382 protein-coding genes, 9 tRNA genes, 1 other RNA gene, 7 pseudogenes and 1 riboswitch (2 of these 400 running past the window's edge) are annotated in these 461,373 nt (G+C 71.0%); of the genes and pseudogenes, 175 read left to right on the top strand and 224 right to left on the bottom strand.

Going from position 1 to position 461,373, the window contains the following annotated elements; all coding sequences use genetic code 11:
• The 14 genes from O1Q96_RS08015 to O1Q96_RS07950 all read right to left on the bottom strand — a co-directional run.
• A protein-coding gene (locus O1Q96_RS08015) for an Rne/Rng family ribonuclease (RefSeq protein WP_269247492.1) crosses the window boundary here: on the bottom strand, window positions 1–2,695 show its 5' portion. It extends 1,556 nt beyond the left edge of the window; 2,695 of the gene's 4,251 nt are visible here — the first part of the coding sequence; its start codon is at window positions 2,693–2,695; its stop codon lies off the left edge, out of view.
• Window positions 2,696–2,943: 248 nt separating this feature from the next.
• Complete coding sequence (locus O1Q96_RS08010) at window positions 2,944–3,741, bottom strand: TIGR03936 family radical SAM-associated protein (RefSeq protein ID WP_269247491.1); 798 nt, start codon at window positions 3,739–3,741, stop codon at window positions 2,944–2,946.
• Window positions 3,742–3,789: 48 nt separating this feature from the next.
• On the bottom strand, window positions 3,790–5,166 hold the full coding sequence (locus O1Q96_RS08005; protein WP_269247490.1) for a hypothetical protein: 1,377 nt from the start codon (window positions 5,164–5,166) through the stop codon (window positions 3,790–3,792).
• Window positions 5,167–5,268: 102 nt separating this feature from the next.
• Window positions 5,269–7,227 carry a TIGR03960 family B12-binding radical SAM protein gene (locus tag O1Q96_RS08000; protein ID WP_269247489.1) on the bottom strand — a complete coding sequence of 653 codons (1,959 nt, stop codon included), beginning with the start codon at window positions 7,225–7,227 and terminating at the stop codon, window positions 5,269–5,271.
• A gap of 140 nt (window positions 7,228–7,367) precedes the next feature.
• The gene (locus O1Q96_RS07995; protein WP_269247488.1) at window positions 7,368–8,882 is read right to left on the bottom strand and encodes a CYTH and CHAD domain-containing protein; all 1,515 of its coding nucleotides are present in this window, start codon (window positions 8,880–8,882) and stop codon (window positions 7,368–7,370) included.
• Between the two features lie 107 nt (window positions 8,883–8,989).
• The gene (rodA, locus tag O1Q96_RS07990; protein ID WP_217459021.1) at window positions 8,990–10,189 is read right to left on the bottom strand and encodes a rod shape-determining protein RodA; all 1,200 of its coding nucleotides are present in this window, start codon (window positions 10,187–10,189) and stop codon (window positions 8,990–8,992) included.
• A complete protein-coding gene (gene mrdA, locus O1Q96_RS07985; RefSeq protein ID WP_269247487.1) occupies window positions 10,186–12,441 on the bottom strand; it encodes a penicillin-binding protein 2 in 2,256 nt (751 codons plus the stop codon). The genes rodA and mrdA overlap by 4 nt, the downstream gene beginning before the upstream one ends.
• A gap of 105 nt (window positions 12,442–12,546) precedes the next feature.
• Window positions 12,547–13,218, bottom strand: coding sequence for a rod shape-determining protein MreD (gene mreD, locus O1Q96_RS07980; protein ID WP_269247486.1), 672 nt, complete (start codon window positions 13,216–13,218; stop codon window positions 12,547–12,549).
• Between the two features lie 14 nt (window positions 13,219–13,232).
• Entirely contained in the window at window positions 13,233–14,186 is a 954-nt protein-coding gene (mreC, locus tag O1Q96_RS07975) for a rod shape-determining protein MreC (protein WP_269247485.1), read from the bottom strand.
• A gap of 171 nt (window positions 14,187–14,357) precedes the next feature.
• The gene (locus O1Q96_RS07970; RefSeq protein WP_266827414.1) at window positions 14,358–15,377 is read right to left on the bottom strand and encodes a rod shape-determining protein; all 1,020 of its coding nucleotides are present in this window, start codon (window positions 15,375–15,377) and stop codon (window positions 14,358–14,360) included.
• Window positions 15,378–16,124: 747 nt separating this feature from the next.
• On the bottom strand, window positions 16,125–16,538 hold the full coding sequence (ndk, locus tag O1Q96_RS07965; protein ID WP_217459025.1) for a nucleoside-diphosphate kinase: 414 nt from the start codon (window positions 16,536–16,538) through the stop codon (window positions 16,125–16,127).
• A gap of 126 nt (window positions 16,539–16,664) precedes the next feature.
• Window positions 16,665–17,018, bottom strand: a complete 354-nt coding sequence (locus tag O1Q96_RS07960; RefSeq protein ID WP_269247484.1) for a DUF4233 domain-containing protein — start codon at window positions 17,016–17,018, stop codon at window positions 16,665–16,667.
• A gap of 3 nt (window positions 17,019–17,021) precedes the next feature.
• Window positions 17,022–18,545 carry a bifunctional tetrahydrofolate synthase/dihydrofolate synthase gene (gene folC, locus O1Q96_RS07955; RefSeq protein ID WP_269247483.1) on the bottom strand — a complete coding sequence of 508 codons (1,524 nt, stop codon included), beginning with the start codon at window positions 18,543–18,545 and terminating at the stop codon, window positions 17,022–17,024.
• Window positions 18,546–18,743: 198 nt separating this feature from the next.
• Window positions 18,744–21,374: a valine--tRNA ligase gene (locus O1Q96_RS07950; RefSeq protein ID WP_269247482.1), complete on the bottom strand. Its 2,631-nt coding sequence runs from the start codon at window positions 21,372–21,374 to the stop codon at window positions 18,744–18,746.
• Window positions 21,375–21,510: 136 nt separating this feature from the next.
• Here O1Q96_RS07950 and O1Q96_RS07945 point away from each other — a divergent pair, with 136 nt between their 5' ends.
• Window positions 21,511–22,452, top strand: coding sequence for a hypothetical protein (locus O1Q96_RS07945; RefSeq protein ID WP_269247481.1), 942 nt, complete (start codon window positions 21,511–21,513; stop codon window positions 22,450–22,452).
• A gap of 1,122 nt (window positions 22,453–23,574) precedes the next feature.
• Here the strand turns inward: O1Q96_RS07945 and clpX are convergent.
• From clpX to O1Q96_RS07920, 5 genes are all read right to left on the bottom strand, one after another.
• Window positions 23,575–24,861, bottom strand: a complete 1,287-nt coding sequence (gene clpX, locus O1Q96_RS07940; RefSeq protein ID WP_269247480.1) for an ATP-dependent Clp protease ATP-binding subunit ClpX — start codon at window positions 24,859–24,861, stop codon at window positions 23,575–23,577.
• 160 nt (window positions 24,862–25,021) lie between these two features.
• Window positions 25,022–25,702 carry an ATP-dependent Clp protease proteolytic subunit gene (locus O1Q96_RS07935; RefSeq protein WP_269247479.1) on the bottom strand — a complete coding sequence of 227 codons (681 nt, stop codon included), beginning with the start codon at window positions 25,700–25,702 and terminating at the stop codon, window positions 25,022–25,024.
• Window positions 25,703–25,814: 112 nt separating this feature from the next.
• Window positions 25,815–26,420: an ATP-dependent Clp protease proteolytic subunit gene (locus O1Q96_RS07930; protein ID WP_107016456.1), complete on the bottom strand. Its 606-nt coding sequence runs from the start codon at window positions 26,418–26,420 to the stop codon at window positions 25,815–25,817.
• A gap of 424 nt (window positions 26,421–26,844) precedes the next feature.
• Entirely contained in the window at window positions 26,845–28,272 is a 1,428-nt protein-coding gene (tig, locus tag O1Q96_RS07925) for a trigger factor (protein ID WP_269247478.1), read from the bottom strand.
• Window positions 28,273–28,460: 188 nt separating this feature from the next.
• Window positions 28,461–28,537, bottom strand: a tRNA-Pro gene (locus tag O1Q96_RS07920).
• 152 nt (window positions 28,538–28,689) lie between these two features.
• Between O1Q96_RS07920 and O1Q96_RS07915 the strand changes: the two genes are divergently transcribed.
• Window positions 28,690–28,763, top strand: a tRNA-Gly gene (locus O1Q96_RS07915).
• Between the two features lie 66 nt (window positions 28,764–28,829).
• Here the strand turns inward: O1Q96_RS07915 and O1Q96_RS07910 are convergent.
• The 12 genes from O1Q96_RS07910 to O1Q96_RS07855 form a co-directional block, all read right to left on the bottom strand.
• Entirely contained in the window at window positions 28,830–29,999 is a 1,170-nt protein-coding gene (locus tag O1Q96_RS07910) for a tyrosine-type recombinase/integrase (RefSeq protein ID WP_269247477.1), read from the bottom strand.
• A complete protein-coding gene (locus O1Q96_RS07905) occupies window positions 29,999–30,205 on the bottom strand; it encodes an excisionase family DNA-binding protein (protein ID WP_269247476.1) in 207 nt (68 codons plus the stop codon). The genes O1Q96_RS07910 and O1Q96_RS07905 overlap by 1 nt, the downstream gene beginning before the upstream one ends.
• 2 nt (window positions 30,206–30,207) lie before the next feature.
• Complete coding sequence (gene repSA, locus O1Q96_RS07900; protein ID WP_269247475.1) at window positions 30,208–31,596, bottom strand: replication initiator protein RepSA; 1,389 nt, start codon at window positions 31,594–31,596, stop codon at window positions 30,208–30,210.
• Window positions 31,593–32,633, bottom strand: coding sequence for a DNA cytosine methyltransferase (locus tag O1Q96_RS07895; RefSeq protein WP_269247474.1), 1,041 nt, complete (start codon window positions 32,631–32,633; stop codon window positions 31,593–31,595). Before O1Q96_RS07895 ends, repSA begins: the two co-directional genes overlap by 4 nt.
• Window positions 32,630–32,875, bottom strand: coding sequence for a hypothetical protein (locus tag O1Q96_RS07890; RefSeq protein WP_269247473.1), 246 nt, complete (start codon window positions 32,873–32,875; stop codon window positions 32,630–32,632). Before O1Q96_RS07890 ends, O1Q96_RS07895 begins: the two co-directional genes overlap by 4 nt.
• A gap of 5 nt (window positions 32,876–32,880) precedes the next feature.
• Window positions 32,881–33,060, bottom strand: coding sequence for a hypothetical protein (locus tag O1Q96_RS07885; RefSeq protein ID WP_269247472.1), 180 nt, complete (start codon window positions 33,058–33,060; stop codon window positions 32,881–32,883).
• Window positions 33,061–33,154: 94 nt separating this feature from the next.
• Window positions 33,155–33,445 carry a SpdD protein gene (locus O1Q96_RS07880; protein ID WP_269247471.1) on the bottom strand — a complete coding sequence of 97 codons (291 nt, stop codon included), beginning with the start codon at window positions 33,443–33,445 and terminating at the stop codon, window positions 33,155–33,157.
• 23 nt (window positions 33,446–33,468) lie between these two features.
• Window positions 33,469–33,624, bottom strand: a complete 156-nt coding sequence (locus O1Q96_RS07875) for a hypothetical protein (RefSeq protein WP_269247470.1) — start codon at window positions 33,622–33,624, stop codon at window positions 33,469–33,471.
• Between the two features lie 15 nt (window positions 33,625–33,639).
• Entirely contained in the window at window positions 33,640–33,828 is a 189-nt protein-coding gene (locus tag O1Q96_RS07870) for a mobile element transfer protein (protein ID WP_269247469.1), read from the bottom strand.
• Window positions 33,829–33,847: 19 nt separating this feature from the next.
• Complete coding sequence (locus tag O1Q96_RS07865) at window positions 33,848–34,510, bottom strand: DUF2637 domain-containing protein (protein ID WP_269247468.1); 663 nt, start codon at window positions 34,508–34,510, stop codon at window positions 33,848–33,850.
• Between the two features lie 329 nt (window positions 34,511–34,839).
• Window positions 34,840–36,186, bottom strand: a complete 1,347-nt coding sequence (locus O1Q96_RS07860; RefSeq protein WP_269247467.1) for an FtsK/SpoIIIE domain-containing protein — start codon at window positions 36,184–36,186, stop codon at window positions 34,840–34,842.
• Between the two features lies 1 nt (window position 36,187).
• On the bottom strand, window positions 36,188–36,517 hold the full coding sequence (locus O1Q96_RS07855) for an SCO3933 family regulatory protein (RefSeq protein ID WP_269247466.1): 330 nt from the start codon (window positions 36,515–36,517) through the stop codon (window positions 36,188–36,190).
• A gap of 190 nt (window positions 36,518–36,707) precedes the next feature.
• Here O1Q96_RS07855 and O1Q96_RS07850 point away from each other — a divergent pair, with 190 nt between their 5' ends.
• Window positions 36,708–37,028, top strand: coding sequence for a putative quinol monooxygenase (locus tag O1Q96_RS07850; RefSeq protein WP_269247465.1), 321 nt, complete (start codon window positions 36,708–36,710; stop codon window positions 37,026–37,028).
• A complete protein-coding gene (locus tag O1Q96_RS07845; protein WP_269247464.1) occupies window positions 37,025–38,263 on the top strand; it encodes a helix-turn-helix domain-containing protein in 1,239 nt (412 codons plus the stop codon). Before O1Q96_RS07850 ends, O1Q96_RS07845 begins: the two co-directional genes overlap by 4 nt.
• Before the next feature lie 487 nt (window positions 38,264–38,750).
• On the opposite strand, the gene O1Q96_RS07840 is transcribed toward O1Q96_RS07845, so the two are convergent.
• The 3 genes from O1Q96_RS07840 to O1Q96_RS07830 form a co-directional block, all read right to left on the bottom strand.
• The gene (locus O1Q96_RS07840) at window positions 38,751–38,975 is read right to left on the bottom strand and encodes a hypothetical protein (RefSeq protein WP_269247463.1); all 225 of its coding nucleotides are present in this window, start codon (window positions 38,973–38,975) and stop codon (window positions 38,751–38,753) included.
• A 431-nt stretch (window positions 38,976–39,406) separates the two neighbouring features.
• A complete protein-coding gene (locus O1Q96_RS07835) occupies window positions 39,407–40,246 on the bottom strand; it encodes an alpha/beta fold hydrolase (RefSeq protein WP_269247462.1) in 840 nt (279 codons plus the stop codon).
• A gap of 485 nt (window positions 40,247–40,731) precedes the next feature.
• Entirely contained in the window at window positions 40,732–40,926 is a 195-nt protein-coding gene (locus O1Q96_RS07830) for a hypothetical protein (protein ID WP_055611884.1), read from the bottom strand.
• Between the two features lie 589 nt (window positions 40,927–41,515).
• Here O1Q96_RS07830 and O1Q96_RS07825 point away from each other — a divergent pair.
• Window positions 41,516–42,697, top strand: coding sequence for an acyltransferase family protein (locus O1Q96_RS07825; RefSeq protein ID WP_269247461.1), 1,182 nt, complete (start codon window positions 41,516–41,518; stop codon window positions 42,695–42,697).
• Between the two features lie 92 nt (window positions 42,698–42,789).
• Here O1Q96_RS07825 and O1Q96_RS07820 read toward each other — a convergent pair whose 3' ends face one another.
• Genes O1Q96_RS07820 through O1Q96_RS07810 form a run of 3 tightly spaced genes read right to left on the bottom strand, consistent with a single transcriptional unit; the run spans window position 42,790 to window position 46,516 of the window.
• The gene (locus O1Q96_RS07820) at window positions 42,790–43,269 is read right to left on the bottom strand and encodes an HD domain-containing protein (protein ID WP_269247460.1); all 480 of its coding nucleotides are present in this window, start codon (window positions 43,267–43,269) and stop codon (window positions 42,790–42,792) included.
• Window positions 43,266–45,704: an ABC transporter permease gene (locus O1Q96_RS07815; protein ID WP_269247459.1), complete on the bottom strand. Its 2,439-nt coding sequence runs from the start codon at window positions 45,702–45,704 to the stop codon at window positions 43,266–43,268. Before O1Q96_RS07815 ends, O1Q96_RS07820 begins: the two co-directional genes overlap by 4 nt.
• Window positions 45,704–46,516, bottom strand: coding sequence for an ABC transporter ATP-binding protein (locus tag O1Q96_RS07810; RefSeq protein ID WP_269253525.1), 813 nt, complete (start codon window positions 46,514–46,516; stop codon window positions 45,704–45,706). Before O1Q96_RS07810 ends, O1Q96_RS07815 begins: the two co-directional genes overlap by 1 nt.
• A gap of 251 nt (window positions 46,517–46,767) precedes the next feature.
• Between O1Q96_RS07810 and O1Q96_RS07805 the strand changes: the two genes are divergently transcribed.
• Entirely contained in the window at window positions 46,768–47,949 is a 1,182-nt protein-coding gene (locus tag O1Q96_RS07805; RefSeq protein ID WP_269247458.1) for a cation:proton antiporter, read from the top strand.
• 135 nt (window positions 47,950–48,084) lie between these two features.
• On the opposite strand, the gene O1Q96_RS07800 is transcribed toward O1Q96_RS07805, so the two are convergent.
• The gene (locus tag O1Q96_RS07800) at window positions 48,085–49,266 is read right to left on the bottom strand and encodes a PP2C family protein-serine/threonine phosphatase (protein WP_269247457.1); all 1,182 of its coding nucleotides are present in this window, start codon (window positions 49,264–49,266) and stop codon (window positions 48,085–48,087) included.
• A 186-nt stretch (window positions 49,267–49,452) separates the two neighbouring features.
• On the opposite strand from O1Q96_RS07800, the gene O1Q96_RS07795 reads away from it, so the two are divergent.
• Entirely contained in the window at window positions 49,453–50,688 is a 1,236-nt protein-coding gene (locus O1Q96_RS07795) for a GNAT family N-acetyltransferase (RefSeq protein WP_269247456.1), read from the top strand.
• 22 nt (window positions 50,689–50,710) lie between these two features.
• Here O1Q96_RS07795 and O1Q96_RS07790 read toward each other — a convergent pair whose 3' ends face one another.
• Together O1Q96_RS07790 and O1Q96_RS07785 are read right to left on the bottom strand one after the other, a co-directional pair.
• Window positions 50,711–51,520: an Fpg/Nei family DNA glycosylase gene (locus tag O1Q96_RS07790; protein WP_269247455.1), complete on the bottom strand. Its 810-nt coding sequence runs from the start codon at window positions 51,518–51,520 to the stop codon at window positions 50,711–50,713.
• 198 nt (window positions 51,521–51,718) lie between these two features.
• Window positions 51,719–52,204, bottom strand: coding sequence for a ribose-5-phosphate isomerase (locus tag O1Q96_RS07785; RefSeq protein WP_269247454.1), 486 nt, complete (start codon window positions 52,202–52,204; stop codon window positions 51,719–51,721).
• Window positions 52,205–52,512: 308 nt separating this feature from the next.
• Between O1Q96_RS07785 and O1Q96_RS07780 the strand changes: the two genes are divergently transcribed.
• On the top strand, window positions 52,513–53,985 hold the full coding sequence (locus O1Q96_RS07780; protein WP_269247453.1) for an amino acid permease: 1,473 nt from the start codon (window positions 52,513–52,515) through the stop codon (window positions 53,983–53,985).
• 164 nt (window positions 53,986–54,149) lie between these two features.
• Here O1Q96_RS07780 and O1Q96_RS07775 read toward each other — a convergent pair whose 3' ends face one another.
• Window positions 54,150–56,327 carry a protein kinase domain-containing protein gene (locus tag O1Q96_RS07775; RefSeq protein ID WP_269247452.1) on the bottom strand — a complete coding sequence of 726 codons (2,178 nt, stop codon included), beginning with the start codon at window positions 56,325–56,327 and terminating at the stop codon, window positions 54,150–54,152.
• Between the two features lie 241 nt (window positions 56,328–56,568).
• Here O1Q96_RS07775 and O1Q96_RS07770 point away from each other — a divergent pair, with 241 nt between their 5' ends.
• Window positions 56,569–57,342: a hypothetical protein gene (locus O1Q96_RS07770; protein WP_269247451.1), complete on the top strand. Its 774-nt coding sequence runs from the start codon at window positions 56,569–56,571 to the stop codon at window positions 57,340–57,342.
• 275 nt (window positions 57,343–57,617) lie between these two features.
• On the opposite strand, the gene O1Q96_RS07765 is transcribed toward O1Q96_RS07770, so the two are convergent.
• Window positions 57,618–58,199, bottom strand: a complete 582-nt coding sequence (locus tag O1Q96_RS07765) for a biotin transporter BioY (RefSeq protein ID WP_269247450.1) — start codon at window positions 58,197–58,199, stop codon at window positions 57,618–57,620.
• A 732-nt stretch (window positions 58,200–58,931) separates the two neighbouring features.
• Between O1Q96_RS07765 and O1Q96_RS07760 the strand changes: the two genes are divergently transcribed.
• From O1Q96_RS07760 to O1Q96_RS07725, 8 genes are all read left to right on the top strand, one after another.
• Window positions 58,932–59,999: an ABC transporter substrate-binding protein gene (locus tag O1Q96_RS07760; protein WP_269247449.1), complete on the top strand. Its 1,068-nt coding sequence runs from the start codon at window positions 58,932–58,934 to the stop codon at window positions 59,997–59,999.
• Window positions 59,996–60,853 carry an ABC transporter permease gene (locus O1Q96_RS07755; RefSeq protein ID WP_419586498.1) on the top strand — a complete coding sequence of 286 codons (858 nt, stop codon included), beginning with the start codon at window positions 59,996–59,998 and terminating at the stop codon, window positions 60,851–60,853. The genes O1Q96_RS07760 and O1Q96_RS07755 overlap by 4 nt, the downstream gene beginning before the upstream one ends.
• Entirely contained in the window at window positions 60,829–61,563 is a 735-nt protein-coding gene (locus tag O1Q96_RS07750) for an ABC transporter ATP-binding protein (protein ID WP_269247447.1), read from the top strand. Before O1Q96_RS07755 ends, O1Q96_RS07750 begins: the two co-directional genes overlap by 25 nt.
• Complete coding sequence (locus O1Q96_RS07745) at window positions 61,560–62,903, top strand: LLM class flavin-dependent oxidoreductase (RefSeq protein WP_269247446.1); 1,344 nt, start codon at window positions 61,560–61,562, stop codon at window positions 62,901–62,903. Before O1Q96_RS07750 ends, O1Q96_RS07745 begins: the two co-directional genes overlap by 4 nt.
• A 22-nt stretch (window positions 62,904–62,925) precedes the next feature.
• Complete coding sequence (locus O1Q96_RS07740; protein ID WP_269247445.1) at window positions 62,926–63,819, top strand: TauD/TfdA dioxygenase family protein; 894 nt, start codon at window positions 62,926–62,928, stop codon at window positions 63,817–63,819.
• 122 nt (window positions 63,820–63,941) lie between these two features.
• Window positions 63,942–65,354, top strand: a complete 1,413-nt coding sequence (locus O1Q96_RS07735; RefSeq protein WP_269247444.1) for an amino acid permease — start codon at window positions 63,942–63,944, stop codon at window positions 65,352–65,354.
• A gap of 253 nt (window positions 65,355–65,607) precedes the next feature.
• Entirely contained in the window at window positions 65,608–66,249 is a 642-nt protein-coding gene (locus O1Q96_RS07730) for a superoxide dismutase (RefSeq protein WP_269247443.1), read from the top strand.
• Window positions 66,250–66,420: 171 nt separating this feature from the next.
• Window positions 66,421–66,648, top strand: a complete 228-nt coding sequence (locus tag O1Q96_RS07725) for a hypothetical protein (protein ID WP_269247442.1) — start codon at window positions 66,421–66,423, stop codon at window positions 66,646–66,648.
• 24 nt (window positions 66,649–66,672) lie between these two features.
• Here the strand turns inward: O1Q96_RS07725 and O1Q96_RS07720 are convergent, their stop codons facing one another.
• Window positions 66,673–67,323: a mycothiol-dependent nitroreductase Rv2466c family protein gene (locus O1Q96_RS07720; RefSeq protein WP_269247441.1), complete on the bottom strand. Its 651-nt coding sequence runs from the start codon at window positions 67,321–67,323 to the stop codon at window positions 66,673–66,675.
• A 163-nt stretch (window positions 67,324–67,486) separates the two neighbouring features.
• Between O1Q96_RS07720 and pepN (O1Q96_RS07715) the strand changes: the two genes are divergently transcribed.
• On the top strand, window positions 67,487–70,054 hold the full coding sequence (pepN, locus tag O1Q96_RS07715; RefSeq protein ID WP_269247440.1) for an aminopeptidase N: 2,568 nt from the start codon (window positions 67,487–67,489) through the stop codon (window positions 70,052–70,054).
• A gap of 395 nt (window positions 70,055–70,449) precedes the next feature.
• On the top strand, window positions 70,450–71,496 hold the full coding sequence (locus O1Q96_RS07710) for a hypothetical protein (RefSeq protein WP_269247439.1): 1,047 nt from the start codon (window positions 70,450–70,452) through the stop codon (window positions 71,494–71,496).
• Window positions 71,497–71,614: 118 nt separating this feature from the next.
• On the opposite strand, the gene O1Q96_RS07705 is transcribed toward O1Q96_RS07710, so the two are convergent.
• Together O1Q96_RS07705 and O1Q96_RS07700 are read right to left on the bottom strand one after the other, a co-directional pair.
• Entirely contained in the window at window positions 71,615–72,769 is a 1,155-nt protein-coding gene (locus O1Q96_RS07705) for a serine hydrolase domain-containing protein (RefSeq protein ID WP_269247438.1), read from the bottom strand.
• Window positions 72,770–72,890: 121 nt separating this feature from the next.
• Complete coding sequence (locus O1Q96_RS07700; RefSeq protein WP_269247437.1) at window positions 72,891–73,085, bottom strand: hypothetical protein; 195 nt, start codon at window positions 73,083–73,085, stop codon at window positions 72,891–72,893.
• Between the two features lie 222 nt (window positions 73,086–73,307).
• Between O1Q96_RS07700 and O1Q96_RS07695 the strand changes: the two are divergent.
• Together O1Q96_RS07695 and O1Q96_RS07690 are read left to right on the top strand one after the other, a co-directional pair.
• Window positions 73,308–74,478 (top strand): annotated as a pseudogene (locus O1Q96_RS07695) (sensor histidine kinase).
• Window positions 74,466–75,110, top strand: a complete 645-nt coding sequence (locus O1Q96_RS07690) for a response regulator (protein ID WP_269247436.1) — start codon at window positions 74,466–74,468, stop codon at window positions 75,108–75,110. Before O1Q96_RS07695 ends, O1Q96_RS07690 begins: the two are co-directional and overlap by 13 nt.
• Before the next feature lie 124 nt (window positions 75,111–75,234).
• Here O1Q96_RS07690 and O1Q96_RS07685 read toward each other — a convergent pair whose 3' ends face one another.
• A complete protein-coding gene (locus tag O1Q96_RS07685) occupies window positions 75,235–77,001 on the bottom strand; it encodes a TIGR03767 family metallophosphoesterase (RefSeq protein WP_269247435.1) in 1,767 nt (588 codons plus the stop codon).
• 341 nt (window positions 77,002–77,342) lie between these two features.
• Window positions 77,343–77,780: pseudogene (locus tag O1Q96_RS07680) on the bottom strand (NUDIX hydrolase); the annotation flags it as partial.
• A 221-nt stretch (window positions 77,781–78,001) separates the two neighbouring features.
• Between O1Q96_RS07680 and O1Q96_RS07675 the strand changes: the two are divergent.
• Window positions 78,002–81,307, top strand: a complete 3,306-nt coding sequence (locus O1Q96_RS07675; RefSeq protein WP_269247434.1) for a S8 family serine peptidase — start codon at window positions 78,002–78,004, stop codon at window positions 81,305–81,307.
• A 70-nt stretch (window positions 81,308–81,377) separates the two neighbouring features.
• Here O1Q96_RS07675 and O1Q96_RS07670 read toward each other — a convergent pair whose 3' ends face one another.
• Both O1Q96_RS07670 and O1Q96_RS07665 read right to left on the bottom strand, forming a co-directional pair.
• On the bottom strand, window positions 81,378–82,199 hold the full coding sequence (locus O1Q96_RS07670; RefSeq protein WP_269247433.1) for a hypothetical protein: 822 nt from the start codon (window positions 82,197–82,199) through the stop codon (window positions 81,378–81,380).
• Between the two features lies 1 nt (window position 82,200).
• Window positions 82,201–82,761 (bottom strand): RNA polymerase sigma factor, encoded by a 561-nt coding sequence (locus O1Q96_RS07665; protein WP_269247432.1) that lies wholly within the window; start codon window positions 82,759–82,761, stop codon window positions 82,201–82,203.
• 471 nt (window positions 82,762–83,232) lie between these two features.
• Here O1Q96_RS07665 and O1Q96_RS07660 point away from each other — a divergent pair, with 471 nt between their 5' ends.
• The gene (locus O1Q96_RS07660) at window positions 83,233–84,258 is read left to right on the top strand and encodes an aspartate-semialdehyde dehydrogenase (RefSeq protein WP_269247431.1); all 1,026 of its coding nucleotides are present in this window, start codon (window positions 83,233–83,235) and stop codon (window positions 84,256–84,258) included.
• 177 nt (window positions 84,259–84,435) lie between these two features.
• On the opposite strand, the gene O1Q96_RS07655 is transcribed toward O1Q96_RS07660, so the two are convergent.
• Both O1Q96_RS07655 and O1Q96_RS07650 read right to left on the bottom strand, forming a co-directional pair.
• Window positions 84,436–85,287 carry an SCO4651 family lipoprotein gene (locus tag O1Q96_RS07655; protein WP_269247430.1) on the bottom strand — a complete coding sequence of 284 codons (852 nt, stop codon included), beginning with the start codon at window positions 85,285–85,287 and terminating at the stop codon, window positions 84,436–84,438.
• A 113-nt stretch (window positions 85,288–85,400) separates the two neighbouring features.
• The gene (locus O1Q96_RS07650) at window positions 85,401–85,898 is read right to left on the bottom strand and encodes a DUF1203 domain-containing protein (RefSeq protein WP_269247429.1); all 498 of its coding nucleotides are present in this window, start codon (window positions 85,896–85,898) and stop codon (window positions 85,401–85,403) included.
• Window positions 85,899–86,011: 113 nt separating this feature from the next.
• On the opposite strand from O1Q96_RS07650, the gene pepN (O1Q96_RS07645) reads away from it, so the two are divergent.
• Window positions 86,012–88,594, top strand: a complete 2,583-nt coding sequence (gene pepN / locus O1Q96_RS07645) for an aminopeptidase N (protein WP_269247428.1) — start codon at window positions 86,012–86,014, stop codon at window positions 88,592–88,594.
• Between the two features lie 53 nt (window positions 88,595–88,647).
• Here pepN (O1Q96_RS07645) and O1Q96_RS07640 read toward each other — a convergent pair whose 3' ends face one another.
• A complete protein-coding gene (locus O1Q96_RS07640) occupies window positions 88,648–89,955 on the bottom strand; it encodes a M14 family zinc carboxypeptidase (RefSeq protein WP_269247427.1) in 1,308 nt (435 codons plus the stop codon).
• Window positions 89,956–90,456: 501 nt separating this feature from the next.
• Window positions 90,457–91,443, bottom strand: a complete 987-nt coding sequence (locus O1Q96_RS07635; protein ID WP_269247426.1) for an EamA family transporter — start codon at window positions 91,441–91,443, stop codon at window positions 90,457–90,459.
• 117 nt (window positions 91,444–91,560) lie between these two features.
• Here O1Q96_RS07635 and O1Q96_RS07630 point away from each other — a divergent pair, with 117 nt between their 5' ends.
• Entirely contained in the window at window positions 91,561–92,079 is a 519-nt protein-coding gene (locus O1Q96_RS07630) for a MarR family winged helix-turn-helix transcriptional regulator (protein ID WP_269247425.1), read from the top strand.
• Between the two features lie 100 nt (window positions 92,080–92,179).
• On the opposite strand, the gene O1Q96_RS07625 is transcribed toward O1Q96_RS07630, so the two are convergent.
• Window positions 92,180–93,706: an FAD-dependent monooxygenase gene (locus O1Q96_RS07625; protein ID WP_269247424.1), complete on the bottom strand. Its 1,527-nt coding sequence runs from the start codon at window positions 93,704–93,706 to the stop codon at window positions 92,180–92,182.
• 185 nt (window positions 93,707–93,891) lie between these two features.
• Between O1Q96_RS07625 and O1Q96_RS07620 the strand changes: the two genes are divergently transcribed.
• A complete protein-coding gene (locus tag O1Q96_RS07620; protein ID WP_269247423.1) occupies window positions 93,892–94,491 on the top strand; it encodes a TetR/AcrR family transcriptional regulator in 600 nt (199 codons plus the stop codon).
• A gap of 174 nt (window positions 94,492–94,665) precedes the next feature.
• Here the strand turns inward: O1Q96_RS07620 and O1Q96_RS07615 are convergent, their stop codons facing one another.
• The 3 genes from O1Q96_RS07615 to O1Q96_RS07605 form a co-directional block, all read right to left on the bottom strand.
• Window positions 94,666–94,965, bottom strand: a complete 300-nt coding sequence (locus O1Q96_RS07615) for a hypothetical protein (protein WP_269247422.1) — start codon at window positions 94,963–94,965, stop codon at window positions 94,666–94,668.
• A gap of 65 nt (window positions 94,966–95,030) precedes the next feature.
• The gene (malQ, locus tag O1Q96_RS07610; RefSeq protein WP_269247421.1) at window positions 95,031–97,313 is read right to left on the bottom strand and encodes a 4-alpha-glucanotransferase; all 2,283 of its coding nucleotides are present in this window, start codon (window positions 97,311–97,313) and stop codon (window positions 95,031–95,033) included.
• Window positions 97,313–97,591 carry a hypothetical protein gene (locus O1Q96_RS07605; protein WP_269247420.1) on the bottom strand — a complete coding sequence of 93 codons (279 nt, stop codon included), beginning with the start codon at window positions 97,589–97,591 and terminating at the stop codon, window positions 97,313–97,315. Before O1Q96_RS07605 ends, malQ begins: the two co-directional genes overlap by 1 nt.
• Window positions 97,592–97,828: 237 nt before the next feature.
• On the opposite strand from O1Q96_RS07605, the gene O1Q96_RS07600 reads away from it, so the two are divergent.
• The 3 genes and pseudogenes from O1Q96_RS07600 to O1Q96_RS07590 all read left to right on the top strand — a co-directional run bounded on the left by O1Q96_RS07600 (window position 97,829) and on the right by O1Q96_RS07590 (window position 100,459).
• Window positions 97,829–98,362, top strand: a complete 534-nt coding sequence (locus tag O1Q96_RS07600) for a PadR family transcriptional regulator (RefSeq protein ID WP_269247419.1) — start codon at window positions 97,829–97,831, stop codon at window positions 98,360–98,362.
• 11 nt (window positions 98,363–98,373) lie between these two features.
• Window positions 98,374–99,087: an ABC transporter ATP-binding protein gene (locus tag O1Q96_RS07595; RefSeq protein ID WP_269247418.1), complete on the top strand. Its 714-nt coding sequence runs from the start codon at window positions 98,374–98,376 to the stop codon at window positions 99,085–99,087.
• 8 nt (window positions 99,088–99,095) lie between these two features.
• Window positions 99,096–100,459: pseudogene (locus O1Q96_RS07590) on the top strand (FtsX-like permease family protein).
• 121 nt (window positions 100,460–100,580) lie between these two features.
• Here the strand turns inward: O1Q96_RS07590 and O1Q96_RS07585 are convergent.
• Window positions 100,581–101,117: an HNH endonuclease gene (locus tag O1Q96_RS07585; protein WP_217453575.1), complete on the bottom strand. Its 537-nt coding sequence runs from the start codon at window positions 101,115–101,117 to the stop codon at window positions 100,581–100,583.
• Between the two features lie 275 nt (window positions 101,118–101,392).
• Between O1Q96_RS07585 and O1Q96_RS07580 the strand changes: the two genes are divergently transcribed.
• The 5 genes from O1Q96_RS07580 to O1Q96_RS07560 all read left to right on the top strand — a co-directional run bounded on the left by O1Q96_RS07580 (window position 101,393) and on the right by O1Q96_RS07560 (window position 107,385).
• Entirely contained in the window at window positions 101,393–102,478 is a 1,086-nt protein-coding gene (locus O1Q96_RS07580; RefSeq protein WP_269247417.1) for a mechanosensitive ion channel family protein, read from the top strand.
• 364 nt (window positions 102,479–102,842) lie between these two features.
• Window positions 102,843–104,057 (top strand): ROK family transcriptional regulator, encoded by a 1,215-nt coding sequence (locus O1Q96_RS07575; RefSeq protein WP_269247416.1) that lies wholly within the window; start codon window positions 102,843–102,845, stop codon window positions 104,055–104,057.
• Window positions 104,058–104,185: 128 nt separating this feature from the next.
• Window positions 104,186–105,523, top strand: coding sequence for an ABC transporter substrate-binding protein (locus O1Q96_RS07570; RefSeq protein ID WP_269247415.1), 1,338 nt, complete (start codon window positions 104,186–104,188; stop codon window positions 105,521–105,523).
• A gap of 20 nt (window positions 105,524–105,543) precedes the next feature.
• Window positions 105,544–106,485, top strand: coding sequence for a carbohydrate ABC transporter permease (locus tag O1Q96_RS07565; protein WP_269253524.1), 942 nt, complete (start codon window positions 105,544–105,546; stop codon window positions 106,483–106,485).
• Between the two features lie 3 nt (window positions 106,486–106,488).
• Entirely contained in the window at window positions 106,489–107,385 is an 897-nt protein-coding gene (locus tag O1Q96_RS07560) for a carbohydrate ABC transporter permease (protein ID WP_269247414.1), read from the top strand.
• 32 nt (window positions 107,386–107,417) lie between these two features.
• Here the strand turns inward: O1Q96_RS07560 and O1Q96_RS07555 are convergent, their stop codons facing one another.
• Window positions 107,418–108,611 carry an RNA-guided endonuclease InsQ/TnpB family protein gene (locus O1Q96_RS07555; protein WP_269247413.1) on the bottom strand — a complete coding sequence of 398 codons (1,194 nt, stop codon included), beginning with the start codon at window positions 108,609–108,611 and terminating at the stop codon, window positions 107,418–107,420.
• Window positions 108,612–108,766: 155 nt separating this feature from the next.
• Between O1Q96_RS07555 and O1Q96_RS07550 the strand changes: the two genes are divergently transcribed.
• From O1Q96_RS07550 to O1Q96_RS07510, 9 genes are all read left to right on the top strand, one after another.
• The gene (locus O1Q96_RS07550; protein ID WP_269247412.1) at window positions 108,767–110,032 is read left to right on the top strand and encodes a 6-phospho-beta-glucosidase; all 1,266 of its coding nucleotides are present in this window, start codon (window positions 108,767–108,769) and stop codon (window positions 110,030–110,032) included.
• Window positions 110,023–110,997 (top strand): N-acetylglucosamine kinase, encoded by a 975-nt coding sequence (locus O1Q96_RS07545; protein ID WP_217453568.1) that lies wholly within the window; start codon window positions 110,023–110,025, stop codon window positions 110,995–110,997. The genes O1Q96_RS07550 and O1Q96_RS07545 overlap by 10 nt, the downstream gene beginning before the upstream one ends.
• 225 nt (window positions 110,998–111,222) lie before the next feature.
• Window positions 111,223–112,680, top strand: coding sequence for a hypothetical protein (locus tag O1Q96_RS07540; RefSeq protein ID WP_269247411.1), 1,458 nt, complete (start codon window positions 111,223–111,225; stop codon window positions 112,678–112,680).
• A gap of 14 nt (window positions 112,681–112,694) precedes the next feature.
• Entirely contained in the window at window positions 112,695–113,708 is a 1,014-nt protein-coding gene (locus O1Q96_RS07535; protein ID WP_269247410.1) for a glutamate ABC transporter substrate-binding protein, read from the top strand.
• A 71-nt stretch (window positions 113,709–113,779) separates the two neighbouring features.
• Window positions 113,780–115,102, top strand: a complete 1,323-nt coding sequence (locus O1Q96_RS07530) for a coiled-coil domain-containing protein (protein WP_269247409.1) — start codon at window positions 113,780–113,782, stop codon at window positions 115,100–115,102.
• Window positions 115,099–117,747 (top strand): serine/threonine-protein kinase, encoded by a 2,649-nt coding sequence (locus tag O1Q96_RS07525; RefSeq protein WP_269247408.1) that lies wholly within the window; start codon window positions 115,099–115,101, stop codon window positions 117,745–117,747. Before O1Q96_RS07530 ends, O1Q96_RS07525 begins: the two co-directional genes overlap by 4 nt.
• A gap of 3 nt (window positions 117,748–117,750) precedes the next feature.
• On the top strand, window positions 117,751–119,166 hold the full coding sequence (locus O1Q96_RS07520) for a PP2C family protein-serine/threonine phosphatase (protein ID WP_269247407.1): 1,416 nt from the start codon (window positions 117,751–117,753) through the stop codon (window positions 119,164–119,166).
• A gap of 115 nt (window positions 119,167–119,281) precedes the next feature.
• Window positions 119,282–120,628: a vWA domain-containing protein gene (locus O1Q96_RS07515; protein ID WP_269247406.1), complete on the top strand. Its 1,347-nt coding sequence runs from the start codon at window positions 119,282–119,284 to the stop codon at window positions 120,626–120,628.
• A gap of 109 nt (window positions 120,629–120,737) precedes the next feature.
• On the top strand, window positions 120,738–122,144 hold the full coding sequence (locus O1Q96_RS07510) for an FHA domain-containing protein (RefSeq protein ID WP_269247405.1): 1,407 nt from the start codon (window positions 120,738–120,740) through the stop codon (window positions 122,142–122,144).
• A 135-nt stretch (window positions 122,145–122,279) separates the two neighbouring features.
• Here the strand turns inward: O1Q96_RS07510 and O1Q96_RS07505 are convergent, their stop codons facing one another.
• Window positions 122,280–123,266: a methyltransferase domain-containing protein gene (locus O1Q96_RS07505; RefSeq protein ID WP_269247404.1), complete on the bottom strand. Its 987-nt coding sequence runs from the start codon at window positions 123,264–123,266 to the stop codon at window positions 122,280–122,282.
• Between the two features lie 214 nt (window positions 123,267–123,480).
• Between O1Q96_RS07505 and O1Q96_RS07500 the strand changes: the two genes are divergently transcribed.
• From O1Q96_RS07500 to O1Q96_RS07485, 4 genes are all read left to right on the top strand, one after another.
• Entirely contained in the window at window positions 123,481–123,885 is a 405-nt protein-coding gene (locus O1Q96_RS07500) for a globin (protein WP_217453559.1), read from the top strand.
• A 161-nt stretch (window positions 123,886–124,046) separates the two neighbouring features.
• A complete protein-coding gene (locus O1Q96_RS07495) occupies window positions 124,047–127,586 on the top strand; it encodes an FtsX-like permease family protein (RefSeq protein ID WP_269247403.1) in 3,540 nt (1,179 codons plus the stop codon).
• Between the two features lies 1 nt (window position 127,587).
• Window positions 127,588–130,491 (top strand): FtsX-like permease family protein, encoded by a 2,904-nt coding sequence (locus O1Q96_RS07490; protein WP_269247402.1) that lies wholly within the window; start codon window positions 127,588–127,590, stop codon window positions 130,489–130,491.
• 46 nt (window positions 130,492–130,537) lie between these two features.
• Window positions 130,538–131,515: an ABC transporter ATP-binding protein gene (locus O1Q96_RS07485; RefSeq protein ID WP_269247401.1), complete on the top strand. Its 978-nt coding sequence runs from the start codon at window positions 130,538–130,540 to the stop codon at window positions 131,513–131,515.
• Between the two features lie 40 nt (window positions 131,516–131,555).
• On the opposite strand, the gene O1Q96_RS07480 is transcribed toward O1Q96_RS07485, so the two are convergent.
• From O1Q96_RS07480 to O1Q96_RS07450, 7 genes are all read right to left on the bottom strand, one after another.
• A complete protein-coding gene (locus O1Q96_RS07480) occupies window positions 131,556–132,245 on the bottom strand; it encodes a DUF8185 domain-containing protein (RefSeq protein ID WP_269247400.1) in 690 nt (229 codons plus the stop codon).
• Window positions 132,242–132,661: an acyl-CoA thioesterase gene (locus tag O1Q96_RS07475; protein WP_269247399.1), complete on the bottom strand. Its 420-nt coding sequence runs from the start codon at window positions 132,659–132,661 to the stop codon at window positions 132,242–132,244. The genes O1Q96_RS07480 and O1Q96_RS07475 overlap by 4 nt, the downstream gene beginning before the upstream one ends.
• Before the next feature lie 6 nt (window positions 132,662–132,667).
• Window positions 132,668–134,332 carry an energy-dependent translational throttle protein EttA gene (ettA, locus tag O1Q96_RS07470; protein ID WP_217453716.1) on the bottom strand — a complete coding sequence of 555 codons (1,665 nt, stop codon included), beginning with the start codon at window positions 134,330–134,332 and terminating at the stop codon, window positions 132,668–132,670.
• Between the two features lie 307 nt (window positions 134,333–134,639).
• Window positions 134,640–136,052 (bottom strand): Cys-Gln thioester bond-forming surface protein, encoded by a 1,413-nt coding sequence (locus tag O1Q96_RS07465; RefSeq protein WP_419586486.1) that lies wholly within the window; start codon window positions 136,050–136,052, stop codon window positions 134,640–134,642.
• A gap of 265 nt (window positions 136,053–136,317) precedes the next feature.
• Window positions 136,318–136,788, bottom strand: coding sequence for a single-stranded DNA-binding protein (locus O1Q96_RS07460; RefSeq protein WP_269247397.1), 471 nt, complete (start codon window positions 136,786–136,788; stop codon window positions 136,318–136,320).
• Between the two features lie 506 nt (window positions 136,789–137,294).
• Window positions 137,295–139,391 (bottom strand): GTPase, encoded by a 2,097-nt coding sequence (locus tag O1Q96_RS07455; RefSeq protein WP_419586485.1) that lies wholly within the window; start codon window positions 139,389–139,391, stop codon window positions 137,295–137,297.
• Complete coding sequence (locus O1Q96_RS07450; protein WP_269247396.1) at window positions 139,388–140,995, bottom strand: dynamin family protein; 1,608 nt, start codon at window positions 140,993–140,995, stop codon at window positions 139,388–139,390. The genes O1Q96_RS07455 and O1Q96_RS07450 overlap by 4 nt, the downstream gene beginning before the upstream one ends.
• 310 nt (window positions 140,996–141,305) lie before the next feature.
• Between O1Q96_RS07450 and O1Q96_RS07445 the strand changes: the two genes are divergently transcribed.
• A tRNA-Arg gene (locus O1Q96_RS07445) sits at window positions 141,306–141,378 on the top strand.
• A 209-nt stretch (window positions 141,379–141,587) separates the two neighbouring features.
• A complete protein-coding gene (locus tag O1Q96_RS07440) occupies window positions 141,588–143,120 on the top strand; it encodes a serine/threonine-protein kinase (protein WP_269247395.1) in 1,533 nt (510 codons plus the stop codon).
• Between the two features lie 115 nt (window positions 143,121–143,235).
• On the opposite strand, the pseudogene O1Q96_RS07435 reads toward O1Q96_RS07440, so the two are convergent.
• Window positions 143,236–143,541 (bottom strand): annotated as a pseudogene (locus O1Q96_RS07435) (DUF2087 domain-containing protein); the annotation flags it as partial.
• 305 nt (window positions 143,542–143,846) lie between these two features.
• Between O1Q96_RS07435 and O1Q96_RS07430 the strand changes: the two are divergent.
• Entirely contained in the window at window positions 143,847–144,113 is a 267-nt protein-coding gene (locus O1Q96_RS07430) for a chaplin (protein WP_269247394.1), read from the top strand.
• Window positions 144,114–144,198: 85 nt separating this feature from the next.
• On the opposite strand, the gene O1Q96_RS07425 is transcribed toward O1Q96_RS07430, so the two are convergent.
• The 8 genes from O1Q96_RS07425 to O1Q96_RS07390 all read right to left on the bottom strand — a co-directional run bounded on the left by O1Q96_RS07425 (window position 144,199) and on the right by O1Q96_RS07390 (window position 149,346).
• Entirely contained in the window at window positions 144,199–145,065 is an 867-nt protein-coding gene (locus O1Q96_RS07425) for a tyrosinase family protein (RefSeq protein WP_269247393.1), read from the bottom strand.
• Window positions 145,049–145,543 carry a tyrosinase family oxidase copper chaperone gene (locus O1Q96_RS07420; RefSeq protein ID WP_269247392.1) on the bottom strand — a complete coding sequence of 165 codons (495 nt, stop codon included), beginning with the start codon at window positions 145,541–145,543 and terminating at the stop codon, window positions 145,049–145,051. The genes O1Q96_RS07425 and O1Q96_RS07420 overlap by 17 nt, the downstream gene beginning before the upstream one ends.
• Before the next feature lie 49 nt (window positions 145,544–145,592).
• The gene (locus tag O1Q96_RS07415; RefSeq protein WP_269247391.1) at window positions 145,593–146,099 is read right to left on the bottom strand and encodes a hypothetical protein; all 507 of its coding nucleotides are present in this window, start codon (window positions 146,097–146,099) and stop codon (window positions 145,593–145,595) included.
• A gap of 98 nt (window positions 146,100–146,197) precedes the next feature.
• Window positions 146,198–146,779, bottom strand: a complete 582-nt coding sequence (locus O1Q96_RS07410; RefSeq protein ID WP_269247390.1) for a vitamin K epoxide reductase family protein — start codon at window positions 146,777–146,779, stop codon at window positions 146,198–146,200.
• 2 nt (window positions 146,780–146,781) lie between these two features.
• On the bottom strand, window positions 146,782–147,279 hold the full coding sequence (locus O1Q96_RS07405; RefSeq protein WP_269247389.1) for a DUF5949 family protein: 498 nt from the start codon (window positions 147,277–147,279) through the stop codon (window positions 146,782–146,784).
• Window positions 147,280–147,476: 197 nt separating this feature from the next.
• On the bottom strand, window positions 147,477–147,770 hold the full coding sequence (locus O1Q96_RS07400) for a hypothetical protein (RefSeq protein WP_269247388.1): 294 nt from the start codon (window positions 147,768–147,770) through the stop codon (window positions 147,477–147,479).
• A 331-nt stretch (window positions 147,771–148,101) separates the two neighbouring features.
• Window positions 148,102–148,866, bottom strand: a complete 765-nt coding sequence (locus tag O1Q96_RS07395) for a hypothetical protein (RefSeq protein ID WP_269247387.1) — start codon at window positions 148,864–148,866, stop codon at window positions 148,102–148,104.
• A gap of 240 nt (window positions 148,867–149,106) precedes the next feature.
• Window positions 149,107–149,346, bottom strand: coding sequence for a chaplin (locus O1Q96_RS07390; RefSeq protein ID WP_217456860.1), 240 nt, complete (start codon window positions 149,344–149,346; stop codon window positions 149,107–149,109).
• Window positions 149,347–149,686: 340 nt separating this feature from the next.
• On the opposite strand from O1Q96_RS07390, the gene O1Q96_RS07385 reads away from it, so the two are divergent.
• The 9 genes from O1Q96_RS07385 (at window position 149,687) to O1Q96_RS07345 (ending at window position 160,787) form a co-directional block, all read left to right on the top strand.
• Entirely contained in the window at window positions 149,687–150,799 is a 1,113-nt protein-coding gene (locus tag O1Q96_RS07385) for a DUF3344 domain-containing protein (RefSeq protein ID WP_269247386.1), read from the top strand.
• Between the two features lie 78 nt (window positions 150,800–150,877).
• On the top strand, window positions 150,878–152,071 hold the full coding sequence (locus tag O1Q96_RS07380; protein ID WP_269247385.1) for a glycosyltransferase: 1,194 nt from the start codon (window positions 150,878–150,880) through the stop codon (window positions 152,069–152,071).
• A complete protein-coding gene (locus O1Q96_RS07375; protein ID WP_269247384.1) occupies window positions 152,068–153,507 on the top strand; it encodes an exopolysaccharide biosynthesis polyprenyl glycosylphosphotransferase in 1,440 nt (479 codons plus the stop codon). Before O1Q96_RS07380 ends, O1Q96_RS07375 begins: the two co-directional genes overlap by 4 nt.
• A 5-nt stretch (window positions 153,508–153,512) precedes the next feature.
• Window positions 153,513–154,829: an O-antigen ligase family protein gene (locus tag O1Q96_RS07370; RefSeq protein WP_419586479.1), complete on the top strand. Its 1,317-nt coding sequence runs from the start codon at window positions 153,513–153,515 to the stop codon at window positions 154,827–154,829.
• Between the two features lie 218 nt (window positions 154,830–155,047).
• The gene (murJ, locus tag O1Q96_RS07365; protein WP_269253521.1) at window positions 155,048–157,111 is read left to right on the top strand and encodes a murein biosynthesis integral membrane protein MurJ; all 2,064 of its coding nucleotides are present in this window, start codon (window positions 155,048–155,050) and stop codon (window positions 157,109–157,111) included.
• Complete coding sequence (locus tag O1Q96_RS07360; RefSeq protein WP_269247383.1) at window positions 157,095–157,880, top strand: polysaccharide deacetylase family protein; 786 nt, start codon at window positions 157,095–157,097, stop codon at window positions 157,878–157,880. Before murJ ends, O1Q96_RS07360 begins: the two co-directional genes overlap by 17 nt.
• Window positions 157,877–159,016: a glycosyltransferase gene (locus tag O1Q96_RS07355; RefSeq protein ID WP_269247382.1), complete on the top strand. Its 1,140-nt coding sequence runs from the start codon at window positions 157,877–157,879 to the stop codon at window positions 159,014–159,016. Before O1Q96_RS07360 ends, O1Q96_RS07355 begins: the two co-directional genes overlap by 4 nt.
• Entirely contained in the window at window positions 159,013–159,669 is a 657-nt protein-coding gene (locus O1Q96_RS07350) for a YveK family protein (RefSeq protein ID WP_269247381.1), read from the top strand. Before O1Q96_RS07355 ends, O1Q96_RS07350 begins: the two co-directional genes overlap by 4 nt.
• Window positions 159,666–160,787 carry a GNAT family N-acetyltransferase gene (locus O1Q96_RS07345; RefSeq protein WP_269247380.1) on the top strand — a complete coding sequence of 374 codons (1,122 nt, stop codon included), beginning with the start codon at window positions 159,666–159,668 and terminating at the stop codon, window positions 160,785–160,787. Before O1Q96_RS07350 ends, O1Q96_RS07345 begins: the two co-directional genes overlap by 4 nt.
• 22 nt (window positions 160,788–160,809) lie before the next feature.
• Here O1Q96_RS07345 and O1Q96_RS07340 read toward each other — a convergent pair whose 3' ends face one another.
• Window positions 160,810–162,180, bottom strand: coding sequence for a glycoside hydrolase family 26 protein (locus O1Q96_RS07340; RefSeq protein WP_269247379.1), 1,371 nt, complete (start codon window positions 162,178–162,180; stop codon window positions 160,810–160,812).
• Between the two features lie 144 nt (window positions 162,181–162,324).
• On the opposite strand from O1Q96_RS07340, the gene O1Q96_RS07335 reads away from it, so the two are divergent.
• Window positions 162,325–163,590, top strand: coding sequence for a carboxylate--amine ligase (locus tag O1Q96_RS07335; protein WP_269247378.1), 1,266 nt, complete (start codon window positions 162,325–162,327; stop codon window positions 163,588–163,590).
• Entirely contained in the window at window positions 163,590–164,849 is a 1,260-nt protein-coding gene (locus O1Q96_RS07330) for an FAD-dependent oxidoreductase (RefSeq protein ID WP_269247377.1), read from the top strand. Before O1Q96_RS07335 ends, O1Q96_RS07330 begins: the two co-directional genes overlap by 1 nt.
• A gap of 41 nt (window positions 164,850–164,890) precedes the next feature.
• On the opposite strand, the gene O1Q96_RS07325 is transcribed toward O1Q96_RS07330, so the two are convergent.
• The 3 genes from O1Q96_RS07325 to O1Q96_RS07315 form a co-directional block, all read right to left on the bottom strand.
• Window positions 164,891–165,913, bottom strand: a complete 1,023-nt coding sequence (locus O1Q96_RS07325) for a chaplin (protein WP_269247376.1) — start codon at window positions 165,911–165,913, stop codon at window positions 164,891–164,893.
• 103 nt (window positions 165,914–166,016) lie between these two features.
• Window positions 166,017–166,274 carry a chaplin gene (locus O1Q96_RS07320; protein ID WP_419586475.1) on the bottom strand — a complete coding sequence of 86 codons (258 nt, stop codon included), beginning with the start codon at window positions 166,272–166,274 and terminating at the stop codon, window positions 166,017–166,019.
• Between the two features lie 281 nt (window positions 166,275–166,555).
• Window positions 166,556–166,972 (bottom strand): rodlin, encoded by a 417-nt coding sequence (locus tag O1Q96_RS07315; RefSeq protein ID WP_269247375.1) that lies wholly within the window; start codon window positions 166,970–166,972, stop codon window positions 166,556–166,558.
• A gap of 252 nt (window positions 166,973–167,224) precedes the next feature.
• Between O1Q96_RS07315 and O1Q96_RS07310 the strand changes: the two genes are divergently transcribed.
• On the top strand, window positions 167,225–167,638 hold the full coding sequence (locus O1Q96_RS07310) for a rodlin (protein WP_269247374.1): 414 nt from the start codon (window positions 167,225–167,227) through the stop codon (window positions 167,636–167,638).
• Between the two features lie 194 nt (window positions 167,639–167,832).
• On the top strand, window positions 167,833–168,243 hold the full coding sequence (locus O1Q96_RS07305; RefSeq protein ID WP_269247373.1) for a rodlin: 411 nt from the start codon (window positions 167,833–167,835) through the stop codon (window positions 168,241–168,243).
• A 27-nt stretch (window positions 168,244–168,270) separates the two neighbouring features.
• Here the strand turns inward: O1Q96_RS07305 and O1Q96_RS07300 are convergent, their stop codons facing one another.
• On the bottom strand, window positions 168,271–170,229 hold the full coding sequence (locus O1Q96_RS07300) for an AMP-dependent synthetase/ligase (RefSeq protein WP_269247372.1): 1,959 nt from the start codon (window positions 170,227–170,229) through the stop codon (window positions 168,271–168,273).
• Between the two features lie 163 nt (window positions 170,230–170,392).
• On the opposite strand from O1Q96_RS07300, the gene O1Q96_RS07295 reads away from it, so the two are divergent.
• Window positions 170,393–172,138 (top strand): arabinofuranosyltransferase AftB family protein, encoded by a 1,746-nt coding sequence (locus O1Q96_RS07295; RefSeq protein WP_269247371.1) that lies wholly within the window; start codon window positions 170,393–170,395, stop codon window positions 172,136–172,138.
• Window positions 172,139–172,210: 72 nt separating this feature from the next.
• Here the strand turns inward: O1Q96_RS07295 and O1Q96_RS07290 are convergent, their stop codons facing one another.
• The 8 genes and pseudogenes from O1Q96_RS07290 to iolC form a co-directional block, all read right to left on the bottom strand.
• Window positions 172,211–173,959 carry a VWA domain-containing protein gene (locus O1Q96_RS07290; protein WP_269247370.1) on the bottom strand — a complete coding sequence of 583 codons (1,749 nt, stop codon included), beginning with the start codon at window positions 173,957–173,959 and terminating at the stop codon, window positions 172,211–172,213.
• A 202-nt stretch (window positions 173,960–174,161) separates the two neighbouring features.
• Window positions 174,162–175,025, bottom strand: a complete 864-nt coding sequence (locus tag O1Q96_RS07285) for an ABC transporter permease (protein ID WP_217456895.1) — start codon at window positions 175,023–175,025, stop codon at window positions 174,162–174,164.
• Window positions 175,022–177,862 (bottom strand): alpha/beta fold hydrolase, encoded by a 2,841-nt coding sequence (locus O1Q96_RS07280; RefSeq protein ID WP_269247369.1) that lies wholly within the window; start codon window positions 177,860–177,862, stop codon window positions 175,022–175,024. The genes O1Q96_RS07285 and O1Q96_RS07280 overlap by 4 nt, the downstream gene beginning before the upstream one ends.
• Window positions 177,863–178,122: 260 nt before the next feature.
• Window positions 178,123–179,625 carry a CoA-acylating methylmalonate-semialdehyde dehydrogenase gene (gene mmsA, locus O1Q96_RS07275; protein ID WP_269247368.1) on the bottom strand — a complete coding sequence of 501 codons (1,503 nt, stop codon included), beginning with the start codon at window positions 179,623–179,625 and terminating at the stop codon, window positions 178,123–178,125.
• Window positions 179,626–179,639: 14 nt separating this feature from the next.
• Window positions 179,640–181,589: a 3D-(3,5/4)-trihydroxycyclohexane-1,2-dione acylhydrolase (decyclizing) gene (gene iolD, locus O1Q96_RS07270; RefSeq protein WP_269247367.1), complete on the bottom strand. Its 1,950-nt coding sequence runs from the start codon at window positions 181,587–181,589 to the stop codon at window positions 179,640–179,642.
• A gap of 195 nt (window positions 181,590–181,784) precedes the next feature.
• A pseudogene (locus O1Q96_RS07265) lies at window positions 181,785–182,141 on the bottom strand (5-deoxy-glucuronate isomerase); the annotation flags it as partial.
• A 10-nt stretch (window positions 182,142–182,151) separates the two neighbouring features.
• Window positions 182,152–183,030 (bottom strand): Cgl0159 family (beta/alpha)8-fold protein, encoded by an 879-nt coding sequence (locus tag O1Q96_RS07260; RefSeq protein ID WP_419587041.1) that lies wholly within the window; start codon window positions 183,028–183,030, stop codon window positions 182,152–182,154.
• Window positions 183,031–183,110: 80 nt separating this feature from the next.
• Window positions 183,111–184,091, bottom strand: a complete 981-nt coding sequence (gene iolC, locus O1Q96_RS07255) for a 5-dehydro-2-deoxygluconokinase (RefSeq protein WP_269247366.1) — start codon at window positions 184,089–184,091, stop codon at window positions 183,111–183,113.
• Window positions 184,092–184,215: 124 nt separating this feature from the next.
• Here iolC and O1Q96_RS07250 point away from each other — a divergent pair, with 124 nt between their 5' ends.
• The 3 genes and pseudogenes from O1Q96_RS07250 to O1Q96_RS44195 form a co-directional block, all read left to right on the top strand.
• Complete coding sequence (locus O1Q96_RS07250) at window positions 184,216–185,145, top strand: sugar phosphate isomerase/epimerase family protein (RefSeq protein WP_269247365.1); 930 nt, start codon at window positions 184,216–184,218, stop codon at window positions 185,143–185,145.
• 313 nt (window positions 185,146–185,458) lie between these two features.
• On the top strand, window positions 185,459–185,659 hold the full coding sequence (locus O1Q96_RS07245) for a helix-turn-helix transcriptional regulator (protein WP_055615575.1): 201 nt from the start codon (window positions 185,459–185,461) through the stop codon (window positions 185,657–185,659).
• Between the two features lie 226 nt (window positions 185,660–185,885).
• Window positions 185,886–186,200, top strand: a pseudogene (locus tag O1Q96_RS44195) (GNAT family N-acetyltransferase); the annotation flags it as partial.
• 209 nt (window positions 186,201–186,409) lie between these two features.
• On the opposite strand, the gene O1Q96_RS07235 reads toward O1Q96_RS44195, so the two are convergent.
• Entirely contained in the window at window positions 186,410–187,453 is a 1,044-nt protein-coding gene (locus O1Q96_RS07235) for a zinc-dependent alcohol dehydrogenase family protein (RefSeq protein WP_269247364.1), read from the bottom strand.
• 148 nt (window positions 187,454–187,601) lie between these two features.
• On the opposite strand from O1Q96_RS07235, the gene O1Q96_RS07230 reads away from it, so the two are divergent.
• The 3 genes from O1Q96_RS07230 (at window position 187,602) to O1Q96_RS07220 (ending at window position 191,243) form a co-directional block, all read left to right on the top strand.
• Entirely contained in the window at window positions 187,602–188,552 is a 951-nt protein-coding gene (locus O1Q96_RS07230; protein ID WP_269247363.1) for a PrsW family intramembrane metalloprotease, read from the top strand.
• A gap of 72 nt (window positions 188,553–188,624) precedes the next feature.
• Entirely contained in the window at window positions 188,625–188,864 is a 240-nt protein-coding gene (locus O1Q96_RS07225; RefSeq protein ID WP_269247362.1) for a heavy-metal-associated domain-containing protein, read from the top strand.
• Window positions 188,865–188,951: 87 nt separating this feature from the next.
• A complete protein-coding gene (locus O1Q96_RS07220; RefSeq protein WP_269247361.1) occupies window positions 188,952–191,243 on the top strand; it encodes a heavy metal translocating P-type ATPase in 2,292 nt (763 codons plus the stop codon).
• 690 nt (window positions 191,244–191,933) lie between these two features.
• On the opposite strand, the gene O1Q96_RS07215 is transcribed toward O1Q96_RS07220, so the two are convergent.
• Window positions 191,934–193,223, bottom strand: coding sequence for a citrate synthase (locus O1Q96_RS07215; RefSeq protein ID WP_217457823.1), 1,290 nt, complete (start codon window positions 193,221–193,223; stop codon window positions 191,934–191,936).
• Between the two features lie 652 nt (window positions 193,224–193,875).
• Entirely contained in the window at window positions 193,876–196,140 is a 2,265-nt protein-coding gene (recD2, locus tag O1Q96_RS07210) for an SF1B family DNA helicase RecD2 (RefSeq protein ID WP_269247360.1), read from the bottom strand.
• 582 nt (window positions 196,141–196,722) lie between these two features.
• Between recD2 and O1Q96_RS07205 the strand changes: the two genes are divergently transcribed.
• The 5 genes from O1Q96_RS07205 (at window position 196,723) to rbsD (ending at window position 202,584) form a co-directional block, all read left to right on the top strand.
• Window positions 196,723–197,739 (top strand): LacI family DNA-binding transcriptional regulator, encoded by a 1,017-nt coding sequence (locus O1Q96_RS07205; RefSeq protein WP_269247359.1) that lies wholly within the window; start codon window positions 196,723–196,725, stop codon window positions 197,737–197,739.
• Window positions 197,736–199,271 (top strand): sugar ABC transporter ATP-binding protein, encoded by a 1,536-nt coding sequence (locus O1Q96_RS07200; RefSeq protein WP_269247358.1) that lies wholly within the window; start codon window positions 197,736–197,738, stop codon window positions 199,269–199,271. The genes O1Q96_RS07205 and O1Q96_RS07200 overlap by 4 nt, the downstream gene beginning before the upstream one ends.
• Window positions 199,261–201,216: an ABC transporter permease/substrate-binding protein gene (locus O1Q96_RS07195; protein WP_269247357.1), complete on the top strand. Its 1,956-nt coding sequence runs from the start codon at window positions 199,261–199,263 to the stop codon at window positions 201,214–201,216. The genes O1Q96_RS07200 and O1Q96_RS07195 overlap by 11 nt, the downstream gene beginning before the upstream one ends.
• A 79-nt stretch (window positions 201,217–201,295) precedes the next feature.
• On the top strand, window positions 201,296–202,195 hold the full coding sequence (locus tag O1Q96_RS07190; RefSeq protein ID WP_269247356.1) for a ribokinase: 900 nt from the start codon (window positions 201,296–201,298) through the stop codon (window positions 202,193–202,195).
• The gene (gene rbsD, locus O1Q96_RS07185) at window positions 202,192–202,584 is read left to right on the top strand and encodes a D-ribose pyranase (protein ID WP_269247355.1); all 393 of its coding nucleotides are present in this window, start codon (window positions 202,192–202,194) and stop codon (window positions 202,582–202,584) included. The genes O1Q96_RS07190 and rbsD overlap by 4 nt, the downstream gene beginning before the upstream one ends.
• Before the next feature lie 238 nt (window positions 202,585–202,822).
• On the opposite strand, the gene O1Q96_RS07180 is transcribed toward rbsD, so the two are convergent.
• Window positions 202,823–204,010, bottom strand: a complete 1,188-nt coding sequence (locus O1Q96_RS07180; RefSeq protein ID WP_269247354.1) for a serine hydrolase domain-containing protein — start codon at window positions 204,008–204,010, stop codon at window positions 202,823–202,825.
• Window positions 204,011–204,141: 131 nt separating this feature from the next.
• On the opposite strand from O1Q96_RS07180, the gene O1Q96_RS07175 reads away from it, so the two are divergent.
• On the top strand, window positions 204,142–204,645 hold the full coding sequence (locus O1Q96_RS07175) for a hypothetical protein (protein WP_269247353.1): 504 nt from the start codon (window positions 204,142–204,144) through the stop codon (window positions 204,643–204,645).
• 52 nt (window positions 204,646–204,697) lie between these two features.
• Here O1Q96_RS07175 and O1Q96_RS07170 read toward each other — a convergent pair whose 3' ends face one another.
• From O1Q96_RS07170 to O1Q96_RS07145, 6 genes and pseudogenes are all read right to left on the bottom strand, one after another.
• A complete protein-coding gene (locus O1Q96_RS07170; protein ID WP_269247352.1) occupies window positions 204,698–205,204 on the bottom strand; it encodes a hypothetical protein in 507 nt (168 codons plus the stop codon).
• A 2-nt stretch (window positions 205,205–205,206) separates the two neighbouring features.
• Window positions 205,207–207,168, bottom strand: a complete 1,962-nt coding sequence (locus O1Q96_RS07165; protein ID WP_269253518.1) for an amidase domain-containing protein — start codon at window positions 207,166–207,168, stop codon at window positions 205,207–205,209.
• Window positions 207,169–207,405: 237 nt separating this feature from the next.
• Window positions 207,406–209,208, bottom strand: a pseudogene (locus O1Q96_RS07160) (DNRLRE domain-containing protein); the annotation flags it as partial.
• A 211-nt stretch (window positions 209,209–209,419) separates the two neighbouring features.
• Window positions 209,420–210,217 (bottom strand): sugar phosphate isomerase/epimerase family protein, encoded by a 798-nt coding sequence (locus tag O1Q96_RS07155; RefSeq protein ID WP_269253517.1) that lies wholly within the window; start codon window positions 210,215–210,217, stop codon window positions 209,420–209,422.
• 44 nt (window positions 210,218–210,261) lie between these two features.
• Window positions 210,262–211,431, bottom strand: a complete 1,170-nt coding sequence (locus tag O1Q96_RS07150; RefSeq protein ID WP_269247351.1) for a dihydrodipicolinate synthase family protein — start codon at window positions 211,429–211,431, stop codon at window positions 210,262–210,264.
• A complete protein-coding gene (locus tag O1Q96_RS07145; protein WP_269247350.1) occupies window positions 211,428–212,579 on the bottom strand; it encodes a Gfo/Idh/MocA family protein in 1,152 nt (383 codons plus the stop codon). The genes O1Q96_RS07150 and O1Q96_RS07145 overlap by 4 nt, the downstream gene beginning before the upstream one ends.
• Window positions 212,580–212,996: 417 nt before the next feature.
• Here O1Q96_RS07145 and O1Q96_RS07140 point away from each other — a divergent pair, with 417 nt between their 5' ends.
• The 4 genes from O1Q96_RS07140 to O1Q96_RS07125 all read left to right on the top strand — a co-directional run bounded on the left by O1Q96_RS07140 (window position 212,997) and on the right by O1Q96_RS07125 (window position 218,484).
• On the top strand, window positions 212,997–214,049 hold the full coding sequence (locus tag O1Q96_RS07140; protein WP_269247349.1) for a LacI family DNA-binding transcriptional regulator: 1,053 nt from the start codon (window positions 212,997–212,999) through the stop codon (window positions 214,047–214,049).
• A gap of 590 nt (window positions 214,050–214,639) precedes the next feature.
• Window positions 214,640–215,440 (top strand): sugar phosphate isomerase/epimerase family protein, encoded by an 801-nt coding sequence (locus O1Q96_RS07135; protein WP_269247348.1) that lies wholly within the window; start codon window positions 214,640–214,642, stop codon window positions 215,438–215,440.
• Between the two features lie 455 nt (window positions 215,441–215,895).
• A complete protein-coding gene (locus tag O1Q96_RS07130) occupies window positions 215,896–217,710 on the top strand; it encodes a glycoside hydrolase family 3 protein (protein WP_269247347.1) in 1,815 nt (604 codons plus the stop codon).
• A gap of 111 nt (window positions 217,711–217,821) precedes the next feature.
• On the top strand, window positions 217,822–218,484 hold the full coding sequence (locus O1Q96_RS07125) for a hypothetical protein (RefSeq protein ID WP_269247346.1): 663 nt from the start codon (window positions 217,822–217,824) through the stop codon (window positions 218,482–218,484).
• A 65-nt stretch (window positions 218,485–218,549) separates the two neighbouring features.
• Here O1Q96_RS07125 and O1Q96_RS07120 read toward each other — a convergent pair whose 3' ends face one another.
• From O1Q96_RS07120 to O1Q96_RS07100, 5 genes are all read right to left on the bottom strand, one after another.
• The gene (locus O1Q96_RS07120) at window positions 218,550–219,998 is read right to left on the bottom strand and encodes a S28 family serine protease (protein ID WP_269247345.1); all 1,449 of its coding nucleotides are present in this window, start codon (window positions 219,996–219,998) and stop codon (window positions 218,550–218,552) included.
• Window positions 219,999–220,129: 131 nt separating this feature from the next.
• Window positions 220,130–220,516 carry a hypothetical protein gene (locus O1Q96_RS07115; protein ID WP_254643749.1) on the bottom strand — a complete coding sequence of 129 codons (387 nt, stop codon included), beginning with the start codon at window positions 220,514–220,516 and terminating at the stop codon, window positions 220,130–220,132.
• Between the two features lie 150 nt (window positions 220,517–220,666).
• On the bottom strand, window positions 220,667–224,401 hold the full coding sequence (locus tag O1Q96_RS07110; RefSeq protein ID WP_269247344.1) for an ABC transporter ATP-binding protein: 3,735 nt from the start codon (window positions 224,399–224,401) through the stop codon (window positions 220,667–220,669).
• Window positions 224,402–224,516: 115 nt separating this feature from the next.
• A complete protein-coding gene (locus O1Q96_RS07105) occupies window positions 224,517–225,554 on the bottom strand; it encodes an esterase-like activity of phytase family protein (RefSeq protein ID WP_269247343.1) in 1,038 nt (345 codons plus the stop codon).
• Between the two features lie 139 nt (window positions 225,555–225,693).
• Window positions 225,694–226,611: a serine hydrolase gene (locus O1Q96_RS07100; protein ID WP_269247342.1), complete on the bottom strand. Its 918-nt coding sequence runs from the start codon at window positions 226,609–226,611 to the stop codon at window positions 225,694–225,696.
• A gap of 257 nt (window positions 226,612–226,868) precedes the next feature.
• Between O1Q96_RS07100 and O1Q96_RS07095 the strand changes: the two genes are divergently transcribed.
• From O1Q96_RS07095 to O1Q96_RS07085, 3 genes are all read left to right on the top strand, one after another.
• On the top strand, window positions 226,869–229,205 hold the full coding sequence (locus O1Q96_RS07095; protein ID WP_269247341.1) for an ArnT family glycosyltransferase: 2,337 nt from the start codon (window positions 226,869–226,871) through the stop codon (window positions 229,203–229,205).
• A 236-nt stretch (window positions 229,206–229,441) separates the two neighbouring features.
• Window positions 229,442–230,245 (top strand): endonuclease I family protein, encoded by an 804-nt coding sequence (locus tag O1Q96_RS07090; RefSeq protein ID WP_269247340.1) that lies wholly within the window; start codon window positions 229,442–229,444, stop codon window positions 230,243–230,245.
• A 176-nt stretch (window positions 230,246–230,421) separates the two neighbouring features.
• Window positions 230,422–231,912: an FG-GAP and VCBS repeat-containing protein gene (locus O1Q96_RS07085; RefSeq protein ID WP_269247339.1), complete on the top strand. Its 1,491-nt coding sequence runs from the start codon at window positions 230,422–230,424 to the stop codon at window positions 231,910–231,912.
• A 103-nt stretch (window positions 231,913–232,015) separates the two neighbouring features.
• Here O1Q96_RS07085 and O1Q96_RS07080 read toward each other — a convergent pair whose 3' ends face one another.
• From O1Q96_RS07080 to O1Q96_RS07070, 3 genes are read right to left on the bottom strand one after another with little or no spacing between them, the layout of a single operon-like run.
• Window positions 232,016–233,701, bottom strand: coding sequence for a thiamine pyrophosphate-binding protein (locus tag O1Q96_RS07080; RefSeq protein ID WP_269247338.1), 1,686 nt, complete (start codon window positions 233,699–233,701; stop codon window positions 232,016–232,018).
• Entirely contained in the window at window positions 233,698–234,699 is a 1,002-nt protein-coding gene (gene speB / locus O1Q96_RS07075; protein WP_217458657.1) for an agmatinase, read from the bottom strand. Before speB ends, O1Q96_RS07080 begins: the two co-directional genes overlap by 4 nt.
• Before the next feature lie 54 nt (window positions 234,700–234,753).
• Complete coding sequence (locus tag O1Q96_RS07070; protein WP_269247337.1) at window positions 234,754–236,217, bottom strand: sodium:solute symporter family protein; 1,464 nt, start codon at window positions 236,215–236,217, stop codon at window positions 234,754–234,756.
• A gap of 199 nt (window positions 236,218–236,416) precedes the next feature.
• Here O1Q96_RS07070 and O1Q96_RS07065 point away from each other — a divergent pair, with 199 nt between their 5' ends.
• Window positions 236,417–237,970, top strand: a complete 1,554-nt coding sequence (locus O1Q96_RS07065) for a PucR family transcriptional regulator (protein WP_419586464.1) — start codon at window positions 236,417–236,419, stop codon at window positions 237,968–237,970.
• A gap of 252 nt (window positions 237,971–238,222) precedes the next feature.
• Window positions 238,223–239,020, top strand: a complete 798-nt coding sequence (locus tag O1Q96_RS07060) for a phosphatase (RefSeq protein ID WP_269247335.1) — start codon at window positions 238,223–238,225, stop codon at window positions 239,018–239,020.
• Window positions 239,021–239,089: 69 nt separating this feature from the next.
• Here the strand turns inward: O1Q96_RS07060 and O1Q96_RS07055 are convergent, their stop codons facing one another.
• From O1Q96_RS07055 to O1Q96_RS07045, 3 genes are all read right to left on the bottom strand, one after another.
• On the bottom strand, window positions 239,090–239,971 hold the full coding sequence (locus tag O1Q96_RS07055) for an acyl-CoA thioesterase (RefSeq protein WP_269247334.1): 882 nt from the start codon (window positions 239,969–239,971) through the stop codon (window positions 239,090–239,092).
• 45 nt (window positions 239,972–240,016) lie between these two features.
• Entirely contained in the window at window positions 240,017–241,174 is a 1,158-nt protein-coding gene (locus O1Q96_RS07050) for an acyl-CoA dehydrogenase family protein (protein WP_269247333.1), read from the bottom strand.
• 198 nt (window positions 241,175–241,372) lie between these two features.
• Entirely contained in the window at window positions 241,373–241,963 is a 591-nt protein-coding gene (locus tag O1Q96_RS07045) for an SACE_7040 family transcriptional regulator (RefSeq protein WP_217458651.1), read from the bottom strand.
• Window positions 241,964–242,085: 122 nt separating this feature from the next.
• Here O1Q96_RS07045 and O1Q96_RS07040 point away from each other — a divergent pair, with 122 nt between their 5' ends.
• The 4 genes from O1Q96_RS07040 to O1Q96_RS07025 are packed head-to-tail and all read left to right on the top strand — an operon-like array spanning window position 242,086 to window position 247,865.
• Window positions 242,086–243,702 (top strand): carboxyl transferase domain-containing protein, encoded by a 1,617-nt coding sequence (locus O1Q96_RS07040; RefSeq protein WP_269247332.1) that lies wholly within the window; start codon window positions 242,086–242,088, stop codon window positions 243,700–243,702.
• A 43-nt stretch (window positions 243,703–243,745) separates the two neighbouring features.
• A complete protein-coding gene (locus tag O1Q96_RS07035) occupies window positions 243,746–245,740 on the top strand; it encodes an acetyl-CoA carboxylase biotin carboxylase subunit (protein ID WP_269247331.1) in 1,995 nt (664 codons plus the stop codon).
• On the top strand, window positions 245,737–246,693 hold the full coding sequence (locus O1Q96_RS07030) for a hydroxymethylglutaryl-CoA lyase (RefSeq protein WP_269247330.1): 957 nt from the start codon (window positions 245,737–245,739) through the stop codon (window positions 246,691–246,693). Before O1Q96_RS07035 ends, O1Q96_RS07030 begins: the two co-directional genes overlap by 4 nt.
• Before the next feature lie 11 nt (window positions 246,694–246,704).
• Window positions 246,705–247,865 carry an acyl-CoA dehydrogenase family protein gene (locus O1Q96_RS07025; protein ID WP_269253516.1) on the top strand — a complete coding sequence of 387 codons (1,161 nt, stop codon included), beginning with the start codon at window positions 246,705–246,707 and terminating at the stop codon, window positions 247,863–247,865.
• 3 nt (window positions 247,866–247,868) lie between these two features.
• Here the strand turns inward: O1Q96_RS07025 and O1Q96_RS07020 are convergent, their stop codons facing one another.
• Complete coding sequence (locus O1Q96_RS07020; RefSeq protein WP_269247329.1) at window positions 247,869–248,081, bottom strand: hypothetical protein; 213 nt, start codon at window positions 248,079–248,081, stop codon at window positions 247,869–247,871.
• 466 nt (window positions 248,082–248,547) lie between these two features.
• On the opposite strand from O1Q96_RS07020, the gene O1Q96_RS07015 reads away from it, so the two are divergent.
• The 6 genes from O1Q96_RS07015 (at window position 248,548) to O1Q96_RS06990 (ending at window position 255,697) form a co-directional block, all read left to right on the top strand.
• Window positions 248,548–249,597: an ABC transporter substrate-binding protein gene (locus tag O1Q96_RS07015; protein ID WP_269247328.1), complete on the top strand. Its 1,050-nt coding sequence runs from the start codon at window positions 248,548–248,550 to the stop codon at window positions 249,595–249,597.
• 50 nt (window positions 249,598–249,647) lie between these two features.
• Window positions 249,648–250,505, top strand: coding sequence for a siderophore-interacting protein (locus tag O1Q96_RS07010; protein WP_269247327.1), 858 nt, complete (start codon window positions 249,648–249,650; stop codon window positions 250,503–250,505).
• Between the two features lie 132 nt (window positions 250,506–250,637).
• Window positions 250,638–252,080: a lysine decarboxylase DesA gene (gene desA, locus O1Q96_RS07005; RefSeq protein ID WP_269247326.1), complete on the top strand. Its 1,443-nt coding sequence runs from the start codon at window positions 250,638–250,640 to the stop codon at window positions 252,078–252,080.
• On the top strand, window positions 252,064–253,356 hold the full coding sequence (locus O1Q96_RS07000) for a lysine N(6)-hydroxylase/L-ornithine N(5)-oxygenase family protein (RefSeq protein ID WP_269247325.1): 1,293 nt from the start codon (window positions 252,064–252,066) through the stop codon (window positions 253,354–253,356). The genes desA and O1Q96_RS07000 overlap by 17 nt, the downstream gene beginning before the upstream one ends.
• On the top strand, window positions 253,353–253,928 hold the full coding sequence (locus tag O1Q96_RS06995; protein WP_269247324.1) for a GNAT family N-acetyltransferase: 576 nt from the start codon (window positions 253,353–253,355) through the stop codon (window positions 253,926–253,928). Before O1Q96_RS07000 ends, O1Q96_RS06995 begins: the two co-directional genes overlap by 4 nt.
• On the top strand, window positions 253,925–255,697 hold the full coding sequence (locus tag O1Q96_RS06990) for an IucA/IucC family protein (RefSeq protein ID WP_269247323.1): 1,773 nt from the start codon (window positions 253,925–253,927) through the stop codon (window positions 255,695–255,697). Before O1Q96_RS06995 ends, O1Q96_RS06990 begins: the two co-directional genes overlap by 4 nt.
• Window positions 255,698–255,785: 88 nt before the next feature.
• Here O1Q96_RS06990 and O1Q96_RS06985 read toward each other — a convergent pair whose 3' ends face one another.
• Window positions 255,786–257,381, bottom strand: coding sequence for a beta-N-acetylhexosaminidase (locus O1Q96_RS06985; RefSeq protein WP_269247322.1), 1,596 nt, complete (start codon window positions 257,379–257,381; stop codon window positions 255,786–255,788).
• A 62-nt stretch (window positions 257,382–257,443) separates the two neighbouring features.
• Here O1Q96_RS06985 and O1Q96_RS06980 point away from each other — a divergent pair, with 62 nt between their 5' ends.
• Complete coding sequence (locus O1Q96_RS06980) at window positions 257,444–258,304, top strand: DUF4429 domain-containing protein (RefSeq protein WP_269247321.1); 861 nt, start codon at window positions 257,444–257,446, stop codon at window positions 258,302–258,304.
• Between the two features lie 70 nt (window positions 258,305–258,374).
• Here O1Q96_RS06980 and O1Q96_RS06975 read toward each other — a convergent pair whose 3' ends face one another.
• The gene (locus tag O1Q96_RS06975; protein WP_269253515.1) at window positions 258,375–259,937 is read right to left on the bottom strand and encodes a purple acid phosphatase family protein; all 1,563 of its coding nucleotides are present in this window, start codon (window positions 259,935–259,937) and stop codon (window positions 258,375–258,377) included.
• 162 nt (window positions 259,938–260,099) lie between these two features.
• Here O1Q96_RS06975 and O1Q96_RS06970 point away from each other — a divergent pair, with 162 nt between their 5' ends.
• Entirely contained in the window at window positions 260,100–260,357 is a 258-nt protein-coding gene (locus O1Q96_RS06970; RefSeq protein ID WP_217458639.1) for a hypothetical protein, read from the top strand.
• An 11-nt stretch (window positions 260,358–260,368) separates the two neighbouring features.
• A complete protein-coding gene (glmS, locus tag O1Q96_RS06965; RefSeq protein WP_269247320.1) occupies window positions 260,369–262,186 on the top strand; it encodes a glutamine--fructose-6-phosphate transaminase (isomerizing) in 1,818 nt (605 codons plus the stop codon).
• 193 nt (window positions 262,187–262,379) lie between these two features.
• Here glmS and O1Q96_RS06960 read toward each other — a convergent pair whose 3' ends face one another.
• Window positions 262,380–262,943: a GPR1/FUN34/YaaH family transporter gene (locus tag O1Q96_RS06960; RefSeq protein WP_269247319.1), complete on the bottom strand. Its 564-nt coding sequence runs from the start codon at window positions 262,941–262,943 to the stop codon at window positions 262,380–262,382.
• 180 nt (window positions 262,944–263,123) lie between these two features.
• On the bottom strand, window positions 263,124–263,648 hold the full coding sequence (locus tag O1Q96_RS06955; RefSeq protein ID WP_269247318.1) for a universal stress protein: 525 nt from the start codon (window positions 263,646–263,648) through the stop codon (window positions 263,124–263,126).
• Between the two features lie 409 nt (window positions 263,649–264,057).
• Between O1Q96_RS06955 and O1Q96_RS06950 the strand changes: the two genes are divergently transcribed.
• The 5 genes from O1Q96_RS06950 to O1Q96_RS06930 all read left to right on the top strand — a co-directional run bounded on the left by O1Q96_RS06950 (window position 264,058) and on the right by O1Q96_RS06930 (window position 267,790).
• Window positions 264,058–264,393 carry a hypothetical protein gene (locus O1Q96_RS06950; protein ID WP_269247317.1) on the top strand — a complete coding sequence of 112 codons (336 nt, stop codon included), beginning with the start codon at window positions 264,058–264,060 and terminating at the stop codon, window positions 264,391–264,393.
• Between the two features lie 386 nt (window positions 264,394–264,779).
• A complete protein-coding gene (locus tag O1Q96_RS06945; RefSeq protein ID WP_269247316.1) occupies window positions 264,780–266,015 on the top strand; it encodes a helix-turn-helix domain-containing protein in 1,236 nt (411 codons plus the stop codon).
• Window positions 266,016–266,145: 130 nt separating this feature from the next.
• Window positions 266,146–266,748 (top strand): oligoribonuclease, encoded by a 603-nt coding sequence (gene orn / locus O1Q96_RS06940; protein ID WP_269247315.1) that lies wholly within the window; start codon window positions 266,146–266,148, stop codon window positions 266,746–266,748.
• A gap of 107 nt (window positions 266,749–266,855) precedes the next feature.
• A tRNA-His gene (locus O1Q96_RS06935) sits at window positions 266,856–266,928 on the top strand.
• A gap of 169 nt (window positions 266,929–267,097) precedes the next feature.
• Window positions 267,098–267,790, top strand: a complete 693-nt coding sequence (locus tag O1Q96_RS06930; protein ID WP_269247314.1) for a hypothetical protein — start codon at window positions 267,098–267,100, stop codon at window positions 267,788–267,790.
• A gap of 212 nt (window positions 267,791–268,002) precedes the next feature.
• Here the strand turns inward: O1Q96_RS06930 and O1Q96_RS06925 are convergent, their stop codons facing one another.
• On the bottom strand, window positions 268,003–269,058 hold the full coding sequence (locus O1Q96_RS06925) for a LacI family DNA-binding transcriptional regulator (RefSeq protein ID WP_269247313.1): 1,056 nt from the start codon (window positions 269,056–269,058) through the stop codon (window positions 268,003–268,005).
• 450 nt (window positions 269,059–269,508) lie between these two features.
• Between O1Q96_RS06925 and O1Q96_RS06920 the strand changes: the two genes are divergently transcribed.
• The 4 genes from O1Q96_RS06920 to O1Q96_RS06905 all read left to right on the top strand — a co-directional run bounded on the left by O1Q96_RS06920 (window position 269,509) and on the right by O1Q96_RS06905 (window position 274,355).
• Window positions 269,509–270,834, top strand: a complete 1,326-nt coding sequence (locus O1Q96_RS06920) for an ABC transporter substrate-binding protein (protein WP_269247312.1) — start codon at window positions 269,509–269,511, stop codon at window positions 270,832–270,834.
• Window positions 270,831–271,859, top strand: a complete 1,029-nt coding sequence (locus tag O1Q96_RS06915) for a carbohydrate ABC transporter permease (RefSeq protein WP_217458629.1) — start codon at window positions 270,831–270,833, stop codon at window positions 271,857–271,859. The genes O1Q96_RS06920 and O1Q96_RS06915 overlap by 4 nt, the downstream gene beginning before the upstream one ends.
• Window positions 271,856–272,770, top strand: coding sequence for a carbohydrate ABC transporter permease (locus tag O1Q96_RS06910; protein WP_419586458.1), 915 nt, complete (start codon window positions 271,856–271,858; stop codon window positions 272,768–272,770). Before O1Q96_RS06915 ends, O1Q96_RS06910 begins: the two co-directional genes overlap by 4 nt.
• Before the next feature lie 163 nt (window positions 272,771–272,933).
• Window positions 272,934–274,355 carry a GH1 family beta-glucosidase gene (locus O1Q96_RS06905; protein ID WP_269247311.1) on the top strand — a complete coding sequence of 474 codons (1,422 nt, stop codon included), beginning with the start codon at window positions 272,934–272,936 and terminating at the stop codon, window positions 274,353–274,355.
• A gap of 166 nt (window positions 274,356–274,521) precedes the next feature.
• Here the strand turns inward: O1Q96_RS06905 and O1Q96_RS06900 are convergent, their stop codons facing one another.
• From O1Q96_RS06900 to O1Q96_RS06890, 3 genes are all read right to left on the bottom strand, one after another.
• Window positions 274,522–275,991: a glycoside hydrolase family 18 protein gene (locus tag O1Q96_RS06900; protein WP_269247310.1), complete on the bottom strand. Its 1,470-nt coding sequence runs from the start codon at window positions 275,989–275,991 to the stop codon at window positions 274,522–274,524.
• A 137-nt stretch (window positions 275,992–276,128) separates the two neighbouring features.
• A complete protein-coding gene (locus tag O1Q96_RS06895; protein WP_269247309.1) occupies window positions 276,129–277,571 on the bottom strand; it encodes a sensor histidine kinase in 1,443 nt (480 codons plus the stop codon).
• On the bottom strand, window positions 277,568–278,299 hold the full coding sequence (locus O1Q96_RS06890) for a response regulator transcription factor (RefSeq protein ID WP_269247308.1): 732 nt from the start codon (window positions 278,297–278,299) through the stop codon (window positions 277,568–277,570). Before O1Q96_RS06890 ends, O1Q96_RS06895 begins: the two co-directional genes overlap by 4 nt.
• Window positions 278,300–278,453: 154 nt before the next feature.
• On the opposite strand from O1Q96_RS06890, the gene O1Q96_RS06885 reads away from it, so the two are divergent.
• Window positions 278,454–278,978, top strand: coding sequence for a hypothetical protein (locus tag O1Q96_RS06885; RefSeq protein WP_269247307.1), 525 nt, complete (start codon window positions 278,454–278,456; stop codon window positions 278,976–278,978).
• 60 nt (window positions 278,979–279,038) lie between these two features.
• On the opposite strand, the gene O1Q96_RS06880 is transcribed toward O1Q96_RS06885, so the two are convergent.
• Together O1Q96_RS06880 and O1Q96_RS06875 are read right to left on the bottom strand one after the other, a co-directional pair.
• Window positions 279,039–279,824: a spermidine synthase gene (locus O1Q96_RS06880; RefSeq protein WP_269253513.1), complete on the bottom strand. Its 786-nt coding sequence runs from the start codon at window positions 279,822–279,824 to the stop codon at window positions 279,039–279,041.
• 253 nt (window positions 279,825–280,077) lie between these two features.
• Window positions 280,078–280,545 carry a hypothetical protein gene (locus tag O1Q96_RS06875; protein WP_419586454.1) on the bottom strand — a complete coding sequence of 156 codons (468 nt, stop codon included), beginning with the start codon at window positions 280,543–280,545 and terminating at the stop codon, window positions 280,078–280,080.
• Window positions 280,546–280,776: 231 nt separating this feature from the next.
• On the opposite strand from O1Q96_RS06875, the gene O1Q96_RS06870 reads away from it, so the two are divergent.
• Window positions 280,777–282,270 carry an NsdA family TPR-like regulatory protein gene (locus tag O1Q96_RS06870; RefSeq protein WP_269247305.1) on the top strand — a complete coding sequence of 498 codons (1,494 nt, stop codon included), beginning with the start codon at window positions 280,777–280,779 and terminating at the stop codon, window positions 282,268–282,270.
• Between the two features lie 32 nt (window positions 282,271–282,302).
• On the opposite strand, the gene O1Q96_RS06865 is transcribed toward O1Q96_RS06870, so the two are convergent.
• The gene (locus O1Q96_RS06865) at window positions 282,303–282,899 is read right to left on the bottom strand and encodes a histidine phosphatase family protein (protein WP_269247304.1); all 597 of its coding nucleotides are present in this window, start codon (window positions 282,897–282,899) and stop codon (window positions 282,303–282,305) included.
• Window positions 282,900–283,107: 208 nt separating this feature from the next.
• Between O1Q96_RS06865 and O1Q96_RS06860 the strand changes: the two genes are divergently transcribed.
• The 7 genes from O1Q96_RS06860 (at window position 283,108) to O1Q96_RS06830 (ending at window position 290,304) form a co-directional block, all read left to right on the top strand.
• The gene (locus O1Q96_RS06860; protein WP_269247303.1) at window positions 283,108–284,091 is read left to right on the top strand and encodes a phosphatase PAP2 family protein; all 984 of its coding nucleotides are present in this window, start codon (window positions 283,108–283,110) and stop codon (window positions 284,089–284,091) included.
• On the top strand, window positions 284,015–285,262 hold the full coding sequence (locus O1Q96_RS06855; protein ID WP_269247302.1) for a hypothetical protein: 1,248 nt from the start codon (window positions 284,015–284,017) through the stop codon (window positions 285,260–285,262). The genes O1Q96_RS06860 and O1Q96_RS06855 overlap by 77 nt, the downstream gene beginning before the upstream one ends.
• Window positions 285,253–287,001, top strand: coding sequence for a hypothetical protein (locus O1Q96_RS06850; RefSeq protein WP_269247301.1), 1,749 nt, complete (start codon window positions 285,253–285,255; stop codon window positions 286,999–287,001). The genes O1Q96_RS06855 and O1Q96_RS06850 overlap by 10 nt, the downstream gene beginning before the upstream one ends.
• Entirely contained in the window at window positions 286,998–288,332 is a 1,335-nt protein-coding gene (locus O1Q96_RS06845) for an AAA domain-containing protein (RefSeq protein WP_217458616.1), read from the top strand. Before O1Q96_RS06850 ends, O1Q96_RS06845 begins: the two co-directional genes overlap by 4 nt.
• Window positions 288,333–288,696: 364 nt before the next feature.
• Window positions 288,697–289,062 (top strand): hypothetical protein, encoded by a 366-nt coding sequence (locus O1Q96_RS06840; RefSeq protein WP_217454693.1) that lies wholly within the window; start codon window positions 288,697–288,699, stop codon window positions 289,060–289,062.
• 419 nt (window positions 289,063–289,481) lie between these two features.
• A complete protein-coding gene (locus tag O1Q96_RS06835; protein ID WP_269247300.1) occupies window positions 289,482–290,240 on the top strand; it encodes a bifunctional DNA primase/polymerase in 759 nt (252 codons plus the stop codon).
• Window positions 290,231–290,304 (top strand) — tRNA-Lys (locus O1Q96_RS06830). Before O1Q96_RS06835 ends, O1Q96_RS06830 begins: the two co-directional genes overlap by 10 nt.
• Before the next feature lie 88 nt (window positions 290,305–290,392).
• On the opposite strand, the gene O1Q96_RS06825 is transcribed toward O1Q96_RS06830, so the two are convergent.
• Window positions 290,393–291,841 carry a M6 family metalloprotease domain-containing protein gene (locus O1Q96_RS06825; RefSeq protein ID WP_419586450.1) on the bottom strand — a complete coding sequence of 483 codons (1,449 nt, stop codon included), beginning with the start codon at window positions 291,839–291,841 and terminating at the stop codon, window positions 290,393–290,395.
• A gap of 395 nt (window positions 291,842–292,236) precedes the next feature.
• Here O1Q96_RS06825 and O1Q96_RS06820 point away from each other — a divergent pair, with 395 nt between their 5' ends.
• Window positions 292,237–294,312 (top strand): putative bifunctional diguanylate cyclase/phosphodiesterase, encoded by a 2,076-nt coding sequence (locus tag O1Q96_RS06820; RefSeq protein WP_269247299.1) that lies wholly within the window; start codon window positions 292,237–292,239, stop codon window positions 294,310–294,312.
• Here the strand turns inward: O1Q96_RS06820 and O1Q96_RS06815 are convergent.
• From O1Q96_RS06815 to O1Q96_RS06805, 3 genes are all read right to left on the bottom strand, one after another.
• Window positions 294,303–295,421 (bottom strand): LLM class flavin-dependent oxidoreductase, encoded by a 1,119-nt coding sequence (locus O1Q96_RS06815; RefSeq protein WP_269247298.1) that lies wholly within the window; start codon window positions 295,419–295,421, stop codon window positions 294,303–294,305. The two genes, O1Q96_RS06820 and O1Q96_RS06815, sit on opposite strands and share 10 nt — an antisense overlap.
• Window positions 295,422–295,550: 129 nt before the next feature.
• Window positions 295,551–296,282, bottom strand: a complete 732-nt coding sequence (locus tag O1Q96_RS06810) for a maleate cis-trans isomerase family protein (protein ID WP_269247297.1) — start codon at window positions 296,280–296,282, stop codon at window positions 295,551–295,553.
• Complete coding sequence (locus O1Q96_RS06805) at window positions 296,279–297,067, bottom strand: maleate cis-trans isomerase family protein (protein ID WP_269253511.1); 789 nt, start codon at window positions 297,065–297,067, stop codon at window positions 296,279–296,281. Before O1Q96_RS06805 ends, O1Q96_RS06810 begins: the two co-directional genes overlap by 4 nt.
• Window positions 297,068–297,324: 257 nt before the next feature.
• Between O1Q96_RS06805 and O1Q96_RS06800 the strand changes: the two genes are divergently transcribed.
• Window positions 297,325–298,299 carry a D-2-hydroxyacid dehydrogenase gene (locus tag O1Q96_RS06800; RefSeq protein ID WP_269247296.1) on the top strand — a complete coding sequence of 325 codons (975 nt, stop codon included), beginning with the start codon at window positions 297,325–297,327 and terminating at the stop codon, window positions 298,297–298,299.
• An 18-nt stretch (window positions 298,300–298,317) separates the two neighbouring features.
• Entirely contained in the window at window positions 298,318–299,718 is a 1,401-nt protein-coding gene (locus O1Q96_RS06795; protein WP_269247295.1) for an amidase, read from the top strand.
• A 67-nt stretch (window positions 299,719–299,785) separates the two neighbouring features.
• Here O1Q96_RS06795 and O1Q96_RS06790 read toward each other — a convergent pair whose 3' ends face one another.
• The gene (locus O1Q96_RS06790; protein WP_269247294.1) at window positions 299,786–300,289 is read right to left on the bottom strand and encodes a DUF3830 family protein; all 504 of its coding nucleotides are present in this window, start codon (window positions 300,287–300,289) and stop codon (window positions 299,786–299,788) included.
• A gap of 95 nt (window positions 300,290–300,384) precedes the next feature.
• On the opposite strand from O1Q96_RS06790, the gene ehuB reads away from it, so the two are divergent.
• The 6 genes from ehuB to O1Q96_RS06760 all read left to right on the top strand — a co-directional run bounded on the left by ehuB (window position 300,385) and on the right by O1Q96_RS06760 (window position 304,874).
• Window positions 300,385–301,320 carry an ectoine/hydroxyectoine ABC transporter substrate-binding protein EhuB gene (gene ehuB / locus O1Q96_RS06785; RefSeq protein ID WP_419586448.1) on the top strand — a complete coding sequence of 312 codons (936 nt, stop codon included), beginning with the start codon at window positions 300,385–300,387 and terminating at the stop codon, window positions 301,318–301,320.
• Complete coding sequence (ehuC, locus tag O1Q96_RS06780) at window positions 301,317–302,048, top strand: ectoine/hydroxyectoine ABC transporter permease subunit EhuC (RefSeq protein ID WP_269247293.1); 732 nt, start codon at window positions 301,317–301,319, stop codon at window positions 302,046–302,048. Before ehuB ends, ehuC begins: the two co-directional genes overlap by 4 nt.
• The gene (gene ehuD, locus O1Q96_RS06775) at window positions 302,048–302,698 is read left to right on the top strand and encodes an ectoine/hydroxyectoine ABC transporter permease subunit EhuD (protein ID WP_217454703.1); all 651 of its coding nucleotides are present in this window, start codon (window positions 302,048–302,050) and stop codon (window positions 302,696–302,698) included. Before ehuC ends, ehuD begins: the two co-directional genes overlap by 1 nt.
• Window positions 302,699–302,708: 10 nt before the next feature.
• Window positions 302,709–303,518, top strand: a complete 810-nt coding sequence (ehuA, locus tag O1Q96_RS06770) for an ectoine/hydroxyectoine ABC transporter ATP-binding protein EhuA (RefSeq protein WP_269247292.1) — start codon at window positions 302,709–302,711, stop codon at window positions 303,516–303,518.
• Window positions 303,519–303,900: 382 nt separating this feature from the next.
• Complete coding sequence (locus O1Q96_RS06765; protein ID WP_269247291.1) at window positions 303,901–304,653, top strand: IclR family transcriptional regulator; 753 nt, start codon at window positions 303,901–303,903, stop codon at window positions 304,651–304,653.
• Between the two features lie 144 nt (window positions 304,654–304,797).
• Window positions 304,798–304,874, top strand: a tRNA-Lys gene (locus O1Q96_RS06760).
• A 77-nt stretch (window positions 304,875–304,951) separates the two neighbouring features.
• Here the strand turns inward: O1Q96_RS06760 and O1Q96_RS06755 are convergent.
• The 6 genes from O1Q96_RS06755 to O1Q96_RS06730 form a co-directional block, all read right to left on the bottom strand.
• Window positions 304,952–306,643, bottom strand: coding sequence for an AMP-binding protein (locus O1Q96_RS06755; protein WP_269247290.1), 1,692 nt, complete (start codon window positions 306,641–306,643; stop codon window positions 304,952–304,954).
• A gap of 52 nt (window positions 306,644–306,695) precedes the next feature.
• Window positions 306,696–307,223 carry a hypothetical protein gene (locus O1Q96_RS06750; RefSeq protein WP_269247289.1) on the bottom strand — a complete coding sequence of 176 codons (528 nt, stop codon included), beginning with the start codon at window positions 307,221–307,223 and terminating at the stop codon, window positions 306,696–306,698.
• 135 nt (window positions 307,224–307,358) lie between these two features.
• Complete coding sequence (locus tag O1Q96_RS06745) at window positions 307,359–307,979, bottom strand: lytic polysaccharide monooxygenase auxiliary activity family 9 protein (protein ID WP_269247288.1); 621 nt, start codon at window positions 307,977–307,979, stop codon at window positions 307,359–307,361.
• A gap of 93 nt (window positions 307,980–308,072) precedes the next feature.
• The gene (locus O1Q96_RS06740; protein WP_269247287.1) at window positions 308,073–308,747 is read right to left on the bottom strand and encodes a nucleoside/nucleotide kinase family protein; all 675 of its coding nucleotides are present in this window, start codon (window positions 308,745–308,747) and stop codon (window positions 308,073–308,075) included.
• Complete coding sequence (locus tag O1Q96_RS06735; protein ID WP_269247286.1) at window positions 308,734–309,906, bottom strand: SPFH domain-containing protein; 1,173 nt, start codon at window positions 309,904–309,906, stop codon at window positions 308,734–308,736. The genes O1Q96_RS06740 and O1Q96_RS06735 overlap by 14 nt, the downstream gene beginning before the upstream one ends.
• Before the next feature lie 206 nt (window positions 309,907–310,112).
• Window positions 310,113–311,498, bottom strand: a complete 1,386-nt coding sequence (locus O1Q96_RS06730) for a peptidoglycan-binding protein (protein WP_269247285.1) — start codon at window positions 311,496–311,498, stop codon at window positions 310,113–310,115.
• 300 nt (window positions 311,499–311,798) lie between these two features.
• Between O1Q96_RS06730 and O1Q96_RS06725 the strand changes: the two genes are divergently transcribed.
• The 4 genes from O1Q96_RS06725 (at window position 311,799) to glxA (ending at window position 316,991) form a co-directional block, all read left to right on the top strand.
• Window positions 311,799–311,872: transfer RNA gene (locus tag O1Q96_RS06725), tRNA-Lys, on the top strand.
• Window positions 311,873–311,951: 79 nt separating this feature from the next.
• Window positions 311,952–312,662, top strand: coding sequence for a FadR/GntR family transcriptional regulator (locus O1Q96_RS06720; RefSeq protein ID WP_269247284.1), 711 nt, complete (start codon window positions 311,952–311,954; stop codon window positions 312,660–312,662).
• A 314-nt stretch (window positions 312,663–312,976) separates the two neighbouring features.
• Window positions 312,977–314,959 (top strand): glycosyltransferase family 2 protein, encoded by a 1,983-nt coding sequence (locus tag O1Q96_RS06715; RefSeq protein WP_269247283.1) that lies wholly within the window; start codon window positions 312,977–312,979, stop codon window positions 314,957–314,959.
• A gap of 94 nt (window positions 314,960–315,053) precedes the next feature.
• Entirely contained in the window at window positions 315,054–316,991 is a 1,938-nt protein-coding gene (gene glxA / locus O1Q96_RS06710; RefSeq protein WP_269247282.1) for a radical copper oxidase GlxA, read from the top strand.
• Between the two features lie 112 nt (window positions 316,992–317,103).
• On the opposite strand, the gene O1Q96_RS06705 is transcribed toward glxA, so the two are convergent.
• The 6 genes from O1Q96_RS06705 to O1Q96_RS06680 form a co-directional block, all read right to left on the bottom strand.
• The gene (locus tag O1Q96_RS06705; RefSeq protein WP_269247281.1) at window positions 317,104–318,120 is read right to left on the bottom strand and encodes a glycoside hydrolase family 6 protein; all 1,017 of its coding nucleotides are present in this window, start codon (window positions 318,118–318,120) and stop codon (window positions 317,104–317,106) included.
• 526 nt (window positions 318,121–318,646) lie between these two features.
• Complete coding sequence (locus tag O1Q96_RS06700) at window positions 318,647–319,330, bottom strand: class F sortase (RefSeq protein WP_269247280.1); 684 nt, start codon at window positions 319,328–319,330, stop codon at window positions 318,647–318,649.
• A gap of 6 nt (window positions 319,331–319,336) precedes the next feature.
• Complete coding sequence (locus O1Q96_RS06695) at window positions 319,337–319,936, bottom strand: hypothetical protein (RefSeq protein ID WP_269247279.1); 600 nt, start codon at window positions 319,934–319,936, stop codon at window positions 319,337–319,339.
• A gap of 96 nt (window positions 319,937–320,032) precedes the next feature.
• Window positions 320,033–320,812 (bottom strand): HAD-IIA family hydrolase, encoded by a 780-nt coding sequence (locus tag O1Q96_RS06690; protein ID WP_217455048.1) that lies wholly within the window; start codon window positions 320,810–320,812, stop codon window positions 320,033–320,035.
• Between the two features lie 242 nt (window positions 320,813–321,054).
• On the bottom strand, window positions 321,055–321,885 hold the full coding sequence (locus O1Q96_RS06685; protein WP_269253509.1) for a hypothetical protein: 831 nt from the start codon (window positions 321,883–321,885) through the stop codon (window positions 321,055–321,057).
• A gap of 236 nt (window positions 321,886–322,121) precedes the next feature.
• A complete protein-coding gene (locus tag O1Q96_RS06680) occupies window positions 322,122–323,309 on the bottom strand; it encodes an ROK family transcriptional regulator (RefSeq protein ID WP_269253508.1) in 1,188 nt (395 codons plus the stop codon).
• 300 nt (window positions 323,310–323,609) lie between these two features.
• Here O1Q96_RS06680 and O1Q96_RS06675 point away from each other — a divergent pair, with 300 nt between their 5' ends.
• Both O1Q96_RS06675 and O1Q96_RS06670 read left to right on the top strand, forming a co-directional pair.
• Complete coding sequence (locus O1Q96_RS06675) at window positions 323,610–324,731, top strand: Gfo/Idh/MocA family oxidoreductase (protein ID WP_269247278.1); 1,122 nt, start codon at window positions 323,610–323,612, stop codon at window positions 324,729–324,731.
• Window positions 324,728–325,210, top strand: coding sequence for a heme-degrading domain-containing protein (locus O1Q96_RS06670; RefSeq protein WP_269247277.1), 483 nt, complete (start codon window positions 324,728–324,730; stop codon window positions 325,208–325,210). The genes O1Q96_RS06675 and O1Q96_RS06670 overlap by 4 nt, the downstream gene beginning before the upstream one ends.
• 226 nt (window positions 325,211–325,436) lie before the next feature.
• Here the strand turns inward: O1Q96_RS06670 and O1Q96_RS06665 are convergent, their stop codons facing one another.
• The 3 genes from O1Q96_RS06665 to O1Q96_RS06655 all read right to left on the bottom strand — a co-directional run bounded on the left by O1Q96_RS06665 (window position 325,437) and on the right by O1Q96_RS06655 (window position 327,688).
• Window positions 325,437–326,294 (bottom strand): fumarylacetoacetate hydrolase family protein, encoded by an 858-nt coding sequence (locus tag O1Q96_RS06665; RefSeq protein WP_269247276.1) that lies wholly within the window; start codon window positions 326,292–326,294, stop codon window positions 325,437–325,439.
• Window positions 326,295–326,441: 147 nt separating this feature from the next.
• On the bottom strand, window positions 326,442–327,209 hold the full coding sequence (locus O1Q96_RS06660; protein WP_269253507.1) for a YidC/Oxa1 family membrane protein insertase: 768 nt from the start codon (window positions 327,207–327,209) through the stop codon (window positions 326,442–326,444).
• Between the two features lie 164 nt (window positions 327,210–327,373).
• The gene (locus tag O1Q96_RS06655) at window positions 327,374–327,688 is read right to left on the bottom strand and encodes a DUF6412 domain-containing protein (RefSeq protein WP_269247275.1); all 315 of its coding nucleotides are present in this window, start codon (window positions 327,686–327,688) and stop codon (window positions 327,374–327,376) included.
• A 278-nt stretch (window positions 327,689–327,966) separates the two neighbouring features.
• On the opposite strand from O1Q96_RS06655, the gene O1Q96_RS06650 reads away from it, so the two are divergent.
• From O1Q96_RS06650 to O1Q96_RS06640, 3 genes are read left to right on the top strand one after another with little or no spacing between them, the layout of a single operon-like run.
• Entirely contained in the window at window positions 327,967–328,815 is an 849-nt protein-coding gene (locus O1Q96_RS06650; protein WP_269247274.1) for a hypothetical protein, read from the top strand.
• Window positions 328,812–330,995 (top strand): bifunctional serine/threonine-protein kinase/ABC transporter substrate-binding protein, encoded by a 2,184-nt coding sequence (locus tag O1Q96_RS06645; protein WP_269247273.1) that lies wholly within the window; start codon window positions 328,812–328,814, stop codon window positions 330,993–330,995. Before O1Q96_RS06650 ends, O1Q96_RS06645 begins: the two co-directional genes overlap by 4 nt.
• A gap of 35 nt (window positions 330,996–331,030) precedes the next feature.
• Entirely contained in the window at window positions 331,031–333,250 is a 2,220-nt protein-coding gene (locus O1Q96_RS06640) for a bifunctional serine/threonine-protein kinase/ABC transporter substrate-binding protein (protein WP_419587040.1), read from the top strand.
• Between the two features lie 13 nt (window positions 333,251–333,263).
• Here the strand turns inward: O1Q96_RS06640 and O1Q96_RS06635 are convergent, their stop codons facing one another.
• The gene (locus O1Q96_RS06635; protein ID WP_269247271.1) at window positions 333,264–334,064 is read right to left on the bottom strand and encodes a class E sortase; all 801 of its coding nucleotides are present in this window, start codon (window positions 334,062–334,064) and stop codon (window positions 333,264–333,266) included.
• 205 nt (window positions 334,065–334,269) lie between these two features.
• Between O1Q96_RS06635 and O1Q96_RS06630 the strand changes: the two genes are divergently transcribed.
• The 3 genes from O1Q96_RS06630 (at window position 334,270) to O1Q96_RS06620 (ending at window position 337,264) form a co-directional block, all read left to right on the top strand.
• Entirely contained in the window at window positions 334,270–335,292 is a 1,023-nt protein-coding gene (locus O1Q96_RS06630; RefSeq protein WP_269247270.1) for an SEC-C domain-containing protein, read from the top strand.
• A gap of 478 nt (window positions 335,293–335,770) precedes the next feature.
• Complete coding sequence (locus tag O1Q96_RS06625) at window positions 335,771–336,772, top strand: NaeI family type II restriction endonuclease (protein WP_269247269.1); 1,002 nt, start codon at window positions 335,771–335,773, stop codon at window positions 336,770–336,772.
• Between the two features lie 21 nt (window positions 336,773–336,793).
• Entirely contained in the window at window positions 336,794–337,264 is a 471-nt protein-coding gene (locus O1Q96_RS06620) for a very short patch repair endonuclease (protein WP_269247268.1), read from the top strand.
• Window positions 337,265–337,279: 15 nt separating this feature from the next.
• Here the strand turns inward: O1Q96_RS06620 and O1Q96_RS06615 are convergent, their stop codons facing one another.
• Window positions 337,280–338,332 (bottom strand): DNA cytosine methyltransferase, encoded by a 1,053-nt coding sequence (locus O1Q96_RS06615; protein WP_269247267.1) that lies wholly within the window; start codon window positions 338,330–338,332, stop codon window positions 337,280–337,282.
• Window positions 338,333–338,492: 160 nt separating this feature from the next.
• Between O1Q96_RS06615 and O1Q96_RS06610 the strand changes: the two genes are divergently transcribed.
• Complete coding sequence (locus O1Q96_RS06610) at window positions 338,493–339,263, top strand: HNH endonuclease (RefSeq protein ID WP_269247266.1); 771 nt, start codon at window positions 338,493–338,495, stop codon at window positions 339,261–339,263.
• Here O1Q96_RS06610 and O1Q96_RS06605 read toward each other — a convergent pair.
• On the bottom strand, window positions 339,236–339,865 hold the full coding sequence (locus tag O1Q96_RS06605) for an ATP-binding protein (RefSeq protein ID WP_269247265.1): 630 nt from the start codon (window positions 339,863–339,865) through the stop codon (window positions 339,236–339,238). The genes O1Q96_RS06610 and O1Q96_RS06605 overlap by 28 nt on opposite strands.
• 220 nt (window positions 339,866–340,085) lie before the next feature.
• Between O1Q96_RS06605 and O1Q96_RS06600 the strand changes: the two genes are divergently transcribed.
• The 3 genes from O1Q96_RS06600 (at window position 340,086) to O1Q96_RS06590 (ending at window position 341,795) form a co-directional block, all read left to right on the top strand.
• A complete protein-coding gene (locus O1Q96_RS06600) occupies window positions 340,086–340,931 on the top strand; it encodes a helix-turn-helix domain-containing protein (RefSeq protein WP_269253506.1) in 846 nt (281 codons plus the stop codon).
• 1 nt (window position 340,932) lies between these two features.
• Window positions 340,933–341,148, top strand: a complete 216-nt coding sequence (locus O1Q96_RS06595) for a DUF397 domain-containing protein (RefSeq protein ID WP_269247264.1) — start codon at window positions 340,933–340,935, stop codon at window positions 341,146–341,148.
• A 107-nt stretch (window positions 341,149–341,255) separates the two neighbouring features.
• The gene (locus O1Q96_RS06590) at window positions 341,256–341,795 is read left to right on the top strand and encodes a hypothetical protein (RefSeq protein WP_269247263.1); all 540 of its coding nucleotides are present in this window, start codon (window positions 341,256–341,258) and stop codon (window positions 341,793–341,795) included.
• Window positions 341,796–341,877: 82 nt separating this feature from the next.
• On the opposite strand, the gene O1Q96_RS06585 is transcribed toward O1Q96_RS06590, so the two are convergent.
• From O1Q96_RS06585 to O1Q96_RS06570, 4 genes are all read right to left on the bottom strand, one after another.
• Window positions 341,878–342,159: a DUF1876 domain-containing protein gene (locus O1Q96_RS06585; protein ID WP_269247262.1), complete on the bottom strand. Its 282-nt coding sequence runs from the start codon at window positions 342,157–342,159 to the stop codon at window positions 341,878–341,880.
• Window positions 342,160–342,481: 322 nt separating this feature from the next.
• Window positions 342,482–342,922, bottom strand: a complete 441-nt coding sequence (locus tag O1Q96_RS06580) for a PASTA domain-containing protein (protein WP_269247261.1) — start codon at window positions 342,920–342,922, stop codon at window positions 342,482–342,484.
• 62 nt (window positions 342,923–342,984) lie between these two features.
• Window positions 342,985–343,506: a SigE family RNA polymerase sigma factor gene (locus O1Q96_RS06575; protein WP_269247260.1), complete on the bottom strand. Its 522-nt coding sequence runs from the start codon at window positions 343,504–343,506 to the stop codon at window positions 342,985–342,987.
• A gap of 178 nt (window positions 343,507–343,684) precedes the next feature.
• Window positions 343,685–343,831 (bottom strand): hypothetical protein, encoded by a 147-nt coding sequence (locus O1Q96_RS06570; RefSeq protein WP_269247259.1) that lies wholly within the window; start codon window positions 343,829–343,831, stop codon window positions 343,685–343,687.
• Here O1Q96_RS06570 and O1Q96_RS06565 point away from each other — a divergent pair.
• From O1Q96_RS06565 to O1Q96_RS06555, 3 genes are all read left to right on the top strand, one after another.
• On the top strand, window positions 343,830–344,543 hold the full coding sequence (locus O1Q96_RS06565) for a hypothetical protein (RefSeq protein ID WP_269247258.1): 714 nt from the start codon (window positions 343,830–343,832) through the stop codon (window positions 344,541–344,543). The genes O1Q96_RS06570 and O1Q96_RS06565 overlap by 2 nt on opposite strands.
• A gap of 162 nt (window positions 344,544–344,705) precedes the next feature.
• A complete protein-coding gene (locus O1Q96_RS06560) occupies window positions 344,706–345,542 on the top strand; it encodes a rhamnogalacturonan acetylesterase (protein WP_269247257.1) in 837 nt (278 codons plus the stop codon).
• Between the two features lie 81 nt (window positions 345,543–345,623).
• Window positions 345,624–345,926, top strand: a complete 303-nt coding sequence (locus tag O1Q96_RS06555; protein ID WP_269247256.1) for a hypothetical protein — start codon at window positions 345,624–345,626, stop codon at window positions 345,924–345,926.
• A 52-nt stretch (window positions 345,927–345,978) separates the two neighbouring features.
• Here O1Q96_RS06555 and O1Q96_RS06550 read toward each other — a convergent pair whose 3' ends face one another.
• Window positions 345,979–346,932 (bottom strand): GlxA family transcriptional regulator, encoded by a 954-nt coding sequence (locus O1Q96_RS06550; protein WP_269247255.1) that lies wholly within the window; start codon window positions 346,930–346,932, stop codon window positions 345,979–345,981.
• Between the two features lie 184 nt (window positions 346,933–347,116).
• Here O1Q96_RS06550 and O1Q96_RS06545 point away from each other — a divergent pair, with 184 nt between their 5' ends.
• A complete protein-coding gene (locus O1Q96_RS06545) occupies window positions 347,117–347,758 on the top strand; it encodes a protease (RefSeq protein WP_269247254.1) in 642 nt (213 codons plus the stop codon).
• 22 nt (window positions 347,759–347,780) lie between these two features.
• Here the strand turns inward: O1Q96_RS06545 and O1Q96_RS06540 are convergent, their stop codons facing one another.
• Window positions 347,781–348,254: a hypothetical protein gene (locus O1Q96_RS06540; RefSeq protein ID WP_269247253.1), complete on the bottom strand. Its 474-nt coding sequence runs from the start codon at window positions 348,252–348,254 to the stop codon at window positions 347,781–347,783.
• Between the two features lie 221 nt (window positions 348,255–348,475).
• Here O1Q96_RS06540 and O1Q96_RS06535 point away from each other — a divergent pair, with 221 nt between their 5' ends.
• Window positions 348,476–349,567 carry a PucR family transcriptional regulator gene (locus O1Q96_RS06535; protein ID WP_269247252.1) on the top strand — a complete coding sequence of 364 codons (1,092 nt, stop codon included), beginning with the start codon at window positions 348,476–348,478 and terminating at the stop codon, window positions 349,565–349,567.
• Between the two features lie 109 nt (window positions 349,568–349,676).
• Here the strand turns inward: O1Q96_RS06535 and O1Q96_RS06530 are convergent, their stop codons facing one another.
• From O1Q96_RS06530 to O1Q96_RS06520, 3 genes are all read right to left on the bottom strand, one after another.
• A complete protein-coding gene (locus O1Q96_RS06530) occupies window positions 349,677–350,627 on the bottom strand; it encodes an alpha/beta hydrolase (protein ID WP_269247251.1) in 951 nt (316 codons plus the stop codon).
• A gap of 241 nt (window positions 350,628–350,868) precedes the next feature.
• Complete coding sequence (locus tag O1Q96_RS06525) at window positions 350,869–352,374, bottom strand: MFS transporter (RefSeq protein WP_269247250.1); 1,506 nt, start codon at window positions 352,372–352,374, stop codon at window positions 350,869–350,871.
• 96 nt (window positions 352,375–352,470) lie between these two features.
• Complete coding sequence (locus tag O1Q96_RS06520) at window positions 352,471–353,880, bottom strand: DUF445 domain-containing protein (protein ID WP_269247249.1); 1,410 nt, start codon at window positions 353,878–353,880, stop codon at window positions 352,471–352,473.
• Between the two features lie 183 nt (window positions 353,881–354,063).
• Here O1Q96_RS06520 and O1Q96_RS06515 point away from each other — a divergent pair, with 183 nt between their 5' ends.
• Entirely contained in the window at window positions 354,064–355,380 is a 1,317-nt protein-coding gene (locus O1Q96_RS06515; protein WP_269247248.1) for an SGNH/GDSL hydrolase family protein, read from the top strand.
• An 83-nt stretch (window positions 355,381–355,463) separates the two neighbouring features.
• On the opposite strand, the gene O1Q96_RS06510 is transcribed toward O1Q96_RS06515, so the two are convergent.
• From O1Q96_RS06510 to O1Q96_RS06495, 4 genes are read right to left on the bottom strand one after another with little or no spacing between them, the layout of a single operon-like run.
• Window positions 355,464–356,345: a DUF1707 SHOCT-like domain-containing protein gene (locus O1Q96_RS06510; protein ID WP_269247247.1), complete on the bottom strand. Its 882-nt coding sequence runs from the start codon at window positions 356,343–356,345 to the stop codon at window positions 355,464–355,466.
• A 10-nt stretch (window positions 356,346–356,355) separates the two neighbouring features.
• Entirely contained in the window at window positions 356,356–357,345 is a 990-nt protein-coding gene (locus tag O1Q96_RS06505; protein ID WP_269247246.1) for an ABC transporter ATP-binding protein, read from the bottom strand.
• A gap of 3 nt (window positions 357,346–357,348) precedes the next feature.
• On the bottom strand, window positions 357,349–358,209 hold the full coding sequence (locus O1Q96_RS06500; RefSeq protein ID WP_419586438.1) for an ABC transporter permease: 861 nt from the start codon (window positions 358,207–358,209) through the stop codon (window positions 357,349–357,351).
• Window positions 358,202–358,981 (bottom strand): ABC transporter permease, encoded by a 780-nt coding sequence (locus O1Q96_RS06495; RefSeq protein ID WP_269253504.1) that lies wholly within the window; start codon window positions 358,979–358,981, stop codon window positions 358,202–358,204. Before O1Q96_RS06495 ends, O1Q96_RS06500 begins: the two co-directional genes overlap by 8 nt.
• 230 nt (window positions 358,982–359,211) lie before the next feature.
• Between O1Q96_RS06495 and O1Q96_RS06490 the strand changes: the two genes are divergently transcribed.
• Window positions 359,212–361,593, top strand: coding sequence for a transglycosylase domain-containing protein (locus O1Q96_RS06490; RefSeq protein WP_269247245.1), 2,382 nt, complete (start codon window positions 359,212–359,214; stop codon window positions 361,591–361,593).
• A 187-nt stretch (window positions 361,594–361,780) separates the two neighbouring features.
• Here O1Q96_RS06490 and sugE read toward each other — a convergent pair whose 3' ends face one another.
• From sugE to O1Q96_RS06475, 3 genes are all read right to left on the bottom strand, one after another.
• Window positions 361,781–362,101 (bottom strand): quaternary ammonium compound efflux SMR transporter SugE, encoded by a 321-nt coding sequence (gene sugE / locus O1Q96_RS06485; protein ID WP_217455590.1) that lies wholly within the window; start codon window positions 362,099–362,101, stop codon window positions 361,781–361,783.
• Window positions 362,102–362,129: 28 nt separating this feature from the next.
• A riboswitch (guanidine-III (ykkC-III) riboswitch) is annotated at window positions 362,130–362,190 on the bottom strand.
• Between the two features lie 98 nt (window positions 362,191–362,288).
• Complete coding sequence (locus O1Q96_RS06480) at window positions 362,289–362,645, bottom strand: GroES family chaperonin (protein ID WP_217455591.1); 357 nt, start codon at window positions 362,643–362,645, stop codon at window positions 362,289–362,291.
• A 53-nt stretch (window positions 362,646–362,698) separates the two neighbouring features.
• Window positions 362,699–363,085, bottom strand: coding sequence for a DUF3618 domain-containing protein (locus tag O1Q96_RS06475; RefSeq protein ID WP_419586437.1), 387 nt, complete (start codon window positions 363,083–363,085; stop codon window positions 362,699–362,701).
• A 109-nt stretch (window positions 363,086–363,194) separates the two neighbouring features.
• On the opposite strand from O1Q96_RS06475, the gene bcp reads away from it, so the two are divergent.
• Entirely contained in the window at window positions 363,195–363,662 is a 468-nt protein-coding gene (gene bcp / locus O1Q96_RS06470) for a thioredoxin-dependent thiol peroxidase (RefSeq protein ID WP_217455592.1), read from the top strand.
• A 190-nt stretch (window positions 363,663–363,852) separates the two neighbouring features.
• Window positions 363,853–363,937: transfer RNA gene (locus O1Q96_RS06465), tRNA-Leu, on the top strand.
• 81 nt (window positions 363,938–364,018) lie between these two features.
• Here O1Q96_RS06465 and O1Q96_RS06460 read toward each other — a convergent pair.
• Entirely contained in the window at window positions 364,019–364,660 is a 642-nt protein-coding gene (locus O1Q96_RS06460; protein ID WP_269247243.1) for a helix-turn-helix domain-containing protein, read from the bottom strand.
• A gap of 150 nt (window positions 364,661–364,810) precedes the next feature.
• Here O1Q96_RS06460 and O1Q96_RS06455 point away from each other — a divergent pair, with 150 nt between their 5' ends.
• The gene (locus O1Q96_RS06455; RefSeq protein ID WP_269247242.1) at window positions 364,811–365,524 is read left to right on the top strand and encodes a hypothetical protein; all 714 of its coding nucleotides are present in this window, start codon (window positions 364,811–364,813) and stop codon (window positions 365,522–365,524) included.
• A gap of 14 nt (window positions 365,525–365,538) precedes the next feature.
• On the opposite strand, the gene rdgB is transcribed toward O1Q96_RS06455, so the two are convergent.
• The 4 genes from rdgB to O1Q96_RS06435 form a co-directional block, all read right to left on the bottom strand.
• A complete protein-coding gene (gene rdgB / locus O1Q96_RS06450) occupies window positions 365,539–366,141 on the bottom strand; it encodes an RdgB/HAM1 family non-canonical purine NTP pyrophosphatase (protein ID WP_269247241.1) in 603 nt (200 codons plus the stop codon).
• Window positions 366,142–366,222: 81 nt separating this feature from the next.
• Entirely contained in the window at window positions 366,223–366,627 is a 405-nt protein-coding gene (locus O1Q96_RS06445) for a hypothetical protein (RefSeq protein ID WP_217455594.1), read from the bottom strand.
• 169 nt (window positions 366,628–366,796) lie between these two features.
• The gene (gene rph, locus O1Q96_RS06440) at window positions 366,797–367,534 is read right to left on the bottom strand and encodes a ribonuclease PH (RefSeq protein WP_217455595.1); all 738 of its coding nucleotides are present in this window, start codon (window positions 367,532–367,534) and stop codon (window positions 366,797–366,799) included.
• Between the two features lie 118 nt (window positions 367,535–367,652).
• On the bottom strand, window positions 367,653–367,886 hold the full coding sequence (locus tag O1Q96_RS06435; protein ID WP_217455596.1) for a PTS sugar transporter subunit IIB: 234 nt from the start codon (window positions 367,884–367,886) through the stop codon (window positions 367,653–367,655).
• Window positions 367,887–368,091: 205 nt separating this feature from the next.
• Between O1Q96_RS06435 and O1Q96_RS06430 the strand changes: the two genes are divergently transcribed.
• Both O1Q96_RS06430 and O1Q96_RS06425 read left to right on the top strand, forming a co-directional pair.
• Window positions 368,092–369,378: a PTS transporter subunit EIIC gene (locus O1Q96_RS06430; protein WP_269253503.1), complete on the top strand. Its 1,287-nt coding sequence runs from the start codon at window positions 368,092–368,094 to the stop codon at window positions 369,376–369,378.
• Window positions 369,379–369,656: 278 nt separating this feature from the next.
• Window positions 369,657–370,907, top strand: a complete 1,251-nt coding sequence (locus O1Q96_RS06425; protein ID WP_269247240.1) for a PTS transporter subunit EIIC — start codon at window positions 369,657–369,659, stop codon at window positions 370,905–370,907.
• Between the two features lie 87 nt (window positions 370,908–370,994).
• Here O1Q96_RS06425 and O1Q96_RS06420 read toward each other — a convergent pair whose 3' ends face one another.
• On the bottom strand, window positions 370,995–371,747 hold the full coding sequence (locus O1Q96_RS06420) for an MBL fold metallo-hydrolase (RefSeq protein ID WP_217455598.1): 753 nt from the start codon (window positions 371,745–371,747) through the stop codon (window positions 370,995–370,997).
• Window positions 371,748–371,955: 208 nt separating this feature from the next.
• Between O1Q96_RS06420 and O1Q96_RS06415 the strand changes: the two genes are divergently transcribed.
• On the top strand, window positions 371,956–372,420 hold the full coding sequence (locus O1Q96_RS06415) for a type II toxin-antitoxin system PemK/MazF family toxin (protein WP_269247239.1): 465 nt from the start codon (window positions 371,956–371,958) through the stop codon (window positions 372,418–372,420).
• Window positions 372,421–372,553: 133 nt separating this feature from the next.
• Here O1Q96_RS06415 and O1Q96_RS06410 read toward each other — a convergent pair whose 3' ends face one another.
• The 7 genes from O1Q96_RS06410 to clpS form a co-directional block, all read right to left on the bottom strand.
• Window positions 372,554–373,504 carry a PLP-dependent cysteine synthase family protein gene (locus tag O1Q96_RS06410; RefSeq protein ID WP_269247238.1) on the bottom strand — a complete coding sequence of 317 codons (951 nt, stop codon included), beginning with the start codon at window positions 373,502–373,504 and terminating at the stop codon, window positions 372,554–372,556.
• Window positions 373,505–373,529: 25 nt separating this feature from the next.
• Entirely contained in the window at window positions 373,530–373,808 is a 279-nt protein-coding gene (locus O1Q96_RS06405) for a MoaD/ThiS family protein (RefSeq protein WP_269247237.1), read from the bottom strand.
• Window positions 373,809–373,931: 123 nt separating this feature from the next.
• Window positions 373,932–374,033: a putative leader peptide gene (locus tag O1Q96_RS44190; RefSeq protein ID WP_313904860.1), complete on the bottom strand. Its 102-nt coding sequence runs from the start codon at window positions 374,031–374,033 to the stop codon at window positions 373,932–373,934.
• Window positions 374,034–374,121: 88 nt separating this feature from the next.
• Complete coding sequence (locus O1Q96_RS06400; protein ID WP_269247236.1) at window positions 374,122–374,544, bottom strand: M67 family metallopeptidase; 423 nt, start codon at window positions 374,542–374,544, stop codon at window positions 374,122–374,124.
• Between the two features lie 143 nt (window positions 374,545–374,687).
• Window positions 374,688–376,148: an amino acid permease gene (locus O1Q96_RS06395; RefSeq protein ID WP_269247235.1), complete on the bottom strand. Its 1,461-nt coding sequence runs from the start codon at window positions 376,146–376,148 to the stop codon at window positions 374,688–374,690.
• Between the two features lie 353 nt (window positions 376,149–376,501).
• A complete protein-coding gene (locus tag O1Q96_RS06390) occupies window positions 376,502–377,107 on the bottom strand; it encodes a DUF2017 domain-containing protein (RefSeq protein WP_269247234.1) in 606 nt (201 codons plus the stop codon).
• A gap of 97 nt (window positions 377,108–377,204) precedes the next feature.
• Window positions 377,205–377,522 carry an ATP-dependent Clp protease adapter ClpS gene (gene clpS / locus O1Q96_RS06385; RefSeq protein WP_217455605.1) on the bottom strand — a complete coding sequence of 106 codons (318 nt, stop codon included), beginning with the start codon at window positions 377,520–377,522 and terminating at the stop codon, window positions 377,205–377,207.
• A 96-nt stretch (window positions 377,523–377,618) separates the two neighbouring features.
• On the opposite strand from clpS, the gene O1Q96_RS06380 reads away from it, so the two are divergent.
• On the top strand, window positions 377,619–378,947 hold the full coding sequence (locus tag O1Q96_RS06380) for a nicotinate phosphoribosyltransferase (RefSeq protein ID WP_269247233.1): 1,329 nt from the start codon (window positions 377,619–377,621) through the stop codon (window positions 378,945–378,947).
• A 251-nt stretch (window positions 378,948–379,198) separates the two neighbouring features.
• Window positions 379,199–379,783, top strand: a complete 585-nt coding sequence (locus tag O1Q96_RS06375) for a nicotinamidase (protein ID WP_269247232.1) — start codon at window positions 379,199–379,201, stop codon at window positions 379,781–379,783.
• Between the two features lie 80 nt (window positions 379,784–379,863).
• Here O1Q96_RS06375 and O1Q96_RS06370 read toward each other — a convergent pair whose 3' ends face one another.
• Together O1Q96_RS06370 and O1Q96_RS06365 are read right to left on the bottom strand one after the other, a co-directional pair.
• A complete protein-coding gene (locus O1Q96_RS06370) occupies window positions 379,864–380,172 on the bottom strand; it encodes a hypothetical protein (RefSeq protein WP_269247231.1) in 309 nt (102 codons plus the stop codon).
• A gap of 121 nt (window positions 380,173–380,293) precedes the next feature.
• Window positions 380,294–382,642 carry an immune inhibitor A domain-containing protein gene (locus O1Q96_RS06365; protein ID WP_269247230.1) on the bottom strand — a complete coding sequence of 783 codons (2,349 nt, stop codon included), beginning with the start codon at window positions 382,640–382,642 and terminating at the stop codon, window positions 380,294–380,296.
• Window positions 382,643–383,111: 469 nt separating this feature from the next.
• Here O1Q96_RS06365 and O1Q96_RS06360 point away from each other — a divergent pair, with 469 nt between their 5' ends.
• Window positions 383,112–383,417, top strand: a complete 306-nt coding sequence (locus O1Q96_RS06360) for a hypothetical protein (RefSeq protein WP_269247229.1) — start codon at window positions 383,112–383,114, stop codon at window positions 383,415–383,417.
• 137 nt (window positions 383,418–383,554) lie between these two features.
• Here the strand turns inward: O1Q96_RS06360 and O1Q96_RS06355 are convergent, their stop codons facing one another.
• Both O1Q96_RS06355 and O1Q96_RS06350 read right to left on the bottom strand, forming a co-directional pair.
• Window positions 383,555–384,325, bottom strand: coding sequence for an RDD family protein (locus O1Q96_RS06355; protein WP_269247228.1), 771 nt, complete (start codon window positions 384,323–384,325; stop codon window positions 383,555–383,557).
• A 61-nt stretch (window positions 384,326–384,386) separates the two neighbouring features.
• Entirely contained in the window at window positions 384,387–385,982 is a 1,596-nt protein-coding gene (locus tag O1Q96_RS06350; RefSeq protein ID WP_269247227.1) for an RDD family protein, read from the bottom strand.
• A 264-nt stretch (window positions 385,983–386,246) separates the two neighbouring features.
• Here O1Q96_RS06350 and O1Q96_RS06345 point away from each other — a divergent pair, with 264 nt between their 5' ends.
• On the top strand, window positions 386,247–386,720 hold the full coding sequence (locus tag O1Q96_RS06345) for an SsgA family sporulation/cell division regulator (protein WP_269247226.1): 474 nt from the start codon (window positions 386,247–386,249) through the stop codon (window positions 386,718–386,720).
• 47 nt (window positions 386,721–386,767) lie between these two features.
• On the opposite strand, the gene O1Q96_RS06340 is transcribed toward O1Q96_RS06345, so the two are convergent.
• Window positions 386,768–388,183, bottom strand: coding sequence for an FAD-binding oxidoreductase (locus O1Q96_RS06340; RefSeq protein ID WP_269247225.1), 1,416 nt, complete (start codon window positions 388,181–388,183; stop codon window positions 386,768–386,770).
• Between the two features lie 103 nt (window positions 388,184–388,286).
• On the opposite strand from O1Q96_RS06340, the gene O1Q96_RS06335 reads away from it, so the two are divergent.
• Complete coding sequence (locus O1Q96_RS06335) at window positions 388,287–389,717, top strand: tetratricopeptide repeat protein (protein WP_269247224.1); 1,431 nt, start codon at window positions 388,287–388,289, stop codon at window positions 389,715–389,717.
• A 386-nt stretch (window positions 389,718–390,103) separates the two neighbouring features.
• Here the strand turns inward: O1Q96_RS06335 and hppD are convergent, their stop codons facing one another.
• Window positions 390,104–391,249, bottom strand: a complete 1,146-nt coding sequence (gene hppD / locus O1Q96_RS06330; RefSeq protein WP_269247223.1) for a 4-hydroxyphenylpyruvate dioxygenase — start codon at window positions 391,247–391,249, stop codon at window positions 390,104–390,106.
• A gap of 101 nt (window positions 391,250–391,350) precedes the next feature.
• Between hppD and O1Q96_RS06325 the strand changes: the two genes are divergently transcribed.
• Genes O1Q96_RS06325 through O1Q96_RS06305 form a run of 5 tightly spaced genes read left to right on the top strand, consistent with a single transcriptional unit; the run spans window position 391,351 to window position 395,714 of the window.
• The gene (locus O1Q96_RS06325) at window positions 391,351–391,845 is read left to right on the top strand and encodes an Lrp/AsnC family transcriptional regulator (RefSeq protein WP_269247222.1); all 495 of its coding nucleotides are present in this window, start codon (window positions 391,351–391,353) and stop codon (window positions 391,843–391,845) included.
• 24 nt (window positions 391,846–391,869) lie between these two features.
• The gene (locus O1Q96_RS06320; protein ID WP_269247221.1) at window positions 391,870–392,517 is read left to right on the top strand and encodes an ABC transporter permease; all 648 of its coding nucleotides are present in this window, start codon (window positions 391,870–391,872) and stop codon (window positions 392,515–392,517) included.
• 46 nt (window positions 392,518–392,563) lie between these two features.
• Window positions 392,564–393,823 carry an ABC transporter ATP-binding protein gene (locus O1Q96_RS06315; protein ID WP_269247220.1) on the top strand — a complete coding sequence of 420 codons (1,260 nt, stop codon included), beginning with the start codon at window positions 392,564–392,566 and terminating at the stop codon, window positions 393,821–393,823.
• Window positions 393,820–394,749, top strand: coding sequence for an ABC transporter permease (locus O1Q96_RS06310; protein WP_269247219.1), 930 nt, complete (start codon window positions 393,820–393,822; stop codon window positions 394,747–394,749). Before O1Q96_RS06315 ends, O1Q96_RS06310 begins: the two co-directional genes overlap by 4 nt.
• Window positions 394,746–395,714, top strand: a complete 969-nt coding sequence (locus O1Q96_RS06305) for a glycine betaine ABC transporter substrate-binding protein (protein WP_269247218.1) — start codon at window positions 394,746–394,748, stop codon at window positions 395,712–395,714. The genes O1Q96_RS06310 and O1Q96_RS06305 overlap by 4 nt, the downstream gene beginning before the upstream one ends.
• 29 nt (window positions 395,715–395,743) lie before the next feature.
• On the opposite strand, the gene O1Q96_RS06300 is transcribed toward O1Q96_RS06305, so the two are convergent.
• The 4 genes from O1Q96_RS06300 to O1Q96_RS06285 form a co-directional block, all read right to left on the bottom strand.
• The gene (locus tag O1Q96_RS06300) at window positions 395,744–396,544 is read right to left on the bottom strand and encodes a S16 family serine protease (RefSeq protein WP_269247217.1); all 801 of its coding nucleotides are present in this window, start codon (window positions 396,542–396,544) and stop codon (window positions 395,744–395,746) included.
• A 293-nt stretch (window positions 396,545–396,837) separates the two neighbouring features.
• The gene (locus tag O1Q96_RS06295; RefSeq protein ID WP_217455617.1) at window positions 396,838–397,479 is read right to left on the bottom strand and encodes an IclR family transcriptional regulator; all 642 of its coding nucleotides are present in this window, start codon (window positions 397,477–397,479) and stop codon (window positions 396,838–396,840) included.
• Window positions 397,480–397,912: 433 nt separating this feature from the next.
• Entirely contained in the window at window positions 397,913–399,712 is a 1,800-nt protein-coding gene (locus O1Q96_RS06290; RefSeq protein ID WP_217455618.1) for a DEAD/DEAH box helicase, read from the bottom strand.
• 209 nt (window positions 399,713–399,921) lie between these two features.
• Window positions 399,922–401,373 carry an MFS transporter gene (locus tag O1Q96_RS06285; protein ID WP_269247216.1) on the bottom strand — a complete coding sequence of 484 codons (1,452 nt, stop codon included), beginning with the start codon at window positions 401,371–401,373 and terminating at the stop codon, window positions 399,922–399,924.
• Between the two features lie 229 nt (window positions 401,374–401,602).
• On the opposite strand from O1Q96_RS06285, the gene O1Q96_RS06280 reads away from it, so the two are divergent.
• Window positions 401,603–401,674 (top strand) — tRNA-Cys (locus O1Q96_RS06280).
• A gap of 152 nt (window positions 401,675–401,826) precedes the next feature.
• Here O1Q96_RS06280 and O1Q96_RS06275 read toward each other — a convergent pair.
• The 13 genes from O1Q96_RS06275 to O1Q96_RS06215 form a co-directional block, all read right to left on the bottom strand.
• A complete protein-coding gene (locus O1Q96_RS06275; protein WP_269247215.1) occupies window positions 401,827–402,231 on the bottom strand; it encodes a hypothetical protein in 405 nt (134 codons plus the stop codon).
• A 185-nt stretch (window positions 402,232–402,416) separates the two neighbouring features.
• Complete coding sequence (locus O1Q96_RS06270) at window positions 402,417–403,643, bottom strand: SUKH-4 family immunity protein (protein ID WP_269247214.1); 1,227 nt, start codon at window positions 403,641–403,643, stop codon at window positions 402,417–402,419.
• Window positions 403,644–403,853: 210 nt separating this feature from the next.
• Entirely contained in the window at window positions 403,854–404,387 is a 534-nt protein-coding gene (locus O1Q96_RS06265) for an AAA family ATPase (protein WP_269247213.1), read from the bottom strand.
• Between the two features lie 26 nt (window positions 404,388–404,413).
• Window positions 404,414–404,551: a hypothetical protein gene (locus O1Q96_RS06260; protein WP_269247212.1), complete on the bottom strand. Its 138-nt coding sequence runs from the start codon at window positions 404,549–404,551 to the stop codon at window positions 404,414–404,416.
• The gene (locus O1Q96_RS06255; RefSeq protein ID WP_269247211.1) at window positions 404,548–406,857 is read right to left on the bottom strand and encodes a xanthine dehydrogenase family protein molybdopterin-binding subunit; all 2,310 of its coding nucleotides are present in this window, start codon (window positions 406,855–406,857) and stop codon (window positions 404,548–404,550) included. The genes O1Q96_RS06260 and O1Q96_RS06255 overlap by 4 nt, the downstream gene beginning before the upstream one ends.
• On the bottom strand, window positions 406,854–408,368 hold the full coding sequence (locus O1Q96_RS06250) for a 2Fe-2S iron-sulfur cluster-binding protein (RefSeq protein ID WP_269247210.1): 1,515 nt from the start codon (window positions 408,366–408,368) through the stop codon (window positions 406,854–406,856). Before O1Q96_RS06250 ends, O1Q96_RS06255 begins: the two co-directional genes overlap by 4 nt.
• Complete coding sequence (locus tag O1Q96_RS06245) at window positions 408,365–409,258, bottom strand: FAD binding domain-containing protein (RefSeq protein WP_269247209.1); 894 nt, start codon at window positions 409,256–409,258, stop codon at window positions 408,365–408,367. Before O1Q96_RS06245 ends, O1Q96_RS06250 begins: the two co-directional genes overlap by 4 nt.
• 278 nt (window positions 409,259–409,536) lie before the next feature.
• Window positions 409,537–411,267 carry a beta-N-acetylhexosaminidase gene (locus O1Q96_RS06240; RefSeq protein WP_269253502.1) on the bottom strand — a complete coding sequence of 577 codons (1,731 nt, stop codon included), beginning with the start codon at window positions 411,265–411,267 and terminating at the stop codon, window positions 409,537–409,539.
• Window positions 411,268–411,280: 13 nt separating this feature from the next.
• Window positions 411,281–412,087 (bottom strand): carbohydrate ABC transporter permease, encoded by an 807-nt coding sequence (locus O1Q96_RS06235; RefSeq protein ID WP_269253501.1) that lies wholly within the window; start codon window positions 412,085–412,087, stop codon window positions 411,281–411,283.
• Window positions 412,088–412,206: 119 nt separating this feature from the next.
• Window positions 412,207–413,343, bottom strand: a complete 1,137-nt coding sequence (locus tag O1Q96_RS06230; RefSeq protein WP_269247208.1) for a carbohydrate ABC transporter permease — start codon at window positions 413,341–413,343, stop codon at window positions 412,207–412,209.
• 5 nt (window positions 413,344–413,348) lie between these two features.
• Window positions 413,349–414,662 carry an extracellular solute-binding protein gene (locus O1Q96_RS06225; protein ID WP_269247207.1) on the bottom strand — a complete coding sequence of 438 codons (1,314 nt, stop codon included), beginning with the start codon at window positions 414,660–414,662 and terminating at the stop codon, window positions 413,349–413,351.
• A 339-nt stretch (window positions 414,663–415,001) separates the two neighbouring features.
• Complete coding sequence (locus tag O1Q96_RS06220; RefSeq protein ID WP_149514137.1) at window positions 415,002–415,301, bottom strand: DUF3039 domain-containing protein; 300 nt, start codon at window positions 415,299–415,301, stop codon at window positions 415,002–415,004.
• Window positions 415,302–415,330: 29 nt separating this feature from the next.
• Entirely contained in the window at window positions 415,331–415,903 is a 573-nt protein-coding gene (locus O1Q96_RS06215; RefSeq protein WP_269247206.1) for a YqgE/AlgH family protein, read from the bottom strand.
• Between the two features lie 241 nt (window positions 415,904–416,144).
• Between O1Q96_RS06215 and murA the strand changes: the two genes are divergently transcribed.
• Window positions 416,145–417,491: a UDP-N-acetylglucosamine 1-carboxyvinyltransferase gene (gene murA / locus O1Q96_RS06210; protein WP_269247205.1), complete on the top strand. Its 1,347-nt coding sequence runs from the start codon at window positions 416,145–416,147 to the stop codon at window positions 417,489–417,491.
• Window positions 417,492–417,627: 136 nt separating this feature from the next.
• On the opposite strand, the gene O1Q96_RS06205 is transcribed toward murA, so the two are convergent.
• From O1Q96_RS06205 to O1Q96_RS06180, 6 genes are all read right to left on the bottom strand, one after another.
• Complete coding sequence (locus O1Q96_RS06205) at window positions 417,628–417,909, bottom strand: HU family DNA-binding protein (RefSeq protein WP_269247204.1); 282 nt, start codon at window positions 417,907–417,909, stop codon at window positions 417,628–417,630.
• Between the two features lie 533 nt (window positions 417,910–418,442).
• Window positions 418,443–419,858 (bottom strand): NAD-dependent malic enzyme, encoded by a 1,416-nt coding sequence (locus tag O1Q96_RS06200; protein WP_217453425.1) that lies wholly within the window; start codon window positions 419,856–419,858, stop codon window positions 418,443–418,445.
• Window positions 419,859–420,291: 433 nt separating this feature from the next.
• Window positions 420,292–422,712 carry a HelD family protein gene (locus tag O1Q96_RS06195; RefSeq protein WP_269247203.1) on the bottom strand — a complete coding sequence of 807 codons (2,421 nt, stop codon included), beginning with the start codon at window positions 422,710–422,712 and terminating at the stop codon, window positions 420,292–420,294.
• Window positions 422,713–422,795: 83 nt separating this feature from the next.
• Window positions 422,796–423,566, bottom strand: a complete 771-nt coding sequence (locus O1Q96_RS06190) for an anti-sigma factor family protein (protein WP_269247202.1) — start codon at window positions 423,564–423,566, stop codon at window positions 422,796–422,798.
• A 38-nt stretch (window positions 423,567–423,604) separates the two neighbouring features.
• The gene (locus O1Q96_RS06185) at window positions 423,605–424,126 is read right to left on the bottom strand and encodes a sigma-70 family RNA polymerase sigma factor (protein WP_221357382.1); all 522 of its coding nucleotides are present in this window, start codon (window positions 424,124–424,126) and stop codon (window positions 423,605–423,607) included.
• Between the two features lie 196 nt (window positions 424,127–424,322).
• Window positions 424,323–424,916, bottom strand: a complete 594-nt coding sequence (locus tag O1Q96_RS06180; RefSeq protein ID WP_269247201.1) for a CGNR zinc finger domain-containing protein — start codon at window positions 424,914–424,916, stop codon at window positions 424,323–424,325.
• Window positions 424,917–425,258: 342 nt separating this feature from the next.
• On the opposite strand from O1Q96_RS06180, the gene O1Q96_RS06175 reads away from it, so the two are divergent.
• Window positions 425,259–425,840 carry an anthrone oxygenase family protein gene (locus O1Q96_RS06175; RefSeq protein WP_269247200.1) on the top strand — a complete coding sequence of 194 codons (582 nt, stop codon included), beginning with the start codon at window positions 425,259–425,261 and terminating at the stop codon, window positions 425,838–425,840.
• Here the strand turns inward: O1Q96_RS06175 and O1Q96_RS06170 are convergent.
• From O1Q96_RS06170 to O1Q96_RS06110, 13 genes are all read right to left on the bottom strand, one after another.
• A complete protein-coding gene (locus tag O1Q96_RS06170; RefSeq protein WP_269247199.1) occupies window positions 425,789–426,970 on the bottom strand; it encodes a uroporphyrinogen-III synthase in 1,182 nt (393 codons plus the stop codon). The genes O1Q96_RS06175 and O1Q96_RS06170 overlap by 52 nt on opposite strands.
• A 187-nt stretch (window positions 426,971–427,157) precedes the next feature.
• On the bottom strand, window positions 427,158–428,540 hold the full coding sequence (locus tag O1Q96_RS06165) for a nitrate/nitrite transporter (RefSeq protein WP_269247198.1): 1,383 nt from the start codon (window positions 428,538–428,540) through the stop codon (window positions 427,158–427,160).
• Window positions 428,541–428,739: 199 nt separating this feature from the next.
• Window positions 428,740–429,852, bottom strand: coding sequence for a hypothetical protein (locus tag O1Q96_RS06160; protein WP_269247197.1), 1,113 nt, complete (start codon window positions 429,850–429,852; stop codon window positions 428,740–428,742).
• Window positions 429,853–430,661: 809 nt separating this feature from the next.
• Window positions 430,662–431,168, bottom strand: coding sequence for a hypothetical protein (locus tag O1Q96_RS06155; RefSeq protein WP_269247196.1), 507 nt, complete (start codon window positions 431,166–431,168; stop codon window positions 430,662–430,664).
• Between the two features lie 211 nt (window positions 431,169–431,379).
• A complete protein-coding gene (locus tag O1Q96_RS06150; protein ID WP_269247195.1) occupies window positions 431,380–431,991 on the bottom strand; it encodes a hypothetical protein in 612 nt (203 codons plus the stop codon).
• A 116-nt stretch (window positions 431,992–432,107) separates the two neighbouring features.
• Entirely contained in the window at window positions 432,108–433,364 is a 1,257-nt protein-coding gene (locus O1Q96_RS06145; RefSeq protein WP_269247194.1) for a coiled-coil domain-containing protein, read from the bottom strand.
• A 92-nt stretch (window positions 433,365–433,456) separates the two neighbouring features.
• Window positions 433,457–433,774 carry a hypothetical protein gene (locus O1Q96_RS06140; RefSeq protein WP_269247193.1) on the bottom strand — a complete coding sequence of 106 codons (318 nt, stop codon included), beginning with the start codon at window positions 433,772–433,774 and terminating at the stop codon, window positions 433,457–433,459.
• A gap of 128 nt (window positions 433,775–433,902) precedes the next feature.
• Window positions 433,903–434,940, bottom strand: a complete 1,038-nt coding sequence (locus O1Q96_RS06135; protein WP_419586430.1) for a hypothetical protein — start codon at window positions 434,938–434,940, stop codon at window positions 433,903–433,905.
• Window positions 434,937–435,596, bottom strand: a complete 660-nt coding sequence (locus O1Q96_RS06130) for a hypothetical protein (protein ID WP_269247191.1) — start codon at window positions 435,594–435,596, stop codon at window positions 434,937–434,939. Before O1Q96_RS06130 ends, O1Q96_RS06135 begins: the two co-directional genes overlap by 4 nt.
• 321 nt (window positions 435,597–435,917) lie before the next feature.
• Window positions 435,918–437,405, bottom strand: coding sequence for an acyltransferase family protein (locus O1Q96_RS06125; protein WP_269247190.1), 1,488 nt, complete (start codon window positions 437,403–437,405; stop codon window positions 435,918–435,920).
• Between the two features lie 146 nt (window positions 437,406–437,551).
• A complete protein-coding gene (locus tag O1Q96_RS06120) occupies window positions 437,552–439,738 on the bottom strand; it encodes a bifunctional polysaccharide deacetylase/glycosyltransferase family 2 protein (protein ID WP_269247189.1) in 2,187 nt (728 codons plus the stop codon).
• A complete protein-coding gene (locus O1Q96_RS06115; RefSeq protein WP_269247188.1) occupies window positions 439,738–440,598 on the bottom strand; it encodes a hypothetical protein in 861 nt (286 codons plus the stop codon). The genes O1Q96_RS06120 and O1Q96_RS06115 overlap by 1 nt, the downstream gene beginning before the upstream one ends.
• Window positions 440,599–440,990: 392 nt before the next feature.
• Window positions 440,991–441,962 (bottom strand): LysR family transcriptional regulator, encoded by a 972-nt coding sequence (locus O1Q96_RS06110; protein ID WP_269247187.1) that lies wholly within the window; start codon window positions 441,960–441,962, stop codon window positions 440,991–440,993.
• Between the two features lie 83 nt (window positions 441,963–442,045).
• On the opposite strand from O1Q96_RS06110, the gene O1Q96_RS06105 reads away from it, so the two are divergent.
• From O1Q96_RS06105 to O1Q96_RS06075, 7 genes are all read left to right on the top strand, one after another.
• Window positions 442,046–443,368 (top strand): MFS transporter, encoded by a 1,323-nt coding sequence (locus O1Q96_RS06105; protein WP_419586429.1) that lies wholly within the window; start codon window positions 442,046–442,048, stop codon window positions 443,366–443,368.
• A gap of 191 nt (window positions 443,369–443,559) precedes the next feature.
• Complete coding sequence (locus O1Q96_RS06100) at window positions 443,560–444,855, top strand: ABC transporter substrate-binding protein (RefSeq protein ID WP_269247186.1); 1,296 nt, start codon at window positions 443,560–443,562, stop codon at window positions 444,853–444,855.
• Window positions 444,852–445,829, top strand: a complete 978-nt coding sequence (locus O1Q96_RS06095) for a carbohydrate ABC transporter permease (protein WP_269247185.1) — start codon at window positions 444,852–444,854, stop codon at window positions 445,827–445,829. The genes O1Q96_RS06100 and O1Q96_RS06095 overlap by 4 nt, the downstream gene beginning before the upstream one ends.
• 22 nt (window positions 445,830–445,851) lie before the next feature.
• Window positions 445,852–446,673 (top strand): carbohydrate ABC transporter permease, encoded by an 822-nt coding sequence (locus tag O1Q96_RS06090; RefSeq protein ID WP_269247184.1) that lies wholly within the window; start codon window positions 445,852–445,854, stop codon window positions 446,671–446,673.
• 11 nt (window positions 446,674–446,684) lie between these two features.
• Window positions 446,685–448,955, top strand: a complete 2,271-nt coding sequence (gene yicI, locus O1Q96_RS06085; RefSeq protein WP_269247183.1) for an alpha-xylosidase — start codon at window positions 446,685–446,687, stop codon at window positions 448,953–448,955.
• 2 nt (window positions 448,956–448,957) lie between these two features.
• Window positions 448,958–449,962, top strand: a complete 1,005-nt coding sequence (locus O1Q96_RS06080) for a LacI family DNA-binding transcriptional regulator (RefSeq protein WP_269247182.1) — start codon at window positions 448,958–448,960, stop codon at window positions 449,960–449,962.
• Between the two features lie 32 nt (window positions 449,963–449,994).
• Window positions 449,995–452,922 (top strand): glycoside hydrolase family 3 protein, encoded by a 2,928-nt coding sequence (locus O1Q96_RS06075; protein WP_269247181.1) that lies wholly within the window; start codon window positions 449,995–449,997, stop codon window positions 452,920–452,922.
• A gap of 73 nt (window positions 452,923–452,995) precedes the next feature.
• Here the strand turns inward: O1Q96_RS06075 and dacB are convergent, their stop codons facing one another.
• The 6 genes from dacB to ftsE all read right to left on the bottom strand — a co-directional run bounded on the left by dacB (window position 452,996) and on the right by ftsE (window position 458,882).
• On the bottom strand, window positions 452,996–454,594 hold the full coding sequence (gene dacB, locus O1Q96_RS06070) for a D-alanyl-D-alanine carboxypeptidase/D-alanyl-D-alanine endopeptidase (RefSeq protein ID WP_269247180.1): 1,599 nt from the start codon (window positions 454,592–454,594) through the stop codon (window positions 452,996–452,998).
• A gap of 218 nt (window positions 454,595–454,812) precedes the next feature.
• Window positions 454,813–455,201: a transfer-messenger RNA gene (ssrA, locus tag O1Q96_RS06065) on the bottom strand.
• A 113-nt stretch (window positions 455,202–455,314) separates the two neighbouring features.
• On the bottom strand, window positions 455,315–455,848 hold the full coding sequence (gene smpB, locus O1Q96_RS06060; RefSeq protein ID WP_269253499.1) for an SsrA-binding protein SmpB: 534 nt from the start codon (window positions 455,846–455,848) through the stop codon (window positions 455,315–455,317).
• Between the two features lie 104 nt (window positions 455,849–455,952).
• Window positions 455,953–457,119, bottom strand: coding sequence for a S41 family peptidase (locus O1Q96_RS06055; RefSeq protein WP_269247179.1), 1,167 nt, complete (start codon window positions 457,117–457,119; stop codon window positions 455,953–455,955).
• Window positions 457,120–457,186: 67 nt separating this feature from the next.
• Window positions 457,187–458,104, bottom strand: coding sequence for a permease-like cell division protein FtsX (ftsX, locus tag O1Q96_RS06050; protein ID WP_217453453.1), 918 nt, complete (start codon window positions 458,102–458,104; stop codon window positions 457,187–457,189).
• Between the two features lie 88 nt (window positions 458,105–458,192).
• On the bottom strand, window positions 458,193–458,882 hold the full coding sequence (ftsE, locus tag O1Q96_RS06045) for a cell division ATP-binding protein FtsE (protein WP_107015900.1): 690 nt from the start codon (window positions 458,880–458,882) through the stop codon (window positions 458,193–458,195).
• Between the two features lie 305 nt (window positions 458,883–459,187).
• Here ftsE and O1Q96_RS06040 point away from each other — a divergent pair, with 305 nt between their 5' ends.
• Window positions 459,188–459,379, top strand: a complete 192-nt coding sequence (locus O1Q96_RS06040; RefSeq protein ID WP_217453454.1) for a hypothetical protein — start codon at window positions 459,188–459,190, stop codon at window positions 459,377–459,379.
• A gap of 149 nt (window positions 459,380–459,528) precedes the next feature.
• On the opposite strand, the gene O1Q96_RS06035 is transcribed toward O1Q96_RS06040, so the two are convergent.
• Entirely contained in the window at window positions 459,529–460,149 is a 621-nt protein-coding gene (locus O1Q96_RS06035; RefSeq protein WP_269247178.1) for an LPXTG cell wall anchor domain-containing protein, read from the bottom strand.
• Window positions 460,150–460,455: 306 nt separating this feature from the next.
• Window positions 460,456–461,373 carry the 3' portion of a peptide chain release factor 2 gene (prfB, locus tag O1Q96_RS06030; RefSeq protein WP_269247177.1) on the bottom strand. It continues 189 nt past the right edge of the window, so the window shows 918 of its 1,107 coding nt (coding positions 190–1,107); the start codon falls outside the window, past its right edge — the gene reads right to left on this strand; its stop codon occupies window positions 460,456–460,458.

Below are 461,373 nucleotides of genomic sequence, written 5' to 3'. Positions count from 1 at the left end.
CGGGCGCGACGTGCGAGACGTACCCGTGGATGGTCTCCCAGGCTTCCTCGCCGCTGACGATGACCTTGGTGAAGTCCTCGTTGAAGATGTCGCGGACGACGCGGACGGTCATGTCCGGCTCGCCGTACAGCAGCGTCGGGGCGTTCGAACTGCCGCCGCTCTTCGCCTTCTTCTGGATGTCCTCCCACTGCCCCTGGAGCCGCTCGACGTCACGGCTCAGCTCGTCCTCGCTCGCGCCCTCGGCGGCGGTGCGCACGATGACGCCCGCGTCCTCGGGGACGATCTTCTTGAGGATGGTCTTCAGGCGGGCCCGCTCGGTGTCGGGCAGCTTGCGGCTGATGCCGGTCATCGAGCCCTCGGGCACGTAGACCAGGTAGCGGCCGGGCAGCGAGACCTGGCTCGTCAGACGGGCACCCTTGTGGCCCATCGGGTCCTTCGTGACCTGCACGAGGACCGACTGGCCGGACTTCAGGGCGCTCTCGATGCGGCGGGGGCCGTTGGCCATGCCCAGCGCCTCGAAGTTGACCTCACCGGCGTACAGGACCGCGTTGCGGCCCTTGCCGATGTCGATGAAGGCGGCCTCCATCGACGGCAGCACGTTCTGGACCTTGCCCAGGTAGACGTTGCCGACGTACGAGGTCGACTCCTCCTTGTTGACGTAGTGCTCCACGAGCACGTCGTCCTCGAGGACACCGATCTGCGTGCGCTCGCCGCTCTGGCGGACGACCATCACGCGCTCGACGGCCTCGCGGCGAGCCAGGAACTCGGCCTCGGTGATGATCGGGACGCGGCGGCGGCCCTGCTCGCGCCCTTCACGGCGGCGCTGCTTCTTGGCCTCGAGGCGGGTCGAGCCCTTGATGGACTGCACCTCGTCCGAGCTGTCGTGGGACCGCTCTTCCTTCTTGCGGGGCTCGCGGACCTTGACGACCGTGCGCTCGGGGTCGCTGTCGACGGCGTCGGCCTCGCCGGAGGAGTCACCGGCCCGGCGGCGACGGCGACGGCGGCGACGGCTGCTGCTGGAGCCGCCGGCGTCCTCGTGGTCGTCCTCCGCGTCCGCGGCGTCCTCTTCGGTCTGCTCGGCGGTGTCCTCGGTGTCCTGGGCGGTCTGCTCACCGCGGTCGGACTGCTCACCGGCGAACTCGTCACCGTCCGCGTCGGCGGACTCGCCCCGGCGGCGGCGACGGCCACCACGGCGGCGACGGCGGCGCGAGCCGGTCTCCTCGTTGTCGTCGCCCTCGGCGGCGTCCTCGGCGGACTCCTCCTCGGCCGGTTCCTCGTCGACGGGCTCCTCGGCCTCGGGGGCACTCTCCACCACCGGGGCGGCGGGCTCCTCGGCCCTCCTGCGGCGGCGCCTGCGCGGCCCGCCGGTCTCCTCCTCGACGACCGCGGGGGCGGCCTGCTGGACCGGCTCCACGACCTCCTCGGCCTCCTCCGGGACGTCCTCCTCGGCCTCGGCCGCGGCGGCTGCCGCGGCACGCTCGGGCGTCTGGAACATCGGCTCGGCGAAGACCGGCGCCTGGAACACGGCGACGGCGGGACGCCCGGGGCGCCGGGACGACTCGTCCTCCGCCTCCGCGGTCCGGCTCGGCGCGGGTGCGGAGAAGCCTCCGGCCGCCTTGCGGGTGGCTCGCCGACGGGCGCGACGCGGAGCCGCTTCCTCGGTGTCGGCGGAGGTCTCGGTCTCGGCGGACCGGTCGTTCTTGGCAGCGGCCACGGGGGCCTCCCTGCGCTCGTCGCGGACAACGGCCTCGGCGGGCTCGGTCGCGGTGGGGGTCTCGGCGTGCTCCGCCTCGGGCGGGGTGGCACGGCGAGTGGGCTCAGTGGCAGCCTCGGCGGGCGCCACCGGAGTGGTCTCGGTCTCCGCCTGGGGCGCACCGGCGGGGGCGGTGGCCCGGCGTGTGGCGCGACGGCGCGTACGCGGGGCGGGGGCGGCCTCGGCCTCGACGGCCGGTGTCTCCTCGACGGCCGGTGTCTCGGCGGGCGCGGGGGCCTCAACGGCCACCGGAGCGGCCTCGACCTCAGCCGTCTGCGGCGCACCCGTGGGAGCGGACGCCCGACGCGTGGCACGACGGCGACGCGGAGCCGGAGCAGCCTCGGCCTCGGAGACGGCAGCCGCCTCTTCGACAGCGGGCTCGGCGGGCGCGGGGGCCTCAACGGCCACCGGAGCGGCCTCGGCCTCAACCGTCTGCGGCGCACCCGTGGGAGCGGACGCCCGACGCGTGGCACGACGGCGACGCGGAGCCGGAGCAGCCTCGGCATCGGAGACGGCAGCCGCCTCTTCAACGGCGGGCTCGGCGGGCGCGGGAGCCTCAGCAGCCACCGGAGCCGCCTCGGCCCCGGTCGTCTGCGGCGCACCCGCGGGGGCGGACGCCCGACGCGTGGCACGACGGCGACGCGGAGCGGGAGCGGCTTCGGCGGCCGGCGCCTCGTCGGCAGCCTGGCTCGGGGCGGACGCCCCGGTGACCGCAGCCGCCTCTTCGGTCTCCTCCGCCTCTTCTGTCGCGAGGTCGGTGGAGGTCACAGCCGGTATGGCCGGCGCAGTGGTCTCTGCCTCGGGGGCACCCTCGGCGTTCCCCGAGGGAGGTCCCGCGGGGCGTGAAGCGGCACGACGGCGCCGGCGCGGCGGCAGCGTGTCGCTCGGGGTGCTGTTCTCGGAGCCCGTTGCGGACTCGGTGGGTTCGGTCGGCTCAAGCATGCGGGTGGATCTCCCGTCAGGCTCCCGGGCGCCGCAGATCCGGTGACGTCCGCGGCTCGCGCGATGCGCGGTGCCGCCGTCCGGGGGCGCGGGCGCCGCACGGGAGCTCTCTGTGTCCTGTCTCGCCGGTTCCGTACGCCCTGTGCGTACGGCCTGGCGAAAGTCTTCTGGTCGGTGCGCTGCCCGACCCAGGTGGCTCCCGGATACGAGGGCGGCGCTTCGACGTCCGTCCCTACGCGGGACCTTCCTTACGCCGACGCCTTCGCGGCGGCAGAAGCGGTGTCCCCGGAAAACGCATTCGGGGAGGATGCTGCTGCCTCGCGGTCGGGCGCGAGCGGGTCGGTCACCGTGCCGGTCTCTTCATCGAATAGCCCCTGCGCCAGCCTGGTCACCGCTGCGGGGACCGGCGGCGCCAGGTCGGCCACAGCTCGGAGACCGGACAGAACGTCGTCGGGTCGAACGGCAGGCGTCACGTGCCGAACAACCAGCCGCAGTATCGCACAAGCCTGGTCGGTCGGCCTATCAGCCTGGGGACCGTGCGCCTCCGGCGGTGCGCTGTGCGCCTCCAGACCCGCGACGGCGCCGCGGGCGTCGAAGGTGCGCATGCCGTTCTTCGCCTTGCGCCGGACCTCGACGGTCTCGGCCGACATGAAGGCGTCGACCGCCCGCTCCGCGTCCTCGGGGGACACGCCGTCGAGGCGCAGTTCCCACACGGACGCGGTGAGCCGGTCGGCGAGACCCGAGGTACGGGCCTCCACCGCGTCGATGATGTCGAGCCCGGTGGGCAGCGACTCGTCGAGGAGCTCGCGCAGTGTGTCGGGGTCGCGCGTGTCGGTGAGCGCGATCTCCAGGTACTCGGCCTCACTGCCCGTGCCGGTGGGTGCGGCATTGGCGTACGACACCTTCGGGTGCGGCGTGAACCCCGCCGAGTACGCCATGGGCACCTCGGCGCGGCGCAACGCGCGCTCGAAGGCACGCTGGAAGTCGCGGTGGCTGGTGAACCGGAGGCGGCCGCGCTTGGTGTAGCGCAGTCGGATGCGCTGCACCGCGGGTGCGGGCGGCGGGCCTTCGGGCTGTCGCTTGCCCAGTGTCGTTCAGTCCTTCGTGAGTGCGGTCGTACTGCTACCTAGAGTACGTGTCCCGGCGGCCGGCGGTTCCCGGCGGGAGCGGTCCGGCTCCGGCCGGACGGTCCCGGCGGGCTTGACCAGGCGTACCGGTTCCGGTGCTGCCCGGGGTCCGGCCAGGGGCACCGGCTCGGGTTCGCGCGGGGCTCCGAACAGCATGCGCCGGATGTCGGCCCTGGTCTGCCGTGCCGTCTCGCGGGCGCTCGCCAGGGCCTGCCGGGTGGCGCGGCCCACACTGCGGGCGGCCTCCGCCGCGGGCCGCCAGACGGCATCCCGTACGAAGTGCCCCATCGGAGTGAGCACGCTCCGGTACGCCCACCGCACCGGCTCGACGAAGATCCACCGGAAGAGTCGTCCGAGGAAGCGCCCGACGGCCAGCGACACGTACCCGGCGACCCGCCACGCATGCCCCAGGGCCTCGCCGATCTCCCGCGCGACCACGGCGATACCCCGCCCGACCGGCGCGAGCACCCAGCGCCACAGGGCGACGAGGGGTACGACGAAGATCCACCGCAGGAGGGTCCCGACGACCATGGCGAGCCAGGACACCCCTGCCCAGACTCCCCGGCCCACCCATGAGATGCCGGTCCACAGACCTCGGCCCACCCATGTCATGCCGGCCCACAGTCCCCCGCCGATCCATGTCATGCCGGCCCACAACCCGCTGAAGGCCCACACGACACCGGCCCACAGTCCGCGGGCGGCCCAGGCGATGCCCCGGCCGGTCGGCGCGAGGAGAGCCCGGTACAGCCAGCCCGTGGGCGAGACCACCGACACACGCCACAGCCAGGCGCATCCGGCCCCGAACCCCCTCAGCGCCCACACGACGCCGTGCCCGACGGGCGTCAGCACCCACGCGTACAGCCACAGGGCGGGGACGACGAGCAGTACGTGCCCGAGCCAGGCGAGCCCTCGCCCCACGGGCACCACCACGTAACGCCACAGCCCCACCCACGGCCAGACGAACACCAATTTGCCCAGCCACGTCAGCCCGTACCCGAGCCCGGTCAGCAGCCACGCGACGACGGTCGCGATGCCTTCGAGCAGCCACGCCGCACCGCGCCCGACCGGCGCGAACACCCACATGAACGCCCGGCCGAGCGGCCGGAACAGGAGGTCGTTGAGGAACCGGCCGCCGACGACCAGCGCGTCCCACGCCATCCGTACGGGCACCACCAGCACGAACACCACGATCCGCACCGGAATGCGGATCGCGACGGCGAGACATCCACCGGGAGCGGCGTCAGGCCGCGGCACGGGCGCGCTGGAGCCCTCGTACAGCTCCGGCGACGCGCCCACCCCGGGCGGCTCGGGTGACGCGGGCGGCGGTGACTTCTCCAGGTCCATGTCCACGAAGACGCGTGAGCGGCCCGTACGGATGCAGAACCGCGGCTTTCGTCCCCGCCCGCCCCCCGGCTCTGCGCCGGCGGGGCCTTCGAAAGGCGTCGGTCAGTGCACGTGTCCGCTGACCGCCGGCTTCTTCACCGTGAGGGGGAGCAGCTTCTTGCCGGTCGGGCCGACCTGGATCTCCGTCTGCATCGCGGGGCACACGCCGCAGTCGAAGCAGGGCGTCCACCGGCAGTCGTCGACCTCGGTCTCGTCGAGCGCGTCCTGCCAGTCCTCCCAGAGCCAGTCCTTGTCGAGACCGGAGTCGAGGTGGTCCCAGGGGAGGACCTCCTCGTAGGTGCGCTCACGGGTGGTGTACCAGTCGACGTCCACCCCGAGGGCGGGGAGCGTCTTGTCGGCGCACTGCATCCAGCGGTCGTACGAGAAGTGCTCGCGCCAGCCGTCGAAGCGGCCGCCGTCCTCGTAGACGGCGCGGATGACGGAGCCGATGCGGCGGTCGCCGCGGGAGAGCAGGCCCTCGACGATGCCGGGCTTGCCGTCGTGGTAGCGGAAACCGATGGAGCGGCCGTACTTCTTGTCGCCACGGATCTTGTCGCGGAGCTTCGTCAGGCGGGCGTCCGTCTCCTGCGCCGACAGCTGCGGGGCCCACTGGAACGGCGTGTGGGGCTTCGGGACGAAGCCGCCGATGGACACCGTGCAGCGGATGTCGTTCTGGCCGGAGACCTTGCGGCCCTCGGCGATCACCTTCATCGCCATGTCCGCGATCTGGAGGACGTCCTCGTCCGTCTCGGTGGGCAGGCCGCACATGAAGTACAGCTTCACCTGGCGCCAGCCGTTGCCGTACGCCGTCGAGACCGTCCGGATGAGGTCGTCCTCCGAGACCATCTTGTTGATGACCTTGCGCAGGCGCTCGGAGCCGCCCTCGGGGGCGAAGGTGAGGCCCGAGCGACGGCCGTTGCGGGTCAGCTCGTTGGCCAGGTCCACGTTGAACGCGTCGACCCGGGTGGACGGGAGGGACAGGCCGATCTTGTCCTCCTCGTACCGGTCCGCCAGGCCCTTGGCGAGGTCGCCGATCTCCGAGTGGTCCGCCGAGGAGAGGGAGAGCAGGCCCACCTCCTCGAAGCCCGTGGCCTTCAGGCCCTTCTCGACCATGTCGCCGATGCCCGTGATGGAGCGCTCACGGACCGGGCGGGTGATCATGCCCGCCTGGCAGAAGCGGCAGCCGCGCGTGCAGCCGCGGAAGATCTCCACCGACATGCGCTCGTGGACCGTCTCCGCGAGCGGGACGAGGGGCTGCTTCGGGTAGGGCCACTCGTCCAGGTCCATGACCGTGTGCTTGGACACGCGCCACGGGACACCCGACCTGTTGGGGACGACGCGGGCGATCCGGCCGTCCGGCAGGTACTCGACGTCGTAGAACGCCGGGATGTACACCGCTCCGGTCCTCGCGAGGCGGAACAGGACCTCCTCGCGGCCGCCCGGCCTGCCTTCCGCCTTCCAGGCCCGGATGATCTCGGTCATGTCGAGCACGGCCTGCTCGCCGTCGCCGATGATCGCCGCGTCGATGAAGTCGGCGATCGGCTCGGGGTTGAACGCGGCGTGGCCGCCGGCCAGGACGATCGGGTCGTCGAGGGTGCGGTCCTTGGACTCCAGCGGGATGCCCGCCAGGTCCAGCGCCGTCAGCATGTTCGTGTAGCCCAGCTCCGTGGAGAAGGACAGGCCGAAGACGTCGAAGGCCTTGACCGGCCGGTGGCTGTCCACCGTGAACTGCGGGACGCCGTGCTCACGCATCAGCTCCTCGAGGTCCGGCCACACGCTGTACGTGCGCTCGGCGAGCACGCCCTCGCGCTCGTTCAGGACCTCGTAGAGGATCATGACGCCCTGGTTGGGCAGCCCGACCTCGTACGCGTCCGGGTACATGAGCGCCCAGCGGACGTCGCAGGCCTCCCAGGGCTTGACCGTGGAGTTGAGCTCTCCGCCGACGTACTGGATCGGCTTCTGCACATGCGGGAGCAGAGCTTCGAGCTGTGGAAACACGGACACAGCGGTTTCGGCAGGCATCTGGCGAACCTTCGTGAGCTGACGGGGGTGATCCTCAAGCGTAACGCGCCCGGAGGCACCCCCCGTCCGTCGTTCGGAGCAGTGCCCGCCGGGTTCCTCCCCGGCGGGCCCGGGCCGTGCCGGGGCTCCTCACGGGCCGCTCACAGGGCCGTTCTGCTCCTGACCGCCTCCCACGCCTCCGGCAGCCCGGCCTCCACCGCTGCGGCGGTCCGCTCCTCACGCCCGTACAGGACCCCGTAGGTGAAGCCGCTCTCCCCCGCCGTGTGCGCCTCGGCCGCCAGGTCCAGCAGTGCCTCCCGGGCCATCACGCTGTCCTGGTGCTCGCCGAGCAGCCCTTGGAGGGACTTCATGTCGCTCACCAGGCGCTTCGCGGGTCCACCGAGTACGGGAACGGCGAGCTCGGCCGCGTAACGGGCGCGTTTGGCCTTCTTGCGGGCCTCGTGGACGGCGAGGTCGCGGACTGTTCCGGTCGGCAGCTCCACGGCTCTGCCGACCAGCTCCGACAGTTTGTCGAAGTCCTTGCGCAGCGCCTTCGTGATCGCCTTGTCCGTGGTGCCCGCGGCGGCCTTCAGCAGGGGCGGCGTGGCGAGCAGGGAGTCGAGGGCGACCAGCAGATCCAGGTAGCGCCCGCCGTCGAGGACCGCGATCAGCCGGCTCCGGGAGCCGGCCCGGCGGTCGTGCGCCCAGGTGCGCAGGCGTTCACGGACGGGCCCGGCGAGCAGCCGGGGCGGCAGTTCGTCGAGGGCCGCCGTCAGCCGTTCGGTGAGGACCTCCTGGTCGCGGTCGACGCCCAGCTCCCCCGCCAGCCACTTCAGTTCGTCGCGGATCGGGTCGGTGACGGCCCGGTCCAGGATGCCGCCGTACGAGCGGAACGTGCCGCGCAGTCTGCGGGTGGCGACGCGCATGCTGTGCACCGCGTCGTGGACGTCCCGCCGGACGGCCGGGTCGAGTGCCACGATCGCGTCGCGCTGGGCACGGACGTAGGCGAGGACGTAATCGCCCGCCGTGACCGGCGCCGCCCCGACGACGGCTTTCCGGCGCGGCTTGCGGCCCGTCTCCTCCAGCGCCCTGGCCAGCTTGGAGGCGGACCTGGAGCGCGAGACACCGGCTTTGCGCAGCTTCTTCTCGACCTTGTCGAGGAAAGCGGGGTCGCCGTCGTCCGCCAGCTCGACCTCGATCTCGGTCCAGGCGGTGGTGCCGTCGCCGCCGCTGAGCCGCTCGGCCCGTACGCGGTCGACGCTGATCTCGGCGAGCAGTCCCCCGGCGTCGTCGACGAGGTGGCGGACGTCGCGGGACGACAACAGCCGTACGACGGGGACGAGTTCGGCGTCGCGCACCCGGGAGCGGACGAGGGAGGTGAGGGCGTGGGGCACGGTGTCGGACAGCGGGGCGTGGATCTCGTCCCGTACGCCGTCGGACACCGGGAGTTTCAGGTGCCAGCCCGCGTCGTCGCCCCCGGTGCGGCGGCGCAGGGTGAGTGACGCGGCGGCGAGGCGCTGGTCGGCCGTGTCGTAGTAGGTCGCGTCCAGTTCGGCGACGCCCTTGTCGACGACGGCCGAGACGCCCCGGACACGCGTCAGGTCCGGCAGCTCCGACAGTCCGGCGTTGTCATCGGCTTCGTACTTGCGCTCGATCTCCCGCTTGGTGTCCACCATCCCCTGAATCTAGGCCCCGTGAGGGACGCGGGGAACTGCCCGCCCGGTCACGGACAACCGGCACGCGGAAGAACCACCGCACCCCGGCGCTCAGCCCGGCGGAGCGCTCACGCCGACATCGGCCGCTGCACCCTGATCGACTGCAGCAGCCCGACCGCCACCCAGACCGCGAACATCGACGAACCTCCGTACGAGACGAAGGGCAGTGGCAGGCCCGCGACCGGCATGATGCCGAGGGTCATTCCGACGTTCTCGAAGGACTGGAAGGCGAACCAGGCGATGATCCCGGCGGCGACGATCGTGCCGTACAGCTCGGTCGTCTCGCGGGCGATGCGGCAGGCCCGCCACAGGACGACGCCCAGCAGGACCAGGATGAGCCCGGCGCCGACGAAGCCGAGTTCCTCGCCCGCGACCGTGAAGACGAAGTCGGTCTGCTGCTCGGGCACGAACTGGCCGGTGGTCTGCGAGCCCTTGCCGAGCCCCGTGCCGAACAGGCCTCCGGAGCCGATCGCGATCCGCGCCTGGTTGGTGTTGTAGCCGACGCCCGCCGGGTCCAGCTCGGGGTTGGCGAAGGCGGCGAAGCGGTTGATCTGGTACTCGTCGAGGATCTTGAGCTGCCAGACCGCGATGGCCCCGAGCGCACCGGCGCCGATCAGGCCGAAGATCCAGCGGTTGGAGGCACCGGAGGCGAGCAGCACACCGAGCACGATGATGACCATGACCATGACCGAACCGAGGTCGGGCATGAGCAGGACGATCAGTATCGGTACGACCGCCAGGCCGAGCGCCTGGAGGACCGTGCGGTGGTCGGGGTGCGGCTTGTCGCCGGCGTCGACCCGGGCCGCGAGCAGCATCGCCATGCCCAGGATGATCGTGATCTTCACGAACTCGGAGGGCTGGAGCGAGAAGCCGCCGCCGATGACGATCCACGCGTGCGCGCCGTTGATGGTCGCGCCGAGCGGGGTCAGCACCAGCAGGACCAGGAAGACGGAGAGCCCGTACAGGATCGGCACGGCCGTGCGCAGGGTGCGGTGGCCGAGCCAGACCGTGCCGATCATCAGGGCGAAGCCGATGCCCGTGTTGAGCAGGTGCCGGAACAGGAAGTAGTACGGATCGCCCTGGTTGAGCTCGGTGCGGTTGCGGGTCGCCGAGTAGACGAGAGCCGCGCCGATCAGGGAGAGCGCGATGGCCGAGAACAGTATCGGCCAGTCGAGTCTGCGGGCCAGCGAGTCACGGGCGAACAGCCGTGTCCAGCCGGCTCGTTCGGGTCCGTATCCGGAGACGGAGAAGCCGTTCGCGCCGGTCATGCGCTGGCCCTCCGCCTCTTCTTCGGGCGGGCCGAGCGCCTGCGGGTGTCGCGGTTGTTGCCGGTGCCCGGATCGCGCACCGTGGCGGCCGGGTCGTCGCCCGCCGGCAGCTGCTGCCCCTCCTCGGTGGCCTGCTCGTCCTTCTTCGGCGGGTACGCCTCGGCCTTCGGGGAGTCGATCGACCCGTCCTTCTCGATCTTCGGCAGGTCCTTCTGCGGCGTGTAGAGCAGGGCCTTCTTCTTGTCGATCGCGCCGTCCTCGGACACCCCGTACAACGCGTTGTAGATCTTGCGCACGGCGGGGCCCGAGGCGCCGGAACCCGTACCACCCTGGGAGATGGTCATGACGACCGTGTAGTCCTTGGTGTAGGTGGCGAACCAAGAGGTCGTCTGCTTGCCGTAGACCTCGGCCGTACCCGTCTTGGCGTGCATCGGGATCTCGTCCTGCGGCCAGCCGCCGAACCTCCAGGCGGCCGTACCGCGGGTCGCGACTCCCGCGAGGGCACCGTCTATCTCGTCGCGGGTCTTCTGCGACATCGGCAGCTTGCCGTGCGACTTCGGCTTGATCTCCTGGACGGTCCTGCCGTCCGGGCTGATGATCGCCTTGCCGACGGTCGGGTCGTAGAGGGTGCCGCCGTTGGAGATCGCCCCGTAGATCGTCGCCATCTGGATCGGCGTGACGAGCGTGTCGCCCTGTCCGATCGAGTAGTTCACGGAGTCACCGGCGCGCATCCTGTTGCCCTCGAGGCAGTTCTCGTACGCGATCTGCTGGGCGTACGAGCCGCCCTTCTTGCCGTACTTGCACCAGGCGTCCTTGTTGGCCTTCCAGTAGTCCTGCTTCCACTTGCGGTCGGGGACGCGGCCGGTGACCTCGTTCGGCAGGTCGATGCCGGTCTCCTTGCCGAGGCCGAACTGGTGGGCCGTCTTGTAGAACCAGTCCTTGGCGTTCTTGTTCGGCTTGATGCCGCCGTCCCGCTTCCACTCCTGGTGGGACAGGCTGTAGAAGACGGTGTCGCAGGAGACCTCCAGCGCGCGGCCGAGGCTGATCGGGCCGTACCCCTTGGACTCGAAGTTCTTGAAGACCTGGCCGCCGATGGAGTACGAACTGGCGCACTGGTAGGGGCCGTTGAAGGAGTATCCGGCGTTGATCGCGGCGGCCGTCGGGACGACCTTGAAGATCGAGCCGGGAGCCGACTGGCCCTGGATCGCGCGGTTCAGGAGCGGGTAGTTGGAGTCCTTGCCGGTGAGCCGCGCGTAGTCCTTGCCGGAGATCCCGCCGACCCAGGCGTTCGGGTCGTACGACGGGTTGGACGCCATCGACACGACCCGGCCGGTCTTGTTCTCCATGACGACGACGGCACCGGAGTCGGCCTTGTAGTTCTCGCCGGTGTTCCTGTCGTGCACGTCGCGGGCGGCCTTCATCGCCTCGTTCAGCTCGTACTCGGCGACGCGCTGGACGCGGGAGTCGATGCTGGTGACGACGTTCGCGCCGGGCTCGGCCCTGTCGCTCTTGGCCTGGCCGATGACCCGGCCGAGGTTGTCGACCTCGTAGCGGGTGACGCCGGCCTTGCCGCGCAGTTCCTTGTCGTACTGGCGCTCCAGGCCGGACCGGCCGACCTGGTCGGAGCGCAGGTACGGCGAGTCGGTGTTCTCGGCCTTGGTGATCTCCTCGTCGGTGACGGGGGAGAGATAGCCGAGGACCTGAGCGGTGTTGGCCTTGCCGGGGGCGGCGTAGCGGCGGACGGCCTGCGGCTCCGCGGTGATGCCGGGGAAGTCCTCGGCGCGCTCGCGGATCTGCAGGGCCTGCTTGGGCGTGGCCTCGTCGGTGATGGGGATCGGCTGGTAGGGCGAGCCGTTCCAGCACGGCTGCGGCGTCTTCGAGTCGCACAGCCGGACCTTGTCCAGCACGTCCGCGGCCTTCATGCCGAGGACGGCGGCCAGCTTGGTGAGTACCGCGTCGCCGTCGTCCTTCATCTTCAGCAGATCGGTGCGGGACGCGGAGACCACGAGCCGGGTCTCGTTGTCGGCGATCGGCACCCCGCGGGCGTCCAGGATCGAACCGCGCACGGCGGGGCTGACGACCTGCTGGACGTGGTTGCCGGAGGCTTCCTTCGCGTACTCGTCGCCGTTGCGGATCTGGAGGTACCAGAGGCGCCCGCCGAGGGTGCCGAGGAGGGACAGGACGAGGATCTGGATGACGACGAGCCGGATCTGGACCCGCGGGGTCCGGCCGGTCTCGGGAATGTTGGTCATGGGCGCAGCCCCTTCGTTGGAAGGGTGGTGGTGGGCGACGGGTGGGCGTTGGTCACTGCTCCCCCTCCCTCGCCTCGTTCGGTGTGCTGTTGCCGGGCACCGCGATCACAGCCGCTTGACCCCCTTGATGCGTCCCGCCCGGGCCATCCGCGCCTTGGCTGCCTTCACCCTCAGTCCGCCGCGCTGACTGCCGATGCGCAGGCCCGTGCCGGAGGACAGCCAGCCCGCGGTGACGTCGGGCGCCTTGCCGGAGCCGTTGGTCTCGGCGAGTGGATCGTTCTCGGCGCGTCTGGCCAGGGCCATGATCCCGGGGACCACGAACGGGGCGAGCAGCAGGTCGTACAGGGCGGCGGTGAACAGCAGGCTGCTCAGGCCCACGTGGCGGGCGGTGGTGTCGCCGACGAGGGCGCCCACTCCCGCGTACAGGAGCGTGGAGCCGATCGCGGCGGCCACGACCACGGCCATGGGGCCCGTCGCCGACTTGAGCTGGCCGTTCTCGGGTTTGGCGAGTCCGGCGAGGTAGCCGATGACGCAGAGCACGAGGGCGTAGCGTCCGGCGGCGTGGTCGGCGGGCGGGGCCAGGTCGGCGAGCAGACCCGCACCGAAGCCGACGAGGGCGCCACCGACGTGGCCGTAGACGAGGGCGAGGCCGAGCACGGTGAGCAGCAGGAGGTCCGGTACGGCGCCCGGCAGGTGCAGACGGGCGAGGACGCTGACCTGGACCACCAGGGCGACGATCACCAGCGTCGTGGAGAGCAGCATTCGGTTGAAGCGCATGGGGAATTCAGCTCCTACTGCTCTTGCTGCTCTTGCTGCAGGCCGTCGGCGGGCACGTCGCCCGAGGGCGTGACCGTCACGGTCACGGTCGGCGTGGGCGTGGGCTTCGGTTTGGGTGGCAGCACGTCGTCCCGTGGGTCCTTGCGCGGGGCCTGGACGACGACGCCGACGATGTCGAGCTTGGTGAAGGACACGTACGGCGTGACGTAGAGCGTGCGGGTCAGGTCGCCGCCGGAGGGGTCGACGCGGTTCACCAGGCCGACGGGAACGCCGGGCACGAACGGCTTGTCCGCCTGGGAGCCGAAGGTGACGAGCCGGTCGCCCTTCTTGATCTTGGCCTTGCCGTTGAGCAGTTCCACGCGCAGCGGGCGGTCGCCCTGGCCGGAGGCGAAGCCGAGCTCGTCGGTGGACTCCATGCGCGTGCCGACGGTGAAGTCGGGGTCGTTGGCGAGCAGCACGGTGGCGGTGTTGGGCCCCACCGTGGTGACCCGCCCGACCAGCCCGTCTCCGTTGAGGACGGTCATGTCGCGCTTGATGCCGTCGTTCGCGCCGACGTCGATGGTGACGGTCCAGGAGAAGCCCTGGGCCGCTCCTATGGCGATGACCTCGGCGCCCTTGATGCCGTACTGGCCCGCGCCGGCCGTTCTGAGGATCTTGTCGAGCTGTTTGAGCCGGCTGCGGTTGCGGTCGTCGCTGCCCAGCTTCGCCTTCAACCCGGCGTTGGCACGCTCGAGTTGGGCGATGCGGTCGTGGCGGTCGCCGGAGTCCTTCACGGCCTGGATCGCGTTGCCGACGGGGTTGACCGCGGACGACACCCCGTTCTCGATCGGGCCGAAGACGGTGGCGGCGGTCCGCCGGGCACCGTCGACCGGCGAGTCCTCACCGCCGCGGATGTCCACCGTGATCAAGGCGAACGCGATGGCGATCAGCAGCACCAAGAGCAGCCGGCTCTCTCGTGTGTCCCTCACGTGCGGCGGCCGTGCCTTCCTCGTCGGAATGTCGTCTGTGACTCGTCCAGCAGGGTCCCGAAGAGCCCTGAAGGGCGGAACCCGCGGGTGTTGTGCGGAGCTTATGCCTCGATATCAACGATCCGCCGTACGAGAAGGGATCATCTCGTACGGCGGAATCGAAGAGTTACGTCATCTGCGCGGCTGGGCGTCCAGCACCTGCTGGAGCGCCTCGAACTCCTCCACGCACTTGCCGGAGCCGAGCGCCACGCTGTCCAGCGGGTCCTCGGCGATGTGGATGGGCATGCCCGTCTCACGGCGCAGCCGCTCGTCGAGGCCGCGCAGCAGGGCTCCGCCGCCGGTCAGAACGATTCCGCGGTCCATGATGTCGCCGGAGAGCTCCGGCGGGCACTTGTCGAGGGTCGTCTTCACGGCGTCGATGATCGCGTTGACCGGCTCCTCGATGGCCTTGCGTACTTCGGCCGCGGAGATGACGACGGTCTTGGGCAGCCCGGACACCAGGTCCCGGCCACGGATTTCGGTGTGTTCGTCGTTGTCGAGGTCGTACGCCGAACCGATCGTGATCTTGATCTGCTCGGCACTCCGCTCACCGAGAAGAAGCGAGTACTCCTTCTTGATGTGCTGGATGATCGCGTTGTCCAGCTCGTCGCCCGCGACGCGGATGGACTGGGCGGTGACGATGCCGCCGAGCGAGATGACCGCTACCTCCGTGGTACCGCCGCCGATGTCCACCACCATGTTGCCCGTGGCCTCGTGGACCGGCAGGCCGGAGCCGATGGCCGCGGCCATGGGCTCCTCGATGATGTGCACCTGGCGCGCCCCGGCCTGGGACGACGCTTCGATGACGGCACGACGCTCGACACCTGTGATACCGGAGGGCACACAGACGACGACGCGAGGACGGGCAAGGTAGCGCCGCTTGTGGATCTTCAGGATGAAGTAGCGGAGCATGCGCTCGGTGATCTCGAAGTCGGCGATGACGCCGTCCCTCAGCGGACGCACGGCAACGATGTTGCCAGGGGTCCGCCCGATCATCTTCTTCGCTTCCGCGCCGACGGCGAGAATTCCACCGGTGTTGGTGTTGATCGCGACGACGGACGGCTCGTTGAGTACGATCCCGCGACCCCTGACGTACACCAGCGTGTTGGCGGTCCCGAGGTCGACAGCCATGTCACGGCCGATGAACGACATTGAGTTCCCCATCAGGATTCGTCTGGCCTTCCCAAGTGGAGCTTTTGATGGCTTTTTAGGTCGGCGAGGGTGAGCGCTGTGACGTGAAGACTTCCATCGTAGTCTCGCCTGCACGAACACTGCGCGAGGGTCTTCGCCATTGTCACCAGATGACGCGCCGCCTCGCTCGTGGAGACGGGCGATCGGGGGAACGCGTTCCCTCGATCGCACCGCATATGCCAGCGGACAGCCACCATTCTGCGCAGACCGCAGGTCAGACGCCTACCTGTCCGACATGGCTTCAGAAGATTTTCGTACAGCCTAGGGGTGAGCCCCGTACGGTCGAACACCGGGCCGCGCTCAGGGCCGGCCGGGGCGGAATCGGCTCGCTCGGGGGCCCCGTGGGGCGGCCCTCAAGGGTCGGCACAGCCGCTTCATGACCGGGTCGTACGGGCGCGTCGGGCGCGGGATGACCTGCGGGGCAGCCCGGCACTAGGAGGCGCTGGGGGGAATTCGGCGCTTGTCGGCGCCGGCCCTGCCGGGCGGAGCTCGAGGACCTGCCCGGCCGAGCCCTGGCAGTGGCGCGGGGAGCGGCCCTCCGGCACAGCCCCGCGCGAGTCACTCGCCGGCGCCGTCCGGAAACGGGTCCCGGGCCGGCACACGCGTCGTCGCCATTCGGGTGATGCGCCCGGCCGACGGCGCGCCGTGGGCCGGGGCCGCTCCGATTCGCGTGAAGCGGAGAAGTCCCGGCCTGTGTCACCGCGACCGCTACGCGAGGCCCGGGAAGAAGATCTTCAGCTCGCGCTCGGCCGACTCCTCGGAGTCGGAGGCGTGGATCAGGTTCTCCCGGACGATCACGCCGAAGTCACCACGGATGGAGCCCGGGGCGGCGGCGATCGGGTCGGTCGGGCCCGCGAGTGCCCGTACGCCCTCGATGACACGCTCGCCCGTGACGACCAGCGCCACGACCGGGCCGGAGGCCATGAAGGCGACCAGCGGCTCGTAGAAGGGCTTGCCCTTGTGCTCTCCGTAGTGCTGCTCCAGCGTGTCCTGGTCCAGCGTGCGCAGCTCCAGCGCGGTGATCTGCCAGCCGGCCTTGCGCTCGATACGGCTGATGATCTCGCCGGTCAGGCCACGACGGACCGCATCGGGCTTGAGAAGGACGAGGGTGCGCTGGCTCACGGTGGTGGCTCCTTCAGGTCACAGATGTGCGGATGACGAGGCTACAGGGCGTGTCCGGGTGTGTGTTACGCAGCGTCAGGTGTATACGGGCCGACGCGGGAAGGACCGCAGTGGCGGGGGCGAGCCCTATGCCGCGTTACCCCCGGCCTCAGCCTGCGCGGCGAACCGCGCCTTCGCCTCCTCCACCTTCCGCCCGTAGTGGACCGAGGCCCACCACAGCGCGGCGAAGACGGCACCGAGGAAGAACATCACCGGCACCACGAACCCGCTCGCGATCAGCAGGATCTGCAGGGCCCAGCCGAGCTGGACGCCTCCCGGCCGCGTGATCATCCCGCACAGCAGCAGGCACAGCACCATCGTGATCCCGCACACCGTCCAGACCGTGGCCATGGACAGGTCGGGGTCCTTCATCGCCACGAGCCCGGCGAACCCGATGACGAAGAACTCACCGATCAGCGTCGAAGCACAGAGCGTACGCACGGTTCAGCCCCTCCCCAGCAGCAGCCGGGCCTCGCCGACCGTGATGACGGAACCGGTCACGAGGACACCACCGCCCGCGTACTCGGCCTCTTCCTCGGCCAGCGTGATCGCGGCCTCCAGCGCGTCGTCCAGCCGGGGCTCGACCTGCACGCGGTCCTCCCCGAACACCTCGACGGCGACAGCGGCGAGCGCGTCCGCGTCCATCGCCCGATGGCTGGAGTTCTGCGTGACCACGACCTCGGTGAAGATCGGCTCGAAGGCCTCCAGCAGCCCTCGTACGTTCTTGTCCTCGCTCGCCCCGACGATCCCGATCAACCGGCTGAAGTCGAAGACCTCACGGATCCCCTCGGCGGTCGCCCGGGCACCCGCCGGATTGTGCGCGGCGTCCAGGACGACGGTCGGCGACCGCCGCACGACCTCCAGCCTGCCCGGCGAGGCGACCGCCGCGAAGGCCTTGCGGACCGTGTCGATGTCGAGCGGCTCCGGCCGCTGCGACCCGACGCCGAAGAACGCCTCCACGGCGGCGAGCGCCACCGCCGCGTTGTGCGCCTGGTACGCCCCGTGCAGCGGGATGTACACCTCTTCGTACTCCCCGCCGAGACCGCGGAGCGTCAGCAGCTGCCCGCCGACGGCGACCTGGCGGCTCACGACGCCGAACTCGAGCCCCTCGCGGGCGACTGTGGCATCGACCTCGACGGCCTTCTTGAGCAACACCTGGGCGGCGTCGACGGGCTGCTGGGCCAGGATCACCGTCGCGTCCTGCTTGACGATCCCGGCCTTCTCCGTGGCGATCTCCCCCGGGGTCGTACCGAGCCGGTCCGTGTGGTCCAGATCGATGGGGGTCACCACGGCGACATCGCCGTCGATCACGTTCGTGGCGTCCCAGTTTCCGCCCATCCCGACCTCGACGACGGCCACGTCGACGGGCGTGTCCGCGAAGGCCGCGTACGCCATGCCCGTGAGCACCTCGAAGAAGGAGAGGCGGAACTCCTGCTGGGAGTCGACCATCTCGACGTACGGCTGGATGTCCCGGTACGTCTCCACGAACCGCTCGGCGGAGATCGCCGCCCCGTCCAGGCTGATCCGCTCGGTGATCGACTGGACGTGCGGCGAGGTGTACCGCCCGGTGCGCAGGTCGAAGGCGCTGAGCAGCGCCTCGATCATGCGGGCCGTGGACGTCTTGCCGTTCGTCCCCGTGATGTGGATCGAGGGGTACGCCCGCTGCGGCTCGCCGAGCACGTCCATGAGCGCGGCGATCCGGCTCACGGACGGCTCCAGCTTGGTCTCGCCCCACCGTGTGGCGAGCTCGGCCTCCACCTCGCGCAGCGCCTTGTCGGTCTCCGGGTTCCCCGGGCGCCCGGGGATGTCGGACTGCGGCGGCCCGCCCTGCGTGCGCAGGGTGCGGCTGCCGGCCTCGATCACGGCGAGATCGGGATCGCGCTCCGTCTCCGCCTCGACGATCTCGTCGAACGGATCCGAGGCGTCGTACGGGTCGGACTCACTGCTGTCGTGCGGGAGCTCACTCACACCCCCAGTCTACGGAGCCGCACGGACAGCCCCCTGCGGAGGGCGCGGCCCTCTCAAGGGGCGCGGGGAACCGCGCGACCAGCCCCCACCGGCCCGCACCCTCCGGAACGCACCGGCGGCAGCCCCACGCGCACCGAGGGCCCCGGAACCACCAGGTTCCGGGGCCCTCGGTGCGCGTACACACACTCGCCCGGACGGCTACGCCTCCGGCAGCGCCGCCAGCTGGGCCTGGATACGGGCGATGTCCTCGTCGGCCTTGGCGAGCCGCGTGCGGATCTTCTCCACGACCTGGTCCGGGGCCTTGGCGAGGAACGCCTCGTTGCCGAGCTTGGCGTTCGCCTGGGCCTTCTCCTTCTCGGCCGCCGCGAGGTCCTTCGCGAGGCGCTTGCGCTCGGCCGCCACGTCGATCGTGCCCGAGAGGTCGAGCGCGACCTGCGTGCCCGCGACCGGCAGGGTCGCCGTCGCCGTGAAGGCGTCACCCTCGGGCTGGAGACGCAGCAGCTGACGGATGGCCGCCTCGTGCGGGGCGAGGGCGGTCCCGTCGAGGGTCAGCCTGGCCGGGACCCGCTGGCCGGGCTGCAGCCCCTGGTCGGCACGGAAGCGGCGGACCTCCGTGATGACCTGCTGAAGCGCCTCGATCTCCCGCTCGGCGCCGCTGTCGCGGAAGCCACTGTCCTTCGGCCAGTCCGCGATCACGACCGACTCGCCACCCGTGAGGGTCGTCCAGAGCGTCTCCGTGACGAACGGGACGACCGGGTGCAGCAGCCGCAGCGTGACGTCCAGGACCTCGCCGAGGACCCGCTTTCTGACCTCCGCGGCCTGGCCGCCCGCCATGAACGTCGTCTTCGACAGCTCGACGTACCAGTCGAAGACCTCACCCCACGCGAAGTGGAACAGAGTGTCGGAGAGCTTCGCGAACTGGAAGTCGTCGTAGAAGGCGTCCACTTCGGCGACCGTCTTGTTGAGACGGGAGAGGATCCACCGGTCCGTCGCCGACATCTCGGACGGGTCGGGAAGCGGCCCCTCGACCGTCGCGCCGTTCATCAGGGCGAACCGCGTCGCGTTCCAGATCTTGTTGGCGAAGTTGCGGGACGCCTGGACCCAGTCCTCGCCGATCGGCACGTCCGTACCGGGGTTGGCGCCACGGGCCAGGGTGAAGCGGACGGCGTCGGAGCCGTACGCGTCCATCCAGTCGAGCGGGTCGACGACGTTGCCGAACGACTTCGACATCTTCTTGCCGCGCTCGTCACGGACCAGACCGGTCAGGGCGATGGTCTTGAAGGGGACCTCGCCGTCCATCGCGTACAGACCGAACATCATCATCCGGGCGACCCAGAAGAAGATGATGTCGTGGCCGGTGAGCAGGACGTCGGTCGGGTAGAACTTCTTGAGGTCCGGGGTCTGTTCGGGCCAGCCGAGCGTGGAGAACGGCCACAGGCCGGACGAGAACCACGTGTCGAGGACGTCGGTGTCCTGCCGCCATCCCTCGGCCTCCGTGCCGGGCGGCTGCTCGTCGGGGCCGACGCAGACCGTCTCGCCGTCCGGGCCGTACCAGATCGGGATCCGGTGGCCCCACCACAGCTGACGCGAGATGTTCCAGTCGTTGAGGTTGTCGACCCAGTCGAAGTACCGCTTCGACATGTCCTCGGGGTGGATCTTCACCCGGCCGTCGCGGACCGCGTCACCGGCGGCCTGCGCGAGCGGGCCGACCTTGACCCACCACTGCAGGGACTGCCGCGGCTCGATGGTGGTCCGGCAGCGCGAGCAGTGCCCGACGCTGTGGACGTACGGACGCTTCTCGGCGACGATCCGGCCCTGCGAGCGCAGCGCGCCGACGATGGCGCTGCGTGCCTCGTAGCGGTCGAGGCCCTGGAAGGGGCCGTGGACGGTGATGACCGCCCGCTCGTCCATGACGGTGATCGACTCCAGGCCGTGGCGCCGGCCGATGGCGAAGTCGTTCGGGTCGTGGGCGGGGGTGACCTTGACGGCACCCGTGCCGAACTCGGGGTCGACGTGCGTGTCCGCGACGACCGGGATGGTGCGGTCGGTCAGCGGGAGCTTGATGCGCTTGCCGATGAGGTGCCGGTAGCGCTCGTCGTCGGGGTGAACGGCGACGGCGGTGTCACCGAGCATCGTCTCGGCGCGGGTGGTGGCGACGACGAGCGTCTCGTCACCCTCGCCGTACTTGATGGAGACGAGCTCGCCGTCGTCCTCCTGGTACTCGACCTCGATGTCGGAGATGGCCGTCAGACAGCGGGGACACCAGTTGATGATGCGCTCGGCGCGGTAGATCAGCTCGTCGTCGTACAGCTTCTTGAAGATGGTCTGGACGGCCTTGGACAGCCCTTCGTCCATGGTGAACCGCTCGCGGTCCCAGTCGACGCCGTCGCCGAGGCGCCGCATCTGCCCCAGGATCTTGCCGCCGTACTCCTCCTTCCACTGCCAGACGCGCTCGACGAAGTCCTCGCGCCCGAGGTCGTGCCGCGACTTGCCCTCCTCGGCGAGCTGCTGCTCGACCTTGTTCTGCGTGGCGATACCCGCGTGGTCCATGCCGGGCAGCCACAGCGCCTCGTACCCCTGCATGCGCTTGCGCCTGGTCAGCGCGTCCATCAGCGTGTGCTGGAAGGCGTGGCCCAGGTGGAGGCTGCCGGTGACGTTCGGCGGCGGGATGACGATGGTGTACGGAGGCTTGTCGCTGTTCGCGTCGGCGGTGAAGTAACCCCGTTCGACCCAGCGCTCGTACAGCTTCCCCTCTACCTCGGCCGGCGCGTACTGGGTCGGCAGTTCGGGGGTGTTGGCTGGCGGCTGCTGCTGAGCGTTGTCGGTCACCCACTCAGTTTAGAGGTGTCACAGGCTCGCTCTGAAACTCGATTACTTGGTAACGGTGAGAGCCCCGATGCTCCGGCCGCCGGTCCCTTGGGTCAGGATGTTCGGAACACATAAGCATCTGGAGGGGAACCCAGGAATGAGCTACAACCAGCCGGGCCCGTACGGCGGGCAGCCCCAGCAGCCCGGACCGTACGGTCAGCCGGGTCCTTACGGCCAGCAGCCGCAGGCCCCCCAGCCCGGCTACGGATACCCGCAGCAGGCGCCCGGCCAGCAGCCGGGCTACGGGTACCCGCAGCAGACCCCTCCCGGGGTTCCTCCGCAGCAGCCCGGCTACGGCCAGCAGCCTCCGTACGGCCAGCAGCCTCCCGGCGCCCCGTACGGTGCCCCGATGCCGCCGGCTCCCGGCGGGGGCAAGAAGAAGACCGGCCTCATCATCGGCGCGGTGGCGGTCGTGGCCGCCGTAGCCGTCGGCGCGTACTTCGTCGTCGGCAGCGGCAGCGGCGGCTCCTCGGACGTCGCGGACGACGGCCCGCACAAGCTGACGACTCCGGCGACGGTGCTCGGCGAGTACAAGAAGGCCGACGGCGCCTCGGACGGCATGACCAAGTCGGACCTGAAGGACGCCGCTTCCTGGGGCGTGAAGAACCCCAAGGACGTGAGCGCCACTTACCAGTCGGGAGACAAGGACAACCCGCTGGCAGGCAAGATGATCTCCTTCGGCGGTGTGTACGGCGACATCAAGGACCCAGAGAAGGCCGTCGACGGGTTCTTCGCCTTTATGAAGAAGGACTCCAAGGACGAGGACGTCACCTTCACCGGCAGCCCGAAGGCGTACACGCCGAGTTCGCTGGAGGGCGCCGTCCTGAAGTGCCAGGAGGCCAAGGTGGACAACGGCGGCGGCGCCGCGGGTGAGCCCAAAGAGATGAACGTGACGTACTGCGTCTGGGGCGACCACAGCACTCTCGGCTTTGTGATGCCCATGGAGTTCTCCGATGTCGCTGCGGGCAAGGGCTCGGTTCCCTCGGAGGTTGCCGAGACCACCGCCAAGGTCCGCGAAGAGGTCCGCGTCAAGATCTAGAATCGCATCTTGCTAGCGGCGATAGGGTGCTCAGCGATTTCGCTGAGCACCCTATCGCCGCTCGTCAGCATAAAAATCTGCGCTACTCAGGCTTTCACATTCTCACTGCAATCAGGCGCGAGTGCATGCTGGCTGTGAATGCGCCCCACTGACCCCCGCTTGCGCGAGCCCAAGGAGACAGTAGGGATTGGGGTATCTACCCGGATTGGTGAGAGCATCATAGTTGCATGCAGCCCTCACTTTGGGACCGACCACGTAGCCTTTGCTCGCTATATAGTTGACGCAAGCGACTTGGTCTGCCTGCGCCACCGTGGCTGTCACCAGCGGCATTACCCCCGCCGCCGCAGTCACACTCAATGACGCCACGATATGCTTAAGCTTCATGTCTATACCTTTCGTTTCTCACGACAAGGTGAATCGACCTTGCTGCTGGCAAGCAGATCATGCGGGTTACGTGCGATTCCAGAGCAAGACGGGAAATTGGCTCAATTGACGATGCCTCGCATCTGTGCCTGATACGCAACGTTACTCAAAGAAGTAGGCCGCCAACCAGGGGTAATGCATGAAAATCGCCAGGCTGTGTCACGCCCTCCAGGCATGACCCGTTTCCTCTGCTGATCACAACCTGGCTGGATTCAACATCGCTGGCCCGCGCCTCTGCGGACAGGTGACCTCCCCCTTCCAGTTTTATCTCCGCTTGCAACGCTCGAGCCATTTGCGTGTGTCGATCGGCTCCCCGTCTTGACCGCCGATCCGACAGGAACCTTCAGTAGTGCGAGTCACCTCGGGCGGTTGGAGTGAGTTTCACCTTGCCGGGAAATGAGGTGAACCTGTTGCGGCGGTTGGCGACCGAGGAGCAGGCTCTGCATTAGCAAGTCCGGCTTGCAGCCGCCGATGTGCCCGGATCGCCGAGGGCGGGTTCCCTTCGGTCAGACACGTCCTGGCCGGGGCCAACCCTGCTGCTTCACCGCATTGGCTGAAGAGTGCAGGTTCAGTCCGGAAAGCCACCGAGCGGGACGAGTTGAGTATCGCACCGTGGAAGGCAGGCATTCGCGAATGCCGCGATCAGCAAAGAAGTGCCCGGCGAAAATTCGCCGGGCACTTCATCGGTTGTTGCAAATCCTACGCCGTCTTCTGCTCGCCCGGGCCGCGGCCCCGCGCCTCGCGTGGGATCAGCGTCGGGTTCACGTTCGAGCGGACCACCTCCGAGGTGATGACCACGCGGGCCACGTCCTTGCGGGACGGGACCTCGTACATCACCGCCTGGAGGACCTCTTCCATGATGGCGCGCAGGCCGCGCGCGCCGGTCTGGCGGAGGATGGCCTGGTCGGCGATGGCTTCGAGGGCCTCGCGCTCGAAGTCCAGCTCCACGCCGTCGAGTTCGAACAACTTCTGGTACTGCTTCACCAGCGCGTTGCGCGGCTCCACCAGGATCTGGAGGAGGGCCTCGCGGTCGAGGTTGTGGACCGACGTGATGACGGGCAGACGGCCGATGAACTCGGGGATCATGCCGAACTTCACCAGGTCCTCGGGCATGACGTCCTCGAAGCGGTCCTTCGCCTCCAGCTCCTTCTTGGAGCGGATCGTCGCGCCGAAGCCGATGCCCTTGGCGCCCGCGCGGGACTCGACGAGCTTCTCCAGACCCGCGAAGGCACCGCCCACGATGAACAGGACGTTCGTCGTGTCGATCTGGATGAACTCCTGGTGGGGGTGCTTGCGTCCGCCCTGCGGCGGGACGGAGGCGGTGGTGCCCTCCAGGATCTTCAGCAGGGCCTGCTGGACGCCCTCGCCGGACACGTCACGCGTGATCGACGGGTTTTCGCTCTTACGGGCCACCTTGTCGATCTCGTCGATGTAGATGATGCCCGTCTCGGCCTTCTTGACGTCGTAGTCCGCTGCCTGGATCAGCTTCAGCAGGATGTTCTCGACGTCCTCGCCGACGTAGCCGGCCTCCGTGAGCGCCGTCGCGTCGGCGATGGCGAACGGGACGTTCAGCATGCGGGCCAGGGTCTGGGCCAGCAGCGTCTTGCCGGAGCCCGTGGGGCCGAGCAGGAGGATGTTGGACTTCGCCAGCTCGATGGCGTCCTCACGGTTCTGCCCCGTGCTGTTCTCGCCGGCCTGGACCCGCTTGTAGTGGTTGTACACCGCGACCGAGAGGGCCTTCTTGGCGGACTCCTGGCCTACGACGTACCCCTCGAGGAACTCGTAGATCTCACGAGGCTTGGGAAGTTCCTCCCAGCGCACCTCGCTCGTCTCCGCGAGCTCTTCCTCGATGATCTCGTTGCAGAGATCGATGCACTCGTCGCAGATGTACACACCAGGGCCTGCGATGAGCTTCTTGACCTGCTTCTGGCTCTTGCCACAGAACGAGCACTTGAGCAGATCGCCGCCGTCACCGATGCGTGCCACGGTGTGCTTCCCCTTCGCCTGGGAGACGCCTAGGTCCAGCGGCTCCTGGTGCTGCCTTATGTCCGACGGTACCTTGCCGGGCCCCCCGTTCGGGCCCCCCTTGGCGCGGTTCACTTTGTCGTGAACCGCGTCAAGGAGCGGCTGACGATACAGCGATGCGTCACGCGACCGAGGCGTTGTTCATCTTCCGGGTCGAGATGATCTGGTCGATCAGGCCGTACTCGAGCGCGTCCTCGGCCGTGAGGATCTTGTCGCGCTCGATGTCCTCGCGGATCTTCTCGATCGGCGTCGTCGAGTGCTTGGCCAGCATGTCTTCCAGCTGACCGCGCATCCGGAGGATCTCGTTGGCGGCGATCTCGAGGTCCGAGACCTGGCCGCGGCCGGTCTCGCTGTAGGGCTGGTGGATCAGCACGCGCGCGTTCGGAAGTGCCATGCGCTTGCCCGGTGTTCCGGCCGCGAGGAGGATCGCGGCGGCCGAGGCCGCCTGACCCATGCAGACCGTCTGGACGTCCGGCTTCACGAACTGCATCGTGTCGTAGATCGCGGTGAGCGCCGTGAAGGAGCCGCCGGGGCTGTTGATGTAGACCGAGATGTCGCGGTCGGGGTCCATCGACTCCAGGCACAGCAGCTGCGCCATGACGTCGTTGGCGGAGGCGTCGTCGATCTGCACGCCGAGGAAGATCACGCGCTCCTCGAAGAGCTTCGCGTACGGGTCGTACTCACGGACGCCCTGCGAGGTGCGCTCGACGAAGCGCGGGATGACGTAGCGGGACTCCGCGCGTGGGCCGGTGTACTCGGCCTCCGCGCGGGCGTAGAGGCCGCTGCCGGGGAAGTCGTTCACTGTGTCTCCTGGAAAGCCTGATAAGGGCTGAGGCGGTCGGCTGTGGGCTCGGAGGGGCTGGTGTCGGCCCACGCCCGGCGCCTGGAGGGGCGAACGGGCGCGGACCGCCGACCTACGCCGCTCCGGTGCCGCCGCCGCCCGGCATTCCGGCAGCGGTGGGCATGATGTCGTCGATGAGGCCGTACTCCTTGGCCTCGATCGGGTCGAACCAGCGGTCCCGGTCGGAGTCGCGGGTGACCTGCTCCACGGTCTGGCCGGTGTGGAACGAGGTCAGCTCCGCCATCCGCTTCTTGGTGTGCAGCAGCCGCTCGGCGTGGATCTTGATGTCCGACGCGGAACCGGCGAGGCCGGCCGAGGGCTGGTGGATCAGGATCTCCGCGTTCGGCAGCGCGAAGCGCTTGCCCGGAGTACCCGCACTCAGCAGGAACTGGCCCATGGAGGCCGCCATGCCCATCGCGATCGTCACGACATCGTTCTTGATGTACTGCATGGTGTCGTAGATCGCCATGCCGGCGGTGATCGAGCCGCCGGGGCTGTTGATGTAGAGGTAGATGTCCTTCTCCGGGTCGGAGGCAAGGAGCAGCAACTGTGCGGTGATCTTGTTGGCGATGTCGTCGTCGACCGCCTGGCCGAGGAAGATGATCCGCTCGCCGAGCAGCCGGTTGTAGACCTGGTCGCCGAGGCCACCACCGATGGGGTCGCCGGCGGCTGTGGGCATCAGATTCGTCACGTATCCACCTGCTCGTCTTACGACGGCGCCGGGCCGTCTACACGTCTTCTGCTGGGGGCGTGGGACCCCGTGTGCGTGCCGTGTCGGACGGCTCCGGGGACTCCCCTGCCCTCGTACTCATGGACCCTAACGCGCGGGTCCCTCCGGGGAATCCCGGAGAAGGAACTGTTCGCTGTGAGCGCATGCGCTCCGCTGGTCGGGCAGGGAATCGCCGGGCTCAGCCCGGGCTTCCCGGGGGCGTGGGGAACTGCGCGCCCAGCCCCCCGCGGGGCCGCGGCCGCGTCTGCCACGGGTGGTCCATCGGCGGGTGCGGCTCGTCGTGGGTTGCTCGCGCGGTTCTCCGCGCCCCCGGGAAGGCCCTACGGGCCCCCAGGACGATTCCTGAGGGCCCGTAGTACGTACTGCGAGACGATCAGGCCTCGGACTTCTCCTGGGAGGCTGCCGGAGCGTCGGCGGCCTCGGTGGCCTTCTCGGCCGCTTCCTCGGTCGAGCCCTCGGCAGAGGCCTCCGCGGAGACCTCGTCCTCGTCCTCGTCGTCCAGGTCCACGAGCTCGCCGTTCGTGTCCTTGACGGTGGCGGCCTCGACGACCACGGCCAGGGCCTTGCCGCGGGCGACCTCGCCGACCAGCAACGGAACCTGGCCGCCCTCGACGACCTGCTGGGCGAACTGGTCGGGGGACATATTGGAGGAGGCGGCCCGCCGCATGAGGTGCTCGGTGAGCTCCTCCTGGTTGACGTTCAGCTTCTCCTTGTTGACGAGCTCGTCCAGGACGAACTGCGTCTTGATGCCCTTGACCGCGGCTTCCTTGGTCTCGGTGTCGAACTCCTCGGCCGTCTTGCCCTGGATCTCGAGGTACTTCTCGAGGTCGAGGCCCATCTGGCCGAGCTGGTGGTGCTCCAGGTTGTGCTTGCGGGTGTTGATCTCGTCCTCGAGGAGCTTCTCGGGGACGGGCACCTCGACGAGCTCCAGCAGCTTCTCCAGGACGCGCTCCTGGGCCTGCGTGGCCTGGTCGTACTGCTTCATGTTCTCGAGACGCTTGCGGCTGTCCGCGCGGAGCTCCTCGAGGGTGTCGAACTCCGACGCGAGCTGCGCGAAGTCGTCGTCCAGCTCGGGCAGCTCACGCTTGGCGACCTGGGTGACCTTGACGGTGACCTCGGCCTCCTTGCCGGCTGCCGAGCCGCCCTTGAGCTCGGAGGCGAAGGTGGCCTCGCCACCGGCCTCCACGCCCTTCACGGCGTCGTCGATGCCGTCCAGCAGCTCGCCGGAGCCGATGGTGTAGGAGACGCCGCTCGCGACACCGTCCTCCAGGACCTCGCCGTCGACCTTGGCCTCCAGGTCGAGGGTGACGACGTCACCGTCCTCGGCGGCACGCTCGACGGGAGCGGTCGAGGCGAAGCGCTCACGCAGCTCCTCGACGGCCTTGTCGATGTCCTCTTCGCTGACCTCGACGGCGTCGACCTCGACCTCGATGCCGGAGTAGTCCGGGATCTCGATGGTCGGGCGGACGTCGACCTCGGCGGTGAAGTTCAGCGTCTCGCCGTCCTTCAGCTCCGTGATGTCGACCTCGGGCTGGCCGAGGACGTTCAGCTCGGCCTCGTTGACCGCGTCGGTGTAGAACTTCGGAAGCGCGTCGTTGACCGCTTCCTCAAGAACCGCACCGCGGCCGAACCGCTGGTCGATGACGCGCGCCGGAATCTTGCCCTTCCGGAACCCCTTCACCGTGACCTGCTGGTTGATCTTCTTGTACGCCGCGTCGAGGCTGTCCTTGAGCTCCTCGAAGGGCACCTCGATGCTGAGCCGAACCCGGGTCGGGTTCAGGGTCTCCACGGCGCTCTTCACGGTTCGGTCTCCTTGGGGGCTGACTTCTTCGGGTTCTGCTGACGTTCTCCGTCGGATACGGCGGAGCCTCAGCGGATTTGGCGGGCCCTTGAGGGACATGAAAATGCAGACACACGGGCGCGCAGTTTGCATACTAGCCGCAGGCGGTACACGCCCCAAAAGGTGATCTTGCCGGTGGTCCGGCACGGTGGTCGGGGTGGCGGGATTTGAACCCACGGCCTTCCGCTCCCAAAGCGGACGCGCTACCAAGCTGCGCCACACCCCGTCTGGTGCGACACGTAGGGTACATGCCCACGGACAGTGCGGTGCCCGCATTTCCCGCGGCGCCCCCGCCGTCCGGGCGGGGTGTGCGGCCAGGGGGCGCGACCCGCTACGATGCTTCCGTGCCGCGCGTCACTGACCTGCGGCGCACGCTGTGCGGGCGTAGCTCAATGGTAGAGCCCTAGTCTTCCAAACTAGCTACGCGGGTTCGATTCCCGTCGCCCGCTCCATATGACGTAGGGCCAGGTCAGAGGTCGAATCCTCTGCCTGGCCCTCGTCGTTTCCGGCGGCTCCGATCAGTCCGCCGTGTCCCCCGCGTGCCCCTTGGGCTTTCGATCTTGCTTCTTCTTGGCCTTCCGAGCTTTCTTCCGGCTCTTGTCGACAAGACCGCTCACCGCATCGGCAATCAGCCGGTCACGGTCAGCACTCGCGTGCTGATAGATCAGCGCGGCACGGGCGGTGCTGTGGCCCATCCGGGACATCAGCTCTCGCGTGCTCGCGCCGGTTGACGCGGCGAGAGTGTTGCCCGTGTGCCGGAGATCATGGAAGTGCAGGCCCTTGATACCGGCGTCCGAGCACGCCGTGCGCCACAGCCGATTGAAGTGGTTCCGCCGCGGGGTCGCTCCCTTGGCACCGATGAAGACCCGCCCATCGGCCCCCTGCTCCGCGTACACGCCCAGGTGGACGCGGATGTCCGCGATGATCGCCCCCGGAATGGCAACCGTCCGCTTGCCCGCAGCGCTCTTGGGTGCCTTGATCTCGCGTTGGCCGTTGTTCAGCTCGGCCACGGCACGGCGGACGCGTACGGCCCCGTGGTCGAGGTCGACGTCCCGGCGGTGCAGCCCGATCAGCTCGCCCCAGCGCAGACCGAGGAAGCCGGCCATGAGGACGAGCGCCCGGTAGCGCGGTTGGATCGCATCCGCCAGGGCGTACACCTCCTGCACGGTCGCGGTGGGCCGCTCCGGGGTGTGCACCGTGCTCGCACCCTTGATCGTGCACGGGTTGCGCCTGATCATCTGGTCGGCCACGGCCGTGCCCAGAATCGCGCGCAGCAGGGCGTACGCCTTGGCCACGGTCGTGGGACCAGTGCCGGCAGCAAGCTTCGCGGCACGCCAACGCCGCACGAACGGAGGCGAAATGTCCACGACGTTGACCGCCCCGAAGGTCGGTTCGAGGTGGTGCCGCAGCAACGAGCGGTAGAGCTGCCGGGTCGTCGTGGTCAACTCCCGTTCCGTGATCCAGGCAGCGGCGTACGGGCCGAACGCCACCTTCCCGGCATCCGGGTCGTGCCAGTCGCCACGGCGCATCTCCGTCTGCTTGTCGGCCAGCCAGTCATCCGCGTCCCGCTTGGTGCGGAAGGTCTCCGGAGCAGGCCGCAGGAGTCCGTCAGGGCCGACGTAGCGAGCCTGGAAGCGACCGGACGGGAGTTTGCGTACACGGCCGAACTGTCGACGCCCACCGGCCATCAGGCGACCGCCCGCAGAGACGTGCCTGAACGGCGGGGCTGCACCGTGTTCGCCTCGATCATTGCGAGCACGACGCTCTCGCGGATGCGGACATGCCGACCCACCTTCACGTACTCGATACGCCGTTCCTCGATCAGCCGCCGGGGGAAGCGCACCGTCGTTCCCAGTAGTTCGGCGACCTCCACCACGTCCATCAGTCGATCCATGTTCACTCCTCCCCCTGGGCATCGAGGTCGTACAGGGCTTCGCGTGCGGTTTCGCGGTTCTGTTGGATGTCGCGGCGGATGTTGGCGGCGAGCCAGGATTCGCCGGGGGTGTAGCCGTGGCCGGCGTAGGTCCAGTGGGAGAGCACGAGGGTGGTTGCCTCCGGGTGGTCGTCAGGGTCGGGCAGACCGAGCGCGGCTCGTTGCTGAGCTGCGCGGTAGTCGGCGCGGACCTGGCGGAGGGCGCCGAGGGTGGTGGAGTAGCGCCGGGATTTGGTGGAGAAGTGGCCGCGGAAGCCGAGCATGTGAGCCCAGTCGCGGAGCTTGCGTTCCGGGTAGAGCGCATGCAGGTCTAAGCACGCCTCGATCAGCCGGCGGGGGTGGTCGGGCACGCCGAGCAGGACAAGGGCTTCCTTGTTGCCGATCCGGCGGTCCACGGTGCCTGTGGTCTCGGCTGCTTTGGTGGCGTACTTGGCGACGTAGGAGGCCACAGCCTGTTCGGTGAGATCTTCGCCATTGCCGAACGCCCCGATCGGCTGCACATCGAGCTGCGTACCCCAGCGCAGGGTGCGCGCCGGCTGGCCACCGGCCGGGGCTACTTCGACCGCGACGCGGGCCGCGGCGGCATGGATCGAGTCGGTGAGCAGGTCGAGGGTCGCCCAGGGCGGGGGCGGGGAGTCAGGCCCGTCCGGTCCGTCGAAACGGATCACTGCGTGGAAGTGGACGGCTCCGCGCTTCTGGTACTCCGCGACCTTCCCGAACGACAGCCGGGACTGTTCCCGGGCGTCCTTCTGGGTGAGTCCGGCCCGCTTGGCGATCTCCCGGCAGAGGTAGATCGTGAAGTAGCGCCACAGGTCGGAGGCGTGGTTGTTCCACAGCACCGCCCCGGCGTAGTCGTACGTTGCCGCGTCGAGCGGGGTGCCCAGCTCCGGGGCGTCCTCGGGGTGCCGGTGTCCGCAGCGGCACGGCCGGTTGCCGGGCCGGTTGTGGACGGGTCCGAAGGATGGGGCGGTGAGGGTGGCGAACACCCGCGGGTGTTCGCGCACAGTGTGCGGGGTGCCCTTGGCCGGGTCGCCGGTGAGTCCCGCGCGGATCAGGTGGTAGGTGTCTCCGGCGTAGGTCCAGGCGCAGGCCGGGCAGCGCGAGGCGCGGCGGTTGCCGCAGGCGATGCGGAGCATGCCGCCCGGCTCGTGCTCGGTCGAGTACGCGTGCAGGACGGTCTTGGTCGTCGGGTCGATCGTCTTCGTGGCGCCGGTGAGGCGGATCGGGTCGGAGCATCCTCCGGTGCGGCGGATCTGGTCGTGCCAGCGGTCGAAGTCGGCCGAGCCGGCCACCCTCAGTACGTCGGTGAGGGTGGCCGGGTCGAGGCCCGCCAGGGTGGCGGCGTCGGTCACGCGGCCACCTCCAGCGCCGCGGGAACCAGGCGGCGAAGAGCGGCGGCGGCGAGCAGCGGCGGGACGGCATTCCCGATCTGCAAGGAGCGCTGCCCTTTGTTGCCCTGGAAGGGGTAGCCGTCGCGGAACGACTGGAGGCGGGCGCCCTCGTCGGGTTCGAGGTTGAGGTGTCCGGCGGTCTGCTTGCCTCCGACGTGGCCGACCGTTCCGGACACGGTGTAGGCCGGGCGCTTCCATGCCCAGTGGCCCGGGTTGTCCATGGCGGCGCGCATGGCTTTGCGGGAGGCGTTGCCGAAGGGTTCGGCGCCTCCGGTGCGGGTGCCGCCGCCTGTCACGGTGGGGGCGGGGCGTTGGGTGTAGCCCCAGCCGAGAGCATCGGCCATGGTCACCCATGGCTTCAGGGCGGGGCCGAACAGGGTGTCAGCACCCGCGTCTTTGCTGTGGGTGGGCTCAGGCGGTGCGGCAGACCGGTGCCTGGAGGCGAGCAGGAAGGCGCGGCGCCTGGTCTGGGCAACGCCGTAGTCGGCTGCATTGAGGACGCCGGTCCATGCCGAGTAGCCGAGGCTGTGCAGGATGTTGGCCGTGTGGGCGAACAACGGTGCGACCGCGGGGACTTGCTCCAGGGCAATCCACTCCGGGCGCAGGTCCAGCGCGTAGCGCAGGGGTTCGACGACCAGGAGGGAGCGCGGATCGGTGCAGGCGGCACGGAGCGCGGTGCGCGTGTCGTGTCCACGGGCGAGGTCGTCAAGGCCCTGGTGGCACAGGTCCATGTCATCGTTGCCACCGTGGTGTCCGGCGGCGCTGAAAGGCTGGCAGGGAGCCGAGCCCGCCAGCCCGGTCACCTTCCCGCAGAACGGCGCAGTGGGGTAGGCGGCGACATCGGCGCGAATCGTCGTGTGACCCGCGGCGGTGCGTGTGGCACAGGCAGCGGCATCGATCTCGATACCCGTGTCACGCTGACCAAGCAGTCGCATCCCCTCAGACCAGCCGCCAGGACCCGCAAAGAGGTCCAGAACGCGACCCTGTGCGGCGTTCATCGGGCACCGTCCTTGCGGCTCTTGCGCGGGGGGTCCGAGTGGTAGCGGGCGGTGCCCAGGTCGTGTCCCTCGTGCTGGTGGCGGGGTGCGGCGGGGTTGCGGTCGTTCCAGTCCTCCGCGCACACCTTGTGGACCGGTTCCCCGTCGTGGGAGCGCAGTGGGGTGGGCTTGCCGCACTGGGTGCAGGGGCAGTCGCCGCCGTGGTCGAAGTGCTGGCCGGAGTTCCAGTTCAGGAGTCCCATGCCCGTCACCTCCCGGCCGAGAAGGCGGCGGCGGGGGCGGTGTGGCCGGTGCCGTTGCAGGTCCGGCAGACGACCACGAGGGTGGTACGAGAGCCGTCGCGGTCGCGAGTTCCAGTGGTGATCGCGGCCGTGGCGAAGCCCTTGCAGTCGCGGCAGACGGGCGTGTTCGGGACGTGCTGAGGCATGATGAGTGAGCCCTTTCGGGTCCGTTGGATCTGGATGGGGTGGAGGCGCCCGGAGCGGACGAAACTTGGCGGTAGAGGCCGCTCCGGGGGCCGTTCAGCGGTGGTTGTTGAGGTCCTTGACCAGCGAGCGCAGGACGACCGCACACACGGCGACGGAGACACCCGTGATGGCGACCGCGAGAAGCATCGAGACCAGGACCGCGCCGACGACGAGGACCACGGCGCCACCGCCGGCCGCGAGGGCGAGCGCACTGCCAGGGGTGAGCTGGACCACCGGCCGTGCCGGAGCTGGTACGACCGGAGCCGAGACGGTGGCCGCGGGGACCGGGGCGGTCTGTGCCGGGGGCGGTGCGGTGTCGGGGATCGGGTACTTCGGGGTGAACACGATGGGTGTCCCTTCGGATCGGGTTACTTGATCGCCGTGCCGACAGCGGGGCCGAGGAAGCTGCCGGCGATGAGGAAGCCGCCGAGCAGGAGCACGGCCACCAGCCACAGCGGCGGACGGGCGAGTTTGACGCCGAGCCATCCGACGATGAGCAGGGCGAGCCACAGCGGAACGTCCATGACAGAGGTCTCCTCTCAGGCCTTGCAGCGGTGGGTGCGGGCAGCGAGTTCGGCGCCGGATCGGTCGGTGTAGTCGGCGGAGAATCCGCAGCCGGGGGCGGTGCAGGCCGCCGTGTGCTTGTTCCGGCCGCGCCCGTCGTAGTAGGTCGCGACCTGGACCGGTCCGAAGCGGACCACGTCGCGGAAGCGTCGGTAGGCAGTCACGGACGAACCTCCCTTCCTGTCAGGTGAGTTGGAGTTGAGCCGTGATGGCATTGGTCATCGGCGCGGGTAGTTGCAGCCGGGCCGAGAGAGCGTCGGCGGGCATCGGCGATCCGGTCGAGGCACGGTGCGCGTCGGCGATCTTTCGGGCGTGATCCAGGAGCGCGGCCGGAACAGCAGGCGCGTCAGCCGGAGCCGGCGTCGGTGCGGGGGCCAGTTCCGGCACCGGGGCAGGAGCAGGTGCGGGGACGGGTTCGTCGGTGCGGTGCACGTCGACTTCCGGCGCGGCGGGTTCCTCCACAGCCTGTGCAGGAGCGGCCGGTTCGGCCGGTGCATGGACGAGGAGAGTTCCGCCGAGGAAGGCCAGGGCGGGCCAGCCGGCGACGAGGATGCACAGCCATGCCGGCACGTGCTTCAGGTCGAGGAGTCCGGCGGTGGCGATGTTCGCACCCAAGGAGGCGATCAGAGCGATGACGAACCATGTCCAGGCTGCCTTGTCCTGGCGGGCCGTACGAAGTCGGCGCCAGGCAGCGACGAGCAGCAGGTCGACCGAGACCGGGTAGGCCCAGGCTTTCCAGCCGGTCTGTCCGGCGGCTTCGGCAACGTCGTGCAGGTGGGCGAAGGACAACGCGCCGGCGATGACGGCTTGTACGAGTACCGCATCCACGCGGATCGAGCGGGGCATGTCCTCACCTCCTTCGCAGTTGGGCCAGGGGCGGGGCGGGAATCGGTGTCCAGCCGCCCGGCCCCGGCGCTGATCAGTCGGGGGCTTGACCACTGCCAAGGCAGTTCAGGCACAAGCCGGTCTGCTGGCCGACCACGCGATGCCGGCGACCGACACGGACCGTGCGGGAAACCTCGCCGGAGCCCATACACACCGGGCAGTCCGTCACTTCCGGCGCAGGAGCCTTGCTCTTCGATCGGGCCATGGGTGGTGCTCCTCTCGGTTTTCGGCGTGGGCGGGGTAGGGACGTGGCGCGAGACGGTCACGCCGACCGGGATAGAGCAGGAGCGCTATTCGGTAGCCGGGACCGGCTTGACCAGCGACGGGCCACCACCAGCCGACGCAGGCACCCGCGGAACGGGAGGCCGGAACGGGTCGAGGGCAGGCAGATCCGGGACCAGGTGGGCGAACTCCCGGCACACCGCGATCACTTCGTCGCGGGACGTCTCGGGGGTGCGGATACGGCACCAGCCACCCGCCGGGTCCGTCGCCACCGCAGTACCGGGCCGTTCGGCAGGGATCACACAGGCCGCCGGGACCGCAGCCGGGGCAACGTCCTTGAGCCCCATTTCGGCGGTTTCCTTGTCGTTGACACGGTGCACGACCCGGCCAGTGAGCTGAGCGCGCAGCATGGTTGCGCCCTTGCCCAGGTCGGAGCCGAAGCGCTGAGCGCAGATCTCCAGGTGAATGCCGACCGATCGGGCCATCTGCGCCAGCCGAATCAGCGCGGTGACAATCCTCGTGCGGCGGTCCTCATCCTTGTTCGAGGAGATCAGGAACAGTTCGGCGATCTCGTCGACCAGCACGACGATCGGCACCGGGCGTACCTCGACGGGCAGTTCCCACAGGTCGGAGACGCCGTACAGGCCCAGCAGATCGAAGCGGGATTCCATCTCTGCCACCAGGACATCGAGCAGAGAGGCGGCATGGTCCGGAGTCGTCACCAGGGCGGACAGGCGAGGCGCGAACGCGGACTGTTCAACACCGCGCTTGCAGTCGATACCCACCAGCGCGACTGGCAGTTTGGCCAGGCCCTTGATCAGGTTGCGCTGATACATGGACTTGCCGGAGGAGTTGGCGCCCAGGGTGAGCGCCATCGGCATCTTGCGGTAGTCCCGCTCGAACGCAGTGCCGTCCTCGCGCAGGGCGACCGGCACCACCATGCCGTGTGGTTGAGCCTTGCGGGGCATTCGCACCCGACGCAGCACGTCGTAACCGGTCATCCGCAGTTCCACGAATCCCGGCTTCGTCTCGGCCACGGTGACCGAGTGCACGCCCCAGGCATGACGCAGACGCTCCGAAGACGCGATCACGTCAGCGGGCTCCAGGCCGGCCGGCAGTCGCAGAGTGACCCGCAGCCCGGTCGAGGTGCCCCGTACCCGGCGGATCTTCGGCGGCACCGGCTGCACCTCACGACGAGCGACACTCCGCGTCATGAACGCCCGCAGACCGGACGGCTGCACCGTCAGCCCACACACATCCATCGTCGAGCGGTACGAGAGGGTGAAGCGTCCCCACGTGGCCGGCATCCCGACCAACGACCAGTACACCCGCGGAGCACGCACCTTCGCATAGCCGAGACCACCAGCGCCCGCTAAGGCCCCGGCCCCCTCCAGCCACAGGGACAGGTCAGCCATGTCAGGCCGCCGGGGTGATCGCGACCGCGCGGAACGAGATGCCGTGACGCTTCTGGCCGTTGAACTCGTTCTCCCAGTCACGCGCCTTGAGGCCGACCACCCGCACGATCGCGCCCGGCTGGAGACCCTCGGGGTAACCAGTCTCCGGAACGGTCACCTTGTAGAGGTTGCCCTCCCCCTCGTCGGAGATCACCAGGCCCACCGTGGACAGACCCGCACCGGAATCCCGGTCCACGGCCCGCTCGCCCGTGCGCTTGTCGATGATCTTTGCTTCAGGGGCAGTCGCCACGATCACGACCGCAGTCGAAAGGTCAATCTTGAAGGACGGCATTATGGAGATCTCCCCTTGTGGGATGAGCCCCGGACTGCGTTGTGATCTTGGCGGATGCACGCAGTCCGGGGTGCCTTGTTCTCTGACTCCCTCGAAGCTACTCGCAGTTTTTCTGCGGGTCAACAGAAAACCTGCGAGTAGCAGGAAAACTCTGCGTCTGCGAGACTGAGGGTCGACAAGAGGAGGAACTATGGGGAACTTTGCACTATTCGTCCGCTTCACTCTTCGTAAGGGCATGGGTGACGCTTTTGACACGCTCGTGAAGGAGACCGAAGCAGGAATCCGGGCGCATGAGCCGGGGACGCTGGTCTACGCCTGCCACACGGTCGAGGGCGCTCCCAACGAGCGGATCTTCTTTGAGATCTACACCGATCGAGCAGCGTTCGATGAGCACGAGCGTCAGCCGCACACGATTCGATTCCTCAGCGAACGGACCCGATACGTCGAGAAGACCGAGGTGGACTGGCTTGAGACGTACGCCGGGAAGTACCCGCACGGAGCCACGAAGTGAGTGCCCAACCGCCCACGACCGGACAGCGGATCAAGGAACTGAGGCGGACGGCAGGCATGTCGCAAGCCGACCTGGCCACCGCCATGGGCCGGTCCGAAAGTTGGGTATCCCAGGTCGAACGCGGAGTACAGCCGGTTGAACGTCTAGCGATTCTTCAGGCACTGGCTGACGCGCTCGGCACATCAGTAAGAGACGTTCGCCCAGACGCACCCCCGTCCCCGGCGGACCAAGTAGACGAGACGCCGACGCCCGAAAGCAACGACCTGGACGGTCTGCGCGTCGCACTCACGGGCCACCCCGCCTTGGGCAGTCTGTTCGATCGTGGACCGAGTTCCCCCACACCCTCCCTCTCCGAGTTCCGCCAACTCGTTGATCAAGCTTGGGAGTACGTGCACGCATCGAGCTTCGCAGCCTTGAGTGACCACCTCGTCAAGCTGCTCCCCGACATCGAAATTGCAGTACGCCATGCGCCAGCAGCCGAACGAGTCGAATTGCACTCACTCAGAGCGCGTAGCTATCAGGCCGCCGCCGCCAGCTTCACCCGGCAGGACCAGGCGGATGCTGCGTGGGTAGCCGCAGACCGCGCCTTGCAAGCAGCCGAGATGGCCGGCCAGCCTCTTGAGGTAGTGGCCAGCCTCTTTCGCATGGCTCACGCGTTCATGCGGCAGCAGCACATGGACCAGGCTGAACAGGCCGCAAGTTCAGCGGTCGAAGTCCTGAGCCCACGGGTTGAGGATCCAGCCTGCCCCGCAGAGGAACTGTCGCTCCTCGGCGCTATGAACCTCGTGCTTGCCGTGATCAACGCGCGTGAGGGAAACCGGTCTGAGACTCATGCTCGTCTCAACCGAGCGAGAGAACTCGCCGCGCGATTGGGCGAGGACCGGAACGACTTCGATACCGAGTTCGGCCCTACGAACGTCAAACTTCACTCGGTGAGCACAGCCGTAGAGCTGGGGGACGCAGGACTGGCCTTGGAGACCGCAGCAGAAGTCGACGCCCGGGGCCTCTCAGCCGAGCGTCAATCACGCTTCCTGCTCGATGTCGCACGGGCGCATGCCCAACGCCGACACGTTGGCGAGGCGACCGCAGCTCTCCTGGAAGCCGAGACCCTCGCACCGGAACAGATTCGTGATCACCACTCAGCGCGTGAAGTCATCCGCGACTTGATCCAACTCTCGGGCCGCCGCGTACCCGAGACGCTTCGGGATCTTGCCGACCGCTGTGGCGTGAGCTGACCTGTTACAGGTTTCTCTACCTCATCAAGTCCCGGCTGCGCTCCGCTCCGCCGGGCGCGCTCCCGGCTCCGCCGCCCTCCGCGCTCATGCCTTCGGCCCGCGCTGCGGGCGCTACGCCGACGCGCGCCCACGAGTAAATAGGCCGGGCTCATAGGTGGCGATCACCGTACGAACGAGGCCGCGGTCAAGGACGTGCCTCCGGCGGGGGCGCTCCGACTCCGGGATGGACGGGGCGCCGTTCGCGAGTGCCGGCCGATTGGTGGCGTGCGCGGGGAGCTTCCATCCCGTCCACCGCCGACCCAGGCAGAGCCGAGCAGACGTGGCCCATGGCGTCCAGGTCGTTCGTACAGTGGCGCGCTCCACCTGGACGCCATGAACCACGCCCGCTCCACGGTGTGTGGGTCGACGGCGGACGGGATGGAAGCTGAGGTAGGTGGTGGGCGGAGGTGTGGGTACAGGTTGGACGAAGCGAGCCAAAGAGAAACCGTCACTTATCCGCTCGGTAGAGCTTGATGTCCTTGTTGACGAAGAGGTGGACGTACCCGCATCGCCAGCAGATCAGGCCGGTTGCGTTCTCGTCGGCCCAAGCCAACTTCAAAAACTCCATGCCGGTGCTGTTGAGCAGGACACCCCGCTCCCGGAATAAGTCCCCCTTGCAGATCTGGCAAGTGATCCATATCTCACCCAGTGCTGCACGTACCGGCTTCGCCATCTTGCGAACGCCCCCCGTCGTTGCCGTATGGACGGAACGAGACTACGGGGCAGTACGAACCGCTCACAGCCCGCTAGAGCGCGCAGTAGGGTCCCATGCACGGGCCACGGCATCTTGCGGCCGAGAGTCCGGCAGAAGGGCACACGTGCCCCCTACGTGCCCGATCGAGCAGCGGCCAGCGGGGAACAACGGGGATCCACGGCGAGTGGCCCGAGAACCTCAAGCTCAGCGTCTCGCCAGCTCAACGCAGGTCCGGTTACGCGATCTTCCAAACTAGCTACGCGGGTTCGATTCCCGTCGCCCGCTCCATATGACGTAGGGCCAGGTCAGAGGTTGGTTTCTCTGCCTGGCCCTCGTTGTTTCCCGGGGCCTTCGACCGGGTCGCCGTTTCGTCCGCGCGCCCTCGGGCCCCGGGCCGGCGTCGGACGGGTTCAGTCGCTCAGGAACGTCAGCAGGGCGGCGAGGAGCCGGGCCGGGGCGTCCAGGGGGACGAGGTGGCCGGCGTCCGGGATCGTGCGCAGGCGGGCGCCGGGGATCAGGGAGGCCAGCTCCTCGCCCTTGGCGGGCGGGATCCAGGTGTCCTCCGCGCCCCAGCAGACGGTGACGGGCAGGTCCATCGTGGGGTACAGGGCCTGGATCTCGTCGGTGTGGCGCTGGTCGGCCTGGGAGATCTGACGGTAGAACGCCGCCTGTCCACCCTCGCCCGTCCAGGGCTCGACCAGCCCGGCCAGGACGTCGGACCGCAGTCCGCGATGGCTCGCGGAGCTCACGTACTCACGGACCAGCGCCTCGTGCAGCGGGGCCGGCAGCCGCTCGAAGACGTCGGCGTGCTCGGCGACCAGCCGGAAGAACGGCGAGCCCCAGGGCGCCAGAGCGACCGGGTCGACCAGGGCGAGGCGCCGGTACCCGGCCTTGTGGAGCAGATGCGCGCGCAGCGAGACGCAGCCGCCGAAGTCGTGTGCGATCACCGAGGGACGCGACAGTCCCCACACACCGAGGAGCTCGGCGAACACCTCCCCCTGCGCCTTCAGCGAGACGTCCTGACCCTCGATCTTCCCGGAGCGGCCGTAGCCGGGCATGTCCCAGACGTGGACCCGGTGCCCCTCCGCGGCCAGCGCCGGGGCGATCTCGTGCCACACGTAGGACGAGAACGGGGTGCCGTGCAGCAGCACCACCGGCGGGCCCTCCTCCGGTCCGAGGCGGTCCCACCGGAGTGTCCCGATCGGGCTCTCCCAGCTCTCGCGCAGTTGCCAGGCGGGCTTCGCGTTCACGTCGGCGGGCTCCTTCGGGGAGAGGGCGTACGCCGGTCGCGGGGGCCCGCATCCACCGGAGGGGCCAGGCGGATTCCTCACGGCGTGTACGGGTGTTCCGGCTTACGAGGGGTGCGTAAGGGGCGCGCGGGGGAAGGGCGTTCGGCGCCGGGCACGGGGAGGGGTCGGGGTCGAGGACGGGGGTCGACTCGGGTGGCGCTCCGGGCCGGGCCCGGGTGCCGGAGGGCAATCGCCCGGGTTCGCCGTCGCGTTCGGATTGTCCCGTCGGCCGAGGGGTACCCGTTTCGGCGACCGCAGCCTGTTCGAGCGTGGGCACGAGGGCCGGCGCACCGCGCCTTCGCCGGGCTTGCGGCGGTGCGTGCCGGAACCGGGCGCGGGCGGCCGTCGTGCACGAACCGGCCGTCGGGCGGCCGGACCGGGCGGTTCGGTCATCCCGTCCACTGCCGCGCGCTCCGCTCCTGCGGTCACCGGACCCGCGAACCCGCTCAGAACTGAATCGAGTTGATGGTCTCCGCTACCGAGTTCAGGAACCGTTGGATGTCGTCCGCCATACCCGTGGAGGCGAGGAAGAAGCCGAAGAGCACGGCGACCACCGCCGGCCCTCCCTTGATCGACCCGCCTCGTATCAACACCACCAGGACGATTCCCAACAGAAGCACCACTGACAGCGAAATGGCCACAACTGATCACACCCTACGGTCGGTCCGCTCTCCCGGCCCGGAGGCGCAACCCCGCACACCCCCGCCAGAACCATCGTGCCACCAACAGGCCCCCCGTATGCGGCGGGTGAGGCATCCATCGGCCGCCGACCCGAACGACCGGGTCTCGCACGGCAATTCGAGTGGACCCTCTCATGAGAAATTAAGAGTGATCGTTTCCATGTCCACCCAACCGTCCACACAACCTGTTCGCAGGTAATTCGAATTGTTGGCACAGGCACACCGGCGAGCCTGAGGACGGGTCACTAACAGGCCACTAAAGCCGACTCACCCGGACATTTCACCAGAGTCGCCCGCGGGTGTTATGCAACGTTTAGTCATGACGAATCCGGACGTAACCCCCGCACAGAGTGTGGCGATCGACATAGTTGTTGCCATGTCAACTTCGCCAAATCCTGGGTATGCGCGGAAGATAAGCAGGATTCACCTCAGGGGTTTTACGGAATCCCACAGACAACGCTAGGGTGCCTCAGATGTCCTACGCTGCCTCGTCCCCCGCATGTGCAGCGAGGTCGCGGATCGTCTCCCCCAGCTCCTGGTGGGAGGGTCTGTGACGAACTCGCTCCGTCCGCACGGCCATCAAAGGGCTCCGCTCCCGCCGACCCAGTCGTCGGCGCCGGGAGTACCGAGCCCGCGACCATCCACTGCTCCGCACAAGCAGGCGGGTACCGCCACCGCAGGGCCGGACGCCAAGCCCGTCAAGCAGCGCGACGCGTTCTTCGACAACGCCAAGTACCTGGCGATCGTGTTCGTCGCCATGGGCCACGCCTGGGAACCGCTGACCGACCACAGCCGCGCCGCCGAGGCGCTCTACATGGTCGTCTACACCTTCCACATGCCGGCCTTCATCCTCATCTCCGGCTACTTCTCCCGCAGTTTCGACATGCGTCCCGACCGGCTGCGGCGGCTGGTGACGGGCATCGCGGTGCCGTACGTACTCTTCGAGGTGGCGTACTCCCTCTTCAAGAAGTGGGCAGACGACGACCCCAGCCACCCGATCAGCCTGCTGGACCCCTGGTACCTCACCTGGTTCCTGGTCGCGCTGTTCGTGTGGCGGATGACCGTCCCGCTGTGGAAGGTCGTGCGCTGGCCCGTGCCGCTCGCGCTCGCCATCGCCGTCCTCGCCTCCGTCTCCCCCGACATCGGCGACGACCTGGACCTCCAGCGCGTTCTGCAGTTCCTGCCGTTCTTCGTGGTGGGCCTGTGCATGAAGCCCGAGCACTTCCAGCTCATGCGGCGCCGCGAGGTGCGGATCCTGTCGCTGCCGGTGCTCGCGGTCACGCTGGCCTTCGCGTACTGGGCCGGGCCGCGCATGAACTCGGCGTGGTTCTACCACCGTGACAGTGCCCAGGAACTGGGTGCGCCGTGGTGGGCCGGTGTCGTGATGACGCTCGCGATGTTCGGCTGCTCGATGGTGCTCACCTCGTGCTTCTTCGCCTGGGTGCCGCGCTGCAAGATGTGGTTCACCGTGCTCGGCGCGGGCACGCTGTACGGCTACCTGCTGCACGGCTTCCTCGCGAAGGGTTCCCGTTTCTGGGGCTGGTACGACCACTACGCCTGGCTGAACCAGCCGCTCGGCGAGATCTTCGTCTCCGTGTTCGCCGCGGCGGTCATCACCGCCCTGTGCACCCCGCCGGTGCAGCGCATGTTCCGCTTCGCGATGGAGCCGAGGATGGAGTGGGCGTTCAAACGGGACGCCACCGAGCTCGCCCGCGAGCGGGCCAAGTCCTGACGGTCCGGCCCGCCACCGGGAGCCCGCGGGTGGGTTCCCGGTGGCGGGCCGGGCTGATCGCGTGGCTCCCGTGCCCGCCCCTCGTGGGGCGCTCAGGGCCGGGGCAGGCCCAGGAGTTCGCGCATCGTCGCGTACTTCTGGGTCAGGCGGGCCCTCGTCGCTTCGTCCAGGGCCGCCAGCCGCGCCGGGTCGGCGTTGTGGGCGAGGTCGGACTCCTTGACCAGCAGCGCGCCCTCGGTGGCCAGGACACGCGCGGCGTAGGTCTCCTGGGCTTCACCCGCCCTCTTGGTGACGGCCAGCACGATGTCCTTCGTCCGCGCGGACAGCGCCGCACCGCGCAGCCAGTCCTCGGAGAGCGCCTCGTCCTCGACCGAGTCGTGCAGCCAGGCGGCGGCGATCTGCTCCTCGTCGCCGCCGCGGGCCCGCACCCCGTCGGCCACGGCCCGCAGATGCTCGGCGTACGGGCGGCCCGCCTTGTCCCTCTGGGCGGCGTGCGCGTTGCGGGCCAGGGCCTCGACCTCCGTGAGGGTCAGCGCGGCGGTCTCGGGCGTTCGGCGCTCGTTGTCGGTCATGCGTCGAGTGTGCCCCGTATCGCCGCCCTCGCCGGTACGGTCGCCGCCGTCAGCCCGAGAACGAGGACTGCCGCCGCGAACGACCCGTACACCAGCGGGGGTATGTACGGTGCCTGGCCGGTCAGGCCCTTCATCATCGGGACGAGTGTGGCGAGCGCGATGGCCGTGCCGAGGGCGATACCGGCCAGTGTGACGAGCAGGGCCTCCCAGCGGATCATGCTCATCACCTGGCGGCGGGTGGACCCGATGAGCCGCAGTGTGCCCAGCTCCCGGCGGCGGTCGAGCACCGTCATCACCAGGGTGTTGGCGGCGGCGACGGCCGCGAAACCGCCGAGTACGGCCGCCATGACGGTGTTGGCCCACTCGTTCAGTTCGAGGTCGAGCGACCGGGCGGCGGTGTAGTCGCCGCGGTCCAGAACCGTGCCCACCTTGGCCAGGCCCGCGGCGCTGCCGCCCTTCGTCCAGACCTCGGTGGTGAAGGCGGAGGTGACATGGGCCGCCAGGTCCGCCCGGCCCATGGTGACCTGTGCCAGCCCCAGGCCACGCCCGTACGTGGCCACCACGCGCGGCGACGTCTTCGTGCCGTCGGGCAGGCGCAGTTCGACGCGGTCGCCCACGCCGACGTCGGCGCTCCGGGCCAGTGAGGCGTCGAGCGCGACCTCGCTCCGCTTCAGGGACAAGGTGCCCTTCTCGACATCGAGGTCCTGCACGCGGGCCAGGTCGCGGGGCGAACCCGTGACGCCCTGCGTGGAGGCCGAGTCCAGCATGCCGTTCCCCCGGAAGAGGACCTCGGTCCTCAACAGGCCCACGGCCGCGGTGACTTCGGGGGTGCGCGCGGCCTCGCGCACGGCGTCCGGGGCGAGACCGGCGTCGGACGTCACGATGTGGTCGGCGACGATGCCGTCCCGCTGCTGCTCCTGGACGGCCCGCTCCTCGCTGCTGTGCATGAAGACGAGAACGGACGAGAAGGCCATCGCGAGGACGATCGGGGTGATCGCGGAGGCCATCCGGCGGGCGTTCGTACGGGAGTTGGCGGCGGCGAGCGAGGCGGAGGCACCCGCCCCGCGCAGCGGGAGCCCGAACAGGGCGGCGCAGGCGCGTGCGACGAGCGGCCCCAGCAGCGCCACGGCCAGCATGAACAGCATGACGATGCCCAGTGCCGCGTTGGCCGCGTCCTCGCCGGTCAGCGAGGCGGACAGCCCCGCGCAGACGGTGCCCCCGACGGCCGCCGCGATGCCCAGCGGGGTACGGATCCAGCCCGGCCGCAACCGCTCCACGGACGCTTCGACGAGCGCCTGCCCCGGCTTGGTCCGGGCCGGGCGGCGGGCGGCCGCGTATCCCGCGACCAGCGCCGCCAGCAGCACCGCACCGACGGCCGCGAGCAGCGGGATGTACGACACGGACAGGCCGACGGCCTCCGGGATCGCTCCCTTGTCCCTGAGCTGTCCGAACCACCAGTGGGCCAGCGCGATTCCGGGCAGGCAGCCGGCCAGGCCCGCGAGGGGCGCGACGAGCAGGGCCTCGGTGGCGACGGAGCGGCGGACCTGGCGCGGGGTCGTACCGATGGCGCGCAGCAGGGCGAACTCGCGGGCGCGCTGGGCCACCGACAGGGCGACGGTGCCCATGGCGGTGAAGACGGCGACCGTCGCGGCGACGCCGCCGAAGGAGGCCCCGAGCGCGATGAGCATCTCCTTGGCCTCGGCGAGGGAGGAGTCCTCCACGGCCCCGCGGTCGTCACCGGTGTGCACCTCGGCGCGGTTTCCGAGGGCGCGCGCCACCTGGGACTTGAGGGTCGCGGTGGAGGTTTTGTCCTTCGGGAGGACGGCGATGGCGTCGATGCGGCCGGGGTGCCCGGAGATGCGTACGGCTTCGGTGTCGGCGAACCAGGCGGTGGGCCGCCCCGCGCCGGTGAGGCCGGAGACGCGGAAGGAGCGGGGGCCGTCGGCGGTCGTCAGGGTGACGCGGTCGCCGACCGTGCCCTTCGTGAGGACGACCTCGCCTTCGCGGGGAGCCTGTCCGGCCGTCAGCCGCTCGCCCGTGAAGGCGGTGGAGCCCCAGCCGTGGGCGGTGACCGTGTCGCCCGCCCGCGTCCGGAGAGGGAAGGTCACGTCCGGCACCGCTGTCCGCGCGCCGGGCACCGAAGCGGCCTTCGCCAGCAGCGAGTCGTCCAGCCGGGCCCGGTCCGGGACGGGCACGGGGTCGTCCTCGCGGTCCTCGCCGTGGCCGGTGACGAGGTGGGCGCGCTGGTCCGCGGCGGCGACCACGGGGGCGCCGGCGTAGCGGACGGGAGGTACGGAGGCGCGCAGGCCGGTCTCCAGGAGGATGCCGCAGGCCGAGACGATCAGGGCGGCCATGGCGAGCGCGATGAAGGTGCCGACGAAGGCGGCGGGCTTGAAGCGGACGGCGGCACGGGCAAGCCCGTTGGGCGCGAGCATCAGGCCGCCGCTCCCGAGAAGGAGGGTGCCGTCAGGGCGGTCATGCGGGCGGCGATCCGCTCGGCCGGGGCACCTTCGAGGTGGTCGGTGATCGAGCCGTCGGCGAGGAAGAGCACGCGGTCGGCCCAGGCGGCGGCCGCCGGGTCGTGGGTGACCATGACGACGGTGGCGCCCAGCCCGTCCACGGCCCGCCGCAGCAGTCCCAGGACCTCGGCCGCGGTGGTCGTGTCGAGCGCTCCGGTGGGCTCGTCCGCGAAGACGACGTCGGGCCGGGTGACGAGGGCGCGGGCGATGGCGACGCGCTGCTGCTGTCCGCCGGAGAGCTGGCCGGGGCGTCGCCGTCCCAGCCCGTCGAGGCCGACCTGGCGCAGGACGTCGGCCGCCCGTCGCCGGTCAGGCCGGTGGCCCGCGAGGCGCATCGGCAGTACGACGTTCTGCTCGACGGTCAGGGACGGCAGCAGGTTGAACGCCTGGAAGACGAATCCGAGGCGGGTACGCCGCAGTGCCGTCAGCTTGTTCTCGCTCATGCCCGTGATCTCGGTCCCGCCGAGCCTGACGGTCCCTCCGTTCGGCCGGTCCAGGCCGGCCGCGCACTGCAGGAACGTGGACTTGCCCGAGCCGGAGGGGCCCATGACGGCGGTGAAGCTGCCGCGCGGGAGGGCGAGGTCGATCCCGCGCAGGGCGTGCACCGCCGAGCCGCCGCGCCCGTACTGGCGCCGCACGCCCCGCAGTTCGACGGCCCAGTCGCCCGCCGGACCGGTCGTGTCGTGCACGGCGTCCCCGTCCTCGTACCGCTTCCTGCGCAGCCCCATGGCCGGGTCCCGCCCTTCCGTCATCCGTCGTGCCGCTCTTCGCGGCGACTCGCTGCCGATGCCTCGACGCTACGGAGCGGGGGCCGGCCACGGCCATGAGGACGACCTCCGGGTCCGGGTGGGGGAAACCCCACCCGGACCGCCCCCACAAGTCCTTTGGTAAACTAACTACTGACGCTTTCTTGACACTCTCTTGACCAACTCGACCAAGGAGGAACGGGCCCATCGGACACGCAGAGCTTCTGATCGCCATGGGCGGCGCCTTTCTGGCCGCCGCCGTTCTCGCCCGCGCGGGCGCCCGTATCGGGCTCCCCACCATTCCCCTCTTCATCCTGGCCGGGATCCTGCTCGGTCCGCACACGCCCGGCATCGTGCTCGTCTCGAACCCGCACGACATGGAGATGCTCTCCGCGCTGGGCCTGGTGCTGCTGCTCTTCTACCTCGGCCTCGAATTCCACCTGGACGACCTCAAGGCGGGCGGGCGCCGGATGGCACTCTCCGGGGGGACCTACCTCGCGCTGAACGTCGGCGCGGGCCTGGGCTTCGGATTCGCCCTCGGCTGGGGCACGTCCGAGGCGCTGGTGCTCGCCGGGGTGCTCGGCATCTCCTCGTCGGCGATCGTCACGAAGGTGCTGGTGGACACGGGACGGCTGGGCAATCCCGAGACGAAGCCGATCCTCGGCATCATCGTGGTCGAGGACATCTTCCTCGCCCTCTACCTGGCGGCCCTCCAGCCGATCCTGTCCGGCGCCGACTCCCTGGGCGCGGCGGTCCTGGACGGCGGCAAGGCCTTCGCCTTCCTCCTGCTGCTGGCGCTCGCCGCCCGCTTCGGTACGCGGATCGTGGGACGCCTGTTCGCCACCAAGGACGACGAGCTGCTGGTCATCTCCTTCCTCGGTGCGGCCGTGTTCATGGCGGGGGTCTCGGAGTGGTTCGGAGTGGCGGACGCCATCGGGGCGTTCATGGTCGGCCTGATGCTCGGCAGCACGACCTCCGGCGAGCGCATACGCAAGCTGGTGCACCCTCTGCGGGACGCCTTCGGCGCGATGTTCTTCTTCGCCTTCGGACTCTCCATCGACCCGGGTGACCTTCCGACGGTCCTGTGGCCGGTCCTTGCGGCGGTGGCGCTGACGCTGGTCATGAACGTGCTGGCGGGACTGGGCGCGGCCCGCATCTACGGCTTCGGGCCCGGCCCGGCCGCCAACATCTCGACCACACTGCTCGCCCGCGGGGAGTTCGCTCTCATCCTCGCCACGATGGCCGCGGCGGCGGGGCTCGACCCCCGGCTGTCGCCCTTCATCGCGGGGTACGTGCTGGTGCTGGCCGTTCTCGGTCCGCTGGCCGCGGGACGGTCGGAGTGGCTGGCCAGGGTGCTGCCCGGCGGGAAGGACCGTTCGGAGACCGAGGTACGGGAGACGGCGCAGGTCGGCTGACGGGGTTTCCACCCGCGCACGGCCCCTGCCCGTTCCGTCCGTTCCCTGGATCTGGGCGCCCTTTCGGCCGCACAACGCCTCGCCTTCGAACGCCGGAGGGGCCCGTGCCGGCCCTCCGGTGTTCGAAGGTGACGGTCAGAGGGTGGCGGGCCCCGTCGCCGCGCCCTCGCGGCAGATCAGCAGGAGGGCCCGGTCGTCGTTCACGTCCTTGGCGACCGCCTCGATCAGGTGCCAGGCGGCGCCGTGGAACCCGCCGGCCACATACCGGTCGGCCTCCCCGGTCAGCTTGTCGATGCCCTCGACGATGTCCCGGTCGGACGTCTCCACCAGCCCGTCCGTGAAGAGCATCAGGACGTCCCCGGGACGCAGCGAACCCTTCACCGGGTCGAACTGCGCCCCGTCGTACACGCCCAGGAGGGGCCCCTCCGCGGCCTTCTCCTCCCAGCGCCCGTTTCCCGCGCTGAGCTGAAGCCCCGGCGGGTGTCCCGCGTTGAAGAGTTCGTAGTCCCCCGAGTCCAGGTCCAGCACGAGATGGATCGACGTGGCGAACCCCTCGTCCCAGTCCTGCCGCAGCAGGTAGCCGTTGGCCGCGGGCAGGAAGGCGTGCGGCGGCAGGGAACCCAGCAGCCCGCCGAACGCGCCGGACAGAAGCAGCGCGCGCGATCCCGCGTCCATCCCCTTGCCGGAGACGTCCGTCAGGACCGCTTCCAGGGTGCGCCCGCCGTTCGTACGGGCCGCGACCACGAAGTCACCGGAGAACGACTGTCCCCCGGCCGGCCGCAGCGCCATCTCCCGGTGCCATCCCGCGGGGAGCTTCGGCAGCTTGCTCTGCACCCGGATCCGCTCGCGAAGGTCGAACAGCATCGTGCCGCCGCGCCGCCACGGCACCCCGACCCGGCTGCGGAACTGGGCGATCAGCAGCCCGAACAACCCGCACGCGGCCACGACCAGCACGATGCCCGGCGTCACCCGGGAGGGCCCCTCGGTGTAGGGGCCGAGTTTCACGGACTCCACGATCAACGCGGTGGCGGCCGCGGCGTACAGCCCGAGCAGGCTCGACGGCCTCAGCAGCAGCCCGCCCGCGACGATCGGCAGGACGAGCATCGCCGGCGAGCACCAGACGGAGTTCATGAGTGTGATGCAGGCGATCACGGGAATGGTCAGCAGAAGACCCGCGAGCGCGACCCAGTCGGAACCGTCGCCCCGGAAGTAGTCGACGGCGGATCTGCGCAGCCCGGTGCGGACCCGGTGTACCTGCTTCTTCAACCGGGCCGTGAACGTCTCGGCTTCCGCGCGCCGCTCTCGTCCTGCTGCCATTAGTTCGGGACCCTATCCATCGGACCAGGTGCTTGGCACGGGAGGTCCCACTTGTCCCCCGTCCGGGGACGGAAGTCACAGGGAACACCGGCCCTCGCAGAGCGTACGGCCGGATCGGGACCTGGCAACGCCCGGCCGGGAGAAATGCAGTCGCTCAGCCCGGATTGCCCTGGTAGGCATGGGGACATGACGACAGACTTGCGCGGGCTGCGCCCGGACGACTGGGACGAGTGGTACGGGAAGCTGGAGCTCGCGTTCGGCGGGGTCGCGGAATCCCCCGAGGAGAGGGCGCTGTGGAGCGACCTCACGGAGTACGACCGTTTCATCGGCGCCTGGGACGGCGACGAGTGCGTGGGCACGGCCGGCGCGTTCACCTTCCGGGTCACGGTCCCGGGCGGTGCCTCCGTGCAGGCCGCGGGCGTCACGATGGTGAGCGTCTCCTCGACGCACCGCAGGCGCGGTGTGCTCACCTCGATGATGCGGCGCCAGCTGGACGACGTACGGTCCTGGGGCGAGCCGCTCGCCGTGCTCACGGCGAGCGAGCCGGTCATCTACGGCCGCTTCGGCTACGGCATCGCGACCCATCAACTGCGCGCCGAGATCGACACGTCCCGGGTACGGCTGTCGGTGCCGGACGGCACGGACGACGTACGACTGCGGCGCGCGGACCCGCACGACGCGGCCGTACGCGACGCGTGCGAGGCGGTGTACGCGCGGCAGGCGGCGGCCCGGCCCGGGATGCTGGAGCGGCGGCCGGGCTGGGAGCGGCTGCCGCTGCTCGACCCGGAGAGCGACCGCAAGGGCGGGTCGCCGCTGCAGTGCGTACTCGCCCGGCGGGACGGCGAAGTCATCGGCTATGTGCGGTACTTCATCAAGCCGGACTGGGACGCGGCCGGGCCGAGGGGCACGGTCGAGCTGCGTGACCTGGAGGCGCTCGACCCGGCGGCGTACGCGGCGCTGTGGCGGCACCTCTTCGACATCGACCTGACGTCGACGGTGAAGACGTACAACAGGCCCGTGGACGACGCCTGGCAGCATCTCGTCTCCGACCCCCGGCGGTGCGGGACGGCGCAGCGGGACTCGCTCCATGTGCGGCTCGTCGACGTGGGAGCGGCGCTGGAGGCCCGGACGTACCAGGCTCCCGTGGACGTGGTGTTCGAGGTCGAGGACGCCTTCTGCCCCTGGAACGAGGGGCGTTGGCGGCTCACGGGCGACGCGAAGGGCGCGTCCTGCGCACGGACCGCCGACGCGGCCGATCTCAGCCTGTCCGTACGTGAGTTGGGGGCGGCCTATCTCGGTGGCGTGTCCCTCGCCTCGCTGGCCGCGGCGGGGCGGGTGCGGGAGCTCCGCCAGGGCGCCCTCACGGAGGCCTCGCTCGGCTTCTCCTCCGTCGTGGCGCCCTGGCTGCCGCACGGCTTCTGACCCGTGCCGGGCCCGGGCCGTGTCAGGTCCGCTGGCAGGCGGGGCACCAGAAGAGGTTGCGGGCGGCGAGACCGGCGGTGCGGATCTCGCCGCCACAGATGTGGCAGGGCAGCTGGGCCCTGCGGTACACGTAGACCTCGCCGCCGTGGTCGTCCTTGCGCGGTGGGCGGCCCATCGCGTCCGGTTCGTGCTCCGGACGGACCGTGTCGATGCGGTTGTTGCGGACTCCCTGGCGCATGAGCGCCACCAGGTCCGTCCACATCGCGTCCCACTCGGTCCGCGTGATGTCCCTGCCCGGCCTGTAGGGGTCGATGCCGTGGCGGAAGAGGACCTCCGCGCGGTAGACGTTGCCCACTCCCGCGATGACCTTCTGGTCCATCAGGAGGGCGGCGATCGTCGTGCGGCTGCGGGCGACGCGGGCGTACGCGTCGCCCGGTTCCGCGTCCTCGCGCAGGGGGTCCGGGCCCAGGCGGTCGTGTATCGCCTGCTTCTCCGTGTCCGTGATCAGGGTGCAGGTGGTGGGCCCGCGGAGATCGACGTACGCGGTGTCGTTGCGGAGCCTGAGGCGGACCGTGTCGGTGGGCGGGGGCGCGGGGGTGCCGCCGAAGTTCACCTTGCCGAAGAGGCCGAGGTGGATGTGGATCCAGTCCTCCGTCTCGAAGCGGAGGAAGAGGTGCTTCCCGTGGGCTTCCGCCAGCGTGAGGGACGTGGCGTCCACAAGGGCCGCGGCGTCCGCGAACTTGCCCTGCGGACTGGTGACGTGCGCCCGGCGCCCGCCGAAGGCGGCGAGGTAGTCCTCGGCCAGCCGGTGGATGGTGTGCCCCTCGGGCACGGCGACCTCCTGGGACGGTCGGTGAGGGCCCGTCCCTTCTGGGGGCTGCGCCCCGGACCCCGCTGTCGGCCTGAACGGCCTCGTCCTGGAACGCCGGACAGGCTGAGAGTCAGCCTGTCCGGCGTTCCAGGAGCAGGGGTTCGAGGGCAGACCCCGAAAGGGAGGGAAGGGTGGGGACGGCGGGGGCGAAGGAGGTCCCTAGCCCTGCGGGTGGTGCGCCGGGATGGCCGGCAGTTCGCCCGTCGTCTCGTACGCCGACAGCATGTCGATCCGGCGGATGTGGCGCTCGTCACCGGAGAACGGCGTGCCGAGGAAGATCTCGACGAACTTCGTCGCCTCTTCCTCGGAGTGCATCCGCGCACCGACGGCGACGACGTTGGCGTCGTTGTGCGTTCGCCCGAGCCCGGCGGTCTCCTCGCTCCACGCGAGAGCGGCCCGCACCCCCGCGACCTTGTTCGCGGCGATCTGCTCGCCGTTCCCGGACCCGCCGATCACGATGCCCAGGGTCCCGGGGTCGGCCGCCGTCCGCTCCGCGGCACGCAGGCAGAAGGGCGGGTAGTCGTCCTGGGCGTCGTAGATGAGGGGCCCGCAGTCGACGGGCTCGTGCCCGGCGGACTTGAGCCACTCGACGAGGTGGTTCTTGAGTTCGAAACCGGCATGGTCGGAGCCGAGGTACACGCGCATGGTCCGAGTGTGACACGGCTGTTTCGGATCGGCCCCGCCGGGGCAGGCGCAGGAAACGCGCCGAGGCGACTGCCGGAAAAGTGTGAGCAACACTGCAGAACCTCATGAAAACCTCAAGTAACGATCCGGATTCAAAGGTTCAAGAATCCATTCACCTGGGATTCACTGGACCGGCTCGTGGGCCTCGTGTGCACCACCCGTACGCCGCTCGTACGGATGTCCCGTGGTGAACCCCCGAGGACCGCGGTGATCCACAGCCCCCACGCAGTCCCCTCCCCCACAGTCCCCGGCGCAAAGGAACACCGTCCATGACCTCGCAGCCGACCCTGACGAAGGCCGGAAACGGCCCCGAAGGACCCGAACCCGGAGGACCCGACGCCGGTCTGCAGGCCGGGCTCAAGAACCGTCACCTGTCGATGATCGCCATCGGCGGCGTCATCGGCGCCGGCCTGTTCGTCGGCTCCAGCTCAGGCATCGCCACCGCGGGTCCCGGCATCCTCCTGTCGTACGCCCTCGTCGGAACGATGGTCGTCCTCGTGATGCGGATGCTCGGCGAGATGTCCGCCGCCAATCCGACCTCGGGTTCGTTCTCCGCGCACGCCGACCGCGCGCTCGGCCGCTGGGCGGGCTTCTCGATCGGCTGGCTGTACTGGTTCTTCTGGGTCGTCGTCCTCGCCATCGAGGCGACCGCGGGCGCGGTCATCCTGGAGAGCTGGATCCCCGCCGTGCCGCAGTGGGGCTGGGCGCTCATCGTCATGATCGTGCTGACCGCGACGAACCTGGTCTCCGTCGGCTCGTACGGCGAGTTCGAGTTCTGGTTCGCCGGGATCAAGGTCGTCGCGATCGGCGCGTTCATCGTGATCGGCGGGCTCGCGGTCTTCGGTGTACTGCCGGGTGTGGACAGCGACAGCGCCGGGCTCGGCAACCTCACGGACCACGGCGGCTTCCTGCCGAACGGCCCCGGTGCGATCCTCACCGGCATCCTGCTCGTCGTCTTCTCCTTCATGGGCAGCGAGATCGCCACCCTCGCGGCGGGAGAGTCGGAGAACCCCCAGCGCGCGGTCACCAAGTCCACCAACAGCATCATCTGGCGGATCGGAGTCTTCTACCTCGGCTCGATCTTCGTCGTCGTCACACTGCTGCCCTGGGACTCCGAGGCCATCCAGAAGGACGGCTCGTACGTCGCCGCCCTGAACTCGCTCGGTATCCCGAACGCCGGCGAGATCATGAAGTTCATCGTGCTGACGTCCGTCCTGTCCTGCCTCAACTCGGGGCTCTACACGGCCTCCCGCATGGCGTTCTCGCTCGGACAGCGCGGTGACGCGCCGAAGGCCTTCGCCCGCACCACCGGCCGTGGCGTCCCGAGGACCGCGATCCTCGCGTCGGTCGCCTTCGGCTTCGTCGCCGTGTTCTTCAACTACGAGTTCCCCGACTCGGTCTTCCTCTTCCTGGTCAACTCCTCCGGTGCGGTCGCCCTGTTCGTCTGGCTCGTCATCTGTCTCTCGCAGCTGCGGATGCGGAAGATCATCGAGCGCGAGACGCCGGAGAAGCTGGTCGTGCGGATGTGGCTGTACCCGTACCTGACGTACGCGACGATCGCGCTGATCGTCTTCGTACTGGGCTACATGCTCACCGACACCGAGCACGACGGCCGCAAGACGGTCCTGCTGTCGCTCCTCGTGGCGGCCGTGGTGGTGGGCATCGCGCTGGTGCTGGAGAAGGTGCGCCGCGGCAAGGCCGAACTCCCCGAGCAGCGGGAAGCACCGGACGCCAAGCTCTGACGGCCCTGACCACTCCGGCGGCTCCGGCCCGGCTGCTTCCTCGCCCGGCTCTTCCACCGCCTGAACACCGTTTCGTACGACGCCTTCGCGGGCCTTTCCGCGGAGGCGTCGTCGTGTGCGGTCACCTGGGTACGGTCGTCCGAGCGCGGCCGTCCCGGGGGCGGTCACATGGGCGTGAAGCCGTCCTTGACCTTCTCGTAGACGGGGAGCGCCCTGTCCTCGATGTCCGGGCGGTACCAGGTGGTGATCTCGTAGGACTTGCCGCCGGTGTCGAATCCGAGCAGACGGGCGTGCCAGGGCAGTCCCTTCGCCGTGACCGTGTACTCCCAGACGACCGCGGGCGCCCCGCGGAACGTGGTCTCCTCCAGACGGATCCGCTGGTAGTCCAGGCCCTTGCTGGTGGTCTTCTCCGTCTTCTCCCACTGGTCCATCAGATTGCCGCGTGCCGGGGCCGCGTTAGCCAGGATCTCCTGCATCCGGTCCGGTGACGTGTAGTGGACCTCGGCACCGCTCTGCACCACCCGTTCCCATCCCTCGGGCGGAACCCAGGCGTACATACCGGCCTCCGTACGGGAGCCCGCCGGGCGTGCGGTGCCCGCGACGGTGGGGTCCGGGCCGGCCGGGCCGCCCTCGTCGGAGGAGGAAGAGGACGAAGACGGGGAGGGGGCGGCGGAGGAGGACGGGGCAGCCCTGTCCTTGTCGTCGGGCGATCCGCCGAGTCCCGGCAGGACCACGGCGGCGACGACTCCGGCGACGAGCACTCCCACGGCGGCCACGAGGGCATTGCGGGCTCGGGTGCCGTTCCCCGTGCCCCGCGATCCGGACGGCGCGGCGGGGCCCGGCAGTTCGCCCGGCGGCATGGGGACAGCGACCCGGGGCCTGGTGGGAAGCGCGGAGTTCACTTCGGCCTGCGGGTCCGGCGACCTCTCGGCCTGCGGGTCCGGTGGCTTCGGGTCCGGCGACTTCGGTGGTTCCGCTTCCGCCTGCCCCTGTGATCCCGTCGGTCCCTTCGACCCCGTCGGCTCCGGTGGTTCCGGCCGTTTTGAACGGATCCCGGACGCGTGGAAGACGTGGCCGGGCGCCGCGCCCTCCGAGGGGATTTCGGGGGTGCCCTCGGGTGGCGCTTCGGAGGAGGCGTTCTCGACGTCGGGGTGGGTGAACCCCGCGTGACCGGTGGGACCAGTGGGATCGGTGCCGCCAGGGCCCGCGGACGCCTCGGGAGTTGCCGGAGTCGCCCGGAGCGGTACGGCGTCCTCCACCGGTTCCGCCGAGCCGTGGGCGCCCTCGTGCGTCGGCGGGGTGACGAGAGGCGGCTCCAGGACGGGGAGGCGCCGGAACGGGGTCGTCGGGTGCTCGACCCGTAGGGGGACGGGAGCCTCGGACTCCGGCTCCGACGCTGCCCGCGAATCCGGTTCTGCTCCTGGCTCGGGCCGTCCGGCGCCCGGTCCCGTGCCGGTGTCTGGCACGCCGGAGCCCGGGTCGTCGGGAACCGGCACCTCCGTCGCCGTCACCGTCGCCGTCCGTGCCGGTGCCGGTGCCGGTGCCGGTGCGGTGGTCTCCTCCCTGGGAACAGCCGGTGCCGCCGTCCCCGTGCTGCCGTCCGCCACCGGGCCGAGGGCCTCGGCCAGTTCCTCCAGTCCGGGCCGTCCCGCCGGGTCCTTCTGAAGCAGGGTCGTGAGGAGGTCCCGCAACTCCCCCGCCGCCGGGATCTCGGGCTCCTCGTACAGCACGGCGTGCAGGGTCGCGAAGGTCGTCGCACGGGAGAAGGGGGAGCGGCCGCCCAGTGCCGCGCAGAGGGTGGCGCCCAGGGACCAGAGGTCGGAGGGCGGGCCCTGCGGGCGGCCGGAGACCCGCTCGGGGGCCATGTAGTCGGGGGAGCCGACCAACATGCCCGCCATCGTCAGGGCCTCGGTGTTCTGGATGGCGGCGATGCCGAAGTCGGTGAGCACGACCCGGCCGGCGCGCCGCTCGACGAGTACGTTGCCCGGCTTGATGTCCCGGTGCAGGACGCCGCCCGCGTGCACCTGCCCGAGCGCCGCCACCAGTTCCAGACCGATCCGGGCCGTGTCGCGCGCGGTCAACGGGCCGTCCTCCGCGACAACCCGTTCGAGGGAACGGCCGTCGACCAGCTCCATCACGATCCACAGGCGCTCGCCCTCGTCCACCACGTCGTACACGCGCACCACGTTGGGATGGTCTATGCGGGCGGTGGCCCGGGCCTCGCGCAGGGTCCGTTCGCGGCGGGTCCTGGCGTCCTCCTGGTCCATGCCGTCGATGCGCATTTCCTTGACGGCGACCTGCCGGTCGAGCACTTCGTCGACGGCACGCCACACTCGCCCCATTCCTCCCTGACCAATGCTCTCGGCCAGCCGGTATCGCCCCGTCACCAGCAATCCCGGAATACCACCCCTCGTTATTTCCGGCACCCCCATGTCCCCCCTTCAACACCCGCCACAGAAGAACCGCATAGAAGCAGAACGGTCACAACTTTGTGCCGCACCAGCATAGTGCGGAGAAATCTTGTGGTACCTCTTCAAGTGCTGCGAATTCAGGCGCAGCCCGGGGGATACAAGGGGGACGAACATGAGTTCTCGTCGCATGAAGATCGCCACAGGATCGCTGCTCACCGCATCTTTCTCGGCGGTGATGATCCTTTCCTACTCCGCAGGGGCGGAGGACCAGGGGCCGATGAGCGGCAAGGGGGGAAAGGCCGTTGACGAGGCACCGGCGGGTGTCAAGTTGACGACGCTGCTGCCCGAGAAGATCAACGTCGACAACAGTTCGAAGGAAACAGCGATTACGGCCACCGTGAAGAACGGGGGAACGAAGGAAAGCGGCAAAATCCGGCTGCTCGTGGTCGGTTTTGACGGCCTCTCGGTCAAGGGCGTCAAGGGGTGTTCGGAAATCCCCGAGAAGGACCTCCCCGAGGGATCGAACAGCGGCTTCGCCTGTGCCATCGACAATCTGGCCGCCGGCAAGTCGAAGTCGTACGCCGTGGACGCGACGTTCGATCTGAAGAAGGAGGGCAAGATCTGCCTGCCCGTCCAGGACGCGGACGGCAAGAAGACGTTCTGGCAGCAGGGCCCGGTCCCGTTCGGCGCGAACAACCCCTCGCCGAACGCCCCGGCGACACCTCTCCTGCTCGGCACCGACAACAGCCCGGTCACGCCGGGCGGTGACAAGGCCGACGACAAGGCCAAGGACAACGCCGGCGGCAAGGGCGAGGACAAGGAACTGCCCAAGACCGGTCCGGCCGACCGGGTCCTGCCGCTCGGTGCGGTCGGCGCAGCGCTCATCTCCGCGGGTGCGGTGGGCATGTGGTGGACGCAGCGGCGGCCCGGGCGGAGCGAGTCGTAACGGCTCCCACCGCAGCCCGTGCGCGTACACGATCCGCGTGCGCGCCCGTCGTCCCTACGACGCCTCCACGGCCTCACCGTGGGGGCGTTGTCGTGGAGGCGGTGTCGTGGAGGCGGTGTCGTCGTGGAGGCGGTGCCATGGAGGCGCGACGCGGCGCGGCGCGGGCGGCCGTACGACGGAGGGCGGCCAGGACCCGCGGACGCACAAGAGGCTCGCCGGACTGAAGTCGGTGTACGACCCGGCGAACCTCTTCCGCGGGAACTGTGGCGCGGCTGTCAGCTCTCGCGCTTGACGAACTTCCAGGCGGCGGGGAGGACGCCCATCGCCAGGGCGGCCTTCAGCGCGTCGCCGACGAGGAACGGGGTGAGGCCCGCCGCGACGGCCTGGGCCGCCGTCAGGTCGGCGGCGAAGGCCAGGTACGGGACGCCGATCGCGTAGATGATCGCCTCGCCCAGCAGCATCGCGCCCGCCATGCGCACGACCGAGCGGTCGGCGCCGCGGCGGGCGAGGGCGCCCACGACGGTCGCGGCGAGCAGCATGCCGAGGATGTAGCCGAAGGACGCGGTCACGCCGGAGCTGCCTTCGGCGAACCACGGCATTCCGGCCAGACCGAGCAGTGCGTACAGGGCGAGGGAGGCCAGGCCGCGGCCGGCGCCGAGCGCGGTGCCGACGAGCAGGGCGGCGAAGGTCTGGCCGGTCACCGGCACCGGGGATCCCGGTACGGGCACCGCGAGCTGGGCGGCGAGGCCTACGAGCGCGGCGCCGCCCGCCACGAGTGCGACGTCCCTGACGCGGGAGGCGGGGAGGAGGTCGGCGAGGACCTGGCGCGGGTGGGCGGGGGCGACGGCGGTGGCCATGGGTGCTCCGGACAGGGGTGAAGGTGGCGGGGACACCTGACGCTATCCCAGAGGTTTCGGGCCGATCACCGTCAGCGGTCGACAAAGGCGGGAACCGCGGATTGGTGCACCTCCGACAAAGGGTGCCGTGTACACCCGTGCGGGCGTGATGCTGGTCACTGAGGTGGAGTGGCTCTTACTACCCGGTCGACCGCGAGCCGACCGCGGGTCGACTGTGAGGTCCCGCCAAAAGGAATTCGCGAGGGCGAAACAATCCAGCCCTGGCCGGACACGCCTCCGCCCTCTACGCTTCAAGCCATGGTTGCCCAGGCTGAGAACTTCGCGTCGCGTCGCTATGTCGACCTGCGACGCCAAGGCACCGCCATCTGTCGCCACCGCTGAGGCGAGCGGAGGGAATCCGGCTCGCCCGGACGAGACAGACGTCGGACGTCGTCCCCACCGGTGTCCCTGATGCGGTCCTGGCCGTCGCGGGCGGCTCGGTGGCCCTGGACCTGGTGTCCGGGGTCCGTTGGGCACGTTGCCGGGCAGGCTCCGTCTCTGTTGCTGACGCGTTGACGCACTGACGATCCGCCGGCGTCCCTCTCTGTCATCTCCTGCCACGCCCCGCGCGTGTGCCTTCTCCGTGCGCACCTCTCACTTGACCGGCTCCGCCCTGCCGGGTTCCTCGCGCGCCCTCCTGCCCTCCGCGGCACGGCCCCCGCGAACCACCTCATGACCTCAGGGAGTCCTCCCATGCCACCTCTGTCCGCGTCCGGAATCGACCGGCGGCTCTTCCTCTCCTCCGTGCTCGGCGCCGCCGCCACCGCCGGGCTCAGCGGTTGCGCGGGCAGCAGCGCCGCCACCACCGGGGCCGGCGGGTCGACGTCCGCCCCGCTGGCGGCCAAGGTCCCGTTGGGTACGAGCCTCAAGATCTCCTCGTACCAGGGCGTCCAGCAACTGCAGCTCAAGCTCGCGGGCCTGTCCGACCTGCCGTTCAAGGTCTCCTCCTGGGCGAACATCGGCGCCGGTCCCGACGTCATCAACGCCTTCCGCTCCGCGTCCCTTGACGTCGCCAACAACGCGGGCATCCCGCCCATCCAGGCGCACTACCAGGGCTTCGACGCGAAGATCGTCGCGATCAACGTCACCCGCAAGCCCAACTACCTCTTCGCCACCAAGCCCGGCAGCGACATCCGGACCGTCCAGGACTTCAAGGGCAGGAAGCTGGCCTTCTCACAGGGCCAGGCCCAGGGTGTCGTGCTGCTGCGGGCCCTCAAGCAGGCCGGGCTGAAGTACGACGACGTGCAGTTGGTGCCGTTGACCAGCAACCAGTTCCTCACCGCGCTCCAGGCGGGCCAGGTGGACATCGCCCCGCTCGCCAACCAGCAGTCACCGGCCTACCTCAAGCAGTACGGGGCCAGGGGCGCCCGCACCATCCCCACCGACGTCGTGGACCTGCTCAACCTGCTGTGGGCACCCGTCTCCGTGCTGGCCGACAGGGCCAAGGCGGCCGCGGTCGCCGCGTACATCCCGCGCTGGGCCAAGGGCCAGGTGTGGGCGTACGAGCATCCCGACGACTGGAACGAGGAGTTCTACGTCAAGACGCAGAACCTGACGCTCGCCCAGGCCGAGTCGATCACCGAACTCGCCAACAAGCCGCTCTTCCCACCCAGTTGGGACGAGGCCGTGAAGTGGGAGCAGGAGACCGCGGACCTGCTGGCCGACGGCGGCTTCGTGAAGGGGTTCAAGGTCGACTCGCTCTTCGACCGGCGCTTCGAGGGCCTCGCGGCGAAGGCCGTCACGGCGGAGTACCGGAGGTGAGCGCCGTGACCACGAGCACCACGACCACGACCGCGCCCGTCGTCACCGACGCCCGGGCCGTGCCGAAGGCGCGCCGCCCCCGCGGCCTGTCACCCGGCAGGCCCCTGCCCGCCGCCCGGCTCATCGGCCCCGTCCTCCTCCTCGCCCTGTGGGCGGGGGCCTCGGCCGCCGGCCGACTGGATCCGGGCGCGATCCCCGCACCCTGGACGGTGCTGGAATCCGGCGTCCAGCTGTGGACCGACGGCACACTGCCGGGCGACGTCCTGACCTCGCTGCAGCGGGCCGGTGCCGGGTTCGCGATCGGTCTGACCGCCGGGGTGGTGCTCGCGCTGGCCTCCGGGCTCACCCGGACCGGGGAGGCGCTGATCGACGGGACGGTGAACCTCAACAGGGCGATCCCCACCCTCGGCCTGATCCCGCTGTTCATCCTCTGGCTGGGCATCGGCGAGACCTTCAAGATCGCGATCATCGCCATCGTCGTCTACATCCCGATCTATCTGAACCTGCACTCCGCGCTGTCCGGCATCGACCACCGGTACGTCGAACTCGCCGAGGTCCAGGGGCTGTCCAGGTGGGCCTTCGTCCGGCAGGTCGTCATACCCGGCGCCCTGCCCGGCTTCTTCGTCGGCCTGCGGCTCGGGGTGACCGGCTCCTGGCTCGGCCTGGTCGTGCTGGAGCAGATCAACGCCACCAGCGGGCTCGGTTACATGATGTTCCAGGCCCAGAACTACGGCCAGACGGACGTCATCCTCGTCGGCCTGGTCGTCTACGGCATCTTCGGACTCGCCTCCGACAGCACGGTCCGCCTCATCGAACGGAGGGTGCTGTCATGGCGACGCACGCTGAGCAGCTGACCCGTCCCACAGTCCAACTCCGGGGTCTCACCAGGTCGTTCGGCGACCGGACGGTCCTCGACGGCATCGATCTGGACCTCCCGCCCGGCCAGTTCACGGCTCTGCTCGGACACAGCGGATCCGGCAAGAGCACCCTGCTGCGGGCCATCGCCGGGCTCGACCACGAGGTGACCGGAAGTGGCCGGCTCGCTGCTCCCGAGCGGGTGTCCGTGGTGTTTCAGGACTCCCGCCTGCTGCCCTGGCGCCGGGTCCTGGACAACGTGCTGCTGGGTCTCGGCGGCGAGGACGCCGACCGCAGGGGCCGTGAGGCTCTCGACGAGGTGGGGCTGAAGGGACGCGAGCGGGCCTGGCCCAACGAGCTGTCCGGCGGTGAGGCCCAGCGCGCCGCACTGGCCCGCTCCCTCGTCCGCGAGCCCGAACTCCTGCTGGCCGACGAGCCGTTCGGCGCACTGGACGCGCTCACCCGCATCAAGATGCACGCCCTGTTGCGCAAGCTGTGGAAGCGCCACCGGCCGGCCGTCCTGCTCGTCACCCACGACGTGGACGAGGCGATCGTGCTCGCCGACCGCGTGCTCGTGCTCGACCGGGGCCGCGTCGGCCTCGACCTGACCATCGACCGCCCGCACCCGCGCTCGTACCGCGACCCGCTGCTGGGCGAATACCGGGAGCGGCTGCTGTCCGCGCTCGGCGTGACGGAGGACCACCAGTGACATCGAGACAGCTCCACCTGAACGCGTTCCTGATGAACACCGGCCACCACGAGGCGTCGTGGCGGCTTCCGGAGAGCGACCCGTACGCCCACGTGGAGCTCGGCCACTACGTCCACCTGGCCCGGATCGCCGAACGCGGCACCTTCGACTCGCTCTTCCTCGCCGACGGACCGCAGCTGTGGGGCAACATCGCCCAACGGCCGGCCGGCACCCTGGAACCCCTCACCCTGCTCACCGCGCTGGCGACGGCAACCGAGCACATCGGCCTCGTCGCCACCGCCTCCACCTCCTACAACTCGCCCTACAACCTGGCCCGCAGGTTCGCCTCCCTGGACATCGTCAGCGGCGGCCGGGCCGGCTGGAACATCGTCACCACGGCGGGCGCCGAGGCCGCCCGCAACTTCGGGCTCGACGCGGAGCCCGCGCACGCCGAGCGGTACGCCCGTGCCGCCGAGTTCCTCGACGTGGCGCTCAAGCTGTGGGACAGCTGGGAGGACGACGCGATCGTCGCCGACAAGGCGGCCGGCGTCTGGGGCGACGACACGAAGATCCATCCGCCCCGGCACAGCGGGAAGTACTTCAGCGTCGAGGGCGCCCTCAACGTCCCGCGCAGTCCGCAGGGTTACCCGCTGCTGGTCCAGGCCGGCTCCTCGGAGGACGGCAAGGCGTTCGCGGCCCGGTACGCGGAGGCGGTGTTCACCGCCCAGCAGACCCTGAAGGACGCCCAGGACTTCTACACCGACCTCAAGTCCCGTACGGCGGCGGCCGGCCGGGACCCCGGCCACATCAAGGTGCTGCCCGGCATCGTCCCGGTGATCGGCTCGACGGAGGCGGAGGCGCGGGCACTCGAACAGGTCCTGGAGGACCACATCGTGTACACGCACGGTGTGGGCCGCCTGGAGAGCCTGCTGCAACTGCCGCCGGGGACACTGGAGTTGGATGCCCGGCTTCCCGCCGACCTGCCCCCGGAGAGCTCCATCGAGGGCGCTAGGAGCCGCTACACACTGGTGGTGGAGCTGGCCCGGCGCGAACGCCTCACCGTGCGGCAGCTGATCGGCCGGCTCGGCGGCGGACGCGGGCACCTGACCTTCGCCGGGACGCCCGAGCAGGTCGCCGACGCCATCGAGGAGTGGTTCACGCTCGGCGCCGCCGACGGATTCAACATCATGCCCGCGGTCCTGCCGTCCGGCCTCGACGCCTTCGTCGACCACGTCGTCCCGATCCTGCGCACCCGCGGCCTGCTCCGCGAGGAGTACGGCCCGCGCCGGACCCTGCGCGAGCGATACGGGCTCCCGCGCCCCGCCAACCAGCACGTCCCCCCGGCACTCGCCCGAGTCTGAGCCCGACCCGAAAGGAACCCCCATGTCCGACCTCGAGATCCACAAGGTCACCGCACGGATCGGCGCCCGGATATCCGGCGTCGACATCGCCGAGCCGCTCGACGAGGAGACGGTCACCGCCCTGCGGGCCGCCCTCAACGAGCACAAGGCACTGGTCTTCGACGACGTCGGCCTGGACGACGAGGGCCAGCAGGCCTTCGCCGGGCACTTCGGCGACCTCACCACCGCCCACCCGACCGTGCCCGCCGTGGACGGCGCCCCGAACGTGCTGCCCGTCGACAGCGAGCGCGGCCGGGCCGCCAACAACTGGCACACCGACGTCACGTTCGTCCTCAACCCCCCGCAGGCCAGCACCCTGCGCAGCATCACGGTCCCGCCGTACGGCGGCGAGACACTGATCGCCAGCTCCGCCGCCGCCTACCGCAATCTGCCCGAGCCCCTCCGCCGGCTCGCGGACACCCTGTGGGCCGAGCACACCAACGACTACGACTACGCGGTGCCCGAGGAGGAGATCGACGAGGCACAGGCCGCCCAGCGCGCCCAGTTCACCTCCATCAAGTACCGCACCGCCCACCCCGTGGTCCGGGTCCATCCGCTGACCGGTGAGCGCGGGCTGTTCATCGGCGGCTTCGCCCAGCGGATCGTCGGCCTGTCCGTGAACGAGTCCCGCAAGGTCCTCGATCTGCTCCAGGCCCATGTCACCCGGCCCGAGAACGTCCTGCGCCACCGCTGGTCGCCGAACCAGCTCGTGCTGTTCGACAACCGGATCACCCAGCACTACGCCATCGACAACTACGACGGTCTGCCGCGTCGCCTGAACCGGGTGACGGTCGCCGGTGACGTGCCGGTCGGCATCGAAGGGAAGGAGAGCTACTCGATCTCGGGCGACGCCTCGCACTACACCTCGGTGGCGTAGCCGGGCTCTCACTTTGGGTACCGGGTGTGTCCGCATGCTGGACGGCCTCTTCGTGCGAACGGAGGGGCCGCCCAGACTGTGGGCGTTTTTGCCCAGTCGCACGTAAGGGACCCCCCGCACTCATGTCCCGTACCACCCAGGACGTCACGCCCGGTTCGTCCGGCTCCGGCGACCCGCATCCGTCCTCGCTCCCCCACGGCCTCAAGCAGCGTCATCTGTCGATGATCGCCCTCGGCGGGGTGATCGGCGCGGGCCTGTTCGTCGGCTCCGGCGCGGGGATCGCGGCCGCCGGTCCGTCGATCGTCGTCGCGTACGCCGTCTCCGGCCTTCTCGTCATGCTGGTGATGCGGATGCTCGGCGAGATGTCGGCCGCGTACCCGTCCTCCGGTTCCTTCTCCGCGCACGCCGAGCGGGCCATCGGGCCGTGGGCGGGGTTCACCGCGGGCTGGTCGTTCTGGGTGCTGCTGTGCACGGCGGTCGGGCTGGAGGGCATCGGCGCCGCGAAGATCATGACCGGCTGGCTGCCCGGTACGCCGGAGTGGGCGTGGGTGGCGCTGTTCATGGTCGCCTTCTGCGGCGCGAACCTCGCCGCGGTGAAGAACTTCGGCGAGTTCGAGTTCTGGTTCGCCGCGCTGAAGGTGGGCGCGATCACCCTGTTCCTGGTGCTCGGCGTGCTGGCGATCGCCGGGGTGCTGCCCGGTTCGGACTCCCCCGGCCTCGCCCATCTCACCGGTGAGGGCGGCTTCCTGCCGAACGGCGGCGAGGGACTCGTCATCGGCCTGCTGGCCTCGGTCTTCGCCTACGGCGGTCTGGAGACGGTGACGATCGCGGCGGCCGAGTCCGAGGACCCGGTCCGGGGCGTCGCGAGCGCCGTGCGCACGGCGATGTGGCGCATCGCGCTCTTCTACATCGGCTCGATGGCCGTCATCGTGACGCTCGTCCCGTGGGACTCGAAGGCCGTCGTCGAGCAGGGCCCCTACGTCGCCACCCTCGACCGTCTGGACATCCCGGGAGCCGGTCCGCTCATGAACGTCGTGGTGCTGGTCGCGCTGCTGAGCGCGATGAACGCCAACGTGTACGGCGCCTCGCGCATCGCCTACTCCCTGGTGGAGCGGGGCCAGGGCCCGCGGGCTCTCGGCCGGGTCTTCGGCGGGGTGCCGCGCGTCGCCGTACTGGCCTCCTCCGTCTTCGGCTTCGGCTGCGTCCTGCTCAGCTACTGGCGTCCCGACGACGTCTTCCCCTGGCTGCTCAACATGATCGGGGCGGTGATCCTGGTCGTCTGGATCTTCGTCGCGGTCGCGCAACTGCGCTTGCGGCGCGGGCTGGAGCGGGAGGCCCCGGAGAAGCTGGTCGTACGGATGTGGGCCTTCCCGGTGCTGACCTGGGTGGCGCTGGCCGGGATGGTGGCGATCTTCGTCCTGATGGCCCGGGAGCCGGACACGCGGGTACAGCTGTACTCGACGGGCGCAATGACCCTGGCGCTGGCGGCCGCCGGTTACGCCTGGCAGCGAGTCCGCGAGAGGCGCACCCCGTAGGAGCGCGGGGCCGTGCCGGTCCACGACTCCGCCGCGCGAGCCTGAACAACCACTGCGAACCCGCATGTTCCGGACCGCGCACCGACCGACCCCCGGTCGCGTGCGCGGTCCCTTTGGTGTGCCCGAGCGGTGTGCCCGAGTGGTGCGCCCGAGTGGTGTGCCCGAGTGGTGTGCCCGAGCGGGCGACGCCACCCTCTTGCTGCTAGCGTGCACTTGCAAGTACTTTGCAATAAGAGGTCGGAGAGGACCTGGCATGGCCGTCTACACACTTCCTGAACTGCCGTACGACTACTCCGCACTTGCACCCGTGATCAGCCCCGAGATCATCGAGCTGCACCACGACAAGCACCACGCGGCGTACGTGAAGGGGGCGAACGACACCTTGGAACAGCTGGCGGAGGCCCGTGACAAGGAGTCGTGGGGCTCGGTCAACGGCCTGGAGAAGAGCCTCGCCTTCCACCTCTCCGGCCACATCCTGCACAGCGTCTACTGGCACAACATGACGGGAGAGGGCGGCGGCGAGCCGCTCGCGGCGGACGGGACCGGCGAGCTCGCCGACGCGATCACGGAGTCCTTCGGGTCCTTCGCCGCGTTCAAGGCCCAGCTGACCAAGGCCTCGGCGACCACCCAGGGTTCCGGCTGGGGCGTCCTCGCGTACGAGCCGCTGAGCGACCGGCTGATCGTCGAACAGATCTACGACCATCAGGGCAACGTCGGCCAGGGGTCCACCCCGATCCTGGTCTTCGACGCCTGGGAGCACGCCTTCTACCTCCAGTACCGCAACCAGAAGGTCGACTTCATCGACGCCATGTGGCAGGTCGTCAACTGGCAGGACGTGGCACGTCGTTACGCGGCGGCGAAGTCCCGTCCGGACGTGCTGCTGCTCGCCCCCTGAGGGCACCCGGAGCGTCCTGCCTCGTGATCGTCTTCTCACCTTTCACGCGGGCAGGCGGATGAAGGGAGGACCCCCGCGAGGACGTGACTCGCGGGGGCTCTTCTCGTCTTCGGCGAGGGCGCGGCGGTACCGGGACTGTCGGTGGGAGGGGTTCCGGTGCATGGTGGCGCCATGCCGAAGAAGAGCTGCTTCACCTGCCAGAGCCGTGAAGAGGAGCACCGCTTCCTGGAGCCCCGGGAAAGGGACTGGCTCAAGGAAGAGACGGGCATGAAGAACGTCGACGAGTTCCTGGTGTGCGAGGCACTCGTCGCCGGCGGGCAGAAGCAGTGCCGCAACCTGCGGAAGTACTACCACGAGCGGCCCTTCAGGGACCCTCTGCGCCTGCCGGACCCAGCCTGAGACCGACGTGGTCGGCCCCCTCGGTCACAGATTGCTGAAGTCCGGGCCCGCCGTCCGCGTCCGCTTGATCTCGTAGAAGCCCGGGATCGACGCGACCAGCAGCGTGCCGTCCCACAGCTTGGCGGCGTCCTCGCCCTTGGGGGCCGGGGTGACGACCGGACCGAAGAAGGCGAGCTGCTCGCCGTCCGCGCCGGGGACCGCGATGACGGGGGTGCCGACCTCCTGGCCGACCTTGTCTATGCCCTCCTTGTGGGAGGCGCGCAGCTGGGGCTCGTACGGGGTGCTGTCCCAGTGGTCCATGAGGGACTCGGGCAGGCCGACGTCCTTCAGTGCTGCCGCGACGACCTCCTTCTCGGGGCCCGCGCCCTCGTTGTGGATACGCGTGCCGAGCGCGGTGTAGAGGTCACCGAGCACCTCGGCGCCGTGCTCCTCCTGGGCGGCTATGACGACCCGGACCGGGCCCCACGCCTTGGTGGTGAGCAGCTCGCGGTAGTTCTCGGGCAGGTCGTCGAGCTTGTCCTCGTTCAGCACGGCGAGGCTCATCAGGTGCCAGTCGACCTTGATGTCCCGGACCTTCTCCACCTCCAGGATCCACCGTGAGGTCATCCACGCCCAGGGGCACAGCGGGTCGAACCAGAAGTCGACGGGCGTCTTGCCGGAGGTCTGCTCGGACATGGTTCTCCTCGATGGGGGCTGCCTGGTATGGACGAGTCCTGGATGCACTCTCCTGCCCCAACGCGATCGGTCACCCGTGCCATTCCCGGTGTCCCGTGTCAGGGGCGCGTGGCAGGATCGGTCCTGTTCACGCGTACCCATGACGCTTCGAGGAGTGCCGCCCGTGCCCGGTGAGAATCTGTCCCGCGACGAGGCCCGCGAGCGGGCCGCACTGTTGTCCGTCGAGGAGTACGAGGTGTCCTTGGACCTGCGCTCCGCGGTCGGCGGGACGGACTCCGAGCCGCGCACCTTCCGGTCGGTGACGACCATCCGCTTCCGCAGCGCCGAGCCGGGCGCCACGAGCTTCGCCGACCTGATCGCGCCGAGCGTCACGGCCGTCTCGCTGAACGGCAGGGACCTCGACCCGGGCGCGGTCTTCGACGGCTCCCGCATCCTCCTGGAGGACCTGGCCGAGGACAACGAACTGGTGGTCGACGCCCGGTGCGCCTACAGCCGCACCGGCGAGGGCATGCACCGCTTCGTCGACCCCGAGGACGGCGAGGTCTACCTCTACACGCAGTACGAGCCGGCCGACTCGCGCCGCGTCTTCGCGGGCTTCGAGCAGCCCGACCTCAAGGCTCCCTTCCGCTTCGAGGTACGGGCCCCCGAGGGCTGGGTCGTGTGGAGCAACGGCGTCGGTGAACTCACCGACGGGGTCTGGAAGTTCGCCGGGACCAAGCCCATCTCGACGTACATCACGGCCTTCGTCGCCGGTCCGTACCACTACGTGACCGACTCGTACGAGCGTGTCCTCGACGACGGCACCCGTCTGGAGATCCCGCTCGGCGCCCTGTGCCGCAAGGGGCTGGCCAGGCACTTCGACGCCGACGACGTCTTCCTGGTCACCAAGCAGGGTCTCGACTTCTTCCACGACCACTTCGACTCCCCGTACCCGTTCGGGAAGTACGACCAGGCGTTCGTGCCGGAGTACAACCTCGGCGCGATGGAGAACCCGGGCTGTGTGACCTTCCGCGAGGAGTTCATCTTCCGCGGCAACGTGACCCGGGCGGCGTACGAGCGCCGGGCCAACGTGATCCTGCACGAGATGGCCCACATGTGGTTCGGCGACCTGGTGACCATGGTGTGGTGGGACGACCTGTGGCTCAAGGAGTCCTTCGCGGACTTCATGGGCACGTTCTCGATGGTCGAGGCGACCCGCTTCACCAACGGCTGGGTCACCTTCGCCAACAACCGCAAGGCATGGGCGTACCGCGCCGACCAGCTGCCCTCCACGCACCCCATCACCGCCGACATCCGCGACCTGGAGGACGCCAAGCTCAACTTCGACGGGATCACGTACGCCAAGGGGGCCTCGGTCCTGAAGCAGCTGGTGGCGTACGTGGGCCGGGACGCCTTCCTGGAGGGCGCCCGCCGCTACTTCAAGCGGCACGCGTACGGGAACACGCGCCTCGGTGACCTGCTGTCGGTCCTGGAGGAGACGAGTGGGCGCGACCTGACGGCGTGGTCGCGGTCCTGGCTGCAGACCGCCGGCGTCAACTCCCTCACGCCCCAGGTGATCCTCGGCCCGGAGGGCCGCGTCACCGAGCTGGCGGTCCTCCAGGAGGCCGCCGAGTCGCATCCCGAGCTGCGGCCCCACCGGGTGGCGGTGGGCCTGTACCGACGGTCCCCCGACGGCGCCGTGGAGCGGTACGCGCGCGCCGAGGTCGACGTCGACGGTCCGCGCACGGTCGTCGAGGAGCTGGTCGGCGCCGACGCCCCCGAGCTGGTCCTCGTCAACGACGACGACCTCACGTACTGCAAGATCCGCTTCGACGCGGGCTCGCTGGACACCCTGCGGGCCGGCCTCGGCGACATCACGGACCCGCTCGCCCGCGCCCTGTGCTGGTCGGCCCTGTGGAACCTGACCCGCGACGCGCTCATGCCCGCCCGGGACTTCGTCGACCTGGTGCTGCGCTTCGCGGGCCGCGAGTCGGACATCGGCGTGCTGCAGATGCTGCACGCGTGGGCGAACTCCGCGCTCGCCCACTACGCGGCGCCCGGCTGGCGGGAGACCGGCGGACGGCTGCTCGCCGAGGGCGCGCTGCGTGAGCTGCGGATCGCCGGGCCCGGCAGCCAGCACCAGCTGACCTGGGCGCGGTTCCTGGCGGCGGTCGCGTCGAACGAGGCCGATTTCCAGCTGCTCCAGGGTCTGCTGGACGGGACGGCGAAGATCGACGGCCTGGAGGTCGACCAGGAGCTGCGCTGGACCTTCCTCGAACCGCTCGCCGCGTACGGGGTCGTGGACGAGCGTGTGCTCGCCGCCGAGCTGGCCCGGGACGACACGGCGTCCGGCAAGCGGCACCAGGTGCGGTGCCTGGCGGCCCGGCCCTCCGCCGCGGTCAAGGCCCAGGCGTGGGCGTCCGTGGTCGAGTCGGACTCGCTGTCCAACGCGCTGGTCGAGGCGACGATCGCCGGTTTCGCCCAGCCGTCGCACCGGGAGCTGACCGCTCCGTACGCGGCGAGGTACTTCGAGGTGATCGAGCGGGTCTGGGACGAGCGGTCCATCCAGATCGGCATGGACGTGGTGCGGGGGCTGTTCCCGTCCCTCCAGGACACTCCGCAGACCCTGGAGGCGGCGGACGCGTGGCTTGCCTCGCACGAGGCGGGGGCGCCCGCGCTTCGGCGGTTGGTCCTGGAGGCACGGGACGATCTGGCGCGGGCCCTGCGGGGGCAGGCGTGTGACAGCGGCTGACCGCCGGGCCCTCCGGGCGGGGGTGCTGGGGTGCGGTTGGTTGTCGGGTGCGGGTTCGCTGTGGCTGGTCGCGCAGTTCCCCGCCCCCTCGAAAGACTGCGCCGTTCCCTGCGCCCCTCGAAAGACCGCGCCGTTCCCCGCCGCGCCCCCGAACGGACCGCGCCCCTCGAAGGGTGCTCCGGCCGGGTTCCACTAACGGGTAACGGGGCCCCGGCGGTTGACCTCGGGGGCGTCCATAACAGTTACGGAATTTGGGTAATCGGTGCCGTGACCCCCTTACGGACCAGGGGGTTTCGGCAGTCGAACGCTTGCACTTTAGGGCGAGCCTGTCCTGTTTTGTCGACGGACGTGTAACAGCGGTTAGGAGGGAGACCGGGCGCGGGACATTCGGGGTCATGAACCACAACACCCCGCTCTCCCCCCGGCCTCTCCGCCACCTGTCCGACGTCCAGCAGCGTGTCCTGACCGCCGCGCAGTTGCGGGCCCGCGGCGTGAGCGCCGCCGACACCAACGCGCAGTGCCGACCCGGCGGTTCATGGCAGCAGCTCCTGCCCGGCGTCTTCCTGCTCCGCCCCGGCCCCGCCACCAGCGAGGAGCGGCTGCACGCGGTCCTCCTGTACGCGGCCCGCTCGCCCCTCACGGAACCGGCCGTCCCCGCCCAGCCGGGAGCCGACGTGCCGTACCCGCCGCATCGGTACGCCGAAGCGATGATCACCGGTCTCGCGGCGCTCGCCCTGCACCGCTTCTCGTCCGCTCCGCCACTGCTGTCCCTGGACCGCATCGACGTCCTCGTCCCGCGACTGCGCCGGCTGCGTTCGACGGGCTGCGTCCGGATCGTCCGTACGCCGGGCATGCCGGAGCCCGAGCAGATCACCGGTATCCCGGTGGCGCCCGTCCCGCGCGCGCTGGCCGACGCGGTCGCCGACCTCACGGACGCGGGAGCCGTCCGTCGCCTGCTCACCGAGGCGGTGCGCAGCGGCCACTGCGAACCGGCTGCCGTCGTACGGGAGTTGACGCAAGCCCGGCTGCTGAGCCGGCCTCATGTGGTGGACGCTGTCGACTCCCTCCTCGCGGAGGGCCGAGCCATCGCCGAGGACCGCCTCTACCGCATGATCGCGGAGCACGGGCTGCCCGACCCCGTCTGGAACGTGGACCTCCGACTGCCGGGCGGCCCGCACCTCGGCGGCCTCGACGCGTACTGGCCCGACCACGCCGTCGCCCTCGAACTCGACACACGGGCCCCGCGCCAGGAGGACGACGCGATGTGGTCCGAGTACGCCCGCAAGCGCGAGCACCTGGAGCGGCTCGGCATCACGGTCGTCCACGTCACACCGAAGAAGCTGCGGGAATCGATGGAACAGCAGGCGACGGTCGTCCGTACGGCCCTGATGGCCTCGGCGGACCGCGACCCGGCCGCGTACGTGATGGTGCTGCCCCGCTAGGCCATGTCGGCCTGGTGACGGACCGGGCGCGGCCTGCAGGAGGGGAGTGAAGGGGCGGGGCCCACGGACGGGTCCCGCCCCTTCACGCGTGCCCGGGACCTCCCGGCTCAGCCGGGTGTCACTCGGAGCAGAACTCCGCCTCGATCACCGCGTCGCTGTCGCCCGACCAGTCGCCGTTGAAGTTGAAGGCGAGCGAGTGGCGGCCGTCCGCGGTGGTGACGGCCTCCGAGTTGGAGCCGTGGATGCCGCCCCCGTGGCCCCACACGACGACGCCGCAGCTCAGCCTGCGTTCGATGAGCCCGAGGCCGTAGCCGGCGTTCGGGATCTCGCCGACCTCGACGGTGGTCTTCATCTCGGTGAGCTGCTTCTTCGGCAGGAGCCTGCCCTTCAGCAGTGCCGAGTAGAAGCGGTTGAGGTCGCCCGAGTCGGAGACCATCTCGCCCGCCGCGGAGGCGAGGGAGGGGTTGAGCTCCGTGACGTCGTAGGTGGGGCCGGTGGCCTCTTCGGCGAGTTTGCCGTACGCCCGGCTGCTGGGCCGGCCCAGCTTCGGGTCGCTGCCCGGGACGCGGGTGGCGTGCAGTCCGAGCGGCTCGATGATGCGCTTTCGGACCTCGTCGCCGTACGCATGGCCGGTGACCTTCTCGATCACCATTCCGGCCAGGACGTAGTTGGTGTTGGAGTAGTTCCAGGAGGTGCCCGGTGCGAAGTCCGGCTTGTGGGCCGTCGCGATCTTGACTAGCTGCTTGGGCGTCAGCCGGTCGAAGCGGTGCTCGAAGAAGCCGTCCTTCAGGAAGTAGGTCCGGCCGAAGTCCTCGTCCGCCGTGTAGTTGTAGACACCGCTCGTGTGGTTGAGAAGCTGACGCAGTGTGATCTTCCTCCCGTCGTGGCCGTTGCCGAGGACCACGCCCGGCAGCCACCTGTCCACCTTGTCGTCGAGCGAGAGCCGCCCCTCGGCCTCCAGTTGCAGCAGGACCGTCGAGACGAACGTCTTGGTGATGCTGCCGACGCGGTAGCGGTCGTGGGCGGAGCGCGGCTGCTTCGTCCGGAGGTCGCCGACACCCGACGTGCCCTTCCAGGTGCCGTTCCTGTCCTTGGCCTGCCCGGCCACGCCGGGGACACCGTCCTGCACGGCGGCGTCCATCGCCTTCCGGGTCGCGCCGTGGTCTCTCCCCGGTGCCGGGGAGGAGGCCAGGGCCGCCGGAGCGGTGAGTGAGGCCGCCGCGAGTACGGCCACGCCCGTCAGTCCGAGGCGCAGGGTGCGGGATGCTGTCATGGGTCGTCGTGTCCTTCCGTCGTGTCCGTCATGAGGAACCGACGGGAGGGACCCGGTGGCGGGCCGTGGGGGTTGCCCCGGCCCGGACCGGTTGAGCGGGTTCCGGCCCTTCTCGGGAAGGTCAGGCGCGCCCGCCCTGCGGCTGACCGCGGTCCCTGAGCAGGCTCGCCCCCGCCCCGAGGGAGACGACGCCCATGCCGGCGGCGGTCATCACGCCCTGCGTTCCGTCCACGACGAAGGGGGCGGCCGCGGCGACGACGAGGTTGAACAGGAACAGGAACCAGAGAACCGGCTTCGAGGAGAGCAGCGCCTTCATGGGGGTTTCCTTCCGGTGGGGGAGCTGGGCGCTCCCGCGATCGACCGAGCCCAACGATCCCGGGATCCGCCCGCCGCCACGAGGGAGTCCTCTCCCGAAACGGAGGTGTAGCGGGCTACACCACGACCGGCATCCCGCCGCCGCTCACAGGAAGCTCATCCGCTGGTCACAGGCAGGCGGGCGGGCGTCCGCGCGGGTGCCCGTTCGCCTACTCTGATCGCCATGCGGAAGACGGTGCGGGACGCCGCGCGGGCCACGGGACAGCTGGCCCCGGCCGCCGTGCTGTCCTTCGGCTCGTACCTCTTCGTCACCGTCCTGCTGATCGCGGCCACCGGCACCGTCGTCGTGGTGGGTGCCGCGCTGCTGCCGGAGGCGGTGCTGCTGATACGGCGGATCGCCGGGGCCAAGCGGCGCATGGTGACCCAATGGACGGGCCGGGAGATCCCCGAGGCGTACCTGCCCGTCACGGGCACGGTGCGCGAGCGGTTCCGTACGGCCGTCCGCGATCCGGGCACGCTCACCGACCTGCGCTGGATGCTCGCCTACTACGGCTACGGATGTCTGCCGTATCTGGCGGTCCCGCTGTGGCCGCTGGGGCTGCTCGTCGACGGTGTGTGGTGCGCTCTGACGGGCCGCGAGGCGGTCGTGCTCCCGCTGATCGGCCGCCTCGCCGATCTGGACGCGAAGTGGTCCACCGCTCTGCTGAAGCCGTCGCCGAGGGCGCGGCTGGCCGAGCGCGTCGAGGAGCTGGCCCGGACCCGGGCGGGCGCGGTCGCCGCGCACGGCGCGGAGCTGCGGCGCATCGAGCGGGACCTGCACGACGGCACACAGGCCCGGCTGGTCTCGCTGTCGATGCGGATCGGGCTCGCGCTGCGGGCGTACGACCGTGACCCGGAGGCGGCGCGCAGGCTGCTGGGCGACGCGCAGGACCAGGCGCAGGAGGCACTGGCGGAGCTGCGGCACGTCGTGCGCGGCATCCATCCGCCGATCCTCACCGATCGCGGTCTGGCCGGCGCGGTCCGGGCGCTCGCCGCGAGCGGCGGCCTCGCCGTGACGGTGACCGTGGACGGTCTCGAGGACGGTGACCGCGAGGGGGGACGGGGCCCGGGCCCCTGCCGCGGTGGAGGCGGCCGCGTACTTCGTGGTGGCGGAGTCCCTGACGAACGCCGCGAAGCACAGCGGCGCGGAGCGGGCCGAGGTCCGTCTCGCCCGCGTGCGGAAAGGGCTGCGGCTGACCGTGCGCGACGAGGGGCGGGGCGGTGCCGACGAGGCCGGCGGTTCCGGGCTGCTCGGTATGCGGCGTCGCGTCGCCGCCCTCGACGGGACCCTGCGGATGACCAGCCCCGCCGGGGGCCCGACCGTGATCGAAGTGGAGCTGCCGTGCGTGTGGTGATCGCCGAGGACAACGCCCTGCTGCGGCAGGGACTCGTCCTGCTGCTCACCTCCTCCGGGCACGAGGTGGTGGCCGTCGCGGGCAGCGGGCCGGAGGTGCTGCCCGCGCTGCTCAAACACCGGCCGGATGTCGCCGTGCTGGACGTCCGGATGCCGCCCGGTTTCCGTGACGAGGGCCTGCGAGCGGCGCTCGCGGCACGCGAGGAGATCCCCGGGCTGCCGGTGCTCGTGCTCTCGCAGTACGTCGAGGAGTCGTACGCCGCCGAGTTGCTCGGCGGCGGGGCGAGCGGGGTGGGTTATCTGCTCAAGGACCGGGTGGGGCGGGTCGACGAGTTCCTGGACGCGCTGGAGCGGGTCGCCTCCGGCGGTACGGCGCTGGATCCCGAGGTGGTGGCGGAGCTGCTGGTCCGTCGGCGGGACTCGCCGCTCGACTCGCTCACTCCCCGCGAGCGGGAGGTGCTGAAGCTGATGGCCGAGGGGCGCGACAACACGACGATCGCCAAGGATCTCGTCGTGACCGAGCGGTCGGTCAGCAAGCACATCGGGAACGTGTTCCTGAAGCTCGGGCTGCCGCCCAGCGACAGTGGGCATCGGAGGGTGCTTGCGGTGCTTGCCTACTTGAACAACTCGTGAGGTGAGGCTTCGCCGGGGGGTGTGTTCGTAGGCTGCGGGCCGTCCCTGGCTGGGGTGCGCAGTTCCCCGGCCCCTTCAGGGGCGCCTCCCTGACGGGGCGCCCTCCTGTCAGAGGCGTGAAACCTCAGCCCTTCTTCAGGACCAGTTCCGTGTTGCGGTCGCCCGGTTCGCCGCTCAGGTCCGTGCGGGCGCCCGGGGCGTTGAAGGACAGTTCCCGGTAGAGGGCGGCCAGGCCCGTCTGCGAGAGGTCCGTGAAGTCCGTGCCGTGCGGGGCGCCGGACTCGATGAGCGTGGTGAACAGGGAGACCGTGCCGTCGTGGTTGTCGGCGATCTCGATCACCCGGGCGAGCTGCGGGAAGTCGACGTGCGAGGCGGTGGAGACCTCCCAGAAGGAGCGGCCGTCCGGGGCGGAGTGCGGGGTGATGTTGTTCTTGTGGCTGTGGCCGTTCACCCAGGCCAGCACGGAGCGGTGGGCGCCGAGCACCGAGAGCACCTCGTCGCCGCCGTGCCGCCGCTCCCCCGGGTGGGCCGGGTCCTCGCGGAGGTTGCGCATGGACTTGCTGGTGTGGTGGCTGAAGACGATGACGTGTTCCTTGTTCCTGTCGGCCGCCTTCAGCGTGCGCTCCAGCCACCGCAGCTGGGCGGTGCCGAGGGAGCCCTCGTAGTGGCCGCCCGGGTCCGTGCTGTCGAGGCTGACACCGAGGACGTCGTCGGCGATGCGGAACGTGTAGTACTGGGTCTTCGCGGCGAGGTTGGCCTGCGAGTAGCCGTGTCCGACGGGGCCCACGCCCGCGTGCGCCGGGTCGAGGTGGGCCCGGAGGTACTCGGCGGGGGTGAAGGGGGCACGGCCCTCGTCCGGGGTGACCGAACGCATCTTCCGCGCCTGGGACTTGAGCATCGCCTTGAAGTCGGCGCCCTTGGGGTCGCCGCCCTTCTTGACGTTCTTCCAGATGGCGGTGCCGACCGACTCGTCGAGCGTCATCAGCTTCCTGCCGCCGACCGCGAAGTCGGCGAAGAAGGAGTCGCCGGGCGCGTAGCAACCGCCGGGCAGGGAGTCGTGGTTGCCGACCGTGGAGTACCAGGGCAGGTTGAGGCCGGGGCTGCGCACCTCGCGGATCGCGGCGGCGAGGAAGCCCTGGATGCGGGGGAAGCCGAGCTGCTTGTCGGCGTCGCGCAGGGCCGCGTCGGGCTGCCAGTACAGCTTGAGGTCGCTGTCCTGGACGCCCTCGTAGCGGTTCGGGTCACCGGAGTTGGGGATGATCCGCCCGCCGCTCATCACCTTCAGGAACCAGTCCAGTTCCGTCTTGGCGTTGTTGTCGGTGTTGTCGCCGGTGGTCATCACGAAGTGCAGTGGGGACCCGGTGACGGGCGCTCCGCGCAGTGCGTTGACCCGCTCGACGAGCGAGACCGCGCCGGGCACCGACAAGGACTCCTGGGGGCGCCAGGCACTGGCGGTCTGGGCGCGCAGGTACTCGTACCGCAGCGGGTGCTGGACGTCGACCAGGTGCAGGTCGGTGAACTGCACGAACGCGGCGAGCGCGGTGCGCCGCCCGGCCCGGCCGGCCTTGGGGGCGGCGAGGTCGCCGCGGACGACGCGCGGCCAGGCGGGCCCGTCGCCGAGGCGCCGGAATCCGGAGCCCGGGCGCGGGGCCGCGACGGTCGACAGGGTGGTGCCCCGGGTGTACGGGGCCAGGGGCGCGGCCGGCGCCCTGCGGGAGACGGCGACGGGCCGGCCGTGGGTGGTGGTGGCGGCGGTGTCGGTGGCAGCCTCGCTGGTTCCCGGACGCAGCGCGAAGCCGATGCCCGCGGAGAGGGACACCGCCCCGGTGGCGGCCAGGAAGGCGCGGCGGTCACGAGCAGTGGCAGTGGCGACAGAGCGTATGCGCGACATGGCGCGGTCTCCCCGAGTGCGAACGCGTCGGCAGTGGTCGCGGGTGGTTCGCTCACACGAACTTCCCGCTCATACTGGATCGTTGGCACTGGGGATGACCTGTGCGTTAACTCGGCAGCAACGGGCAGCGCAGATCACCGTACGTCGATCTTGGACTACCCTCCGCGTCCACCGAGCCCTCCCTGAACCGCTGGGAGGCGGTCACTCCATGTTCACCTGAGTGGGTACGGAAGCTATTCGTCGGCGTTCCCGGGCCGTCCGGAGGGGCGCTCGGCGGGGTGTCCGGAAGGGGGTCCGGAAGCCCGGGCGGAGGCCTCCGGGTGCCCGGGGTCTCCCGTCGTACGCCCGGCCGCCGGCCGCTCCCTCCAGAGCGCGAGCCCGACGTCGACCAGTTCCACCCGCTCCAGGGCGGGCACCTCGTCGAGCGGGTGCCAGGCCGCCATGTCGGTGGAGCCGTCCGTCTCGTGCCGGAGTTCGCCGCCGGTGACACGGGCCTCGTAGACGATCCGCAGCCCCTGGAAGTCGGCGACCGCGCCGAGGCGGCGCGGATAGGTGCGCCGGATCGAGTCGACGCCGAGCAGCGCGACGGGCTCGACGGTGTACCCGGTCTCCTCCTCGGCCTCCCGGATCACGGTGTCGTACGGGTCCTCGCCGTGGTCCATGCCGCCGCCGGGCAGCGTCCAGCGCTTGGCGCCGTCCCCCGCCACCCAGCGTGCCAGGAGCATCCGCCCGTCCCGCACACACACGGCGTAGGCCGCCACCCTCAACTCCTTGTGCATGCGCAGACGTTACGGCAGAGATACCCGCACGTCCCGGTTTGGCCGGAGATCGGACGCATGACGTATGGCGGAATTACGCCATGGACACTTCACGTTACGGTCACCCCTCCCCAAACATCCGCCTCCTGGGTAAAGCTGAGCGGTCATCCGGGTCCACATACCGGACTGACGCGATCGATCCGATCGTGAACGGACTTTTTCCTTTACCTACAAGGATGCTGATGACCCCCAACCCTCAGCGAGCTCCGATCACCGGCGCGAGACGCGCGGCGCGCATAGCCGTGGCCGCCGGTCTCGTGGCCGCCCTCTCCGCGGCAGGGCCGATACCCATGGCCTTCTCCGCGGACGATCCGGGCACACCCGCCGACACAGCGGTCAAGTCCGCCGGTGCCAAGCTCGGTTCGGCCGACGCCGACCTCCTCGCGGAGGCCAAGGCCGACGGCGACAAGAACGTCACGATGATGATCGCCACCGCGCCCGGGCAGACCGAACAGGTCGCAGGGCAGCTGGACGCGGTGAAGGGCGGCTCCGTGGGCCGCACCCACGACAAGCTCGGCTACGTCCGCGCCACCGTCCCGACCGCCAGGGCGGAGGCGGCCATCAAGGCGGCCTCCAAGCTCTCCTCCGTGCACGGCATCGACCTGCGCCAGGAGATCGTGCTGGACGACCCGACGCCGTCCGCAGACCGGGCCAAGGGCGCGAAGAAGGCCCCGACGGCCGCCGCGTACCCGGCGCCCGGCAAGAACACCCCCGCCGAGAACCCGTACAACCCGTCCTTCGAGACGGGTGCCGTCGACTTCGTGAAGGACAACCCGAAGGCGGACGGCCGCGGCATCACCATCGGCATCCTCGACTCCGGTGTCGACGTGGCGCATCCCGCGCTGCAGAAGACGACCACCGGCGAGCGCAAGATCGTCGACTGGGTGACGGCGACCGACCCGCTGGCCGACGCCGACGCGACCTGGCGCGCCATGGTCAACGCCCGCTCGGGCCCGGCCTTCACCTTCGACGGCGAGAGCTGGAAGGCCCCGGCCGGCGACTACGCGGTCAGCCGCTTCCGCGAGTCGGCGTCCACCGGCGGCGACGCGAACGGCGACCTGAACCGCGACGGCGACACGACCGACAGCTGGGGCGTGCTCTACGACGCCGCGGCCGGCACGGTCCGCGTCGACCTGAACGACAACAACGACTTCACCGACGACACGTCGATGAAGCCGTACAAGGACGGCTACCAGATCGGCTACTTCGGTACCGACAACCCGGCGACGGACATCGTCGAGCGGGTGCCGTTCGTCGTGGAGATCCGCAAGGACGTCCCGATGGACCCGCTGGGCGGCGACTGGGTCGGCAAGAAGTCCGACTTCGTCAACATCGGCATCATCGAGTCCGAGCACGGCACGCACGTCGCGGGCATCACCGCCGCCAACAAGCTGTTCGGCGGGAAGATGAACGGGGCGGCGCCCGGCGCGAAGCTCGTCTCCTCCCGCGCCTGCACCTGGAGCGGCGGCTGCACGAACGTCGCGCTCACCGAGGGCATGATCGACCTCGTCGCGAACCGCGGCGTCGACATCGTGAACATGTCGATCGGCGGCCTGCCGGCGCTCAACGACGGCAACAACGCGCGCGCCGAGCTCTACACGCGCCTCATCGACACCTACGGCGTGCAGCTGGTCATCTCGGCCGGCAACTCCGGCCCCGGCGCCAACACCATCGGCGACCCCGGCCTGGCCGACAAGGTCATCTCGGTCGGCGCGTCCATCTCGAAGGAGACCTGGGCGTCCAACTACGGCTCGCAGGTGTCGAAGAAGTACGCGATGCTGCCCTTCTCCTCGCGCGGCCCGCGTGAGGACGGCGGCTTCACACCGACGCTGACCGCGCCCGGCGCCTCCATCAACACCACGCAGACCTGGTTCCCCGGCGGCCCGGTCGCCGAGGCGGGCTACTCCCTGCCGCCCGGCTACTCGATGCTCCAGGGCACCTCGATGGCCTCCCCGCAGGCCGCGGGCGCCGCCGCGCTGCTCCTGAGCGCGGCGAAGCAGAAGGACGTCGACCTGACGCCCGCGAAGCTGCGCACCGCGCTGACCTCGACCGCCGACCACATCAGCGGCACGCAGGCGTACGAGGAGGGCGTGGGCCTCATCAACATCCCGGACGCCTGGGACTCGATCCGTGACGGCGCCACCGCCCACGAGTACACGGTGAAGGCCCCGGTCGACACCGCGATCGACTTCGCGCTCAAGACCCCGGGCTTCGGCACCGGCATCTACGACCGGGAGGGCGGCCTGAAGGCCGGTCAGAAGAAGACGTACGACGTCACCCTGACCCGTACGTCCGGCGCCGACCGCGCGATCCGGCACGAGCTGCACCTGGAGAACAACCGGGACAAGACGTTCCGGATCGTCGGCAGTGACGAGATCTCCCTCCCGCTGAACAAGCCGGTGACGGTGAAGATCGCGGCCAAGCCGGAGAACTCCGGTCTGAGCAGCGCGATCCTGGAGCTCGACGACCCGCGGACCGAGGGCATCGACAAGCAGGTCCTCAACACGGTCGTGGTCGCCGCCCCGCTGAAGTACACCTACTCGGCGTCCGGCAAGGTCCAGCGCAACAGCCACAAGTCGTACTTCGTGACCGTCCCCGAGGGCGCCCAGACCCTCGAGGTCGCGATCGGCGGGCTGAAGGACAAGAGCCAGACCCGGTTCATCGCCATCCACCCGTACGGCGTTCCGGTCGACAGCACCGGCACCCCGTTCTGCTACAACAACTACCTCGACGGCAACGGCTGCAAGCCCGACGTGCGCGCCTACGCGAACCCGCAGCCGGGCGTCTGGGAGATCGAGGTCGAGTCGCGCCGTACGTCGCCGCTGCTCGACAACCCGTACAAGCTGAACGTCGAGGTGCTCGGGGCAGAGTTCGACCCGGCGGTCGTGACCGTCCCCGAGGCCAAGGTCGGCACCCCGGCCCCGGTTTCGTGGAAGGTGACGAACAAGCTCGTCGCGGTCGACGGTGCGCTCAAGGGCGGCCCGCTCGGCTCCTCGAAGAGCACGCGGCCGACCATCGCCCAGGGCGCCACGGACACCACCACGGTGGACGTGCCCGCGGGCGCCGGTTCGCTCGACGTCACCATCGGCAACGTCTCGGACGCCTCCGCCGACCTGGACCTGACGGTCTACGACGCGCGGGGCAACCAGGTCGGCCAGTCCGCGGACGGCGACTCCGAGGAGTCCGTCTCCATCCCGTCGCCCGCGGCCGGCACGTACACCGTGAAGGTCGCCGGCTACTCGGTTCCGGCGGGCACCACGGCGTACGACTACCTCGACGTGTACTTCGCGCCGTCGCTCGGCGAGGTCCAGGTCGACGCGACCCCCGTGAAGCTCGCGACGGGCGCCTCGGCCTCGGTCGCGGCGAAGGTCGTCGCGAGCTCGGCGCCGCCGGAGGGCCGGACGTTCTTCGGGCGCGTGCAGCTCGTGAACGCCCGGGGCACCGTGGCGGGCACCGGCAGTGTGCTGATCGAGAAGGTCACGCCGTAGTCCGCGTGGCTCTCTGAACGGCCCTGGGCGGGCGTCCGGTTCCACCGGGCGCCCGCCCTCGCCGTGTCCGTCAGCCCGCGCCGACCTTCGGGCCCTCGCACTCCAGGCCACGTGCGCCCGGCAGTGCCTTCAGGAGGTCCTTGCGGACGTCGCCGACCCCCCAGCCGGTCTCCCAGTCCTGCCGGTCCTGCGGGTGCACCGGCACCCGCACCAGGGTGTACGTGCCGACCTTCAGGTCCTCGCGGGCGCTCGCCGGCAGCGTGACCCGGATCGTCGGGTGGTCCGCCACCGACCGCTCGGGACGGTAGTAGCGCTTCACCTTCAGGACGACGTGCACGTTCCCCTCGCCCGCGGCCGTGATGCTCTGCACGGTCCCCTCGACGAGGACCTTCGAGCACGCGATGTCCATCTCCGGAGTGTGGCCCAGATCGCCGCCGGCCTCGCTCTGCGCGGCCGACGCGTCCTTCGCGCCCGCGTCACTGCGGGCCCCTCCCTGCACGCCGAGCCACACCAGGCCGCCGAGCATCGCCGTGCCCGCCGCCAGCACGAGCGGGACCACGGCCGCACCCGCGTAGTGCCGCAACCGGCGCGACCGCCGGGGCCGGGCCTCCTTCGGAGGCCGGAGCGGCGCGGCCGCCCGGGGCGGCACGCGCCCCGAACCCGGCGCCTTCCTCACGGTCGCCCCTGATGCCGTCCCGCCGGGAGCCGTCCCGGCCGGTGCCTCCGCGGCCAGGGTGTCCCCCATGATCCGCAGCTGTTCCCTCAGCAGGGCCACGTCCGCGACAGCCGACCGGTGCTCCGCCAGGAACTCCGCGTCGTCCCGGGCCCCCTCGGGAAGGGGTTCGTCCGTGATCGCGGCCAGCAGCGCGTCCATTCCTTCGTACTCGGCCACGTCACACCACCTCGTCCTCGTGCAGGCGGGCGCGCAGCGCGCGGACCGCCGTGTGCAGCCTGCTCTTGACCGTGCCCTCCGGGATGCCGAGTTCCTCGGCGATCCCGCGGACGGGCAGGTCGGCGTAGAAGCGCAGCACGAGGATCTGCCGCTGGGCGTCGGGCAGCTCGTCCAGCCCCCGGGCCACGGCGAGCGACAGCACCTTCGTGTCCTCGCCCGCGTCGGCCACGGCGTGCTCCGCGGGCCTCAGCGAGGCCAGGCGTTCGCCGATCCGCTCCTGCCGACGCCTGGCCCGGTGCCAGTCCATGGCCAGGTTCGAGGCGACGACCGCCGCCCACGCCGACACGTCACGGGGCGCCTCGGCCCCGCTCGCCGCCCGTTCCAGAAGCCGCAGACGTACCTGCTGTACCCCGTCCGGCAGGTCCGTCTGCGGCACCCCGCCGAGCGCGAGCACCGCACGCACCCGGCGCTCCTGGGCCGCGTCCAGGGGGTCGTCGGGAGTTCCCCCGTCGTGCTCCCCGACCCCCTGGACGCGGCGGGCATTTCTGCGCAGCACAGCCACCCCTCCCCTCACCGCGTTTCCCCTAGGACGCCGGTGGCGCGAGAAACGTTCGACCGACTTTCACGGATCCCGGTCCTCCGCGGCATCCGCCCCTGCGCGTCACGCGGCCTCCACTCCCCCGGCGGGCCGGGGCGGCAGGCCGGGGCGATGGAGGCGTACGTCACACCGGAAGGGAAACCGAGACGATCCTCACGCGCGGGGCGGGGCGGCCTTCCCGCTCTCCGGGCGGTCCCGGGGCTGGACGAATGCCCGTGACCGGTGCGCCGACCCGGCACAGCTTCCGGTCCGCGAGGGCTGCCGAGGGGATATCTGCAGATCAGGAGGGACGGGCCCCGCTCGGCGGAGTGCCGTGGAGGAACCGCTCCGGGCCCCGGGAGCGTCCACTTCGCGGGCAAAGGATTGGACACGTGGGCCGGGGTGAGACGCATGATGGAAACGCTGGCCAGTAATGCACAGGCAAAAGGAGTCGCTGTGAAGGTAGGAATCGTCGGAGCCACCGGTCAGGTCGGCACGGTCATGCTGAGGATCCTCGCCGAGCGCGACTTCCCGGTGGAGACGCTGCGTCTGTTCGCCTCGGCCCGTTCGGCCGGATCGACGATCGCCTACAAGGACAAGACGGTGACCGTGGAGGACGCCTCCACCGCCGACTACTCCGGCCTCGACATCGTGCTGTTCTCCGCGGGCGGCGCCACGTCCAGGGCCCTCGCCGAGAAGGTCGCCTCCCAGGGCGCGGTCGTGATCGACAACTCCTCGGCCTGGCGCAAGGACCCCGAGGTTCCGCTGGTCGTCTCCGAGGTCAACCCGCACGCCGTCGCGGACCGGCCCAAGGGGATCATCGCCAACCCGAACTGCACGACGATGGCCGCGATGCCCGTGCTGAAGCCCCTCCACGAGGAGGCGGGCCTGGAGGCCCTCGTCGTCGCCACCTACCAGGCCGTCTCCGGCTCCGGTCTCTCCGGTGTCGCCGAGCTGCACGGCCAGGCGCAGAAGGTCGTCGCCGACGCGGACCGGCTGACCCACGACGGTTCGGCGGTCGACTTCCCGGAGCCGCAGGTCTACGAGCGGCCCATCGCGTTCAACGTCCTCCCGCTGGCCGGTTCGATCGTCGACGACGGCCTGAACGAGACGGACGAGGAGCAGAAGCTCCGCAACGAGTCCCGCAAGATCCTGGAGATCCCGGGCCTCAAGGTCTCCGGCACCTGCGTCCGCGTCCCGGTCTTCTCGGGCCACTCGCTCCAGGTCAACGCCCGTTTCGCGCGTCCGCTGACCGTGGAGCGCGCGACGGAGCTGCTGGCCGGGGCCCCGGGCGTGGTCCTCTCGGACATCCCGACCCCCCTCCAGGCCGCCGGCCAGGACCCGTCCTTCGTCGGCCGCATCCGCGCCGACGAGACCGTGGAGCACGGCCTCGCCCTCTTTGTCTCCAGCGACAACCTCCGCAAGGGCGCGGCCCTGAACGCGGTCCAGATCGCGGAGCTGGTCGCGGCGGAACTCAGCTGACCGCTGCCGCGGCCGAACAGGACAGGAACGAGCCGAGGCCGACCGGGCTGCGCCTGGTCGGCCTCGGCTCGTGGGCCCGGCGGCCGTGCGTCCCCGCGGCGGCGCCGTGGACGGGTGCCGCCCGTCGGGAGCGGAGCGCGCGGTTCCCCGCGCCCCTTGCGGGGCCCGACGGGACGGTCAGGCCGTGCCCTGGGCCTTCGAGGCGTCCGCGAGCTTCTCGGTGACGTCCACCGTGTCCCCGGCGGCCGGCGCCTCGACATCGGCCTCGGTGCCGAAGTCACTGAATTTGAGCGTGGTGGTGCTGGTGACCTTCTGGCTCTTCTGGCCGTCCTCGGCCTTGGGCCGCAGCGTGAGCCGGATGGTCTCCTGCCGCAGCCTGCCCTGCTCGTCGAGCCACATGTCGAGCGGCAGCGTCGAGGTGCCCAGTTGCTCCCGCAGCTGCTCCGCCTTGGCCGCATCACCCTCGGCCAGCGCCTTCACGTCGACCTTGACGCGGTAGTGCGTGGTGCGCGCCCCGTCGATCGTCTCCGTCCCGACCTTGGTGACGTCGCGGTCGTTGACACCCTTGGTGTACGCGAAGGACTCGGCAGGGTCGCTGACCTGTCCGCCCGAACCGCTCAGCCGGGCCGGGTCGATCTTCATCCAGGTCTTGTTCCGGGGCAGTTCGAGCTGCTTGCGCTGTGCGGCGGGCGGCTTCTGGTAGACGATGCCGTCCAGGACGCGCTGCTCGATCTCCTGACCCTGTGCGGTCAGCGTCATACGGCTGTCGCCGTCCTCGAGGTCCATCACACCCGCGCCGCGTACCGTCACGGACTCGCCGGTCGTGGCCGCCTTGGTGGTGAGGGTCATCTTCGCCGTGTCCGCCGCCGCGGTCTTGCGGTGGGCGGCCCGTACGACCTGGGACTCGGACGCCTTGTCCGCTCCGTCCCTCGGCTGGGCCTTCTTCGTGTCGTCGCCGTCGGAGCAGGCCGCCAGGCCCGCGCTGAGCACCAGCGCCGTGGCGACCCCTAACACACGCTTTCCCGCCATTGGGATGTTTCCCCTCAACTCGTGTCATAGCTGGGCTACTTGACCCGAACCGGGTTCCCCATCCTTCCCGTACCACTCCTCCCGGCCTTCGCTTCCGGCCACTGCCCGGCCCGTCAGGGGCGGCGCACCTCGTAGAGGAAGCAGCCGTACTCGACGGCCCTGACGTGCACCAGGGACACCTCGGGGTCGGCGAAGGCCTCCGTGAGCGCCGCGTCCAGTGCCTCGTCGGCCGGCTCCGGGATCTCCAGGAGGCTCCCGCCGAGGATGCGGCCGTCGGCCGAGTAGCGGCGCAGGACGCGCCGGACACCGGGCCGGGCGAAGGGGTACCGTCCGTCGCCCGCGGGCCCGGCGCACTCCTCGGCGTGCACGAAGACCGGCCCCTGCTCGTCGTACGCGCCGGGCTCGGCCCCCGTGGCGGCGGCCCAGCGCCGCAGCGGGGCGTACGAGACGAGGGCGACGCGCTCGCCGGGCCGGCCGGGCCGCAGACAGCAGCGCAGCGGGCTCCCGCCCTCCTCGTCCACGAACGGAGCACGGGGGTGCCCCGCGTCGTCGGTCTCACGGAGTTCCTTCAGTGCGCCCGGTTCGACGGGTCGCGCGGTGTACGTCGTCATGCGAGCCAGAATCCCGCTCCCGCACGCCTCCCACCGGCGGGAAACGGACATCGCGTTGCCCACGGCTCCCGTGGAAGGATGGCGCGACTGACACATATCGAGGAGATGACCGCGTGCCTGGCACAAACCTGACCCGCGAAGAGGCGCAGCAGCGGGCGCAGCTGCTCACCGTTGACTCGTACGAGATCGATCTCGACCTCTCCGGCGCGCAGGAGGGCGGCACCTACCGGTCCGTGACCACGGTGCGCTTCGACTCGGCCGAGACCGGCGTCGAGTCCTTCATCGACCTGGTGGCTCCGGCCGTCCACGAAGTCGTCCTCAACGGTGACGCTCTCGACCCCGCCGAGGTCTTCAAGGACTCACGGATCGCGCTCCCGGGGATCCTGGACGGGCGGAACGTCCTGCGGGTCGTGGCCGACTGCGCGTACACGAACACCGGTGAGGGGCTGCACCGCTTCGTCGACCCGGTCGACCAGCAGGCCTACCTCTACACCCAGTTCGAGGTCCCGGACGCCCGCCGCGTCTTCGCGAGTTTCGAACAGCCCGACCTGAAGGCCACCTTCCGGTTCACGGTGAAGGCGCCGACCGGCTGGACCGTCATCTCCAACTCGCCGACGCCGGAGCCCAAGGACGACATCTGGGAGTTCGAGCCGACGCCCCGGATCTCGACGTACATCACGGCGCTCATCGTCGGCCCGTACCACTCGGTGCACAGCGTGTACGAGAAGGACGGGCAGAGTGTCCCGCTGGGCATCTACTGCCGGCCCTCGCTCGCCGAGTTCCTCGACTCGGACGCGATCTTCGAGGTCACGCGGCAGGGCTTCGAGTGGTTCCAGGAGAAGTTCGACTACACGTACCCGTTCAAGAAGTACGACCAGCTGTTCGTGCCGGAGTTCAACGCGGGCGCGATGGAGAACGCGGGCGCGGTGACGATCCGCGACCAGTACGTCTTCCGCTCGAAGGTGACGGACGCGGCGTACGAGGTCCGGGCCGAGACCATCCTGCACGAGCTGGCCCACATGTGGTTCGGCGACCTCGTGACGATGGAGTGGTGGAACGACCTCTGGCTGAACGAGTCGTTCGCCACCTACACCTCCATCGCCTGCCAGGCGTACGCGCCCGGTTCGCGCTGGCCGCACTCCTGGACCACCTTCGCCAACTCCATGAAGACGTGGGCGTACCGGCAGGACCAGCTGCCGTCCACCCACCCGATCATGGCGGAGATCAACGACCTCGACGACGTGCTCGTCAACTTCGACGGCATCACGTACGCCAAGGGCGCGAGCGTCCTGAAGCAGCTCGTCGCCTACGTCGGCCAGGACGAGTTCTTCCGGGGCGTACAGGCGTACTTCAAGGCGCACGCGTACGGCAACACGCGCCTGTCCGACCTGCTCGGCGCGCTGGAGGAGACCAGCGGGCGCGACCTGAGCACCTGGTCGCAGAAGTGGCTGCAGACGGCGGGCATCAACATCCTGCGCCCGGAGATCGAGACGGACGCGAACGGTGTCATCACCGCCTTCGCGATCCGCCAGGAGGCTCCCGCCCTGCCCGCCGGCGCGAAGGGCGAGCCGACACTGCGTCCGCACCGCATCGCGGTCGGCCTGTACGACCTGGACGACGCCAGCGGCAAGCTCGTACGCGACGAGCGGCTGGAGCTGGACGTGGACGGCGAACTGACCGCCGTGCCCGAGCTGGTGGGCAGGCGGCGCGCGGCCGTGATCCTGCTCAACGACGACGACCTCAGTTACGCGAAGGTCCGCCTCGACGAGCAGTCCCTCGCCTTCGTCACCGAGCACCTCGGCGACTTCGAGGCCTCCCTCCCCCGCGCCCTGTGCTGGGCCTCGGCCTGGGACATGACGCGGGACGGGGAACTCGCGACCCGCGACTACCTGTCCCTGGTGCTCTCCGGCATCGGCAAGGAGTCGGACATCGGCGTCGTGCAGTCCCTGCACCGGCAGGTGAAGCTGGCCGTCGAGCTGTACGCCGACCCGACGGCCCGCGAGGCGCTGCTGACCCGCTGGACGGACGCCACGCTGGCCCACCTGCGGTCCGCCGAGGCCGGCAGCGACCACCAACTGGCCTGGGCGCGCGCCTTCGCGGCGACGGCCCGTACGCCGGAGCAGCTGGACCTCCTGGAGGGCCTGCTGGACGGCCGGGCAACCATCGAGGGCCTGGCCGTCGACACCGAGCTGCGCTGGGCGTTCGTACAGCGGCTCGCGGCCGTGGGCCGTTTCGACGACGCCGAGATCGCGGGCGAGTACGAGCGGGACAGGACCGCCGCCGGCGAGCGCCACGCGGCGACCGCGCGGGCGGCCCGCCCGACCGAGGAGGCGAAGGCCGAGGCCTGGGCCTCGGTCGTCGAGTCCGACAAGCTCCCGAACGCCCTGCAGGAGGCCGTGATCGGCGGTTTCGTGGAGACGGGCCAGCGCGAGCTGCTCGCCCCCTACACGGACAGGTACTTCGCGGCGGTCAAGGACGTCTGGGACTCGCGTTCGCACGAGATGGCCCAGCAGATCGCGGTCGGTCTCTACCCGTCGATCCAGGTGTCCGCCGAGACCCTGGCGAAGACGGACGAGTGGCTGGCCTCGGCCGAGCCGAGCCCGGCGCTGCGGCGGCTGATCTCGGAGTCCCGCTCCGGCGTGGAGCGCGCGCTGAAGGCCCAGGCGGCGGACGCGGCAGCGGCCGCGGCCGAGTAGGCCGTACAGGCCGTACGCGAGAGGGGCGCCCGGTGCCTTGCCGGGCGCCCCTCTCACGTACCGAGGAGCTGCCGGGCGAGCTGGAGCATCGTGCGGGTGTGCAGGGCCGTCTGCCGGTGCACGGGTACCCAGCGGGTGTCGAAGGTGGCACGCAGCTCGCGGCTCCACTCGCGCACGAGGAGGTCGAGGGCCTCGGGCGGTTCGTCCAGGGCGCTGCGCATCATGGCGGCGGCGCGCAGCGGGATGCGGCGGGCGGCGATGCCCAGGGACGCGGAGTTGCCGACGGTGGTGGCGAGTTCGGCGTCGCCGAGGCCGTGGGCGTCATGGTTGTTCCAGGTGTCCACCACTCCGGGGCCGATGTCCATGAGCTCGCGCGCGGCGGTGTGGAACGGCAGACGGCGTTCGTCCCCGGGGGGCCGGTCGGCCAGCTCGCCGAGGACCTTCTCCAGCTGTTTGGCGCGGCTCAGCAGGATCTCGGCGGCCCGGGAGATCTCCAGCTGGGGCCGCGCGACCGGGCTCGGGTCGCTGACGGCGGCCACACTCCACAGAGGTGCCTCCACGACGGCCGACACCGTCCCGTGCCGCATCGCGTACATCCAGGTCGACCGGGAGACGTAGCCGGACGGGTCGCGTTCCTCGGCGGGGCTGCCGTCGGGCAGGACGAGGACGCCCGGACTGTCGACGAACCAGCCCATGCCGTCGAACGGCCGGTACTCCAGCGGGATACCGAGCTCCGCCGCCACGGAGCGGAAGGCACGCGGCGCCCCGGGCACGGGACGGGTCAACTGCAGGAACGATCCGCCTACTTCGACACCGTGCAGGGAGAACTGGACCACGGGCCGCAGCTCGTCGATGAGCCGGATCAGCGCCCGGGACTCGGGCATCGAGTCGTGCGGGTCGCTCTCCACGGGCGGGAACTCCGGCTGGCTGATGAACGCCGGCCGGTAGAAGCCGCGGTAGTAGCCGTCCAGGGTCGGCGTCCGGGTCGCCGTCGACGCCGCTGCCGGAAGCCCGACGAACCTGCGCTCACCGAGGGTCGTGCCGTCCGGGTCCAGACAGAGCAGGAAGTGCCAGGTGCAGCCGAGTTCCTCCAGGACGCGCGGGTCGCCCAGGAAGTCCTCGGCGAGGCTCAGGGAGGAGGCGCCGCCGACCGGTTCGTTGGCGTGGGCACCGGCCACGGTGAGCACGTGCCGGTCCCCGCGGCCCGCGGACAGGAGCCACAGCGGCCGGCCGGCCCGCGAGGCGCCCACCGCGCGCAGACGCACGACGTCCGGCCGCGCCCGGGCCATCGCCCGCGCCCCGCGCGCCACCTCGTCGACGGTGGGATACGGGTTTCCCCGGCCGGCACCCTTGACCCTCACGCCAACTCCTTACCTTTGTACGGACGTTGAGCGTTTCGACGGGTGGTCCGGGGTCCGGGGGCCACGCCCCGTCAAGGCTCGATGTGCCGGGTCGGGGTGTCAAGGGGCCCTTGTGGCGGCCGCGACACCAGGTCAGCCAGGGGAATATGCCACCGGTGACCGTCCGCGGCGGCGCCCACCGGATCATCCACTGCGGACCTCCCGGCGACCGCCGCCCCGACCGCCGCGACCGCACCGGGCCCCGAACGGACCTGCCCGCGCCGGGCGTTGCCGCCCCGGCCGGACCACGGAGACGCGGCGCGCAGGAGTTCTCCACCTCGTCGGGGAGGGCACGGCACGGCACGGGCCCAGGGGCCCAGGGGCAGGCTTCGCGCCCCTGGGCCCCTGCCGTTCTCCGCGGGTCGCCCGGGCGGGACCGGGTCGAGCCTGCGCCCGCCCGCCCGACCGCACCCCGCCCCGCCCCGTCCCATCCCGTCACGGCCGTCGAACCGGCCCCGCGGGCTACCGGCGCGCAGCCGCCGTGACCGCCACCGGGGTCTCCTCGCGCACCGGGCCCTCCAGGACCGCTCCTCGTTTCGGGGCGGCCGGGCCGGTGCGCGGCCCGAGCTGGCCGAGGACCGTGGCGGCGAAGGCCAGGCCCATGCCTGCCAGCTGGACCCCTCCCAGCGCCTGGCCGAGCGCCGCCCAGCCGATGACGGCCGCCGTCAGCGGGGAGAGCGGTCCGAGGAAGGTGACCTGCGTGGCGGTGAGCCGGCCGATGCCACGGAACCAGAGCCAGTACGCGACCGCCGTGTTGACCAGGGCCAGATAGACGTATCCGCCGACGGCCCGCCCGTCGAGCGCGGGCGGCGCACCCTCCACGAGCAGCGCGAGCGGGGCGATCAGCAGCCCGCCGGCCGTCAGTTGCCAGCCGGTGAGCGCGAGCGGGCCCACGCCCTCGGGCCGGCCCCACCTCTTCGTCAGGACCGTGCCGGTGGCCATCGACGCGGTCGAGGCGAGAGCGGCCAGCAGACCCACGGCATCCAGCGAGCCGGCCGCCTCCAGGACGACCAGGCTCACACCGAGGGCCGCGGCGATACCGGTGAGGACCGTGCGCGAGGTCGGACGTTCGCCGAGCAGGACCGCCGCGAGACCCGCGACGAAGAGCGGCCCGACGGAGCCGACGACCGACGCCATGCCGCCGGGCAGGCGGTAGGCGGAGAGGAAGAGGAGCGGGAAGAAGGCACCGATGTTCAGCGCGCCCAGGACCGCCGCCTTCCACCACCACACGCCGTGCGGCAGCCTGCGGGCGAGGGCGAGCAGGACGAGCCCGGCGGGCAGCGCGCGCATCAGGCCCGTGAACAGGGGCCGGTCCGACGGGAGGAACTCCGTGGTGACGAAGTAGGTGCTGCCCCAGGAGATGGGGGCGAGAGCGGTGAGGGCGATGGTGACGGAGGTCGCGGCCGCACGGGTTTCGGCGGAGGCGGAGGTGGCGGCGAAGCGTTTCATGACCGGCTCCCGGGCGGGCGGAGGATTAATGACTCGGCAATAAGTAACTTACTCCTAAGCTACTTTCTGTCAAGCTTCTTTCTTGCCGCCAAGCGGTGCGGTGCGGATACTCGCTCCATGAGCTCCAGCAAGCCACCCGGGGACCCCGTGGACGCGATCATCGACCAGTGGGCCGTCGTCCGGCCCGACCTGGACACGGCCGCGATGGAGGTCTTCGGCCGCGTCTTCCGGCTCTCGCGGGCGATGGGCGACCGGATGGAGAAGTCGTACGCCCGGCTCGGGATCTCGCGGGGCGAGTTCGACGCGCTCGCCACGCTGCGGCGGTCCGGGGCCCCGTTCACCCTCTCGCCCCGCCAGCTCTCGGCGTCGGTGATGCTGACCACCGGCGGCATGACCGGGCGGCTCGACAAACTGGAGCGGGCCGGCCTCGTCCGCCGCTCCCCCGACCCCCACGACCGCCGGGCCCTCCAGGTGACGCTCACGGACAAGGGGCTGACGCTGGTCGACGAGGCGGTCGGGGCCGGGCTCGCCGTCCAGACGGAGGCACTGTCCGCCCTCGACGACGAACAGGCCGGCCAACTGGCCGACCTGCTGCGTCAGTTGCTGTCGGGGACGGGCGAGTCGGACCACCGGTAGTCGGCGGGGCCCGAGGGGCGGTCAGCTCCCGCCGGCCGCCCTGAGGCCCTGACAGTCCCGACAGTCCCGTCGACCGGTCGGCGCCGGCCGGCGACCCCGGTCAGCTCCTCCCGAGGGCCCCGGCCAGCGCCGCCTCCGTCTCCTCGGCGGTCGGCGACTCGGCCGCCCAGGCCACGTACCCGTCCGGCCGCACCAGCAGGGTCGTACGGCGGTCGCTCGCCCAGTGCGCCACGCCCAGCCGGTCCTTGCGGGTGTCACCGCCGAGGCCCTGGCGGGCGTCCGGACCCCGCCCCGCGTCCGCCCCGGCCGGGGTGACGAGGACGAACCTGCCGTCCCGCAGCACCTCGTACAGGCGCCCCTCCCGCAGGGCCAGGTCGGGGACGCGCCCGCCGACCAGGGGGTGGGCGCCGCGCGGGGCCGGATAGGCGAAGCCGATGCCGGTGATCCGGCCGATCATGCGCGTGCGGGCCGGGCGGACATGCCCGAGGAACGTGGTGAGCAGGGCGCGGGCCGCCAGCGTCCAGGGCCGCCTGGCCATCGCGAGCCGCACGATTCCACCGCTGCTGCGCAGGACGGACCTGCCGACGGGGTGGCGCTCGGACTGGTAGGTGTCCAACAGGCCCGCGGGGGCGTGTCCGTCGAGCGTCGCGGCGAGCTTCCAGCTCAGGTTCGCGGCGTCCTGGAGACCGGTGTTCATGCCCTGCCCGCCGGCCGGGGTGTGCACGTGCGCGGCGTCCCCGGCGAGGAACACGCGCCCCACCCGGTACTCCGGCGCCTGTCGCTCGTCGCTGTGGAAGCGGGACATCCAACGGGCGTCGTGCATACCGAAGTCACGGCCGAGGGCGAGCCGGGTGATCTCCTTGACCTCGTCGAGGCCGAGCGGCTCGCCGTCGGCGACATCACGGCCCCGGTGCCAGCCGATCACCCGGTAGTAGCCGTCCCCGAAGGGCGCGAGGAACGCGAACGCGTCCCCGACCGCGTTCACGGTCAGCAGTGTCGCGGGCTCCTCGGCGAGCCTGACGTCGGCGAGGACGACGGAACGGATCACCGACCGCCCGGGGAACGGCAGCCCCACCGCCTCCCGCACGGCGCTGCGCATCCCGTCCGTTCCGACGACGTACGCGGCCCGCAACTCCTCGGCCTCCCCGCCGGGCCCGCGCACGCGGAGGGTCACCCCGTCCTCGTCCTGCGCGAGCCCCGTCACCTCGGTCTCGTAGGCGAACCGCACTCCCGCCTCCAGCGCGCGCCGCTCCAGCGCCCTCTCCACCTCGTACTGCGGCAGTACGAGCAGGTGGTTGAAGCGGGAGGGGAGCGTGGTGAGGTCGATGGTCAGCCGGGCGAAGAGCCGCATCCGGTCGAGGGGCCGGCCCTTGGCCTCCAGCTCGTCGGCGAGACCCCGGGCGTCGAGCTGCTCCAGGGTGCGGGCATGCAGGACGAAGGCGCGGGACAGGTTGCTGATCCCGTGCGGGCGCTTCTCGACGAGGGTGACGGGGATGCCCGCGGTGGCGAGGTCACCGGCCAGCAGCAGCCCGGTGGGGCCGGCGCCGACGACGAGGACCCTGCGGGACGCGGCGCCCGCGCCGGTGGCGGAGCCGGTTTCGACGTCGGTACGGATCTTGCCGTTCATGGCGGCCTCCTGGTGCCCACGGGGTTGCCGGTCAAGGGGTGCCGACCGGCGGCCGGTGACCGACAGCCGGTCACCAACAGGCGTTGGCCAACACTTGTAGGCCAACGCCTGTTGCCACCATAGGGCGACCCTTTCCAGGTCGTCAACACTTGTTGGCATACGGATGTTGGCCTACGCTTGTTGTCATGAACGACGCCGACTCGACCCCGGAGTCCCCCCAGCCCCGCCGCTCCGACGCGACCCGCGCCACCATCCTGGCCGCGGCCCGCGAGCGCTTCGCCGCCGACGGATACGAGCGCGCGACCATCCGCGCCATCGCCCGCGACGCGAAGATCGACCCCTCGATGGTGATGCGCTACTACGGCAACAAGGAGGGCCTCTTCGCGGCGGCCGTCGACGTCGACCTGCGACTGCCCGTGCCGGACAAGGTGGCGAAGGCGGACGTCGGCCGCATCTTCGTGGAGCACTTCATGGATCTGTGGGAGAAGAACGAGGTGCTCACCGCGCTGCTGCGCGTCGGGGTCACCAACGCCGCCGGGGCCGAGCGCATGCAGGGCATCTTCAAGGAGCAGTTGCTGCCGGTCGCGCTGCGCGTGTGCCCCGACCCCGAGCAGGCTCCGGCTCGCGCCGCGCTCGTCGCGTCACAGATGCTGGGCATGGCCCTGACCCGGTTCGTCCTGCGCTTCCCGCCCGCCGTGGACCTGCACCGCGAGGAGATCGTGGCCTGGCTCGCGCCGACCGTCCAGCGCTATGTGACCGCCCCGCACCCCGGCCCGCTCGACTGAGAGCGGAACCCCGGGAACCGGGCGTCCGCCGATGCCGGACGGCCCGCCCGGAACACGTCACACGTCGCCCGGAACACGTCGAGGGCACCGCCCTCACCCACGTACGCGGCCAATGCCGTACGGGGGCGAGGGCGGTGCCCTCGGAAGAAGACTCGAACTCGGAGGAGACCGAGGTCAGGAAGTGGCGCGCACCTGGTCAGGGCCCTGCATCTTGCCCTGTCCCTTGCCTCCCGGCTTGCGCCTGGGCTGCCGGTCGGTCGAGCCGTCGAGCACCCAGACCAGGCCCGCGATCAGCAGGAACAACCCGATCGGCGCCACGACGAAGAGGCCCAGCGTCTCGATGACGCTCAGCTTCTGGGCGGGGTCGTCACCGTCGTCGGGCGTCAGCGCGAGCGCCGGGGACGACATGAGCAGCATCATCAGCGTCGTACCGGCAGCCAGGGCGCCGGCGCGCAGGGCGTTCTTCTTGTCCACGGTGCAAACGTAGCGAACCCCCGATCCGGCCGCGCGCCCGGGGGTGCCGTACGGGGTCCCGGGCCTCATCCGGCCTGCCCGCACCCGCCGGTGGTCCGGCCTTCGCGCACCACCTCGGCGAGAGCGTGCAGCCGGGGCGAGGCGGCGAGTTCCTCCAGGGTGACGGGGCGTCCCTCGCCGTCGGCGACGGGCAGGCGCCAGTTCGGGTACTGGTCCCAGGTGCCCGGCAGGTTCTGCGGCCGGCGGTCGCCGACGGCGTCCGGGAGCCAGACTCCGACGAGGCGGGCGGGAGTGCGCAGCAGGAAGCGGTGCACGGCCTGGATCTCCGCCTCCTCCGACTGTTCCGACACTCCGCCTGCCGCCCCTTGGAGCAGTCCGAGCCGGGCGAGCAGCGCCAGCCACTCCCCCACGTCCGCGGCGGCCTCGGCCCGCTCCTCGTCCACCGGGCGGGTCAGCAGGCCCAGACGGTCGCGGAGTTCGACGTGGTCCCCGGTGAGCCGGGACGCGGTGGGCGGCAGGTCGTGGGTGGTGGCGGTGGCGAGGCAGTCGGTGCGCCATTGTTCGGGGGGCAGCGGCAGCCCCGTGCCGTCCCAGTCGCGTTCGAACCAGAGGACGGAGGTGCCGAGCACCCCGTGCTCGTGGAGGGTCTCCCGCACACCGGGCTCGACGGTGCCGAGGTCCTCCCCGATCACCAGGGCTCCGGCGCGGGAGGCCTCCAGCGCGAGGACGGCGAGCATGGCCTCGGCGTCGTAGCGGACGTACGTGCCCTCGGTGGCCGGGCGCCCCTGCGGCACCCACCAGAGACGGAAGAGGCCCATGACGTGGTCGATACGGAGGGCGCCCGCGTACCGGAAGAGGGCGCGCAGGAGGCGACGGTACGGGGCGTAGCCGGACTCGGCGAGGCGGTCCGGACGCCAGGGCGGCAGCCCCCAGTCCTGGCCCTGGACACTGAACGCGTCCGGGGGCGCGCCGACCGACATGCCGGCCGCGAAGTACTCCTGCTGCGCCCAGGCGTCGGCGCCGCCCGGGTGGACTCCCACAGCGAGGTCGTGCACGAGTCCCACGGTCATGCCGGCGTCGCGGGCGCTGCGCTGGGCGGTGGCGAGCTGGGCGTCCGTCAGCCAGGCGAGCCTGCTGTGGAAGTCGACGCGGTCCATCAACTCGCCGCGGGCGCGGGCCGTTTCGGCCGAGCGGGGGTCGCGCAGCCCCGGCGGCCACCGCTTCCAGTCGGAGCCGTACACCTCCGCGAGCGCGCACCACGTGGCGTGGTCCTCCAGCGCCTCGCCCTCCTCGGCGAGGAAGTCGCAGTAGGCGGCCCGGCGACCGGGCCCGAGCGGCACGTCCCGCACCAGCTCCAGGGCCTCACGCTTCAGTTCCCACACGGCGTCGCGGTCGATCAACGCGCCCTTGTGCAGCACGGATTCGCGCAGCCGGTCGGCCTTCCCCAGGAGCGCCCGGACGCGGTCGCGGTCGCCCTCGTCGGCGTACGCGAACTCGGGGACGTCCTCGACGCGCAGGTAGACGGGGTCGGGGTAGCGGCGCGAGGAGGGGCGGTACGGGGACGGGTCGGTGGGCGCGCCGGGCACGGCCGCGTGCATCGGGTTGACCTGTACGAAGCCGGCGCCGAGCGCACGCCCCGCCCAGGCCGTCAGTTCGGCCAGGTCGCCGAGGTCGCCCATGCCCCAGGAGTGCCGGGAGAGCAGTGAGTAGACCTGCACGAGCAGGCCGTACGTGCGCCCCGGGGGTTCGGGCAGTCTCGTCGGCGCGACGACGAGGTGGGCGCGGGCGGTGCGTCCGTCGGGGGCGGTGGCCTCCAGCTCGTGCACCCCGGGCTCAAGCCCTTCGGCGGAGGCGCGGGTCTCCCCCTGCTCGGTCCGGACGCGCAGGCGGGTCCCCGCGGGCAGCGCGGCGAGGGCGGAGGCGAGCGAGGAGCCGCCGGGGATGCCGCCCGGGGCGACGGAGTCCTGACTGGCGTCGTCGGCGCCGGACACCGGGCCGCCCGCGCCCGGCAGCGAACTGCCGGGCGAGGCGGGCAGGCCGCCCGTCGGGGATACGCCGTCGCCTGCCGTGGCGGCCGAGGAGCGCGTCCCGGCCGAGGGGCCGGGCGTCGGCGGGGTCGCGGGTGCGGACTCGGTCCAGCACACCAGCGTCGGCGGCAGGAGCCGCTCCCGGAGTTCCGCCTCGCGCGCGGCGAGGGAGCCGCGGACGGCGTCCGGCGTCCCGGCGGGCACGCCCAGCGCGGCGAGCGTGGCGACGACCGCCGCGTCCGAGGCCGCGACCGTGCGGTCCGGGGACGGGCTGTAGGACGTGGCGACGCCGTACAGGGCGGCGAGCCGGGAGAGCGGCATCAGACCCCCGACGGGACCAGGCCGGCGGCGGCACCCGTGGAGGTGGGCTCGCTGGTGAGGGGCGCGGCGTCGGCAAGAGGAGGTTCGCTGGTGAGGGGTGCGGCGTCGGGCAGCGGCGGCTCGCTGGTGAGCGGCGCCTCGGCGGCGGCTCCCTCGGCGGTGAAGATGCAGTACTGCGGGTGAGGGTCGGTGTCGGGGAGGTCGGTGTCGGGGAGGGCGGTCTCGTCCGCCGGGCGTTTGGAGAGGGCCGAGAGCAGAAGCTGTGCCGATGCGGCCACGGTGGCCTCCTTGGTAGTCGTACGGGCGGGTCAGGGCAGCCCTACCCAGCAGGCGGGCCCGCAGACGTGACAGCTCCTACAACGTGTGCCTGGTCACATTCTGACCCGGATGGGCGGCATGACCAAGAGCGCCTGCGCGATCACTCGGGGCGACCGGACCCACGGCTCCCGTCACACGGCGGCCTTTTCCCGCGTCACTATTCACTCAGTACATATACTCAGTGCATAATGGCCGTCATGAGCACCCGCCACATCCTGCTGGGGCTGCTCGCCGGAGGGCCGAGCCACGGCTACGACCTCAAGCGACGCCACGACGAACGCTTCCCGCAGGCCCGCCCGCTGGCTTACGGCCAGGTCTACACGACGTTGCAGCGCCTGGTCCGGGACGGTCTGGCCGAGGTCGACGGGACCGACTCGGACGGCGGCCCCGAGCGGACGCTGTACCGGTCCACGGACGAAGGAGCGAAGGAACTCGTCGGCTGGGCGGGCGAGATCACCCCGCCCGCGCCCTTCGTGACGAACGAGATCTTCGCCAAGGTCGTCTGCGCGATCCTCGCCTCGGCCGACCCGGCCGCCTACCTGAGCGCCCAGCGCGCCGCGCACATGGCACGGATGCGGGAGCTCACGGCGGTCAAGACCGCCCCGGGCGGCGACCTGGCGACGGTTCTCTCGGCCGACTACGCCCTCAACCACCTCGACGCCGATCTGCGCTGGATGACCACCACCGCGGCCCGGCTCACCACTTTGACCGCGGAGGTCGATCCGGCATGAGCAGCCCGCCCATGAGCAGTACCCACAGGCCCGTACCGATCCTGGCGGCCCAGGGGCTCGACCGGGCACACGGCAGGACCCGGGCGCTGCGCGGCGCCTCCGTGGAGCTGCGCGCCGGCGAGATCCTCGCCGTCACCGGCGCGAGCGGCAGCGGCAAGTCGACGCTGCTGCACTGCCTGGCCGGGATCGTCCGGCCCGACGGGGGCTCGGTGGTCTATGCCGGGCAGCGCCTGGACCGGCTGCCGGAGCAGCGGCTGAGCGAGCTGCGGCGTACGGAGTTCGGGGTGGTGTTCCAGTTCGGGCAGCTGATACCCGAACTGACCGCGCTCGACAACGTCGCACTGCCGCTGCTGCTCGCCGGAACCACCCGCAAGGACGCCCACGTGCGGGCGGGCGAGTGGCTGGAGCGGTTCGGCGTACGCGGACAGGAGGACCTGCGGCCCGGGGAGATGAGCGGTGGCCAGGCGCAACGGGTGTCGCTGGCGCGGGCGTTGGTGACGGACCCCAAGGTGGTCTTCGCGGACGAGCCCACCGGCGCCCTCGACTCGCTCGCGAGTGAAGGGGTGATGACGGCGCTGGTGCACACGGCCCGGGAGTCCGGCACGGCGGTGCTGCTCGTCACGCACGACTCCCAGGTGGCGGCGTACGCGGACCGCGAGATCGAGCTGCGGGACGGGACCGTCGTGTCGTCCGAGGACGCGGTGGCGTTCGAGGGGGCGCTGTGACCACCTCGCTGCTCGGAGATCTCAGACTCGCCTGGCTGCTGACGCGGGGATCGGACCGGCGGGAGTGGTGGCGGGTCCTGCTCACGGGGGTGGGCGCACTCCTGGCGACCGGGTTCGCGCTCGGGGCAGTGACACTCAGCACCCTCCAGGGGCAGTACACGGTGTCGGTCGGCAACGGCCTGCTGTCCGATCCCGGGACCCGTTCCGGGGTGATCCTCGCGCTGGTACTGCTGCTCGTTCCGGTGCTCGGATTCCTCGGGCAGTGTGCCCGCATCGGGGCCGTGCACCGCGACCGGCGGCTGGCCGCGCTGCGGCTCGCCGGGGCCTCGCCGCGCCAGGTACGGCGGATCGCGGCGCTGGAGGCAGGCCTGGCCTGCCTGGTCGGTTCAGCGGTCGGGACGGTCTTCTTCGTCCTGCTGATGCTGAGCCTGTGGAGCGGACCCACCGCCCTCACCTGGGCCGGAATTGTCCTGGTCGCGGTCGGCGTACCGGCGCTCGGCGCGCTGGTGAGCGCTCTCTCGCTGCGTCGGGTGGTGTCCTCGCCGCTCGGCTGGGTGCGCAGGGTGGGCCGACGCGGCGCCCGGGACGCTCACTCCTGGTGGGAACACTGCTGATCATGGTCCTGGCGCTGCCCGTCTTCGTCAACCCGTACCTGGACATGGGCAGAGGCCGGCCGATCCAGGTCGCCACGGCCCCGCTGCTGGTGTTCGCCCTGGTGCTGGTGACCGGTGTGGGCTCGGTGTGGCTGTCCGGTGCCTCGGCGCGGGTGCTGGGCCGGCGTCTCGCCGCCCGCACCGATGACCCGGCGATGCTGATCGCGGCGGAACGGCTGCGCGACGATCCCTGGGCGGGGGCCCGTACAAACGCGTCCCTGCTCCTGGTGACGGTCGTGGGGACGGGCTTCGCGGGCGTGCGCCAGGTGCTGCTCGACGGTCTGCACGAGTCCCGCGCCCGGGGGTCGCTGGCCACGGACATGTCCTACTACACCACCGGTATCAATCTGACCGGCGCCGCGATCCTGGTCGCCCTGTTGATCACCTTGTCCGGTCTCGCCGTGGGCACCGCCGAGTCCCTGGCCTCCCGGCGCAGGGGGCTCGCCGCGCAGGCCGCGGCCGGGGTGCCGCGGGCGGTGCTCGGCCGGGCGCTGATCCTGGAGACGGCCCTGCCGCTGGCTCCCGCGATGCTGGTGGCGGGCCTGGGAGGCGCGGGGATCTGCGTCTGGTACGCCACGGTCCCCGAGGGCACGCACGCGGTTCCGCTGCTGCCGCTGCTCGTGCCCGTGGCCGTGTACGCGGCCTGCCTGCTCGCCGCGGCCACCTCGCTCCCCCTCCTGGGCCGCTCGGTCCGCCCGGCGGAGCTGCGCTTCGCCTAGCCGCACCCCGGGGACGGCGTGCAAGAGCTCCGGCTCTCCGGGAGGCACGAGGGGACCTCCCGGAGAGCCGGGAAAAACTGGCGGGACCGGCCCGCACAGGGCAAGACGAAGGCCCGGATCGTCAGGCGGAGATGCCGTCGATCCGGGCCATGGCGTCCTCGGCCCCGTACGGCTGCAGGTAGGGCAGCCAACGCGGGTCCCTGTGTCCGGTCCCGATGATGCGCCACGCGAGCCCCGTCGGCGGGGCCGGTTTATGGCGCAGGCGCCAGCCGATCTCGACCAGGTGACGGTCGGCCTTGGTGTGGTTGCAGCGGCGGCAGGACGCCACCACGTTGTCCCAGGCGTGCTGACCCCCGCGGCTGCGCGGGATGACGTGGTCGACGCTGGTTGCGACGCCACCGCAGTACATGCACCGGCCGCCGTCCCGGGCGAACAGCGCCCGGCGGGTCAGCGGAACAGGCCCCCGGTAGGGGACCCGCACGAACCTTTTCAGCCGGACCACGCTGGGCGCGGGGACAGTGACGGTCGCGCTGTGCATGAAGGCGCCGGATTCCTCGAGACAGACAGCCTTGTTCTCGAGGACGAGGACGAGCGCGCGGCGGAGCGGTACGACACCGAGGGGCTCGTACGACGCGTTGAGGACCAGGACATGCGGCACGGATGGCCTCCTTGTACGCCGGCGGCGCGTGGCTCGCGCCGGGACGATCTGTAGTCAGTCTCCCCTCAGGCCGTGTGGAAGCGCCACCATGTCCCGGTAACGGGCTGGGAGTGTTTTCGACCACACATCCTTCATCCCCAGGTGAGCACAGTCTCTCCCTCGAACATTGCAACGATCCACACACGATGCCCCGTTAGTGTGGTGGTTCCGCCCGTCGGCGCCCCACCCGATGTCCCCATGCCGCGGGCGGGCCGCTACGCCTGGAGGTACCTGCCGTGTTCTTGTCCGTCCTGTCGGCCGCCGATCCCACCGAGGAACCGACGTCGCCCACACTCCAGGACGCCCAGGACAGCGCGACGAACGCCGCGAGCTGGGTCGAGCAGAACTGGTCCACATGGCTCAGCATCGGCCTGCGCGTGCTGCTGATCGTGGTCATAGCGGCCGTGTTGAGAGTGGCCATCCGGCGGACCATCACGAAGTTCATCGACCGTATGAACCGTACGGCGCAGGCGGTCGACGGCACGGCCCTCGGGAGCCTCCTGGTCAACGTGGAGCGCCGCCGCCAGCGCTCCCAGGCCATCGGCTCGGTGCTCCGCTCGGTCGCGTCCTTCACCATCATGAGCACGGCCGCGCTGATGATCCTCGGCACGTTCCAGATCAACCTGGCACCGCTGCTGGCCTCCGCCGGTGTGGCGGGTGTGGCGATCGGTTTCGGCGCCCGCAACCTGGTGACCGACTTCCTCTCCGGCGTCTTCATGATCCTGGAGGATCAGTACGGCGTAGGGGACACGGTCGACGCCGGGGTGGCCTCCGGCGAGGTCATCGAGGTGGGCCTCAGGGTCACCAAGCTCCGCGGCGACAACGGCGAGATCTGGTACGTCCGCAACGGCGAGGTCAAGCGCATCGGCAACCTCTCCCAGGGCTGGGCCACGGCAGGCGTCGACGTCACGGTCCGCTCCGACGAGGACCTCGACCGCGTCCGTTCGGTCCTCGCCGAGGTCGGCGAGGCGATGAGCAAGGACGAGCCCTGGAACGAGCGCCTGTGGGGCCCGATTGAGGTCCTCGGCCTCGACAGCGTCCTCCTGGAGTCAATGGTGGTGCGGGTCTCGGCGAAGACCATGCCGGGCAAGGCCCTCTCCGTGGAGCGCGAGCTGCGCTGGCGCATCAAGCAGGCCTTCGACCGGGTGGGCATCCGCATCGTGGGCGGCCTCCCGGTCCCGTCCGACGACGAGGCGGCACCGGACCCGACAGCGGGCATGGCGGCCCCGTCGGCCTACTCCAACTCGGCGTCCCCGCAGTCGCAGACGGCGTCCCCGATAGCGCCGGTCGCACCGGCGGTGCCGTCGAACGTGACCAAGTAGGGGAGAGAGCTTTCTCATACGTGTGGGGCGGCCCCGGGAGCGATCCGGGGCCGCCCCACACGTATGCGTGCCTCCGCACCACACCTGCCGCCCCCGCCCGTCCGCCACTCCCCGCCGCCCTCCGACGCTCGCCGTCCGTGTCACGTGGCCGTCCCGCGCCGCTCCCGTCGCCCGCCGGGCCCTGTGCCGCGGACGCGCCAGGTAACGACTTCGCTTCCCGCCAGTGGCCGGTATTGACGCCTCCCCCACCCCCGGCCTACCTTCCTCCCATCGATAGGAAAGTTTCCTAACAGTGATCCCTCGGTGGACTTCCCGGTAACCACGCTGGGAAGCTGGGCAGCCGAAAGGCAGGTGTCGACACGTCATGGCAGGAACCTCCGGTACGCCGGGCACCCCACGCGTCCTGCGCGCCATGAACGACCGTGCCGCGCTCGACCTCCTGCTGGAGCACGGTCCGCTGTCCCGGACCCGCATCGGCAAGCTGACCGGCCTGTCGAAGCCGACCGCCTCCCAGCTGCTCGCCCGGCTGGAGGCGGCGGGACTCGTCGTCGTCACCGGCACCAGCGAGGGACGGCCCGGCCCCAACGCGCAGCTGTACGCGGTCAACCCGGCCGCCGCGTACGCCGCCGGGCTCGACGTGACGCCCGAGCGGATCCTCGCCGCCGTCGCCGACGTCACCGGACGGACGGTGGGCGAGTACGAACTGCCCACCCCCGGCCGGCGCGCCGCCCACACCGTCGTGCGGCAGGTCACCGACGCCCTTGACGGGGCGGTGAAGGAGGCGGGACTCGCCCGGGCCGACATCCAGCGGCTCGTCATCGGCACCCCCGGCGCCTTCGACCCGAACACGGGCCGGCTGCGCTACGCCTCCCACCTGCCCGGCTGGCACTCCCCCGCCCTGCTCGACGAGCTCGCGGCGGCACTGCCGATGCCCGTCGAGTACGAGAACGACGTCAACCTGGCCGCCGTCGCCGAACAGCGGCTCGGTGCGGCCCGGGGCCACGAGGACTTCGTCCTGCTGTGGAACGAGGGCGGCCTCGGCGCGGCCCTGGTGCTCGGCGGCCGGCTGCACCGCGGCTGGACCGGCGGCGCCGGCGAGGTCGGCTTCCTCCCCGTGCCCGGCGCACCCCTCGTACGGCACGTCACCAAGGCCAACAGCGGTGGCTACCAGGAGCTGGCCGGCTCCCAGGCCATCCCGAAGCTGGCCCGCGAACTCGGTATCCGGCCCGTACCCACGGGGCCGTACTCCGAAGTCGCCGCCGAACTCGTCGGGCAGGCCGCGGACATCAACGCGGGCGCCCACCGGCAGCTGCTGGAGACGTACGCGACGGGGCTCGCCACCGGTCTCGCCTCGCTCGTCTCCGTCCTCGACCCCGAACTCGTCGTCCTCAGCGGCGCCTCGCTCAGCAGGGGCGGCGAACCCCTGCGCGCACTGGTGCAGGCCGAGCTGGAGGAGCTGGCCGCGTCCCGGCCACGCCTCGTCGTCGGCGACGTCCACGAACACCCCGTGCTGCGCGGCGCGCTGGAGAGCGCGCTCGCGGCCACCCGTGACGAGGTCTTCGACACCTCGGCCCACTGAGCCCGTAGCCCGCACTCCCCGACCCCTCGACCCGCGGGCCACGCCCGTACCCGCAGCCCGGCACCCGCGCGTCGAGTAGCTCCACTCCCACACCGTCCAGCCCCGTCCCGTCCTAGGGAGACCCTGCCATGCCCGGAATATCCCGAAAAGCGGCCGCAGCGCTCGCCGCGTCCGCCTCCATCGCCCTGCTCGCCACCGGCTGTACCGGCCAGTCCGACACCGGCGCCACGGACGACCCGAACGCCGAGACCACGATCACGTTCTGGCACGGCTGGAGCGCGCCCGCCGAGGTCAAGGCCGTCCAGGCGAACATCGACCGCTTCGAGAAGGCGCACCCCAACATCAAGGTGAAGGTCGTCGGCAACATCAACGACGACAAGCTCAACCAGGCGTTGCGCGCCGGCGGTTCCAACGGGCCCGACGTGGTGTCGTCGTTCACCACGTCCAACGTCGGCAAGTTCTGTTCGTCCGGCGCCTTCGCCGACCTCGAGCCGTTCATCGAGAAGTCGAAGCTCGACCTCGACAAGATCATCCCGAAGCCGATGCTGGAGTACACCCAGTTCGAGGGCACGCGCTGCGCGATGCCGCTCCTGGGCGACGCGTACGGCCTCTACTACAACAAGGACGCGTTCGAGCAGGCCGGCATCAAGGCTCCGCCGAAGACGTGGTCCGAGTTCGCGAAGGTCGCCGAGAAGCTGACGAAGACCAAGGGCGACTCGTACGAGCAGCTCGGCTTCATGCCCAACTACCACGGCTACGAGACCGTGGTGGACCACTACATGTCCCAGTGGGACCACTCCTACTTCGGCAAGGACGGCAAGTCCGCCATCGCCGAGGACCCGGCCTTCGCCGAGATGTTCACGTACCAGAAGGAGCTCGTCGACGACCTCGGCGGCTTCCAGAAGCTGGAGAAGTACCGCAACACGTTCGGTGACGAGTGGGGCGCCAAGCACCCCTTCCAGACCGGCCAGGTCGCCATGCAGCTCGACGGCGAGTGGCGGCTCGGCATGGCGAAGGACGCGGGCGTGAAGTTCGGCATCGGCACGGCGCCGATGCCCGTCGCCGACGACGAGGTCGACGAGTACGGCAAGGGCTTCCTCTCCGGCACCATCATGGGGATCGCTCCGCAGAGCAAGAAGCAGAACGCGGCCTGGGAACTGATGAAGTACATGACGACCGACACCGGGGCCGTCGTCTCCTTCGCCAACGCCATCCACAACGTGCCGTCCACGTTCGCCGCCCTGAAGTCGCCCGACCTGAAGGTCGACCCGGGCTTCAAGACCTTCCTGGACATCGCGCAGAACCCGCACTCCAACACCCCGCCGGCCTCCGTCAACGGCTCGACCTACCAGACGACGCTGCAGGACTTCGGCTACCAGTACGAGTCCGGCAAGGCGAAGGATCTGAAGGCCGGTCTGAAGAAGACCGCCGACCAGATCGACCGTGACATCGAGCAGGCGAAGTAGCGGCCATGTCCACGCCTTCCGTGGCCACGCTCACGCTGCGTACGAAACGCAGGAAGCAGGCTCTGCGCACGGCCGCCTTCATGTCGCCGTGGCTCATCGGCTTCAGCGTCTTCTTCGCGTACCCGCTGATCTCCACCGTGTACTTCTCGTTCATGAAGTACGACGGCTTCGGTGTCCCGGTCTTCCGGGGGCTGGAGAACTGGAACTACGTCTTCAACGACTACCCGATGTTCTGGCCGGCGCTGCGCAACACCCTGTGGCTGGTGCTCGTCATGGTCACGTTCCGGGTCGTCTTCGGCCTGGGCATCGGCCTGCTGATCACGAAGATCAAGACCGGGGCGGGTGTCTTCCGCACCCTGTTCTACCTGCCCTACCTCGCGCCGCCCGTCGCGGCCACGCTGGCCTTCGTCTTCCTGCTCAACCCGGGGACCGGACCGGTCAACTCGGTGCTCGGCGACCTCGGTCTGCCGACCCCCGGGTGGTTCACGGACGCCACCTGGTCCAAACCCGCCCTCACCATGCTCGCCCTCTGGGGCGTCGGCGACCTGATGGTCATCTTCATGGCCGCGCTGCTCGACGTACCGAAGGAGCAGTACGAGGCCGCCGAGCTGGACGGCACGTCCGCCTGGCAGCGGTTCCGGTTCGTGACGCTGCCGAACATCTCGCCGATCATCATGTTCGCGGTGGTCACCGGCGTGATCCAGACGATGCAGTACTACACGCAGCCGCTGGTCGCGGGAAAGGTCGCCTCCGGGATCATCGGCGGCTCGGGCCAGCAGTTCGAACCGGGATACCCCGACAAGTCGACGCTCACCCTGCCGCAGCTCGTCTACAACCTCGGCTTCCAGCGCTTCGACTACGGCTCCGCGTGCGTGGTCGCGCTGGTGCTGTTCGCCCTGTCCATGGCGTTCACCGCGTTCCTGATGCGGCGCCGGGGCGGTCTCATCCAGGCAGGTGACTGACCCATGACCCAAGTACTCGACAAGCCCGTGGAGTTGGGGGCGCCGCCGGCCACCCCCGCCGAGCGGACCGCCCGCCGCAAGGCCCTCCTGGAGTGGATCGCCGTGCACGCGCTCGGCGTCGCGGCCGCCCTGTTCTTCGTCCTGCCCTTCGTGTTCGTCGTGCTGACCTCACTGATGAGCGACTCCCAGACACTGAGCCGGGACCTGGTCCCGGACACCTGGGAGTGGGGCAACTACACCAAGGTGTTCGACACACCCGGCTTCCTCACCTGGTGGAAGAACACCCTGCTGTACGCGGGCGCCGGCACCGCCCTGACGGTCGCGTCCTCCGTCCCGGTGGCGTACGCGCTCGCCAAGTTCCGCTTCCGCGGCCGGAACCTGTCGCTGATGCTGGTCATCTCGATGATGATGCTGCCGCCCCAGGTCGTCATCATCCCGATGTACCTGTTCTGGGCGAAGCAGCTGGATCTGTCGGGCACGCTGTGGCCGCTGATCATCCCGATGGCGTTCGGCGACGCGTTCTCCATCTTCCTGCTGCGGCAGTTCCTGATGACGATCCCGAACGAGTACATCGACGCGGCGAAGGTCGACGGCTGCGGGGACCTCAGGACCCTGCTGAAGGTCGTGCTGCCGATGGCCAGGCCGGGAATCGCCGCCGTCGCGCTCTTCCAGTTCTTCTACGCCTGGAACGACTACTTCGGGCCGCAGATCTACGCGTCCGAGAATCCCGGCGCCTGGACCCTGAGCTACGGCCTGGAGTCCTTCAAGGGCGCGCACCACACCGACTGGAACCTGACGATGGCCGCGACCGTCCTGGTCATGGCCCCCGTGATCCTCGTGTTCTTCTTCGCGCAGAAGGCGTTCGTCGAGGGCGTCACGCTCACCGGAGTGAAGGGTTGATTTGACGCTCCCCCTCCTGAGGAGAGGGATTCTCACGGCTCGCGCCGTTGAGCTTTCTGTTTCATCGCCGACTGCCCGCCCGGAGAACTCCGTTGAGGTCTTACACCAGCTCCGCAGACTGTCACGGCCCCTCCGGCCGCCAAAAGGTTCTTCGCTGCATTCACGTCCCGGTCATGGACGATTCCGCAGTCGCACGTCCAGGTGCGGACGTTCAGCGGCAGCTTGTCCTGCAGGCTGCCGCAGGTGGAGCACAGCTTGGAAGAGGGGAACCACCGGTCAACGGCGACCACCTCACGCCCGTACCAGCGGGCCTTGTACTCCAGCATGCTCCGGAACTCCGACCACGCCGCATCCGAGATGGCGCGGGCGAGTTTCCTGTTCTTGACCATGTTTCGTACGGTCAGGTCCTCGATCACGAGCGTTTGGTTCTCACGCACGAGACGAGTGGTGATCTTGTGGAGGTTGTCGCGGCGCCGGTCAGCGATCCGGGCGTGGATCTTGGCGACCTCACGCCGGGCCTTGCCCCGGTTCCCCGAACCCTCCGCCTTGTTCGCCAGCTTGCGCTGCGCCTTCGCCAGCCGGGTACGGTCCTTGCGTTCGTGCCTCGGATTGGCGATCTTCTCACCGGTCGAGAGAGTCAGAAGGTGGTCCGGGCCCGCGTCAATGCCGACCGCCGCATCCGTGGCGGCCAGCGGCTTCACGCCGGGGTCCTCACACAGGATCGAGACGAACCAGCGCCCCGCACTGTCCTGCGAGACCGTCACAGTCGAGGGCTGCATTCCCTCGGGGAGCGATCGGGACCAACGGATGTCCAGCGGTTCCCGCATCTTGGCCAGGGTCAGCTGCCCATCCCGGTACCGGAACGCCGAGCTGGTGCACTCAGCCGAGCGACGCGACTTCTTCCGGCACTTGAAGCGCGGGTACTTGCCCCTCCTCTCCCAGAAGATGACGAACGCGCCCTGCAAGTGCCGAAGGCACTGCTGGAGCGGCACCGAGGAGACGTCGGACAGATAGGCCGGTTCCTCGCTCTTCTTCCACGCCGTCAGCATCGCCGAGGTGGCGTTGTAGTTGACCCGCTTCCCCTGCTGCCAGGCCTGCGTACGGGCTTCCAGCGCCAGGTTGTAGACCTTCCGCACGCATCCGAACGTGCGCGACAACTCTGCCGCCTGCGCATCGGTCGGGTAGAAGCGGTACTTGAATGCCCGCTTCACATGGAAAGTCGCCATGCTTCACAAACTAGCGTGGCCACATGTAAAGACCAGACACTGTCGGCCGGAGCAGTGCGATCCGCCCTGACGGCGAATTGCAGCTCATTGCTCTGCTCCGCAAGAGCCCTTTTCCTCTCCGGCGCAATAGCCGGAGTATCTATGGAGGCAACCCGATGAAACTCGCAGTAGTGGGCGGGGGCTCCACCTACACCCCTGAACTCATCGACGGATTCGCGCGGTTGCGGGAGACCCTGCCCATCGAGGAGCTGGTCCTCGTCGACCCGGCGCTCGACCGTCTGGAGCTCGTCGGCGGCCTGGCCCGGCGGATCTTCGCCAAGCAGGGGCACCCGGGGCGCATCACCACGACCGACGACCTCGACGCGGGGGTCGACGGCGCCGACGCCGTGCTGCTCCAGCTCCGCGTGGGCGGCCAGGCGGCCCGCAACCAGGACGAGACGTGGCCGCTGGAGTGTGGTTGCGTCGGCCAGGAGACCACCGGCGCGGGCGGCCTCGCCAAGGCGCTGCGTACGGTCCCGGTGGTGCTCGACATCGCCGAGCGCGTCCGGCGTGCCAACCCGGACGCCTGGATCATCGACTTCACCAATCCCGTCGGCATCGTGACCCGCGCGCTCCTCCAGGCCGGCCACAAGGCGGTCGGACTGTGCAACGTGGCGATCGGGTTCCAGCGGAAGTTCGCCGCGATGCTCGGTGTCGCCGCCGCCGATGTGCACCTGGACCATGTGGGCCTCAACCACCTCACCTGGGAAACCCATGTGCGACTCGGCGGCCCCGAGGGCGAGAACGTGCTGCCGAAGCTGCTCGCCGGACACGGCGACGCCCTCGCCGACGACCTGCGCCTGCCCCGCGGCGTCCTCGACCGCCTGGGCGTCGTCCCGTCCTACTACCTGCGCTACTACTACGCGCACGACGAGGTCGTACGAGAGCTGGGTACGAAGCCGTCGCGGGCCGCGGAAGTCGCGGAGATGGAGCGTGAGTTGCTGACGATGTACGGCGACCCGGCGCTCGACGAGAAGCCGGCGCTGCTGGCGAAGCGGGGCGGGGCGTACTACTCGGAGGCCGCCGTCGACCTCGCCTCGTCCCTGCTGGGCGGGGGCGGGAGCCCGTACCAGGTGGTGAACACGTACAACCGGGGGACGCTGCCGTTCCTGCCCGACGACGCCGTGATCGAGGTCCAGGCGGCGGTCGGGCACCCGGGGGCCGCTCCGCTGCCGGTGGAGCCGGTGGACCCGCTGTTCGCGGGGCTGATGGCGAACGTCACCGCGTACGAGGACCTGGCCCTGGAGGCCGCGCTGCGCGGCGGCCGTGAGCGGGTGTTCCGGGCGCTGCTCGCCCACCCCCTGGTCGGCCAGTACGCGTACGCCGACGCCCTCACCGACCGGCTGATCGCGCACAACCGGGAGCACCTCGCGTGGGCGTGACCGCAAGGGTCCTCGCCGTCGACGCGGGGAACAGCAAGACCGACGTCGCGGTCGTGGCGGCCGACGGGAGCGTGCTCGCCACGGCGCGCGGCGGCGGGTTCCGGCCCCCCGCCGTGGGTGTCCGGCAGGCGGTGGACACCCTCGCCGAGGCCGTCGGCCGGGCCTTCGCCGAGGCGGGCGTCACCGCCGTGGACCATGTCTCCGCGTGCCTCGCCAACGCCGATCTGCCCGTGGAGGAGGAACAGTTGGCCGCCGCTCTGCACGCGCGTGCGTGGGGGGCGACCGTGGAGGTCCGCAACGACACCTTCGCGATCCTGCGCGCCGGGGTCGAGGAACCGCGGGGCGTCGCCGTGGTGTGCGGTGCGGGCATCAACTGCGTGGGCATGCGCCCCGACGGCCGGGTCGCCCGCTTCCCCGCCCTCGGCCGGGTCTCCGGCGACTGGGGCGGGGGCTGGGGCCTCGCCGAGGAGGCCCTGTGGCACGGGGCGCGCGCCGAGGACGGTCGCGGGGGCGCCACCGCGCTGGCCCGTACCCTGCCCGCCCACTTCGGCCTCACCACGATGTACGAGCTGATCGAGGCCCTGCACCTGGAGCACATCGAGGACGTCCGGCGCCATGAGCTGACGCCGGTCCTGTTCGCCACGGCCGCGGACGGCGACCCGGTCGCCCGCGCGCTCGTCGACCGGCTGGCGGACGAGATCGTGAGCATGGCGGTCGTCGCCCTGGCCCGGCTCGACCTGCTGGACGAGGAGGCGCCGGTCCTGCTCGGCGGCGGTGTGCTGGCCGCCCGCCACCCCCAACTCGACGACCGCGTACGGGAGCTGCTGGCCGAGCGGGCCCCCAAGGCCGCGCCCCGGGTCGTCACCGCCCGGCCGGTCCTCGGGTCGGCGCTCCTCGGACTCGACCACGAGGGTGCCCCGGCCCGGGCGCACGCCCGCGTACGGGAGTTTTACGAGGTGGTCTGAGCACGCTGGGAACCGAACAGTTCGGGTTGGCGTATTCATGGGCAGGGGTGGTGCGGGATCTTCGCTGTGCCGTATCCGGGCAAGGTCTGGCTCGTGATCGGAACAAGATCGAGTCAAGGCCTGTGCGGATGTCGGTCCCGGCGGCGATACTTGCGGCCGTGCTCCTCTTCCCGTGCCTCCCGGCGCCGGGAGGAGGTGACCGGCGATGACCATGGGGGAGGTCGAGTGACGTACCAGCAGCAGGGCACGGCGGCGCCACCGGGGATGCCGGCGCCCACGATGCCCGTGGTCCCGCCACAGGCTCCGCCGCCCGGGCCGCAGGGCCGTCCCGGCGCTCCCGAGGTCGCGCCCCCACGCCGTACGGCGTGGGCGGAGGGCGTCGACCAGCTGCGGGCCGCGGCGACCACCGAGCCCGGCCGGCTGCGCATCATCGGCGCGGTGCTGGCCCTCCTCGTCGTCGCGTTCGGGGCGATCACCGCCTGGGAGATGGCGGACCGGTCGGCCGCCGCGGACGACGTGCTGCACAGCAGCCAGCCGCTGAGCGCCGACGCCGCGGACATCTACCGCTCCCTCGCCGACGCCAACACGGCGGCGTCCAGCGGCTTCCTCGCGGGCGGCCAGGAGACGAAGACCTCCCGCGACCGGTACGAGCGGGACATCGACATCGCCGCGGACAAGCTGGTGACCGCGGCCGCCAACTCCGAGCCGGGCTCCGCCTCGGAGAAGACGATCACCAAGCTGAACACGATGCTGCCCGAGTACAAGGGTCTCGTGGAGCGCGCCCGGGCCAACAACCGTCAGGGCTTCCCCCTCGGCGGCGCCTACCTGCGGTACGCCAACGCGAAGATGCAGGTGATGCTCGAGGACGCCGAGCGTCTCTACACGGTGGAGAACCAGCGGCTGCGGTCCGACTACGACGACGCGACGCCGTACCCGTGGATCGCGATCGGCGTCGGCGTCCTGGCCATCGGCGGCCTCGGCTGGGCCCAGCACCGCAACTACCGCCGTACGAACCGGGTGCTGAACCACGGACTGGTCGCCGCCACCGCGGCCTCCACGGTCGTCCTGCTGTGGCTGGTGGTCGGCCACAGTGTCGCCCGGGCCGGGCTGAACGACTCGTACGACAACGCGGTCCGCTCGCTGAACACGCTGAACGACGCCCGGATCGCCTCGCTCAAGGCCCGGGGCAACGAGAACCTCACGCTGGTCGCCCGGGGCGCAGAGACCGTGAAGCTGGGCACGGGCCCGGACGCGGAGGTCGTGGACGCCTTCGACCACGACTTCAAGCTGCAGATGAAGCTCCTCACCACGAAGCTGGCCGCCGCCGAGGGCCTCGCCGACAACAGCGCGGGCACGAAGCCGGTCGAGGCCGCCACGGCCAACATGAAGGTCTGGAAGGAACGGCACACGGAAGCCCGTGAACAGGACAACCTGGGCAACTACCAGGGCGCGCTGGACCGGGTGATCGGCTCCAACGACAAGAAGCCCACGGGCGAGTGCTTCGACAAGGTCGACCTGGCACTCGACGACGCGATCAAGCACGAGCAGGCCGAGTTCAAGCAGGCGGCCGGGGACGGCCGGGGCGCGATGAACGGCCTCGTGGTGGGCGCCGCGGTGCTCGCCGTACTGGCCGCCGCCGGCGCGCTGCTCGGCATCGGACGCAGGCTGTCGGAGTACCGGTGAGAGGGGGCACGGCGATGAACACACAGCGTTTGCGGACCAGTCCGAGGGGCTGGGGCGGAGTGGCGGCGATGGCGGTCGTCTGCGCCCTCGCGGCGGTGTTCGCCCTTCTGCTGCCGGTGTCCCAGACCCGCGGGGAAGGCACCACGGACGCCGACGGCCGGGGTGTGGCCCAGGCCTCGCAGACCAGGGCCGAGGACTGCAAGAACCCCCAGGACCAGAGTCCGGCGCCGGACTCCGGCCCGCAGGACGGGGCAACGATCCAACGGATCAAGGACGCCGGTCACCTGACCGTCGGCGTCGACCAGAACAGCTACCGCTGGGGCTACCGCGACCCGAACAACACGTCGGGCGGCGCCCAGTTGGAGGGCTTCGACATCGACCTGGCGCAGGCGATCGCGGACGAGATCGTCGGCAAGAAGAAGGACAACGTCCGCTTCAAGGCCATCCCGACCAACGAGCGCATCCCGGCGATCCAGGACGGGAAGGTCGACATGGTGGTGCGCACCATGACGATCAACTGTGACCGGCTGGATCAGGTGGCCTTCTCGTCGCCCTACTTCGAGACCGGCCAGCAGGTGCTCGCACCGAAGAAGTCGGACATCAAGGGATACGACGACACGCTCGCGGACAAGCGGATCTGCTCGGCGTCGGGCTCGATCGCCCTCGACAAGCTGGAAGCGGACAAGGCGAGCGGTGTCATCCCCAAGTCCGCCGACATCGGCGTCACCGTGCCGAACCAGCTCGACTGCCTGGTGAGGCTGCAGCTCGGTGAGGTGGACGCCGTGGTCACCGACGGCGCGCTCGCCGCCAGTCAGGCCGCGCAGGACCCCACGGTCGAGCTCAAGGGCAAGCCGCTCACGGACGAGTACTACGGAGTGGCGATGAACTTGAAGGCTCCCGATCTGGTGCGCCGGGTCAACCAGATCCTGGTGGACTACCGCAAGGACGGCTGGCAGAAGTCGTACGACACCTGGCTCGCCGGAACGCTCGGCGGGAGCGACGGGCCTCCTCCGGTCCAGTACAAGTAGGCGACACCGGCACAGCGCACACGGCGGCAGTGACAGCGACAGGGCAAGTACCAAGAAGCGAGGGGTGATCGATGGGCGTCACGGGACCCTCCGGGCCGGTACTGGACCGGGACGAGGTGGACCGTGCGCTGGCGCGGCTCGGCGCGGAGCACGAGGCCATCGAGACCTCGCTCCTCGCCCTTCAGGACCACGCGGGCCGCAGACTCCTCGAAGGCGCCGAGCTCACGGGCACCACGGACGACCGCTGGCAGACCGCCGAAGCGTCGATCACCCTGCTGTGGGCGTACTTCGACGCCTACGCGGACGCGCTGCGCACCGCGCGGGGGATCCGCTCCCGCAGACGCTGGTCGAGCCGCGAGGACCTGGTGGAACTGACGGAGCTGCTGCGCGGCGAGAGCGTCACGGTGGCCGGCAGCACCTCCGCCACGGCGGCCGCCCCCACGATGGCGGGCACGGGCAAGCTCAGCGAGCGCTTCACCCTCGCCGAACTCGTGGACCGGATGAACGAGTTGTACGCGTCGTCGCTGGACATGGTCGTCGCGGCCGACGCCGTGTGGTCGGCGCTGCCCGCCCGGATAGACCTGCTGGCCGCGGAGCTGCAGCGCACCCGGCGTCTCGCGCACTCCGTGGGCGTACGGCCCGGCGAGCACCCGTCGGGCGACGACCTGGAGCGGATCACGCGCACGCTGACGTCCCTGCGTGAGCAGGTGGTGTCCGATCCGCTGGCCTTCTGGGTGCCCGCGCAGGGCAGTTCGGCGCCGGGCGGCGGCCGGCCCGACACCACGCGCTACGACCGTCAGGCGCGCGCCCTGGAAGAGGTGCGCCGCGAGATCGACGCCGTGCTCACGGTGCGGCAGGACGCGGAGGCGCGGCTGGTGCGGCTGCGGGACGTGCTGAGCCGCGCGGACCGCACGCTGGCCGAGGCGAGGAATGCGCGCGGCGAGGTACTGGCGAAGATCGCCGCGTCCGAGGTGCCCGCGGTGAGCGGCCCGCCGACCGCCCTGCAGGAGCAGCTGGCGGCGGCCTCCGAGTACCGCAGGCACGCGCAGTGGCACCGCCTCTCGCCGCTCCTGGAGTCGCTGGAGGAGAAGGCCGAGGACGAACTGCTGCGCGCCCGCGAGTCGTTGACCGCGGTCACCGCGCCGCTCGCGGTCCGCGCGGAGCTGCGCGGCCGTCTCGACGCGTACAAGGCGAAGGTCGCGCGGCACGGCTTCGCCGAGGACCCGCTGCTCGTGGAGCGGTACGACGCGGCACGCCGCATGCTGTGGAGCGCGCCCTGCGACCTGCGTGTGGCGGAACAGGCGGTGCTGCGCTACCAGCAGGCGGCCGCCGAACTGCTGGTGCCCAGGATCCCGGGCCACGGCGGACCACAGGACCGGAGGGGGGAGTCATGAGTCAGTCGAACGAAACTCGGCAGAGTCAGCACAAGCAGTGCCAGCGGCCCGGCTGCACGGGCTCGTACGAGGACATGGGTGGCGGCGAGCTGTACTGCGACACCTGCGGCCTGGCACCGGTCGTCTCGTCCGGGGGGCCCTCCTCCGGGGGAGGCATGGTGGGGTCGCCGGCGACCGGGATCACGGGGGGCGGCAAGGGCTCACGCGGCTCCGCCAGCGGCAGTTCGCGCGCCAGCTCCCGGGCGTCGTCCCGCTCCTCGTCGCGGTCGGCCCAGTCCCGGCGTTCGGTCTCGGGCCGTCTGTCGCGGTCCGTCTCGGGCCGCTCGACGGGCCGTTCGGTGTCGGTGCGCAGTTCCGGTTCGGCGGCCGGGTCCTCCAGCCGCGGCCGGCTCGGCGTGGGCCTCGTGCAGGTCCCGGGCGTGCCGCGGCCCGACCCGCGCGCGATGGTCCAGGAGAACCCCGAGGTTCCCGAGCGGAAGCGGTTCTGCTCGCGCTCCGACTGCGGGGCCTCGGTGGGGCGTTCGCGTGGTGAGCGTTCCGGCCGCACGGAGGGCTTCTGCACCAAGTGCGGTCACCCGTACTCGTTCGTGCCGAAGCTGCAGTCCGGTGACATCGTGCACGGCCAGTACGAGGTCGTGGGCTGCCTCGCGCACGGCGGACTCGGCTGGGTCTATCTGGCTGTCGACCGGGCCGTGTCCGACCGCTGGGTGGTTCTCAAGGGCCTCCTCGACACGGGCGACCAGGACGCCATGGCCGCCGCGATCTCCGAGCGCCGCTTCCTCGCCGAGATCGAGCACGCGAACATCGTGCGGATCTACAACTTCGTGGAGCACCTCGATCAGCGCACCGGCTCCCTCGACGGCTACATCGTCATGGAGTACGTCGGTGGCAAGTCCCTCAAGGAGATCGCCAACGGCCGCCGCAACGCCGCCGGGAAGCGTGACCCGCTGCCGGTGGAGCAGGCCTGCGCGTACGGCATCGAGGCGCTTGAGGCGCTCGGCCACCTGCACAGCCGCAACCTCCTGTACTGCGACTTCAAGGTCGACAACGCGATCCAGACCGAGGACCAGCTCAAGCTCATCGACATGGGCGCCGTGCGCAGGATGGACGACGACGAGTCGGCCATCTACGGCACGGTCGGCTACCAGTCCCCGGAGGTCGCCGAGGTGGGCCCGTCGGTCGCCTCCGACCTCTACACGGTGGCCCGCACCCTGGCGGTGCTGACCTTCGACTTCCAGGGCTACACGAACGTGTTCGTGGACTCCCTGCCCGACCCCGACCACATCGAGGTCTTCCGCACCTACGAGTCCTTCTACCGGCTGCTCGTGCGGGCCACCGACCCCGACCCGGCCCGCCGGTTCGCCTCCGCGCAGGAGATGGCCGAGCAGCTGACGGGTGTGCTGCGCGAGGTGGTCTCCGTGCAGACGGGCCGGGCGCGGCCCGCGCTGTCCACGCTGTTCGGTCCCGAACTGAAGGTCACGGACACGGAGTTGTTCGGCAGGCTGGACGGGGACGTGTCGCGGCTGGGGGTACGGGTCGTGCCCGTACGGGAGAAGAGAGGCGCGCAGGCGCTGACGGCCGGGGCGAACGGTTCACGGGCCCTCGCGCCCGCTGCGGCCTCCCTCGTCAAGCCGCTGAACACCGCGGCCGCCGCGCTCGCCCTCCCGGTCCCCCACGTCGATCCCGCCGATCCGAACGCCGGGTTCCTGGCCGGGCTCATGGCGTCCGCGCCCACGGAGCTGATCACCGCGCTGCACGCGGCGCCCACCGGCTCCCTGGAGCTGCGGCTGCGCGAGCTGCGGGCCCGACTGGAGATGGGCGAGTTCCAGCCCGCGACCAGGACGCTCGAGGCCCTGGAGACGGACCATCCCGACGACTGGCGGGTGGTCTGGTACCGGGGCGTGGCGGCGCTGGCCACCGGCGACCACGAGGTCGCGGCGGTGTCCTTCGACGCGGTCTACGACGCGTTCCCGGGCGAGCCCGCGCCGAAGCTGGCCCTCGGCCTGTGCGCGGAGGTCCTCGGCCAGCTGGACAACGCCGCCGAGTACTACCGGCTGGTGTGGACGACCGACCCGAGCTATGTGAGCGCCGCGTTCGGCCTGGCCCGTGTCCAGCTCGCGGCGGGCGACCGCCGGGGGGCCGTACGGACGCTGGAGTCGGTGCCGGAGGCCTCGATCCACTACACGGCCGCGCGGGTCGCCGCCGTCCGGGCGCGGCTGAGGCAGCGCCTGGCCGAGCCGGCCCCATTGGTCCCGCCCGCCCCAGGAGCTCCCGGCCCGGCGGCGCACGGGCAGGGGCCACCGGGTGCCGGGGGTCCGGACGCGCCGTTCCTCGACGACCTGACCTCGGCCGCGGCCCAGGTCGAGGCCCTGGACGGGTACGGCCTGGACGCGGTGCGCCGCGAGCAGTTGTCCACAGAGGTCCTTGGTTGCGCCCTGGACTGGGTACTCTCCGGTATCCAGGGTTCCGTACCGCCGAGTGCCGGTGCGCGGACCGTACTGCTCGGCAGTGACCTGGACGAGCGGGGTCTGCGCTTCGGTCTGGAGCGCTCGTACCGGACACTGGCCCGGCTCGCCCAGGGTGGCGAGGAGAGGATCGAACTGGTGGAGCGCGCCAACCGCTACCGCCCCCGGACGTGGGTGTAATTCATGTCGCAGATGCCCCAATTGGCCGCCTGCCCCAGCTGTGAGGAACCGCTGGAGTCGGGAGACCGTTTCTGCGGTGCGTGCGGGTACGACCTGTCGGCCGTACCAGCGCCGCCGGACGACAACCCCACGATCGCGATGAACGGCTCGGCGCCACAGCCTCCCCCGGCCGTCGCCTCCGTGGACTGGCCGGTCGCACCCGAGCCGGCCGGTTCGGACACACCGGCCGCCATGGTCCTGCCGACGGATCTGGAGGGACGCGAGTCGGGCGGCTCCGACAGCCCGGGCGTGCGCTTCGACCGGCCGACCCAGCCGTCCGCCGCGGCACCGGCACCGGCACCGGCACCGGCACCACCGCATGCCCAACCGCCCTCCCAGCCTTCGGCGCACGGGCCGGCCCAGGCGCCGGCGGAACCGGACGAGTACCCGCTCGCCGCTCCCCTGCCTCCCGAGGCGCCGCCCGCGGATCCGCGGGCGGCCGACGTAGCGACGGCGGGCGCCGGCCTGAAGGTCTGCGTGGCCTGCCGCGCGGGCCAGGTCGACCGGGACGGCTACTGCGAGAACTGCGGGCACGCCCAGCCGCGCGAACGCGACCACATGGAGCAGGAACTGGACGCGATCGCCGCGGTCAGCGACCGCGGTCTGCGCCACCACCGCAACGAGGACGCGTTCACCGTCTCCTCGACCGCGCTGTCCGACGGCTCGCCCGCGGTCGTCGCGATCGTGTGCGACGGTGTGTCCTCGGCGACCCGCCCGGACGAGGCCTCCCTGGCCGCCTCCCGCGCGGCCAACGAGTCGCTCCTGGGGGCCCTGCCCCGCGGCACCCACCCGCAGCAGGCCATGCACGAGGCGATCCTCGCGGCCGCGGACGCGGTCAACTCCCTGGCGGACCCCGCCCCTGCGGCCCAGGAGCACCAGCCGCATGTGAACGCTCCGGCGTGCACCCTCGTCGGCGCGATCGTCACCCCCAGCCTGCTGATCATCGGCTGGGTCGGCGACAGCCGCGCCTACTGGGTGCCCGTGGACCGGACGTCGCCGCCGGCCAGGCTCACCGAGGACGACTCCTGGGCGGCCCAGATGGTCGCCGCGGGCCTGATGAGCGAGGCCGAGGCGTACGCGGACCAGCGCGCCCACGCCATCACGGGCTGGCTCGGCGCGGACGCCTACGAACTGGAGCCGCACACCGCTTCCTTCAAGCCGGACCGGCCCGGTGTAGTGGTGGTGTGCACCGACGGGCTGTGGAACTACGCGGAGGCGGCCGAGGAAATGGCCGAGGTCATCCCGCCCGACGCCGCGGACCGGCCACTGCACAGCGCGCAGGTCCTGGTGGGCCACGCGCTGGACGGCGGGGGCCACGACAACGTAACAGTGGCCGTCGTGCCGTTCCCGGCCCCGCCGCAGGGGGCAGGATCGGCCTGAGGCCGAAGCGGTACGAAACGGCATCGGCCTCGGCACGGCCAGGACCGGAGGGGACCGGTCCGCCTACCGACATCACCCACGCCCTGTGGGAGTCCTGAGGGGGAGCAGAGAAGGCATGGCCAATTTCTCGAAGTCGAACGTGCCCCAGTTCTCGGTTGAGGTGTACCAGAACGAGTACCTGCCGGAGGGCGGGCGCGAGGTCAACGCGATCGTGACGGTGACCTCCACCGGCGGCGGCACGATCGGGAGTGCCGTCGCGGCACCCCACCTCTACACGCCGGGACAGGGCCCGGACGCGGCCGTGGCGATCATGGTCGACTGCTCCGGGTCCATGGACTACCCGCCCACCAAGATGCGCGGCGCCAGGGACGCGACGGCCGCCGCGATCGACGCGCTGCGCGACGGCGTGCACTTCGCGGTGATCGGCGGGACGCACGTGGCCAAGGAGGTCTACCCGGGCGGCGGCGGGCTCGCCGTCGCCGACGCGCAGACCCGTGACCAGGCCAAGCAGGCGCTGCGCAAGCTGAGCGCGGGCGGCGGCACGGCGATCGGCACCTGGCTGAAGCTCGCCGACCGTCTGCTGTCCTCGGCGGACGTCGCCATCCGGCACGGCATCGTGCTCACCGACGGCCGCAACGAACACGAGTCGCCCGAGGACCTGAAGGCGGCCCTGGACGCCTGCGCGGGCCGTTTCACCTGTGACGCGCGAGGCGTCGGCACGGACTGGGAGGTCAAGGAGGTCACCGGTATCGCGTCCGCGCTGCTCGGCACCGCCGACATCGTGGCCGACCCGGCGGGCCTGTCCGCCGACTTCACGCAGATGATGGAGACGGCCATGGGCAAGGAGGTCGCGGACGTCGCGCTGCGGCTGTGGACCCCGGTCGGCACCTCCATCAAGTTCGTCAAGCAGGTCGCGCCCACGGTCGAGCAGCTGACCGACCGCCGCACCGAGGCGGGGCCGCGCGCCGGGGACTATCCGACCGGGTCCTGGGGCGACGAGTCACGGGACTACCACGTGTGCGTCGAGGTCCCCGAGGCCGACCTCGGCCAGGAGATGCTCGCCGCCCGTGTCTCCCTGGTGATCCCGCAGGGCGACGGCACGGCACAGTCACTGGGTGCGCAGGGGCTCGTACGGGCCGTGTGGACCGACGACATGGCGGCGTCCACGTCGATCAACCCGCAGGTCGCGCACTACACGGGTCAGGCGGAACTGGCACAGGTCATCCAACAGGGCCTGGATGCCCGCAAAGCGGGAGATGCCGACGGGGCAACGGCCAAGCTGGGCCGCGCGGTTCAGCTCGCAAGTGCCTCCGGAAACGCGGATACGGCGAAACTGCTTGCGAAGGTGGTGGACGTGGTCGATGCCGCGGCGGGTACTGTGCGATTGAAGGCGAAGGTCGCGGAGGCCGACGAGATGACTCTCGAGACACGGTCCACGAAGACTGTTCGTGTGAAGAAGTAGAGCGGTACGCGCACGACTCGTAGCAGTGAGTAACGCGCGGCAGTACGTAAGCGGTTCGCACGCATTGCGGTCCCCCGTGGGCCGGAACAGGAGAGGGGGAAGCGCCGACATGCCGACCTGCCCGAACGGACACCAGTCGGGTTCCGACGACTGGTGCGAGGTCTGCGGTCACCGCATGGCCGGTGCCGTGCCCCCGCCACCTCCGCCGCCCCCGGCGGCCGGTTACGGCTATCCGCCGCCCGGTTCGCCCCCGCCCCCCGGCCAGGGCGGCCGCCCCCATCTGTCCGCGGTGCCCGACCCGGCGCCCGAGGCGGAGCTGTGCCCGCAGTGCCGTACCCCGCGTGAGGGAGGGGCGCCGTTCTGCGAGGAATGCCGGTGGAACTTCCTGACGAACACCGCGACCTCGTACACCCCGGCCGCCCCGCGCCCCCCGGGTCCCGGCCCGGGCCCCGGTGGGCCCAACCCGGCGCTGCACTTCCAGCAGCAGCAGCCCGGGCAGCCCGGTCCCACCCACGGCGGATTCGACTACCAGGGCTCCCGGCCCTCGCAGATGAACCGGCCCGCGGAGCCGATCCCGCCGTTCGGCGAGAACCCCTCGGGCTTCCCCGGTGATCCGTCACGGCCGGGTCCGCCGCAGCCGGGCCCCGGCGGCCCGGGACCCGGCGGCTACGGCGGGCCCGGAGGCCACGGTGGACCTCCCGGTGGCCCGAACGGATTCGGCGGACCCGGCGGACCCGGCGGACCCGGCGGACCCGGTGGGCCTGGTGGGCCTGGTGGGCCTGGCGGCCCTCCCGGTGGACAGGGCGGTCACGGCGGGCCCGGTGGACCCAACGGTCCCGGCGGCCCCGGCGGTCCTGGCCCCGGTGCCCCGCAGGGCTTCCAGCAGGCCGGTCCGCCGGCCCCGCCCGGGTATCCGCAGGAGACCGGGCGGCCCCAGGCACCGGGCGGCCCGTCCTTCGGGGGCGACGACGACTGGGTGCTCCCGCCGCCGTCGACCGGCGGCCCCGGCAATCCCGGTGGACCGCCCGGACCCGGTGGCGGCCCGGGTGGTGGATACGGCTACCCGCAGCCAGGCTCGACGCAGGCACCTCCCGGGTACCAGCAACAGCCGCTGGCGTGGAGCATCACCATCGGACCCGACCGTGACTACTTCATGGCGATGATGCAGCGCTCCGGGCCGGAGGCCGCGGGTCTGAACCTGCCCGCGTACTCGCCGGAACAGCAGCGCCCGCTCACCGGGAACCAGATCACGATCGGCCGCCGCCGCCACTCCACCGGGGACACCCCGGACATCGACCTGTCGGTGCCGCCGGAGGACCCGGGCGTCTCGCACCAGCACGCGGTCCTCGTGCAGCAGCCGGACAGCAGCTGGGCGGTCGTCGACCAGAACTCCACCAACGGCACCACGGTCAACGGCGCCGAGGAGCCCATCCAGCCCTTCGTCCCCGTGCCGCTGCAGGACGGCGACCGGGTGCACGTGGGCGCCTGGACGACGATCACGATCAGGCGGGGCTAGACACCGGGGCCGGGGCCCGGCCCCGGTGCCCGTCGGACGCCGTAGGGCACCGGCGGGCGCCGAGGCCGTCGCGTCCGGTACCCGGCCGGCCGTTCGGCTGCCCTGTCCCGGGCCAGAGACCGGGTGTAACGGCGGCTAGGGCAGTGGCCAGGTGTGCGGCCCCTCGGGGTCGTCCAGCCACGCCCACGTGCGGCCTTCGCCGACCGTGATCCCGTACCGCTCGCGCACCGGCCAGGTCTCGTGCTCCCACAGCGCGTACGCCTCGCCCGGGGCGAGGCCGCCCGCTGTGAGGGTCAGCAGGAACCGGAACAGTTCGTGGTCCGTGGCGCGGCGCGGCAGGCCCTCCAGGCCCGCGTCCGGGAGCTCCGGTTCGGTCCGCGTGCCGCCGCGCAGGGGTACGAAGTAGGCGGACGTGTGCAGGAAGCGGCCTTCCGCGTGCCCGGTGTCCCGCACCCGCAGGGCGATCAGGCCGGTGGCGAACGGTGCGAGGATCCGGGCGCCGGGCCGGCACTGGGCGAGCCAGGTACGCGGGATCGCACTCAGCGTGCAGGTCGCGATGACCCGGTCGAAGGGAGCCCGCTCGAGGCAGCCGCGCGCTCCGTCGCAGGTCACGACGGTCGGATGGTGGCCGGCGGCGGCCAGGTGCCGCCGTGCGGACTCGGTGATCTCCGCGTCCAGGTCGACCGTGGTGACCAGGTCGTCGCCGAGGCGGTGGGAGAGCAGCGCCGCGTTGTAGCCGGTGCCCGCGCCGATCTCCAGGACCGCGTCCCCGTCCCGTACCTCCAGCTCGGTCAGCATCTTCGCCATCAGCGAGGGCTGGCTGCTGGACGACAGCAGCTCGCCGTCGCGCACGCGCGTGGCCAGCGGGGCGTCCAGGTACGCCCCGCGCACCCAGTCCTCGCGCCGGCGCGGGCTGGGGTCCTCGCCCCATCTGCGCTCGTAGCCGCCCAGCGCGCCCACGTAGTAGTAGGGCACGAAGAGGTGGCGCGGGACGCTCTCGAAGGCGTCCCGCCAGACCGGGTCGGCGCCCCAGGCGCCGCTCGCGTCGATCTGGCGCACCAGTGCCGCCCGCGCCGTGGCGGCGAGGTCGTCCAGCCCGTGGTCGAGGGCGTGCGTGCTCATACCTCCACTGTGCTGCGGGACGGGCCGGGAGGCGAGGCCGGGGGCGGCCGGCCCGGAATCCGGCCTTCGACAGCGGTGGTCCTAAGCCTCAAGTCCTCGGTCGGCCGGTCTGAGACCATGGACAGCGTGCTGCATTTCCCGGGGGACGACCCCGGGACCCCCGGCCGGAACGACCAGGGGCTGACCGGAGCGACCTTTGTGAGGGCCAACTGACGTGAAAGAGATTCGGCGCGGCACGCTTCAGGAGGAGACCTTCTACGAGCAGGTGGGCGGCGAGGAGACCTTCCGGCGCCTGGTCCACCGGTTCTACGAGGGCGTCGCCGAGGATCCGCTGCTGCGGCCCATGTATCCCGAGGAGGACCTGGGCCCGGCCGAGGAGCGCTTCATGCTGTTCCTGATCCAGTACTGGGGCGGCCCGACCACGTACAGCGAGAACCGCGGGCACCCCCGGCTGCGGATGCGCCATGCCCCCTTCGCCGTCGACCGTGCCGCGCACGACGCCTGGCTGAAGCACATGCGGGTCGCCGTCGACGAGCTCGGTCTCTCCGAGGAGCACGAGCACACGCTGTGGAACTACCTGACGTACGCGGCGGCTTCGATGGTGAACACGGAGAGCTGAGCAGGAACGGCTGACGCGCGCATTCCGGTCGCGCGTCGCCGAATTCCGGTCACGATCCGGTCAAACCCGGTTCTGAAGCGCTTTCCCGCGCCCCCTCCTCTCTGACAACATCACCGGACATCCCGAAGATCCGGGGTGTCCGGGATACGGCGGGGGGCCGGGTGACGGGGTTCGTCTTCTCGCGCGTGCGGGCGCACCGCCTGCTCCTGGCCGCCGCGCTGCTGACCGTGCTGCTGACCACGGCGGTACTGACGACCCTGACCGCGTACTCGGGCGCGATCGGCGACGCGGCGCTGCGCCACTCGCTCCTCGACCCGGCGAGCACCGACCCGGCGGGAACCGCTTCGGAGAGCGCCGCGGCCACGACGCTGGTCGTCAAGGCCGATGTCCCTGCGCGGGAGCGCGAGGCCGCCGACAAGGCCGTACGCGAGGGGGCCCGGCGCACCTTCGACGGACTGCCGGTGACACTGCGGACGCTGACCCGGTCGGGCCCCTACGCCCTGCCGAAGTCCGTGCAGCCGCCCGCCGCCCGCTCGAAGGACCCGGATCTCACGCACTTCGCGGCGCTGGATCGCACCCAGGTACGGACGGTCGAGGGACGCCTGCCCGGCGCCCCGGCCGGGAACCGCGAGATCGAGGTGGCCCTTCCCGAGCCGGCCGCGCGGCGGCTGGCGCTGAAACCGGGGGCGCGACTGACACTCGTCGACCGCTTCGACGGCCCGGACGTACGGATCCGGGTGACCGGCCTGTACCGGCCCGTACGCATCACCTCGCCCTACTGGCAGTTGGACGATTTGCGCGGTCGCGGGGTCAGCAGGCTCGACTTCACGACGTACGGGCCGCTGCTCGCGGACCCGGCGGCTCTATCGGCGAAGGGGACCGGCGGGCAGGGGCCGTCGGTGAGCTCCGGGGCCACCGCCTGGCTGGCGTCCGCCGACTTCTCGGCGCTGACGACCGGGCGGATCGGTGCCCTGCGGGACGCGGCGCGAGAGGGACCGCGTTCACTGCTCAAGTCCCCCTCGCTGCACGGCACCACCGCGGTCACCACATCGCTGCCCGAGGAACTGGAGCAGGTCGAGCGGTCGTTGCTGGTCTCCCGCTCGACGCTGCTGATCGTCGCCCTCCAGCTCGCACTGCTCGCAGGATACGCGCTGCTGCTCGTGGCCCGGCTGCTCAGTGTCGAACGGGCGGGTGAGACAAGGCTGTTGCGGGCGCGGGGCGCTTCGCGCGGGCGGGTGGCCCGGCTCGCCGCGATGGAGGCGTCGCTCCTCGCCCTGCCCGCCGCGCTGTGCGCGCCGCTGCTCGCCGGGACGTTGACGAGGCTGCTGGCCGGACAGGGGTCGCTGTCGCGGATCGGCCTGCGCCTGGACACCTCGGTCACGGCCGCCGCGGTGTGGTGGGCGGCGGCCGCGGTCGCCCTGGGCTGCGCCCTGGCGGTGACGGTGCCCACGCTGACCGCACGAGCCGACGGCCCGGGTGGCGGCCGGGCCCGCTCGCTCCCGGCGCCGGTACGGGCCGGTGCGGACGTCGGCCTGCTGGTGATCGCGGCCGTCGCGTACTGGCAGCTGAGCCGGCAGACCTCCGGTGCCGTCACCGGCGGTACCTCCCGGGCGCTCGGCTCCGACCGGGCGGCGGGGGTACCCACGAACACCCTCGGCATCGATCCCCTCCTCGTCGCCGCCCCGGCACTCGCCCTGCTGGCCGGAACCGTGCTCACCCTGCGGCTGCTGCCGCCCGTGGCCCGTCTCGCCGAGCGGCGCGCGGTGAGCGGCCGGGGTCTGCCGACGGCACTCGCGGGCTGGCAGTTCAGCCGTCGCCCGATGCGGGGCGCCGGGCCCGTCCTGCTGCTCGTCCTCGCCGTCGCCATGGGCATGCTCGCCATCGGCCAGGGCGCGTCGTGGGACCGCTCGCAGGACGACCAGGCGGACTTCCTGGCGGGCACGTCCGTGCGGGTGCTCGCGGGCAGCGAGGACGGGCTGGCGCGGGCCGGGCTCTACGCGGACCTCGACGGCGTGCGCGGGGCCGCCCCGGCGATGCGTACGACGCTGCCGCTGTCCGGCAACCGCACGGCCGCGGTGCTGGCGCTGGACACTGCGGGCGCCGGGACGGACTCCGCTGCGGGGCCCGGCAAGGGTCCCGGCAAGGGCTCCTTCTCGGGCTCGGGCTCCGGAGCGGGCTCCGGTTCCGCGGACACGGAGACGGACCCGGATCCGGACGCCGCCGCGATGCTGATGCGCGGGGACCTGGCGGAGGAACCGGTCAGGAGGATGCTGGCGGGGCTCGGGCCGGGGCGTCCCACGCAGGTGGGCGTGCCCCTGCCCAAGGACAGCGAGCGGCTCGCACTGGCCCTGCGGATCCGGGCGACCGAGCAGCGGCCGGACCCGGACTCCGCGGACCCGGCGGCCTTCCGCTCCGAGATGTCGGCGGACGTGACGCTGACGCTGGAGGACCGGTACGGCACGCCGTACCACCTGCCGGTCGGAGAGTTCCCCGCCGACGGCAGGACACACCGCCTCACCGCGGACCTGGTGCCGGACGGGCAGACCCCCTCCGACCGGGCCGCGGAACCCCTCTCGCTGACCGGGGCGCAACTGGACATGGCCCAGCCGACGGGCCGCGCGGAGGAACACCGGCTGTCCGTGGAGGAGTTGACGGCCACGCGAGCGGACGGGACGAAGCAGCGGCTGTCGGCGCCCACGTCATGGCAGGCGACGTCCAGCAGCGACAGCACCACGGCCGATCCCAAGGCGGGCAACACCCCGACCCGTCCGGACGTGGAGTCCGGGAGCCCGCTGACAGTGACCTACGGCACCGGTTTCATCCCCGGCGACGCCCCCTGGGAGACCTCGTCGCTGATGCTCCGGCTGCAGGCGGACCGGCCCCTCGCGCCCGAGGTCGAGGCCGTGGCGACCGACGACTTCCTGACGGCCGCGGGTGCCCGTACGGGGCAACGCCTGGACGTGCGGTTCGGCGGTTCGGCCGTACCGGTACGGATCGTGGAGAGCGTGCGCGCGCTGCCGACCACGGAGGACCCCAGCGCCGGGGACACCTCCGGCGGGGCTCTGCTGGTCGATCTCCGCTCCGTGAACCGGGTGCTGGACGAGCGGTACGGGAAGAGCGTCGCGCCCACCGAGTGGTGGCTGCGGACCGCGCCCGGCGCCACCGCGCGGGTGGCGGCGGAACTGCGTGAACGGCCCGACGTCGAGCCGTCACAGGTGATCGTGCGGGACGAGATCGCCGAGCGGCTGCGGGACGATCCGTTCGGCGCGGGCCCGGAGGCGGCTTTCGCGGCGGCTTCCGTGGTCGCCGCCGCGCTGGCCGCCGTGGGCTTCGCGGTGAGTACGGCGGGATCACTGCGGGAGCGGGGGGCCGAGTTCGCCCTGCTCCGCGCCCTGGGGGCGCCGCGCCGCCAGCTGGCCCGCCTGATCGCGGCCGAGCAGGGAGTCCTGGTGGCGCTGGCGCTGGTGGTGGGAGTGGCGTTGGGGGCGGTGCTCAGCCGGGCGGTGATTCCGTTGATCGTGCTGACGTCCCGGGCCACCCGACCGGTCCCGGAGGTGCTGGTGGAACTGCCCCTCGGGCGGGTCGCGTTCCTGCTGGCCGCCCTGGTGGTCGCACCGCTGATCGTCACCGGCGTGCTGGCGCTGCGGCGGGGCGACTCGACCGCGTCGCTGCGTGCGCTGCACGAGCAGGGAGGTGAGTGAGATGGGACAGCGTCGGACCTTCGGACCCAGGGGCGCGGACCGCCCCGTGGCTCCCTGGATCCGCACCCGCCTGCGGGCGGCGCCCGGTACCGCCGTCGCCCTCGCACTGCTGGTGACGGCGACCGTCTGCCTGGCCGCGGCCTTCCCGCGTGCCATCGACCGCTACGAGGACGCGGGCCTGCGCCAGGCGGTCGTCGACGCGACGGCCCGCAGGTCCTCCGTACAGGTGACGGCCCCGCCGCCCACCCTCGGCAGCACGCAGGGGGAACGCGAGTCGGTCCTGCGTCCGGCCTCGCTGCGCAAGGAGTACGAGCGGATCCTGAACGTGGTCGAGCGGCCCCTGGTCGCGGACCCCGGGCAGTCCACGTACGGCGCCCGCACGACGAAATCCCTCGAGGCCGCGGAGAAGTGGCTGCCGCGGCCCAGCGGACTGCCCGCGCAGATGACCCTCGCCGCGCACCACGGCCTCGCCGAACACGCCCGGCTGCGCGCGGGCCGCCTCCCGCGTGCCGAGGGCAAGGTGACCGCGTCGGCCCCGGAAGTGGAGGCCGCGGTCACCACGGAGACCGCCGACCGCCTGCGGATCAAGGTGGGTTCGGTGATCCACGTCCCCGCCGTGGGGCGGGCCCCGCTCGCCGTCCGCGTCACCGGCATCGTCGCCCCGCGCGACCGCGAGGGTGCGTACTGGGCCACGCAGCCCATCCTGCGCACCCCGGCGATCATGCGGCTCCCCACCCAGGGCGCCGAGCCGAGTACGTACTGGGTCGGTGCGCTCCTCCTGTCCCCCGACGCGGCCCCGGTGCTCCTCGGCACCCCCGGCGCCCCCGCGCGCTACTGGCAGCTGGCCCCGTCCCCCGCGGCCCTGACCGCGAGCGACCTGCCCCGGCTGGCGAGCTCGGTCGCCGCGCTGGAGTCCGGGCCCGGCCTGCTGAAGGTGCGCGAGTTCACCGACCCGGAGGCCGACGCGAGCACCGAGCTCGACGACGTCCTCACCTCCTACGCCGCGCTCCGGTCCGGTATCCGCCCCCTCGTCGCCGTCGCCGCCTTCGGCACCGCCACGGTCGCCGTCGTCGTCCTGCTCATGGCCGGTGGCCTCACCGCCGACCGCAGGCGCCCCGAACTGGCCCTGCTGCGCGCCCGGGGCGCCTCCCTGCGGGGCCTCACCGCACGGCTGTTCGCCGAGACCGCGGTGGTCGCGGTACCGGCGGGTGTCCTCGGCCTCGCGGGCGCCCTGCTCGCCGTCCCCTACGGCCGCCTCTCGTACGCCGCGTGGACCGCCGCCGCCGTCGTGCTCCTCGCGTGCGCCATGCTTCCCGCGCGCGCCTGGGTCACCCACCGTGCCGTACGCGTCCACGGGGCCCGCGAGGACCTCGCGTCCGTACGCCCCTCCCGGCGCCGTACCGTCGCCGAACTCACCCTGCTGGTGCTGGCGTCGGCCGCGGTGTTCGCCCTGCGGCGGCGGGGAACCTCCGGGGAGTCCGCCGGGACGGCCGGCTCCGGCGATCCGGCGAGCCTGGACTCCTCCGGCGACCAACTCGTCTCGCTCGCCCCGGTGTTGATCGGCGTGATCGCCGCGCTCGTCCTGGTCCGGCTCTATCCGCTGCCGCTGCGCCGCCTGGCCCGGCCCGCCGGCCGGCTGCGCGGCGCGGTCGGCCACCTCTCACTGGCCCGCGCGGGCCGCACCTCCGTCTCCACGGTGCTCCCTCTGCTCGCCCTCCTGACGGCGCTCACCACCGCCGCGTTCGGAGGTTCGGTCCTCACGGGGGTCTCGGACGCGCGCGACCGGGCGGCACTGCTGACCCTCGGAGCCGACGCGCGCATCGAGGCGATGGGCGCACTGCCCCGCGCCCTCCCGGACCGGATCCGCTCGGCACCCGGCGTCCGCGACGTCACACCGCTGAGCATCGGGTACGAGGCTAAGCCGGGGGCCGGGTTCGAGACGGTGCCCCTGGTCGGCGTGGAGCCCGAGGGGTACGCCCGGCTGGCGCAGCGGACGCGGCTGGGGGCCTTTCCAGCAGGCGAGCTGAAGGCCGAGGGCACCTCACGGACCTCGGGAAGCGGCGCCTCGGCGGATCAAGGAGCGGGCACCTCGACCGACCCGGAAGCGGCAGGCCCGGCGGACGCGGACGGATCGGGCGAGTCCCCGCTCCCTGCCCTCGCCTCCCCTTCCGTCGCCGACCGTTTCGGCACCCGGCCCTTCCCGGTACGCCTGGAGGACCGCAGCGAGATCACCGTCCGCATCACCGTCGTACGCGACCTGACCCCGGCCCTGTCGGGCACCGACTTCCTCGTCGTGGACCGCGCCGGCCTCGGCGCCGCCCCCGCGCGTCCGACCGCCCTCATGCTGACCGGCGACCACCTGGACGGGGGCGCCCTGCGCAAGGCCGCCGGAACCACCGCGGACGTCCAGCTGCGGTCCGAAGAACGCGCGCGGTACGTCGACTCCCCCCTCCAGTCCGGCGCGGAACGCGTCTACACGGTGGCGGTGGCGGCCGGCTCCGGATACGCCGTACTCGCGCTGCTGCTCGCCCTGATGCGCGCGGCGCCCGAACGCGCGGCCCTGCTGGCCCGACTGCGCACGATGGGCCTCACCCGGGGCCAGGGCCGCCGGCTGCTCGTACTCGAAGCGCTGCCGCAGGCCCTGCTGGCCGCGGTGGGCGGTGCCCTGACCGGCTGGGCGGCGGTCCGCCTCCTGGCACCCGGTGTCGACCTCACCGCCGTCGCCCTCGCCACCCCCGGCGGCGCCCCTCCTCCCGGTACCGCCGCGCTGCACACCGATCCGGTGTCCCTGCTGCTGCCCTCCCTCGCCGTGCTCCTCGTCGCCACGGGGATCGCCGCCGGCCAGGCATGGTGGACGGGGCGGCGGGGATCGGTCAGGGAACTGAGAGCGGGAGACAGCCGATGACGACCGCCCGAAGCCACCGGACGACAACCACCACCGGAGCCAACCGATGACGACCACCGATTCCACCGGCCCGGCCGACCCCACCTTCGCCGACCTCGCACAGCGCGCCGCCGACCGCCGCGACCGCCCCGCCTACGGCCACGACGCCCTGATCACCTGCGACCGGCTGGTCCGGATCTTCTCCGCGGACGGCGTGGAGGTACAGGCACTCCAGGGCCTCGACCTCCTTGTCCGCGAGGGCGAGCTGATGGCGCTGGTGGGCGCGTCCGGCAGTGGGAAGTCGACCCTGATGAACATCCTGGCGGGCCTGGACACCCCCACCGCGGGCGCCGCCCGGGTCGCGGGTCACGACCTGTTGACCATGGGAGCCAAGGACCGGTTGCGCTACCGGCGCGAGACCGTCGGATTCGTCTGGCAGCAGACGGCCCGCAATCTCCTCCCCTATCTGACCGCCGCCCAGAACGTCGCCCTGCCGATGCAGCTCGGCGGCTCCCGCAGGCATCGTCGCGCCCAGGCGCAACACGCCCTGGAACTACTGGAGTTGCTGGAGGTGGCGGACTGCCGGGCCCGCCGCCCGTATCAGATGTCCGGTGGTCAGCAGCAGCGCGTCGCCATCGCCGTGGCGCTGGCCAACGCCCCCGACGTCCTCCTCGCCGACGAACCCACCGGCGAGCTCGACTCGCACACCGCCGAGCAGATCTTCGCCGCCTTCCGCACCGCGAACGAGCGCCTGGGCACGACCATCGTGATCGTCACGCACGACCAGTCGGTCGCCGGTGAGGTCCGCCGCACGGTCGCCATCCGCGACGGCCGCACCTCCACGGAGGTCCTGCGGCGCACGGAGGTCGACGCGACGACCGGCCACGAGACGGTGGTCGCGCGCGAGTACGCGATGCTCGACCGGGCCGGCCGGCTCCAGCTCCCCGCCGAGTACACCGAGGCCCTCGGCATGCACGACCGCGTGGCCCTGGAACTGGAGCCGGACCACATCGGGATCTGGCCGGACGACAGCGAGCACCGCTGACCCGCCGGCGAAGGGGCCCGCCCGGACGCCCTTGGAACGCTCAGCGAACGCTGACGTCCAGCGCCCCGAGTCCCGCCCTGCGTACGGCGATCGACCCGTAGGGCGTCCGTAGTCTGAGCCACGTGCCCGACGAGAGCAGGCGCAGTACGGCGTCGTCGGGGGTGGTGGCTCGCGCGGGCCTCAGGAATCCCAGCGACTGAGCAGCGTGCGCGGCCCGTACCGGGAGCCCGGTGTCCCCGACCGGCCGGGACCAGATCTCCCGCCCGATCCGGTCGAGTGCGGCCCGCGTACGGCCTTCGGGCGCCAACTCGTCGATACGCGACCGGAATTCGGCGACCACCGCGGCCACCGTCGTACGCACCGCGTCGAGCGCGGGCAGGCCCGGCTCCGGCCGCCAGCCGCCGCGCGGCGGCAGCACCCCGGCCCACGGCGGGCCGGTGACGGCGGCGGGCACGGCCGCCGTGGCCGCCGACTCGTCGAGGGACTCCAGGAGTTCACCTGCGGAGACCGTCACATCGAGGACGAGGTCCAGCCCGTCCTCGTAGGGCTTCGCGAGCCGTGCCGTACGGATCGCGAGCACCTCGAACGACGGTGGCCGGCCGAACACCGCGAGTGTCGTCCCCGACACCTGCAGCCGCACCGCGGCCGCCCGGTCGTAGTGGATCAGCCTGGCCAGGAAGGCGGCGAGATCCGCCGCCTCCCCCTCGTCGACGAGGTGCAGGACCGTCATGCGGCGACGGCCCCCGCGGAACCGGCCACGTCGTCCGTGTACTCCTCGAGGAACTCGCGCTCCTCCGCGGTGATACGACGTGGCCGCTGCGCCTCGAAGTCGAACGGCACTATGACCGTCTGCGCCCGGACGTACACCTGGTCCGGGTCCTTGACCTCGTAGGCGATGGTGAACGACGCCGCCCTGATCTGCGTGACCCACAGCTCGATGTCGACCGGCTGGTGCCGGTGGACCAACTGCTGCTTGTAGTCGATCTCATGGCGCGCCACCACGGACCCCTGCTGGAAATCCTTGTCCGGGCGGAACAGGAAGTCGATACGCGCCTCCTCCAGGTAGCGGAGGAAGACCACGTTGTTGATGTGGCCGTACGCGTCCATGTCCGCCCAGCGCAGCGGGCAGCGGTAGATGTGCCGCAAGAGAGATCAGCCCCGGGTCAGCTTCTTGTAGGTGGCGCGGTGAGGACGCGCGGCGTCCGGTCCGAGCCGCTCGACCTTGTTCTTCTCGTACGACTCGAAGTTGCCCTCGAACCAGTACCACTTCGACTCACCCTCGTACGCGAGGATGTGCGTCGCGACCCGGTCCAGGAACCAGCGGTCGTGGGAGATGACCACGGCCGCACCGGGGAACTCCAGCAGCGCGTTCTCGAGCGACGACAGGGTCTCGACGTCGAGGTCGTTGGTGGGCTCGTCGAGGAGCAGCAGGTTGCCGCCCTCCTTGAGGGTCAGCGCCAGGTTCAGGCGGTTGCGCTCACCGCCGGAGAGGACACCGGCGGGCTTCTGCTGGTCCGGGCCCTTGAAGCCGAAGGCGGACACGTAGGCCCGCGACGGCATCTCGACCTGACCGACGTTGATGTAGTCGAGCTCGTCGGAAACGACGGCCCACAGCGTCTTCTTGGGGTCGATGTTGGCGCGGCTCTGGTCGACGTAACTGATCTTGACGGTGTCGCCGACCTTGATCGCGCCGGAGTCCGGCGTCTCCAGGCCCTGGATCATCTTGAAGAGCGTGGTCTTGCCGGCGCCGTTCGGGCCGATGACCCCGACGATCCCGTTACGCGGCAGGGTGAAGCTCAGGTCATCGATGAGGACCTTGTCACCGAACGCCTTGGAAAGGTTCTGAACCTCGACGACGATGGAGCCCAGACGCGGGCCCGGCGGGATCTGGATCTCCTCGAAGTCCAGCTTCCGCATCTTGTCGGCCTCGGCTGCCATCTCCTCGTAACGGGCGAGGCGCGCCTTGGACTTGGTCTGACGGCCCTTGGCGTTGGACCGGACCCACTCCAGCTCTTCCTTGAGCCGCTTCTGACGCTTCTCGTCCTTGCGGCCCTCGACCTTGAGGCGGGTGGACTTCTTGTCGAGGTACGTGGAGTAGTTGCCCTCGTAGGGAATCGCGCGGCCGCGGTCCAGTTCGAGGATCCACTCGGCGACGTTGTTCAGGAAGTACCGGTCGTGAGTGACGGCGACGACGGCGCCCGCGTACTTCGAGAGGTGCTGCTCCAGCCAGTTCACCGACTCGGCGTCGAGGTGGTTGGTGGGCTCGTCGAGGAGGAGCAGGTCCGGAGCCTCGATCAGCAGCTTGCAGAGCGCGACGCGGCGCTTCTCACCACCGGAGAGGGTGGTGACCGGCCAGTCGCCGGGCGGGCAGCCCAGCGCGTCCATGGCCTGCTCCAGCTGCGCGTCGAGGTCCCACGCGTTGGAGTGGTCCAGGTCTTCCTGGAGCTTGCCCATCTCGTCCATGAGCGCGTCCGAGTAGTCCGTCGCCATCAGCTCGGCGACCTCGTTGAAGCGCTTGAGCTTGCCCATGAGCTCGGCGGCGCCGTCCTGGACGTTCTCCAGGACCGTCTTGCTCTCGTCCAGCTCCGGCTCCTGCATGAGGATGCCGACGCTGAAGCCCGGCGACAGGAACGCGTCACCGTTCGACGGCTGCTCGAGCCCCGCCATGATCTTCAGCACGGTCGACTTACCGGCACCGTTCGGCCCGACGACGCCGATCTTCGCTCCCGGCAGGAAGTTCAGGGTGACGTCATCGAGAATCACCTTGTCGCCGTGCGCCTTGCGCGTCTTGCGCATGGTGTAAATGAACTCAGCCAAGAGAAACCGTCCGGACGCTTGAAATCGGCAGTGGGCAGATACACCCCATCTTGCCGTACCGCCACCCCTGGGGGGAAACGCGTATGGCCTAGGCCCCGTAGCGGGGCACGCCCGGCGTCCGTCTCTTCCGGTCGGCACGGAGCGGCGTCGGGAGCCGCCCCCCGTCTTCGGGCGGACGGCCCGGTGCGGAGGCGGCCGAATCTTCGGCGCCGGTGTTTCGCGTCACGCGGGAACAGCCCCAGCGGTACAGCGAGTAAATCTGTGATCACTCACTGTCCAATTGTCAAGGAGCTGGTTGGTTCGCTCTTCAGTCCCGCGTCGCGGTGTTCTTCCTGCGGACGAGGACCAGCGCGGCGCCGCCGATCACGACCAGGCCGATCGCGATCCCGGCTATCAGCGGGGTGGCGCCGGACGAGCCCGTCTCGGCGAGGTCGGCGGTCGTGACGGAGGTGCCGCCCACCGTGGCGGGGCTGGGCTCGCTCAGCGTCTGGGTCGTCTCGCCACCGGCACTGCTCTGCGTGCGGCAGTCGAGCACGCCCTGGAACCGCTTCTCGTAGCCGCCCGGCCCCTTGACCGTGAAGTCGTACGCCTGGTCCTCCCGCAGCGGGACCGTCACGGTCTGTGACGCGCCCGCCGCGATGGTGTGCTCGGTGCCCATCAGCTCGAACGTGAACGCTTCGTCACCTGCGTTGACCGCCGTGATGTCCACGCCGCCCTCGGCGCAGTTCTTCTCGGCCGACAGCGCGGGTACGGCCCCGGTCTCGGCCCAGTTCGCGGTCGCCGCAGCCGAGACCGTCGACTCGCTGGAGCCGGCCAGGATCTGGGTCTGGCTCCTGGTCTCGGAGGCGAAGGCCCGCCCGACCGGGACCGTCGTCGAGGCCTGCACCGTCAGCGCGGCCGAGCCGGCCGGGGCGTCCTCGGGCACATCGAAGAACAACTCGCCGCCGTCGGCCGCGGACGTGATCTCCTCGCCGTCCCGGTCGACGATCTTCACCCCGCTCGTGATGTCGGCAGGCGGTGTCACCGTCACACCGTTCGCGTTCGTGCGCACGGTGACAGGGCCGAGCAGCTCACCGGGGCGGCCGGAGACCGCGGGCGGGTCCAGGCTGAGGGACGCCTCCGGTTCGTCGAGGTCGCGGGCGCTGCGCTGCAGGTAGTCGGCGAGCTTCTCCGCCTGTGGGTCCACGGCGTCCACGTCGGCGCCGTCCGAGTACCGCCAGATCGCCACCTGCGTACCGGCCGCCGCGTCCTGCTCGGTGAGGCCGCTCGCGCCCGCCTTCGCGGCCAGCGCGGCGAGGTCGTTGACCTGCGGGTAGGAGTTCTGGAGGATCCAGCGGATCCGGCCCGCGTCGGGGTTCCCGTGCAGCGACGTACCGCTCCAGGAGGTCTCCTGGTACTTGGCGTCCTTCTGCGTCGGGCTGTGGATGTCGACGCAATACGTCTGCAGGGTCCCGCCGTTGTCGACGGACATCTCGAACAGCCCCGCGGAGAGCCGCTTGTCCTCGCCGTTCTCGTGGATGACGGCCGTCCCGGCCGTCTTCAGCCCGCCTATGGTGGCGGTCGCGCCGCCCTGGCTCTGGGGGAGTTCGTCCGCGACGGCCGCACCGGCCCCGGTCACGGCGCTCACGGCGACGAGGCCGGTCACGAGCGCCACCGCGGCCAGCCGGACGGTGACAGCACCTCGCCCGTGCACGGACGACGCAGAGAACGAAGAAAGCACAGAATTCCCCTTCGAGCAGGACCCGTTGACGTGGGGGGTTACGGTCCCACCAGCAGAATCAGAAGCCCCGAGAGCTATGCCCGGCATCCTAAGGACGGGGCGCATCTCCCTTCCCGGTGATGTCATCCGATCAGTGATCCGAATCGGAATCGTTATCGCCTGGACCGGGCGCGAGCTGGGCTTATCGACAAATCCCCAGGGACCGTTCGGAACGCACTCGCCGATAAGCCGCACTTCGGTCAGATCGCGGATCCGGTGCCCGCGCTCACGTCACCAAGGCCGGTTCCTGCTGCCGCTGAGCTGTCTCGTCCGCCTGAACCGCCGGCTCCGTTTCCCAGCTGGGTTCCGGCCGGTTCGGCGTGTCCGATGCCGGATCGCTCCTGTGTGTCCTGCGGAACGCCGTGGTGCCGCGGGCCAGGTCGTGGCCGATCGCCGAGGCCTCGATGTCCGCGCCCACCCTCGACTGCCCGTCACGCTGTTCGGAGCGGACCTTCAACCTGCCGCGCACCACGAGTGGTTCGCCCAGCGACACGGACGCCTGCACGTTCGCCGCGAGCGCCCGATTGGCCCATACCGTGAAGAAGTTGGTGTGCCCGTCCGTCCAGGTGTTCTTCTCGCGGTCCCAGTACCGCTGCGTGACCGCCAGCCGGAACCTCGCCGACGTGCCTGCCGCCGTCTCCCGGAACACCGGCTGCGTAGCCACGTTCCCCACCACGCACACCATCGTCTCGTTCATCGCGGAAGCCCTCCCTTGCCCACGCGCACGGGCTCGTCCCGTACGGCTGCGTCTGTCGCGGCCATCGCACGCCGGCCGCGTCGCGACCACGTCGTGATCGCCGCGCCCTCAGACTGCCTCCGCCGGCCCGAGCCCGCTGAGCCCTGTGGGCCACCGTCCGGTTGTGGACAACTCCGCCACCCGAACGGGGACTTCCGCCTACCGTCACCCGCCCCCGACGCTCCCGCCGTCCAGCGGCCCCCGGCCCCCGGCCCCCGGCCCCCGGCTGACACAAACCGGACCAGCCCAGGGCCACCAGGGCCCGTGGGCCCGTGGGGCCGACGCAGCCCGCCCCGGGCAGCCACAAGCCCGGCCCCAGCCCCGCGGCCTCTCCAGGCCGCCCCGGAACGCCCCGGAACGCCCCGGAACGCCCCGGAACGCCCCGGAACGCCCCGGAACGCCCCGGAACGCCCCGGAACGCCCCGGAACGCTACGCCGGACCGGCGCCCCGCCCTCGCTCGCCCCGTCTAGACCCCGACCCCCGTAACCCGCAGAAACTGCTCCCGCACCTCCCGGTACCGCAGCAGCTCCGCCGCCACGGGGTCGAGCACCCGGGCCCGGCCGCACCCCGAGGCGGCCTCCCGCAACCGGCGTTCCGCCTCCAGGCCGTACCTTCGCGCGGGTCCGCTCGCCGCCAGTTTGCAGGCCCATTCGACGCCCGGGCCACCCACGATGCCGACGACCATCAGCAGCACGGGCACGCCGAGGTTCGGCGACATGAAGCCGATGACCTGTCCCAGCAGCCACAGCCCGCCGACGACTTGGAGGATGGTCATGGCCGCCTGCGCGAGCACGGCGACCGGCCACCATCCGGGCCGCGGCGGCCGCCCGACGGGAGTCCCGGCCCGTACCGCCAGTTCGTCCAGGGCCTCGGACAGCCCCTGCGACCCACGTACGGCCGCCTCGCGCACCGCCTGCGCCCAGGGCGCGGGCAGTCCGCCGGCCGCCTGCTCGGCGACCGTGCGCACCGCCTGTTCGACGCGCTGCCGCGCCGTGGCCTCCTCGTCGGCCTGTGCCCGTACCGAGAGGCGTCCGGTCGGTGGTTCGCGCCGGTCCTGGTGCCAGCGCCACAGCCGTAGCCAGGGCGTGCCGCACGCGCGGTTGGCGTTGCGGCGCCACGCGCGTTCGGCCGCCTCACCCGCCGCCGTGGCACCGACCGCGTCGGCGAGACGGTCGGCGAACTCGTCGCGCGCCTCCTCACTGAGCCCTGCCGTCCGCCGGTTCGCGTAGACGGGCCACAGGCGCACCGCGGCCGCGTCCACGTCGGCGGAGATCCGGCGGGACGCGGCGCCCCGCTCGGCCACGAAATGGCCGAGCACCTCGCGCAGTTCACTGATGCCGTCGCCGGTCAGCGCGGACAGCGCAAGGACGGTCGCGCCCGGCTCGCCGTACTCGCCGAGGGCGATCCCGTCCTCGTCGAGCAGCCGCCGCAGGTCGTCGAGGACCTGGTCGGCGGCTTCTCCGGGCAGCCGGTCGATCTGGTTGAGGACCACGAAGGTGACCTCCGCGTGTCCCGCCATGGGCCGCAGATAGCGCTCGTGCAGTACCGCGTCGGCGTACTTCTCCGGGTCGACGACCCAGATGACGGCGTCCACGAGGGCGAGGATCCGGTCGACGTGTTCGCGGTGCTGGACGGCCGCCGAGTCGTGGTCGGGCAGGTCCACCAGGACGAGCCCGCGCAACTGCGCCTCGGCCTCCGCGCTCTGCAGGGGCCGACGGCGCAGCCGCCCGGGAATGCCGAGCCGGTCGATGAGGCCTGCCGCGCCGTCGCTCCAACTGCAGGCGATGGGGGCGGCGGTGGTCGGCCTGCGTACCCCGGTCTCCGAGATGGCCACTCCGGCGAGCGCGTTGAAGAGCTGCGACTTGCCGCTTCCGGTGGCTCCGGCAATGGCGACGACGGTGTGCTGTCCCGAGAGTCTGCGCCGCGCCGCCGCCTCGTCCAGAACCTGTCCCGCCTCTGCGAGGGTCCGGCTGTCGAGCCGCGTGCGGGAGAGCCCCACCAGTTCGCGCAGGGCGTCGAGGCGGGACCGCAGCGGCCCGTCGTACGCGAGGGGAGTCACCACGGGCGGTCTGTTGTCCACGACGGTCTCCTGTACGGGCCTGGTCTGTCCCTCGGCCGTGGCGGTCACACGGCGTGCGATCAGCCCGTCGTCCCAGGCGCCCGCCGGCTCAGCGGTGTCGGCGTCGTCCGTACCGTCGGCGTCAGTGACCCGCTCGGAGTCGTCACGGTCCCCCGTGCGCATGTCCCCCGCATCACCACTCTCCTTGCGGGCGGCCTTCCTGTCGGGGTCCTTCTTGCGGGTGCTTCTCCGGTCGGTCACGGAATCGTCCTCCACGCGCGCGTGCCCACGGCCCGAACGCTTCCCGTCCCGGCGCTTCTCACCCCGGCGCTCGTCGCTCACGCGTTCCCGACGCACGCCCTCCTGGCCCAAGCCCTCCTGGCCCGAGCGCTCCTGGTCAGGACGCCCTTCCTCCGGGCGCCCCTCGCCCTCCCGCCCCTCGTCGTCGTCTCCCGGCTGGTCGGCGTGATCCGTGTGGTCCGTGACGGCGGTCACCGCGGTCACCTCTCCTTCTGCAGTACGGACAGCGCGGCGATGAGTTCGGCCTGGGGTTCCGGATGTACGTCGAGTGCGTCGAGCGGGGCGAGCCGCCGCTCCCGTTCGTCGTGCAGCGTCCTGTCGAGGTAGTCGGTGAGCAGCCGGCCGCCCTTGTCGCGCAGCCGCAGCGCGCCGTGGGCACCGATCCGCTCGGCGAGCCCTTCGCCCGCGGACCGCGCCCGCCGGCCGCCCAGGAGCGCGGTGGCGACCAGTGCGGCCACCACCTCGGGATCCGGCGCGACGCTCTTCTCCAGGGCGCGCACCTCCTCCTCTGCGTACTCCTCGAGGATCCGCCGCCAGCGCCGTACGGCCAGCCCGATACGGTGCTCGGCGCTCTCCAGCACCGGATCCCGGTCCGTCAGCCCCGGGGCCGACGCGGCGGGTTCGCGCCGCCACGCCTCGTCGATGCGCTCGTCGGCCGCGGCGACGGCGCACAGCAGGAGTGCGGCCAGGCTCTCGACGAGCGCGTCGAGCAGTTCACCGGCGGTGCAGTCCAGCGGGTAGCTGCGCCACCGCTTGAGCGCACCCCCGGCGAGGACGGCCCCGGCCTGCAGGCGGCCCCGCAGGCGCGTGTACTCGCTGTCGTACGCCCCGTCGACGGCCGCGGTGAGCCGCAGCGCGGCGGCGTACTGGGCGGCGGAGGCGCTGGCGAGCTCGGGCATCCGCGACTTCAGCGAGTCGAGCACCCCGTAGGCCGTGCGTGCCATCGCCTGTTGCCGGGCGCCCGGATCCTGCACCTGCTGGGCGAGCCAGGCACGCAGGGGCGCCACTGCGGTGGCCGGAAGCAGCCCCCCACCCCAGGCGGATTCGGGCAGTTCGGGCACGGTGAAGCGGGGTACCTCGCCGAGCCCCGCCTTGGCGAGCAGCGCGCCGTACTGGCGGGAGACCTCGGACACCACCTGGTGAGGCACCCGGTCGAGCACGGTGACGAGGGTGGCGTCGTGCTCCTTGGCGGTACGCAGCAGATGCCACGGCACCGCGTCGGCGTACCGTGCCGCCGTGGTCACCATGACCCAGATGTCGGCCGCGCAGATGAGTTCGGCGGCGAGCACCCGGTTGTCGGCCACCAGGGAGTCGACATCGGGCGCGTCGAGGAGCGCGAGCCCGCGCGGGAGGGTGTCGGCCGTCTCGATCCGCAGCACGCGCGTGTCGTCCTCGCCCGGCAGCAGCGGATCGTCACCGGCCTCCAGCTGGGGCACCCACACGCGTGTGAGGTCGGGCAGTACGCGCATCCCGCTGAACCAGTGATGGTCCTCGGGATGGCAGACGAGCACCGGCGTACGTGTCGTGGGCCGAAGCACCCCGGCCTCGCTGACCCGCCGCCCCACAAGGGAGTTGACCAGCGTCGACTTGCCGGCTCCGGTCGATCCTCCGATCACGGCGAGCAGGGGTGCTTCGGGTTCCCTCAAGCGGGGCACGAGATAGTCGTCGAGTTGCGCGAGCAGTTCGTCGCGGTTGGCACGCGCGCGTGGAGCCCCCGCCAGGGGCAGCGGGAAGCGTGCGGCGGCGACACGGTCGCGCAGGGCGGAGAGTGCGTCGAGCAGCTGGGGCCGTACGTCCAAGGTCACCACATGCGAAGAATGCCCAATTTTGGAGGGTTTCTAAAGCATATGGGCATGTCTGCGCGCCGATAGGACACACGGGGCGGAAGGGACGACTGGGGCGCAGGCATAACGAGTGCACAACACCCGGGGCGTGAGACGCCAAAAGCGATGCACGATTCGCACCTGCCTGCGATTATCAGGACCGCTTCACTGAACCTCCACATCGAGCCACGGAGGCGAAGCGTCAGGCAAAGGGACCCAGGAGCTCTATCCTTGTCCCCGGCACGGCACAGCCCCGCCCACATCCGGGCACCAGCACCACAGGCCACCACACCCGGCCCCCGTAGCTCAGTGGATAGAGCAGGCGCCTTCTAAGCGCTTGGCCGCAGGTTCGAGTCCTGCCGGGGGCGCCTCTCCCCGCCCTCCCTCCGGGAGGGCTTTTTTGCTGCCCCGAGCAGGCCGCGCCGACGGGCCGGCCACGCGGAATGAACCCGGTGGCCGTCGCCTGCCCGAGGGCGGGCACCTTTTCCGCACCGGGCGTGCCGGTCGCACCGGAGCGGCGCTTCGGACGCACGGGCCCGGCGTCCTTAGGGCCGGACGACGCCACTAGCCTGTGGCCATGAGCGCAGTGGGGGACGTGGTCGACGGGCGGTTCGAGCTGATCGGACGGCTCGGGAGCGGAGGCATGGGGACGGTGTGGCGGGCGCGCGACGGCGTGCTGCACCGGGAGGTCGCCCTCAAGGCCGTACGGCACGACGCGGCAGCCTCCGAAGCCGTCCGTGAGCGGGTCCTGCGCGAGGCGCGGGCGCTCGCCCGGGTCAGCCACCCGAACGTGGTGATGATCCATCACATCGTCGACGACGACCCGCACCCGTGGCTCGTGATGGAACTCGTGGAAGGCGTCTCGCTCCAGGAGCGGCTCGACGCCGGTCCGCTGCCCCCCACGGAGGCCGCTCGCCTGGGCCGGCAGGTGCTCGCCGCGCTGCGCGCCGCCGACGCGTCCGGAGTCCAGCACCGGGACGTCAAACCCGCCAACATTTTGCTGCGCGCCGACGGCTCCGCCGTGCTCACCGACTTCGGCATCGCGGCGCTCCAGGGTTCGACCGCGCTGACGGCCACCGGCGAACTCATCGGCTCCCCCGAGTACATCGCCCCCGAGAGGATCCGCGGCAACAACGACGATCCGGCGTCCGACCTCTGGTCCCTGGGTCTCGTCCTGTACGTGTGCGTGGAGGGCGTCAGTCCGCTGCGCCGCGGGACGGCCCTGACCACGCTGGCCGCCGTGCTCGACGAGGCCGTGCCCCCGCCGGTGCGCTCCGGCCCGCTGTCGCCCGTACTCGAGGCCCTGCTCGTGCGCGATCCGGCGGCTCGTCCCGACGCGGCCCGGCTGGACGCGATGCTGGCCCAGGTCGAGTCGGGTACGGCGCCGGAGTGGTCGGCGCCGACGGCGACCGCCACGCTGCCGCCCCCTCCGACGGCTCCGACGCGCGTCCTCGACGTACCGTCCGGGTCGGGCGGTTCCTTGCCCGCCGAGCCGGTCGGCGCACTCACGGTGCCCGTCCAAAGTCACCGCCCACCCGGACGCGGCGGGCGTGTCGCGCTCGTCGCCGCTGCCGCTGTCACCGTCGTCGCCCTCGCGGCGGCCGCGACCACCCTGTACCTCAACCTGCGTGATCCGGGCGCCAAGCACAGCGCCGCCAAGGGAAGCGGCGCGTCGAAGTCCGCCGCCTCGCCCTCGCGGTCCGAGAAGCGGACACCGGTGCCCGCGGACGCGCCGACGCCGTCCACGCCAGCCACCCCGTCGCAGTCGCAGGGCTCCGCCGCCCAGGGCTGGATCGCCCAGCTCTTCTCCGAACCGGTCGCCTCCGGCACCGCTGTCCGGGACCAACGGCTCGCCGTTGTCCGGGAGACCGTCCCCGAGGCGGTCTACCTCCGCAGCGACGACTACGCGTCCCTCCGCCCCGGTTACTGGGTCGTCTACGCCCCGGGCCCCTTCACCGACGGCCGCGCCGCCCTGACCTTCTGCGACAGCCGCGGCAGGACCACGCCGACCAGCTGCACCGGCCGATACCTGAGCACGAGCGCCGACGACTACGGCTTCCAGTGCCGCCCCCCGGCCGCCGCCGCGACGGGCCGCTGCACCCGCCCGTGACACGGTCCGGCAACTCGCCGCTCAGCCCCTGCCCCTGCCCCTGCCTCTGAGGGCAGTCGGGGAGAAGCGCCCGTCCCACCCTGCGGGTCCCCCGCGCCCCGGGCCGCCTGTCGGCTCAGGCGGCCTCGTCCGCCCTCCGGTACACCCCGTCGCTGCGGCGCAGGTGATGGTGGTCCACCAGACTGCGCCGCAGCGTCACATGGTCGGTCTCTCCGCCCTCGCACCAGCCGCGCAGCTTCTCGTTCACCTCGGGCTCGCGGTAGTCGGCACCCGGCCGGAACGTCTCCTCGGCGATGTGCCGCAGAACGATCAGCTTGCGGTTCCACCGGGCGGGCAGCCGCGTCAGCCGGCCGTCGCGCACGAAGGTCCGCAAGATCGCCTCCTCCCCGTCGCGGGCGGATGCGGCCTCCGTACGAGCCGTACCGGTCATGGGGGCATCCCTTCCTCCTGGGCAGGTGCCCGCCTCGTACGAACACCGCGGGGATGCTATTCGGAGGGGCGCCGGGTCTCATCCGGTTTTCCCGTCCCGGCCGGACACTCTCCGTATCCGGTTCTCTGTCCGTCGACCGAAGAGCCCTTCACCTCATATGACTTATCGCCCCATATGAAGCAAGTTGGTGGATGATGCACCGCCGAGCACCGTTACCCGCCGTGAGCCTCAGCGTTGAAAGGGCAGTGCGGTTGCGTTCATGCTGCCGCGCTCACCGATTCGAAGGAGAGAACGTGATGTCTCGCATCGCGAAGGCAGCCGGTGTCGCGCTCGGCACCAGTGCCGCTGTCATCAGTGGCGCCGGTCTGGCCATGGCCGACGCGGACGCCGCGGGCAAGGCCATCGGCTCGCCCGGCGTCCTGTCGGGCAACGTCATCCAGGTCCCGGTCCACGTGCCGGTCAACGTCTGCGGCAACACCGTGAACGTCATCGGCCTGCTGAACCCGGCGTTCGGCAACAAGTGCGCGAACCTCGACGACGGCCCCAAGGGCTACGGCCGCTGAGCCATCGCACCAACGTGAAGGCCCCCGGCGACAGAACACCGCCGGGGGCCTTCACGTGTCCCGGACCATCTCCCACGCCGGCGCCTCACACGTACCGGTAGATCCGGCTGTGGTCCTCCATCTCGTCCGGCGTCACGCCCCAGGGCGGCATCTCCTCGTGCCGCGCCACGATCCGTCCGTGCTGCAGGTCGCCCAGCTCGGGCGGCGACTTGGGCAGATACCGTGCGCCCTGGTGCCGCTTCTGCCAGCGCGTCCAGAGCAGGTCGACGAACGAGTGGTGCAGCCAGAAGACGGGGTCGTTGACCGAGGCTCCGCCGAGCATGTGTCCGCCAACCCAGCGGTGGACCCGGTTGTGGTTGCGCCAGGCGTCGTTGCCCCGTCCGGTCCCCCACCCTTCGAGCCTGTTGCGAAAGCCCCGGCCCGACGTGGAGTCCCAGGGCGCCACGTCGTACACGGGGTCGTTGAGGGCCCGGGCGAGTTCGGCGGCGGTGGGCAGGGGGAGCGGGTCGTGAGGCCGGCCGAGGTCACGCATGAGGTAGTCGCCGTCGGTCATCGACTCCTTGACGACCCACTTCTTGTGCCGGCGGGCGAACGGCCCGGTCGTCACCTGCCGGTCGGACCGCCGCCCGTTGCCCCCGAGGAGGTCCTCCTGCCACAGGGAGGCGGCGGGTGTGCGGTCCTTCGTCCAGTCCCAGTACGGCACGGACACCCCGGCGTCCACCCGGCGCAGTGCCCGCTCCAGGTCGAGCAGGAATCGCCGGTGCCAGGGCAGGAAGGAGGGCGCCATGTGGGCCGCCCGCAGCCCGCCCTCCCCGTCCGACACGTAGTGGTCGATGTGCATGCGGACGAACTCGTCGTACTCACCGGTGCGTTTGATCTCCAGGAACGCTCCGACGAGCCTGCGCTTCTCCGTACGCGTCAGCGCGCTCACGTTCTTACGCGTGTACGCCATGCCCGTGCTCCTCCCCCCGCTCCACCTCCGCGGCGGGCTCGCGCAGCCGCAGTGTGCCACCCAGTTCGTCCACGGCCGCGCGGGCGGCGGCCAGCGGTGTCGGGTACGACTGGTAGTGGTCGACCATCGTCAGATAGCCGCCGTCGGCCCGCCGCATGAGGTGCAGCGGCCGCTCGTCCACCGTGACCCGCCACGGCCCGGCCTGCGCCGCACGCACGGCCCCGGCCGTGTGCACGCCGCCCGCCTCGTCCTTGAACCCGCGGATGCGGCGCCCGCGGTACATCTCGTCGAACCCGGCGGCGAACTCCACCTCGAACTCGGCCGCCTCCTCGGGCGGGCCACCGGCCGGCCCGCCGGGGACGTACGGCTCCGCACGTGACGGCCTCGATGCCGCGACGAGCGGAGCCAGAGCCGCCGTCACGGCCGCGGCGAGCACCCCTCTCAGGATGTCCCGCCGCGTGCCCTCAGCCCCTCTCACCCGCACTCCTCCACCCCCTCCATCACGTTCCGTACGGGCTTCGCGTCGCCTACAGCCCGGGCGCGAGGCCCAGGTTCGCCCCCGGTGCCGCCTGAAGGATCGGAGCCAGGATGCCGACCTCGGGCAGCTTCGGGTCCGGGAGGCCGAGCTTGTCCGGGCGCGGCGCGCTCAGCGGCGCGTCGAGCGAGGCACCGGGCGTCAGGGCCCGCAGATCGGAGGTGGGGGTGCTGGCGGCGAGGTGGTCGAAGGTGTCCCCGAGCACCCGCGGCAGCGGCGTACGCAGATCGAGCGAGGGCAGTTGGCCGCTGACCGGCAGTTGCGGGACGGCCCGGTCCGGCAGCAGCCGGCCTTCGACGTACCGCGGCCCGTCGGGGCTGCCCGGCATGAGCAGCGGCACGGTCCCACCGATCCTGGGCATCTCCATGTTCAGGGAGTTCTCCACGCCTTCCAGCGGTACGGCGACCGGGACCCCGTCGGCCGCGACGGCGGGCGTCGCGACGGCGGCCGCCACGCAGGTGACGACGGCGGCAAGAGTTCCTCGGGTGGTGGACTTCATCTCAGGCACGGGCCTTTCGGGATTCGGGGGGTGCGTCCGAAACGGGTAACGACCCGGCGAACAGGATCAGATCAAAATTCCCCCGGTGGATGCAATCTTCAGCTCGTCCAGAAGTCCCACCAACGCGTCAACACGAGCATGCCGATCACCCCCAGGTGCAAGACCGGCAGCACCCAGGTGAATTCGGCGAGGAAGATCCGCAACCGAGGTGACGCGGGCAGGAATTCATTTCGTACGTTGAACGACGTCACATACCAGAACATGACGACGGTGGCGATCCACGCCAGACAGCACCACAGGCACAGCGAGTTGATCCGGTACAGCGACTCGTACTGGAGCCAGGTCACGAATCCGACGCCGAACAGCGTGCCCGCGTTCAAGGTCAGCCAGTACCAGCGCGGGAACACCGCACCGGCGAGCAGGCTCATGCCGACGCAGATCACGATGGCGTACGCGACCAGACCGAGCATCGGGTTGGGGAACCCGAACACGGAGGCCTGGTCGCTCTTCATGATGTTGCCGCAGGAGACGACCGGGTTCAGGCTGCAGCCCGGCGTGAAGTCCGGGTCCTCCAGCAGCTTGAACTTGTCGATGGTGATGACCCAGGAGGCCAGCAGTCCGGCCGCGCCCGTGATCACCAGCAGAAGGGCGAACGCCCGGCCGGCACCCGCGGTGCGCATCGTCAGCCGCGCAGGCTGCGGGCCGGAACGAGGGCGTGCGCCGCGTTGTTCAGGGTCTCCTCGTCACCGGCGAAGGCGGCCAGGGCCTCCGGCGCGACGGGCTTGCCCGGCTCGGCCTCGGGCCACGGGCGGGTGGTGAACAGGAGATAGGCGTAACCGCGTTCACCGACAGCGGCGAGCCACTCCGGCGGTGCGGTGCACTGGGCGTTGAGGTGCGCCATGGTGACGACGGCCTGCCCGGCCTCGACGAGGAGGACGACGGGGAAGCTCGGCTGCCGGGTGCCGTCGACGATCTCGTCGCCGATGGGCAGGCCGTTGCGGGTCAGCAGCTGCTCGACGGCGGCCGCGGAGCCCTCGGGGCCGCCCTTGCCGTCACCGAGGGAGTAGGCGAGCAGGAAGGGCATGTCTCCGTCGGGGTGTTCGCCGCTCCACGCCATGACGACGAGGGTGCCGAGGTCCGCGGCGTTAAAGGGACGCGTTTCGCTTGAGGTTGAGGTCACCGCGGAACCGTATCGACGTGCCGGAATGCGTCCGCTCCCTTTCTCACCCGCCCGGGGGATTTCCGTCCGGGTCTCCACACGAACGAGGGACGGTGTCGAACGGACGGGAAGATCATTCGGAACACGGCGAATAGCCGGAGAACAACACGAAGGGCCGGTCCGCGTGATGCGTGACCGGCCCTTCGCCTCTTCCGAAGTCACTTCTGCAGAGGAAGTCCACCCAGGAGACCCGTGGGCCCGCCCGCCGCGTTCAGGGTCTCCGTCGCGCCCTTGACGGTGCTGAGCACGGAGTCCTCGTTCTCGGTGTCGAGGGCCCTCGACTGCGACTGCAGGGGCATGGCGTCCACCGGCTCGTTGGTGAGCGCGCCGAGGGCCGACTCGAGACCGCCGTTGAGGCTCGTGGGCGTGAGGTCGGCGGCAAAGGCGGGCGCGGCGACACCAGCGATGACCAGGGACCCGGCAACGACAGCGGCGGCCTTCAGGGACTTCATCGTGTTCCTTTCTTCGGTGACTCGCGTCACCAGAGGGAATTCTCAGTGCTCAGACCTCGTGCGTGCCTGCTCTCGCACTGCTTCCTGCCCAACGATCCCCGCTCGGGACGGAAACCCCGTACGCCGAAAATTCCTGGAACCCACCCGATTGAAGGGGGTGTCTCATCGTCAAATGGGATCCCTCATATGACATCCCTGAAAGATTGTGCAAAAGACGTGAAAACAGCCGTCGGGCCGGCCCGGGGGACGGGCCGGCCCGACGGGCGGGACGGCGACTGCTTCGCCTCAGCCACCGCTCCCGGCTCCGGGAGGGCAGCGGTCGTGGCGCCGCTCAGGACGGCAGCGGAAGCGCGCCCGCGGGCAGCTTGGGCAGCGCGGGCAGACCCGGCAGGCTCGGTGCGGGCAGGCCGCCGCCCAGCACCACGGTGGCGACGAAGTTGACGAGCCCCGTCACGACCGCCGTCGCGGCCGCTCCCACGGCGGCGACATCACCGCTGGTGGCCGCCTTGACGAGGGAATCGACCGCGCTCTGGAGGGCCTTGAGCGCGTCGGCCTTGAGGTCGAGCGGGACCTGCGCGGCCACGCGGTCGGCGGCTTCCGGCATCGGGAGCCCGGGGGCGGCGGGAAGCGCCGGCAGGACCGCGGGCGGAGCGACCGGCAGGCCCGGCACGGCGGGCGCGTTCGGAAGGGCGGGGGCGTTCGGAACGGCGGGGGCCGAGGGGACGGCCGGCTCGGCCGGCGTCTTCACCGGCGGGACCACGGGAGCGGCCGGGGCCGCCGCGGTGACCTTGGCGATGGCCTCCTTCACCGCGTCGGCGAGCTTGGCCGCGTCGGCGGCGGGCAGTTGGCCGTTGTCGGCCTTGAGCACGGCGTCGAGCAGGTCGGTGACCGGCTTCAGCACTCCCCCGACGTCACCGAGGCTCTTCACCTGCGCCAGCAGAGCGTCCGCTCCGGGCACCGGCGCCTGGGCCGCTATGGGGCGGGCGTCACTCGTCGAGCCGTGGTCGGCGGCCACGGCGACGGGGCCGGTGATCCCCAGCAGGAGCGTGGCACAGAGCGCGGAGGTCGCGATACGCCGTGCGGGCAGAGCACGCATGGAGGGTCCTTTCGGTGGTGCGTCGGATCTTGTGATCACCGTGTAATCGGTGACCGCCGCCTGCAACCGATCGGCCGCGCACGACAGCGGCCCGCACCCGCCGTCATAGCCGTTGTCCCTGGTGAGGCGCCATGCCCGGGCCCGCCAGGGGTACTTGCCGCCCCTCCCTCCATTCGGGGCAACGCAGACCGGCCGCCCTCCCGTGCGGGAGGACGGCCGGTCAGGGGCGGCGTTGCGACGTCAGTCGTTCACGCACTCGTTGCCGAACGCCGGGTTCAGCAGCGCGATGACGTTCACGGTGTTGCCACAGACGTTGACCGGCACGTGGACGGGGACCTGGAGAAGGTTGCCCGACAGGACGCCCGGGGAGTGGGCGGTGGCGCCGTGCGCGTCACTGTCGGCGGCGGCGACACCGGCGGTGCCCGCCATGGCGGCGGCGGCAACGGAAGTAAGGACCAGGCCCTTCGCGATACGCGACATGGAGAGGTGCTCCTTGGGATCTAAACAACAGCCGTGCGGGGTGCCCGGCTCTGGAATCAACGCGCGGCACGGGCGCGGGTTGTGCCTCCAAAAGAGTGACGCTTCGAGCCGTTACCGGAAGCGGGCTCGGGGGTTATCCCGGGGTATGCACACCATTCCGACACACTTGGCAGGTTTCACCGATAAATACGGATAGCGGCTACAGTTGCGTTCCTCCTCAGGCCGCTTGAAACAGACGGGGCGTCATGACGGCACTCATGTGATGTCCGCATCTCGTCCGTTCGTCCGCAGGGTCAGAACCTCTTCCGCCGAAATTCCCCCCGAAAGGGCAACGCCGGTCATGCGCAATTCCCTGGGTCTTCTGCTGCGCCGTGGGATGGTGGGTGCCTTTTCCCTCGCCTCGCTGTGGGCGCCGGCCGGTCCGGCGGCGGCCGCACCCGCCCCACCGGGCACGCCGGCCGCCGCCGAGGCGCAGAGCCTCCCGTTCACGCAGCGGTACCGCGCGCTGAGGCACGGCGGGATCGTCCGGGCCGCCAACTCGTCGATCACCTGCCGTGGGCCCGTCGTGCGCACGGCGGTGTCCTGTCCGGCCGCCCGCGCGGGCCGGGCGGTCGCGAACGACGCCTTCGACATGTTCTACATCGACGTCGACAGCGACCCGAACACCTACAACTCCAGCCGCGCCGAGGTCCGCCTGCCGGCCGGCGCCCGGGTCTCGTACGCGCGGCTGTACTGGGGCGGCAACCTGCGGGTCGGTGAGCAGAAGCCGCCCAAGGACAACGGTCGCGTGCTGATCGCCGAGCCCGGCGGCCAGTACCGGGAGGTCCTCGCGGACACCCTCGTCGGACACCGGGCGGCACGGGGCGCGGACGCCTTCCAGGCCTCGGCGGACGTCACCCCTCTGGTGCGGTCGAGCGGCGCGGGCGCGTACACCGTGGCGCAGGTCAACGTGGCCATGGGGCACTCGGCGGCCGGTGCGTGGGGCGGGTGGACGCTGATGGTGGCGTACGAGAAGAAGTCCGAGCCGCTGCGGCATCTGGCGATCTGGGACGGCTTCGACCCGCTGGGCCGGGGCGGCGAGCAGGTCGTCCGGATGCGCGGGGTGAAGTTCCCCGAAGGGGCCGCGGGACGCGTGGGGTTCGTCGCCTACAACGGCGACCGCGGGCGGACCGGCGACTCGCTCACCGTGTCGGCCGGGCGGGGCCGGGCGGTTCCCCTCACCGACGGCGCCAATCCGCGGGACGACGTACTGAACTCGACGATCAGCGAGCCCCGCGGGACCGCTCCCGGGCGGACGCCCGCGTATCCGAACACGCTCGGATACGACTCCGACGTCCTCGATCTCCGCGAGGGCCTGCGGCGCGGCGGGGACCGGCTGGACTTCCGGCTGGTGTCGCGCCGGGACACGGCCTGGGCCGGCGCGCTGTTCGTCGCCGTCGACGCGAAGCGCTGATGCCCTTCCCCTCTGCTCCCCTCTGCCCGTTCCCCCCGCGCTCCCTCCGAGCGCCACCCGTGAGCGAGGAAAGCCCGCATGCAACTGTCTTCGACCGGCTCCCGGCCGCGGGTCCTGCACGTCTCCCAGCCCGTCGACGGCGGGGTGGCCCGGGTGGTCACGGACCTGGCGCGGGCCCAGCTGGCGGCCGGGGCGGAGGTCACCGTCGTCTGTCCGGCGGCCGGCGGCCTCGCCGCGGCGGCCGAGGCACTGGGCTCCGGTGTACGGCACTGGCACGCGACCCGCTCACCGGGACCGTGGCTCGCGCAGGAGGTACGCAGTCTGCGCCAGATCGTGCGGGAGATGCGCCCCGACGTGGTGCACGCGCACAGCGCCAAGGCCGGGCTCGCGGCGCGGCTCGCCGTGCGCGGGCAGGTGCCCACCGTGTTCCAGCCGCACGCCTGGTCGTTCGAGGCCGTCGGCGGGATCACCGGGATGGTCGCGCTCAACTGGGAACGACTGGGGGCGCGTTGGGCGTCGCGGGTCGTGTGCGTCAGTGAGGCCGAGCGGCGCACCGGGCAGCGGTCGGGGGTCCGGGGGCGGTGGAGCGTCATCCCCAACGGGATCGACCTCACAGGTTTCCATCCGGCGCCGGTGGACACCGTACGCGCCGCGATTCCGCTCCTCGAAGGGGTCGATCCGGCGGCGCCTCTCGTGGTCTGCGTCGGGCGGCTGTGCCGCCAGAAGGGGCAGGACGTCCTCCTGGAGGCGTGGCGCGAGGTGACCCGGCGGGTGCCCGACGCGCGGCTCGTGCTGGTGGGGGACGGACCGGACGCGCGGACGCTGCGGGCCGAGGCTCCCGCGTCCGTGCTGTTCGCCGGGGCCGTCACCGATGCCGTGCCCTGGTACCAGGCCGCCGATCTGGTGGTCCTGCCGTCCCGTTGGGAGGGCATGGCGCTGGCGCCTCTGGAGGCCATGGCCTGCGGGCGGCCCGTCGTGATCACCGACGTCGACGGGGCACGCGAGAGCCTGCCGCCGGGCCAGGGGCCGCGCTGTCTCGTGCCGTCCGAACGGCCGGACGCGCTGGCCGGGGCCGTCGCCGAGCTGCTTCTCAACCCGCTGCTGCGCGAGTCGCTCGGCCATCAGGGACGCCGGCACGTAACGACCACGCACGACGTCCGGCGCACGGCCGCGGCCGTCGCCGACGTGTACCGCGAACTGATCGGCAGCTGGCCGACGGGACGGAACACGGGCGTGGACCACACCGAGTGCAGGGAGTCCATCCACACGTGACTGCGGAAAGTACCGTTCCCTCCCCCGGCGGCCGGCCGCGGGTGACGGACCACGGATTCTCGCCCGTCTCGGTCATCCCACCGCGCGAGGCCGCCGGCGGCTTCAGATTCCCCAGCGGCCGGCGGCCCTTCGTACGGCGGGCCTCACGGCTGCCACTGCCCGCCGTGGACGCCGGCGCCGCGCTGACGGGCGGCTGCCTGGCGCTGCCCTGGACCCATCCGCTCCCGCTCGCGCTGCTGGTGCTCGCGGTGCTGCTGCTGAACGCGCACGCGTCGCTGTACCGGGCCGCGCCCGTACCCGCCGTCCTGGACGAACTGCCCGCCGTCTGCGGCCGGATCGCGGTGAGCTGGTGCGCGCTGGCGGCGCTGCTCGCGGCGTACTCCCCGGAGCACGCGCTGTCCGCCCGCACCCTGGTCCTCGGCTGCGCCGTGCAGTCGCTGGTGAGCTGCGCGGGCCGCGGTCTCGTGCACGGACGGCGGCGCCGGGCGCTGCTGCGGCGCCCGCGCGCCGCCCTGGTCGTCGGCCGCGCCGCGGTCGCGCAGCGGGTGGCGGCCGCCTTCCTGCGGCACCCGGTGTGCGGGGTACGGCCGGTGGGCGTCGTCGCCGACGAGGCGGGCGGCGGCGAGGGACTGCCCGTGCTGACCACCGGTGAGGAGGTCCAGCGGGCGTTCATCCAGAACGGCGTGCAGGACGTGCTCGTCGTCGGACCCGTGGCGCGTGTCGAACAGGGGCCGCTGCTGCGGGCGTTGGGCGAGTCGGGCTGCGCCGTGTGGGAGGTGGACGCGGACTCGCCGGCGTACGAGCGGACGGACCGGCTCGCCGGGTTCGCCTGCCGGAGGCTGCCCGTCGGGCGGCGGTACGGGAGCGCCGGGAAGCGGCTGCTGGACGTACTGGTGTCCGGCGCCCTGCTGCTGATGGTCAGTCCGGTGCTGCTGGTGTGCGCGATCGTGCTGCGGGCCACCGACGGGCCCGGTGTGGTGTTCCGGCAGCAGCGGATCGGCAAGGACGGGCAGCCGTTCACGCTGCTGAAGTTCCGTACGCACCGGCCGGTCGACGCGCACGAGGCCGCGACCCGTTGGAGCGTGGCGAACGAGCACGAGATGGGCTGGTTCTGCCGCTTCCTGCGGCGGACCTCGCTGGACGAGCTGCTCCAGCTGTGGAACGTCCTGTGGGGCGACATGAGCCTGGTCGGACCGCGGCCCGAACGGCCGTTCTTCGTGGGCCAGTTCAGCCAGACCTACCCCGGTTACGCGTCCCGGCACCGGATGCGGACGGGGATCACCGGGCTCGCCCAGGTCCACGGGCTGCGCGGCGACACCTCGATCGAGGACCGCTGCCGGTTCGACAACGCGTACATCGACAACTGGTCGCTCTGGCAGGACGTCTGCATCCTGCTGCGCACCGCGGCCTCGCTCGTGCGTCCGACGGGGAGCTGAGCGCGGTGACCCAGGTCCTGCCCGCCCCGCCTCTCACCGCCGCCGTGGTGTCGGCTCCCCGCCGCTTCCTTCCCGTGCTGCCCGTGATCGCCCTCGTCGCCATGCTGGCGCTGCCGGTCTCCGGGGACGGCGGCGGCACCGTCGCCGACGCCGTGTCCGGGCTGGTCGTGGTGTGCTGCGCGGTACGTCTCGTACGCGGCCGGCGGCGCCCCCTGTCCCGTACCGCCGCCGTCGTGCTCGGGCTGCCGGTCGTCGGGATCGCGCTCGCGACGGCCGGGGCGGCCTCGCCGGGGGCGGGGGCCGCGGGGCTCGTGCGCTATCTGCAGGTCTTCGTGCTGGTGCCGGCCGCGGTGATGCTGCTGGTCCGCGACCGCCGTGACGCGCGGCTCATCGCCTGGTCCCTCGTCGGGCTGGCGCTGTGGCAGGGCGCGATCGGGGTCCACCAGTACGCGACCGGGACCGGTGCCTCGTACATGGGCGAGGAGATCCGCGCCGTGGGCACGTTCGGGCCGACGGACATCATGGGGATGGCGGCCGTGGTGTCGTTCGGGCTGGTGTGCGCGCTCGGTCTCGCGCTCGGGTCCGGGCCCGCGAGGCAGCGGACCGCGGCGGTGGTGTGCGCGCTGGCGCTGCTGCTGCCGCTCGCGCTGTCGTTCAGCCGCGGGGCGTGGATCGCGACGGCCGTGACGTGCGGGGCGCAGCTCGCGCTCGCCGGGATGCGGCGGGCGGTGAAGGTGTTCGCGGCGGTGACGGCGGCCGCGGTGGTGCTCGTGGGCGGGCTCGGTGTGGGCACCGCGATGCTCCAGGAGCGGATCAGCAGCATCACGCAGGTCGCGGACGCGCCGGACCAGTCGGTGACCGACCGGTACACGATGTGGGCGGCGGCCGTCGACATGTGGCGCGACCAGCCGCTGACCGGGGTGGGGCTGAAGGGCTTCCCGGACCATCGCGACGGGCATGCCTCGCTCGCGTTGTCCTCGGGCAGTGACACGGGCGGGGCGGGCGCCGGGTTCCACCGTCAGCCGCTCCTGTCCCCGCACAACATGTACCTGCTGGTGCTCAGCGAGCAGGGGCTGCTGGGGCTGCTCGCGCTCGCCGGAAGCTGGCTGGCGCTGCTGGTCTGCGGGCTCCGCGGGCTCTTTCACGCTCGGCGCTCACGGGCCGGACTCGACTGCGCGCTGGTCGCGTGCGGGCTGCTGCTCTGGCAACTGGTCGACTTCGCGTACGCCGACATCGGGGGCCCCTCGACCGTGCTGACCGCGGTGGTCCTCGGCCTCGCCGCCTGGTGGGCGCTGTCCCCCGAGGGGGCCGGGGAACGATGACGGTGACGCCTTCCCGGGCGGAGGGTGAGGGAACGGCGGCTCGACCGGGCCGTCGTGGGACGGGGGCCGCGGCCGGGGAACACGGCGGGGCCGCCGGAACCGCGGGCCACGGCGACACGACGACCGGGACCGGGACGGCGTGGCACGGGAGCGGGTCCGCGGGGCTCACGGGTCGCGGTGGCGCCGGGACCAGGAGCGGGGACGGGGACGGAGTGCAACTGCCCGGTGCCCGCGCCGCGTCGGCCGACGGCACACCGGGCGACGCCCCGCTCTCCGAGCCCCCGCCCGAGGCCGCGCCCACCGGCACCGCACCTTCCGGCACCGCGCCCACCGGCACCGCACCTTCCGGCACCGCGGCTTCCGACACCGCTCCTTCCGTCGCCGCACACGCCGCCGGCACGCCTGTCGAGGTCGCGCCGCCCACCCGCAAGTTCCTCGCCAAGGCGACGCTCGTCACCGCCGTCCTCTCCATCGCGGGCGCGCTGCTCGGCCTGGGCCGGGACCAGGCGCTCGCGCATCTCTTCGGAGCCGGGACCGAGACGGACGCCTTCCTGGTGGCGTGGACCGTGCCGGAGGTCGCGGCGACGCTGCTGATCGAGGACGGGATGGCGTTCGTGCTGGTCCCGGCGTTCAGCCTGGCCGTGGCCCGGCGGGCACGCGGGGCCGGCGGGGACCCCGTCCGCGCGCTCGTCGCCTCCACGCTGCCGCGCCTCGCACTGGCCCTGGTGGGGGCTTCCGCGCTGCTGATGGCCGGGGCGCCGTACCTGGTCGCGGGGCTCGCGCCGGGGCTCCCCGACCCCGGGCTCGCCGTCGACTGCACCAGGCTGACCGCGACCTGCGTCCTGAGCTTCGGGCTCGCCGGCTACTGCAGCGCGGCCCTGCGCGCCCACCGGCGCTTCCTGGCGCCCGCCGCCATCTACGTCGCCTACAACACCGGCATCATCACGGCGATGTTCGTCCTCGGCGGCCGCTGGGGCGTGCGGTCGGCTGCCGCCGGCGTCGCGGTGGGCGGCTGTCTGATGGTGGCGGCGCAGACACCCGCCCTCGCACGGCAGCTCTTCGGGCGCCGCCGGACCGTGACGGCCGAGGACGGCACCGGGCAGGCCCCGGAAGCCCTCGGCGCCACCGCGCAGGCCCTGGGGCCACGCGGCGTCACCGCGACAGCCTCGGGGCGACTCGACATCACAGCGGCCGTCGCGGCGTCCACGGCGGCCCCCGGGCAGGTCGGCGGCGCCGCGGACGCACCAGGGCCGCTGCCCACAGCGACGAAGGCCCCCGAACCGCTCGGCGTCCCCGCCAGATGCCCGGTGCCGAAGCGGCCCGTCAAGCGGGCGGCGGGACGCGCGGCGCGGCGGGCGGCGAAGCGGTCCGCCCGGCGTGCGGCGAAACAGTCCGTGACGCACACCGTGGAGCTCGCTCTCATCACCCCGGTCCTGCTCTTCGCACTCTGCCGTCAGTCCCAGGTCCTCATCGAGCGCTACCTCGCCTCGAACCTCCCCTCCGGAGCCATCTCGCACCTGAACTACGCGCAGAAGGTGGCCCAGATCCCCATGACCCTCTCGCTGATGCTGTGCACCGTCACCTTCCCGGTGCTGGCGCAGGCGCTCGCCGAGGGCGACACCGAGCGGGCCCGCACCCGCGTGGAGCGCGACGCCGCGGTCGCCGCGTGCATGGTGCTGCTGGGCGCGGCGGCGGTCTTCGCCTGCGCGCCGCAGATCATCCAGCTCCTCTTCCAGCGCGGCGCGTTCACCGCCCAGGACACCGCGGCGACGGCCACCGTCATGCGGGTCTACTCGGTCGGGCTGCTCGGCCACACGCTGGTGGGCGCGCTCGTCCGGACGTACTTCTCGGCCGGCCGCCCGACCTGGTACCCGCTGGCGGCGATGACCGCGGGCATCGTCGCCACCTCGTGGATCGGTGCCGCGACCGTCGGCACCTGGGGCGTGTGCGGGATCGCCGCCGCCAACGCGATCGGGATCACCATCACGGCGGCCCTGCTGCTGTCCGGCATGAACGAGCGGCGCAGCGTGCGGATCCGGACCCGCCGGGTCGTCCACGAACTCACCAAGCCGGTCCGCGCGGCCGTCTGCGCGGCCGTGGCGGGGGCCCTCGTCGCAAGCCGCTTCGACCCGCCCGAACTCGCCCTGCTCACCGGGGGTGCGACCGTCACCGTCGTCTACGTCCTGCTGCTCCGGCTGCTCGGCGTCCAGGCCGTCGCACCCGCCTTCCGTACCGCCCTCCGTTCCGTCACCCGAAGGCTGCCGCATGCCCGTTTCCGCTGACACGACCGACTCCACCCGCACCGGCCCACGCCCGGCCGCGCCCCTCTGGGTGGCGATGTACCACTCGGTGGGCGACTGCTCGGACGATCCGTACCGCATCACGGTCTCGCCCGGCCGACTCGACCGGCAACTCGGCTGGCTGCACCGCCGGGGCCTGCGCGGGGTGAGCATGGCGGACCTCCTCGCGGCCCGCGCCCGGGGCGAGGGGCGGGGCCTCGTGGGGCTCACCTTCGACGACGGCTACGCGGACTTCACCGACAACGCCCTCCCGGTGCTGCGGCGCCGGGGCTTCGGCGCCACCGTGTTCGTCCTGCCGGGCAGGCTGGGCGGTACGAACGAATGGGACCCGCTCGGTCCCCGCAAGCCGCTCCTCACCGCCGACGGCATCCGCCGGCTCGTGGACACCGAGGGCATCGAGGTCGCCTCGCACGGCCTCACCCACGTCGACCTCACCCTGGCCGACGACGCGCTGCTGGGCGCGGAGGTCGGGGGCAGCCGGGCCCTGCTCACCGAGCTGACGGGCCGTGAGGTGCGGGGCCTGTGCTATCCGTACGGGACCGTCGACCAGCGGGTCGCCGACGCCGTACGGGCCGCCGGGTACGGCTACGCGTGCGCCATCGACCCCGGCCCGCTCACCGGCACGTTCGCGCTCCCCCGCGTCCACGTCGGTGAGAACGACACCTCCTGGCGGCTGCTGCTGAAGTACCGCCTCAACCGGCTGCGCCGACGCCCCACACCGCCGGCCGACGCGGCGGAGGTGACCCGGTGAAGGCCCTGCACGTGATCACCGGGCTCGGTGTCGGCGGGGCCGAGCAGCAGCTGCGCCTGCTGGTGCGGAACCTGCCGGTCGAATGCGACGTGGTGACGCTCACCAACCCGGGCGCGGTCGCCGAAGGCCTCACCGCGGACGGTGTGCGCGTCGTCCACCTCGGCATGGAGGGCAACCGCGACCTGTCGGCGCTCCCCCGCCTCGTCCGCCTGATCCGCGGCGGCCGGTACGACCTCGTCCACACGCATCTCTACCGGGCCTGCGTGTACGGGAGGATCGCCGCGCGCCTCGCCGGGGTGAAGGCCGTGGTGGCCACCGAGCACTCGCTCGGCGACTCGCAGATGGAGGGCCGCCGGCTCACCGCGGGCGTCCGGGCGCTCTATCTGGCCAGTGAACGCCTGGGCCGCTCGACGGTCGCGGTCTCGCCGACGGTCGCGGAGCGGCTGCGCCGCTGGGGCGTGCCCGGACCGCGCATCGAGGTCGTGCCGAACGGCATCGACGTGGACCGCTTCCGCTTCGACCCCGAGCTGCGCGAGAGCACCCGCCGACGGCTGGGGCTGCCGCAGGGGGCGTACGTCGTCGGGGGTGTCGGACGGCTGACGGCCGGCAAGCGCTTCGAGGTGCTCGTCCGGGCGCTGGCCGAACTCCCGGACGACGTCTGGCTGTTGCTGGTCGGCGGCGGCCCGCAGGAGAACGTGCTGCGGCGCGCGGCGCAGCACATGGGTGTCGCCGACCGGGTGCTGTTCACGGGCGAACGCCCGAACGGCCCCACCGGATCCGGCGACGGGCCCGCCGGGCTCGATCTGCCGTCGCTGACAGGAGCCATGGACGTCCTCGCCTCGCCCTGCGCGGAGGAGGCCTTCGGGCTCGCCGTCGTGGAGGCCCTGGCGGCGGGCCTGCCCGTGCTCTACGTCTCCTGCCCGGCCGTCGACGACCTGCCCCCGGGCGCGGCGCCGTTCGCCCGGCGGGTGCAGGGCGGCGCGGACTCGTTCGTACGGGCTCTGCGGCAGGTCCGCGCGGCGGGTCCCGGGCCGCGCTCCGCGCCGGACGCCGCCCACCACTACAGCATCGCCCGCAGTGCCGACCGGCTCATGGACATCTACACGGCCGCAACTCTGGGAGTGACTTCCTCATGACCGACAACCCCAACCGTTCGACCGGGCGGCCGAGAACGGCGCTCGCCCGTGCCAGGACGCTGCCCCCGTGGTCCCTGCTCGCCGCTGGGGCCCTCCTCGGCGGCACGCTCGGCGGCGCGTACGGCGTCCTGAAGACACCGCAGTACAGCGCCACGAGTTACGTCATCGCCGTACCCACGAAGCAGTCCGACCCGGCGGCGGCGCTCGGCTTCGCGCAGGCCTACGGGCGTGTCGCGACGCAGCTCGCGGTGCTCGGGGACGCGCAGGTGTGGGCGGGCGTTCCGGTGTCGACCCTGCGCGAGAGCGTGCAGACCGCGACCTCGCCGGACGCCCCGATGGTCGCCGTGACCGCCACGTCCGCCCGCCCCGACCTCGCCGCGGACATCGCCAACGCCGTGTCGCGCTCGCTGACCCGGCACGCGAACGACACCGAGGACAGCACCCATGTGGAGCTGCTGCAGTTCTCCCGGGCGATGAGGCCCACCGAGGCGTCCTCGGCGTCGGCGACGGTGACCGGCCTGGTCGGCGCGAGCGCCGGCGGACTGCTCGGCGGGCTCGCGCTGCTGGTCCGGCCGCGCCGGGCCCCGGACGCCTCGCCCACGGCCTCGGTGCCGGGCCCCGCCACCGCCGCCGACGTCCACGGTCAGCTGTGAGCGCCGCCGCCTGGCGGACGGAACTGTGCACGGACGAGGAGGAGTTCGGCCGGCTCGCCGAGGAGTGGGGGCTGCTGTACCGGCGGTGCGGCGCGGCGACCCCGTTCCAGAGCCATGCCTGGCTGCACTCGTGGTGGCTCTCGTACGGCACGCCCGGCCGGCTCCGCCTGGTGCTCGTCCGCGACGGCGGCGACCTGGTGGCCGCCGCCCCGCTGATGCTCGTACGGCAGCCGTGGCCGGCCCTCGTGCCGCTGGGCGGGTCGATCTCCGACTTCGGGGACGTGCTGATCGAGGACGGCGAACGCGGTGACCGCGCGGCGGCCGCCCTCGCCGACGGGCTGGCCGCGGCCGCCCGCACCGCGCTGATCGACTTCCGTGAGGTGCGGCCCGGCGGCGCGGTGGAGCGGGTGTACGCGAGCTGGCGCGGGCCCCGGCGGCAGGTGCGGGACTCGCTGTGCCTGGAGCTGCCCGCCGTGCCCATGGACGACCTGATCGGACGGCTCACGACGGCCAAGGCGCAGCAGCGGGCCCGCGCCAAGCTGCGCAAGCTGACCTCGCTGGGCGTCGAACGCCGTGCCGTACGTCCCGACGAGGTGGCCGGGGCGCTGCGCCGGCTTCTTGAGCTGCACCGCCTCCAGTGGCAGGGCCGCAAGGTGACCTCGGAGCATCTGCAGGAGCGGTTCGCCGAGCACCTGGTCCGCTCGGTGGGGCCGATGGTCCGTGCCGGGGACGCGGTGGTGACCGAGTTCCGGGTGGACGACACCGTGCTGGCCGTCGATCTGACGCTCCTGTCACGGCAGTTGGCGGGCGGCTATCTGTACGGCGCGCATCCTCAGCTGCGGGAGCGCAAGGCGGACGTGGCGACGATGCTGCTGCACGCCTGCGCCCAGCACACCGAGTCGGGCGGGCGCCGGGTCCTGAGCCTGCTGCGCGGCAACGAGCCCTACAAGCACCACTGGCGCCCCCAGCCCGTCGTCAACCAGCGTTTCCTGCTGGCCCGGCGGCGGACGGCACCGCTGATGTCCGCGGCCGTCTGTGACGTGGCCGCCCGCAGCCGGGGCAAGAAGCTGCTCGACCGGTTCCACAGCTGGAGGGAACGCGGTGGCGGCAGGCCGTGACCGACCTGCCGCCGTCTCGCGGTCAGCGGTTGCGCGACCACCAGTCGAAGCGCAGGCAGAGCTTCCCGCCGAGCCAGTACTCGACCCAGTCACCGAGCTCGATCGGCGAGCAGTTCGGCGGCTGTACGGGTGTCGGCTTCGGCACCGGGGCCGGTTCCGTCGGCTTGGGTGCCGGCTCGGTGGGCTTGGGCGTCGGGTCGGTCGGCTTCGGCACGGGGGTCGGATCGGTGCGGCCGAAGAGCACGGACCGGTAGATCTCGGAGGCCCTCGGGTTGTCCTCGCACTGCCACACACCGTGCGGGCAGTAGTCGGTGAGTGTGTTGTAGAGCGGCTTGTGCTCGTCCAGCCATGCGAGCATGCGCTTCATGTACGTCGCGTTGTCGCCGTTGCGGAACAGCCCCCATTCCGGATAGGAAATCGGCTTTCCGTGCGACTTCGCGAAGTCGATGTGCGCCTGGAGTCCGTAGGGTTCGGACACCGCTTCGTCGAATGACTGTCCACGCGGCTGGTCGTACGAATCCATGCCGATGATGTCGACCGTGTCGTCACCCGGATAGCACTGGGTCCAGGGAATGGCGTCCCGGCCGCGGTTCGGTGTGAAGTCGAACCGGAATTTCTGTCCCGGCACCGCCCGCATGGCGGTGACGATCCTGTTCCAGTATTTCTTCCAGGCCTCCGGGTCCGGCCCGCAGCGATGGGTGTACGTGATGCCGTTCATTTCCCAGCCGAGCACGATGACGGTGTCGGGCACCTGGAGTTCGACGAGCCGCTCGGCGAGCTTGCGGAAGTGGTGGTCGAACTCTCCGGCCGCGCCGCGCCGCAGCAGGCTGCGGACCTCCCGGTCGGAGACGCCCTCCTCGTTGCGCTCCAGCATGGGGACGTTGAGGACGAAGAGCCGGTCGGTCTCCTGCCGCCGCCAGTCCGCCCAGACGTCGAGGAACCCGGGCAGGCCCTCGATGTTGCTCCAGCGGTCGCCCGGCAGATACGTGTGCGCGACGCGCAGCTCGGCCCCGCCCAGCCAGCGGCTGAGCTCGGCCATCCGGGCCACCCCGCGTGGCCCGTAGTCCAGGTAGGCGCCGAAGGCCGGCCTCTCGGGCTCCTTCGGCGGCGCGGGCTGCGGGGTCGTCTGTCCGGGAGCGGCGGGCACGGCCGACTGCCCCGGCAGCCGGGGCCGGTCCTGAGCCGGGTTCCGGACCGGGCTCTGGAGCTGGGGCCCCACCGGCGTCATCGGTGCCACGACACCGGTCGGCGGCGGGACCGGCGGGTCCTGTGCCCTCGCGCCCGCGGCGTACCCCGTCCCGGGCGCGAGGGCGGCCGAGGCGATGAGTCCGGCGGTGAGTGAGGCGGCGACGCATGCCAGCCGTCTGGTTCGGGTCCGTTGCAGTGGGGCCATGTCCGCTCCTCGCGCTTCATTTCCACCGTCCACTGACACTCAGTCACATAAATGTGAATTGCGCCAACCGAGGCCGAGCGCCGGAGAAATGCCCCATCACCCGCACGGGTGAGAAATCCGAAGAGACCTCAAGGAAATATGCCCATGCCGCCCTTCGACATCCGCGTTCCCGCCGTACTTCTGCGGATCGACCGGAATCCCTTTCACCACGGCACGCTCGGAGCCGTACGTTCGCTCGGCCGGGCCGGAATCGACGTGCACCTGGTCGCCGACTCCACCGGAAGTCCGGTGCGCGGATCCCGATTCGTGTGCCGGATGCATCCGCCGCCCGCCGCCGACGCCACGGCCGCCGACATCGCCCTGGTGTTGCGCCGAGTGGCCGCGCGGGTGGCCCGTCCCGCCGTACTGATCCCAATGGATGACGCGAGCGCCGTCGCGGTGGACCGGATGCGGGACCAACTCGCGCCCCGCTATCTGCTGCCCCCGGCTCCCCGAGGCCTCCCGGAGCGGGTCGCGGACAAGGCCGAACTGGCCGCCGTGTGCGCGTCCGCGGGCGTCCCGCACCCTCCGACGCTGGTGGTGGACGGTCCCGCGCAGGCGGCCGCGGCTGCCCGGCGGCTCGGGCTGCCGGTGGTGGCGAAGTGGAGCCGCCCCTGGCTGCTGCCCGCCGGTTCGGGCCTGCGCAGCACGGCGGTGCTGGGCTCCGCGCAGGAGGCACAGGCCCTGTGCCGGCGGGCCGAGGAGGCGGGCAGCAGGCTGCTGCTCCAGGCGTTCCTGCCGCCGGGGCCGGACCGGGACTGGTTCTTCCACGGGTACGTGGACCGGTCCGGGACGGTGTGCGGCGGCGGACCGGGCCGCAAGCAGCGTGCCTGGCCACGCGCCGCGGGCCTGACCGCGGTCGGCCACTGGACGCCGAACCCGGCCGTGCAGTCCCTGGCCGAACGGCTGACCTCGGCGCTCGGCTACCGCGGCATCTTCGACCTGGACTTCCGCCGCGACGGCTCGACCGGCGCGTACCACCTGCTCGACTTCAATCCGCGGCCCGGCGCGCAGTTCCGGCTGTTCGCCGACGGCGCGGGGCTCGACGTGGTGCGGGCCCTGCACCTGGACCTGACCCACCGTCCGCGGCCGGCACCCGTCCCGCTCCCGGGCCGGACCTTCGTGGTGGAGAACTACGCGCCGCTCACGGCCGCCTTTCGGGGCGGGGCCGAGCGGGCCTGGCACGCCCGGGACGACCTCGCGCCCGGCGCCGCCCTGTGGGCACTGTGGTCTCGCCACGCCGGCCGGCGCCTGCTGGAGCGCGTCCGACGGGCGGCCTCCGCACCGGCGTACGACACGCGTGTCGTACGGCAGACGACACGCCATGACACGAACCCCCTGTCCGACGACGAGAAAGCGAACAGCCGCTGATGTACGACCTGCTGGTGGTGGGGGCCGGCCCCTACGGCCTGTCCATCGCCTCCCACGCCGCCGCGGCCGGCCTGAGCCTGCGCGTGTTCGGCCGGCCCATGGCGTCCTGGCGGGACCACATGCCCCGCGGCATGTTCCTCAAGTCCGAGCCGTGGGCGTCCGACCTCTCGGACCCGGAGGGCCGTCTGCGCCTGGCCGCCTACTGCGCGGAACAGGGCACGCAGGCGCGGCACGGTGAGCCCATTCCGGTCGAGGTGTTCGCCTCGTACGGACTGTGGTTCGCGCAACACGCGGTCCCGGAGCTGGACGAGCGCACGATCACGCTCGTCCGTCCCTGCCTGGGCGGCTTCGAGGCGGTCACCGAGGACGGCGCGACCGTCCGCGCGAGGACGGTCGCACTGGCGGTCGGCGTCCTGCCCTTCACCGAAGTACCCGCCGCCTTCCGGGAGCTGGGACCCGAGTACGTCTCGCACAGCAGCGACCACGGTGATCTGGACCGCTTCCTCGGCAAGGACGTCACCGTCATCGGCGGCGGCCAGGCCGCCCTGGAGACGGCGGCCCTGCTCGCCGAACAGGGCACCCGCGTCCGGGTCGTGGCCCGGGCCCCCGGGCTCGCCTGGAACGACGTGCCGCCCCCCTGGGAGCGCCCCTGGTGGCAGTCGGCCCGCGCCCCGCACACCGGGCTGGGCTGCGGCTGGCGCAACTGGCTCTACGCGGAACGCCCCGGGGCCTTCCGCCGTCTCCCGGAACCAACCCGCGCCCGGATCGCCGCCACCGCCCTGGGCCCCGCGGGCGCCTGGTGGATCCGCGACCGGGTCGAGCAATCCGTCGACCTGCTGCTGGGCCACGAGGTCGCGGCGGCGTACGCGTCCCGGGGCGGCGTACGCCTCGAAATGCTGGGCAGGACGGGTGAGTTGACATCTCTCGACACCGAACACGTCATCGCCGCCACGGGGTTCAGGGCGACCCGGGAACGCCTGGGACTGCTGACGGAGGACGTACGCGAGGGTCTGGCCGCGTCACCCGACGGATCCCCTTATGTGGGGCGGGAGTTCGAGTCGTCCTGGCCGGGCCTCTTCATGGCGGGTCTGGTCACGGCAGCCGGCTTCGGCCCGGCCATGCGTTTCGTGCACGGCGCCTCGTTCACGGCCCGGACCCTCGTACGAGGAGTGCGGCGCCGGCTCCGTACGGGGCCTGCCCGGCTGCCCGTGCCCGGCGCGCGGGAGCGGCGCGGGGTGCTGGGGGCGGCGGGTCGCTGACGACGCGGGTGCCGGGCGCGTGGCGTCCGGCACCCGGCGCGTCACCACCGACGGGACGCGGCCCGGCCTCGTCGGTACAGGACCGCTCCGCCGAGCAGCAGGCCCGCACCGGCGGCCGAAGCCGCGAGCAGCCCGTCGCTGCCGGTGCTCGGCAGTTCCGGCCTGGTCCCCGGCCCCGGAGGAGTCGTAGACGGAGGCGTCGTCACGGGCGGACCCGTGACGGGCGGACCCGTGGTGGGCGGGACCGTCGTCGGGGGCACCGTGGCGGGGGGCACCGTCGGCGGTGTGGTGGTCGGCGGCTTCGTGGGCGGCGTGGTCGGGGGCTTGGTCGGCGGGGTGTCGTCGTCGCCGTAGCCCTTCGGCCCGCTGTCGTCGCCACCGCCGTAGCCGTTGCCGTTGTCGCCGTGGTGCCCGCACTTGTTGCCGAACGACGGGTTCAGCAGGGCGACCACGTCGACGGTGTTCCCGCACGCGTTCACCGGCACGTCCACCGGCGCCCCGGCGTTGTTGCCCGAGCCGACGCCGGGCGACCCGTGGGTGGCGCCGTGCGTGGAGGAGCCGCCACTGTGGCGCCCCGGCCCGCCGTGCCCGGGGCCGCCGTGGTGACCGGACCCCTGGTGACCGGATCCGTGGTGACCCGAGCCGCCACCGTGGTCCGAGCCGTATCCATGGTCCGAGCCGTACCCGTGACCCGAACCACCACCGTGGCCCGATCCGTACCCGTGGTCCGAACCACCACCGTGGCCCGATCCGTACTCGTGGTCCGAGCCGTGTGCGGCCGGGGCTCCGTGGCGGGGCGCGTCAGGCTTCCTGTGCTTGCCCGAGGGGGTGGCGCAGGAGTTGCCGAACGACGGGTTGAGGCCGGCTGCCACGTTCGCGGAGTTGCCGCACGCGTTCACCGGGACGCTCACCGGTGCCTGCACGTTGTTGCCGGACAGCACGCCGGGCGAGTCCGCTGCGACCCCGTTCGCGTTCGTGTCGGCGAACGCCTGGGAGCCGTACAGGGACAAGATGCTCGTCGCGGCAGCGGCCGCGACCATTCCCTTGCTCAGGGTCTGTCGCAATCTCGTTGTCTTCTCTGCTCGTAGAAGTGGGAAAGCCGGCCTTGGCACCGGAAGGCGGTCCAAGGCCGGCGTGACACAGCCGGTCGGCTGGTGCGTTACGACGTCAGTCGTTGACGCACTTGTTGCCGAACGCCGGGTTCAGCAGGCCGATCACGTTGATCGAGTTGCCGCACACGTTGACGGGAATGTGGACGGGAACCTGGACCACGTTGCCGGAGAGGACACCGGGCGAGCCCACGGCCGCACCATCGGCCTCGGCGTCGGCGAAGGCCGGGGCGGCCATGCCCATGGCCATGATCGCGCCGACGATGACGACGGCACTCTTCTTGTGCTTCACGTACTTCCCTTTCTCTGCGGTCATGCCCTGTGACGGTCGAAACCGGACGAGCCCACCCTGAACGGCTCGCACCATGACCTGCGGGCTGTAGAACGAGGAGAAGGCGGTCGAAGAAACTACAGAAAGTGCGGCTCTCCGGTAATTCACCCGAACGCCCGGCGCGCAATCGACGACCCGAGACCCCCACGGCGCGATATGGAAAGAAGAAGCAGCAGAGAAGCAAAGCAGAAAATATTGCCGAACAGCCCGGGTCACCCCGCCGCGCACGGCGGCGGGGTGACCCGGGCGGTCCTTGCGACGGTCGGTCAGCTGCCGCTGGCACCGTTGCCCGAGAGCACCGGGATGTTGTCCAGGATGTGCGAGAGGGGCTCGTCGCCCTTGGCCTGCGTGGAGTTCTCGGTGCACTGCTGGTTCTGCGGGGCCGACAGGATCGGCACGTCCTGCAGAACGGTGACCGGCACCAGGATGCCCACGAGAGAAGCGGCGTTGACCTTGACAGGCAGGCCGAGACAGAGCTTGTTGAGCGAGCCCTGCACGAGCTGGCCCTGGGGGCTCATGTCGCCGTGGGTCTTGGCATTGCCGTACACCTGCTCGGCGTGGTTGCCGTTGGCAGTGGTGACGCCCTCGTCGTTGCCGATGGCAAGCGCCTGGGGGGCTGCCGCCGCCGAGACACCGACGACAGAAGCGGCGACCGCCGCCGTGGCCATTGCCTTCTTGAGCATTTATCCGGTTCCTTTCCTGGCAGACACGCGTGTTCCTGCTCCCGCATCAACCACAGGCGCCACGATTGGTTTCGAGATGTCACCCGGTTGGCCCGTTCGACGATCCGCGATTAACGGAAATCCTCGCGCGCATGTGTCGTACAAACGGGATCCTCAAATGGGCCATCGGAGTGAATCGGAGCAACTATGCGGGCCGGGCGCAGTTGTCCAGGTCGCTCCGGTGGACGGGGTTACTCCAGAAGGGACCAGCAAGTGATCAAGAAGGTTATGGCTGCCGCGGCGGTCGCCGCTTCCGTCGCCGGTGTTTCGGCTGCCGCCGCGCCCCAGGCGCTGGCGATCGGCAACGACGGTGGCGTCACCACCGCCAATGGCAACCACGCCGCGCAGATCTACGGCAACCAGGCGACGTACGGCAACATGAGCCCGCAGATGGCGCTCATCCAGGGCTCGCTGAACAAGCCCTGCATCGGCCTGCCGGCCAAGGCCAACCTGGCCTCCCTCGTCGGCGTGGTGCCCGTCACGGTCGCCCAGGACGTGCCGATCCTGTCGGCCCCGCAGAACCAGCAGTGCACCGAGAACTCCACGCAGGCCAAGGGCGACGAGCCCCTGTCGCACATCCTCAGCAACATCCCGGTGCTCTCGGGCAACGGTGCCAGCGGCAGCTGATCCGCCGTACCACCCAGCGGGCCGCCGGCCTCCCCGGCGGCCCGCTGCCCCTGTCACGTCGACGGCGGCGCGTCAGCTCCGGTCCCGAGGAAAGCCTGTGGGCCAATCGGGGCAAAGCCCGCAACCGCACCGTCCACCGCTCTGTTGATGAATATGCGGCTCCGTTGGGGGCCACTCTCCGAAAGGGAACGAACATGAAGAAGCTGATGGCGACCGCGGCCATTGCCGCCTCTGTCGCCGGTCTGTCGGCCGCCGCCGCGCCCCAGGCGCTGGCCATCGGCAACGACGACGGCGTCACCACCGCCAACGGCAACGGCTCCGTTCAGAAGTACGGCAACCAGGCCACGCACGGCAAGATGAGCCCCCAGCTCTCGCTCGTGCAGGGCTCGCTGAACAAGCCGTGTGTCGGCCTGCCGGTCAAGGCCAACCTGGCCTCGCTCGTCGGCGTCGTGCCGGTCACCGTCCTGCAGGACGTGCCGATCCTGTCGGCCCCGCAGAACCAGCAGTGCACCGAGAACTCCACGCAGGCCAAGGGCGACGAGCCCCTGTCGCACATCCTCAGCAACATCCCGGTGCTCTCGGGCAACGGCGCCAGCAACAGCTGATCGTTCACCGTCTCCGCGGACAGCGGGTCACCCCTCGTGGGTGGCCCGCTGTTCCCGTGTCCGCGCCGAATCCGCGTACAGCGCCCGGATGTCCCGCTCGTACGCCGCCGTCACCGCGTGGCGCTTGACCTTCAGGGACGGGGTGAGCATGCCGTTGTCCTCGGTGAACTCACCTTCCACCAGGGCGAACTCGCGGATCGACTCGGCCCGGGAGACGGCCTGGTTCGCGTAGTCCACGACCTTCTGGACGTCGGCGCGCATCCGCGGGTCGTGGACGAGGTCGGACAGCGGGGTGTCGGCCGGCATCCCGCGGACGTACAGCCAGTGGGTGAGGTCCTCCCGGTCCAGGGTGATCAGGGCGGCGATGTAGGGGCGGTTGTCGCCGACGACGACGCACTGGCCGACCGGGGGCCTGCTGCGCAGGCGGTCCTCCAGGACGGACGGGGAAACGTTCTTGCCGCCCGAGGTGACGAGGATGTCCTTCTTCCGGCCGGTGATGGTGAGGTAGCCGTCCTCGTCGAGGGAGCCCAGGTCGCCGGTCGCGAACCACTCGTCGGTCAGGACGGCGTCCGTGGCGGCCGGGTCGTTCCAGTACGCGCCGAAGACGATGCCGCCCTTGATGAGCACCTCACCGTCGTCGGCGATACGGACGGCGGTACCGGGTACGGGGAGGCCGACCGTGCCGGGGCGGGGCCGCAGGGGCGGGACGATCGTCGCGGCCGCGGTGGTCTCGGTGAGGCCGTAGCCCTCGTAGACGATGATTCCGGCGGCGTAGAAGAAGAGGCTGAGGTCGCGGTCGAGCGGGGAGCCGCCGCTGATGGCGTAGCGGGTGCGGCCGCCGATCTCCTTGCGTATGCGGCGGTAGACCAGCAGGTCGTACAGGGCCCAGGCGGCGAGGAGACCGGGGCCGGGGCCCTTGCCGCGGTCCAGGAACCTGTCGAGGTGTCGCTCCGCGAAACGGACGCCGACGCGGTGGGCGCGGTCGAAGGAGGCGCCGCGGCCCATCCGCTCGGCGGTGGCGCGGCCCGTGCCGTGGATCTTCTCGAAGAGGTAGGGCACGCCGACCAGGAAGGTGGGCCGGAACTCCCTGAGCGCCGGGCGGAGTTCGTCGGGCTTGATGCTCGGGAAGTGGCCCAGTTCGATACGGGCCATCAGACAGGAGATCTGGAGGGTACGGCCCAGAATGTGGGCGAGGGGCAGGAAGAGGAGGGTCGAGGCGAGCTGGCCGGTGACCTCCTTGAAGATGGGGTGGAGGAGTTCGACGGTGTTCGCGGCCTCTGCGTGCAGGTTGGCGTGGGTGAGGACGCAGCCCTTGGGCTTGCCGGTGGTGCCGGAGGTGTAGCAGATCGTCGCGACGGTGTCGGGGGTCAGGGCGCCGCGGCGCTCGGTGACCTCCTCGTCGGCGATGTCGCGCCCCAGGGCGGTCAGTTCGGGGACGGCCCCGTCGTCGAACTGCCAGATGTGCGGGCGTTCGGAGTGACCGGCCGTGCCCGTCGTGACCGCCGCCGCGTTCTCCGCGGTCTCCACCACGACGAAGCGGGCGGCGGAGTCGCGGACGATCCACTCGATCTGGTCGGGCGAGGACGTGGGATAGACGGGGACGGACAGGCCGCCCGCGGCCCAGATCGCGAAGTCGAACAGCGTCCACTCGTAGCGGGTGCGGGACATGACCGCGACGCGGCCGCCCGGTTCGAGGCCCGCCGCGATCAGTCCCTTGGCGACAGCGGTGACTTCGTGGGCGAAGGCGGCGGCGGTCACCGGCCGCCAGGCGCCGCGCTCACGGCGGCGGACGACCACGGCGTCGGGGGCCTCGGCCGCGTTGGTGAAGGGCAGGTCGGCGGTGCTGCCCGTGGTGGGCCTCGGTGCGAGGGCGGGCATGCGTGCCTCGCGGACCACACCTCGGTCGTCCCTGGTGACCTCGGCCTGGGCGCGGTCGGCCAGGTCGGTGCGTTTCTTCGCCTGTTTGAGGTCCTTGCGCATGCCCATGAAGGCTCCCGGTGGCGGCTCGCGTTGAGGTGACGCGTACTTACTTCAGAGTCAACTTACTCATGCGTAGGGGAATTTCAACAGGCTCGGGGAATTTGGCCCCGCCGCCGTTCGGCCCACCCATGGCGTCAAGCTCGGCTTGACGTGGGCCGATGAACCGATCATGACGTCGACGCATTCGCCCGCGTGGTCCGCCCACCGCAAGGCCCGCCCGCCCTCGTCCTCCTCGGTGTCACCGCCGCCCGGTTCCGGTCCGGGTGGCCCGTGGCCGGGCCGGCTGCGGGTCGCGGTGTGGCTCGCGCCCGCGCTCGTGGTGGCGTACGCGGGGTACCGGCGGCGGTGGATGTCCGACGACGCCTACATCTACGTACGGACCGTGCGGCAGGTGCTGGCGGGGAACGGGCCCGTGTTCAACGCGGGTGAGCGGGTCGAGTCGTCGACCGGCACCCTGTGGCAGTGGCTGCTCGTCGGGGCCGGGGCGGCGGGGGTCGACCCCGTGTCGGCGGCGGTGTTCGGGGGGCTGCTGCTGACCGCCGCCGGGTTCGCGCTCGCGGGGATCGGCGCGCTGCGGACGTACGGCGGGCGCGCGGCCGTGCCGTTGGGGTCGCTGGTGCTGCTCGGGCTGCCTCCCGTGTGGGACTTCGCCACCTCTGGGCTGGAGACGGGGCTCGCCACCTGCTGGATCGCGGGGGCGTGGCTGGCGCTGACGGCACGGCCCGCCTCGCCCGCCACCTCGGTGCTCATCGGCCTCGGGCCTCTGGTGCGGCCCGATCTGGGGCTGGTGACGGTCGTGTTCCTGGGCGCACAGTGGCTGCTCGTGCGGCCGTCGTGGCGGGGCGCGCTCGCGGGAGCCGGGGCGGCCGGCGCGCTGCCGGTCGCGTACGAGGTCTTCCGGGCCGGGTACTACGGGCATCTGGTGCCACTGCCCGCCGTGACGAAGGAGGCCTCGCAGAGCCTGTGGGGGCGCGGCCTCGGGTATCTGGGGGACTTCGCGCATCCCTATCTGCTGTGGGTGCCCGCGCTGTTCGTGGCGGCGGCGGTGCTGCCCGTGCGGGGCGGGCGTCGCGGCCCCGGGACGGCGCGGGCCGTTCCCGCGCTCGCGCCCGTGGTCGCCGGGCTGCTGTGCTGGGTGTACGTCGTCAAGGTCGGCGGTGACTTCATGCACGGGCGCATGCTGCTGCCCGGGCTGCTGCTGATGCTGCTGCCGGTCTTCGCGGTCCCGGTGACGCGGGTGGGCACGTCCGCCGCGGTCGGGGTCGGCCTGTGGGCGGTGGTGTGCGCCGGCTGGCTGCGGATTCCGTACGCCGGGCTGATCGGGCCGGCGGGGATCGCGGACGAGCGCGGGGTGTACGTCCGCCACAACGCCGATCCCCATCCGGTGCACCACACCTTCGTCGGGGCTCCGCATCACCTGGAGTACACGCGGAAGGTGTGGGCGGCTCGGCGTTCCGGGGCGCCGGCGCTGTTGTTCGGGAAGGACGCACGGGTTGCCGGCAACGCGCGTGCGGTGACGGCGAGTTATGTGGTCCTCGGCCTCAACGGGTCGGTCGTGCCCCTGGAGGGGGCGGCGCTCGATCCGATCGGGCTCGCCTATCCCGTGGCCGCGCACTCCGAGCGGGTCCGGCAGGGGCGGGCCGGGCACGAGAAGCATCTGCCGGTCGCCTGGCTCGCCGCCGACCGGGGCGCGGCGGGCGCGGGGCCGGGGAATCTGCCCGGGTGGGTCGACCCCTTGCGGGTGGAGGCGGCTCGGCGAGCCCTGCGGTGTGGTGGGCTCGCCGAGCTGAACTCGTCGGTGCGGGGGCGGCTTACGCCTGGGCGGTTTCTGCGGAACGTCGCCGGGGCGTGGGAGCGGACGGCGTTCCGTTTTCCGAACGACCCGGTGCGGGCGGAGCGGGAACTGTGCGGGTGAGTGGGGGTTGGTCGCGCCGTTCCCCGCGCCCCTATCAGGTGCGTTCCGAGCGCGGTGGCTGGGGGGCCGGGGTCAGTTGGTGACGGTTGTTGCCTGGTTGATGGATTCGGCCAGTTGGCGGGTCGTCCTGGATTCTGTGGTGGCGGCCAGCCTGTCCGCGCGTCGGGCCAGGTCGCGTAGGGGCGGTGTGCCGGGCAGGGCGTTCGGCCGGCCGTCGACGGAGCGCAGCACGTCGGCGAAGTACGCGGCGACGACCGTGGCCTGGAGCCCGCTCCGCGCGGTCCCCGTGCTCCACAGGGGCCGGTCGAGGGACTCGGCCTCGACCTGGCCCGTCTCCTCGTGCGGGACACGGGTCCTCGGGTCGAGCCACCGTACGGTCGCCGTGGCGACATGCCCCGTCGCGCCGGGCTTGGTGCGCACCGCGTACAGAGCCGTCACGGTGTGGCCGGGGCCCACCTCGCCGCCGTCCACGCGGTCGTCGCGGAAGTCCTCGTCGGCGACCTGCCGGTTGTCGTAACCGAGGAGCCGGAACTGCTCGACGGTCCGCGGGTCGAAGGCGACCTGCGCCTTGGCGTCCCGGGCCGTGAGGTCGATGTTCCGGGGGAGCTCGTCGCAGAAGACCGTACGGGCCTCCTCGGTGCTCGACACGTACGTGGTGTGACCGTCGCCCTTGTCGGCGAGGCGCTCCATGAGGGCGTCGCCGTAGTCGCTGCCCACGCCGACTCCGAAGAGGGTGATGCCGTGCTTGCGGCGGGCGTCCGCGATGCGGTCGAGGATGGCGTCGGCGTCCGTCTCGCCGTCGTTGGCGAGGGCGTCGGAGAGCAGGACGACCCGGTTGGTGGCGCCCTCGCGCAGGCCGTCGACCGCCGTGCGGTAGCCGGTGCTCACGCCCGCGCCGAGGTTCGTCGACAGGGTGGGCTCCAGGGTGTCGATCGCGTCGTGGACGCGGTCGCGGCGGTCGCCCAGGCGGGTCATCGGCAGGATGGTCTCCGCCTCGTCGCTGAAGGTGACGAGCGCGACCGCGTCGTCGTCGCGCAGCCGGTCCGTCATCACGCCCAGGGAGTCCTTGACCAGGTCGAGCCGACCCGGTTCGGCCATGGAACCCGAGACGTCGATGACGAAGGTGAGGGCGGCGGGCGGACGTTCGCCGCTGTCCCGGGGCTCGCGGGTGGCCAGGCCGACCCTGACGAGCCGCCAGTCCTGGCTGTTCTCACCGAAGGTGTCGTACGCGTCGTCGTTGTACGGGTCGTCGTTGTACGGGTCGTCTTCGTACGGGTCGTCTTCGTACGCGTTGCCTTCGTACGGGTCGTACGTGTCTTCCCTGGGTTTCGGGTTGTCCGGGTCGTACACGGGGTTCCGGGTGGTGTTCGGGCGGGCGCCGTCCATCGTGACCGTGAAGCCGTTGCCCTCGGGGCGCTCGTAGTTCTGGCGGAGGCCGTTGATGAACTCCTCGGGGCGGATCGTCGACGGGGCGGGCCGCCGGCCGTCCTCCAGGGTGCGGCGCGCGTAGCCGTACGAGGCTGTGTCGACGTCCAGGGCGAAGGTGGAGAGGTAGTCGGCCGGGGGCGCGCTCTCGCGGAGCTCGCCCTTCTCGCCCTCGTCGCCGCCCGCGGTCGGCAGGGCGGGGGCGGGGGCCGGGAAGCCGTCCTTCTCACGTGCCTCGGTGCCTCCGTGATCCTGCGAGCTGTCGCTGTTCCCGCCGCTGCACGCGGTGAGCAGGAGTCCGGCGGTGACGGTCACGGCTACGAGCGCGCCGCGTGCGCGCCGCCGCCGTCCCCGGGTGTGCGGCCGCTGTGCCTGGTGCCGTTCGGTGCGCCTCATGTGCGTCCCCTCGGTGCCCTCTGTGAGCCGTCGTATGTGACTGTGACGGCGGAGGCGGCCGGAAGGAGCGGTCCAAGGTGTTGCGGATGAATCTCGATGCGGCCACGGTGGGCTGCCCTCGAGACCGGTGGGTGATCCTCCGGAGACCTGAGGGTGTCCGGAGGATCCACACCGGTGGTGCCGGGCCTGCCCGGGACGGGGTCTAGGACACGATGTCCTTGCGGGCGAAACCGCGGAAGGCCAGGGCGAACAGCACCACCGCGTACGTCAGGGAGACCGCCGTGCCCTGGATCATCCCGCCCCACTCGGGGCGGGGCTGAACGGCGTCGGCCCAGGCGAACTGCCAGTGCGCGGGCAGGAAGTGGCGCCAGTCGCCGAGGGCGGTGACCGCGTCCAGCACGTTCCCCACGATGGTCAGGCCGACCGCGCCTCCCACCGCGCCCAGCGGTGCGTCGGTCTTCGTCGACAGCCAGAACGCGAGTCCCGCGGTGACCAGTTGGGACGCGAAGATGAACGCGATCACGACCACCAGACGCTGCGCCGCGGTGCCCGCGGACAGGGCGCCGCCGGTGGGGATCTCCAGCGGGCCCCAGCCGTACGCGACCGAGCCCACCACCAGCGCGACGACCGGCAGCAGCACCATCGCGGCGAGGCTGAGGCCGAGCGCGACCACGAGCTTCGACCACAGGAGACGGGCCCTCGGCACCGGGGCGGCGAGGAGGTAGCGCAGGGACGACCAGCTCGCCTCCGAGGCGATGGTGTCGCCGCAGAACAGCGCCACGGGGATGACCAGCAGGAAGCCCGCGGAGACGAAGAGGTTCGTCGCGGCGAAGTTGGCTCCCGACGCCGTGGCCGTGTCCATGAGGGTGACCCGGCCCTCGCGCCCGTCCGGCTGGCCGCCGATGGCGAACGCCACGGCCAGGACAAAGGGCAGGGCGGCGAGGACCGCCCCCATGACCAGCGTCCGGCGCCGCTTCAACTGGCGCATCAGCTCGACCCGCAGCGGCAGTGTCCGCCCGGCCCGGTAGCCGTCCGCCACTTCGGCACGCTCGACAAGTGTGCTCACGCGGAGCCTCCGATCAGGGTCAGGAACGCGTCCTCCAGGCGGCGGTGGGGACCGAGGGAGGCCACCGGCACTTCGAGCCGGACCAGCTCGACGAGCAGCCGGGCGGCTGCCGCGGAGCCGTCGGTGACCGCTGCGGAGTCCGCCTCGTCCACCGGGCCGGACACGGGCACGGGCGCGGTCGCCGTGAGCACACCGACGGCGGCCCGTCCGCCGGAGCCGGAGCCGTCCAAGCCGTCGCCCGCACCCGCCTCGGCGCGCGTGCCCTCGGCGGCAGTGGCGGCGGGGCTGTCGGAGCCGGCCGGCGCGGCATCCCGCGCCGTCAGCCGTATCAGCAGTCCGTCGTCCGTCCGCACCGCCGACTCGACGCCGGGCAGTGCCGCCACCTTCTCCACCAGCGGGTCCGCGATATCGGCCGCGAGGCCCACGAGGAGGGTGTCGCCGGAGCCCACGATCTCGCTGACCGGGCCCGCCTGGACCAGCCGGCCCCGGTCCATGACGACCAGATGCGTACAGGTCTGCTCGACCTCGGCGAGGAGGTGGCTGGACACGATGACCGTGCGGCCCGCCTCCGCGTAACGGATCATGACCTCGCGCATCTCACGGATCTGTGGCGGGTCGAGGCCGTTCGTCGGCTCGTCGAGGATCAGCAGGTCCGGGAGGCCGAGCATGGCCTGGGCAATGGCGAGGCGCTGCCGCATGCCCTGGGAGTACGTGCGGACCGCGCGGGACAGTGCGTCACCGAGGCCCGCGATCTCCAGCGCCTCGTCCAGGTGGGCGTCCTCGGACGGACGCCCGGTGGCCTGCCAGTACAGCTCCAGGTTCTCGCGGCCGGAGAGGTGCGGGAGGAAGCCCGCGCCCTCCACGAACGCGCCGACCCGGGACAGGACGGGTGCGCCCGGCCTGATCGCGTGCCCGAAGACGCGGATCTCGCCGGCGTCGGGCTTGATGAGGCCCATGAGCATGCGCAGCGTGGTGGTCTTGCCCGCGCCGTTCGGTCCGAGCAGGCCGAGCACCTGGCCCTTCTCCACCCGGAACGACAGGTCCCGTACCGCGTACCGGTCCGCCGACTTCGCGTACCGCTTGCTCAGGTCCGTGATCTGGAGGGGGACTTCGGCGAGCGCCGGGTCGGGCGGGGCCGCGGTGGTCCGGCGGCGGCCCGTCACCAGCAGGGCCAGGGCGAGCAGCGCGCCGGAGAGCGGCAGCCACCACACCCAGGCGGGCAGGGACGCGGCCGCGGTCGTCACACCGGGCGCGGTCGGCACGGCGAGGTCGCTCTTCAGGGAGACCGTGTACTCGGCCGGTGCCGTCGGAGACGCGTAGCCGAGGTCGGTCGAGGCGAGGACCAGACGCAGCCTGTGGCCCTCCTGCACCTCGTGGTCGATGGCGGGCAGGGTGAGCCGGACGTCCTTGCCGCTCTCGCCGGTCGCGATCCGGACCGGGGTGACCAGCTGGGACGGCAGGACCTGCTGCCTGCCGCCGGGACCGACGTCGTACACCTTGGCGAAGAGCACAGCTTCGCCGGTCGTCGACTTCACGTTCACCGTGACGGTGGGCGAGCCGGTGATCCGCAGGTCCCCGGTCACGGCCTTCGACTCGAACCGCGCGAACTGCCCGGGGAAGTCGAGCGACACGCCGACGCCGAGCGAGGACAGCTGGGAGAGGCCGCCGGAACCGCCGAGCCCGGGGAGGGCCGAGACGCCGGGCGGGCTGGCGCCCGCGGGGTTGGAGAACTCCTGCTCACGCCCGCTCAGCGCCACCCGCCGGTCGCCGCTCGACAGTCCGGGGTAGGTGTCCCCGCTCGCGCCCCGCAACTGGGCGGCGCCGTCGGTCGAGTCGATGCCTCCGGTGCGCGTGACCCGGAACGCGGGTCCCGTGTCGGCGTTCTTGTCGTCCTTCAGGTAGCGGTCGAACCAGGAGGCCACGCGCGCCTGTACGCGGTCCGTCTCCCTGTCGCCGCCGTCGTGCCCGCCGGCGATCCAGTCGACGTCCACCGGGGCGCCGTTGGCCCTGACGGCCTTGGCGATCGCGTCGGCCTGGCCGAGCGGGAAGAGGGAGTCGGTCTGGCCCTGCATGATGAGCGTGGGCACCTTGATGCGGTCGCCGACGGCGGAGGGGCTGCGCTCCTCCAGCAGCTTCACGGCCTCGGCATCCGGCTTACCGGACTCGGCGACCCGCTCGTACATCTCGCACAGCTGCTTCTCGAACGTGTCGCAGCCACCGCCGGAGTTGATGAACATCCCGGCCCACAGCTTCTTGAAGACGCCGTTCGGGAACAGCGCGTCCGCGAGGTTCCAGTACGTGATCGACGGGGCGACGGCGTCCACCCGCTGGTCGTGACCGGCCGCGAGCAGCGAGACCGCGCCGCCGTACGAGGCACCGGTGACGCCGACCCGGGGGTCTCCGCTCTTGTCGAGCTCGACCTCGGGGCGCTCGGCGAGCCAGTCGATCAGGCGGGAGACGTCGGCGACCTCGCCCTTCGGGTCGTTCAGCCCGATCTTGCCCGTGGACCTGCCGAAGCTGCGCGACGACCAGGTCAGCACCGCGTACCCGTCGCGGGCGAGGTCCTCCGCCTGGGCCCGTACGTCCTTCTTGCTGCCGCCGAAGCCGTGCGTCAGCAGGACGGCCGGCCGGCGCCCCGAAGAGCCGGCGGTGAAGTACGACGTGTCGATTCTCACCCCGTCGGCCGTGGGGAGAACCCGGTCGGTGCGGTGCACCGCGGGTGCCTCGTCGGAGGCGGCCGCGGTCCACGTCCCGGCGCCGGCGAGCACCACGACGACGGCCGCGGCGGCGATCCACCGTCGCGGCCCCTGTCGTAGTGCGGGCATTCGAAGATCCATGCCCCCAACGGTACGGGCCGCCACGGACAACCGGTGCAGCCGTCCGGCGGATCCCGGGGGCATCCCAGAGGACTACGGGTACCCTGCCGCGTACCGCGGGCGCGGTACGCGGCAGGGGAGTTCGGCAGCTCCACCGGTGCCCAGTGCGGGCCGGTCGCGGCTCGTCCCTCGATTCCCCGCGCGCCTGCCGGGGCGCGGACGTCGAAAAGAGCGCCGGGCCGCCCGGGATCCGGACGGCCCGACGCCACGCGCGAGGGTGCTCAGTGGTTGCGCGGGAACCCGAGGTCCACGCCCGCCGGGGCGTCGGCGGGGTCCGGCCAGCGGGTCGTGACGACCTTGCCGCGGGTGTAGAAGTGCGTGCCGTCGTTGCCGTAGATGTGGTGGTCCCCGAAGAGGGAGTCCTTCCAGCCACCGAAGGAGTGGTAGCCCACCGGGACCGGGATCGGCACGTTCACGCCGACCATGCCCGCCTCGATCTCCAGCTGGAAGCGGCGGGCGGCGCCGCCGTCCCGGGTGAAGATCGCGGTGCCGTTGCCGAAGGGCGAGGCGTTGATGAGGGCCACCCCCTCGTCGTAGGTGTCGACGCGCAGCACGCACAGCACCGGGCCGAAGATCTCGTCCTTGTACGCGTCCGAGTCCGTCGGTACCCGGTCGAGCAGCGAGAGCCCGATCCAGTGGCCGTCCTCGAAGCCCTCGACCGTGTGACCGGTGCCGTCGAGGACGACCTCGGAGCCCTGGGCGGCCGCGCCCGTCACGTACGAGGCGACCTTGTCGCGGTGGGCCGCGGTGATCAGCGGGCCCATCTCGGACGCCGGGTCGTTGCCGGGACCGATCTTGATCTTCTCGGCGCGCTCGCGGATCTTCTCGACCAGCTCGTCGCCGATCGCACCGACGGCGACGACGGCCGAGATGGCCATGCAGCGCTCGCCGGCCGAGCCGTAGGCCGCGGAGACGGCCGCGTCCGCCGCCGCGTCCAGGTCGGCGTCCGGGAGGACCAGCATGTGGTTCTTGGCGCCGCCGAGGGCCTGCACGCGCTTGCCGTGGGCGGAGGCGGTCGTGTGGATGTGGCGGGCGATCGGGGTCGAGCCGACGAAGGACACCGCCTTGACGTCCGGGTGCTCCAGGAGGCGGTCGACGGCCACCTTGTCGCCGTTGACGACGTTGAGGACGCCGTCCGGCAGGCCCGCCTCCGCGAGCAGCTCGGCGAGCCTGAGGGCGGCCGACGGGTCCTTCTCGCTCGGCTTGAGGACGAAGGTGTTGCCGCACGCGACGGCCAGCGGGAACATCCACATCGGCACCATGGCCGGGAAGTTGAACGGCGTGATGCCGGCGACGACACCGAGGGGCTGGCGGATCGAGGCCACGTCGACCCGGGAGGCCACCTCGGTCGACAGCTCGCCCTTCAGCTGCACGGTGATCCCGCACGCCAGGTCGACGATCTCCAGGCCGCGCGCGACCTCGCCGAGCGCGTCCGAGTGGACCTTGCCGTGCTCGGCGGTGATCAGCTCGGCGATCTCGTCGCGGTGGGCGTCGAGCAGCGCGCGGAACTTGAAGAGAATCGTGGACCGCTTGGCGAGCGAGGAGGTGCCCCAGGTCGCGTAGGCGTCCTTCGCCGCGGCGACCGCGGCGTCGACCTCCTCGGCGCTCGCCAGGGCGACCTTCGTGGTCACGGCGCCGGTCGCGGGGTCGGTGACCGGCCCGTACGAACCCGACGCGCCTTCGACGGTCTTGCCGCCGATCCAGTGGTTGACGATCTTCGTCATGACCAAGAACTCCTTCACAGATGGCGGCGTCGGGTGGAGACGTGCCGTTCGTACAGCTCACGTGCCTTGACCGCCGACGACCGGGTCGCGGTCTCGGCCACAGGAACATCCCACCAGGCCTGGGCCGGGGGCGCGCCCGACACTCTGTCTGCCGTTTCGGTCTCCACGTAGACACATGTGGGAGTGTCGGCGGCCCGTGCCTCGGCGAGGGCGGCCCGCAGGTCGCGGACGGTCTTCGCGCGCAGCACCCGCATGCCGAGGCTGGCGGCGTTGGCGGCCAGGTCGACGGGCAGCGGCCGCCCCGTGTACGTGCCGTCCTCGGAGCGGTGGCGGTAGGCGGTGGCGAACCGCTCGCCGCCGACCGTCTCGGAGAGGCCGCCGATGGACGCGTACCCGTGGTTCTGCAGGATCACGACCTTGATCGCGATGCCCTCCTGCACGGCGGTGACGATCTCCGTCGGCATCATCAGGTACGTGCCGTCGCCGACCAGCGCCCACACCGGACGGTCGGGCGCGGCGAGCCGTACGCCGATCGCGGCCGGGATCTCGTAACCCATGCAGGAGTAGCCGTACTCGACGTGGTACTGGTCCCGGGACCGGGTGCGCCAGAGTTTGTGCAGGTCGCCGGGGAGGGAGCCGGCGGCGTTGATGAGGATGTCGTCCCCGGTGACGATCTCGTCGAGCAGGCCGAGGACCTGGGGCTGGGTGGGCCGTATGTCCAGGTCCTCCGCCTCGTACGTGGCGTCGACGCGGTACTCCCAGCGTTCCTTGTCGTCGGTGTACTCGGTGACGTACGCGGGTTCGGCGCGGTGGCCGCGCGGCGCGAGTGCCTCCGTGAGGGCCTCCAGGGCCGTGCGGGCGTCCGCGACCAGCGGCTGCCCGGAGAGCTTGTGGCCGTCGAAGGACGCGATGTTGATGTTCAGGAAGCGGACGCCCTGGGCGGCGAAGAGGGTGCCGGAAGCGGTGGTGAAGTCGGTGTAGCGGGTGCCGACGCCGATCACCAGGTCGGCGGTGCGGGCCAGTTCGCAGGCGGTCGCCGTGCCGGTGTGCCCGATGCCGCCGACGTCCGCCGGGTGGTCCCAGTTCAGCGACCCCTTGCCGGCCTGCGTCGAGGCGACCGGGATGCGGGTGAGGTCGGCGAACTTCCTGAGCGCGTCCTCGGCCTCGCTGTGGTGGACGCCGCCGCCCGCGACGACCAGGGGGCGCCGGGCCTCGCGTACGGCCCGTACGGCGGCGGCCAGTTCCGCCGGGTCGGCGACCGGGCGGCGTACGGCCCAGACGCGCTCGGCGAAGAACTCCTCGGGCCAGTCGAAGGCCTCCGTCTGCACGTCCTGCGGCAGCGCGAGGGTGACGGCGCCCGTCTCGACCGGGTCGGTCAGCACACGCATCGCCTGGAGGGCGGCCGGGATCAGCGCCTCGGGGCGGGTGATCCGGTCGAAGTACCTCGACACCGGGCGCAGACAGTCGTTGACCGACACGTCGCCCGCGTACGGGACTTCGAGCTGCTGGAGGACCGGGTCGGCGGGGCGGGTCGCGAAGACGTCGCCGGGCAGGAGGAGCACCGGCAGGCGGTTGACGGTGGCGAGGGCGGCTCCGGTGACCAGGTTGGTGGCGCCGGGTCCGATGGAGGTCGTGACGGCCTGGACGGAGAGGCGGTTGCACTGGCGTGCGTAGCCGACCGCCGCGTGCACCATGGACTGCTCGTTGCGGCCCTGGAGGTACGGCATGCCCGAGGTCCCGGAAGGCGCTCCCCCGGGAGGTGTTCCCCCGGAGCCGGAGGACACCGTGCCGTACTCGAGGAGTGCCTGGCCGATCCCGGCGACGTTGCCGTGCCCGAAAATGCCCCAGGTGGCGTCGACCAGGCGGCGCCTGACGCCGTCGCGTTCCGAGTACTGGGCGGTGAGGAACCTCACCAGTGCCTGCGCGACCGTCAGCCTTGTCGTCGTTGACGTCGGCTCTGTCATCGGTAGCCCTCTGCGCTCTCTACGTGTCCGGGGTGGAAGCAGATCCGCCACGTCATACGTCTACGCGGGCCCGAATGTCTCTACGGCCCGCCCGCCGATCGGCCGGGCCGCCCTGCCGCGGCCGGCCCCGACCGTGCCCGGGGGTGCGGCCCCGGGCGGGTGCGGTGCGCCGGGCGGCCTCGGACACCCGGTGTGGGGAACCTCCGGCGCGGAGCCGTAGCGGGCGGGGAGTCGTCGCTCGCACTTCGCTCCTGCCAGGGCGAAGCGGCTTTCCGCGCCGGAGGCGATCTGTGCCCGGGCGTCGCGGGGGGTGTGCGCGAAGTCGGTGACTTCGGCGAACACGCGCTCCCTGCCCAGGAGTTCAAACACTTTGCCCTCTTTGTTCCCCGCCGCGCGCACCGTACAACCGCTTTCGGGCGGTGGCACGGTCCGCTCGCCGCCGCCCGTCTCCGGCTCAACGACCCGGAGGCCGCCTCGGGTCCGCCCACGGCGGGCGCACGGCACGGGCCGCGGGGCGGCGGTGCCTTCGGGGACGTACGGCTCGTGGGTCATGGCGGCGGCCTCACAGAAGTCCGACGGCGGTGTCGACCGCCGCGCCGACGTCTCCGTCGGCCGGGTAGAGCAGTGAGCGTCCCACCACCAGGCCCTGCACGGTGGGCAGTTGGAGTGCGCCGCGCCATTTCTCGTACGCGCCGTCCTGGTCGTCGCCGACGTCACCGCCGAGCAGGACGGCCGGGAGCGTGGAGGCCTCCATGACCCGGGCCATGTCGTCGGGGTTCTCGGTGACGGGGACCTTCAGCCAGGTGTAGGCCGAACTGCCGCCCAGGCCGCTCGCCACAGCGATCGACCTGGTGACGGCGTCGGCGCCCAGGTCGTTGCGGAGGGTTCCGGTGGCGGGGTCGCGGCGGCTGAGGAACGGCTCGACGAACACGGGGAGGCGGCGCTCGGCCATGTCGTCCACGGCACGGGCCGTCGACTCCAGGGTGGTGAGCGAGCCCGGGTCGTCGTAGTCGATGCGCAGGAGCAGCTTGCCCGCGTCGAAGCGCAGCCGCTGGATGTCGCGCGGGCGGTGCCCGGTGAACCGGTCGTCCGTCTCCCACACCGCGCCCGCGAGTCCGCCCCTGTTCATGGAGCCCATGACCACCTTGTGGTCCAGCGCGCCGAGGAGCAGCAGGTCGTCGAGGATGTCGGCGGTCGCGAGGACCCCGTCGACCCCCGGGCGGGAGAGCGCCAGGCAGAGGCGTTCGAGCAGGTCGATCCGGTTGGCCATCGCTATCCGGCGGCCGCCGACGGAGAGGGACCCGCGGGCGGGGTGGTCGGCGGCGACGATCATCAGCCGGCCGGACTCGCCGAGCAGTGGCCGCCGGGGTCGCCGGGCGGCAGCCTCCTCGACGGCCTCGGGGTGCCGGGCCCGGACGCGGACGAGTTCCGAGAGGTCGATGCGGGTCGGTGCGGCGTCCCCTTCGATGCGCGCGCCCCCGGTGTCGTCCTCGCGCCACGGCGATCCCGCGTGCCCGGCCCTCACAGCAGCGCACCCGCCTCTGCCGACACCAGGGCCTGTTCGACCTCGGCGAGGGTCGGCATGGCGGAGGAACACTCCAGGCGGGAGGCGACGAGGGCGCCGGCGGCGTTGGCGTGGCGCATGACGCGCTCCAGGTCCCAGCCGGCGAGGAGGCCGTGGCAGAGGGACCCGCCGAAGGCGTCACCGGCGCCGAGGCCGTTGAGGACCGTGACCGGGAGCGGGGGGACCTCCGCGAAGTCGCCGTCGCGGTGCACGGCCAGGACGCCCTTGGGGCCCTGCTTGACCACGGCCAGCTCCACGCCCGCGTCAAGAAGGGCGCGGGCGGCCGCGTGCGGCTCCCGCAGGCCCGTGGCGACCTCCACCTCGTCGAGGTTGCCGACGGCGATCGTGGTGTGGCGCAGGGCCTCTGCGTAGAAGGGCCGGGCGGCCTCCGGTTCGCTCCAGAACATGGGCCGCCAGTCCAGGTCGAGGACCGTCGCGCCGGACTTGGCGCGGTGGGCCAGTGCCGCGAGCGTCGCCGTACGGCTGGGCTCCTCGCTCAGGCCCGTCCCGGTGACCCAGAACATCCTGGCCGCGCGGATGGCGTCCAGGTCCAGTTCGTGCGCGTCGATCTCCAGGTCGGGGGCCTTCGGCCGCCGGTAGAAGTACAGCGGGAAGTCGTCCGGCGGGAACACCTCGCAGAAGGTGACCGGCGTCTGCAGCCCGGGGACGGGTGTCACCCAGCGGTCGTCGACCCCGAAGTCCCGCAGCGCCTCATGGAGGTACGTCCCGAAGGGGTCGTCGCCGGTCCGTGTCACCAGAGCCGTGCGCCGCCCGAGCCGCGCCGCCGCGACCGCCACGTTGGCGGCCGAGCCGCCGAGGAACTTCCCGAAGGACGTCACCTGCGGGAGCGGGACACCGGTCTGCAGCGGGTAGAGGTCCACGCCGATGCGCCCCATGGCGACGAGATCGTACGCACCGGGCACCGCTGACTCGGCCATCGAGCTCCCTTCGAAATCGGTTGCCCCCAGGTCTAGCGGCGCGCACAGAGCCCTGTCAATTGGTTGTCCGGACATTCGGACCAGCTCTTGACACCTCTCCCCGGACGCCCCGAAGCTGACGCCCATGACGTCGTTGCCTCCTCAGTCACCGCCACCGTCCTCCCTGTCGCGCATCCGGATCGGTTCGGCGCCCGACTCCTGGGGCGTGTGGTTCCCCGACGACCCGCAGCAGGTCCCGTGGCAGCGCTTCCTCGACGAGGTCGCCGAGTCCGGGTACGAGTGGATCGAGCTGGGCCCCTACGGCTACCTGCCGAGCGAGCCGGCCGTCCTCGCGGACGAGACCGCCCGCCGGAACCTGCGGGTCTCGGCCGGCACGGTCTTCACCGGCCTGCACCACGGCCCGGACGTGTGGGACGCCACCTGGGCCCACGTCTCGGACATCGCCGCGCTCACCCAGGCGATGGGCGCCGAGCACCTCGTCGTGATCCCGTCGTTCTGGCGTGACGACAAGACGGGCCAGGTGCTGGAGCCCGACACGCTCACCGCCGAGCAGTGGCGCCACCTCACCGGCCAGACCGAGCGGCTCGGACGCGAGGTGCGCGAGCGCTACGGGCTGAAGATCGTCATTCACCCGCACGCCGACACGCACATCGACAGCGAGGAGAACGTGACGCGTTTCCTCGACGGCACCGACTCGTCCCTGGTCTCCCTCTGCCTCGACACGGGCCACTACGCCTACTGCGGCGGCGACAGCGTCAAGCTCATCGAGACGTACGGGGAGCGCATCGGATACCTGCACCTCAAGCAGGTGGACCCCGAGATCCTCGCCGACGTCCGGGCCAACGCGGTCCCGTTCGGCCCGGCCGTGGCGCGCGGCGTGATGTGCGAACCGCCGTCCGGCGTACCGGCGCTGGAGCCCGTGCTGGCCGCCGCGCAGAAGCTGGACGTGGAGCTGTTCGCCATCGTCGAGCAGGACATGTACCCGTGCCCGCCGGACAAGCCGCTGCCGATCGCACAGCGCACGCGGGCGTTCCTCAGGTCCTGCGGAGCGTAGCGCTCCGCAGGTTCGCCGGGGGGCCCGGTTGTTCCCTGGCTGGCGTTCTCGGCTGCGGGTGCGTGGGGGCCGGTCGCGCAGTTCCCCGCGCCCCTACAGGGGCGCAATGCGTCACCCGTGTCACAAAAGACCTCTTCCTGTCACACATGTCGCGTGTACGCGGGTCTTGCGTCACACCCGGGCGACAGCGTCACCGGGCGGTCACGCTGTGTCGTTCACCGGACGCAGGCTTTGTGATCGCCAGCGCAGCGCCCGGCTCCCCCGACGGCCGTCCCTCGGCCGCCGCCGCGGCGCGCGCAGGGAGGTGCTACGGATGACCGACCGAAGGCTCTGGTCGTACAAGGAGATCGCGGCGCACATCAAGGTGCAGCCGGACACGGTGAGGTCCTACCGCAAACACGGGCTGCTGCCGCCGCCCGACCACGTCGAGAGCGGCAAGCCCTACTGGTACGCCGACACCGTCCGCGCCTGGGTCGCCTCCCGGCCCGGCAACAGAGGCCGTCGGGACGGCTGAGGGCACCGCCGTTCCGTGAGTGGGCCCCGCGCGACCACCGTGCGGGGCCCACCGCCGTGTCCGCCCCGGTCCGATATTCGATTGCCCCGCGTCGGCGGACCTCCGAGGATGCCCGGACGGAGCCCCGCCCGACACCTCCCGCCCCTGCCGCCGGCTTCTCCGCCAAACCGGTGCTCACCGGGAGAAGGCGGTCCTGCGGCCGTTCACCACCGACGGCATACCGGTGATGGCCGCGATCCTGGAGGACCCGGAGGTCCTGCGGCTCACCGGCAGCCCCGCCGACGCGTTCGCCGCGGACCGGCTGCACGCCTGGTACGCCACCCGCGGCGACCAGAGCGACCGGCTGGACCTCGGCATAGCGGACCGGGCGAGCGGCGCCCTCGTGGGCGAGGCCGTCCTGTCCGAGTGGGACCCGCACAACCACAGCTGTACGTTTTGCATTCCGATCGGCCCCGGCGGCCGGGACCGGGGCCTCGGCACCGAGGCGACCCGGCTGATCGTCGGGCACGCCTTCGAAGGGCTGGGACTGCACCGCGTCGCGCTGTACGTGTTCGCCTTCAACCCCCGGGCCCGCCGTGCCTACGAGAAGGCCGGCTTCGTGGCGGAGGGCGTCGAACGGGAGTCCCTGCTCCACGAGGGACAGTGGATCGACGCCGTACGGATGTCGGTCCTGTCCCACGAGTGGGCCCGCCACGCGGGCGCCCGGGCACCGGGACACGGACCGGCGCCGAGGAGGCCCGCCCCGCGGGCTCATGAGCTTCGCGCCCAGGGTTCGACGACCGTGACGCCCGCTCCCGGCGCCGTGCCCATCGCCGCCAGCGCGGCGGGGGCCGCCTCCAGGGCGATCGTGGACGTCACCAGGAGGTCGGGGCGCAGCAGTCCCGCGCGGACGGACTCCAGCATCGGCGGATAGGCGTGGGCGGGCATCCCGTGGCTGCCGAGGAGTTCGAGTTCGAGCCCGATCACCCGGGACATCGGGACAGCCGGATCCTCGGGCAGCAGGCCCACCTGGACGTGCCGGCCGCGGCGGCGCAGGCCCCCGACCGACGCCGCGCAGGTGACCGGGGATCCCAGGGCGTCGAGCGAGAGATGGGCGCCGCCACCGGTGAGTTCGCGGACCGCCTGGGCCGTGTCCGCGGTCCGGGACGCGTCCACGCAGTGCGCGGCGCCGAACCGCCGTGCCAGGTCCAGCGCCCGCGGCGAGAGGTCGACCGCGACGACGCGCGCCCCGGCGGCCGCGGCGATCATGACGGCGGACAGTCCGACCCCGCCGCACCCGTGCACGGCCACCCACTCCCCCGGCGCCACCCGCCCCTGCGCGACGACCGCGCGGAACGCCGTGGCGAACCGGCAGCCCAGCGAGGCAGCCGTCCCGAAGGACAGCTCCTCCGGCACGGCGACGAGGTTCACGTCGGCGTGGTCCAGGGCGACGTACTCGGCGAAGGACCCCCAGTGGGTGAAGCCGGGCTGGGTCTGCCGCTCGCACACCTGCTGGTCGCCCGCCGCACAGGAGGCGCAGCTTCCGCAGGCGCAGACGAAGGGCACCGTGACGCGGTCGCCCGGGTGATGGCGGGTCACCAGGGCGCCCACCGACTCGACGGTTCCGGCGAGTTCGTGTCCGGGCACGTGCGGCAGCGTGATGCCCGGGTCGTGGCCCTGCCAGCCGTGCCAGTCGCTGCGGCACAGGCCGGTGGCCTCGACCCGCACCACCACCCCGTGCGGGGCGGGCGCCGGGTCCGGCACCTCCCGCACCTCGGCCGCTTCCCCGTACCGCTCGAACACCACTGCACGCATGCCTTCGTCCTTCCGCCGCACATCATCGTCGCGGATCACCATCGCGGACGGACGCCGACCGCGCGCGCTCCCCCCGCACACGCCGAAGGGCACATAAGGATCACTTGCCATAAAGTGCGGACAAATCTTCCGAGCCCGAGGACCTGCCGTGACCCAGCCCCCGCCGCCGGGCGCGCCCCGAGCCCGCATCCCCGGCCCACAACAGCCCCCGCCGGCCCTGCCCCGGCCCGGTACCGGGCTGTGGAGGCGGTGCCTGTGGGGCGGGCTCGCGCTCTGGGCGCTGACGGCGGTCGTCACGTACGCGACCGGCAGCACCACCCTGCTGCCGACCCTGATCCTGCTGGGCAGCTTCCTCGCGCCGGTCGCCTACGTGCTCTGGGCGTACGAGCATCACGGGCGCAGCCTGGGCGTGAGCATGATCCTGGGCTGCTTCCTGACCGGCGGCGTGCTGGGCGTGCTGGGCGCCTCGGTGATGGAGTACTACCTGCTGCGCCCCTCCCTCGGGATGTTCGTCGGGGTCGGGCTCGTCGAGGAGGCGGCGAAACTGGCCGCGCTGATGTTCGTGCTGCGCCGGCAGACCCGTATCCGTGGTGTGCGGGCGGGGCTGGTGCTCGGCGCGTCGGTCGGCTTCGGCTTCGCCGCCCTGGAGAGCGCCGGGTACGCCTTCGACGCCGCCGTCTCGACGCGGGGCATCGATCTGCGGGCGCTGCTGGAGACCGAGATCCTGCGGGGCGTGCTCACTCCCTTCGGGCACGGCCTGTGGACGGCGATCACGGGTGCCGTCCTGCTCTCGCGGCGCCGCCCGGACGGGCGCTTCCGCCTCACCGGGCCGGTCGTCGGCGCCTACCTCGGCGTCTCGCTCCTGCACACCCTGTGGGACTCGACCCACGGCATCGCGCTCTGGATGGTGGCGCGGCTGGCGGGTACCGGACTGGACAGGGCGCTCTTCGGACAGGCCTACCTGCCGGCCGCGACGGACGAGCAGCAGCACCTCTTCACACTGCTGTCGGCGGGCGGCCTGGTCGCGGTGTCGCTCGCCGGCATCGCCTGGGTCCGCTCACTGGCGCATCGCGACCCCTCTTGGAGAAATACCCCCTAGGGGTATAGTGTGAGTAGGGTGAGGCCCCGGTGGGCCACGCACACCCCACACATCTCGACGAGGAGCAACGACATGACCGCCCAGACCGACACCCCGGGCTCCGTCACCAGCGTCTACCAGGTGAGCGGGATGAGCTGCGGACACTGCGAAGGCTCGGTCTCCAGTGAGATCTCCGAGATCGCCGGCGTCACCTCCGTGAAGGCCGTCGCCTCCACCGGAGAGGTGACCGTGGTCTCCACCGCCCCGCTCGACGAGGAGGCCGTGCGCGCCGCCGTCGACGAGGCGGGCTTCGAGCTCGCCGGCAAGGCCTGACGCACGCCTTTCCTCTCACCGCACCGGGCCGTATCGACCAGCTGACACTGGCTCCGTACGGCCCGGTTCGTTCCCTGGAGCACGGACATGACCAGCACCACCGCAGCGACCCCCGGGACCGGCACCCCGTCGCGGATCGAGCTGACCATCGGCGGGATGACCTGCGCCTCCTGCGCGGCCCGGGTGGAGAAGAAGCTCAACCGCATGGACGGTGTCACCGCCACGGTGAACTACGCGACGGAGAAGGCGCGGGTCTCCTACGCGGACGGGGTGCGGGTCGCCGACCTGATCGCCACCGTGGTCAGGACGGGCTACACGGCCGAGGAGCCCCCGCCGCCACCGCCCCCGGCCGCCACCTCCGGCGAGGTCGCCGCCGACACGGACGGGACCGGGAAGCACGACCCCGAACTGGCCTCGCTGCGCGAACGCCTCGTCGTCTGCGCACTCCTCGCCACTCCCGTCGTCCTGCTGTCGATGGTTCCGGCGTTCCAGTTCGACAACTGGCAGTGGCTCGCGCTGACCCTCGCCGCACCGGCCGTCGTCTGGGGCGGACTGCCCTTCCACCGGGCCGCGTTCACGAACGCCCGGCACGGCGCCGCCACCATGGACACCCTCGTCTCGATCGGCACGCTGGCCGCGTTCGGCTGGTCCCTGTGGGCGCTGTTCTGGGGCGAGGCGGGAATGGAGGGCATGCGGGACGAGGGCTTCTCGCTCACCGTCTCCCGGGCGCAGGGCTCCTCGGCGATCTACCTCGAAGTCGCCGCCGGGGTCGTGACCCTCATCCTCCTCGGCCGCTACCTGGAGGCCCGCTCCAAGCGACAGGCGGGCGCCGCCCTGCGCGCCCTCATGGAACTGGGCGCGAAGGACGTCTCCGTCATGCGCGGCGGCCGTGAGGTCCGCGTTCCGGTGGCCTCGCTGGCCGTGGGCGACCGTTTCGTCGTACGGCCGGGCGAGAAGGTCGCCACCGACGGCACCGTCGTCGAGGGGACCTCCGCGGTCGACGCGTCGATGCTGACGGGCGAGTCGGTGCCGGTGGACGTGACGGTGGGTTCGTCCGTCACGGGGGCGACCGTGAACGCCGGAGGGCGGCTCGTCGTCGAGGCGACCCGGGTCGGCGCCGACACGCAGCTCGCCCGGATGGCGCGGCTCGTCGAGGACGCCCAGAACGGCAAGGCGGAGGTGCAGCGCCTCGCCGACCGGATCTCCGGGATCTTCGTACCCGCCGTGCTGCTGATCGCGGCCGGCACCTTCGGCGGCTGGCTCGGGGTCACCGGCGACACGGCCGCCGCGTTCACCGCGGCCGTCGCCGTGCTGATCATCGCCTGCCCCTGCGCCCTGGGACTCGCCACCCCCACCGCCCTCATGGTCGGCACCGGCCGCGGCGCCCAGCTCGGCATCCTCATCAAGGGCCCCGAGGTCCTGGAGTCCACCCGCCGCGTCGACACCGTCGTCCTGGACAAGACCGGCACCGTCACCACCGGCCGCATGACCCTCCAGGAGGTGTACGCGGCCGACGGCACCGACGAGGAGCGGGTACTGCGGCTCGCGGGCGCCCTGGAGCACGCCTCCGAGCATCCGATCGCCCGGGCCGTCGCGGCGGGCGCGGAGGAACGGACCGGGCCCCTGCCGGCCGTGGACGGCTTCGAGAACGTCCCCGGGCTCGGCGTCCGCGGCACGGTCGAGGGCCACGCGGTGCTCGTGGGGCGGGCCCGCCTCCTCGAAGAGGCCGGGATCGCGCTGCCCGCCGAACTGCTCGCGTCCAGGACCCGGGCCGAGGAGGCCGGGCGGACCGCCGTGACCGTCGCCTGGGACGGAGCGGCACGCGGCGTCGTCACCGTCGCCGACGCGGCCAAGAAGACGAGCGCCGAGGCGGTCCGCGCGCTGCGCGCCCTCGGGCTCACACCGATGCTGCTGACGGGGGACAACCGGACCGTCGCCGAATCCGTGGCCCGCTCCGTCGGCATCGATCCCGCCGAGGTGATCGCCGAGGTGCTGCCCGAGGACAAGGCCGACGTGATCGGGCGGCTCCAGGCCGAGGGACGGGCCGTGGCGATGGTCGGCGACGGCGTCAACGACGCGGCCGCGCTCGCCACCGCCGACCTCGGCCTCGCGATGGGCACCGGGACGGACGCGGCGATCGAGGCGAGCGACCTGACGCTCGTACGGGGGGACCTGCGGGTGGCCGCCGACGCGATCCGACTGTCGCGGAAGACTCTTTCCACGATCCGGGGAAATCTCGTATGGGCGTTCGGCTACAACGTGGCGGCGCTGCCGCTCGCCGCGGCGGGGTTGCTCAACCCGATGATCGCGGGCGCCGCCATGGCGTTCTCCTCCGTGTTCGTGGTGACGAACAGCCTCCGGCTCAGGTCATTTTCATGACGAAGAGGCAGGAGTCCCCCTAGAGTCCGGCACACGCCTTCACATAAGCTCTTCACAAGGCTCGCGCATCTTCCTTACGCTAGGGCTCCGATAGTCATATCGGGTCTCTTGTGCATCTTCAGGACATACACAAGAGACGCAGATCACAGTGATGCGAACGTAACCATTGAAGGGGTTCGTGAGTCTAGATTGACGATGTCAGAGGCGTCTTGGGGGGCGTTTCTGGCATCTGAGGACGTCTTGGGGGACGTTCTCGGAATTGCGTTGCCGGGGCACGTACGGCGGGGAGCTTTGAGCGGCCCTCCCGTACGTACGGGTCCCGGCAGACCGCACAGCAGTACGTAGAGCTATCGTCGTTTTTGCTCGTTTTGCTCGCAGCGATTCAGGCGCTGCCTTCAGACGCCCGGCCGGATCCCGTGGGGGGAATCCGCACCGGGACACGGGAAGGCGCCCCGACTCCGGCCCGTGGGGGGACCGGCAGCGGGGCGCCTTCCTATTTTCTTGAGAGCCCGATCTCGCGGAGTGCCCGGAGTGTCCGCGAGCCCGAACCCGTGAAGAGTTCGGGCTCGCGGAGACTCCGGTGCGCCTTCGGGACGGTGGGCGGAAACCCGCCCCGTAAGGGGCGCGGGGAACTGCGCGACCAGCCCCCACGCACCCGCGGACGAGGAAGTCGCCCTCCGCGCGGAGCGCCTAGCGCTCCTCGACCGGGACGAAGTCCCGCTCGACGACGCCCGTGTAGATCTGGCGCGGACGGCCGATGCGCGAACCGGGCTCCTTGATCATCTCGTGCCACTGGGCGATCCACCCCGGCAGACGGCCGAGGGCGAACAGGACCGTGAACATCTCGGTCGGGAAGCCCATGGCCCGGTAGATCAGACCCGTGTAGAAGTCGACGTTCGGGTAGAGGTTGCGCGAGACGAAGTACTCGTCGGAGAGCGCGTGCTCCTCCAGCTTCAGCGCGATGTCCAGCAGCTCGTCGGACTTGCCGAGGGCCGAGAGGACGTCGTGCGCCGCAGCCTTGATGATCTTGGCGCGCGGGTCGAAGGACTTGTACACCCGGTGGCCGAAGCCCATCAGGCGGACGCCGTCCTCCTTGTTCTTCACCTTGCGGATGAAGGAGTCGACGTCGCCGCCGTTGGCCTTGATGCCTTCCAGCATCTCCAGGACGGACTGGTTGGCGCCGCCGTGGAGCGGGCCCCACAGGGCGCTGATGCCGGCGGAGATCGAGGCGAACATGTTCGCCTGCGACGAGCCCACCAGGCGCACGGTGGAGGTCGAACAGTTCTGCTCGTGGTCCGCGTGCAGGATGAGCAGCTTGTCGAGCGCGGAGACGACGACCGGGTCGAGCTCGTACTCCTGCGCCGGGACCGAGAAGGTCATCCGCAGGAAGTTCTCGACGTAGCCCAGGTCGTTGCGCGGGTAGACGAAGGGGTGGCCGATCGACTTCTTGTACGCGTACGCGGCGATCGTCGGAAGCTTGGCGAGAAGCCGGATCGTCGAGAGGTGGCGCTGCTTCTCGTCGAACGGGTTGTGGCTGTCCTGGTAGAACGTCGACAGCGCGGAGACCACCGACGACAGCATGGCCATCGGGTGGGCGTCGCGCGGGAAGCCCTGGAAGAACCGCTTGACGTCCTCGTGCAGCAGGGTGTGCTGCGTGATCTCGTTCTGGAAGGTGGAGAGCTCGTCGACCGTGGGCAGCTCGCCGTTGATCAGCAGGGAGGCCACCTCGAGGAAGGTGGAGCGCTCGGCCAGCTGCTCGATCGGGTAGCCGCGGTAGCGGAGGATGCCCTGCTCACCGTCGAGATAGGTGATGGCGGATTTATAGGCGGCGGTGTTCCCGTAACCGCTGTCCAGCGTCACCAGACCGGTCTGGGCGCGGAGCTTCCCGATGTCGAAGCCCTTGTCGCCGACGGTGCTGTCGATCACCGGGTAGGTGTACTCGCCGTCGCCGTACCGCAGTACTACAGAGTTGTCGCTCACGTCATCCCTCACCGACGTTGTGCCTCTTCTTCGAGGTGCCCTGACTGTCTCTACCATCCCCCATTTGGCGCAGGAGAGTGCACTCGGGGTCGACCATTGGGCCTATTGGCGGCACTCAGTGCCGCCAGCCTGTTCATCCTGCCCCCTTCACCCCTCCTTCGGAAAGCGCTGTGTGACCTTTCCGACTCGTTTGATCGATCATTTTTGGGCTGCGGGCTGGGGTGGGGGTCGCGTCGTGGGGTCGGGTGGGGTTCGGTGGGGGTTCGGCTGCGGGTCTGTTTGGGCTGGTCGCGCTGTTCCTCGCGCCCCTGGGGTGTGTCTGTTGTTGTGGGTGGGGCGGGGCCGTGCCGGGGCATCCGATCGCAGCTGTGTCGTCCGGGGTTGTTCGGTTGCTCTGGAGAGGTCGTGCTGCGATCGGACGCCCCGGCCCGTCCCCTCGCGCCGGAGGGCGACCGACGGGAGAGGGGGGTGGCTGACGGAGGGGTGCCGCTGGGGGGCGATCCCCGCCGAGGGGGCGGCCCTTTCAGGGGCGCGGGGAACTGCCCGACCAGCCCCCACCCGCCCGCCCGCAGCCGACGCACGCGGCCTGTGGGGCCCGGGGGCACGCCCCTGCCGGGGCCCGGCGGGGCCCGGCAGGGCCCGAGGGCGCGGGTCAGGCCGGGAGTCGGGCTCCGGACAGCCGGAAGTCCAGCGCCGTGGACCGCCTCCCGGCGGACACCGTGCGGACCGCCTGGCCCAGGGCCTTGCGGGAGCCGACCAGGACCACGAGCTGCTTGGCCCGGGTCACCGCCGTGTAGAGGAGGTTGCGCTGCAGCATCATCCAGGCGCCCGTGGTGACCGGGATGACGACGGCCGGGTACTCACTGCCCTGGGAGCGGTGGATCGTGACCGCGTACGCGTGCGCCAGCTCGTCGAGTTCGTCGAACTCGTACGGGACCTCCTCGTCCTCGTCCGTGAGGACCGTGAGGCGCTGGTCGTCGAGGTTGAGTGAAGTCACCACTCCCACCGTGCCGTTGAAGACGCCGTTCTCACCCTTGTCGTAGTTGTTGCGGATCTGGGTGACCTTGTCGCCGACGCGGAAGACCCGGCCGCCGAAGCGCTTCTCGGGGAGGTCGGGGCGGGCCGGGGTGATGGCCTGCTGGAGCAGGCCGTTGAGCGTGCCCGCGCCTGCCGGGCCTCGGTGCATGGGGGCCAGGACCTGGACGTCACGGCGGGGATCCAGGCCGAACTTGGCCGGAATACGCCGCGCCGCCACGTCCACCGTGAGCCTGCCCGCCTCCTCCGTGTCGTCCTCGACGAAGAGGAAGAAGTCCTTGAGCCTGTCCGTGACCGGTTGCTGCCCGGCGTTGATCCTGTGGGCGTTCGTCACCACGCCCGACTGCTGGGCCTGACGGAACACCCGGGTGAGCCGGACCGCCGGGACCGGGCCGCACTCGTCGAGCAGGTCGCGCAGCACCTCGCCGGCGCCGACACTCGGAAGCTGGTCGACGTCTCCGACGAAGAGCAGGTGCGCGCCCGGCGGCACCGCCTTCACCAGCTTGTTGGCGAGGAGCAGGTCCAGCATCGACGCCTCGTCCACGACGACCAGGTCGGCGTCCAGCGGCCGGTCCTTGTCGTAGGCCGCGTCGCCGCCCGGCTTCAGCTCCAGGAGCCGGTGCACGGTCGACGCCTCCGCCCCGGTCAGTTCGGCGAGTCGCTTGGCCGCGCGGCCGGTCGGGGCGGCCAGTACGACCTTCGCCTTCTTCGCCCGGGCCAGCTCCACGATCGAGCGGACCGTGAACGACTTGCCGCAGCCGGGCCCGCCCGTCAGCACCGCGACCTTCTCGGTGAGGGCGAGCCGGACGGCCGCCTCCTGCTCGGGGGCCAGCTCCGTCCCCGTACGCCCCCTGAGCCATGCCAGTGCCTTGTCCCAGGTCACGTCCCGGAACCCGGGCATCCGGTCCTCTTCGGTGCGCAGCAGCCTCAACAGCTGCGCGGACAAGGACAGTTCGGCCCGGTGGAAGGGGACGAGGTAGATGGCCGTCACCGGCTCGCCGCCGTCGAGGCCCGGCACCCGTTCTCGTACGACTCCCGGGTCCTCGCCCTCCTCCGGAGGAGCCGCCAGTTGCGCGAGGCACTCGATGACCAGGCCCGTGTCCACCTGGAGCAGCTTCACCGCGTCCGCGATCAGCCGCTCCTCCGGGAGGAAACAGTGGCCCTGGTCGGTGGACTGCGAAAGGGCGTACTGGAGACCGGCCTTGACGCGCTCCGGGCTGTCGTGCGGAATGCCCACCGACTGGGCGATCTTGTCGGCGGTGAGGAAGCCGATGCCCCAGACGTCCGACGCGAGGCGGTACGGCTGGTTCTTCACGACCGAGATCGACGCGTCGCCGTACTTCTTGTAGATGCGGACCGCGATGGAGGTGGACACCTCGACGGTCTGGAGGAAGAGCATGACCTCCTTGATCGCCTTCTGTTCCTCCCAGGCGTCGGCGATCTTCTTGGTGCGCTTGGGGCCGAGGCCGGGCACCTCGATGAGCCGCTTCGGCTCTTCCTCGATGATCTGGAGGGTGTCCAGGCCGAAGTGCTGCGTGATGCGGTCCGCGAAGACCGGCCCGATGCCCTTGACCAGACCGGAACCGAGATAACGGCGGATGCCCTGCACGGTGGCCGGGAGGACCGTCGTGTAGTTCTCCACCGTGAACTGCTTGCCGTACTGCGAGTGGGAGCCCCAGCGGCCCTCCATGCGCAGGGACTCCCCCACCTGGGCACCGAGCAACGCGCCGACCACCGTGAGGAGATCACCGCCGCCCCGCCCGGTGTCGACCCGGGCGACCGTGTATCCGTTCTCCTCGTTGGCGTACGTGATCCGCTCCAGCACGCCCTCCAGAACCGCCAGGTTCCGGTCCGCCCCGTTCCCCGCCCCGTGATTGGACATGATCCGACGCTACCGCCCACGTCCGACAGCGAGAACGGGGACGAGGGCGAGGGTGAGGACGAGGACGGGTGACCTCGTCCCTCGGTAGCGGGGCGGGTGACCTCGTCCCTCGGTAGCGGGGGCGCTTAGATCGTTTGTCGGCTGCGGGCGGGTGGGGGCTGGTCGGGCAGTTCCCCGCGCCCCTTCAAGGGCCGCCCCCTCGGCGGGGATCGCCCCCCAGCGGCACCCCTCCGTCAGCCACCCCCCTCTCCCGTCGGTCGCCCTCCGGCGCGAGGGGACGGGCCGGGGCGTCCGATCGCAGCACGACCTCTCCAGAGCAACCGAACAACCCCGGACGACACAGCTGCGATCGGATGCCCCGGCACGGCCCCGCCCCACCCACAACAACAGACACACCCCAGGGGCGCGAGGAACAGCGCGACCAGCCCAAACAACCCCGCAGCCGAACCCCCACCGAACCCCACCCGACCCCCACCCCCCTTCATCACGATCCGGTCTCAGGGTCTTGTCAACCTCCATGTAATCGATTCCAATCCTCTCCGTAGACGCATGTAATCGATTCCACAAGGAGGTGGAGCGACGATGGCGAGCATCAAGGACGTCGCCGCCGAGGCGGGCGTATCCGTCGCCACGGTCTCGCGCGTCCTGAACGACCACCCCTCGGTCAGCCCGACGGCACGCACCCGCGTGCTGGCCGCCGTCGAGACGCTGGGCTACCGCCCGAACGCCGTCGCCCGCTCCCTGCGCACCGACCAGACCCACACCCTCGGCCTGGTCATCAGCGACGTACTCAACCCGTACTTCACCGAACTGGCCCGCTCCGTCGAGGAGGAGGCCCGCGCCCACGGCTACAGCGTCATCATCGGAAACGCCGACGAGCGCCCCGAGCTCCAGGACCACCACGTCCGCACGCTCCTCGACCGACGCATCGACGGCCTCCTGGTCTCCCCCACGGACGGCGGCTCCCCGCTGATCCTGGACGCCGCGCGCGCGGGAACCCCGATGGTCTTCGTGGACCGCTGGATCCCGGGCGTGGAGGTGCCCGTGGTCCGGGCGGACGGACGCGCCGCCGTGCGGGACCTGGTCGCGCATCTGTACGGCCTCGGTCACCGCAGGCTCGCCATCATCGCGGGCCCGGCGGCCACCACCACCGGCAGCGAGCGCGTGGCCGCCTTCCGGGACGCCCTGCGCGAGTACGGGCTCCCGCTGCCCGAGGCGTACACGGGGCAGGGCGACTTCCAGGCGGCCAGCGGCCGTCGGGTCACCGAGGAGTTCCTGAGTCTTCCCGAGCCGCCCGAGGTCGTCTTCGCGGCCGACAACCTGATGGCGCTCGGCGCCCTGGACGCGGTCCGCGCGCGCGGACTGCGGGTCCCCGACGACATCGCGCTCGCGGCGTTCGACGACATCCCGTGGTTCGTGCACACCGATCCCCCCATCACGGCCATCGCCCAGCCGACCCCCGAGCTGGGCCGGGCCGCCGTACGGGCCCTCGTCGACCGCATCGAGGGGCGGCCCCCGCAGTCCGTCACCCTCCCCGCCCGTCTCGTCGTCCGCCGCTCCTGCGGCGAGCCCCCGTCCCCGCAAAGGAGCAACACGTGAGCAGTCCCGACGAGTTGCTGCGTATCGAAGGCATACGCAAGACCTTCCCCGGCGTGATCGCGCTCGACAGTGTCGACTTCGATCTGCGCCGCGGCGAGGTGCACGTCCTGCTCGGTGAGAACGGCGCCGGCAAGAGCACCCTGATCAAGATGCTGTCCGGCGCCTACCGGCCCGACGCCGGGAAGATCCTGGTCGACGGCAAGAAGGTCCGCATCCACGGCGCGCAGGACGCGGAGCGCCTCGGGATCGCGACCATCTACCAGGAGTTCAACCTGGTGCCCGATCTGACGGTCGCCGAGAACATCTTCCTGGGCCGCCAGCCGCGCCGCTTCGGAATGATCGACCGCAAGACGATGGAGGCCGACGCCGCCGTGCTCCTGGAGCGGGTCGGGGTCAACGTGTCCCCCCGCGCGCGGGTACGTGAACTCGGCATCGCCCGACTCCAGATGGTCGAGATCGCGAAGGCGCTCAGCCTGGACGCGCGCGTCCTGATCATGGACGAGCCGACCGCGGTGCTCACCTCCGAAGAGGTCGAGAAGCTCTTCCGGATCGTGCGGCAGTTGCGCGAGGACGGCGTCGGCGTCGTCTTCATCACGCATCACCTGGAGGAGATCGCCGCCCTGGGAGACCGGGTCACGGTCCTCCGGGACGGCAGGAGCATCGGCCAGGTGCCCGCGTCCACGCCCGAGGACGACCTCGTACGCCTCATGGTGGGCCGCTCCATCGAGCTGCAGTACCCGCGTGAACGGGCCGACACCGGGACCGCGTTGCTCACCGTGGACGGGCTCACCCGGAACGGTGTGTTCCACGACGTGAGTTTCGAGGTGCGGGCCGGTGAGGTCGTCGGCATCGCGGGGCTCGTCGGGGCGGGCCGTACCGAGGTCGTCCGGGCGGTCTTCGGGGCCGACCCGTACGACCGGGGGTCCGTGGCCGTCGCGGGCACCCGGCTGCCGCGGCACGACGTCGGCGCGGCGATGACCGCCGGCATCGGGCTCGTGCCCGAGGACCGCAAGGGCCAGGGGCTCCTCCTGGACGCCTCCGTCGAGGAGAACCTCGGACTCGTCACCCTGCGGGCGGCGACCCACGGCGGGCTCGTCGACCTCAAGGGGCAGCGGACGGCCGCCGCGAGGATCGCCGAGCAGCTCGGCGTGCGGATGGCCGGGCTCGGCCAGCACGTGCGCACCCTGTCCGGCGGCAACCAGCAGAAGGTCGTCATCGGCAAGTGGCTGCTCGCCGACACCAAGGTGCTGATCCTCGACGAGCCGACCCGCGGCATCGACGTGGGCGCCAAGGTCGAGATCTACCAGCTGATCAACGAACTGACGGCCGCCGGCCACGCCGTCCTGATGATCTCCAGTGACCTGCCCGAGGTGCTCGGCATGAGCGACCGCGTGCTGGTCATGGCCCAGGGCCGGATCGCCGGCGAGCTCTCCGCCGCCGAGGCGACGCAGGACTCCGTGATGGCACTCGCCGTCAGCACACCCACTTCTACCGACTCCGTTACCGCTGTGGAGGGCTCCCGTGGCCACTGACACGCTCAAGAGCACGACGGGCGCGAGTGGCGCCTCGGGAGGCGTACGCCGTCTCCTGCTCGACAACGGCGCGCTCACCGCGCTGATCATCCTCGTCATCGCGATGTCGGCCCTGTCCGGCGACTTCCTGACGACGGACAACCTGCTCAACATCGGCGTCCAGGCGGCCGTGACCGCCATCCTCGCCTTCGGTGTGACCTTCGTGATCGTCTCGGCGGGCATCGACCTGTCGGTCGGTTCCGTCGCCGCGCTGTCCGCCACCGTCCTCGCCTGGACGGCCACGTCGGAAGGCGTACCGGTCTGGATCGCGGTGATCCTCGCGGTCGCCACCGGCATCGTGTGCGGCCTGGTCAACGGCGTCCTGATCTCGTACGGGAAGCTGCCGCCGTTCATCGCCACGCTCGCCATGCTGTCGGTGGGCCGCGGTCTGTCGCTGGTGATATCGCAGGGCAGCCCGATCGCCTTCCCCGACTCCGTCTCGCATCTCGGTGACACGCTCGGCGGCTGGCTGCCCGTGCCGGTCCTCGTGATGATCGTCATGGGGCTCATCACCGCTCTGATCCTGGGCCGTACGTACATCGGGCGCTCCATGTACGCGATCGGCGGCAACGAGGAGGCGGCCCGCCTCTCCGGGCTCCGGGTGAAGCGGCAGAAGCTCGCGATCTACGCGCTGTCGGGTCTCTTCGCGGCCGCCGCGGGCATCGTGCTCGCCTCCCGCCTGTCCTCGGCGCAGCCGCAGGCCGCGCAGGGTTACGAGCTGGACGCGATCGCCGCGGTGGTCATCGGCGGCGCCTCCCTCGCCGGCGGTACGGGCAAGGCGTCCGGCACGCTGATCGGCGCGCTGATCCTCGCGGTGCTGCGCAACGGCCTCAACCTCCTTTCCGTGTCGGCGTTCTGGCAGCAGGTCGTCATCGGTGTGGTCATCGCGCTCGCGGTGCTGCTCGACACCGTGCGGCGCAAGGCGGGGGCGACCCCGGTCACGGCGGGTGCCGGGGGCGCGGCGGGCCTGAAGGGTCCACAGGCGCTCAAGTACGGTCTCGCCGTGGTCCTCGTGGCGGCGATCGTGGGCGGTCTGTCGCTCTTCAACAACGGCTCGTCCTCCACGACGCCGAAGGTGGGCCTGTCCCTGTCCACCCTGAACAACCCCTTCTTCGTACAGATCAAGGAGGGCGCGCAGGCCGAGGCGAAGAGGCTCGGCGCCGACCTGACCGTCACGGACGCGCAGAACGATGCCTCGCAGCAGGCCAACCAGTTGCAGAACTTCACCAGCGAGGGCGTCGACTCGATCGTCGTCAACCCGGTGGACTCGGACGCGGCGGGCCCGTCGGTGCGGTCCGCGAACAAGGCCGACATTCCCGTGGTCGGCGTCGACCGGGGCGTCAACAAGGCGAAGACCGCCGCGCTCGTGGCCTCCGACAACGTCGAGGGCGGCAGGCTGGGTGCCAAGGCGCTGGCGGAGAAGCTGGGCGGCAAGGGCAAGATCGTGATCTTGCAGGGTCTGGCGGGCACGTCCGCGAGCCGTGAGCGGGGCGCGGGCTTCGAGGAGGGCCTGAAGGCCTACCCGGGGATCGACGTGGTCGCCGAGCAGCCCGCCGACTTCGACCGCACGAAGGGGCTGGACGTGATGACGAACCTGCTCCAGGCCCACCCGGACGTCCAGGGCGTCTTCGCCGAGAACGACGAGATGGCGCTCGGCGCGATCAAGGCGCTGGGCTCCAAGGCCGGTAAGTCGGTGCAGGTCATCGGTTTCGACGGCACGCCCGACGGGCTGAAGGCCGTCAAGGAGGGCACGATGTACGCCTCCGTGGCACAACAGCCGAAGGAGCTCGGGAGGATCGCGGTGGAGAACGCGCTGCGGGCCGCCGACGGCAAGGAGGTCGAGCAGACGGTGAAGGTCCCGGTGAAGGTGGTCACGGCGAAGAACGTGGCCGGGTTCACCGGCTGACCCCGACCGACGTCGCGGGGCGGGTGGACGGCAGCCGCCGTCCACCCGTCCTCAACTCACCTTTACAGGGAGACAGTTCATGTTCGACTACGACCTGCTGGTCGTGGGGTCGGCCAACGCCGACCTGGTCATCGGTGTCGAGCGCCGGCCGGGTGCCGGGGAGACCGTGCTCGGCTCCGACCTGGCGCTCCACCCGGGCGGCAAGGGCGCCAACCAGGCGGTCGCCGCCGCCCGTCTCGGAGCGCGTACGGCGTTGCTGGCCCGGGTCGGGGACGACGCGCACGGCCGGCTGCTGCTCGACTCGCAGCGGGCGGCCGGGGTCGACACGTCCGGTGTCCTCGTCGGCGGCGCGCCCACCGGGGTCGCGCTCATCACGGTGGATCCGTCCGGGGACAACAGCATCGTCGTGTCGCCCGGCGCGAACGGCCGCCTGACCCCCGAGGACGTCCGCACGGCCGCGCCCCTCCTGGCCGCCTCCCGGGTCGTCTCGGCCCAGTTGGAGATTCCCCTGGAGACGGTCGGGGAGGTCGTACAGGGCCTGCCGCCCGGCACCCGGTTCGTACTGAACCCCTCGCCGCCGCGGGAGTTGCCCGAGAAGGTCCTCGCGGCCTGCGACCCGTTGATCGTCAACGAGCACGAGGCGCGGGTCGTGCTCGGTGCGGACGCGGGCGGGACGCCCGAGCAGTGGGCCGAGGCGCTCCTCGCCCTCGGTCCGCGCTCGGTGGTCGTCACCCTGGGCGAGGAGGGCGCGCTGGTCGCCGACGCCTCGGGAACGGCCCGTGTGCCGTCCGTGCGGGTGGCCGCCGTGGACACGACCGGTGCGGGTGACTCCTTCACCGCCGCGCTGGCCTGGCGTCTGGGCGCCGGTGAGTCGCTGGCGGAGGCGGCGGCGTACGCGGCCCGCGTGGGCGCCGTGGCCGTCACCCGGGAGGGCGCCCAGGCCTCCTTCCCCACCGCCGAAGAGGTCGCAGCGCTGTGAAGAAGGCCGGAATACTGAACCGTCACCTCGCCGGTGCGATAGCCGAACTCGGCCACGGCGACGGCGTACTGGTGTGCGACGTGGGCATGCCCATCCCGGTCGGGCCGCGGGTCGTGGACCTCGCCTTCCGGGCGGGCGTGCCGTCCTTCGAGGAGGTCCTGGAGGGCCTGCTGGAGGAACTGGTCGTGGAGAGCGCCACGGCGGCGGAGGAGGTACGGGAGGCCAACCCGGAGGCGGCGGCCCTGCTGGCCGGCCGGTTCCCTGCCGCTCTCACCCACGTCTCCCACGACGACCTGAAGGCTCTGTCGGCGGACGCCCGGCTGATCGTGCGGACCGGCGAGGCCCGGCCGTACGCGAACGTGCTGCTGCGGTGCGGGGTCTTCTTCTGAGGCTCTTCGGATGGTGAGGCTCTTCGGGTGAACTCTTCGGAGCGGCTTCTCGCGGCGTCCGGAAATCTTCGAAGGGGCCCGGTCCGTCGACCGGGCCCCTTCGGTCCCCTCCCCCAGATCAGAACCCCCGCGATCCCCCCGGATCCCCCTCCAGAAGTCCTGATGCCAAGTACGACCCACAAGGTGGGGGGAGGGTTGCACGGCGTTCTGAGATTTTTTTGAGGTTCGGGGCGGGGCGTCAGCGGCCCTCGGCGCGTACCCGGTCGGCGATGCCCAGGGTCAGCTTCTCCGCCTGGTCCTCCAGGTTCCACTTGCCGTCGCGGTAGGCGTGGTTGCTCACCCAGTAGACGAGGACGTCGTCGCGCAGCGACCTCGTGAGGACCGCCAGCGACCAGTCGTTGCCGCCGTCGTGCCAGACGGTCCGGCCTTCGGCGCTCTCGCGGACGGCCCAGCCGTAGCCGTACCAGCCGTCGTCGGAGTCGGGCACCCGCACGCGGGGCTCGAACAGCTTCTTCCGGGCCTGCTCCGGCAGCACGTCGTCGCCCAAGAGCGCGCGGTGCCAGCGGAACATGTCCTCGGCGGTGGAGAGCATCCCGCCGTTGCCGCGCAGGTTCCAGTACGGTCCGTCGGCCGCCCATGGCTGGTCGACAGGCCTGCCCTGGCTCCGGCCCTTGCTGTCGTACTCCACGGCGATCCGGTGTCGCGGCCACCGGGGCAGTACATAGCCGGTCCGTTCCATCCCGGCGGGGGCGAACAGGTGCCGGGCCAGGAACGGCTCGTAGCCCTCCCCGGACGCCTTCTCGACGATCGCGGCGAGCAGGCTGTACCCGGCGTTGGAATAGAGGAACTTCCTCCCCGGTGCCGACTCCGGCTTCGAGGCCAGGGCCTTGTCCACCATGTCGTCGCGCGAGACGGGGTCGTAGTCCTCACCGAGCCCCTCGACCAGGCCGGACGTGTGCGTGAGCAGCTGCTCGACGGTGATGTCGCGCTTGTCCTCGGGCACCGGGCCGAGGAACCGGCTGATCCGGTCGCCGACCCGCAGCTTCCCCATCACCTCCAGTTTCAGGATCGCGGCCGCGGTGAACTGCTTCGTGATCGACATGACGTCGTACACGGTCCGGCAGCTCGCGGGGGTGCCGGCGGCCCGGTCCGAGGCTCCGAAGCCCGCGCAGTGCACGAGTTCGTCGCCGCGTGCTGCGACGACGGTGCCGCCGGGTCCGGCGGGGAGCGTCCGGTGGAGGAAGTCGCCGACCGACTCGGCGGCGCGTGCCTTCGGCGCGGCCCCGGCGGATCCGGTGCCGGGCCGTGCGGCCGGTCTGGTGTCCGGCCGGCCGGCATTGCGCTCGTCGGCGCACGCGCCCAGCGTCAGCAGGGCCGCGAGGGCGGTGACGGCGGCACCGGTACGGCGGCAGTGGGGCAGAGCCATGGGACCTTTGACCTCCAACGTCGGGAATCCGCCATGAGGTTGACCGCCGCTGTCGCCGTTCCTCAAGCTGTCAGGGTGTTCGAGCTTGTGCGAACCCGTGTACGTCCAGCTCAACAGGGGGGATCACCGTCATGACCACCGCACCACCCACTCCGCCGGACTCCGACGCGGCCGCCTTCGTGGCGGCGTTGCGGCGCCTCAAGGCCTGGTCGGGCCTGAGCTATCGCCAGCTGGAACGCCGCGCGGCGGACGCGGGCCACTGCCTTCCGTACTCCACGGCGGCGACCATGCTCGGCCGGGACCGGCTGCCCCGCGGGGAACTGGTCGCCGCGTTCGTCGCGGCGTGCGGGGTCCGGGGCGACATGGCCCAGGCATGGCTGGACGCCCGTACCGGCATCGCGTGCGGGCCCGCCCCGGCGGTCGCCCCGCCCGCGGCGGCCCCATCCGTGGTCGCCGTACCCGCGGTTGCCGTACCCGCGGTCGCCGCGCCCGCGCGCGTCAGGCCGTTGCGGACACGGTGGGCGCTCGCCGGTGCGGCGGCGCTCGTCACCGCGCTGCTCGCCGGGGCGACGGCGTCCGGTGCCCTCACCGACGACGAAGAGGTGGGGGTGACGCGGACGTCCGTCCGCCTGTGAGGCTTCGCAGGCGGACGGACGCGGCGCACCAGGGGCTCTCCGGGTGTACGGGCTAGCCGCCCGTGCTTTTGGATCCCGTGCCACCCGGTTCGGCGGGGGCCCAGTCCGGCTTCGCGGAGGCGTCCTTCGGGTCCGGCTCGTCCAGGACGATCCGCCAGGCGTCGTCCTCGCCCAGCCGTGCGGTGATCTCCTTGGTCTGCCGGGACGTCGCGAAGTAGAGGACCACGGTCTGGCGGGTCGAGCCCTCGTCGTAGAAGTCCGCGGTGACCTCGCCCTCCGCGCCCTTGCCGAAGGTCTTGACCCAGTTGCGGGCGGTCTCCTCGGCGGACCCGTCCTCCGCGGCCAGGTCCGCGAGCGCGTCGGTGTCACCGTCGGCGAGCAGCCAGACGGCCTTCTGGACGACGCCCAGGCTGCCCGTGGACGGATAGCCGACGACGTGCAGCGGCTCGTGCCCCGTGTAGTCGCTCTGGTAGGCCGACAGGGTGTCGTCGGACGAACAGGCCGTGACGGTCAGCAGGGCCCCGGTGGCCAGCGCGCACCCCAGCAGCATTCGCCTCATGATCAGCTCCTCGACTTCGGGCGGAGGATGACCACGCGCTCGATGTAGTTGGCCTTGTGGCGGTAGCGGGCGATGGCGGCGCTCAGTGTCGTCTTGCTGACGCCGCCGTGCTGGCGGAGCTGGAGGTCACGGCCGTTGTTCCCGACGACGACCGCCGCGTGGTTGTACACCTTCTCCTTCTTCCACTTGAACACGACGATGTCGCCGGCCCGGGCGTTCCGCTTCGACACCGACGGCGCCTTGCGGTACTTGGTCATGTGGCGCCGGAAGTTCTCGGCGCCCGACCAGGTGTAGCTCTTGTTCTTGATCGAACCGAACAGGTAGTACTGCTGCCACCAGGCACGGTCGTGCTTGCGGCCGCCCATCCGGGTCTTCATCTTTCCGCCGTAGTAGAGGGCCTTGGACACGAAGTTGGTGCAGTCCAGGCCGTACTCCCACTTGGTCTTGATGTTCTTCGAGGCCCACTTGGCCGTACCGGACCCGGAGACATTGGCGCGCAGGGCGGACGCCTGCCGGACCGTGGTGGGCTCCTCCACGGGGAAGCCGTCCGCGTCGAGCGCGATCGGCTCGTCGGGGACCTCGTCGGCGTCCTGTCCCTCGGGCGGGGCCACGTCGAGGCCCTGCCAGGTGGACGCCGACTCCGTGAGGACCGTCTCGGCGGCGGGGGCGTCGGCCTCCAGGTGGAGGATCGGGGCGCCGCCGTTGGTGCTGAAGGTGAAGCGCTGTTCCTGGCTCCCCTCGTCGGTCTCGCCCGTCGTGTCGTCCGGGCCCTGCCTGAGGACGGCCTTTTCGTCGACCGCCGCCCGCAGGAACACGGTGCCGCTGTCGTCCGTGCCGACGAGCACGTCGGAGAGTGTCGCGGTGGCGTCCGTGTAGGTGCTCCCGTGCCGGGCCAGCGCCGCGCGGCTCTCGATCAGGCCGGGGGCCTGAGCCCGCAGCAGATCCTGGAAGGACGCGGCGTGGGGGCTCGCGGCGAGGGCGGCCGCGACGGTGGTGTGCCTGCCCGTGACGAGACCGGCGCGCGCGTCGAGGTACTGGCGCACGATCTCCCGGTACGCGGCGGATCCGGCCGGAACCGCGGCGGTCGTCACCGGCTCGGCGCCGACGGCCGGGCTCGTGCCGTGTGCCGTACGGGCCGTCACGGTGACGCGGTAGGCGGTCCCGTTGGCCAGGCCGCTCACGACGGCGCGCGGTTCGGCGCCGGTCGTCCGGGCCGCCTCGGTACCGTCGGCCTTCGTCACGACGGCCGTGTACTGCGGTCCGTCACCGGCCGAGCCGTTGTCCTTCGGCGCGTTCCAGGTGGCCAGCAGACCGGCGTCGCCGGGCGTGACCCGTACGTTCTGGGGCGCGGCGGGCGCGGTCGGCGCCACGTACTCGATCTCCAGCTTCGGGCGCAGCGCGGTGTCCGCCGCCCGGGCCGAGTGGTACGCGGCGCCGGTGGTGCGCTCGGCGGCGGGCAGGCGCACGGCCAGCCCCTCGCCGGACTCCTGCTCCAGCCAGGACTGGACGACCGGGGCGAGATCCTGGTCGGCCAGGGGCGCCGCGTCGGCGAAGGGCGCCTCGTCGAGCGCGGTGAGCAGTTCGCCGCCCTTCTGCGCGGTCGTCCAGGGGTCGAGGAGTTCGTACACCTCGACCGGCCGCTGTGGCCCGGGCTGCGCGGGGCTGAGGACGAGCCGCGCCTTGGCGATCCGCGCACCCGCAGGCAGCTTGGTGAGGTCCGGCCTGAGCCAGGCGACCCGCTCGCCGTCGGCCCCGCCGAGCGTCAGCTTCGTGTCACGGACGGCCGGGCAGGCGCCGCCCTCGGGGCACGCCTTGCCGCCGACGGGCACGGTGGCGTCGTCGAGCGCGGCGCCGGTCAGGACCAGCGAACGGGTCTGCGGCGCCGCCGGGTCCGCGGCGGCCCGTGCGGTGAACTCCTGCTCGTAGGACCAGGCGGAGCAGCCGAGGTCGGTGCAGGCGCGCATCGCCCATCGGTACGTCGTGCCGTCCTTCAGCGCGCCGCCGGCGACCTGGGCCGCGGCGCGCTGTCCGCTGTCCACCCACGCCTCGGGGACCGTCACGCCGGGCAGTGGTCCGCCGTCCTCGTCGCGCAGGACGAACTCGGCCCGTACGCGGCCCTGTGCGGGGCTCGTGACAAGCCCGGACAGGAGCGGGGTGAGCGTCCTGGTGGCGCCGGACTCCAGGGCCTGCGGCATGTCCGGGGGGCCACTGGGGCGGCCGGTGGTGGAGACGGTGAACGTGCTCCACTGCGACCAGGCGGTGTTGAAGTGCGTGCCGTCGTAGGGGCTCGTGCGGAAGCGGTAGGTCGTGCCGTCCTTCAGCAGTCCGTCCGGCAGGGTCACCGCGGCGGCCCGCCCGGACTCGACGAACGGCGAGACGAGGAGGTCGCCCACCCGCTTGCCGGAGACCGCCTCGACGATCTCGAACGTGCCGTTGATCCGGTCGCCGTCCTTGTCGGAGAACGTGTCGCGCAGGGTCGGCGTGGTCGTGTTGACCTGCCAGGTGCCCGAGGCGTCGGCGGTGAACGGCGGGCCCGCCTGCCGGTTGTTCCCGGACCGGGGACGGAAGTTGTACCTCACGGTCAGCTTGGGCGGGTTGGCGGTGGCGTCGGCCGAGTTGACGCGCTTCCACTGGGAGACGGCGGACTCGTCGGCGGCCCGCAGGCCCAGGGTGGCGCGCGGTGCCTTCTCGGAGGCCCAGGCCTGCGCGAGGCCGGTCACGTCGGCGTTGATCCAGCCGTCGTCGCCGCAGCCCTCGCGGCCCTTGGTCTCGGTGGACGTGGCGTATCTGGTCCGCATCGCGGGCCGGTTGGTCCAGCGGCTGGCGGCGGTGGCCTCGTCGGCCGACCACACCTCCCACGCGGCCGGTTTGCAGTCGGTGTTCGCCGAGTGGAAGTTCCACAGGCTCAGCTCGGCGCTGCTCACCAGGGCGTCCGCGATCGGGGCGGTGCCCCAGGTGATGTACGACCGGGCGGTGCGCGGCGTCCCGTCGGCGTTCGTCGTGCCCGGGTTGCCGAGGTCCAGTTCGGTGTCGGTGGACCAGTCGCGGGTCTCGCCCTGCTGGACGTACGTGTCGAAGAGGTTGCCCAGCGCGGAGGTGGAGGGGTCCACGGTGACCGGGTAGCGCGTCTTCGGGTCGGCGAGGAAGCGGGCGTCCGGGGTCACCACCAGGTCGAGCGAGGAGCCCTTCTGGACGACCTTCATGGCGACCGGGACCCGGCGGGTGTGCTCGCCGGACCGCTCGTCGACGGTCGAGTCCCACATCACGGGCGCGGGCATCACGGCCCGCCGCTCTCCGGTCCTGCGGTCGGTGAACCGCACGCTGCCGTCGGCCTGTTGCTTCGCGCGCAGGCCCTTGGCGCGCAGCGGGAGGGTGTAGCGGTAGGCGCCCTCGCGGGGGCGCTTGTTGATCTCGACGTACTGCTCGAAGCCGGTCCTCGTCGCCTCGACGATCACGTCGGCGCCGGGGACGGCCTCCTGGTACTCGGCGCGGTTGCCGTCGAGCCGGGGCTGCGGCAGTCCGCCTTTCCACTGCAGGGTGACGCGGCGGTCGCCCTCGCCGAGCGTGACGAGGTCGCGGGGCTCGGCGGCGCGGGACTCGGCGAGGGAGCCGGCCGGCTCGCCGCCCCGGCCCGCGAGGGTCAGGTCGGCGGGGTGGGCCTTGGCGGCCACGGAGCCGTCGGCGCGGCGTGCGAGGTCGGTGTCGACGGCGACCCATCTGCCGTCGCGCTCGAACCGGACGGGCCCTGCGGTGAGTTCGGTGGTGAGTGAGCCGTCGTCGTGCACCCACGTGGTGGTGGTTCCGGTCCGCTCGGACAGGGCCTCCACGCGGGCGCCGGTTCTTCGGGCCTCGGCGAGCGCCGACGGCATGTCGACGGCCTGGCGGGCGGCGGGAGTCGACGCCTCTGCGGGCGTCGGGGCCGCGGACCCCGGGGCGGCCGGCAGCAGGGTGGCCGTGATGACCAGCCCTGTCAGGCCCGCCGCGCGGCGTATGGCTATGTGCATGTGTGTGTTCGGCCTTCGGTCAATATCGGGCAATGCGACGACAGAGCCTAGGAGGAGGGCAGAGCGGCACATGCCGACCGACGGCCGGATTCACCATGTTCGGTCACATATGGGGCGGGTGACATTGTTCATCGGGCACAGCGGAACGCCGACGGGCGAATTCCCGTCGGCGTTCCCTTCTCCGGGCCGCTCTGCGAGCGGCGTTCGTATCTCAGGCGGCGTGCTCCACGAACCGCGCCGCCGTCTCCGCGAGCACCTCTCGCCCGTCCCGCGCCCACAACCCGTCGTTGAACAGCTCGACTTCGACGGGCCCGGTGTAGCCGGCCGCCTCGACGTACGCCTTCCACTCGCGCATGTCGATCGAGCCGTCGCCGATCTGCCCGCGGCCGTTCAGGACGCCTTCGGGCAACGGCGTGGTCCAGTCGGCGAGTTGGAAGGTGTGGATGCGGCCCTGGGCACCCGCGCGGGCGATCTGCGCGGGCGCCTGGTCGTCCCACCAGATGTGGTACGTGTCGACCGCGACGCCGACCTGGTTCGCGGGGAAGCGTTCCGCGAGGTCGAGTGCCTGGGTCAGGGTGGAGACCACACAGCGGTCGGAGGCGTACATCGGGTGGAGCGGCTCGATGGCCAGCCGGACACCGTTGGCGGCCGCGTACGGGCCCAACTCCCCCAGGGCGTCGGCGATGCGCTCCCTCGCCCCGTGGAGGTCCTTCGAGCCCGCCGGAAGGCCGCCCGACACGAGCACGAGCGTGTCCGTGCCTAGGGTGGCCGCCTCGTCGATGGCACGGCGGTTGTCGGCGAGGGCCTCGGCGCGCTCGGCGGGGTCGATGGCCGTGAAGAAGCCGCCCCGGCACAGGGTGGTGACGGCGAGCCCGGCGTCGCGGACCAGCTTGGCCGTCCGCTCCAGGCCGTACGTCTCGACCGGCGCCCGCCACAGGCCGACCCCGGGGACGCCCAACTCCAGGCAGCTGTGCACCAGTTCGGGCATCGACAGCTGCTTGACCGTCATCTGGTTGATGCTGAAACGGGAGAGGTCGCCGAGGGGGATCGTGCTCACTGGTTCACTCCGTACAGGGAGAGCAGGTTCTTCATACGGGCCTCGGCGAGCGCCGGGTCGGGGAACAGACCCAGCCCGTCGGCGAGTTCGTACGCGCGGGCGAAGTGCGGGAGCGAGCGGGACGACTGGAGGCCGCCGACCATCGTGAAGTGCTCCTGGTGGCCCGCGAGCCAGGCGAGGAAGACCACGCCCGTCTTGTAGAAGCGGGTCGGCCGCTGGAAGAGGTGGCGGGACAACTCGACGGTGGGGTCGAGCAGTTCACGGAATCCGGCGGTGTCACCGGTGTCCAGTACGCGTACGGCCTCGGCGGCGAGGGGCCCCAGCGGGTCGAAGATGCCGAGCAGGGCGTGACTGAAGCCCTGGTCGTCGCCGGCGATCAGCTCGGGGTAGTTGAAGTCGTCGCCGGTGTAGCAGCGCACTCCCTCGGGGAGCTTGCGGCGCAGGTCGATCTCGCGCTGGGCGTCCAGCAGGGAGACCTTGATGCCGTCGACCTTGTCGGGGTGGGCGGCGATGACCTCCAGGAAGGTGCTGGTGGCGGCGTCCAGGTCGGTGCTGCCCCAGTAGCCTTCGAGCGCCGGGTCGAACATCGGGCCCAGCCAGTGCAGGACCACGGGCTCGGCGGCCTGGCGCAGCAGGTGGCCGTAGACCTCCAGGTAGTCCTCGGGGCCCTTGGCGATGGCGGCCAGCGCCCGGGAGGCCATGAGGATGGCCCGCGAGCCGGACTCCTCGACGAGGGCGAGCTGCTCCTCGTACGCGGCCCGCACCTCGTCCAGGCTGTACGGGTAACCGACCTCCGTGACCGGCAGCTGGTCGGTGCCGACGCCACAGGCGATCAGACCGCCGACCGCCTTGGCCTCGGCCGACGAACGGCGGATCAGCTCGGCCGCCCCCGCCCAGTCGAGCCCCATCCCCCGCTGGGCCGTGTCCATGGCCTCCGCGACGCCGAGTCCGTGGGACCACAGATGGCGGCGGAAGGCGAGGGTGGCGTCCCAGTCGACGGCGGCCGGGGAGTCCGGCGAGACGTCGGCGTACGGGTCGGCGACGACATGGGCGGCCGAGTAGACCGTACGGGAGGAGAAGGGCGCACCGGCGGTGACCGCGAGCGGCTCGACGCGCGGCGAATAGACCCGCAACACCCCACCCTCACCGGGAAGTTGAATGGTCACAGCGAGATCTCCGGAACGTCGAAGCGGCGGCCCTCGGCCGAGGACTTCAGACCCAGCTCGGCGAGCTGGACGCCGCGGGCACCGGCCAGGAGGTCCCAGTGGTAGGGCGCGTCGGCGTAGACGTGCTTGAGGAAGAGCTCCCACTGGGCCTTGAAGCCGTTGTCGAACTCGGCGTTGTCGGGGATCTCCTGCCACTGGTCACGGAAGGAGTAGGTGGCCGGGATGTCGGGGTTCCAGACCGGCTTTGGCGTGGAACTGCGGTGCTGGACACGGCAGTTGCGCAGTCCGGCGACGGCCGAGCCCTCGGTCCCGTCGACCTGGAACTCGACGAGCTCGTCGCGGTTGACGCGGACGGCCCAGGACGAGTTGATCTGGGCGATCGCGCCGCCCTCCAGCTCGAAGACGCCGTAGGCGGCGTCGTCGGCGGTGGCGTCGTAGGGCTTGTCGTTCTCGTCCCAGCGCTGCGGGATGTGGGTGGCGGTCAGGGCCTGCACGGACTTCACGCGGCCGAACAGCTCGTGCAGGACGTACTCCCAGTGCGGGAACATGTCGACAACGATGCCACCGCCGTCCTCGGACCGGTAGTTCCACGACGGGCGCTGGGCGGACTGCCAGTCGCCCTCGAAGACCCAGTAGCCGAACTCGCCCCGGATCGAGAGGATCCGGCCGAAGAAGCCGCCGTCGATGAGCCGCTTCAGCTTGAGCAGTCCGGGCAGGAAGAGCTTGTCCTGGACGACGCCGTGCTTGATACCGGCAGCCTGCGCCAGCCGGGCCAGCTCCAGCGCCCCGTCGAGGCCGGTCGCGGTCGGCTTCTCGGTGTAGATGTGCTTGCCCGCCGCGATCGCCTTGCCGATCGCCTCCTCGCGCGCCGAGGTGACCTGGGCGTCGAAGTAGATGTCGATCGTCGGGTCGGCGAGCACGGCGTCGAGGTCCGTGGACCAGTGCTCGATGCCGTGCTGGTCAGCGAGCGCCTTCAGGGCGTGCTCGCGGCGGCCGACGAGGACCGGTTCGGGCCACAGCACGGTGCCGTCGCCGAGGTCGAGGCCACCCTGCTCGCGCAGGGCGAGGATCGAGCGGACGAGGTGCTGGCGGTACCCCATGCGCCCCGTCACACCGTTCATGGCGATACGCACCGTCTTGCGTGTCACGTCATTCCCTTCGTACGCATCCTGCGCCGCAGACGCCCCGCGGGTGGACTCCGGCGAGCCCGGTGAACCCCGATGAACTGGTGAGCGTGACAGCAAGCGCTTTCTATACGAGGAGAAGCTAGCCTCTGTGCAGCGGATCGGACAAGACCGCGGGGGTTACGAGTTGTTCGAGGGGGCGAACAGCGCGGGCTTGCGGCCGTAGGGTCTGCACGAGCCCGGGGCCGTGTGGGCCGCGCCACCCTCTGACCGTAAGGTCTGCACCAGTCGGGTGGGGACGCGACACCGGTGTGAGCAGTGGTCCGGGCTCGGCTTCGCCCGGCTTCGACCTGGTTTCGACGCCGGGCAGCGACACGGGCCGGCTCCGGAGTAGTACGGCTCTGAGGACGACGACGAGATGCGCGACCGGAGGACGACGAGATGACGGTGACCCTGGCGGACGTGGCGGCCCGCGCACAGGTCTCGCCCGCGACGGTGTCGCGCGTGCTGAACGGGAACTACCCCGTGGCGGCTTCCACCCGCGAGCGGGTGCTGCGGGCCGTGGACGAACTGGACTACGTACTGAACGGCCCCGCGAGCGCGCTCGCGGCCGCCACCTCCGACCTGGTCGGCATCCTGGTCAACGACATCGCCGACCCGTTCTTCGGGATCATGGCCGGGGCGATCCAGTCCGAGATCGGAGGGCCGGGCGGCCGTGCGGGCGGGGAGCGCCTCGCCGTCGTGTGCAACACCGGCGGCTCCGCGGAGCGCGAACTCACCTACCTCACGCTCCTCCAGCGCCAGCGCGCCGCGGCGGTGGTGCTGACGGGCGGGGCCGTGGAGAACACCGCGCACGCGACGGCCGTGGCGACGAAGCTGCGCAAGCTCGTGGAGGCGGGGACGCGCGTGGTCCTGTGCGGACGGCCGCCCGCACCGGCGGACACCGACGCGGTGGCCCTCACCTTCGACAACCGGGGCGGCGGACAGCAGCTCACCGAGCACCTGATCGGCCTCGGCCATCGGCGCATGGGATACATCGCGGGACCGGAGGAGCGCACCACGACCCGCCACCGCCTGGAGGGCCACCGGGACGCGCTCGCCGCGCACGGCATCCCGGACGACCCGGCCCTGACGGTCCACGGCCGCTACGACCGCCGGGCGGGGTACGAGGCCACGATCGAACTCCTGCGCCGCGAACCGGGTCTGACGGCTGTCGTGGCCGCCAACGACACGGTCGCTCTCGGCGCGTGCGCCGCGCTGCGGGACTCCGGTCTGCGGATTCCGGACGACGTCTCCGTCGTCGGCTTCGACGACCTGCCCTTCAGCATCGACGCTGTGCCCGCTCTGACGACCGTGCGGTTGCCGTTGGCGGACGCGGGGGCCCGGGCCGGGCGGATCGCCATGGGGCGGGAGGAGGTTCCGCCCGGGGGGATCGCCACGATTCGGGGGGAGCTGATGGTTCGGGGCTCCACCGGGGCGCCCAAGGTTTCTTGAGCGCCGCCCCCTGTGGGCCGCGGTCGCTCAGCCGCCCGCGCCCCCAGGGGATGGGCTTGCGGTCGTTTGTCGGCTACCGGCCGTGGGGCCGGTCGCGCAGTTCCCCGCGCCCCTTGCTTGAAGGTGGGATCGGCCTGGGGCCAGTTCATATGTGCACCGCCGTGAGGGCTGGTCGCGCAGTTCCCCGCGCCCCTGAAAGGGCCGCCCCCCTCCAGGGGCGTCCCCAGCGGCACCCCTCCGTCAGCCACCCCCCTCTCCCGTCGGTCGCCCTCCGGCGCGAGGGGACGGGCCGGGGCGTCCGATCGCAGCACGACCTCTCCAGAGCAACCGAACAACCCCGGACGACACAGCTGCGATCGGATGCCCCGGCACGGCCCCGCCCCACCCACAACAACAGACACACCCCAGGGGCGCGAGGAACAGCGCGACCAGCCCAAACAGACCCGCAGCCGAACCCCCACGGCACACAGGAGTGACAGACGACGAGCGGCGGGTAGGGTCCGTTTCATGCTGTGCTGTCCCGGGGGAACCCCCGGGACCCCCGGCCGGAAATACCCGCGCCCGGAACTCGAAAGCGAAGGTGCGATTTCGTGAAACTGGCCTTCTCCACCCTCGGTGTACCCGGACTCCCGATCAGCGACGTGGTGCGGCTCGCCGCCACGCACGGCTATCACGGTGTCGAGTTGCGCGCGCATCCCGAAGAGCCCGTGCACCCCGGCCTCGACCTGACCGCACGGACCGACGTGGCCGCCGAGTTCAAGGCGGCGGGCGTCGAGGTCCTGGGCCTGGCCGGGTACACCCGCGTGGCGGCGCCGGGCGACGACGGACCCGTGATCGCCGAGATCCGTGAACTCCTCGAGCTGGCCCGGGACCTGGGCGCCCCCTTCGTCCGGGTGTTCCCCGGCGCCGACCCCGACCAGAGCCCCGAGGAGGCGGACGCGACGGCCGCGCGCCGCCTGGGCACGGCGGCCGAGTACGCCGCGGACCTGGGGGTGCGGATCCTGCTGGAGACCCACGACTCGCACCGCACGGGCGCCGACGCGATCCGCGTCCTCGGGCTCGTCGGCCACCGCCAGGTGGGCTCCCTCTGGGACGTCATGCACACCTGGCTCGGCGGGGAGCAGCCCTCGGCCAGTCACGCCGCGCTGTCCCCGTTCCTCGGCTACGTCCAGGTCAAGGACATCGCCTCCGCCGACGACACCACTCCGCTGCCGCTCGGCGCGGGCGTCCTGCCCCTCACCGAGTGCGTCGAGCTGCTCTCCCGCGAGGGCTGGGACGGCTGGCTGTGCTGGGAGTACGAGAAGCGCTGGTACGAGTCGGCCGCGCCGCTCGAGGACCTGCTGGAGGCGGGCCGGGAGCACCTTGCCCGGCTGCTGAACGAGTCGGCGTAGGGGCCACTCCCGCCGGACCGCCGCGGATCCGCGGATACGGCCTGGCCGGAATCGGCCCGAAACGACACCCCTCGGGCCCCGTCATGAACACCCGTGTCCCCTCGTACCGACTTCCGGGAATCCGGGCAATCCGGGGAACCCGTCCGCGCCAACCCCCGTCCAATCCGCATGCTGCCGGATGAGTCTCCGCAGAGCGGTGTCGGCCTCGCTGCTGGCTGCGAACGCTGACCCACCCTCTCCGCCGCCTGCGGCCGGCAGCACGCCGTCACCGGCGCGCCCCCCTCCAACAGCGCCGGTGACGGCCCCTCATCCGGTTCATCCCGTGCCGCGCCGACGGTGTCGTCTGTCCGTGCTATTGACTGGCAGAAATTTCCCGGATATCCGTGACTCCTTGGAAGTTTCCTTCATACTCGCCCCTCCACGGGTCCTCCGGGCCCTCTCCGGAAGGAGCGCACGTGCACACCTCCAGACGCACGCTGCTCACGGCGACCGCGGGCGCGGCGGCGGCCGTCGCCGTCGGCGGCACCCCGGCGCAGGCAGAGGACGACGACACCGCGAAGCACGGGGACAGCAGACTCAGGGCCCTCGTCTCCCGCATGACGCTCGAGGAGAAGGTCGGGCAGCTCTTCGTGATGCGGGTGTACGGACACTCGGCGACCGAACCCGACCAGGCCGACATCGACGCCAACCTCGCGGAGATCGGCGTACGGACGGCGGCGGAGCTGATCGCCAAGTACCGGGTCGGCGGGATCATCTACTTCGGGTGGGCGCACAACACCCGTGACCCGCACCAGATCGCGGAGCTCAGCAACGGGATCCAGCGGGCCTCGCTGGAACAGCCCCGCGGGCTCCCCGTGCTCGTCTCCACCGACCAGGAGCACGGCATCGTGGCCCGTGTGGGCAGGCCCGCGACGCTCTTCCCGGGCGCGATGGCCCTCGGTGCGGGCGCCTCCCGCGCCGACGCCCGCACGGCGGGGCGGATCGGCGGCGCCGAGCTGCGGGCGATGGGCATCCGGCAGGACTACGCGCCGGTCGCCGACGTGAACGTGAACCCGGCCAACCCGGTCATCGGCGTCCGCTCCTTCGGCGCCGACCCGCGGGCCGTGGCCCGGCTGGTCGCCGCGCAGGTCAAGGGCTACCAGGGTGCCGGTGTCGCGGCCACCGCCAAGCACTTCCCGGGGCACGGCGACACGGAGACCGACAGCCACTACGGCTTCCCGGTCATCGAGCACACCGAGGCGCAGTGGGCCGAGCTCGACGCGCCGCCGTTCGAGGCGGCCGTCGCCGCCGGCATCGACTCGATCATGACCGCGCACATCATGGTTCCGGCACTCGACCCGTCCGGCGACCCCGCCACGCTTTCCCGCCCCATCCTCACCGGCATCCTGCGGGAGCGGCTCGGCTACGACGGGGTCGTGGTGACGGACTCGCTCGGCATGGAGGGCGTCCGCACGAAGTACGGCGACGACAGGGTGCCCGTGCTCGCCCTGAAGGCCGGAGTCGATCAGCTCCTCAACCCGCCGAAGCTCGACGTCGCCTGGAACGCGGTCCTGCGGGCCGTCCGCGAAGGCGAGCTGACGGAGGCCCGCCTCGACGAGTCGATCCTGCGCGTTCTGCGGCTGAAGGCGAAGCTCGGGCTGCTCAAGGACCCGTACGTCACCCGGCGGGGGGTGGACCGTACGGTCGGGGTCCCTCCGCACCTCAAGGCCGCCGACCGGATCGCCGAGCGGACGACGACCCTGCTCGTCAACTCCGGCGGTCTGCTGCCGCTTTCACGCCGTACGCACCCGAAGGTGCTTGTCGTCGGCGCGGATCCGGCGTCGCCGTCCGGGACGACCGGCCCGCCCACGGCCGTGCTGGCGGCCGCGCTCACCGAGCTGGGGTTCACGGCGACGGCGCTGTCGACGGGCACGGCGCCCTCCGCCGCGACCGTCGCGAAGGCCGTCGCTGCGGCTCAGGACGCGGACGCCGTGCTCGTGGGGACGTACAACGTCACCGCCGCCTCCAGTCAGCGGACGCTCGTGGCACAACTGCTCGCGACGGGCCGCCCGGTGCTCGCGCTCGCCATCCGCAATCCGTACGACGTGGCCCAACTCCCTGACGTCAAGGCCTACTTGGCGGCATACTCCTGGACGGACGTCGAGCTGCGCGCCGCGGTGCGGGTGATCGCGGGGAGGGCCGATCCGGTGGGGAAGCTGCCGGTGCCGGTGCAGCGCGCGGACGATCCGGCGCGGGTGCTGTACCCCGTGGGGCACGGCCTGACGTACTAGGGCCTACGCCGCACACCCGCCGCTCCACCCCCAAGTGACGCAAAGCACCCCGTACGCCTGGCGGGGCCCGCTGCGACGGGCCACGCTGGGCGGGGGATCGGGGGACGTGTCATGCGCGATGCACGGGGCGCGGGCGCACGCCGCGCGGGGTTCGCGTCGGTGGCGTGCGCGCTGCTGGCGCTGGTGGCGGCGGCCCTCACGGGATGTCTGCGGTCGTCCGGGTCCGAGGACGGCGGGCCGCGGGAGACCGCCGCGGTCTCGGTCGCGGCTCCCACCCCGGCCTCGGGGTACGGGGTGCTGTTCCTCGGGATCGACGAGTGCAGTTCGTTCGGGCGCGAGTCGTTCACCGAGGTGCCGTGCACCAGTGAGAAGGCGGCGGCGCGGGTCGTCGCGCGGCACGACGGCAAGGCGGGCGAGGGGCCGCCCTGTCCCGCGACCACGGACTTCGTGCTGCACATCAGTGAGCAGCGGCCGTCCGCCGACGAGGACGGCGACGGCGCGGTCCCGCAGGGCTACGCCTGTATGCGCAGCCTGGAGGCCCCGCACCCCGGCGATCCGGGCGGCGGCGGGGGGCCGCGCACCATCGTCGGCGACTGTGTCCACAGCGCGGGTGCGGGCGAGGTCCGCGAGACGGCGTGCGACGGCAGCGGCGAGAAGAGCCCGGAGTACGAGGTGACGGCGGCCGTGGAGAAGCGGGGCGAGTGCCCCGCGTCGACGGCGCTGTACGTCCAGCTGGGCGGGGCCGAGCCGGTGGGCTGCGCCCGCCCGCTGTAGCCGACTGGCTCCAACGGGCGGGCGCGGCACGGCGGTCGGTCACCGCCGCGGGTGCTGCTGTGCGGTTACGGCCGGAGCTGGCGCTCCACCTTGCGCTTGTCCAGCTTGGAGTCGTACTTGGCCAGCGGCTTCGCCTTCTCCGGGTCCGCCTGGACCGCGGCCGAGGCGACGCCCGCCCATTCGAGGATGCGGGCCGTGGCGAGGGCCTTCTGGTCGGGGACGAGACCCGCGACGTTGGCGCCGTGGTTCAGGCCCGGGGCCGTGAAGACGTACGAGTCGCGGGCGCCCTTGCCGAGGCGGAACGGCTCGGCGCCCCACGGGTCGTTCTGGCCGTACACGAAGAGCATGTGCTTCGCGTTGTGCTTGACCCAGGTGTCGACGTCACGCATCGCGCCGGGCTGGAACTTCATGGAGATGTCGCGCGGCACGAAGTTCCGCGGCGGCTGGTAGCCGTAGCGGATGTACTTCTTCTCGATGTGCGGGAAAACGATCGACGGGGCACCGAGCTGCGTGCCCGCCTGGTAGTAGTACGGCGTGTACGGCTCCAGGCCCTGGTCCGTGTAGAACGAGAAGCCGGAGATCGTGTCGATCGAGGTCCAGATCTCGTCGTCCGTCGCGTTCTTCGCGTCCGCGGGGATCGTGTCGCAGTCGGCGAGCAGGCTGTACTGCCAGAAGCCCCACACGTAGTCGAGGACGACCGCCTCGTACGCCTTGTCCAGGCTGCCGATGGTCTTGAAGGTGTAGCCCTCGGCGGCGGCCAGTTCCTGGTACTTCTTCTCCAGCGGCGCGCGGCGCACGAGCGCCTCGCGCTGCACCGCGTTCAGCCGGGCGCGGCACTCCTTGGTGCCGACCTTCGCGAAGAAGCGGTCGTAGGCGGAGTCCTCCTTGTTCACCACGTCGTTGGGGGCGACGTACGCGATGACGCCGTCCATGTCACGCGGGTAGAAGCGCTCGAAGTACGTGGCGGTCATGCCGCCCTTCGAACCGCCGGTGGAGACCCACTTCTTGTCGTAGACGGGCTTGATCGCCTTGAAGATGCGGTGCTGGTCGCTGGCCGCCTGCCAGATGTCGAGCTTCGACCAGTCGGCCGGCGCGGGCCGGGACGGCGTGAAGTAGCGGTACTCCATCGAGATCTGGTTGCCGTCCACGATCTGGGTCGGCTCGCGGCGACTCGGGTTCGTGGAGACGTTGTAGCCGCCGGTGTAGAAGACCGTCGGGCGGGCCGTGTCCTTGTGCAGCACGGTGATGCGCTGCTGGAAGGTGCCCTTGGACGGCTTCCGGTGGTCGACGGGCTGGGTGTAGTTGAGGACGAAGAAGCGGTAGCCGGTGTACGGCTTCTCCTCGACCAGGCTCATGCCCGGTATCGCGAGGAGCCGGTCCTTGATGTCCGCGGCCTTGTTCGAGACGAGATCGGTGCCGGTGGTGTCCGGCTGGGCGGCGGTGGCCGCCCCGGCCGTGCTCACGGTGCCTATGAGCACCACGAGAGACAGCAGCCATCTGAGCGTCTTGCGCATGCGTTCTCCCCTGAATACGCAGATGTCCGCCGGAACCTAGCGGAGCAACAGCCGTCGCACCAGGGGATGCTGAGGGCATTACGGACAGGTCGGGACGAAGATCGCACGGCTTCGCTCGAAGATCGACCGGCTCAGCAGAGAATCCAGCCCGTGCTGACGGAGCCCGCGCCGACGGCCCCCTTGATCCGCACGCAGCGGTGGCCCGCGTGCACCCGCACCGGGCCCGCGTACTTCTTGAAGCGGCCCGCGTTGGGCACCCGCTCGCTCCCCCTGGCCTGGACGCTCACCATCATGTACCGGCGGGCGCCCACCTTCTTCGGATAGGTCACCGCGCACACGTATCCGCGCTTCTTGTGGACGTCCACGAATCCGGTGGAGAAGGGCAGGGTGCGTACCTTCCGGCCGGAGCACAGGGGGGCAGCCGACGCGTCACCCGTGCCCGGGCCGGCGAGCACCAGCAGCCCGGAGGTGGTCAGCACGGCCGTTCCGAGCGCCAGGCGTCGGCGTATCGCGCCCATGTCCACTGGTGTCCCTCCACGGCCCGCGGCAATTGGCGTACTGATGTACGGACGCGTGGCGTACGGCGAACGGTTGCCTCGCCCCGGGACCCGGCCGTGAAGCGGGCCGGGCAACGCGGCCGGACCGGGAGGGCGGGCGGGCCGCGGGGGTCACTTCGTGGTGGTGACCGTCCTGGCGGGATCCGGCTCCCCCACGAACGTCCGCCACAGCTGTGCGTACCGGCCCTCGCGGGCGAGCAGTTCGTCGTGCGTGCCGTCCTCGGCGACGCGGCCGTCGGCCATCACCACGACCCGGTCCGCCCGGGCGGCCGTGGTCAGCCGGTGCGCGACGACCAGCGTCGTACGGCGGCCCGCGATGCGGTCGGTGGCCTGGTTGACCTGGGCCTCGGTGGCGAGGTCGAGCGCTGCCGTCGCCTCGTCGAGGAGCAGGATGTCCGGGTCGACCAGTTCGGCGCGGGCGAGCGCGATCAGCTGGCGCTGCCCGGCGGAGAGGTTGCGGCCGCGCTCGGCGACCTCGTGGAGGTAGCCGCCGTCCAGCGTGGCGATCATGTCGTGCGCGCCGACCGCGCGGGCCGCCGCCTCGACCTCGGCGTCCGTGGCGTCCGGCCGGCCGTACGCGATGGCGTCCCTGACGGTGCCCTGGAAGAGGTACGCCTCCTGCGGGACGACGCCGAGACGGTGCCGGTACGAGGTCAGGTCGAGCGAGCGCAGGTCCGTGCCGTCGACCGTGACCCGGCCGCCGGTGGGGTCGTAGAAGCGGGCCACCAGCTTGACCAGGGTCGACTTGCCCGCGCCCGTCTCGCCGACGAACGCGACGGTCTGCCCGGCCGGAATGGTCAGGCCGACCCCGCTGAGGGCCTCCTCGGCGTCCGTGTCGCCGGGGCGGCCGTAAGCGAAGTCCACGTCCTCGAAGGCGATCTCGCCCCGCAGGGACAGCACCTCGAGCGGCTCGTCGGCGGCCTTCGTCGAGGTCGGCTCCTGGAGCAGCTCCTGAATCCGGCCGAGCGAGACGGTGGCCTGCTGGTAGCCGTCGAAGACCTGCGAGAGCTGCTGCACGGGCGCGAAGAACAGGTCGATGTAGAGGAGGTAGGCGACCAGCGCGCCGGTGGTGAGGGTGCCCGCGTCGACCCGTGCGGCGCCCACGATCAGCACGGCGGCGGCCGCCACGGAGGACAGCAGCTGGACGAACGGGAAGTAGACCGAGATCAGCCACTGTCCGCGGATGCGGGCCTGGCGGTAGCTGTCGCTGCCCTCGGCGAAGCGCCTGCCGCCCGATCCCTCGCGGCGGAACGCCTGGAGGATCCGCAGGCCGGACACCGACTCCTGGAGGTCCGCGTTGACGACGGACACGCGCTCGCGGGCGAGTTCGTACGCCTTGACGCTGGCCCTGCGGAAGAAGAACGTGCCGATGATCAGCGGCGGCAGCGTCAGGAAGACGACCAGTGCCAGCTGTACGTCGATCACGAGCAGGGCGCCCATGATGCCGAAGAAGGTGACGACGGAGACGAAGGCGGTGACCAGGCCGGTCTGCAGGAACGTGGACAGCGCGTCCACGTCCGTCGTCATCCGGGTCATGATCCGGCCGGTCAGCTCCCGCTCGTAGTAGTCGAGTCCGAGCCGCTGGAGCTGCGAGAAGATCTTCAGCCGGAGCGAGTAGAGGACCCGCTCCCCGGTGCGTCCGGTCATCCGGGTCTCGCCGATCTGCGCCGACCACTGGACGAGCACGCTGACCAGGGCGATCACCGAGGCCGCCCACACTCCCCCGAGCGCGAGCTCGGAGACGCCCTCGTCGATGCCGTGCCGGATCAGGACCGGCAGCAGCAAACCCATGCCCGCGTCGACGGCGACGAGGCCGAGGCTCGCGAGGAGCGGGAGCCCGAAGCCCCGCAGCAGGCGTCGCAGCCCGTACGAGTCCTCCGGGGTGACCGCGCGTGCCTCGTCGATGGCGGGGATGTCGGTGGCCGGGGGGAGGGCGTCGACCTGGGCGAGGAGTTCGGGGGTCGCGGGCGTGCCGGCCAGCGCGGTGTCCTTGGGCTCGCGGTCGCCGGTCCACAGCCGTGGGGTGACACCGCGTTCGGCGTCGAACTCGGCGTCCAGCTCGTCCCGTACGGACGTGTCCTCCACCGGGCAGGACGGCCTGGCGTGACCGGGTGAGACGCCGCCCAGCTCGTCCGGGTCGGTGAGCAGCCGGCGGTACAGCGGTGAGCGTTCGGTCAGTTCCTCGTGGGTTCCGATGTCGGCGAGGCGGCCGTCGTCGAGGACGGCGATGCGGTCGGCGAGGTTGAGGGTGGAGCGGCGGTGGGCGATGAGGAGGGTCGTGCGGCCCGCCATGACACCGCGCAGGGCCTCGTGGATCTCGTGCTCGACCTGGGCGTCGACCGCCGAGGTGGCGTCGTCGAGGACCAGCAGGCGCGGGTCGGTGAGGATCGCCCGCGCCAGGGCCACGCGCTGGCGCTGGCCGCCGGAGAGGGTGAGGCCGTGCTCGCCGACCGTGGTGTCGTAGCCGTCGGGCAGGGCGGCGATGAAACGGTCCGCCTGGGCGGCCCGGGCCGCCGTCTCGATCTCCTCCTGGGTGGCCTCGGGGCGGCCGTAGGCGATGTTGGCGCGGACGGTGTCGGAGAAGAGGAAGGAGTCCTCGGGGACGAGGCCGATGGCAGCGCGCAGCGAGTCGAGGGTCAGCTCGCGCACGTCGAGGCCGCCGATGAGGACGGCGCCCCGGCTCACGTCGTAGAAGCGGGGCAGGAGGAGGGAGACCGTGGACTTGCCGGAGCCGGACGAGCCGACGACCGCGAGGGTCTCGCCGGAGCGGATCTCGAAGCTGAGGCCGTCCAGGACCGGGCGGTCGTCGTCGTAGGCGAAGGACACGTCGTCGAACTCGACGGTCGCGGGGGCCTCGGCGGGCAGCGGTTTCGTGCCGTCCTCGATCGACGGCTCGGTGTCGATCAGCTCCAGGACGCGCTCGGCGCCGGCCCGGGCCTGCTGGCCGACCGTGAGGACCATGGCGAGCATGCGCACGGGGCCCACGAGCTGGGCGAGGTAGGAGGAGAACGCCACGAAGGTGCCCAGGGTGACCTCGCCCTTCACCGCCAGCCAGCCGCCGAGCGCCAGCATGGCGACCTGGGCGAGCGCCGGGACCGCCTGGAGGGCGGGGGTGTACTTGGAGTTCAGCCGGATCGTGCGGAGGCGGCCCGCGAAGAGCTTGCGGCCGATCTCGCGGAGCTTGCCGGTCTCCTGGTCCTCCTGGCCGAAGCCCTTCACCACGCGGACGCCGGTGACCGCGCCGTCGACCACGCCCGCCACGGCCGCCGCCTGGGCCTGGGCGTACCAGGTGGCCGGGTGGAGCTTCGTACGGCTGCGTTTGGCGATGAACCAGAGGGCGGGGGCCATGACCAGCGCGACGAGCGTGAGCGGCAGCGACAGCCAGGCCATGATCACCAGGGAGATCACGAAGAGGAGGATGTTCCCGATGGTCATCGGGAGCATGAAGAGCAGGCCCTGGATGAGCTGGAGGTCGCTGGTCGCGCGGCCCACGACCTGGCCGGTCGACAGCTCGTCCTGGCGCCTGCCGTCGAGGCGGGTGATCGTCCCGTACATGTCCGTGCGCAGGTCGTGCTGGACGTCGAGCGCGAGGCGTCCGCCGTAGTAGCGGCGGATGTAGGTGAGGACGTAGACGACGACCGCGGCGCCGATGAGGGCGCCCGCCCAGGGGGCCATGTCGCGGGTGTGGTCCCCGACGACGTCGTCGATGATCACCTTGGTGATCAGGGGGACGAGCGCCATGACGGCCATGCCGCCGAGCGAGGCGCCCAGCGCGAGCAGGACGTCCTTCGGGTACCGCCATGCGTACCCGGCCAGCCGCCGTGCCCATCCCCGCTGCGTTGTCACGCCTGGTGCCTTCCTGCCGTCGGTCCTGATCGTCCGGAAGGCACCAACACGGATCGAAGCGGATTTCATCCCTCCGCAATGTCGCGCACGGCCCGCGGGCGTACGCGGACACTGCTCAGAGGCGTACGCGCAGGGAGTAGAAGCGGGTCGTCTGGACGGCGTTCTGGTTGTCGTCGCTGGCCAGGAGGACGCGCAGGGCACCGTGGGTGCGGCCGGTGACCGCCATGCCCTCGATGTTGTCGAGCAGCGGGTTGGGCTGGGGCTGCTTGGCGGTGGCGCCGAGGGACGGGCAGTCCCCGATGTCGGCGAGGAGGGTCTTGCGGACGAGGCGTACGCCGTCCTGCCCAGTCAGGGCGTCGATGCCGCCGGTGTCCGTGGCGCGGCGCGGGTCGGCCAGGTAGAGCCGGACCGTGTTGCCGACACCCGGTGTGAAGCCGCGTTCCAGGACGAGGAGACGGCCGTCGGGCGTGGCCGTGGTCTCGGAGACGTTGAGGCCGGTGTCGGTGCGGTAGCCGTACTGGGCGGCGAGGGCGAAGGAACCGCGATGGCGCTCCCAGCTCTGGAAGCGGACGATGCCCGTGGTGTCCCCGGCGAGGGAGCCCTCCATGCCGGCCAGCAGGGTGTGGCGGCCGGGCAGGAAGGTCAGGCCCTCGAAGGTCTGGTTCGGTGTGGCGCGGCCCACGGGGGCGACCCTGAGCGCCTCCGGTACGGGGAGCCGGTCGAGGATGCGGCCGTCGCGGGCGTGGCGGCGCAGGGCGGGCTCGGTCTCGGAGGCGACGAACCGGGTGCCGTCACTGTCGACGGCGAGGGCCTCGGAGTCCAGGGCGCCGCCGTTCTCGTCGGCGAGCGGCACGACGGAGCGCGGCCGCAGGGTCCTCGGGTCGAGGGTGAAGAGGGAGGACCGGTCGGACAGCGCGACGATCGCCCCGTCCCGGTCCACGGCCAGCGCGGAGAAGTTGCCGACGAACGTGTCCCGGTACGTCGTCTTGTCGAGGGCGTCGGAGAAGCTCTCGATGGCGACGGCGGGCGAACAGGCTCTGCCGCTCGGGGAGTGGGCGGGTCCGCCGTGGGCGTCGGCGGGGCCGGCGGCGGTGACGCACGTGGCTGCCGCCAGGCCGGCCGTGAAGGTGGCGAGTACGGATCTCAGACGCATGGGGTCACGGTAGGCGGGCGCGGGTTGAGGGGGAGGGTACGGGCCGTGAATTCCGGAGGACCGGGCCCACGAGCACGTCCGGGACGCGCGCCGCGGTGTGTGCCGCGGTGTGCGTCCCGGACGGGTCGAGCGGGATGGGTCAGGCCGGCGGGACCGCCGGGAAGGCTTCCTTCGGGGTGTTCGTCGGCGTGTAGCGCTGCGTGGCGGTCGGTACCAGGTCCTTGTGGATGGCCCGGGCCACGGCCTGGATCGTGGTGACGCCGTAGTTCATCGTGCTGTTGCCGTGGGTGAGGACCGAGATCGTGTAGTCGCGGCCCGCGCCCTTGAACGCGCCGACGCTGTGGACGCGCCAGCCGTGGGTGGAGCGGGAGAGCCAGCCGTTCTTCACGTGCACGGAGACCGAGGCCGGGGCTCCGGCCGGGGTGCCCCAGCGCTGGGAGGAGACGACCTTGTTCATCAGCTTCAGCGTGTACGCGCGGGCGTTGTCGCTCAGGACCGTGTTCTTGGCGGTGAGGAGCGCGAGGAGTTTCTGCTCGTCCCGGACGGTGATCTGGGTGAGGCCCCAGTAGCCGTTCGCGCCCGGCTTGGTCTGGGTCATGCCCGCCGCGGCGAGGAAGCCCTTCACCTTGGCGACGCCCAGCTGCTGCCAGAGCTTGGTCGTGGCCGCGTTGTCCGACTTGGTGATCATGGCCGTGGCGAGGTCGCTCTCGCGCTGGGTGAGGTAGCGGTTGTGCTTCTTCGCGTCCCAGAGCAGCGTGGCGAGGACGGTCACCTTGACGATGCTGGCCGAGTCGTACGCGCTGGTCGATCTCAGCGTGCACGTGGTCTTCGTCGAGCGGTCGTAGAGGCCGACGGCGACGGTCCCCCGGCGGCCCGCGAGGGCCGTGGTGATGTCCTTCTGAAGCTTGGTCGCCAGGGCCGCGCTGCTGGATGTACAGGCGACCTGCGGTGTCGCGGCCGCGGCGGCCGGTGCCGCCGCCACGGCCGCCGGTATGAGTACGCCGGCGGTCAGGCCCGCGCAGAGAACACGCCTGTACCGCGATATCCGGTGTGTCATGAAGTCTTCCCATCCCCCGTTGCGTTCGTGCACGTGCGCTCGCAGCGCACTCGCCCCCTTTGACTCACCGAGGTGGCCGGAAGTTGTACCCGGACCCGGGTGGAGTTGAGGAGTCGAGGGCGAGGGCGGCGGGCCGGGCCGGCCGCGGGTCGGGCCGGCCGCGGGTCGGCGTCCCGCCCCCGCGGAGGTTCCCCACTCACAGCCGGGCCCCAGGTTCACCACAGCCCGCGCCCACACCGCCCTCGCACGATGCCCTGGTGACATCTGCCACCGATCCGCACCCCCACGCCCCCGAGGCCGCCCCCGCACCCGGACGGGCCGCCGCCGAGCCGCCGCCCGCCGGCGGTCCGCCACCTGCCGGGAAGCCGCCCCGCTGGTCGCTGCCCGCACTGGCCGCGATCATGGTTCTGGCCGGCGTGCTGTACTCCTGGAACCTCTCCTCGTCCAGCCTGAACAGCTTCTACAGCGCAGCCGTGCTCAGCGGTACGCAGAGCTGGAAGGCGTGGTTCTTCGGCTCACTGGACGCCGGGAACTTCCTGACCGTCGACAAGCCGCCCCTCGCGCTGATGGTGATGGGGCTGTCCTGCCGCGTCTTCGGGTACGGCACCTGGCAGATGATGCTGCCGCTGGTCGCCTCCGCCCTCGGCACGATCTGGATCGTGCACGCGTCGGTCAAGCGGGTCTGGGGGCACGGCGCGGCCGCGGTCGCCGCGCTCGTCCTCGCGCTCACCCCTATCACCGTCGCCATCAACCGCGACAACAACCCGGACACGCTGCTGGTCCTCCTGATGGTGGCGGGCGCCGCACTGGCCCTGCGAGCCGTCCACAACGGCAGGCTGCTGCCACTGGTCGGCTCGGCCGTCTGCTTCGGCCTCGCCTTCAACACCAAGATGCTCCAGGGCTACATCGCCCTGCCCGCCGTCTTCGCCGTCCACCTGTACGCGGCCAGGGGCGGGCTGCCGCGCCGGATACGCAACCTCGCGCTGGCCGGGGTCGCCCTCGCCGTCTCCAGTTTCTGGTGGGCGGCCGCCGTGTCGCTGGTGCCCGCCTCGGAGCGGCCGTACATCGGCGGGTCGACGGACGGCACCGCCTGGAACCTGATCATGGGCTACAACGGCCTGGGCCGCGTCCTCGGCGGCGAGGGCAACGGCGGGGGCGGAGGCGGTGGTGGCGGCGGGTTCTCCGGGACCGCGGGCATCGGCCGGATGTTCAACGAGGTGCTCGGCGGCCAGATCTCCTGGCTGCTCCCCTTCGCCGGGATCGCGCTCGCCGGTGGTCTCGTGCTGCGCGGCCGCGCTCCCCGTACGGACCTCACGCGGGCCGCGCTGCTCCTGTGGGGCGGCGGGACGGCGCTGCACTACCTGACCTTCAGCCTCGCCGAGGGCACCATGCACCCGTACTACACGACCGCGCTCGCGCCCGGCATCGCGGCGCTGTGCGGGGGCGGCGGGGCGATGCTCCTGCACGCCTTCCGCACGGGCGATGCCAGGCGCTGGTCCTGGGTGCTGCCCGTCGCGTTCGCCACGACCGGCGTCTGGGCCGTCGTCCTGCTGCGGCGGGCCACCGGCTGGAACACCTGGCTGTGGCCGACCGTCGCGGCCGTGATGGTCCTGGCGATAGCGGGGCTGGTCCTCTTCCGCTCCGGGCGGCGGGCGCGACTGCTCTCCGTCGCCGTGGTCGCGGCCGTCGTCGCCTCCCTCGCCGGGCCCGCGGCCTACGCGGCCTCCGTGCCCGCGGGTTCGGGCGGCGGCATGAGCGGTACGAACCCGACGGCCGGGCCCACCACCGGCGGCGGCATGGGCGGTGGCCCCGGTGGCGGTGGCGGCCGGTCCGGCTTCCCCGGCGGAAACGGCGGTCAGGCGCCGGGCGGGCAGCAGCAGGACGGCCAAGCCGGCGGCGAGGCACCGGCCGGCGGCCAGACGGGTACGCCGCCCGGCGGCGCCCCCAGCGGCCAAGCGCCCGGCGGGGGCCAACAACAGGACGGCCAGGAACAGGGCGGCCCGGAACAGGGCGGCGGCCAGGCCGGCACCCCGCCGAGCGGCACCGGCTCCGGCTCCGGCGAGCAGGGCGGCACCGGCAGTACCCGGCCGGGTGGCACGGGTGGCACGGGCGGCGGCATGGGCGGTCCCGGCGGCGGCGCGGACAGCGCCATGACCACGTATCTGGAGAAGCACCGGGACGGCGCCAAGTGGCTTGTGGCGGTGTCCAGTTCGCAGAGCGCGGCCCAGTTGATCGTCAGTACGGGTCAGCCCGTCATCTCCATGTGGGGCTGGTCCGGCAGCGACAAGGCCATGACCCTCGCCAAGTTGAAGGAGCTCGTGAAGAAGGGCGAGCTGCACTACATCGTGCTCGGCGGGGCCATGGGCGGCCCCGGCGGCTCCGACAGCGTCAGCCCCGAGGTGACCGCCTGGGTCCAGAAGCACGGCACGGCGGTGAAGGCGAGCGAGTACGGCGGCACATCGTCCGCGGGGTCCGCCGGATCGACCGGATCGACCCAGTCCTCGGAGTCCTCCGAGTCTTCCGAGTCCTCGGGGTCCTCCGACTCGCAGAACTCCCAGGCGCTCTACCGCCTGGACGCTTCGGACGTCAACTAGGGTCTCCCCTCCCGCTGTTGGGGAAATCCCTCGTGCCGCGCAGCCCCTGGACCGGAAACGGCCGGGGGTTGCGTGGTATGCGAGAACGTCACACAAACGCCTTCTCCTGGTTACACAGCCGACCTCATGTCCATGCCACGCTCCCGATTGACCGAAGTGTCAACACGCGTAGAACGCGGGCCCGCAGAGGAGGCCCCGCGGACGGCGCGTTCCGTTCCCGGGAAAGGGCACCCCCCATGTCCGTTGCGCAGATAGGCAGTTGGAAGGCGCTGGCGGTAGGCGTTTCCGCCGTCCTCGTCGGCCTCACCCTCCCGACGGTCGCCGCGACCCCCGCCGCGGCCACGACCACCGCGTACGACGACACGTACTACGCGGGCGCGATCGGCAAGACCGGCACGGCTCTGAAGAGCTCACTGCACTCGATCATCGACGACCAGACCACGATCTCGTACTCGGCGGTCTGGAACGCGCTCAAGGTCACCGACCAGGACCCGAACAACAGCAGCAACGTCGTCCTGCTGTACTCGGGCCTCTCCCGCAGCAAGACGCTCAACGGCGGCGCCACCGGCAACTGGAACCGCGAGCACGTGTGGGCCCAGTCCCACGGCGACTTCGGCACCTCGGCCGGTCCCGGCACGGACCTGCACCACCTGCGCCCCGAGGACGTCCAGGTCAACAGCATCCGCGGCAACAAGGACTTCGACACCGGCGGCAGCAGCTTCACCAACAGCGGCGGCAGCCTCACCGACTCGAACTCCTTCGAGCCCCGCGCCGCCGTCAAGGGCGACGTGGCCCGCATGATCCTCTACATGGCCGTCCGTTACGAGGGTGACGACGCCTGGGAGGACCTGGAGCCCAACGACGCCGTCACCAACGGCAGCGTCCCGTACCACGGCCGCCTCTCGGTGCTAAAGAAGTGGAACGAGCAGGACCCGCCGAGCGCCTTCGAGGAGCGCCGCAACGAACTGATCTACAACAACTACCAGGGCAACCGGAACCCGTTCATCGACCACCCCGAGTGGGTCGAGGCGATCTGGTAGACCGACGGTGACACGCGCTGAACTCCCTGTGACAGAAAGGGAGTTCAGCGCCACACCCGTCTCCTCGGTTACGAATCCATGACATTGGGGCGTACAACTGGGGCCGCCCGGACCGAGTCGTACTCACTGAACGCGGCACTCCGCGGGCAGAACCGACCGACTCGAAAGGCTCATGTATGTCCCGAGCACACCGCCGAACTCGTACCGCGCTCACCGCACCCCTGGCAGCCGCGGTGCTGGTCGCCGGAGGATTCGGCGCCATGGCTCTCACCTCAGCCCCGGCGCTGGCGGCCACCGCGTCCACGGACGCGCAGGACGACTTCAACGGCGACGGATACGCCGACCTGGTCGTGTCGGCACCCGACGCCACGATCTCCAGCCAGGCCAAGGCGGGCTACGTGGCCGTCACGTACGGCTCCGCCAGTGGGGTCTCCGCCGGCAACAAGAAGCTCATCAGCCGCTCCACCAGCGGCGTTCCCGGCTCCGCCACCGCCAACCAGCGCTTCGGGACCAACTTCACCAAGGGCGACCTGGACGGCGACGGCTTCAGCGACCTGGTCATCTCGGGCGGCGTTCCCGGCTCCGTCATCCTCTGGGGCTCCGCCTCCGGACTCACCGGCGGCACGGCCATACCCGGGTACGGGCAGTCCCCCACGACCGGTGACTTCGACGGCGACGGCAAGACGGACCTCGCCCTGTTCTCCTACCTGTCCGGCGCGGGCGACGACCCGTCGAGCGGCAACGCCACCGTGTGGAAGGGCCCGGTCTCCCGTGCCGGACAGCCCACCGCCACCCTGCCCCTGCTGGACAAGGCCGACTGGTGGGGCTACGACACTCCCGACGCGTCCTGCGCCACCAACGGCATCGGCTGCCAGGAGGACGGCGACTCGATCACCGGTCCCATCCGCTCCACCCGGACCGGCGACGTCAACGGCGACGGCAAGGACGACATCGTCGCCTGGAAGTACGCGGGCGACGGCCAGTGGGGCAACCATCTTCTCCTCGGCGGCGGCAGCACGGGCTTCACCACCGGCTGGACCCCCTCGGACGGCACGGCGACCGGCACGGGCACCGGCATCGGGGACGTGAACAACGACGGGTTCGACGACGTCGTGGTGGGCAACTACTGGAACGGCGGCAAGGTCCAGATCGCGTTCGGGGCGGCCTCCGGCCTGTCCGAGGAGCGCGTACAGGTCTTCGACCAGGACCTGCCCGGCTTCCCAGGCGTGGAGGAGGAGGGCGACGGGATCGGCTCCACGGTCTCGGTGGCGGACGTCAACGGTGACGGCTTCGGCGACATCGCGCTCGGCATCCCGGGCGAGGACATCGGCGACATCACCGACGCCGGGTCCGTGGCCCTGGTCCCCGGCAGCGCCACCGGCGTCACGGGCGCCGGCACGCAGACCTTCCACCAGGACACCGCCGGGGTGCCCGGAGTCGCCGAGGAGGACGACCAGTTCGGCGCGAGCAGCGCCCTGCTGGACGTCGACGGTGACGGCCACGCCGACCTCGCGGCCGGTTCCTTGGCCGAGAACAGCTGGAACGGCGCGGTCTGGGTGCTGCGCGGCACGGCGACCGGTCTCACGGCCACGTCGTCCGTCGCGTTCGGCGCCGGCGACCTCTCGGCGCCCGCCACGGGCGCCCGCTTCGGCGCGCTCCTGCGCTGAGCGAGCCGATCGGACAACGGGGGTTCGGTGGGGCGGCCGGGTGCCGCCCCACCGTCATGTCCGGCCGGGGCGAGCCGGCTTCGGCCAAGGGGCGCGGGCCGTCTCAGGCCAGGTGCGTCGGCGCGAACATCCGCAGCACCGCCGGCAGCACGACCACCGAAGGGCCGGGCGTGGCGAGGGACTTGGCGAGGTCGTCGGCCAGGGAGTCCGGGGTGGTCCGTACGCCGGGGACGCCGAAGGACTCCGCGAGCGCCACGAAGTCCGGGCGGGACAGCTCGGTCGCCGTGGACCGGCCGAAGGCGTCCGTCATGTACTCGCGCAGGATGCCGTAACCGCCGTCGTCGACGATGAGCCAGGTGACGTCGAGGTTGTGCTGCCTGGCGGTGGCCAGTTCGGCGATGGAGTACAGCGCGCCGCCGTCGCCGGAGACCGCGAGGACCGGGTGGGTGGGGTCGGCGACCGCGCCGCCGAGCGCCGCCGGGAAGGCGTAGCCGAGGCCGCCCGCGCCCTGGGCGGAGTGCATGGTGTTGGGGCGGCGGGCGTCGAAGGCGGACCAGGCCCAGTAGGCGAGGATCGTCATGTCCCAGAAGCTGGGCGACCGGTCCGGCAGAGCCTGCCGGACCGCGGCCAGCACCCGCTGTTCCAGGGCGAGTTCCTGGGAGTCGATGCGCTCGCGGACGAGGTCGAGCACGGTCCGTACGCGGTCGGCCGCCGTCGTGTCCTGCCGTGCGGGCACGGTTTCCAGGAGCGCCGACAGGGCGAGGCGGGCGTCCGCGTGGATGCCGAGGGCCGGGTGGTTGGACTCCAGCTTGCCGAGGTCGGCCTCGATCTGGACGACCCGGCCGCGGGGCTTGAACGTGTAGTAGTTCGAGGAGAGTTCGCCCAGTCCGGAGCCGACGACGAGCAGGACGTCGGCGTCCTCCAGGAAGTCGGTGGTGTGCCGGTCCTCCAGCCAGGACTGGAGCGAGAGCGGGTGGTTCCAGGGGAAGGCGCCCTTGCCGCCGAAGGTGGTGACGACGGGCGCGTTCAGCCGCTCGGCGAGCTGCCGCAGCTTGCCCGACGCGTCGGCGCGTACGACACCGCCGCCCGCGACGATCGCCGGGCGGACCGCGTTCGAGAGCAGGTCGGCGGCCACGACGGTCAGTTCGGGGCGCGGGGGCAGGTCGTGGGGCGCGGCGTCCACGGCCGTGACGACGGGCAGGGCCGTCTCGGCGAGCAGCACGTCCTGCGGGATCTCCACCCACACCGGTCCGTGCGGGGCGGTGAGCGCCGACTCCCAGGCCTCGGCGATGGCGGACGGGATCTGCGACTGCGTACGGACCGTGTGGACCGACTTGACCACGCCCCTGAACGAGGCCTGCTGGTCGGTGAGTTCGTGCAGATACCCGTGGCGGCCGCCACCGAGGCCCGCGCCCGGGACCTGGCTGCTGATGGCGAGGACGGGGGCGCTCGCGGCTGCCGCTTCCTGGAGGGCGGCCAGCGAGGTCAGCGCACCCGGGCCGGTCGACAGCAGCAGGGGGGCCGCCTCGCCGGTGATCCGGCCGTACGCGTCCGCCGCGAACCCTGCGTTGTTCTCGACCCGCAGGCCGATGTACGCGAGGTCGGAGCGGCGCAGCGCGTCGAACATGCCGAGCGCGTGCTGGCCGGGCAGGCCGAAGACGGTGGTCGCGCCGAGGCCGGCGAGGGTCTCCACGACCAGGTCTCCGCCGTTGCGTCCGGGCGGCGGGTTGAGTGCGGCCTCCGTCTGCGCGGCGGTCGGGCGGAGCACCAGGTCGTGGTCGTGGGTCACTTGGCGTCGGTCTCCTCGGGCGCCCGCGCGCTCTTCTCACGCGCCTGCGCGATCTGGCGGGACATGATGGTGGTGAGTTCGTACGCCGTGTGGGACGCGGCGACGGAGGTGATCTCGGCGTGATCGTACGCGGGGGCGACCTCGACGACGTCGGCCGAGACGAGGTGGCAGGAGGCGAGCCCGCGCAGGATCTCCAGCAGCTCGCGGGAGGTCATGCCGCCCGCCTCGGGTGTGCCCGTGCCCGGCGCGTGGGCCGGGTCGAGGCAGTCGATGTCGATGGAGATGTAGAGGGGACGGTCGCCGATGCGCTGGCGCAGCTGGTCGGCCACCTCGTCGGCGCCCCGGCGGTAGATGTCGGCCGAGGTGACGATGCCGAAGCCCATCTTCTCGTCGTCGGTGAGGTCCTGCCTGCCGTACAGGGGGCCGCGCGTGCCGACATGGGAGAGGGCCTCGGTGTCGAGGATGCCCTCCTCGACGGCCCGGCGGAACGGCGTGCCGTGCGTGTACTCGGCGCCGAAGTACGTGTCCCAGGTGTCGAGGTGCGCGTCGAAGTGCAGCAGCGCGACCGGCCCGTGCTTCTTCGCGACCGAGCGCAGCAGGGGCAGCGCGATGGTGTGGTCGCCGCCGAGGGTCATCAACCGGGCGCCGGTGCCGAGGAGTTCGTCGGCGGCGCCCTCGATGGTCTCCACGGCCTCGTTGATGTCGAACGGGTTCGCGGCGATGTCACCGGCGTCCGCGACCTGCGCGAGGGCGAACGGCGAGGCGTCCTGCGCCGGGTTGTACGGCCGCAGGAGACGGCTCGCCTCCCGGATGGCGTTCCCGCCGAAGCGGGCGCCCGGCCGGTACGAGACGCCCGCGTCGAACGGCACTCCGACCACGGCGACGTCGGTGGTGCCGACCTCGTCGAGCCGGGGCAGCCGGGCGAAGGTCGCCGGACCCGCGTACCGCGGGACCCGGGACGAGTCGACGGGGCCGCGGAACGTCTCGTTGCTGCTCATGCGGTTCTGCCTTCTTTCCTACGCTTCGTCGCGTATGTACGACTGGCTTCGACTCTACTGGGGAGCGGGGGCGGGTTCGGACACGGGTTCGGAGCCGCGGCCCGCGAGGCGCTCGCGCCAGGCGGCGAGGACGGCCGCGTCGGTCGCGGGAGTGGCGAGCGAGACGATCACGTACACGGCCAGGGAGGAGAGGAGCCCGTAGTAGACGGGTTCGTTCGCGAGGATTCCGCGGGTCGCCATCAGGGCGACGACCGCGAGGCCGCCGACCACGACCGCGGCGAGGGCTCCCTGGGCGGTGCCACGCCTCCAGAGCAGGCCGCCGAGGATGGGCACGAGGAGGCCGCCGACGAGCAGGTTGTAGGCGACGGTCAGTGCCTCGACGACGTTGTTGAGCGCGATGGCCGTGCAGATCACCGCGATGCCCATGACGAGGATGAAGAGGCGGTTGCCCCTGACCTCGTCGCGCTCCTCGCCGGGCCGGTCGGTGACGGCTCCCCGCAGCCGGGACCAGATGTCGTTGTTGGCGACGGTCGCGCAGGCGATGAGGGCTCCGGAGGAGGTGGACATCACGGCGGCGAGGGCGGCGGCGAGCACCAACCCCCTCACCCCGATGGGCAGTTCGTCTTTCACTATGGTCGCGAAGGCGTCGTCCGGGCTGGCCAGCTTCGGGTAGAGCACCTTGGCCGCCGTACCGATGACGGCGCCGGCGAGCGCGTACACCAGGCAGTACGTACCGGCGACCGTGCCGCCCCACCTGGCCGTCGTGTCGCTGCGGGCGGTGAAGACGCGCTGCCAGATGTCCTGCCCGATGAGCATGCCGAACGTGTAGATCAGCACGTACGTGAAGATCGTCTCGCCGCCGATGCCCAGCGGGTCGAAGTACTCGGTCGGCAGCTCGGCCTTCATCTCGCCGAAGCCGCCCGCCTTGACCACGGCGATGGGCAGCAGCAGAAGCAGCACACCGACGGTCTTCACGACGAACTGCACCATGTCGGTGAGGGTGATCGACCACATGCCGCCGAGCGTCGAGTAGGCGACGACGATCGAGCCGCCGAGCACGATCGCGACCGTGCGGTTCATGTCGAAGAGGACGTCGAAGATCGTGGCGTACGCGATGGTCGACGTCACCGCGAGCATCAGGGTGTACGCCCACATGACGACGCCCGAGATCACCCCGGCCCGGCCGCCGTACCGCAGGTCGAGCATCTCGGAAACCGTGTAGACCTTCAGCCGGGCGATGCGGGCCGAGAAGAAGACGGACAGGGCGAGCAGCCCGAGGCCGATGGTGAAGACCATCCAGGCGCCGGAGAGGCCGTACTGGTAGCCGAGGCCGACGCCGCCGATGGTGGACGCGCCGCCGAGGACGATCGCGGCCATCGTGCCGGAGTACATCGTCGGGCCGAGCCGCCGGCCTGCGACCAGGAACTCGCTCTTGGACTTGGCACGTCGCATGCCCCACCAGCCCATGGCCAGCATCCCGGCGAGATAGACGACGATCACTGCGTAGTCGACGGCCATGGGGGCTCCTCTTCGCGCGTCCGGTGGCGTGTCGTGCGGGTGACGGGGGTTCGCCGGCGGCTGATCGCTCGCGATGCTGCGCGGGGACATCCGCCCGTACCCGCGGCCTCCGGTGGGCACGACCCTAGGTGGCCGGAAAGCAACGCTGAAGTGTACGTTTCCTCCACAGTCACCCGGTCGAATGGAAGAAACGTCCACCATGCCGGACACCGCAGCCCCCGCCGTCCCCACCGTCCCGCCCACCCCGCCGGTCCCCCTGGCAGCCCTGCTGGCCCGGGAGGACCTCGGCCTGCGGCAGATCGCGGGGCCACGCGATCCGGCCACGGTGATCCACTGGGCGCACACCTCGGAGATGGCGGACCCGTATCCGTACCTGCTCGGCGGCGAGATGCTCCTCACGGCAGGGGTGCACATCCCGGAGGCCGCCGGTTCGGGCACGTACTTCGACGCGTACGTGTCCCGGATCGTCGAGGCGGGCGGCGCGGTCCTCGGCTTCGGGGTGGCGCCGGTGCACGACACCGTTCCGCGCGCCCTGGTCGAGGCCTGCGACCACCACGGCCTGCCGCTCGTGGAGGTCCCGCCGCGCACCACCTTCTCGGGTGTGGCCAGGGCGGTCTGGCAGCTCATGGCCCGGGCCCGGCACACCGAACTGCGCCGCGTCACGGAGGCCCAGCAGAGCCTGGCCGCCGCCGCGGCGCGCCCCGACCCCGTCCCCTCGGTCCTGCGGCAGCTCGCCCAGCGACTCGGCGGCCGGGCCGCGCTGTACGCCCCGGACGGCAAGGAGGTGGCTGCGGCGGGACGGCTGCCGGATGCGGACCCGGACGTGGACACGCGGGTGAGCGGGGCGCTGGCCCGGCTCGCGGCAGTGGTGCGGCCGGCCACCGGGGGCGACCCCGCGGCCGGGGGCGGAGGAGGGAGCGGGGCCGCGCCCGGTCCCGCTCCCTCCTCCGCCAGTGACACCGCCGCCGGTGTCCACCTCGCCGCGTACGCCCTCGGCACGGGCCAGGGTTTCGTCCTGGGTGTGGCGGCTCCGCGCCGCGACCCGGGCGACCACACCATCGCGTCCGTGGGCGCCGTGCTCCTGTCACTCCTCACCGGGGAGCACCGGAGCGGCACGGGCGCGGCCCGCTCCTCGGCTCTCGTACGCATGCTGCTGGGGGCCGCGCCCGAGGAGGTGGCGTCCCTGCTGGACGGCGGTGAGCGGTGGGTCGTCGTGCACGCACGGCCCGACGGCCCCGCGGCGGACGCGGTCGCCGCGTCGGCGCTCGGGGCGGCGCTCGGTTCCCCGCTGGTCGACGTGGCCGGTGACCTCGTACGGGTGCTCGTCCCCGCGGGCCGCCGCGAGGTCGTCGCACAGGCCGGCTGGACGTGCGGTGCGAGCGCGCCCGTCGTGCCGCGCGAGTGGGGGGCCGGCGACACCCAGGCGGCGCGTGCCCTGTCCCGGGCGCGGGCCACGCGTGCACGGCTGGTCCGGCACGGCGAGCACACCGGACTCGACGGCCTCGTACCGCCGGCCGACGCCGCCGCCCACGCCCGCACGCTCCTCGCCCCCGTCGCCGGAAACCCCGCCCTCACGGAGACCCTCCGCGCCTGGCTGTCCCTGCACGGCAGTTGGGACCGCACGGCGGTGGCCCTCTCGGTCCACCGCAACACGGTCCGCCAGCGCGTCGCCCGCTGCGCGACCCTCCTGGACACGGACCTGGACGACCCGGACGTCCGCATGGAGCTGTGGTTCGCCCTGCGCCACGCGTGACGGACCGGCTCCGGCCCCGCTTTTCAGGGGCGCGGGGAACTGCGCGACCAGCCCCCACTCACCCGCACCCGAAACCAGGCCCGAGGCAGGACGCAGCCCCGCCTTCCAAGGGCGCGGGGAACTGCGCGACCGGCCACACACCACCCGCACCCGGCCGACAACCGAACCATCCGCCCCAAACCCCCACGTGACGCACATCCCACGGTTCGATACCCGGCACCACCCGGCGGAACTCACCGGCAGAATGGGGGCATGCCGATACCCGCACCTCCCAGCCGCGCCGACCTCCTCGACCACCTCGTCCGGACGCGTATCGCGGGCGACGTGGCCACCCCCCGCGAGAACAACCTCTCCCACTACCGCAAGCTGGCCAACGGCGACCGCAACTACTGGCTCGGCCTGGAGCTCGGCGACCGCTGGACCGACGAGCAGGACGTCCTCGCGGTGATGGCCGAGCGGTGCGGGGTGAACGACGACCCGGAGTACCGGTTCGGCCAGGACACCATCGACCCGGAGCTGACGGTCGACGCCCTGGAGCGGATGGCGGGCAGGCTGCGCAAGGCGGCGGCCGGCGGGCAGCGGGTGCTGTTCGCGACGGGCCATCCGGGCGGGCTCCTCGACGTGCACCGCGCCACGGCCGCCGCACTGCGCGCGGCCGGCTGCGAGATCGTGGTGATCCCGGACGGGCTGGCCACGGACGAGGGGTACGTCTTCCAGTTCGCCGACGTCGCGGTGCTGGAGCACGGCGCGACGCTGTGGCACACCCACTCGGGCGAGCCGATGCGGGCGATCCTGAAGGCCCTGGAGGGCGAGGGCCGCCCGCTGCCCGACCTGGTCGTCGCGGACCACGGCTGGGCGGGCTGCGCGGGCCAGCTGGGCGTGGACTCCGTGGGCTACGCGGACTGCAACGACCCGGCCCTGTTCCTCGCCGAGTCCGAGGGCACGGTCCAGGTGGCCGTCCCCATGGACGACCACGTCACGAGCCCCCGGCACTACGACCCGATGACGGCGTACCTGCTGGACGCGGCGGGCCTCACGGACAAGGAGTAGGTCCCAGGGGCCGGAACCGGCCCCTGCCTCTCCGCCCCACCCCGTGTCTGCGCCTGCGGGGCGGCCTCGTCACCGAGGGACGCGTACGACGCCCTCCTGGATCACCGTGATCGCCAGCCGCCCGTCCTGCGTGTAGATACGGGCCTGGCCCAGGCCCCGCCCGCCGGACGCGGACGGCGACTCCTGGTCGTACAGCAGCCATTCGTCGGCGCGGAACGGCCGGTGGAACCACATCGCGTGGTCCAGGGAGGCCCCCACGACGTCCCCGGTGACCCAGCCGCCGCGCCCGTGGGCGAGCAGCACCGAGTCGAGGAGCGTCATGTCGGAGACGTACGTGGCGAGGCAGACGTGCAGCAGCGGCTCGTCGATGACGCCGTCGAGCTTGCCGTTGGTGCGGAACCACACCTGGGAGCGGGGCTCGCGCGCCTCCCCGACACTGGCGTACGGCGGCGCGTCGGCATAGCGCAGGTCGACGGCGGCCCGGGCCTCCAGCATCCGCCGGGCGACGCTCTCGTCGCCGCACGCGTCCAGGTACAGCGGCAGCATCTCGGCGGTCGTCCGGAGGGTCTCCGGGTCGGGCGCGGCCGGCATCTCGGCCTGGTGCTCCAAGCCCTCCTCGTACGTCTGGAACGACGCGGAGAGATGGAAGATCGGCTGCCCGTGCTGGACGGCGACCACACGGCGCGTGGTGAAGGAGCGCCCGTCGCGGATCCGGTCGACTGTGTAGACGATGGGCGCGCCCGGGTCCCCGGCGCGCAGGAAGTACGCGTGCAGGGAGTGGGCGGGCCGGTCCGCGGGGACCGTACGCCCCGCGGCGACCAGCGCCTGCGCCGCGACCTGCCCGCCGAAGACGCGCGGGACGACGGCGAAGCGTGACTGACCGCGGAAGATGTCCTGCTCGATCCGCTCGAGGTCGAGCAGATCGAGCAGGTCCTCAAGTGCCTGACTCATGTGTCAGTTGTACCGTGCAGTGATTCTCGGGTGGTTTCCCGGGCCTTACAGGCCCATGTTCTTGGCGATGATCGACTTCATGATCTCGCTGGTGCCGCCGTAGATGCGGTTGACGCGGTTGTCCGCGTACAGGCGGGCGATCGGGTACTCGTTCATGAAGCCGTAGCCGCCGTGCAGCTGGAGGCAGCGGTCGATGACGCGGTGCGCGACCTCGGTGCAGAACAGCTTGGCGCTGGCGGCCTCGGCCGGCGTCAGCTCACCCGCGTCGAGGGCCTCCAGGGCGCGGTCGGCGACGGCCTCGGCCGCGTCGACCTCGGCCTGGCAGGCGGCCAGCTCGAACTTGGTGTTCTGGAAGGACGCGACGGTCTTGCCGAAGACGGTGCGGTCCTGGACGTACTCCTTGGCGAACCGCACGGCGGCCTTGGCCTGCGCGTAGGCGCCGAAGGCGATGCCCCAGCGCTCGGAGGCGAGGTTGTGGCCGAGGTAGTAGAAGCCCTTGTTCTCCTCGCCGAGGAGGTCCTCGACCGGCACCTTCACGTCGACGAACGCCAGCTCGGCGGTGTCGGAGGTCTTCAGGCCGAGCTTGTCGAGCTTGCGGCCCACCGAGTAGCCCTCGGCCTTGGTGTCCACGGCGAACAGGGAGATGCCGAAGCGGCGGTCCTCGGCCGTGGGCGCGGAGGTCCGGGCGCAGACGATCACACGGTCGGCGTGCACGCCACCGGTGATGAAGGTCTTGGCGCCGTTGAGGACGTAGTGCGAGCCGTCCTCGGAGAGCTTCGCGGTGGTCTTCATGCCCGCGAGGTCGGAGCCGGTGCCCGGCTCGGTCATCGCGAGGGCCCACATCTCCTCACCGGAGACGAACTTCGGCAGGAAGCGCTTCTTCTGCTCGTCGGTGGCGAGCGACTTGATGTAGGGCAGGCCGAGCAGCACGTGCACGCCCGAGCCGCCGAACTGGACACCGGCGCGCGCGGTCTCCTCGTACATGACGGCCTCGAACTTGTACGAGTCGATGCCGGCGCCGCCGAACTCCTCGTCCACGCGGATGCCGAAGACGCCCAGCTCGGCGAGCTTGTAGTAGAAGTCGCGCGGCGCCTGGCCCGCCGCGAACCACTCGTCGTAGACCGGGACGACCTCGGCCTCGATGAAGGCCCGCAGGGTCTCCCGGAACGCCTCGTGGTCCTCGTTGAACACCGTACGGCGCACCGCCGGCCCCTCTCTGCGCCTAAGCCGGCGCCGCTCTCGCGGATGTGGTTGCTCGCCGTGGGGGTTGCTCGATTGATGGTTGCTGTCGGTGACTGCGAGCAGTGACCGCGCCCCGCCCCCCTCACGGCTAAGCGCTTGCTCATTCACCGTACCGGCGAGTAGGCGGCAGCGTCCAGACCAGCACCCCCGTAACGCTCGTCACTCCCCCGCGGCCGCGAAGGCCCCCCTCGCCATCCGGTGCAGCAGCTCCGCCGTGCCCGCGCGCCCCGGGAGCGAGCCGGGACGGCCCAGATGGGGCGTCGAGTTCAGGAGCCCGAAGACCGAGTGCACGGCCGAGCGGGCGCTCGGCTCGGCCAGGGCCGGGTGGATCTCGCGCACGACCTCCACCCACAGCTCGACGTACTGGCGCTGGAGCTGGCGGACGAGCTTGCGGTCGCTGTCCCGGAGGCGGTCCAGCTCCCTGTCGTGCAGGGTGATCAGCGGGCGGTCGTCCAGCGCGAAGTCGATGTGCCCCTCGATGAGCGAGTCGAGGAGCGCCTCCGCATTGCCGTCGGACTCCGCCACGCGGCGCTTTCCGCCGGTCAGCAACTGCTCGCTGATCCCCACCAGCAGCTCGGCGAGCATCGCGTCCTTGCCCGCGAAGTGCCGGTACAGGCCCGGCCCGCTGATGCCGACCGCCGCACCTATCTCGTCGACCCCCACCCCGTGGAAGCCGCGCTCGGCGAAGAGCCGCGCGGCCTCCTTGAGGATCTGCTCGCGGCGGGTGAGGGCGTCGGTTCTCATGGCCATGGAAGCAATTCTAGACAGGGAGGTTAGCGCTCGTTAACCTGATGGAAACGCGTTAACGCTCATTAACTTGATTCGGCGACTTGGTTCAGTGACCGGTGACCACCGGGTGAGGGGACCGCAGGATGCACGAGGCACCGGAGCTCCACAGCGCGGCCGACCCCGCGTCGGAGGCCTGGCGGGGCAACGAGAGGGCACATCGGGCGCTCGTCGACGAGCTGCGCCGGAAGCTGGCCGCGGCCCGCCTCGGCGGCGGCGAGCGGGCCCGCGCCCGGCACACCGCCCGCGGCAAGCTGCTGCCGCGCGACCGCGTGGACGCACTGCTCGATCCCGGCTCCCCGTTCCTGGAGCTGGCCCCACTGGCGGCCGACGGGCTGTACGAGGGCCAGGCCCCGGCGGCGGGCGTCATCGCCGGCATCGGCCGGGTCGCCGGGCGCGAGTGCGTGGTCGTCGCCAACGACGCCACGGTCAAGGGCGGCACGTACTACCCGATGACGGTGAAGAAGCACCTGCGCGCCCAGGAGGTGGCCCTGGAGAACCGGCTGCCGTGCGTGTACCTGGTCGACTCGGGCGGCGCCTTCCTCCCCATGCAGGACGAGGTCTTCCCCGACCGCGAGCACTTCGGCCGCATCTTCTACAACCAGGCCCGGATGTCGGGGGCGGGGATCCCCCAGATCGCGGCCGTCCTCGGCTCGTGCACGGCCGGCGGGGCGTACGTCCCGGCGATGAGCGACGAGGCCGTCATCGTGCGCGGGCAGGGCACGATCTTCCTGGGCGGCCCGCCGCTCGTGAAGGCCGCGACCGGCGAGGTCGTCACGGCGGAGGAGCTGGGCGGCGGCGAGGTCCACTCCCGGGTCTCCGGGGTGACCGACCACCTCGCGGAGGACGACGCGCACGCGCTGCGGATCGTCCGGACGATCGTCTCCACGCTCCCCGGCCGCGGCCCCCTGCCCTGGTCGGTCACGCAGGGCGTCGAGCCGAAGGTCGACCCCGCGGGGCTGTACGGCGCCGTACCGGTCGACTCCCGCACCCCCTACGACGTGCGCGAGGTCATCGCACGCGTCGTGGACGGCTCACGCTTCGCGGAGTTCAAGTCCGAGTTCGGGCAGACCCTCGTCACCGGCTTCGCCCGGATCCACGGGCACCCGGTCGGGATCGTCGCCAACAACGGCATCCTGTTCTCCGAGTCCGCCCAGAAGGGCGCCCACTTCATCGAGCTGTGCGACCAGCGCGGCATCCCGCTGGTGTTCCTGCAGAACATCTCGGGCTTCATGGTGGGCCGTCAGTACGAGGCGGGCGGCATCGCCAAGCACGGCGCCAAGATGGTCACGGCGGTGGCCTGCACCCGCGTACCGAAGCTGACGGTGGTGGTCGGCGGGTCGTACGGCGCGGGCAACTACTCGATGTGCGGCCGGGCGTACTCCCCGCGCTTCCTGTGGATGTGGCCCAACGCCAAGATCTCCGTGATGGGCGGCGAGCAGGCCGCGTCGGTCCTCGCGACCGTCAAGCGCGACCAGCTGGAGGGTCGCGGCGAGTCCTGGCCGGCGGAGGAGGAAGAGGCCTTCAAGGACCCGATCCGCGCCCAGTACGAGACCCAGGGCAACGCCTACTACGCGACGGCCCGGCTCTGGGACGACGGTGTGATCGACCCGATGGAGACCCGGCAGGTGCTGGGTCTGGCCCTGACCGCCTGTGCCAACGCGCCCCTGGGAGACCCCCAGTTCGGCGTCTTCCGGATGTGAGGGGACGGCTGTGAGGGGACGGACTGCGAGGGAACGGACGACGATGTTCGACACGGTACTTGTGGCCAACCGCGGTGAGATCGCCGTCCGGGTCGTCCGGACGCTGCGGTCGCTGGGCGTGCGCTCGGTGGCCGTCTTCTCGGACGCGGACGCCGACGCCCGGCACGTGCGCGAGGCCGACACGGCGGTCCGGATCGGCCCCGCCCCGGCCGGCGAGAGCTATCTGTCGGTGGAGCGGCTGCTGGAGGCCGCGGCACGGACGGGCGCACAGGCGGTGCACCCCGGCTACGGCTTCCTCGCGGAGAACGCCGGCTTCGCCCGCGCGTGCGCGGACGCGGGACTCGTCTTCATCGGGCCCCCGGCGGACGCCATCTCGCTCATGGGCGACAAGATCCGCGCCAAGGAGACGGTGAGGGCGGCCGGGGTCCCGGTGGTGCCGGGTTCGTCCGGCAGCGGCCTCACGGACACCGAACTGGCCGACGCCGCCCGGGAGATCGGGATGCCGGTACTGCTGAAGCCGTCTGCGGGCGGCGGCGGCAAGGGCATGCGGCTGGTGCGGGACGCGGCCCTGCTGCCGGACGAGATCGCCGCCGCACGACGGGAGGCCCGGGCCTCCTTCGGGGACGACACACTGCTCGTCGAGCGGTGGGTCGACAGGCCGCGGCACATCGAGATCCAGGTCCTGGCGGACACCCACGGGAACGTGGTGCACCTCGGCGAACGCGAGTGCTCGCTCCAGCGCCGCCACCAGAAGATCATCGAGGAGGCGCCGAGTGTGTTCCTCGACGAGCGGACCCGTGCCTCGATGGGTGAGGCCGCCGTCCAGGCGGCCCGCTCCTGCGGCTACGCGGGGGCGGGCACGGTCGAGTTCATCGTGCCGGGCGACGACCCGGCCTCGTACTACTTCATGGAGATGAACACCCGCCTCCAGGTCGAGCACCCGGTGACCGAGCTGATCACCGGCCTGGACCTGGTGGAGTGGCAGCTGCGGGTGGCCGCGGGCGAGCGCCTCGGCTTCGCCCAGGACGACGTCACGCTCACCGGACACGCCGTCGAGGCCCGTATCTGCGCGGAGGACCCTTCCCGGGGGTTCCTGCCGTCCGGCGGCACGGTCCTGCGGCTGTCCGAGCCCCGGGGCGACGGTATCCGCACGGACTCGGGGCTGTCCGAGGGCACGGAGGTCGGGTCGCTGTACGACCCGATGCTGTCCAAGGTCATCGCGTACGGGCCGGACCGGGCGACGGCTCTGCGCAGGCTCCGGGGCGCGCTGGCAGAGACGGTGACGCTGGGGGTGCAGACGAACGCCGGGTTCCTGCGGAGACTGCTGGCCCATCCGGCGGTCGTCGCGGGCGAGCTGGACACGGGACTCGTGGAGCGGGAGGTCGAGGGGCTGGTCCCGGACGAGGTGCCGGACGAGGTGTACGAGGCCGCGGCGGGCGTCCGCCTGGACGCGCTGGCCCCCGCCGGCGGCGGCTGGACCGACCCGTTCTCCGTGCCGAGCGGCTGGCGGCTCGGCGGTGAACCGGCTCCCCTGTCCTTCGACCTGCGCGTACCCGGCCTCGAACCGGTCGCGCACCGCGCCCGGCCCGGCACCGAGGTCACCCCCGACCGTGTCTCCGTCACTGTCGACGGCGTGCGCCACACCTTCCACCGGGCCGGCGACTGGCTCGGCCGGGACGGCGACGCCTGGCACGTGCTGGACCACGACCCCGTCGCCGCCTCCCTCACCGGTGCGGCGCACGCGGGCGCGGACTCCCTCACCGCGCCCATGCCCGGCACGGTGACCGTCGTGAAGGTCGCCGTGGGCGACGAGGTGGCCGCCGGGCAGAGCCTGCTGGTGGTGGAGGCGATGAAGATGGAGCACGTCGTCTCCGCCCCGCACGCGGGCACCGTCACCGAGCTGGACGTCACCCCGGGCACGACCGTCGCCATGGACCAGATCCTGGCCGTGGTCGCCCCACTGGAGGAACCGCGGGGGGCCTCACAGGAGACACCGCCAGAAGCGTCGCGGAAGGCGTCCGGGGAGGAGAAGGCATGACCACCCCCGAACTCGGGCTGCCCATGACCGTACCGGCCGAGGGGCTCCCGGCCCGCGTCCGTATCCACGAGGTCGGCGCCCGCGACGGACTGCAGAACGAGAAGGCGACCGTCCCGACGGAGACGAAGGCCGAGTTCATCCGCCGGCTGGCCGACGCGGGCCTCACCACCATCGAGGCGACCAGCTTCGTGCACCCCAAGTGGGTGCCCCAACTGGCCGACGCGGAGCAGCTGTTCCCCCTCGTGCAGGATCTGGGCGACCTCTCCGGGACAGCCCTCCCCGTCCTCGTACCGAACGAGCGGGGCCTGGACCGGGCCCTCGCGCTCGGCGCGACCCGTATCGCGGTCTTCGCCAGTGCCACGGAGTCCTTCGCGAAGGCCAACCTCAACCGGACCGTGGACGAGGCCCTGGCGATGTTCGAGCCGGTGGTCGAGCGGGCCAGGGCCCAAGGCGCCCACGTGCGCGGCTATCTGTCGATGTCCTTCGGGGACCCGTGGGAGGGCCCGGTGCCCGTCCCGCAGGTCGTCCGCGTCTGCCGGGCGCTGCTCGACATGGGCTGCGACGAGCTGAGCCTGGGCGACACGATCGGCGTGGCGACCCCGGGGCACGTGCGCCGGCTCCTCGTCGAACTCGGCGAGGCGGGCGTTCCGACCGCCGCCCTCGGCGTGCACTTCCACGACACGTACGGCCAGGCCCTGTCCAACACGCTCGCCGCGCTCCAGCACGGCGTCACGACCGTGGACGCCTCCGCGGGCGGCCTCGGCGGCTGCCCGTACGCGAAGAGCGCCACCGGCAACCTCGCCACCGAAGACCTCGTGTGGATGCTGACGGGCCTCGGCATCGACACCGGAGTCGACCTCGACCTCCTCACCGCCACGAGCGTGTGGATGGCCGAACGACTGGGCCGACCCAGCCCGTCCCGCACCGTCCGCGCCCTCTCCCACAAGGAGTGACCTCCATGTCCCTGGACCACCGCCTCTCCCCCGAGCTCGACGAACTGCGGCGGACGGTCGCCGAGTTCGCCCGTGACGTCGTGGCGCCGAAGATCGGCGACTTCTACGAGCGTCACGAGTTCCCGTACGAGATCGTCCGCGAGATGGGCCGTATGGGCCTGTTCGGGCTGCCGTTCCCGGAGGAGTACGGCGGCATGGGCGGCGACTACCTGGCGCTCGGCATCGTCCTGGAGGAACTCGCCCGGGTGGACTCCTCGGTGGCCATCACCCTGGAGGCGGGCGTCTCCCTCGGCGCCATGCCGATCCACCTCTTCGGAACCCCTGAGCAGAAGGCCGAGTGGCTTCCCCGGCTCTGCTCCGGCGAGATCCTCGGCGCCTTCGGTCTGACCGAGCCGGACGGCGGTTCGGACGCGGGCGCGACCCGTACGACCGCCCGCCTGGACGAGGCCACGGACGAGTGGGTGATCAACGGAAGCAAGTGCTTCATCACCAACTCGGGGACGGACATCACGGGCCTGGTCACCGTCACGGCGGTCACGGGCCGCAAGCCCGACGGAAAGCCGCTGATCTCCTCGATCATCGTGCCGTCCGGCACCCCCGGCTTCACCGTCGCCGCCCCCTACTCGAAGGTCGGCTGGAACGCCTCGGACACCCGCGAGCTGTCCTTCGCCGACGTCCGCGTCCCCGCCGCGAACCTGCTCGGCGAAGAGGGCCGCGGTTACGCCCAGTTCCTCCGCATCCTCGACGAGGGCCGCATCGCGATCGCGGCCCTGGCAACGGGTCTCGCCCAGGGCTGCGTGGACGAATCACTGAAGTACGCGAAGGAGCGCCACGCCTTCGGCCGCGCGATCGGCACGAACCAGGCGATCCAGTTCAAGATCGCGGACATGGAGATGAGGGCCCACACGGCCCGCCTGGCCTGGCGCGACGCGGCCTCCCGGCTCGTCGCGGGCGAGCCCTTCAAGAAGGAGGCGGCCCTGGCGAAGCTCCACTCCTCCACCATCGCCGTCGACAACGCCCGGGACGCCACCCAGATCCACGGCGGCTACGGCTTCATGAACGAGTACCCGGTGGCCCGCATGTGGCGCGACTCCAAGATCCTGGAGATCGGCGAGGGCACGAGCGAGGTCCAGCGGATGCTGATCGCTAGGGAGTTGGGGCTGACGGGCTGAGCTTCAGGCCCTCGGGCGCCTGTTGCGGATCACGAGCGCCATTCCCAGCGCGGGGGCGACCAGCCCGAGGGGGCGGATCCAGGCGTCCCCCGTGGAGGTGCCCGTGACCATCAGGCTCACGCCCACCAGGAAGTAGAGAGCGAGAAACGCGAGGACGAGGTTCCGCCACGCTCGTCGGCGGTCCCCGCCGTCGAGCCCGGTGCGCCGGTCAGGCACGAATCCGCCTCCCCCGTGCTGTCTCTGACGTGGTCGTGGAATTCCGCGTGCCCCCGGATCCGCGATCAAATCCCTTGCCCACGGCGGTGATTGACGTGCCGGATGGGCCCGGCCGGCCGTCGTGACAGCAGGTGTCACCGAGGCGGACGGACTCGGGCCCGCCGGTCGGCCGTACCGGCTCTACCGGCCGACGCGGGTCTTTCCGCTCGGCCGGGAGCGGGGGCGGGACCGGGGTTGACGGGCAGCGGCCCGGCCGCGCCGGTACTCGTCGACCGAAAAGGTCACGCCGCCAACGGCCCCGTATCGCCGGGTCATGCCGTTCACAGACCCCCCACAGGACCGATTCCAGGCCGCCCCGGACATTCCCGCAGGTCAGGCCCACCTACTGGACACATAGTGAGGTTAGGCTAACCTACCTTGGCACTTGTCCGGTGGGTCGACCACCCTGTTCGAAAGCAGCCACGCCATGTCCAACGCCCGTGCCTCCCACCTCACCCGACGCGGCATCCTCGCCGCGGGCGGCGCCCTCGGTCTCGGTGCCGCTCTCGCCGCCTGCGGTGACGAAGACTCGAAGAGCGGTGGCTCGGCGGACGCGACGAAGAGCGCCGCCGCATCCGGACCCTGGAGCTTCGAGGACGACCGCGGCAAGACGGTGAAGCTCGACACGATCCCGGCGAACATCGTCGCGTTCACCGGTGTCGCCGCCGCCCTCCACGACTACGGCATCGAGGTCAAGGGCGTCTTCGGCCCGACGAAGACCAAGGACGGCAAGGCCGACGTCCAGGCCGGCGACATGGACATCAGCAAGCTGACGATCCTCGGCAACGTGTGGGGCGAGTTCAACATCGAGAAGTACGCGGCCCTGGCCCCGGACGTGCTGCTCTCCACGATGTTCGACGACGCCGGCACCCTCTGGTACGTGCCGGAGGAGTCCGCGGACAAGATCCTCAAGCTCGCTCCGAGCGTCGGCATCTCCGTCTTCGACCGCCAGCTGCCCAAGTCGCTGGAGCGCATGCTCGCCCTCGCCGAGTCGCTCGGCGCGGACGTCAAGGCGGCCAGGACGGTCGAGGCGAAGAAGAAGTTCGAGACGGCCGCCGAGCGGCTGCGCAAGGCCGCCAAGGCCCGCCCGGAGATCAAGGTCCTCGCCGGTTCCGCGAGCCAGGACATCTTCTACGTCTCCGGCTCGAACTTCTCCGTCGACCTGGAGTACTTCAAGGCCCTCGGCGTGAACCTCGTCGAGCCGTCCGCCAAGGCCCTGAAGGCCAGCGGTGGTTGGTTCGAGAACCTGAGCTGGGAGAACGTCGACAAGTACGCGGCGGACGTCATCATCATGGACGACCGCACCTCGACCATCCAGCCCGCCGACATCACCAAGGCGACCTGGAAGAAGCTGCCCGCCGTGAAGGCGGGCCAGGTCATCGGGCGCACGCCCGAGCCGATCCTCTCCTACGACAAGTGCGCCCCGGTGCTCGACAACCTCGCCGAGGCCATCGAGAAGGCCAAGAAGGTCGCCTGACGGCCGGGTTTGCCCCACAACCCACCCCCTGACGAAAATCAGGAGCAAGCATGCCGACGGCCACAGCCGCCCCGTTCCGTTTCTTCACCCTTCAGGTCACACGGACGAGGCGGCTGAGCCCGTCCCTGGTCCGGGTGACCTTCACCGGCCCCGATCTGCACGCCTTCGCGTCCGACGGCCTGGACCAGAGCCTCTCGCTCTTCCTCCCCCGCCCGGGACAGCACGAGCCCGTCCTGCCGATGGAGTACGGCGAGGGCTGGCGTCAGGCCTGGATCGACACCCCCGAGGACGTACGGGCCTTCATGCGCTCGTACACGCTGCGCGCCCTGCGCCGGGACGCCGACGGGGCCACGAGCGAGATCGACATCGACTTCGTCCTGCACGGCACGGAACCCGGCGCCGCCACCCCCGCGGGCCCGGCCTCGCGCTGGGCCGCAGGAGCCGGGGCCGGTGACCGGGTCGCGCTGCTCGGCCCGTCCGTCGCCGACAACGGGGCGATACGTTTCCGTCCGCCCGCCGACGCCGACCTGGTCGTCGTCTGGGCCGACGAAACGGCCCTGCCCGCCGCCTCGGCCATCCTGGAATCGCTGCCGGCCGGGACGAAAGCCCGCGTCTGGCTGGAGGTCCCGCACGCCGGCGACCGCGTGCCGCCCCTCACGGCCGCCGACGCGGAGATCACCTGGCTCGTGCGCGACGAGGGTTCCCCCACGGCACTCGAGGCGATCCGCGCCGCCCGGCTCCCCGCCTCGCAGGCTCCGTACGCCTGGATCGCGGGCGAGTCCGGCTGTGTGAAGGAGCTGCGGCGTCATCTCGTACGGGAGCGGGAGATCGACCGCAGGCGGGTCACGTTCGTCGGCTACTGGCGGCGCGGGCTCAGCGAGGAGCAGCTGCGCGAGCAGGGCGAGTGACGTGAGGGAGGCCACGTCGCAGCGTGGCGGGTGGAGCCGATCCTCACAGGAAGTTAGGTTAGGCTAACCTAAGTTGAATCCCTCCCCCCACTTCCCGCGCCCGTTTCTCTCCTGCCCCCGGAGGACTCCCCCATGCGCTCGCACCTGCTCAATGACACGACCGCGGAGCGGTACCGCCGCTCCGTGACCGAAGGAATCGAGCGGGTGGCGGCCAAACTCGCCACCACCGACCGTCCGTTCACGGGTGTCACGGTCGACGCCCTCGCGCCCCGCATCGAGGGCATCGACCTCGACAAGCCCCTGCACGACACCACCGCGGTGCTGGACGAGCTGGAGGACGTCTACCTCCGGGACGCGATCTACTTCCACCACCCCCGCTACCTCGCCCACCTCAACTGCCCGGTGGTCATACCCGCCGTGCTCGGCGAGGCGGTCCTGTCCGCCGTCAACTCCTCCCTCGACACCTGGGACCAGTCGGCCGGCGGCACCCTCATCGAGCGCAGGCTCATCGACTGGACCAACGAGCGCATCGGCTTCGGCCCCGCCGCCGACGGCGTGTTCACCTCCGGCGGCTCGCAGTCCAACCTCCAGGCGCTGCTGCTGGCCCGCGAGGAGGCCAAGAGCAGCTCGCACGCCGAACTGCGGATCTTCGCCTCCGAGGTGAGCCACTTCAGTGTCAGGAAGTCGGCCAAACTGCTCGGCCTGAGCGCCGACTCCGTCGTGTCGATCCCCGTCGGCAGCGACAAGCGCATGCAGACGGTCGCACTCGCCCACGAGCTGGAGCGCTGCAGGCGCGAGGGCCTGGTCCCGATGGCCGTCGTCGCCACCGCCGGCACCACGGACTTCGGCTCGATCGACCCGCTGCCCGAGATCGCCGAGCTGTGCGACCAGTTCGGCGCCTGGATGCACGTGGACGCGGCGTACGGCTGCGGCCTGCTCGCGTCCCTGAAGAACCGGCACCGCATCGACGGCATCGAGCGCGCCGACTCCGTGACCGTGGACTACCACAAGTCCTTCTTCCAGCCGGTGAGTTCGTCCGCCGTCCTGGTCCGCGACGCGGCCACCCTGGGACACGCCACCTACCACGCGGAGTACCTCAACCCGCGCCGCGCGGTGCAGGAGCGCATTCCCAACCAGGTGGACAAGTCCCTGCAGACCACCCGCCGTTTCGACGCCCTCAAACTGTGGATGACACTGCGGGTGATGGGCGCCGACGGCATCGGACAGCTCTTCGACGAGGTCTGCGAGCTGGCCGAGAAGGGCTGGCAGCTGCTCGCGGCCGACCCGCGGTACGACGTCGTGGTCGAGCCGTCCCTCTCCACCCTGGTCTTCCGCTACATACCGGCCGCCGTCACCGACCCGGCCGAGATCGACCGCGCCAACCTGTACGCCCGCAAGGCCCTGTTCGCCTCCGGCGACGCGGTGGTCGCCGGCACGAAGGTCGGCGGCCGCCACTTCCTCAAGTTCACCCTGCTCAATCCCGAGACCACGACGGACGACATCTCCGCCGTGCTCGACCTGATCGCCGGCCACGCCGAGCAGTACCTGGGAGAGTCCCTTGACCGCGCTTCCTGAACCCGCGCTTCCTGGATCCGCCGTGCGCATCCACGACTTCATCGGCATCGGCCTGGGCCCCTTCAACCTCGGCCTCGCCTGCCTCACCGAACCGATCGACGAACTCGACGGTGTCTTCCTGGAGTCCAAGCCCCACTTCGAGTGGCACTCCGGGATGTTCCTGGAGGGCGCGCACCTCCAGACCCCGTTCATGTCGGACCTCGTCACCCTGGCCGACCCGACGTCCCCGTACTCCTTCCTCAACTACCTGAAGGAATCGGGCCGTCTGTACTCGTTCTACATCCGCGAGAACTTCTACCCGCTGCGCGTCGAGTACGACGACTACTGCCGCTGGGCCGCCTCGAAGCTCTCCAGCGTCCGTTTCAGCACGACGGTCGAGGAGGTGACGTACGAGGACGACGTGTACGCCGTCCGCACGACGGCCGGTGACGTGTTGCGCGCCCGCCACCTCGTCCTCGGCACCGGTACTCCGCCCTACATACCGGAGGCCTGCGAGGGCCTCGGCGGGGACTTCATCCACAACTCCCGCTACCAGCAGCACAAGCGGGAGCTGCAGGCCAAGAAGTCGATCACGCTCGTCGGCAGCGGGCAGTCCGCCGCCGAGATCTACTACGACCTGCTGAGCGAGATCGACGTCCACGGCTACCGGCTGAACTGGGTCACGCGCTCACCGCGGTTCTTCCCGCTGGAGTACACCAAGCTGACGCTGGAGATGACCTCCCCGGAGTACGTCGACTACTTCCACGCGCTGCCCGAGCGGACCCGCTACCGCCTCCAGACGGAGCAGAAGGGCCTGTTCAAGGGCATCGACGGCGAGCTGATCGACTCGATCTTCGACCTGCTCTACCAGAAGAACCTCGGCGGCCCGGTCCCCACCCGCCTGCTCACCAACTCCTCGCTCGGTACGGTGACCCACGAGAACGGCACGTACACCCTGGGCCTGCGCCAGGAGGAGCAGGAGAAGGACTACGAGCTGCAGTCCGAGGGCCTGATCCTGGCCACCGGCTACCAGTACGTGGAGCCCGCCTTCCTGAAGCCCGTACGCGACCGCATCCTGTACGACGGGCAGGGCAACCACGACGTGGCCCGCAACTACGCCATCGACACGACCGGCCGCGGCATCTTCCTGCAGAACGCGGGCGTCCACACGCACTCGATCACGTCGCCGGACCTCGGCATGGGCGCGTACCGCAACGCCTGCATCATCCGGGAACTGCTCGGCACCGAGTACTACCCGGTGGAGAAGTCCATCGCGTTCCAGGAGTTCGCGATATGAGCGCCGCCGGAACCGGCAACACCGTGGGCACGCTCGGCATCCGCCCGCTCGACCCCCTCAAGGACGCCGAACTGCTGCACTCCTGGGTGACGCACCCCAAGGCGGCGTTCTGGCTGATGCAGGACGCGAAGCTCCAGGACGTGGAGCGGGAGTACATGTCCATCGCGGCGAGCGAGCACCATCACGCGTATCTCGGCCTCCACGACGGCCGCCCCGCGTTCCTGATGGAGAAGTACGACCCCCGGTACATCGAGCTGGTGGGGCTGTACGAGCCCGAGCCCGGTGACGTCGGCATGCACTTCCTGGTCGCTCCCACCGACCGGCCCGTGCACGGCTTCACCCGGGCCGTCATCACCGCGGTGATGGACGAGTTGTTCGCCGACCCGCGCACCCGCCGGGTCGTAGTCGAGCCGGACGTCACCAACAAGGCGGTGCACGCGCTGAACGAGATGGTCGGTTTCGTCCCGGCGCGTGAGATCCAGAAGCCCGAGAAGCGTGCGCTGCTCTCCTTCTGCACACGCGAGAGTTTCCTGCACCGACGCAGCCTGGCGACCCGAGGAGTGGCCGTATGACCTTGTCCGACGCCGTGGCGCACCTGTCCCCCCACCGCTGGGCGCGGGCCAACCGCCTCCTCATCCGCAAAGCGCTCGCCGAGTTCGCCCACGAGCGGCTGATCACGCCCGAGGCGCGGGGCGACGGCTCGTACGTCGTACGCAGCGACGACGGCCTCACCCACTACCGTTTCACCGCCGCCGAGCACCTCCTCGACCACTGGCAGGTCGACGCCGACTCGATCACGCGGACCCGTGACGGCGCCGAACTCCCGCTCGCCGCACTGGACTTCTTCATCGAGCTGAAGAAGTCGCTGAGCCTGAGCGACAAGGTGCTGCCGGTGTACCTGGAGGAGATCTCCTCCACGCTCTCCGGCACCTGCTACAAGCTCACCAAGCCACAGCTCACCTCCGCCGAGCTCGCGAAGAGCGGCTTCCAGGAGATCGAGACGGGCATGACCGAGGGCCACCCCTGCTTCGTCGCCAACAACGGACGGCTCGGCTTCGGCGTCCACGAGTACCTGTCGTACGCGCCGGAGACGGCGAGCCCCGTACGGCTGGTGTGGCTGGCCGCGCACCGCTCGCGAGCGGCGTTCACGGCCGGCGTGGGCATCGAGTACGAGTCGTTCCTCCGGGACGAACTGGGCCAGGAGACCGTGGACCGCTTCCACGGCACGCTCCGCGACCAGGGCCTCGACCCGGCCGACTACCTCTTCATCCCGGTCCACCCCTGGCAGTGGTGGAACAAGCTCACGGTCACCTTCGCCGCCGAGGTCGCCCAACAGCACCTCGTGTGCCTGGGTGAGGGCGACGACGAGTACCTGGCCCAGCAGTCGATCCGGACGTTCTTCAACAGGAGCGCGCCCGAGAAGCACTATGTGAAGACGGCCCTGTCGGTCATCAACATGGGCTTCATGCGCGGGCTGTCCGCCACGTACATGGAGGCGACCCCGGCCATCAACGACTGGCTGGCGCAGCTCATCGACAACGACCCGCTGCTGCGGTCCACCGGCCTGTCGATCATCCGTGAGCGGGCGGCCGTCGGCTACCGGCACCTGGAGTACGAGGCCGCCACCGACCGCTACTCCCCGTACCGGAAGATGCTCGCCGCCCTGTGGCGCGAGAGCCCGGTCTCCTCGCTCGGGGACGGCGAGTCCCTGGCCACCATGGCCTCGCTCGTCCACGTGGACCACGAGGGCTCCTCGATCGCGGCCGCGCTGATCGAGCGCTCGGGGCTGACGCCGGTGGAGTGGCTGCGCCGCTATCTGCGCGCGTACTTCACGCCGCTGCTGCACAGCTTCTACGCGTACGACCTGGTGTTCATGCCGCACGGCGAGAACGTCATCCTCGTCCTGAAGGACGGCGTGGTCGAGCGGGCGATCTACAAGGACATCGCCGAGGAGATCGCCGTGATGGACCCGGACGCGGTCCTGCCGCCGACGGTCGAGCGGCTGCGCGTGGACGTGCCGGAGGACAAGAAGCTGCTGTCGATCTTCACTGACGTCTTCGACTGCTTCTTCCGCTTCCTCGCCGCGAACCTGGCGAGCGAGGGCGTCCTGGAGGAGGCCGACTTCTGGCGGACGGTCGCCGACTGCGTACGCGACTACCAGGCGGCCGCGCCCGAACTCGCGGACAAGTTCGAGCAGTACGACATGTTCGCGCCCGAGTTCGCGCTGTCCTGCCTCAACCGGCTCCAGCTGCGCGACAACGAGCAGATGGTCGACCTCTCCGATCCGGCCGGGGCCCTCCAGCTCGTCGGAAGCCTGAAGAACCCCATCGCAGGGCTGTAGCCACCGGTCGCGGGCATCGGCTCCGCGGCCCCACCAGCAGGCGGGCGTCCCCACGTACGGTCCCAGGGGGCGCCCGCCGTCGTGTCGGCTAACCGGCGGGCCAGGGCACTTGCGGCGACCGGTAGTAGTCGATGCCCAGCGCGTCCCAGCGCGGTGCCTGTGCCGCGAGCCGCACCTTGTAGCGGTCCCAGTCGTGCGTCGAGGCGGGCGACCAGCCGAGCTCGGCCACGCCCGGCAGTCGCGGGAACACCATGTACTCGATGTGCGCCGAGGTCGAGAGGGTCTCCGTCCACAGCGGCGCCTCGACACCCCGTACGGCCGAACCCGGCGCCCCGGCAAGGTAGTTGCCCGGGTCCCAGTCGTACGACCGCCGCACCTCCACCAGGCCCGCCCAGTCGAGGCCGAGGGGGGTGTCCTCGGTGTACTTCATGTCGAGGTACACCCGGTCGGCCGGGGAGAGGACCAGCCCGGTGCCGTTCCGGGCCGCCGCCGCGACCTGCTCCTTCTCGGCGGCGCTCGTACCGTCCAGGCCCCAGTACTGGGCCAGCGCGCCCTTCGCGGGGGCCGCCCCGGTCAGCTGGTGCCAGCCCACCACGGTCTTCCCGTACTTGGCGACGACGGGCTGGACCCTGTCCATGAAGGCCACGTAGTCCTCGTGGCTCGTCGAGTGGGCCTCGTCGCCGCCGATGTGGAGGTACTCGCCCGGTGTGAGCGCGGCCAGCTCACGGATCACGTCGTCCACGAAGTCGTACGTCACCGGCTTGTCGACGCACAGCGAGCTGAAGCCGACCTCGGTGCCGGTGTAGAGCGGCGGGGCGACTCCGTCGCAGTTCAGCTCCGCGTACGAGGCCAGTGCGGCGTTGGTGTGCCCGGGCATGTCGATCTCGGGCACGACCTCCAGATACCGCGAGGAGGCGTACCGGACGATGTCCTTGTACTGGGCCTTCGTGTAGAAGCCGCCCGCTCCGCCGCCGACCTGGGTGGATCCGCCGTACGTGGTGAGCCGCGGCCAGGAGTCGATCGCGATCCGCCAGCCCTGGTCGTCGCTGAGGTGCAGGTGCAGCTTGTTGATCTTGTAGAGCGCCAGTTGGTCGATGTAGCGCTTCACCTGCTCCACGGTGAAGAAGTGCCGGGAGACGTCCAGCATCGCGCCGCGGTAGCCGTAGCGGGGGGTGTCCGTGACGGTGCCGCCGGCGACCGGCCAGGGGCCCGGCTGCACGGAGTTGCTCTCGACGGCGGCGGGCAGGAGCTGGCGCAGGGTCTGCACGCCGTGGAAGAGCCCGGCGGGCTCCCGGGCCGTGATGGTGACAGCGCCCCTGCCGCTCTTCAGCCGGTAGCCCTCCTCGCCGAGAGCGGCGTCCTTGCGGGTGAGGCGGAGCCGGATGCCGTCGTCGCCCGGGCCGCCCGTGACCGGGAGGCGGTAGCCGGTCGACGGGCGCAGGACTCCGGCGAGATACGAGGCGATGCGGCGGGACTCCCGTGAGTCGTCCACGCGGATGCGCGTGGCGCCGGTGATCCGGTAGGGGGATCCGCCCGGGTCGACCGAGGCGGGAGCCGGGACCACCCGGCTCAGCGGAGTGACTGTACGGTCGGCCGCGGACGGTGCCGCGCCGACCACGGAGATACCTGCGGCTGCCACGAGCAGCAGCGTACCGAGCAGACGGGGCGTTCTGTGCTGTCTCACATGCGCTCCCTTCGAATGGGTATAGACCACTCTCCCGCAGAGCCGGTGAAACAATCCCCCTCATGGCGGAAATCATCCAGCGGAACGGCACCTGGAGCTTCGACGGCGAGGCTCTGCTGCTGGTACCGGGCCGCGACAAGAACGTGGGCCCGCTGCGCAGGACGCTGGGTGAACTGACGGTCCCGCTGGCCGCGTTGGCGGGAGTCTCGTTCGAGCAGGGCAGGAAGTCGGGCCGGCTCAGGCTCCGGCTGCGCGAGGGCGCGGATCCGCTGCTCCAGGCGACCGGCGGCAGGCTCGTGGACTCCGCCGACCCCTACCAGCTGACGGTCGAGTCGGACCGCTACGGCGTCGCCGAGTACTTCGTGGACGAGATCCGGGGCGCGCTGCTCCTGAACGAGGTGCCGGCCACCGCCGTCGACCGTTATCTGCTGCCCGGTCCGGCGGTGCCCCTGTCGGTCTCCGCCGGTGACGGCACCGTGAGCTTCGACGGGGAGCGCGTCCACCTGGAGTGGAACTGGAAGACGGAGGAGGCCAAGGCGGCCGCCGGCGCCCGCACGCTCGACCTGGCCGACATCCGGTCCGTGGAGTGGCATCCCGCGGTCGGCCTGGAGAGCGGACACCTGCGCTTCACCGTCCGGGGCGCGCCCACGAAGGTACCGCCCAAGTACGACCCCAACGCCGTGGAGCTGTGGGGTTTCAAGAAGGACCCGATGGCCCTGGTCGCGGCGGCGGTCCAGGCCCGGCTGGCGCATCCGTCGGCCGCGGCGGCGGACGCGCCGCCGAAGCAGCTCGCCGCCGCCCCGGCGCCCGACCACGACGCCCTGCTGCGCCGCCTGCGCGAACTGGGCGACCTGCACCGGACCGGCGTCCTCACGGACGAGGAGTTCACCCTGGCCAAACAGGCGGTGCTCAGGGGCATGTAGCCCCCCTCCAGGTCGCGGGGAACGGCTCGGCCGGCCCCCGCTCGCCCGCGGCCGCCGCGTCACGCCGGGCTCAACGGACCCGGCGCGCCACGGTGAAGTGGTCGACCTCCTCGCCCGTCTCCGCGATCCCCCGCACCTTGAGCGTGGCGAGACGCCCCCGTGACGCCGGCGTCACGTCCACCCGCAGGAACGAGTAGTCGAGGTAGCGCACCCGCGACCAGGTGACCGTCTCGTCGACCTTGCCGTCCTTCGTGTTGACGAAGGAGGCGACGGAGTCGACCTCGTTCTCGTGCCCCTCGTAGGAGAGGGGGGCGCTGAACGCGTACAGGCTGCGCCCGGCCGCGCCCGCCGTCACGTAGACGACACCGTCCGTCTCGGGGTAGGCGGTGCCTCCGATGGGGAGCTTCTTGGCGACCTTGCCCGCCTTGATGACGTCCGTGCGCTCGTACTGGTGGTTGTGGCCGTTGATGACCAGATCGACCGTGTACTTCTCGAACAGCGGCACCCACTCCTGGCGCACGCCCCCCTCCGAGGCGTGCGCGGTGGAGGTGCAGTACGCGCAGTGGTGGAAGAAGACCACGACGAAGTCGACGTCCTTGTCCGCGCGGAACTTCTTGAGCTGCGCCTCCAGCCACGTGGTCTGGGTGCCGCCGGAGAGGCCGAGGTTGGCCGGGATCTCGAAGGAGATGTCGTTGGCGTCGAGGGAGACGACCGCCGTGTTGCCGTAGACGAAGGAGTAGACGCCCGGCAGGTTCTTCCGGTCGGGCCCGTTGTCCGGGAGGTTCCAGCGGGCCTCCTCGCCGCCGTAGCCGTTGGGTGAGTACCAGGCCTCCATGTCGTGGTTGCCGTACGCCGGCATCCACGGCACGGACTTGGCCACCGACTCGGTCTGCGCGAGGAACTGGTCCCAGACCCGCGAGTCGAAACCGGTGTCGGAGGCCTGGCCGGAGCCGGACGGGTCGGCGTACGCGATGTCCCCGGCGTGCAGGTGGAAGGCCGGGTTCTGGCCGAGCAGCAGGCTGTTGTTGGCGAGACCGTGGTAGCTGACGCCCTCGTCGCCGAAGGCCGTGAAGGTGAACGGCTTCTTGTGCGCGGGAGCGGTGGTGAAGGTGCCGAGCGTGCCCAGCAGATGCGTTTCGGCCGGGTCGAAGCCCGCGTGGCCGACTCCGTAGTAGTACGTCCGGCCGGGCCGCAGGTGGGTGAGCTTGGCGTGCACGTAGTACTGGGTGTGGTTGCCGCTCGCGCCGACGCCCGCCGGGGTGAAGAGGGTGCGGACCTCTGCGTCGATCTTGTGGGAGAGGTCCCAGGGGTGGGCGCCGAGGCGGACGAAGGGCCTCTTCACCGCGACCGGGACCTGCCAGGAGACGGTGATCTCCGTGCGGGGGTCGTTGCCCCAGGCGAGGTGGCGGCCGAACGGGGCGACGAGAGCGCCGTCGACCCTCTCGGCGCTCGGGGCCGTCCGCGTGGGTACGGCGGCCTGTGCGACGGCGCCGGGCACGAAGGCCCCGCCCGCGACGGCGCCCAGTGTGACGGCGCCGCCCCTGATCATCGTGCGCCGCGAGAATCTGGCGCGGAGGTATTCGTGCTGCTCGGCCATGTTCATGCGCGCGGCGAGCTTCTCCGGTACGCCCATGCGTGGAGTGTCCATGGCCGAAAGGTGCTCCCGGCAACCATCGCCCCGCGGACCACAGAGTGAACAGGCCCCGAACAGGCCCCCATAAGAGTTTCAACAGCCTCCTGCCCGAAATCGGGCAGGATTCTTGCGATTGCCAGCCCTTTACCTCAGGATCGACGGGTGCACGACGAACTTGTTGATCATCTGACGCGCTCCTCGCCCCTCAGCAGGGGCGAGGCACTGCGGGTGATCCAGGACGTGCTCGCCTACTTCGACGAGACGACCGAGGACTTCGTCCGTCGCCGCCACCGGGAGCTCCAGGCGCAGGGCCTGGTCAACTCGGCGATCTTCGAAAGGATCACGGCGGACCTCAAATACCGCGCGGTCGCACCACCGGAGCTCACGCTCCGGCAGGTGCGCCGCATCGTCTACGGCTAGGAACCTTCTGTATGTGCGGAATCGTGGGATACATCGGCAGGCGTGACGTGGCGCCGCTTCTCCTGGAAGGCCTGCAGCGCCTGGAGTACCGCGGCTACGACTCGGCGGGCATCGTCGTGACGTCCCCGAAGACGGCCGGGCTGAAGATGGTCAAGGCCAAGGGCCGCGTCCGCGACCTGGAGGCCCGCGTCCCCAAGCGCTTCGCGGGCACCACAGGCATCGCCCACACCCGCTGGGCCACCCACGGCGCCCCCTCCGACGAGAACGCGCACCCGCACATGTCGGCCGACAACAAGGTCGCCGTCGTCCACAACGGCATCATCGACAACGCCTCCGACCTGCGGAAGAAGCTGGAGGCCGACGGCGTCGAGTTCCTCTCCGAGACCGACACCGAGGTCCTCACCCACCTGATCGCCCGCTCCCAGGCCGAGAAGCTGGAGGACAAGGTCCGCGAGGCCCTGCGGGTCGTCGAGGGCACGTACGGCATCGCCGTGATGCACGCCGACTTCACCGACCGCATCGTGGTGGCCCGCAACGGCTCCCCGGTCGTCCTCGGCATCGGCGAGAAGGAGATGTTCGTCGCCTCGGACATCGCCGCGCTCGTCACCCACACCCGCCAGATCGTCACCCTCGACGACGGCGAGATGGCCACCCTGAAGGCCGACGACTTCCGTACGTACACCACGGAGGGCACTCGCACGACGGCCGAACCCACCACCGTGGAGTGGGAGGCCGCCTCGTACGACATGGGCGGCCACGACACGTACATGCACAAGGAGATCCACGAGCAGGCCGACGCCGTGGACCGTGTGCTGCGCGGCCGGATCGACGACCGGTTCTCGACCGTGCACCTCGGTGGCCTCAACCTGGACGCCCGTGAGGCGCGTCTGATCCGCCGGGTGAAGATCCTCGGCTGCGGCACCTCGTACCACGCGGGCATGATCGGCGCCCAGATGATAGAGGAGCTGGCCCGTATCCCCGCGGACGCCGAGCCCGCCTCGGAGTTCCGCTACCGCAACGCGGTCGTCGACCCCGACACCCTGTACGTGGCGGTGTCGCAGTCCGGTGAGACGTACGACGTCCTGGCCGCGGTGCAGGAACTGAAGCGCAAGGGCGCCCGCGTCCTCGGCATCGTGAACGTGGTGGGCTCGGCCATCGCCCGCGAGGCCGACGGCGGCATGTACGTGCACGCCGGGCCCGAGGTGTGCGTGGTCTCCACCAAGTGCTTCACCAACACCACGGTCGCCTTCGCGCTCCTGGCGCTGCATCTGGGCCGCACCCGCGACCTGTCGGTCTCCGACGGCAAGCGGATCATCGAGGGCCTGCGGAAGCTGCCCGGCCAGATCACGGAGATCCTCGCCCAGGAGGACGAGATCAAGAAGCTCGCCGAGCAGTACGCCGAGGCGCGCTCGATGCTCTTCATCGGCCGGGTCCGCGGTTACCCGGTGGCCCGTGAGGCCTCGCTGAAGCTGAAGGAGGTCTCGTACATCCACGCCGAGGCCTACCCCGCCTCGGAGTTGAAGCACGGGCCGCTCGCGCTGATCGAGCCCGCGCTGCCGACCGTCGCGATCGTCCCGAACGACGACCTGCTGGAGAAGAACCGCGCGGCCCTGGAGGAGATCAAGGCCCGCAGCGGCAAGATCCTCGCGGTGGCCCACGAGTGCCAGGAGAAGGCCGACCAGACGATCGTCGTCCCGAAGAACGAGAACGAACTCGACCCCATCCTGCTGGGCATCCCCCTCCAACTCCTCGCCTACCACACGGCGTTGTTCCTGGGCCGCGACATCGACAAGCCGCGGAACCTGGCGAAGTCGGTGACGGTCGAGTAGGCCTCACCCCGTACAGGGGCGCGTCCCGCAGGGGGCGCGGGGCTGTGCCATCTACGGCTCCGCCGCGTGGGCGCGATCACCCCCACGCCCCCACGGAGGTCTGACAGACGGAACGGACCCTCACGTGTCGCCACCAGACACGGAGGGTCCGTTCTCATCGCCGGGGCCGCCCATTACCCCGGCCGGCTGCCAGTCAGCCGGGAGCCGTCACGCCCCGGCCGGCAGCACGTCGTGGCAAGGCCGCGGGCCAGTGGGCCAGCGCCGCGGTCGCCGCGTACCACGCGGCCAGTCCGCCGACCGCCGCGAACCATCCGCCCACCTTGGCGAGCCCCCCGGAGTCACCGAAGCGGGCGACGGCGAGCAGCAGCATCGCCACGAACAGCAGCCCGTACACCCCCCGCGTCAGCGGAGCCGAGGCGGACGCCCCGAGGGTCAGGCTGAGCGCGACGAGTGCGAAGAGCAGCAGGAACAGTCCCGCGGCGTTGCCGGAGGCTTCCGCGGCGACGCCCCAGGTGAACCAGAGGGCTCCGAGTCCGGCGAAGGCCGTGCCCGTGAACGCGTCGCGGTCGCGGAAGGCCATGAGACCGGCCGCGAAGAGCGCGATGCCGCCCACATAGGTGGCGAGGGGGACGGAGTCGGCCGCCGTGACGCCGTCGATCATTTCGGTGTGCCCGAGGCCGAAGGCCAGCAGGGTGAGTCCGAGCGCGAGGTGGCCGAGGATCGTGGTGGTGCTTCCCGCGGAGACGTCATTGTCCACGGCGGGCTCCCTTCGTGCATGTGCTGTTGTGCGGTGACCCCTTTATGCCCTTCACAAGCGCACAAACACATCTACGCGCCAGTAGATTCACCGGACCGCCAAAAGGGGTTGACGCTTCCCACGGCTCATCTCACCTGGGACAACGTCGAGTTACGGTATGACAACGGCGGAAGCACCGGATCACGGAATGACGACCACCGGGCGCTGCGCGCGCTTCGCGAGCCGGCCCGCGACCGAGCCGAAGATGCGCCCCACGATGCCGTGGGTCGATCCGACGACGATGGCGTCGGCCTCGTACTCCCGCCCCACCTCTTCGAGTTCGTGGCAGATGTCGCCGCCGCGCTCGACAAGGATCCAGGGGACCTCGGCCAGATACTCCGCGCAGGCGAGCTCCAGTCCGAGCACCTCGGTGCGGTGGTCCGGCACGTCGACGAAGACCGGGGGCTCGCAGCCCGCCCACACGGTGGTGGGCAGCCGGTTGGCGACGTGGACGATGATCAGGCCCGAGCCGGAGCGGCAGGCCATTCCGATCGCGTACGCGAGGGCGCGCTCACTGGACGTCGAGCCGTCGAAGCCCACGACGACACCGTGCTTGAAGGCGGGGTCGCAGGACTGGCGTGCCTCTTCCGCCGCCAAGGGCTCGGCCGCCGTGGGATCGGCGACGGGGCGCTTGCGGTCCGCGGGTTCGAATTCGTGACCGGCCATGAGTGTCTCGGCGTTCGGATCCTCGTGGGTGGGACGACAGATACGGCGGGGCTGTGTCCGGGAATCATCTTCCCAACCCCATACCCCCAAGGGTACGGCGGCACGCCTCCTCTGCCCACATCCCGCTCTCGGCACGGGAGGGTTCCCCGGAGCATGCACGAGAGGGCGCCCGTAACGCAATGGTTGCTGCCCCGTACAGGCGGTTTGCACAGGGCGCCCGCCGGGCGGGCCGCGCACCCCTCGACGGGCAGGCGGAACCGCGCGATCAGCCCCCACGCACCGTCGGGCGGCGCACCGGCTCACGGTGAAGCCCGCGGAGCCTGCCGGGGCATCCCGGGGAAACACCCCGTGACCGGCCGGTCGAACACGCGTTGAACCCCGGTAAGCCGCCGCCTCAGGGAGCACCACCGTGTCCGGACGACCCTCGACCGCGCCCCGCCCGCCCTCCGGGACGCCCGCAGCCCAGGACACGGTGAGCGACGTGGTCCGCTGGGCGGCGTTCAGCTGCGTCCTCGTCCCGGTCGTCCTCGTCGGATACGGGACCTCACTGGCGGGCGCGGCCGGTGCGGCCCTCGGCCTCGCCGCGGTGACCGGGGCCTGCCGGGTCCTGCTGCGCCGGTCCGAGCGCGGTGCGGTGCGGCTGCGCGCCGAGGAGCGGACACCCCATCATGTGCGGCACGAGAAGGTCGGCGCGGGCGCCCGTCGCGGGGGCCGGCACGCGGGTGGAAGCGGTCCGGCCGACTGACCGGTTTGTACGCACGGGCCCGTTGGTTTTCAGCCAACTTCTGTATACCGCGCGCCCCTTGGCCGAACGGACCCCCAACCCCCGTTCGACCTGCACCGAAAGGGTCCAGTAGGGTGCCCGCACCCTACGGGGACCGGCCACGGGGACGAGGCGCACTTCCCTGTGCGGCCCACGAGTGCAACGCTTCGTGATCGAATGCTTCACGCCAAGTTGCCATGTCGACAATCTGCCGAGTGCTGAACTGGCCACCTCGGCACCATGCGACACAGTAGATTCGATCTTGACGTCTTACGGCGGGGGACTCGTGCAGGACCGAGGGGAAACGTGTTGGAGCGACAGACCCGAAAGGTAGAGGGAGCCGCGACCACCGAGGGGGGCTTAGCAGCATGAGCCACGACTCCACTGCCGCGCCGGAAGCCGCGGCCCGGAAGCTTTCCGGGCGACGCCGCAAGGAGATCGTCGCGGTGCTGCTGTTCAGCGGCGGCCCCATCTTCGAGAGTTCGATACCGCTGTCGGTGTTCGGGATTGACCGCCAGGACGCCGGCGTGCCGCGGTACCGACTACTGGTGTGTGCCGGTGAGGATGGCCCACTGCGGACCACAGGAGGCCTGGAACTCACCGCGCCCAACGGGCTGGAGGCGATCTCACGGGCGGGCACCGTTGTCGTGCCGGCCTGGCGGTCGATCACCTCACCGCCACCGGAGGAGGCGCTCGACGCACTGCGCCGGGCACATGAGGAGGGCGCCCGCATAGTCGGGCTGTGCACCGGCGCCTTCGTCCTGGCGGCGGCCGGACTGCTGGACGGCCGTCCCGCGACGACACACTGGATGTACGCACCGACGCTGGCCAAGCGCTATCCGTCGGTGCACGTCGATCCCCGTGAGCTGTTCGTGGACGACGGCGACGTACTGACGTCGGCGGGCACGGCGGCCGGGATCGACCTCTGTCTGCACATAGTGCGGACGGACCACGGGAACGAGGCCGCCGGAGCACTGGCCCGCCGCCTGGTGGTACCACCCCGGCGCAGTGGCGGTCAGGAGCGCTATCTCGACCGGTCTTTACCGGAGGAGATCGGCGCCGACCCGCTCGCGGAGGTCGTCGCCTGGGCACTGGAGCACCTCCACGAGCAGTTCGACGTGGAGACGCTGGCGGCCCGCGCGTACATGAGCAGGCGTACGTTCGACCGCCGGTTCCGCTCACTCACCGGGAGCGCTCCCCTGCAGTGGCTGATCACCCAGCGGGTGCTCCAGGCGCAGCGGCTCCTGGAGACGTCCGACTACTCCGTGGACGAGGTCGCCGGACGCTGCGGATTCCGTTCGCCGGTCGCGCTGCGCGGGCACTTCCGCCGCCAGCTCGGCTCCTCACCCGCGGCGTACCGCGCCGCGTACCGGGCGCGCCGCCCGCAGGGTGAGAAGCACACGGATCCGGACGGCTCCGCGGCACCGCCGCCGGTGCCGATGCCGCAGCACGAGGCACCCGTCCCGTTCCAGACCCGTCGTACGGCGGCCGCCCACGCGGTCGGCCCGGCGACGTCGTCCCTCTCCACGGAGACGGGGCGGGCCGGGGCGGAGCTGTACGCGGCCGGGCGGCACAGTCTGCCGGGACAGCGAAGCGCGCCGTAGCCACGCGGTGGCGTTGTGTACCGGCCCCGGACCCTCTGCGGTCCGGGGCCGGCGCCGTGTGCGGCCCGAGGCCACGACTGCCGAGGTCCCGGGCCTGCCCGGGCGGGGAAGCGGGCCGTAGGGTGACCCCATGAACGATCGCATGGTGTGGATCGACTGCGAGATGACCGGTCTCTCGCTGTCGGACGACGCGCTCATCGAGGTGGCCGCGCTGGTGACGGACTCGGAGCTGAACGTGCTCGGCGAGGGGGTGGACATCGTGATCCGCCCGCCGGACGCCGCGCTGGAGACGATGCCGGAGGTGGTGCGCGCCATGCACACCTCCTCGGGTCTCCTCGACGAGCTGGCCGCGGGCACGACCCTGGCGGACGCCGAGGAGCAGGTCCTCTCCTATATCCGTGAGCACGTCAAGGAGCCGGGCAAGGCCCCGCTCTGCGGCAACTCGGTGGGCACGGACCGCGGCTTCCTCCTGCGGGACATGCCGGCCATCGACGAGTACCTCCACTACCGCATCGTCGACGTCTCCTCCGTCAAGGAGCTGGCCCGCCGCTGGTACCCCCGGGCGTACTTCAACAGCCCCGACAAGAACGGCAACCACCGCGCGCTGGCCGACATCCGCGAGTCGATCGCCGAGCTCCGCTACTACCGCGAGGCGATCTTCGTACCCCAGCCCGGCCCCGACTCCGACACGGCCCGCACCATCGCCTCGAAGCACGTCCTGCCCGCGCAGTGACCGCCGCGAGGAACTCGGGCGCGAGCACCCCTTGAGACCCTGTACACTTTTTCTCGGCCGGTCGGTGAACCACTCACGGTGAATCACCAGAGGAATTACCGGTCATGGTGGGTGTAGCTCAGCTGGTAGAGCACCTGGTTGTGGTCCAGGAAGTCGCGGGTTCAAGTCCCGTCACTCACCCTGATGGTTCGAGGGCCGATCCGCGAGAGCGGGTCGGCCCTCGAGTGCTTTCCGGGGTGGCGGACCGTGTGCCCCGCGTCTCGTGCGACAGGCCCCGGTCCCCCGCGCGGCCTGCTCGGATCGACCGGTGTACTGGACTGCCCTCCCGCACCCCGCCAGAGTGATGACCATGCTTGAGGCAGTCGTGGCGGTCGTCGGGGCCGTGGTGGGTGTGGCCGGGGTGGTCACGAGTTACGCCGGACACCGGCATTCCGTCCGGGAGGCGGCCCGGGTGGCGTCGCTGGAACGGGCGGTCGCGGAGCGCGAGAGCCGGCTCGTGCGGGAGGCGTCGCACCGGGCGGAGGTGGCCCAGGCGTCCCTGGTCCAGGTGATGATGAGAAGCCGGCGGTCGCCGCTGGCCGAGCAGTGGGCCGGATGGGAACTGCATGTGGCCAACGGAAGCGATCAGCCCATCAGGGAGATCGCACCGCGCTACGACGGCCTGCCGCTTCCGACGGGCCTCGCGGGCGGTCTTCTGCACGCCGGGCAGGGTGTCGGTGCCGTACTGCCCGTGAGCGACGTGGTCCACGACCCGTCGCTCGGGGTCGTGGAGTTCACGGACGCGGCGGGAACGCGGTGGCGGCGGTACGCCACAGGTCTCCTCGAACGGGGACTCGTCGGCGGAGGCTGGGACGGCCAGGCCCCCAACGTGGCTCCCTACCCGCAGCCCGGGACGGCCTACCGAACGGCCAACAGACCGTCGGGCCCGCCGCTCCCCTCACCGGCCCGGGCGCGGGCTCGCCTGCCGCGAGCGGTGTCCGTCGCGCTGGTCGTCGCCGGCGCGGTCCTCGTCGCCTGGGCGGTGTGGTCCCTGACCCGATGACAGCGGCCCCTGACCGGCCCCTGCCCGTCCCTGCCGCGATGACGACAGCCCCGCCCGCGCCCGCCGAATCAACCACCACGGCCCTGCCGTGCCAGGCGACCGCAGCCCCGCTCGGCGACACCGCCCGTCCGGCGAGCGCATCGTCCGCGAGCGCATCGTCCGCGAGGCCGGTCCGTCCAGGGGACCGGGCCGTCCGCCCGGCTGTCGCCGTCCTACGACGAGCGCCGTGTCACCAGCTCCGTGGGAAGCACCAGCTGTCGCCGCTCCAGCCCCCGGGAGACCGCCGGGCGGCGGTCCGCGATCTCGTCGATCAGCAGGTCGAGCATCGCGCGGCCCATGTCCTCTATCGGCTGGCGCACGCTCGTCAGGGGCGGGTCCATGTGGCGGGCGATCGCCGAGTCGTCGTAGCCGACGAGGGCCACGTCCTCGGGTATACGGCGGCCCTCCTCACGCAGGACCTGCCGGGCGCCGGCCGCCATGACGTCCGACCCGGCGAAGACCGCGTCCAGGGTCGGGCAGACGGCGAGGAGTTCCTTCATCGCGCGACGGCCGCCCTCCTCCGTGAAGTCCCCGGGGACGATCAGGCGTTCGTCGACCTCGTGGCCCGCGTCGCGCAGGGCCGCGCGGTAGCCGTCCACGCGGCGCTGGGCGCCGAACACGTCGAGGCGTCCGGCGAGATGGGCTATGGTGCGGCGGCCCTGGGCGATGAGGTGTTCCACGGCGAAACGACCGCCGCCGAAGTTGTCCGAGTCCACGGACGGCAGCGTCTCGTCCGCCGACCTGCGGCCACTGATCACCGCCGGGATCTCCAGCTGGGCCAGCAGATCGGGCAGCGGGTCGTCCGCGTGGACCGAGACCAGCAGGACCCCGTCCACGCGGTGCGCCGCCAGGTACTGGGCCAGCCGCCGCCGCTCCCGGTCACTGCCGGCGAAGATCAGCAGCAGCTGCAGCTCGGTGTCGGAGAGGGCCGCGCCCACGCCCCGCAGCATGTCGGAGAAGTACGGCTCGGCGAAGAAGCGCGTCTCGGGCTCGGGAACGACCAGGGCGATCGCGTCGGTGCGGTTGGCGGCGAGCGCGCGGGCGGCCGTGTTCGGCACGTAACCGAGCTCCGCGACCGCCGCCTCGACGGCCGCTCGGGTGGCGTCGCTGACCCGCGGAGAGCCGTTGATCACACGGGAGACCGTGCCGCGGCCCACCCCGGCGCGCGCGGCGACCTCCTCGAGGGTCGGCCGCCCGCCGCTCCGGCTCCGCGCTCCGTGGACTGCCATGGTCCGCCTCCCGTCCGACACGGCTCGCACCGTGCTTGGCCTGGAATGTAACAGTCGTGATCGGGGCCGGGCTCCCGGAGACAGGTCCTCCGCGCCCCGGCGGTACCCGCCCGGCACCCCGGCCGAGGCTCCTCGGCGAGTCCGGGGCGAGGCACTCCGAGGCCGATCCGGAGCCGTCCCGAAGCCTTTCCGAAACCGTCGGAGACCTACTCTCCCGAACCCAACCGCCGTTAGCTAACAGCCCGATAACTGAAGACATATCTCTATGTCCTCTCCCTTGACACCCCCGCGCCGAGCGACGAACCTTCAACACATCACCTGTGGGAGCGCTCCCACAGTACCTGACACATACACATCCCGCACGTTCCCCGCCCGAGCCGCAGCGTGAACACACGGGCCCAACAATGCAGTTGGCCGGGGGGTCGGCACGTCAGGCAACAGGAGGACGCAATGCGCACGAGTACCCGCGGGTCCCGCAGGCTGGTGGCCCTCGCGGCCGCCGCCGCACTTACGACGGGGCTGCTGGCCGGCTGCGCCGATGACGGGGACGACGGCTCGTCGAACTCGGACGGTGGTACCAGCGGCGGCGGCAAGACCACGCTGACCGTCGGCACCTTCGGTGTCTTCGGCTACAAGCAGGCCGGCCTCTACGACGAGTACATGAAGCAGAACCCCGACATCACCATCAAGGAGAACGTCACCACCCGTACCGACGTGTACTGGCCGAAGACCCTCACCCGTCTGCAGGCCGGCTCCGGAACCGACGACCTCCAGGCCATCGAGATCGGCAACATCGCCGAGGCGGTGCAGACGCAGGCGGACAAGTTCGTCGACCTCGGCAAGGAGGTCGACAAGTCCCAGTGGCTGGACTGGAAGACCGCTCAGGCCACCACCAAGGACGGCAAGACCATCGGCCTCGGCACCGACATCGGCCCGATGGCGGTCTGCTACCGCAAGGACCTCTTCAAGGCGGCGGGTCTCGAGACGGACCGGGCCAAGCTCGCCGAGCAGTGGAAGGGCGACTGGTCCAAGTACGTGGACGTCGGCAAGGACTACATGAAGAAGGCGCCCAAGGGCACCAAGTTCGTGGACTCCGCCTCCTCGGTCTACAACGCGGCACTCGGTGGGGAGCCCGAGCGCTACTACGACAAGGACGCCAACGTCATCTGGGACAAGTCCTCGGGAGTGAAGACGGCCTGGGACGCCTCGATGGAGGTGGCCACCAGTGACATGTCGGCGAAGCTGAAGCAGTTCGACAAGCCGTGGGACCAGGCCTTCGCCAACGCCAAGTTCGCGACGGTGGCCTGCCCCGCCTGGATGATCGGCTACATCCAGGAGAAGTCCGGTGACGCCGGCAAGGGCAAGTGGGACATCGCCGCGGCGCCCACCGCGGCCAACTGGGGCGGCGCGTTCGTCGGCGTTCCCACCGCGGGCAAGCACCAGAAGGAGGCCATCGCCCTCGCGAAGTGGCTGACCGCCCCCGAGCAGCAGGCGAAGGTCTTCGCCAAGCAGGCGAGCTTCCCGTCGATCCCGGCGGCGTACCCGAGCCTGAAGCCGCAGGCCGCCACGACGGCGTTCTTCTCGAACGCGCCGATCACGCAGATCTTCTCCGACTCGGCGAAGACCATCCCGACGCAGATCTTCGGCGTCAAGGACCAGCCGATCGGTACCGCCATCACGGACATCGGCATCCTTCAGGTCGAGCAGAAGGGCAAGTCCCCGGCCCAGGGCTGGGACGCGGCCACCAAGGAGATCAAGGACGTGCTCGGCCAGTGACCAGCTCCAAGCAGGCTCTCGCGCGATCCGCGTCGAGCGCCGACGCCGCGCCCGGTGACCAGCCGGGCGCGGCGCGCCGTGCTCAAGGTCGCGGTACACCGCCCCGGGGCCCCGACTCCTGGCGCAGCCGGCTGTACCGCTGGGACATGAAGGCGTCGCCGTACGCGTTCATCGCCCCCTTCTTCATCTTCTTCGGCGCCTTCGGGCTCATCCCGCTGCTCTACACGGCCTGGTACTCGCTGCACAACGTGCAGCTGTCCAACCTGGACCAGCAGACCTGGGTGGGGCTGGACAACTACCGGAACCTGATCTCCTCGGACTTCTTCTGGACCGCGCTGAAGAACACCTTCACCATCGGTGTCATCTCGACCGTGCCGCAGCTGATCATGGCGCTCGGCATCGCCCACCTGCTCAACTACAAGCTGCGCGGCTCGACCGTGTGGCGGGTCGTGATGCTCACCCCGTACGCCACCTCGGTGGCGGCGGCGACCCTGGTGTTCGTGCTGCTGTACTCGTGGGACGGCGGCATGATCAACTGGCTGCTGGACTTCGTCGGGGTCGACCCCGTCAACTGGCGTGAGTCCACCTGGGGTTCGCAGTTCGCCGTCTCCTCCATCGTGATCTGGCGGTGGACCGGCTACAACGCCCTGATCTACCTCGCGGCGATGCAGGCCATCCCCGCCGACCTGTACGAGTCGGCGGCGCTGGACGGCGCGGGCCGCTGGCAGCAGTTCCGCCATGTGACGATCCCGATGCTGCGGCCGACGATCCTGTTCACGGTGGTCGTCTCCACGATCGGTGCGACGCAACTCTTCGGTGAACCGCTGCTGTTCGGCGGGGCCAGCGGCTCCAAGGGCGGCTCCGAGCACCAGTACCAGACGCTCGGTCTCTACATGTACGACCAGGGCTGGATCATCGGCAACCTCGGCAAGGCGTCCGCCATCGCCTGGACGATGTTCCTGATCCTGCTGATCGTCGCCGCGGTCAACCTGCTGATCACCCGACGGCTGAGGAAGTCACAATGACCACACGTGAACTGACACCCCCTCAGGTGATGGATGCGGTGGAGAAGGAGAACAGGGCCGGCCCCGGGCGCCGTCGGATTCTCGGCGCGGGCAAGCAACTGCACGCGGGGCCCGTCACGTATGTCGTCCTGGCCGTCTTCGCCCTCGTCTCGCTGGCGCCCCTGCTGTGGACGGTGGTCGCGGCCTCGCGCACCAACCAGCGGCTCGCCGAGACGCCCCCGCCGCTGTGGATCGGCGGGAACCTGTTCAAGAACCTGGAGGCGGCGTGGGAGCAGGGCGGACTCGGCACCGCGATGCTCAACAGCACGATCGTCGCCACGACCATCACCGTCGGCACGGTCCTGTTCTCCACGCTCGCCGGGTTCGCCTTCGCCAAGCTGCGGTTCAAGTTCTCCAACGTCCTGCTGCTGCTGACCATCGGCACGATGATGATCCCGCCGCAGCTGGCGGTCGTGCCGCTGTACCTGTGGATGAGCGAGCTGGGCTGGTCCAACCAGCTGCAGACGGTCATCCTGCCCACCCTGGTCAGCGCCTTCGGCACGTTCTTCATGCGGCAGTACCTGGTGCAGGCGCTGCCCAGCGAGCTGATCGAGGCGGCGCGCGTCGACGGCGCGAGCAGTCTGCGCATCGTGTGGCACGTCGTCTTCCCCGCGGCGCGGCCGGCGATGGCCGTGCTCGGGCTGCTGACGTTCGTGATGGCCTGGAACGACTTCCTGTGGCCGATCATCGCGCTCAACCAGCAGAACCCCACGGTGCAGGTCGCCCTCAACTCGCTCGGCACCGGTTACGTTCCCGACCAGGCGGTGATCATGGCGGGCGCGCTCCTCGGCACCCTGCCGCTGCTCATCGCCTTCCTGCTGTTCGGCAAGCAGATCGTGGGCGGGATCATGCAGGGCGCGATCAAGGGCTGAGCCACCACGCCTCCGCCCCACGGCGCCGACCCCCCGGCGCCCGCCCGACGGGGCCGAGCCGCCGCGACCGGCCGACGGGCCGGGCCACCGCCGCCTCGGCCCCTCCCCCCTCCGACCCCATACCCCTGGTCTCCTACGACCTTCCTCCCATGGGAGCGCTTCCATGCCTGAGCCTGTGACCTTCCCGCCCGCTTTCCTGTGGGGTGCGGCGACCTCCGCGTACCAGATCGAGGGGGCGGTGCGAGAGGACGGCCGCACGCCCTCGATCTGGGACACCTTCAGCCATACGCCCGGCAAGACGGCCGGCGGCGAGACCGGTGACATCGCCAACGACCACTACCACCGCTACCGCGACGACGTGGCGATGATGGCGGAGCTGGGCCTGACCGCGTACCGCTTCTCGGTGTCCTGGTCCCGGGTGCAGCCGACGGGCCGCGGCCCCGCCGTCCAGCGCGGACTCGACTTCTACCGCCGCCTGGTCGACGAGCTGCTCTCCCACGGCATCAAGCCCGCGCTCACCCTCTACCACTGGGACCTCCCCCAGGAGCTGGAGGACGCGGGCGGCTGGCCCGAGCGGGACACGGCGCTGCGTTTCGCCGAGTACGCGCAGATCGTCGGTGAGGCGCTCGGCGACCGTGTCGAGCAGTGGATCACACTCAACGAGCCGTGGTGCAGCGCCTTCCTGGGGTACGGGTCCGGGGTGCACGCTCCCGGCCGCACCGACCCGGAGGCGTCCCTGCGGGCGGCGCACCACCTCAACCTGGCGCACGGCCTCGGCACCACGGCCCTGCGCGCCGCGATGCCCGCCCGCAACAGCATCGCGGTGAGCCTCAACTCCTCGGTGGTCAGGCCGCTGACGCGGGACCCCGCCGACCTGGCTGCGGTCCGGCGCATCGACGACCTGGCCAACGGTGTCTTCCACGGCCCGATGCTGCACGGCGCGTACCCGGAGACCCTGCTCGCGGCGACGGCCTCGGTGACGGACTGGTCGTACGTGCTGGACGGCGATCTCGCCCTGATCAACCAGCCGTTGGACGCGCTCGGGCTGAACTACTACACGCCGACGCTGGTGGCGGCGGCGCCGAAGGACGCGTCGGGGCCGCGCGCGGACGGCCACGGGTCGAGTTCGTTCTCCCCCTGGCCCGGCGCGGACGACGTGGCATTCCACCAGACTCCCGGTGAGCGCACGGAGATGGGCTGGACGATCGACCCGACCGGTCTGCAGGACCTGATCATGCGCTACACGCGCGAGGCGCCGGGTCTGCCGCTGTACGTGACGGAGAACGGCGCCGCGTACGACGACAAGCCGGACCCGGAGGGCCGCGTCCACGACCCGGAGCGGATCGCGTACCTGCACGGGCACCTGCGCGCGGTCCGCCGTGCGATCGCCGACGGCGCGGACGTGCGCGGCTACTACCTCTGGTCCCTGATGGACAACTTCGAGTGGGCGTACGGCTACGGCAAGCGCTTCGGCGCGGTGTACGTGGACTACGCGACGCAGGCGCGTACGCCCAAGTCGAGCGCCCTCTGGTACCGGGAGGCGGCCCGCACCGGGGAGCTTCCGCCGGTGAACCCGGTCGAATAGACGCCCCTCCTGGGGGGGGAGGCGGGCGGGGCGCGGCACGGTGAGGGGAGTGCCGCGCCCCGCGGTGTGCCTGCGCGCCCCGGCCGGGTGGGGGGAAGACCGACCGGGGCGCGTGACCCCCTCCCGCACGTGGCCGGCGGGGGCGTCCGGGGCTGCCGCTCAGGGGCTACTTGTAGGCGGCGAGGGCCTTCGAGAAGGCGTGGGTGTTCTGGAGGACCGAGCTGCAGGTCGCGTCTGCGGAGGGCTTGGTGCCGCCCGGGCACTGCTTGTCACGGGTGGCGGACCACATGGAGAGTCGGCCGATCCCCTTCGTCCTGGCGAAGTCCACGAGCTGGGTGGCGTCGTCGACCCCGAAGATCTCCGTCGTCACGTCGTTGACGCCGATCATGGGGGTGACGGCGACCGTCTTCCAGGCGGCGGACTCGGACAGGCCCAGGACTCCCCTGATCTGCGCCTGGGTCGCCGTGGCGGCCTGTTCCGCGTAGGTGCCCATGTCGCCGCTGTACGCCGGTCCGTAGTCCATCGCCATGATGTTGACGGTGTCGATGCCGACGCCGTTCGACCTGGCGTCAGCGAGCAGGTCCACGCCGTCCTGGGTGAGGCCCTCGGGCATGACGGGGAGCGTGAACGAGACGTCCAGGTCCGGGTGTTCGCGCTGGAGCCGGGCTATCGCCTTCGCGCGGCGGGTGTTCGCCGCCTTGTCCGGGAGCGCGCCGCCCTCCACGTCGAAGTCGAGCTTCGTGAGCCCGTACACGTCCACGGCCTTGCCGTACGCCGCCGCGAGGGCGTCCGCCGTCGAGCAGTTCAGCGCCAGCTCGGAGCCGGCCGCGCCGCCGAACGAGACGCGGACGTCGCCGCCCTCGGCGCGCAGGGCGCCGATCTGGGCGGCGACCGCGTCGCTGCCGAGGTCCGTGACGCCGCCCCATTCGGGGGTGCAACCGCCGCCGTCGGTGACGAAGGCGAGGGTGTACTCCTTCACCCCGGTGGCCGCCGAGTGGGCGAGCAGGTCGAAGGCGGGGTGGAGCGAGGTGTCGACGTACGGCGCGAATCCGGCGCTGTCGGCCGTGCCGCCGCCGGTGGTCCCGGTGGGCGTCGGGGTGGGGCTCGTGCTCCGGGTCGGGGTGGCGGTCGCGGTGGGCTTCGCCGGCTCCGGTGACGCCGTCGCCGTCGGGGGCCGCGTCGGGCGGCCGGTGGGCTCGGGCGTCGCCCCGTCGTCCACCGAGCACGTGGCGCCGTCGACGAGACAGCCGGTCGGGTCACTGGTGCCGTTCACCACGAATCCGACGGTCACCGTCTCGCCCTCGGCGAGCCCGTCCCTGTCCCAGGACGGGGGCTTCACGGTGACGTGGCGGCCGCTCACCTTCGACTCGCCGTTCCACAGGGACCCGAGCTTCGCCCCCGTCGGCAGGTCGAACTCCAGTGTCCAGTCCTTCGTCGCCCCGCCGCTGTCGTTCGTGACGACGTACTGCGCCGTGTAGCCGGTCGACCAGTCGCTGGTCCTGGTGTACGCGGCGCCGACCCCGGCCGCCTGCGCCGTACCGGAGAACGCGAGGGCTCCGCCGCCGACCACGGCCGCGGCGACCACACCGCCGATCGCCTTGTTCCTGCCACTGACCGTGCGCCGGTGCGTGCTCATCGCGTGCCTGCCTTCGCTGTACGGGGTCCCCGGTTACCCGTGGACGGGACCGAGGGTGGGGGTGCGGCAGCACGCTAGCGACCCGGAATCGGGCAAAGCTCTTGATCCGGACGGCAGTTGAGGATCTTAGGGTGCGCTTAAGGATGCGATCGGGGACGGTTAAAGGTCGAGACCAATTTCGTGGGCCGGCGCCTTCGCACCGCTCCCCGGTGGCCCCGCCGCACCGGCTCCCGCCCGTCCAGCTGGATCCAGATCCTGACCTCGGTCCCGCCCAGGACGGAGCGGCCGATCCGGACGTCCCCGCCGGTCGACTCGGCGAGCCGGCTCACGATGTCGAGTCCTAGTCCGGTCGAGCCGTCGGCACCGGATCCGCGGCCACGCGCCATCGCCGCCCGCGGGTCGGCTATCCCGGGCCCCGCGTCCGAGACCAGGACGATCACGGCGTCCTCGCCGTTGTGCACGTCGACCGCGAAGGCGGTGCCCTCGGCCGTGTGCCGGAACACGTTCCCCAGCAGGGCGTCGAGGGCGGCGACGAGGTCGGCGCGGGCCACGGGTATCCGTACGGGCCGGTCGACCCCGGCCACGCGCACCTTGCGCCCCTCGTCCTCGGCGAGCGCCGACCAGAATTCCATCCGCTCCCGGACGACCTCGGCCGCGTCGCACCCGACGCCGGCCCCGACCGCCGCTGTCTGCGGCTTGGCGTCACGGGCCGTCCGGATGATCGTGTCGACCTCGCGCTCCAGCTGCGCGACGGCGGCCCGGGTCTGCTCGGCGGCCGGCCCGTCGCCGAGCGAGGCCGCGTTCAGCCGCAGCACCGTCAGCGGTGTACGCAGCCGGTGCGAGAGATCGGCCGCCAACTCTCTTTCGTTCGCGAGGAGTTGGACGACCTGGTCGGCCATGGAGTTGAAGGCGACCGCCGCGAGCCGCAGCTCGGTCGGGCCCTCCTCGGGCACCCGGGCGCCCAGCTTCCCCTCCCCCAGCTCGTGCGCGCTCTCCACCAGGCGCTGCGCGGGCTGCACCATCCGTACGCCGAGCCGGTCGGCCACCGCGACCGAGCCGACGATGAGCGCGACACCGACCCCGGCGAGGACGGCCCAGGCCGTGGCCACGCCGTTGGTGACCTCCGACTCGGGGACGTACACCTCGACGACGGCGATCTCGCCCGAGCTCAGCGCGACGGGCTGCAGCAGCGTGGAGCCGCCGGGCACCTCGGTGGTGGAGGCGCGGCCCAGTTTCCGGGTCGTGGTGATGTCCTTGTCGGCGGCACGCTGCCGTCCGATGTCGACCGCCTGCTGCCCTTCGCCGCCGTCATCACCCCCGCTGCCGCTGCCGTCGCCGTCGCTCGCGGGGATGTGCACGGCCATTCCCGCGTCCGAGCCCGCGGAGGCGACGACCCGCTCCAACTCGTCCCGGTCGGTGGTGATCGAGAGTGCGGGGGCGATGGCCGCCGCCTCCCGCTCGGCGTTCGAGAACGCCCGGTCCCTCGCCATCTCCCTGATCACCAGCCCGAGGGGGACCGCGAAGGCCACCACGACCATCGTGGTGACGGCCACGCAGACCTTGACCAGCGCCCATCTCATCGCGACGGCCCCACGCCCGTCGACCCCGGCGTCCCGGACGGCCCCGGCGGCTCCAGCTTCACGCCGACGCCACGCAGGGTGTGCAGATAGCGCGGCCGGGCCGCCGTCTCGCCCAGCTTCCGCCGCAGCCAGGACAGATGGACGTCGATGGTCTGGTCGTCGCCGTAGGACTGCTGCCACACCTCGGCGAGCAGCTCCCTGCGCGCCACGACGACGCCGGGCCGCCCCGCGAGGAAGGCCAGCAGGTCGAACTCGCGCCGGGTCAGGTCCAGTCGTACGCCGTCCAGTTCCGCCTGGCGGCGCAGGGGGTCGATGGCGAGGCCGCCGACCCGGATCTCCGGTGAGGGCGGGGGTTCCCCGGCCGAGGACCGGGCGCGGCGCAGCACCGCCGCCATCCGGGCCGCCAGATGCTCGACCGAGAAGGGCTTGGTGAGGTAGTCGTCCGCCCCGTCGTTCAGCAGCCGGACGATCTCCGTCTCGTCGTCGCGGGCGGTCGCGACGATCACGGGCACGTCGGTGATGCCGCGCAGCATCTTCAGCGCCTCCGCCCCGTCCAGGTCGGGCAGGCCGAGATCCAGGATCACCACGTCGAAGCGGAAATGGGCGACCTCGCGCAGCGCCTCCAGCGCCGTACCGACACTGCGCACCGTGTGCGCCGCCTCGGTCAGGTGCCGGATGAGGGCCGAGCGCACGAACTGGTCGTCCTCGACCACGAGCACACTTGCCATGGCCCGCACCGTACGCCATACGAGTCAGGCGGGCCGGGGCCTGTGGACAACTGCCCGCACCGCGCTCCGGGCGTGCTCCCGGCGCGTTCGCCAGGGTTCCGGACGGGACCGCACAGGGGACACGCACGGGGCGCGTGGGGCAGGATGGCCGTCGATGCGCAGAGGACTCGTACACGTACTGGCTTGGTCGCTCGCCACGGGCGCGGCGGTCACGCTGTCGTGGTGGGGTGTCCACACGGTGATGACGGGAACGGCCTACGACCCGCCGCGCGCGCTGCCGATCACGGCGGACGGGACCGCGCAGGGGGCGAAGCCGCTGTCCTCCTCCACGAGTCGGCCCGGGCCCGAGCCGGCGAGGAGCCGTGAGCCGAGTGCGAGCCGTTCCCCGTCGGCCACGCCCTCCTCGTCGCCCTCGCGTTCGAAGCCGGCCAGTCCCACTCCGAGCGCGGGCGCCTCGGGCGCGGTGAGGAGTTACGACACCGGCGGGGGCCGGGTCGTCTTCGATCTCGGCCCGTCGTCGGCGTCGCTGGTGTCCGCGACGCCCGCGTCCGGGTGGTCCATGCAGGTGTGGAAGACCGAGACGTGGATCCGGGTGGAGTTCTCCTCCGGGGCGGACCGGGTGTCGGTGTTCTGCACGTGGCACGACTCCGCGCCACGGGTCGACATCAACGACTACTGAGCGCCGGTGGGCGCTCAGGTGGGCCGACTGTCCGTGGGCCGCCCCGGGCCGGTGGTGCGGCTACCGGAAGACCGAGGGCGGGGGCGCCGGTGAGGCGACCGCCGCGGCGTCCGTCACCGGGGTCGCTCCGCCCGTGAAGTCCCGCAGGGCCCTGCCGTGTTCGACCCGTGCGGGGTGGGGGTCGGAGGCCGCGCGCCGGGTCAGTTCCGCGACGGGCAGCGGCCGGTCCGAACCGACCAGGACGGCGTTGCCGAAACGCTTGCCGCGCAGGACCGTGGGGTCGGCGACGAGGGCGAGTTCGGGGAAGACGCCGGCGGCGGTGGCGATCTGGCCGCGCAGATGCGCCAGGGGCGGGCCGTCGGCGAGGTTGGCGGCGTACAGGCCACCGGCCTTCACGACCCTGCGTACGTCGGTGAGGAACTCGCCGGACGTCAGATGGGCGGGTGTGCGCGCCCCGCTGAACACGTCCGCGATGACCAGGTCGGCCCAGTCGTCCGGCATCTTGGCGAGCCCTTCGCGCGCGTCGACGGACCGCACCCTGATCCGGGCGTTCGGGTCCAACGGCAGTTCGCGCCGGACCAGTCGGACGAGCGCCGCGTCCCGTTCGACGACCTGCTGGGTGGAGCGGGGCCGGGTCGCGGCCACGTACCGGGCGAGCGTGAAGGCGCCGCCGCCGAGGTGGACGGCCTGCACGGGCTTGCCGGGCGGGGCGACGAGATCGATGACGTGACCGAGACGGCGCTGGTACTCGAAGCTCAGGTACGAGGGATCGTCGAGGTCGACGTGCGACTGCGGGGCTCCGTCGATGAGCAGCGTCCAGGCCCGCGCACGCTCCCGGTCGGGCATGAGCTCGGCGAGACCTCCGTCGACGCTCTCGACGACGGCCGGGGAGTCGACACGTCTGCCACCCGCCCGCCTGTCGTCCGCACGTTTGTTCTTCGCCCTCGCCATCCGCCCATTATCGACCCGCCGGAACGGCCCGGCTCAGCGGCAGCGCCCTTCCAGGAGCGTGGAGCTGTGACTTGGTGCGGCTCCGCCGCCGGGCGCGACCGGCCTCCACCGGCTCGCACACAGCACGCGACTCACCGCGCACCCGTCCTCAACGGCAGTTGTCCGCGGCCTCGATCAACCGGGCCGCCTCCCCCAGCGCAGCCCGCAGCACGGCCGGATCCGTGGCCAGGTCGGCCTCGCCGGGCGGCAGCAGCCAGTCCGATCCCTCGACCGGCGGCTCCGGCGCCAGCCGGACCCCCCGTCCGTCCGTCCGCGTGCACGTACTGCCCGGGACGTCCCAGGCGGAAGCCGTCCCCGGCGGCACCAGGAATCCGAGTGTGCCGCCGGTGTCGTCGTGCAGCACGGGGCCGACCGCCTCGGCGGCGGCGCCCCTGCGCAGGATGTCGACGGCCTCCAGCCCCTGCCGGGCGGGCACGGTGACGAGATCACAGGGAACCCCGGGGCCCTCGCCACGCTCACCGCCGCACGGCACGAGCGGGGGACGCGAATCGACGCCCTGCCTGGTCTCCATCCTGGCCTCCACCACGGAACCCCTCCTCGATCGAGCGCACCGCATGGTTCAACGCCCCACCACGTCAACGGCTACGGCGAAACTCGGCCGCAAAGGATGGCAGTTCATGGCAGATCAGGGATGAGATATCCGGTTTGTAGCCAAACCCCGCGTGGTGGTCTCGTCACAGCGGGTACGTTCGTGCCCGCTGGAAACACGGGTACGGCTCGATCGAATTCATGATCAACTCGCCCTGGTTCCGGCATGGTTCGACGGTTCGTGAGAGAGGGCCCGGCCATGGCGTCGTCACCGATGACCTCGTCGTCACAGTCGCCTCGGCCGCCGCGGCCGAATCTCGCCTTCCGGCGCCTGCGCGGGCAGCGCTCGCCGGGCGAGTTCGCCGCGGCGGTGCGGCGGGCCGCCCGGGAGATCGAGGAGCAGGTCAGCTGTGACGCCCGCTACATCGGGCGCGTCGAGGCGGGGGAGATCCGCTGCCCCAACTACGCGTACGAGCGGGTGTTCCTGCACATGTTCCCCGGCCGGACGCTGACCGACCTGGGCTTCGTGCCCCGATCGGCGGTGCGTGGCCGGGGGGCGCGCACCGCCGAGGTGGCGCCCGCTCCACACACCACGAGCCCGTTGTACGCCCCGCATGAGACGGACGGGGCGTACGAGCCGTATGTAGCGACACACGGCACGCATGATTCGCACGATCCGTATCACCCGTACGACCCGCACGAGAACGACGACCAGGACCACGAGGAGAGCGACGTGCAACGTCGCGCATTCATGAGCGGCGGCACCGCCACGGTGGCGGCCGCCTCCCTGAGCCCATGGGGGCTCGCGTTCGGCTCCGCGGCCGCGGCCGCGGAGCATCCCGTGCGCCGGGCCGGCGAGGCCGAGGCGGGAGCGCTGGAAGAGGCCGTACGCAAGATCCGGCTGCTGGACGACCGGCACGGCGCCGACGGGCTGTACCGGAGGGCGGCGGCTCCGCTGCGGTCCGCGTACGCCCTGCTGGACGCCGGTGCGGCGCGGCAGGCGACCGCCGAGCGGCTGCACACGGGGGCCGGTGAACTGGCCATCTCCGTGGGCTGGCTGGCACACGACTCGGGGCGTTTCGACGACGCGCGCTCGCACTACGCGGAGGCGCTGGCGACGGCCCGGGTGGCCGGGGACCCGGCTCTGGAGGCGCACGCCTTCTGCAACACGTCGTTCCTCGCCCGGGACGCGGGGCGCCCGCGCGAGGCGGTGCGGGCGGCGCAGGCGGCGCAGTACGCGGCGCGGCCCCTCGGCTCGGCCCGGCTCCTGTCGCTGCTCTCGCTGCGCGAGGCGGGCGGCTGGGCGGGGCTGGCCGACCGGACGGGCTGCGAGCAGGCGCTGACGCGGGCGAAGGCCCTGTACGGGCGCGGCCCCTGTGACGCCGATCCGGAGTGGATGAGCTTCTACGGAGACGCCGAACTGGCAGGGCTTGAAGCGCAGTGCTGGTCGACGCTGGGCGACTGGCCGCGCGCCGCCCACCAGGCTCGCCGGGCGACCCGGCTCCAGGACCCGCACTTCACGCGCAATCTCGCGCTCTACACGGCCGAACTCGCCGACGACCTCGCCCGCGCCGGGCACCCCGACGAGGCCGCCGCGGCCGGGTTGCGCGTCCTGGACCTGCTGGACGAGGTCCAGTCGTCCCGGGTGCAGACGATGCTGGCGGGAACGGCCAGGGTCCTGCTGCCGCACCGCCGCGCCTCGGGAGTCTCGGACTTCCTCGAACGCCACGGGGCCCTGCCACGGACGGCATAGCGGGAGTCCGTGCGCGGGCCGGGGCGGCGGGGTCACGCGGTCAGGTGGCCGCAGTCGTTCCAGGTCTCGATCGCGGGCTCTCCGTAGGCCCAGCCCAGGACCGAGAGGGACGTGGGGTTGAGGCGGACGCGGGCCCCGAAGTCCAGGCCGAGGCCGAGCCAGCGGGCGCCGATCGAGCGCAGGATGTGGCCGTGGGCGAAGACCAGCACGTCACGGTCCCCGGAGCGGACCGTTTCGACCACCTCGTCCGCGCGCGCGGTGACCTCCGCGAGGGTCTCGCCCCGGGGCACCCCGTCCCGCCAGATCAGCCAGTCGGGACGGCCGGCCCGGATCTCGTCCGGGGTCAGGCCCTCGTAGGCGCCGTAGTCCCACTCCATGAGCGCGTCCCAGGGGGCCGCGCGGTCACCGAAACCGGCGAGTTCGCACGTCTCACGCGCGCGTGCCAGCGGACTGGTGCGGACCTCCGCTCCGGGAAGTCCGTTCAGCGGCGCCCGGCGCAGACGCTCGCCGAGCAGCTTGGCGCCGCGCCTGCCCTCGTCCAGGAGCGGGATGTCGGTCCTGCCGGTGTGCTTGCCGGACAGCGACCATTCCGTCTGTCCGTGCCGGGCCAGCAGGATGCGCGGTGCCATGAAGGGGGCCCTTCCGGGAGGAGCGAGCGGTGAACCGCAGGAGAACGAGGGGTGGATCACTCCATCATCTCGCACGTGCCCGTGGAGCAACCCCGAGAGCGATCTCTGCGTCTTTGAGCACCGGGGGCGCCCCCATACGGGAAGCGCACAGACCGTACATTGGTCCGCGGAACTGCGACCGGGGGAAAGCAGGAGGGGGAGGGATCGGATGCTGCTGACCGATGCACCGAGCACCGAGGCGGCGCCACGTACCCGCCTCCGCTGGTGGACCGAGCTGCCTTTGATCCTGCTGGTGTACGGGGCGTACTCGGCAGGACGGCTGCTTGCGCGCGGGGACGTGACCAGCGCCGTCGACCACGGCCTGGCGATCCTGCGCGTCGAGAAGTTCTTCTTTCTCAACGCCGAGCACCCGCTGAACCGTCTCTTCACGCGTGAGCCGTGGATCGGCATCCCGGCGGACTTCTGGTACGCGTCACTGCACTACCTGGTCACGCCCGCGGTCCTGGTCTGGCTGTTCCGGTCGCGTGCGGTGCGCTACAGAGCCGCCAGGACCTGGCTGATGACGTCCACGTTCATGGGCCTGATCGGTTTCACGCTGCTGCCGACCTGCCCGCCGCGGCTGCTGTCGGCGGGCCACGGGTTCGTCGACACGATGGCCCAGTACAGCGACTACGGCTGGTGGGGCGGCGAGGCGAGCGCGCCCCGCGGCCTCGGCGGCATGACCAACCAGTACGCGGCGATGCCCAGCCTGCACTGCGGCTGGGCCCTGTGGTGCGGTGTGATGCTCTGGATGTACGGCGGCACACGGCTCACCAAGGTCGCGGGCGTCCTGTATCCGCTGATCACGACGATCGTGGTGATGGGCACCGCCAACCACTACTTCCTCGACGCGGTGGCCGGCTTCGCCGTCATGGGCGTCGGGTTCCTGCTGACCCGGCCGGTGCTGCGGCTCGCGGACACGGTCCGGGCGCGGTTCGGGATCCGGCCCTTCCCGCATGCCCGCGGCGGCCCCACAGGCGTCCCGCACGGCGCAGGTTCCTCAATTGTCAGTGCGGGGTGCCAGACTTCCGCGAGTGAGCGAATTCCCCGACAGCGCAAGGTCCCAGCCACCCCGGGTGCCGCCGAGCCGGGAGCCGAACCGGGAGCGAGTCCCACCGACGCCGGGGACGGGACTCCGGCAGCGGCTCGCTGAGCTGCGCGGTCCGGCCGTCCCGCCGCAGCCGCTGGACGCGCGCGCCCTCGCGGCGCTCGCCGCGAATCCGGGCTGCCGGCGGCGCGCGATCCTCGACGGGGCGGGCGTGAACAAGGCGGTGCTGGCGAGCGCGCTCGGCTCGCCGTCGGCCTTCGGCCAGTCACAGTTCGCGTTCATGCGGGGCAACGCCTTCGAGGCGCGGGTCAAGGCCGACGGAGGCGCGGAGCTGCTGCGGCTCGTGCACGAGAGGCTGGACGCGCAGGCCGAGCCGCCCACCGCCGGAGCCGTTCCCGACCTCACCGCCGTCGGCCCCGAGGGCCGCACGGCCCGTACGGCCCTGGCCCTGCGGGAGGCCACCGCGGCGGGCGGCTGGACGCTGCTCGACCACCCGCTGCTCGCCCTGGACGTGGCGGGCTCCCCCGCCTTCCTGGAGCCGGACGCGGTGGTCGTGCATCCCGACGGCGGCTGGACGGTCGTCGAGATCAAGTCCTTCCCGATGCTGGACGGTTCGGCGGACGCGGCCAAGGTGGGCGCGGCGGCCCGCCAGGCCGCGGTGTACGTACTGGCGCTGGAGCGCGTCGCGGAGCGGCTGGATCCCCCGCCCGAGGTGCGGCACACGGTGCTGCTGGTCTGCCCGAAGGACTTCTCCAACCTGCCGACCGCGTCCGCCGTGGACGTCCGCAAGCAGCGCTCGGTGACCCGCCGCCAGCTGGACCGCCTCACCCGCATCGAGGACATCGCCGACGCGCTCCCCGAGGGCACCTGTTTCGCCCCCGACCTCCCTGCCGCCGACCTGACGGCGGCGGTGGAGTCGGTCCCGGCGACCTACGCCCCCGAGTGCCTCTCCGCGTGCGAACTGGCCTTCCACTGCCGCGACCGCTCCCGCGCGCAGGGCGCGGTGACCTCGCTCGGCCGGTCCCTGCGGGCCGAGCTCGGCGGCCTGACGTCGGTCGGCGACGTCCTGTCGGCGGCCCGCGGCGAGTTGGGCGACCCGGCCGACCCGACGGTCGCGGCACTGCGCAGGGCGGCGAGGCTGCGAGCCGAGGCACTGGGCGTCGCGGCCCCCGTCGTGGGCGGCGCGGAGAGCTGCGCGACCGGCCCCGACCGACTCGCGGGCGGCCCCTCACCGCTCGCCGGGCGAACCGGCCGGGAGGAAGCCGTATGTCGCTGATCACGACCCTCGCCCGGCTGGAGGCCGTGGAGAGCGGCCGGGCCCAGCCCCTCGCCACCGTCCGGCACCGGCACCTCGTCGAGCGGCCGCTCGTCCTCGTGCCGCTCACCACCGCCGGGGAGGCCGGCGCCCCGCTGGGCGCACTCGTCGGCACGGACCGCGACGCGCCGCGGCTGCTGGTCGTGCCGCAGCCCCGGGACCGCGACCTGAGGTTCGCGTTCCTCGCGGAACTGGCGGGCGTCGTCCTGCCGTACATCGACGACTACGCGCAGGACGTCGAGGCCGCCGAGCGCAGCGAGACCGACCCGGAGACCGGCAAGCGGGTCAAGGTCGAGGTCGAGCTGTGCGCGGACGCACCGCAGTTGATCGTGCCGAGCCGGGCCGGTGTCGACTTCGTACGGCTGCTCGGGCGTTCCATGCGCTTCAGGCGCACCGCCGAGCAGGACCCGGAGACACCGCATCCGGCGCCGCCGCGCGTGCCGCTGCTCGGACGGTGGTTCACGCACTACGCAGAGCGCGCCCGGGTGCCGGGCTCGTCGCTCCTGCTCGCGCTCACGGACGTGCTGTCACGGCACTGGGCCACCGGTCAGTCCACCCTGGAGGACCAGCACCTGGGGGCGCTCCTCGCCTGGATCGACCCGCCGGACGACGGGTCCGGCGCCGAGGCGGCGTTGCGGGCCGAGCTGCTGCGGGACGCCCAGGGGCAGCTCGTCCACCCGCCCGCCGGGCCCGCCACCGACCCGGCCTTCGACAACAAACTGCTGGCTCCCGCCATCGAGCGCTACGACCGCGCGCGTACGTCGCTCGCGGCCGCCGAGGACGGCATCGAGGCGGACGACCGGCTCGGTGAGCTCACGGCCGCCGAGCGGCACGTCCGCGAGCTGGTGGCGAGCCGCACCCGCCCCACGTGGGACGCGGTGTGGCACGGACTGGACCTGCTGCGGGCCCTGCCCGAGGGTCCGCGCGCCGCCGACCGGTGGACCCGCGACCGCTGGTCGTTCACCGGTCACCGGGACCGGGTCCTCGCCGGCGAGCCGCCACAGCCGCGCCGGGACGACGCGGTCACGGCGGCGAACAAACTCGCCACGCGCGAGCGCGAACAGGCCCGCCTGGAGGCGCAGGAGGCCCTCGACGACCCGCTCGTCATGGCCGGACGGCGGCTCGCGGGCGAGGCCTTCGCGGGTGAGGTCACCGATGTCGTGATGGCGTACAGCGAGGGGAAGCGGCCCAGCCCGCGCCCCCTGGTGACCGTGCGCACGGACGACCGGCCGCATCTCGGCGAGCGGGCCAAGGTCTTCCGCTCGCTCGGCGGAAAGCCGCAGGCGGCGGAGTTCGTGGGGTACGAGGACGACGGATCTCCCGGGGCGAGCGGCGCGCTCGGGGCGGACGCCTCCGGCGACTCCCCCGGCTCCGACAGCGCCCTCGGTTCCAGCGGCTCGGGCGGCTCGGGCGGCTCCCCGGACCCGGGCGGCTCTTCCGGGTACGACGCCGCCGCCGGGCGGGGCGGCACGCTCGTCGTGCTGCGCGTCGTCGACAAGATGGGCCGCGGCAAGGAGCCCGAGCCCGGATCCGTGCCGGAGAAGGGCGACCTCCTCTGCTTCACGCTCTTCGAGCACGAGCAGCGGGGAGGCGCGAAGCTGCCCGACCCCGAGGACACGCCGTGGACGCACGGCGGGCCGCCCGGAGAGACCGACGCCGCCCCGCGGCCCGACGCCGTGACCGAGGAGGACGTCCTGTGACGACCGTGTTCGACCCGGGGGCCGAGGCCGCCCGCGCCACCGACGCGATCCTGCGCGACACCCTGCGCGGGACGGACCGCGGGGTCGTGGTGGACTCGCCGCCCGGCGCCGGCAAGTCCACGCTCGTGGTGCGGGCCGCGCTCGAACTGGCAGAGGCGGGGCGCCCGCTGATGGTCATCGCCCAGACGAACGCGCAGGTCGACGACCTGGTGCTGCGGCTGGCCGAGAAGAACCCCGAGCTGCCCGTCGGCCGGCTGCACAGCAGCGACTCCGACCCGTACGACAAGGCGCTCGACGACCTGCCACACGTCCGCAAGTCCGCGAAGGCCGGGGACCTGGCCGGGCTCGACGTGGTCATCTCGACGGCCGCGAAGTGGGCGCACGTCAAGGGCGTCGAGCCGTGGGGGCACGCGATCGTCGACGAGGCGTACCAGATGCGCTCGGACGCGCTCCTCGCCGTGGCCGGGCTGTTCGAGCGGGCGCTGTTCGTGGGCGACCCGGGCCAGCTGGACCCGTTCGCGATCGTCGGCTCGGAGCAGTGGGCGGGGCTGTCCTACGATCCGTCGGCCTCGGCCGTGACGACACTCCTCGCCCACAACCCGGAGCTGCCGCAGCACCGGCTCCCCGTCTCCTGGCGGCTGCCGGCGTCGGCGGCGCCGCTGGTCTCGGACGCGTTCTATCCCTTCACGCCGTTCCGCAGCGGCACGGGCCACGGCGACCGCCGGCTCGCCTTCGCCGTCCCGTCGGACGGTTCGGGCCCCGACCGGGTCATCGACGAGGCGGCGGAATCGGGCTGGGGCCTGCTGGAGCTCCCGGCCCGGCACACCCCGCGCACGGACCCGGAGGCGATCCGGGCACTCGCCCTGGTCGTACGCCGGCTCCTGGACCGGGGCGGCGCGGCGACGTCGGAGCGCGCACCGGACCCGGCCCCTCTGACCGCCGACCGCATCGCGGTCGGCACGGCCCACCGCGACCAGGCGGCGGCTGTGCGCGCGGCGCTGGCCGAGCTGGGTGTGCCGGAGGTGACCGTCGACACGGCGAACCGTCTGCAGGGCCGCGAGTTCGACGTGACCGTCGTCCTGCATCCCCTGTCGGGCCGCCCCGACGCAACGGCCTTCCACCTGGAGACGGGCCGCCTGTGCGTCCTGGCCTCCCGGCACCGCCACGCCTGCATCGTCGTCTGCCGAGCGGGCGTCACGGACCTCCTCGACGACCACCCCTCCACGGAACCGGTCCAGCTCGGCGTCACGGTGAAGTTCCCGGACGGCTGGGAGGCCAACCACGCGGTGCTGTCCCATCTCTCGGAACACCGGGTCGCGTGGAAAGCGTGAAGGGGCCACGAGCGGGGCGCACGACACACACGTCCGGCGCCGCGGCCACGACACGAAGGCGCCACCCGGCCCCGAAGAACACCGGTACGCCCCGAAGACCCGGCCGCCGGACGGAGTCCGGCCCGCCGCCGGAGGCGGCAGACGGATACAGCCCGGACGGCTGGGAGGCCAACCACGCGGTGCTGTCCCATCTCTCGGAACACCGGGTCGCGTGGAAGGCGTGAAGGAGCGGCGCAGGAGTGCGTGAGGGGCGCGTATCCGGGCCGGTCAACCGGGGTCTGGAGGCCCTCTTGCGCGGTCAAGGGACAATGGACGATGGCCCACCCACAAGGACGGGCCGACCCCTGCACGAGGAGGAGAAGTCATGGCGGAGCCCACGCCGCGTCGGAACGAACCGCGGCTTCGCCCCGCGCCACTGCTCTTCGAGCCCGCGGAGGCGGCCGCCGACCCGGAGCACTTCTTCGACCTGGAGTCGATCGACGACCCCCGGGCGCTGCTGGCCCGGGCCACGGAGCTGACCCTCGCGTTCCGCGCGGCCACCGACCGGGCCGTCGAGTTCCAGGCGATGGCCGCCGCGCAGCTCGCCGATCCCCGTCGGTTCGACCGGCTCACTCCCGCGGCGATCGCCGAGCAGGCCGAGTGGACCGAGGACTACGCGAAGAAGATGGTCGAGTTCGGGCGGGAGCTGCTGCGCGGAGCGGACGCCGAGGGGTACGCCGACCCGGTCTGAGCGCCCGCGGCCGGGGCCCGGCGGGACACGGACACATGGCCCGGGCTCGGGCAAGGACGCACCGCGGGCCGGTCGCGGATGCGCGGGCGGAGTGTCAGCGAGGCCCGGGGGGAGGCAGCCGGCGGAATCCGGGCGGGGACACACGGACGGCGCAAGGGCCGCACCCGTGCAGAAACGTACCGGCGGGACGCGTCGGCGCGACGCACGGGCGAGACGCACAAAGCAGAACGCGCAGGCGGGGCAGCGAGGTCTCGCGATACGCGGCCGGGGTGTTCAGCGCCCTCCGTCGTCGCCCAGGGCCACGCGAAAACATCCCTGGCATATGCCAGGCGGGCAAGATACTCCACCCTGTCCCGCCCTGTCCCCCATTTCGGCAACCCTGGGGAACGGCTCGCTCACCCCCGGTAGACCTGAATGCCATGAGCAGCGATCGGAACCTGGTAAGCACCGCCCCCCACGGCCCCGGCACCGGCACCGTCGAGCCGCTCCCGGACGTGTTCGACGCCCTCGGCACGCCGTACACCCCCGGCATCCCCGAGCCCTCCCACGTCACCGAGGTCACCGGAGTCACTCCTGAGGGCGCCGCCTGGCTCGCCTCGGCAGGAACGTATCCGCGCAGCACCCGCATCCTCTGGGCGGACCGGCCCGCCGCCCCTGTGGTCCTGGCCTGCGGCTCGGCCTTCGACGTCGTCAACGCCCCCGCCGTCTTCGGCCGCCACATGCTGGACCGGCTGTGGGACGAGGGTCCGGGCTCCGGCCCCGTGGCCATGTACCGGGGCCGGATTCTCCTGTTCGCCGCCCCGGGCACGGCACAGCGGCTGCCCTCGCTCCTGGAGTGGGAGGAGTGGGGCTCCGGCGGCGCCTCCGACCGTGGCCGGGCCATCCCGCCGCTCCTGTGCCACGGCACCGGCGACGCGGTGACGGTCCCCGCGCCGGCCCTTGCCGCCCCGGCCGCCGCCACCCGCCCCGACTCCCGCTGGCTCGTCGCCCCCGACACCCGTGACCCCTGGCTGCCGGGCCCGGAGATCCTGCTGTGGGCGGCGGTCCGAGCGGCCCGGTCGGCGGCCCGCCGACAGGCCGCCGACCGGGCCGCCGAGCCCTCTCCCGCGGCCCCGATATCGATTTTTCCTCCCGCCGATCAGGGTGCTAAGGTCTACGACGTCAGCAGGCGCCGCTAGCTCAGTTGGTTAGAGCAGCTGACTCTTAATCAGCGGGTCCGGGGTTCGAGTCCCTGGCGGCGCACAGACGGTGAAAGGCCCCTCGTGGAAGCGAGGGGCCTTTCGCGTGCCTGCTCGCACCCGCCCCGGCCGGGCGGACACACTCGGCCCTCTCAGCCCCCTCGGCTCTCCGTCGAGATCGTCACGGTCCACGCCCCCGAAGCCGTCCGGTCCTCCACTTCGATCCGTACGCCCTCTCCGGGCACGGTGAAGCTCTCCCCGAGGCCGACCGGCGCGTCCGCGAGCGGCGGATAGACCGATTCGTCCCAGCAGGCCGCGGACGCGGGGTTCGCGTCGACGACCTCGATCGGCCCACGGCCGGACTCCGTCTCACTGCGCACGCGGTAGACGAGCACGCCCTGTGAACAGACCGCCTCGTCGTTGCCGACCGCCCCCCGCGCCTCGAGGGCGATGACGCCGTCCCGCGCGGTCCGCACCACCGCCAGCTTCGTCCCGCCCCCCGAGCCGAACCCCGGCGCCCCGGGCGCGCCCGCCCGCCCGGCCGCCTCGGCACCCGCCGCGGCCACCCCCGCTCCCGCCGCCAGCGGTTCGAGCGTCAGCCGTGTACCCGGCCCGCTCGCATCCCGTACGCACGCCACCTGACGCGGCTCCAGCCAGCCGAGCTTCCACTTGTGCCAGCCGAAGAGGTCGGGAGCGAGGCCGAACTGACTGCCCATGAGGTCCCAGTCGCCGACATACGTGTCCCAGTCGCCCTTGCCGTCGGAGGGCCGGTGGTAGAGGTCGGGCAGGTCGAAGACATGACCGGTCTCGTGCGCCAGGACCAGCCGGTCCGGCGGATGCTTCTCGAAGACCGTCACGACCCGGCGGATGTCCTCGCCGTCGGCCCGCAGCGGCACATCCATGTTGACGACCTTCGTCGCGTCCGAGTCGACGCCCGGCGCGTCGGGGTCGGCGACGAAGTAGACGATGTCGTAGCGGGAGAAGTCGACCCGCTCGTCCGCCGCCGCGAGGGCTTCGCGCAGGTACGTGGAGCGCGCCGCCGCGTTCCAGTCACGCTGTATGGCGTACGCGGTCGAGGCCCGGGGCATACGGATCCACTCCCGGAGCGGGTGCGGGCGCAGCTGGAACTTTCCGTACGAGGCCCGTTCGAAGAAGCGGCTGGTGGCCGGGAAGTAGTCGGCCGTCAGCTCGGCGGGCGTGGTCACCGGTTCGGCGTCCGGGAAGGAGAGGAAGACCATCACCGCGTCGAGGCGCCTGGTGGGCCGCGGATAGGCGGCGTTCCAGGTGTCCAGTCCCTCGGAGTGGTGGGCCGCGGTCCGTTTCAGCGCGCACGGCATCGAGAGCGGCACGGCGACCGAGGGCCCCGCGACCAGGGAGGTGGCGGCGAGCGCCGTCAGAGAGGTGAACACCGCCGCGGGACTGCGCCACCCCTGCCAACGCTGTTCCCGCTCACGCGGGCCCGGACCGAGCCACCGCCGGGCGAGCCGTCCGTCCTCGCGTCGGCCCCGCCCGCGCCCGTCGGGACCGGGTCGGCCGAAGCCGCGCCGACGGGGCCGGGCCCCGCCACGGGTGAGCCCCTTGAGGGGGAGCAGACGCGGCACGTCGACCTCCGGATGCGGAATTCGGGATACCGCACCCAGCCTGTGCCGGTTTGATCATTTACGCCCTGTTTATCTGATCCAAAGGAGTGAGGGGGCCGACACCCGACCGAGCACATCGGGGAGCACCCGGGGGGCGCCAGGACGCGCCGACACCCCGAGCACTCACGGAACGTCACAAGTGATCGGCCGGGGAAGGAACCCGTCCAGGTGCGGGCAGAAACGATCTGTCAGAAAGGGGCACCCATCCGGGACACTGGACAGTAGCTGGAAGGCCCACCGGCCAGCCTCTATGATCGGCACACTTTCCTGCGCGGACACGGCTAGAGCGGCCGTCCACCACCGGCCGACCCCCGACGAGACCTGTACGACGAACGAGTGCACAGCGGGAGCGAACGGTGAGCGGAACGTCCGATGGGCCGGCGCCCACGGCAGACCTCGTCCGGTCGGCCGTCACAGAGAGTCATATTGCGACCTCTCCTCGCGCCGGAACCCCATCTCACGAGGAACGGGCCCGACGCGTCGAGCCCCTGGTCGACCCCTTGACCGACCCCCCGATCGGCCTCGCGGCCGGACTTTCGGGCGGGCTCCCGGCCGGACTCCCGGTGGACCTCTCGGCCGAGTTCCCGATCGGTCTGGCGGCGGGACTCCCGGCGAGGCTGTCGGCCGCGCCCCCGGCCGGGCTTCCACCGCGTGCGGCGCCCGGGACGGGTGCCGACACCGAAACCGGCGCCGCCGCACGTACGTTTCGAGCCACTTTCGCGGCGGCCCCTCTCGCGATGGCCGTAGTGGACCGTGAGGGCCGGGTCGTCACGGCCAACGACACCCTGGCCGCGCTGCTCGGCACGGGCGCCGACGGGGAGGGGCTCACCGGCCGGATCGCCGCCGACCTGGTGGACCTGGCGTCGGACGCGCGTACCTGGCACGCGTACCGCGAGGTGCTCCGCGGCCGCCAGGCAAGACTCCGCTGCACGCGCCGCCTCAAACATCCGGACGGCCACTCGCTCTGGGCCCAGGTGACGGTCAGTCCGCTGCCCGAGGAGGAGCGGGCCGTACTGCTCTCGGTCTCCGACATCAGCGCCCGCCGCGAACTGCAGGCGCGCCTGCGGCACCTGCAGATGCACGACCCGGTGACACGGCTGCCCAACCGCACCCTGTTCTTCGAGCGGCTCTCGGCCGCGCTGGAGGCGGAGGCGTACGAGGAGTCGGGCACCGGCCGCATCGGGCTGTGCTACCTGGACCTCGACGGGTTCAAGGCCGTCAACGACACGCTCGGCCACCGGGTCGGCGACCGGCTGCTCGCGGCCGTCGCCGAGCGCCTGACGCGCTGCGCGAACGAGGCCGGCTACGCGCGAACGGCCACGCCGCTGGTGGCCCGGCTGGGCGGCGACGAGTTCGCGCTGCTCGTCGAGGACTCGACGGGTACGGAGCAGCTCGCGGACCTCGCCGACTCGGTGCTGAAGTCCCTTCAGGTGCCCTTCGACCTGTCCGGGCAGCGGCTCTCGGTCTCGGCCTCGATCGGTGTCGTCGAGCGGCATGCGGCCGGCACCACCGCGACCGGTCTGATGCAGGCCGCCGACACGACGCTGTACTGGGCGAAGGCCGACGGGAAGTCCCGCTGGACGCTCTTCGACCCGGAGCGCAACGCCCACCGCATGACCCGTCAGGCGCTCTCCTCCACCCTGCGTCCGGCCGTCGAGCGCGGGGAGTTCGCGCTGGAGTACCAGCCGCTGGTGTGCATGGAGGACGGCGGGGTGCGCGGCGTCGAGGCGCTGGTGCGATGGAACCATCCTCAGTTCGGCACACTGACGCCGAATCGGTTCATCGGACTTGCCGAGGAGGACGGGTCGATCGTGCAGCTCGGCCGCTGGGTGCTGGCCACGGCCTGCCGGCAGGCGCGCCGGTGGCAGTTGGAGCACCCGGACGCGGAGCCGATCTTCGTCAGCGTGAACGTGGCGGTGCGTCAGGTCTGGGACTCCGATCTGGTGTCCGACGTGGCGGCGATCCTCGCGGAGACCGGGCTCGCCCCGCACCTCCTCCAGCTGGAGCTCACCGAGTCCGCCGTGATGGGCTCGGCGGGCCGGCCGCTCCAGGCCCTGCAGGCGCTCAGCGACATGGGTGTGCGTATCGCCATCGACGACTTCGGCACCGGCTACTCGAACCTCGCCTATCTCAGCCGTCTGCCGGTGTCGGTGCTGAAGCTCGACGGGTCGTTCGTGCGCGGCTTCCAGTACGAGAGCGGCGACGGCGCCGCTCCGCCCAATCCGGCCGACGAGGTCGTCGTCGAGGCGATGATCCAGCTCGCGCACCGGCTGGGTCTGACGGTCACCGCCGAGTGCGTGGAGACGGCGGGCCAGGCGACCCGTCTGCGGCGCATCGGCTGCGACACCGGCCAGGGGTGGCTGTACTCCCGGCCGGTGGCGCCGGACCGCATCTCCGCGCTATTGACGGCGGCGGCCTGCCGTCAGGCCTGAGCCCCGGGCAGCCGGTAGGCGTCCGCGATCAGTTCGTACGAGCGCAGGCGTACGGCGCCGCTGTGGGCGTTGCCCGTGAGCATCAACTCGTCGGCGCCAGTGCGCTTGTGGAGGTCGTCGAGGCCGGAGCGGACCTCGTCGGCGGTGCCGTGGATGACGTTCGCGTTCCAGGAGTCGACGAACTCCCGCTCCATCGGGCTGAACGCGTACGCCTCGGCCTCCTCCGGGGTGGGGACCAGGCCGGGGCGGCCGGTGCGCAGCCGGACCATGTTCAGCGCGGCGGCCTCGACCTGGCGGCGGGCCTCCAACTCGTCGTCCGTGGCGAGGGCGGAGACGCCGATCAGGGCGTAGGGCGCGTCGAGCACGGCCGACGGCCGGAAGGACTCCCGGTAGAGGTCGAGCGCCGGGATGGTGTTCTGGGCCGAGAAGTGGTGCGCGAAGGCGAAGGGCAGGCCGAGGGTGCCGGCCAGGCGGGCACTGAAGCCGGAGGAGCCGAGCAGCCAGACCGGCGGGCGGTGCGGGGACTGGACGCCGCCGGGCGAGGTCGCCTGGACGGGGCCGGGGACGGCGTGGATGCGGGCGTACGGGTGGCCGTCCGGGAAGTCGTCGTCCAGGAAGCGGGTCAGTTCCGCGAGCTGCTGGGGGAAGTCGTCGGCGCCCTCGTTCAGCCGTTCCGTGCGGCGCAGGGCCGCGGCCGTGGCGCCGTCCGTGCCGGGGGCCCGGCCGAGGCCGAGGTCGACGCGGCCCGGGGCCATCGCTTCGAGGGTGCCGAACTGCTCCGCGATGACCAGGGGAGCGTGGTTCGGCAGCATCACTCCGCCGGAACCCAGGCGGATACGGCTCGTGTGGGCGGCGAGGTGGGCGAGGATCACGGCCGGTGAGGAGGAGGCCACGCCGGGCATGGAGTGGTGTTCGGCCACCCAGTAGCGGTGGAATCCGCGGGACTCCGCGAGGCGGGACAGCTCGACGCTGGTCCGCAGGGCCTCGGTCGCGGTGTGGCCCGCGCCGACGGTGACCAGGTCCAGTACGGAGAGGGGCACGGGGGCGGTGCCCTGCGCCTCGCCTCGGATCTCGTGGGTCTCGCTGGGCGTGTGGTCCGGTGCCGGCACGGGTTCCTCCTGTTGGTGCTCGCGTGGTCCGCGATGCACTAACAGGAGGTCGGCTCCGCTTATTCCCGTGCGGGGTCGTGTGCGGGTCGTGAGTGGCCGGTCCCGCAGTTCCCGTGCCCCCTTCGGGCGCTAGGCCTGGACGACCGGCTCCCTCGTGAAGAGTGCGCCCAGTTCCGGGGCGTTGACCCTGCGGTCCGCCAGGCGCAGCGCCTCCCGGACCGTGACCTGGTTGGCGGTGAGGACCGGCTTGCCCAGTTCCTTCTCCAGGGCGGGGATGCAGGAGGCCGTGTGCAGGGCGGTGTCCGGGAGCAGCAGGGCCTGCGCCTCGGGGTGGTCGGCCTCGCGGGCCAGGGCCAGGACCTCCGCCTCGCCCCAGGTGCCGACCTCGGCGGCCGTGATGATCCCGGAACCGCGCACGGAGACGACCTCCAGGCCCGCGTCCGTCAGGAACGACACGAAGAGCGCGGCCACGTCGTCGGGATAGGTGGCCGCGACCGCGACGCGCTTCGCGCCCAGCTCACGTACGGCGTGGGCGAACGCGAAGGACGTGGAGGAGGCCGGCAGTCCCGCCGCCAGGGCCAGAGCGCGGATCTGTTCGTGGGCGCCCTCCCAGCCGTACACGAAGCTGCCGCTGGTGCAGGCCCAGACGACCGCCTCGGCGCCGGACAGGCGCAGTTCCTCGACACCGGCGGCGAGCCGGGCGGCCGAGCCCATTTCCAGCAGCGCGTCCACGCGGTGGGCGTCCTCGCCGATGTCCGTGTGGACGACCTGGAGGCGGATGTCGCTGCCGAGGAGCTGCTCGATGCGCGGGTAGTCGTCCTCGGCCGAATGGCCCGGGTAGAGGAATCCGAGAGCCGTCATGCCCAACCTTCCTGTTCTTCCGGCAGTGCGGGCGGTACGGGCCGCTGTCGCGCCGACTCGTCGATCAGCGCCTGGTACGGCCCTACCGCCCGGGTACCCAGATGGCGCAGTGCGGCCCACATCGTCACCTGGTTGGCCGAGATCACCGGGATGCGCAGCTCGGCCTCCAGCTGCGGGATGACGTCGTAGGTGGCGAGGTTGGTGCAGCTGATGAAGAGCGCGTCGGCGGCCACACACGCGGCGCCGCGGGCCATGTCGACGACATCGCGGTAGGGGACCTTCCAGATGTGCCTGGTCAGGCCCATGTAGGCGCGGCCGGTGACCGCGATGCCCGCTTCGGCGAGGTAGTCCTCCAGGGACTGGGTCACGGAGACGGTGTACGGCGTGACGAGCGCGATCCGGCGCACGCCCAGTTCTTCCAGTGCCTCCAGGAGTGCACCGGACGTGGTCACGGAGGGGACCGCGCCCGCCCGGGTCATGGCCTCGCACATCGCGCGCTCGCCCGGGATTCCCCCGACGAAACTGCCGGACGTGCAGGCGTACGCGACGATCTCCGGCGCGACGGCGTTGAGTGTGCGCACCGCGTCGCCGAGCGTTTCGTGCTCGCTGACCAGGCGTGCGAGGTCGAGGCTGACCTCGACGGGTACGAACGGGGTACGGGTGAGGTGCAGAGAAACCTCGTCGGGCACCCATCGCCACAGTTCGCGGTCGAGGGCGAAGTCGAAGGGTGCGACGACGCCGACACCCCTCTGGGGGTGCGGTCCACCAAGGAAGGAGACGTCCATGAGCAGCCCCAAACTCGGGTCGAGCGAGTGGTGGAGACCGGCCGCGCGGCCGGGGGACACAGGCCGGCGCGTGCCGGGACGTCGGGACAGGAACGGACGGGACCCCCGGAACCCCCGGAAAAAGAGCCCGTGTTGACGAAGGTAGGTTCGGGTGCGAGCGTGGTCAATCCGCACATCTCAGACGGCTTGGCCGATGTCCCGCAGCAGTGCCCCAGACTCAGAGAAGCGGACCCGCGTTGCGAAACGGTTTCCCCCCGATGACCGCTCCCCCGTCCTCGAACACGGCCGAAAAGCTGACGTTGCTGGTGCTGGACGCCGAGCCGCCGCCGCGGCTCGGGAGGCTCACCGGGCGGGTGCGCGTCGAGCACGCGGACGAGTCGACGCTGGCAGCGCTGCTGCCCTCCGCGGACGTGCTGCTGGTCTGGGACTTCGCCTCGCACGCGGTGCGCCGGGCCTGGCCGGGCGAGGGGCCGCGGCCGCGCTGGGTGCACACGGCGAGCGCCGGCGTGGACCATCTGATGTGCCCCGAACTGGCCGGCTCCGACACGCTGGTGACGAACGCGCGCGGCGTCTTCGACCAGCCGATCGCGGAGTACGTGGCCGCGCTCGTCCTTGCCATGGCCAAGGACCTGCCGCGCACGTGGGAGCTCCAGGGGGCGCGCGAGTGGCGGCACCGCGAGTCGCAGCGGGTCGCGGGTACGCGGGCGTGTGTGGTCGGATCCGGGCCGATCGGACGGGCGGTCGGGCGGACACTGGGGGCGCTCGGCATCACGACGGCGCTCGTAGGGCGCACCGCGCGTGACGGGGTGCACGGGCCCGAGGAGCTGGACCGGCTGATGGCCCGGGCCGACTGGGTGGTGTCCGCGGCGCCGCTCACGGACGAGACGTACGGGATGTTCGACGCGCGGCGGTTCGGGCTGATGCAGCCGTCGGCGCGCTTCGTGAACGTCGGCCGCGGGCAGCTCGTCGTGGAGGACGCGCTCGCCCGGGCCCTCACGGACCGGTGGATCGCGGGGGCCGCGCTCGACGTCTTCGCGCACGAACCGCTGGGCCCCGACAGCCCGTTGTGGGAGGTCCCGGGCCTGATCGTGTCACCCCACATGAGTGGCGACACCGTGGGCTGGCGGGACGAACTGGGCGCGCAGTTCGTGGAGTTGTTCGAGCTCTGGGAGGCGGGCGGTCCGCTGCCGAACGTCGTCGACAAGCGGCGTGGATACGTACCTGGCCACTGACACACGTTGGAGGGGCGGATGACCGAACTCACCGAGCTGACCGCTGTACGACTCGTCGAGGGCTACCGCAAGGGCGAATTCAGCCCGGTGGACGCGGTGCGGGCCGCGCTGCGCAGGGCCGAGGAGATCCAGCCCGTGGTGAACGCGTTCGTCCGTCTCGACGAGGAGGCCGCGCTCGCGCAGGCACGGGACTCCGCCGAGCGGTGGCGGCGGGGCGAGCCGGCCGGGCTGGTGGACGGCGTGCCGGTCTCGGTGAAGGACATCCTGCTGATGCGCGGCGGGCCGACCCTGAAGGGCTCCAGGACGATCTCCCCGCAGGGGCGCTGGGACGAGGACGCGCCGTCCGTGGCGCGGCTGCGCGAGCACGGAGCGGTCTTCCTCGGCCGGACGACGACCCCCGAGTTCGGCTGGAAGGGTGTCACCGACTCACCCGCGTCGGGGGTGACGCGCAATCCGTACGACCCTTCGCGTACGTCGGGCGGGTCGAGCGGCGGGAGCGCGGCGGCCGTGGCGCTGGGCGCCGGTCCGCTGTCGCTGGGCACGGACGGCGGCGGCAGCGTCCGTATCCCCGCCTCCTTCTGCGGCGTCTTCGCGCTGAAGCCGACGTACGGGAGGGTGCCGCTGTATCCCGCGAGCGCGTTCGGGACGCTCGCGCATGTGGGGCCGATGACGCGGGACGCCGCGGACGCGGCGCTCATGCTGGACGTTGTCAGCGGGCCGGACACGCGGGACTGGTCGGGGCTCGGCCCGGCGGGCGGCTCGTTCGCGGATTCGCTCAGCGGTGACCTACGTGGGCTGCGGGTCGCCTACTCGCCCTCCCTCGGCGGGCAGGTGGCGGTGCGGCCCGGTGTCGCGGCGGCGGTGCGGCGCGGGGTGGAGGGGCTCGCGTCCCTCGGCGCGTACGTCGAGGAGGCCGACCCCGACTTCACGGATCCGGTCGAGGCGTTCCATGTGCTGTGGTTCAGCGGGGCGGCTCGGGTGACGCAGCGGCTCGGGCCGCAGCAGCGGGAGCTGCTCGACCCGGGGCTGCGGGAGATCTGCGGGCTGGGGGCGCGGTTCGGCGCGCTGGACTACCTCGCCGCGGTGGACGTGCGCATGGAGCTCGGGCGGCGGATGGGCCGCTTCCACGACACGTACGACGTGCTGGTGACGCCGACGATGCCGATCACGGCGTTCGAGGCCGGCACGGAGGTGCCCCGCGGCTCGGGGCATCGCAGGTGGACGGGCTGGACGCCCTTCACGTACCCCTTCAACATGACGCAGCAGCCCGCGGCGACGGTCCCGGTCGGGATGGACGAGGACGGCCTCCCGGTCGGCCTCCAGATCGTCGCCGCCCGCCACGACGACGCGGTGGTCCTGCGGACGGCCCACGCGTTGTACTCGGCCGGCGTCGGCGGGGTCGCGCCTCCGCGCCTCTAGGGGGTAGGAGGTCCCGGGGGAAGCTGCGGGCGGCGACCCACGACCCACCAGTCCCGAGCTCTCGGCCCTAGACCCGCCGAAACCTCAGGGACTCCCCCAGCGCCCCCGCTCGCCACAGGTCATTGCACGCCTCCGCCATGCCGTCCAATCCCTCCACCACCGCGCCCCACACAATCCCCGGGACCCACCCCACATCCCCGTTGAGCAGCAAATTGTTCCGCTCGTAGAAGAGAGCGAGGTCGATCACCGGCACCCCCGCCCGCACCCCGCCGGAGGCGCCCCCGTAGCCGTACGCCTGTGTGCCCAGCTGCGTGCCGGAGAACGAGAAGTAGCAGAGGTCGCCCGGAATGGGCGTGACGGTCGGGTTCTCCAGTGGGGGTTCGTCCGGGGCGAAGGCCGGGAGCAGGGCGTAGATCTCGTTGCGGGCGTACTTCGCGTGATAGACGTCGCCGCCGAGTGGCAGCGCGTTCCACACCGCCTCGCAGGTGATCGGGGCGCGGTCGTCGAGGAGTTTCGCCGTGCAGTGCACTCCGCGCTTGGACAGGGACACGTCGATGTAACGGTCGGCCATGGTTTCCATGGTCCACCCGGGGTCAAGAGGGCCCTGCGGCACAAGGGCGCAAACTGATCCGCATACCTTGCATCGTCTCGGGTAGCCGCGCGCCCATGGCTCCACCATTTGGGAACGACGCGAAGGAAGCTTCGCCGGAGGTAGAGGACCGCGGTCGGCGCGGCACGAGCCGCCGGTCGCTGCTGGCGGGTGTCGCGGCGCTGGGTGCGCTCGGCGCCGCCGGCTGCAGCCGCGTGGCCACGGCGTCGGGCAAGGACGGCGGTGATCTCCTGGACCGGCTGAAGGCCCAGGGTGTCGTACGCCTCGGTATCGCCGGCGAGATCCCCTTCGGCTACATCGACAAGAACGGCGAGCTCACGGGCGAGGCCCCGGAACTCGCGAGGGTCATCTTCAAGCGGCTGGGGGTGGACAGCGTCCAGCCCGTGCCCACGGAGTTCGGCTCGCTCATTCCCGGCCTGAAGTCCCAGCAGTTCGACGTGGTCGCCGCCGGGATGTACATCAACGCCGAGCGCTGTGAGCAGGTGATCTTCTCCGACCCGGACTACCAGATGCTCGACGCGTTCATCGTGCGCAAGGGCAATCCGAAGAACCTGCGCGACTACAAGGACGTCGTCGAGTCGAAGGCGAAGTTCGCGACCGGAACCGGCTACGCGGAGATCCAGTACGCGGTCGAGGCCGGGTACAAGGAGAGCGACATCCTGATCGTCCAGGACCAGGTCGCGGGTATGAACGCCGTCGAGGCGGGCCGTGTCGACGTCTTCGCGGGGACGGCGCTGACCACCCGCGAGGTCGTCAAGAAGTCCCGCAAGGTGGAGTCGACCGAGCCCTTCGCGCCCCTCGTGGACGGCAAGCCGCACACGGACGGCGGCGGCTTCGCGTTCCGCCCGACGGAGACGCGGCTGCGGGACGCCTTCAACGTGGAACTCAAGAAGATGAAGGAGAGCGGTGAGCTGCTCCGGATCCTGCGGCCCTTCGGATTCACCAAGAACGAGATGACCGATATGACCGCGAAGGAGTTGTGCGGCGGATGACATCGGGACTCTGGGAACTCGTACTGAAGGGGATCTGGGTCACCGTCCAGCTGCTGGTGTTCAGCGCACTGCTGGCCGCGGCCGTCTCCTTCGTGGTGGGCATCGCGCGCACCCACCGGCTGTGGATGGTCCGCTTCCTGGCGGGCTTCTACACCGAGGTGTTCCGCGGCACCTCCGCGCTGATCATGATCTTCTGGGTGTTCTTCGTGCTGCCACCCGCCTTCGGCTGGCAGCTCGTCCCCATGTGGGCGGGCACTCTCGCGCTGGGTCTCACCTACGGGGCGTACGGCTCCGAGATCGTGCGCGGCGCGCTGAACTCCGTCGACCCGGCGCAGCGTGAGGGCGGTATCGCGCTCAGCTTCACGCACGCGCAGCGGCTGCGGCTGATCCTGCTGCCGCAGGCGGTGCCGGAGATGATCCCGCCCTTCTCCAACCTGCTGATCGAGCTGCTCAAGGGCACCGCCCTGGTGTCCGTGATGGGCATGGGCGACCTGGCGTTCAGCGGGAACCTGGTGCGGCTCGCGCTGCAGGAGAGCGCGGAGATCTACACGTACATCCTGTTGATCTACTTCGTGATCGCCTTCCTGCTCACGCGCCTCATGCGCGGCCTGGAGAAGCGGCTGAAGGCCGGGGTCGGCAGGGCACCCGCAGACGGCGGGAAGCCCAAGGTCTCCGCGACCCGTCCCGAGACCACGGCCGTCGGCGCCGAAGCGGCAGGGGGTCGCTGATGAAATGGGACTGGAGTGCCGTCGGCGACTTCATGCCGCTCTTCTGGGACGGCCTGCTGGTCACCCTGCAGGCCCTGGTGCTCGGCTCGCTGATCTCCTTCGCCCTCGGGCTGGTGTGGGCGCTGCTGATGCGGACGCCGACCCGGTGGGTGCGCTGGCCGGTCGGGGTCGTCACGGAGTTCATCCGCAACACCCCGCTGCTGGTGCAGCTGTTCTTCCTCTTCTACGTGCTGCCCGAGTGGAACATCACGTTCTCCGCGATGACGACCGGTGTCGTCGCGATCGGGCTGCACTACTCGACGTACACGATGCAGGTCTACCGGGCCGGCATCGAGGGCGTGCCGGCCGGCCAGTGGGAAGCGGCCACGGCACTGAACCTGCCCATGACCCGGACCTGGACCGCGGTGATCCTGCCGCAGGCGATCCGCCGGGTGGTGCCCGCACTGGGCAACTACGTCATCTCGATGCTCAAGGACACGCCCATGCTGATGGCGATCACCGTCCTCGACATGCTCGGCGAGGCGCGGCTGTTCGCGCAGCAGAACTTCCAGTTCACCGAGCCGCTGACGGTCATCGGCGTGGCCTTCATCCTCATTTCCTATCCCGCTTCCCTCCTCATGCGAGCCCTGGAGCGACGTCTTGTCCGCTGACACCCCTCTGATGAAAGAGCCCGGCGCCGACCCCACCGCCAACCCGGCGGCGGACGGCAGCGAGCTGATCCGTTTCGACAAGGTCACCAAGCGCTTCGGGGACAACACCGTCCTCGACGAGCTCGACTTCTCCGTCGCGTCCGGCAAGCACGTCACGCTGATCGGCCCGTCCGGCTCCGGCAAGACGACGATCCTGCGGCTGCTGATGACCCTGGCCAAGCCCGACGAGGGCACGATCAAGGTGGGCGGCGACTACCTCACCCACGAGGAGAAGAACGGCAAGCTGGTCCCGGCCGGCGAGAAGCACATCCGCGAGGTCCGCAAGAACATCGGGATGGTCTTCCAGCAGTTCAACCTCTTTCCGAACATGAAGGTGCTGCGCAACATCACCGAGGCGCCGGTCACCGTGCTCGGGATGTCCAAGGACGCGGCCGAGGAGCGGGCGCGCGAACTGCTCGACCTGGTGGGGCTGGCCGAGCACGTCGACAAGTACCCGAGCCAGCTCTCCGGCGGTCAACAGCAGCGTGTGGCGATCGCGCGGGCCCTGGCGATGCGGCCGCAGGTGCTGCTCCTGGACGAGGTGACGTCCGCGCTCGACCCCGAGCTGGTCGCCGGCGTCCTCGACGTGCTGCGGGACATCGCCCGCACCACCGACATCACGATGCTCTGCGTGACCCATGAGATGAGCTTCGCCCGGGACATCTCCGACCAGGTACTGATGTTCGACTCCGGGCGGGTCCTGGAGTCCGGTTCGCCGGAGAAGATCTTCGGGGACCCGGACCACGAGAGGACCCGGGAGTTCCTCGGGGCGGTGCTGTGAGCGGGTGCGCTCCGCGCACGTCCCGTTGCGGAACGCTCCGGGGACACCTGGGCGCGTGAGAGCGGCCAGGTCCGGACCCGGGCCCTGGCTCATGACTTTGACATATGCCAAGAAGATGAGCCGCTGTTGAGGGGACTGGAACACGCCACCAATCTCGCCAACAGCCCCTCCCCGTACACGCCTTGGCGGCTATCGTGGAGGGGGCCCGGCCGTCCGGGCTGCGTTGATGCGCATGCCGGGCCGAAAAGCGCAGGGGGACAACCGTGGCGCTGCCGCACCGTTCCGAGGGACTCGGCATCCGACAGCGGCTCCGCCGCGGACCGGGCCCCCGGCAGGGACACCATCCGTCGGCATCCGGAGCGTCACTGCGAGGTGAGCTGTCGTGAAGCTCGAACCGACCACGCCACGCCACTCGGCCCAGGACGCCCTGCGCGTCCTGGAGACCGTGGCCCGGCACACCGCCGGCGTCACGGACGTCGAACTGGCCCGCCACGCCGGCCTCGGCACCGAGCGCCTCACCGCACTCCTGCGGATGCTGCGCCGCGAGGGATACGTCGAACAGCTCGCGGACGGGGCGTACGTCACCGGGAAGGCCTTCGGCAGGCTCGGCTCGACGCACGACCGGGACGAGGCCCTGCGTGACCAGCTCCAGCGGAACCTCGACCGGCTGCGCGACTCGCTCGGCGCCGCCGTCTACATGAGCCGGTACGTGGACGGCGAGATCCATGTCACGCAGTGCGCCGACGGCCCGGCCACCCCTGCGGTCAACGAGTGGGTGGACTTCCGCTCCGCGGCCCACGCCAGCGCGATCGGAAAGAGCCTCCTCGGCCAGCTCGACCTCAACGGCCGGCGCGACCACCTCTCCCGCCACCGGATGGCCCGGCTCACCTCGCGCACCATCACGAACGAGCGGGTGTTCCTGTCCCGGCTCGACGCCCAGGCACCCACCGTGCCCGTGCTCGACCTCCAGGAGTACGCGGTCGGCACGGTCTGCGCGGCGGTCCCCATCACGGCCGGCTCCGCCGTGGGCTGCCTCGCCCTCTCCCTCCCGGTGCGGCACGCCCACCGGCTGCGCGAGGCGGCGGACACACTGAACCGGGGCGCCGCGCCGGTCCTGCTCTCCCTGGCGATCTGAGGACCTCCCCCGCCGGCGGGCCGAGGGGCACCCCGACCTGCCGGTCCGAGTGATCCGGGGCACGTACGGGTGGTCCGGAGCACTCCCGTGGACCGGGTAGTATTTTCCCTGTCGCCAGCCGCGAGAGCGGTCGGCGGGAGTCATGCGCCGCTAGCTCAGTTGGTTAGAGCAGCTGACTCTTAATCAGCGGGTCCGGGGTTCGAGTCCCTGGCGGCGCACCACAGAGAAGGCCTCCGCGAGAGCGGGGGCCTTCCGCGTTGCCCGGCACCTGTCGACCCCGCTCCCGGGAAGGGCGGCTCTACCTCGCCAGCAGTTCCTCACGCCCCCGCGCCCGGTACCGCGCGACCAGCGCCTCGACGTCCTCGCCGGTCAGGAGCCGGTACCCGGACTCGCCCGGCGGCCGCCACCACACCGGGTCCGCGCAGCGGAAGCCCTCGCGGCGCAGTGCCGCCCGGTGGATCTTGTTGGTGGCGGTGACCGGCATACGCTCGACGACCCGTACGAAACGGGGGGCCATCTTGGTCCCCAGATCCGGCTGGGCGCGCAGGAAGGCCTCGAAGGCGAGCGGTTCGAAGGTGCCGGCCACCGCGGCCATGACCTGGTCGCCGGCCACCGGGTCGGGAACGGCGTACACGGCCACGGCGTCCGCGCTCCCGTGGCGGGCGAGGATGTTCTCGATCACCGCCGCGGCCAGGTTCTCACTGTCGACGCGGAGCCGGTCGTCCGTACGGCCCGCGAAGTACAGGAAACCCCCGGCGTCCCGGTAGAAGAGGTCACCGGTCCAGTACCAGCCGTCGCCGTCCGCGCCGCCGTCCGCGCCCGCGCCGGCGGGGGCCGACCGGCGCCGCGCCGCCTCGGCCGCCGGGTTGCGCCAGTACCCCTCGAAGCGGTTCGGGCCGCGGTTCACCAGCTCCCCTATGGCGTCCCGCCCGTTGAGCAGCCGGCCGTCGGCTCCGAAGACGGCCGCGGGGCACTCGGTCCGGCTCACCGGATCGACCACCGCGAGGTCGTCGCCGGGCGCCGCCCGTCCTATCGCGCCACCGGGTGTCCCTGGTGTCCGCTGGATCGCCGCGCCGCCCTCCGACGACCCGTACCCCTCCACCAGGGGCACCCCGAACCGCTCCTCGAAGGCGGCCGCGTCCACCGCTCCCGCCTCCGTCCCGAAGCCGGTGCGCAGCGGGTTGTCCCGGTCGTCGGCGCGGGCCGGGGTCTCCAGGATGTACTGGACGGCACGCCCCACGTACGTGAAGTACGTGGCCCCGTACGCCCGTACGTCCGTGAGGAACCCCGAGGCCGAGAAGCGGCGCCGCAGTGCCACGCCCGCGCCGGCGACGAGCGCCGGGGCCCAGTCGGCGATCACCGCGTTGCCGTGGAACATCGGCATGCAGACGTAGTGCACGTCGTCCGCGCGCACCCCGAAGTGGCCGGCCAGTGACCGCCCGGCCGCCGCGAGCCTCCCCTGCGAGCAGATCGCCGCCTTGGGCGCACCGGTCGAGCCGGAGGTGAAGTACAGGAGGAGCCGGCTCTCCGGGGTGGCCTTCCCCGGCTCGGGGCGTGCGTCCGCGTACGACTGGAGCAGTTCCTCGTACGCCTCGGTGTCGGTCACCAGCACTCGCGTTCCCGGCAGTTCGAGTCCGTCGAGGAGCGGGAGGTGGGTTCGCTCGGTGACCAGGACGCGGCACTCGGTGTGCAGGATGTCGCGGGCGAGCTCGGGGCCGCGGCGGGTCGGGTTGATCCCGGCGACGGCGGCGCCCGCGAGGGCCGCCGCGCTCAACCACAGGGGGTATTCGGGGGTGTTGTCGAGCAGCACCCCCAGATGGGGTTCGGCGCCGGCGGGCAGCAGCTCCGTCAGCAGTGCGGCTCTCGCCGCCGCGCCCGCGGCCATCTCGTGATGGGTCAGGGTCCGGTCCTCGAACCACAGCCCCGGCCGGTGGTCGCCCCACCGGTCCCGCACGAGCTCCGCGACGGTCCCCGCGCTCTCGACTCCCATGGGGCCGCACCATAATTGACGGAGCGTCAGATGTGGAGACGGGTGCGGAAGGTCAGGGCACCCTGTCGTAGGGCATGTCGTCGAGCGAGGGAGGCTCGTGCACGACGGAGGGCCGGCCGCCCCCGAAGGAGTCGCTGCCCGAGGAGGCCTCGGTGTAGGTGGCCATGAAGCCGACACAGAACACCACGACCACGGCGAGGAGCGCCAGGACGGCAGCGGTGGAGGCCGTGTTCCTGACGTGGCCCGGCGGCCGGGCCGTGGCCTTCACCGTCTCGCCCTCGGCGTAGTGCACGACGACGATGTCGCCCTCGACCGTCGTCCCGGGCCCGTCCTCCTCCTCGAAACGGACGGCGCGCCCGTCCCGGGCCGTGAACTCGTACACGTGGTGCAGCGTCGTGCGCACGGAGGAGTCCCCGCTGCCGCCACTGGTCGTCGTGTAGGTACGCAGGCAGCGCGCCTCCGCGGTCAGCCCGCCGATCCAGATCCGCCGGAGATCCAGCGCGCGGCGGATCACCCTGACGGCCATGAAGACGGCCACGGCCATGATCAGGCCCGGCACCGCGTAGAACATGAGATCCATCGACAACCCCCGTCGTCCGTTACAGCTCCACGCACGCCGTCATGACCATGTCGACGTGCGTGGAACCTACCCGTGGGGGGTGCGGAAGAGCCTCAAGAGATGCTCAGAGTTGCGCGACGGGCGGCCGGGGCGCGCTCAGAACGTGACGTCGGAGCAGGCGTAGAACGCGTTCCCCGTGTCGGCGATCGTCCACACCGCGAGGATGACGTGGTGTCCGCTCCTGCCGGTCGGCAGGGTGCCGCTGTGCGACAGCGTCGCCGGGGGCTGGCCACTGAACGGGACGGTCAGGAACGGGGTGGTGACCAGCGCGGACCGGGTCAGCGGAGCGTTCTGGTTCCAGCCGCTCTTGGTGATGTAGTACTTGAAGTCGGTCGTGGAGTGCCGGGCCGTGAACTGCCAGCGGAAGGTGTAGCTCTGCCCGCCGTTGACCCTCGTCGTCGGCCAGGCGCCGCCCGAGGGGGTCGTCGCCTTGTCGAGCGTGCCGAAGTTGGCGTGGTTCGCGGAACAGATCCGGCCGTCCGCCGGTCCGGACGCCGGGAAGCCCTTGGGGCCCTCGACGCTCTGGGGCTCCCACTGGATGGCGCCGCAGTTGGCCACGGTGCCGTTCTGGCACAGCTTCTGACGGCTGATGGGGAGATCGGTGTAGCCGTGGCCGGTGGCCCCGCCGCTGGAGAGCACGAACGCTCCGGTGGTGGCGAGCCCGACCGCGACGGCGTACCACTTCAGTCGCTTCCGGGGTGGGGGAGTTTCTCGCATGCTGCCGCTCCTGGAGAACGTGGGGGAAGTTCCGTGAGCCGTGCAGGTCTAGACCAAGTTCCAGATTATTGCTGACTGTTGGCTGTGTCCATATCAAAAATGGGATGGGTCCATACCAATCGTGGAGAGGATCCGGTGGCAGCGGCCCCGCGACTTCTCCACGAGCTCCCCGTTGGGTTCGTCGTTGGCCGCGACCCAGTTCCGCGCCTCGCCCTCGCCCCTCCCGCCCGCCAACTGCCGCTCCACCAGCCTCACCCGACGCACGCCCCCGGGCGCCTCGACGTACCAGCACTCCCCCATGAACACGTACGCGTCCCGCCACCCCGGCAGATCACAGGCGAGGTAATTGCCTTCCGTGACGATCAGCCGGGCGCGCGGGGACACCACGTGCCGGGCCGCGACCGGCTCGTCGATCGTGCGGTCGTAGTCCGGTACGTAGATGTCCCGGCCGGTCTCGTCGAGGACCCGGCGCAGCAGGTCGACGTATCCCCACACGTCGAAGCTCGGCTCGGAGCCCTTGCGGGCGGTCAGGCCGCGGCGTTCCAGCTGGGCGTTGGAGAGGTGGAAGCCGTCGAGCGGCAGATAGGCGGCCCCCTCGCCGAGGTGCGCGACCAGCGCGCGGGCGAGGGTCGACTTCCCGGCGCCGGGCGGGCCGGCCAGGCCCAGCACGGCGCGCGGTGTGCCGTCGGTCAGGCTCCAGGCGTCGGCGGCGAGGGCGGAAAGGGTGAGGGGCGATCCGGCGGGGGTGTGGGGGTCATCGATCTCCATGCCCCGTATAGAACGCCACCGTCAGGTCCTTCACCAGGGCCTTGCGCTCGTAGTCGTCGAGCTCGACCAGTCCACGCACGGTCAGCCGCGTCACCGTGTCCTCCACCGAGTCGACGACCGAGGTGAGGACCTTGTCGCGGTGCTGGGCGTCCAGGGCGGCGATCCGGCGGCGCTGCATCACGGCGGCGATCTCGGGCGCGTACTCCACCGCGAGCGGCTGGGCGGAGAAGACCTGGAGGCCGGCCGCCGCCGCGTCCGCGGCCACGATGCGGGTCAGCGAGTCGCTGACGGCCTCCGTGTTGCGCAGGGTCGCGGAGTCGGCCGCCCTCGGCGAGTGCGGCGGCACGTCGGCCGGCAGCTGCGCGAGCACGCGGGCGAGGGCCGCCTCCACGCACTCGCGCAGATACCGCTGGTGGTCCTCGACGCCGAGCGTGGCGCGCGCGGTGTCCCGCACCCGCCAGACGACGAGCACGACGACGCGCAGGGCGACCCCGTTCGCGTCGACCGCGGGCATCGCCTCGCTCCGCCAGTGCCGCAGCCGTACGTCGATCCGGCGGCGCAGCAGCAGGGGGTTCACCCACATGAGGCCGGTGCGCCGGACCGTGCCCCGGTAGCGGCCGAAGAGTCCGAGCACCCAGGCGCGTCCGGTGCGGCCGCGCGCCAGTCCGCCGAATCCGAACAGACCGAGCGCCCCGCATCCCGCGAGCGCCGCCCACTGCGGGCCGCCCAGCCCGGCGCCGGTGTGCGCGGGCAGCCCGAGCGCGTCCACGGCGAGCGGCGGCAGGACGCCCGCCCACCACGACGCCAGGACGCACCCGGTCGCACCGACGGCACCGGCCAGCACTCCGGCCGCGCCCGGCAGCACCCGCGCGGGCCGCTCCACCAGCTCGGGGTCGGCCTCCGGTACGGCCCGGGGCCGCGCCGGGGCGGGGGTGCGCCGGGCGATCCGCGGCTGCTCGCCGGTGCCCCGCCGCCGGCTCACGACGGCGGGCGCGAGCGGTACGGACACCGGTTCGGGCTCGTCACGGAACAGCAGGTGGACCGGGATCTCGGTGGTCGCCTCGTTGTGGATGACCCGCGCCCCGCGGGCAGCCGTGTCGCGCCCACCCGCTTCGGGGGCCCCCTCGAACTCCGGGGAGTGTGAAGTCGTCGTACTCATCCGTGCCTCCGTGCCTCCGCGCCAGGAAGAACTGCCATGAGGGAAGTGCCGTCGGGTGTCGCCGGATCCGCCCGCGCCGCCACCGTGGCCGCGCGAGCCCCCGGAGCGGGTGAGGCCCCGGGTCCCTGAGAGCCGGAGCCCTCAGGGTGCTGAGGTCATGGGTCCCGAAGCCCGCGGACCCCGCGGCCCTTCGGCCGTGCGGTCCGTCAGGAGAAGAGCCGCCGCCAGGTCTCCGGCCCCGGGTAGCCGTCCGCCGCCCCGCCGCGCCACCCCTGCGCGCGCTGGAACGCCTCGACGTTGCGCCGGTCGCCCTCGCCCCAGCTCGGTCCCGGACCCTTCGCGTAGTGCTTGCCGAACCCCTTCTTCACCAGCTGCCTCCCGAGCCGGGTGACGTAGGCGTTGCTGGCGCCGGGCCGGAACAGCGCCCGGCCGGGATAGCCGGGCACGCCGTGCGAGGCGACCTCCCCGGCCGGGGGCCGCGCGGGAGTGCCGGGGCTGCCGCCGCTCGCCGCCCTGATGTCACGGCCCTTCCCGCTCACCAGGTACGCCCAGGTCATCGGCCCCGGCGACCCGTCGGCGTCCGCCCCGGTCCAGCCCTGTGCCTGCTGGAACGCCTGGGTCGCCCGCCGGTCCGCGTCCGACCAGCGCGGCCCGGGCCCCGAGGTGTAGTACGCCCCCGCTCCCCGCGCGACGAGCATCCGCCCCAGCCGGGTGACGAACGCGTTGTTCGCGCCGGGACCGAAGGCGCTCGCCCCGGGATAGGCACCCGCGGCCGGCTCCTTCACCGGAGAGCTGACGGGGGTGACGGTGCCCGCGCCGTCCTTCCCCGTCTCCGCTTTGAGCCCCTTGTACCGGTACGCGAGATAGCGGTCCGAATTGCTCCAGTAGGCGTAGGGAGTGGCTTGCCTGCGGGCGTGCGGGCGGGCCTGCTCGTACGCGATGTAATGGCTCTGCGTGTAATCCGTCCAGCCGCCGAAAATCACGACGTGCGACCCTTTCTCGGGGTCGGCCGGATTGTGGAAGAGCAACATGTCCCCGGGCTGGAGTTCTTCCCGCGGAATCCTGACTCCGTATTTGTCGAGGCTGCCCGTCCATTCGTTCCCGCCGAGATTCCAGGCCATGGAGACGAAGCCCGAGCAGTCCTGCCGGTAGCCGTCGGGCCAGTACGCGCTCATGCTGTAGGGCACCTGCGCGGCGACCCACTCCTTGGCCCGGTTGATGATCTCGGCCCGGCTCGTCCGGGGTGCCTTGATCCTGGCTGGGACGCCGCCGGGGCCGTGCAGCGTCGTCGTCCCGCCCTGCGGTGTGTCGGGTTCGTCGGCCACGGGGAGGCCGGGCCGCTGCGGTGCGTGCGCGGCGGCGACGGCGGGCACCGTGTGGCCGGCGCCGAGCACCGTGCCCGCGGCGGCCGCGAGGGCCAGCGCCATGGGGGTCCGTCCGGACCGGCCGAGGCCGAGAACCTGGGGAAGGGCCGCCGGATGCCCGCCGATCCTGCCGGCCGCCGAATGCGGCAGCACCCGCCGCCAGTGCGTACATCCGGGACAGTCGCAATCGCTCTCGGGATCGAATTCCTCGAATACCGGAGCGGTCATGCTTTTCCCCTCGTTGTCCTGCTGAAGGCTCTGCTGGAGATTTCCGCGCTTCTGCACGCTCGTCAGTTTCTCAACTTGTCGCGGGTGTCGCATGTTGACGGTCCGAATGATGTAGCCGGACGCCTCCGGCGGTGGAGTCGTCTGAGGGGGATCGGGGGGCGCCCCGACAGGGGCGCGGGGAATGCGAGGTCAGCCCCCACCGGCCCGCAGCCGACGCTCGACCGCAAGTGGAACCCCCGTCGCCCCGTCAAGAGCGCCCGCGAGGGTCCGGTAGAGTTCTCGCGTCGGCGAGAGCCGTACGCGCCGCTAGCTCAGTTGGTTAGAGCAGCTGACTCTTAATCAGCGGGTCCGGGGTTCGAGTCCCTGGCGGCGCACACGACGAAGAGGCTCCTCGCGACAGCGAGGAGCCTCTTCGCGTATGGCCGAACCCTTACGGCCCGCTACCCTCTCGCCATGGCGCGCGACCTCCAGGAGCGGATCAAGAAGCTCATCATCGACCGTCGGCTGCCCTCGGGTGCCGTACTGCCGACCGAGCCCGACCTCATGGAGCTGCTCGGCGCCAGCCGCAACTCCGTGCGCGAGGCTCTCAAGGCTCTCCAGGCGATGGGCATCGTCGAGATCCGCCACGGCTTCGGCACGTACGTCGGGCCGATGTCCATGGCGCCGATGATCGAGGGCCTGGCCTTCCGCACGGTCGCCGGGCACTACCGGGGCGAGGACAGCCTCCTGCAGCTTCTGGAGCTGCGCGAGGCGGTGGAGACCGGGCTGGTCTCCCGGCTCGCGGGCCGGGTACCGCCGGACGACCTCGCCGCCCTGGACGCACTGGTCGACCGCATGGAGGCCGAGGCCGCCGTCGGCACGGGCCTCGCCGAGACCGACCGCGCGTTTCACGCCACCCTTCACCGCGGTCTGGGCAACGTGCTGCTGAGTGAACTCCTGGAGGCGTTCTGGGACGCCTTCCACCGCGTACGCACGGACCTCGCGGAGCTGCCGCAGGACCCGAAGGTCACCTGCCGGCAGCACCGGGAGATCCTCGACGCGGTGCGCTCCGGTGACGCCGTCAGGGCCGAGGACGCGATAAGAGAACACTTTGGCAACATTCGTACGCGCTTGACCGCAACAGCACCAAGCGGGACCATCAGGCACCCCAATGAGCGCGTATGACCGGTAAACACCGTGTTTCGCATCTTGCGATCATGACGGACGGCGTAGAACCCTGGGCTACAAGAGGCTGCGGTTACAGCGCAGTTGGGGGCTTGGAACCGGTTGCGTCCGAAGGCGGGGATTGGGGCCCCGTTCATGAACGGATGCCGAGGGGGGCATCATGCAACCGGAGGGCGGCTTCACCATGTCTATAGGGTATGTGGATGATGTGGTGCCAGGGGCCTGCTGTTGATACGCCTGTGAATGTCTAGGGGGACACGAGCCGGCGAACGGAACAACGAGCACGCGACATCTCGCGTGTGGGGGGAAGACTCATGACGTCGACGCCGACGGGCGCCCGGCAGAACTCCGATCCGTCCGAGACCACCCAACTGAGGGTGCCGTCACAGACACGGACCGGTACTTTCCGGAGAATCAAGAAGAATCTGCCGAGATACGACTACGAGCACTACAGCCGGCTCGCAGGTCCTCTCACCCAACCCGATCCGACCAAGCCGTACAAGGTGCAGTACCGCACGCTGCTCTCGCAGGAGCCGCACCGGCTGCGCGCGGCCCTGATGCTGGGCGCCGCGCCACTGCTCTCGGTCGTGCTGCTCGCCTGGCTGCTCCAGCCCTCGCACTGGACCGAGCGGGACTATCCCGCCTACGACTTCCTGCCCGCGCTGGACATCGTGATGCTGGTCTCGATCGGTCTGATCGAGCTCTTCCGCTGCATGAACGTGCTGTCCAACGCGCACGCCACGCTGGTCGCCCGCGACCCGATCCCGGTGGTTCCCGAGACCGGCACGAGAGTGGCCTTCCTCACCTCCTTCGTGCCCGGCAAGGAGCCGTTGGAGATGGTGACGAAGACCCTGGAAGCCGCGGTCAAGATCCGCCACCGCGGCCTCATGCACGTCTGGCTGCTGGACGAGGGCAACGACCCCGAGGTCCGGGAGGTCTGCGAGCGCCTGGGCGTGCACCACTTCTCCCGCAAGGGCGTCGCGAAGTGGAACCAGCCCAAGGGCCCGCACCGCGCCAAGACCAAGCACGGCAACTACAACGCCTGGCTGGACGCGCACGGCGACCACTACGACTTCTTCGCCTCCGTCGACACCGACCACGTCCCGCTGCCCAACTACCTGGAGCGGATGCTCGGCTTCTTCCGCGACCCGGACATCGGCTTCGTGATCGGCCCGCAGGTCTACGGCAACTACGACAACCCGATCACCAAGGCCGCCGAGTCGCAGCAGTTCCTGTTCCACGCGCTGATCCAGCGGGCGGGCAACGCCTACGGGTCACCGATGTTCGTGGGCACCTCGAACGCCGTACGCATCAGGGCGCTGAAGCAGATCGGCGGTCTGTACGACTCGATCACCGAGGACATGGCGACCGGTTTCGAGATCCACCGCGCCAAGAACCCTGCGACGGGCAGGAAGTGGCGCTCGGTCTACACCCCGGACGTCCTCGCGGTCGGCGAGGGCCCGAACGCCTGGACGGACTTCTTCACCCAGCAGATGCGCTGGTCGCGGGGTACGTACGAGACGATCCTCAAGCAGTACTGGAAGGGCGCCTACTCGCTGCCGCCCAGCAAGTTCTTCAACTACACGATGATGATCATCTTCTACCCGATGTCGGCCCTCAACTGGATCCTGGCCGCGCTGAGCTGCGCCCTGTTCCTGGGTCTCGGCGCCTCGGGTGTGAACATCGACCCGGCGATCTGGCTGATGCTCTACGGCAACGCCTCGGCGCTGCAGATCGGTCTCTACGTCTGGAACCGCCGCCACAACGTCTCACCGCACGAGCCGGAGGGCTCCGGCGGTGTGGCCGGCATGATCATGTCCGCGCTGTCGGCGCCGCTGTACGCGAAGGCCCTGATCGACTCGATGCTGCGGCGCAAGAGCAAGTTCGTGGTGACCCCGAAGGGCGACTCCGCGAGCCCGGACACCTGGTTCGGGACGTTCCGCTACCACTGGTACTTCATCGCGATCTTCAGCGGTTCGATCACCGCCGGTTTCGTCTACGGCCACGCCCACCCGGCGATGATCATCTGGGCGTCGTTCGCGCTGCTCATCACGGCCTCGCCGATGTTCGCCTGGCGCTGGATGATGCGGCAGGACAAGAAGGGCAGGAAGCACCGGCACGGGTCTCCCCAGGAGCCCCCGGCGCCCGTGCAGGACAGCCTGATCCCCCACCAGCCCCAGCAGTCTCCGGCCGCCCCGCACACGCCCCAGCACAAGCCGAGCTGGGCGTCGGGCGGGGGCACCGACCAGACCGTGCAGATCGCACTCGGGGGGCAGCGCCATTCGTCCGGGGGCTGAGGCCGGCGGCGATCGCGCCGCGCACCTCGTGCCCCGGGCCGGAGATGTCCTCCGGGCGCCGCCGACCACCACGACAAGTTAGACGGGAAATGAAGTGAAAGACGGTTCCAGCCGCCGCCGCGCCCGCCGCATCGCGATAGGTGCGGCAGTGGTGCTTGCGCTGGCCGGGATGAACGGACCCGCGCTCTACCGCTTCGGGTCGGAGCAGTACCACGAGTACAAGATCAACAGGCCCGAGTACAAGGCCGACAACGGCAAGTGGGACGTGGTCGAGTTCCCGGAGGAGTTCCGGCTCAACACCATCCACGCCGCGCTCCTGCACACGGGCAAGATCCTGCTGATCGCGGGCTCGGGCAACAACCAGGACAACTTCGACGCGAAGAAGTTCGACACGCGCATCTGGGACCCGGTCAAGAAGACGATCAAGAAGGTCCCGACGCCGGCCGACCTGTTCTGCACGGGCCACACCCAGCTGCCCAACGGCAACCTGCTGATCGCGGGCGGCACCAAGCGGTACGAGAAGCTCAAGGGCGACATCACCAAGGCGGGCGGCCTGATGGTCGTCCACAACGAGAACCCCGACAAGCCGATCACCCTGCCCGCCGGCACCCGCTTCACGGGCAAGGAGAACGGCAAGACGTTCGTGTCGAAGGACCCGGTCAACGTCGAACGGGCCAAGAAGGTCTTCGACCCGGCGACCGGCAAGTTCCTGCGCAACGAGCCGGGGCTCGGCCGTATCTACGTGGAGGCGCAGAAGAGCGGCGCCAAGTACGAGACGGGTACGCAGGACAACTACCGCGTGCAGGGCCTGTCGGGCGCCGACACCCGCAACACGTACGGCATCGCCGAGAAGCTCGCCCTCGACAAGAAGGACTTCCAGGGCATCAAGGACGCCTTCGAGTTCGACCCGGTCGCCGAGAAGTACATCAAGGTCGACCCGATGAACGAGGCGCGCTGGTACCCCACCCTCACCACGCTGTCCGACGGCAAGATCCTGAGCCTCTCCGGCCTGGACGAGATCGGCCAGCTGGTGCCGGGCAAGAACGAGGTGTACGACCCGAAGACCAAGAAGTGGACGTACACCAAGGGGATCCGGCAGTTCCCGACCTATCCGGCGATCTCCCTGATGCAGAACGGCAAGCTGTTCTACTCGGGCGCGAACGCCGGCTACGGGCCCGACGACGTCGGCCGTGACCCGGGCGTCTGGGACCTGAAGACGAACAAGTTCAAGAAGCTCCCCGGCCTGTCCGACCCGAAGCTCCTGGAGACCGCGGGCACGGTGCTGCTGCCGCCCGCGCAGGACGAGAAGTACATGGTCATCGGCGGTGGCGGGGTCGGCGAGTCCAAGAAGTCCAGCAAGAAGACCCGCATCATCGACCTGCTGGCCGACGACCCGAAGTTCGTGGACGGGCCCGAGATGGAGAAGGGCACGCGCTACCCGCAGTACTCGATCCTGCCCGACGACGACGTGCTGGTGTCCGGCGGCTCGGAGGACTACCGCGGCCGCGGCGACTCCAACATCCTCCAGGCCCGGATGTACGACTCGAAGAGCAACGAGTTCAGGCGGGTCGCCGACCCGCTGGTGGGGCGCAACTACCACTCGGGGTCGATCCTGCTGCCCGACGGCCGCGTGATGTTCTTCGGCTCGGACTCGCTCTACGCCGACAAGGCCAACACCAAGCCGGGCAAGTTCGAGCAGCGGGTCGAGATCTACACGCCGCCGTATCTGTTCCAGGGTTCGCGGCCGACGCTGTCCGGCGGCCCGAAGACCATCGAGCGCGGTGAGTCGGCGGCGTTCTCGACGCAGCACGCCTCGTCGATCAAGACGGCCCGGCTGATCCGGCCGAGCGCGTCGACGCACGTCACCGACGTCGACCAGCGGTCGATCGCGCTGGACTTCGAGAAGACGAAGGACGGCATCGAGGTCACCGTCCCGAAGAGCCGCAACCTCGTCGAGTCCGGCTGGTACATGCTGTTCGTGACGGACGACCAGGGCACCCCCAGCAAGGCCCAGTGGGTGAAGATCCCCTGACCGACCGGGAGCCGACGGCTACGTGACTGGGGGCGCCCTCCGCTTCGGAGGGCGCCCCCAGTCACGTACTCGACCAGTGCGGCCCGCTGCCCACCGGGCCTGCCCACTGGCTCTACTTACTGGCCTTCGCGAGTTTCAGCGCGTACTCCGGCCACCACTGCCCCGCCTTCGGCCCGTCCTTGCACGTGCCGTCGGACTCGCCGGGCCGCTTGACCCACAGGTAGGCGTCGACGAGCTCGTCCCCGGTCTTCGTCGTGGGCGACTCGCCCAGCGCGCGACCCGGCGGGTTGCACCAGTTCTCCTTCGGATCGCCCTCCGTATACGGTCCGTTGCCGTTGCGGCTGGTGTCGATCACGAACGGTTTGTTGCCGACCTTCGACGACAGCTCCTTGCCGTACTTCGTGCTGTCGGCCGTCGTGTAGAAGTTGGAGACGTTGACCGAGAAGCCGTCGGCCGCCTCGACGCCCGCCAGCTTCAGCGGCTCGGCGATGTCGTCGGACTTGCCCCAGCCCGCGTTGCCCGCGTCCAGGTAGACCTTCGTGTTCTTCAGGGACTTGAGCTTCTCGACCGCGCCCCGCAGGAGGTCGTAGCGCTCCTCGTGGAACTCGTCCGGAGTGCAGCCGTCCACCAGGTGCAGGACGGCGTCCGGCTCCAGGATCACCGAGGCCGCGCGGTCGCCGATGCCCTTGGCGACCTGGTCGATGAAGGCCCGGTACGCGTTCCCGTCCGCGGCGCCGCCGCCGGAGAACTGGCCGCAGTCGCGGTGCGGGATGTTGTAGACGACGAGGAGCGCGTCCCGGTCGGCCTTCGTCGCGGCCTCGGTGAAACCGCGTGCCTCCTGCTCGGCGTTCTCCGGAGTCAGCCACTCCCCGGTGGGCTGCTCGGCGATCGTACGGATCAGTTCGGCGTCCTTGTCCTTGCCGTCCTTCGCGTAGGTGGCGACCTGCTCGGCCGCGTTCCCGTCCGGGTTCACCCAGAACGGGTCCTTGTCCTTGGGCTGCTGGCTCATCCTGGCGCCCGGCTCGTCCTTCTCGCCGTCGCCGCCCGAGGAGGAACACCCCGCGAGCAGCAGCACAGCTCCGGCCACCGCCACGGACGCCCTGGCCCCGGCCCCCCTGCTCCCGTACATCGAAAACTCCCCCTCGGGTGCACCGTCCGAAGCACCAATCCTGACATACCCGCCGAGGCGCCCACGCCCGCAGTCATTCCTTGTCGGTCAGCTGTTACAGCCCCTCGCGACGGGGTTCGGCTCCCGGCGGCCGGACAGGGCGGACATTCGACGCGGTGCCGCGCCCGGGGCCGCCGTCCGGCCACCGTGCGGCTGTCCTGCCGGGATGCCGGGGAGCCGGGCCCTGGGCACACAAAGCGCGTCCGTGCCGCGGCCAGCTGCATGGATTACGCAGTGCCACCGTCACGGGACTTGGCGTCATACAGACCCTAGGCCGGAACGCTCATACGTTCTAGAGTCTTCCCAGACGGCCCCGGCCCCGGCTGTCGGATCATCCGTGCGTACTCCGACGGGCCCCCGAACCTCCCGTGCCGGTCGCCGGGTTACTCCCGCAGCCCGTGCGCGCACGGTCGAGGACCAGCCCGGTCGACGACTCCGGGGGGAGCGGGTCGTCGACCGGGCCAGGTGCCGCTCGAAGGCGGGCGGCTCACAGGCCGGTGCCGCTGAGGTACGCGGAGACGACCACGTTCGCCGTGTAACTGCGGCTGTCCCGGTCGAAGGAGCCGCCGCAGGTGATCAGGCGCAGTTCGGCGCGGCCGGTCTGCCGTGTCCCGTACACCTTCTGGGCGTCGAAGCGGTCCCGGGCGAAGACCTGGACGTCCTCGACGGTGAACTCGGCGACCGTCCCGTCGTCACGGATGACCCGGACCGTCGCGCCCGGCCGCACCTCGCTGAGGTGGTAGAAGACGGCGGGCCGCGTCTCGGTGTCCACGTGCCCGACGAGCAGCGCGGTCCCGGCCGCCCCGGGCCGTGCGCCGCCGCCGTACCAGCCGACGGTTCCGGGCTGTCCGTACGGCGGCGGGTCGATCGCTCCGCGCCGGTCGAGCCCGCGGGTCACCACGGGTGCCTGCACGCCCAGCGCGGGTATGTCCACGCGCTGCGGGCGCGCGTCACCCAACGGCTCGACCGCGGGCGGCAGTTCGACGCCGAGCGGCCGTCCGACGGCTGCCACGTCGCCGGTGGTCGGCGAGGATATGCCCTGGCGTACGTCGGTGACCTCGCGGCCCCACAGCCACAGCCCGAGCAGCAGCAGCGCCCAGGCCACTCCCATCAGGAGCCGGCCGCTGCCGGGGGTGCGTTCCCGGTCTTCCCGGTGGTTCCGGTCGGACATGGCCGCTCAGTCCGTACGGCGGCGCCCCCGGCGGGCGCTGCTGACCGCGACGGCGACGGCGGCGACTGTGGCGAGGACCAGGCCGACGACCGCGTGCCGGGTGCCGGGCCCTTCCGACTCGGCCTCGGCTGCGGCGAGCCGGGCGGAGCCGCCGCCGCCCGCCTGCACGGGCGCGACGGGGGACGCGGGCGCGGCGGGCGACGCGGCGGGGTCCTTGCGCTTGTCCTGCTCGTCCTTGCCCTGCTCGTCCTTCTCCGGCTTCTTGCGCTGCCCCTTCTCGACGACGGTGACGGTGCCCTTGACCTTGTCCTCGAAGCCGTCGCAGGTCACCTTGACGTCGTACGTGCCGGGGTCGAGCGTCGAGCGGACCCGGGTCTCGCCGGTCAGGGCACCGGGCTTCCCGGTGAGCTGCGCGTCGGCGACGAACGCCTCGGACGCGGCGGTGCCGGACATCCCGGTGCAGCCCTTGACCCGCAGCTGGATGTCGCTGCCGGGGGCCGGGGACCCCGGGGACACCCGGACGCCTCCGTCGGCCGCGTACGCGACCGGGGTGAGCGCGGCGGCGGCCACCGCCCCGGCGCAGAGAGTGAGTCGCAGTGAACCCATCGTGAACCTCCAGATACCTGGAGCGTCCTCCCCGGGGCACGCGGGCGCATCCGGGGAGGGGGCCCGCTGCTCCGTACGGGTGGCCGTCCGAGGGGCTCAGACGCGCTCGACGAGGTCCGCGATGGAGTCGACGACCGTGGACGGGCGGTACGGGTACTTCTCGATCTCCGCGGGCGTGGTGAGACCGGTGAGGACGAGGAAGGTCTCCATGCCCGCCTCCAGGCCGGCCAGGACGTCGGTGTCCATGCGGTCACCGATCATCGCGCTGGTCTCGGAGTGCGCCCCGATGGTGTTGAGTCCCGTCCGCATCATCAGCGGGTTGGGCTTGCCCGCGAAGTACGGCTTCTTGCCGGTCGCCTTGGTGATCAGCGCGGCGACCGCACCGGTGGCGGGCAGCGCGCCCTCGGCGGACGGGCCGGTCTCGTCGGGGTTCGTGGCGATGAAACGGGCGCCGTCGTTGATCAGCCGCACCGCCTTCGTCATGGCCTCGAAGGAGTACGTACGGGTCTCGCCGAGGACCACGTAGTCGGGGTCGTGGTCGGTCAGCACGTACCCGATGTCGTGCAGGGCCGTGGTCAGGCCCGCCTCGCCGATGACGTACGCGGTGCCCTCGGGGCGCTGGTCGTCCAGGAACTGGGCGGTTGCCAGGGCGGAGGTCCAGATGTTCTCGACGGGCACGTCCAGGCCCATCCGCCGCAGCCGGGCGTGCAGGTCACGGGCCGTGTAGATGGAGTTGTTGGTGAGGACCAGGAAGGGCTTCCCGGACTCCCTGAGCTTCTTTATGAAGGCGTCGGCGCCGGGGATCGGCACGCCCTCGTGGATGAGCACCCCGTCCATGTCCGTGAGCCACGATTCGATGGGCTTGCGCTCTGCCATGTGCCGTCTCCTGCCGTACGCGTGCTGCGTGAGCCGTGCGGGTGTGCCGTGCGGAATGTGCCGTGTGCGGGGACGCCGTCACGGCGGTGTGCCGACGTCACCAGACACAGCTGTGTGCCGACGCCCCCAGACTAGCCATCCGCTCGATCTTGGTGGAGGGGGCGGGACGGTGCGTGGAGCGGCAGGAGAGGTGCGGGGAGGGGCGGGAGAGGTGGCCCGGGTGCGGGGACCGGCCGCGCGGGTCAGCGCCTGCGGCGTGCGGCGAACACGGCGGCGGCGCCCGCGCCCAGGAGCAGCAGCGCGCCGGCCCCCGCGGCGAGGGCCGCGCGGGGCGAGTCGCGGCCCGTGCGGGCCAGCTCCTCGGCGAACGGGATCGCGTCCGGTACACCGTCGGGATCGCCCTGCCGGTTCCCGTCGCCGGGCCGCTCGCTCTCCCGCGCTCCCGCCCCTTCGTCGTCTTCGCCGACGATGCGGAACCGGTAGTCGTTCGACTGGCCCACCCAGGCGCCGTCGTCCTCGTGCCGCTGGACGACGGCGGCGTTGGCGACCACGTCGTTGGCCACGGCCTCCGAGGTGACCGCGAGCCTCATCCTGACGGAGAGGGTCTTGCCGGGGGCCACGGTGAACCCCGGGAAGTCGTCCTTCCCCGTGGAGCCGAGCACTCCGATGTGCTCGTCCTCCTCGGTCCGTTCGAAGGTCACGGGGCGGGGCCGCTCCCCGTCGTAGAACTCCAGGCGCGGCTGCTTCGACGTCAGCGCCCGCTTCCCGTCCACCAGGACGACGACGGGGTGGATGTTCCCGCAGGTGGAGTCGGTGGTGTTGGTGAGGTCGATGTACCAGGTCCGGAACCCGCCTCCGGCGTCGTAGGTGTCCGGTCCGCCGTGGATCCGGGTGCGAACGGGAAAATCCCGCTTTCCGGACGAGGCGCACGAGGCCCGGCCGGGTTCGGGCCGGCCGACGTGACGGTCGGACGCGGACGGGGAGAGGGCCTGCGCGGAGACCTGCCCGGCGGGCACGGAGAAGAGGGCGGCTGCAGCGCTTACGGCAAGAGACACGGGCTTGCTCAGTCGCATGGACACGGGAGCCTGCCAGGGGGCACGGGCCGCCGACCCCGGCACGCCGAGGACGACGCCCGTCCGGACGCGTCGATCCACCCGCTCGGTCCATCACACCGACCGCCCCGACCGCTTCCGAGGCATCGGCGGCCCCGTCAGGGGCGTGGGGAACTGCGCGACCAGCCCTCCACCACCCACACGTCACATCGGACCCGCGGAAGCGATTGCGCGAAGAGGGCACCCGCACCCCTCATTCACGCCTCCGCCCTCCCGAACAGCGGCGCCAGCAACAACTGAGCCGCCCCCTCCGCCACCACCCCCTCCCCACCGGAGACACCCCGCACGGGCACGGCCCCGGGCCCGTCCCCGTCCTCGCGCCGCGCGCGGCCACGGGCGCGGGCCCGGGCGTCCAGCACGGCCGCCACCCCCCGCACGAACCGCTCCGGCTCGGCGGCGACCGTGCGCCCCCCGAGCAGTACGAGGTCGATGTCGAGGAGCCCGACGAGGTTCGCGGCGCCTTCCCCGAGGACACGTGCCGCCTCGTCGATGTCGCCCCGGGCCACGGCCGCGAGGCAGAGCACCTCCACACAGCCCCGGTTGCCGCACGGGCAGGGCGGCCCGTCCAGCTGGACGACCTGATGTCCGAACTCCCCCGCCCCGGTCCTGGCCCCGCGATGCACTGCCCCGCCGAGTACGAGCCCGGCCCCCAGCCCCGTACCGAGATGCAGGTACGCGAAGGATCCGACCTCGCCCCCGACGCCCCGGACCGCCAGCCCGAGCGCCGCGGCGTTCGTGTCCTTGTCCAGCACGACAGGCACCCCGAGCCGCCGCGCCAGTGCGTCCCGCAGCGGAAACCCGTCCCACTCGGGGAACCCGGTCACCCGGTGCAGCACGCCGTGCGTGTGGTCGAGGGGGCCCGGCATGGCGACACCGACACCGAGGACGGTGGACTCGGCAGCGGGCCGGTTCCTCCCGGCCCCGGCCCGCCCCGAAGCGCCCGCAGCCCCCGCCCGCAGCCCTTCCACCAGCACCCTGGCCTCGCTCACGACCGTCTCCAGCACGGCCACGGCTCCGGCTCCCAGACCGAGCCCGGTCCGCCGCTCCGCCACGACCGCCCCGGTGAGGTCGACCAGAACCGCCCGGAGCTCGTCCCGGTCGAGATGCAGTCCCACCGCGTGCCCGGCCTCGGGCACCAGCCGCAGCACGGTCCGTGGCTTGCCTCCGGTGGAGGCCTGCCGTCCGGCCTCGGTCACCAGGCCGTCCTCCCGCAACCGGGCGGTGATCTTGCTGACGGCCTGCGGGGTCAGCCCCGTACGCCCGGCGAGTTCGAGGCGGCTCATCCCCGCCCGCCCGGCCCGCCGCAGCAGGTCGAGCAGCAGCGCGGCGTTGTGACTGCGCAGCGCGAGCAGGTTCGCCCCGGCCGCACCCGGCAGCCCTGCCACGGACGACCCGGCCGCCGCGGAGGTCCCGGGCGTCCTGGCCGCCGCGGTCACCTGGGGCACCCGGTCCGGCCCGGCCTCCGAAACCGCCCCGGAACCGTCCCCGATCCCGGAACCGGCCCCGGCCCCGGCCCCGGCCCCCTCCCCAATCTCGGACTCGACCCCGATCCCGTCGTCGCCCCCGGTTCCGGCTCCAGCCTCAGCTCCGGCCTCAGCCACTCGGATCCCTCCCCATCGCTCGCGTCCACACCCCATTGTTCCCCGCGCTTGCACTTTGGCAACAGCGTTGCTTAAGTGGGTTGCATGACTGGCACAGGATCTGGCACCTCCCCCGGCGCGGGCCCCGTCCGCAAGGCCCCCTTCCGCGTGGGCCTCGTCGGCTACGGTCTCGCGGGCTCCGTCTTCCACGCCCCGCTGATCGCCGCCACCGAGGGACTCACCCTCGACACGGTCGTCACCGGGAACCCGGAGCGGCAGCAGCAGGCGAAGGGCGAGTTCCCGGACGTACGGATCGCGGCGGCCCCCGACGAGCTGTGGCAGCGCGCCGACGAGCTGGACCTCATCGTCATCGCGTCCCCGAACAGGACACACGTGCCGATCGCGAAGGCCGCCCTCGAGGCGGGCCTTCCGGTCGTCGTCGACAAGCCGATCGCGGGCACGGCGGCGGAGGCCCGCGAGCTCGCCGCCCTCGCCGACGAGCGCGGCCTGCTGCTCTCCGTCTTCCAGAACCGGCGCTGGGACAACGACTTCCTGACGCTGCGGCAGCTGATCTCCGAGGGCGACCTCGGGGACGTCTACCGCTTCGAGTCCCGCTTCGAGCGCTGGCGCCCCCAGCTCAAGGGCGGCTGGCGCGAATCCGGCGACCCGGCAGAGATCGGAGGTCTGCTGTACGACCTCGGCAGCCACCTGGTCGACCAGGCGCTGGTCCTCTTCGGCCCGGCGGCCACGGTGTACGCGGAGTCGGTCGTACGCCGCCCGGGTGCCGAGGCCGACGACGACACGTTCATCGCGATCACGCACACGAACGGCGTCCGCTCCCACCTGCACGCCTCCGCGACGACCGCCCAGCTCGGCCCGCGTTTGCGCACGCTGGGTTCGAAGGCCGGTTACGTGAAGTACGGCCTCGATCCCCAGGAGGCCGCCTTGCGCGACGGCGAGCGCCCGGTCGCGGGCCGCGAGAAGGAGTGGGGCGTCGAGCCCGAGGAGCTGTGGGGCCGCGTCGGCTCCGGAGAGTCCCCGTCGACAGGCGGCGGCACTCCGGTCCCGACCCTCCCCGGCACGTACCCCGCGTACTACGCGGCCGTCGCCGCCGCCCTGAGCGGCACCGGCGAGAACCCGGTCACCGCGCTGGAGGCCGCCGCAGCCCTGGACGTCCTGGAAGCCGCGCACCGCTCGGCCCGCGAGAACGTGACGGTGACCCTGTGACCACGCCCACCGCACCGACCGTCGCCGAACTGGAGGAGCAGGAGCGCCGGCTGACGCTCCCCCGCTTCACGTACGAGGACGCGTGGAGGCTCGGCACGCTGCTGGTCGAGCTGGCCCGCGAGCGCGAGGCCCCCGTCGCGATCGACATCCGCCGCGGCGGCCAGCAGCTCTTCCACGCCGCGCTCCCCGGCTCGACCCCGGACAACGACGCCTGGATCGACCGCAAGCGCCGAGTGGTCGAGCGTTACGCCGCCTCGTCGCTCCTGGTGGGCACCCGTTTCCGCGCCAAGAACACCACTTTCGAGGACTCCTCCAGCCTGGACCCGGACACCTACGCGGCCCACGGCGGAGCCTTCCCCCTCACGGTCGAGGGCACAGGAGTCATCGGCACGGTGGTGGTCTCGGGCCTCCCCCAACTGGAGGACCACGCAATGGTCGTAGAGGCCCTGGAACACTTCATGAGGCCCGCACCCCGCTAGGCAGTGCGGAGCCCACCGCGCCCCCCTCTTTGGGGGGGGCGCAACCCTTTAGGGGCGCGGGCAACGGCGCAGCCTCTTTTTTAGGGGGCGCGGGGAACTGCGCAATCTTTTAGGGGGCGCGGAGAACGGCGCACTCTTTTAAGGGGCGCGGGGAACTGCGAGACCAGCCCCAACGAACCCGCACCCATCAACGCACCGCCCCCGCCCAACCGCCCCCAGCGGAGCGCTATGCCGAGCCGAACTCCTGCCGCTGCCGCCCCAGCCCCTCGATCTCCAGCTCCACGACATCCCCCACCCGAAGGAACGGCTTCGGCTCGGGCATCCCGAGCGCAACCCCCGCCGGCGTACCGGTGTTGATGACGTCCCCGGGATAGAGAGTCATGAACTGACTCACGTACCGCACGACTTCGGCCACGGAGAAGATCTGGTCGGACGTGCTGCCGTCCTGCCTCAGCTTCCCGTTGACCCAAAGCTTCAGCCCGAGCGCCTGCGGGTCGGGAACCTCGTCCGCCGTCACGAGCCACGGCCCGAGCGGGTTGAACGTCTCGCAGTTCTTCCCCTTGTCCCAGGTCCCGCCGCGCTCGATCTGGAACTCCCGCTCGGACACGTCGTGCGCCACCGCGTACCCGGCGACATGTCCGAGCGCGTCCTCGCGCGAGGCGACATAGCGCGCCGTACGCCCGATGACGACCGCGAGTTCGACCTCCCAGTCGGTCTTCACCGAGCCACGCGGCACGAGCACCGTGTCGTGCGGCCCGACGACCGTGTCCGCCGCCTTGAAGAAGATCACCGGCTCGGTGGGCGGCTCGGCGCCGGTCTCCTTGGCGTGGTCGTGGTAGTTGAGGCCGATGCAGACGATCTTGCCGATCCGGGCGAGCGGCGGGCCGACCCGCAGCCCGGCCGCGTCGAGCGCGGGCAGTTCCCCGGTCTCGGCGGCGGTACGGATCCGGCCGAGCGCCGCGTCGTCGGCGAGCAGCGCCCCGTCGATGTCCGGCACGATGCCCGACAGGTCCCGCAGGACCCCCTCGGCATCGAGCAGCGCGGGACGCTCGGCCCCCGCCGTACCGACTCGCAACAGCTTCATGAGCACTATCTCCCTTGATCGCGGGCGGCCCGACCGACGGGTGCAGCCATCGGAGGACTGGTCGATCCTCCAAGGTCGACGTCCAGTCCGCAATACCCGGTTCACGGACTGGACCGTAACCACCCGCGCTCCGCGCCTCCCACCATGTCAGCCGAGTACGGCGGCGGCCGGCGCCGCGCCCGGCATGTCCCGGTACAGGACAGCCCGCTCCACCGCGCTCCACGTCGTGCTGGTCACCACGTACAGCGCCGCGGCCAGGGGCACGACGGCCACGGTGACCAGGGTGAAGAACGACATCAGCGGCATGATCCTGGTGATCGCGCCGAGCCCGGGCACCGGCTGCTCACCCGGGGCGCCGCCGGCCGCCGGGGCCGCCTGGGCGCCGTTCGCCATCATCTGCTTCGTACGCCGGTAGTTGAAGGTGGCGACGGCCGCGACGATCACGAACAGGCCCAGGTAGACCAGCCCCGGCGCGCCGAAGATCCCGCCGTCCCGGAGGGCGTCCGCCCACCGGTCGCCGAGCGGGGCGGCGAAGAGGTGGTGGGCGAGCAGGGAGTTGGCCTCGCCGCCGATCCGCGAGTTGGAGAAGAGGTGGTAGAGCAGGAAGAAGGCCGGCAGCTGGAAGAGGCTGGGCAGGCAGCCGGAGAGCGGCGACACCTTCTCCTCGGCGTGCAGCGCCAGCACCGCCTTCTGCAGCTTCTCGGGGTTCTTCCCGTGCTTCTTCCGCAGCTCGGCGATCCGCGGCTGCAGCGCGGCCCGCGCCCGCTGCCCACGCGCCGAGGCCCGCGACAGGGGGTGCACGAGGAGTCGTACGAACGCGGTGAACAGGACGATCGCGGCTGCCGCCGCGGAGGCCTGGAAGACCGGTTCGACCAGATCGGCGAGTCCTTCGACGAGGCTCGCGAACACGGACATGAAGGAAGCGAAGACGGAAGAAAAGGCGGACATGGGTGAGCCCTCCGTGGGTCTCGTCGTGCCGAAGAGGTGAGACGTGACGTGCGTCGGCATGACGACCCGCGAAGGGGCAGCGGAAGGAACGAGGAGGAACAAGAAGAAGGAACGGAGTTCCTGGGATTCCCCTACGCGGCCGTCAGGAGGGAGCGGCCGGGTGCTCGGGGACGCCTGCGGCCCCGAGCGTCGGGGTCACGCTGCGGCAGGAACGCCGTGCGCTGCTCACGGTCGCGCATGGCCGTACGCACTCTCGTACGGGGCACGGCGGGCGCGAGGCGCGAGGCGATGAGGGAACAGGCCGTGAGCGCGGACCCGGCCGCGGCGGTCGCGGCGAACGCGACGGCGACGGCTCCGGAGAGGCTGCCGGTGTCGAGGAGCGCCACCTGAAGGAGGACGACGAGCAGCACGACGGCGGGCTTCAGCTGCGCCCAGGTTTTCGTCATCGGCTGTCCTCCTTCCCTCTTCCCTCGTGAGCCCTCGTGAGTTCTCGCGCGGTCCGGCTCACGGGTCCGGCTCACGGGTTCTTCCGGCTCTGTGGCCTCCTGCCGTTATACAGGATCCGGTTTCCGGGAGCCGCTGCCGCCGGGTGCCGCACGCCCGGATCGGCGCACTTCCCTTTCGGCTCCGCGGGACGACGGACCCCGGCAAGGCCGTAGTACCCGGGCGGCATAGTGGATACCCTCCCTGCGGGTAACGCGCTTGCGAACAGGGGGCGTTGACGATGCGCCGAAGACACTTACGGCTGTGTGTCGCCGCCTTGGCCACCGGCCTGCTGCTGGCGGGCTGCTCGGGGGACGGGGGCGACGGGACCGCCGCTTCCGAGCCGCCCGGCTCCGCACCCACCGGCTCCCGGCCTGCCGGCGCGAGTGGTGACACACGCTCCAGCCCGTCCCCGAGTCCTTCTCCCAGCCCCAGCGTCACAGGCCTGGACTTCACCCCCGATGCCGGCCGTGCGCCGAAGACCACCGCGCAGGCCGAACGCCTTGCCCGCGCCATCGCGGCGAAGCCCGCCAACTGGGGCCCCGGCTACGTCAGGCGCACCCCCCACGAGAGCGACCCCGGCTTCCAGCCCGTGCTCGACGCGGACTGCGTCTGGCAGCGCGAGCCGCTCCCCGCGTCGGTACTCGCCACCCTCACCCGCTACAGCGAACTGCCCGCGCAGGACGGCAAGGGCCCGATCCGCGTCTCCGCCGTCGTCACCGTCCACCGGACCGTGAAGGACGCCGACTGGGAGATGGCCGAAACCCTTGAGGAAGCGATGCGCTGCCCCGACCAGCAGCTCCGCCAGGGCGAGCGGATCAGCGACGTGGCGTCCCTGGGTTCGGGCTACGGCCTGGGAGGCAACTACAGCGCCGAGGACTCGCTCACGGAACGCGGCGAGTACTACAGCGACGAACTCGGCGGGCCCCTCTTCTACTACTGGATCCAGAGCCGTCTGGCCCAGGTCACCGTGGCCGTCGTCGGCAGGGGTTCCGAAGGACGGTCCGAGGACGAGGTCAGCTCCGCCATGCGGCAGGGAATCGTCCAGATGCTGACCCGCGCCGAGACCGAGCTGGAGGCGCCGGAATGAGCGAGCGCCTGCTCCCCACCGACCCCGCCTCGATCGGCGGACACCGGCTGCTGGCCCGCCTCGGCGCGGGCGGCATGGGCGTGGTCTATCTCGGCCGTACGGAGGCCGGGACCCTGGCCGCCGTCAAGGTCATCCGGGCCGAGTACGCGGACGAGCCGGACTTCCGCGCCCGCTTCCGCCGTGAGGTCGAGACGGCCCGCCGGGTGACCAGCCCCTGGGCCGTGCCGGTCACCGGCGCGGACCCGGACGCGGACGAGCCCTGGCTGGCCACCGCCTTCGTGCCCGGTCCGTCGCTGGAGGAGGCGGTCGCGCGCCACGGCCCGCTGCCCACCCGCAGCGTGCGCGTCCTGGCCCGGATGCTCGCCGCCGCGCTGCGCGAGGTGCACAGCGCCGGTCTTGTCCACCGCGACGTCAAGCCCGCCAACGTCCTGCTCGCCGTGGACGGTCCGCGCCTCATCGACTTCGGGATCGCCCGCGCGACCGACGAGACCGCGATCACCTCCACCGACCTGGTCGTCGGCACACCCGGATTCCTCTCCCCCGAGCAGGCCGAGGCGCGGGGCGCGGCCGTGGGCCCGGCGAGCGACATCTTCTCGCTGGGCTGTCTGCTGGCGTACGCGGCGAGCGGCCGTCCGCCGTTCGGCACCGGTACGGCCGACGCCCTGCTCTACCGCACGGTCCACGACGAACCCGACCTCTCCGGCATCGAGGCCGAGGGGGCTGAGGAGGCTGAGGAGGACCCGGTCGGCGTCGAGCTGCTGACGCTGCTGCGCCTGTGCCTGGCGAAGGACCCGGCGGACCGTCCGACGGCCGAGCAGTTCGGCACGGTGCTGCTGGTCGAGGACGCGGTCCCCGAGGACGGGCAGATCAACTGGCTGCCCGAGGACGTCGTACGGGTCATCGCCGACCGTTCGTCCGCGATGCTTGCGCTGCCCGACATCGAGCCGACCGCCGTCGACTCTCCCAAGGACGCGGAGCCGGCGTCGCCCGGCCGGCGTCGGCTGCTGCTGGCTTCCGGCGCGGCGGTGCTCCTGGCGGCAGGCGGAACCGCGGCCTGGGCCGCCCTGCGCGACGACGACAAGGGTGGCTCGACGCCGGAGGCCCGCCGTTGGGCCATCGGAGTACAGGCGGATCTGAGCGGGCCCAAGCGGGCCGCGGGCGAGGCGCAGGAGCGGGGCGCGCGGCTGGCGGTCGAGCAGTTCAACGCCCGGAGGAACAAGCCCTTCGCTCTCACCCTGAAGACCGTGGACGACGGGGGCAGCGCGGGCCGGGCGCCGACCGCGGCGAAGAGGCTGATCCAGGACGCCGACGTACTCGCCGTGCTCGGCCCGACCAACGACGAGACGGCCTACGCGGTCCTCGACGCGTACGACGAGGCCCTGCTGCCGCTGCTGTCGGTCTCGGCCGGAGGACTGCTCCTGACCACGCAGGAGTACCGGTCCTTCGTGCACTGCCGCCCCAGCGACTCGGCCCTCTCCCTCCCCATGAGCGTCTATCTCATGAAGCAGAAGGGAACCCTGCGCCCCGGCCTCCTCCAGGACCGCACCGCGCAGATGTACGCCCAGGAGTCCGCCGGGATCAACTCCACCATGCTGCGCCAGCTGGGCCGGCCGCCCTACCCCCGGGTGATCCCGGCGGGCACGGAGGACATGGGGCCCGTCGTCGCGGACATGCTGCGGGCCGGGATCGGCTCCTTCATCTACACCGGTTACGCGCGGGGCGCGGCCCTGGTGGCCCGCGAACTGGCGGCGGCCGGCTTCGACCGCCCGCGGCTCGCCTCGGAAGCCGTGATCGACCCGGCGTTCCTGGAGCTGGCCGGGGACGCGGCCGAGGGATGGCTGATGACCTCCTCCTTCATCGACCCCTCCGCCGTACCGGCCGCGTCGGCCTTCACCGCCGCTTTCCGCAAGCGCTACAGCGCCGCGCCCGGCTACTACGCCGCCGAGGCGTACGACACGGTCAACCTCGTCCTCCAGGAGGTGCTGAAGGCCACGAAGGGCCGACGGCCGCCACAGCGCAAGAATCTGGTGGGCCTGCTGCGCAAGAGCCGCTACAAGGGCATCACCAAGGAGTTCTCCTTCAAGCCGGAGGACGGCACGTACGCCGGCTGGGGCATCTTCCTGCACCAGGTCGAGGGCGGCCGGTTCCGTTTCCTCGGTGACGCCCCCTCCGAGGTGTAGCCGTGAGCGGGCCGCCGTCCGAGGGGCACGCGGGAGTGCGCGCCCTCAAGCCGGGCGACCCGCCCTTCGTCGGCGGTTACCGGCTGCTCGGCCGGCTCGGCGCGGGCGGCATGGGCGTGGTCTACCTGGCCCGTTCGACGGGCGGGGCGCTGGTCGCGCTGAAGGTGATCCGCGCCGAGTACGCGGCCGACCACGACTTCCGGGCCCGCTTCCAGCGCGAGGCCGAGGCGGCGAGGGGGCTCACCGGCCAGTGGGTGACACCGGTGACCGCGGCGGAGCCGGCGGCCCGCGAGCCCTGGCTGGCGACCGCCTTCGTACCGGGCCCGTCGCTGGCCGAGGCCGTCACGCTGCACGGGCCGCTGCCGGAGCGTACGGTCCGCGCTCTGGGTGCCCGGCTGGCCGAGGCGCTCACCGAGGTGCACGCCGCCGGCCTGGTGCACCGGGACGTCAAGCCGGGCAACATCCTGCTCGCCCTGGACGGCCCCCGGCTGATCGACTTCGGGATCGCGCGTTCCACCGGTGCCACCGCGCTGACCGCGAGCGACGTGGTGATCGGTTCGCCCGGCTATCTCTCGCCCGAGCAGGCACGGGCGCAGGGCGGTGACGTCGGCCCGCCGAGCGACGTCTTCTCGCTGGGCTGCGTCCTGGCGTACGCGGCGACGGGCCGCCGCCCGTTCGGCACCGGCACCGCGGCCGCCGTCATCTTCCGTACCGTCCACGAGGAACCGGACCTGGACGCCGTGCCCTGGTCCCTGGTCCCGCTGCTGACCGACTGCCTCGCCAAGGATCCGGCAGCCAGGCCCACCGCGGGGGAGGTACGGGACGCCGTGGCCGGTGAGGACGAACAGGCGGGCGAACGGGCGAGTGAGCCGGCGAGTGAGCAGGCGGGCGAACGGGCCGGCGGGCGTGCGGGCGCGCGGCAGGGCGACTGGCTGCCGCCCTCGTTGCCCCTGCTGATCGCGGAACGCTCGGCCGCCGTCCTGGCACTGCCCGACCCCGGGCCGCTCACGCTGGTGCAGCCGACAAAGGCCCCCACCCCTTCCCGGCGCCGCGTGCTGACGCTGGGCTCGGCGGCAGCGGTGGTCCTGACCGGCGGCGGCCTCGCGGCCTGGGCCGCCTCCAGACCCACGGCCGGCGACGAGGGTGCGACGTCCTCCGCACCACTGCCCCGGTACGTCATCGGACTGCACGCGGACCTCTCGGGCACGGACAAGGCCATCGGCCGGGCACAGGAGCGGGGCGCCCGGCTCGCAGTGGCGGACTTCAACTCCCGCTCCCGCGAAGGCCGCACCTTCGACCTGGCCCTGAAGGTCCTCGACGACGGCGGGGAGGCGAAGCGGGCCGGGAAGGTGGCCGACAGGTTCGTCGCGGACCCCGGCGTGTACGCCGTCATCGGCCCGACCGGCGGAGCCACGACCGAGGCCGCCGTCGCCCGCTACCAGAAGGCCCTGCTGCCCATCGTGACCGTCTCCTCCGGTGTCGATCCGTCCTCCGAGTCCACCACTCGCGCGTACTTCCAGCTCAGGCCCGACGAGAACGCCCTGTCGACGCCCTTCATCCACTACCTCACCCACACCGCGAAGAGCCGCAGGACCGCCGTCATGGACGACAGGGCGGCGAGCCGCACCAGCTGGCAGATCGCCAAGGACCTGACCACGTTCCCGCCTTCCGACGGCACGACCACGATCCACACCGTCCCCGCGGACAGCGAGGACTTCGACACGGTCGTCGCCGCCGTGCTCGCCGGGAAGGCGGAGGCCGTGGCATACGCCGGCTCCTCGCCACACCGGGCCGCCCGCTGCGCCCGCGCGCTGGAGGAGGCCGGGTTCCGGGGCGCGCGCATGGCGCCGGAACCGGTCCTGGAGGCCGCGTTCCTCACGGAGGCGGGCCCGGCGGCCGAGGGCTGGGTCATCGTCACGTCCTACGTCGACCCGGCGGAGCTGCCGGCCGCGGCACGCTTCGTGAAGGCGTACGAGAAGCGTTTCGGAGTACGCACCGTCGAGCGCTTCGCGCTGGAGGGGTACGACGCGCTGCTCTACATCGCCCAGGGTCTGCGCGAGCTGGGCAGCGTCGAGCCCGAGCGGGGCGCCATGGTGCGCCGGCTCCGCCAGACCACCCACAAGGGACTCGCCAAGACCATCGAGTTCGATCAGACGACCAAGCAGTTCCGCTGGACCAACAGCCTCTTCCTCCACCGGGTGGAGGACGGCACCCCGCGCTTCCTGGGCCGATACGACCGGATCAAGAAGTCCTGACGGGCCAGTACGACTAGCGGGGCCGCATGGAGGTGAGCTTCCCCCAGACCACCAGGCGGTACTTGGACGTGTACTCCGGGGTGCAGGTGGTGAGCGTGAGGTAGTAGCCGGGGTCGGTGTAGCCGTAGGCGGGCCGGACCGTGCTGCGAGGGATCTCCCGGATCACTCCGCCGTCCCTGGGCGAGGTCTGCGGCAGCGTCCTGTCGACGACGTACGTGTAGGTGGCGTCCCTGGTCTCGACCTCGATCCGGTCTCCCCGCCGGAGCCGGTTGACGTACCGGAAGGGCTCGCCGTGGGTGTTCCGGTGTCCCGCGAGGGCGAAGTTCCCGGCCCGGCCGGGCTGGGCGGTGTCCGGGTAGTGGCCGGCGTATCCCTTGTTGAGCACGTCCGGCTTGCTGACGCCTTCCGCGACGGGGACACGGAGGTCGAGGCGGGGGATGGTGAGGACGGCGTAGGCCTGGGTCCAGCTGGGCCGGGCGCCGGCGGCGGCCGGCGCCCGACGGGTACCCGAGGCCGCACCCGACCCGCCCCCGGAGGCGCCCGCCCCACCGGTGACCGGTCGGTCGCCACCCGAACCCCCTTCACCGTCCTCTCCCCCGCCCCCACCGCGTCCCTCACCCCACTCCCTCTCCAGGGCCTGGACCTTCCTCTCGGCGCCCTCCCGGGCCTGCCGGTTGGTCCACCACAGCTGGTGGGCGACGAGCAGGAGGAGGACGACACCGAGGGTCACGAGGATCTCGGCACCGTTCCAGAGAAGGCGGGAGCAGCGCGCACGCCGCCGCCGGCCCTGCTGATGGACGACGGGAACCCGCATGCGTACGCCTCCCTCACCGCGACAGCCCCGGCCGGAGCCGGGCCCGCACGATAAGGGCTGGGGCACCAACTCACCATCCCCACGAACGCCCTGCCCGTCCCCCGTGAACGTCCGCCCTCCGTGCCGCTACGGCTCCTCCGCCGATCTCACCCCTGGCCTGCACATACCTCTCCCCATGTCGGCGGTCGGCAGTACCGTGTCACCCATGCGCCCCGACACGTCTGCCGAGTACGTCGACCACAACGCCGAAGCAGCACGCCTGGAGCGGACCGCCGGCCTCTACCCCGAGGACGCCGAACACCTGCTTCTGCAGGCCGCGGCCCACCTCGAACTGGCCGACGACCGCCCGCGAGCCACCTCCCTCTACGACCGCCTCCTCTCCAGTACGACACCGCTGGAGAAGCCGTTCCTGGTCCGGGCTCTGAAGGCCTCCAACCTCTGGGAGTACGGTCACGAGGCCGAGGCGAAGGCGATCATCGAGGGCGTGCGCGCGGCGGCGCCCCGCGACCCGGCCCCCTGGGTGATCGTGGCCGAGTCCCTGGAGTCCCACGACGAGCTGGAAGCCGCGCAGAAGACGTTCACGGAGGCGGCGACCCATCTCCTCACCGACGTCCCGGAGCCCCCGTACGCGACCCACCCGGTCCTCTTCGGCCGCCATCGCGTGCGCCGCATGCTGGGCCTGGCCCACGACCACTGGGACACCCTCGCCGACACGCTCCACTCCTCCCCCGTGTCCCTGGACGAGCTCCACGACCCGAAGCGCGTGTGGTCGCTCGGCTCCGACAACCCGGCGGAGCTGGAGGCGGAGATCTCCCGCCTGCGGGCCGAACTGGGCACGCACCGCGCGACCCTGTCCCGCCCGTTCCCGGTGGCGGTCCTGCACTGGCCGACGGCCGAACTGGCGGAACTCCTGGCCGCGTACCCGTCCCTGTCCGAGGAGTACCCGTCCCACGAGGAGCACCTGGCGACGATAGAGGGCTCCCTGAGGGAGCTGGCCGCTTCCGGCACGCCGAACTTGGGAATCGTGACGGGCACGGTCCCGTCGTACGAGGCGTTCGCGGCGTCCGAGGGCTCCTCCCCCGGCGACGCGTCGCTCCTGCCGCAGTACGCGACGACGCTGGCGGCAAGGGGCAGGGCTGTGGCTTGGCCGCCGGAGAGGACGGGGGCTTGTTGGTGTGGGTCGGGGCGGGTTTATGGGGAGTGCCATGGGGCGGGTGCGACTCGGTGAGGAGCCCTCTGTTCGTGTCCCTCGTTCTCTAGACCGGGCTCTGCCAGGTACAGCAGAGTCTCCGGTCTAGTGCGCGCACGAGTATCGGACGCATACGTTCCTGTTAGGCGAGCTGCAGCGCGGTCAAGGTGCACTGCCGACGGCACGTGCACCTGCCCAAATGTGATCGCTGCCTCAAGCTCGATCGTGTCGAACTGCAGCGGCCCTATCAGGGGCCGATCGCAATTGCGTTCCCGAAGACCCGCACCCACACCCAGTTGCCCCAGAGTCTGCCGCGTCCCGCTCAGACATGTTGACTTCCCGATGTGCCGTGCCCGATAGACCGGCGCACGGCCGGAGCGCCTTTGCGGTACGTACGGTCCTCAAGTCACCTGACTCACAAGCTAGTTGGCCAACGGACTGGTGCACAGGGCATATTCTGTGATCAGTGATACTGATGGTGTAGCGCGTGTTGATCTCCCGACTCAGGAGTCCGTCTGTGACGCTCTTCGAACACCCAGGTCCGGCACCTGGTGTTTACGACGACCCAGAACTGATGCTCGTCCGGCAGTATCTGCTGAGCCTCGATCCAGAGGGTGAGCGCTTTGCACGCATACTGCGCGACACTATCGACCAGCTTCTCGACGGCGAGCACACAGGCCGGTTCGACTGGAACGACCTCCACAAGACGGAGAAGACACACGCTGGAACGCTGGTCGAGATCAACCTGCTCCGAGAGTTCAAGTTCGACAGCGGCACGGACATGGACTACCTGATCGAGGGCATTGAGGTCGACTGCAAGTTCTCTCAGAAGCTCTACGGATGGATGATCCCGCCGGAAGCGCTGGACGAGATCTGCCTGGTCATCTGGGCAGATGACCACCAAGGACTGTGGAGTGCCGGACTACTGCGCGCCAATCGCGCCAAACTCACCACCAGTGGGACTGTCACCAAGAAGGGCAACCGTGACGGCAAGTTCCAACTGACAAAGCAGCATCACTCGCTCGTCTGCTGGCTCTGGCACAAATCCCCTCTTGAGCAGAATCTGCTTCTGCACATCGACAAGGAGACCCAGGCGGCAATCCTGGCTGCAGGCTCCGGATCGAAGCGCAGTCCCGGCCAGGCGAGGGTCAACGAACTGTTTCGCCGGGCACAAAAGCGGCGGGTGAGCCGCACGGTCGTCCGCACTCTCGCGCAGCAGAAGGACTACATGAAGCGCGTGCGGTACAACGGAGGAGCACGCGACAAGCTACGTAATGAGGGGATCCTCATCTGCGGCGACTATCCCAACCATCAGGCGGTCGCCGAGCAACTGGGGCTGCCCGTGCCGTTGGAGGGTGAGAACGTCAGCGTACGAGTGGTCGAGGCCAAGCCTCACCACGAGGGACTGCCAAGCGTGCTGCTAGAGGGACGTCATTGGGTCGAGGCTGGCCCAACTGATCTACCGGAGCGGGCTCCTCTGCTGCCAGAAACGAATAAGAAGGCAAACACTTCGGACTGAACGATCCGTCGGGAGACAGGCGTGCAGACACAGAGCGACGGTGCCAACGAAGTCTGGGAGCCACCACAAGGTTCGTGGGCCTCTTCCGCAGCCCGGCGTCGCAACATGCAAGCCATCCGCAGTCGCGACACCAAGCCCGAACGTCTGGTGCGCAGCTTGCTGCATGCGCAGGGCCTGCGCTATCGAGTAGCTGCCAAGCCGCTGCCGGGACTGCGCCGGACCGCTGACATCGTCTTCCGTCCGGTCAAGGTGGCCGTGTTCATTGACGGTTGTTACTGGCACGGCTGCCCCGAACACTATGTGTCCCCGAAAACGAACCCCGGCTACTGGAGCGACAAGGTCGCCCGGAACATGACTCGCGACCGGGACACGGATGAGCAGCTAAAAGCAGCGGGCTGGACCGTACTCCGCTTCTGGGAGCACGATCCAGCCGATGACTGTGCTGTCAGGATTGCCGCCACAGTCAGCCGCCTCCGGGGCAAGAAGCAGTGAGGCGTGCCGCCTCCTTCAGTCCTGCTGCGCCTGTGCGGCCTCGAACGCTGCGTAGATCTGCTCCCCGACAGCCTGCGCGACCGGCGGCGGGAAGGCATTGCCGACCTGCCGGTATGCAGCCGTCTTACGGCCGGAGAATTTCCAGCCCTCGTCGAAACCCTGGATGAGAGCTGCCTGCGTCACGGTGAGCTTGGGACCAGCGGAGGCAAAGAGATCACGGTCCGCATCCTTCATCTCCTTCGGTTCATTTGCTACTCCCAACCCGCACACTCCGAGATCGGCCCAAGCACGCTTGGCACGCGTCGGACCGAGATCGGCGCCACCATGCTTCTTGGAACCACCTACGACCGTGGGCGCCACACCTTCCAAAGCTTTCTCGTACCACTTTTTGAATGCACTCTCGGCCCGGGGATCGTCTGCGACGGCGTCGTACCGCGCCCGCATCGAGTCATGCAGGGCCTCTCCCACACTTACCGGTTTGCTTTCCGCCGGCTTTGAGTGCTGGAAGTACTTGGCGTACTCCGGCTTCATGGCCACCAGGATGGCCCGGGGGCGCAGCTGTGGAACCCCGTACTTCTTGGCCTCCAAGACGTCCCAGTAGCACTCCTCGTAGCCCATCGACTCCAGGCGCTTGATGATCTCCTGCCGGTACTCGACAAACTTCGGATCGAGAAGACCACGAACGTTCTCGATCATTACGGCCTTGGGCTCAAGGTGGTCGACGAGCTCCAGCATGTTCGGGAAGAGGTCACGCTCATCATCCCGCCCCAGCTGCTTGCCGGCCGCAGAGAAGGGAGGACACGGCACTCCACCAGCCAGAAGATCGAGCTCTCCAGGCTCTAGTCCGAGTGCGGCAGGATCAAACTCCCTGAGGTCCGCCTCGATGACCTTGCAGCCCGCCCACTCGGCGTTTCCCTCAGTGTTGTCTCTGAGGGTCTGGCAGGCATCCCTGTCGATCTCGATCAGAGCGGCATGCCTGAAACCCGCGTTGTGCAGACCTGAAGCCTGGCCTCCGGCCCCGGCGCAGATCTCCACCGAGGTGTACTTGAGTTCGTTCGTGCGGGTCATGCCCCCTCCTTACAGTCGTGCAGCGGCAGACGCATCGCGCAATCCACCATCACTGAGGGTGACAGACCCCACTGACAACGAGACCGACCAAGTGTGCAACACGCCCCTCGGTTCACTGAACGCACCCTCCGCCACGCCGAACACTCATACGATATTGCCTATGAAGAGCCCTGCGTGGACCGAGGACGAACTCGTGCTGGCTGGAGCACTCGTCGTGAAGAACGGCTGGCGTGAGCTGCGGACCGGCAACCGAGAGGTCCAGGAGCTGTCCGAACTGCTGCGCTCGCTCCCCCTGCACGCTCCGGAAGTCCTCGCGATTGCTGGATTCCGCTCCCCTGACAGCGTCAGCCGCAAGACCACCGACTTTGCTTCGAACCACCCCGACTACGCGGGCAAGCCCACCAGGTGCGGGGAACCGACCCTTCGGATGATCAACGCGTTCACCAAACGCGAAGCCGAGATGCTGCAGACAGCCCAAGCCCTCGAAGAAGGCATCAGTTCCGGTCAGCTCCAACTCGTCCCGCCGCAGCCAGACGAAGCCGACGACACAGGCTCCACCGCCATTGAGGGCAGGCTCCTCGCCCGCTGGGCACTCTTCAGGGAACGGGATCCGAAGATCCGTCGACTGAAGATCCAGAAGGTCCAGAAGAGCGGTCAGCCCCTTCGGTGCGAGGTCTGCGATTTCGACTTCTCCCGCGCCTACGGACCGCTCGGCGAAGGCTACATCGAGGTGCATCACGTCACACCCCTCCACATATCCGGGACCCGGGAGACCAGGCTCGAAGATCTCGCGTGCTTGTGCGCCAACTGCCACCGCATGTGCCATAGGAGCCGTTCCGGAGAATCCTGGCGTACGCCCGACGCGCTGCGGGCCATGATCGACACATCCGTGCCGCATGCTCCTCACGCCGCCCCGGCCTCCGCTTCGTAGCGGATCTGCGCCCGGTCGAGCGCCTCATCCGGGTCACCGCCCTGCGCCGCGAACCAGTGCAGCAGGTCCGCAATGGCATCAGTGGCCGAGTCTTTCAGCACAGCTTGCGTCGGCACGATTGCTGAACTGGTCCCAGTGACGCGCCGGTACTCATCCAGCAGCGCCGCAGCCCGCTGGACTCGCACGCAGTGCTGAGCGGACTGCAGCGAGATCTCACACCACACGGCTTTGCCAGTGGCTGTAACGAGCGTGCCCCACTCCAGGCTCATGGCCGCCAGCAGATGGAGCCCCCGGCCACATTCGGCGTCGCAGCTAGCGGAGGCAGGCCTGGGCACCGCGTGACTCTTGTCGTGAAGTTCCACCCGGAGCCTGTCCCGTCTCGGTTCGAGAACGAGTGTTGCAGCAGCGCCTTCCCCCACGTGCTTGATCACGTTCGTCGCAAGCTCAGTTACGGCCAGTTCCGTTTCATCCGCCACAGCCAACGCGCCCCAATGCTCAAGCGTGCAGCGAGTCTTCTTCCGCAGCAGCCGTAGCTCCGCCGGGGCAGCTTCGAAGGGCATAACGCTCCGAAGCTGCGGTTTGAGGTTGCCGAATCCAGACATGACCACACTCCTCCGCGCCGCACAGCGCTGCGCCTGCCGTATCCGTACGGCTGCACTGCGTGACGTTCCGTTGCCGAGTATGCCATTGAGAAGTCGCACTGTGTAACTTCTCACGAGACTCGGTCGAGTGAATCCAGGTGTCGGTCAACTCGCACTCGACCTAGCCTGATTGACGCTCACCAGGGATGCGGTGCGGCACCATATCGGGGAGGAAGACACCATGTCCGCGAGGGCTACAACCCGCCGCCGCCAGCTCGGCGCCACCATGCGCAAGCTGAGGGCGAGCAAGGGCATGACACTGGAAGAGGCCGGTCGGCTTGTCGGCGTCTCCAAGGCAACCGTCAGCCGGTACGAGACGCAGGCCGGGCCGGTGAAGTGGCTCGTCATCGATGCGCTGTGCCGCGCGTACGGGGTAAGTGAGGCTGAACGCCGGGCCGTTGTGGCTCTGGCTAAGGATGCGAAACAGCAGGGCTGGTGGAAGTCCTTCGCCGACTCCATCCCCGAGAGCTTGAACCTGCTGCTCACGCTTGAGGACGAGGCCGTTCGCGAGGATCACTTCTCCTGCGTCTACGTGCCGGGGCTGCTCCAGACGCGGAGTTACGCAACCGCCCTGCAACAGGCCAACGAGATGAGGCGTTCCCCGGAGGAAATCGATCGGCTGGTCGACATCCGCATGAAGCGGCAGGACATCCTCACCCGGTCCAACGCGCCCCACCTGTGGGCCGTCCTTGACGAATCGGTGATCCGCCGTGTCGTCGGCTCGCGCGACATCATGCTCGATCAGCTGGAACGGCTGCTCGGAGCTGCGGAATCGTCCAACGTGACATTGCAAGTCTTGCCCTTTGCGCGCGGAGCCCATGCGGCGGCACTGGGCAGCTTCGTCGTCCTCGGCGGTACTGAGCGCGCCCTCGACGTCGTGTACGTCGACCTCCATGTTGGCTCTCTCTTCATGGAGAAAGAGGAAGAACTGGAGCGCTATCGGCTTGCGTTCGAATACTTGCGCGCACAAGCCTTGGACATCGAAGCCTCGTCGGCGATGATCAAGCGTGCTCGTGAGGAGTTGTGAGATGGCCAGTGAGAGCGGTCGTAAACCGGACACCGCATGGTTCAAGTCGTCGTACAGCGGCGGGAACGAGACCGAGTGCGTCGAGTGCACCGACATTGGCGACCACCTGTACGTGCGTGACTCCAAGTGTGCCGACAGCCCAGTTGTAACCGTCCGCGCTTCTGCCTGGCGGGCCTTCATACGGGCGCTGGAGGGCCACGCACTGGTGGCGCGATAAACCGGCCGTTCGATGCCTCGCGGCACGGAGCTGGTAAAAGGGACAGAAGTTGACCACGCCGGTTCTGCGGGACCGAATGACGGGCCGACAGGGATCCAGGGGACGACGTGGGGTTTGCCGAGCAACTGGTCACGGTGGGCGCGGTTCTGGCGGGTGCCGCGGGGTCCTACCTCACTACCCGGCTGACAGAGCGGGATCGGTTCCAACGTGACCTCCGCGTCCGATGGGACGCGCACCGTCTCGACTCCTACGTCGCCTACGTGGCGGCCGTGAAGCGGGTCTACAGGTGCACCCAGCAGGTGTTCACCCCGCAGTGGGACGACACTGATCCAGCGGCTCGTGAAGTTCTGCTGGCCGAGATGAGGGCGGCCGAGGGAGACCGGTCGCACGCCTTTGAGCAGGTGATGCTCCTGGGCGACGCCGCGACCGTACAGGCTGCCCACGATCTCAATGACCGGCTGTGGCAGATGGAACGGCCAGCCCGGGGCGTGGAGGAGATCAACCACGAGATGTGGCACGAGCGCGCCGGCGAATGGCTTGTCGCCCTCAACAACTTCCACGCGCATGCTCGGCACAGTCTGGGGATAACCGGGGAACCCGCGCGGCGTGATGTGGTGCCGCAGGCTCGCACCGACGCGGAGCAGTGACGCGCGCAGGCGCCCAGCAGTGACTGGCGGGCGTATGCGACAGCGTCGATCGGCGGCGTCCGCAAAAGCCTGGTCGGGCCCCTCACGTCAACCGATGCGAAGTCCTCCCCGACGCCTCGTCGATCTCGTCATGGGCCTTCGTCAGCAAGGTCATCGCCAGTTCGTTGAGGGCCCTCGCGCCGGCCACCTCCTCGCCGACCCTCGGCTGGTTCGAGTCGGAGGGGTGGCGGTTCGCGTAGCCGTGGGCCCGGACCTCGCTTCCGTCGGGGAGGCGTACGAGGGCGGCCGCGCGGGTGCGGTGGTCGTCCTCCTGGAATTCCAGTTCCACGTGCCAGCCGACAGCGGTCTTCATCGTCGTCGTCATCACGATCACCTCCGGACCGGGTCTCCCCGGTGATTTCAGGCGTCTGCAGACGTTTCCCGCCCCTTCCAGGGTGCTCCTGCTCGGCCTCGATCGCACGGCCTGCCTCGCTGAGCGAATCGACACGTCAGAGGCCCTGAGTCAGAGGCCCTGAGTAGGCACACCGCTCAAGATCGAAGACCCGGCGGACTCACCCAGGGCCGCCGCAACGCGCTCGCGGAGCCGGGCGCCAACCGGGCGTGACGTTGCTGCCTGGCCGTGTGATGCTGGTACGGGCCCGCCCCTGATTGACGCAGGGGCGGGCCCGTACCGGCTCAGGGCCTGGTCAGCCGGCGCACACGGTGAAGCTGACCGTGTCGCCCTCCTTGACGGTCTTCGGGGCGTGCGGGGACACGCCGAGCACCGAGCCCGGCTTGCAGCCCTTGACGGCCTTCTCGGTGACGGTGCCGAGCTTCGTCTGCGTCTTCTCCATGTACGCCTTGGCTCCGTGCAGGCTCCAGCCCGCGAAGTCGATCGGGATGGTCTGGCCCTGGGGGTGGAGGTACAGCATGGTGGTGGCATCGCTGCTGGTGGCTGTGCTGGTGGCCGCCGGGGTCGAGCCGCTGCCGCCGCCGGCGACCGAGGTGGCCAGGGCCGTGCCCCCGCCCGCCACGATGAGGGCGGCGGCGACGGCCGCGATGCCGGTGGTCCGCCTGCGCCGGGTGCGGCGCAGGATCTGGGGCGCGTCGAAGTCGGGGGCCTCGGCGGAGTTCGCGAATCGGTTCATGGCGTTCGTCAGTTCCTCTTCGAAAGGTGTGCAGCCGGAAGGCCGCGGGTCGCCGTACGAGGTCATCGGATTCCTTCCGTGGGCTGCCGTGGTGAAGGGGCGGAGAGTACGGGGATCTGGTCTCTCAGCTTCTCGATCCCGCGAGCGAGCTGGGAGCGCACCGTGCTGGGCGATATGTCCAGGTCGGCTGCGATCTCGGTGTCGGAGAGGTCGTGGAAATACCGCAGCACCACGACCGTGCGCATCCGCATGGGCAGTTGCTGCAGGGCGCGCACCAACTGGTCCCGGTTGTCCACCTGTCCGAACTCGTCTCCCGGGGCGGCCTTGTCACCGCTTTCCGGATCGGAGGTCGTGACCAGGCGGCGGAACCTGCGCCAGCGGTCGTTGGCCAGGTTCACCATGATCCGCCGCACATAGAGGTCCGGAGCGTCCTTGCCTGCGATGGTGCGCCATTTGCGGCAGGCCCGTTCCAGGGTCTCCTGGACCAGGTCCTCCGCCGCCTCACGGTTGCCCGTCAGGATGTAGGCGCCCCGGAACAGCGCGGTCGACCTCGCGGCGACGAAAGCCTGGAAGTCCGTCTCCATACGCTCCTCCCTTCCTGTCACCTCTCCTCGACGTGAACACCGCCTCATCTGCTGCACGGCGGCGCTGAGACCTGGGTCACAGGCGTCGAAGCCGTCCGGCGCCCCCTCTTCAACCGCATGAGCGGCCGGCTCCACCACTGCCTGCAGAAGCGCGAACTCTTCGATGAGCAGTCCGGGGTTACGGCCCCGCCGTCTCCGACGCCGAGATCGCGGCCGACCTGCGCATCTCGCCGAGCACCGTACGGTCCCGGCTCGCCCGCGACACGGTGAGGAAACGGTGCCCGGAGGGGCGTGGCGCGGCACGCTCGGGGATGATCTGTCCCATGGGGCATGGAACAGGGCACGGGGCGGACATGGACGACGCCCGGGCGTGGGACGAGCGGCTCGGGTGGGCGTACGGACTGATCGCGGACGACCCGGCCGAACGGGCCGTCGCGCTGGACCACTTGGCGTCCGCACGGAGAAGAACCGACGAGACCCGGCACCGGTTCAACGAGATGTTGCGGTCGGTGCAGGGGCAGGGCATGAGGTACCCGTTCCAGGATCCGCAGCTGCGGTCGGCCCACGACGACTATCTGCGGGCCCAGAGCCGTTCGTTGCCCGATGGCGTGTGGAACACGTGGGACAAGGACCTTGCCGCGTGGCCCGGGCTGCCCTACGCCTTGCTCTTCCTGGAGTGGGAGGCCCGGTATCCGGAGGAGTGGACCCGGCACGCCAAGGCGTGGGGGACGAAGGAGGGGCTCCTGCGGCATCTGGCCACGGACACGGTCGGGCGGCATCCGGTGGCCCGGGCCAAGCTGCTCGACCTGCTGGAGATCGTCGTGCGGCGGGCGTATCGCTGCAAGGACCGCGAGTACGTGCGCATCGCCCGGGTCGTCGACGGGGACCCGCTGCGGGTGCGGCTGGAAGGGGCCCGGCGCTCGGAGAATCCCTGGGCCCAGTTGCACGCCGGGTACGTGCTGTGGCTTCTGGACCGGCCAGAGATGCCCAACAGCCGACGCGTGTGGCGGACTTGGCTCGCGGACGCCCGACAGTGAAGGCGACGTGGCCCGGTAACCCTCGGCAAGCCCGGGCGCACCCCGGGAGTTCCCGCGCGCCCAGGCAGCTCCCGGCGCGCCTCGGCAACTCCCGGCAACCTTCCGCCTACCGGCTGCCACCTCCCTGCGACAGTTCCTCAACCTCTGTGCAGGGAAGGTCATATGAGTCGCAATGCCACCCCCCACGCCCGCGCAGGTGACGGCGGTCCCGGTGACAGCAGCCGCAGACGGTTCCTGGTAGGTGCGGCCGGTGCCGGGGCCCTCGGCGTTCTGGGTCTGCCCGGTACCGCGAGCGCCGCCACGGCGGCAACCGGCACCGTCTACATCGCCAGTGACTCCACCGCCCAGACATACAACTCCCGCTACTACCCCGAGGCCGGCTGGGGACAGAAGCTGTCCTCGTACTTCACGTCGAACGTCACCGTCGCCAACCACGCCATCGGCGGGCGCAGTTCGCGTTCCTTCATCGAGCAGGGGCGGCTTGCCGCGATCCATCAGGTGATCAGGTCCGGCGACTACCTGTTCGTGCAGTTCGGACACAACGACGCCACCGTGAACAACCCCGAGCGGTACACGTCGCCCGCCGACTACAAGGAGTACCTGCGCAACAACTACATCCGGGCGACACGTGCGCGGGGCGCGACCCCGGTCGTCGTGACGCCCGTGTCGCGGCGCTCGTACAACGCGTCCACCGGGAAGTTCAACGTCTCCTTCCCCGCGTACGTGGACGCCGCGAAGGCGGTCGCCCGGGAGGAAGGTGCCCCACTGGTCGACCTCGCGGCGGCCAGCCGGGTCTACCTCGACGGGGTCGGCGTCGAGGGCTCCAAGCGGATCTTCCTGTGGCTGAACCCCGGGCAGTACCCGAACTTCCCCAACGGGGTCCAGGACAACACCCACTTCCAGGAGCGGGGCGCCGTCGAAATGGCCCGCCTCGTCTCACGGGCCGTGGCGGGACTGGGACTGCCCATCTCGGGCGAGGTGAGACCGGCGGCCCGGTGAGGGTGGTGCTCGGGCGCGCGTACCGGCGCGTTAGCCTCGGCTGACGGTCGGACGCACCCGACGCAGCACCAGGAGGCAGTGATGGCGAAGGTACCGGCCGCGGCGGTGGCCGCGAGTGGGCTCATCGGCGGGTACGGGGTCGCTCGCTGGACCAGGAAGCGGCAGCTCGGCGGGGTCGTGCTGGCCGTCGCAGGGGTGGCGTCCGCCCGTCAGTGGCACCAGCAGGCGGGCGGGACGGCGGCGGGAGCACTGACCGCCGCGTACGTCGCCGCCTTCGCCGGATCCCATCCTCTCGCCAAGAGGGTGGGGGCGTGGCCGGCCGTGTTCGGTGCGGCCGGGGCCATGGCACTGGCGTCGTGGGCCGTGGCCGACCGGCGGGGCTGAGACCGCGCCCCGTCGGCGCACCTCCCCCACCCGCGCCCTCCCCTCATCTTCCCTAGCCCACCGGCGCTCCCCGGAACGCCCTGCGATACGCCTGCGGACTGGTCCCCACCACCCGCTTGAACCGGTCCCGGAACGCCGTCGGTGAGCCGAACCCCGCCTGGACCGCGATCCGTTCGACCGGGTGGGAGGTGGTCTCCAGCAGGTGCTGGGCCCTGCGCACCCGCGCCCGGTGCAGCCACTGCAGAGGCGTCGTGCCGGTCTGCTCACGGAAACGGCGGTTGAGCGTACGGGCGCTGGTGCCCGCCCGGGCGGCGATGTCGTCCAGTGTCAGATCGCGGCCGGCGTTCTCCTCCAGCCAGGTCAGCAGGGGTTCCATCGTCGTACCGGCCGGGACCGGAGGCTGGGCGTGGACGATGAACTGGGCCTGCCCGCCCTCCCGTTCGAGCGGCATGACGGACATCCGAGCCGCGTGGGCGGCGACGGCCGAGCCGTAGTCCTTGCGGATCATGTGCAGGCACATGTCCATCGCCGCGGCGGCTCCCGCCGAGGTGAGGAACTGGCCGTTGTCGACGTAGAGGACATTCGGGTCGACCGTCACCCGCGGGTGCATGGCCGCCAGGTCCGCGGCCGCGATCCAGTGGGTGGTCGCCCGTCGGCCGTCCAGCAGCCCGGTGGCGGCGAAGATGAACGCGCCGACGCAGATCGAGGCGATGCGCGTGCCGTTCGCGGCCGCCTCACGCAGGGCCTCGCCCACCCCCGGCGGCAGCGGGCCCGTCGGGTCGACGGTGCCCGGGACGATGATCGTGTCGGCGTCGGCCAGCGCCTCCAGCCCGTACAGGGCCCGCAGGGTGAAGGGGCCCGCGTTCACCTCCTCCGTCACCGAGCAGACCCTGATCCGGTAGGGCGCGCGGCCGTCCGGCAGCCGGGCCCAGCCGAAGGTGTCGATCGGGGCGGAGAGGTCGAACGGGATGACCTGGTCGAGCGCCAGTACGGCCACGGTGTGCATGGCAAAAGAGTAGGCAGACCCCGGATTCCGGCCAAGTGGGCATCCCGCCCGTCAGACCCCGCGCCACGCCTGCCCGACATGGGGAAGGCCGCAAGTACCGCGCTCACACCGCTGGCGGGAATCCGTTGATTGCTGGCAGTACCGCCACTTCCACAAGATCCGGTACGCCGCCTACCGTCCTCTCGTGACCAAGTTCCTCCTCGTCCTCCACGTCCTCGTCGCGATCATCGCCATCGGGCCCGTCACCGTCGCGGCCAGCATGTTCCCGCCCGGCGCCCGCCGCGCCCTCGCGGATCCCGGCGACCCGCGCGCGACGGAGACGGTGCGTCTGCTGCACCGGATCTGCCGGGTGTACGCGGCCATCGGCATCGCCGTTCCCGTCCTCGGCTTCGCCACGGCCCTGAGCATGGGCGTGCTCGACGACGCCTGGCTGGTCGTCTCGATGGTCCTGACCGGAATCGCGGCAGCGGTCCTGCTGGCACTGGTGCTGCCGCGTCAGGAGGAGATCCTCGAAGCGGTGGAGTCGGCGGGGGCCGCGGCGCCCACGGGGACGGTGGAGTCGGTGGAATCGGTGGAATCGGTGGGGACAGTGGAGTCGGTGGGACCGCCCGGCGCGGCGGAGGCGGCCGGGTCTTCGTCCCAGCCCCCGTCCATGTCGACGTCGCCGTCCATGTCGCCGTCACCGCCGCAGTCGCCGTCTGTCGCGGTCGGCGCGAATCCCCGAGCGACCGTGCAACTCGCCATGTTCACCGGCATCTTCAACCTGCTCTGGGCCACCGTCACGATCCTCATGATCGTCAGGCCCGGCTCCACCACGGGAGCCTGAGCCCGTACCTCGGCGCCGGCCCTCACGGCTGGTTGTGGTGGTGGGCGAGCACCAGCCCTTCCATCGAGTCGCCGGTGTCCTCCTTGAACCGCCTGGCCACGGACCCCGTGACCAGCACGCCCGCCGCGATGACGAGCGTGGAGAACGCCCAGGCCAGCGGCCACAGGGACGCGTCCGGCGGCTCGGGGCGCGTGTGGAACGCGACGTACATGAGCGTGATCGGGGGCGCCGCCACCACCAGCAGGGGCCAGGCGAGGGCGTCACGGAGGCCGAAGTACGCGGCCAGCAGGAGCAGACACACGGCCAGGGCCGTGACGCCGACGACGGTCATCGAGGTCGTCTCGGTGATCGAACCGGGTGACTCGGGGCGGTTGCGCAGATCCCAGGGGAGGCAGAGGAGGTACGCCGCCGAGGACAGGGCGGCACCCAGCAGGCGGGTCAGCCAGCGTTCCGTCCAGGGGCGCTTCGACAGCGGGCCCAGCAGCTTCTCGGTCATGGGAACGAGGGTTCACCCGTCGCACACAGGGCCGACAGAGTACGCGTACTCAGGTTCCGGCCCGCTCCTCCGAGTCGTACGCCGAGTGGTGCGACCCGCCGGACGGCGGTACGGCCGACCCGCACGGCCGGCCCCCGCACCACCTGCCCGTACGGCCTGCCCGTACGACCGGGCCGTACGACCGGGCCGTACGGCCGACCCGCGGCCTAGACTCCCAGGTCATGAAGGGACTGCTGCTACGGCTGTCGGCCCTCGACGCGGACGCGGCGGCGGCACTGCGGGTCATCGCGCACTTCGAGGCGCTGCTCGGGGCGGGGCGGCTCGACGCCGCGTCGCTCGTACGGTCCACCGCGGGTCTTGCCGAGTGTCCGGCGGGGCTTGAGGTGGGCGGCCGAGTGGTGCGGTTCGGGCCGGCCGGGACCGTACCGGCGGAGTCTGTCGGCACGGTCTCCGGGAGCGCCGAGTTCGCTCCGGGCGGCCGGGTGTGGCTGGAGCGGACAGGCGCGCCCGGCCCCTTCGACGAACTGGTGCTGGAGTGGATGGCCATCGCCGCGGGCGTCGTGCACGGCGGCCGTGAGCAGGACAGCCCGCCTCATCAGGTGGCCGACCCGGCGCTGGTCGAGCGGGTGCTGTCCGAGCGCGAGGCCGTCGAGGACCGGGCGCGGGCGCTGCGCCTGCTGGGCCTCGCGCCCGAGCGGCCACTGCGGGTGGTGGCCGTCGCCGGGGCCTCCTCGGTCGCCGTGCTCGGGCGGCGCGAACTGCGTCCCGGGGTGCGGGTGGCCGCGGTCGGACCGCTCGCCGTCGCGCTCGTGCCGGGCGCCGCGTCGGTTGCCGAGGAACTGCGGGCGTTCGTCCGTGAGCAGGGCTCCGAGGGGGTACGGATCGGGGTCGGTGGCCGTGTTCCCGCCCTGGACGCCGGTGCTTCCTGGGCCCAGGCACGGCTCGCCCTGCGGTTCGCGGTCGACGTGGCCGGGCTGCCCGACGAGGCCGTCGTCGACCACGACACGCTCGGGCCGGTGGCGCTGCTCGCCGACATCCCCGTCGACCGGCTGCGGGCCCAGGCCGACGTCCGCGCCCTGGCGGGGCTCGCCGAGGGCAGGGGCGGCCCGGCGGCTCTGGCCGCGCTGACGGCCTTCCTGCGCACGGGTTCGCTCCGCCACGCCGCTGCCGACCTCCATCTGCACCACAGCTCGGTCGCCGCCCGCATGTCGGGCGTGGAGAGCGAACTGGGCTACCGCCTGAGCAACCCGCAGGACCGCTTCCGGGCCCAACTGGCTTTGTACGCACTGCGGTTGGCACAGCAGGAGGATTAGGCCGGGGCGCGTGGCCCTCGGGAGCGCCCGTGCGGGAGTGCGCCCCCATCAGGAAGGTGCTCCGTGAGGGGCGCGCCACCAGCGCCCCTCCCCCGTGGTTCGCCAGGCGCTACCGCAGCGCCCTCCGAAGCACCGCCACCGCCTCCGCGGCGTCCCGCTGGGACACCTCCGCGTGCGGGATCATCGCCGAGCCGTGGAACGTACCCGGGAACAGGTGCAGTTCCACGCTCACACCGGCCGCGAGCAGCGCGCGGGCGTAGTCGATGCCCTCGTCCCTGAGGGGGTCGAACTCCATCACGGAGATGTACGCCGGCGGCAGTCCGGCGAGTTGTCCCGGGGTGGCCCGGGCGGGAGCCGCGTGGATCGGAACGCCGTCGCTGCCGGGGACGCCGGTGCCCAGGTAGTGGTCCCAGCTGATGACCGCGTTGGGCCGGTTCCACAGGGGTGTGTCGGTGAAGGCCCGCATGCTGGGCGTGTCGAGGCGGTCGTCGAGCTCGGGGATGCCGAGGTACTGGAAGACGACCGAGGGGCCGCCCCGGTCGCGGGTGAGAAGCGCGAGCCCGGCCGCGAGACCGCCTCCCGCGCTGATGCCGAACAGGGCGATCCTGGTGGCGTCGACGCCGAGTTCGGCCGCGTTCTTGGCGATGTGGACGAGTCCGGCGTACGCGTCCTCCAGGCCGGCCGGGTAGCGGTGCTCGGGGGCGAGCCGGTACTCCACGGAGAAGACCGCGGCCCCCAGTTCCCGTGCGAGCGCCACGTTGACGCCGTGGTCGAAGTCGACGTCGCCCAGGATGAATCCGCCGCCGTGGATGTCGTAGACCACCGGCAGCGGGCCCTCGACACCCTGGGGGCGGTAGCTGCGCAGGACGACGTCGGGTGCGCCCTCCGGCCCGGGGGCCACCACCTCGGAGACGTCCACGCCGGTGGCGTCCACACCTTCGAGGGCCGCCGCGACGCCGGCCTCCGCCTCGGCCCGGGCACCTTCGAGGTCCGAGCAGTCGGCCCTCGGCAGCATGGGCACGAGCGCCGCGAGCTCAGGGTCGAGCGGGTAGGTCGTCATGTGTCGTCCTCCGATCCGACGCGCCGTCCCGTCGTCGCGGCGCTGCGTCGTTGCGAGAACCGTGCCACGGCGCATCCGCGCAGGTCACCCGACGGGCGTCGGGCAATCCGGGGACGTCACCCGACAGCCGCGCGCGGGCGGCCACACCCCGGGCGCGCCCCGCACACGTGCGGCCGTGGCGCGGCCGCCTCACGGGTGCCACACGCCCGGGCCCCGCCCGCCCGGGTCCGCACGCCGGACCCTAAGCAGTGGCGCCCGGCCCCTTGGGCGGTGACCCGGCGGGCGGCCCGGCGGGTGACTCGGCCGTCGACAGGGGGCTGGCGATGTCCTCCAGGGAGCGTCCCTCCGCCTTCACCGCGAGTGCTGCCGCCACGAGGCCCGCCGCGCACATCAGCCCGGCGCCGATCTGGAAGGCGAGAACCGTGTCGCCGACGACACCCGTGCTGGTCAGTTCCGCGAAGATCAGCGGGCCGCTGATGCCTCCGGCCGCGGTGCCGATGGCGTAGAAGAAGGCGATGGCCATCGCCCGGGTCTCCATCGGGAAGATCTCGGAGACCGTCAGGTACGCGCTGCTCGCGCCGGCCGACGCGAAGAACAGGACCACGCACCAGCAGGCGGTCATCGTGTTCGCGCTCAGCGAGCCCTGGTCGAAGAGCCAGGCCGTGCCGAAGAGCAGGATGCCGGAGAGCAGGTACGTGGACGAGATCATGATCCGGCGGCCCACGGTGTCGAAGAGCTTGCCGAGGAACAGCGGGCCGAGGAAGTTGCCGACCGCGATGACGGCGAAGTAGTAGCCGGTGTTGCCGGTCGGCACGTCGAAGAACTTCGTGAGGATCGCGCCGAAGCCGAAGGTGATCGCGTTGTAGAGGAACGCCTGTCCGATGAAGAGGGACAGGCCCAGGACGGCACGTTTGCGGTACGTCGAGAAGACCGTGCGCGCGATGGTGACGAACCCGACGCTCTTGCGCTGGTGGATGGTGATCTCCCGCTCGGGCGGCGGGAGTTCGCGTCCGGTCTCCTCCTCGATCTGCCGCTCGACCGAGGAGACCAGGCGTTCCGCCTCCTCACCCCGGCCGTGGATGAACAGCCACCTCGGGCTCTCGGGGACGTTCCGGCGGACGAGCAGGATCACCAGGCCGAGGACGACGCCGAGGAGGAAGGTGAGGCGCCAGCCGACGTTGATCGCGAACAGGTCGGTGTTCAGCGCGACGATCGACAGGAGCGAGCCCGCGATGGCGCCCAGCCAGAAACTGCCGTTGATGATGAGGTCGACGCGGCCGCGGTACTTGGAGGGGATCAGTTCGTCGATCGCCGAGTTGATGGCCGCGTACTCGCCGCCGATGCCGAAGCCGGTGAGGAAGCGGAAGAGGAAGAACCACCAGGTGGAGAACGAGAACGCCGTCATGGCGGTCGCCGCGAGGTAGACGGCGAGGGTGATCATGAACAGCTTCTTGCGGCCGAAGATGTCCGTGAGCCGGCCGAAGAACAGCGCGCCCGAGCAGGCTCCGGCCACGTAGAGCGCGGCCGCGATGCCGGTGACCTGGGCGCCCGAGATGGGCAGCCCGCTGCCCTCCTCGGAGAGCCGGCCGGCGATGTTGCCGACGACGGTGACTTCCAGGCCGTCGAGGATCCAGACCGTGCCGAGTCCGATGACGATGGTCCAGTGCCAGCGTGACCAGGGAAGCCGGTCCAGACGGGCGGGAATGGCGGTGGTGACGGCTCCGGTACCTGCGTCGGTTACGGCCATGGGCTCTCTCCTCGCCGAGCGAACCCCGTACGGGGGGGCGGATGAACCCCGTACGGGTCCCCAGGACGGAACGGCCTACGCCCCCGTCCTGCCAGGTCAGCCGCCCAGGGCCCGCGACAGCGTGTAGATCACCAGGCCCGCCAGGGAGCCGACCACCGTGCCGTTGATCCGGATGAACTGCAGGTCACGGCCGATGTGCGCCTCGATCTTCTTCGAGGTGTGCTCGGCGTCCCAGCCCGCGACCGTGTCCGTGATCAGCGAGGTGATCTCGTCCCGGTAGGTCGTCACCACGTACACCGCGGCTCCCTCGACCCAACCGTCGACCTTGGCCTGCAGCTTGGGGTCGGTGGCCATCCGCGCGCCGAGGGACAGCAGCGAGGCCCGCACACGCAGCCGCAGCTCGCTGCGCTCGTCCTCCGCGGCGGACACGATCATCTGCCGTACGGAGGACCAGGCGGACGCGATCAGGTCCTGGACCTCGCCGCGGCCGAGGACCTCCCGCTTGAGGTTCTCCACGCGCGCCCGGGTGTCGGTGTCGGACTGGAGGTCGGCGGCGAAGTCCGTGAGGAAGCGGTCCAGGGCACCGCGGGCGGGGTGGGCGGGCATGTCGCGCATCTCGGTGACGAAGCGCAGCAGCTCCTTGTAGACCCGCTCGCCGACCCTCTTGTCGACGAACCGCGGGGTCCAGCCGGGGGCGCCGCCCTGCACCGCGTCCATCACCTGGTCGTTGTGGAGGACGAGCCAGTCGTGGGCGCGTACGCAGATCAGGTCGACGACCCGGCGGTGGCCGCCGTCCGAGACGACCTTCTCCAGCATCTTCCCCATGCCGGGGGCGATCTCCTGGGCGTCGGCCCGCCGGTTGATGGCCTCTCCGACGACGGCCTGCACGTCCGAGTCGCGGAGCACCGCGAGGGCGCCGCGCAGGGCCGTGGCCAGCTCAGCGGTCACCCGGTCGGCGTGCTCCGGGTCGGCCAGCCAGGTGCCGAGGCGGCTGCCGATGCCGACGGCGCGCAGCCGCCCGCGCACGACGTCCCGGGAGAGGAAGTTCTCGCCGACGAACTCGCCCAGGGAGACGCCGAGCTGGTCCTTCTTGGTGGGAATGATCGCGGTGTGCGGGATGGGCAGGCCCATGGGCCTGCGGAACAGGGCGGTGACGGCGAACCAGTCGGCGAGCGCGCCCACCATGCCCGCCTCGGCGGCCGCGGCCACGTATCCCGTCCAGGCGCCCGCGCCGGAGTTCCCCGCCCACTTGGCCAGTACGTAGACGACGGCGACCAGGAGCAGCAGGCCCGTCGCGGTGAGTTTCATCCGGCGGACGCCGCGGAACTTCTCCTCGTCGGCGGGGCTGAACGTGTTCATGGCGCGGGTCGGCGCGGGCCGGCCGGCTGCCGTGGGGTTCGCCACACCACCGGGCCGGGAATGCTGTCCCTCCGGGCCCGTTTCCCCTGCTTCATCCTCTTTCGTGCGTTCCATCCACTCCATCCGTTCCCGGTCCCCCACGCCCATTGTCCCAACCTGACCGACTCCTGGAACGGAACAGGAGTTCCCGGCGTCTGTTCGGGCGGGGGAGTTCAGCGGGGTTCCTGGGGTTCAGGGGGGGCCTGTCGGTTTCCTTCCGCGCCATGCCTCATCATGGGGTGATCACATCGGAGCCTGGGGCTCCCACTTTTTCGAGGAGACACGCACCGCATGACCAAGCGTCACGGTTATGCCTTGCTGGCAGCGATCGTTGCCGTGATCGTCGCCATCTCAGCCGCCATATACGTCGGTGTGGCAGCCGACGACGGCGCGCAGACCACGGTGGCCGGCGGCCGTACCCCGCACAACTCGGCGGCCCCCGCGTCCGTCGGCACCTGGGTGGGCGCCTGGGCGGCCTCCCCGGCCGGATCGGAGCCGGGCACCGAGGTGAACGGCATGGCGGGCCGCTCGGTACGCAACGTGGTGCACGTGGGCGTCGGCGGCACCGCGGCCCGCATCACCCTGTCCAACCTGTACGGGCAGCAGCCGCTCAGCATCACGCACGCCTCCGTCGCCGTCGCCGCCACCGCGAACAACGCCGCCGCGGCCGCCGACTCGATGCGGCGCCTCACCTTCGGCGGCAACCCGTCGGTGGTGGTGCCCGCCGGACAGCAGGTCGTCAGCGACGCCGTACGGGTGCTGATCCCGCACGACACGGACGTGCTGGTGACGACGTACTCACCGACCCCGTCGGGGCCCGTCACCTACCACCCGCAGGCACGGCAGATCTCGTACACCGCGGAGGGCGACCGCACGGAGGACGTCAGCGGTGTCGCGTACACCGGGCAGACGCCGTACTGGCGCTACCTGACCGCGCTCGACGTGCTGAGCAACGAGTCGGACGGCACGGTCGTCGTCATCGGCGACTCGCTCACCGACGGCGTGACCTCGACCGTCGGCGAGAACCGGCGCTGGACGGACGTCCTCACCGACCGGCTGCGCGGCGGCTCGGACGGCCCCCGCTACAGCGTGGTCAACCAGGGCATCAGCGGCAACCGCGTCCTGACCAGCGGCCTCGGCCGCCCCGCCGAGAACCCGAGCGGCCTGGCCCGCTTCGACCGTGACGTCCTCGGCCGCACCAACGTCAGGGCGGTCGTGGTCGCCCTCGGCGTCAACGACATCCTGCGCACGCCCAGCCAGACCGACGCGAACCGGATCACCGCCGGGCTGCGCGAACTGAAGCGGCTGGCCCACGCGCGCGGCCTGCGGGTCGTCGGGGCCACCCTCATGCCCTTCCAGGGACACCGCGGGTACCGGCCCCACCTGGAGAACACCCGCCAGGCCGTCAACGCCCAGATCCGCTCCGGGAGGGTCTTCGACGCCTACGTCGACTTCGACGAGGCGCTCCGCGACCCGTACAACCCGCGGCGTCTGCGCTCCGACTACGACTCGGGCGACCACCTCCACCCGAGCGACAAGGGCTACGAGCGCATGGCGGAGGTCTTCGACCTGGACGACCTCAAGGGCGCGGCCCCGGCAGAGCTGTGACCCCTTCCCGGAAGGGGCGCGGGGAACCGCGCGACCGGCCACAGCGGGCCCGCGGCTGACGCACCGGGCTCCCGGCGGAGCGGTCAGTCCCGGTCCCGCCGGTCCTCCCGGCGCTCCCGCCGCTCCTCGCGGTGCTCGCGCATCATCTCCCGGTGCTGTTCCATCGCGGCACGGTGAAGGGAACGGGCCTCGTCCAGGGAGTCGCCCCGCCCGTCGCTCCGGGTACCGCCGCCCTCCAGGGCCCGGCGCCTGGACTCCTCCAACTCCTCCTGGCGGGCGGCCTTCCGCTCCAGCTTCTCCAGCCGCCGCTCCTCCTTCTGACGCAGCCGCTCCGCCTTGGTGACCTTGCGCTCGACACCGACGCCGCCCCAGAACGCGAACCCGGTGACGACGACACGCGGAGCGCCCGGGTCACCCAGGACACCCTCCTCACGGTGGTCGAAGCCGCCCATGACGCCGATGCCGCGGACGACGACCTCGACACCGGGCGGCACGATCACGCTCATCCCGCCCATGATCGCGACGCAGTTGACCACGACCTCGCCGTCGGCGAAGTTCGCCTCGCGCAGGTCGATGACTCCACCGCCCCAGAACGCGAAGGAGTTGAACCGCTTCGGCATGGTCCAGCGCCCCTTGCGCTCGAACCCGCCCATGATCGCGACACCCCACCGGGACGACCCGTCACCACCGACGACACGGCCCGCCCAGTCACCCGCCTCGGCGGGCTGCTTGACCATCGACACGGCGGGCGAGGGAGGGGTCACTCCGGGCGCAGGCAGATCCCGGGTGATGGGCTCCAGATCCCGGTACGTACGCGCCTTGTACGTCGCCTCCAGCCGCTCCTCGAACTCCTCCATGTCGAGGCGCCCCTCCGCGAGGGCGTCCCTCAGTACTTCGGTGACCTGTTCGCGGTCGGCGTCGGAGGCACGCAGCTCGGGAAGTCCGCCGGGGAGTTCGTCCGTCATGGGCAGAAGCCTACGAGGTTGCCTTCTCCGCGTACATGCGGCTGATGACCGCCTCGATGTCCGGTTCCCGCACCGACAGGTCCACCAGCGGGTACTCGGCCGCGATCCGCGCCACCAGCGGCGCCGCCGACTGCGCCGCCGGGAAGGCGAGCCACTGCCGAGGCCCCTCCACCTTCACCACTCGCGCCAACCCGACGTCGATGGGCGGCAGTTCACGCTCCAGGTCCACGACGAGGGTCCGCTCGCTCTCGCCGATCTCGTGCAACCCGGTCAACGGACCGTCGTACATCAGGCGCCCGTGGTCGATGACCATCACCCGCCGGCACAGCTGCTCGATGTCGGTCAGGTCGTGGGTGGTGAGCAGGACGGTCGTGCCCCGCTCGGCGTTGAGGTCCCGCAGGAACTCCCGCACCCTCGCCTTGCTGATCACGTCGAGCCCGATCGTCGGCTCGTCCAGGTACAGCACCTCCGGATCGTGCAGCAGCGCCGCCGCGACATCCCCGCGCATCCGCTGCCCCAGCGACAGCTGCCGCACCGGCACGTCCAGCAGGGCGCCCAGTTCCAGAAGCTCGACACACCGGTCCAGGTTCTCCGCGTACCGCGCGTCCGGGATCCGGTACATGCGGTGCATCAAGCGGTACGAGTCGATCAGCGGCAGATCCCACCAGAGCGTCGTCCGCTGGCCGAACACCACCCCGATGCGCCGCGCGAGCCGGGTGCGCTCGCGCGAAGGGTCGATGCCCGCCACCCGGAGCCGCCCGCCGCTCGGCGTGAGAATGCCCGTGAGCATCTTGATGGTGGTCGACTTGCCGGCGCCGTTCGGCCCGATGTAGCCGACCATCTCACCCCGCGCCACGGTGAAGGAGATCGAGTCGACCGCCCGCACCTGCCGCCGCTCGCTCCGCATGAACCCGGTCTTCTTCCGCACGTCGAAGACCTTCTCGACCCGGTCCAGGCGAATGAAGCCGCCGTCGAACCCACTGCCCGTCTCGATGCCCACGCACTAACTCCCCGTACTCCGGTACGAACGAAGACCCGCCCGCCAGGCCACCCCGGCGAGCGCACAACAGACGACCGCCACGACCGGCGGCAGGAACGCGACCCACTCCGGCAGGTCGAGCGGATACGGCAGATCCAGCACGTACAGCGCGGGCAGCCAGTTCACGAAGGCCAACGGCAGCACGAACGTCACCCCACGCACCAGATCCGTCGCGAAGACCGTCGGCGGATACTGCAGCAGCGTCGTTCCGCCGTACGTGAAGGAGTTCTGCACCTGCGACGCGTCCTGCGCCACGAACTGGAAGGCCCCGCCCGCCACGAACACCGACGCGAAGATCGCGGCCCCGCTCACCACCATCACCGGCATCAGCAGCACCTTCAGCGGAGTCCAGGAGATGTCGACCACCGCGAGCGCGTACCCGAGAACCAGCAGCCCCTGCGTGATCCGGCCCAGCCGCCGCAGCGCGAACCGGTCCGCGGCGACCTGCGCGAGCACCGGCGCCGGCCGCACGAGCAACGTGTCCAGCGTGCCGTCCCGCACCCGTCGGCCCAACCGGTCCATCGAACCGATCGTCAGATCCGTCAGACCGAACGCGGCACTGGACAGCCCGTACAGGAACGCCACCTCGCCCAGCGAATAGCCGCCGAGCTCGTCGACCCGCGAGAACATCAGCAGGATCGCGACGAAGTCGAGCGCCGTCCCCGCGAAGTTCCCGAGAACGGTCATCACGAACGACGCGCGGTACGCCATCGTCGAACGGATCCACATCCAGGCGATCAGCCGGTAGACGCGCAGCCCGTCCACCAGACGCGAACCCCCGACCGGCGCGAAGTCACCCTCACGCCGCTCCCGCAGGTCAGCCACCCTGGACCACCACCCTGCGCGTCGCCGCCGACTGGATCACCCGGCCCATCGCCAGCAGCCCGACCGCCCACGCGGCCTGGAAGGCGTACGTACGCAGCAGCCCCGAGCCCGTGCGCTCCCCCAGCAGCACATCCGCCGGAGCCTGGATCAGCGCCGACCAGGGCAGCGCCCGGGCCAGCTCGCCGAGACCGCCGGGAAAGACGTTCAGCGGCAGGGTCATCCCGGAGAAGAACAACCCCGCGAGAACCGCCAGTTGCTGCACACCCGCCCCGTCCATGAACCAGAACGCCAGCAGCGCCACGACATAACGGATCGCGAAACTCACCAGCAGACCGAGGACGACGGCGACGAGGAACGCCAGCCAGGTCAAGAGGTCGCCCGGCAGGGCGAGATGGAACACCAGTCCCCCGAACATCATCGGCACCACACCGCGTCCCACCAACTGGAACCCGGCCCGCCCCGCGTCGGCGGCCAGCCACCACATCTGAAGGTCCGCCGGCCGGTACAGGTCGATCGCGATGTCACCCGTACGGATTCTCTCGGTCATCTCGTCCTCGAAACCGCCCCCCATCACCGCGACCGCCGCGAGCAGCCCCTGCCCGAGCCACACATAGGTCACGGCCTGGGACTGGTCGTACCCCCCGAGACCAGGCCTCTCCTCCCACAGGGCGATGTACGTGTACGCCAGGATCAGCCCGAAGACCGTGTTGGTGAACACGCCCGCGGCGGTGGCCACCCGATAGGTCGCATACCGTCGGAACGCACCCACCATGACGGCCGCGTACAGCCTCCCTGCCCCCACCACGGGCCCCCTTCGACCGCCACGAGCCAAAGCGAAAGAGCCTAGCCGCGGGGCCCCGCCACGTGCCAGGCAATTTCCCGCCCGACGCGTGCCTCGCACCGGGAACGAATCACCGGATGCGACAGTCTTCAAAGGGAGGGGCGCACAAGGCGTACCAGGGCGTACGAGGCGTACGACGCGAAACGGGAGTCCGGCACACGATGAACGACCAGCCGCAGCCGCAGCAGCCGAGCGAGGGCTGGGCACCGAGGGAACCCGGGGCCGCCACAGCGGCGGCCCCGGACGCACCCGGCAAGAAGCCCAAACGCCCCAGGCGCACCGGATGGCGACGCCTGATCCCGACCTGGCGCATGGTGCTCGGCGCCTTCGTCACCGTGGTCCTGCTGCTCGTCGGCGTATTCGCGCTCGGTTACTACCTGGTGAAGATCCCGGCGGCGAACTCCGCGGCGATCAAACAGAGCAACGTGTACCTGTACGCCGACGGCAGCCAGCTCGCCCGCGACGGCGAGGTCAACCGGGAGAACGTGACACTGGAGCTGATCTCCAAGGAGGCCCAGCACGCGGTACTGGCCGCCGAGGACCGTGACTTCTACACCGAGTCGGCGGTCGATCCCAAGGCGATGGTCCGCGCCGCGTGGAACACCGCCATGGGCAAGGGCAAGCAGTCCGGTTCGACGATCACCCAGCAGTACGTGAAGAACTACTACCTGGCGCAGGACCAGACGGTCACCCGCAAGGCCAAGGAGTTCTTCATCGCCATCAAGCTGGACAGTGAGAAGAGCAAGGCCGACATCCTCGAGGGCTACCTCAACACCAGCTACTTCGGCCGCAACGCCTACGGCATCCAGGCCGCCGCCCAGGCCTACTACGGCGTCGACGCGAAGGGCCTCACAGCCGCCCAGGGCGCCTACCTGGCCGCCCTGCTGAACGCGCCGAGCGAGTACGACGTCGTCGCGCACCCCGAGAACAAGCCCGCGGCGCTGGCCCGCTGGAACTACGTCCTCGACGGCATGGTCAAGAAGAAGTGGCTCACCGCGGCTGACCGCGCCGGCACCAAGTTCCCCGAGCCCAGGCAGACGGTGATCGCGGCCGGCATGTCCGGACAGCGCGGCTACATCGTGAAGGCCGTGAACGACTACCTCACCGAGAACAAGATCCTCGACGAGGACGCGCTGAACGCGGGCGGCTACCGCATCACGACCACCCTGCAGAAGTCCAAGCAGGACTCGTTCGTGAAAGCCGTCGACGACCAGGTGATGGACGAACTCGACAAGAAGAACCGCAAGGTCGACAACTACGTCCGCGCGGGCGGGGCCTCCATCGACCCCAAGTCCGGCAAGGTCCTCGCGATGTACGGCGGCATCGACTACACCAAGCAGTACTACAACAACGCCACCCGCCGGGACTACCAGGTCGGCTCCACCTTCAAACCGTTCGTGTTCACCTCGGCCGTACAGAACGACTCGACCACCCAGGACGGCCGCACGATCACCCCCAACACCGTCTACGACGGCACGAACAAACGCCCCGTGGAAGGCTGGGAGGGCGGCACCTACGCCCCGGAGAACGAGGACCAGGTCTCGTACGGCGACATCTCCGTCCGCACCGCCACGGACAAGTCCGTGAACTCCGTGTACGCGCAGATGGCCGTGGACGTCGACCCCGAGAAGGTCATGAAGACGGCCGTCGACCTCGGCGTCCCGTCCGACACCCCGGACCTGAACGCCTCCCCCTCGATCGCGCTCGGCCCCTCCACGGCCAGCGTCCTCGACATGGCGGAGGCCTACGCGACACTCGCCAACCACGGCAAGCGCGGCACGTACAGGATGATCGAGAGCATCACCAAGGACGGCTCCGACGTCGTCGACCTGCCCGAACGGAAGACCTGGCAGGCCGTGAGCCGCGAGGCCGCCGACACGACGACCTCGATGCTGCAGAGCGTCGTCGAGGGCGGCACCGGCACGGCCGCGCAGGCCGCGGGACGTCCCGCGGCGGGCAAGACCGGCACCGCGGAGAACGACAAGGCGGCCTGGTTCGCCGGCTACACCCCGAACCTCGCCACCGTCGTCGCCGTGATGGGCCAGGACCCCGACACGGGCGTCCACAAGGAGCTGTACGGGGCGCTCGGACAACAGCGCATCAACGGCGGCGGGTACCCGGCCCAGATCTGGGCCCAGTACACGAAGGCCGCGCTCAAGGGCGTGGCCGTCCAGGACTTCGACCTCAGGATCCAGCCGGGCGCCGACGAACAGCAGCTCCCGCCGGCGGACCCGGACGAGGAGGAGCCCGCCACGGCCGGCCAGGACAACGGCGGGACGACCACCGGCGGCGAGGAACCCCCGGGCGGCACCCAGGGCCAGGACAACGGCGGCACCACGACCGACGGAGGCACCACCGGCGACGGCGGCACGACGGACGGCACGGACGGCGGCACGGGCACGGACGGTGGCACCACCACCGACGGCGGCACCACCGGCGACGGAGCGAGCGGCACCACCGGCGACGGCGGCACGACGACCGACGGAGGCACGACGGACGGCCAGGACGGCGGCACGGGCACCACGTTCGGAGACTTCCCGTGACCGACGGAGGTCCGGTGGGCGGCTAGGGGGTGTTTTGAAAGTCCTGTGCGGTGCCCGCGGTGTTCGGTGCGTGGCCTCGGCGTGCCGGACGAAAGCCCTCGTACTGGACGTACTTGGGTCTTCGGCCGGTGCGGCGGGGGTGCGTGCCGGGCGCCGTGGGTACTGTGCGGGGCTTTCAAAACACCCCCTAGTGCCCCGAGGTCGCCTTCAGACCGACGACAGCCACCAGCAGGAGACAGACGAAGAAGATCCGGGCGGCGGTCACCGGTTCACCGAGCACCGCCATACCGAACACCGCCGCCCCGGCCGCACCGATACCCACCCACACCCCGTACGCGGTACCGATGGGCAACGACTTCGCCGCGTACGACAGCAGGAACATGCTGGCGACGATGCCCGTCCCGGTGAGAACACTGGGCACCAGCCGGGTGAAACCCTCCGTGTACTTCATCCCGATCGACCAGCCCACCTCGAGCAGACCGGCGACGACAAGCAGAACCCAGGCCATCAGGCACCTCCGTGAAGGAATCAACAGGGGTGCGTCGTCTTGTCCTGCCCCGGTACGGCGCGTCTCGTCGGGTTCCCTCAAAGGTAGCAAGCAGCAGCAAGGAAGGGCTGGTGACGATGGTCACCAGCCCTTCCTGCCACTGTTATCCGGGTCCCCAGGCGCAACCAGTCCGGGATCTGTCCGGGATCTAGAGGTACAACCCCGTCGAATCCTCGGACCCCTCGAACCGGTCGGCCGCCACGGCGTGCAGATCCCGCTCGCGCATCAGTACGTAAGCGGTACCACGCACCTCCACCTCGGCCCGGTCCTCCGGGTCGTACAACACCCGGTCGCCCGGCTCCACCGTCCGCACGTTCTGCCCGACCGCGACGACCGCCGCCCAGGCCAGGCGCCGGCCGACAGCCGCGGTCGCGGGGATCAGGATGCCGCCACCGGAACGCCGCTCGCCCTCGGCGGTGTCCTGCCGCACCAGCACACGGTCGTGCAGCATCCGAATGGGCAGCTTGTCGTCATGGCTGCTGGGCTCAGTCCTCTTGGCGCTCACGGTCCGAACCTACCTGCCTTCTCACAGCCCGTACGCGGGTGGGGCGGGCGCATTCAGCCCTTACGGCGCCTGGAGCCCAGCGTGAGCAGCCCGACGACACCCACCAGCACGAGCGCCACGGGCACGATGCGCTCCAACCGCGGCGCACCCTCCTCCGTGACGAACTGCCCCTTCACATCACCGACGACGCGGTTCACGCCGACATAGGCACGCCCCAGCGTGTGGTCGACGCTCGACGCCACCCTCGCCTTGGCATCCCCGACGATCGTTTTCGGATGCACCCGCACACCGATCTCGTCGAGCGTCTCGGCGAGGGTTTCGCGACGGCGCTTGATGTCCGCCTCGATCTGCGCCGGAGTCCTGGTGTCCGGCGTGCTCGACGTGTCCGACACGCGCTGCCTCCGTGGTCGTGGTCGTTTCTTCCCGTGGCCTGTTCCCATCGGCCTTTTCTCTGGTCGACAGTCTGTCAGCTCCGCCCGCCGCGCACCGCCCGGCACCCCCATTACGCTCGGTTCCGTATCCACCACCTCGCAAGGAGACCGAACCGAGATGAGCGAGCGACTCCAGCCCGGCGACCCCGCCCCCGCCTTCACCCTGCCCGACGCCGACGGCAACGAGGTGTCCCTGGCCGACCGCAAGGGCCGCAAGGTCATCGTCTACTTCTACCCCGCCGCGCTCACTCCAGGCTGCACCAAGCAGGCCTGCGACTTCACCGACAACCTGGACCTCCTCGCGGGCGCCGGCTACGACGTCATCGGCATCTCCCCCGACAAGCCCGAGAAGCTCGCCAAGTTCCGCGAGAAGGAGAACCTCGGGATCACCCTCCTCGCCGACCCCGACAAGACGGTCACCGAGTCCTACGCCGCCTACGGCGAGAAGAAGAACTACGGCAAGACGTACATGGGCGTCATCCGCTCCACGATCGTCGTGGACGAGGAGGGCAAGGTCGAGCGGGCGCTCTACAACGTCCGGGCCACGGGCCATGTCGCGAAGATCATCAAGGATCTGGGGATCTGAGGCCCCGGGATCCGAGGACCTGAGGACCAGAGGACCTGAGGACCTGAGGAGAACCTGCGTCTCCTGCACCCCAACTGCCATGCGATCACCAGCACCTGATGCAGGGGAGACAGCCGAAGCCGGGGAGAACAGCGTGACGTAAACCCCCGCTCACCGGCGGCCACGTGACCGGTACGATGGCAGGCGGCTGGCGGCGGTGGCGCAACGGCTGACGCAGCAGACTTAGGATCTGTGGCCCGTGAAACGGCTTGAGGGTTCGAATCCCTTCCGCCGCACAGTGAGTGGCCTGCGAATCGAATGATCGATTCGCAGGCCGTTTCTTTGCGTCGAGACCCGCACCCGCAGGGCGGGGACTGCTACTCGACCGGCAACGCGAACCACCGCAGCAGCACCGGCTTCGCGTCGGGCGGAGCACCCTCCGGGCCTCGGGCGAAGCGGGCCAGAAGGTCCAGGTAGGCGTCATGGAAGGCGGTCACCTCGTCCTTGGTGAGGTGACTGAGGCTGCGGGAGCCGCGCATCCAGCCCTCCGACTCGGCCTGCCCCTCCGCGAACCGCCGGGCCAGCTCGACGTCCTCGTCGAGCCGCATCCGGTCCAGGGCTCCCGCGACCGCCCGCTCGCCGTCGGTCATCTCGTCCTGCGCCGGCCTGCGTACGTCGAGTCCGCGCACCCCCCGCCACCAGCGCTCACGACTGTTGGGCCGTTCCGGCACGTCCTCGATGAAGCCGCCACGCTCCAGGCGGCGCAGGTGATAGCTGAGGGTGCCGGTGTTCTCCCCGAGGGCGGCGGCGAGGGTCGTGGAGGTCGCCGGGCCGGAGACGGCGAGGTGGCGGAGGATCTTCAGCCGCAGCGGGTGGGCGAGGGCTTTGAGGGCCGCCGGGTCAGCGACCGTGCGCCGCTCCGCGCCCGACTCGGGGCCGGACTCACCGTCCGACTCGGGGCCGGGACCACCGTCCGGTTCGGGCTCGGGTTCGGGCCGAGACGCGCCTGCATCACTCATGGGCTCAGCCTACCGCCGGGGCAGCCGAATCTCTGCAGAGTGAATTACGCAGAACTTTCTCTGCAGATCTTCCATTGCAGAGAAACGGCTGCAATCATTGGGGCACGGCGGGATCCTCCCGCTCGTCCACTCACTCACCTGGAGACCTTCATGTTCCGTGCCCGACGTCTGGTCATGACGCTGTCCGCCGTGGCACTCGCCGCGAGCGTGGGAGCGACGACAGCGGCGCCCGCGCACGCCGACCCGGGCTCCGGAACCGGCGCTCGGGAGCGCGGCTTCCAGGACTGCCCTGCCCTGTCCGAGCTGCCCGAAGGCGCTGATCCGTCGCAGTGGCGCTGCGAGGCCATGACGGCCGTCGGGCACCTCACGCTCGGCCGGGCCGAGGTGCCGATCGAGCGCCCCCTGGCGATCACTTTCGCGGAGGGCAGGGTCGACGGCGAGTTCCGTCAGGTGTTCGGCGCGATGGCCGCCACTCCCCTGCGAGTTCGGGGTACACCGCTGTCGATCACGCCCCGGTACGGCGGGTATTCCGACTTCGAGTCCAACGACGAGCGGCGCGGCGAGCTGGATCTGACGTTCCGGATAACCGGGCCCGGGGTGCCGCCCGGTTGCTCCATGGGCAGCGAAGCGGACCCGGTCCACCTGGTGTTGAAGGAGACGGATCCGCCGGAGGTCGTCACCCAGGATCCGCTGGTCGTCAGCTTCGGGGTCGAGGACAACCGCTTTGCGGTGCCGAGGACTTCGGGCTGCGGCCCGCTGGGCCCCCTGCTCGACAAAGTGCTGCGGCTTCCGTCACCGGCGGGCGTGAACAGCATCGACCTGGACGCCCGCGTGGCGCTGCGCTCGTACGGCGGGTTGGGGTAGCCGGGGCGGGCTCCTCAGCCCAGCAGTTCCCTCACCACCGGTACGAGTCCTCGGAACGCCTTGCCGCGGTGGCTGATGGCGTTCTTCTCTTCGGGGGTCAGTTCCGCGCAGGTGCGGGTGTCGCCGTCGGGCTGCAGGATCGGGTCGTAGCCGAAGCCGTGGGAGCCGGTGGGTTCGTGGCGGAGCGTTCCTCGCAGGCGGCCCTCGACGACGCGCTCGGTGCCGTCGGGCAGGGCGAGGGCTGCGGCGCAGGCGAAGTGGGCGCCGCGGTGTTCGTCCGCGATGTCGCCGAGTTGGGCGAGGAGGAGTTCGAGGTTGGCCCGGTCGTCGCCGTGGGTGCCGGACCAGCGGGCGGAGAAGATGCCGGGGGCGCCGCCGAGGACGTCCACGCACAGGCCGGAGTCGTCGGCGACCGCGGGGAGGCCGGTGGCCCGGGCGAGGGCGTGTGCTTTGAGGAGGGCGTTCTCGGCGAAGGTGACGCCGGTTTCCTTGACGTCGGGGATGTCCGGGTAGGCGTCCGCGCCGGCGAGGTCGTGTGGGAGGCCTGCGGCGGCGAGGATCGCCCTCAGCTCGGTGATTTTTCCGGCGTTGCGGGTGGCGAGGATCAGGCGGGTCATGGTTCTCACCCTAGCCAGTTGGGCGGTGTCGCCGGCGCGTGCCGCCCGTGGTCGTCGCCGCCCGCGGGCCGGTCGTCGTCGCTACGGCGTGCAGACCTTGGTCAGTTCGCCCGCGGCGTCCGTCACGGGGCTGATGTCCGGGGTCTGGTCGCCGCTCTTGATGGAGTCGCGGACGTTGGTGACCGCTGCCTGGAGGTCGTCGACGGCCTTGTTGATGTCGGTGTCGTCGGTCTTGTCACCGATGGTGTCGAGGTTCTTGTCGATCGAGTCGAGGGCCTCGCCTGCCTGCGTCGGGTCGTTCGCCGCGTTCTCGACGGCCTGTTGGAGGTCCGTGACGCTGTCGGCGATCGTGTCGGCGGTCTGGACACAGTCGAGTGCCTTGTTGACGGCGTCGCAGCCGGTGGTCAGTCCGGCGGTGAGCGCGACGGCAGCCACGGCTGCGGCGACGATGGTGATACGGCGTGGTCGGCGGCGGCTGGCGGCCATGGAACGGTCCTCCCGTTGTTCAGGCCCCCAAGGGCCCCGTTTCGCAGGCCTCAGGGCCCCCGTTGTGGTGCTGCCGGGCGCACGGCGGTGAGCCGTACGCCCGTACTTGTAGGGACGCGACGGTGGGTGTCGTGGTTGCCTGCGGCAGACGGCCGTCTTGGTGCGTCCTTTACCTTTCGAGGACCGTATCAAGTGCCGTGCGCTGGGCGACAGCGAGTTCTGTGCAGCCCGATACGGCAAGGTCGAGGAGGGAGTTGAGTTCGTCGCGGGCGAAGGGCTCGGCCTCGGCGGTGCCCTGGATCTCGACGAAGCGGCCGTCGCCGGTGCAGACGACGTTCATGTCGGTGTCGGCGCGCACGTCCTCTTCGTAGCAGAGGTCGAGGAGGGGGATGCCGCCGACGATGCCGACGGAGACGGCGCTGACCGTTCCGGTCAGGGGCTGCCGTCCGGCCTTGATGAGTTTGCGGCCCTGGGCCCAGGAGATGGCGTCGGCGAGTGCGACGTAGGCGCCGGTGATGGCGGCGGTGCGGGTGCCTCCGTCGGCCTGGAGGACGTCGCAGTCGAGGACGATGGTGTTCTCGCCGAGTGCTTTGTAGTCGATGACCGCGCGCAGGGAGCGGCCGATGAGGCGGCTGATCTCGTGGGTGCGGCCGCCGATCTTGCCGCGGACGGACTCGCGGTCGCCGCGGGTGTTGGTGGCGCGGGGAAGCATGGAGTATTCGGCGGTGACCCAGCCTTCGCCGCTGCCCTTGCGCCAGCGCGGGACGCCTTCGGTGACCGAGGCGGTGCAGAAGACCTTCGTGTCGCCGAAGGAGACGAGGACGGAGCCTTCGGCGTGCTTGCTCCAGCCGCGTTCGATGGTGGTGGGGCGGAGCTGTTCGGGCGCGCGGCCGTCGATGCGAGACATGGCGAGGAGCCTAGTCGTTCACGGGTGAGGGGCCGTCCCTCGTGCGGGAAGCGGCCCCTCTGGGGTGGGTCTCGGTGTTCTCGCCTTCGTGCTCTTCAGTGGTGCGGTGTCGGGGGGTTCACATCATGTCTTCGATGTCCGCGGCGACGGGGTCGGCGTCGGTGCCGATGACGACCTGGATCGCTGTGCCCATCTTGACGACGCCGTGGGCGCCTGCGGCTTTCAGGGCTGCTTCGTCGACCTTGCTGGGGTCGATGACCTCGGTGCGCAGTCGGGTGATGCAGCCCTCGACTTCTTCGATGTTGTCGATGCCGCCGAGCCCGGCGACGATCTTCTCAGCCTTGCTGGCCATGTCCTACTCCCTGATCCGAACCGCTTTGTCGCAGTAACCCACAGTTGGCCCATCTTCGCGAGCGGTCGTGTCGCCTCTGCCGAATGATGGCGATCATGGCAGCACAACCGTTCGCCGACTGGTCTACACCAGTTTTCAACGGCCGCCAAACTTGGCCTCGTTCCGCGGGGCCCGGGCCGGCGCCGAGGGACGCAGGGAGACACGCATGAGTGCCGACAGTGCGGCCGCGCCCACGCGCTCCCGTTGGGGCGACCTTTTCCAGGGTCTGCAGAAGATGGGGCGCAGCCTTCAGCTGCCCATCGCCGTGCTGCCGGCGGCGGGCATCCTGAATCGTCTGGGGCAGCCGGACGTGTTCGGCGCCGACGGTCTGGGCTGGACGAACGTCTCGAAGGTGATGGCGGGGGCGGGCAGTGCACTGCTGGACGGTTCGCTGGGGCTTCCGCTGCTCTTCTGTGTCGGTGTGGCCATCGGGATGGCGAAGAAGGCCGACGGTTCGACGGCGCTGGCGGCGGTGGCGGGGTTCCTCGTCTACTACAACGTGTTGCGGCAGTTCCCCGAGGACTGTGCGGACCAGGCGAAGGTGGTGGCGGCCGGCTGTCAGGCGGACGACGGCTCGGTGGTGGTCTTCACCTACCAGAATCCGGGTGTCTTCGGCGGCATCCTGATGGGCTTGATGGCCGCCTACTTCTGGCAGCGCTACCACCGCACGAGGCTCGTGGACTGGCTCGGCTTCTTCAACGGCCGCCGGCTGGTGCCGATCATCATGGCGTTCGTGGCGATCGCGTTCGCCGCGCTGTGTCTGTGGGTGTGGCCGCCGATCGGCCGGGGCCTGGAGGATTTCAGTGACTGGCTGGTCAGTCTGGGGGCGTGGGGATCGGGGGTCTTCGGTGTCGCGAACCGTGCGCTGCTGGTGATCGGGCTGCATCAGTTCCTGAATGTGCCCATGTGGTTCCAGTTCGGCAGTTACACGAAGCCTGACGGCACGGTCGTGCACGGTGACATCAACATGTTCCTGGCGGGCGATCCGGATGCGGGGCAGTTCACGTCCGGCTTCTTCCCCATCATGATGTTCGCGCTGCCGGCGGCGTGCCTGGCGATGGCGCACTGCGCGAAGCCGCATCGCCGCAAGGAGATCGGCGGTCTGATGCTGTCGATCGCGTTGACGTCGTTCGTCACGGGCATCACGGAGCCGATCGAGTACTCGTTCGTGTTCATCGCGCCGTTGCTGTACGCGGTGCATGCGGTGCTCACCGGTGTGTCCATGGCGGTGACGTGGGGTCTGGGTGTGCATGACGGTTTCAGCTTCTCGGCGGGGCTGATCGACTACGTCATCAACTGGAATCTGGCGACGAGGCCTTGGGCGATCATTCCGATCGGCCTGTGTTTCGCGGCGGTCTACTACGTCGTGTTCCGTTTCGCGATCACGAAGTTCGACCTGCCGACGCCGGGACGGGAGCCGGACGACGAGGTCGAGGACGTGACGAAGGCGTAGCGGTCGGGAGAGCTTTCCGACGGTGTGTGCGAAGGGCCCCCGGACCTCTGGTCCGGGGGCCCTTCGCTGTGACTTTTGGACGCTTTTACCCGGTTGCATGGCGGCTCGTTCCCCTATGGTCCAGGCCACAAAATTGGCGGGTTCCTTATCCCGCCTTCACCGTGCTACAACAGGTCTACACCACTGAGTGGTGTAGACCACGTGGATGCGTCCATCCCTCGTGCACTCCTCTTTCTCTCCCTCTCCGCTTCCGGCGGCACGCAGCACATGGAGGAACAATGACCACCGCCACAGCTCCGGCGGCCCCCACGAAGAAGTGGGGCTCCGGCCTGCTCCAGGGCCTGCAGAAGGTCGGCCGCAGTCTGCAGCTCCCCATCGCCGTGCTGCCGGCCGCCGGCATCCTGCTCCGTCTCGGCCAGCCCGACGTGTTCGGCGCCGACGGGCTCGGCTGGGACAAGGTCGCATCCGTGTTCGCCACGGCCGGTGACGCGGTCTTCGCCAACCTCCCGCTGCTGTTCTGCGTCGGCATCGCCATCGGCTTCGCCAAGAAGTCCGACGGCTCCACCGCCCTCGCGGCGCTCGTCGGATTCCTCGTCTACAAGAACGTGCTCACCGCGTTCCCGATCACCGAGGCCAAGGTCCAGAAGGGCGCGGACGTCGCCGCGACCTACAACGACCCCAAGGTCCTCGGCGGCATCGTGATGGGTCTGATAGCCGCCGTCACCTGGCAGCGGTTCCACCGCACCAAGCTGCCCGACTGGCTCGGCTTCTTCAACGGCCGCCGTCTCGTCCCGATCCTGATGGCCTTCATCGGCACCGCGGTCGGCGTCTTCTTCGGCCTGGTCTGGGAGCCCGTCGGCGACGTCATCACCAACTTCGGCGAGTGGATGACCGGCCTCGGAGCGGTCGGCGCGGGCATCTTCGGCGCGATCAACCGCGCGCTGCTTCCCGTCGGCATGCACCAGTTCGTGAACACCGTCGCCTGGCAGGAGATCGGTTCCTTCAAGGACTCCGCGGGCACCGTCTGGCACGGTGACCTGCCCCGCTTCTTCCACGGTGACCCGACCGCCGGCCAGTTCATGACGGGCTTCTTCCCCATCATGATGTTCGCGCTGCCGGCCGCCGCCCTCGCGATCACGCACTGCGCCCGCCCCGAGCGGCGCAAGGCCGTGGGCGGCATGATGGTCTCCCTCGCGCTGACGTCGTTCGTCACCGGCATCACCGAGCCGATCGAGTTCGCGTTCATGTTCATCGCGCCGGTGCTGTACGTGATCCACGCGGTGCTGACCGCCCTCTCGATGGCCATCACCTGGGCGCTGGGCGTGCACCACGGCTTCAGCTTCTCCGCCGGTGCCATCGACTACTTCCTGAACTGGAACCTCGCCACCAAGCCATGGATGATCATCCCGATCGGCCTGGTCTTCGCGGCGATCTACTACGTGACCTTCCGCTTCGCGATCATCAAGTTCAACCTCGCCACCCCGGGCCGTGAGCCCGACGAGGAGGTCGAGGACCTCACCAAGGCGTGAGTTCTCGCACCGCGAACGAAAGGCCCCCGGAACCCATGGGTTCCGGGGGCCTTTCGTTCGCGTGCGCGCGGATCGGCGCGAGCTCGCTCAGATCTCGTACGTAGCCCGCGGCGTCGCCAGTTCCACCGGTCCCCCGAACACCTCGCGGGCGTCCACCAGGTTGGCCTGGGGGTCCGTCCACGGCGGGATGTGGGTGAGTACGAGGCGGCGGGCCCCGGCGCGGGTCGCGGTCTCGCCGGCCTCGCGGCCGTTGAGGTGGAGGTCCGGGATGCTCTCCTTGCCGTGTGTGAACGCGGCCTCGCAGAGGAACAGATCCGTGTCCCGGGCCAGTTCGTCGAGCGTGTCGCACACGCCCGTGTCCCCGGAGTACGTGAGCGACCGCCCGCCGTGCTCCACGCGGATGCCGTACGCCTCCACGGGATGGCTGACCTTCTCGGTGTGCACCGAGAAGGGGCCGATCTCGAAGGAGCCCGGCTTGACGGTGTGGAAGTCGAAGACCTCGCTCATGGAGGAGGCGGAGGGGGTGTCCGCGTACGCGGTGGTCAGTCGCTGCTCGGTGCCCTCGGGTCCGTACACCGGAATCGGATCGCAGCGACCGCCGTCGTGGCGGTAGTAGCGCGCGACGAAGTACGCGCACATGTCGATGCAGTGGTCGGCGTGCAGATGGCTGAGGAAGATCGCGTCAAGGTCGTAGAGACCGCAGTGGCGCTGCAGCTCGCCAAGGGCACCGTTGCCCATGTCGAGAAGCAGCCGGAAGCCGTCGGCCTCGATGAGGTAGCTCGAACAGGCCGATTCCGCGGACGGGAACGACCCCGAGCAGCCGACGACGGTGAGCTTCATAAAGCAGAAACCTCCGCTGGCGGGGAGTGAAGTCGGGGGTCGTGCGGTCCGTCGAGCGTAAGGCGCAAAAGGGCGGGTCGCTCCTCCGTCGAGGGCTGTTGTGGGCGAACTCACCTGCGGTGTCACCGGTTCGGGGGCAGCGGGGTGGACGGCGGCATGGGCCGGGGGCACACGGGCGTGGGCGGGGGCGGCCGGTACCGTCGTACGCATGAACACGTGGTGGTGGCTCGCGTTGGCGGCCGTGGTGCTGCTCGCGGGCGTGGCGGCCCTGGTCGACGGGTGGGGGCGCGGGCGGCCCCCCGGCAGGCGGGGGCGGTCGTCGGCGCGGCCGCCGGGAAGGGCCGACGGCGTCGGCCGCTCGCCCCGGCCGCAGCCGGCGGAGATCTGGTGGGCGAATGTGCCGTTCGAGGACGGGCCGGGTGCGAAGGACCGGCCCTGCCTCGTCCTGTCGGTCCGGGGGCGCAGGGCCGTGGTCGCCAAGATCACCACGAAGTACCACGACGGGCGGGGCGGGGTCATCGCGCTTCCCGCTGGGGCCGTGGGTGACGCCCGGGGGCGGGCGAGCTTCCTGGAGACCGATGAGCTGCGGAGGTTGCCGGTGCGGGAGTTCCGGCGGCGGGTGGGGGTGGTGGACCCCGGGGTCTGGGACCGGGTGCGGCACCTGACGAAGTAGGGCTTCGGGCGCCTCGCGCCCGCCCGCGCCGTCCCTCGGTCCGAGCGGCCTCGCGCCCGGCCCCGGACGCCGGACGGGCTGGGAGCAGCCCTCCGGCGTTCGAGGAGCGGGCGTTCCGGGCCGGGGTGATGCCCTACGCCCAGAGCTGGCCCTGCAGTGTCGCGATGGCCTCTTCCGTGGTGGCGGCGGTGTAGACGCCCGTGCTGAGGTACTTCCAGCCGCCGTCGGCCACGACGAAGACGATGTCGGCGGACTCTCCTGCCTGGACGGCCTTGCGCCCGACGCCTATCGCCGCGTGCAGTGCGGCCCCGGTGGACACCCCGGCGAAGATCCCCTCCTGCTGGAGGAGCTCCCGCGTACGGGTGACGGCGTCGGCCGAGCCGACCGAGAAGCGCGTGGTCAGCACCGACGCGTCGTAGAGCTCGGGGACGAAGCCCTCGTCGAGGTTCCGGAGGCCGTAGACGAGGTCGTCGTAGCGCGGCTCCGCGGCGACGATCTTCACGTCCGGCTTCTGCTCGCGGAGGTACCGGCCCACGCCCATCAGCGTTCCGGTGGTGCCGAGTCCCGCGACGAAGTGGGTGACGGAGGGCAGGTCGGTCAGGATCTCCGGGCCTGTCGTGGCGTAGTGCGCGCCCGCGTTGTCGGGGTTGCCGTACTGGTAGAGCATCACCCAGTCGGGGTGTTCGGCGGCGAGCTCCTTCGCCACGCGTACCGCCGTGTTGGAACCGCCCGCCGCCGGTGAGGGGATGATCTCGGCGCCCCACATGGCGAGCAGTTCACGCCGCTCCTGCGAGGTGTTCTCGGGCATGACGCACACCATGCGGTAGCCCTTGAGCTTGGCGGCCATGGCGAGCGAGATGCCGGTGTTGCCGGACGTCGGTTCGAGGATCGTGCAGCCGGGTGTGAGCCTGCCGTCCTTCTCGGCCTGTTCGATCATGTGGAGCGCGGGGCGGTCCTTGACCGAGCCGGTCGGGTTGCGGTCCTCGAGCTTCGCCCAGATGCGGACGTCGGCGGACGGCGAGAGCCGCGGCAGGCGCACCAGAGGGGTGTTGCCCACCGCGGCCAGCGGGGAGTCGTAGCGCATCAGCGATCAGAGCCCGGCAGCCCGGTCAGACCATGCCGCCGGCCACGGCCGGCAGGATGGTGACGCTGTCGCCGTCGGTGAGCTTGGTGTTGATGCCGTCGAGGAAGCGGACGTCCTCGTCGTTCAGGTACACGTTCACGAAGCGGCGCAGTTCGCCTCCGTCCACGATGCGGGCCTGGATGCCCGTGTGGCGGCTCTCGAGGTCGTCGAGGAGCGCGGCGAGGGTCTCCCCGCCGCCCTCGACGGCCTTCTGGCCGTCGGTGTAGGTGCGGAGGATGGTGGGGATGCGGACCTCGATGGCCATGGTTGCGGGCTCCTGTCGGAAGGTGAGTCAGGTCTGGAGTGCGCGCGGCAGCGCGGGAGAAGCCGGGGGCACGCCGGTCGCGGCCCCGCAAAGCCGTGGCTCAGGGCCGTACGGCGGCAGGAATCAGCGCGTACAGATGGCGCTCTGCAGCCTGCACAGGTCGACGTGCAGCCGCGCCACGAGCAGCATGCCCGGCGTCTTGTCGCTCACGTCGTGGGAAACCATGGGCTCATCGTATCGATTCCCGGCCCGGGTCCTGGAATGTGATCTCAGATGATGGATGAATTCTGACCGAAATGTGGGATCGTGCGGGTCAGTAGGCCTCCACCACCGCGACCTCCTCCTCCGTGACCTCGCCGTCGACGATGCGGTACGAGCGGAACTGGAAGTCGCCGAGCCCGTCGGTGTCCGCGGTCGAGACGAGGACGTAGTGCGCGTTCGGCTCGGACGCCAGGGAGATGTCCGTGCGGGACGGGTAGGCCTCGGTCGACGTGTGGGAGTGGTAGACGACCACCGGCTCCTCGTCGCGGTCGTCCATCTCGCGGTAGAGCTTGAACAGGTCGCCCGAGTCGAACTCGTAGAACGTGGGCGACATCGCCGCGTTCAGCATGGGGACGAAGCGCTCGGGGCGGCCGGTGCCCTCCGGGCCCGCGATCACGCCGCACGCCTCGTCGGGGTGGTCCCGGCGCGCGTGCGCGACGATCTGGTCGACGAGGGTCTGGGTGATGGTCAGCATGGTGGTCAGGATAAGCAGACGGCAGCCCCGTACCGAAGGGTGGTACGGGGCTGCCCACATGGTGGGCCACGAGCCCTGCATGCCGGGGGTGGGACCGGGGTCGGTCCGGGTGGCCGCGGCCGGCCGGCCGTCGCGGGCTCCGGTCAGCCGACCTTCTCGAACTCCGGGTCGCGGCGTTCGGTGACCTCGGGGTTCCGTGACTTCAGTACGGCCCAGCCGATGCCCAGTGCGGCGGCCCAGCCCGCCATCACGTACAGGCAGACGCGGGAGTCGGCGTCGTAGGCGATGAGGCCGGTGACGAAGAGGAGGAACGCGACCGCGACCCAGCTGAACTTCGAGCCGCCGGGCGCCGGGAAGGACGAGGCGGGCAGGCGGCCGGCGTCGACGGCGCGGCGGTACAGGATGTGGCTGACGAGGATCATGAGCCAGGTCCAGATGCCTGCCGCCGTGGCGACCGAGACGACATAGCCGAAGGCCTTCTCCGGGACGATGTAGTTCAGGACCACGCCGATGCCCATGAAGAGCATGGAGACGGTGATGCCGAACGCGGGCGTCCTGGTGGCGGACAGCTTGTTGAAGATCCTCGGCGCCTCGCCGTTGTCCGCCAGGGTGCGCAGCATGCGACCGGTGGAGTACATGCCGGAGTTGCAGGAGGAGAGCGCCGCCGTCAGGACGACGAAGTTGACGATGCCGGCGCCTGCGGGGATGCCGATCTTCGCGAAGGCAGCGACGAAGGGGCTGACGCCCGGTGCGAACTCCGTCCACTTCACGACGCAGAGGATGACGGTGAGCGCGCCGACGTAGAAGAGGGCGATGCGCCAGGGCAGGGTGTTGATCGCCTTGGGGAGCGTCTTCTCCGGGTTCTCGGACTCACCGGCGGTGACGCCGACGAGTTCGACGGCCAGGTAGGCGAACATGACGCCCTGCAGGGTCATGAGGGACGAGCCGATGCCCTTGGGGAAGAAGCCGTCGAAGGCCCAGAGGTTGGACACGGCGGCGGTGTCACCGGCGGCGCTGAAGCCGAAGGTGAGGACGCCCAGGCCGATCACGATCATGCCGATGAGGGCGGTGACCTTGACCATCGAGAACCAGAACTCGATCTCGCCGAAGAGCTTGACGGAGATCAGGTTCGCCGTGAACAGCACGAGCAGGAAGACCAGGGCCGTGACCCACTGCGGGATCTGCGGGAACCAGTAGTTGACGTAGATCGCGGCGGCGGTGAGTTCCGCCATGCCGGTGACGACCCACATCAGCCAGTACGTCCAGCCGGTGAAGTAGCCGAAGAACGGGCCGAGGAACTCGCGGGAGTACTCCGCGAAGGAGCCCGAGACCGGACGGTAGAGCAGCAGCTCTCCGAGGGCCCGCATGATGAAGAAGATGATGACGCCCGCGAGGGCGTACATGAGGATGAGGCTGGGGCCGGCCTTGGCGATGTTCGCCCCAGCACCCAGGAAGAGGCCGACGCCGATGGCGCCGCCGATCGCGATCATCTGGACCTGACGGCTGCCGAGCCCGCGTTCGTAGCCCTCTTCGGAGGTGTCGCTGCCGGCGGCACCGCTGCCGCCGCGCTCGTCGTCGTGCTTTCCGACCTGCACCGAGGTCATGTCCGTGCGCCTTTCTCCACGCCGGTCCGAGCCGTCGTCGGCCTCGGACCGTTTCCGATCCCCCCGGATTCCTGGAGTTGAACGGGCTCTGCGAGCCCGCCGAGCGGCCTTCCCGGGGCCGCTCGTGCCTGGCCGGCGGTCGCCGGCTCGGTGGCGCACCCGGCAGGACGTGGGTGGTGTCCTGGCCGGGCGGTCGTGAAGATCTATCACGGCCGCGGCATTGATCACCCGAGGTGCTTGTAGCGCATGCCACAGGAAGAAGCGGACATAGAACACCCGGGCCCCCATAGCAGGCCCGGGTGGTGATGTGATCGTTATCCGGATTTGAGCGTCCGCTGAGCGAACGCTTCATGTCACTTCATCAACGTTTCAACCAACGTTTCCTGCAGTCCGCCGAGCCACAGGTACGCCATCACCATCGGCTTGCGCGGGTCCTCGTCCGGCAGCCGGTAGAGGAGGTCCGTGTCCTCCTCGTCGACGACGTCCAGCCGCGAGCCGATCGCCAGCCGCAGGTCGTTGAGGGAGCTGAGCCACTGCTTCGACTCCTCGGGCGTCAGCTTCAGGACCGCCCCGCCCTCCCGCGCGGCGGCGAGGGTGTCCAGGGAGCGGATCACCACGAGGGCGTTGTCCCGCTTGCCGGCCCGCAGGTCGTTCTCGGTGAAGCGGCGGAACTCCGCGGAGTACGCGCGCTGCTCCTCGGCCTGCTCGGGCGAGGCGGCCTCGACGTCGGGCCCGCTGTACGCGTCCGGGAAGAGGCGCTTGAGCACGGGGTCGGAGGGCGGCTCGCTCGGCCCCTCCGCGAACAGTTCGGCGAGCGGATCGTCGGAGACGTCCTCGCCCGGCCCCGGCCCGATGAGCTCCAGGAGCTGTACGGCGAGGGAGCGGATGATGGAGATCTCGACCTCGTCGAGCGCGACGGCCGCGCCGCCGCCGGGGAGCGGTTCGAAGTGTCCTGGCATCAGGTTGCGTCGCTACTTCCAGTACTGCGCGGGTGTCGGGCAGGTGCCGGTCGTGCCGGGTCGGGCCGGGTCGTCCCCGGTCGTGCCGGGACGCCGGTCATTTCCGGTCGTGCTGGAGGGTGGCCCACAGACCGTAGCCGTGCATGGCCTGCACATCGCGCTCCATCTCCTCACGGGTGCCGCTGGAGACAACGGCCCGGCCTTTGTGGTGGACGTCCATCATCAGCTTGGTGGCCTTGTCCTTCGAGTAGCCGAAGTACGACTGGAAGACGTAGGTCACGTAGCTCATGAGGTTGACCGGATCGTTGTGGACGATGGTCACCCACGGGACGTCGGGCTCGGGTACGGCGAATACCTCCTCCGCCGACTCGGTCTTTTCGGTCTCTAGGGGTGCGGGAGCCGTCACACGGCCCATGCTGCCACCACAGGCGGGTGCCCGGCCAAACGAGCCCCACAAATCACGAACCCTACAAATCGTCAGAGTGACGAGATAGGGGGTAGCATCCCTGCCATGAACACTGCGGACCTGGGGCTGCCGGTGGACGTGCCGTCGACAGCGCTCTTCACGGACCACTACGAGCTCACCATGCTGCAGGCCGCCCTCAAGGGCGGTACCGCCGACCGGCGTTCGGTCTTCGAGGTTTTCACGCGCAGACTGCCCGAGGGCCGCCGGTACGGCGTGGTCGCGGGGACCGGGCGGGTCCTGGACGCGGTCGAGAACTTCCGCTTCGACCCGGACGTCCTCGGCTTCCTCCGCGAGCGCCGCGTGGTGGACGAGCCGACGCTGGAGTGGCTGGCCTCGTACCGCTTCGGCGGTGACGTCTGGGGCTACCCGGAGGGCGAGGTGTACTTCCCCGGATCACCCATCCTGCGGGTCGAGGGCTCCTTCGCGGAGTGCGTGCTCCTGGAGACCGTGATCCTCTCCATCCTCAACCACGACTCGGCGATCGCGGCCGCCGCCTCCCGGATGGCCTCGGCCGCCGGAGGACGCCCGCTGATCGAGATGGGCGCCCGGCGCACCCACGAGCTGGCCGCGGTGGCGGCGTCCCGGGCCGCGTACGTCGGTGGCTTCACGACCACCTCGGACCTGGCCGCGGGCTTCCGCTACGGCATTCCGACGGTCGGGACCTCCGCCCACGCCTTCACCCTCCTGCACGACAGCGAGCGGGACGCCTTCCGCGCCCAGGTGGACTCGCTCGGCCGGGGCACCACGCTGCTGGTGGACACGTACGACGTCGCCGAGGCCGTCCGGCTGGCCGTCGAGGTGGCGGGCCCCGAGCTCGGCGCCGTCCGCATCGACTCCGGTGACCTGCTGCTCGTCGCGCACCGGGTGCGTCAGCAGCTGGACGAGCTGGGCGCCACGAAGACGCGGATCATCGTGACCTCGGACCTGGACGAGTACGCGATCGCCTCGATGGCCGCGGCGCCCGTGGACGCGTACGGCGTGGGCACCCAGCTGGTGACGGGATCCGGCCATCCGACCGCTTCGATGGTCTACAAGCTCGTCGCGCGTGCCGAGTCGGCGGACCCGAAGGCTCCGCTGGTGCCGGTGGCCAAGAAGTCGTCCGGCGGCAAGACGTCCGTCGGCGGCCGCAAGTGGGCCGCGCGGCGGCTGGACGCGTACGGGACCGCCGAGGCCGAGGTGATCGGCACGGGGGCGGTCCCGGCCGAGCTCAGCGACCGTCAGCTCCTGGTGGAGCTCGTCAAGGGCGGCCAGGTCGTCGCCCGCGAGCCACTGGACGTCGTACGCGAACGGCATGCGGCGGCCCGCGCGAACCTGCCCCTCTCGGCGACGCAGCTGTCGCGGGGGGAAGCCGTCATTCCGACCGAGTACGTGTGAGACGGGTGTGCCCGGGCCCGAGGCGTGGCCGGGGCACGCCTCAGGCCACCCCGGGTCCGAACGGGCATGAACGGGCGGTGAGCCGGGAAAGGCAACGGCAACGACCGCCCCTCCCGCCCACATCGTGAACGCTCCGGGCCCGGTCACACGGTCGCGCCCCGCCAGGGGCGCGGGTAACTGCGCGACCAGCCCCCATGCACCCGCAGACCACGAACCGCTCCCCGCGGAGCGCCAGGCAGAAGGACACCGACATGCGCCGCGCCCTGATCGTCGTAGACGTCCAGAACGACTTCTGCGAGGGAGGCAGCCTCGCGGTGCCCGGCGGCGCCGACGTCGCCGCCGCGATCACGGAACTGATCGGGCAGGCCCCCGCCGGCTACCGCCATGTGGTGGCCACCCGGGACCACCACATCGCGCCCGGCGGCCACTTCGCCGACAACCCCGACTACGTCCACTCCTGGCCCGCGCACTGCGTGGCCGGCACCGAGGGCGTGGGCTTCCACCCGAACTTCGCTCCGGCGGTCGCGTCCGGCGCGATCGACACCGTCTTCGACAAGGGCGCGTACTCGGCGGCCTACAGCGGCTTCGAGGGTGCCGACGAGAACGGCGTCCCGCTGGGCGACTGGCTGCGCGCCCGTGAGATCACCGAGGTCGACGTCGTGGGCATCGCCACCGACCACTGCGTCCGCGCCACCGCCCTGGACGCGGCCCGCGAGGGCTTCCGTACGCAGGTGCTGCTCGACCTGACGGCGGGTGTGGCCGAGGAGACCACCGCGCGGGCCCTGGAGGAGCTGCGCGAGGCGGGCGTGGAGCTGAGCGGCAAGCCGGTCGTCTGACCGGGGCCCGACAGGGGCGCGGGGAACTGCGCGCCCAGCCCCGACGAACCCGCAGACGAAGCACCCGGCCGAGCGGAGCGCTACCGCATCAGTGCGCGGATCGGATGCCAGAGCTCGGCGCGGGCTTCGGCGCCCGGTGCCGTGCGCCATATGAGGCCGTCGGGGTGGTGCAGGACCGCGGTGATCTCGTCCGGGGTCGGAGGCTCCGCGTTGCCACGCAGGTACACCGCCCGCATGCCCAGGTTGCGCAGTCGCGTCAGGGCGCGGGCGCGGTTGTGGGCATGCACGAGGACGCGTACCGAGCCGCTGCCCGCGGCGGACGGGCTGGGCAGGTTCAACGCCACCACCACCATCCCGTTCGGCAGCTTGCAGAAACCTCCTGCGGCCATGCAGTCACACCCCCGTGAGATTCGGTGTCAATAAGAGAGCCACAGGACGCACCTAAACACGATCGGCCGCAACCCGCCAGAGGGTTGCGGCCGATCATGGTTTGACCTGCGAAAACGCTGTCTACTTCGTCGCGGCCGAGACCTTCACCGTGATCGACGAGCCGTCGCGGGGCTCCCGGACGATCGCGATCTTGGTGTTGGTGTCAGTGATCTTGACACCCGCGGTCGGGTTGGTCTCGTCGTAGTAGGTGTTCGTGCGGTCGTTGAAGATCCGGTTGCCCGGGAGCGACTTGATCTTCGTGGCGACGTCCGCCTTGTGCAGCGTGAAGCCGTCCGTGCGGTACTTGCTGAAGGGCGAGTCGTACGACTGGATGCGGTTGCGCATCACCGTGCCGTCGGCCCACTTCATCGCCTTCGGGTGGGCGTCGACCGGCAGCAGCAGGCCGGTGCCCTTGTGCTGGCTGACGTTGTTGTCCCGCTGGGAGGTGTCCCACTTCCAGATCAGCAGACCGTTCTGGTACGGGAAGTGCTCCACCCAGGACGGACGCGTGTTCGCGAAGCCGAAGTTGTACGGGCCGACCTTGAGGGTCTTGTCGTACGACACGTACTGGCGGTTCTCGGCGATGTAGTACTGCGCGTAGTCCTTGGTGAAGGACGCGCCGATCCGGGAGAACCCGGTGGCCTTCCACGCGGCGTCGGCGGTCTCGGCGTTGTCCGAGAAGACCGCGCTGCCGTCGGCGGTGACGGTGATCCGGTCCGCCGCGAAGCCCTTCTGGGCCACGCCGCCGTCGGTGGAGTAGCGGAAGCGCAGGTCGATCTTCTTGCCCGCGTAGGCGTCGAGCGGGTACGACAGCTTCTTGTACGCGTCCACGGTGCCGGTCAGCGCGGGGCTGCCGCTGGCGTCACGCGGGATGGCCTCGCCGTCGACCGTGCCGTCGACCGGCGTCCACTTGGCGCCGCCGTCGGTGGAGACCTCGGTGTAGAGGTAGTCGAAGTCCGTCTCGATGTCGTACCAGCCGTCGAGGGTCAGCGTGGCCGAGGACTTGCCGGTGAGGTCCACGGAACGGGTCAGCGTGTTCTTGAGGTTGTTCGCGCTGCCGCTCCACCACTGGGTGGCGCCCTGAGCCGGGGTGACGACCTCGGTGGCGACCGCCTTCTTCGGCAGCTCGACCACCAGCGCCTGCGCGTTCTTCGTGTTGTACTCCGCCACGCCCAGCTTGTGGGTGGAGCGCGTCGCGGCCTTGGCCGTGTCGTACTTCAGCCAGCCGAGCTGGAGCTTGTCCCAGGCGGTCATGTCGCCGGGCAGGTCACCGATGTTGTCCTTGCCGGTGCCGAGCCAGGAACCGGAGGACATGAGGGTCCAGAAGGCGGTGGAGTTCTCGGCGGTGTTGGTGGTGTCGTAGTGGTCCGGCAGACCCAGGTCGTGGCCGTACTCGTGGGCGAAGACACCGAGTCCGCCGTTCTCCGGCTGGATCGTGTAGTCGCCGACCCAGATGCCGGAGTCGCCGATCGGCGCGCCACCCATCTTGTTGCCCGCGGGGCCGGTGGCACCGGCGTCCGTGCCGAACGCGTACCAGCGGTGGGCCCAGATGGCGTCCTCGCCCTGTGCGCCGCCGCCCGCGGACTCGTCCTCACCGGCGTGCACGATCTGGAAGTGGTCGATGTAGCCGTCGGGCTCGTTGAAGTTGCCGTCGCCGTCGAAGTCGTTGCGGTCCCACTTGTCGTAGGCGGCCAGCTCGGACTTGATGGCGGCGTCGGACTTGCCCGCGGCCTTCTGGGCGTCGACCCAGGCGGTGACACCGTCGGCGACGGCGTTCCACGCGCAGGTGTCGGGGTCGCACTTGTTGGAGCCGTAGCGGGCCTCGTTGTAGGGCACCTTCACCCAGTCGGAGACCGCGCCGGCGATGGAGTAGCGGCCCGAGGACTGCTTCTCGTAGTACTTCTTCATCGACTCGACACCCTTGCCGGTGCCGAAGTAGAGCTCTTCGAAGTGCTTCTTGTTGTAGTCCGCCTGCCAGGCCGTGCTGTTGTCCTCGGCACGGTCCGGCTTGGCTATCTGGTTGTGCAGCGGGCCGGGGGTGCCGCCGTAGCGGCTGTCCACCTTGTCGCCGAACTCCACGAGAACCGTGAAGATCTGGTCGGTCTTCTCCCGGCCGAGCTCCACGTACTTGCCGTTCTGGAGCTTCACGACCTGCGAGCCGCCGCGATCGGTGACCTTGGCGTCACCGGCTATGACCCTCTTGAGGGCCTCTTCCCGCTGGGCTTCCTGACGATCGGTCAGCGGGCCCTTGAGGTCGTGCTCGTGGTCGGCGTGGTCGTCGGCACGTGCCGGGTCCTGCCGGTTCGCGGCTGCCGTCGGCTGGTCGCCGTCGGCGGCCTGCGCCACCGCGAAGGTCGAGAACGTGGCCGCGGCCGCTGCGAGCGCCACACCCACTGCGGCAGCTCTGAACGTCCATGGTCTGCTGGTCACTTGAGGCAGTCCTCCCTTGCGCACGGGCGCGCGGAAGGAGGGTGTCCAGGTTATGGAGTCCGCGCGCGCTCTATGCGCGTCACAAGTGACGACATTCGATCGGAGTTGAAGGAGAAAAGACAGACCTTGACTTGCACAGGTCAAGTGAGCTATGCACCGGCGGCCGCGCGCCGCGCACTGGCACCCGTCCGCTCACGGCCCATCCGTACAGCGCTCAACAGGCGCGTTCGACAGTCGGGTTGGCAGGCGTCATGACTCCGTGCGCCCCCTGTGCACCGGCACCGTGGGTTAGGTCACGCTTACTGCTCGTTCCGCTAGGGCAGACAGCCGAATAGAGTCGGTTGGCGGCGCGCCGGATTTCCGGTGATTTGCCAAGCGGACACCGTTGTCGCACCCCAGATTCCTATCCGCACCCTCCCCCATCGCGAGAGGCACGGGGGGAGACCCCCATCCCGAGGACGGAACTGCCATGCCTCGTCCGACCGCCGCACAGCTCGCCTACGGTTCCTGCACCGTGATCTTCTCCACGCTCGCCATGCTGCTGCTGTCACAGACGAGTTCAGGCCTGGGGATCGTGGTCATCACGCTCTCCGCCCTCGTGCTCGGACTCCTCGTGGCCATGACGGTTCCCGTCCCGAAACCCGCCGCGGCCGTCGCCCCGGCGGCGTCCGTCGCCCGCCCCTCGCCCGTCGCCGTCACGGAACAGCGTGTTCCGGCGCGGCGCGAGACCGTCAGCGTCGCCGGCGCGCCCGAACCGGTCCGCGAGCGCGCCTGACGCGGCGCCCGCCACCGGGTCACCGATTCCTCGACACGTAGCGGCACCAAGTGGCATGAAGCGGCACGGAACCGGCGGTCCCGTTCTCACGGGCCCGCCGGTTCCGTGCCGCCGTCCGTCGGCCGCCGCCCGTCGGCTCAGTCGGTGCTGACCACCACTGTTTTCGCCGCCTTGTCGTGCAGGCCCTGCTTGTACGGCTTGTCGAAGAAGCTCCAGCCGCCCGTGATGGCGGTCCAGATGCACGCGCAGCAGAACGCGAACGGCACCCACAGCACCAGCGCTCGGACCAGTGAGGTCTGCGTGGAGGGCGTGGAGCCGTTGTCGAGGTTCGCCACCCGCAGATGCAGCCACTTCTTGCCGAGGGTCTGTCCCGACCTGGTGGTCATGAAGGTGTCGTAGCCGACGTAGAGCAGCAGGGCGATCAGGGACTGCCCGAAGGACTTGCCGTACTCGATCTTGTCCGTGTCGACGTCGTACTCGTTGACGCCGAAGCCCCACGTCAGCAGCCACACCACGATGATGACGAGGACCATGTCGATGATCCGCGCGAGCACGCGCTTGCCGCTGTCGGCGAGCGGTGGCATCCCGGCCAGCGGGTCGTTGGCGTACGGGCCACCGCCGTAGGGGTCACCTCCGCCCCCGTAGGGCGGTGGTGTGGCGCCGTAGGGGTCACCGCCCTGCGGGGGCTGTTCACCGTACGGGGGACTGCCGTACGGGGGACTGCCGTACGGGGGGCCCTGGCCCGCGCCGCCGGCGTCGCCGCCCGCGCCCGGGGAGCCGGGCGGCGGGGTGCCGTGCGGGGTGCCGTCGCCCTGTCCGGGCGCCGGCGGCTGCTTCTGAAACGGATCGTCGTCCGGCGGCTTCCTGAACGGATCGTCGTCCGGCGGGGGCGGCGGCTCGGTCGTCATGCCCCGAGTCGACCGCGAACCCCGCGACTGCGCAATGGGGGACGGCCGTCCGGAGTACCTGTCAGCCGGCGACGAACGTGTGGGCCGCCTTGTCGTGCCAGCACTGGCGCCACGGACGGTCGAACAGACCCCACACGACACCCACGACACCGATGACGAGGACACCCGGGACGCTGTAGACGAGCCAGCGGCGCAGGGCCAGGCCGAACGACGGCGGGTCGCCGCCCTCGATGTCCCGCACCTGCAGGCCGCACAGCTTCTTGCCGAGGGTGCGGCCCCACTTGGCGGTGGGCAGCGCCTCGTAGAGGACGCCGAAGACGATCAGCACGCCCAGGACGGCGCCGAGGTAGAGGGCGGTCGTGCCGTCCAGCAGCCAGACCGTGACCGTCTCGCCGGAGAGCTTGGCCGCGTCGATCTTCTCGTTGACGTGGTCGAGAGCTCTGGTCCCCAGGGGAACGGCGGCCGCGCCGGTGACCGCGGCCAGTACGAGCGTGTCCACGAGCCGGGCGGCGAAGCGCTTCCCGAGCCCCGCCGGGCGCGCGTTCGCCTGGGAGCGGGCGACCGCCTGGAACGGGTCCTCCCGCACCGGCTTCCACGGCACGACGGGCTGCTCCTCGTCCGGCCCGGCCAGCCGGTGCACCTGCTGGGCCCAGGAGGGCTGTCCGCCGCCGAGGCCCGCGCTCATGGGCGCCTGGGCACCGGACTGCGGGGGCACACCGGCAGCGGACTGCTGGGGGGCGGCCGGAGCGGCCGGGGAGGCTGCCACGGAGGCCTGGGCGGCGGCTCCCTGGGCGGCGGCTCCCGGAGCAGGGCTGGTCGGTGTCTGGGCCGCTGGGCCCTGGGCCGCTGCTTTCTGGGCCGTGGAGGGCTGTGCCCCGCGCTGCTGTCCCGCTCGCGGCGTCATGGCCCGGAAGGCCATCGTGCCCTCGGACGCGAGGGGTTCGCGGGAGCCGGGTACGCCGGGACCGGCGGAGCCGTCGGCGCCGGCCGGAGCCGCGGCCGCGGCGTCCGTGCCCGGGTTGTTGGCGCGTGCCCCACCGGGCGTGCCCGCGACGTGCGCGCGCCCGGCGCCCATGGCACCGGCCGCTCCCGCGGTCCCCGAAGACCCCGCCGCCCCGGTGGGACGTACCGGCCCCTTGGGCCTGCGGAACACCACGGTGCCGCCGGAGGCGGGAGGCGTGGGCGCCCCGGTGTCCTCCTCGGAGTCGGACGGGTGGAACGTGGCCGTGCCGTCCGTGTGGTCCAACCTGCCCTCGGGCTGCGTGGACGGGGCCGGCTCCGACGGGACGCGCGGGTCCGGTGAACCCCAGCGGACCCGGCGGTCCGGATCGCCGCCGAAGCCGCTCTGCCGGGAACGGTCGGCGCCCCACGCGGTGGCCGGCTCGGGCCGGCTGCCGTGCTGCGCCTCGGCCGGTGACGGGCCCGCGGCGGGCGGGTCCTCGTCGAAGAAGTGCGGGCCCGTCTCCTCCGTGGACAGGGGCGCGGGCTGCGCGTCCGCGGACGACGAGAGCTGTGCGCCGCCGTCCGGCGAAGGCCGACTGGTGCCCGGTACCCACGCGGCACCGTTCCAGTACCGGACATATCCAGGAATGGACGGGTCCGGGTAATACCCTTCGCGGGGCCTGTCGTCACCGGGGGCCGGGGTTGGGGCGCTCATGTCCGTCGTCCCGTATCTGCTCGGGGGTCGTGTTGAGCGTCCACATCTATCAGACCGGCGCAACCACCACCGCCCCTCCTCGCGTACCTACCCCCTTCGGGCAAGGTTCCGCCACGTTTTCCGGCCGCCACGAGGTATAGGGGCGCCCTACGCGCGAGCCCTCGGAAAAACTTCTCCGAACCGGCGTAATGCTGCGCGCTCCGAGCCCTCTCCACTCGTACGGGCCCGCCCACAGGGCCCCGGACACGAGAGGAAACCCGCGACATGTACACCGTGGTGGAACGCGAGCTCGAGCTCAAGCTGGTCCTGTCCCCCGAGCGCAGCATCCCGGTCCCGGCTCTGCTGATCTACCGCACCGACGATCCGTACGCCGTGCACGTCACCTTCCACATCGGCACCGACCATCCCGTGAAGTGGACGTTCGCGCGCGAACTGCTCGTCGAGGGGGTGTTCCGGCCGTGCGGGCACGGGGATGTGCGGGTGTGGCCGACGAAGGTCGCCGGTCGCAGCGTCGTCCTGATGGCGCTGAGTTCACCCGACGGGGACGCCCTGCTCGAAGCGCCCGCCGCGCAGGTGTCGGCCTGGCTGGAGCGCACCCTGCGGGCGGTTCCACCGGGCTCCGAGGCCGAGCAGCTCGGTATCGACGACGGGCTCGCCGAGCTGCTCGCGCCGACCCCCGCCGACGACCTGTGGCTGCGCGACCCGTGGCCCTCGGACGAGTCCAGGGACGGGGAGTGAGACCCCGCGGGGGGATGGGACCACCCGGGGGCGGAGGGGGTGGTGGCTCAGAAGAGCTTGCCCGGGTTGAGGATGCCCAGCGGGTCGAAGGCTGTCTTGACCGCCTGCTGCATCTCGACACCGACCGGGCCGATCTCCCGTGCCAGCCACTCCTTCTTGAGGACGCCCACGCCGTGCTCGCCGGTGATCGTCCCGCCGAGTTCCAGACCCAGGGCCATGATCTCGTCGAAGGACTCCCGGGCACGCCGGGACTCGTCCGGATCGCCCGCGTCGAAGCAGACCGTCGGGTGGGTGTTGCCGTCACCCGCGTGCGCGACGACGCCGATGGTCAGCCGGTACTTCGCGGCGATCCGGTCCACCCCTTCGAGCATCTCGGCGAGCCTGGAGCGCGGTACGCACACGTCGTCGATCATCGTCGTGCCCTTGACGGCCTCCAGCCCGGTGAGCGACAGCCGGCGGGCCTGGAGAAGCAGTTCCGACTCGGCCGCGTCCTCCGCCGGTACGACCTGGGTGGCGCCGGCCGCCTCGCACAGCGCGCCCACGGCGGCGAGGTCGGCGGCCGGGTCGAGCGTGTCGAAGGCGGCGAGGAGCAGGGCCTCCGTGCTCTCCGGGAGGCCCATGGCGGCCATGTCGTTGACGGCCTTCACCGTCGTGCGGTCCATCAGTTCCAGGAGGGACGGCACATGGCCGCCCTCCATGATCCGGCAGACCGCGTCGCAGGCGGCCGCCCCGGACGCGAACTCGGCTGCCAGGACGAGTTGCTGGGGAGGCCGGGGCTTCAGGGTCAGGGTCGCTCCGACCACGATCCCGAGCGAGCCCTCCGAGCCGACGAAGAGACGCGTCAGGTCGTAACCGGCGACGCCCTTCGCCGTGCGGCGGCCCGTGGACATCAGGCGTCCGTCGGCGAGGACGACGTCCAGGCCGAGGACGTACTCGGCCGTCACCCCGTACTTCACACAGCACAGGCCGCCGGAGGCCGTGCCGATGTTGCCGCCGATGGTGCACATCTCCCAGCTGGAGGGATCCGGCGGGTAGTAGAGGCCCAGTTCGTTGACGGCCCGGGAGAGCGTGGCGTTGACGACGCCCGGTTCCACCACCGCGATCCGGTCGACGGGGCTGATCTCCAGGATCCGGTCCATCTTGACCAGGGACAGCACGATGCAGCCCTCGGAGGCGTTGGCCGCGCCCGACAGGCCCGTGCGGGCGCCCTGCGGGACGACCGGTACGCGTAGTTCTGTGGCGACGCGCATGACGTGCTGGACCTGCTCGACGGTGCGCGGCAGCACGACGACGGCGGGGGTACCCGCCTCGCAGAAGCTGGCCATGTCGTTGGCGTACGAGCTGGTGACGTCCGGGTCGGTGAGGACCGCCTCGGCCGGCAGCCCCACGAGGAGACGCTCGGCGAGGCTGCCCGTCGCCACGATGTCTTCGTCGGGTCGGGCTTCGATACGGCTCATGATCACAGCGTCGCACTCGGGGCCATCGGTGTGAACCCCGTCCGCGCCAGGCTTTCCGTGCCGGGGTGGTGGACGAATGTGCTCTTCGTATTGACGCACAGTGAGCGGCATGGAGAGCGGCGTGGAGAAAGACCTGACCCCGAGGCCGGCGGCCCGCCCGGACAGGCGTGCGGTCGTCCAGTGGTGGGTTCTGACCGGGGCCCTCACGGGCTGTGTCGTACTCGGTGGCGCGCTGATGACGATGCCCGCCGGGCAGCACCGGCCGCCGCCCTCCCCGGGGCCCGTGGCACGGGCCGAGACCGCCGTCGGGGCCGGGGCACCCGCCTCGCTGCCCGACCTGGACGCGCTGATCGGTGACCACGAGACGCATCTGCGGGCCCATCCGGGTGATGTCCGATCGTGGGCCGTGCTCGGCGCGGCGTACGTGGAGCGGGGCGAGCGGGCCTCTCAGTCGCGGTACTACCCGCGGGCCGAGAAGGCCCTGCGCACCTCGCTGAAGGCGAGGCCGAAGGGGAACGCGGAGGCGCTCGACGGGCTCGCCGCGCTCGCCAACGCCCGGCACGACTTCCGGACCGCGCGGAAGTGGGGCGAGGCCGCGGTGGCGGCCTCACCGAAACGGTGGACGGCCTATCCGCCGCTGATCGACGCGTACCGGGGGCTCGGTGACCACAAGGCCGCGCGCAGGACGCTCGCCGAGCTCGTCCGGCTCCCCTCGGGGAGCCGGGCCTCGAAGGCCCAGGTGTTGACGCGGGCCGGGCTCGTGTACCGGGACCAGGGCCGGCGGGAGGACTCCGCGGCCGCCTTCTCCGACGCGGCGGCACTCGCCTCCGCTCCGGCCGAGCGCGCCGACTGTCTCGTCCGGGCCGGGGAGCTGGCCTGGGAACGCGGGGAGCCCGCCGAGTCGCTGCGCGCCTTCGAGGCCGCGTTGCGGGCCGATCCCGGTGCGTACGCGGCGCGGGCGGGGCAGGGCAGGGCGCTGGCCGCGCTGGGACGGACGTCCGAGGCTCTTCGGGCGTACCGGTCCGCGCTGGCCGGGCGGCCGTTGCCGTGGTACGCGCTGGAGCTGGGCGAGTTGTACGAGTCGCTGGGGCGGGGTGGGGCCGCTCGGGCGCAGTACGAGGTGGTGCGGGCTCGGGTGCGGGAGGGGGCCGCGGGGGGTGTGGACGACGAGCTCGTGCTCGGTCTCCTCGAGGCGGATCACGGGGATGCCGGGTCCGCGGTGCGGCGGTTGCGGGGTGAGTGGGCGCGGCATCCGTCCGTGGCCGTCGCGGACGCCCTGGGGTGGGCGTTGCATCGTGCCGGGGAGGACGAGGAGGCTCTCGGCTTCGCCACGAAGGCGATGGACAGGGAGCACGGGGGTGAGGTGCGGGTCGCGCTGTACGCGTATCACCGGGGCGTGATCGAGCGGGAGTTGGGGAGGTTCGGGGCGGCTCGGCGGCATCTTGGGGAGGCGTTGCGGGTCAATCCCGCGTTCTCGCCGCTGTTTGCGCCGTTGGCTTCTGCGGCGTTGGAGGAGTTGGGGGAGCCCCGGACCGCCTGACCCTTGGGGCGGGTGGGTGGTTGCTGGTAGGCGGGTGGTTGCTGGTGGGTGCGGGCTGCCAGGTGGGGGGTCGGGGCCGTGCCGGTACGTCGCGCCCGCCGCCTTCCGGGTGTACCGCCCCAAGACGGAATCGTTGGGGTTGCCTGGAGGAGCCCTATGCGGCGGGCTGCGACGTACCGGCACGGCCCGCTCCCGTGCGTCCGCGGCCTCGGGCCGTGTCGGCAGGGCCCGCGCCGTGTCGGTACCGGCCCTCACCGTGTCGGTACGGCCCGCGCCGTGTCTGTACGGCCCGCGCCGTGTCTGTACGGCCCGCTCCCGTGCGTCGGCGGTCTCGGGGGCCCCTCCGCCTGGGTGGTGGAGGGGGCCTCCCTGGGGCGTGCTGGGTGTCAGAGGTTGCCGCGCTTTTCCTGCTCTCGTTCGATTGCCTCGAAGAGGGCCTTGAAGTTGCCCTTGCCGAAGCCCATGGAGCCGTGGCGTTCGATGATCTCGAAGAAGACCGTCGGGCGGTCCTGGACCGGCTTGGTGAAGATCTGAAGCAGGTAGCCGTCCTCGTCGCGGTCCACCAGGATCTTCAGTTCGCGCAGCGTCGCGACCGGGACGCGGGTCTCGCCGGCCCAGTCGCCGAGGGTGTCGTAGTAGGAGTCCGGGGTGTCCAGGAACTGGACGCCGGACGCGCGCATCGTGCGGACCGTCTCGACGATGTCGTTCGTGTTGAGCGCGATGTGCTGGACGCCGGCGCCGCCGTAGAACTCCAGATACTCGTCGATCTGGGACTTCTTCTTGGCGATGGCGGGCTCGTTGATCGGGAACTTGACCTTGAGCGTGCCGTCGGCGACGACCTTCGACATCAGGGCGCTGTACTCGGTGGCGATGTCGTCGCCCACGAACTCCTTCATGTTCGTGAAGCCCATGACGTTGTTGTAGAAACCGACCCACTCGTTCATCCGGCCCAGCTCGACGTTACCGACGCAGTGGTCGATGGCCTGGAAGGTGCGGTGGGCGGGCGGTTCGACGATGGGGTCGGCGCTCGCGAACCCCGGGAGGTAGGGGCCGTCGTAGCCCTTGCGCTCGACCAGGGTGTGGCGGGTCTTGCCGTACGTGGCGATCGCGGCGAGGACGACCGTGCCGTGCTCGTCCTTCAGCTCGTACGGCTCGGTGACCGCGGTGGCGCCGTGCTCCACGGCGTACGCGAACGCGGCCCGGGCGTCCGGGACCTCGATCGCGAGGTCGACCACCCCGTCGCCGTGTTCGGCCACGTGCTCCGTGAGGAAGTGGCCCCACGGCGTGGCGGGCTTGATGACGGAGGTGAGGACGAAGCGCGCCGAGCCGTTCGTCAGGACGTACGAGGCGGTCTCGCGGCTGCCGTTCTCCGGTCCGGAGTACGCGACGAGCGTCATGCCGAAGGCGGTGGAGTAGTAGTGCGCGGCCTGCTTGGCGTTGCCCACGGCGAAGACGACCGCGTCCATTCCCTTGACCGGGAAGGGGTCTGCCTGCCGCGCGGTGTCCGGGGTGTGGTGTGTGGTCTGCGTCATGGGTGCAGGGTCGCCCCGCTCCGCAAGGTGCGCAACACTTTGCGAATCCGCTGGGCAAACTGTTCAGTGGAATACCCGTACTGTCGGGCGTTCTGTACAGGATGACCATTGCGGAGGTCCTTGTGGCGATCGATCATCTGGACGGCCGGCTCATCGTGCTGCTCGCCGAGGAGCCGCGAATCGGCGTGCTCGAGATGTCCCGTCGGCTCGGTGTCGCACGCGGGACCGTGCAGGCGCGGCTGGACCGGCTTCAGTCGAATGGCGTCATCCGGGGGTTCGGGCCGCAGGTGGATCCCACGGCCCTCGGATATCCCGTCACCGCCTTCGCGACCCTCCAGATCCGGCAGGGGCAAGGGGCGGACGTCCGGGCGCACTTGGCGACCGTGCCCGAGGTGCTGGAGCTGCACACGACCACGGGCGGTGGGGACATGATGTGCCGGCTCGTGGCCCGGTCCAACGCCGACCTTCAACGCGTGATCGACCGGGTTGTCGGTTTTGATGGCATCGTCCGGGCCTCCACGGCGATCGTCATGGAGAACCCCGTGCCGCTGCGGATCATCCCGCTGGTGGAGCAGGCAGCGCAGGACGACGACTGAGGCGACCGAGCGGGGTGACGGCGGGTGAACTTCTGGGAGTACCTCGACAGCCGCCATCAGCAGCTCCTCGCCGACGCCTACCAGCACGCCAGCGCCGTATTCCAGTGCATGGTCGTCGCGACGGTGGTGGGGGTGACCATCGGTGTCGTCGCCTACCGCAGCGAATGGGGCGGGAGCCTCGCGACGACCGCGACCTCGACCCTGCTGACCATCCCCTCGCTCGCCATGATCGGCCTGCTGATCCCCATCGTGGGGCTCGGTGTCCCTCCCACGGTCATCGCCCTGACCCTGTACGGGCTGCTGCCGATCGTCCGCAACTCGATCGTCGGGCTGCGCGGGGTCGACCCGTCGCTGGTGGACGCGGCGACGGGCATCGGGATGTCGCGGCTCGCCCGTCTGGTGCGGGTCGAGCTGCCGCTGGCCTGGCCGCCGATCCTGACGGGCATCCGGGTCTCGACGCAGATGCTGATGGGCATCGCCGCCATCGCCGCCTACGCCTCCGGGCCCGGCCTCGGCAATGAGATCTTCCGCGGCATCGCCTCACTGGGCAGCAAGAACGCGCTCAACCAAGTGCTCGCGGGCACGCTCGGGATCATCGTCCTGGCGTTGCTGTTCGACGCCGCGTACGTCCTCGTCGGGCGGCTGACCATCCCCAGGGGGATTCGTGCCTGAGACACCCGAGGCATTTGAGACGCCTGCGACATCTGAGACACCCGAGGTGTCTGCGTCCGCAGGGACGCGGGAGCGGGACGCGACCGGGGCCACCATCCGGCTGGAGAACCTCACCAAGCGGTATCCGGGGAGTTCCGCCCCCGCGGTGGACAGCGTCAGCATGGAGATCGACGCCGGTGAGCTCGTCGTCTTCGTGGGGCCCTCGGGGTGCGGGAAGTCCACCACCCTGAAGATGATCAACCGGCTGATCGAGCCCACCGGCGGGCGGATCCGGATCGGCGGTGAGGACGTCACCCACATGGATCCCGTGAAGCTGCGGCGGAAGATCGGGTACGCCATCCAGTCCTCGGGGCTCTTCCCGCACATGACGGTCGCCCAGAACATCGGACTCGTGCCGAGGATGGTGGGGTGGCCGAAGCGGCGGATCGCGGACCGGATCGAGGAGATGCTCGATCTGGTCGGGCTGGATCCCGGCGAGTTCCACGGGCGCTATCCGCGGCAGTTGTCCGGCGGGCAGCAGCAACGGGTGGGAGTCGCGCGGGCGTTGGCCGCCGATCCGCCCGTGCTGTTGATGGACGAGCCGTTCGGGGCCGTCGATCCCATCACCCGTGATCACCTCCAGGACGAACTGATCCGGCTGCAGCACGAGCTGCACAAGACCATCGTCTTCGTCACCCACGACTTCGACGAGGCCATCAAGCTGGGCGACCGCATCGCCGTGCTGCGGGAGCGGTCGCACATCGCGCAGTTCGACACCCCGGAGGCGATCCTCACCAATCCGGCCGACGACTTCGTGTCCGGGTTCGTGGGCGCGGGCGCCGCCCTGAAGCGGCTGAACCTGACGCGCGTGCGGGATGTGGAGATCACCGGCTATCCGACCGTGACCGTCGACGATCCGCTGCAGGAGATCTTCAACAAGATCAGGGCGAGCGGTACCAACGAGATCCTGCTGCTCGACCGGCGGGGGCGGCCCTACAAGTGGCTGCGACGCGGGGATCTGATGCGTGCCCGGGGCTCGTTGGCCAGGGCCGGCACGTTGGTGCACGACACCGTGACCCGGGACGCGACGCTGCGGGACGCGCTGGAGGCCGTGCTCACGGACAACGCGGGGCGGGTCGTGGTGACCGGTCGGCGCGGCGAGTACACCGGCGTGGTGGACGTGGAGACGCTGATGAACTCCGTGCACGAGATGCTGGAGGCCGACCGGCTCGACGCGATGGAGCACCAGCACGAGCTGGAGGAGGCACGCGCCGGGCAGACCCATCACGAGCAGGAGGGCGCGGCCGGCGGGGAGGCGAAGGCGTGAGGCCTCCCGGGACCGGCCGAGCGGGCCGCGACACCTGTACGGGGTCCTCGGGTGCCGGTAAGGGGTCCGGGGACGGTGACACCGGATTCGAGGACGGTGACACGGGCTTCGAGGACGACGGGCAGGAGGCCGGCCGGGAGGCCGGGTCCGACGGAGGTGCTTCCGGGGCCGCGTCCGTCTCGCGGGCGCCCAGGGTCGGTTGGCGGAAGCTGACCTTTCTGCCCGCCGTGCTCGCCGCCGGGCTGCTCGCCACCTGGTTGTGGTTCCGGCAGGCGGACCTGGACCCGCTCTCCGAGAACGCGCTGTCGAACGGCCAGGTGTGGAAGGCGCTGCGGCAGCACATCGAGCTGACCGTGATCTCCACCTTCTTCGTGCTGATCATCGCGATCCCGCTGGGCATCCTCCTGACACGCAGGGCCTTTCGCAGGGCCACGCCGGTGGCGATGACCTTCGCCAACATGGGGCAGGCGACACCCGCGATCGGCCTGCTGGCCCTGCTGGTGATCTGGCTGGGCATCGGCCGCAGGGCGGCGCTGATCGGCATCATCGCGTACGCCGTCCTGCCGGTCCTGTCGAACACGATCGCCGGGCTGAAGGCGAACGACCCGACGCTCCTGGAGGCCGCCCGGGGCATCGGCATGGCGCCGCTGGGCGTGCTGGCCCGCGTCGAACTCCCCCTCGCCGTACCGCTGATCCTCGCGGGTGTACGTACCGCGCTCGTCCTGAACGTGGGCACGGCGACGCTCGCCACGTTCGGCGGGGGCGGTGGTCTCGGCGTGCTGATCACGACCGGCATCACCAACCAGCGGATGCCGGTGCTGATCCTCGGCTCGATCCTGACCGTCGCGCTGGCGCTGCTGGTCGACTGGCTCGCGTCGCTGGCCGAACTGCTGCTCGGTCCGCGCGGGCTGAAGGCGGGAACATGAGACGGCGTACGGGTCTGCTGGCGGCGGGGTCGGTGCTGGTGGCGGCCTCCGGCTGCGGGCTGACCAGCGGTTCCCCCATGGTGGACGACGTGAAGCCGGGGTCGGTCGGGCAGGGGCTGCCACTCAAGGGCGCCGATCTCACCGTGACGTCCAAGGAGTTCACCGAGCAGCTCGTGCTCGGCGCGATCATGGGCATCGCCTTCCAGGCCGCCGGCGCCGACGTCCTCGACCGCACGGGCATCCAGGGTTCCATCGGCGCCCGGGAGGCCGTCAAGGGCGGGGACGCGGACGCCATGTACGAGTACACGGGCACCGCCTGGATCACCTACCAGGGCAACAGCGAGCCCATCCCGGAACCGGACAGGCAGTGGGAGGCCGTGCGCGAGGCCGACCTGAAGAACGGGCTGACCTGGCTGGCGCCCTCGGCGCTCAACAACACGTACGCGCTCGCCATGAACCAGGCCGACTCCAGGAAGTACGGCACGAAGACGCTCTCCGACGTGGCCGCCCTCGCGAAGTCCGACCCCGGGGCCGTCACGGTGTGCGTGGAGAGCGAGTTCGCCAACCGGGCGGACGGGCTGCCGGGCATGGAGAAGGCCTACGGCATGGAACTGCCCGGCGGGAACATCACACAGATGGACACCGGGATCATCTACACCCAGGTCGCCAAGGGGAGCTGCACCTACGGGGAGGTCTTCACCACCGACGGACGCATCCGGTCCATGAACCTCGCGGTGATGAAGGACGACAAGAAGTTCTTCCCCAACTACAACGTGGCTCCCGAGATCAACTCCAGGACCCTGAAGAAGTATCCGGCGATCGCCGACGTCCTCGACCCGATCACCAGGCGGCTGGACAACGACGTGGCGCAGGAGCTGAACGCCAGGGTGGACGTCGACGGCGAGGACCCGCACGCGGTGGCACTGGACTGGATGAAGGCGGAAGGGTTCGTGAAGGAGGGCTGAGCCCTCGTACGCACGACAGCTCTCGTCCCCTAACAGGTGGGGACGGAGCCCTGCCCCTTCTCCAGTGCCACCAGAGCACTGACCGCGCTCTTCAGCGTCGTCACCGGAATGAGTCGGAGTCCCTTCGGCAGCTCCGACTCCGCGTCCGAGCACTCCGCCTTCGGGACCAGGAAGACCGTCGCACCGTCGCGCCGGGCGGCCTGTGTCTTGAGGGCCACTCCCCCGACCGCGCCGACCTTCCCGTCGGCGTCGATCGTTCCCGTACCCGCGACGACCCGGCCGCCCGTGAGGTCGCCGCCGCTGCCGTCGCCGTCCAGTTTGTCGACGATGCCGAGGGAGAAGAGGAGCCCGGCGCTCGGGCCTCCCACATCGGCGAGCTTCAGGGTGACCTCGATGCCGTCCCCCTGCTCGCCGAGGTGGTCCAGGGCCGCCTCGGTGGCGGTGTCCTGGGACTTCCTCATCTCCTCGGAGTTGTACTTCTCGATCTCCTTGACGCTGTCCCCGTTCGGGTAGACCGCGTCGCGCGGCATCACGGCACGGTCCGTACGGAACCAGCCGCCGAGCACGTCACCCAGGCTCACGTCCGCGTCCGGGCCCGTCGCCTCGATGGTCGTCATCCGCAGCTGCCCGCTCGTCCTGCGGGTGTCCGCGCCGGAGATCGTGATCACCGGGTCGCCGCGGTTCTCGCCCAGGACGTTCGCCGTCATGCCGGGCTGGGCCAGCGCGAACGGCAACGGCGCGAACGCGGCCGTGGCGAGCAGCGCCACGACGGGCAGCGCGCAGACGGCGACAGCCCGGGGGCGGGAGAGACGCGAGAGGCGAGGAGGCACGGGATCAATCTAACGCGCCGGTGATATCCGCCCGCGCCCGCCGGGCACCGCCCCACGCCCCGCCTCCGCGCCCCGTCTCCCCCTTCGGCTTCGGCTTCGGCTTCGGCTTCGGCTTCGGCTTCGGCTTCGGCTTCGGCTTCGGCTTCGGAAGGGTGCGTGCCCCTCAGGGGCGTGGGCGCCGCAGAGGCGTGTGCCCTGCAGGGGTGCGGGGAACTGCGCGGTCGGCCACGACGGGTCCGCGGACTCCGTACCGGCCCCAGCCGAGCAACGCCCGGCAGGGCCCGGCCGCGGGGTCACCGCAGGGCGTCGGCCACCTCCCGGGCCGCGTCCACGACACGCGGGCCCACCCGTTCCGGTACGGCGTCCGCGAGCATGACCACGCCCACGCTGCCCTCCACGCCCGTGACGCCGATCAGTGCCGCCGCCGCCCCGCTCGCGCCGGCCTCAAGCTCGCCGTGCGTGAGGGTGTAGCCGGGCTCGTCCGCGGTCGCGGTCCGCGCGGCGAGGATCGCCTTTCCGGCCGCGCCCCGCTCCAGCGGATGCCGGAACCCGGCGCGGTAGGCCACGTGGTAGTCGGTCCACGTCGGCTCGACCACGGCGACGGCGAGCGCCTCCGTGCCGTCGACCAGCGTGAGGTGGGCGGTCGCGCCTATGTCCTCGGCCAGCGACCGCAGGGCGGGCAGCGCGGCCTCGCGGACGAGCGGATGCACCTGGCGGCCGAGCCGCAGCACGCCGAGCCCGACGCGGGCACGGCCGCCGAGGTCGCGGCGCACGAGGGCGTGCTGCTCCAGGGTGGCGAGCAACCGGTACACGACGGTCCGGTTGACTCCGAGTTTGTTGGACAGCTCGGTGACGGTCAGACCGTGGTCGGTGTCGGCGAGCAGCTTGAGGACACGCAGTCCCCGGTCGAGCGTCTGGGAGGTTTCCGCGGTCACGACGCCCACTCCTTAGTGGTGAGGGTCGACGGCCCCTTGTGCGGCGGATGCGTCACCGGTCCCATCGGCGACGCGCGTCAGAGGCCGCCGGTCGGCAGCGTCCCGGGCACTCCCGGGCGGGCACCGGCTGCGCTCCGCGGCGGCGCTGCCACGGGGCGTGTGCGTAGCGGGACAGTAGCGAGCCGGTTCGCTCAGCGGAAGTCTCCGTCCAGAATCCGGTCAGGTGCAGGTACGGACCGTTCCCGGTTACCCCGGGTTTGATCCAGTTTTGGCCGGATGTGAGCGGCGCGGGCCACGGGCGTGCACCACCCCCGCACGAGCGCGCATGCGAACGGGCGCCGGTGCCCTGACGGCACCGGCGCCCGTTTCGGCGTACGGCCGGCAGACGCGGACGTCTGCGAGTGCGACCGTGGTCGGTCACGCGGTCACCGGGTCACCGCATGCGGGTGGCCCACTCCTGCACCTTGGCGATCCGCTGGCGCAGCTGTCCGGCCGTCGCCTCCGCGCTCGGCGGACCGCCGCACACGCGGCGCAGTTCGGTGTGGATCACGCCGTGCGGTTTGCCGCTCTGGTGGACGTACGCGCCGACCATCGTGTTGAGCTGCTTCCTGAGCTCCAGCATCTCCTTGTGGGAGACCACGGGACGACGCTCGGCGGGCAGTTCGAGCAGGTCCGCCTCGTCGTCCGGCTTCTTGCGGCTGTGCGCGATCTGCCGGGCCTGGCGCTTCTGGAGGAGGAGCTGGACCTGGTCGGGCTCCAGCAGCCCCGGAATTCCCAGGTAGTCCTGCTCCTCCGCGCTCCCCGGGTGGGCCTGCATGCCGAACTCGGCGCCGTCGTAGAGGACCCGGTCGAAGACGGCCTCGGACTCCAGCGCCTCGAAGGAGAACTGCTCCTGCTCCCCGGTGTCCTCGTCCTCCTCCCGGTTCGCCTCCTCCATCTCCTTCTCGGATTCGGCGTACGGGTCCTCCTCGCCCTCCTTCTTGGGCTTGTCGAGGGCGTGGTCGCGCTCGACCTCCATCTCGTTGGCGAAGGTGAGGAGGTCGGGGACGGTCGGCAGGAAGACGGAGGCGGTCTCGCCGCGCCGCCTGGACCGTACGAAACGGCCGACGGCCTGCGCGAAGAAGAGGGGGGTCGAGATGGTGGTCGCGTACACACCGACGGCGAGGCGGGGCACGTCGACGCCCTCGGACACCATCCGGACGGCGACCATCCAGCGGTCGTCGCTGTGGCTGAACTCGTCGATCCGGTTGGACGCGCCCGTGTCGTCGGAGAGGACGAGGGTGGCCTTGCTGCCGGTGATGTCGCGGATGAGCTTGGCGTAGGCGCGGGCCGACTCCTGGTCGGAGGCGATGACGAGGGCGCCGGCGTCCGGGATGCCCTTGCGCACCTCGGTCAGGCGCTGGTCGGCGGCGCGCAGCACGCTGGGCATCCACTCGCCGCGCGGGTCGAGGGCCGTGCGCCAGGCCTGGCTGACGGCGTCCTTGGTCATCGGCTCGCCGAGCCGGGCGGCGATCTCGTCCCCCGCCTTCGTACGCCACCGCATGTTGCCGCTGTAGGAGAGGAAGATGACGGGCCGCACGACACCGTCACCGAGGGCGGAGCCGTAGCCGTAGGTGTAGTCGGCGGCGGACCTGCGGATCCCGTCGTTGCCCTCCTCGTACGCGACGAAGGGGATGGGGTTCGTGTCGGACCTGAAGGGCGTACCGGTGAGCGCGAGGCGCCGGGTGGCGGGCTCGAAGGCCTCCAGGCACGCCTCGCCCCAGGACTTGGAGTCACCGGCGTGGTGGATCTCGTCGAGGATGACGAGGGTCTTGCGCTGCTCGCAGCGGTTGCGGTGCAGCATGGGCCGCACGCCGACGCCGGCGTAGGTCACGGCGACGCCCTGGTACTCCTTGCTGAGCGGGCCCGCGCTGTACTCGGGATCCAGCTTGATCCCTATCCGCGCGGCCGCCTCCGCCCACTGCTTCTTCAGATGCTCGGTCGGCGCGACCACGGTCACCTGCTGCACGACGTGGTGGTGCAGCAGCCACGACGCGAGGGTCAGCGCGAAGGTCGTCTTGCCGGCTCCGGGCGTGGCGACGGCAAGGAAGTCACGCGGCTGCTCCTGGAGGTACCTCTCCATCGCCCCCTGCTGCCAGGCGCGCAGCTTGCTGGCGGTACCCCAGGGGGCCCGCCCGGGAAACGCGGGTGACAGGTGGTGCGAAGAGGACGCTGAGGCGGCGGTGGTAGTCACGGTCTCCGTGGGGTGGTTGAGCGGCACGGTTGTATCCGACGTCGGCCGGGTCCGGCATCGGCTGGGTATGACAACCGGGCCACCCTACCGGCGGCCCGCGCGCGTCAACGCGCGGACTGCGCCGGGTCCCCCTTGGATGGGACTCAGGTCACATCGCCTCGGGTCAGCGCGCGAAAGGCGTCGACGGTACTGCGTGGTACCACTCAGTGTCATGTGGAATCGGCCCGCAGCCGAGTAGTCACCCAAGCCCCCACCAACGCCACCCCCGCCATCGGCAGGAACACCGCGACGAAGGCCGCCGGGTGGCCGCCGGAGGCCTGCGTGGCCGCGTGGGCGACCGTGCCGCCGCCCAGCGCCGCGAAGGCCGCGCCGCCGACGGCGAGCAGCATGGCGTTGGCGAGGCCGTCGGATATCTGGAGGGCGGCGGAGTTGTTGCCGGCCTGGCCCGGGGCGGAGAGCTGCAGCAGGAGGACGCTGGTGGAGGAGATCACCAGGCCCATGCCGAAGCAGCCGATCGCCCAGGCCACCGCCACCGTCCACACGGGGACCCCGTCGATCAGCACCGTCGGCACGGCGGCGATGGAGGCCGCGGTCAGCACCATTCCCAGCGCCATGAGCCGCTCCCGGTACGGCTCCACCCGCGCCCTCGCCTGCACGAAGGAACCCAGCGCCCAGGTGAGCCCGCTCGCCGCCAGCGAGAACCCGGCCATGGTCGGCGACAGCCCCCGCTCGGTGACCAGCATCAGCGGCACGAACGACTCCGCCGAGATGAAGGACCCGGCCGCGACCCCGCGCAGCAGCACCACGGACGGCAGGCCGCGCGCCGCCCGGTAGGTCCCCCGCGGCAGCAGCCCGAGCACCGCCGGGACGAGCAGCGCCGCCCCCGCCGCGCCCGGGATCACGGACAGCCACCCCAGGTCCTGTGCGGCGTACTGCAGCAGACCGGCGCCCAGGGAGATGCCCAGCGCCAGCCGGATGCGCCGCCGGTCGAAGGGCGCGGCGACGGTCCCCTCCGCCGGACCGGACGCCCGACGGCGGATCTGCGGCAGCGCGAGTGCCAGGGGAAGGACCACCAGCACCGGCACCCCGACGAACACCCAGCGCCAGCCGAGGTGTTCGGTCACCGCGCCGGAGGCCAGCGGGCCGACGACGGACGGGAGCACCCAGCTCGCCGCGAACGCCGCCATGATCGACGGCCGCAGCCGTTCCGGATAGGCCCGTCCCACGACGACGTACAGCGCGACGATCACCAGGCCGCCGCCCAGGCCCTGTACGGCCCGCCCGAGGATGAACAGCCACATGACCCCGGCCGTCCCGGACAGCAGCAGCCCCGCCGCGAACGCGCCGATCCCCGCGGTGAGCGATCCGAGCGGGCCCGCCCGGTCCGACCACTGCCCGGCCAGCACCATGCCGAACAGGCTCGTCGTGAAGTACCCGGAGAACGCGAACGCGTACAGCGGGATCCCGTCGAGTTCGCGCGCCGCGACGGGCATCGCCGTCCCGACGGCCGTCGCCTCGAAGGCGATCAGCAGCACGACGGAGACGATCCCGATGCTCAGCGCCCGGTGGGAGCGGCCGAGGACGCCCTCCTGGGGGGCGGCTCCGGTCGGTGCGCTCGGGCTCTCGGCGACGCCGGTGTCGCCCGGCTCCAGGGTGGTCATGCCGTCAGAGTAAGGAACGAGACTGACATTGACCCCTGTCGGAAGACGGTCCTCGACCGGGACCTTGGTCGTACGACCAGCATCGGCCCCTCCCCCGCCGACTTCGGCCCGGCGCCCTTTGTGAACGCGGTGTGGCAGTCCCGTTGCGGCACCGGCCCGTTCCTTGAGTCCCGTCCGGCCGGGGGCCTACGGTCGGTGCAACGGGTCCGGAACATCGGACTCTGTGAATGGCCGTGTGCCCGAGTGGCTTAGGGACTCGCCTGCAAAGCGAGGCACGTGGGTTCGATTCCCGCCACGGCCTCTGGTGGCCTGACCAGGCAGTACGGAAGGGTGGCACCTCGTCGAGGTGCCACCCTTCTGGCCGTCCGTCGCACTGTCCGTCTCGGTCGCAGCCCGGGCATCCGTGATGGCCGGCCGTTGCCGCTGGCTGCAGCCCCAAAAGGGCTTCACCCACTAACCCGCCGAGCAGAGGCCGTCGCTCGGGCAGAACATGGCCCACGTGAAGTTGTAACCGGCACGTATGGTCACGGGATTCGGCGTGGGGTCGAAGTTGGTGTAGGACCCCTCGTCGGGCGTGGCGGTGAACGTGACCGTCGTTCCGACCTCGAAGGCGGCCGTACAGGCGCCTGTCGGGTTCAGCGGCGGTTCGGTGCTCGCATACGGATCCCACGCCGTCGTGTGACAGTTGATCCCGGCGGGCTGGCTGGTGACGGTGCCGCCGCCCCAGCCGTCGCTGATCCACGCGGAGAGCTGAGCGGTCTGAGCCTGGGCCGGGGCGACCGAAGCGATCGCGGCGGCCGTGGCGAGGGCGGTGACGACTCCCGTCGCGCGCCAGGCGCGGCGTCTGTTCGTTCTCATGGGAGGCTCCTCGGATCGAACCTGGTCGATCCCCTGTGACCAGCCTATTCTTCTCCTCGGACGGGTGCCACGGGAGCGGCGGGATCGGTCGGCCGCGGCCCTGCCCTCGCGCTCGGCCCCGCCCCGGGCCGCCCCCGCGGGGCAGCTGATCGCTCGCATCGCACAGCGGTCGGAGCAGTGCGGGGTCAGAGCACTCCGGCCGCCTCGTCCTGGAACATCTCCGTCCAGTAGTGCCACTCGCCCAGCGGGGCGGAGCCCGTCGGGTCGACCGCCGACAGGGTCTGCGTCATCGTCGCCGCCAGCTGGTCGTAGGCCCCCGCCGTCAGCTCGTGGGACAGGGACTCGTCGATCGTCCTCTCGCGGTGGAGCAGCCACAGTGTGAAGGCCAGCGTGGAGACGTCCGTGTTCAGCGCGCGCAGGGTCGCCTCGGGCTCGCTCCAGTCGAGGATCGCGCCCGTCGCGCCGTCGACGACCAGGCTGTTGTCCTCGACGAGATGACCCAGGCGTATCAAGTGGTCGGCGCCGTCGGGTAGTTGGTCGGCGGTGAGCACGTCGGGGCGCTCGTCCTCGTAGTACTCGGCGAGGGTCGGCAACGGCACGTCCGTGTCCAGCTGGAACAGGAAGCCGTCCTCGGGCAGGCCCGTCTCGCGCAGGAAGCGCCGGGTCGGCTCGTGCGCGAGCGCCACGGGGAAGTCGACGTCCTCGTAGCGGACGACGCGGCCCTGACCGAACTCCTGGTCCAGCAGGCGGGCGGGCAGGTCGAGGGTGAGCGCCGAGTCCTCGGGCGGGCCCGCGACGAGGGCCAACGGGCGGATCAGCGCGGCCATCTTCCAGAAGGGCGGGACCTCGCCGTCGACGCCCGCCTCGAACTCCGTAAGCAGCCGGTGCGACATTCCCGTGACGGCCTTCGGCCCGAACCGGCCTTCGTAGGAGGCGAACCGGCCGCTTCTCGCGGACATCTCCTCCGTCGCCGTCACGAAGCCGACGAGGGTCCGGAGCGAAGGCGCGAACGGGCGGCGCTCCATCAGGTCGGGGCGGTCGTGGAGGAAGCAGGTGGTGGACACCTCGCCCGTCGCTCCGTCGAGCAGGACCGACTCCGTCTCCGCGGCGACGGGGTCCCGCAGCGCGCCGATCACCAACTGGTCGCGCAGGTCCGCGGGGAGGCGGGCCGGGTCTCCCGTCGAGTCCGCCACGGTACGCAGCCCGTCCGTGCGCAACGCCTCGAAGGTCAACAGGCCGCTGTCGGCGGGCAGTCCGGGCCCCGTCAGCCAGCGTCGTGTCGGTGTGTGCGTGACATGCGGACCCAGTGCGTCCTCGGTCAGCGTGATCGTCTCCGTGCCGGTGATCGTCTCCGTGCCGGTGGCCGCCTCGGTGTCTGTGATCGTCCTGGTGCCGGTGTCCGTCGTGCTCATCGTTCCCCCGCGCATGGTTGTTCACGTCCCCCAGGCAGGACCGGACCGGGCGGCGCGCACGCAGACGTCCGGGAACAGCCGGAAAACGTCCCGCCGCCCAGCGGTCCTCCCCCACTGCCCAGAACACTACGCGGCACCACTGACAACGCCCCGGGCCTGCGGTGACCTGCGGGTCCGCCGTGCGCGGCGGCCGCCGCGAGACGCCCGGGCTCAGCGGATGCGCGCCCGTTCCCGTTCCGTCAGGATCGCGTCCACCGTCTGTCCCACGGTCTGCTCGGAGGTGTCCAGCCACAGGCCGACGCGCGGGGTGTCGGCGCGCAGACCGCGGTCGAGGTCCCCGACGGTCCACGCGCCGTAGCCCGTCTTGGCCCGCCCGGCCTCCCGCTCCGCCACGGCCTCGGGCCGCGGGGCCAGCACGACGACGTACAGGGGCCGTGTCCGCACGAGTTCGACGTACGCCGCCAGGTTCTCCCCCAGCACCACGTCCTGCACGACGGCTGTGAAGCCCGCTCGCGCGTACGCGTCGGCCGTCGCCGCCGACAGGCTGTACCGCAGCCGGAGTTGGGCCTCGGCCTCGCTCCCCGGTCCGGCGCCGGGCTCGTACTCCGCGCGGCCGGACACGAGCATCCGCCGGAATGCGTCACCGCGCACGTGGGCGGCCCGCGGCAGCCGCTCGGCCAGTGCCTGCGCGACCGTGGACTTCCCGGCGGCCATGATGCCGGTGATCAGGATGACACCGTCCACGTCACACCTCGCAGCCCGTCGAGCCCTCAGGAGAGATACACGCCGCCCACGACGACCACGACCGCGGCCAGCACGAAGACCAGCGCCCACAGCAGCGGCCTGCCGGTACCGGGCGCGGGTTCGTAGCGCGGCGGCTCGCCCTCCCCAGGCGCGTGCCCCGTCACTGTGCCGCCGTCACCACAGCCGCCTGTGGCCTTATCGGCAGCCGGTTCACCGGGCGCCCCGTGGCCGCCCGTACCGCGGAAGCGACCGCGGCGGGGGACGTGACCACCGGTACCGCGCTGACGGCCTTCGCGCCGAAGGGCGCGACCACGTCGCGCTCCTCGACGAGCTTGACGATGCGGATGTCGGGGGCGTCGAGGGCGGTCGGCAGCGCGTACCCGGTGAGGTCGGGGTGGCGCACCAGCCCGCGCGCGGTGCGCAGGTTCTCCGTGAGGGCGACGCCGATGCCCTGTGTGACGCCCGCCTCGATCCGTGCGGTGAGCTGTGCGGGGTTCAGAATGCGGCCCACGTCCTGGGCGAGCGCCAGTTCGACCACCCGTACCGAGCCGAGTTCGATGTCCACGTCCACGACCGCGCGGATCGCGCAGAAGGCCAGGCCCACGAAGGCGTCACCCTGGCCCGTGCCGTCCAGCGGCTCGGTGGGGTGCGGGCGGCACTGCGCGGTGGCCCACAGCTCCTTGCCGTCCATCGCCTCCATGACGGTGGTCGACAGCACACCGTCGTACGAGGTGATCTTGCCGTCGGTGATCTGGAGGAGCTCGGTGGACATGCCGAACTTGTGCGCCAGGGGCTGCAGCAGCTGTGTGCGGACCATCTTGGCGGCCCGCTCGACGGCGCCGCCGGACACCCAGGTGTGGCGGCCGCGGCAGCTGGGGCCGGCCGGGGGCTGATCGGTGTCCACGGAGGCGACGTGCACCTCTTCGATGCCGAGCGTCTCCTGGACGATCTGGCGGGCCAGCGTGGTGAAGCCCTGTCCGGTCTCCACGGCCGCGCAGAGCACGGTGGCGATGCCGTCGTGGACCTTCACGGTGGCGGTCGAGACCTCGTCCGTGCCCTCGGCGCCGAGCATGTGGACCATGCCCAGCGCGTAGCCGACGCCACGCCGTACGGCGCCGGGCTCACCGGCGCCCTCGGGGCCGCCCGGGAGCAGCCACTCCTCCTCGGGGGTGTCCTTCGGGAGGGCGGGCAGCGGGAAGTCCTGGACGGCCTGCAGCAGTTCGGCGACCGGGGCGGGGCACGTCACCGTCTGACCGGTGGGCAGCACGTCCCCGGTGGCCAGTACGTTGCGCAGGCGCAGTTCGGCCGGGTCGGCGCCCAGCTTCTTCGCCAGCTTGTCCATCTGGGCCTCGTAGGCGGCGCACACCTGCATGGCGCCCTCACCGCGCACGTGGCCGGAGGGCGGGTTGTTGGTGCGCACGACCCAGCCCTCGATGAAGGCGTTCGGGACGACGTACGGGCCGCAGGCGAAGGAGACGGCGGCGGCGAGGGCCTCCGACGAGGTGTCCGCGTACGCCCCCGCGTCGAGGAGGATCTGCGCCTCGACCTTCACCAGCCTGCCCTCGGCGTCCGCGTGGTGGCGGTAGCGCAGGAGGGTGGGGTGGCGGTGGACGTGCCCGAGGAAGGATTCTTCGCGCGTTGCGGTGATTTTGACAGGACATCCTGTCTTCAGGGCAAGCAGTCCCAGGGGGAGCTGGAAACCCTGGTCCTCGCGGTCCGCGGTGGCGCCGGGCACGCCGGTGACGACGACCTTCACGCGCTCCGGTTCCAGCCCGTAGCAGGCGGCGGCCGTGTCCCGGTCGGTGTGCGGGTCGGTGGAGGCCACGTAGAGCTCGACCCCGCCGTCGGGGCGGGGCACGGCGAGGCCGGCCTCCGCGCCGATCGGGGCCGGGTCCTGGCGGCCGATGCGGTACAGGCCCTCGACGACGATGTCGCCCGCCGCGTCCGGGTCGCCGTGACGCAGCGGGATGTGGCGGATCAGGTTGCCGTCGGGGTGCAGGGGTTCGGCCTCGAAGGCCTGCTCCGGGTCCGTCACCGGGTCGAGGACCTCGTACTCGACGATGACGGCGGCGGCGGCCATGCGCGCGGTGTCGGGGTGGTCCGCGGCGACGGCGGCGATGGGCTCGCCGTGGTGGCGTACGACGTCGGAGGCGAACACCGGGCGGTCGGCCCTGCCGCGGCCGTGCAGCGCGGCTCCGGGCACGTCCTCGTGCGTGATGACGGCCCGTACGCCGGGCATCTCGCGCGCGTGGGTCGTGTCGACGGACAGGATGCGCGCGTGCGGGTGCGGCGATCTGAGGACGGCCGCCCACAGGAGGCCCTCGGCCCACAGGTCCGCCGCGTACGGGAAGGTGCCCTCCGTCTTGGCACGGGCCTCCGCGGTCGGCAGGGACACGCCGAGGCCGTGCGGGGGCGGCTCGGGAGCGGTGCCGGGCTCCGCGGTGGTCGCGGTGGCGGTGTCGTTGCTCACGCCTGGCCTCCGTCCTGGCCGTAGGGCTGGTGGGGCTCGAACGCGGACGGGTTGACGCCTCCGGCCCCCGGGCCCGCCTGGTGCGGGATACGGGCCTCGTCGGCGTCCGCGGCGCTGTCCGCCGCCGCGTGGGTCTCGCGCTCGGACACGACGTCGCGGACGGCGTCCAGGACGCCCCGGTAGCCGGAGCACCGGCACAGGTTGCCGCACAGCGCCTGGCGGGTCTCCAGCTCGGTCGGCGCGGGATTGCCCTCGAGGAGGTCGTGCACGGTCATCGCCATGCCGGGGATGCAGAAGCCGCACTGGACGGCGCCGCACTTCGCGAGGGCCCGCTGGACGTCCGAGGGCTGCCCGTCGGCGGCGAGTCCTTCGACGGTGCGTACCTCGCTCCCGGCGGCGGTCACGCCGGGCACGAGGCAGGACGCCACGAGCCGTCCGTCCACCTGCACGTTGCAGGCCCCGCACTCGCCCTGCGAGCAGCCGTCCTTGGCGCCCGCGAGGCCGAGCCGTTCACGCAGGACGTAGAGCAGGGACTCGCCGATCCAGGCGTCGGTCACGGGCCGTTCGACACCGTTCACCCGCAGGACGTACGAGGCCAGGGGGTGGTCGTTGTGCGGGGGGATGCCCTGGGAGTCGTCGGCGGGGGGCACCTCGGCGGCGGCGCCGGTCTCCGCGACGTCCGCGGGGTCCTCGCCGGGCTCCTCCGAAGAGGCCGTCTCCGGCTCGGGGGCCGATTCACCGGCGGGCTCCGGGAGGTCGTGACGGGCCTCGGCCGCCTCCCCGTGCTCCGGATCGCGCTCCACGGAGACCGCGATCTCGTCGGCGTGCTCTCCGGAGACGTCGATGATCTCGGCGGCACCGTGCTCGGCGGGTGCGGGGCCGAGGGCGCCGTCCCCGGCGTGGGGCGCGGCCTCCTCGGCGGGCGGCGGCAGAGCCTCGGCGGGCTGCTGCGCCCACGGCTCGTCGGCCCAGGGCGCGGCGGCCCCTCCGGGCAGCGTGGCGGGCGGGGTTCCGCCCCACTGCTCGACCAGCGACGACGTGGTGAACTCGCCGGACTCGTCGGGCAGATCACCGTCGGCGACGGGAATGGACCACTGTCCGGTCACGTCGTGGCCGGGCGCGGCCGGGCCGTCCTGTGCGGGCTGGTCGAAAGTCCACTGGCCGGTGGACCCGGGGTTGTACGCGAACGAGTCCTGAGCGGGCTGCCGGTGCTCCTCGGGGAGGGCGTTCGGGTCGGGCCACTGCACGGGCTGCGGCTGCCCGGAGCCGGCCACCTCGGGCGGTACGGCCCAGGAGCCGGTGGACGACGGGTCGCCGGGCGCGACCGTTATCGGCGGCGGTACGTAGCCGTGGCCGGGCGCGGCGAGCGGCGAGTCCGCGAGCAGGGCGTCGATGCCGCCTTCGGGGAGCTTGACGAAGGCGGTGGCGCCGTCGTCGTAGTCGCCCTGGGGCAGCGGATCCCAGCGGCTGCCCCCCGGGGGCGTGCTCTCGCCGTGCTGGTCGTCGGTCACGAAAGTGCCCTCCCCAGTGCTCGTCGGGCCAGCGCGGCGACGGTGCGCCGCAGGTGCAGTACGGCGGGCGGCAGCTGCGGCACGGAACCGTCCTCGGCGGGTACCGGATCGGGGATGCAGGCCGCGGCGACGTACTCCCCGAAGGCGTTCAGCGCCTCGGGGACGATCGCACGGTTGTTGTCCCAGTCGATCAGCGACGCGACCCACTGCTCGGCGTCCAGGGGCCGCAGCGGCATCGGCGCTATGGCGCCCACGGCACACCGCACTCCGCGCCGGGCGGGGTCGAGGACGAGCGACACGGACGCGATGGCGCGCCCGGGGCCGGTGCGTCCGGTCGCCTTCAGGAAGACCTGCGGCGCGTGCAGCAGCGGCACGCGCACATACCCGATGAGTTCGCCGCCGCGGAGCATCTCCATGCCCGCGAGCAGGTGCGAGACGGGGATCTCACGGCGGGCGCCGCCCGGGCCCGCGATGATGAGGGTCGCCTCCAGGGCGGCCAGCACGGGCAGCGCGTCCCCGGTGGGGGACGCGGAGGCGATGTTGCCGCCCAGGGTGCCCGCGTTGCGGATCTGCGGCGGTCCGGCAGCCCTCGAGGCCGCCGCGAGGGCGGGGATGAGGGCGGCGAAGTCGGGGCGTCCCATACGGGCGTGGGTGAGGCCCGCGCCGAGGAGCGCGTGGCCGTCCTGGTACTGCCAGCCGCGGATCTCGCTGATCCGGCCGAGGCCGACGAGCGCGGCGGGCCTCAGCTGCCCGGAGTTGACGGAGGCCATGAGATCGGTGCCGCCGGCCACGGGAACGGCTGCGGGCATGGCGGCGAGCGCCGCCACGGCCTCGTCCAGCGAGGCGGGCAGCGTCACGGCCTGCGCCGCCTGCGGTGCGTGCGTGGTCAAACCGGCTGCCCCTTCCCGCTGCCCCACCTGGTCCCACCTGTGTTGCCGTACGGTACGTGCTGACAGGGCGGACGTGGCAACTCTGGCACATCTTCCCCGCCCCTCGACGCGGGGGTCCGCTAGGAGGCATTCCTGCCCACCCTCGACGGATGGTCCGTTTTCGCACCACATCGCCCGTCAGCGCACATTGACAGTCTTCGGTGCCCCTTGGGCACCTTTCTCCTTCGGGGCCACCGTCCCAGGGCAACCGCATCGGACGACACCCCCTGGAAGCCGCCTCACACGTTCGGGGGCGCTCCCTCGATCGGGCGTCCGAGCACTCCGGGACGCCGCTGCCACGGCAACGGCCCGGTGGGCGGCCGGTAGTCGACCCCCAGGGCGTCAAGTCGCGGGTAGTGGCCGGTCATCCGCCGTTCGAAGTCCGCGAAGTCGCGTTCCACGGGCGCGGGCAGGGCGCTCCAGGCGACCTCGGCGAAGGCCGCAAGCCGCGGGAAGGCCTGGTAGTCCACGCGTGACCGGTCCTCCATCACCTCGGTCCACAGGTTGGCCTGGGTGCCCAGCACGTGCCGCGCCTGCCCGGGGGTCAACTCCGGTGGCACGGGCTCGAAGCGGTAGACGTCCTCCAGGGTGCGGACGTAGCCGATGGGCACCGGCTCGTTCGGCCCGTCGGCCTGGCGGTGGTCCAGGTACACCTGCTGCTCGGGGCACATGACGACGTCGTGGCCTGCCCGGGCGGCCGTGATGCCGCCCTGGTAGCCGCGCCAGGAGGAGACGGCGGCGCCCGGGGCCAGCCCGCCCTCCAGGATCTCGTCCCAGCCGATGAGCCGGCGCCCTCGCGCGCTCAGCCAGGCGTCGAAGTGGCGGATGAACCAGGACTGCAGCGCGTCCTCGTCCGCAAGGCCCAGTTCCCTGATCCGTGCCTGCGCGGCGGGGGACGCCTTCCACTGGTCCTTGGCGCACTCGTCGCCGCCGACGTGGACGAACTCCGAGGGGAACAGGCCGAGGAGTTCCTCGAAGACGCCCTCGTAGAAGCGAAGGACGTTGTCAGTGGGGGCGAGTACGTTTTTGGAGACGCCCCAGGTGTCCCAGACGGAGAGGGAGAGCGTGTCGACGACATCGGTGTTGCCGAGTTCCGGATATGCGGCGACGGCGGCCTGCGAGTGCCCCGGGATGTCGATTTCGGGGACGACGGCGATATGCCGCTCGGCGGCGTACGCGACGATCTCGCGGATGTCGTCCTGGGTGTAGAAGCCCCCGTGCGGCTTCTCCTCCCAGTGGGGCGAGGCGCGATGGCCGAATTTGGTGCGCGCCCGCCATGATCCGGTCTCCGTGAGCTTCGGATACCGCTGGATCTCGATTCGCCAGCCCTGGTCGTCCGTGAGATGGAAGTGGAAGACGTTCAGCTTGTGCGCGGCCATCAGGTCGAGACAGCGCAGTACGCCGTCCTTCGGCATGAAGTGCCGCGAGACGTCGAGCATGAGCCCGCGCCAGCCGAATCGCGGCGCGTCCTCGACGGTTTGCCGCGGGACGACATGGGTGACACCGGGCCGTACGGGAGCTCGCCGGAAAGCGTCCGGGCCGATGAGCTGACGCAGCGTCTGGGCACCCCAGAACACTCCGGCGGGACCTCCGCCCCGGATCTCGATTCCGTGTCCGGCGTCGATGTCGAGTACGTACGCCTCCGCCCCCAGCGAGTCGTCGATGCGCAACCGCACGGTGCTCACGGCGTTTTCACCGCACTCCGCGCCCTCCGTGTTCGCTGCGTTCTCCGTGTTCGCTGCGTTCTCCGCGTTCTCCGCGTTCTCCGCGTGCTCTGGATTCTCGTCGCCCGGCGGCAGCGAGAGGCCCAGGGCGGCGCCGAGGGTGAGGCGCAGCCAGCGTTCGGTGGTGCCCGTACCGGGTCCGGCCCACAGGGTGGTGCCCGCGTCGAGCGGGACGCCGCCGCCCGCGGACTCCCGCACCGATCGGGGCGCCGGAATCACACCGGGCGAGGTCGGGCCGTTCGGCATCGCGTCGCTCACGTCAGTCCTTCACCGCGCCGCCCAGTCCGGAGACCAGGCGCCGCTGTACGAGTACGAAGAAGATCAGCACCGGAATGGTCATCACCGTGGACGCGGCCATCACGCCGCCCCAGTCCGGGTCGTCGGGCTTGTAGAAGACGAGGAGGGCCATCGGCAGCGTGGACTGGGAGGTGTCGCTGATGATGAAGGACTTGGCGAACAGGAAGTCGTTCCAGGCGGAGATGAACGAGAAGACGCTGGTGGCGACGAGCCCCGGAAAGACCAGTGGGAAAAGGATCTGCCACAGGAACCGCGTCCGGCTCGCCCCGTCGATGTAGGCGGCCTCCTCCAGCGCCTCGGGGACGGCTTTCACGAAACCCCGCAGCATCCAGATCGCGAAGGGCAGCGAGAAGGCGATGTGCGGCAGGATCAGCGAGCCCAGCGTGTTGAGCTGTCCGAAGTCCCGCATCTGGAAGAAGAGGGGGATCGTCAGGGCTTCGATGGGCACCATCTGCGCGACCAGGAACATGATCAGCAGGGTGGTCCGGAACCGGAAGCGGAAGCGTGTCACGGCGGTCGCCGCGAGAAACGCGATGAGCGCCGACACGGCGACCACGGTGACCGCCACGACGACACTGTTGAGGAAGTAACGGCCGAATTCCTGCTGCCCGAAGACACGCCGGAAGGAATCCAGGGTCGGGGACAGCGTCCAGGGCCGCGGCTCGGTCGACTCGATCTCCCCGGCGGGCTTGAAGGCGCTGAGCGCCATCCAGTAGAGGGGGAATGCGACGACCGCCGCGATCAACAGCGCCGAGACCTCCGCGGCCAGCCGCCACGGCCGCCGTACGGAACGGCGTACGAATCCTCGTACGAATCCCGTTCGCCGTACGGGACTCGGGGATCCCGGCGAACTCGCGGATGCCACGGAATGCCTGGACGTCACGGAACTCACAGCTCTTCCCCCTGCCTTCGCAGCAGTCTCAGATATACGAGCGTGACCGCCAGCAGAATCAGCAGCATCACCACTCCGATCGCCGACCCGAGGCTGTACTGGGAGGACGCGAAGGCCTTCTGGTAGGCGTACACGTTCAGCACGAGGTTCTGGCCGGCGATGCCGCCGCCGTTCGTCATGACGTAGATCTGCGTGAATACCTTGAAGTCCCAGATGACCGACTGGATGGTGACGACCACGAGGATCGGGCGGAGCATCGGCGCCAGCACCGAGCGCCAGATCCGCCACTGGGAGGCGCCGTCGAGGGACGCGGCTTCCAGGACCTCGGAGGGCACGGCCCGGATGCCCGCGTACACCGTGACCATCACGAACGGGAAGGAGCACCACACCACTTCGAGCAGGACGAGGGCGAAGGCGCTGTACCGGCCGTACGTCCACGAATGGTCGCCGAGTCCCAGGATCCGGTTGACCGGCCCGAAGTCGGGGTCGAACAGGAGCAGCCACACCGTCGACCCGGTGACCGCGGGTGTCGCCCAGGCGCCGAGCGCGGCCAGCATCAGGGCGAGCCGCGGCACGGCACGGACACGTGTCAGGAGGACGGCGAGCGCGCAGCCGACCGCCAGCGTCGACATGACACACGCCGTCGCGAACACCACCGTCGCCAGCAGGACCTGCCAGAACTGCTCGTCCCCGAAGAGCGTCGCGTAGTTCCCGAAACCCTCGAAGGTCGTCGGCTCCCCACCACTGACCTGGGCCTGTGTGTACTCGAGGAACGAGATCAGGCCGAGCTGGTAGACGGGATAGACGAGCAGCCCGCCGATGACCACGAGGGCGGGGGCGAGATAGAGCCAGGGCGTCCAGCCGCCGCGGGCGAGCGGTGACCTGCGTCCCGTCGTCGCGCCGCGTCCGGGCCGGGGCGCCCCGCGGGCGCCCCGGGCCGGGGCGCCCTTCACCGGGCCGGGTCCGCCGGCCCGGCGGACCGCGACCGCGGTCGCGGCCTCGGAGGAGCCCGGCGCGGAGGCGGGCGCCGGTCCTGCTTCCCGGAGCCCGCCCGGTGTCGTCGGTCCGGGCTCCTTCGGGGCCTGTTCGCCGCCGGGCGGCGGTACGGGCCCCGGAAGCGGACGGTTCGTCATCCGGCTCATCCCGCGGAGCTGAACGCGGCGTTCATCTTCTTGGCCGCGTCCTTCGAGGCGGCCGCCACGTCCTTGCGTCCGCTGACGACCTCCTGGAACATCGTCGGCAGGACCAGGGACGCGTCGATCTGGGACCAGGCGGGTGAGGCCGGGACGAACTTGGCGCCCGCGCCCAGGGTCTTCACGAAGGGCCCGACGAACGGCTCGCGCTTCGCGACGTCCTGGCGCACGTCCGTGAACGTCGGCAGGAAGCCCATCGCGTCGAAGAGCGCGCCCTGCGTCTTCTTGGACGCGAGCTGCTCCATCAGGTCGACGGCGAGCGTGCGGTGCGAGGTGCTGTCGAGCACGCCGAGGTTGTTGCCGCCCGCGAAGGCGGGTGCGATCTCACCCGACGTGACGCCCGGCAGCGGCACGACGGCGTACTTCCCCTTGACCTTCCCCGCCTCGATCGCCGCGTGGCTGAAGTCGCCGCCGATGGCCATGCCGGCCTTGCCGGAGGCGAACGCAGTGACGGTGTCGTTGCCGCCCATGCCCGCGCACTTGGCCGCCGGACAGTTGTCGTCACCGAAGAGAGAGGTGTACGCCTTGATTCCCTTCTGGGCCGCCGCGGTGTCGATCGTCGAGGCGTACGATCCGCCCCTGCCCTGGGCGATCTCGCCGCCGTTGGCCCAGATGAACGGCATCGCGCCGTACGTGTAGGCGCCGCCGACCGCGAGACCGTACAGCTCCGGCTTCGCCTGCCGGATCGCCTTGGCCTTGGCGATCAACTCGTTCTGGGTCTTCGGTACTTCGAGATCCAGTTCCTTGAAGACGTCGGTGCGGTAGTAGAGAGCGCGGACGCCGACGAAGTACGGGGCCCCGTAGATCCTGCCGTCGACCGTGACGGACTGCCGGGCCGTCGGGTCGGTGTCCTTCGACTCGTTCCAGTCCGCGAACTCCTTGGTGACGTCCGCGAGTCCGCCGTCCTTGACGTAGCCGGCGGTGTCCGTGTTCCCGTACTCGATGAGGTCGGGGGCGCTCTTGGGGTCGTTGAAGGCGGCCTTTATCTTCTCGGCGCGGGTCTCGACGGGGATGTACTGGACGTCGACCTTCGTGCCCTTGTGGGCCTTCTCGAAGGCGGTGACGACCCCGTCGACCACCTTCTCCTTGGGCGCGTTGGTGACCTCCTGGAAGAGCCACACGCGCAGGGTGCCGCTCTTCTCGTCCTTGCCACCGGAGTTGTCGGAGGACTCCGGGGCGCAGGCGGTCGCCGTGAGCCCGGCGACGACGAGCGCGGCGATCGGTGCGGCCATGCGGGCAGAGAGATGAGAGAGCTTCATGGGGCGTCCTCCGGGGGAGCGCGTTGCAGCCTGTGCAATGGGGGTTTTGCGCTGCACAACACGTCGGAGGCTATGGAGTACAGGAACATGCCCACAAGAGGTCTCAACCACTCTGTGACCGGCGGAAGCACTCCGTGCAACGGACGGGCAGGACAAAGGCCCCGGATGCGCCGAGAGCGCGCCCCGGCACGCCGGGTTCACCCGCCGGGGAGGGACACCCGCACGAACCGGCCGGCCGGCGGAGGCGGGAGGCTCCGGGCACGACTCGGCCGCGGCACCCCGCACCGGGGCCCGCGGCCGTACTCCGTCTACGCGGCGCCCGTAAGGCCACCGGAGGCGCTACTTGTCGCCGCCCTTGCCCTTGCCGTCGTCGCCGCCCGCGCCCATGGACTCGTAGATCTCCTTGCACATGGGACACACGGGGTACTTCTTCGGGTCCCGGCCCGGGACCCACACCTTGCCGCAGAGCGCGACGACGGGTGTGCCGTCGAGCGCGCTCGCCATGATCTTGTCCTTCTGGACGTAGTGGGCGAAGCGCTCGTGGTCCCCGTCGCCGTGCGACGTCTGCGGCGTCGGCTCTACGAGGGTTCCCGTCCCAGTGCCTCGCTGGGGCTGGGTTTCAGGCTCAAGAGTGCTCATGAACGCAAGAGTACTGAAGGCCGGCGGCATCAGTTCAGCGAAGGGTCGTCCGGATAGGTGGCCACCATCGCCAGTTCGCTGCGCTGGCGGCGCAGCACCTCGCGCCACAGCCGCTCCGGAGCGGGCGAGGAGACGTCCCCGGGCTCGGACTCGACCACGTACCAGGCGCCCTCGACCAGTTCGTCCTCCAGCTGCCCGGGCCCCCAGCCCGCGTACCCCGCGAAGATCCTGAGCGAGCCGAGCGCCGAGGCGAGCAGCTCCGGCGGGGCCTCCAGGTCGACAAGCCCTATCGCGCCGTGCACACGGCGCCAGCCGAGCGGCGTGCGCTCCCCGGAGGCGCCCCCCGGGATGACCGCCACGCCGAGCGCCGAGTCCAGCGAGACAGGACCGCCCTGGAAGACGACCCCGGGCTCCCCCGCCAGTTCCGCCCAGCCCGCGAGGATGTCGCCGACGTCCACCGGGGTGGGGCGGTTGAGGACGACGCCGAGGGAGCCCTGCTCGTCGTGGTCGAGGAGCAGCACCACAGCGCGGTCGAAGTTGGGGTCCGACAGGGCGGGTGCGGCCACGAGCAGCCGCCCTGTGAGCGAGGACACCTCGGTCATGCCAGACATGATCTCGCATCTTCCCTGCATGAGGGGAGGCAATGGCCGTATGCAGCTCAGGGCGTACAGATGCAGGCAGAGCGCACGGACCGGCCGGTGACCCCGTGTGTCCGATTCGCAGCGGTTCGTGTTGTGGCAAAGCTATGACGTCCTCGGGGCACCCTTGGGCTTACTGAAGGGGGGTAGGCGGCCATTACGCTTGCTTCTTCGGCCCTGCCCCACCAACCGGAACGCGAGATACATGACCGTCAACGGCTCAGACGACGTACTCCTTGTCCACGGCGGAACCCCGCTCGAGGGTGAGATCCGTGTCCGCGGTGCGAAGAACCTCGTACCGAAGGCCATGGTCGCCGCGCTGCTCGGCAGTGCTCCGAGTCGGCTGCGCAACGTCCCGGACATCCGTGACGTGCGGGTCGTACGCGGCCTGCTGCAGCTGCACGGTGTGACGGTCCGTCCGGGTGAGGAGCCGGGCGAGCTCATCATGGACCCGTCGCACGTGGAGAGCGCCAACGTCGCGGACATCGACGCGCACGCGGGTTCGTCGCGCATCCCGATCCTGTTCTGCGGCCCCCTGCTGCACCGCCTCGGTCACGCGTTCATCCCGGGCCTCGGCGGCTGCGACATCGGCGGCCGGCCCATCGACTTCCACTTCGAGGTGCTGCGGCAGTTCGGCGCGAAGATCGAGAAGCGCGCGGACGGGCAGTACCTGGAGGCTCCGCAGCGGCTGCGCGGCACCAAGATCGAGCTGCCGTACCCGTCCGTCGGCGCGACCGAGCAGGTGCTCCTGACGGCCGTCCTCGCGGAGGGCGTCACGGAGCTCGCGAACGCCGCGGTGGAGCCGGAGATCGAGGACCTGATCTGCGTCCTGCAGAAAATGGGCGCGATCATCGCGATGGACACGGACCGCACCATCCGCGTCACGGGCGTCGACAAGCTCGGCGGCTACACCCATGCGGCCCTGCCGGACCGCCTGGAGGCCGCCTCGTGGGCTTCCGCGGCGCTGGCGACCGAAGGCAACATCTACGTCCGCGGCGCCCAGCAGCGCTCGATGATGACGTTCCTGAACACCTACCGGAAGGTGGGCGGCGCCTTCGAGATCGACGACGAGGGCATCCGCTTCTGGCACCCCGGCGGCCAGCTCAAGTCGATCGCGCTGGAGACGGACGTGCACCCCGGCTTCCAGACCGACTGGCAGCAGCCCCTGGTGGTCGCCCTGACGCAGGCCACCGGCCTCTCCATCGTCCACGAGACGGTGTACGAGTCCCGCCTCGGCTTCACCTCCGCGCTCAACCAGATGGGCGCACACATCCAGCTCTACCGCGAGTGCCTCGGCGGCTCCCACTGCCGTTTCGGGCAGCGCAACTTCCTCCATTCGGCGGTCGTGTCGGGCCCCACGAAGCTCCAGGGCGCCGACCTGGTCATCCCCGACCTGCGCGGCGGTTTCTCGTACCTCATCGCGGCGCTGGCGGCCCAGGGCACCTCCCGGGTCCACGGCATCGACCTGATCAACCGCGGCTACGAGAACTTCATGGAGAAGCTCGTCGAGCTGGGCGCGAAGGTGGAACTGCCGGGGAAGGCCCTCGGCTAGCGGATTCACGTGAGGGGGCTCCGGATGTCCGGAGCCCCCTCACGCACGCGATGGGGCGGTCACCCGTAACCGGGTGACCGCCCCATCGGCGTCGTGTGACCTCGTACGTCGTCCCGGGACGTACGGGAAGGCCTGACTACTTGCCCTTGGCGGCTTCCTTGAGCTTGCTGCCCGCGGAGACCTTGACGCTGTAGCCGGCCGGGATCTGGATCGGCTCACCGGTCTGCGGGTTGCGGGCGGTGCGAGCGGCACGGTGGGTGCGCTCGAAGGTCAGGAAGCCGGGGATGGTGACCTTCTCGTCGCCCTTGGCGACGATCTCGCCGACGGTCTCGGCGAAGGCGGCCAGAACGGCGTCGGCGTCCTTGCGGGTCACCTCGGCACGGTCGGCCAGCGCGGCCACCAGCTCACTGCGGTTCATGTTGTTACTCCCGTGTTCTTCTTGCCGTTGAGGCGTGCCACGCGGCGGAGCCGCATATCGGGCACGTCGAAGCCGATGCTGCCAGGGTCCTCGGCGGTCCCCGGACCCGGGTCCGTGACCGGACCCTCGCGCCCGAAGACGCATCCTGCCCCCACCTGCGGCGGGAAAGCCAATCCGGTACCCCTGGGAGTCACACGAAAAGCGCCACGGCCTCGAATTGGTGACGCTCCGTCCGCTCCCGGCGGCGGACCGCAGGGCCTGGAGGCCTGGTGGGCCCGCAGGGACTGAGCCATGGCCGCCACCCTAGAGGCGGCGCGAGGCCCGGTGTCCGGCGACGCGCCGGTACGAGGGCCGGGTGGCAACCGTCACAGCCGCCACCGGCCCGGGCGTTTTCTCCGCCCTCACCGCCTCTACCCGCTCCCGCCCCTTTCAGGCACGGGCCGCCGCTTCGGCCCCTGCGACGGCCCGGGCGAGGGCGTCCGGGCCGGGAGCGAGGGCCGGCACGGCGCCCCCTGAGGGGCCCGTCCGAGGGTTCAGACCGTCACGCCCGCGGCCTTCGCCGCGTTGCGGACCGCTCCGGCGACCGCGCCGGCGACCTTGTCGTTGAAGACGCTGGGGATGATGTAGTTCGGGTTGAGCTCGTCCTCCGTCACCACGTCCGCCAGTGCCGTTGCGGCCGCAAGCATCATCTCGGTGTTGACCGTGCGGGACTGGGCGTCCAGCAGGCCGCGGAAGACACCGGGGAAGACCAGCACGTTGTTGATCTGGTTCGGGAAGTCCGAGCGGCCGGTGGCCACGACCGCCGCCGTCAGCCGGGCGATGGCCGGGTCGACCTCGGGGTCGGGGTTCGCGAGTGCGAACACGATCGCGCCGTCGGCCATGGTGGCCAGGTCGTCGCCGTCCAGCACGTTCGGGGCCGAGACGCCGATGAAGACGTCCGAGCCGGCCACGGCCTGCTTCAGCGTCCCCGTGACGCCCTCGGGGTTGGTGTTGTCGGCGATCCACCGCAGCGGCGAGTCCGCGGCGGCCTTCACCAGGTCCTCCCGGCCCGCGTGCACGACACCGTGGATGTCGGCCACGACGGCGTGCTTGACGCCCGCGGCGAGCAGCAGCTTCAGGATGGCCGTACCGGCCGCGCCCGCGCCGGACATGACGACGCGGATGTCGCCGATGGCCTTGCCGGTCACGCGCAGGGCGTTCGTGAGCGCGGCGAGCACGACGATCGCGGTGCCGTGCTGGTCGTCGTGGAAGACCGGGATGTCGAGGGCCTCACGGAGGCGGGCCTCGATCTCGAAGCAGCGCGGGGCCGAGATGTCCTCGAGGTTGATGCCGGCGAAGCCCGGGGCGATCGCCTTGACGATCGCGACGATCTCGTCGGTGTCCTGGGTGTCCAGGCACAGCGGCCAGGCGTCGATGTCGGCGAAGCGCTTGAAGAGGGCCGCCTTGCCCTCCATGACCGGCATGGCGGCCATCGGGCCGATGTTGCCGAGGCCCAGGACCGCGGAGCCGTCCGTCACGACCGCGACGGTGTTGCGCTTGATGGTGAGGCGGCGGGCGTCCTCGGGGTTCTCGGCGATCGCCATGCACACGCGGGCCACGCCCGGCGTGTAGATCATCGAGAGGTCGTCACGGTTGCGGATGGGGTGCTTGGACGCCATCTCGATCTTGCCGCCGAGGTGCATCAGGAACGTACGGTCGGAGACCTTGCCGAGCGTGACGTCCTCGATGCCGCGCAGCTGCTCGACGATCTCCTCGGCGTGCGCCGTGGACGACGCCGCGATGGTGACGTCGATCCGGAGCTTCTCGTGGCCGGAGGCCGTCACGTCGAGGCCGGTGACCGAGCCTCCGTGTGATTCCACGGCCGTGGTGATCTGGGAGACCGCGGTACCGCTCGCGGGCACCTCCAACCGGACCGTAATCGAGTAGGAGACGCTGGGCGCCGTTGCCATGGCCGACTTCCTCTGCTTTCACCGGGTACTGCGAGCACTACTGGTTCGCGGGTTTGCCGTCCGATCGTCGCACCTACCGCGGAGTACGTGGTAGCCACCCCGGATTGCGAACCTTTTGTTCATGACGAAAGAGGTCCACGTCACCGGGTGACGTGGACCTCTCGCGTGCCCTACACGTTCAATGACACCGACCCGCCATGCTCGCCTCGCGGCAAGTGGTCGCTCGTAGCGACGAAGGTTGGGCCCGGGGGCTTGGATCGGGCCGGTGTCACATCAACGGTAACAAACGATCCCCGTAAGGCAATTCCCGCACCGTGGGTTCACAGAGAACCTTCACGAGGACGGGCCCGCCGGTTCACGCCGCCGGGCCCGCCGGTTCACGGGTCCGGCGCCGCCCGGGCCGCTCCGGCCCGTCCCGGCCCCGTTCACCCGCTCAGTCCCGCAGGAGGTCCGGTACGCCGTTGGCGTCCGGCTCGTCGCGGTCCGCCGAGACGACGGTGAGCTGCTGCGTCGCCCGGGTCAGCGCCACGTACAGCACACGCAGCCCGGCCGGCGACTCGTCGGCGATCTCCGCCGGGGAGACGACCACCGTGGCGTCGTACTCCAGGCCCTTCGCCTCCAGGCTGCCGAGCGCCACCACGCGGTCCCCGAGTCCGGCGAGCCACCGGGCGGCCTCGGCGCGGCGGTTCATCGCGACGACGACACCGACCGTGCCGTCGACCTGGTCGAGCAGATGGGCGGCCTCCTCCCGCACGGTCTTGGCCAGGGACTCCCGCACCACGGCGCCTTGTCCATGGTCCGTTGCCACAAAGCGCGGCCGTACGCCCGTGGAGCGGACCGCGGACGGGGACGCGGAGCCGGGCATCGCGAGGGCCAGGACCTTCGCGGCGAGTTCGGCGATCTCGGCGGGGTTGCGGTAGTTGACGGTGAGCGTGAAGCGGCGGCGCGGGCGGGAGCCGAGAGCCTCGTCACGGGCCGCGGCGGCCTCGTCCGGGTCCGACCACGACGACTGGGCGGGGTCGCCGACCACCGTCCAGGTCGCGTGCCGGCCCCGGCGGCCGACCATGCGCCACTGCATGGGCGTGAGGTCCTGCGCCTCGTCGACGATCACGTGCGCGTACTCCGTGCGCTCCTGGGCCAGCCGCTCGGCCCGCTCGCGCTGTGTCTCCTCACGCTGGGGCATGAGCTCCTCGAGGCCCGTCAGATGGTCGAGCGGGTCGAGGTCGCGCTTCCTGCGGGGGCGGGCCGGGGTGCCGACGATCGCCTCCAGTTCGTCGAGCATGGCCACGTCGTGCACGGAGAGCCCTTCCCGCTTGAGGGAGCGGGCCACCCGCCGCACCTCGCCGGGGTTGAGGATCCGCCGCGCCCAGCGCCCGAGGCGTCTCTCGTCGGCCATGGCCGCCAGCACGGCGCGCGGCGTCAGCTCGGGCCACCAGGCGTCGAGGAACGCGATGAAGGCGTCCTCGGAGCTGACGTCCTCGTCGAACGACGAGCGCAGTTCGGCGGCCAGCTCGGGGTCGGTGTGCCGGGTGCCGGCGCCGGAGCGCGACCACAGGGCGTCGAGGAGCAGCTTGCGGGCGCGCGGGCGCAGCAGGTTCACCGGCGCGGTTCCGGAGAGCGCGCTCTGCCGGATGCGGTCCAGCTCGGGCGCCTCCAGCTCCAGCCGGCGCCCGAAGGCGACGACGCGCAGGCGGGTGGTCGTGACCGCGGGGGCCTGTGTGCCGGGCTCGTCGCCGTCCTCGGCCTCGTCTCCGAACGCGAGCTGCCCGGCCTGCGCGGCACCGGCGGACCGGCCGGGTGCGCCCGGCGTCTCCAATGCCCCCCGTGCCGCCTTCCGCAGCACGCTCAGCATCCGGTGGGACCCCTTGGCGCGGGCCACCGCCGGTGCGTCGTACAGCGTGGCCTCGGCGCCGTCGACCAGGGAGCCGACCGCGCGGATGGCGACCTGGCCCTCCTCGCCGAGGGACGGCAGGACGCCCTCGGTGTACGCCACCAGCAGCGGCGTGGGCGAGACGATCAGGATGCCGCCCGCGTACCGCCTGCGGTCCTGGTAGAGCAGGTAGGCGGCCCGGTGCAGGGCGACCGCCGTCTTGCCCGTGCCGGGGCCGCCCTCCACGTACGTCACGGACGCGGCGGGCGCCCGGATGACCTGGTCCTGCTCGGCCTGGATGGACGCGACGATGTCCCGCATGGTGTGGCTGCGGGCCTGGCCGAGCGCGGCCATCAGTGCGCCGTCGCCGATCACCGCGAGTTCGTTCCCGGCGAGCGTGGCCTTCAGTTCCGGGCGCATGAGGTCGTCCTCGACACCGAGGACCTTGCGGCCCTTGGACCGGATGACCCGTCGGCGTACGACCCGGCCCGGGTCGACCGGCGTGGAGCGGTAGAACGGCGCGGCCGCCGGGGCCCGCCAGTCGATGACCAGCGGCGCGTAGTCCGCGTCGAGGACGCCGATACGGCCGATGTGGAGTGTCTCGGCGATCTCGGCGGTGTTGTCGGCGTGTACGGCGCCCTCGGCGGGCTCGACCGCGGTGTACGCGCCGTCGGGCCCCTTCTTGCCGTCCTTGCCGAGGAGGAGGTCGATCCGTCCGAAGAGGAAGTCCTCGAACTCGTTGTTCAGGCGGTTGAGGTGGATCCCCGCCCGGAACACCTGCGCGTCACGCTCCGCGAGTGCTCCGGGTGTACCGACCTGGCCGCGCTGGGCGGCGTCGTTCATCAGGAACTCCGCCTCGTGGATCTTTTCCTCAAGGCGCTGGTACACCCGGTCCAGGTGTTCCTGTTCGACGCCGATCTCCCGGTCGCGCACGGAATCGCCTACCGGATCGAGCGCCATTTCCTGCTGAACCTGAGCGGCCACCGGGCCCCCTTCTGACGTGCATGGCAGCCGTCAACCGTACGCGAAGGGGAGCCCGTGAGGCTACGTTTCCGCTCTTGAACCGCTTACACGTCGACCTCGACCAGCTTCTTGCCGCCGAAGGTCGCGATCTCCCAGTGGTCGATGTCCGCCGGGTTCATCGCCACGCCACCGTGTACGTAGAGCGGGTTCTTCGCCTGCTCGGTGGTGGCGTTCTTGATGCCGTAGCCCCACTTCGGGACCGCCCAGGTGGTCGCCGTCTCCCGCTCGCCGTTCTTGCCGACGGCGATGAGGGAGCACTTCTCGGGGCCCTTGACGTTCTTGAGCTCCAGGACCGCGTGGGTGCCCCAGGCCTTGCTCTCCACGCCGACCGTGGCGCTGACCTTGGTGCTCGGGTCCGTGGACTCGACCTTGTCGGTCATGTGCGTGAACGCGTCCTTGGCCGGGCTGGAGGAGAGCGTCTGCGGCTGCTTCGAGTCGGAGTCCCCGCCGGTGACCGCGATCGCGGCGATCGGAGCGCCGATGATCAGCGAGGCCGCGAGCCCGAAGAAGGCACGCCGGCTCCTCTTGGCGCGGACGCGGCGCTCGACGACTTCGCCGACCAGCCGGTCCGAGAGCCCTGTGCTCGGGCGGACGCCCAGTGACTCACCGATGGCCGGTGTGCCCCGGGTGCCCGGAAGATCCGCGAGGGCGGCGAGCATCGGCTCCATGCCCGCGAGTTCGTCGAGCTGCTGCGCGCACCATTCGCACGTCGCGAGGTGCGCCTCGAACTGGGTCGCTTCGGCGTCGTCGAGGATGCCCAGCGCGTAGGCACCCACTGTTTCGTGCAGATCGCCCTGCCCCTGCGAACTTTGCATGGATCCAGGACTACCCGTTCCGTATCCCCCGTATGTGCTCATGCTGTCACCCCCCGCTCCTCCAGTGCGAGCTTCATCGAACGCAGGGCATAGAACACCCGTGATCGCACCGTGCCGCTGGGTATTCCCAGGGTCTCGGCGGCCTCATTCACGGTACGCCCCTTGAAGTACGTCTCGACCAGTACCTCCCGGTGGGCGGGGGTCAGGTCTTCGAGCGCGTCAGAGAGTGTCATCAGCCACAACGCCTTGTCGATCTCGTCCTCCGCGGGAATGACCTCCAGCGGCGACGGGTCCACCTCCTGCGGCCGGGCCTGCCGGCTGCGGTGCCCGTCGATGACGATGCGCCGAGCGACCGTCACAAGCCAGGGGCGCACCGAACCGGTCGCTCTGTTGAGTTGACCGGCGTTCTTCCAGGCACGGATGAGCGTCTCCTGTACGACGTCCTCCGCCCGCTGCCGGTCCCCGGCAACCAGCCGCAGCACATAGGCGAGCAAAGGGCCGGCGTGTTCCCGGTACAGGGCACGCATCAGCTCCTCGTCAGGCTCCGAGGGCTGGGACATGCGATGTCGGGCCCTCGGCGATCGTTCATCGGCCACGGCGGAATCCTTGCGCACGCCTACCTCCGGTGTCCGGGGGATCCCCCAGTCGGTCGCTCATCCCGGGATACGGGTGCAGGCGCGGCTGTGTTCAAAGTGACGGAATATCTTTGTGAGGAGAGTGTGGGGAACTTGGGGGCGTCTCCTTCACGAAGAGACTCTAAGCCCGCGCGAGGGCTGCTCTGCGCCGGTGCCTGGCCACCCGTTCGCGGTTTCCGCACACCTCACTGGAGCACCACCTGCGACGACGCCCTCTGGACGTATCCAGGTACACCAGAGGGCAGTTGTCTCCCTCACACTGCCGGATGCTCGCGCGAGCGGCCGGGTCCGTGAGGAGCTCCACTGTGTCACGGGCGACCGCCGCGAGGAGTGCGCCGCAGGTGGGAGGCGCTGCCAGGGCTCGGACGAGCGAGCCGCCGGTGCCCCACACCGCCAGCGGCACGGGCGGTGCGGCGAGGGAGAGTTCGTTGACACGGGTCAACGCTACCCCGAAGGACCGGGAGTCCCGGGAGGGCTCTTCGCGCACCAACTGTCCGATATGCCCCCGCAGTTCACGGAAGCTCACGAGCCACGAGGAATCGGCCGAGGTGAGGGGTGTGCCCGCCGGGACGAGTCCGGATCCGGCGATCCAGGCCCGCAACGGCCCGGCCGAATCGAGCCGCTCCTCGGGGTGCGTGGTCGCCAGGAGATCGAGACAGGTCCGACCGGAGTCGAACCGCAGCTCGTACGAGGCCGTGGCCGTGCCCAATGCCATGTGCCTGTCACCGCCTTGGGGTTGCCGCCCTGAGGGGCCGGTGAGGGATCGTGAAGTGGGGGTCCGCGAGAGGGCCGAAGGGGGCCCGTACTCCCTACAGTGCCTTCCCCCGCGCGCGGCGGGAAGCCCCACGCCGTCCCCGCCCCCGCCCGCGCCGTTCAGCCCCCTGCCGTGCGCCGGAGGTCCCGCCGGAGCGGCGCACCGGACGCCTCACCGGGTGCGGCCCCCGACGCTTCACCGGGACGGTGGGCCGTTCGTCCCCGGAGCGGGCTGGACGTCCGCTTATGCCCGCGCGCGTCCGGGCCATGTCGGGCGGGACGGCCCGGCGCTTGACTCGATGACATGACAGCTTTCGCACAGAGCGGCAAGGGGCGGCGTACGACCGCCGGGGGTGTGCTGGTCGCGGCCACGGTCGCCACGGGCCTGATCGCCGGGCTCTTCTTCGCGTACGCGTGCAGCGTGATGCCGGCGCTGGCCCGCAGCGACGACCGGGTCTACGTCGAGGTCATGCAGAACATCGACGACGTCATCCAGAACCCGCTGTTCCTGCTGACCTTCAGCGGCGCGCTGCTGCTGGCGGCCGTCTCCGCCTGGCAGTTGCGCGGCTCGCCGCGCCTGCGCGGGTGGGTGTTCGCGGCACTCGTCACCTATGTGCTCGCGTTCCTGGTGACCGTCGTCTTCAACATCCCGCTGAACGAGGACATCGTGGGCGCAGGGAACCCGGCCACGATGACCGATCCGGCGGCCGTGCGCGAGCGGTTCGAGGACCCGTGGGTGGCCTGGAACGTCGTACGGACCGTGCTGCACACCCTTGCGTTCGCCCTGCTGGCGCCCGCCCTGGTGCTGTACGGGCGCCGCGGCGGGAGTGGCGGTCAGACGTCGGCGTACTTGGAGTCGGCGGCCGGGTCGAGCGCCAGCCGGTAGCCGCGCTTGACGACGGTCTGGATGAGCTTGGGCGTCCCCAGTGCCGTACGCAGCCGGGCCATCGCGGTCTCCACGGCGTGCTCGTCCTTGCCGGCGCCGGGCAGGGCCCGCAGCAGCTCGGCCCGGGCCACCACCCAGCCGGGCCGCCGGGACAGCGCGCGCAGCAGCGACATCCCCGCGGGCGGTACGGGCCGCAGCGCGTCGTCCACCAGCACGGCGTGCCCGCGGATCTCCACCCGGTGGCCGGCGATCGGCAACGTCCGTGCCCTGGACGGCAGTTCCTTGCACAGCACCTGCACGAGCGGGCCGAGCCGGAAGCGCTCGGGCTGGACCGTGTCGATGCCCCGGGCCTGCAGAGGCAGGGCGGTGACCGGGCCGACGCAGGCGGGCAGCACGTCGTGGCTGAGGGCGGCGAGCAGTTCGGGCAGCAGTCCGCGGTCCTCGGCGCGGCCCAGCAGTGAGGCCGCGGCCGGGGCGCTGGTGAAGGTCAGCGCGTCCAGGCTGCGGGCGACCGTGGCGTCGAGCAGGCGGTCCATGGGGCCGATGTCCTCCGGGGGCATCCACCGGTACACGGGGACACCGACGACCTCCGCGCCCGCGGCCCGCAGCGACTCCACGAAGCCGGGCAGCGGCTCGCCGTGCAGCTGGATCGCGATCCGGCGGCCCTCGACCCCCTCGTCCAGCAGCCGGTCGAGCACCTCGGCCATGGATTCGGAGGAGGGGGACCATTCCTCGGTCAGCCCTTGGGCCCGTACCGCGCCTTTGACCTTGGGCCCACGGGCGAGCAGTTCGACACCGCGCAGCACGGCGAGGAGTTCCTCGCCGAGGCCCCATCCGTCGGCGGCCTCGATCCAGCCACGGAACCCGATCGCGGTGGTCGCGACCACGATGTCCGGTGCCTCGTCGAGGAGCTGTTTGGTCGCCGCGAGGAGTTCGCTGTCGTCGGCGAGGGGCACGATGCGCAGGGCGGGAGCGTGCAGGACGGCGGCCCCGCGCCGCTGGAGCAGGACTCCGAGTTCGTCAGCGCGGCGGGCGGCGGTCACACCGACGGTGAACCCCGCGAGTGGGCCGTGATCTTGTTGGTCCGGTCGGTCCGGTCGCTGCTCTTGTCGCTGCGGTTCCTCGTACATGGCTCTCGTCCCGCTCGAGTGGTGTTCGTGCGTGTCACCCGCTGGGTTGGGGCGTACCGCTGGAGTACCCGTGTCCGGGACTCCGGGGCGTCCTCTGCACGCCCCGCTTGCCCGCCTCATGGCGGACGACCGAGCCTGTCAATGGTGCATGACAGGCTCGGTTCCGCTTGATGTCGCTCGTGTTACGTCACACCTCGGCGTAGCTGAGCTGCGTCTTCGCCTCCGAGGCGGTCGTGGCGGGCGATCCGGCGGCCGCCGGGCGGCGAAGGTATACGGCCCAGGTGACCGCGAAGCAGACCGCGTAGAAGGCGAGGAAGGCGACGAAGGCCCCGGTGCCGGAACCGACGCTCAGGAACGACTGCCGGAAGGCCAGGTTGATACCGAGACCGCCGACCGCGCCCACGGCCCCGATGAGCCCCATCGAGGCGCCGGACAGCCGCCGCCCGTACGACGCGGCCGCTTCCCCGGTGAGCCCCATGGCGACGGCCTTGGCATGGAAGATGCCGGGGATCATCTTGAACGTGGCGCCGTTGCCGAGCCCGGTCAGTACGAACAGCACGATGAAGGCGGTGGTGAACAGCGGCAGCGACTTCTGCATGGAGGCGACCACGATGACGGCGGTCGCGGCGCCCATGGCGACGAAGTTCCACAGGGTGATGCGCGCCCCGCCGTACTTGTCGGCGAGCGAGCCACCCACGGGCCGGATCAGCGAGCCGAGGAGCGGCCCGATGAAGGTGACGTAGGCCGACTCCAGGGGCGTACGGCCGAACTGCGTCTGCAGGACGAGGCCGAAGGCGAAGCTGTACCCGATGAACGACCCGAACGTCCCGATGTAGAGGAAGGACATGATCCAGGTGTGCGGGTCCTTCACGGCCTCCTTGGCGGCGCCGGTGTCGTTCTTCACGGACGTGATGTTGTCCATGTAGAAGGCGCCGAGGACGGCGGCGACGACGATGAGCGGGATGTAGATCCCGAGCAGCAGGCGCGGACCGCCGCCGGCCCCGATGACGGCGAGCCCGACGAGCTGTACGACGGGCACCCCGATGTTGCCGCCACCGGCGTTGAGCCCGAGGGCCCAGCCCTTCTTGCGCAGCGGGAAGAAGGAGTTGATGTTCGTCATGGAGGAGGCGAAGTTCCCTCCTCCCACACCGGCGAGCATGGCGCACACGAGGAAGGTCCCGAAGGACGTTCCGGGCTCCATGACGGCAAAGGCCGCGATCGTCGGGATGAGCAGCATGCTCGCCGAGATGATGGTCCAGTTCCGGCCACCGAAGCGGGCGACCGCGAAGGTGTACGGCACCCGCACGATGGCGCCGACCAGCGTGGCCATCGAGATGAGGAAGAACTTGTCGGCGGGGGTGAGCCCGTACTCGGGCCCCATGAAGAGCACCATGACCGACCAGAGGGTCCAGATCGAGAACCCGATGTGCTCGGAAAGGACCGAGAAGAAGAGGTTGCGCCGGGCGACCTTCTCCCCCGTCTCCTTCCAGAACGTCTCGTCCTCCGGGTCCCACTGCTCGATCCAGCGGCCCCCCTTGCGCGGTGTGATGCTGCTGCTCGGGGCTGTCATCTTCACGCCTCCACGATTTCTACGGGTGGTATGCCCGAAGGTAGGGATGGCGCGTTTCCGGCCTGTGCCTGTGGGTGACCGCGGGGGAACGTTGCTCTCACCCCGGGCCGGGAGGCGTGGTGAGGGTTCTCCCCGCCGAGCCCCACGAGGCACACCGCACGGCGTTCCCGCGCTTCCTGTCGGCGGCACGTCCGCCGGTTCAGCTCTGGGAAGGGTAAGCCGGCGGCTGCCCGCCGTACGGGCCCGGGGCCGGGGCGGGGCCCGGGGCTGAGCCTGGATTCGAGGCTGAGCCTGGATTCAGGGCTGAGTCCGGATTCGGGGTTGGGGGCGCGTACGGGCCGGGAGCATGCGGAGTGCCGTCGTGGGGTGCGGCGGCCGCCGGGAAGCCGCCGTAGGGCCCGGGGGCGGGCGGACTGCTGTAGGGGCCTGGGGCGCTGTATGGACCTGGGGCGCTGTACGAGCCCGTGCCGCTGTACGAGCCCGTGCCGCGGTACGGACCTGGGGTGCCGTGGGCCGCCGGGGGGCCGTAGGCAGCGGGAGAGCCGTAAGCCGCCGCAGGGCTGGGTGCCGCCGGAGGGCCGTATGCACCTGGAGCGCCGAGGGTGCCCGGGGTGCCCGGCGGAGGGTAGGGGCCCGGCGCGCCACCGGAGGCATGTCCCTGGCCGGAGAAGGAACGACTCTGCTCGGGCCCGAAGGGATTGCCGTGCCCGGGCACATGCCCGCCCGGCGGGAGATAGCGAACCCTGCCCGTCTCGTCCGTGACAGCCACGAACCCGGCGGCCTGCAGCCGCACCGCGAACTTGGCGTGCCGCCGACGCGTGACGAGGACACCTATACCGAGCAGCCCCAGGAGCAGCACCCACAACATGCCCGAGACGGCGAACGCGATGGTGTCCCCGCCCGTCCGAACGGCAAGAATCAGGCACGCGACGGTGACGCCGACAGCCGCGTACCCGATCCGCTTCTCGCCGTTCTTGCCCGTCAGGTCGAAGTTCATCCGCGTCTTGAGCAGTGCCAGGGCATCGGGCACGAACGGAGGCAGGGGCCCACCGCTCGCGGCCTGGGGGAACTGAGCCCAGTTCTGCGCGGCCCGCTGCTGGGCGAAGGGACTCGGATCGGGAACGAGGAGCATCGTGAAGGCGCTCCCCTGCCCGCGACCTCCCTGCCGCACATCCGCGTACTCGTACCCGAACTGCTGAGCGACGAAGGCAAGCCGGGTGAGCTTCTTCAGAGAGGCCATGGAACTGCTGAACTCGATGGCTCCCCCGCCGGCCATGAGCTGGAACAACTTCTGGACGTGGCGTTTGCTCATGGCTGGGTTTCCCTATGGAGGACCGGGGATCGTTGTTCGGACGGGCAGCCTATACAGCGGCGGGACGGGGCCGGGCCTCGGCTGCGGCTTGGCCACGGCGACTGGCCCTGGGAGTCTGCGGGTGCACGTGAGGGCTCGCTAAGAGTCCGGCTGCCCGCACACAGGTGCCACGCTGCTGGCACGAGTGCCGGGTCGCAGGCCACCGCAACCGACTGCGTCACCGTCCAGGTCATCCTCGTCGACACGCCTTCACGTCCCGCGGACCTCCTCCGCCGGGAGACGGCCCCTGTATCGGACGAGTCGGAAGGGACGGCTCCCGCCCGGCTCCGAGGCAACACCTCGGACACGCGGATCTCCGGCGCACCACACCTGGCCAATCCGGACGTCGACGTAGCGCTTGAACGGCGTGGCCGTCACCACCAGGCCATTGATCCGCAGGACGGCCTGCGCTCTGCCCTCCCGGCCCGGCGGCTGTTGCTCGAAGCCTCTGAGGGGCCACCCATGTGAACTGACCGGCACGACTTCGCACTCCACGAGTCGCCAGGAGTGAATGCTGAGCGTGTTGTAGGCCTTGCGGGCTGAGACGGCGGCCCAGATGTTCAGCGGGAGAAGAACCGGCACGCCTGTGCACATGACCATGCCCCACAGCGGTACGAGGTCCTTGTCTCCGGAAAGCGGGGGGATCAGGATGAGCGACGGCCACACCACCAGGATGAGTGTCGCCTGCCGAAGCAGACGTCGGCGCATCGCACGGTGAGTGGGCGGGTGCTTGATGGCGGGCTGCGAGGCCCGGGGCAGTGGTGGTGGGGTCACGGCCGTCGGCGCTCTTCGTGCTCGAATGCGGACACGAGCGGATCGTCGAAGCTGACCAGGTTCGCGATGCGCCGGAGGATCCCCCGGTAGTACTCGCGGTGGGCCACGGCCGTTGTGCTGAGGGTGAGCAGCGCCAGGTCCGCACCGTCCGGGTGCGGAAGGTGAGCGTGATGCTGAAGCAGTGGCTCCTGCGGGAGACCCGATTCGCCGGATGCGGTACGCACCGTCTCGCTGAACGTGGCGGGGCCGCAGGGGAGTTCGGCGTACTCGATATGGGTGTGGCCCTCGGCCGACGCCACTGCCCGGGCGGCTGTGACTCCACGCGGTGCCCGAGCGGTGCCCACCCAGGTGATGGTGAACAGGGACATCAGCGCGCCTCCGTCGCCGTCGCCTGTGTCATCGCGGTGCAGGCCCAGGGAACAGTGGACGGTGCCTTCCGAACGCAGGGTGTGAAACATCCGCTGCACGGTGGCCAGTTGGGCGATGAATCGCTGGCGGGTCACCTCGTCCGGAGCGGAAGCCAGGAACGGTGCCAATGCCTCGCGAGACCTTTCCGCCTCACGAGAATCGGGCGGCGCAAGGAGAGCTTCGAGGGGAAGGTCCGTGAATCCTGGCGGGGTGGCGAACCAGATGCCCTCTCCCGGTGCGTTGACGCTGGGATCGAGAAGAAGGCGCGGTGGGGGTGTCGTCGTCATGACTCGTGTCTGCTCGTCGCTATGCGTGGGGCTGCGGAGCGTTGTCCAGGTACCGGGCCCCGGCACGCTGGGCGCGCTCGATGTCAGCAGCATCGGCGCCCCAGGTCTGGGGCACACAACGGCTGTCGAAGACGGGACGTTGATAGAGGACGTGGAGGCGCTTCGGCGCCTTGCCTCCTCGATCCGGTGCGGCGATCACGCCGAGGAAACGGGGGTCTCCGGCGAACCAGAGGGGCTCGATCTGCGCCCTTCGCTCGGGCTTGGTGCGGGGACCGTCCATTCGCTTCAGCCACCAGTACGACCGCTGATTCTTGATGAACACCAACGGAATCTTCTCATCCGGGTCCGCCGGATCACGGAACTCGAACCAGATCCCATCATCTCGGGATCCAGGATACTTACCGAGGCCGCTGGGTACGCCTTCGAGAGTTTGCCAGGGATATTCACGCAGGATGCTCCGCATGCGGAGGGCCCAGGGAAAGTAGGTGAGTTGATTGAAGAACCGGTAGAACCCGTAAATGAAATAGGGCATGAAAATCCACACGGCCCAGTTCGGCGTGTAGGTCGAGATGCCAAGCAGCGCGACCCAACTCCCTGACCAGCCGATGAGGCCAACGACGTTCATCGCCATGTGTCTCATCCAGGCATTGCGAGATGGCTGATGATCCCAGGCCCTGGGCTGGTTAGTAAGGTGCATGCGAAGTCGCCTTCTCCGGTCTAGAATTGTTAACGCTGTCAGCGCGGCGCTCATTGGAAAACTCGACGAACCAGATCAACGGTTTCAGCAGCATCGATCGGCCCCAGGAACATGCCATCCACTGTGGTACCGACGTTCGCCGCCGTATCACTCTGTAGCGTGTCGACCATGCTCGCCGACAGACCGTAGGTCGCCGTGGCAAGACCAGCCCAAGGCGCGGCCGTCTCAGCAGCCCCCACCGCCGTAGTCAGCCGAGGCGCTTTGCTCACCACCCATTCCGTCAATGGATTCCTCAAGTCAGTGAGCGCCTTGGCAGTCTCCATGGTTTTACTCCCCGCGGCGACTATTCTCTGCCCCGCGGTGAGCACCTCGCCCGCCGCTCCGACTCCTCGGAAAGCGGCTGGCGCCCCCTTCAGTGCCGCTCCCACTCCCGGCAGCATCCCCAGCCCATCGGCTGCCAAGCCGATCCCGTTGCTCCAGAAATCCGCGTCGAACTCGCCCTTGCTCACGCCGTCCCACAAGGAGGCACGTACTTCCGGATCAGACAACCGTGCCGCAAACGCTCCCGCACTCAACGTCGCCGCCACCAGGAGCAACACCGCAGCCGCAGTCCCACCCGAGAGTACGAACAGCGCAACGATGCCGAGCACGGCCGCCGTCCAGCTGAGGATGTCCGGCAGGTTCTCGGCGATCCAGTCAACAGCGCTGTCGAACAACCCCGGCTCATGCGGCGCCAGCTTCTTCGTCGCATCGCGGATCTTGCCCGCGCGGTATTGAGCCTGGTTCTCATGCTCCTCGGCGAGTTTTCGAGCCCGGCCCAAAATCTTCTCGAGGTCTGCTTCCGCCTCGTCGACGGCCGTGTTCGCCTGGGTCAGAGCCTTCTCCGCGTCCTCGTGCGCGGTGCCCTTCTTCTTGTTCAGGGCCGGGTCGTCGCCCGCGGTGGTCGCCTTGCCCTTGGCGGTGTCGACCACGGCGCGCGCGTCCTTCGCCTCCTCGTCCAGACGCTTCGCGCGGCGCTGGAAGTCGTCGAGCTCGCCCTCCCAGAGGCTCAGTTGCTTGGCGGCCTTGCCGATGGAGCGCGCCGCGTTCTTCAGGTTCAGCGGCAGCGGGCCGCCATCGAGCTGCTCCCGGAAGGCGACGGCCGCGTCGCCCTTCCAGTAGCTGCCGTCCATCAGCTTGGTGACCAGGTCACGCGTGTCAGCGAGGACCTTCGCGCAGTCGGCGAGCTTCTTGTGCAGGTCACTCACCGTGTCGGTGCTGCCCGGCACAGGATTGAAGCCCAGGTGTGGATAGTCGGGGTTGGGCATCCTCGGCGAGGATTTCCGCCCTTGCGGTAGCTGTGCTTCCTTGGCGCCCTGGGATTCGGCCAAGGGCGACGGTTCAAGGCCCGGTGTCACTGTCACTTCTGGCCGCCGCCTTCGGCGTTGCCGGCCTTTTTCAGCGCCTCTTCAAGGGCCTTGTCGACCTCGCGGTAACTGTCCCGGCTCTTCTCGATGATCCCGGCAAGGTCCTCGGTCTGCTTGCCGATCTCCTCCGAGCCGAACTTCCAGTCGTCCTGGAAGTCCTCGCACGCGGCGTCCAGATCATCGGTGCCCAGGCCCGTGATGGTCGCTTCGGACAGCGCTTTGCGGACGCCCTTGAGCGAGTCCGTCGATTTGTTCAGCATCTTCATGAAGCGCCCGAGCTCGTCGCCGTCGACCGCTAACCGCTCCGCCACGCCCCGTTACCTCTCCCCGTCAGCCGACCGTTCCTTGAAGCGGAATCACGCTATCCGTTCTTCAGGGCACTCGGCCAACCGCCCCTGCGGGAGGGGCGGTCGGCCGCCGGCTGACTCCACCGCCGCACTCAGCGGTTGACGGCTTGGATCTCCTGCACGATCACGTCCTGGTCGGCCCCGAACTCACCGTCAGGCAACGGCTGGTCCGCGTCGACGCCGGTGCCGGTCCAGTGGATCTTCCAGGTGACTGTCGCCTGGAGCTTGTACGAGTTGTCGCCCGACGAACGCAGGTACCTCACACCGCACGGCGGGGTCTCACCGGCCTTGCCCTTCGCGTACGGCTCACCGATGCGACCGTTGTTGATCTCGCACTCGCCGGAAGCGGGGTAGGTCTCCGCGTTGTCCGTGCCCGGCTCGATCTTGAGCGAGACCGGCTCGGCGGTGGTGGTCGCCTCTATGCCGATCGCGGGGATGGACGCCGTGACCGAGACGGGCTTGAACTCGGCTCCGTCCAGCCAGGCCCAAGTCGGCAGGTTCACCTTGGTCGTGCCTTCGGGCGCCAGAGTCACCTCGGTGCCGGGCACCCGGATCTCCGCGTACGCGAGCTGGGCAAGCATCTCCGGGGTGATGGCGTTCTCGATCTCGGGGGGCGGGGCATCGCCCGTGTTCACCCAGAACGGGGGCTCCTTGCACCCGTCCCAGCCGGGCGGGTACGAGTCGTTGACGTACGAGTCCCAGAAATAGCCCTTGCCGGTCTTGTCCTTGTTGAAGTCCTTGTACGGATCACCCTTGACGTACGTCTCGCGCTGTTCCGCATCCCACTCGTAGCCCGTCGACTCCGCCGCCCAGATCGGCTCCAGGTACTTCTCCAGCTGTTCCGGGGTGTACTTCGGGGCGTACCAGCAGGCAGGCGGGGTCCAGGCGGTGGCGGGCCTCACGGCTCCGACCGAATCTCCGCTGCCGTTCTTGGAGCGGTCGTAGACGATGCGGCCGACGCCGGAGGTGAGCTTGTCGCCGTCGACGCCACCCGATGGGCCGTTGCCGGCTCCACTGCCAATCGGCCCAGCCCCCGGAGGGGTTCGCTTCGCGCTGGCGGCGGGGGCCACCACGATGCAAATCGAGCTCGTCACGATCACGGCTACGGCGAGGCGAGGGATCCGGCTCATGGCTGGCACCTGTCAGCCCCTTCGGTGGAGACGATCTTCACGAGCTCCCACACCCCTTTACTGTTCTTCTCCACCTGAACGCCATAGGCGACGTAGCTGTCCTTGGTCACCTTTGTCCCTTTGCGTTCGCCCGTCTTGATGACCTTGCTGAAGCCCTTGCTCTCGTCCGCGCAGTAGCTGAGGGAGGCGGCGTTCTTGGAGTTCACCGTGACCTGGCGATCGAAGTAGCGCACAGCTCCGGTGATCGTCCAGCCCGCATCCGTGAACGCTTTGACCCACTCCTCCGCGGCCACCGCACCCTCGCCCTCCGTGTAGAACTCCAAGGCGGGCAGACGCGGGTTCTGAGCAACGATGGCGGCGTCGAGCGCACGGATGAATTCCGCGTTGTCCTTCAGGACCGCGTTCTTGACGGCGTCCTCGGACTCTTCAGGGCTGAACGAGTGCGTCACGTCCGACGGCAACTCGATCTTCGGCCGGCCAGCCGCCGCCGAAGCAGGCGCGCTCGGCGAAGCCGACTTCTCCTTGCCGGTGTCGGCGCCCGCGATCTTGTCGTTGGCCTTGTCCTTGGAACTGTCGTCGCTGCCGCAGGCGGACAGCGACAGGGCCGCGGCGGCCGTCAGCGCGATCGCTGCGAGCAGAGTGGGGCGGCGGTTCACGGACGGCTCCCGGTGGGGCGAGGGGGACATGAGCGCAGCCACGCTACCGAGGGTGCAGGGACCACACCAGAGCGAATTACGCCGACGTGATCAACAAATGGGCACCCAAGACCTCATACCGGTACAACACGCCACCGAGAGAGCCGTCACAAGTGGCGGGCCAAGTACCCGACTTGGCCCGCGCAAACGAAACACACGGCTCCGCATCCGACCGTTCGGCCGCGTTCGCGGGCTGCCGTCAGGCTCCGCCGTACCGCCGCCAAGCTCTCCCCTGCTGCCGTCGGCCGCTGCCGTTCTGCCGCCGACGGCGTTCCGCCCTTCCTACTTCGCCTTCGCCCGGGACCTGGACCGGGAACGGGGGCGGTCTCCTGCCCCGGCGCCCGCGTCGAGCCCGGCGCCGTGCCCGGAGCCGGAGTGCGAACCGGCACGGGACGCCTTCTTCGATCCCGTCGGCCACAGCTGCGGCTTGCGCTTGGCCGCCAGGTCCTCCGCCCAGCCGAAGCAGAGGACGCAGGCACCGATCAGGAGCCAGGTGAGGACGAGGACGGGCCAGGGGCTCTCCAGCAGCCAGGAGAAGTTCCGCCACATCACGTCGATGTCCCACAAACGGTCCCACTGCGTCGCCGCGATGAGGATGCACGTGTTGTGCCAGAGGTAGATCGTCACCGCACGCGAGTTGAGCAGGGTGATCGGCTTGTCCCAGCGGCGCAGCCTGCGTGGCCATTCCGACCAGGACGGGCTGAAGTGCAGCAGGAGCAGCACGGTTCCGCAGGACCAGAGGGCCTGGGCCAGCGGGATGCTGTCGAGGTCGTGGCCCTCGGAGAAGTTCTGGTTCGTGGCGTACCACAGACCCAGCAGGGCGACGGCCGGGGCCACCGAGGGGATCACGTAGCGCGGGAGGCGCTGGAGGATGCCCTCCTGGTGGGCCATGCCGAGGATCCAGCAGGCTCCGAACGTGCTGAAGTCCGTGAGCGCGGACGGAATCCGCTCGCCCGGAAGCGACAGGTACTCCAGCTGGAACGCCGCCGACAGGAGGATCGGCGCCGCGATCGTCGCCAGGGGCAGCGCGCGCAGCGCCCGGAGCAGGAAGGGCGACAGCAGCACGTACCAGAGGTAGGCGCGGACGTACCAGAGCGGGCCCGCGAGTTCCTCGGCCCAGCCGTCGCCGATGAAGCCGTGGACCCCGGACAGGCCCTCGGCGAACGGCGGATCGCTGACGGGGATGATCCAGAACGTGAGGTGGAGCAGCCACCAGCCCGGGTGGCCGTCCGCGTCCGGTCCCCAGCCCTGAAGGACCATGCCGGTGACGCCGATCGCGCCGAGGAGCCAGATCGGGGGCACCAGGCGGCGGATGCGGCTCCGGATGACCTGGGGTGCCGGACGCTTCAGGGAGCGTGCCATCAGGTTGCCGGCCAGCGCGAACATCACGCCCATGGACGGGAACACCAGGGGCAGCCAGGCCCAGCCGGTGAGGTGGTAGAGGACGACCCGGAAGAGGGCGACCGCTCGGAGGAGGTCGAAGTAGCGGTCGCGGACGGGGCCGCGCTTGGCGGTCGCCGCAACTCCTTCGGCCGCCGAGGTCCCTTCTCCCGGCGTCGCCGCTTCTTCCGTCGGCGCTCCGGTTCCCGCTGCCACGCCCGCTGTCGGGGCGTCCGCGGCCGGCTCCGGCCACACCGTGGTCGCGGTCGGCGCCGCGGTGCCGGCCGGACCTCCCGCGAAGCCCGGTGCCGCCGCGGGACCGGGGAAGCTCCCGCGGTACACGTCATGCGCGTCCCGTGCGTCGTTCGGGCCGCCGTACGAGTCGTGCATCGAGTGGTCCTGTCCGGCTCCGGTCCATGTACCCGCGTCCGGGCCCGTACCGGTACCGGCGCTTTCAGCCGCACCCGTACCTGTACCTGTAGCTGAGTTGCGGGGTGCGCCCATGTCCTGCCATGGGTTCTGGGGAGGCGGGATGCTCATCCGACCGGCCTCCGGTCCATCTCCTGCTGCTGCGGTACTCCGCCCGCGGCTCCGGGAAGGCCCACCGCGCCCGTGCGCCGGAGTTTCTGCCAGCGCAGCCGGCCGCCGGTCAGCGCCGTGATCCAGGACTGGAGCAGCACGACGTACATCAGCTGGCGGTACAGGATCTGCTGGAGCGGGAGCGAGAGCAGGTGCGTCATGCGTTCCTTGTCGAGGCGGAACGCGTACGCCGCGCACACCGCCTGGACCGCCAGGACGCCGAACCACGCGAGGATCGTCTGCTCGGTGGGGCCGAACACCAGCCCGTAGAGCAGGAACACGTCGATCAGGGGGGCGAGGAGCGGGGCCACGATCATGAACAGGGACACCAGGGGCATGCCGACCCGGCCGAAGCGGCCCGACGGACCGCGTTCGATGACCGCCCTGCGGTGCTTCCAGATCGCCTGCATCGTGCCGTACGACCAGCGGTAGCGCTGGGACCACAGCTGCTGGACGGACTCGGGGGCCTCGGTCCACGCGCGGGCGTTCTCCGCGTACACGACCCGCCAGCCGTCGCGGTGCATCGCGATGGTGATGTCCGTGTCCTCGGCGAGCGTGTCGTCACTCATGCCGCCCACGCGCTTGAGCGCGGAACGCCGGAACGCGCCGACCGCGCCCGGGATGGTCGGCATGCAGTTGAGCATGTCGTACATCCGGCGGTCGAGGTTGAAGCCCATCACGTACTCGATGTGCTGCCAGGCGCCGATGAGCGAGTCGCGGTTGCCGACCTTCGCGTTGCCCGCGACCGCGCCGACGCTCGGGTCGCCGAAGGGCTGGACCAGTTCACGGACGGTGGCGGGCTCGAAGACGGTGTCGCCGTCCATCATCACGATGAGGTCGTGACGGGCGTTCGCCACACCCCGGTTGAGGGCGGCGGGCTTGCCCGCGTTGAGCTGGCGCACGACGCGCACGTTCGGCAGGTGCAGGTTCTCCACGATGCGCGCGGTGCCGTCGCTCGATCCGTCGTCGATGACGATCACCTCGATGGGGTGATCGCTCGCCACCAGCGAGTGGACCGTCTGCTCGATGCACTTCGCCTCGTTGTAGGCGGGCACGAGGACCGACACCGGTTCGGTGATCGGCCTGCCCCAGCTGAAGCCGCGGCGGCGGACCTTGCGGGCGTGCAGGACGGAGAGCAGCAGCATCAGCCCGAAACGGGCGATGACGAGGGCGCCGATGATGGCGAGGCCGACGACCAGGACGGACGTCGTGTTCTCGGAGGCCTGGACCGCCAGGACCCACGCCCTGCCCTTCCAGAGGTCGAGGCCGCTGACCTCGGTGTGGGCGCTGGGCACCTTCAGGGTCGCGGTGAGCGTGTCGAAGCGGTAGCCGTCGTCCTGGAGCCCGGCGATGAACCGGTCGAGCGCGGCCACGGTCTGCGAGCGGTCGCCGCCGGAGTCGTGCATGAGCACGACGGCGCCCTTGCCGCCCTTGGGCGTGGCGTTGCTGATGATCTTTTCGACGCCCGGCCTGCGCCAGTCCTCGCTGTCGGTGTTGTTGACGATCGTGATGTAGCCGCGGCTGCCGATGTACTGGGTCACCGGCCACGTCTTGTTGTCCATCACAGCGGCGAACGACGAGTACGGCGGCCGGAAGAGAGAGGTCCGGATGCCGGCCGCGCCCGCCAGTGCGAGCTGGTTCTGGGACAGCTCCCAGTCCACACGGCTCTTCGACTGGAGTGAGAGGTCGGGGTGGTTGAAGGTGTGCAGGCCGACCTCGTGGCCCTCGTCGACCATGCGCTGGACGAGGTCCGGGTGGCGCGAGGCCATGGTGCCGGTGATGAAGAAGACGGCGTGTGCGTCGTGCCGCTTGAGCACGGCGAGCACCTTGGGCGTCCACTCGGGATCCGGGCCGTCGTCGAAGGTCAGGACCAGCCTGCGGTCCGGGATGTCCACGCTGTCCTCGCGGCCGGCCCGGGTGTCGATCACCGGGCCGCCCTCCAGGATCTCCTTGGGGACCCGGTCGGACGCGGCGGGCGACTGCACGCGGTGGTCGGCGAGGATCTCGCTGTGTACGAAGCCACGCAGCATCAGCATCGCCATCAGGGCGACGAGGATGAGCGAGGGCAGCAGGTAGCGCATGGGGAGGCGCCGGCGCCGGGGGGCGCCCCGCTCTGCGCCACGGCGGTTGGTGCGGGGTGCCATCAGAGAACGTTCTCCGGGGACGACGAGGACGAGGGAGCGGTGGTCGGCTCCGGCGTGACAGGGACGGGCTCGGGTGTGAGCGGTTCGCCGGCGACCGTGTCGGTGTCGCCCGCGGCCGGAGGATCCGAGGGACCCTCCGAGACGCCGGTGTCGGTCGGCTCCGGATCGGGTGACGTGGTGACCGGGTTCGACGGGGCGGACCTGGTCGGCTCCGGGTCGGGGTTCGGCTTGGTGTTGCTGGTCGAGGGCTTGGGGGCGGTGCTCTTCCCCGAGGCCGAGGCGCTTGCCGACGGGTCCGCCGACGTGCCCGCACCCGGTGACCTGGTCGTCAGGTCGTCCGCCGAGGGGGTCGTGCCCGGCGAGGGGCTGACCGAGCCGGACGGTTCCGCGGGCTCGGCGATCAGGGGCGGGGTGTCGACCTTGCCTGCCGGCGAGTCGTCCTGCTTGCCCAACTCGGGGAGCCAGGGCGCGGCGGAGTTGCCCGACAGGAGCGTGGCGAGGATGACCATCGCGTAGACCGCGCAGGCCATGCCGACGGCCATGCCGATCCTGCGGTACCGGCGGCTGCGGCGGCCCGTCTCGTCGACGAACACCGGGCCGTCAGAGGCCTCCTGGGTGCTGGGGTCCTTCGCCTGCTGGACGAGCCAGTCCTCCAGCTGCCGTCCCACACCGTCGAGCTGGACCGTGACCTCGTGCGGGTCATGGGTGTGCTCGGGGTGCTCGGACTCCTGCCAGGAGTCCTGTCCGGCGTCGGAGTCGGAGTCGAACGGGGCTTCGACGGCACCTCCGGAGGTGCCGTAGCTCAGCACGTCGCCGTTCGGACGATCGGCGTCCGGCTCGTCGTGTCTCTGCCGCGGCACCGACGCGGCCGCCTCCCGGCGGAACCATCCGTCGGACGCGCCCGCACCACCTGACGCGCCGGACACACCGAAGGCGCCGGCTTCACCGGAACCGCTTCGGAAGGGCCGATCAGGCTCGTTTCGGACCGACTGGCCGATCTCGCCACGGGCCGACCGGTCGTCGCCGCTCTGCCCCGGCTGACCGGAATCATTCCGATCCGGTTGAGCGTCTTCTCGCCAACTTTTCACGCGCACGCACATCCCCCCACGGGACTCGTTCTGGGGTGCGCGTGAGGCCCGGACACCCGCACGTCGTCGTTCGAACCGGACCCCCATCCGGTCGAACGCCCCCTTTATCACACTGCACCCGGGCCACGAATGTATCGCACGTAAGCATCAGTGAGGGTTCTGTGTCAGCTCCGGCTCATCATGATGAGTGCATCTGTGGCCGGAATCCACCCCTCAGAAGGGCACTTCAGCCACCCTTCCTCCGCCGCGAGCCGCGCCGCCGCAGTGCGCAGCGCTTCCACTCCGCGATGCACCAACCCCTTCCGCCACACCAGAGATACGGGCGACAGGGGCACAGGATCGACAAGTGGCCGAAGTGTCGCGGCGGGCATGGCCGGAAATCCCACCACGGCCAGAACGGGGTTCCTCGTCTTGGCCATGATTCTTCGGAACTCCTCGGCGCCGACGGCGAGCGGCGCGGGCGGCGCGACCTCGATCCCCCGCCCCTCGAACAGCTGACGGGCCAGGTCGGTCCATTCCAGCGTCCGGGGGTTTCCCGCTCCCGCGTACACCCGCTCGCCCGCCAGGGCATCGAGCGGCACGGCGTCCAGCGCGGCCAGGTGGTGGTCCTCGGGGAGGAGGACGGCCATCGGCTCGTACCGTACGGGCTGCTGTTCCAGGCGGGCGCGGACGGCCGGGTCGAGGCCCGCGAACCGCCCGAAGGACGCGTCGAGCCGGCCGGCCAGCAGTTCGGCGGCGGCTCCCGTGAGGCCGCTCTCGAAGCGGGTCATCAGTTCGCAGTCGGGGGCCAGTTCACGGGCCAGGGCCAGGACCCGTTCGGCGACCAGGCCCGGGCTGTTCACGTCCACGAGCAGGGGGCGCTCGGCGTCCGCCCGCCCGAATGCGGCGAGCAGCTCGTCCTGTGCCTCCAGGGCCCGGCGGGCGTACGGCAGCAGCCGCTCGCCGTCGGGGGTGAGCGTCACCTGGCGGGTGGTGCGGACGAAGAGGTCGGCGCCCAGTTCCCGTTCCAGGCGCCTTACGTCCCGACTGAGGGCCTGCTGGGCGACGTACAGCCGGGTGGCCGCGCGGGTGAAGTGCAGGTCCTCGGCGACGGCGAGGAAGGCGCGCAGCAGTCGGGGGTCGAGGTGGGCGGACATCGGGTGAACCTACAACGCGGATGCGTGAATCGGTACGGAGAAGGTGTTGGACCGCCGGCGGCGGGCCGGGTGAACGTTGCCGGATGCCGCCACAGCCCTCTCAGCCTCGCCCTCACGGGCCTCAACCGCCCCCTCAGTCGCACGCTCACGAGCCTCAACAGCACCTCCGGCCGCACCCCGAGGAGCCGGGTCCGCCGCGGCCCGGAGAGCCGTCCCGGCGCAACCCCTACCGCCGGCTCTTCGACATACCCGGCACGCGTGCGTTCACGATCGGGAATCTGATCGCCCGGCTCCCCATGGGCATGTTCACCGTGAGTGCCGTGATCATGATCGCGGGGACGCGGGACTCGTACGCGCTCGCGGGCGCCGTCACCGCCACCGGCCTGGCAGCGACGGCGGTCGTGGCGCCCTGGACGGCGCGCCTGGTCGACCGCCACGGCCAGGCACGGATCGCCGTCCCCGCGACGGCGGTCGCGGCGCTCGGCTCGATCGCGCTGCTGCTCTGCGTCCGTCACGGGGCGCCCGACTGGACGCTGTTCGCCGCGTACGCCGCCACGGCGACCACGCCCAACACCGGGGGCATGTCCCGGGCACGCTGGGCCCACCTGCTCAAGGGCGATCCGGTGCGACTGCACACAGCGAACTCCTTCGAACAGGCCGCAGACGAGCTGTGCTTCATGCTCGGGCCGGTGCTGGCGGCGCTCCTGTGCGGGGCGCTCTTCCCGGAGGCGGGCACCCTCGTCGCGGTCGTCCTCCTGCTGACCGGCGTCCTGGTGTTCGCCGCCCAGCGCTCGACGGAACCACCCGCCCGGGGCCGGACCGGCGCCGGTGTCCCGTCGCCGGTCCGTGCGCCCGGAATCCCTCCGCTGCTGGTCGGATTCCTCGCCACGGGCGCGGTGTTCGGGTCGATGGAGGTGGTGACGATCGCGTTCGCGGACGCACAGGGGCATCGCTCGGCGGCCGGGGTGATCCTCGCGCTCCAGGCGGCCGGCTCCTGCGCGGCGGGGCTCCTCTACGGGGCACTGAAGCCGGCCGGGTCCGTGGGACGGAGGCACCTGCTGAGCGTCGCCGCGATGGTCCCGCTCACGTGCCTGCCCCTCCTGGCCGCCTCGCTGGGCGGCGGCCTCGTGGCCCTCGGCCTCTCGCTGCTGCTCGCCGGGATGGCCACGGCGCCGACGATGGTCACGGCGATGACCCTGCTCCAGCACCGCACGCCCGAGGGCCGGCTGAACGAGGGCATGACGCTGGCGGTGACCGGACTGCTGGGCGGGATCGCCTGCGGTTCCGCGCTGAGCGGGTGGGTGGTCGAGCACGGCTCGGCCACCGCGGGTTACGGAGTCCCGGTCACCGCCGCCGTGACGGCCCTGCTGATCGCCCTCGCGACGAGGCGACCGGCGCCCCGGTGAGCCGGCGGCGGCGACCCGGCCCCGCCTCCGGCCCGTCGAACGCCTCGCCCCAATTCCCGCGCACCCCATTGACTCGCCCACAGCGCGCACATACGTTCGCTCGTCGAAGCGCTTCGACGTTCGGAGTCGAAGCGATTCGACGACCGTTGAGTGATGTCCCGATACCCATCCGACTCCCCTGGAGGCACTGGATGTTGACGGCACGAAGTCGTGTGATGGCCGCGGCCGCGGCCGTGGTGAGCACCACCCTGCTGCTGGCCTCCTGCGGTGACTCGGACAGTGGGTCCTCCGACGGGAAGACCCTGAAGCTGTGGCACTACGAGGGCCCGGACAGCGCGATGGCCGTGGCCTGGAACGCGGCCATCAAGGAGTTCGAGAAGACCCACCCGGGCGTCAAGGTGAAGTTCGAGGAGAAGGGCTTCGAGCAGATCCAGAAGACGGCGCCGATGGTCCTCAACTCCAATGACGCGCCCGACCTCATGGAGTACAACAAGGGCAACGCGACGGCCGGGCACCTCTCCCAGCAGGGGCTGCTCACCGACCTGTCCGCGGAGGTGACCGAGCGCGGCTGGGACAAGAAGCTCAGCGCCGGCGTGCGGACCACCAGCCAGTACGACGCCAAGGGCGTGATGGGTTCCGGGAAGTGGTACGGGATCCCCAACTACGCCGAGTACACGATGGTGTTCTACAACAAGGACCTCTTCGCCAAGTACAAGATCGCCGAGCCGAAGACGTTCGACGAGCTGACGGCCGCCATGGACACGTTCGTCGACGAGGGCATCACGCCGCTCGCCAACGCGGGCGCCGAGTACATGGCCCAGCAGTACCTCTACCAGCTGGCCCTGTCGAAGGCCGACCGCGCCTGGGTGGACTCGTACGAGCTCTACAAGGGCAAGTCCGACTTCCACGACGCCGCCTGGACGTACGGCGCCGAGACCTTCGCGGACTGGGTCAAGAAGGGGTACATCAGCAAGAAGTCCACCGGTACGAAGGCCGAGGACGCCGGGGTCTCCTTCATGCAGGGCAAGAGCCCGATCCTGTTCTCCGGCAGCTGGTGGTACGGCCGCTTCGCCGCGGAGAACAAGTTCGACTGGGGCACGTTCCTGTGGCCGGGATCGAACATGACCCTCGGCTCCGGCGGCAACCTGTGGGTGGTCCCCAAGGGCGCCAAGAACAAGGAACTGGCGTACGACTTCATCGACATCACCATGTCGAAGAAGATCCAGAACCTGCTCGGCAACAAGGGCGGGGTGCCGGTGGCCGCCGATCCCGCCGCCATCACGGATCCGCAGGCCAAGGGGCTCATCGCCGACTTCAACACCCTCTCCGAGCGGGACGGTCTGGCGTTCTACCCCGACTGGCCGGCCCCCGGCTTCTACGACGTCCTCGTCTCCGAGACACAGAAGCTGATCACGGGGAGCGCGAAACCGGACGCCTACCTGGACGCGGTGCAGTCGGCGTACGACAAGGGCGTACGGGACCAATGACGGTCACCGTCGAGCGGGGCGGCAGGGGCGGCGGCCGGATCGTCGAAGCGCATCACCGCGCGAAGTCCCCGCGCCGCCCCCGCGACTCGTACGCCCTTTTCCTGCTCCCCGGGGCCCTCGCCTTCCTCGCGATCGTCATCGTGCCGTTCCTGATGAACACGGGCGTGAGCTTCACCGAGTGGCAGGGCGTCGGCAGCCCGAAGTGGGCCGGGCTCGCCAACTACCGGGAGCTGATGGACGACGCGGAGTTCTGGGCGTCCTTCCGGCACAGCCTCTTCATGGTCCTCGCGATGGCGGCCGTACCGACCCTCCTCGGACTCGTCCTCGCCGCCGCCCTGTTCGACTTCGTCGGCAAGCACTTCGGCAGCCGGACGGCCGCCGTGCTGCGGGCCTGCTTCTATCTGCCGCAGGTGCTGCCCATCGCGGTCGCGGGCATCGTGTGGAGCTGGATCCTCGCGCCCGACAACGGCTCCCTCAACGAACTCCTGAAGGCGATCGGGCTCGGGAGCCTCCAGCAGGACTGGCTCGGCGACCCCGACATCGCGCTCTACACCGTCATGGGCGTGATGGTCTGGGTGCAGCTCGGCTTCCCGCTCGTCATCTTCATGGCGGGGCTGCAACGCGTCGACCCGCAGCTGTACGAGGCCGCCGAGCTCGACGGGGCCGGCTGGTGGCGGCGGTTCTGGCACGTCACGCTGCCGCAGATCAGGCCCGAGATCTACGTCGTGCTCCTGTGGTGCACGATCGCCGCGCTCAAGGTGTTCGGCGCGGTGTACGTCCTCACGAAGGGCGGACCGGGCGGGGCGACGAACGTGCCGTCGTACTTCTCCTTCACCACCTTCTTCGAGAAGACGCAGGTCGGTTACGGCGCCGCGATCTCCACCGTCCTGACCGTGATCATCCTGGTGCTCGCGCTGGTCGGCCTGAAGCTCCAGACGCGTGCCGAGGACGCCGAGCAGGGGGTCGTGCGATGAACGCCGAGCCAGGAGCCGCCCGATGACCGCCGTCCGCCGCTACCCCGTGCTCGCCGCCCTGGTCATCGGGGCCCTCTTCATGGTCCTGCCCTTCCTGATCGTCGCGGTCAACGCGGTGAAGTCGCCCGCCGAGTACTCGGCGAACGGCCCGCTGAGCCTCCCCGAGGGCGTCTACCTCGACGGTCTGAAGGACTTCTGGGAGCGCGTCGACTTCGGGCAGAAGCTGGTCAACTCGATCCTGATCAGCGGGTCGGTCGCCCTCGGCGCGGTCGTCCTGTCCGTCCTCAACGCGTACGCGATCGGCATCGGCCGGATCAGGGGCCGCACCTGGGTGCTCGCCTTCTTCGTCCTGGCGAACATGCTGCCGCAGGAGGCGCTGGTCTACCCGGTCTACTTCCTGAGCAAGGAGGCCGGCCTGTACGACACCCGGCTGAGCGTGATCATCGTCTTCACCGTGATCCAGGCCGCCTTCGGTACGTACCTCCTGTCCGCCGTCCTCGGGCAGTTCCCTCGCGAGATCATCGAGGCCGCCCGGATCGACGGGGCGAACAAGTGGCAGGTGCTCTGGCGGATCGTGGTGCCCGTCAGCCGGCCGACCATCGGCGTGCTGCTGGTCTTCTTCTTCATCTGGACCTGGAACGAGTTCCTGCTCCCCCTGGTCATGCTGATCTCCAACGACAACCAGACCGTGTCCGTGGCGCTCGGCGTCCTCCAGGGCCAGCGTCTGATGGACGCCACGATGACCAACGCGGCAGCGCTCCTGGGCGTCCTGCCCGCCATCGTCTTCTTCCTCGTCTTCCAGCGGACGCTCACCCGCGGCATCGCCGTGGGTGCCGTCAAGTAAGGGGTGTGCGCGTGAAGTTCACCGACGGCTACTGGCTGCTGCGCGAGGGCGTGAGCGCCGCGCACCCGGTCGAGGTGCTCGACGTGAGCGCCGGGTCCGGGGCCCTGGAGATCCACGCGCCGACCCAGCCCATCCGTCACCGCGGCGATCTGCTGAAGGGACCGGTCGTGACGATCGGCGCGCACGCTCCCATGCCCGACGTCATCGGCGTCACGTTCACGCACTTCGTGGGCGAGGAGCCGCGCGGGCCCCGGTTCGAGCTCGGCAAGGAGGAGTTCACCGCGCACGCGGAGTACGACGAGGAGGCCGCGACCCTCACCTCGGGCGCCCTGTCCGTGAAGGTCAGCCGCACCGGCCCCTGGCACGTCGACTTCCTCGCGGACGGCCGCACCCTCACCAGCAGCGGCCCCAAGGGCATGGGCATCATGCGGGACGCCGGGAACGGCGGCCACTACCTGCGCGAGCAGCTCAACCTCGGCGTGGGCACGCAGGTCTACGGACTCGGCGAGCGCTTCGGACCGCTGGTCAAGAACGGCCAGGTCGTCGACATGTGGAACGCCGACGGCGGTACGGCCACCGAACAGGCGTACAAGAACGTGCCGTTCTACCTGACGGACGCGGGCTACGGCGTCTTCGTCGACCATCCGGGCCGGGTGTCCTTCGAGGTCGGCTCGGAGGCGGTGTCCCGGGTCCAGTTCAGCGCCGAGACCCAGCAGCTGACGTACTACGTGATCTACGGGCCCACCCCGAAGGACATCCTCCGCAAGTACACGGCCCTCACCGGGCGGCCCGCGCTGCCGCCCGCCTGGTCGTTCGGGCTGTGGCTGTCGACGTCCTTCACCACGTCGTACGACGAGGCCACCGTGAGCTCCTTCATCGACGGCATGAAGGAACGCGAACTCCCGCTCTCCGTCTTCCACTTCGACTGCTTCTGGATGCGCGAGTTCAACTGGTGCGACTTCGAGTGGGACCCGCGGGTCTTCCCCGACCCGGAGGGCATGCTGGCCCGCCTCAAGGAACGCGGGCTGCACATCAGCGTCTGGATCAACCCGTACATCGCGCAGCGCTCACCGCTGTTCGCGGAGGGCAAGGCCCTCGGGCACCTGCTGAAGCGGCCGGACGGCAGCGTCTGGCAGTGGGACCTGTGGCAGCCGGGCATGGCACTGGTCGACTTCACCAGTGAGGCCGCCCGCGACTGGTACGCCGCGAAGCTGGAGGCGCTGCTCGCGCAGGGCGTCGACTGCTTCAAGACCGACTTCGGGGAGCGGGTCCCGCTCGACGTGGCGTACGCGGACGGCGGCGACCCCGAGCGGATGCACAACTACTACACCTACCTCTACAACCGGACCGTCTTCGACGTGCTGCGCAAGCACCGGGGCGAGGCGGAGGCCGTCGTCTTCGCGCGCTCGGCGACCGCCGGCAGCCAGAAGTTCCCCGTGCACTGGGGCGGCGACTGCGAGGCGACGTACGAGTCGATGGCCGAGTCGCTGCGCGGCGGGCTGTCCCTCGGTCTGTCCGGGTTCGGCTACTGGAGCCATGACATCGGCGGCTTCGAGGGCACTCCGACGCCGGCCCTGTTCAAACGGTGGCTCGCCTTCGGCATGCTCTCCTCGCACAGCCGCCTGCACGGCAGCTCCTCCTACCGGGTGCCCTGGCTGTTCGACGAGGAGGCCGTGGACGTCCTGCGCCTGTTCACCCGGCTGAAGCTGCGCCTGATGCCGTACCTGTACGAGGCCGCCCGCGTCGCGCACACCGAGGGCGTGCCGATGATGCGCGCGATGCTCCTGGAGTTCCCGGACGATCCCGGGTGCGCGCATCTGGAGCGGCAGTACATGCTGGGCCCGGACCTGCTGGTCGCGCCGGTGTTCTCCGACGACGGGCACGTGTCGTACTACGTGCCCGAGGGCACCTGGACGCACTTCCTGAGCGGGCGGCCGGTGACAGGGCCGCGGTGGGTGCGCGAGGAGCACGGGTTCTCCAGCGTGCCGCTCCTCGTCAGGCCGGGTGCGGTGATCCCGGTGGGTGCCGTGGACGACCGGCCCGACTATCCGTACGCGGACGGTGTCACCCTGCACGCGTACGGCCTGGAGCGCGGCGCGCAGGTCACCGTGCCCGTGGACGGCGTGACCTTCACCGTCGTACGCGAGGGGGACACGCTGCGGGCCTCGTCCAGCGATCCGGCGGCGCCCTGGGCGCTGTCGGCCCAGGGGCGGGTGGCGCGGGCGAAGGCCGGGACCGGGTTCCTCTCCCTCGAGCTGGGCGCCGAGCAGGAGCGGGGCTGAGCATGGTGAAGATCACCGATGTGGCACGGCACGCGGGGGTGTCGCCCAGTACCGTCTCGTACGCGCTGAGCGGCAAGCGTCCGATCTCCGAGGAGACCCGGCAGCGCATCGAGGACAGTATCCGCGAGCTGGGCTACCGGCCGCACGCGGGCGCCCGGGCACTGGCCAGCAGCCGGTCGAACGTGCTGGCGCTGGTGGTGCCGCTGCGGGCCGGCATCCACGTACCGGTGGTGATGCAGTTCGCGGTGTCCGTGGTGACGGCCGCGCGCCGGCACGACCACGACGTGCTGCTGCTCACGCAGGAGGAGGGCGAGGACGGACTGCGCCGGGTCGCGGACACCGCCCTCGTGGACGCGCTGATCGTGATGGACGTCCAGCTCCACGACCGGCGCCTGGCGCTGCTGCGCGCGCTGGACCTGCCGTCGGTACTCATCGGGTTCCCGGCCGAGCCCGCCGGGCTGACCTGCATCGACCTGGACTTCAGGGCGGCGGGCGAGCTGTGCGTCGAGCACCTGGCGAGCCTGGGACACCGGGTGATCGGCCTGGTGGGCTCGCCGCCGGAGGTGTACGTCCGGGAGACGGGGTTCGCCCAGCGGGTGGTCCAGGGCTTCACCGCCGCGGCCGACCGCAACGGCGTCTCCTCCTCGGTGCACCCGTGCGAGGCGGCGCCCGCGGCGGCCCGCCGGGTCGCCGAGCAGCTCCTGCGGGAGCGGCCCGCCCTGACGGGGGTCGTGGTGCACAACGAGCCGGTCCTGGAGCCCCTGATCGACGCCTTCGAGTCGCTCGGCCTGCGGGTCCCGGGAGATCTGTCGGTCACCGCGATCTGCCCGGACGAGCTGGCCGAACGCGCCCGGGTGCCCGTCACCTCGGTCGCCATCCCGGCCGACGAGGTGGGTGCCGGGGCGGTCGAGCTGCTGATGAGGAAGCTGGGCGGCACGACCGCGCCGGAGGCCACCCTGCTCCCGCCGCGCCTGACCGTGCGGGCGAGCACACAACCACGCCCCTGACCCGTGCAAGGCCCTATCCGAAGGAGCCTGACGTGAAAGGCAAGAGAGCACCCGCACGACGCGCAGGACGCAGAACCGCACTCGTCCTGGCGCCGGCCCTGATCGCCGGCCTCGGCGCCGCCGTACCGGCGGGGGCCGACGACACCTCGTACCCCTTCCGGGATCCCCGGCTCCCGGCCCACACGCGCGTGGACGACCTCCTTTCGCGGCTCACCCTCGACGAGAAGGTGTCCCTGCTCCACCAGTGGCAGCCCGCGATCCCCCGGCTCGGCATCCAGTCGTTCAAGACCGGCACCGAGGCCCTGCACGGCGTCGCCTGGCTCGGCGAGACCACCGTCTTCCCGCAGGCCGTCGGCCTCGCGTCCACCTGGGACCCGGCCCTGATCCGCAAGGTCGGCTCGGCGGTCGGGGACGAGGCGCGCGGCTTCCAGCAGGAGCGTCCGGCCGGCTGGGGCCTCAACCTGTGGGCACCCGTCGTCAACCCGTTGCGGGACCCGCGCTGGGGCCGCAACGAGGAGGGGTACTCCGAGGACCCGTACCTCACGAGCTCGATGGCGACCGCGTACGGCCTCGGCCTCACCGGCGGCGATCCCGACCATCTGAAGACGGCCCCCACGCTCAAGCACTTCCTCGGCAACAACAACGAGGCCGACCGCACGACCACGTCCTCCGACCTGCGCCCGCGCGTGCTCAAGGAGTACGAGGAGCAGGCGTTCAGGCCGACGATCGAGGCGGACGCGGCGACGGGCGTGATGTCCGCGTACAACCTCGTCAACGGCCGCCCGGCCACGGTGAACCCGGCGCTCGACGAGGTGCGCGACTGGACCTCGTACGACCTGATGAACGTCACGGACGCCTACGCGCCCAACAACCTGACCGGCACCGGCAGTCAGAAGTACTACGACACCCTGGCCGAGGGGAACGCGGCCGCCCTGAAGGCGGGCATCGACAGCTTCACCACCGACGACACGAACGCCCTGCCGACGACCACGGCCGTCAAATCGGCGCTCTCCGAGGGCCGGTTGAAGGAGTCGGACATCGACACGGCGGCCGGGCACATCCTCGACGTCCGGGTCCGGCTCGGGGAGTTCGACCCGGGCGGCGGCAAGTACGGGGCCATCGACAAGTCGGTCGTGAACAGCCCGGCGCACCGCAGGCTCGCCCGGAAGGCGGCGGCCGACGCGGCGGTGCTGCTGAAGAACTCCGGCGGCACCCTGCCGCTGAAAGCCTCCGGGAAGGACGTGGCCGTCGTCGGCCCCCTCGCCGACACCCTCTACACCGACTGGTACTCGGGCACGCTCCCGTACGCGGTCACCCCGAAGGAGGGCATCGCCGCGAGACTCGGCACGTCCGTGGCGGGCAGCGAGGGCGTGGACCGGATCACACTGCGGAACGCGGAGAGCGGCGGGTACGTCACGGCGGGGACGGACGCCGACGGCGAGGCGCTGAAGGAAGGCACCGCCGCGGGGACGGCCGCGCAGTTCGACGTCTTCGACTGGGGCGCCGGCATCGTGACGCTGCGCTCGGCCGCCAACGGCAAGTACGTGGGCTACAACTGGTCGGGCTTCGTCAACGACCAGGTCCAGCCGAACGGCTGGTTCGTCCAGCAGCAGTTCGCGCTGGAGGAGCAGGACGACGGCGGATACCTGCTGCGGTACGCCGGCTACGAGACCCGCGAGCCCTGGTGGTCGAACCCGGTGTACCTCGGCCCCACCGGCTCCGACGGCGCCCTCGGCCTGGTCGGGAAGTCGCAGGCCGCCCGCTACACGAAGGACGTGGTCCGCAGCGGCACCGAGGAGGCCGTGGCGGCGGCGCGGGGCAAGGACGCGGCGGTCGTGGTGGTCGGTTCGATGCCCGCGATCAACGGACGCGAGAACGACGACCGTGAGGACATGGGCCTGGCCCCGTCCCAGGAGGCCCTGGTCAAGGCGGTGCGCAAGGCCAACCCGAACACCGTCGTGGTCGTCGAGAACAGCTATCCGACCACTCTCGGCGCCCTGCAGAAGGAGGTCCCGGCCCTTCTGTGGACCACGCACGCGGGCCAGGAGACCGGCAACGCCCTCGCCGACGTCCTCTTCGGTGACGTGAACCCGGCCGGGCGGCTCACCCAGACCTGGTACCGGTCGGAGGCCGACCTGCCCTCCGTCCTGGAGTACGACAACATCAAGCACGACCGCACCTACCAGTACTTCAGGGGCGATCCGCTGTACGACTTCGGCCACGGACTCTCGTACTCCTCGTTCCGCTACGGGCGGTTGCAGCGCGTCGACGGCGGTTACGAGGTCGCGGTGACGAACACGGGCCGCCGCGCGGGGGACGAGGTCGTGCAGCTCTACACCCACCAGCGCATCTCGCGGGACAAGCAGCCCCTGAAGCAGCTGGAGGCGTTCCAGCGGGTCTCGCTGAAGCCGGGCGAGACGCGGACGGTGCGGCTGAAGCTGCGGGAGAAGGACCTCGCGCACTGGGACGTGACCCGCTCCCGGTGGGTGGTGGAGAGCGGCACGTACGACGTCCTCGTGGGCGCCTCCTCCGGGGACATCCGCTCCCGCGCGGCACTGAAGGTGCGCGGCGAGACGATTCCGGCGCGCGATCTGTCCCGGGTGACCCGGGCGGAGAACTTCGACGACTACGAGGGGGTGCGCCTGGTGGACGAGTCCAAGGCGCGGGGCACCGCCGTGGGGGCTTCGCGTGACGGTGCCTGGCTCAAGTTCGCCGACTCCCGGCTGGGTTCCGGCGCGGCGGAGTTCGGCGCCCGGGTGGCGGGCGCGGGCGGGAAGGTGGAGATCCGGCTCGGCTCGCCCACCGGCCCGCTCGCCGGTACGGCCTCGGTGTCCGGGACGGGGTCGGTCTACACGTACGCCGAGGTGAGCGCACAGCTGTCGGCCGCCGCGAAGGGACATCAGGACGTGTACCTGGTCCTGGGGGACGGTATGCGGCTGTCGACGTTCACGATCGGCTGACCGGTGGTCCCGCAGCGGCGGCCCGGGGCGTCGAGGAGCCGCCCCGGGCCGCCGCGCTCAGTCGGTCACGCGCTCAGCACTCCCCCGGCTTGCGCCACGAGCACTCCAGGTCCCCGTCCCGCTCGGCGCCCCGCGCGCTTCCCGGCTTCACCGGGACGGTGTCGTCCGCCGTGGAGCGCGCCAGCGTCACCACGATCGCGTCCTCCAGCGGTTTCACGGACGAGGCGAGGTAGTTGTTGAGCACGACGCTGTAGACGAGTTCCCGTCCGTCGGCGTCCCGCACGTACCCGGAGAGCGCGGACGCCCCTGTCAACGACCCGGTCTTTCCCCGGGCGTTGAGCGCCGCGGGTGTCCCGCACATCCTGGAGCGCAGCGTGCCGCCCACGAAGCGGTCGGGGGCGCAGGCCACCGGCAGGGAGGTGTACCAGTCGGCGTACCAGGGCTCGGCCCGCACCGCGAGCAGCAGCTCGGCGAGCTGCTTGGCGGGGAAGTTGTTCATGCGGGAGAGCCCCGACCCGTCGACCTGCCGCAGCTTGCCCGTGTCGACGCCGACGCCCTTCACGTATCCGCTGACGGCGGCGAGCCCGGCGCTCCAGCTCCCCTTTCCGGAGACCTTGTGGCCCATGGCCTTGGTGAGGATCTCCGCGTGCATGTTGTTCGACAGCTTCATGAACGGGATCAGCAGGTCCTTCAGCGGCATGGAGGTGTGCGAGGCGAGCCGCCGCGCCGACGCGGGCGTGGCGCGCCCGAGGCGGGTCGGTCCGGTCACCTTCACCCCGTGTGCGGTGAGCGCGTCGCGGAACACGGCGGCCGCGTAGCCGGTGGGCTCCCACACGCTCACCCATTCCTCGGCACCGGAGCCGCCGGCCGGTGTCGTACCGCTGACGACGATCGTGTTGGTGCCGTGCTCCCGCTCGACGGTGAGGTCGTTCGCCCCGCCCGCCGCGACGGTCGTGGCCCGGATGTCGATGTCGACGTACCCGGTCTTCGGGGTGACGGTCGCGCGGGGCTTGTCGCCCGCCGCCGCCCCGGGCGCGACCCGCACGATCACCGACCCGGTGTCGTAGTCGGTGTCCGGCGCGACGCTCAGTGCGCTGATCTGCGCCGAGTAGTACGAGGACTCGTCGTCGGCGGCCCAGGAGCGGCCGAGGCGGCTGCTGTCGAAACGGGTGTCGTCGGCGAGGAGCCGGCCGCTGACGCGGGTGACGCCCGACTCCGCGACGCGTGCGGCGAGTGCGTCGTAGTCCTCGGCCAGGGCGGTCGGGTCGCCGGTGCCGCGCAGATACAGGTCGCCGGCCAGTACGGAGCCGTGCCGGCGCCCGGTCGTCAGGACGTCCGTCGTGAACGTGTGGTCCGGTCCGAGGATCTCCATCGCGGCTGCCGAGGTGGGCAGCTTGGTGTTGGAGGCGGGCATCAGCCGTGAGGTGGGCCCGCGCTGGTGGAGAACGTCACCGGTGGTGGCGTCGGCGATGACGACGCTCGCCGTCCCGCCCTCCATCCGGCTGTCCCCGAGGATGCTGTCGATGGCCTCCGGCAGTCCGCTGCTGCCCGCGTCCGCCCCGGCCGGCGCGCTCCAGCCGAGCCCGGCGGCGAGCATGCCCAGGACGACGGCCCAGGTCCACGGGTGCCTGCGGGAGTCGTGAGATCTCTTGGGTTTTCCGAGTCGTCTCATGCCACGGCAGCATCCATCAAGACCCGGCTTTCGCACAGGGTGCCCGCGCGGGTGTGGCCGGTACCGGTGCCGGACGCCCCGGCGCATGACAAAGGCCCCGCTGCCGTGGCAGCGGGGCCTTTGCCCACATGGGGTGAGGGGGTCTGGGGGTCACGCCCCCAGAAATTCGGCGAGGCGAACCGTGCTCGCGCACGTGGCGAGCACGGTTCTCCTTCGACCCGTGGAGATGGCGGGAATCGAACCCGCGTCCAACGGTGCAGAATCAGGGCTTCTCCGAGCGCAGTTCGCTTAGATTTTCTCAGCCCCGGAGATCACGCGAACAAGTCTCCGACGGGCTCAGTCACTGTTTGATTTCCCATCGAGCCCCGTGACCGGGCTCGACGGTTTAGTTCCCTTGATTATGCCAGGATCCGGGTCGGGAACACCCCCGGGCTGACACCCATTTAGGGTCCTTCACTCACTGGTTATTAAGCAGCGAGGGCGAAGGACTGGGAATCGCTCTTGGAATTGGCGATTATTGGTTGCGACATATGGTTAACGAGATCATTGCCGCTTCCTCGGCTCGCTTCCCCTGCTTCGACAGCCGCTGTCGAAACCGATCATCCCCATGTTGATTTTTCAAACCCTCCGAGGAGGGCGCGCGCACCTGCTGTGAGGTGCAGTGCCATCGTACGTGACCAACGCACGCCGATGCCACCGTATTCCCGGCGGCCGCCCGCCCTACTCGCCGCGCTGCTTGCGCTTGGCCGCCGCGATCGCCCGGTCCGACTCCCGCCGGTCCTGCTTCTCGCGCAGTGTCTGCCGCTTGTCGAACTCCTTCTTGCCCCGGGCGAGCGCGATCTCGGCCTTCGCGCGGCCGTCCTTGAAGTACAGGACGAGAGGCACGATCGTGTGGCCCGTCTCCTCGGACTTCACCGCCAGCTTGTCGATCTCCTCGCGGTGCAGGAGCAGCTTGCGCTTGCGGCGCGCGGAGTGGTTGGTCCAGCTGCCCTGGCTGTACTCGGGGATGTGGGCGTTGTGCAGCCACGCCTCGTTCCCGTCGATCTGGACGAAGCCGTCGGCCAGCGAGGCCCGCCCCTGGCGCAGCGACTTGACCTCCGTGCCGGTGAGCACGAGCCCTGCCTCGTAGACGTCGATGATCGCGTAGTCGTGCCGGGCCTTCTTGTTCTGCGCGACGATCTTGCGCTTGCCGTCCTTGGCCTTGCTCTGGGCTCCACCGCCCTGCTTCGGCTGGGATTCCTTCGGTACGTACATGCCCTTGCTCATAGTGCTGGCCATTTTCGCACTAGAGAGGGGTCCGAGGGAAAGCCGATTACGAGGGCCGTGGGGCACCGGCCCCGGAGGCCGCGCCCTGCCTACTACGAGGGGTCGCCGAGCCCGCTCAGCACGGTCTCGGCCCGCCCCAGCGCGCCCGACTCGGCCTCCAGGTCGGGGGTGATGCCGCGGCCGTCCACGGTGCGCCCGGAGGGGGTGCTGTAGTGCCCGACGGTCAGTTCGGCGACGGAGCCGTCGGGCAGCCGGCTCGGCATCTGGACCGAGCCCTTGCCGAAGGTCCTGGAGCCCACGACGACCGCGCGGCCACGGTCCTGCAGTCCGCCCGTGAGGAGCTCCGCCGCGCTCATCGTGCCGCCGTCGACGAGCGTGACGAGCGGCCTGGTGGTGTCGCCGCCGGGATCGGCGTGCAGGGCCCGCTGGGAACCGTTCACGTCGTACGTGGCCACGAGTCCGCCGTCGAGGAAGGCGGAGGCCGCGGTGACGGCCTCGGTGACCAGGCCGCCCGAGTTGCCACGCAGGTCCAGGACGATCCCGTCGTCCACGGGCGCGTCGGCCACGGCGGTCCGTACGAGGTCCCCCGAGCCCTTGGTGAAGGCGGCGACCTTGATCACGGTGACCCCGCCGGGGAGTTCGCGCACACTCACGGAGTCGGTGGACAGCCGCGCCCGGCGCAGGGTCTGGCGCCACGCGTGTGTGCCGCGCTCCAGCCCGAGGGCGACGGTGGTGCCGGCATCGGCGTCGGTGGCGTCACCTCGCAGTAAGGACACGACCTCCGTGACGGGTCTGCCGTCGACACGGCGGCCGTCGACACTGCGCAGCCGGTCGCCCTTGCGGATCCCGGCGGCCTGGGCGGGCGAGCCGGACTGGACCCGCGTCACCTCGATCCGCCCGTCCCGCTCACGCCGGGCCCACAGGCCGACGCCGGTGTACTGGCCGTCGAGGGCTTCCTCGAACTCCTCGTACTCGCCCCGGGAGTAGACCGCGCCCCAGCGGTCGCCGCTCCGGCTGACCGCCCGCTCGGCGGCCTCCACGGGCGACTTGCCGTCGGCCATCGCCTCGGCGGCCGCGTCGGCGACGTCCTCCTGGTGACCGGCCTGGGCGGTACGGGCCGACGCCGGGGCGGATTTCCGGCCGGGGGTGTCGAACGAGCCGGTCGCGGCGCCCGCCGCGAGGACACTCGCAAAGACCAACGTCAGGGCCGCCCCGCGGCCGATGCGGCGGGGCTGACAGAACAGGTCACGGCCTGACATGCCGGTGAGTCTAGGACAACGAGAAGGGCCGTACCGGCGGATGCCGGTACGGCCCTTTTGGCATGCGTCACACCTTCAAGTACTTGCGCAACGCGAAGAACGCGGCCAGCGCCGGCATCAGGAGGCTCGTGGCGAGGATGAGCGGCAGCTTCGTGAGAACGGCGTCCCAGCCGATGAAGTCGATCAGGTTCAGCTTCTCGGACAGGGCCAGGCCGTGGTCGATCATGAAGTACCGGGCGATCAGCAGGAAGGCGCAGGCGACACCACCGCCGATCAGTCCGGCGACGGCGGCCTCCATGATGAACGGCGCCTGGATGTAGAAGCCGGAGGCGCCCACCAGACGCATGATCCCGGTCTCACGCCGACGGCTGAACGCGGAGACACGCACCGTGTTGACGATCAGCATCAGCGCGACGACGAGCATCATCGCCATCAGCGCCCGCGCCGCCCAGTTCATGCCGTTGAGCAGCTCGAAGAGGTTGTCGAGGATGCCCTTCTGGTCCTGGACGGACTGCACTCCGTCCCGGCCGTCGAAGGCGGTCGCGATGACCTTGTACTTCTCCGGGTCGGTCAGCTTGACGCGGAAGGACTCCTGCATCTGGTCCGGAGTGAGCGAGGCGGCCAGCGGGGAGTCGCCGAACTGCTCCTTGTAGTGCTTGTAGGCCTCGTCGCTCGTCTCGTGCGTGACGTTGTCGACGACCGGCATCTTGTCCAGGTCGGTCTGGATCTGCTTCCGCTGCTCGCTGGTGATCGCCCCCTTGGCACAGTTGGGGTCGGACTCCGCGTCGCTCTTGTTGCAGAGGAAGATCGAGACGTTGACCTTGTCGTACCAGTACCCCTTCATCGAGTTCACCTGGTCGCTCATCAGGAGCGAGCCGCCGAACAGGGCGAGGGAGAGGGCGACGGAGACGACGACCGCGAAGGTCATCGTCAGGTTGCGGCGGAGACCGACACCGATCTCCGACAGAACGAACTGGGCGCGCATGGCGTCTTCTCAGGCCTTTCCGTGACGGATGCGTGGGGGTCCTCCCCCTGCTCCCGGAGGCGGAGCCGGGAGTTCGGGGAGGTCGCGGTCAGTGCTGGTAGCCGTACACGCCGCGCGCCTGGTCGCGGACTAGTCGGCCCTTCTCCAGCTCGATGACGCGCTTGCGCATCTGGTCCACGATGTTCTGGTCGTGCGTCGCCATCACGACGGTGGTGCCGGTCCGGTTGATCCGGTCGAGCAGCTTCATGATGCCGACGGAGGTCTGCGGGTCCAGGTTTCCGGTGGGCTCGTCCGCGATCAGCAGCTTGGGCCGGTTCACGAACGCTCTCGCGATGGCCACCCGCTGCTGCTCACCGCCGGACAGTTCGCCGGGCATCCGGTCCTCCTTGCCGCCGAGGCCGACGAGGTCGAGCACCTGCGGCACGGACTTGCGGATCTCGCCCTTCGACTTGCCGATCACTTCCTGCGCGAAGGCGACGTTCTCGGCGACCGTCTTGTTGGGCAGGAGACGGAAGTCCTGGAACACGGTCCCCAGCTGGCGGCGCATCTGCGGCACCTTCCAGTTGGAGATGCGCGCGAGGTCCTTGCCCAGTACGTGCACCTGGCCATGGCTGGCCCGCTCCTCGCGCAGGATCAGCCGCAGGAAGGTGGACTTTCCGGAGCCGGAGGATCCCACCAGGAACACGAACTCGCCGCGCTCGACCTCCAGGGAGACATCCCTCAGAGCGGGGTGGGTCTGCTTGGCGTAGACCTTGGAGACGTTGTCGAATCGGATCACGGATGCACCACAGGCCGTCGGGAGTAGATGAGCGTGACCATACGCGACCCGGGTACACCGCCGCAGGCGCCGAGACGGGTTGCTTGAGGGTTGTGTGCTTTTGTACCCGGGCAGCATTCGAGGGAGAAAAGCGGGCGGTGCCCCGGGAGGGCGTGGGGCCGCCCCGCCACCCCGCACAGGGCGCCTGCCCGTCCCCCGCAAGGGAACCCGCGCGCCCTCCGGAGGAACCTGGCACAGTGGAGGGGGAACGTATCCGTTCCCGAGGGCGTTGTGTACGTGGGAACCGGTGCAAGGAGGGCGAGCGCATGACGTACGACCGGCTGGTGTGCGCGAACTGCGCCGCGCCCGTGAACGAAGGCCGCTGCCCCGTCTGCCGCGCGAACCGCGCGCGACTGCAGCAGGAGGGCCCCTTCGGAGGCCTCAACCCCATGGCGCTGATCGCGCTGCTCGCCGTGCTGATCGCGGCGGTCGCCCTGCTGGCCCACCAGACCGCGTAGGGGACACGCGCCCTCAGAGGGTGACGGGCAGAGCGCTGGATCACGAGGGCCCACGAGAGACGGACAAGGGAGAAGGGCCCGGAGCCGATGGCTCCGGGCCCTTCTCGCGTCCTCACGTGCTCTCACACACGGGCCGCCTGCGACCTGCGTCAGGCAGCGGCGCCGCGGCCGTTCATGAGGCGGGGCAGCATACGGAAACCGATGCCGCCGGCGATCATCGTGGCGGCGCCGATCAGCAGGAACGTGACGTTCTCGGCGGCGCCGGTCTCGGCCAGTTCGCCGCCGGTGCCCTGGGCGGAGGTGTCCGAACCGGTGTCGGTCAGGCTCTCCTTGCCCGCACCCTGCTCGACGGGCTTGGAGCCGCCGTCGGGGTCGGTGTCGTTGCCGCCACCGTTGCCGCCGTTGCCGCCGTTTCCGCCACCGTTGCCGGGGCTGGTCGGCTCGTCGGTGGGCTCGTCGGTCGGTTCCTCGGTGGGCTCGGTGGGCTCCTCCGTGGGCTCGGTGGGCTCATCGGTGGTGGGCGGGTCCGTCGGGATCACCGTCGGTTCCTCGGTCGGCTCGGTGGGAGTCGGGGCCGGGGTCGTCGGGTCCTCGACACCGATGCCGACGCCGACACCGCTCTCGTCGACACTGGCGCCGACGTTCAGGCCGCCCACGTTGACACCGACATCGAGCGCCGAAGCGGCACCGGCGGCGGTCAGCGAGGCACCGGCGGCGATCACCGTGCCGGCGGCTATCCGCGCGATCCGGATCCGGGTCTTCTTGGTCATCTGGTTGCTACCCCCAGTAGCTCATCGTCAGTGGTGCAGCGCCCGGGGCAGCGTCGTCGGGGATGGCTCAGTGGAAGCCCCCGGTTTCACATGCGCCCCAGAAATACGCATGCCACGCGTTACCATTCCCACTTTTCAAAGCAACGTCAAGGTCGTTGCGACCGCGATGTCCAGATCACGCTCTTTTGACCGGTGCAGCAACTTGTGAGTGTGACGTAAAACCCAGACATCGCCCTACACAAAGGGCAACTGCCGTCCGATGGACTGCAGTTGCCCTGTCGACAAAGCGACGTGCACAAATGTCGCTTACTTCTCCTGCTGCTTGCGCCAGCGAATTCCGGCCTCGAGGAATCCGTCGATCTCACCGTTGAAAACGGCCTCGGGGTTTCCGACTTCGCACTCGGTGCGCAGGTCCTTGACCATCTGGTACGGGTGCAGGACGTACGAACGCATCTGGTTGCCCCAGGAGTTGCCGCCGTCGCCCTTGAGCGCGTCCATCGCGGCCTGCTCCTCCTGGCGGCGCCGCTCCAGCAGCTTGGCCTGGAGGACGTTCATCGCGGACGCCTTGTTCTGGATCTGCGACCGCTCGTTCTGGCAGGACACGACGATGCCGGTGGGGAGGTGGGTCAGCCGCACCGCGGAGTCGGTCGTGTTGACGCCCTGGCCGCCGGGGCCGGACGAGCGGTACACGTCCACCCGCAGCTCGGACTCGTCGATCTCGATGTGGTCGGTCTGCTCCACGACGGGCAGCACCTCCACACCGGCGAACGACGTCTGGCGGCGTCCCTGGTTGTCGAAGGGCGAGATGCGCACCAGCCGGTGCGTGCCCTGCTCGACCGAGAGGGTCCCGTACGCGTACGGGACCTGGACGGCGAAGGTGGTCGACTTGATGCCGGCCTCCTCCGCGTACGAGGTCTCGTAGATCTCCGTCTTGTACCCGTGCTGCTCGGCCCACCGCAGGTACATCCGCTGGAGCTTCTCGGCGAAGTCCGCGGCGTCCACGCCACCGGCCTCGGCACGGATGTTGACGAGGGCCTCCCGGGAGTCGTACTCGCCGGAGAGCAGCGTCCGGACCTCCATCTCGTCCAGCGCCTTCTTGACGGCGACGAGCTCGGTCTCGGCCTCGGCACGGGTGTCCGGGTCGTCCTCCTCCTCGGCCATCTCGAAGAGCACACTGAGATCGTCGATGCGCCCGCGGAGCGCATCGGCCTTGCGCACCTCCGC

It is taken from the genome of Streptomyces aurantiacus, assembly GCF_027107535.1.
In the GTDB taxonomy this organism is placed as follows: Bacteria; Actinomycetota; Actinomycetes; order Streptomycetales; family Streptomycetaceae; genus Streptomyces.
The sequence above is the reverse complement of the archived record's forward strand: the minus strand, read 5'-3'. Positions and strand labels throughout refer to the sequence as shown.

Coding starts and splice junctions, on each gene's coding strand:
- O1Q96_RS08005 (WP_269247490.1), bottom strand. CDS start 5,166: ATGGACCTGGAGAAGTCACCGCCGCCCGCGTCACCCGAGCCGCCCGGG.
- O1Q96_RS08000 (WP_269247489.1), bottom strand. CDS start 7,227: ATGCCTGCCGAAACCGCTGTGTCCGTGTTTCCACAGCTCGAAGCTCTG.
- O1Q96_RS07995 (WP_269247488.1), bottom strand. CDS start 8,882: ATGGTGGACACCAAGCGGGAGATCGAGCGCAAGTACGAAGCCGATGAC.
- rodA (WP_217459021.1), bottom strand. CDS start 10,189: ATGACCGGCGCGAACGGCTTCTCCGTCTCCGGATACGGACCCGAACGA.
- mrdA (WP_269247487.1), bottom strand. CDS start 12,441: ATGACCAACATTCCCGAGACCGGCCGGACCCCGCGGGTCCAGATCCGG.
- mreD (WP_269247486.1), bottom strand. CDS start 13,218: ATGCGCTTCAACCGAATGCTGCTCTCCACGACGCTGGTGATCGTCGCC.
- O1Q96_RS07970 (WP_266827414.1), bottom strand. CDS start 15,377: ATGTCGTTCATCGGCCGTGACATGGCTGTCGACCTCGGGACCGCCAAC.
- O1Q96_RS07945 (WP_269247481.1), top strand. CDS start 21,511: ATGAGCTACAACCAGCCGGGCCCGTACGGCGGGCAGCCCCAGCAGCCC.
- O1Q96_RS07930 (WP_107016456.1), bottom strand. CDS start 26,420: ATGCCCACAGCCGCCGGCGACCCCATCGGTGGTGGCCTCGGCGACCAG.
- O1Q96_RS07910 (WP_269247477.1), bottom strand. CDS start 29,999: ATGGCCGGTGGGCGTCGACAGTTCGGCCGTGTACGCAAACTCCCGTCC.
- O1Q96_RS07905 (WP_269247476.1), bottom strand. CDS start 30,205: ATGGATCGACTGATGGACGTGGTGGAGGTCGCCGAACTACTGGGAACG.
- O1Q96_RS07895 (WP_269247474.1), bottom strand. CDS start 32,633: ATGAACGCCGCACAGGGTCGCGTTCTGGACCTCTTTGCGGGTCCTGGC.
- O1Q96_RS07890 (WP_269247473.1), bottom strand. CDS start 32,875: ATGGGACTCCTGAACTGGAACTCCGGCCAGCACTTCGACCACGGCGGC.
- O1Q96_RS07885 (WP_269247472.1), bottom strand. CDS start 33,060: ATGCCTCAGCACGTCCCGAACACGCCCGTCTGCCGCGACTGCAAGGGC.
- O1Q96_RS07875 (WP_269247470.1), bottom strand. CDS start 33,624: ATGGACGTTCCGCTGTGGCTCGCCCTGCTCATCGTCGGATGGCTCGGC.
- O1Q96_RS07865 (WP_269247468.1), bottom strand. CDS start 34,510: ATGCCCCGCTCGATCCGCGTGGATGCGGTACTCGTACAAGCCGTCATC.
- O1Q96_RS07860 (WP_269247467.1), bottom strand. CDS start 36,186: ATGGCTGACCTGTCCCTGTGGCTGGAGGGGGCCGGGGCCTTAGCGGGC.
- O1Q96_RS07855 (WP_269247466.1), bottom strand. CDS start 36,517: ATGCCGTCCTTCAAGATTGACCTTTCGACTGCGGTCGTGATCGTGGCG.
- O1Q96_RS07850 (WP_269247465.1), top strand. CDS start 36,708: ATGGGGAACTTTGCACTATTCGTCCGCTTCACTCTTCGTAAGGGCATG.
- O1Q96_RS07840 (WP_269247463.1), bottom strand. CDS start 38,975: ATGGCGAAGCCGGTACGTGCAGCACTGGGTGAGATATGGATCACTTGC.
- O1Q96_RS07820 (WP_269247460.1), bottom strand. CDS start 43,269: ATGACCGACAACGAGCGCCGAACGCCCGAGACCGCCGCGCTGACCCTC.
- O1Q96_RS07815 (WP_269247459.1), bottom strand. CDS start 45,704: ATGCTCGCGCCCAACGGGCTTGCCCGTGCCGCCGTCCGCTTCAAGCCC.
- O1Q96_RS07810 (WP_269253525.1), bottom strand. CDS start 46,516: ATGGGGCTGCGCAGGAAGCGGTACGAGGACGGGGACGCCGTGCACGAC.
- O1Q96_RS07805 (WP_269247458.1), top strand. CDS start 46,768: ATGGGCGGCGCCTTTCTGGCCGCCGCCGTTCTCGCCCGCGCGGGCGCC.
- O1Q96_RS07800 (WP_269247457.1), bottom strand. CDS start 49,266: ATGGCAGCAGGACGAGAGCGGCGCGCGGAAGCCGAGACGTTCACGGCC.
- O1Q96_RS07795 (WP_269247456.1), top strand. CDS start 49,453: ATGACGACAGACTTGCGCGGGCTGCGCCCGGACGACTGGGACGAGTGG.
- O1Q96_RS07785 (WP_269247454.1), bottom strand. CDS start 52,204: ATGCGCGTGTACCTCGGCTCCGACCATGCCGGTTTCGAACTCAAGAAC.
- O1Q96_RS07780 (WP_269247453.1), top strand. CDS start 52,513: ATGACCTCGCAGCCGACCCTGACGAAGGCCGGAAACGGCCCCGAAGGA.
- O1Q96_RS07775 (WP_269247452.1), bottom strand. CDS start 56,327: ATGGGGCGAGTGTGGCGTGCCGTCGACGAAGTGCTCGACCGGCAGGTC.
- O1Q96_RS07770 (WP_269247451.1), top strand. CDS start 56,569: ATGAGTTCTCGTCGCATGAAGATCGCCACAGGATCGCTGCTCACCGCA.
- O1Q96_RS07765 (WP_269247450.1), bottom strand. CDS start 58,199: ATGGCCACCGCCGTCGCCCCCGCCCACCCGCGCCAGGTCCTCGCCGAC.
- O1Q96_RS07760 (WP_269247449.1), top strand. CDS start 58,932: ATGCCACCTCTGTCCGCGTCCGGAATCGACCGGCGGCTCTTCCTCTCC.
- O1Q96_RS07750 (WP_269247447.1), top strand. CDS start 60,829: ATGGCGACGCACGCTGAGCAGCTGACCCGTCCCACAGTCCAACTCCGG.
- O1Q96_RS07740 (WP_269247445.1), top strand. CDS start 62,926: ATGTCCGACCTCGAGATCCACAAGGTCACCGCACGGATCGGCGCCCGG.
- O1Q96_RS07735 (WP_269247444.1), top strand. CDS start 63,942: ATGTCCCGTACCACCCAGGACGTCACGCCCGGTTCGTCCGGCTCCGGC.
- O1Q96_RS07730 (WP_269247443.1), top strand. CDS start 65,608: ATGGCCGTCTACACACTTCCTGAACTGCCGTACGACTACTCCGCACTT.
- O1Q96_RS07725 (WP_269247442.1), top strand. CDS start 66,421: ATGCCGAAGAAGAGCTGCTTCACCTGCCAGAGCCGTGAAGAGGAGCAC.
- O1Q96_RS07720 (WP_269247441.1), bottom strand. CDS start 67,323: ATGTCCGAGCAGACCTCCGGCAAGACGCCCGTCGACTTCTGGTTCGAC.
- O1Q96_RS07710 (WP_269247439.1), top strand. CDS start 70,450: ATGAACCACAACACCCCGCTCTCCCCCCGGCCTCTCCGCCACCTGTCC.
- O1Q96_RS07705 (WP_269247438.1), bottom strand. CDS start 72,769: ATGACAGCATCCCGCACCCTGCGCCTCGGACTGACGGGCGTGGCCGTA.
- O1Q96_RS07700 (WP_269247437.1), bottom strand. CDS start 73,085: ATGAAGGCGCTGCTCTCCTCGAAGCCGGTTCTCTGGTTCCTGTTCCTG.
- O1Q96_RS07685 (WP_269247435.1), bottom strand. CDS start 77,001: ATGTCGCGCATACGCTCTGTCGCCACTGCCACTGCTCGTGACCGCCGC.
- O1Q96_RS07675 (WP_269247434.1), top strand. CDS start 78,002: ATGACCCCCAACCCTCAGCGAGCTCCGATCACCGGCGCGAGACGCGCG.
- O1Q96_RS07655 (WP_269247430.1), bottom strand. CDS start 85,287: ATGGCGGGAAAGCGTGTGTTAGGGGTCGCCACGGCGCTGGTGCTCAGC.
- O1Q96_RS07650 (WP_269247429.1), bottom strand. CDS start 85,898: ATGACGACGTACACCGCGCGACCCGTCGAACCGGGCGCACTGAAGGAA.
- O1Q96_RS07635 (WP_269247426.1), bottom strand. CDS start 91,443: ATGAAACGCTTCGCCGCCACCTCCGCCTCCGCCGAAACCCGTGCGGCC.
- O1Q96_RS07630 (WP_269247425.1), top strand. CDS start 91,561: ATGAGCTCCAGCAAGCCACCCGGGGACCCCGTGGACGCGATCATCGAC.
- O1Q96_RS07625 (WP_269247424.1), bottom strand. CDS start 93,706: ATGAACGGCAAGATCCGTACCGACGTCGAAACCGGCTCCGCCACCGGC.
- O1Q96_RS07620 (WP_269247423.1), top strand. CDS start 93,892: ATGAACGACGCCGACTCGACCCCGGAGTCCCCCCAGCCCCGCCGCTCC.
- malQ (WP_269247421.1), bottom strand. CDS start 97,313: ATGCCGCTCTCCCGGCTCGCCGCCCTGTACGGCGTCGCCACGTCCTAC.
- O1Q96_RS07600 (WP_269247419.1), top strand. CDS start 97,829: ATGAGCACCCGCCACATCCTGCTGGGGCTGCTCGCCGGAGGGCCGAGC.
- O1Q96_RS07595 (WP_269247418.1), top strand. CDS start 98,374: ATGAGCAGTACCCACAGGCCCGTACCGATCCTGGCGGCCCAGGGGCTC.
- O1Q96_RS07575 (WP_269247416.1), top strand. CDS start 102,843: ATGGCAGGAACCTCCGGTACGCCGGGCACCCCACGCGTCCTGCGCGCC.
- O1Q96_RS07570 (WP_269247415.1), top strand. CDS start 104,186: ATGCCCGGAATATCCCGAAAAGCGGCCGCAGCGCTCGCCGCGTCCGCC.
- O1Q96_RS07560 (WP_269247414.1), top strand. CDS start 106,489: ATGACCCAAGTACTCGACAAGCCCGTGGAGTTGGGGGCGCCGCCGGCC.
- O1Q96_RS07555 (WP_269247413.1), bottom strand. CDS start 108,611: ATGGCGACTTTCCATGTGAAGCGGGCATTCAAGTACCGCTTCTACCCG.
- O1Q96_RS07550 (WP_269247412.1), top strand. CDS start 108,767: ATGAAACTCGCAGTAGTGGGCGGGGGCTCCACCTACACCCCTGAACTC.
- O1Q96_RS07535 (WP_269247410.1), top strand. CDS start 112,695: ATGAACACACAGCGTTTGCGGACCAGTCCGAGGGGCTGGGGCGGAGTG.
- O1Q96_RS07530 (WP_269247409.1), top strand. CDS start 113,780: ATGGGCGTCACGGGACCCTCCGGGCCGGTACTGGACCGGGACGAGGTG.
- O1Q96_RS07525 (WP_269247408.1), top strand. CDS start 115,099: ATGAGTCAGTCGAACGAAACTCGGCAGAGTCAGCACAAGCAGTGCCAG.
- O1Q96_RS07520 (WP_269247407.1), top strand. CDS start 117,751: ATGTCGCAGATGCCCCAATTGGCCGCCTGCCCCAGCTGTGAGGAACCG.
- O1Q96_RS07515 (WP_269247406.1), top strand. CDS start 119,282: ATGGCCAATTTCTCGAAGTCGAACGTGCCCCAGTTCTCGGTTGAGGTG.
- O1Q96_RS07510 (WP_269247405.1), top strand. CDS start 120,738: ATGCCGACCTGCCCGAACGGACACCAGTCGGGTTCCGACGACTGGTGC.
- O1Q96_RS07505 (WP_269247404.1), bottom strand. CDS start 123,266: ATGAGCACGCACGCCCTCGACCACGGGCTGGACGACCTCGCCGCCACG.
- O1Q96_RS07490 (WP_269247402.1), top strand. CDS start 127,588: ATGGGACAGCGTCGGACCTTCGGACCCAGGGGCGCGGACCGCCCCGTG.
- O1Q96_RS07485 (WP_269247401.1), top strand. CDS start 130,538: ATGACGACCACCGATTCCACCGGCCCGGCCGACCCCACCTTCGCCGAC.
- O1Q96_RS07480 (WP_269247400.1), bottom strand. CDS start 132,245: ATGACGGTCCTGCACCTCGTCGACGAGGGGGAGGCGGCGGATCTCGCC.
- O1Q96_RS07460 (WP_269247397.1), bottom strand. CDS start 136,788: ATGAACGAGACGATGGTGTGCGTGGTGGGGAACGTGGCTACGCAGCCG.
- O1Q96_RS07440 (WP_269247395.1), top strand. CDS start 141,588: ATGAGCGCAGTGGGGGACGTGGTCGACGGGCGGTTCGAGCTGATCGGA.
- O1Q96_RS07430 (WP_269247394.1), top strand. CDS start 143,847: ATGTCTCGCATCGCGAAGGCAGCCGGTGTCGCGCTCGGCACCAGTGCC.
- O1Q96_RS07425 (WP_269247393.1), bottom strand. CDS start 145,065: ATGGCGTACACGCGTAAGAACGTGAGCGCGCTGACGCGTACGGAGAAG.
- O1Q96_RS07415 (WP_269247391.1), bottom strand. CDS start 146,099: ATGAAGTCCACCACCCGAGGAACTCTTGCCGCCGTCGTCACCTGCGTG.
- O1Q96_RS07410 (WP_269247390.1), bottom strand. CDS start 146,779: ATGCGCACCGCGGGTGCCGGCCGGGCGTTCGCCCTTCTGCTGGTGATC.
- O1Q96_RS07400 (WP_269247388.1), bottom strand. CDS start 147,770: ATGAAGTCCCTGAAGGCCGCCGCTGTCGTTGCCGGGTCCCTGGTCATC.
- O1Q96_RS07395 (WP_269247387.1), bottom strand. CDS start 148,866: ATGCGTGCTCTGCCCGCACGGCGTATCGCGACCTCCGCGCTCTGTGCC.
- O1Q96_RS07390 (WP_217456860.1), bottom strand. CDS start 149,346: ATGTCGCGTATCGCGAAGGGCCTGGTCCTTACTTCCGTTGCCGCCGCC.
- O1Q96_RS07385 (WP_269247386.1), top strand. CDS start 149,687: ATGCGCAATTCCCTGGGTCTTCTGCTGCGCCGTGGGATGGTGGGTGCC.
- O1Q96_RS07380 (WP_269247385.1), top strand. CDS start 150,878: ATGCAACTGTCTTCGACCGGCTCCCGGCCGCGGGTCCTGCACGTCTCC.
- O1Q96_RS07360 (WP_269247383.1), top strand. CDS start 157,095: ATGCCCGTTTCCGCTGACACGACCGACTCCACCCGCACCGGCCCACGC.
- O1Q96_RS07350 (WP_269247381.1), top strand. CDS start 159,013: ATGACCGACAACCCCAACCGTTCGACCGGGCGGCCGAGAACGGCGCTC.
- O1Q96_RS07340 (WP_269247379.1), bottom strand. CDS start 162,180: ATGGCCCCACTGCAACGGACCCGAACCAGACGGCTGGCATGCGTCGCC.
- O1Q96_RS07335 (WP_269247378.1), top strand. CDS start 162,325: ATGCCGCCCTTCGACATCCGCGTTCCCGCCGTACTTCTGCGGATCGAC.
- O1Q96_RS07330 (WP_269247377.1), top strand. CDS start 163,590: ATGTACGACCTGCTGGTGGTGGGGGCCGGCCCCTACGGCCTGTCCATC.
- O1Q96_RS07320 (WP_419586475.1), bottom strand. CDS start 166,274: ATGACCGCAGAGAAAGGGAAGTACGTGAAGCACAAGAAGAGTGCCGTC.
- O1Q96_RS07315 (WP_269247375.1), bottom strand. CDS start 166,972: ATGCTCAAGAAGGCAATGGCCACGGCGGCGGTCGCCGCTTCTGTCGTC.
- O1Q96_RS07305 (WP_269247373.1), top strand. CDS start 167,833: ATGAAGAAGCTGATGGCGACCGCGGCCATTGCCGCCTCTGTCGCCGGT.
- O1Q96_RS07300 (WP_269247372.1), bottom strand. CDS start 170,229: ATGGGCATGCGCAAGGACCTCAAACAGGCGAAGAAACGCACCGACCTG.
- O1Q96_RS07295 (WP_269247371.1), top strand. CDS start 170,393: ATGACGTCGACGCATTCGCCCGCGTGGTCCGCCCACCGCAAGGCCCGC.
- O1Q96_RS07290 (WP_269247370.1), bottom strand. CDS start 173,959: ATGAGGCGCACCGAACGGCACCAGGCACAGCGGCCGCACACCCGGGGA.
- O1Q96_RS07280 (WP_269247369.1), bottom strand. CDS start 177,862: ATGGATCTTCGAATGCCCGCACTACGACAGGGGCCGCGACGGTGGATC.
- mmsA (WP_269247368.1), bottom strand. CDS start 179,625: ATGACGAAGATCGTCAACCACTGGATCGGCGGCAAGACCGTCGAAGGC.
- iolD (WP_269247367.1), bottom strand. CDS start 181,589: ATGACAGAGCCGACGTCAACGACGACAAGGCTGACGGTCGCGCAGGCA.
- iolC (WP_269247366.1), bottom strand. CDS start 184,091: ATGGCCGAGTCAGCGGTGCCCGGTGCGTACGATCTCGTCGCCATGGGG.
- O1Q96_RS07250 (WP_269247365.1), top strand. CDS start 184,216: ATGACGTCGTTGCCTCCTCAGTCACCGCCACCGTCCTCCCTGTCGCGC.
- O1Q96_RS07245 (WP_055615575.1), top strand. CDS start 185,459: ATGACCGACCGAAGGCTCTGGTCGTACAAGGAGATCGCGGCGCACATC.
- O1Q96_RS07235 (WP_269247364.1), bottom strand. CDS start 187,453: ATGCGTGCAGTGGTGTTCGAGCGGTACGGGGAAGCGGCCGAGGTGCGG.
- O1Q96_RS07225 (WP_269247362.1), top strand. CDS start 188,625: ATGACCGCCCAGACCGACACCCCGGGCTCCGTCACCAGCGTCTACCAG.
- O1Q96_RS07220 (WP_269247361.1), top strand. CDS start 188,952: ATGACCAGCACCACCGCAGCGACCCCCGGGACCGGCACCCCGTCGCGG.
- recD2 (WP_269247360.1), bottom strand. CDS start 196,140: ATGTCCAATCACGGGGCGGGGAACGGGGCGGACCGGAACCTGGCGGTT.
- O1Q96_RS07205 (WP_269247359.1), top strand. CDS start 196,723: ATGGCGAGCATCAAGGACGTCGCCGCCGAGGCGGGCGTATCCGTCGCC.
- O1Q96_RS07190 (WP_269247356.1), top strand. CDS start 201,296: ATGTTCGACTACGACCTGCTGGTCGTGGGGTCGGCCAACGCCGACCTG.
- O1Q96_RS07180 (WP_269247354.1), bottom strand. CDS start 204,010: ATGGCTCTGCCCCACTGCCGCCGTACCGGTGCCGCCGTCACCGCCCTC.
- O1Q96_RS07175 (WP_269247353.1), top strand. CDS start 204,142: ATGACCACCGCACCACCCACTCCGCCGGACTCCGACGCGGCCGCCTTC.
- O1Q96_RS07170 (WP_269247352.1), bottom strand. CDS start 205,204: ATGAGGCGAATGCTGCTGGGGTGCGCGCTGGCCACCGGGGCCCTGCTG.
- O1Q96_RS07165 (WP_269253518.1), bottom strand. CDS start 207,168: ATGCGCGCCTGCACCGACCTCGGCTGCTCCGCCTGGTCCTACGAGCAG.
- O1Q96_RS07155 (WP_269253517.1), bottom strand. CDS start 210,217: ATGACGGTCAAGCAGCTGTCGATGCCCGAACTGGTGCACAGCTGCCTG.
- O1Q96_RS07140 (WP_269247349.1), top strand. CDS start 212,997: ATGACGGTGACCCTGGCGGACGTGGCGGCCCGCGCACAGGTCTCGCCC.
- O1Q96_RS07125 (WP_269247346.1), top strand. CDS start 217,822: ATGCGCGATGCACGGGGCGCGGGCGCACGCCGCGCGGGGTTCGCGTCG.
- O1Q96_RS07120 (WP_269247345.1), bottom strand. CDS start 219,998: ATGCGCAAGACGCTCAGATGGCTGCTGTCTCTCGTGGTGCTCATAGGC.
- O1Q96_RS07115 (WP_254643749.1), bottom strand. CDS start 220,516: ATGGGCGCGATACGCCGACGCCTGGCGCTCGGAACGGCCGTGCTGACC.
- O1Q96_RS07105 (WP_269247343.1), bottom strand. CDS start 225,554: ATGCGTCTGAGATCCGTACTCGCCACCTTCACGGCCGGCCTGGCGGCA.
- O1Q96_RS07100 (WP_269247342.1), bottom strand. CDS start 226,611: ATGACACACCGGATATCGCGGTACAGGCGTGTTCTCTGCGCGGGCCTG.
- O1Q96_RS07090 (WP_269247340.1), top strand. CDS start 229,442: ATGTCCGTTGCGCAGATAGGCAGTTGGAAGGCGCTGGCGGTAGGCGTT.
- O1Q96_RS07085 (WP_269247339.1), top strand. CDS start 230,422: ATGTCCCGAGCACACCGCCGAACTCGTACCGCGCTCACCGCACCCCTG.
- speB (WP_217458657.1), bottom strand. CDS start 234,699: ATGAGCAGCAACGAGACGTTCCGCGGCCCCGTCGACTCGTCCCGGGTC.
- O1Q96_RS07070 (WP_269247337.1), bottom strand. CDS start 236,217: ATGGCCGTCGACTACGCAGTGATCGTCGTCTATCTCGCCGGGATGCTG.
- O1Q96_RS07065 (WP_419586464.1), top strand. CDS start 236,417: ATGCCGGACACCGCAGCCCCCGCCGTCCCCACCGTCCCGCCCACCCCG.
- O1Q96_RS07060 (WP_269247335.1), top strand. CDS start 238,223: ATGCCGATACCCGCACCTCCCAGCCGCGCCGACCTCCTCGACCACCTC.
- O1Q96_RS07055 (WP_269247334.1), bottom strand. CDS start 239,971: ATGAGTCAGGCACTTGAGGACCTGCTCGATCTGCTCGACCTCGAGCGG.
- O1Q96_RS07045 (WP_217458651.1), bottom strand. CDS start 241,963: ATGGCCATGAGAACCGACGCCCTCACCCGCCGCGAGCAGATCCTCAAG.
- O1Q96_RS07040 (WP_269247332.1), top strand. CDS start 242,086: ATGCACGAGGCACCGGAGCTCCACAGCGCGGCCGACCCCGCGTCGGAG.
- O1Q96_RS07035 (WP_269247331.1), top strand. CDS start 243,746: ATGTTCGACACGGTACTTGTGGCCAACCGCGGTGAGATCGCCGTCCGG.
- O1Q96_RS07030 (WP_269247330.1), top strand. CDS start 245,737: ATGACCACCCCCGAACTCGGGCTGCCCATGACCGTACCGGCCGAGGGG.
- O1Q96_RS07015 (WP_269247328.1), top strand. CDS start 248,548: ATGTCCAACGCCCGTGCCTCCCACCTCACCCGACGCGGCATCCTCGCC.
- O1Q96_RS07010 (WP_269247327.1), top strand. CDS start 249,648: ATGCCGACGGCCACAGCCGCCCCGTTCCGTTTCTTCACCCTTCAGGTC.
- desA (WP_269247326.1), top strand. CDS start 250,638: ATGCGCTCGCACCTGCTCAATGACACGACCGCGGAGCGGTACCGCCGC.
- O1Q96_RS06995 (WP_269247324.1), top strand. CDS start 253,353: ATGAGCGCCGCCGGAACCGGCAACACCGTGGGCACGCTCGGCATCCGC.
- O1Q96_RS06990 (WP_269247323.1), top strand. CDS start 253,925: ATGACCTTGTCCGACGCCGTGGCGCACCTGTCCCCCCACCGCTGGGCG.
- O1Q96_RS06980 (WP_269247321.1), top strand. CDS start 257,444: ATGGCGGAAATCATCCAGCGGAACGGCACCTGGAGCTTCGACGGCGAG.
- O1Q96_RS06975 (WP_269253515.1), bottom strand. CDS start 259,937: ATGGGCGTACCGGAGAAGCTCGCCGCGCGCATGAACATGGCCGAGCAG.
- glmS (WP_269247320.1), top strand. CDS start 260,369: ATGTGCGGAATCGTGGGATACATCGGCAGGCGTGACGTGGCGCCGCTT.
- O1Q96_RS06955 (WP_269247318.1), bottom strand. CDS start 263,648: ATGGCCGGTCACGAATTCGAACCCGCGGACCGCAAGCGCCCCGTCGCC.
- O1Q96_RS06945 (WP_269247316.1), top strand. CDS start 264,780: ATGAGCCACGACTCCACTGCCGCGCCGGAAGCCGCGGCCCGGAAGCTT.
- orn (WP_269247315.1), top strand. CDS start 266,146: ATGAACGATCGCATGGTGTGGATCGACTGCGAGATGACCGGTCTCTCG.
- O1Q96_RS06930 (WP_269247314.1), top strand. CDS start 267,098: ATGCTTGAGGCAGTCGTGGCGGTCGTCGGGGCCGTGGTGGGTGTGGCC.
- O1Q96_RS06925 (WP_269247313.1), bottom strand. CDS start 269,058: ATGGCAGTCCACGGAGCGCGGAGCCGGAGCGGCGGGCGGCCGACCCTC.
- O1Q96_RS06920 (WP_269247312.1), top strand. CDS start 269,509: ATGCGCACGAGTACCCGCGGGTCCCGCAGGCTGGTGGCCCTCGCGGCC.
- O1Q96_RS06910 (WP_419586458.1), top strand. CDS start 271,856: ATGACCACACGTGAACTGACACCCCCTCAGGTGATGGATGCGGTGGAG.
- O1Q96_RS06905 (WP_269247311.1), top strand. CDS start 272,934: ATGCCTGAGCCTGTGACCTTCCCGCCCGCTTTCCTGTGGGGTGCGGCG.
- O1Q96_RS06900 (WP_269247310.1), bottom strand. CDS start 275,991: ATGAGCACGCACCGGCGCACGGTCAGTGGCAGGAACAAGGCGATCGGC.
- O1Q96_RS06895 (WP_269247309.1), bottom strand. CDS start 277,571: ATGAGATGGGCGCTGGTCAAGGTCTGCGTGGCCGTCACCACGATGGTC.
- O1Q96_RS06890 (WP_269247308.1), bottom strand. CDS start 278,299: ATGGCAAGTGTGCTCGTGGTCGAGGACGACCAGTTCGTGCGCTCGGCC.
- O1Q96_RS06885 (WP_269247307.1), top strand. CDS start 278,454: ATGCGCAGAGGACTCGTACACGTACTGGCTTGGTCGCTCGCCACGGGC.
- O1Q96_RS06880 (WP_269253513.1), bottom strand. CDS start 279,824: ATGCCCGACCGGGAGCGTGCGCGGGCCTGGACGCTGCTCATCGACGGA.
- O1Q96_RS06875 (WP_419586454.1), bottom strand. CDS start 280,545: ATGCGGTGCGCTCGATCGAGGAGGGGTTCCGTGGTGGAGGCCAGGATG.
- O1Q96_RS06870 (WP_269247305.1), top strand. CDS start 280,777: ATGGCGTCGTCACCGATGACCTCGTCGTCACAGTCGCCTCGGCCGCCG.
- O1Q96_RS06865 (WP_269247304.1), bottom strand. CDS start 282,899: ATGGCACCGCGCATCCTGCTGGCCCGGCACGGACAGACGGAATGGTCG.
- O1Q96_RS06860 (WP_269247303.1), top strand. CDS start 283,108: ATGCTGCTGACCGATGCACCGAGCACCGAGGCGGCGCCACGTACCCGC.
- O1Q96_RS06850 (WP_269247301.1), top strand. CDS start 285,253: ATGTCGCTGATCACGACCCTCGCCCGGCTGGAGGCCGTGGAGAGCGGC.
- O1Q96_RS06840 (WP_217454693.1), top strand. CDS start 288,697: ATGGCGGAGCCCACGCCGCGTCGGAACGAACCGCGGCTTCGCCCCGCG.
- O1Q96_RS06835 (WP_269247300.1), top strand. CDS start 289,482: ATGAGCAGCGATCGGAACCTGGTAAGCACCGCCCCCCACGGCCCCGGC.
- O1Q96_RS06810 (WP_269247297.1), bottom strand. CDS start 296,282: ATGACGGCTCTCGGATTCCTCTACCCGGGCCATTCGGCCGAGGACGAC.
- O1Q96_RS06805 (WP_269253511.1), bottom strand. CDS start 297,067: ATGGACGTCTCCTTCCTTGGTGGACCGCACCCCCAGAGGGGTGTCGGC.
- O1Q96_RS06800 (WP_269247296.1), top strand. CDS start 297,325: ATGACCGCTCCCCCGTCCTCGAACACGGCCGAAAAGCTGACGTTGCTG.
- O1Q96_RS06795 (WP_269247295.1), top strand. CDS start 298,318: ATGACCGAACTCACCGAGCTGACCGCTGTACGACTCGTCGAGGGCTAC.
- O1Q96_RS06790 (WP_269247294.1), bottom strand. CDS start 300,289: ATGGCCGACCGTTACATCGACGTGTCCCTGTCCAAGCGCGGAGTGCAC.
- ehuB (WP_419586448.1), top strand. CDS start 300,385: ATGGCTCCACCATTTGGGAACGACGCGAAGGAAGCTTCGCCGGAGGTA.
- ehuC (WP_269247293.1), top strand. CDS start 301,317: ATGACATCGGGACTCTGGGAACTCGTACTGAAGGGGATCTGGGTCACC.
- ehuD (WP_217454703.1), top strand. CDS start 302,048: ATGAAATGGGACTGGAGTGCCGTCGGCGACTTCATGCCGCTCTTCTGG.
- ehuA (WP_269247292.1), top strand. CDS start 302,709: ATGAAAGAGCCCGGCGCCGACCCCACCGCCAACCCGGCGGCGGACGGC.
- O1Q96_RS06755 (WP_269247290.1), bottom strand. CDS start 306,643: ATGGGAGTCGAGAGCGCGGGGACCGTCGCGGAGCTCGTGCGGGACCGG.
- O1Q96_RS06750 (WP_269247289.1), bottom strand. CDS start 307,223: ATGGATCTCATGTTCTACGCGGTGCCGGGCCTGATCATGGCCGTGGCC.
- O1Q96_RS06745 (WP_269247288.1), bottom strand. CDS start 307,979: ATGCGAGAAACTCCCCCACCCCGGAAGCGACTGAAGTGGTACGCCGTC.
- O1Q96_RS06740 (WP_269247287.1), bottom strand. CDS start 308,747: ATGGAGATCGATGACCCCCACACCCCCGCCGGATCGCCCCTCACCCTT.
- O1Q96_RS06735 (WP_269247286.1), bottom strand. CDS start 309,906: ATGAGTACGACGACTTCACACTCCCCGGAGTTCGAGGGGGCCCCCGAA.
- O1Q96_RS06730 (WP_269247285.1), bottom strand. CDS start 311,498: ATGACCGCTCCGGTATTCGAGGAATTCGATCCCGAGAGCGATTGCGAC.
- O1Q96_RS06720 (WP_269247284.1), top strand. CDS start 311,952: ATGGCGCGCGACCTCCAGGAGCGGATCAAGAAGCTCATCATCGACCGT.
- O1Q96_RS06715 (WP_269247283.1), top strand. CDS start 312,977: ATGACGTCGACGCCGACGGGCGCCCGGCAGAACTCCGATCCGTCCGAG.
- O1Q96_RS06705 (WP_269247281.1), bottom strand. CDS start 318,120: ATGTACGGGAGCAGGGGGGCCGGGGCCAGGGCGTCCGTGGCGGTGGCC.
- O1Q96_RS06700 (WP_269247280.1), bottom strand. CDS start 319,330: ATGTCCGACCGGAACCACCGGGAAGACCGGGAACGCACCCCCGGCAGC.
- O1Q96_RS06695 (WP_269247279.1), bottom strand. CDS start 319,936: ATGGGTTCACTGCGACTCACTCTCTGCGCCGGGGCGGTGGCCGCCGCC.
- O1Q96_RS06690 (WP_217455048.1), bottom strand. CDS start 320,812: ATGGCAGAGCGCAAGCCCATCGAATCGTGGCTCACGGACATGGACGGG.
- O1Q96_RS06685 (WP_269253509.1), bottom strand. CDS start 321,885: ATGCGACTGAGCAAGCCCGTGTCTCTTGCCGTAAGCGCTGCAGCCGCC.
- O1Q96_RS06675 (WP_269247278.1), top strand. CDS start 323,610: ATGACTGGCACAGGATCTGGCACCTCCCCCGGCGCGGGCCCCGTCCGC.
- O1Q96_RS06665 (WP_269247276.1), bottom strand. CDS start 326,294: ATGAAGCTGTTGCGAGTCGGTACGGCGGGGGCCGAGCGTCCCGCGCTG.
- O1Q96_RS06660 (WP_269253507.1), bottom strand. CDS start 327,209: ATGTCCGTGTTCGCGAGCCTCGTCGAAGGACTCGCCGATCTGGTCGAA.
- O1Q96_RS06655 (WP_269247275.1), bottom strand. CDS start 327,688: ATGACGAAAACCTGGGCGCAGCTGAAGCCCGCCGTCGTGCTGCTCGTC.
- O1Q96_RS06650 (WP_269247274.1), top strand. CDS start 327,967: ATGCGCCGAAGACACTTACGGCTGTGTGTCGCCGCCTTGGCCACCGGC.
- O1Q96_RS06645 (WP_269247273.1), top strand. CDS start 328,812: ATGAGCGAGCGCCTGCTCCCCACCGACCCCGCCTCGATCGGCGGACAC.
- O1Q96_RS06635 (WP_269247271.1), bottom strand. CDS start 334,064: ATGCGGGTTCCCGTCGTCCATCAGCAGGGCCGGCGGCGGCGTGCGCGC.
- O1Q96_RS06630 (WP_269247270.1), top strand. CDS start 334,270: ATGCGCCCCGACACGTCTGCCGAGTACGTCGACCACAACGCCGAAGCA.
- O1Q96_RS06615 (WP_269247267.1), bottom strand. CDS start 338,332: ATGACCCGCACGAACGAACTCAAGTACACCTCGGTGGAGATCTGCGCC.
- O1Q96_RS06610 (WP_269247266.1), top strand. CDS start 338,493: ATGAAGAGCCCTGCGTGGACCGAGGACGAACTCGTGCTGGCTGGAGCA.
- O1Q96_RS06605 (WP_269247265.1), bottom strand. CDS start 339,865: ATGTCTGGATTCGGCAACCTCAAACCGCAGCTTCGGAGCGTTATGCCC.
- O1Q96_RS06600 (WP_269253506.1), top strand. CDS start 340,086: ATGTCCGCGAGGGCTACAACCCGCCGCCGCCAGCTCGGCGCCACCATG.
- O1Q96_RS06595 (WP_269247264.1), top strand. CDS start 340,933: ATGGCCAGTGAGAGCGGTCGTAAACCGGACACCGCATGGTTCAAGTCG.
- O1Q96_RS06585 (WP_269247262.1), bottom strand. CDS start 342,159: ATGACGACGACGATGAAGACCGCTGTCGGCTGGCACGTGGAACTGGAA.
- O1Q96_RS06580 (WP_269247261.1), bottom strand. CDS start 342,922: ATGAACCGATTCGCGAACTCCGCCGAGGCCCCCGACTTCGACGCGCCC.
- O1Q96_RS06575 (WP_269247260.1), bottom strand. CDS start 343,506: ATGGAGACGGACTTCCAGGCTTTCGTCGCCGCGAGGTCGACCGCGCTG.
- O1Q96_RS06565 (WP_269247258.1), top strand. CDS start 343,830: ATGGGGCATGGAACAGGGCACGGGGCGGACATGGACGACGCCCGGGCG.
- O1Q96_RS06570 (WP_269247259.1), bottom strand. CDS start 343,831: ATGGGACAGATCATCCCCGAGCGTGCCGCGCCACGCCCCTCCGGGCAC.
- O1Q96_RS06560 (WP_269247257.1), top strand. CDS start 344,706: ATGAGTCGCAATGCCACCCCCCACGCCCGCGCAGGTGACGGCGGTCCC.
- O1Q96_RS06555 (WP_269247256.1), top strand. CDS start 345,624: ATGGCGAAGGTACCGGCCGCGGCGGTGGCCGCGAGTGGGCTCATCGGC.
- O1Q96_RS06550 (WP_269247255.1), bottom strand. CDS start 346,932: ATGCACACCGTGGCCGTACTGGCGCTCGACCAGGTCATCCCGTTCGAC.
- O1Q96_RS06540 (WP_269247253.1), bottom strand. CDS start 348,254: ATGACCGAGAAGCTGCTGGGCCCGCTGTCGAAGCGCCCCTGGACGGAA.
- O1Q96_RS06535 (WP_269247252.1), top strand. CDS start 348,476: ATGAAGGGACTGCTGCTACGGCTGTCGGCCCTCGACGCGGACGCGGCG.
- O1Q96_RS06530 (WP_269247251.1), bottom strand. CDS start 350,627: ATGACGACCTACCCGCTCGACCCTGAGCTCGCGGCGCTCGTGCCCATG.
- O1Q96_RS06525 (WP_269247250.1), bottom strand. CDS start 352,374: ATGGCCGTAACCGACGCAGGTACCGGAGCCGTCACCACCGCCATTCCC.
- O1Q96_RS06520 (WP_269247249.1), bottom strand. CDS start 353,880: ATGGGCGTGGGGGACCGGGAACGGATGGAGTGGATGGAACGCACGAAA.
- O1Q96_RS06515 (WP_269247248.1), top strand. CDS start 354,064: ATGACCAAGCGTCACGGTTATGCCTTGCTGGCAGCGATCGTTGCCGTG.
- O1Q96_RS06510 (WP_269247247.1), bottom strand. CDS start 356,345: ATGACGGACGAACTCCCCGGCGGACTTCCCGAGCTGCGTGCCTCCGAC.
- O1Q96_RS06495 (WP_269253504.1), bottom strand. CDS start 358,981: ATGGTGGGTGCGTTCCGACGGTATGCGACCTATCGGGTGGCCACCGCC.
- O1Q96_RS06490 (WP_269247245.1), top strand. CDS start 359,212: ATGAACGACCAGCCGCAGCCGCAGCAGCCGAGCGAGGGCTGGGCACCG.
- sugE (WP_217455590.1), bottom strand. CDS start 362,101: ATGGCCTGGGTTCTGCTTGTCGTCGCCGGTCTGCTCGAGGTGGGCTGG.
- O1Q96_RS06475 (WP_419586437.1), bottom strand. CDS start 363,085: ATGGGAACAGGCCACGGGAAGAAACGACCACGACCACGGAGGCAGCGC.
- bcp (WP_217455592.1), top strand. CDS start 363,195: ATGAGCGAGCGACTCCAGCCCGGCGACCCCGCCCCCGCCTTCACCCTG.
- O1Q96_RS06460 (WP_269247243.1), bottom strand. CDS start 364,660: ATGAGTGATGCAGGCGCGTCTCGGCCCGAACCCGAGCCCGAACCGGAC.
- O1Q96_RS06455 (WP_269247242.1), top strand. CDS start 364,811: ATGTTCCGTGCCCGACGTCTGGTCATGACGCTGTCCGCCGTGGCACTC.
- rdgB (WP_269247241.1), bottom strand. CDS start 366,141: ATGACCCGCCTGATCCTCGCCACCCGCAACGCCGGAAAAATCACCGAG.
- O1Q96_RS06445 (WP_217455594.1), bottom strand. CDS start 366,627: ATGGCCGCCAGCCGCCGCCGACCACGCCGTATCACCATCGTCGCCGCA.
- rph (WP_217455595.1), bottom strand. CDS start 367,534: ATGTCTCGCATCGACGGCCGCGCGCCCGAACAGCTCCGCCCCACCACC.
- O1Q96_RS06435 (WP_217455596.1), bottom strand. CDS start 367,886: ATGGCCAGCAAGGCTGAGAAGATCGTCGCCGGGCTCGGCGGCATCGAC.
- O1Q96_RS06430 (WP_269253503.1), top strand. CDS start 368,092: ATGAGTGCCGACAGTGCGGCCGCGCCCACGCGCTCCCGTTGGGGCGAC.
- O1Q96_RS06425 (WP_269247240.1), top strand. CDS start 369,657: ATGACCACCGCCACAGCTCCGGCGGCCCCCACGAAGAAGTGGGGCTCC.
- O1Q96_RS06420 (WP_217455598.1), bottom strand. CDS start 371,747: ATGAAGCTCACCGTCGTCGGCTGCTCGGGGTCGTTCCCGTCCGCGGAA.
- O1Q96_RS06415 (WP_269247239.1), top strand. CDS start 371,956: ATGAACACGTGGTGGTGGCTCGCGTTGGCGGCCGTGGTGCTGCTCGCG.
- O1Q96_RS06410 (WP_269247238.1), bottom strand. CDS start 373,504: ATGCGCTACGACTCCCCGCTGGCCGCGGTGGGCAACACCCCTCTGGTG.
- O1Q96_RS06405 (WP_269247237.1), bottom strand. CDS start 373,808: ATGGCCATCGAGGTCCGCATCCCCACCATCCTCCGCACCTACACCGAC.
- O1Q96_RS44190 (WP_313904860.1), bottom strand. CDS start 374,033: ATGGTTTCCCACGACGTGAGCGACAAGACGCCGGGCATGCTGCTCGTG.
- O1Q96_RS06400 (WP_269247236.1), bottom strand. CDS start 374,544: ATGCTGACCATCACCCAGACCCTCGTCGACCAGATCGTCGCGCACGCG.
- O1Q96_RS06395 (WP_269247235.1), bottom strand. CDS start 376,148: ATGACCTCGGTGCAGGTCGGAAAGCACGACGACGAGCGCGGCGGCAGC.
- O1Q96_RS06390 (WP_269247234.1), bottom strand. CDS start 377,107: ATGCCAGGACACTTCGAACCGCTCCCCGGCGGCGGCGCGGCCGTCGCG.
- clpS (WP_217455605.1), bottom strand. CDS start 377,522: ATGGGCCGTGTGACGGCTCCCGCACCCCTAGAGACCGAAAAGACCGAG.
- O1Q96_RS06380 (WP_269247233.1), top strand. CDS start 377,619: ATGAACACTGCGGACCTGGGGCTGCCGGTGGACGTGCCGTCGACAGCG.
- O1Q96_RS06375 (WP_269247232.1), top strand. CDS start 379,199: ATGCGCCGCGCCCTGATCGTCGTAGACGTCCAGAACGACTTCTGCGAG.
- O1Q96_RS06370 (WP_269247231.1), bottom strand. CDS start 380,172: ATGGCCGCAGGAGGTTTCTGCAAGCTGCCGAACGGGATGGTGGTGGTG.
- O1Q96_RS06360 (WP_269247229.1), top strand. CDS start 383,112: ATGCCTCGTCCGACCGCCGCACAGCTCGCCTACGGTTCCTGCACCGTG.
- O1Q96_RS06355 (WP_269247228.1), bottom strand. CDS start 384,325: ATGACGACCGAGCCGCCGCCCCCGCCGGACGACGATCCGTTCAGGAAG.
- O1Q96_RS06350 (WP_269247227.1), bottom strand. CDS start 385,982: ATGAGCGCCCCAACCCCGGCCCCCGGTGACGACAGGCCCCGCGAAGGG.
- O1Q96_RS06345 (WP_269247226.1), top strand. CDS start 386,247: ATGTACACCGTGGTGGAACGCGAGCTCGAGCTCAAGCTGGTCCTGTCC.
- O1Q96_RS06335 (WP_269247224.1), top strand. CDS start 388,287: ATGGAGAGCGGCGTGGAGAAAGACCTGACCCCGAGGCCGGCGGCCCGC.
- hppD (WP_269247223.1), bottom strand. CDS start 391,249: ATGACGCAGACCACACACCACACCCCGGACACCGCGCGGCAGGCAGAC.
- O1Q96_RS06325 (WP_269247222.1), top strand. CDS start 391,351: ATGACCATTGCGGAGGTCCTTGTGGCGATCGATCATCTGGACGGCCGG.
- O1Q96_RS06305 (WP_269247218.1), top strand. CDS start 394,746: ATGAGACGGCGTACGGGTCTGCTGGCGGCGGGGTCGGTGCTGGTGGCG.
- O1Q96_RS06285 (WP_269247216.1), bottom strand. CDS start 401,373: ATGACCACCCTGGAGCCGGGCGACACCGGCGTCGCCGAGAGCCCGAGC.
- O1Q96_RS06275 (WP_269247215.1), bottom strand. CDS start 402,231: ATGAGAACGAACAGACGCCGCGCCTGGCGCGCGACGGGAGTCGTCACC.
- O1Q96_RS06270 (WP_269247214.1), bottom strand. CDS start 403,643: ATGAGCACGACGGACACCGGCACCAGGACGATCACAGACACCGAGGCG.
- O1Q96_RS06240 (WP_269253502.1), bottom strand. CDS start 411,267: ATGCCGAACGGCCCGACCTCGCCCGGTGTGATTCCGGCGCCCCGATCG.
- O1Q96_RS06230 (WP_269247208.1), bottom strand. CDS start 413,343: ATGACGAACCGTCCGCTTCCGGGGCCCGTACCGCCGCCCGGCGGCGAA.
- O1Q96_RS06225 (WP_269247207.1), bottom strand. CDS start 414,662: ATGAAGCTCTCTCATCTCTCTGCCCGCATGGCCGCACCGATCGCCGCG.
- O1Q96_RS06220 (WP_149514137.1), bottom strand. CDS start 415,301: ATGAGCACTCTTGAGCCTGAAACCCAGCCCCAGCGAGGCACTGGGACG.
- O1Q96_RS06215 (WP_269247206.1), bottom strand. CDS start 415,903: ATGACCGAGGTGTCCTCGCTCACAGGGCGGCTGCTCGTGGCCGCACCC.
- murA (WP_269247205.1), top strand. CDS start 416,145: ATGACCGTCAACGGCTCAGACGACGTACTCCTTGTCCACGGCGGAACC.
- O1Q96_RS06205 (WP_269247204.1), bottom strand. CDS start 417,909: ATGAACCGCAGTGAGCTGGTGGCCGCGCTGGCCGACCGTGCCGAGGTG.
- O1Q96_RS06200 (WP_217453425.1), bottom strand. CDS start 419,858: ATGGCAACGGCGCCCAGCGTCTCCTACTCGATTACGGTCCGGTTGGAG.
- O1Q96_RS06190 (WP_269247202.1), bottom strand. CDS start 423,566: ATGCAAAGTTCGCAGGGGCAGGGCGATCTGCACGAAACAGTGGGTGCC.
- O1Q96_RS06185 (WP_221357382.1), bottom strand. CDS start 424,126: ATGTCCCAGCCCTCGGAGCCTGACGAGGAGCTGATGCGTGCCCTGTAC.
- O1Q96_RS06180 (WP_269247201.1), bottom strand. CDS start 424,916: ATGGCATTGGGCACGGCCACGGCCTCGTACGAGCTGCGGTTCGACTCC.
- O1Q96_RS06175 (WP_269247200.1), top strand. CDS start 425,259: ATGACAGCTTTCGCACAGAGCGGCAAGGGGCGGCGTACGACCGCCGGG.
- O1Q96_RS06170 (WP_269247199.1), bottom strand. CDS start 426,970: ATGTACGAGGAACCGCAGCGACAAGAGCAGCGACCGGACCGACCGGAC.
- O1Q96_RS06165 (WP_269247198.1), bottom strand. CDS start 428,540: ATGACAGCCCCGAGCAGCAGCATCACACCGCGCAAGGGGGGCCGCTGG.
- O1Q96_RS06160 (WP_269247197.1), bottom strand. CDS start 429,852: ATGAGCAAACGCCACGTCCAGAAGTTGTTCCAGCTCATGGCCGGCGGG.
- O1Q96_RS06150 (WP_269247195.1), bottom strand. CDS start 431,991: ATGGCGATGAACGTCGTTGGCCTCATCGGCTGGTCAGGGAGTTGGGTC.
- O1Q96_RS06145 (WP_269247194.1), bottom strand. CDS start 433,364: ATGCCCAACCCCGACTATCCACACCTGGGCTTCAATCCTGTGCCGGGC.
- O1Q96_RS06135 (WP_419586430.1), bottom strand. CDS start 434,940: ATGAGCCGGATCCCTCGCCTCGCCGTAGCCGTGATCGTGACGAGCTCG.
- O1Q96_RS06125 (WP_269247190.1), bottom strand. CDS start 437,405: ATGCACGACTCGTACGGCGGCCCGAACGACGCACGGGACGCGCATGAC.
- O1Q96_RS06120 (WP_269247189.1), bottom strand. CDS start 439,738: ATGGCACCCCGCACCAACCGCCGTGGCGCAGAGCGGGGCGCCCCCCGG.
- O1Q96_RS06110 (WP_269247187.1), bottom strand. CDS start 441,962: ATGTCCGCCCACCTCGACCCCCGACTGCTGCGCGCCTTCCTCGCCGTC.
- O1Q96_RS06105 (WP_419586429.1), top strand. CDS start 442,046: ATGCCGCCACAGCCCTCTCAGCCTCGCCCTCACGGGCCTCAACCGCCC.
- O1Q96_RS06100 (WP_269247186.1), top strand. CDS start 443,560: ATGTTGACGGCACGAAGTCGTGTGATGGCCGCGGCCGCGGCCGTGGTG.
- O1Q96_RS06095 (WP_269247185.1), top strand. CDS start 444,852: ATGACGGTCACCGTCGAGCGGGGCGGCAGGGGCGGCGGCCGGATCGTC.
- O1Q96_RS06090 (WP_269247184.1), top strand. CDS start 445,852: ATGACCGCCGTCCGCCGCTACCCCGTGCTCGCCGCCCTGGTCATCGGG.
- O1Q96_RS06080 (WP_269247182.1), top strand. CDS start 448,958: ATGGTGAAGATCACCGATGTGGCACGGCACGCGGGGGTGTCGCCCAGT.
- dacB (WP_269247180.1), bottom strand. CDS start 454,594: ATGAGACGACTCGGAAAACCCAAGAGATCTCACGACTCCCGCAGGCAC.
- smpB (WP_269253499.1), bottom strand. CDS start 455,848: ATGTACGTACCGAAGGAATCCCAGCCGAAGCAGGGCGGTGGAGCCCAG.
- O1Q96_RS06055 (WP_269247179.1), bottom strand. CDS start 457,119: ATGTCAGGCCGTGACCTGTTCTGTCAGCCCCGCCGCATCGGCCGCGGG.
- ftsX (WP_217453453.1), bottom strand. CDS start 458,104: ATGCGCGCCCAGTTCGTTCTGTCGGAGATCGGTGTCGGTCTCCGCCGC.
- O1Q96_RS06040 (WP_217453454.1), top strand. CDS start 459,188: ATGACGTACGACCGGCTGGTGTGCGCGAACTGCGCCGCGCCCGTGAAC.
- O1Q96_RS06035 (WP_269247178.1), bottom strand. CDS start 460,149: ATGACCAAGAAGACCCGGATCCGGATCGCGCGGATAGCCGCCGGCACG.